Annotated in this window: 462 protein-coding genes, 18 tRNA genes, 2 other RNA genes, 1 pseudogene, 6 riboswitches and 4 other annotated features (2 of these 493 cut by a window edge); of the genes and pseudogenes, 66 read left to right on the forward strand and 417 right to left on the reverse strand. The window is 48.2% G+C overall.

The genetic code is table 11. The features are described 5' to 3' along the window. Both SPTER_RS09530 and SPTER_RS09535 read left to right on the forward strand, forming a co-directional pair. Positions 1 to 857: the 3' portion of an ATP-binding cassette domain-containing protein gene (locus SPTER_RS09530; protein ID WP_144350194.1), read on the forward strand. It extends 154 nt beyond the left edge of the window; only the last 857 of its 1,011 coding nucleotides appear in the window; its start codon lies off the left edge, out of view; the stop codon is at positions 855 to 857. A gap of 27 nt (positions 858 to 884) precedes the next feature. Continuing rightward, on the forward strand, positions 885 to 2,090 hold the full coding sequence (locus tag SPTER_RS09535) for an ABC transporter substrate-binding protein (protein ID WP_246105549.1): 1,206 nt from the start codon (positions 885 to 887) through the stop codon (positions 2,088 to 2,090). 96 nt (positions 2,091 to 2,186) lie between these two features. On the opposite strand, the gene SPTER_RS09540 is transcribed toward SPTER_RS09535, so the two are convergent. Continuing rightward, positions 2,187 to 3,116: a coiled-coil domain-containing protein gene (locus SPTER_RS09540; protein ID WP_144350196.1), complete on the reverse strand. Its 930-nt coding sequence runs from the start codon at positions 3,114 to 3,116 to the stop codon at positions 2,187 to 2,189. Between the two features lie 356 nt (positions 3,117 to 3,472). On the opposite strand from SPTER_RS09540, the gene SPTER_RS09545 reads away from it, so the two are divergent. The 16 genes from SPTER_RS09545 to SPTER_RS09620 all read left to right on the forward strand — a co-directional run bounded on the left by SPTER_RS09545 (position 3,473) and on the right by SPTER_RS09620 (position 18,832). After that, the gene (locus SPTER_RS09545) at positions 3,473 to 4,057 is read left to right on the forward strand and encodes a tyrosine-type recombinase/integrase (RefSeq protein ID WP_144350197.1); all 585 of its coding nucleotides are present in this window, start codon (positions 3,473 to 3,475) and stop codon (positions 4,055 to 4,057) included. 388 nt (positions 4,058 to 4,445) lie between these two features. Further along, positions 4,446 to 5,519: a S1C family serine protease gene (locus SPTER_RS09550; RefSeq protein WP_144350198.1), complete on the forward strand. Its 1,074-nt coding sequence runs from the start codon at positions 4,446 to 4,448 to the stop codon at positions 5,517 to 5,519. A gap of 423 nt (positions 5,520 to 5,942) precedes the next feature. Continuing rightward, positions 5,943 to 6,464, forward strand: a complete 522-nt coding sequence (locus tag SPTER_RS09555; protein WP_144350199.1) for a hypothetical protein — start codon at positions 5,943 to 5,945, stop codon at positions 6,462 to 6,464. A 103-nt stretch (positions 6,465 to 6,567) separates the two neighbouring features. Beyond that, positions 6,568 to 7,524, forward strand: a complete 957-nt coding sequence (locus SPTER_RS09560) for an AAA family ATPase (RefSeq protein ID WP_144350200.1) — start codon at positions 6,568 to 6,570, stop codon at positions 7,522 to 7,524. Next, entirely contained in the window at positions 7,525 to 8,127 is a 603-nt protein-coding gene (locus SPTER_RS09565; RefSeq protein WP_144350201.1) for a GTPase domain-containing protein, read from the forward strand. After that, entirely contained in the window at positions 8,108 to 8,695 is a 588-nt protein-coding gene (locus SPTER_RS09570; protein WP_144350202.1) for a UbiA prenyltransferase family protein, read from the forward strand. Before SPTER_RS09565 ends, SPTER_RS09570 begins: the two co-directional genes overlap by 20 nt. Then, entirely contained in the window at positions 8,692 to 8,913 is a 222-nt protein-coding gene (locus SPTER_RS09575; protein WP_144350203.1) for a hypothetical protein, read from the forward strand. Before SPTER_RS09570 ends, SPTER_RS09575 begins: the two co-directional genes overlap by 4 nt. 402 nt (positions 8,914 to 9,315) lie before the next feature. Next, complete coding sequence (gene hflX, locus SPTER_RS09580) at positions 9,316 to 11,109, forward strand: GTPase HflX (protein ID WP_144350204.1); 1,794 nt, start codon at positions 9,316 to 9,318, stop codon at positions 11,107 to 11,109. 3 nt (positions 11,110 to 11,112) lie between these two features. Then, the gene (locus SPTER_RS09585; RefSeq protein ID WP_144350205.1) at positions 11,113 to 12,354 is read left to right on the forward strand and encodes a methionine gamma-lyase family protein; all 1,242 of its coding nucleotides are present in this window, start codon (positions 11,113 to 11,115) and stop codon (positions 12,352 to 12,354) included. A 143-nt stretch (positions 12,355 to 12,497) separates the two neighbouring features. After that, a complete protein-coding gene (locus SPTER_RS09590) occupies positions 12,498 to 13,550 on the forward strand; it encodes a tetratricopeptide repeat protein (protein WP_170233227.1) in 1,053 nt (350 codons plus the stop codon). A gap of 25 nt (positions 13,551 to 13,575) precedes the next feature. After that, entirely contained in the window at positions 13,576 to 14,397 is an 822-nt protein-coding gene (locus SPTER_RS09595; RefSeq protein WP_144350207.1) for a PRC-barrel domain-containing protein, read from the forward strand. A 199-nt stretch (positions 14,398 to 14,596) separates the two neighbouring features. After that, a complete protein-coding gene (locus tag SPTER_RS09600) occupies positions 14,597 to 15,877 on the forward strand; it encodes a VanW family protein (protein ID WP_246105550.1) in 1,281 nt (426 codons plus the stop codon). 680 nt (positions 15,878 to 16,557) lie between these two features. After that, positions 16,558 to 17,715, forward strand: a complete 1,158-nt coding sequence (locus tag SPTER_RS09605) for a collagen-like protein (RefSeq protein ID WP_144350209.1) — start codon at positions 16,558 to 16,560, stop codon at positions 17,713 to 17,715. Positions 17,716 to 17,991: 276 nt separating this feature from the next. Then, the gene (locus SPTER_RS09610; RefSeq protein WP_144350210.1) at positions 17,992 to 18,192 is read left to right on the forward strand and encodes a hypothetical protein; all 201 of its coding nucleotides are present in this window, start codon (positions 17,992 to 17,994) and stop codon (positions 18,190 to 18,192) included. 29 nt (positions 18,193 to 18,221) lie between these two features. Beyond that, positions 18,222 to 18,461 (forward strand): ferritin-like domain-containing protein, encoded by a 240-nt coding sequence (locus SPTER_RS09615; protein ID WP_144350211.1) that lies wholly within the window; start codon positions 18,222 to 18,224, stop codon positions 18,459 to 18,461. 14 nt (positions 18,462 to 18,475) lie between these two features. Further along, positions 18,476 to 18,832, forward strand: a complete 357-nt coding sequence (locus SPTER_RS09620) for a spore coat protein (protein ID WP_144350212.1) — start codon at positions 18,476 to 18,478, stop codon at positions 18,830 to 18,832. Between the two features lie 49 nt (positions 18,833 to 18,881). On the opposite strand, the gene SPTER_RS09625 is transcribed toward SPTER_RS09620, so the two are convergent. The 24 genes from SPTER_RS09625 to SPTER_RS09740 all read right to left on the reverse strand — a co-directional run bounded on the left by SPTER_RS09625 (position 18,882) and on the right by SPTER_RS09740 (position 41,045). Next, positions 18,882 to 19,895, reverse strand: coding sequence for a chymotrypsin family serine protease (locus tag SPTER_RS09625; RefSeq protein ID WP_144350213.1), 1,014 nt, complete (start codon positions 19,893 to 19,895; stop codon positions 18,882 to 18,884). 91 nt (positions 19,896 to 19,986) lie between these two features. Then, the gene (locus SPTER_RS09630) at positions 19,987 to 20,925 is read right to left on the reverse strand and encodes a patatin-like phospholipase family protein (protein WP_246105551.1); all 939 of its coding nucleotides are present in this window, start codon (positions 20,923 to 20,925) and stop codon (positions 19,987 to 19,989) included. 304 nt (positions 20,926 to 21,229) lie between these two features. Further along, positions 21,230 to 21,943, reverse strand: a complete 714-nt coding sequence (locus tag SPTER_RS09635; RefSeq protein WP_144350214.1) for an SAM-dependent methyltransferase — start codon at positions 21,941 to 21,943, stop codon at positions 21,230 to 21,232. Between the two features lie 635 nt (positions 21,944 to 22,578). After that, positions 22,579 to 23,109: a 2-oxoacid:ferredoxin oxidoreductase subunit gamma family protein gene (locus tag SPTER_RS09640; protein ID WP_144350215.1), complete on the reverse strand. Its 531-nt coding sequence runs from the start codon at positions 23,107 to 23,109 to the stop codon at positions 22,579 to 22,581. Then, positions 23,106 to 23,858 (reverse strand): thiamine pyrophosphate-dependent enzyme, encoded by a 753-nt coding sequence (locus SPTER_RS09645; RefSeq protein ID WP_144350216.1) that lies wholly within the window; start codon positions 23,856 to 23,858, stop codon positions 23,106 to 23,108. Before SPTER_RS09645 ends, SPTER_RS09640 begins: the two co-directional genes overlap by 4 nt. Beyond that, a complete protein-coding gene (locus SPTER_RS09650) occupies positions 23,851 to 24,927 on the reverse strand; it encodes a 3-methyl-2-oxobutanoate dehydrogenase subunit VorB (RefSeq protein ID WP_144350217.1) in 1,077 nt (358 codons plus the stop codon). Before SPTER_RS09650 ends, SPTER_RS09645 begins: the two co-directional genes overlap by 8 nt. A gap of 5 nt (positions 24,928 to 24,932) precedes the next feature. Next, positions 24,933 to 25,148: a 4Fe-4S binding protein gene (locus SPTER_RS09655; RefSeq protein WP_144350218.1), complete on the reverse strand. Its 216-nt coding sequence runs from the start codon at positions 25,146 to 25,148 to the stop codon at positions 24,933 to 24,935. Positions 25,149 to 25,246: 98 nt separating this feature from the next. Beyond that, positions 25,247 to 25,819: a phosphate propanoyltransferase gene (gene pduL / locus SPTER_RS09660; RefSeq protein ID WP_144350219.1), complete on the reverse strand. Its 573-nt coding sequence runs from the start codon at positions 25,817 to 25,819 to the stop codon at positions 25,247 to 25,249. Between the two features lie 39 nt (positions 25,820 to 25,858). After that, a complete protein-coding gene (locus SPTER_RS09665) occupies positions 25,859 to 26,206 on the reverse strand; it encodes an ASCH domain-containing protein (RefSeq protein ID WP_144350220.1) in 348 nt (115 codons plus the stop codon). Between the two features lie 18 nt (positions 26,207 to 26,224). Beyond that, positions 26,225 to 27,391 carry an aminotransferase class I/II-fold pyridoxal phosphate-dependent enzyme gene (locus SPTER_RS09670; RefSeq protein WP_144350221.1) on the reverse strand — a complete coding sequence of 389 codons (1,167 nt, stop codon included), beginning with the start codon at positions 27,389 to 27,391 and terminating at the stop codon, positions 26,225 to 26,227. Between the two features lie 88 nt (positions 27,392 to 27,479). Beyond that, a complete protein-coding gene (locus SPTER_RS09675) occupies positions 27,480 to 28,769 on the reverse strand; it encodes an amidohydrolase (RefSeq protein ID WP_144350222.1) in 1,290 nt (429 codons plus the stop codon). A gap of 28 nt (positions 28,770 to 28,797) precedes the next feature. Then, complete coding sequence (locus SPTER_RS09680; RefSeq protein ID WP_144350223.1) at positions 28,798 to 30,039, reverse strand: adenosylhomocysteinase; 1,242 nt, start codon at positions 30,037 to 30,039, stop codon at positions 28,798 to 28,800. Between the two features lie 21 nt (positions 30,040 to 30,060). Beyond that, the gene (mtnA, locus tag SPTER_RS09685) at positions 30,061 to 31,104 is read right to left on the reverse strand and encodes an S-methyl-5-thioribose-1-phosphate isomerase (protein ID WP_144350224.1); all 1,044 of its coding nucleotides are present in this window, start codon (positions 31,102 to 31,104) and stop codon (positions 30,061 to 30,063) included. Between the two features lie 10 nt (positions 31,105 to 31,114). After that, a complete protein-coding gene (gene mtnP, locus SPTER_RS09690) occupies positions 31,115 to 31,906 on the reverse strand; it encodes an S-methyl-5'-thioadenosine phosphorylase (protein WP_144350225.1) in 792 nt (263 codons plus the stop codon). 15 nt (positions 31,907 to 31,921) lie between these two features. Further along, complete coding sequence (gene ppaX / locus SPTER_RS09695; protein ID WP_144350226.1) at positions 31,922 to 32,569, reverse strand: pyrophosphatase PpaX; 648 nt, start codon at positions 32,567 to 32,569, stop codon at positions 31,922 to 31,924. 263 nt (positions 32,570 to 32,832) lie between these two features. After that, on the reverse strand, positions 32,833 to 33,249 hold the full coding sequence (locus SPTER_RS09700) for a TIGR04086 family membrane protein (RefSeq protein ID WP_144350227.1): 417 nt from the start codon (positions 33,247 to 33,249) through the stop codon (positions 32,833 to 32,835). A 76-nt stretch (positions 33,250 to 33,325) separates the two neighbouring features. Beyond that, positions 33,326 to 34,084: a 5'/3'-nucleotidase SurE gene (surE, locus tag SPTER_RS09705; protein ID WP_144350228.1), complete on the reverse strand. Its 759-nt coding sequence runs from the start codon at positions 34,082 to 34,084 to the stop codon at positions 33,326 to 33,328. A 19-nt stretch (positions 34,085 to 34,103) separates the two neighbouring features. Further along, positions 34,104 to 34,835 carry a 7-carboxy-7-deazaguanine synthase QueE gene (locus SPTER_RS09710; RefSeq protein ID WP_144350229.1) on the reverse strand — a complete coding sequence of 244 codons (732 nt, stop codon included), beginning with the start codon at positions 34,833 to 34,835 and terminating at the stop codon, positions 34,104 to 34,106. Positions 34,836 to 34,838: 3 nt separating this feature from the next. Then, positions 34,839 to 35,216: a 6-carboxytetrahydropterin synthase QueD gene (gene queD / locus SPTER_RS09715; RefSeq protein WP_144350230.1), complete on the reverse strand. Its 378-nt coding sequence runs from the start codon at positions 35,214 to 35,216 to the stop codon at positions 34,839 to 34,841. A gap of 117 nt (positions 35,217 to 35,333) precedes the next feature. Further along, positions 35,334 to 36,617 (reverse strand): glycosyltransferase family 2 protein, encoded by a 1,284-nt coding sequence (locus tag SPTER_RS09720; RefSeq protein WP_144350231.1) that lies wholly within the window; start codon positions 36,615 to 36,617, stop codon positions 35,334 to 35,336. A 272-nt stretch (positions 36,618 to 36,889) separates the two neighbouring features. Beyond that, positions 36,890 to 37,561, reverse strand: coding sequence for a CDP-diacylglycerol--serine O-phosphatidyltransferase (pssA, locus tag SPTER_RS09725; RefSeq protein ID WP_144350232.1), 672 nt, complete (start codon positions 37,559 to 37,561; stop codon positions 36,890 to 36,892). Beyond that, entirely contained in the window at positions 37,558 to 38,199 is a 642-nt protein-coding gene (locus SPTER_RS09730) for a phosphatidylserine decarboxylase family protein (protein WP_144350233.1), read from the reverse strand. Before SPTER_RS09730 ends, pssA begins: the two co-directional genes overlap by 4 nt. Positions 38,200 to 38,287: 88 nt before the next feature. Further along, positions 38,288 to 39,016, reverse strand: a complete 729-nt coding sequence (locus tag SPTER_RS09735) for a WecB/TagA/CpsF family glycosyltransferase (RefSeq protein ID WP_425474348.1) — start codon at positions 39,014 to 39,016, stop codon at positions 38,288 to 38,290. A 55-nt stretch (positions 39,017 to 39,071) separates the two neighbouring features. Continuing rightward, positions 39,072 to 41,045 (reverse strand): transglycosylase domain-containing protein, encoded by a 1,974-nt coding sequence (locus SPTER_RS09740; RefSeq protein ID WP_144350234.1) that lies wholly within the window; start codon positions 41,043 to 41,045, stop codon positions 39,072 to 39,074. Positions 41,046 to 41,181: 136 nt separating this feature from the next. Between SPTER_RS09740 and SPTER_RS09745 the strand changes: the two genes are divergently transcribed. Further along, positions 41,182 to 42,114 (forward strand): polysaccharide deacetylase family protein, encoded by a 933-nt coding sequence (locus SPTER_RS09745; protein ID WP_144350235.1) that lies wholly within the window; start codon positions 41,182 to 41,184, stop codon positions 42,112 to 42,114. Between the two features lie 61 nt (positions 42,115 to 42,175). On the opposite strand, the gene guaB is transcribed toward SPTER_RS09745, so the two are convergent. The 4 genes from guaB to SPTER_RS09765 form a co-directional block, all read right to left on the reverse strand. After that, positions 42,176 to 43,630 carry an IMP dehydrogenase gene (gene guaB / locus SPTER_RS09750; RefSeq protein ID WP_144350236.1) on the reverse strand — a complete coding sequence of 485 codons (1,455 nt, stop codon included), beginning with the start codon at positions 43,628 to 43,630 and terminating at the stop codon, positions 42,176 to 42,178. A gap of 185 nt (positions 43,631 to 43,815) precedes the next feature. Beyond that, on the reverse strand, positions 43,816 to 44,451 hold the full coding sequence (locus SPTER_RS25625; protein WP_144350237.1) for a peptidoglycan-binding protein: 636 nt from the start codon (positions 44,449 to 44,451) through the stop codon (positions 43,816 to 43,818). Between the two features lie 3 nt (positions 44,452 to 44,454). Then, a riboswitch (cyclic di-AMP (ydaO/yuaA leader) is annotated at positions 44,455 to 44,594 on the reverse strand. Positions 44,595 to 44,766: 172 nt separating this feature from the next. Next, on the reverse strand, positions 44,767 to 45,264 hold the full coding sequence (locus SPTER_RS09760; RefSeq protein WP_144350238.1) for a hypothetical protein: 498 nt from the start codon (positions 45,262 to 45,264) through the stop codon (positions 44,767 to 44,769). Between the two features lie 69 nt (positions 45,265 to 45,333). Further along, the gene (locus SPTER_RS09765) at positions 45,334 to 45,519 is read right to left on the reverse strand and encodes a 2-hydroxymuconate tautomerase (RefSeq protein ID WP_144350239.1); all 186 of its coding nucleotides are present in this window, start codon (positions 45,517 to 45,519) and stop codon (positions 45,334 to 45,336) included. A 172-nt stretch (positions 45,520 to 45,691) separates the two neighbouring features. Between SPTER_RS09765 and SPTER_RS09770 the strand changes: the two genes are divergently transcribed. Continuing rightward, entirely contained in the window at positions 45,692 to 46,252 is a 561-nt protein-coding gene (locus tag SPTER_RS09770) for a hypothetical protein (RefSeq protein WP_144350240.1), read from the forward strand. A gap of 72 nt (positions 46,253 to 46,324) precedes the next feature. Here the strand turns inward: SPTER_RS09770 and SPTER_RS09775 are convergent, their stop codons facing one another. The 4 genes from SPTER_RS09775 to SPTER_RS09790 all read right to left on the reverse strand — a co-directional run bounded on the left by SPTER_RS09775 (position 46,325) and on the right by SPTER_RS09790 (position 49,905). Continuing rightward, positions 46,325 to 47,002, reverse strand: coding sequence for a TVP38/TMEM64 family protein (locus SPTER_RS09775; RefSeq protein ID WP_144350241.1), 678 nt, complete (start codon positions 47,000 to 47,002; stop codon positions 46,325 to 46,327). 55 nt (positions 47,003 to 47,057) lie between these two features. Beyond that, positions 47,058 to 47,261: a hypothetical protein gene (locus SPTER_RS09780; protein ID WP_144350242.1), complete on the reverse strand. Its 204-nt coding sequence runs from the start codon at positions 47,259 to 47,261 to the stop codon at positions 47,058 to 47,060. Between the two features lie 366 nt (positions 47,262 to 47,627). After that, the gene (gene recG / locus SPTER_RS09785; protein WP_246105552.1) at positions 47,628 to 49,679 is read right to left on the reverse strand and encodes an ATP-dependent DNA helicase RecG; all 2,052 of its coding nucleotides are present in this window, start codon (positions 49,677 to 49,679) and stop codon (positions 47,628 to 47,630) included. Between the two features lie 19 nt (positions 49,680 to 49,698). Next, the gene (locus tag SPTER_RS09790) at positions 49,699 to 49,905 is read right to left on the reverse strand and encodes a DUF1858 domain-containing protein (protein WP_144350243.1); all 207 of its coding nucleotides are present in this window, start codon (positions 49,903 to 49,905) and stop codon (positions 49,699 to 49,701) included. Positions 49,906 to 50,098: 193 nt separating this feature from the next. Here SPTER_RS09790 and rpmB point away from each other — a divergent pair, with 193 nt between their 5' ends. After that, positions 50,099 to 50,290 (forward strand): 50S ribosomal protein L28, encoded by a 192-nt coding sequence (gene rpmB, locus SPTER_RS09795; protein WP_144350244.1) that lies wholly within the window; start codon positions 50,099 to 50,101, stop codon positions 50,288 to 50,290. A gap of 117 nt (positions 50,291 to 50,407) precedes the next feature. Here the strand turns inward: rpmB and hslO are convergent, their stop codons facing one another. The 31 genes from hslO to SPTER_RS09945 form a co-directional block, all read right to left on the reverse strand. Beyond that, complete coding sequence (gene hslO, locus SPTER_RS09800; protein ID WP_144350245.1) at positions 50,408 to 51,277, reverse strand: Hsp33 family molecular chaperone HslO; 870 nt, start codon at positions 51,275 to 51,277, stop codon at positions 50,408 to 50,410. Positions 51,278 to 51,291: 14 nt separating this feature from the next. Further along, on the reverse strand, positions 51,292 to 51,849 hold the full coding sequence (yfcE, locus tag SPTER_RS09805) for a phosphodiesterase (RefSeq protein WP_144350246.1): 558 nt from the start codon (positions 51,847 to 51,849) through the stop codon (positions 51,292 to 51,294). 29 nt (positions 51,850 to 51,878) lie between these two features. After that, a complete protein-coding gene (gene ribH / locus SPTER_RS09810) occupies positions 51,879 to 52,349 on the reverse strand; it encodes a 6,7-dimethyl-8-ribityllumazine synthase (protein WP_144350247.1) in 471 nt (156 codons plus the stop codon). Next, complete coding sequence (locus SPTER_RS09815; RefSeq protein WP_144350248.1) at positions 52,349 to 53,563, reverse strand: bifunctional 3,4-dihydroxy-2-butanone-4-phosphate synthase/GTP cyclohydrolase II; 1,215 nt, start codon at positions 53,561 to 53,563, stop codon at positions 52,349 to 52,351. The genes ribH and SPTER_RS09815 overlap by 1 nt, the downstream gene beginning before the upstream one ends. A gap of 36 nt (positions 53,564 to 53,599) precedes the next feature. Further along, a complete protein-coding gene (locus SPTER_RS09820; RefSeq protein WP_144350249.1) occupies positions 53,600 to 54,253 on the reverse strand; it encodes a riboflavin synthase in 654 nt (217 codons plus the stop codon). After that, positions 54,216 to 55,352 (reverse strand): bifunctional diaminohydroxyphosphoribosylaminopyrimidine deaminase/5-amino-6-(5-phosphoribosylamino)uracil reductase RibD, encoded by a 1,137-nt coding sequence (gene ribD, locus SPTER_RS09825; RefSeq protein WP_144350250.1) that lies wholly within the window; start codon positions 55,350 to 55,352, stop codon positions 54,216 to 54,218. The genes SPTER_RS09820 and ribD overlap by 38 nt, the downstream gene beginning before the upstream one ends. Before the next feature lie 98 nt (positions 55,353 to 55,450). Then, positions 55,451 to 55,583: riboswitch (FMN riboswitch) on the reverse strand. Between the two features lie 49 nt (positions 55,584 to 55,632). Beyond that, positions 55,633 to 56,292: a ribulose-phosphate 3-epimerase gene (gene rpe, locus SPTER_RS09830; RefSeq protein WP_144350251.1), complete on the reverse strand. Its 660-nt coding sequence runs from the start codon at positions 56,290 to 56,292 to the stop codon at positions 55,633 to 55,635. Next, the gene (gene rsgA, locus SPTER_RS09835) at positions 56,293 to 57,168 is read right to left on the reverse strand and encodes a ribosome small subunit-dependent GTPase A (protein ID WP_144350252.1); all 876 of its coding nucleotides are present in this window, start codon (positions 57,166 to 57,168) and stop codon (positions 56,293 to 56,295) included. It abuts the gene before it with no gap. Between the two features lie 12 nt (positions 57,169 to 57,180). Next, positions 57,181 to 59,067 carry a Stk1 family PASTA domain-containing Ser/Thr kinase gene (gene pknB / locus SPTER_RS09840; protein ID WP_144350253.1) on the reverse strand — a complete coding sequence of 629 codons (1,887 nt, stop codon included), beginning with the start codon at positions 59,065 to 59,067 and terminating at the stop codon, positions 57,181 to 57,183. Positions 59,068 to 59,079: 12 nt separating this feature from the next. Continuing rightward, positions 59,080 to 60,504, reverse strand: coding sequence for a peptidoglycan D,D-transpeptidase FtsI family protein (locus SPTER_RS09845; RefSeq protein WP_144350254.1), 1,425 nt, complete (start codon positions 60,502 to 60,504; stop codon positions 59,080 to 59,082). Further along, positions 60,494 to 61,759: an FtsW/RodA/SpoVE family cell cycle protein gene (locus SPTER_RS09850; RefSeq protein WP_144350255.1), complete on the reverse strand. Its 1,266-nt coding sequence runs from the start codon at positions 61,757 to 61,759 to the stop codon at positions 60,494 to 60,496. Before SPTER_RS09850 ends, SPTER_RS09845 begins: the two co-directional genes overlap by 11 nt. 2 nt (positions 61,760 to 61,761) lie before the next feature. After that, the gene (locus SPTER_RS09855; protein WP_144350256.1) at positions 61,762 to 62,475 is read right to left on the reverse strand and encodes a Stp1/IreP family PP2C-type Ser/Thr phosphatase; all 714 of its coding nucleotides are present in this window, start codon (positions 62,473 to 62,475) and stop codon (positions 61,762 to 61,764) included. A gap of 5 nt (positions 62,476 to 62,480) precedes the next feature. Then, the gene (locus SPTER_RS25630) at positions 62,481 to 62,960 is read right to left on the reverse strand and encodes an FHA domain-containing protein (protein WP_281289515.1); all 480 of its coding nucleotides are present in this window, start codon (positions 62,958 to 62,960) and stop codon (positions 62,481 to 62,483) included. Position 62,961: 1 nt separating this feature from the next. Then, positions 62,962 to 63,723, reverse strand: a complete 762-nt coding sequence (locus tag SPTER_RS09865) for an FHA domain-containing protein (protein WP_144350258.1) — start codon at positions 63,721 to 63,723, stop codon at positions 62,962 to 62,964. A 70-nt stretch (positions 63,724 to 63,793) separates the two neighbouring features. Then, positions 63,794 to 64,852: a dual-specificity RNA methyltransferase RlmN gene (gene rlmN / locus SPTER_RS09870; protein WP_144350259.1), complete on the reverse strand. Its 1,059-nt coding sequence runs from the start codon at positions 64,850 to 64,852 to the stop codon at positions 63,794 to 63,796. Between the two features lie 13 nt (positions 64,853 to 64,865). Then, positions 64,866 to 66,224 carry a 16S rRNA (cytosine(967)-C(5))-methyltransferase RsmB gene (gene rsmB, locus SPTER_RS09875; protein WP_144350260.1) on the reverse strand — a complete coding sequence of 453 codons (1,359 nt, stop codon included), beginning with the start codon at positions 66,222 to 66,224 and terminating at the stop codon, positions 64,866 to 64,868. 28 nt (positions 66,225 to 66,252) lie between these two features. Beyond that, complete coding sequence (locus SPTER_RS09880) at positions 66,253 to 67,020, reverse strand: DUF116 domain-containing protein (RefSeq protein WP_144350261.1); 768 nt, start codon at positions 67,018 to 67,020, stop codon at positions 66,253 to 66,255. A 12-nt stretch (positions 67,021 to 67,032) separates the two neighbouring features. Beyond that, entirely contained in the window at positions 67,033 to 67,974 is a 942-nt protein-coding gene (fmt, locus tag SPTER_RS09885) for a methionyl-tRNA formyltransferase (RefSeq protein WP_144350262.1), read from the reverse strand. 4 nt (positions 67,975 to 67,978) lie between these two features. Continuing rightward, complete coding sequence (gene def / locus SPTER_RS09890) at positions 67,979 to 68,431, reverse strand: peptide deformylase (protein WP_170233228.1); 453 nt, start codon at positions 68,429 to 68,431, stop codon at positions 67,979 to 67,981. Between the two features lie 70 nt (positions 68,432 to 68,501). Continuing rightward, the gene (priA, locus tag SPTER_RS09895) at positions 68,502 to 70,925 is read right to left on the reverse strand and encodes a primosomal protein N' (protein ID WP_144350264.1); all 2,424 of its coding nucleotides are present in this window, start codon (positions 70,923 to 70,925) and stop codon (positions 68,502 to 68,504) included. Between the two features lie 79 nt (positions 70,926 to 71,004). After that, positions 71,005 to 71,139 carry a hypothetical protein gene (locus SPTER_RS25635; RefSeq protein ID WP_281289516.1) on the reverse strand — a complete coding sequence of 45 codons (135 nt, stop codon included), beginning with the start codon at positions 71,137 to 71,139 and terminating at the stop codon, positions 71,005 to 71,007. A gap of 12 nt (positions 71,140 to 71,151) precedes the next feature. Then, positions 71,152 to 71,379 carry a heavy-metal-associated domain-containing protein gene (locus SPTER_RS09900; RefSeq protein WP_211367529.1) on the reverse strand — a complete coding sequence of 76 codons (228 nt, stop codon included), beginning with the start codon at positions 71,377 to 71,379 and terminating at the stop codon, positions 71,152 to 71,154. Positions 71,380 to 71,451: 72 nt separating this feature from the next. Then, positions 71,452 to 72,642 (reverse strand): methionine adenosyltransferase, encoded by a 1,191-nt coding sequence (gene metK / locus SPTER_RS09905; RefSeq protein WP_144350266.1) that lies wholly within the window; start codon positions 72,640 to 72,642, stop codon positions 71,452 to 71,454. Between the two features lie 182 nt (positions 72,643 to 72,824). Beyond that, positions 72,825 to 72,934: riboswitch (SAM riboswitch) on the reverse strand. A 49-nt stretch (positions 72,935 to 72,983) separates the two neighbouring features. Beyond that, positions 72,984 to 74,186 (reverse strand): bifunctional phosphopantothenoylcysteine decarboxylase/phosphopantothenate--cysteine ligase CoaBC, encoded by a 1,203-nt coding sequence (gene coaBC / locus SPTER_RS09910; protein ID WP_144350267.1) that lies wholly within the window; start codon positions 74,184 to 74,186, stop codon positions 72,984 to 72,986. A gap of 9 nt (positions 74,187 to 74,195) precedes the next feature. Then, positions 74,196 to 74,402 (reverse strand): DNA-directed RNA polymerase subunit omega, encoded by a 207-nt coding sequence (rpoZ, locus tag SPTER_RS09915; RefSeq protein ID WP_144350268.1) that lies wholly within the window; start codon positions 74,400 to 74,402, stop codon positions 74,196 to 74,198. Positions 74,403 to 74,414: 12 nt separating this feature from the next. Continuing rightward, positions 74,415 to 75,053 carry a guanylate kinase gene (gmk, locus tag SPTER_RS09920; RefSeq protein WP_144350269.1) on the reverse strand — a complete coding sequence of 213 codons (639 nt, stop codon included), beginning with the start codon at positions 75,051 to 75,053 and terminating at the stop codon, positions 74,415 to 74,417. Between the two features lie 21 nt (positions 75,054 to 75,074). Further along, positions 75,075 to 75,341, reverse strand: coding sequence for an extracellular matrix/biofilm regulator RemA (gene remA / locus SPTER_RS09925; protein ID WP_144350270.1), 267 nt, complete (start codon positions 75,339 to 75,341; stop codon positions 75,075 to 75,077). Positions 75,342 to 75,391: 50 nt separating this feature from the next. Next, on the reverse strand, positions 75,392 to 76,276 hold the full coding sequence (locus tag SPTER_RS09930) for a YicC/YloC family endoribonuclease (protein WP_144350271.1): 885 nt from the start codon (positions 76,274 to 76,276) through the stop codon (positions 75,392 to 75,394). A gap of 147 nt (positions 76,277 to 76,423) precedes the next feature. Next, the gene (locus tag SPTER_RS09935) at positions 76,424 to 77,029 is read right to left on the reverse strand and encodes a hypothetical protein (RefSeq protein WP_144350272.1); all 606 of its coding nucleotides are present in this window, start codon (positions 77,027 to 77,029) and stop codon (positions 76,424 to 76,426) included. 205 nt (positions 77,030 to 77,234) lie between these two features. After that, positions 77,235 to 78,068 carry a diaminopimelate epimerase gene (dapF, locus tag SPTER_RS09940; protein ID WP_144350273.1) on the reverse strand — a complete coding sequence of 278 codons (834 nt, stop codon included), beginning with the start codon at positions 78,066 to 78,068 and terminating at the stop codon, positions 77,235 to 77,237. A gap of 22 nt (positions 78,069 to 78,090) precedes the next feature. Beyond that, positions 78,091 to 80,847 (reverse strand): calcium-translocating P-type ATPase, SERCA-type, encoded by a 2,757-nt coding sequence (locus tag SPTER_RS09945; protein ID WP_144350274.1) that lies wholly within the window; start codon positions 80,845 to 80,847, stop codon positions 78,091 to 78,093. A gap of 139 nt (positions 80,848 to 80,986) precedes the next feature. Between SPTER_RS09945 and SPTER_RS09950 the strand changes: the two genes are divergently transcribed. Then, entirely contained in the window at positions 80,987 to 82,735 is a 1,749-nt protein-coding gene (locus SPTER_RS09950; RefSeq protein WP_144350275.1) for an Rqc2 family fibronectin-binding protein, read from the forward strand. On the opposite strand, the gene pyrR is transcribed toward SPTER_RS09950, so the two are convergent. The 8 genes from pyrR to ileS form a co-directional block, all read right to left on the reverse strand. Next, on the reverse strand, positions 82,725 to 83,288 hold the full coding sequence (pyrR, locus tag SPTER_RS09955; RefSeq protein ID WP_144350276.1) for a bifunctional pyr operon transcriptional regulator/uracil phosphoribosyltransferase PyrR: 564 nt from the start codon (positions 83,286 to 83,288) through the stop codon (positions 82,725 to 82,727). The genes SPTER_RS09950 and pyrR overlap by 11 nt on opposite strands. 4 nt (positions 83,289 to 83,292) lie before the next feature. Next, positions 83,293 to 84,282, reverse strand: a complete 990-nt coding sequence (locus tag SPTER_RS09960; protein ID WP_144350277.1) for an RluA family pseudouridine synthase — start codon at positions 84,280 to 84,282, stop codon at positions 83,293 to 83,295. Next, positions 84,257 to 84,727, reverse strand: a complete 471-nt coding sequence (lspA, locus tag SPTER_RS09965; RefSeq protein WP_144350278.1) for a signal peptidase II — start codon at positions 84,725 to 84,727, stop codon at positions 84,257 to 84,259. The genes SPTER_RS09960 and lspA overlap by 26 nt, the downstream gene beginning before the upstream one ends. 332 nt (positions 84,728 to 85,059) lie before the next feature. Beyond that, positions 85,060 to 85,764, reverse strand: coding sequence for a TVP38/TMEM64 family protein (locus SPTER_RS09970; protein WP_144350279.1), 705 nt, complete (start codon positions 85,762 to 85,764; stop codon positions 85,060 to 85,062). Between the two features lie 230 nt (positions 85,765 to 85,994). After that, positions 85,995 to 86,663: a TraR/DksA C4-type zinc finger protein gene (locus tag SPTER_RS09975; protein ID WP_144350280.1), complete on the reverse strand. Its 669-nt coding sequence runs from the start codon at positions 86,661 to 86,663 to the stop codon at positions 85,995 to 85,997. A 15-nt stretch (positions 86,664 to 86,678) separates the two neighbouring features. Then, complete coding sequence (locus SPTER_RS09980) at positions 86,679 to 87,206, reverse strand: nitroreductase family protein (RefSeq protein WP_144350281.1); 528 nt, start codon at positions 87,204 to 87,206, stop codon at positions 86,679 to 86,681. Between the two features lie 24 nt (positions 87,207 to 87,230). Next, positions 87,231 to 87,557 (reverse strand): DUF5665 domain-containing protein, encoded by a 327-nt coding sequence (locus SPTER_RS09985; RefSeq protein WP_246105553.1) that lies wholly within the window; start codon positions 87,555 to 87,557, stop codon positions 87,231 to 87,233. Between the two features lie 77 nt (positions 87,558 to 87,634). Beyond that, a complete protein-coding gene (ileS, locus tag SPTER_RS09990) occupies positions 87,635 to 90,436 on the reverse strand; it encodes an isoleucine--tRNA ligase (RefSeq protein WP_281289528.1) in 2,802 nt (933 codons plus the stop codon). A 491-nt stretch (positions 90,437 to 90,927) separates the two neighbouring features. Here ileS and SPTER_RS09995 point away from each other — a divergent pair, with 491 nt between their 5' ends. Then, positions 90,928 to 92,658 carry an IS1634 family transposase gene (locus tag SPTER_RS09995; RefSeq protein WP_144350283.1) on the forward strand — a complete coding sequence of 577 codons (1,731 nt, stop codon included), beginning with the start codon at positions 90,928 to 90,930 and terminating at the stop codon, positions 92,656 to 92,658. A gap of 118 nt (positions 92,659 to 92,776) precedes the next feature. On the opposite strand, the gene SPTER_RS10000 is transcribed toward SPTER_RS09995, so the two are convergent. From SPTER_RS10000 to SPTER_RS10025, 6 genes are read right to left on the reverse strand one after another with little or no spacing between them, the layout of a single operon-like run. Then, the gene (locus SPTER_RS10000; protein WP_144350284.1) at positions 92,777 to 93,079 is read right to left on the reverse strand and encodes a DUF167 domain-containing protein; all 303 of its coding nucleotides are present in this window, start codon (positions 93,077 to 93,079) and stop codon (positions 92,777 to 92,779) included. A gap of 2 nt (positions 93,080 to 93,081) precedes the next feature. Further along, positions 93,082 to 93,534, reverse strand: a complete 453-nt coding sequence (locus tag SPTER_RS10005; protein WP_144350285.1) for a DivIVA domain-containing protein — start codon at positions 93,532 to 93,534, stop codon at positions 93,082 to 93,084. Between the two features lie 21 nt (positions 93,535 to 93,555). Further along, positions 93,556 to 94,350 carry a YlmH family RNA-binding protein gene (locus SPTER_RS10010; protein ID WP_144350286.1) on the reverse strand — a complete coding sequence of 265 codons (795 nt, stop codon included), beginning with the start codon at positions 94,348 to 94,350 and terminating at the stop codon, positions 93,556 to 93,558. Next, positions 94,351 to 95,163 carry a pyrroline-5-carboxylate reductase gene (gene proC, locus SPTER_RS10015; protein WP_144350287.1) on the reverse strand — a complete coding sequence of 271 codons (813 nt, stop codon included), beginning with the start codon at positions 95,161 to 95,163 and terminating at the stop codon, positions 94,351 to 94,353. 25 nt (positions 95,164 to 95,188) lie between these two features. Beyond that, positions 95,189 to 95,635, reverse strand: coding sequence for a cell division protein SepF (locus tag SPTER_RS10020; protein WP_144350288.1), 447 nt, complete (start codon positions 95,633 to 95,635; stop codon positions 95,189 to 95,191). 15 nt (positions 95,636 to 95,650) lie between these two features. Next, complete coding sequence (locus SPTER_RS10025) at positions 95,651 to 96,322, reverse strand: YggS family pyridoxal phosphate-dependent enzyme (RefSeq protein ID WP_144350289.1); 672 nt, start codon at positions 96,320 to 96,322, stop codon at positions 95,651 to 95,653. A 1,215-nt stretch (positions 96,323 to 97,537) separates the two neighbouring features. On the opposite strand from SPTER_RS10025, the gene SPTER_RS10030 reads away from it, so the two are divergent. Further along, the gene (locus SPTER_RS10030; RefSeq protein WP_144350290.1) at positions 97,538 to 97,978 is read left to right on the forward strand and encodes a hypothetical protein; all 441 of its coding nucleotides are present in this window, start codon (positions 97,538 to 97,540) and stop codon (positions 97,976 to 97,978) included. 475 nt (positions 97,979 to 98,453) lie between these two features. On the opposite strand, the gene SPTER_RS10035 is transcribed toward SPTER_RS10030, so the two are convergent. The 12 genes from SPTER_RS10035 to SPTER_RS10090 form a co-directional block, all read right to left on the reverse strand. Next, positions 98,454 to 99,620, reverse strand: a complete 1,167-nt coding sequence (locus tag SPTER_RS10035; protein ID WP_144350291.1) for an ABC transporter substrate-binding protein — start codon at positions 99,618 to 99,620, stop codon at positions 98,454 to 98,456. Positions 99,621 to 99,963: 343 nt separating this feature from the next. Beyond that, the gene (locus tag SPTER_RS10040) at positions 99,964 to 101,112 is read right to left on the reverse strand and encodes an NAD(P)/FAD-dependent oxidoreductase (protein WP_144350292.1); all 1,149 of its coding nucleotides are present in this window, start codon (positions 101,110 to 101,112) and stop codon (positions 99,964 to 99,966) included. Then, a complete protein-coding gene (locus tag SPTER_RS10045) occupies positions 101,105 to 101,383 on the reverse strand; it encodes a (2Fe-2S)-binding protein (RefSeq protein WP_144350293.1) in 279 nt (92 codons plus the stop codon). Before SPTER_RS10045 ends, SPTER_RS10040 begins: the two co-directional genes overlap by 8 nt. 3 nt (positions 101,384 to 101,386) lie before the next feature. Beyond that, complete coding sequence (locus SPTER_RS10050) at positions 101,387 to 101,875, reverse strand: 4Fe-4S dicluster domain-containing protein (protein ID WP_144350294.1); 489 nt, start codon at positions 101,873 to 101,875, stop codon at positions 101,387 to 101,389. Beyond that, a complete protein-coding gene (locus SPTER_RS10055) occupies positions 101,868 to 102,980 on the reverse strand; it encodes an NAD(P)/FAD-dependent oxidoreductase (RefSeq protein WP_144350295.1) in 1,113 nt (370 codons plus the stop codon). Before SPTER_RS10055 ends, SPTER_RS10050 begins: the two co-directional genes overlap by 8 nt. Beyond that, positions 102,977 to 103,282, reverse strand: coding sequence for a (2Fe-2S)-binding protein (locus SPTER_RS10060; protein WP_144350296.1), 306 nt, complete (start codon positions 103,280 to 103,282; stop codon positions 102,977 to 102,979). The genes SPTER_RS10055 and SPTER_RS10060 overlap by 4 nt, the downstream gene beginning before the upstream one ends. A 188-nt stretch (positions 103,283 to 103,470) precedes the next feature. After that, positions 103,471 to 105,225, reverse strand: coding sequence for a sigma-54 interaction domain-containing protein (locus tag SPTER_RS10065; protein ID WP_246105554.1), 1,755 nt, complete (start codon positions 105,223 to 105,225; stop codon positions 103,471 to 103,473). A gap of 138 nt (positions 105,226 to 105,363) precedes the next feature. Then, a complete protein-coding gene (pgeF, locus tag SPTER_RS10070) occupies positions 105,364 to 106,176 on the reverse strand; it encodes a peptidoglycan editing factor PgeF (protein WP_144350297.1) in 813 nt (270 codons plus the stop codon). A 149-nt stretch (positions 106,177 to 106,325) separates the two neighbouring features. After that, positions 106,326 to 108,407 (reverse strand): elongation factor G, encoded by a 2,082-nt coding sequence (fusA, locus tag SPTER_RS10075; RefSeq protein WP_144350298.1) that lies wholly within the window; start codon positions 108,405 to 108,407, stop codon positions 106,326 to 106,328. A 430-nt stretch (positions 108,408 to 108,837) separates the two neighbouring features. Further along, positions 108,838 to 109,356: a cob(I)yrinic acid a,c-diamide adenosyltransferase gene (locus SPTER_RS10080; protein ID WP_144350299.1), complete on the reverse strand. Its 519-nt coding sequence runs from the start codon at positions 109,354 to 109,356 to the stop codon at positions 108,838 to 108,840. Between the two features lie 28 nt (positions 109,357 to 109,384). Further along, positions 109,385 to 109,798, reverse strand: a complete 414-nt coding sequence (ndk, locus tag SPTER_RS10085; RefSeq protein ID WP_144352840.1) for a nucleoside-diphosphate kinase — start codon at positions 109,796 to 109,798, stop codon at positions 109,385 to 109,387. A 250-nt stretch (positions 109,799 to 110,048) separates the two neighbouring features. Next, positions 110,049 to 110,915 carry a zinc metalloprotease HtpX gene (locus SPTER_RS10090; RefSeq protein WP_144350300.1) on the reverse strand — a complete coding sequence of 289 codons (867 nt, stop codon included), beginning with the start codon at positions 110,913 to 110,915 and terminating at the stop codon, positions 110,049 to 110,051. Between the two features lie 487 nt (positions 110,916 to 111,402). Here SPTER_RS10090 and SPTER_RS10095 point away from each other — a divergent pair, with 487 nt between their 5' ends. Then, positions 111,403 to 112,674, forward strand: a complete 1,272-nt coding sequence (locus SPTER_RS10095; RefSeq protein ID WP_144350301.1) for a DNA recombination protein RmuC — start codon at positions 111,403 to 111,405, stop codon at positions 112,672 to 112,674. Positions 112,675 to 112,718: 44 nt separating this feature from the next. Here SPTER_RS10095 and SPTER_RS10100 read toward each other — a convergent pair whose 3' ends face one another. Then, positions 112,719 to 113,408 (reverse strand): TerC family protein, encoded by a 690-nt coding sequence (locus tag SPTER_RS10100; RefSeq protein WP_170233229.1) that lies wholly within the window; start codon positions 113,406 to 113,408, stop codon positions 112,719 to 112,721. 280 nt (positions 113,409 to 113,688) lie between these two features. Further along, complete coding sequence (locus SPTER_RS10105) at positions 113,689 to 113,994, reverse strand: hypothetical protein (RefSeq protein WP_144350302.1); 306 nt, start codon at positions 113,992 to 113,994, stop codon at positions 113,689 to 113,691. Between the two features lie 280 nt (positions 113,995 to 114,274). On the opposite strand from SPTER_RS10105, the gene htpG reads away from it, so the two are divergent. Both htpG and SPTER_RS10115 read left to right on the forward strand, forming a co-directional pair. Further along, complete coding sequence (gene htpG / locus SPTER_RS10110; RefSeq protein WP_144350303.1) at positions 114,275 to 116,236, forward strand: molecular chaperone HtpG; 1,962 nt, start codon at positions 114,275 to 114,277, stop codon at positions 116,234 to 116,236. A gap of 288 nt (positions 116,237 to 116,524) precedes the next feature. Then, entirely contained in the window at positions 116,525 to 118,765 is a 2,241-nt protein-coding gene (locus SPTER_RS10115) for a HelD family protein (protein ID WP_144350304.1), read from the forward strand. Between the two features lie 42 nt (positions 118,766 to 118,807). On the opposite strand, the gene SPTER_RS10120 is transcribed toward SPTER_RS10115, so the two are convergent. Continuing rightward, the gene (locus tag SPTER_RS10120) at positions 118,808 to 119,071 is read right to left on the reverse strand and encodes a LysM peptidoglycan-binding domain-containing protein (RefSeq protein ID WP_144350305.1); all 264 of its coding nucleotides are present in this window, start codon (positions 119,069 to 119,071) and stop codon (positions 118,808 to 118,810) included. A 187-nt stretch (positions 119,072 to 119,258) separates the two neighbouring features. Between SPTER_RS10120 and lexA the strand changes: the two genes are divergently transcribed. Then, positions 119,259 to 119,903, forward strand: coding sequence for a transcriptional repressor LexA (gene lexA / locus SPTER_RS10125; protein WP_246105555.1), 645 nt, complete (start codon positions 119,259 to 119,261; stop codon positions 119,901 to 119,903). Between the two features lie 80 nt (positions 119,904 to 119,983). Here lexA and SPTER_RS10130 read toward each other — a convergent pair whose 3' ends face one another. Further along, positions 119,984 to 120,784, reverse strand: coding sequence for a nitroreductase family protein (locus SPTER_RS10130; RefSeq protein ID WP_144350307.1), 801 nt, complete (start codon positions 120,782 to 120,784; stop codon positions 119,984 to 119,986). Between the two features lie 854 nt (positions 120,785 to 121,638). On the opposite strand from SPTER_RS10130, the gene SPTER_RS24710 reads away from it, so the two are divergent. Beyond that, positions 121,639 to 121,785, forward strand: coding sequence for a hypothetical protein (locus SPTER_RS24710; protein WP_170233230.1), 147 nt, complete (start codon positions 121,639 to 121,641; stop codon positions 121,783 to 121,785). A gap of 32 nt (positions 121,786 to 121,817) precedes the next feature. On the opposite strand, the gene SPTER_RS10135 is transcribed toward SPTER_RS24710, so the two are convergent. From SPTER_RS10135 to SPTER_RS24715, 4 genes are all read right to left on the reverse strand, one after another. Then, positions 121,818 to 123,158, reverse strand: coding sequence for an MATE family efflux transporter (locus SPTER_RS10135; protein ID WP_144350308.1), 1,341 nt, complete (start codon positions 123,156 to 123,158; stop codon positions 121,818 to 121,820). 289 nt (positions 123,159 to 123,447) lie between these two features. Continuing rightward, positions 123,448 to 123,957, reverse strand: coding sequence for a GNAT family N-acetyltransferase (locus tag SPTER_RS10140; protein ID WP_144350309.1), 510 nt, complete (start codon positions 123,955 to 123,957; stop codon positions 123,448 to 123,450). A 66-nt stretch (positions 123,958 to 124,023) separates the two neighbouring features. Beyond that, positions 124,024 to 125,373, reverse strand: coding sequence for an MATE family efflux transporter (locus SPTER_RS10145; protein ID WP_144350310.1), 1,350 nt, complete (start codon positions 125,371 to 125,373; stop codon positions 124,024 to 124,026). Positions 125,374 to 125,491: 118 nt separating this feature from the next. After that, positions 125,492 to 125,675, reverse strand: a riboswitch (cobalamin riboswitch). A 329-nt stretch (positions 125,676 to 126,004) separates the two neighbouring features. Then, positions 126,005 to 126,169: a hypothetical protein gene (locus SPTER_RS24715; RefSeq protein WP_170233231.1), complete on the reverse strand. Its 165-nt coding sequence runs from the start codon at positions 126,167 to 126,169 to the stop codon at positions 126,005 to 126,007. 371 nt (positions 126,170 to 126,540) lie between these two features. On the opposite strand from SPTER_RS24715, the gene SPTER_RS10150 reads away from it, so the two are divergent. Then, positions 126,541 to 126,900, forward strand: a complete 360-nt coding sequence (locus SPTER_RS10150; RefSeq protein WP_144350311.1) for a hypothetical protein — start codon at positions 126,541 to 126,543, stop codon at positions 126,898 to 126,900. Between the two features lie 315 nt (positions 126,901 to 127,215). On the opposite strand, the gene SPTER_RS10155 is transcribed toward SPTER_RS10150, so the two are convergent. The 29 genes from SPTER_RS10155 to SPTER_RS10295 form a co-directional block, all read right to left on the reverse strand. Continuing rightward, positions 127,216 to 128,580, reverse strand: coding sequence for an ABC transporter family protein (locus tag SPTER_RS10155; RefSeq protein WP_144350312.1), 1,365 nt, complete (start codon positions 128,578 to 128,580; stop codon positions 127,216 to 127,218). A 452-nt stretch (positions 128,581 to 129,032) separates the two neighbouring features. Beyond that, positions 129,033 to 129,109: transfer RNA gene (locus SPTER_RS10160), tRNA-Pro, on the reverse strand. Positions 129,110 to 129,243: 134 nt separating this feature from the next. Further along, positions 129,244 to 130,149, reverse strand: coding sequence for a homoserine kinase (gene thrB, locus SPTER_RS10165; RefSeq protein WP_144350313.1), 906 nt, complete (start codon positions 130,147 to 130,149; stop codon positions 129,244 to 129,246). 20 nt (positions 130,150 to 130,169) lie between these two features. Beyond that, positions 130,170 to 131,462, reverse strand: a complete 1,293-nt coding sequence (locus SPTER_RS10170) for a homoserine dehydrogenase (protein ID WP_144350314.1) — start codon at positions 131,460 to 131,462, stop codon at positions 130,170 to 130,172. Positions 131,463 to 131,472: 10 nt separating this feature from the next. Beyond that, positions 131,473 to 131,922: an ACT domain-containing protein gene (locus SPTER_RS10175; RefSeq protein ID WP_144350315.1), complete on the reverse strand. Its 450-nt coding sequence runs from the start codon at positions 131,920 to 131,922 to the stop codon at positions 131,473 to 131,475. A 153-nt stretch (positions 131,923 to 132,075) separates the two neighbouring features. Continuing rightward, a complete protein-coding gene (gene spoIVA, locus SPTER_RS10180) occupies positions 132,076 to 133,554 on the reverse strand; it encodes a stage IV sporulation protein A (protein WP_144350316.1) in 1,479 nt (492 codons plus the stop codon). Between the two features lie 255 nt (positions 133,555 to 133,809). Continuing rightward, on the reverse strand, positions 133,810 to 134,838 hold the full coding sequence (locus tag SPTER_RS10185; RefSeq protein WP_144350317.1) for an NAD(P)H-dependent glycerol-3-phosphate dehydrogenase: 1,029 nt from the start codon (positions 134,836 to 134,838) through the stop codon (positions 133,810 to 133,812). Positions 134,839 to 134,846: 8 nt separating this feature from the next. Next, complete coding sequence (gene plsY, locus SPTER_RS10190) at positions 134,847 to 135,467, reverse strand: glycerol-3-phosphate 1-O-acyltransferase PlsY (RefSeq protein WP_144350318.1); 621 nt, start codon at positions 135,465 to 135,467, stop codon at positions 134,847 to 134,849. Positions 135,468 to 135,488: 21 nt separating this feature from the next. Further along, positions 135,489 to 136,814, reverse strand: coding sequence for a ribosome biogenesis GTPase Der (gene der, locus SPTER_RS10195; RefSeq protein ID WP_144350319.1), 1,326 nt, complete (start codon positions 136,812 to 136,814; stop codon positions 135,489 to 135,491). Between the two features lie 105 nt (positions 136,815 to 136,919). Then, a complete protein-coding gene (locus tag SPTER_RS10200) occupies positions 136,920 to 138,227 on the reverse strand; it encodes a DUF512 domain-containing protein (RefSeq protein WP_144350320.1) in 1,308 nt (435 codons plus the stop codon). 114 nt (positions 138,228 to 138,341) lie between these two features. Beyond that, positions 138,342 to 139,544 carry a stage II sporulation protein P gene (spoIIP, locus tag SPTER_RS10205; RefSeq protein ID WP_246105556.1) on the reverse strand — a complete coding sequence of 401 codons (1,203 nt, stop codon included), beginning with the start codon at positions 139,542 to 139,544 and terminating at the stop codon, positions 138,342 to 138,344. Beyond that, positions 139,534 to 140,301, reverse strand: coding sequence for a DUF1614 domain-containing protein (locus SPTER_RS10210; RefSeq protein WP_246105557.1), 768 nt, complete (start codon positions 140,299 to 140,301; stop codon positions 139,534 to 139,536). The genes spoIIP (SPTER_RS10205) and SPTER_RS10210 overlap by 11 nt, the downstream gene beginning before the upstream one ends. A gap of 262 nt (positions 140,302 to 140,563) precedes the next feature. Further along, positions 140,564 to 141,628: a type 2 isopentenyl-diphosphate Delta-isomerase gene (gene fni / locus SPTER_RS10215; protein ID WP_246105558.1), complete on the reverse strand. Its 1,065-nt coding sequence runs from the start codon at positions 141,626 to 141,628 to the stop codon at positions 140,564 to 140,566. Between the two features lie 8 nt (positions 141,629 to 141,636). Then, positions 141,637 to 143,598: a bifunctional 4-hydroxy-3-methylbut-2-enyl diphosphate reductase/30S ribosomal protein S1 gene (locus SPTER_RS10220; protein WP_144350322.1), complete on the reverse strand. Its 1,962-nt coding sequence runs from the start codon at positions 143,596 to 143,598 to the stop codon at positions 141,637 to 141,639. 149 nt (positions 143,599 to 143,747) lie between these two features. After that, positions 143,748 to 145,604, reverse strand: a complete 1,857-nt coding sequence (locus SPTER_RS10225; RefSeq protein WP_144350323.1) for a carbon starvation CstA family protein — start codon at positions 145,602 to 145,604, stop codon at positions 143,748 to 143,750. A 192-nt stretch (positions 145,605 to 145,796) separates the two neighbouring features. Beyond that, complete coding sequence (locus tag SPTER_RS10230) at positions 145,797 to 146,564, reverse strand: LytR/AlgR family response regulator transcription factor (RefSeq protein WP_170233232.1); 768 nt, start codon at positions 146,562 to 146,564, stop codon at positions 145,797 to 145,799. Further along, positions 146,557 to 148,281, reverse strand: coding sequence for a sensor histidine kinase (locus tag SPTER_RS10235; RefSeq protein WP_246105559.1), 1,725 nt, complete (start codon positions 148,279 to 148,281; stop codon positions 146,557 to 146,559). The genes SPTER_RS10230 and SPTER_RS10235 overlap by 8 nt, the downstream gene beginning before the upstream one ends. A gap of 14 nt (positions 148,282 to 148,295) precedes the next feature. Beyond that, entirely contained in the window at positions 148,296 to 148,901 is a 606-nt protein-coding gene (locus tag SPTER_RS10240; protein WP_144350325.1) for a lysophospholipid acyltransferase family protein, read from the reverse strand. Next, positions 148,894 to 149,568: a (d)CMP kinase gene (cmk, locus tag SPTER_RS10245; RefSeq protein WP_144350326.1), complete on the reverse strand. Its 675-nt coding sequence runs from the start codon at positions 149,566 to 149,568 to the stop codon at positions 148,894 to 148,896. Before cmk ends, SPTER_RS10240 begins: the two co-directional genes overlap by 8 nt. A 12-nt stretch (positions 149,569 to 149,580) precedes the next feature. Beyond that, positions 149,581 to 150,879: a 3-phosphoshikimate 1-carboxyvinyltransferase gene (aroA, locus tag SPTER_RS10250; protein ID WP_144350327.1), complete on the reverse strand. Its 1,299-nt coding sequence runs from the start codon at positions 150,877 to 150,879 to the stop codon at positions 149,581 to 149,583. A 29-nt stretch (positions 150,880 to 150,908) separates the two neighbouring features. Next, positions 150,909 to 151,919, reverse strand: coding sequence for a 3-deoxy-7-phosphoheptulonate synthase (aroF, locus tag SPTER_RS10255; protein ID WP_144350328.1), 1,011 nt, complete (start codon positions 151,917 to 151,919; stop codon positions 150,909 to 150,911). A gap of 126 nt (positions 151,920 to 152,045) precedes the next feature. After that, the gene (locus SPTER_RS10260; protein ID WP_144350329.1) at positions 152,046 to 152,603 is read right to left on the reverse strand and encodes a DUF5359 family protein; all 558 of its coding nucleotides are present in this window, start codon (positions 152,601 to 152,603) and stop codon (positions 152,046 to 152,048) included. 27 nt (positions 152,604 to 152,630) lie between these two features. Further along, complete coding sequence (locus SPTER_RS10265; RefSeq protein WP_144350330.1) at positions 152,631 to 153,875, reverse strand: BaiN/RdsA family NAD(P)/FAD-dependent oxidoreductase; 1,245 nt, start codon at positions 153,873 to 153,875, stop codon at positions 152,631 to 152,633. Positions 153,876 to 153,952: 77 nt separating this feature from the next. Then, on the reverse strand, positions 153,953 to 154,687 hold the full coding sequence (locus tag SPTER_RS10270; RefSeq protein WP_144350331.1) for a pseudouridine synthase: 735 nt from the start codon (positions 154,685 to 154,687) through the stop codon (positions 153,953 to 153,955). A 29-nt stretch (positions 154,688 to 154,716) separates the two neighbouring features. Further along, entirely contained in the window at positions 154,717 to 155,700 is a 984-nt protein-coding gene (locus SPTER_RS10275; RefSeq protein ID WP_144350332.1) for a hypothetical protein, read from the reverse strand. 11 nt (positions 155,701 to 155,711) lie between these two features. Further along, positions 155,712 to 156,992: an FAD-dependent oxidoreductase gene (locus SPTER_RS10280; RefSeq protein WP_144350333.1), complete on the reverse strand. Its 1,281-nt coding sequence runs from the start codon at positions 156,990 to 156,992 to the stop codon at positions 155,712 to 155,714. Positions 156,993 to 157,100: 108 nt separating this feature from the next. After that, entirely contained in the window at positions 157,101 to 157,640 is a 540-nt protein-coding gene (locus SPTER_RS10285; RefSeq protein ID WP_211367533.1) for a spore maturation protein, read from the reverse strand. 15 nt (positions 157,641 to 157,655) lie between these two features. Continuing rightward, positions 157,656 to 158,210, reverse strand: a complete 555-nt coding sequence (locus SPTER_RS10290; RefSeq protein ID WP_246105560.1) for a nucleoside recognition domain-containing protein — start codon at positions 158,208 to 158,210, stop codon at positions 157,656 to 157,658. Positions 158,211 to 158,331: 121 nt separating this feature from the next. Then, on the reverse strand, positions 158,332 to 159,363 hold the full coding sequence (locus tag SPTER_RS10295) for a D-alanyl-D-alanine carboxypeptidase family protein (RefSeq protein ID WP_246105561.1): 1,032 nt from the start codon (positions 159,361 to 159,363) through the stop codon (positions 158,332 to 158,334). 403 nt (positions 159,364 to 159,766) lie between these two features. Between SPTER_RS10295 and SPTER_RS10300 the strand changes: the two genes are divergently transcribed. Further along, complete coding sequence (locus SPTER_RS10300) at positions 159,767 to 159,958, forward strand: rubrerythrin family protein (RefSeq protein ID WP_144350335.1); 192 nt, start codon at positions 159,767 to 159,769, stop codon at positions 159,956 to 159,958. A gap of 69 nt (positions 159,959 to 160,027) precedes the next feature. On the opposite strand, the gene ytfJ is transcribed toward SPTER_RS10300, so the two are convergent. The 6 genes from ytfJ to SPTER_RS10330 all read right to left on the reverse strand — a co-directional run bounded on the left by ytfJ (position 160,028) and on the right by SPTER_RS10330 (position 164,318). Then, positions 160,028 to 160,477: a GerW family sporulation protein gene (gene ytfJ, locus SPTER_RS10305; protein ID WP_144350336.1), complete on the reverse strand. Its 450-nt coding sequence runs from the start codon at positions 160,475 to 160,477 to the stop codon at positions 160,028 to 160,030. Next, the gene (locus SPTER_RS10310) at positions 160,470 to 161,147 is read right to left on the reverse strand and encodes a DUF2953 domain-containing protein (RefSeq protein WP_144350337.1); all 678 of its coding nucleotides are present in this window, start codon (positions 161,145 to 161,147) and stop codon (positions 160,470 to 160,472) included. The genes ytfJ and SPTER_RS10310 overlap by 8 nt, the downstream gene beginning before the upstream one ends. 302 nt (positions 161,148 to 161,449) lie before the next feature. Continuing rightward, positions 161,450 to 161,983: an SMC-Scp complex subunit ScpB gene (scpB, locus tag SPTER_RS10315; RefSeq protein ID WP_144350338.1), complete on the reverse strand. Its 534-nt coding sequence runs from the start codon at positions 161,981 to 161,983 to the stop codon at positions 161,450 to 161,452. A 7-nt stretch (positions 161,984 to 161,990) separates the two neighbouring features. Next, positions 161,991 to 162,698, reverse strand: a complete 708-nt coding sequence (locus SPTER_RS10320) for a segregation and condensation protein A (RefSeq protein ID WP_144350339.1) — start codon at positions 162,696 to 162,698, stop codon at positions 161,991 to 161,993. A gap of 6 nt (positions 162,699 to 162,704) precedes the next feature. Next, entirely contained in the window at positions 162,705 to 163,682 is a 978-nt protein-coding gene (gene trpS, locus SPTER_RS10325) for a tryptophan--tRNA ligase (RefSeq protein ID WP_144350340.1), read from the reverse strand. A gap of 15 nt (positions 163,683 to 163,697) precedes the next feature. Continuing rightward, complete coding sequence (locus SPTER_RS10330) at positions 163,698 to 164,318, reverse strand: site-2 protease family protein (RefSeq protein WP_211367535.1); 621 nt, start codon at positions 164,316 to 164,318, stop codon at positions 163,698 to 163,700. A gap of 172 nt (positions 164,319 to 164,490) precedes the next feature. Between SPTER_RS10330 and SPTER_RS10335 the strand changes: the two genes are divergently transcribed. Beyond that, positions 164,491 to 165,228, forward strand: coding sequence for a DUF4363 family protein (locus tag SPTER_RS10335; RefSeq protein WP_246105562.1), 738 nt, complete (start codon positions 164,491 to 164,493; stop codon positions 165,226 to 165,228). Positions 165,229 to 165,270: 42 nt separating this feature from the next. On the opposite strand, the gene SPTER_RS10340 is transcribed toward SPTER_RS10335, so the two are convergent. From SPTER_RS10340 to SPTER_RS10435, 20 genes are all read right to left on the reverse strand, one after another. Beyond that, the gene (locus SPTER_RS10340) at positions 165,271 to 166,791 is read right to left on the reverse strand and encodes a spore germination protein (protein WP_144350341.1); all 1,521 of its coding nucleotides are present in this window, start codon (positions 166,789 to 166,791) and stop codon (positions 165,271 to 165,273) included. Beyond that, positions 166,784 to 167,389, reverse strand: coding sequence for a stage V sporulation protein SpoVABEA (gene spoVAEA / locus SPTER_RS10345; RefSeq protein WP_144350342.1), 606 nt, complete (start codon positions 167,387 to 167,389; stop codon positions 166,784 to 166,786). The genes SPTER_RS10340 and spoVAEA overlap by 8 nt, the downstream gene beginning before the upstream one ends. Positions 167,390 to 167,402: 13 nt before the next feature. After that, complete coding sequence (locus SPTER_RS10350) at positions 167,403 to 168,095, reverse strand: DUF4175 domain-containing protein (protein ID WP_144350343.1); 693 nt, start codon at positions 168,093 to 168,095, stop codon at positions 167,403 to 167,405. Between the two features lie 17 nt (positions 168,096 to 168,112). After that, a complete protein-coding gene (locus tag SPTER_RS10355; protein ID WP_144350344.1) occupies positions 168,113 to 168,502 on the reverse strand; it encodes a hypothetical protein in 390 nt (129 codons plus the stop codon). Positions 168,503 to 168,518: 16 nt separating this feature from the next. Beyond that, positions 168,519 to 168,872, reverse strand: coding sequence for a stage V sporulation protein AE (spoVAE, locus tag SPTER_RS10360; protein WP_342787128.1), 354 nt, complete (start codon positions 168,870 to 168,872; stop codon positions 168,519 to 168,521). Positions 168,873 to 168,897: 25 nt separating this feature from the next. Beyond that, positions 168,898 to 169,902 carry a stage V sporulation protein AD gene (gene spoVAD / locus SPTER_RS10365; protein WP_144350345.1) on the reverse strand — a complete coding sequence of 335 codons (1,005 nt, stop codon included), beginning with the start codon at positions 169,900 to 169,902 and terminating at the stop codon, positions 168,898 to 168,900. 15 nt (positions 169,903 to 169,917) lie between these two features. Continuing rightward, a complete protein-coding gene (spoVAC, locus tag SPTER_RS10370) occupies positions 169,918 to 170,373 on the reverse strand; it encodes a stage V sporulation protein AC (protein ID WP_144350346.1) in 456 nt (151 codons plus the stop codon). A 117-nt stretch (positions 170,374 to 170,490) separates the two neighbouring features. Continuing rightward, the gene (locus SPTER_RS10375) at positions 170,491 to 170,691 is read right to left on the reverse strand and encodes a dodecin family protein (protein WP_144350347.1); all 201 of its coding nucleotides are present in this window, start codon (positions 170,689 to 170,691) and stop codon (positions 170,491 to 170,493) included. Positions 170,692 to 170,713: 22 nt separating this feature from the next. Beyond that, positions 170,714 to 170,917, reverse strand: coding sequence for a hypothetical protein (locus SPTER_RS10380; RefSeq protein ID WP_144350348.1), 204 nt, complete (start codon positions 170,915 to 170,917; stop codon positions 170,714 to 170,716). A gap of 185 nt (positions 170,918 to 171,102) precedes the next feature. Next, a complete protein-coding gene (locus SPTER_RS10385; protein ID WP_144352850.1) occupies positions 171,103 to 171,852 on the reverse strand; it encodes a SigB/SigF/SigG family RNA polymerase sigma factor in 750 nt (249 codons plus the stop codon). A 9-nt stretch (positions 171,853 to 171,861) separates the two neighbouring features. Further along, positions 171,862 to 172,308: an anti-sigma F factor gene (gene spoIIAB / locus SPTER_RS10390; protein ID WP_144350349.1), complete on the reverse strand. Its 447-nt coding sequence runs from the start codon at positions 172,306 to 172,308 to the stop codon at positions 171,862 to 171,864. A gap of 13 nt (positions 172,309 to 172,321) precedes the next feature. Next, entirely contained in the window at positions 172,322 to 172,657 is a 336-nt protein-coding gene (locus SPTER_RS10395) for an STAS domain-containing protein (RefSeq protein ID WP_144350350.1), read from the reverse strand. 124 nt (positions 172,658 to 172,781) lie between these two features. Further along, positions 172,782 to 173,951: a D-alanyl-D-alanine carboxypeptidase family protein gene (locus tag SPTER_RS10400; RefSeq protein ID WP_246105563.1), complete on the reverse strand. Its 1,170-nt coding sequence runs from the start codon at positions 173,949 to 173,951 to the stop codon at positions 172,782 to 172,784. An 88-nt stretch (positions 173,952 to 174,039) separates the two neighbouring features. Next, complete coding sequence (locus tag SPTER_RS10405) at positions 174,040 to 175,365, reverse strand: pyrimidine-nucleoside phosphorylase (RefSeq protein WP_144350352.1); 1,326 nt, start codon at positions 175,363 to 175,365, stop codon at positions 174,040 to 174,042. An 11-nt stretch (positions 175,366 to 175,376) separates the two neighbouring features. Next, complete coding sequence (locus tag SPTER_RS10410) at positions 175,377 to 176,561, reverse strand: phosphopentomutase (protein ID WP_144350353.1); 1,185 nt, start codon at positions 176,559 to 176,561, stop codon at positions 175,377 to 175,379. A 37-nt stretch (positions 176,562 to 176,598) separates the two neighbouring features. Next, positions 176,599 to 177,486: a site-specific tyrosine recombinase XerD gene (gene xerD, locus SPTER_RS10415; protein ID WP_144350354.1), complete on the reverse strand. Its 888-nt coding sequence runs from the start codon at positions 177,484 to 177,486 to the stop codon at positions 176,599 to 176,601. Positions 177,487 to 177,612: 126 nt separating this feature from the next. Next, complete coding sequence (locus tag SPTER_RS10420; protein WP_144350355.1) at positions 177,613 to 177,861, reverse strand: hypothetical protein; 249 nt, start codon at positions 177,859 to 177,861, stop codon at positions 177,613 to 177,615. A 176-nt stretch (positions 177,862 to 178,037) separates the two neighbouring features. Beyond that, on the reverse strand, positions 178,038 to 178,676 hold the full coding sequence (gene spoIIM / locus SPTER_RS10425) for a stage II sporulation protein M (RefSeq protein ID WP_144350356.1): 639 nt from the start codon (positions 178,674 to 178,676) through the stop codon (positions 178,038 to 178,040). A gap of 69 nt (positions 178,677 to 178,745) precedes the next feature. Further along, on the reverse strand, positions 178,746 to 179,939 hold the full coding sequence (locus SPTER_RS10430) for an endonuclease Q family protein (RefSeq protein WP_144350357.1): 1,194 nt from the start codon (positions 179,937 to 179,939) through the stop codon (positions 178,746 to 178,748). Continuing rightward, positions 179,932 to 180,483 carry an NUDIX hydrolase gene (locus SPTER_RS10435; protein WP_144350358.1) on the reverse strand — a complete coding sequence of 184 codons (552 nt, stop codon included), beginning with the start codon at positions 180,481 to 180,483 and terminating at the stop codon, positions 179,932 to 179,934. The genes SPTER_RS10430 and SPTER_RS10435 overlap by 8 nt, the downstream gene beginning before the upstream one ends. A 76-nt stretch (positions 180,484 to 180,559) precedes the next feature. On the opposite strand from SPTER_RS10435, the gene SPTER_RS25640 reads away from it, so the two are divergent. Next, the gene (locus SPTER_RS25640) at positions 180,560 to 180,685 is read left to right on the forward strand and encodes a hypothetical protein (RefSeq protein ID WP_281289517.1); all 126 of its coding nucleotides are present in this window, start codon (positions 180,560 to 180,562) and stop codon (positions 180,683 to 180,685) included. On the opposite strand, the gene SPTER_RS10440 is transcribed toward SPTER_RS25640, so the two are convergent. From SPTER_RS10440 to yunB, 86 genes are all read right to left on the reverse strand, one after another. Continuing rightward, on the reverse strand, positions 180,686 to 181,348 hold the full coding sequence (locus SPTER_RS10440; protein WP_144350359.1) for a hypothetical protein: 663 nt from the start codon (positions 181,346 to 181,348) through the stop codon (positions 180,686 to 180,688). Positions 181,349 to 181,359: 11 nt separating this feature from the next. Beyond that, complete coding sequence (gene buk / locus SPTER_RS10445) at positions 181,360 to 182,433, reverse strand: butyrate kinase (protein ID WP_144350360.1); 1,074 nt, start codon at positions 182,431 to 182,433, stop codon at positions 181,360 to 181,362. Positions 182,434 to 182,574: 141 nt separating this feature from the next. Beyond that, a complete protein-coding gene (spo0A, locus tag SPTER_RS10450; RefSeq protein ID WP_246105564.1) occupies positions 182,575 to 183,363 on the reverse strand; it encodes a sporulation transcription factor Spo0A in 789 nt (262 codons plus the stop codon). Positions 183,364 to 183,542: 179 nt separating this feature from the next. Beyond that, entirely contained in the window at positions 183,543 to 184,928 is a 1,386-nt protein-coding gene (spoIVB, locus tag SPTER_RS10455) for a SpoIVB peptidase (RefSeq protein ID WP_144350361.1), read from the reverse strand. Positions 184,929 to 185,123: 195 nt separating this feature from the next. After that, the gene (gene recN, locus SPTER_RS10460; protein WP_144350362.1) at positions 185,124 to 186,833 is read right to left on the reverse strand and encodes a DNA repair protein RecN; all 1,710 of its coding nucleotides are present in this window, start codon (positions 186,831 to 186,833) and stop codon (positions 185,124 to 185,126) included. 12 nt (positions 186,834 to 186,845) lie between these two features. Then, positions 186,846 to 187,316, reverse strand: a complete 471-nt coding sequence (gene argR / locus SPTER_RS10465; RefSeq protein WP_144352852.1) for an arginine repressor — start codon at positions 187,314 to 187,316, stop codon at positions 186,846 to 186,848. Position 187,317: 1 nt separating this feature from the next. Next, on the reverse strand, positions 187,318 to 187,887 hold the full coding sequence (gene mnmM, locus SPTER_RS10470; protein WP_144350363.1) for a tRNA 5-(aminomethyl)-2-thiouridylate-methyltransferase MnmM: 570 nt from the start codon (positions 187,885 to 187,887) through the stop codon (positions 187,318 to 187,320). Further along, positions 187,874 to 188,743 (reverse strand): NAD(+)/NADH kinase, encoded by an 870-nt coding sequence (locus SPTER_RS10475; RefSeq protein ID WP_144350364.1) that lies wholly within the window; start codon positions 188,741 to 188,743, stop codon positions 187,874 to 187,876. Before SPTER_RS10475 ends, mnmM begins: the two co-directional genes overlap by 14 nt. Positions 188,744 to 188,757: 14 nt before the next feature. After that, positions 188,758 to 189,576 (reverse strand): TlyA family RNA methyltransferase, encoded by an 819-nt coding sequence (locus tag SPTER_RS10480; protein ID WP_144350365.1) that lies wholly within the window; start codon positions 189,574 to 189,576, stop codon positions 188,758 to 188,760. Beyond that, positions 189,573 to 191,495 (reverse strand): 1-deoxy-D-xylulose-5-phosphate synthase, encoded by a 1,923-nt coding sequence (gene dxs / locus SPTER_RS10485; RefSeq protein WP_246105565.1) that lies wholly within the window; start codon positions 191,493 to 191,495, stop codon positions 189,573 to 189,575. The genes SPTER_RS10480 and dxs overlap by 4 nt, the downstream gene beginning before the upstream one ends. 53 nt (positions 191,496 to 191,548) lie before the next feature. Then, positions 191,549 to 192,007 (reverse strand): divergent PAP2 family protein, encoded by a 459-nt coding sequence (locus SPTER_RS10490; RefSeq protein ID WP_144350366.1) that lies wholly within the window; start codon positions 192,005 to 192,007, stop codon positions 191,549 to 191,551. Between the two features lie 10 nt (positions 192,008 to 192,017). Further along, positions 192,018 to 192,908 carry a polyprenyl synthetase family protein gene (locus SPTER_RS10495; protein ID WP_144350367.1) on the reverse strand — a complete coding sequence of 297 codons (891 nt, stop codon included), beginning with the start codon at positions 192,906 to 192,908 and terminating at the stop codon, positions 192,018 to 192,020. Between the two features lie 5 nt (positions 192,909 to 192,913). Continuing rightward, a complete protein-coding gene (gene xseB, locus SPTER_RS10500) occupies positions 192,914 to 193,171 on the reverse strand; it encodes an exodeoxyribonuclease VII small subunit (protein WP_144350368.1) in 258 nt (85 codons plus the stop codon). Continuing rightward, a complete protein-coding gene (gene xseA, locus SPTER_RS10505; protein WP_144350369.1) occupies positions 193,164 to 194,375 on the reverse strand; it encodes an exodeoxyribonuclease VII large subunit in 1,212 nt (403 codons plus the stop codon). The genes xseB and xseA overlap by 8 nt, the downstream gene beginning before the upstream one ends. Positions 194,376 to 194,493: 118 nt before the next feature. Further along, on the reverse strand, positions 194,494 to 194,631 hold the full coding sequence (locus tag SPTER_RS24720; RefSeq protein WP_170233234.1) for a hypothetical protein: 138 nt from the start codon (positions 194,629 to 194,631) through the stop codon (positions 194,494 to 194,496). Positions 194,632 to 194,701: 70 nt separating this feature from the next. After that, the gene (locus tag SPTER_RS10510) at positions 194,702 to 195,661 is read right to left on the reverse strand and encodes a Kae1-like domain-containing protein (protein WP_144350370.1); all 960 of its coding nucleotides are present in this window, start codon (positions 195,659 to 195,661) and stop codon (positions 194,702 to 194,704) included. Beyond that, positions 195,658 to 196,074, reverse strand: coding sequence for a transcription antitermination factor NusB (gene nusB / locus SPTER_RS10515; RefSeq protein WP_144350371.1), 417 nt, complete (start codon positions 196,072 to 196,074; stop codon positions 195,658 to 195,660). Before nusB ends, SPTER_RS10510 begins: the two co-directional genes overlap by 4 nt. Before the next feature lie 22 nt (positions 196,075 to 196,096). Continuing rightward, positions 196,097 to 196,324: a DUF2273 domain-containing protein gene (locus SPTER_RS10520; protein ID WP_144352854.1), complete on the reverse strand. Its 228-nt coding sequence runs from the start codon at positions 196,322 to 196,324 to the stop codon at positions 196,097 to 196,099. 11 nt (positions 196,325 to 196,335) lie between these two features. Further along, the gene (amaP, locus tag SPTER_RS10525; RefSeq protein WP_144350372.1) at positions 196,336 to 196,875 is read right to left on the reverse strand and encodes an alkaline shock response membrane anchor protein AmaP; all 540 of its coding nucleotides are present in this window, start codon (positions 196,873 to 196,875) and stop codon (positions 196,336 to 196,338) included. Positions 196,876 to 196,909: 34 nt separating this feature from the next. Next, positions 196,910 to 197,311 (reverse strand): Asp23/Gls24 family envelope stress response protein, encoded by a 402-nt coding sequence (locus SPTER_RS10530; protein WP_144350373.1) that lies wholly within the window; start codon positions 197,309 to 197,311, stop codon positions 196,910 to 196,912. A gap of 129 nt (positions 197,312 to 197,440) precedes the next feature. After that, the gene (locus SPTER_RS10535; protein WP_144350374.1) at positions 197,441 to 197,980 is read right to left on the reverse strand and encodes a SpoIIIAH-like family protein; all 540 of its coding nucleotides are present in this window, start codon (positions 197,978 to 197,980) and stop codon (positions 197,441 to 197,443) included. Positions 197,981 to 197,990: 10 nt separating this feature from the next. After that, on the reverse strand, positions 197,991 to 198,605 hold the full coding sequence (locus tag SPTER_RS10540; RefSeq protein WP_144350375.1) for a hypothetical protein: 615 nt from the start codon (positions 198,603 to 198,605) through the stop codon (positions 197,991 to 197,993). Positions 198,606 to 198,619: 14 nt separating this feature from the next. Further along, positions 198,620 to 199,234 (reverse strand): stage III sporulation protein AF, encoded by a 615-nt coding sequence (gene spoIIIAF / locus SPTER_RS10545; RefSeq protein ID WP_144350376.1) that lies wholly within the window; start codon positions 199,232 to 199,234, stop codon positions 198,620 to 198,622. A gap of 24 nt (positions 199,235 to 199,258) precedes the next feature. Then, positions 199,259 to 200,419, reverse strand: a complete 1,161-nt coding sequence (gene spoIIIAE / locus SPTER_RS10550) for a stage III sporulation protein AE (protein WP_246105566.1) — start codon at positions 200,417 to 200,419, stop codon at positions 199,259 to 199,261. 12 nt (positions 200,420 to 200,431) lie between these two features. Beyond that, a complete protein-coding gene (spoIIIAD, locus tag SPTER_RS10555; RefSeq protein ID WP_144350378.1) occupies positions 200,432 to 200,818 on the reverse strand; it encodes a stage III sporulation protein AD in 387 nt (128 codons plus the stop codon). Between the two features lie 14 nt (positions 200,819 to 200,832). Further along, entirely contained in the window at positions 200,833 to 201,030 is a 198-nt protein-coding gene (gene spoIIIAC, locus SPTER_RS10560; RefSeq protein ID WP_144350379.1) for a stage III sporulation protein AC, read from the reverse strand. A 24-nt stretch (positions 201,031 to 201,054) separates the two neighbouring features. Then, positions 201,055 to 201,573: a stage III sporulation protein AB gene (locus tag SPTER_RS10565; protein ID WP_144350380.1), complete on the reverse strand. Its 519-nt coding sequence runs from the start codon at positions 201,571 to 201,573 to the stop codon at positions 201,055 to 201,057. After that, positions 201,564 to 202,556, reverse strand: a complete 993-nt coding sequence (spoIIIAA, locus tag SPTER_RS10570; RefSeq protein ID WP_144350381.1) for a stage III sporulation protein AA — start codon at positions 202,554 to 202,556, stop codon at positions 201,564 to 201,566. Before spoIIIAA ends, SPTER_RS10565 begins: the two co-directional genes overlap by 10 nt. 143 nt (positions 202,557 to 202,699) lie before the next feature. After that, positions 202,700 to 203,182 (reverse strand): CD1247 N-terminal domain-containing protein, encoded by a 483-nt coding sequence (locus SPTER_RS10575; RefSeq protein ID WP_144350382.1) that lies wholly within the window; start codon positions 203,180 to 203,182, stop codon positions 202,700 to 202,702. Positions 203,183 to 203,290: 108 nt separating this feature from the next. Continuing rightward, positions 203,291 to 203,848: an elongation factor P gene (efp, locus tag SPTER_RS10580; RefSeq protein WP_144350383.1), complete on the reverse strand. Its 558-nt coding sequence runs from the start codon at positions 203,846 to 203,848 to the stop codon at positions 203,291 to 203,293. Between the two features lie 30 nt (positions 203,849 to 203,878). Further along, positions 203,879 to 204,949: a M24 family metallopeptidase gene (locus SPTER_RS10585; RefSeq protein ID WP_211367537.1), complete on the reverse strand. Its 1,071-nt coding sequence runs from the start codon at positions 204,947 to 204,949 to the stop codon at positions 203,879 to 203,881. Between the two features lie 3 nt (positions 204,950 to 204,952). Continuing rightward, the gene (aroQ, locus tag SPTER_RS10590) at positions 204,953 to 205,390 is read right to left on the reverse strand and encodes a type II 3-dehydroquinate dehydratase (protein ID WP_144350384.1); all 438 of its coding nucleotides are present in this window, start codon (positions 205,388 to 205,390) and stop codon (positions 204,953 to 204,955) included. Positions 205,391 to 205,547: 157 nt separating this feature from the next. Next, on the reverse strand, positions 205,548 to 207,218 hold the full coding sequence (locus SPTER_RS10595) for a peptidoglycan D,D-transpeptidase FtsI family protein (protein WP_144350385.1): 1,671 nt from the start codon (positions 207,216 to 207,218) through the stop codon (positions 205,548 to 205,550). A 61-nt stretch (positions 207,219 to 207,279) separates the two neighbouring features. Further along, on the reverse strand, positions 207,280 to 207,486 hold the full coding sequence (locus SPTER_RS10600) for a DUF4911 domain-containing protein (RefSeq protein WP_144350386.1): 207 nt from the start codon (positions 207,484 to 207,486) through the stop codon (positions 207,280 to 207,282). Further along, positions 207,479 to 208,717, reverse strand: a complete 1,239-nt coding sequence (locus SPTER_RS10605) for a peptidase U32 family protein (RefSeq protein ID WP_144350387.1) — start codon at positions 208,715 to 208,717, stop codon at positions 207,479 to 207,481. Before SPTER_RS10605 ends, SPTER_RS10600 begins: the two co-directional genes overlap by 8 nt. Beyond that, positions 208,714 to 209,325 carry an O-methyltransferase gene (locus SPTER_RS10610; protein ID WP_211367539.1) on the reverse strand — a complete coding sequence of 204 codons (612 nt, stop codon included), beginning with the start codon at positions 209,323 to 209,325 and terminating at the stop codon, positions 208,714 to 208,716. Before SPTER_RS10610 ends, SPTER_RS10605 begins: the two co-directional genes overlap by 4 nt. Then, positions 209,325 to 210,338, reverse strand: a complete 1,014-nt coding sequence (gene mltG, locus SPTER_RS10615; protein WP_246105567.1) for an endolytic transglycosylase MltG — start codon at positions 210,336 to 210,338, stop codon at positions 209,325 to 209,327. The genes SPTER_RS10610 and mltG overlap by 1 nt, the downstream gene beginning before the upstream one ends. A 164-nt stretch (positions 210,339 to 210,502) precedes the next feature. Then, entirely contained in the window at positions 210,503 to 210,841 is a 339-nt protein-coding gene (locus SPTER_RS10620; RefSeq protein WP_144350388.1) for a DUF1292 domain-containing protein, read from the reverse strand. Positions 210,842 to 210,930: 89 nt separating this feature from the next. After that, a complete protein-coding gene (ruvX, locus tag SPTER_RS10625; protein WP_144350389.1) occupies positions 210,931 to 211,344 on the reverse strand; it encodes a Holliday junction resolvase RuvX in 414 nt (137 codons plus the stop codon). A 111-nt stretch (positions 211,345 to 211,455) separates the two neighbouring features. Then, on the reverse strand, positions 211,456 to 212,328 hold the full coding sequence (locus SPTER_RS10630) for an aldo/keto reductase (protein ID WP_246105568.1): 873 nt from the start codon (positions 212,326 to 212,328) through the stop codon (positions 211,456 to 211,458). A gap of 74 nt (positions 212,329 to 212,402) precedes the next feature. After that, positions 212,403 to 212,660 (reverse strand): IreB family regulatory phosphoprotein, encoded by a 258-nt coding sequence (locus SPTER_RS10635; RefSeq protein ID WP_144350391.1) that lies wholly within the window; start codon positions 212,658 to 212,660, stop codon positions 212,403 to 212,405. Between the two features lie 128 nt (positions 212,661 to 212,788). Then, positions 212,789 to 215,407: an alanine--tRNA ligase gene (gene alaS, locus SPTER_RS10640; protein ID WP_144352858.1), complete on the reverse strand. Its 2,619-nt coding sequence runs from the start codon at positions 215,405 to 215,407 to the stop codon at positions 212,789 to 212,791. 88 nt (positions 215,408 to 215,495) lie between these two features. Next, complete coding sequence (locus SPTER_RS10645; RefSeq protein WP_144350392.1) at positions 215,496 to 216,521, reverse strand: AI-2E family transporter; 1,026 nt, start codon at positions 216,519 to 216,521, stop codon at positions 215,496 to 215,498. 99 nt (positions 216,522 to 216,620) lie between these two features. Further along, the gene (locus tag SPTER_RS25645; protein ID WP_281289520.1) at positions 216,621 to 216,743 is read right to left on the reverse strand and encodes a hypothetical protein; all 123 of its coding nucleotides are present in this window, start codon (positions 216,741 to 216,743) and stop codon (positions 216,621 to 216,623) included. A 79-nt stretch (positions 216,744 to 216,822) separates the two neighbouring features. Further along, a complete protein-coding gene (locus SPTER_RS10650) occupies positions 216,823 to 217,020 on the reverse strand; it encodes a hypothetical protein (RefSeq protein WP_144350393.1) in 198 nt (65 codons plus the stop codon). Positions 217,021 to 217,031: 11 nt separating this feature from the next. Beyond that, entirely contained in the window at positions 217,032 to 217,544 is a 513-nt protein-coding gene (locus tag SPTER_RS10655) for a PRC-barrel domain-containing protein (protein WP_144350394.1), read from the reverse strand. 90 nt (positions 217,545 to 217,634) lie between these two features. Then, positions 217,635 to 218,720 carry a tRNA 2-thiouridine(34) synthase MnmA gene (gene mnmA, locus SPTER_RS10660; protein WP_144352859.1) on the reverse strand — a complete coding sequence of 362 codons (1,086 nt, stop codon included), beginning with the start codon at positions 218,718 to 218,720 and terminating at the stop codon, positions 217,635 to 217,637. Positions 218,721 to 218,727: 7 nt separating this feature from the next. Then, positions 218,728 to 219,099, reverse strand: coding sequence for a Fe-S cluster assembly scaffold protein NifU (nifU, locus tag SPTER_RS10665; protein ID WP_144350395.1), 372 nt, complete (start codon positions 219,097 to 219,099; stop codon positions 218,728 to 218,730). A gap of 21 nt (positions 219,100 to 219,120) precedes the next feature. Then, a complete protein-coding gene (gene nifS, locus SPTER_RS10670) occupies positions 219,121 to 220,329 on the reverse strand; it encodes a cysteine desulfurase NifS (protein ID WP_144350396.1) in 1,209 nt (402 codons plus the stop codon). A 1-nt stretch (position 220,330) separates the two neighbouring features. Then, positions 220,331 to 220,765 carry an RrF2 family transcriptional regulator gene (locus SPTER_RS10675; protein ID WP_144350397.1) on the reverse strand — a complete coding sequence of 145 codons (435 nt, stop codon included), beginning with the start codon at positions 220,763 to 220,765 and terminating at the stop codon, positions 220,331 to 220,333. 123 nt (positions 220,766 to 220,888) lie between these two features. Further along, on the reverse strand, positions 220,889 to 222,220 hold the full coding sequence (locus SPTER_RS10680; protein WP_144350398.1) for a replication-associated recombination protein A: 1,332 nt from the start codon (positions 222,218 to 222,220) through the stop codon (positions 220,889 to 220,891). Positions 222,221 to 222,503: 283 nt separating this feature from the next. Next, the gene (locus SPTER_RS10685) at positions 222,504 to 222,983 is read right to left on the reverse strand and encodes a GNAT family N-acetyltransferase (protein ID WP_211367541.1); all 480 of its coding nucleotides are present in this window, start codon (positions 222,981 to 222,983) and stop codon (positions 222,504 to 222,506) included. Between the two features lie 283 nt (positions 222,984 to 223,266). Next, the gene (locus SPTER_RS10690; RefSeq protein WP_144350400.1) at positions 223,267 to 223,887 is read right to left on the reverse strand and encodes an acetate uptake transporter; all 621 of its coding nucleotides are present in this window, start codon (positions 223,885 to 223,887) and stop codon (positions 223,267 to 223,269) included. Between the two features lie 136 nt (positions 223,888 to 224,023). Beyond that, positions 224,024 to 224,202: non-coding RNA, 6S RNA (gene ssrS / locus SPTER_RS10695), on the reverse strand. Positions 224,203 to 224,292: 90 nt separating this feature from the next. After that, positions 224,293 to 226,080, reverse strand: a complete 1,788-nt coding sequence (gene aspS / locus SPTER_RS10700; RefSeq protein WP_144352860.1) for an aspartate--tRNA ligase — start codon at positions 226,078 to 226,080, stop codon at positions 224,293 to 224,295. A 44-nt stretch (positions 226,081 to 226,124) separates the two neighbouring features. Then, a complete protein-coding gene (hisS, locus tag SPTER_RS10705) occupies positions 226,125 to 227,390 on the reverse strand; it encodes a histidine--tRNA ligase (protein ID WP_144350401.1) in 1,266 nt (421 codons plus the stop codon). A 2-nt stretch (positions 227,391 to 227,392) separates the two neighbouring features. Next, positions 227,393 to 229,012 carry a coproporphyrinogen dehydrogenase HemZ gene (gene hemZ / locus SPTER_RS10710; RefSeq protein WP_144350402.1) on the reverse strand — a complete coding sequence of 540 codons (1,620 nt, stop codon included), beginning with the start codon at positions 229,010 to 229,012 and terminating at the stop codon, positions 227,393 to 227,395. After that, a complete protein-coding gene (locus tag SPTER_RS10715; RefSeq protein ID WP_144350403.1) occupies positions 228,972 to 229,421 on the reverse strand; it encodes a Fur family transcriptional regulator in 450 nt (149 codons plus the stop codon). Before SPTER_RS10715 ends, hemZ begins: the two co-directional genes overlap by 41 nt. Positions 229,422 to 229,426: 5 nt before the next feature. Next, positions 229,427 to 230,479 carry an AI-2E family transporter gene (locus tag SPTER_RS10720; protein WP_144350404.1) on the reverse strand — a complete coding sequence of 351 codons (1,053 nt, stop codon included), beginning with the start codon at positions 230,477 to 230,479 and terminating at the stop codon, positions 229,427 to 229,429. Between the two features lie 9 nt (positions 230,480 to 230,488). Then, a complete protein-coding gene (locus tag SPTER_RS10725) occupies positions 230,489 to 231,109 on the reverse strand; it encodes an MBL fold metallo-hydrolase (RefSeq protein ID WP_144350405.1) in 621 nt (206 codons plus the stop codon). Positions 231,110 to 231,125: 16 nt separating this feature from the next. Further along, positions 231,126 to 231,575, reverse strand: coding sequence for a D-aminoacyl-tRNA deacylase (gene dtd / locus SPTER_RS10730; RefSeq protein WP_144350406.1), 450 nt, complete (start codon positions 231,573 to 231,575; stop codon positions 231,126 to 231,128). Continuing rightward, the gene (locus SPTER_RS10735; RefSeq protein ID WP_144350407.1) at positions 231,575 to 233,794 is read right to left on the reverse strand and encodes a RelA/SpoT family protein; all 2,220 of its coding nucleotides are present in this window, start codon (positions 233,792 to 233,794) and stop codon (positions 231,575 to 231,577) included. Before SPTER_RS10735 ends, dtd begins: the two co-directional genes overlap by 1 nt. Positions 233,795 to 233,854: 60 nt before the next feature. Further along, the gene (locus tag SPTER_RS10740) at positions 233,855 to 234,367 is read right to left on the reverse strand and encodes an adenine phosphoribosyltransferase (RefSeq protein ID WP_144350408.1); all 513 of its coding nucleotides are present in this window, start codon (positions 234,365 to 234,367) and stop codon (positions 233,855 to 233,857) included. A 20-nt stretch (positions 234,368 to 234,387) separates the two neighbouring features. After that, positions 234,388 to 236,439, reverse strand: a complete 2,052-nt coding sequence (recJ, locus tag SPTER_RS10745) for a single-stranded-DNA-specific exonuclease RecJ (RefSeq protein WP_144350409.1) — start codon at positions 236,437 to 236,439, stop codon at positions 234,388 to 234,390. Positions 236,440 to 236,520: 81 nt separating this feature from the next. After that, on the reverse strand, positions 236,521 to 236,826 hold the full coding sequence (locus SPTER_RS10750) for a LapA family protein (RefSeq protein ID WP_144350410.1): 306 nt from the start codon (positions 236,824 to 236,826) through the stop codon (positions 236,521 to 236,523). A gap of 124 nt (positions 236,827 to 236,950) precedes the next feature. Then, positions 236,951 to 237,418: a DUF456 family protein gene (locus tag SPTER_RS10755; RefSeq protein ID WP_170233235.1), complete on the reverse strand. Its 468-nt coding sequence runs from the start codon at positions 237,416 to 237,418 to the stop codon at positions 236,951 to 236,953. A 46-nt stretch (positions 237,419 to 237,464) separates the two neighbouring features. Beyond that, positions 237,465 to 238,487, reverse strand: a complete 1,023-nt coding sequence (locus tag SPTER_RS10760) for a hypothetical protein (RefSeq protein ID WP_144350412.1) — start codon at positions 238,485 to 238,487, stop codon at positions 237,465 to 237,467. Positions 238,488 to 238,577: 90 nt separating this feature from the next. Next, a complete protein-coding gene (gene secF, locus SPTER_RS10765) occupies positions 238,578 to 239,486 on the reverse strand; it encodes a protein translocase subunit SecF (protein WP_144350413.1) in 909 nt (302 codons plus the stop codon). Positions 239,487 to 239,501: 15 nt separating this feature from the next. Beyond that, positions 239,502 to 240,707: a protein translocase subunit SecD gene (secD, locus tag SPTER_RS10770; protein WP_144350414.1), complete on the reverse strand. Its 1,206-nt coding sequence runs from the start codon at positions 240,705 to 240,707 to the stop codon at positions 239,502 to 239,504. 48 nt (positions 240,708 to 240,755) lie between these two features. Beyond that, positions 240,756 to 241,439: a phosphohydrolase gene (locus SPTER_RS10775; RefSeq protein WP_144350415.1), complete on the reverse strand. Its 684-nt coding sequence runs from the start codon at positions 241,437 to 241,439 to the stop codon at positions 240,756 to 240,758. Between the two features lie 99 nt (positions 241,440 to 241,538). After that, entirely contained in the window at positions 241,539 to 242,132 is a 594-nt protein-coding gene (locus SPTER_RS10780) for a 5-formyltetrahydrofolate cyclo-ligase (RefSeq protein ID WP_170233236.1), read from the reverse strand. 79 nt (positions 242,133 to 242,211) lie between these two features. Continuing rightward, a complete protein-coding gene (gene yajC, locus SPTER_RS10785) occupies positions 242,212 to 242,505 on the reverse strand; it encodes a preprotein translocase subunit YajC (RefSeq protein WP_144350417.1) in 294 nt (97 codons plus the stop codon). Between the two features lie 63 nt (positions 242,506 to 242,568). Continuing rightward, positions 242,569 to 243,678, reverse strand: coding sequence for a tRNA guanosine(34) transglycosylase Tgt (tgt, locus tag SPTER_RS10790; RefSeq protein ID WP_144350418.1), 1,110 nt, complete (start codon positions 243,676 to 243,678; stop codon positions 242,569 to 242,571). A gap of 22 nt (positions 243,679 to 243,700) precedes the next feature. Beyond that, positions 243,701 to 244,720 carry a tRNA preQ1(34) S-adenosylmethionine ribosyltransferase-isomerase QueA gene (queA, locus tag SPTER_RS10795; protein ID WP_144350419.1) on the reverse strand — a complete coding sequence of 340 codons (1,020 nt, stop codon included), beginning with the start codon at positions 244,718 to 244,720 and terminating at the stop codon, positions 243,701 to 243,703. Positions 244,721 to 244,901: 181 nt separating this feature from the next. Next, a complete protein-coding gene (locus tag SPTER_RS10800) occupies positions 244,902 to 246,260 on the reverse strand; it encodes a SpoIID/LytB domain-containing protein (protein ID WP_170233237.1) in 1,359 nt (452 codons plus the stop codon). A gap of 16 nt (positions 246,261 to 246,276) precedes the next feature. Continuing rightward, positions 246,277 to 246,504 carry a DUF2905 domain-containing protein gene (locus SPTER_RS10805; protein ID WP_144350421.1) on the reverse strand — a complete coding sequence of 76 codons (228 nt, stop codon included), beginning with the start codon at positions 246,502 to 246,504 and terminating at the stop codon, positions 246,277 to 246,279. Next, a complete protein-coding gene (locus SPTER_RS10810) occupies positions 246,504 to 247,058 on the reverse strand; it encodes an epoxyqueuosine reductase QueH (protein WP_144350422.1) in 555 nt (184 codons plus the stop codon). The genes SPTER_RS10805 and SPTER_RS10810 overlap by 1 nt, the downstream gene beginning before the upstream one ends. 13 nt (positions 247,059 to 247,071) lie before the next feature. Next, positions 247,072 to 248,079 carry a Holliday junction branch migration DNA helicase RuvB gene (gene ruvB / locus SPTER_RS10815; protein WP_425474364.1) on the reverse strand — a complete coding sequence of 336 codons (1,008 nt, stop codon included), beginning with the start codon at positions 248,077 to 248,079 and terminating at the stop codon, positions 247,072 to 247,074. Between the two features lie 34 nt (positions 248,080 to 248,113). Continuing rightward, complete coding sequence (gene ruvA, locus SPTER_RS10820) at positions 248,114 to 248,737, reverse strand: Holliday junction branch migration protein RuvA (RefSeq protein ID WP_144350423.1); 624 nt, start codon at positions 248,735 to 248,737, stop codon at positions 248,114 to 248,116. Beyond that, positions 248,721 to 249,227 (reverse strand): crossover junction endodeoxyribonuclease RuvC, encoded by a 507-nt coding sequence (ruvC, locus tag SPTER_RS10825; RefSeq protein ID WP_144350424.1) that lies wholly within the window; start codon positions 249,225 to 249,227, stop codon positions 248,721 to 248,723. Before ruvC ends, ruvA begins: the two co-directional genes overlap by 17 nt. Positions 249,228 to 249,312: 85 nt before the next feature. Continuing rightward, entirely contained in the window at positions 249,313 to 249,930 is a 618-nt protein-coding gene (locus SPTER_RS10830; RefSeq protein WP_144350425.1) for a BofC C-terminal domain-containing protein, read from the reverse strand. A 112-nt stretch (positions 249,931 to 250,042) separates the two neighbouring features. Then, on the reverse strand, positions 250,043 to 250,780 hold the full coding sequence (locus SPTER_RS10835) for a YebC/PmpR family DNA-binding transcriptional regulator (protein WP_144350426.1): 738 nt from the start codon (positions 250,778 to 250,780) through the stop codon (positions 250,043 to 250,045). A gap of 73 nt (positions 250,781 to 250,853) precedes the next feature. Further along, positions 250,854 to 252,005, reverse strand: coding sequence for a SpoIIE family protein phosphatase (locus SPTER_RS10840; protein WP_144350427.1), 1,152 nt, complete (start codon positions 252,003 to 252,005; stop codon positions 250,854 to 250,856). After that, positions 252,005 to 253,759, reverse strand: a complete 1,755-nt coding sequence (locus SPTER_RS10845) for a [Fe-Fe] hydrogenase large subunit C-terminal domain-containing protein (protein ID WP_246105569.1) — start codon at positions 253,757 to 253,759, stop codon at positions 252,005 to 252,007. Before SPTER_RS10845 ends, SPTER_RS10840 begins: the two co-directional genes overlap by 1 nt. Further along, positions 253,716 to 253,967, reverse strand: coding sequence for a (2Fe-2S) ferredoxin domain-containing protein (locus SPTER_RS10850; protein ID WP_144350428.1), 252 nt, complete (start codon positions 253,965 to 253,967; stop codon positions 253,716 to 253,718). Before SPTER_RS10850 ends, SPTER_RS10845 begins: the two co-directional genes overlap by 44 nt. A gap of 141 nt (positions 253,968 to 254,108) precedes the next feature. After that, on the reverse strand, positions 254,109 to 254,807 hold the full coding sequence (gene yunB / locus SPTER_RS10855) for a sporulation protein YunB (RefSeq protein ID WP_144350429.1): 699 nt from the start codon (positions 254,805 to 254,807) through the stop codon (positions 254,109 to 254,111). Between the two features lie 184 nt (positions 254,808 to 254,991). Here yunB and SPTER_RS10860 point away from each other — a divergent pair, with 184 nt between their 5' ends. Further along, on the forward strand, positions 254,992 to 255,321 hold the full coding sequence (locus SPTER_RS10860) for a small, acid-soluble spore protein, alpha/beta type (RefSeq protein ID WP_144350430.1): 330 nt from the start codon (positions 254,992 to 254,994) through the stop codon (positions 255,319 to 255,321). Between the two features lie 49 nt (positions 255,322 to 255,370). Here SPTER_RS10860 and tyrS read toward each other — a convergent pair whose 3' ends face one another. Next, the gene (gene tyrS, locus SPTER_RS10865; RefSeq protein WP_144350431.1) at positions 255,371 to 256,588 is read right to left on the reverse strand and encodes a tyrosine--tRNA ligase; all 1,218 of its coding nucleotides are present in this window, start codon (positions 256,586 to 256,588) and stop codon (positions 255,371 to 255,373) included. Positions 256,589 to 256,645: 57 nt separating this feature from the next. After that, positions 256,646 to 257,041 (reverse strand) — a binding site (T-box leader). 388 nt (positions 257,042 to 257,429) lie between these two features. Here tyrS and SPTER_RS10870 point away from each other — a divergent pair. Then, the gene (locus tag SPTER_RS10870; protein WP_144350432.1) at positions 257,430 to 259,610 is read left to right on the forward strand and encodes a transglycosylase domain-containing protein; all 2,181 of its coding nucleotides are present in this window, start codon (positions 257,430 to 257,432) and stop codon (positions 259,608 to 259,610) included. A 70-nt stretch (positions 259,611 to 259,680) separates the two neighbouring features. Here the strand turns inward: SPTER_RS10870 and SPTER_RS25650 are convergent, their stop codons facing one another. Both SPTER_RS25650 and SPTER_RS10875 read right to left on the reverse strand, forming a co-directional pair. Further along, a complete protein-coding gene (locus tag SPTER_RS25650; protein WP_281289521.1) occupies positions 259,681 to 259,809 on the reverse strand; it encodes a hypothetical protein in 129 nt (42 codons plus the stop codon). 330 nt (positions 259,810 to 260,139) lie between these two features. Beyond that, complete coding sequence (locus tag SPTER_RS10875; RefSeq protein WP_144350433.1) at positions 260,140 to 260,529, reverse strand: hypothetical protein; 390 nt, start codon at positions 260,527 to 260,529, stop codon at positions 260,140 to 260,142. A gap of 225 nt (positions 260,530 to 260,754) precedes the next feature. Between SPTER_RS10875 and SPTER_RS10880 the strand changes: the two genes are divergently transcribed. Both SPTER_RS10880 and SPTER_RS10885 read left to right on the forward strand, forming a co-directional pair. Then, on the forward strand, positions 260,755 to 261,075 hold the full coding sequence (locus SPTER_RS10880) for a YbaB/EbfC family nucleoid-associated protein (RefSeq protein WP_144350434.1): 321 nt from the start codon (positions 260,755 to 260,757) through the stop codon (positions 261,073 to 261,075). Positions 261,076 to 261,087: 12 nt separating this feature from the next. Then, entirely contained in the window at positions 261,088 to 261,696 is a 609-nt protein-coding gene (locus SPTER_RS10885) for a hypothetical protein (protein WP_144350435.1), read from the forward strand. A gap of 49 nt (positions 261,697 to 261,745) precedes the next feature. Here SPTER_RS10885 and SPTER_RS10890 read toward each other — a convergent pair whose 3' ends face one another. From SPTER_RS10890 to SPTER_RS11040, 31 genes are all read right to left on the reverse strand, one after another. Next, entirely contained in the window at positions 261,746 to 264,106 is a 2,361-nt protein-coding gene (locus SPTER_RS10890; RefSeq protein WP_144350436.1) for an endonuclease MutS2, read from the reverse strand. Between the two features lie 20 nt (positions 264,107 to 264,126). Beyond that, positions 264,127 to 266,622 carry a U32 family peptidase gene (locus tag SPTER_RS10895; protein WP_144350437.1) on the reverse strand — a complete coding sequence of 832 codons (2,496 nt, stop codon included), beginning with the start codon at positions 266,620 to 266,622 and terminating at the stop codon, positions 264,127 to 264,129. Beyond that, positions 266,615 to 267,532 carry an alkaline phosphatase family protein gene (locus SPTER_RS10900; RefSeq protein WP_144350438.1) on the reverse strand — a complete coding sequence of 306 codons (918 nt, stop codon included), beginning with the start codon at positions 267,530 to 267,532 and terminating at the stop codon, positions 266,615 to 266,617. Before SPTER_RS10900 ends, SPTER_RS10895 begins: the two co-directional genes overlap by 8 nt. A gap of 56 nt (positions 267,533 to 267,588) precedes the next feature. After that, complete coding sequence (locus tag SPTER_RS10905) at positions 267,589 to 268,260, reverse strand: DUF421 domain-containing protein (RefSeq protein WP_144350439.1); 672 nt, start codon at positions 268,258 to 268,260, stop codon at positions 267,589 to 267,591. A 75-nt stretch (positions 268,261 to 268,335) separates the two neighbouring features. Further along, positions 268,336 to 268,590, reverse strand: a complete 255-nt coding sequence (locus tag SPTER_RS10910) for a cell division protein ZapA (RefSeq protein ID WP_144350440.1) — start codon at positions 268,588 to 268,590, stop codon at positions 268,336 to 268,338. A 110-nt stretch (positions 268,591 to 268,700) separates the two neighbouring features. Beyond that, positions 268,701 to 270,098 (reverse strand): amino acid permease, encoded by a 1,398-nt coding sequence (locus tag SPTER_RS10915; RefSeq protein WP_144350441.1) that lies wholly within the window; start codon positions 270,096 to 270,098, stop codon positions 268,701 to 268,703. Positions 270,099 to 270,287: 189 nt separating this feature from the next. Continuing rightward, positions 270,288 to 272,717 (reverse strand): phenylalanine--tRNA ligase subunit beta, encoded by a 2,430-nt coding sequence (pheT, locus tag SPTER_RS10920; RefSeq protein WP_144350442.1) that lies wholly within the window; start codon positions 272,715 to 272,717, stop codon positions 270,288 to 270,290. Between the two features lie 20 nt (positions 272,718 to 272,737). Next, positions 272,738 to 273,760: a phenylalanine--tRNA ligase subunit alpha gene (pheS, locus tag SPTER_RS10925; protein WP_144350443.1), complete on the reverse strand. Its 1,023-nt coding sequence runs from the start codon at positions 273,758 to 273,760 to the stop codon at positions 272,738 to 272,740. 270 nt (positions 273,761 to 274,030) lie between these two features. Then, positions 274,031 to 274,120: a YqzL family protein gene (locus tag SPTER_RS26040; RefSeq protein WP_144350444.1), complete on the reverse strand. Its 90-nt coding sequence runs from the start codon at positions 274,118 to 274,120 to the stop codon at positions 274,031 to 274,033. A 76-nt stretch (positions 274,121 to 274,196) separates the two neighbouring features. Continuing rightward, on the reverse strand, positions 274,197 to 275,009 hold the full coding sequence (locus SPTER_RS10935; RefSeq protein ID WP_144350445.1) for a TrmH family RNA methyltransferase: 813 nt from the start codon (positions 275,007 to 275,009) through the stop codon (positions 274,197 to 274,199). Beyond that, entirely contained in the window at positions 275,006 to 275,668 is a 663-nt protein-coding gene (locus SPTER_RS10940; RefSeq protein WP_144350446.1) for a potassium channel family protein, read from the reverse strand. Before SPTER_RS10940 ends, SPTER_RS10935 begins: the two co-directional genes overlap by 4 nt. A 12-nt stretch (positions 275,669 to 275,680) precedes the next feature. After that, positions 275,681 to 277,048, reverse strand: a complete 1,368-nt coding sequence (locus tag SPTER_RS10945) for a TrkH family potassium uptake protein (RefSeq protein WP_246105571.1) — start codon at positions 277,046 to 277,048, stop codon at positions 275,681 to 275,683. 123 nt (positions 277,049 to 277,171) lie between these two features. After that, entirely contained in the window at positions 277,172 to 278,005 is an 834-nt protein-coding gene (locus SPTER_RS10950; RefSeq protein WP_246105572.1) for a class II fructose-bisphosphate aldolase, read from the reverse strand. 250 nt (positions 278,006 to 278,255) lie between these two features. Beyond that, positions 278,256 to 278,609, reverse strand: coding sequence for a 50S ribosomal protein L20 (gene rplT, locus SPTER_RS10955; RefSeq protein WP_144350448.1), 354 nt, complete (start codon positions 278,607 to 278,609; stop codon positions 278,256 to 278,258). A gap of 42 nt (positions 278,610 to 278,651) precedes the next feature. Next, positions 278,652 to 278,849 carry a 50S ribosomal protein L35 gene (rpmI, locus tag SPTER_RS10960; protein WP_144350449.1) on the reverse strand — a complete coding sequence of 66 codons (198 nt, stop codon included), beginning with the start codon at positions 278,847 to 278,849 and terminating at the stop codon, positions 278,652 to 278,654. A 20-nt stretch (positions 278,850 to 278,869) separates the two neighbouring features. Next, positions 278,870 to 279,403, reverse strand: coding sequence for a translation initiation factor IF-3 (gene infC / locus SPTER_RS10965; protein ID WP_144350450.1), 534 nt, complete (start codon positions 279,401 to 279,403; stop codon positions 278,870 to 278,872). Between the two features lie 23 nt (positions 279,404 to 279,426). Beyond that, positions 279,427 to 279,557 (reverse strand) — a sequence feature (ribosomal protein L20 leader region). Between the two features lie 63 nt (positions 279,558 to 279,620). After that, positions 279,621 to 281,531, reverse strand: a complete 1,911-nt coding sequence (gene thrS, locus SPTER_RS10970) for a threonine--tRNA ligase (RefSeq protein ID WP_144350451.1) — start codon at positions 281,529 to 281,531, stop codon at positions 279,621 to 279,623. Positions 281,532 to 281,863: 332 nt separating this feature from the next. Continuing rightward, entirely contained in the window at positions 281,864 to 282,769 is a 906-nt protein-coding gene (gene ytxC, locus SPTER_RS10975) for a putative sporulation protein YtxC (protein WP_144352864.1), read from the reverse strand. 79 nt (positions 282,770 to 282,848) lie between these two features. Then, complete coding sequence (locus SPTER_RS10980) at positions 282,849 to 283,175, reverse strand: GRAM domain-containing protein (RefSeq protein ID WP_144350452.1); 327 nt, start codon at positions 283,173 to 283,175, stop codon at positions 282,849 to 282,851. Positions 283,176 to 283,187: 12 nt separating this feature from the next. Beyond that, the gene (locus SPTER_RS10985; protein WP_144350453.1) at positions 283,188 to 284,792 is read right to left on the reverse strand and encodes a peptide chain release factor 3; all 1,605 of its coding nucleotides are present in this window, start codon (positions 284,790 to 284,792) and stop codon (positions 283,188 to 283,190) included. A 546-nt stretch (positions 284,793 to 285,338) separates the two neighbouring features. Continuing rightward, positions 285,339 to 285,415, reverse strand: a tRNA-Val gene (locus tag SPTER_RS10990). Between the two features lie 125 nt (positions 285,416 to 285,540). Then, positions 285,541 to 286,674: an acyl-CoA dehydrogenase family protein gene (locus SPTER_RS10995; protein WP_144350454.1), complete on the reverse strand. Its 1,134-nt coding sequence runs from the start codon at positions 286,672 to 286,674 to the stop codon at positions 285,541 to 285,543. Positions 286,675 to 286,781: 107 nt separating this feature from the next. Then, on the reverse strand, positions 286,782 to 287,234 hold the full coding sequence (locus tag SPTER_RS11000; protein ID WP_246105573.1) for a DMT family transporter: 453 nt from the start codon (positions 287,232 to 287,234) through the stop codon (positions 286,782 to 286,784). A 155-nt stretch (positions 287,235 to 287,389) separates the two neighbouring features. Then, positions 287,390 to 288,058: a 3D domain-containing protein gene (locus tag SPTER_RS25655; RefSeq protein ID WP_281289522.1), complete on the reverse strand. Its 669-nt coding sequence runs from the start codon at positions 288,056 to 288,058 to the stop codon at positions 287,390 to 287,392. A gap of 47 nt (positions 288,059 to 288,105) precedes the next feature. Next, positions 288,106 to 288,252: riboswitch (cyclic di-AMP (ydaO/yuaA leader) on the reverse strand. Between the two features lie 165 nt (positions 288,253 to 288,417). Further along, on the reverse strand, positions 288,418 to 288,921 hold the full coding sequence (locus SPTER_RS11010) for a hypothetical protein (RefSeq protein ID WP_144350455.1): 504 nt from the start codon (positions 288,919 to 288,921) through the stop codon (positions 288,418 to 288,420). A gap of 119 nt (positions 288,922 to 289,040) precedes the next feature. Beyond that, positions 289,041 to 290,273: a hydantoinase/carbamoylase family amidase gene (locus tag SPTER_RS11015; RefSeq protein ID WP_144350456.1), complete on the reverse strand. Its 1,233-nt coding sequence runs from the start codon at positions 290,271 to 290,273 to the stop codon at positions 289,041 to 289,043. Between the two features lie 146 nt (positions 290,274 to 290,419). Then, complete coding sequence (locus SPTER_RS11020; RefSeq protein ID WP_144350457.1) at positions 290,420 to 291,091, reverse strand: nitrite/sulfite reductase domain-containing protein; 672 nt, start codon at positions 291,089 to 291,091, stop codon at positions 290,420 to 290,422. A gap of 143 nt (positions 291,092 to 291,234) precedes the next feature. Continuing rightward, positions 291,235 to 291,744, reverse strand: coding sequence for a ferritin family protein (locus SPTER_RS11025; RefSeq protein ID WP_144350458.1), 510 nt, complete (start codon positions 291,742 to 291,744; stop codon positions 291,235 to 291,237). Between the two features lie 299 nt (positions 291,745 to 292,043). Next, positions 292,044 to 293,954: a type I glutamate--ammonia ligase gene (locus SPTER_RS11030; RefSeq protein ID WP_144350459.1), complete on the reverse strand. Its 1,911-nt coding sequence runs from the start codon at positions 293,952 to 293,954 to the stop codon at positions 292,044 to 292,046. Positions 293,955 to 294,514: 560 nt separating this feature from the next. Then, complete coding sequence (locus tag SPTER_RS11035) at positions 294,515 to 296,608, reverse strand: glutamine synthetase III family protein (RefSeq protein WP_144350460.1); 2,094 nt, start codon at positions 296,606 to 296,608, stop codon at positions 294,515 to 294,517. Between the two features lie 251 nt (positions 296,609 to 296,859). Continuing rightward, the gene (locus tag SPTER_RS11040; RefSeq protein WP_144350461.1) at positions 296,860 to 297,126 is read right to left on the reverse strand and encodes a TMEM165/GDT1 family protein; all 267 of its coding nucleotides are present in this window, start codon (positions 297,124 to 297,126) and stop codon (positions 296,860 to 296,862) included. Positions 297,127 to 297,275: 149 nt separating this feature from the next. Between SPTER_RS11040 and SPTER_RS25895 the strand changes: the two are divergent. Further along, positions 297,276 to 299,007 (forward strand): annotated as a pseudogene (locus SPTER_RS25895) (IS1634 family transposase). A 180-nt stretch (positions 299,008 to 299,187) separates the two neighbouring features. Here SPTER_RS25895 and SPTER_RS11050 read toward each other — a convergent pair. Further along, on the reverse strand, positions 299,188 to 299,844 hold the full coding sequence (locus tag SPTER_RS11050) for a TMEM165/GDT1 family protein (RefSeq protein ID WP_144350462.1): 657 nt from the start codon (positions 299,842 to 299,844) through the stop codon (positions 299,188 to 299,190). 186 nt (positions 299,845 to 300,030) lie between these two features. Here SPTER_RS11050 and SPTER_RS11055 point away from each other — a divergent pair, with 186 nt between their 5' ends. Next, positions 300,031 to 300,594 carry a nitroreductase gene (locus SPTER_RS11055; protein ID WP_144350463.1) on the forward strand — a complete coding sequence of 188 codons (564 nt, stop codon included), beginning with the start codon at positions 300,031 to 300,033 and terminating at the stop codon, positions 300,592 to 300,594. A gap of 41 nt (positions 300,595 to 300,635) precedes the next feature. Here the strand turns inward: SPTER_RS11055 and rnpB are convergent. The 14 genes from rnpB to SPTER_RS11125 form a co-directional block, all read right to left on the reverse strand. Further along, an RNA gene (gene rnpB / locus SPTER_RS11060) (RNase P RNA component class A) lies at positions 300,636 to 300,988 on the reverse strand. 61 nt (positions 300,989 to 301,049) lie between these two features. Further along, complete coding sequence (gene thiE, locus SPTER_RS11065; protein WP_144350464.1) at positions 301,050 to 301,697, reverse strand: thiamine phosphate synthase; 648 nt, start codon at positions 301,695 to 301,697, stop codon at positions 301,050 to 301,052. Positions 301,698 to 301,749: 52 nt separating this feature from the next. Further along, the gene (gene thiH, locus SPTER_RS11070) at positions 301,750 to 302,850 is read right to left on the reverse strand and encodes a 2-iminoacetate synthase ThiH (protein ID WP_144350465.1); all 1,101 of its coding nucleotides are present in this window, start codon (positions 302,848 to 302,850) and stop codon (positions 301,750 to 301,752) included. 32 nt (positions 302,851 to 302,882) lie between these two features. Continuing rightward, positions 302,883 to 303,668, reverse strand: coding sequence for a thiazole synthase (locus SPTER_RS11075; RefSeq protein ID WP_144350466.1), 786 nt, complete (start codon positions 303,666 to 303,668; stop codon positions 302,883 to 302,885). A 5-nt stretch (positions 303,669 to 303,673) separates the two neighbouring features. Continuing rightward, on the reverse strand, positions 303,674 to 303,874 hold the full coding sequence (gene thiS, locus SPTER_RS11080) for a sulfur carrier protein ThiS (RefSeq protein ID WP_144350467.1): 201 nt from the start codon (positions 303,872 to 303,874) through the stop codon (positions 303,674 to 303,676). A gap of 71 nt (positions 303,875 to 303,945) precedes the next feature. Next, a riboswitch (TPP riboswitch) is annotated at positions 303,946 to 304,056 on the reverse strand. Between the two features lie 80 nt (positions 304,057 to 304,136). Continuing rightward, the gene (locus tag SPTER_RS11085) at positions 304,137 to 305,258 is read right to left on the reverse strand and encodes a Nif3-like dinuclear metal center hexameric protein (protein ID WP_144350468.1); all 1,122 of its coding nucleotides are present in this window, start codon (positions 305,256 to 305,258) and stop codon (positions 304,137 to 304,139) included. Further along, positions 305,249 to 305,938 carry a tRNA (adenine(22)-N(1))-methyltransferase gene (locus SPTER_RS11090; RefSeq protein WP_144350469.1) on the reverse strand — a complete coding sequence of 230 codons (690 nt, stop codon included), beginning with the start codon at positions 305,936 to 305,938 and terminating at the stop codon, positions 305,249 to 305,251. Before SPTER_RS11090 ends, SPTER_RS11085 begins: the two co-directional genes overlap by 10 nt. Positions 305,939 to 306,014: 76 nt before the next feature. After that, positions 306,015 to 306,090, reverse strand: a tRNA-Val gene (locus SPTER_RS11095). 161 nt (positions 306,091 to 306,251) lie between these two features. Beyond that, positions 306,252 to 306,326: transfer RNA gene (locus tag SPTER_RS11100), tRNA-Glu, on the reverse strand. Between the two features lie 25 nt (positions 306,327 to 306,351). Continuing rightward, positions 306,352 to 306,426, reverse strand: a tRNA-Ile gene (locus tag SPTER_RS11105). Between the two features lie 134 nt (positions 306,427 to 306,560). Next, a tRNA-Asn gene (locus SPTER_RS11110) sits at positions 306,561 to 306,636 on the reverse strand. Between the two features lie 60 nt (positions 306,637 to 306,696). Next, positions 306,697 to 307,803 carry an RNA polymerase sigma factor RpoD gene (rpoD, locus tag SPTER_RS11115; RefSeq protein WP_144350470.1) on the reverse strand — a complete coding sequence of 369 codons (1,107 nt, stop codon included), beginning with the start codon at positions 307,801 to 307,803 and terminating at the stop codon, positions 306,697 to 306,699. A 56-nt stretch (positions 307,804 to 307,859) separates the two neighbouring features. Continuing rightward, positions 307,860 to 309,671, reverse strand: coding sequence for a DNA primase (gene dnaG, locus SPTER_RS11120; protein ID WP_144350471.1), 1,812 nt, complete (start codon positions 309,669 to 309,671; stop codon positions 307,860 to 307,862). 401 nt (positions 309,672 to 310,072) lie between these two features. Further along, positions 310,073 to 311,071 carry a deoxyguanosinetriphosphate triphosphohydrolase gene (locus tag SPTER_RS11125; protein ID WP_144350472.1) on the reverse strand — a complete coding sequence of 333 codons (999 nt, stop codon included), beginning with the start codon at positions 311,069 to 311,071 and terminating at the stop codon, positions 310,073 to 310,075. Between the two features lie 173 nt (positions 311,072 to 311,244). Between SPTER_RS11125 and SPTER_RS11130 the strand changes: the two genes are divergently transcribed. After that, entirely contained in the window at positions 311,245 to 311,730 is a 486-nt protein-coding gene (locus tag SPTER_RS11130) for an LptA/OstA family protein (RefSeq protein ID WP_144350473.1), read from the forward strand. A gap of 44 nt (positions 311,731 to 311,774) precedes the next feature. Here SPTER_RS11130 and SPTER_RS11135 read toward each other — a convergent pair whose 3' ends face one another. The 38 genes from SPTER_RS11135 to gpr form a co-directional block, all read right to left on the reverse strand. Then, positions 311,775 to 312,542 (reverse strand): pyruvate, water dikinase regulatory protein, encoded by a 768-nt coding sequence (locus tag SPTER_RS11135; RefSeq protein WP_211367615.1) that lies wholly within the window; start codon positions 312,540 to 312,542, stop codon positions 311,775 to 311,777. Positions 312,543 to 312,595: 53 nt separating this feature from the next. After that, a complete protein-coding gene (gene ccpN / locus SPTER_RS11140; RefSeq protein ID WP_144350475.1) occupies positions 312,596 to 313,240 on the reverse strand; it encodes a transcriptional regulator CcpN in 645 nt (214 codons plus the stop codon). Between the two features lie 35 nt (positions 313,241 to 313,275). Continuing rightward, a complete protein-coding gene (glyS, locus tag SPTER_RS11145) occupies positions 313,276 to 315,339 on the reverse strand; it encodes a glycine--tRNA ligase subunit beta (RefSeq protein ID WP_144350476.1) in 2,064 nt (687 codons plus the stop codon). A gap of 3 nt (positions 315,340 to 315,342) precedes the next feature. After that, complete coding sequence (glyQ, locus tag SPTER_RS11150; protein ID WP_144350477.1) at positions 315,343 to 316,218, reverse strand: glycine--tRNA ligase subunit alpha; 876 nt, start codon at positions 316,216 to 316,218, stop codon at positions 315,343 to 315,345. A gap of 382 nt (positions 316,219 to 316,600) precedes the next feature. After that, entirely contained in the window at positions 316,601 to 317,194 is a 594-nt protein-coding gene (locus SPTER_RS11155; RefSeq protein WP_144350478.1) for a histidine kinase, read from the reverse strand. A 177-nt stretch (positions 317,195 to 317,371) separates the two neighbouring features. Further along, positions 317,372 to 317,821: a DUF4342 domain-containing protein gene (locus SPTER_RS11160; RefSeq protein WP_144350479.1), complete on the reverse strand. Its 450-nt coding sequence runs from the start codon at positions 317,819 to 317,821 to the stop codon at positions 317,372 to 317,374. A gap of 59 nt (positions 317,822 to 317,880) precedes the next feature. Beyond that, positions 317,881 to 318,624, reverse strand: coding sequence for a DNA repair protein RecO (recO, locus tag SPTER_RS11165; RefSeq protein WP_144350480.1), 744 nt, complete (start codon positions 318,622 to 318,624; stop codon positions 317,881 to 317,883). Then, positions 318,615 to 318,812: a hypothetical protein gene (locus tag SPTER_RS11170; protein WP_144350481.1), complete on the reverse strand. Its 198-nt coding sequence runs from the start codon at positions 318,810 to 318,812 to the stop codon at positions 318,615 to 318,617. The genes recO and SPTER_RS11170 overlap by 10 nt, the downstream gene beginning before the upstream one ends. Positions 318,813 to 318,875: 63 nt before the next feature. Next, entirely contained in the window at positions 318,876 to 320,240 is a 1,365-nt protein-coding gene (locus SPTER_RS11175) for a hemolysin family protein (protein ID WP_144350482.1), read from the reverse strand. Next, the gene (locus tag SPTER_RS11180; RefSeq protein WP_246105576.1) at positions 320,224 to 320,844 is read right to left on the reverse strand and encodes a DUF502 domain-containing protein; all 621 of its coding nucleotides are present in this window, start codon (positions 320,842 to 320,844) and stop codon (positions 320,224 to 320,226) included. The genes SPTER_RS11175 and SPTER_RS11180 overlap by 17 nt, the downstream gene beginning before the upstream one ends. A gap of 144 nt (positions 320,845 to 320,988) precedes the next feature. Beyond that, complete coding sequence (era, locus tag SPTER_RS11185) at positions 320,989 to 321,882, reverse strand: GTPase Era (protein ID WP_144350483.1); 894 nt, start codon at positions 321,880 to 321,882, stop codon at positions 320,989 to 320,991. Positions 321,883 to 321,888: 6 nt separating this feature from the next. Further along, on the reverse strand, positions 321,889 to 322,281 hold the full coding sequence (locus SPTER_RS11190) for a cytidine deaminase (protein WP_144350484.1): 393 nt from the start codon (positions 322,279 to 322,281) through the stop codon (positions 321,889 to 321,891). 11 nt (positions 322,282 to 322,292) lie between these two features. Further along, on the reverse strand, positions 322,293 to 322,640 hold the full coding sequence (locus SPTER_RS11195; RefSeq protein WP_144350485.1) for a diacylglycerol kinase family protein: 348 nt from the start codon (positions 322,638 to 322,640) through the stop codon (positions 322,293 to 322,295). Positions 322,641 to 322,651: 11 nt separating this feature from the next. Next, the gene (gene ybeY / locus SPTER_RS11200) at positions 322,652 to 323,140 is read right to left on the reverse strand and encodes an rRNA maturation RNase YbeY (protein WP_144350486.1); all 489 of its coding nucleotides are present in this window, start codon (positions 323,138 to 323,140) and stop codon (positions 322,652 to 322,654) included. Then, positions 323,058 to 325,256: an HD family phosphohydrolase gene (locus SPTER_RS11205; RefSeq protein ID WP_246105577.1), complete on the reverse strand. Its 2,199-nt coding sequence runs from the start codon at positions 325,254 to 325,256 to the stop codon at positions 323,058 to 323,060. Before SPTER_RS11205 ends, ybeY begins: the two co-directional genes overlap by 83 nt. 43 nt (positions 325,257 to 325,299) lie before the next feature. Beyond that, complete coding sequence (locus tag SPTER_RS11210) at positions 325,300 to 326,250, reverse strand: PhoH family protein (protein WP_144350487.1); 951 nt, start codon at positions 326,248 to 326,250, stop codon at positions 325,300 to 325,302. Between the two features lie 23 nt (positions 326,251 to 326,273). Next, a complete protein-coding gene (yqfD, locus tag SPTER_RS11215; protein ID WP_144350488.1) occupies positions 326,274 to 327,491 on the reverse strand; it encodes a sporulation protein YqfD in 1,218 nt (405 codons plus the stop codon). Then, on the reverse strand, positions 327,481 to 327,756 hold the full coding sequence (gene yqfC, locus SPTER_RS11220) for a sporulation protein YqfC (RefSeq protein WP_144350489.1): 276 nt from the start codon (positions 327,754 to 327,756) through the stop codon (positions 327,481 to 327,483). Before yqfC ends, yqfD begins: the two co-directional genes overlap by 11 nt. 69 nt (positions 327,757 to 327,825) lie before the next feature. Continuing rightward, a complete protein-coding gene (locus SPTER_RS11225) occupies positions 327,826 to 329,337 on the reverse strand; it encodes an ATP-binding protein (protein WP_144350490.1) in 1,512 nt (503 codons plus the stop codon). Positions 329,338 to 329,452: 115 nt separating this feature from the next. Next, on the reverse strand, positions 329,453 to 329,845 hold the full coding sequence (locus SPTER_RS11230; RefSeq protein WP_144350491.1) for a hypothetical protein: 393 nt from the start codon (positions 329,843 to 329,845) through the stop codon (positions 329,453 to 329,455). 12 nt (positions 329,846 to 329,857) lie between these two features. Next, the gene (floA, locus tag SPTER_RS11235) at positions 329,858 to 330,859 is read right to left on the reverse strand and encodes a flotillin-like protein FloA (protein WP_144350492.1); all 1,002 of its coding nucleotides are present in this window, start codon (positions 330,857 to 330,859) and stop codon (positions 329,858 to 329,860) included. Between the two features lie 18 nt (positions 330,860 to 330,877). Beyond that, positions 330,878 to 332,182 carry an NfeD family protein gene (locus SPTER_RS11240; RefSeq protein WP_144350493.1) on the reverse strand — a complete coding sequence of 435 codons (1,305 nt, stop codon included), beginning with the start codon at positions 332,180 to 332,182 and terminating at the stop codon, positions 330,878 to 330,880. Positions 332,183 to 332,756: 574 nt separating this feature from the next. Beyond that, positions 332,757 to 333,209 carry a GatB/YqeY domain-containing protein gene (locus tag SPTER_RS11245; RefSeq protein WP_144350494.1) on the reverse strand — a complete coding sequence of 151 codons (453 nt, stop codon included), beginning with the start codon at positions 333,207 to 333,209 and terminating at the stop codon, positions 332,757 to 332,759. A 20-nt stretch (positions 333,210 to 333,229) separates the two neighbouring features. Beyond that, positions 333,230 to 333,406 (reverse strand): 30S ribosomal protein S21, encoded by a 177-nt coding sequence (rpsU, locus tag SPTER_RS11250; protein ID WP_021167731.1) that lies wholly within the window; start codon positions 333,404 to 333,406, stop codon positions 333,230 to 333,232. Positions 333,407 to 333,501: 95 nt separating this feature from the next. After that, positions 333,502 to 333,849, reverse strand: coding sequence for a histidine triad nucleotide-binding protein (locus SPTER_RS11255; protein ID WP_144350495.1), 348 nt, complete (start codon positions 333,847 to 333,849; stop codon positions 333,502 to 333,504). 100 nt (positions 333,850 to 333,949) lie between these two features. Then, the gene (mtaB, locus tag SPTER_RS11260) at positions 333,950 to 335,275 is read right to left on the reverse strand and encodes a tRNA (N(6)-L-threonylcarbamoyladenosine(37)-C(2))-methylthiotransferase MtaB (RefSeq protein WP_144350496.1); all 1,326 of its coding nucleotides are present in this window, start codon (positions 335,273 to 335,275) and stop codon (positions 333,950 to 333,952) included. Between the two features lie 2 nt (positions 335,276 to 335,277). Next, positions 335,278 to 336,015: a 16S rRNA (uracil(1498)-N(3))-methyltransferase gene (locus SPTER_RS11265; protein WP_144350497.1), complete on the reverse strand. Its 738-nt coding sequence runs from the start codon at positions 336,013 to 336,015 to the stop codon at positions 335,278 to 335,280. A 12-nt stretch (positions 336,016 to 336,027) separates the two neighbouring features. Further along, on the reverse strand, positions 336,028 to 336,966 hold the full coding sequence (gene prmA / locus SPTER_RS11270) for a 50S ribosomal protein L11 methyltransferase (RefSeq protein ID WP_144350498.1): 939 nt from the start codon (positions 336,964 to 336,966) through the stop codon (positions 336,028 to 336,030). Between the two features lie 200 nt (positions 336,967 to 337,166). Further along, positions 337,167 to 338,309 carry a molecular chaperone DnaJ gene (dnaJ, locus tag SPTER_RS11275; RefSeq protein ID WP_144350499.1) on the reverse strand — a complete coding sequence of 381 codons (1,143 nt, stop codon included), beginning with the start codon at positions 338,307 to 338,309 and terminating at the stop codon, positions 337,167 to 337,169. 21 nt (positions 338,310 to 338,330) lie between these two features. Next, on the reverse strand, positions 338,331 to 340,169 hold the full coding sequence (gene dnaK / locus SPTER_RS11280; RefSeq protein ID WP_144350500.1) for a molecular chaperone DnaK: 1,839 nt from the start codon (positions 340,167 to 340,169) through the stop codon (positions 338,331 to 338,333). A gap of 37 nt (positions 340,170 to 340,206) precedes the next feature. After that, the gene (gene grpE / locus SPTER_RS11285) at positions 340,207 to 340,776 is read right to left on the reverse strand and encodes a nucleotide exchange factor GrpE (RefSeq protein ID WP_144350501.1); all 570 of its coding nucleotides are present in this window, start codon (positions 340,774 to 340,776) and stop codon (positions 340,207 to 340,209) included. Positions 340,777 to 340,791: 15 nt separating this feature from the next. After that, entirely contained in the window at positions 340,792 to 342,375 is a 1,584-nt protein-coding gene (locus SPTER_RS11290) for a TCP-1/cpn60 chaperonin family protein (protein WP_144350502.1), read from the reverse strand. 14 nt (positions 342,376 to 342,389) lie between these two features. Further along, positions 342,390 to 343,421 carry a heat-inducible transcriptional repressor HrcA gene (hrcA, locus tag SPTER_RS11295; RefSeq protein ID WP_144350503.1) on the reverse strand — a complete coding sequence of 344 codons (1,032 nt, stop codon included), beginning with the start codon at positions 343,419 to 343,421 and terminating at the stop codon, positions 342,390 to 342,392. 315 nt (positions 343,422 to 343,736) lie between these two features. After that, complete coding sequence (gene hemW, locus SPTER_RS11300; RefSeq protein WP_144350504.1) at positions 343,737 to 344,879, reverse strand: radical SAM family heme chaperone HemW; 1,143 nt, start codon at positions 344,877 to 344,879, stop codon at positions 343,737 to 343,739. A gap of 11 nt (positions 344,880 to 344,890) precedes the next feature. Then, positions 344,891 to 346,687, reverse strand: a complete 1,797-nt coding sequence (lepA, locus tag SPTER_RS11305; RefSeq protein ID WP_144352869.1) for a translation elongation factor 4 — start codon at positions 346,685 to 346,687, stop codon at positions 344,891 to 344,893. 85 nt (positions 346,688 to 346,772) lie between these two features. Next, positions 346,773 to 347,276 carry a hypothetical protein gene (locus SPTER_RS11310; RefSeq protein WP_144350505.1) on the reverse strand — a complete coding sequence of 168 codons (504 nt, stop codon included), beginning with the start codon at positions 347,274 to 347,276 and terminating at the stop codon, positions 346,773 to 346,775. Positions 347,277 to 347,456: 180 nt separating this feature from the next. After that, positions 347,457 to 348,560 carry a stage II sporulation protein P gene (spoIIP, locus tag SPTER_RS11315; RefSeq protein WP_246105578.1) on the reverse strand — a complete coding sequence of 368 codons (1,104 nt, stop codon included), beginning with the start codon at positions 348,558 to 348,560 and terminating at the stop codon, positions 347,457 to 347,459. A gap of 110 nt (positions 348,561 to 348,670) precedes the next feature. Further along, positions 348,671 to 349,642, reverse strand: a complete 972-nt coding sequence (gene gpr / locus SPTER_RS11320; protein ID WP_144350506.1) for a GPR endopeptidase — start codon at positions 349,640 to 349,642, stop codon at positions 348,671 to 348,673. A 154-nt stretch (positions 349,643 to 349,796) separates the two neighbouring features. Here gpr and rpsT point away from each other — a divergent pair, with 154 nt between their 5' ends. Then, a complete protein-coding gene (gene rpsT / locus SPTER_RS11325; RefSeq protein WP_144350507.1) occupies positions 349,797 to 350,066 on the forward strand; it encodes a 30S ribosomal protein S20 in 270 nt (89 codons plus the stop codon). A 91-nt stretch (positions 350,067 to 350,157) separates the two neighbouring features. Here rpsT and SPTER_RS11330 read toward each other — a convergent pair whose 3' ends face one another. Continuing rightward, positions 350,158 to 351,855 (reverse strand): ATP-binding protein, encoded by a 1,698-nt coding sequence (locus tag SPTER_RS11330; RefSeq protein ID WP_144350508.1) that lies wholly within the window; start codon positions 351,853 to 351,855, stop codon positions 350,158 to 350,160. Positions 351,856 to 352,201: 346 nt separating this feature from the next. Between SPTER_RS11330 and SPTER_RS11335 the strand changes: the two genes are divergently transcribed. Beyond that, positions 352,202 to 352,777 carry a helix-turn-helix domain-containing protein gene (locus tag SPTER_RS11335; protein ID WP_144350509.1) on the forward strand — a complete coding sequence of 192 codons (576 nt, stop codon included), beginning with the start codon at positions 352,202 to 352,204 and terminating at the stop codon, positions 352,775 to 352,777. A gap of 161 nt (positions 352,778 to 352,938) precedes the next feature. On the opposite strand, the gene holA is transcribed toward SPTER_RS11335, so the two are convergent. Genes holA through SPTER_RS11350 form a run of 3 tightly spaced genes read right to left on the reverse strand, consistent with a single transcriptional unit; the run spans position 352,939 to position 356,967 of the window. After that, positions 352,939 to 353,985: a DNA polymerase III subunit delta gene (gene holA / locus SPTER_RS11340; protein ID WP_144350510.1), complete on the reverse strand. Its 1,047-nt coding sequence runs from the start codon at positions 353,983 to 353,985 to the stop codon at positions 352,939 to 352,941. A 19-nt stretch (positions 353,986 to 354,004) separates the two neighbouring features. Next, positions 354,005 to 356,392, reverse strand: coding sequence for a DNA internalization-related competence protein ComEC/Rec2 (locus SPTER_RS11345; RefSeq protein WP_144350511.1), 2,388 nt, complete (start codon positions 356,390 to 356,392; stop codon positions 354,005 to 354,007). A gap of 2 nt (positions 356,393 to 356,394) precedes the next feature. Beyond that, positions 356,395 to 356,967, reverse strand: coding sequence for a ComEA family DNA-binding protein (locus SPTER_RS11350; RefSeq protein ID WP_144350512.1), 573 nt, complete (start codon positions 356,965 to 356,967; stop codon positions 356,395 to 356,397). Positions 356,968 to 357,181: 214 nt separating this feature from the next. Here SPTER_RS11350 and bioB (SPTER_RS11355) point away from each other — a divergent pair, with 214 nt between their 5' ends. Both bioB (SPTER_RS11355) and bioB (SPTER_RS11360) read left to right on the forward strand, forming a co-directional pair. Beyond that, complete coding sequence (bioB, locus tag SPTER_RS11355; protein WP_144350513.1) at positions 357,182 to 358,171, forward strand: biotin synthase BioB; 990 nt, start codon at positions 357,182 to 357,184, stop codon at positions 358,169 to 358,171. 13 nt (positions 358,172 to 358,184) lie between these two features. Further along, the gene (bioB, locus tag SPTER_RS11360) at positions 358,185 to 359,171 is read left to right on the forward strand and encodes a biotin synthase BioB (RefSeq protein WP_144350514.1); all 987 of its coding nucleotides are present in this window, start codon (positions 358,185 to 358,187) and stop codon (positions 359,169 to 359,171) included. Between the two features lie 53 nt (positions 359,172 to 359,224). Here the strand turns inward: bioB (SPTER_RS11360) and SPTER_RS11365 are convergent, their stop codons facing one another. From SPTER_RS11365 to SPTER_RS11375, 3 genes are all read right to left on the reverse strand, one after another. Continuing rightward, complete coding sequence (locus SPTER_RS11365; RefSeq protein ID WP_144350515.1) at positions 359,225 to 359,683, reverse strand: hypothetical protein; 459 nt, start codon at positions 359,681 to 359,683, stop codon at positions 359,225 to 359,227. A 144-nt stretch (positions 359,684 to 359,827) separates the two neighbouring features. Continuing rightward, on the reverse strand, positions 359,828 to 360,094 hold the full coding sequence (locus SPTER_RS11370) for a DUF1294 domain-containing protein (RefSeq protein WP_211367543.1): 267 nt from the start codon (positions 360,092 to 360,094) through the stop codon (positions 359,828 to 359,830). A 60-nt stretch (positions 360,095 to 360,154) separates the two neighbouring features. Next, on the reverse strand, positions 360,155 to 361,015 hold the full coding sequence (locus tag SPTER_RS11375; RefSeq protein ID WP_144350516.1) for a methylenetetrahydrofolate reductase: 861 nt from the start codon (positions 361,013 to 361,015) through the stop codon (positions 360,155 to 360,157). Between the two features lie 428 nt (positions 361,016 to 361,443). Here SPTER_RS11375 and SPTER_RS11380 point away from each other — a divergent pair, with 428 nt between their 5' ends. The 7 genes from SPTER_RS11380 to SPTER_RS11410 all read left to right on the forward strand — a co-directional run bounded on the left by SPTER_RS11380 (position 361,444) and on the right by SPTER_RS11410 (position 368,503). Next, positions 361,444 to 362,610 carry a twin-arginine translocation signal domain-containing protein gene (locus tag SPTER_RS11380; RefSeq protein ID WP_211367545.1) on the forward strand — a complete coding sequence of 389 codons (1,167 nt, stop codon included), beginning with the start codon at positions 361,444 to 361,446 and terminating at the stop codon, positions 362,608 to 362,610. Positions 362,611 to 362,739: 129 nt separating this feature from the next. After that, positions 362,740 to 364,536 (forward strand): alkaline phosphatase, encoded by a 1,797-nt coding sequence (locus SPTER_RS11385; RefSeq protein ID WP_246105579.1) that lies wholly within the window; start codon positions 362,740 to 362,742, stop codon positions 364,534 to 364,536. A 25-nt stretch (positions 364,537 to 364,561) separates the two neighbouring features. Beyond that, positions 364,562 to 365,101: a hypothetical protein gene (locus SPTER_RS11390; protein ID WP_144350517.1), complete on the forward strand. Its 540-nt coding sequence runs from the start codon at positions 364,562 to 364,564 to the stop codon at positions 365,099 to 365,101. Further along, the gene (locus tag SPTER_RS11395) at positions 365,079 to 365,801 is read left to right on the forward strand and encodes an ABC transporter ATP-binding protein (protein ID WP_170233238.1); all 723 of its coding nucleotides are present in this window, start codon (positions 365,079 to 365,081) and stop codon (positions 365,799 to 365,801) included. The genes SPTER_RS11390 and SPTER_RS11395 overlap by 23 nt, the downstream gene beginning before the upstream one ends. Further along, complete coding sequence (locus tag SPTER_RS11400; RefSeq protein ID WP_246105580.1) at positions 365,798 to 367,030, forward strand: ABC transporter permease; 1,233 nt, start codon at positions 365,798 to 365,800, stop codon at positions 367,028 to 367,030. Before SPTER_RS11395 ends, SPTER_RS11400 begins: the two co-directional genes overlap by 4 nt. 75 nt (positions 367,031 to 367,105) lie before the next feature. Further along, positions 367,106 to 367,318 (forward strand): hypothetical protein, encoded by a 213-nt coding sequence (locus tag SPTER_RS11405; RefSeq protein WP_144350519.1) that lies wholly within the window; start codon positions 367,106 to 367,108, stop codon positions 367,316 to 367,318. A gap of 138 nt (positions 367,319 to 367,456) precedes the next feature. Then, a complete protein-coding gene (locus SPTER_RS11410; RefSeq protein ID WP_211367547.1) occupies positions 367,457 to 368,503 on the forward strand; it encodes a mechanosensitive ion channel family protein in 1,047 nt (348 codons plus the stop codon). 148 nt (positions 368,504 to 368,651) lie between these two features. Here the strand turns inward: SPTER_RS11410 and SPTER_RS11415 are convergent, their stop codons facing one another. The 4 genes from SPTER_RS11415 to SPTER_RS11430 form a co-directional block, all read right to left on the reverse strand. Next, on the reverse strand, positions 368,652 to 368,888 hold the full coding sequence (locus tag SPTER_RS11415) for a hypothetical protein (protein WP_144350521.1): 237 nt from the start codon (positions 368,886 to 368,888) through the stop codon (positions 368,652 to 368,654). 123 nt (positions 368,889 to 369,011) lie between these two features. Continuing rightward, complete coding sequence (locus SPTER_RS11420; protein ID WP_144350522.1) at positions 369,012 to 369,485, reverse strand: 2-thiouracil desulfurase family protein; 474 nt, start codon at positions 369,483 to 369,485, stop codon at positions 369,012 to 369,014. A 275-nt stretch (positions 369,486 to 369,760) separates the two neighbouring features. Continuing rightward, the gene (gene hcp, locus SPTER_RS11425; protein WP_144350523.1) at positions 369,761 to 371,401 is read right to left on the reverse strand and encodes a hydroxylamine reductase; all 1,641 of its coding nucleotides are present in this window, start codon (positions 371,399 to 371,401) and stop codon (positions 369,761 to 369,763) included. Between the two features lie 57 nt (positions 371,402 to 371,458). Continuing rightward, positions 371,459 to 372,178: an ATP-binding protein gene (locus SPTER_RS11430; protein WP_144350524.1), complete on the reverse strand. Its 720-nt coding sequence runs from the start codon at positions 372,176 to 372,178 to the stop codon at positions 371,459 to 371,461. Between the two features lie 109 nt (positions 372,179 to 372,287). On the opposite strand from SPTER_RS11430, the gene SPTER_RS11435 reads away from it, so the two are divergent. Further along, positions 372,288 to 372,980 carry a Crp/Fnr family transcriptional regulator gene (locus tag SPTER_RS11435; RefSeq protein WP_144350525.1) on the forward strand — a complete coding sequence of 231 codons (693 nt, stop codon included), beginning with the start codon at positions 372,288 to 372,290 and terminating at the stop codon, positions 372,978 to 372,980. Positions 372,981 to 373,122: 142 nt separating this feature from the next. Here SPTER_RS11435 and SPTER_RS11440 read toward each other — a convergent pair. The 7 genes from SPTER_RS11440 to SPTER_RS11470 all read right to left on the reverse strand — a co-directional run bounded on the left by SPTER_RS11440 (position 373,123) and on the right by SPTER_RS11470 (position 374,846). After that, positions 373,123 to 373,211: transfer RNA gene (locus SPTER_RS11440), tRNA-Leu, on the reverse strand. A gap of 8 nt (positions 373,212 to 373,219) precedes the next feature. Continuing rightward, positions 373,220 to 373,294, reverse strand: a tRNA-Cys gene (locus SPTER_RS11445). Between the two features lie 7 nt (positions 373,295 to 373,301). Then, positions 373,302 to 373,376 (reverse strand) — tRNA-Gly (locus SPTER_RS11450). Between the two features lie 5 nt (positions 373,377 to 373,381). After that, positions 373,382 to 373,457: transfer RNA gene (locus SPTER_RS11455), tRNA-Phe, on the reverse strand. Between the two features lie 106 nt (positions 373,458 to 373,563). Continuing rightward, positions 373,564 to 373,640 (reverse strand) — tRNA-Asp (locus tag SPTER_RS11460). A 142-nt stretch (positions 373,641 to 373,782) separates the two neighbouring features. Beyond that, positions 373,783 to 374,145: a response regulator gene (locus tag SPTER_RS11465; RefSeq protein WP_144350526.1), complete on the reverse strand. Its 363-nt coding sequence runs from the start codon at positions 374,143 to 374,145 to the stop codon at positions 373,783 to 373,785. Positions 374,146 to 374,183: 38 nt separating this feature from the next. After that, positions 374,184 to 374,846, reverse strand: a complete 663-nt coding sequence (locus SPTER_RS11470; RefSeq protein WP_144350527.1) for a hypothetical protein — start codon at positions 374,844 to 374,846, stop codon at positions 374,184 to 374,186. 142 nt (positions 374,847 to 374,988) lie between these two features. Between SPTER_RS11470 and SPTER_RS11475 the strand changes: the two genes are divergently transcribed. The 3 genes from SPTER_RS11475 to SPTER_RS11485 all read left to right on the forward strand — a co-directional run bounded on the left by SPTER_RS11475 (position 374,989) and on the right by SPTER_RS11485 (position 377,724). Then, on the forward strand, positions 374,989 to 376,065 hold the full coding sequence (locus tag SPTER_RS11475) for an ABC transporter substrate-binding protein (RefSeq protein ID WP_246105581.1): 1,077 nt from the start codon (positions 374,989 to 374,991) through the stop codon (positions 376,063 to 376,065). 26 nt (positions 376,066 to 376,091) lie between these two features. After that, the gene (locus SPTER_RS11480; protein WP_246105582.1) at positions 376,092 to 376,838 is read left to right on the forward strand and encodes an ABC transporter permease; all 747 of its coding nucleotides are present in this window, start codon (positions 376,092 to 376,094) and stop codon (positions 376,836 to 376,838) included. A gap of 85 nt (positions 376,839 to 376,923) precedes the next feature. Then, on the forward strand, positions 376,924 to 377,724 hold the full coding sequence (locus SPTER_RS11485; protein ID WP_144350529.1) for an ABC transporter ATP-binding protein: 801 nt from the start codon (positions 376,924 to 376,926) through the stop codon (positions 377,722 to 377,724). A gap of 44 nt (positions 377,725 to 377,768) precedes the next feature. Here the strand turns inward: SPTER_RS11485 and SPTER_RS11490 are convergent. The 24 genes from SPTER_RS11490 to SPTER_RS11605 all read right to left on the reverse strand — a co-directional run bounded on the left by SPTER_RS11490 (position 377,769) and on the right by SPTER_RS11605 (position 400,625). Then, positions 377,769 to 377,844 (reverse strand) — tRNA-Trp (locus SPTER_RS11490). Between the two features lie 3 nt (positions 377,845 to 377,847). Then, positions 377,848 to 377,922, reverse strand: a tRNA-Gly gene (locus tag SPTER_RS11495). Positions 377,923 to 378,018: 96 nt separating this feature from the next. Beyond that, a tRNA-Asp gene (locus tag SPTER_RS11500) sits at positions 378,019 to 378,095 on the reverse strand. Positions 378,096 to 378,281: 186 nt separating this feature from the next. Beyond that, positions 378,282 to 378,854 (reverse strand): orotate phosphoribosyltransferase, encoded by a 573-nt coding sequence (gene pyrE / locus SPTER_RS11505; protein ID WP_211367549.1) that lies wholly within the window; start codon positions 378,852 to 378,854, stop codon positions 378,282 to 378,284. Continuing rightward, positions 378,854 to 379,525, reverse strand: a complete 672-nt coding sequence (pyrF, locus tag SPTER_RS11510) for an orotidine-5'-phosphate decarboxylase (RefSeq protein ID WP_144352876.1) — start codon at positions 379,523 to 379,525, stop codon at positions 378,854 to 378,856. The genes pyrE and pyrF overlap by 1 nt, the downstream gene beginning before the upstream one ends. 52 nt (positions 379,526 to 379,577) lie before the next feature. After that, positions 379,578 to 380,462 carry a dihydroorotate dehydrogenase gene (locus tag SPTER_RS11515; protein ID WP_425474365.1) on the reverse strand — a complete coding sequence of 295 codons (885 nt, stop codon included), beginning with the start codon at positions 380,460 to 380,462 and terminating at the stop codon, positions 379,578 to 379,580. Between the two features lie 44 nt (positions 380,463 to 380,506). Next, positions 380,507 to 381,274: a dihydroorotate dehydrogenase electron transfer subunit gene (locus SPTER_RS11520; RefSeq protein WP_144350532.1), complete on the reverse strand. Its 768-nt coding sequence runs from the start codon at positions 381,272 to 381,274 to the stop codon at positions 380,507 to 380,509. Further along, positions 381,267 to 384,488: a carbamoyl-phosphate synthase large subunit gene (gene carB, locus SPTER_RS11525; RefSeq protein ID WP_144350533.1), complete on the reverse strand. Its 3,222-nt coding sequence runs from the start codon at positions 384,486 to 384,488 to the stop codon at positions 381,267 to 381,269. The genes SPTER_RS11520 and carB overlap by 8 nt, the downstream gene beginning before the upstream one ends. A 2-nt stretch (positions 384,489 to 384,490) precedes the next feature. Beyond that, positions 384,491 to 385,567, reverse strand: coding sequence for a glutamine-hydrolyzing carbamoyl-phosphate synthase small subunit (carA, locus tag SPTER_RS11530; protein ID WP_144350534.1), 1,077 nt, complete (start codon positions 385,565 to 385,567; stop codon positions 384,491 to 384,493). Next, the gene (locus SPTER_RS11535; RefSeq protein ID WP_144350535.1) at positions 385,564 to 386,853 is read right to left on the reverse strand and encodes a dihydroorotase; all 1,290 of its coding nucleotides are present in this window, start codon (positions 386,851 to 386,853) and stop codon (positions 385,564 to 385,566) included. The genes carA and SPTER_RS11535 overlap by 4 nt, the downstream gene beginning before the upstream one ends. Further along, the gene (locus SPTER_RS11540) at positions 386,837 to 387,793 is read right to left on the reverse strand and encodes an aspartate carbamoyltransferase catalytic subunit (protein ID WP_144350536.1); all 957 of its coding nucleotides are present in this window, start codon (positions 387,791 to 387,793) and stop codon (positions 386,837 to 386,839) included. Before SPTER_RS11540 ends, SPTER_RS11535 begins: the two co-directional genes overlap by 17 nt. Before the next feature lie 504 nt (positions 387,794 to 388,297). Continuing rightward, a complete protein-coding gene (locus SPTER_RS11545; RefSeq protein ID WP_144350537.1) occupies positions 388,298 to 389,149 on the reverse strand; it encodes an aminoglycoside 6-adenylyltransferase in 852 nt (283 codons plus the stop codon). A 153-nt stretch (positions 389,150 to 389,302) separates the two neighbouring features. Next, positions 389,303 to 389,388: transfer RNA gene (locus SPTER_RS11550), tRNA-Leu, on the reverse strand. A 110-nt stretch (positions 389,389 to 389,498) separates the two neighbouring features. After that, a tRNA-Leu gene (locus SPTER_RS11555) sits at positions 389,499 to 389,584 on the reverse strand. A gap of 162 nt (positions 389,585 to 389,746) precedes the next feature. Beyond that, positions 389,747 to 389,832 (reverse strand) — tRNA-Leu (locus tag SPTER_RS11560). Positions 389,833 to 389,913: 81 nt separating this feature from the next. After that, positions 389,914 to 391,554: a peptide ABC transporter substrate-binding protein gene (locus SPTER_RS11565; RefSeq protein ID WP_144350538.1), complete on the reverse strand. Its 1,641-nt coding sequence runs from the start codon at positions 391,552 to 391,554 to the stop codon at positions 389,914 to 389,916. 25 nt (positions 391,555 to 391,579) lie between these two features. Next, a complete protein-coding gene (locus SPTER_RS11570) occupies positions 391,580 to 392,149 on the reverse strand; it encodes a lytic transglycosylase domain-containing protein (protein WP_144350539.1) in 570 nt (189 codons plus the stop codon). A 49-nt stretch (positions 392,150 to 392,198) separates the two neighbouring features. Continuing rightward, positions 392,199 to 392,822 carry a dephospho-CoA kinase gene (gene coaE, locus SPTER_RS11575; protein WP_144350540.1) on the reverse strand — a complete coding sequence of 208 codons (624 nt, stop codon included), beginning with the start codon at positions 392,820 to 392,822 and terminating at the stop codon, positions 392,199 to 392,201. Between the two features lie 16 nt (positions 392,823 to 392,838). Next, complete coding sequence (gene mutM, locus SPTER_RS11580) at positions 392,839 to 393,663, reverse strand: DNA-formamidopyrimidine glycosylase (protein WP_144350541.1); 825 nt, start codon at positions 393,661 to 393,663, stop codon at positions 392,839 to 392,841. 13 nt (positions 393,664 to 393,676) lie between these two features. Continuing rightward, entirely contained in the window at positions 393,677 to 396,319 is a 2,643-nt protein-coding gene (gene polA / locus SPTER_RS11585) for a DNA polymerase I (protein ID WP_144350542.1), read from the reverse strand. A 452-nt stretch (positions 396,320 to 396,771) separates the two neighbouring features. Then, the gene (locus SPTER_RS11590) at positions 396,772 to 397,953 is read right to left on the reverse strand and encodes a L,D-transpeptidase (RefSeq protein ID WP_170233239.1); all 1,182 of its coding nucleotides are present in this window, start codon (positions 397,951 to 397,953) and stop codon (positions 396,772 to 396,774) included. Positions 397,954 to 398,186: 233 nt separating this feature from the next. Beyond that, positions 398,187 to 399,329, reverse strand: coding sequence for a two-component system sensor histidine kinase NtrB (locus SPTER_RS11595; RefSeq protein ID WP_144350544.1), 1,143 nt, complete (start codon positions 399,327 to 399,329; stop codon positions 398,187 to 398,189). Positions 399,330 to 399,726: 397 nt separating this feature from the next. Then, positions 399,727 to 400,308, reverse strand: coding sequence for a MerR family transcriptional regulator (locus SPTER_RS11600; protein WP_144350545.1), 582 nt, complete (start codon positions 400,306 to 400,308; stop codon positions 399,727 to 399,729). 231 nt (positions 400,309 to 400,539) lie between these two features. Then, positions 400,540 to 400,625: transfer RNA gene (locus SPTER_RS11605), tRNA-Leu, on the reverse strand. 177 nt (positions 400,626 to 400,802) lie between these two features. On the opposite strand from SPTER_RS11605, the gene SPTER_RS11610 reads away from it, so the two are divergent. After that, positions 400,803 to 401,528 (forward strand): M48 family metallopeptidase, encoded by a 726-nt coding sequence (locus SPTER_RS11610; RefSeq protein ID WP_144350546.1) that lies wholly within the window; start codon positions 400,803 to 400,805, stop codon positions 401,526 to 401,528. On the opposite strand, the gene SPTER_RS11615 is transcribed toward SPTER_RS11610, so the two are convergent. From SPTER_RS11615 to SPTER_RS11625, 3 genes are all read right to left on the reverse strand, one after another. Beyond that, complete coding sequence (locus SPTER_RS11615) at positions 401,525 to 401,977, reverse strand: C-GCAxxG-C-C family (seleno)protein (RefSeq protein WP_144350547.1); 453 nt, start codon at positions 401,975 to 401,977, stop codon at positions 401,525 to 401,527. The two genes, SPTER_RS11610 and SPTER_RS11615, sit on opposite strands and share 4 nt — an antisense overlap. Before the next feature lie 360 nt (positions 401,978 to 402,337). Further along, positions 402,338 to 402,838, reverse strand: a complete 501-nt coding sequence (locus SPTER_RS11620) for a hypothetical protein (RefSeq protein ID WP_144350548.1) — start codon at positions 402,836 to 402,838, stop codon at positions 402,338 to 402,340. A 12-nt stretch (positions 402,839 to 402,850) separates the two neighbouring features. Continuing rightward, a complete protein-coding gene (locus tag SPTER_RS11625) occupies positions 402,851 to 403,156 on the reverse strand; it encodes a hypothetical protein (protein ID WP_144350549.1) in 306 nt (101 codons plus the stop codon). Positions 403,157 to 403,376: 220 nt separating this feature from the next. Between SPTER_RS11625 and SPTER_RS11630 the strand changes: the two genes are divergently transcribed. The 4 genes from SPTER_RS11630 to SPTER_RS11645 all read left to right on the forward strand — a co-directional run bounded on the left by SPTER_RS11630 (position 403,377) and on the right by SPTER_RS11645 (position 406,466). Further along, positions 403,377 to 403,733 (forward strand): hypothetical protein, encoded by a 357-nt coding sequence (locus SPTER_RS11630; RefSeq protein ID WP_144350550.1) that lies wholly within the window; start codon positions 403,377 to 403,379, stop codon positions 403,731 to 403,733. Positions 403,734 to 403,878: 145 nt separating this feature from the next. Then, the gene (locus SPTER_RS11635; RefSeq protein ID WP_144350551.1) at positions 403,879 to 404,823 is read left to right on the forward strand and encodes an AAA family ATPase; all 945 of its coding nucleotides are present in this window, start codon (positions 403,879 to 403,881) and stop codon (positions 404,821 to 404,823) included. 5 nt (positions 404,824 to 404,828) lie between these two features. Beyond that, a complete protein-coding gene (locus SPTER_RS11640) occupies positions 404,829 to 406,178 on the forward strand; it encodes a vWA domain-containing protein (protein WP_144350552.1) in 1,350 nt (449 codons plus the stop codon). A gap of 27 nt (positions 406,179 to 406,205) precedes the next feature. Further along, positions 406,206 to 406,466, forward strand: a complete 261-nt coding sequence (locus SPTER_RS11645) for a hypothetical protein (RefSeq protein ID WP_144350553.1) — start codon at positions 406,206 to 406,208, stop codon at positions 406,464 to 406,466. 92 nt (positions 406,467 to 406,558) lie between these two features. Here SPTER_RS11645 and SPTER_RS11650 read toward each other — a convergent pair whose 3' ends face one another. The 3 genes from SPTER_RS11650 to SPTER_RS11660 all read right to left on the reverse strand — a co-directional run bounded on the left by SPTER_RS11650 (position 406,559) and on the right by SPTER_RS11660 (position 408,417). After that, positions 406,559 to 406,900 carry a CC/Se motif family (seleno)protein gene (locus tag SPTER_RS11650; RefSeq protein WP_144350554.1) on the reverse strand — a complete coding sequence of 114 codons (342 nt, stop codon included), beginning with the start codon at positions 406,898 to 406,900 and terminating at the stop codon, positions 406,559 to 406,561. Between the two features lie 24 nt (positions 406,901 to 406,924). Beyond that, positions 406,925 to 407,785 (reverse strand): D-amino-acid transaminase, encoded by an 861-nt coding sequence (gene dat / locus SPTER_RS11655; RefSeq protein WP_144350555.1) that lies wholly within the window; start codon positions 407,783 to 407,785, stop codon positions 406,925 to 406,927. A gap of 167 nt (positions 407,786 to 407,952) precedes the next feature. Beyond that, on the reverse strand, positions 407,953 to 408,417 hold the full coding sequence (locus SPTER_RS11660; protein WP_144350556.1) for a peroxiredoxin: 465 nt from the start codon (positions 408,415 to 408,417) through the stop codon (positions 407,953 to 407,955). A gap of 123 nt (positions 408,418 to 408,540) precedes the next feature. Here SPTER_RS11660 and SPTER_RS11665 point away from each other — a divergent pair, with 123 nt between their 5' ends. Then, positions 408,541 to 409,680: an acyltransferase gene (locus SPTER_RS11665; protein WP_144350557.1), complete on the forward strand. Its 1,140-nt coding sequence runs from the start codon at positions 408,541 to 408,543 to the stop codon at positions 409,678 to 409,680. Positions 409,681 to 409,751: 71 nt separating this feature from the next. Here the strand turns inward: SPTER_RS11665 and SPTER_RS11670 are convergent, their stop codons facing one another. From SPTER_RS11670 to SPTER_RS11750, 17 genes are all read right to left on the reverse strand, one after another. After that, on the reverse strand, positions 409,752 to 411,128 hold the full coding sequence (locus SPTER_RS11670) for a hypothetical protein (protein WP_144350558.1): 1,377 nt from the start codon (positions 411,126 to 411,128) through the stop codon (positions 409,752 to 409,754). A gap of 12 nt (positions 411,129 to 411,140) precedes the next feature. Further along, positions 411,141 to 412,898 carry a pyruvate kinase gene (gene pyk, locus SPTER_RS11675; RefSeq protein WP_246105583.1) on the reverse strand — a complete coding sequence of 586 codons (1,758 nt, stop codon included), beginning with the start codon at positions 412,896 to 412,898 and terminating at the stop codon, positions 411,141 to 411,143. 24 nt (positions 412,899 to 412,922) lie between these two features. Next, on the reverse strand, positions 412,923 to 413,123 hold the full coding sequence (locus SPTER_RS11680) for a hypothetical protein (RefSeq protein WP_144350560.1): 201 nt from the start codon (positions 413,121 to 413,123) through the stop codon (positions 412,923 to 412,925). 127 nt (positions 413,124 to 413,250) lie between these two features. Further along, a complete protein-coding gene (locus tag SPTER_RS11685; RefSeq protein WP_144350561.1) occupies positions 413,251 to 414,426 on the reverse strand; it encodes a M20 metallopeptidase family protein in 1,176 nt (391 codons plus the stop codon). Between the two features lie 261 nt (positions 414,427 to 414,687). After that, a complete protein-coding gene (locus SPTER_RS11690; RefSeq protein WP_144350562.1) occupies positions 414,688 to 414,888 on the reverse strand; it encodes a hypothetical protein in 201 nt (66 codons plus the stop codon). A 134-nt stretch (positions 414,889 to 415,022) separates the two neighbouring features. Beyond that, entirely contained in the window at positions 415,023 to 416,363 is a 1,341-nt protein-coding gene (locus tag SPTER_RS11695) for an MATE family efflux transporter (protein WP_144350563.1), read from the reverse strand. Between the two features lie 119 nt (positions 416,364 to 416,482). Beyond that, positions 416,483 to 417,454 carry a 2-hydroxyacid dehydrogenase gene (locus SPTER_RS11700; RefSeq protein WP_144350564.1) on the reverse strand — a complete coding sequence of 324 codons (972 nt, stop codon included), beginning with the start codon at positions 417,452 to 417,454 and terminating at the stop codon, positions 416,483 to 416,485. A gap of 412 nt (positions 417,455 to 417,866) precedes the next feature. Beyond that, entirely contained in the window at positions 417,867 to 418,697 is an 831-nt protein-coding gene (gene pheA, locus SPTER_RS11705) for a prephenate dehydratase (protein ID WP_144350565.1), read from the reverse strand. A 36-nt stretch (positions 418,698 to 418,733) separates the two neighbouring features. Next, positions 418,734 to 418,999 (reverse strand) — a binding site (T-box leader). A 38-nt stretch (positions 419,000 to 419,037) separates the two neighbouring features. Continuing rightward, positions 419,038 to 419,628 (reverse strand): anthranilate synthase component II, encoded by a 591-nt coding sequence (locus SPTER_RS11710; protein WP_144350566.1) that lies wholly within the window; start codon positions 419,626 to 419,628, stop codon positions 419,038 to 419,040. A gap of 1 nt (position 419,629) precedes the next feature. Then, positions 419,630 to 421,120 (reverse strand): anthranilate synthase component I, encoded by a 1,491-nt coding sequence (trpE, locus tag SPTER_RS11715; RefSeq protein ID WP_144350567.1) that lies wholly within the window; start codon positions 421,118 to 421,120, stop codon positions 419,630 to 419,632. After that, the gene (gene trpA, locus SPTER_RS11720) at positions 421,120 to 421,911 is read right to left on the reverse strand and encodes a tryptophan synthase subunit alpha (RefSeq protein ID WP_144350568.1); all 792 of its coding nucleotides are present in this window, start codon (positions 421,909 to 421,911) and stop codon (positions 421,120 to 421,122) included. The genes trpE and trpA overlap by 1 nt, the downstream gene beginning before the upstream one ends. After that, the gene (gene trpB, locus SPTER_RS11725; RefSeq protein WP_144350569.1) at positions 421,908 to 423,092 is read right to left on the reverse strand and encodes a tryptophan synthase subunit beta; all 1,185 of its coding nucleotides are present in this window, start codon (positions 423,090 to 423,092) and stop codon (positions 421,908 to 421,910) included. Before trpB ends, trpA begins: the two co-directional genes overlap by 4 nt. After that, entirely contained in the window at positions 423,085 to 423,882 is a 798-nt protein-coding gene (trpC, locus tag SPTER_RS11730) for an indole-3-glycerol phosphate synthase TrpC (protein ID WP_342787130.1), read from the reverse strand. The genes trpB and trpC overlap by 8 nt, the downstream gene beginning before the upstream one ends. After that, a complete protein-coding gene (locus tag SPTER_RS11735) occupies positions 423,812 to 424,453 on the reverse strand; it encodes a phosphoribosylanthranilate isomerase (protein ID WP_342787131.1) in 642 nt (213 codons plus the stop codon). Before SPTER_RS11735 ends, trpC begins: the two co-directional genes overlap by 71 nt. A 188-nt stretch (positions 424,454 to 424,641) precedes the next feature. Then, positions 424,642 to 425,679, reverse strand: coding sequence for an anthranilate phosphoribosyltransferase (gene trpD, locus SPTER_RS11740; RefSeq protein ID WP_144350571.1), 1,038 nt, complete (start codon positions 425,677 to 425,679; stop codon positions 424,642 to 424,644). A 115-nt stretch (positions 425,680 to 425,794) separates the two neighbouring features. Further along, positions 425,795 to 426,057 (reverse strand) — a binding site (T-box leader). Positions 426,058 to 426,079: 22 nt separating this feature from the next. Continuing rightward, positions 426,080 to 426,979 (reverse strand): phosphatase PAP2 family protein, encoded by a 900-nt coding sequence (locus tag SPTER_RS11745; protein WP_170233240.1) that lies wholly within the window; start codon positions 426,977 to 426,979, stop codon positions 426,080 to 426,082. A 62-nt stretch (positions 426,980 to 427,041) separates the two neighbouring features. After that, positions 427,042 to 427,764, reverse strand: coding sequence for an HAD family hydrolase (locus SPTER_RS11750; protein WP_170233241.1), 723 nt, complete (start codon positions 427,762 to 427,764; stop codon positions 427,042 to 427,044). Positions 427,765 to 428,047: 283 nt separating this feature from the next. On the opposite strand from SPTER_RS11750, the gene SPTER_RS11755 reads away from it, so the two are divergent. Next, on the forward strand, positions 428,048 to 428,950 hold the full coding sequence (locus tag SPTER_RS11755; RefSeq protein ID WP_144350574.1) for a DMT family transporter: 903 nt from the start codon (positions 428,048 to 428,050) through the stop codon (positions 428,948 to 428,950). Positions 428,951 to 429,047: 97 nt separating this feature from the next. On the opposite strand, the gene SPTER_RS11760 is transcribed toward SPTER_RS11755, so the two are convergent. The 4 genes from SPTER_RS11760 to SPTER_RS25900 all read right to left on the reverse strand — a co-directional run bounded on the left by SPTER_RS11760 (position 429,048) and on the right by SPTER_RS25900 (position 434,956). After that, positions 429,048 to 430,247: an electron transfer flavoprotein subunit alpha gene (locus SPTER_RS11760; protein WP_144350575.1), complete on the reverse strand. Its 1,200-nt coding sequence runs from the start codon at positions 430,245 to 430,247 to the stop codon at positions 429,048 to 429,050. A gap of 19 nt (positions 430,248 to 430,266) precedes the next feature. Beyond that, complete coding sequence (locus SPTER_RS11765) at positions 430,267 to 431,052, reverse strand: electron transfer flavoprotein subunit beta/FixA family protein (protein WP_144350576.1); 786 nt, start codon at positions 431,050 to 431,052, stop codon at positions 430,267 to 430,269. A 200-nt stretch (positions 431,053 to 431,252) separates the two neighbouring features. Continuing rightward, the gene (locus SPTER_RS11770) at positions 431,253 to 434,681 is read right to left on the reverse strand and encodes a DNA polymerase III subunit alpha (RefSeq protein WP_144350577.1); all 3,429 of its coding nucleotides are present in this window, start codon (positions 434,679 to 434,681) and stop codon (positions 431,253 to 431,255) included. Positions 434,682 to 434,728: 47 nt separating this feature from the next. Then, entirely contained in the window at positions 434,729 to 434,956 is a 228-nt protein-coding gene (locus SPTER_RS25900; RefSeq protein ID WP_144350578.1) for an FmdB family zinc ribbon protein, read from the reverse strand. Positions 434,957 to 435,721: 765 nt separating this feature from the next. Between SPTER_RS25900 and SPTER_RS11780 the strand changes: the two genes are divergently transcribed. Next, positions 435,722 to 436,153, forward strand: coding sequence for a hypothetical protein (locus SPTER_RS11780; RefSeq protein ID WP_144350579.1), 432 nt, complete (start codon positions 435,722 to 435,724; stop codon positions 436,151 to 436,153). 237 nt (positions 436,154 to 436,390) lie between these two features. Here the strand turns inward: SPTER_RS11780 and SPTER_RS11785 are convergent, their stop codons facing one another. The 8 genes from SPTER_RS11785 to SPTER_RS11820 form a co-directional block, all read right to left on the reverse strand. Beyond that, on the reverse strand, positions 436,391 to 437,011 hold the full coding sequence (locus SPTER_RS11785; protein ID WP_211367550.1) for a flavodoxin family protein: 621 nt from the start codon (positions 437,009 to 437,011) through the stop codon (positions 436,391 to 436,393). Between the two features lie 773 nt (positions 437,012 to 437,784). Further along, positions 437,785 to 438,114, reverse strand: coding sequence for a NifB/NifX family molybdenum-iron cluster-binding protein (locus SPTER_RS11790; RefSeq protein WP_144350580.1), 330 nt, complete (start codon positions 438,112 to 438,114; stop codon positions 437,785 to 437,787). A 74-nt stretch (positions 438,115 to 438,188) separates the two neighbouring features. Beyond that, entirely contained in the window at positions 438,189 to 438,989 is an 801-nt protein-coding gene (locus SPTER_RS11795) for an NAD-dependent epimerase/dehydratase family protein (protein WP_144350581.1), read from the reverse strand. Between the two features lie 55 nt (positions 438,990 to 439,044). Then, positions 439,045 to 439,674 carry a class I SAM-dependent methyltransferase gene (locus SPTER_RS11800; protein ID WP_144350582.1) on the reverse strand — a complete coding sequence of 210 codons (630 nt, stop codon included), beginning with the start codon at positions 439,672 to 439,674 and terminating at the stop codon, positions 439,045 to 439,047. A 22-nt stretch (positions 439,675 to 439,696) separates the two neighbouring features. Then, positions 439,697 to 440,164 carry a nitrogenase component 1 gene (locus tag SPTER_RS25350; RefSeq protein ID WP_246105584.1) on the reverse strand — a complete coding sequence of 156 codons (468 nt, stop codon included), beginning with the start codon at positions 440,162 to 440,164 and terminating at the stop codon, positions 439,697 to 439,699. A 163-nt stretch (positions 440,165 to 440,327) separates the two neighbouring features. Then, positions 440,328 to 441,434, reverse strand: a complete 1,107-nt coding sequence (locus SPTER_RS11810) for an ABC transporter substrate-binding protein (RefSeq protein ID WP_144350583.1) — start codon at positions 441,432 to 441,434, stop codon at positions 440,328 to 440,330. Positions 441,435 to 441,505: 71 nt separating this feature from the next. Beyond that, positions 441,506 to 442,282 (reverse strand): ABC transporter permease, encoded by a 777-nt coding sequence (locus SPTER_RS11815; protein ID WP_144350584.1) that lies wholly within the window; start codon positions 442,280 to 442,282, stop codon positions 441,506 to 441,508. 50 nt (positions 442,283 to 442,332) lie between these two features. Then, complete coding sequence (locus tag SPTER_RS11820) at positions 442,333 to 443,133, reverse strand: ABC transporter permease (protein ID WP_144350585.1); 801 nt, start codon at positions 443,131 to 443,133, stop codon at positions 442,333 to 442,335. An 861-nt stretch (positions 443,134 to 443,994) separates the two neighbouring features. On the opposite strand from SPTER_RS11820, the gene SPTER_RS11825 reads away from it, so the two are divergent. From SPTER_RS11825 to SPTER_RS11835, 3 genes are read left to right on the forward strand one after another with little or no spacing between them, the layout of a single operon-like run. Continuing rightward, on the forward strand, positions 443,995 to 444,864 hold the full coding sequence (locus tag SPTER_RS11825; RefSeq protein ID WP_144350586.1) for an ABC transporter substrate-binding protein: 870 nt from the start codon (positions 443,995 to 443,997) through the stop codon (positions 444,862 to 444,864). 31 nt (positions 444,865 to 444,895) lie between these two features. Further along, positions 444,896 to 446,863 carry a peptidase U32 family protein gene (locus tag SPTER_RS11830; protein ID WP_144350587.1) on the forward strand — a complete coding sequence of 656 codons (1,968 nt, stop codon included), beginning with the start codon at positions 444,896 to 444,898 and terminating at the stop codon, positions 446,861 to 446,863. Positions 446,864 to 446,900: 37 nt separating this feature from the next. Beyond that, on the forward strand, positions 446,901 to 448,205 hold the full coding sequence (locus tag SPTER_RS11835; RefSeq protein WP_144350588.1) for an aspartate aminotransferase family protein: 1,305 nt from the start codon (positions 446,901 to 446,903) through the stop codon (positions 448,203 to 448,205). Positions 448,206 to 448,273: 68 nt separating this feature from the next. Here the strand turns inward: SPTER_RS11835 and SPTER_RS11840 are convergent, their stop codons facing one another. The 14 genes from SPTER_RS11840 to SPTER_RS11905 form a co-directional block, all read right to left on the reverse strand. Beyond that, the gene (locus tag SPTER_RS11840; protein ID WP_144350589.1) at positions 448,274 to 448,564 is read right to left on the reverse strand and encodes a hypothetical protein; all 291 of its coding nucleotides are present in this window, start codon (positions 448,562 to 448,564) and stop codon (positions 448,274 to 448,276) included. Positions 448,565 to 448,682: 118 nt separating this feature from the next. After that, a complete protein-coding gene (locus SPTER_RS11845) occupies positions 448,683 to 449,960 on the reverse strand; it encodes a sensor histidine kinase (protein ID WP_144350590.1) in 1,278 nt (425 codons plus the stop codon). A gap of 2 nt (positions 449,961 to 449,962) precedes the next feature. Continuing rightward, positions 449,963 to 450,637 (reverse strand): response regulator transcription factor, encoded by a 675-nt coding sequence (locus SPTER_RS11850; protein ID WP_144350591.1) that lies wholly within the window; start codon positions 450,635 to 450,637, stop codon positions 449,963 to 449,965. Positions 450,638 to 450,736: 99 nt separating this feature from the next. After that, positions 450,737 to 451,174 (reverse strand): cell division protein SepF, encoded by a 438-nt coding sequence (locus SPTER_RS11855; RefSeq protein ID WP_144350592.1) that lies wholly within the window; start codon positions 451,172 to 451,174, stop codon positions 450,737 to 450,739. A 314-nt stretch (positions 451,175 to 451,488) separates the two neighbouring features. Beyond that, complete coding sequence (locus SPTER_RS11860; RefSeq protein ID WP_144350593.1) at positions 451,489 to 452,106, reverse strand: hypothetical protein; 618 nt, start codon at positions 452,104 to 452,106, stop codon at positions 451,489 to 451,491. Between the two features lie 401 nt (positions 452,107 to 452,507). Next, entirely contained in the window at positions 452,508 to 453,047 is a 540-nt protein-coding gene (locus SPTER_RS11865) for a hydrolase (RefSeq protein ID WP_144350594.1), read from the reverse strand. A 94-nt stretch (positions 453,048 to 453,141) separates the two neighbouring features. After that, on the reverse strand, positions 453,142 to 454,956 hold the full coding sequence (typA, locus tag SPTER_RS11870) for a translational GTPase TypA (protein ID WP_144350595.1): 1,815 nt from the start codon (positions 454,954 to 454,956) through the stop codon (positions 453,142 to 453,144). Between the two features lie 135 nt (positions 454,957 to 455,091). Next, positions 455,092 to 456,699, reverse strand: a complete 1,608-nt coding sequence (locus SPTER_RS11875; RefSeq protein ID WP_144350596.1) for an MBL fold metallo-hydrolase RNA specificity domain-containing protein — start codon at positions 456,697 to 456,699, stop codon at positions 455,092 to 455,094. A 159-nt stretch (positions 456,700 to 456,858) separates the two neighbouring features. Then, positions 456,859 to 457,782: a UDP-N-acetylmuramate dehydrogenase gene (murB, locus tag SPTER_RS11880; protein WP_144350597.1), complete on the reverse strand. Its 924-nt coding sequence runs from the start codon at positions 457,780 to 457,782 to the stop codon at positions 456,859 to 456,861. Between the two features lies 1 nt (position 457,783). After that, complete coding sequence (locus tag SPTER_RS11885; protein ID WP_144350598.1) at positions 457,784 to 458,134, reverse strand: YlbF/YmcA family competence regulator; 351 nt, start codon at positions 458,132 to 458,134, stop codon at positions 457,784 to 457,786. Positions 458,135 to 458,193: 59 nt separating this feature from the next. Continuing rightward, a complete protein-coding gene (locus SPTER_RS11890) occupies positions 458,194 to 459,057 on the reverse strand; it encodes a TIM barrel protein (RefSeq protein WP_144350599.1) in 864 nt (287 codons plus the stop codon). Positions 459,058 to 459,080: 23 nt separating this feature from the next. Further along, positions 459,081 to 459,539 carry a tRNA (uridine(34)/cytosine(34)/5-carboxymethylaminomethyluridine(34)-2'-O)-methyltransferase TrmL gene (gene trmL, locus SPTER_RS11895; protein ID WP_144352880.1) on the reverse strand — a complete coding sequence of 153 codons (459 nt, stop codon included), beginning with the start codon at positions 459,537 to 459,539 and terminating at the stop codon, positions 459,081 to 459,083. Positions 459,540 to 459,677: 138 nt separating this feature from the next. Beyond that, complete coding sequence (locus tag SPTER_RS11900) at positions 459,678 to 460,745, reverse strand: acyl-CoA dehydratase activase-related protein (protein ID WP_144350600.1); 1,068 nt, start codon at positions 460,743 to 460,745, stop codon at positions 459,678 to 459,680. Beyond that, on the reverse strand, positions 460,742 to 461,373 hold the 3' portion of the coding sequence (locus SPTER_RS11905) for an acyl-CoA dehydratase activase-related protein (protein WP_246105585.1). 280 nt of this gene lie beyond the right edge of the window; only the last 632 of its 912 coding nucleotides appear in the window; its start codon lies beyond the right edge, outside the window — the gene reads right to left on this strand; the stop codon is at positions 460,742 to 460,744. The genes SPTER_RS11900 and SPTER_RS11905 overlap by 4 nt, the downstream gene beginning before the upstream one ends.

Genomic DNA, 461,373 nt, shown 5'->3' on the forward strand with positions numbered 1-461,373 from the left:
ATTTGGGATTAGGCTATGAGGAACTTAAAACGCAGTTTAGTGCCTTTATGGTCCAAATGGAAAAATTAAAAGTAAAAGCAAAAACGATCACAACGGTAACCATTTGCGGCGGCATTGATAAAAACGGCAACCCGGAAAACATTGACTTAACGATCCGGGCTGGTGAAATTATCTGTATCGTTGGTCCAACCGGTTCGGGAAAAAGCAGGCTGCTGGCTGATATAGAATGGGTTGCCCAAGGGGATACGCCGACCAAACGCCAGATTCTGGTCAATGGGCAAGTTCCGGACATGACCAGGAGATTTGCCGTTGAACATAAGCTGGTGGCGCAATTATCACAAAATATGAATTTCATTATGGATCTGACAGTCCGTGAGTTTGTCGGGATGCATGCCGAGAGCAGAATGGTTGAACAAGACCGGGACATTATCCAGCATATTGTGGATAAGGCTAACGGACTGGCCGGTGAACCCTTTCAGCCGGACACACCTGTTACTGCGCTGAGCGGCGGCCAATCGCGGGCGCTTATGATTGCTGATACGGCATACTTAAGTTCGTCGCCGATTATCCTGATTGATGAAATTGAGAATGCCGGGATTGACCGTAAGCAAGCCTTGCAGCTGCTTGTTGACAAGGAAAAGATTGTGCTTATGGCTACCCATGACCCGATCCTGGCGCTCATGGGCGATAAACGGCTTGTTATAAAAAACGGGGGCATAAATCAGATTATTGAAACAACGCCGGCAGAACGAAAGAACCTGATCCGGCTTGAACAAATCGACCGTCAGCTGGCAGGCATTAGAGAATTATTGCGCCAGGGTGAGTTGATTAATGACATTCCGGCTGCGATTAAATAATTACACCATAAGTGAGGGGGGATCTGTTTGGAACTTAGCGATTTGACCATTGGCCAGTTGATTGAAAACTATCCGGCAACCCGGGCTGTGTTTATTCATAATGGTTTTCCGCAGTTGGCCGATGATGGCGTATTGCAGCAACTGGGGCCTGTCCTCAAATTAAAGACAGCGTTAAAAACCAAAGAAATCAACATGGAAGCCTTTAGTAAACTGTTGGAAGAACATATTGCCGATGCCGGTTTATACCGCCGCCTGGAAACAGGGGCGGCGAATGCCGGCAAACTCAATATGGTTTCGCTGCTGCCTTGCCCGCTCAAGGTGCCGCTGGAAGCGGAATTAAGCCGCTTTATTGAGGGAATGCGGCAGGCCGGAGAAATCAGACTGGAGTATTGCTCAGAGGCCTTTTCCACCAATATGGTTAATTATGATGATTATATTAAATACTTTGAAGACCCGGATGAAGTTCCCGATATTCTGATGACAGCCGGTTATAGTTTTTTTAACCCGCTGTTTATGGAACGCTTTGTGCGAAACGGTGTATTTTCACCGATTGGCTATGCAGATATTGATCCCCGTCTGGAACAAGCCGGCTTAATCGACAAAGAAGGACATTTTGCGGTAATTGCGGTAAATGTGCTGGTCATTGTGGTTGATCTGCAGCGGCTTGGTGATCTGCCTGTGCCCAACAGCTGGTGTGATTTGTTAAAGCCGGTTTATGAAAAAAAGATAGCTATTCGTGGCCACAATGATGTTTTTTGTGATATTGTGCAATTAAACTACTATAAGGAATATGGTGAAGCCGGTTTGACGGCCTTGGCGCGGTCTGTAAGATATGGCCTGCATCCGGCGCAGATGATCAAAGCGTTAAGAAGTAATCAGGCCGATATTCCGCCTATTCATGTTATGCCTTATTTTTTTGCTAACACGATTGCTGATCGTTCTCATATTAAGACAGTTTGGCCAAGTGACGGGGCTCTGGCCTTTCCGGTGTCTGTGCTGGTCAAAGCGGATAAAATGAAATTGTATAAGGAACTGGCGGCATTTCTGACAGGGCCGCATATCGCCCGGGTTTGCGGAGCTGCGTTTTTCCCCTCTGTGCATCCGGCCGGGATGGCTGGTTTTCCTGACAATGCCGGATTTAAATGGTTAGGCTGGGATTTTATTAAGCAACATGATATGGAAATGCTGGCAGAAGAAATAAATGCCAAGTTCGTGCAGGAACAACAAAAATAATGGTAACCGGCAAATACCCTGGTGGGCGCTAAGCACCAGGGTATTTGCCGTTTATAGGTGTCTCTTGCTCTTGAGCAGGGGTATTGCGGTAAGGGTTTAATTTTTCTGGAGTTCTTGTAGTTTAGTGCTGCAAGCCTTTAGTTGAGCTTCAAGACTGCTTGCGTGCCGGGAGAGGGACTGTTCAGACCAGCGCAGGCTGGCGATTTCCGCCTGCAGGGAATCAATTTTTTGATTAGCCAGCTGTTGTAAAGGCTCAATGACCTGGAGCCGCTCCTCCAGCCGGTTGCGGGCGATTGTTTCATTTGTGAGTTTTTCCCGTAGCAACTGGGTGCTGCTTTTTTCTGAGACGAGTTCCTCCTGACAGCGTTTGGCTGTTGTTTCGGTGGCGGTCAGTCGGGCGAGAATGTCGGCATTGGCAGCTTCCAGCAAGGCGGTTTTGTTGCCGGCCTCGGCCGCAAGCTCCAGCGCCTGGGTGCGTTCTTCCTCGGCTTTTTTCTTTAAGGCAGCGGCCTCGGCCGCCATTCGTTGTACGCTGTTAATTATGCCTTCCATACCCTGGCGGCATTCGGCTTCACGCATTAAATCCGCATGGAGGGTTGCTGTTTCCGACTGGGCTTTAATTGACTCTCTTTTTGCTTCGGCGAGACTTTTTTCCAGCTCGGCTATTTTGCTGTCAAGTTGTAGCGTATGTTCTTCTGCCGCCTGGGCTCTGTGGCGATACTCGGCAATGGCCTTGAATTTATCCTCCTCAATAATCTGCATGGCCTGCAGGAGGCTTTCGGTAGTGGTCATTATATCGTAAACCGCTTTTTTCATTACTTGCATTTGCGGCGGCTCGACAACCTGTTTGTTATCGCTGTAAATCTGCAGCATATCATGCATAAAATCGGAAAACTTTTTAATGCCTGCCGCTTTTTGCGCCTCTTTGAGCATATTCATTAAGTGTCCATCCACTTTACCGCCATAGGTAAGCAGCTTTCCTTTCTCTACTACGGGATTCTCGCTTGCGTTTTCATAATTAGTCATCGGCTATACCCCTTAATTTTTATCGTATATACATATTTTATCGCTCCTTGTTAATTTTGTCAGCTGTATTTTTAATAAAGTTAACTTTTTTATAAATATATAAATACAGTTAACTATAAATATTTAATGGTTAACTAAAAGTTAACCATTAAATATGATAAATAGAAGTTAACTGAAGTAAAGCTGATATAAAAATACAATCTCACATAATGATATTATGTGAGATTGTATGCAGGGCCGCATAAGCCTTGATTTATCAGGCCTTGCCGGCGTTTTCAGCTGTTTGCCGGGCTTGACAGAACCGGGATAGCCAGCTATAATCTCACATAATAGTTGGGTAAAGGAGAAGCGGCTGCATGAAATTTGTTGAACCATTCCGGAGTAAAAAAGATATTGAAGCCGTCCGTCTGTATCTGCGGGGCAAGGCGCTTAAGCATGGGCTTTGGTTTTGGCTTGGGGTGAATTCGGCGTTGCGGATTTCCGACCTGCTGGCATTACAGGTTGGTGATGTCCGCAAGCCGGATGGTTCTATTGTCACCCGCATTGTCCTGAAAGAGCAAAAAACCGGTAAGACCAAAGAGTTTCCGATCTCTGATAAAATCCGGGCTGAAATTCAAAACGTGATCCGGTTTTATGGCCTGAACGATGCGGCTGAACCGCTGTTTCCCAGCAATAAGACGGGAGAGAAGGGAAGCCTTAAGGCCATCGGGCGCTCTTACGCCAATCAGCTTATTACCGAAGCGGCCAGGATGTGTAATATTCCGGGTAATTTCGGCAGTCATTCCATGCGCAAAAGCTTTGCTTATTTTGCCTGGGAGCAAGGCACCGATGTTTTACTGTTGATGGATTTACTGAATCATTCTTCACCGCGGGATTTGCGGCGTTATATTGGCATAACGCAAGATCAGCTGAACGCAGTGTATTTAAGTGTGGATCTATAAAACATACACCATCAGCAGGCTGATGGTGTATGCTGGTAACGGCTGGCAGCCGGAAGCGCAGGCGCCGCTATTTGTTTTTGCTTTTTTTCGCATCTTTATCCGGTTTTACAAAACCGGATGCCTTGGCGGCTCCCTGGGTATCTTTACCGCTGGTTTCCCCAGTGTTTTTCATATACTCACCTCCGGGTCTATTGTTTCCAGAACGTACTAAATCATGTAAGAAAATTGATTTGATACCCTGTTTTGTAACCGTATTGTCACAGCCTTGTCACAATTTGACCGTATAATGGTATATTAATACTCCTGTTTCACCTGCCAGGTAACGGCTGGGGTATTTAGTCAATCAGAACTATGTTTATTGAGGATTGAACCAAGGGAGGCTGATTAAGTGAATAAATGGCTACAACGATTTTCGATTTTAGTTATTGGCTTGTCAATTGGGGTTTTGCCGCTGGTGAATTTTGTCAAGGCCTCGCCCATACCAAATCTGGTGCCGCCTGTTGCCAATAGCACGGCCCCGTCGGGCGAGCGCAATACCTATGTTGTACAAGCGGTGAAGGATGTTGGCCCGGCGGTTGTCGGCATTACGAATAAAGCCTATATGCGGGATAATTTTGATCAAAAGGTCCTTGTGGAAAAAGGGGCAGGCTCCGGGGTGATTTTTGACTCAGCCGGGTATATTGCCACAAACTACCATGTTGTTGAAGGGGCCCAGGACATTACCGTCTCCCTGCCTGACGGCCGGATAATGAGCGGCAAGGTGATTGGCATGGACCAGGCCACTGATTTGGCGGTAGTCAAAGTAGAGGCTGCCGATCTGCCGGCAGTGACTTTTGGCGATTCTGATGCAATCATGGTTGGCGAACCCGCCATTGCCATCGGCAATCCCTTAGGGATGGAATTCCGCGGCAGTGTCACTGTGGGCGTAATCAGCGCTTTAAACCGGACCATCGAGGTTGGCGACCGGCGCTTTAAACTTATTCAGACCGATGCGGCCATTAACCCGGGCAATTCCGGTGGTGCCCTGGTTAATGCCAATGGGCAGGTAATTGGCATCAACAGTGCCAAGATTGCCTCCGCCGGAGTCGAAGGGATGGGCTTTTCTATCCCGATTAACTCGGCCCGCCCGATTTTGCAGTCCCTGGTTGAGCATGGTAAGGTCGCCCGGGCTTACCTGGGCATTGGCGTACTGGACCGGGATGCGGCGCTGCGCTCCGGCTACCGGCCGCCGGTTGACGAGGGGGTATATATTACCCGGGTGGAAAAGAACGGACCGGCCTTTCTGGCTGATATGCAGGAAGGCGATGTTATTGTCAAAGTAAATGGCGCAGATATTAATGGTATCGCCGATTTAAGAACGGCCTTGGACAGCATCGCGATAGGCAGCACAGTGGAAATCGTCATTATCCGCAATGGCAAAACCCTGACGCTTAATCCGGTAGTCAAAGAAATGCCAAATTAAAACTGCAGTTTGACAATAAATACACTGCAAAACAATAATAATAACCAGGCCATAAAAAGCCTCCATTCGCAGAGTCTGCGGATGGAGGCTTCTCAAATTTTAAGTGACACGCGGTGCTTTCGTTGCCGTCGCCGTACAGATTGCCGATCTGCGCGGCCCGTGCCAGTAATAAGAGGCCCATATCATCCAGGATCATTAAAGCAGCTCTTACTGAATCAGTTAGCGTCCTCCGCCTCGCCTTGCAAAAAAAATCCCCGCGAATTCTTTTACGCTTTCAATGTAGTCAGACCACTAGGCTTGTGAGTTGATAAAGAGGATGATAAAATATACTCATAGAAGTTATGTGAGTACAGCAAATAACAAACCGATAGACTCACATAAATGATGTGAGTCTATCGGTTTGTCTGCTTTGGAGGTGAGGAAATGAATATTGAGATCCGGAAAAACGGAACATTTTATCTCAAGGACAGCATATATAATCCGGTTACAAAACTCCCTAAGAACACATCAATTTACCTTGGCTCGAATCCCCTGCAGGCCAAACAAAAACTAAAAACGCTGACTGATGATGCAGCGCTTTTAAACCAGATACCGGATACCCTGCCGTATGAAATCGAGCTCGACAAGGCCATTAAAAATCTGCAAAAATTAAATGGTTTGCAGACCAATGGGGTAACCCGGCTGGTCAAAGAGTATTTGGCCGGCCTGTTACAGGCCAGACTGCTCATTGCCACCGCCCGGGCAGGAATGGTAGCGCCCACTGTTGAGTGCCGGGATTGCCGCTATAAACAAGGAAACCATTGTGACCACTTTGACAGCGAATTTATCAATGGCAACGGTAAATATAAAGATGGGAACCCGGTACGCTGCGTTGCTTATGAAGCCGGCAGAGCCAGGCCAGGCAACGGCTTAATCAAGCTGCCCCGTGACTTCAGAGAACGGTAATAACCTATTTTCTCAGCTTTTGCTGATTTTAGGGCCCGGAGTAATCACCAATTCCGCCGGCTTGCGTATAATGTAATCACAAAGCCTGCGATGAGGTGAGATTATGGCTTACCTATGGCCTGATGATGTTTTACGTGCGATTGAATCAGGAAAAATGTCTCCGTTAGAAGGGTTTAAGCGGCTGCGGGCGATAGATAATGCGGCCACCGGCAAGCGTGATGCGAGCGGCGTGCAGTCCAGTGTGGAACAGCGGATCGAGAATGTTTTGCAGGAAATGGATAGCCTGATCGGCCTTAGTGAAGTCAAAGTATTGGTACGGGAAATATATGCGTTTATTGAAATTCAAAAACGGCGGGAAAGAGAACAACTGAACACCGAGCCTTTGGTACTGCATATGATTTTTAGGGGCAACCCTGGTACCGGTAAAACCACGGTAGCGCGAATTTTGGGCAAGGTATTCCGCGAGATGGGCGTTTTGTCCCGGGGGCATCTCATTGAGGTGGAACGGGCTGATTTAGTCGGCGAATATATCGGTCATACTGCGCAAAAAACCCGCGATCAGCTAAAAAAGGCTTATGGCGGCATCCTGTTTATTGACGAAGCCTATTCGCTGGCCAGAGGCGGCGAAAAAGACTTCGGCAAAGAAGCCATCGACTGTATGGTAAAGATTATGGAGGATCATAAAGATGAACTGATACTAATTCTGGCAGGATACCAAAAAGAAATGGAAAAGTTTCTCGAAACCAATCCCGGTCTGCGTTCGCGATTTCCTATACATATTGATTTTCCCGATTACAGCAAAGAAGAGCTGCTGCAGATTTCCGAGCAGCTTTGTGCCCAACGTCAGTATCTGCTGAATAACCAGGCCAAGCTTGCCCTATTAAATTTATTAAATCCCCCGGCTCATAGCAGTGATGACAATTTTGGCAATGCCCGGACTGTAAGGAATATCATTGAGAAGGCTATCAGGCGGCAAGCTGTTCGCCTGGTCCGCAAGCATTCTACAACCAGGGAGGAACTGATGGTTATAGAGCCGTGCGACTTAATGGGGGGAGAATAAATGCGGGAATGCATAGTTATTGGGCGGCCTAATTCAGGTAAAACCCTGTTTACTCTTAATTTTGCCAAGTATCTGGGTGTAAAAAGCATTGATATGACATTCCGGACCTATGATGGGGTAATGACTTGCCGCCATTTATCACTGGAAGATGCCAAACGGCAATTGTGTGGGATTGATTTACATAAAACACGTTCCTTACAGTCGATGGTCTTGAACATGCCAATCGGCAAATCAACGGTTAATTTTAAACTTACTGATACCTGTGGTATCAGCGAGCAAATTCATGCCGATGAGGCAATCAGAAAAGGTATGGCTCAGACTATTGGGCTGCTGCGGTCGGCAGATTTTATTCTGCACTTAGTAGACCTGACTAATGTTAAAAGCGATTCGGCCACTCAATCCAATATTGATTATGAGTTTTATCACTATGGTGTTGCCCGTAATGCCTATATCATGCTGGGTAACAAAGTTGATCTTGGTTCAGCCAAAGACAACTTGCCCCGGCTGGCATCTGCGTTCCCCAAGGCGACGGTTATTCCCATTTCAGCCTTATATAACCAGGGCTTTAGAGAGGTGAAGGCTTATGTGGCAAGAAATATTTAATTTTTTGGCCATCGCTGCGGCGGTAGCGTGTTGTTCGGCGGCTGTCAAATTAGCTGATGATTATCTGGACAGAGAATTTGATGCCATAGCCGGTAGAGCGAACTGGGCTGACAGGTTAGGCCAGGGAACTATGCTCTATGCCATGTTCTTACTGGCCTTGGCGGCGGGAATAAATGCCCCGTTAAGTTTATCTTTATTTCTGGCCAGTTATGTGATTGGCATGTTTAACAGTATGCGGACAAAATTGCCTAGCCGGTTAAACGGGTTTCAGGAGTCGTTGCTGGCTCTTACCGCCGGTATTGTGCTGTTTGGCTGGAATAACATGTTTTTTTCTTTTAGTTTTGTATTGGCTGTCCAATTATTCGATGATTACCTGGATGTTCAGAGCGACCAAATATCGGGTCAGCGTAATCTGGCTAAACGCTTTGGCTGTTTAGAGTGCCTGATTATGGGCGTAATCTGTATCATGGCCGCCTGGGGTGCCAATGAGGAACTGTTTTTGCCTGTAGCCTTTGGGAGTACGCTGATTTATCTGGGCGCGCTGGGCTATGAACGGGTGCGGACATGATGATATACATTGTTTTAAGTATGCTGTTTGCCTTCCTGGCGGGATATATTTTAGGCAAACGCCGGGGTTGGGCGACCGGTTATCTGGAAGCCGAAGCGGTTGTGCCGCTCAATCTGCGCCAACAATCGCTGGAGCAGGGGCAATGCGTAATTTGTGAGGAATATTGGTTAAAGACAAAAGCGGATGAAAAAAATTACGGGGAGCAGGAGAATGGGTAAATCTAAAGCTTCCTCCTTTATATTGCAGAAAGCTATTGACCGCAAAGCTCTTCCGGCCGGGGTGGGTTTTTGCGGTCTAAACAGCGTGCCGGCGGCAGTCCAGGGAGAGCTAGAAGGTGTTGGAATTTTATGCTAAGAAACTGGTATAATATTATGTGTAATTCATTCATAAACGCGGCGAATAGCGGAATATTGGCTTAAGGCTAGTACTTCACTTAAAATTTGAGATTAGATGGCGAGGATTTTTTTGTCCTGCAAGGCGCCGACAACGAAGCAGGGCGGAAAAAGACGGCAATATAAGCCAAACAACACTAGGCCTGATGAAAAAAGCAGGGATTTGGAGACTTCATAACAAAATATTGTAAAGTATGTAATAATAGCAAAGTTAGGGGTGTTTTATGCTTGCCTGAGATATATGGAGAAACAACCGGCATCAAAAAAAATATTCTGGATGAGTTGGAACAATTATATGAGTTCACAGTCCCCTTTGGTCAAACAGTTACCAAGGAACTGACTGAAGCAATGGCGGCGATAACCAGTATGTTAAACAGGGAGGTAGCCGTCTATGTTAACCGCCGGGGCAGTGTTGTCCAGGTGGCTGTTGGTGATACCCGGACTGTCTCACTGCCGGCAACAGATGGCCGGCGAGCTCTTAACCGCTTAAGCGGCATTCGTTGTATACATACCCATCCAGGTGGAGACAGCCGGTTAAGCAATGTGGATTTGTCATCTCTCAAAGCAATGCGTTTTGACATGATGGCGGCAATTGGTGTAAGCGCCGGGATTGAAGAGATTAGTTTTGGCTTTATTTCCGGGCATACAGCAGATAGTTATAGTGTCGGGACAGTCGGGCCTTTGTCCTTAACCGATTTTATCCAGCTTGATCTGGGTTATCTGACAAATCAGATGGAACGGCAATTGGAAAGTAAAGACATATTATCTAATATTGCCCAGTCTGAAAAAGCGCTGTTGGTTGGTGTTGAACGTCAAAGCGGCTGGGATGTTGATGACTCCCTGCATGAATTAGCCCAGTTAGCCGAAACTGCCGGGGCCGAGATTGCGGGCTCAGTGTGGCAGAAACGCAGCCGCCCTGATCCGGCCTTCTTTATCGGGCGGGGCAAGGTTCAGGAGATTAGTATTATGCGTCAGGAAATCAATGCCGACTTAATTATTTTCGATGATGAGCTGTCACCGGCTCAACAGCGCAACCTGGAGCAGGCGCTGGGAAGTAAAGTGATTGACAGACCGGCCTTAATATTGGATATATTCGCCCAGCGGGCCCGCTCTCATGCCGGGAAATTGCAGGTTGAATTGGCCCAGTTAAAATATAATCTTCCCCGGTTAGGCGGCCAGGGGCTGGTATTGTCACGCTTAGGCGGGGGGATAGGCACCAGAGGGCCTGGTGAAACCAAGCTTGAGGTGGACCGGCGACGGATACGCTCCAGGATTAGTGAGATCGAACAAGAAATTGAGTATCTGAAAAAACAGCGGCAGCTGCATCGTGAACGCCGGCAGGCGGCGAGAATACCGACGGCAGCATTAGTTGGCTATACCAATGCCGGTAAATCCACTTTGCTAAATAAACTTACCGCTGCTGATGTTCTGGCTGAAGACAAACTCTTTGCCACCCTGGATCCAACCACGCGGCGGACGAAGCTGGCGAGCGGCAAGGAGTTTTTACTGACAGATACGGTCGGTTTTATTCAGAAGCTGCCGCACCAGTTGGTTGCTGCTTTTCGCGGTACACTGGAAGAGGTTTTACAGGCTGATTTATTACTGCATATCATTGACGCCAGCCATCCGCAGTATGAACAGCAAAGTGAGGCAGTCTATCAAGTCCTGCGGGAGTTGGGGGCAGATACCAAACCGGTAATTACTGTCTTTAATAAAATTGATAAAATAGACAGTCTGCCTGTACAGGAGCGTATGCTGCGGCAGCCGGGAAGTATTGCCGCATCGGCGGTTACCGGCATAAACCTTGATAAACTGCTTGGTATGATTGAGGATCACTTCCGGGCAATTGTAGTGGATGCAATGTTATTGGTTCCTTATGATGATAGCGGGCTCATATCCAAGCTGTATGATAGTGCTGCGGTCAATAACATTGAGTACAAGCCTGAGGGTATCAGTATTTCCGTTGCCTTAACGCCGGAGCAGTTTGCGCGTTATCAAAAATATGCTGCAGGAGATGAATAATTCATGGCTCTTTTCCCCGCCAATATTACTGCTTTGCAAGTAAAGGCACTTGACCAGGCGTTGCCATTGTTTGCTGCGCTTGACGTTATATCAGAACAAAATACTGCCAGCGTACTTAAGGCTTTCCGTGACCAGCAAGTCTCTGAATATCTTTTCCGGACGACGACCGGTTATGGCTATGGCGATAGCGGGAGAGAACGGCTGGAGGCTGTATGGGCTGAATTGTGCGGTGCTGAGAAGGCGCTGGTAAGGACTCAGTTTGTATCTGGGACGCACGCCTTAGCCTGTGTATTATTCGGTTTGCTGCGCCCCGGCGATGAACTGCTGGCAGTTACCGGCGCTCCCTATGATACTATGCAAACTGTCATTGGTCATACGGTGCAAACACCTGGATCATTAACAGAGTGTGGCATCCGCTACCGGGAGATGCCCATGTCGGAGGCCGGTGTGGATATTGGTGCCATCGCTGGCCATATTAGCCCTAATACCAGGGTTGCACTTATTCAGCGTTCGCGGGGTTACAGTCTGCGCAAACCTCTCAGTATTGAGGCGATCCGGACGGTATGTGCCGAGATTAAAAAATATAAGCAGGATTGTATCTGTTTTGTTGACAACTGTTACGGCGAGTTTGTGGAGGTAGCTGAACCGACAAGTGTCGGTGCCGATATAATGGCTGGATCTTTGATAAAGAATCCTGGCGGCGGATTAGCACCTGCCGGCGGCTATATTGCCGGTAAAGCGGCATTGGTTGATATGGCGGCCCGGCGGTTAACCGCCCCGGGGTTAGGGGGAGAACTCGGGGCAACCCTTGCCGATATCCGTTTATTTTATCAAGGGCTGTTTTTAGCACCCCATGTGGTAAATCAGGCCTTAAAAGGGGCAATATTCGCCGGGCTGATTTTTGATTTGCTCGGCTATAAGACGCTGCCCCGGCCGGAGGAGTTGCGCAGTGATATCATACAAGCCATTGAATTAGGATCACCGGAAAAAATGATTGCCTTTTGTCAGGGGCTGCAGCAATATTCACCGGTAGATGCCCATGTGCGGCCTGTACCGGGTACAGTGCCGGGATATACGGATCAAGTCATTATGGCGGGGGGAACTTTTATCCAGGGGTCATCCATTGAGCTTAGTGCCGACGGCCCGTTGCGTCCGCCCTATATTGTCTATGTGCAGGGTGGTTTAACTTTTGAACATGCTTTGCTTGGTATATTGGGAGCTGCCAGTGCTGTTGCCGGCATGTAACATTTCTTTACATATTTCTTAATTGCTGCTGATTATATGACAGGAAAAAGCAAAGAAGCGTAGAATATTTAAAAACAGAATTATGTAACGGTTAAAAATTTTTTTTTTTGGTGGTTAGTGTGGAATATATAATTGCCAGTTTAGTGGCTATACTTATTGCAACCCTGCTTGTGTATAAACTGGCCAAAGGCTTATTTGGGTTGGAGCTGCGGTTAAAATCGCTATTGTTATGCGCCGTCTGTGCTATGTTTATTAGCCTGGTTTTACCTAAGTTTGTTGTTGGCTTTGCCGGATTGCCAGGAACGCTGGCTTTTTTAGCTGTTTTTGCCGCTGCTTTTGCTTATTTTGTGGCCCATTGTGAAGAAGCCCCTGCCGCTGATAAACGTGATGAAAGTGCCTGTTGTCTGACTGACAGTCAGGCTCAGCCGGCGGCAATAGAACAAAATGAAACTGTCAATCAAAACAAGCAGCAGGAGAAAAATTGCCGTACTTTCGATATTAGTGAACCTGTCGCAGCAGAAGCGCCGGCAGTGGCGGACCCGGCAGTAGCAGAGCCGGTAATAATCGAAGACGAAGATGAAGATATAGAAGATATAGAAGATATAGAGGAAACTATGACAGATTCCTTATCGGAAGTAATTGAAGTAATTAGTGAGAGTCAGAGACAAGAAGAATATATACAAATTGTTCCTCTTGTTCCTCAATTATTCATGGAACAGGCAGGTGGTACAGTGCATGAGGACGGGAATTCAGTGAGGTTTTATAATAATAAAGAAGAGGTCGAAGTAGATGAGCCTGCCGCGGTGCAACTGGATGATTTATTGGATTATGCTTTTTTAAATAAAGAGCAGCATAATTATGAGGCTGCGTTGACGGCCTTCAAACAGGCGTTGTCCTTGCAGCCAGCTAGTGAGGCTGCTCCTTTTCTGGTCGTTGAAGTGGGTAACCTGCTGAAAAATAAAGGACATTATGACGAAGCTATTAAAGTTTTTTCCGAGGGTCGCCAGCTTTGTCAAACCAGAGGCGACAAAATGCTGGAACAGGAATTTATCAGCACTATCGCCTATCTCCGTATTGTTAAAAATATTTTAGTGCAGCATCGTTTAGGCGCTATTAAGTTTTTAGAAATTCCGCAACACATAGTTAAAGAGATTGATGAGGAATTTAGGGAGTGGCGGAATGTGGCCAATATCTAACTAGTTGATGATATGGAGGTATAAGATGAAAAGAAGTACAGAAATTGTTGGACAACCAGTTATTAGTATTACCGAAGGTAAAGAATTTGGTCATGTTAAAGAACTTCTTGTTAATTATGTTAATGGCTCAATCGCGGCCTTGGTAATTGATGATGGCAAATGGTATTTAGGCGCTAAATTATTGCCTTTTGAGGCGATAGCCGGCCTGGGTGAGTATGCCGTTACGATTGATAATAGTGCAGATATTCTAACTGTAAAAGATAAACCCGAGCTGGAAAAATTGTTGGAAGCTGGCATTAAGATTATTGGGACTAAAGTTCTAACCAAAGGCGGCCGTATGCAAGGGAGAATTAATGAAATTGTCATTGATGACACTGGCAAAATTAATACCTGTGAATTAGAGACCGTTGACGGTGCGGTTGTTTCATTTCCGGCTCAAAGAGTTGTTACATTTGGCAAAGAGGTAGTGATCATTGCCGGAACTGATGAAGTAGCGATTGCTAAGCCGCCTGCCGCTCCTCCCGTTACTAAAGTGCCTGCCGTTCCGCCTGAACCAGTGCCAGCGGTTAGGCCGGAGGTTATCCCCGTTCCGGGACAGCAAGCTGAAGTTTTGGCAGCTGCCGGTGTGGTGGAGGAGACCAAGGGGAAAGAACAAGCTGCCGACGATTCAGCTAAAAAATTTGACGATAAACATCGTAAATTTTTGTTAGGTAAGAAAGCTGCCCGCCGTATTGAGACCGATAACGGCATGATCATTGTTGATCAGGGTGGAGAAATTACGGAAGAAGTGTTACAAAAAGCTAAGCTTGCCAATAAATTTGTTGAGCTCTCAATGAATATTCAATAAGCTAAGAAAGGTAAATCCCGCTATTTTAGCGGGTTTTAACCTTAATTAAGGTTTGCTTTGTGTATACTAACACTTATTAAGAAAGGACTAAGTGTGCTCTGTGCAAACTGTAACAACACGAAATGCAAATATTATATTATTCTTAATAATTATCCTGCTGTTTAGTTTTGTTAGTATGATTGCAGCTAACTCCGCATTTATGGTTACAAACAAGATTTATCAGGGTGTTAGTGTTGGTGATATTGATGTTGGTGGTTTATCGATTGTTGAAGCTGAGCAAGAGATTGCTGCTGTCTTTAAAGAACGAACCTCAGAAGCAACCATCGCACTAATGTATAATAACAAGCAATGGCGTATTACTGCCCAGGATATTGAACTGAGCATCAATGCCGGTGAACTGGCCCGGCAAGCCTATGCTGTCGGCAGAACCGGCAATATTATTGAGCGGCTGAAAGAACGGTATCTGGCAGTCAATCAAGGCTATAGCCTGCTATTAACAGTACACTATAATTATGATAAGCTCGGCAGTGAATTGCGGAATATTGCTAAACAGATAGAGCGTCAGCCGGAGAATGCCAAACTTAAACCGAGTAGAACCTTAGCCCATATCGGCATCTTCCCGGAGGTAGTTGGCCGTAAGGTGGATTTAGACAAGACTATCGCTGCGGTAACGGCCAAACTTAACACTCACCTAACCTTTAGGGTTAATGTAGTGGTAGAAGAGCTTATGCCGGCTGTTGTAAGTAATGATTTAGTGCATATTGACGGACTGATTGCTTCGTACACTACGCATTTTGATCCCTGGGACCAAAATCGAACCCAAAATGTATTGTTAGCAGCAAAGAGTGTTAATGATATTCTGGTTAGGGCCGGTGAAGTATTTTCTTTTAATGATATTGTTGGCTTGCGGCTGGATAAATTCGGCTACAAAGAAGCCCCGGTATATCTCAATGGTGTTTTAGTTCCTGATTGGGGTGGCGGGGTTTGCCAGGTAAGTAGCACCCTTTACAATGCAGTCCTGTTAGCCGACTTAGCGATTGAAGAGCGAACCGCTCACTTCCGCCCGCCCGGTTATGTACCGCTTGGACAAGATGCGACTGTGGCTGACAACCAACTGGATTTTAGGTTTAAGAATACGTCACTGCATAATATTTATATTACTGGCGAAGTTTTCGGTAATCAGCTTGTTATTAATATCTTTGGCAAGCAATTGGAGAATCCTCCCCATATATCTGTAATTGCCACTGATAAAAGGATATTGGAACCTAATACTCTTATCAAGCAAGACCCTAATCTGGAGCTGGGTAAAGAAGTTACTGATGTAGAAGGCCAAAAAGGGTTTCTGGTATCGACCCACCGGATAAAAAAAGTCGATGGTAAAATTGTTGCCCGAGAATTTCTGGCTGCAGATGAATTTGAACCTGTTGATAAAATAGTTCGCGTCGGCACAAAAATTCCACCCAATGAGCAAAAAAAGTAGCACTAATATATAATTATATATAACCTAAAAGAGAAGCTCTCATTTTTTGAAGCTTCTTTTTATTATTAAAATCTTAAAAAAACAGACAATCTTGAATAAATATATAGATATTATATATAAATCAGGCTATAACAATAATTATAATTTATGTCCGATAATATCTATTATGTTAAGTTAACGAGAGGGGGGTACAAAGTACGTGTGTCTTTGAAGGACTGCCAATTACTGCCGACAATTACTATAAATAATAATTGTTATAACCGTAAAATCATTGTCTGCTAATGCGCTGCTGAAGACTTTACGGGCTATAGCTATAGTAGCAACGAACTGCCTTACCTGAAAGGGTTGCCTGGTGTTTATCTGATTGCATATATTAGGCCGTGGATAAAACGATTTTTGATTGGCTGGTCTGCTATCAATATTTTAGTTATTTTAGTTATTTTAGTTGTTGCTATGTGTTGTGTTATGTAGACTTAAGGCTTTGTTCAGGCATTATAATGCGCGACAGCCCTTTTTTAGATTTATTGGGATTATATTTAAATTACAATCACCGTCAGGCCGTGAAAAGACGTTCTCTATGAAAAAAATTTGTTTTAATCAGTTTAAAGAAGTTACCTATATGCCTGTTTTTTCATATTATATTATGTAACTTCTCCTAATTACTACATTACTACAAGGAGGTGATTAGCATCATCCTATCTGATAGTTATCGCCATGGTCACTGCCATTGCGATAATTCTTGGGAAGAACATAAACCTAAACAATGCGGCGCTTGTGTACCTGTCTGTGCTACTGGAGCTACCGGGGCTACCGGAGCTACTGGAGCCACTGGAGCCGGCGTTACCGGAGCTACTGGCGTGACTGGTGCCACAGGTCCAACCGGTGCTACCGGAGCTACTGGAGCCACTGGAGCCGGCGTTACCGGAGCTACTGGCGTGACTGGTGCCACAGGTCCAACCGGTGCTACCGGAGCTACTGGCGCTACTGGTGCTACCGGAGCCACAGGCCCTACCGGCGCCACCGGTCCTACCGGCCCTTCTGGAGCTACCGGTGATATTGGTCCTACCGGCCCTTCTGGAGCTACCGGTGATATTGGTGCTACCGGCGCTACTGGAGCTACCGGTGATATTGGCGCTACCGGCGCTACTGGAGCTACCGGTGATATTGGCGCTACCGGCGCTACTGGAGCTACCGGTGATATTGGCGCTACCGGCGCTACTGGAGCTACCGGTGATATTGGCGCTACTGGCGCTACTGGAGCTACCGGTGATATCGGCGCTACCGGCGCTACTGGAGCTACCGGTGATATCGGCGCTACCGGCGCTACTGGAGCTACCGGTGATATTGGCGCTACCGGCGCTACTGGAGCTACCGGTGATATTGGCGCTACCGGCGCTACTGGAGCTACCGGTGGAATACTAAGTTTTGCAGACTTTTTTGCATTGATGCCCCCTGATAATGCAACAACAGTCGCGCCCGGTACTGACGTAAGCTTTCCGCAAGATGGTCCTATTAGCGGTACTGTGATTACCCGTACTGGTTCTAGTACATTTAACTTATCTGCAATTGGCACTTATCAAGTGTTGTTTCAGGTGGGGGTGAGCGAAGCTGGCCAACTGATTCTAACTCTTAATGGCGCTGACCTAGCCTATACGGTAGTTGGGCGGGCAACAGGTACTTCCCAGATAGTAGGCATCGCTCTTGTGACTACGACCGTAATCAATTCAATACTCACGGTACGAAATCCTGCCGGCAATTCAACGGCATTAACCATTACTCCTCTTGCTGGCGGAACAAGGCCTGTTTCAGCGCACCTTGTAATTACGCAAATTGCATAGAACGGAAATAAAATGATTGTAAACATCTAAATAAAACGTGCGGAACGGTGGTTGTGTCTGCCAAGACACAACCACCGTTCCGTGTCTTCCTTCCTTGCTATCTCCGTTTGGATTATTTTAATCGCTATATTGCGGTTTGGTTGCGATAAGATCGCAAAAGAAAGGTAAAAATTTACAGAATAACTTAGACTGGAACTTGTATAAGTGATTATTATAAATATCATACTAACCCTGTCACCGTGGCCTAAACAATATGAAATACGGGGTGTTAGTGATATGAATGTATTTGACCTGCTTGCAAAAGAAAAAGATGGGAAAAATAACGCGGAAAAAGCTCCTATAGACAATATAGGCAATACAGAAAACTATAATTATGAAATTTCAACAGATCTTTCGGCCTCTACCGCTACGGATAAACAACAAAATACTTTAAAAACTACATATGATCTCCATGAAGATATGATTTTTCCAAGTTAATATATATACTATTACGGAGGTGACAGAATTTGGCTTATTATGGCAGCAATTACTCTCAAAAACTTACCGGGAAAGAAAAAGGTTACTTAGAAGAAGCCTTAGAAATGGAGAATCTGGCCTTGGCTAAGTACAGTGTGTATGCGGACTACTGCCAGGACCCCGAGCTTAAAAGCCTGTTATTTGATATGTCCCAGAATAAACGCCGTCATGCTGACCGGTTAAAGCAGCTAACCGGTAAAGCCGGTACTTCTTATCAGCAATATCAATAATATGAGGTGATTCTATGAGTCATAGCAGACGTTATAGTAGTAACACACATTCTAATCGTAACCGGCTTTCAGACCGGGATATGCTGGTCGATTTAATAAATACCGAAAAGCACCTTTCCCATTTATATGAACACGCTATTATGGAGTCCTCTAATATTACGGTCCGCAACGCAGTGGCAGAGTTCCAGCATGATGAACACGAAAATGCATATACCTTATTTCAGGTTATGCAGGAACGCGGCTGGTACAATCCGGACGGACAGGAACAAAACTCTGGTACGAAGAAAGCTTATCACGTAAAACACAATAAAAGATATCAGCCGAACTTTAAAAATGGCAGAATATATAATGGCCAATATATAGACAACTGATTTAATTCTCTAAAGCTAAAGGAACCCAGGGTACTGGGTTCCTTTAGCTTTATAAAGTAACATTAAGTTGATCGAGTACGCTGGTGATCTTGTTAAACATGGTAGCCTGTTCTGAGCCGGCAAATAACAGCCCTATGGCATAATTGTCTTCTGTCAGGATTAAAGAGCCGCTGTCTCCGGGCATACTCATCGGACCGGCCAGAATTTGATCAGTGAATACCCCATATTCGTTGTTATTCATGCCGATTTTAAATGTTACATTAGTGGCCAGGACCTGACTAAAGGTGACGCCGGTAGTCCGGCCGCTTTTTTTTACAAATAATCCGGGTGTCGCTTCTTTGATGCCGGCCACAGTGCCAAACTCCAAAATTTCAGGTTTGATTGCTGCCGGTTCAAGCGGAGCTGCTACGGCGCAATCTACTATATTCATTTTTTCGCTTTCCTTCATTACCTGGACCTGATATTGGGGCCTCAGCAGATGAATACAGTTATTTAGCAGTTTCTCAAACACCTTGGCTATTATACATTTGGGCGATACTGTTTCCCGGTGCAGCGGAACAAACCTGCGCAGATGAGCAATGGTACAGTCTTCCGGTTTGCCGCCGTCATAAATGCCTGGCTGGATGATGGCATCGCCGACTGCGGCGCGGCCGTCATTACCGTCAGTGATATTGGCTAAGACATGATTATTTGATAATATAAGCAATTCACCGGTGTTTTTGTCTTTGACGACTGCACCAAATGTTCCGGCCGATATCTTATAGTGCCCAAGGCTCATGCCTGGCTGCGCCGGGCGGTGATACTCTATCCGTTCTCCTAGCAGGCGAATGTCACCAACTTCGATTACATCGGTTGGTACATTGGCCATCCTCTCTGGCAAAACTGAACCGTTACGCAACTCAGAATGAGGGTACTTCTTTTTTACTAATATAATTAAGGCTTCCTGGCCTGTGTTGTGGCCACGAGTATATTTCTGACCGTGCCCAACGCCAACGACATTATTAGTCTGAGTGTCCAGCTTTAAGAGCTGACGAAATATTGCGGGAATCTCTTTTTTATTCATTTGTGTGCCCTCCCTTGCCCTGCATATCGTACATCAGAGTAATAGATAATGTATGATATGCAGGGAAAAATGAGCAGGCAACTAATATCTCTTACAAGAGCAAATCCCGAATTTCATTCATTTTGTTAATTGTGGCGTGATAGCCGCGTTTAATAAATTCATTGGCCTGGCTTAGATTCTTTTGATTCAGGTCATACGCCTGCGGTCTGATAATTATATCCGCATACTGCTCTGATTTTATTAAAGTAACTTCCCGGCCCATAATTTCAATGCAGTGCATGAGGATTTCACCTACTGAGTTAGTCTCATAATTTGGCTGACCGGAATAACCTAAATCGATGGCAATAATCTTATTAGCACCCATATGATTGAGAATGTCGGTCGGTAGATTATTTTTCACGGCACCGTCAACGAGTGTCATGCCACGGTATTTTTTCGGGAAAAATACTCCGGGTATCGAAATGCTGGCTCGTACGGCTTCGTATAATAGAGCATTATGATAATACCGGGCATTGGGAATGGCCCGGTTAGGCGGCAAGGGGGATGTAAAAAAGACGGTGTCTGCTGAAATTATGTCAACTGCTGTAATAGCTAAAGGAATCTTGGTTTCACGAATTGTCCGCTGATGCCATAATTTTGCCAATAAGTTTTCAATCTTTTCTCCTTTTATCAGACCGGTGGGTAAAACCGACCAAAAGCGGAATTTTCCACTCATGAGCCATTTAAAGCCATGTTTGAATAAATCGGCTGATGTTACTTTTAAGTCAATCAGATTAGGGATATCAATATCATGGATAACTGCTTGCATTTGTTGTGGCGAGTACCCGCAGGCATACATGGTAGCCACTATTGCACCGGCACTGGTGCCTGCTATATAATCAATCGGTATGTTATGGTCATTCAGGGCTTTAAGGACTCCGATATGAGAGATTCCTCTTAACCCGCCGCCGCTTAACGCTAAACCGATTTTTGGCCGCAGGCCGCGCTGAAGATTATTGATGGTGACAATCATTGCTATTTCACCTCGCACATTCCATCCTCTATTATGTTATGAAAGAGCAGCAGCAGGTGATAATTAAAGTTAGAAAAACTTGGCTTGTGCCCTTTAGGGTAAAGATTTTTCTTATCCCCCTTAGATCAGCCTTGAATGTTTATAAATTTTGCTGGGGAAAAAAACACGGCTTGCACGAGCCTGTGGTGAAAGCATAAGCCGCTATTGCCCTTAGCCAGGGATACTTTCTAGCCTGAAAAATAGCATTTTTCATCTTTGCTGCTGCCGCTGTAACGGCATGACTGTCTATCAGGACAAAAAAAAAGAGACTGTCGTCTCTTTTTTAGGTTTTTTTAGCAAGGATGATCATACGCGGAGTTTCCGAGCTATAAGGGCGCCCGTCAAAGCCGCCATATGTTTCAGTGATGGATAGCCCGCTATGGCTAAAGATATTAGCCATTTCAGGGAGCGAATAGGCCCGTAAAATGAAATCGTACTGAATCTTGGTGCCTGTAATCTGGTTGATAAGCTGCCGTTTCATGGTAGCTATTCCATTCTCCAGCTGCACTTTATAGGAGAGAACATACTCGCCGCTGGGATGTCGCCAGTAGCGGTTTAAATTATTGCGCACCATCCAGTCCCTGTTTAACAAGTCAATAAGGAACAGGCCCTGTGGTTTTAAGGCATTGGCAATGAGTTTGATAATATTAGCATTTTCATCATCTGTAAAATAACCAAAGGCAGCAAACATATTAATAACAGCGGCAAATTCCTGGTCATAATTAAGTTCGCGCATGTCTTGCTGCTTAAAAGTAACCTTTACCTGGGCTTCCAGGGCTTTCTGCACGGCAATATCCAGAAAATCCTGAGTGGCATCGATACCGGTCACATTAAACCCTTGTTTGGCCAGTTCAATTGCATGGCGTCCGTACCCACAATATAAATCCAATACAGATTCACCGTTTTTTAATTTAAGAACACTGGTAATAAATTCTACTTCCTGGTTTGTACCAGCCAGGGAGTATGATTTAAAATCACCTGAATTATTATGAGTCACTTTTGACACCACCGTATAACATTCTTTGTTGGGGGAACTTTTCTTGCTGCATTTTGTGAACTAATATTAATTAATTATTAATGTTGTACAAACAACTATGATTCCTACTTGCTCGTTGGGCTGAATGCTGAATATGGTCGAGTATCAGCGGCATCAATAGTTCAGAATCTGAAGCGGCGCTGTCAGGGGTTTGATTATTGCTGGTTTGAAACAGATATTCGGCAATAGCCTTCCTTATTCGTGCGGCAATTATGTGGGTTTCAGTAAACGATGGTCGCAATGCTCGTATAGCGGATTGCTGGCTTCAATTCCTGCTGCTAGAAAAAGTAGCGATAAGCAGCAAGGTTTGTCGAGCCCTCTGTGAAGCTTCCATACAAAGTTTGTTGAGCATTATCCCAGATTTTTGAATATTTAATTATAAATGTTCGCTACTTTTGTTCAAAATCCTGCCCCGTTATTTTGTAAATGGCAATTTCGTGGACAATGGAGAGGCTGAATGAATTTTCTGACCGTCCCGGTTTGCTTTATCGTACCAGTCTGAGCATTCCGCAAACATAATTGGTCAGTTCAAATTGTAACAAGGAACTGACCGGGTTTTACCGGACAGTTCCTTGTTTAGCTTTCGTCTTATATATTTATATATATTTTATACCCCGACGAATCGCGCTTTCATTAATTGCCAGCAATTCCGGTTTTTTGGCAAACATCTTGGAGAAGGCTTTTAATACAGCATCAGCTGATACCACTTGCGCGGCACCAATAATTGCCCCAAGCATAACCATATTGGCTGTTTTGGAGTTGCCAAGCTCAGCGGCAATTTCATTGGCGGGGATTTGATATGCGGTAATATCCGGGCGTTTTGCCCCCCGCTCAATAAGCGAACTGTTAATGATCAGTATTCCGCCGGGCTGCAACAATGGCTCAAACTTATCCAGTGATGGCAGATTCATGGCAATAACCAGGTTGGGTTCAGAAACAATCGGTGCCCCAATCGGCTCATCAGCAATAATCACTGAGCAGTTGGCCGTGCCACCTCTCATTTCCGGGCCGTAAGACGGAATCCATGATACTTGTTTGTGCTCAATCATGCCGGCATAAGTCAGCAACTGGCCCATTAACATTACACCCTGGCCGCCAAAGCCGGCCATAATTATTTCGTGAGTCATTTTGCTCCCCCCTCCGATGTTTTATAGACACCTAACGGGTAATAGGGAATCATAGACTCGGCCAGCCATTTAGCAGCTTCGACCGGGCTCATACCCCAGTTGGTCGGACAGGTCGATAATATTTCGACTAACCCAAAGCCTTTGCCGCTGATTTGCAATTCAAAAGCCTTTTTTATGGCCGCCTTGGCTTTCGTCATATTGCCGGGAGTATTGATCGCTACACGGGCAATAAACTTGGCACCTTCCAGAGTAGCCAGCATCTCTGAAACCTTCACCGGATAACCGGCTGCTTCGGCGCTCCGTCCATAAGGAGAGGTATTCGTAACCTGCCCGATTAGGCTAGTAGGCGCCATTTGACCGCCGGTCATGCCATAAATTGCATTATTGACAAAAATAGTGGTTATCTTCTCACCTCTGGCAGCCGCATGGACAATTTCTGCGCAACCGATAGCTGCCAGATCGCCGTCACCCTGATAAGTAAAAACAACCGCATCCGGGTGAACCCGCTTTACGCCGGTAGCTACCGCCGGGGCCCGGCCATGGGCAGCTTCAAAGGCATCAAAGTTAAAATATTCATAAGCAAGTACTGAGCAGCCAACCGGTGCGACACCGATCGCTTTATCACGCACATCAAGCTCGTCAAGCACTTCGGCCACTAAACGGTGAATGATGCCGTGGTGGCAGCCCGGGCAGTAATGAAAGGGAACATCTTTAAGCCCTTTAGGCCTGGAAAAGATCTTATCAGCCATGCTTAACTGCCTCCTTCCCTTTGAATATATTGGCAATCTGCTCATAAACCGCCTTGGGGCTGGGAATCATACCGCCTGAACGACCGTAAAAGTATACCGGCTTAGCTCCATTAACAGCCAGGCGGACATCTTCGATCATTTGTCCGGCGCTGAGTTCAAGCGTAAGGAAAGCAGACGCCTTGCCTGCTAAGGCGGCAAGCGGCTTTTCCGGGAACGGCCACAGCGTAATCGGACGCAGCATGCCAACTTTCATACCTTCTCTGCGCGCTTTTTCCACGGACGAGCGGGCAATGCGTGAAGTGATGCCGTACGCCACCAGGATCAGTTCAGCATCTGCTGTATATAATTCTTCATAGCGTACTTCATTGGCAATAATTCCGGCATACTTTTGTTGTAAATGGATATTATGCAATTCCAGTTTCTCAGGCTGAAGATGAAGTGAGTTAACAATATTAGGTTCAGCCCGCCCTTTCAGGCCTGTTGCCGCCCAGGGTTTGGCAATTGGTTTGGTTTCACTGGGATTGAACTCTACCGGTTCCATCATTTGGCCTAATGCCCCATCGCCCAGCAGCATAACCGGATTGCGATACATATCGGCAAGATCAAAGGCCAGGATTGTCGTATCCACCATTTCCTGAACCGAGTTAGGGGCAAGAACGATACAATGATAGTCGCCGTGCCCGCCGCCTTTGGTTGCTTGAAAATAATCTGACTGGGCCGGTTGTATCCCCCCTAACCCGGGGCCGCCGCGCATAATATTTACAATAACACTAGGCAGTTCAGCACCGGCAATATAAGAAATACCTTCCATTTTAAGGCTTATCCCCGGACTGGAAGAAGAGGTCATTACCCTGGCACCGGCGCCGGCGGCACCATAAACCATATTAATCGCAGCAACTTCGCTTTCTGCCTGCAGAAATACGCCATTAACCTGCGGCATACGTTTGGACATATATTCTGTCAATTCAGTTTGTGGTGTGATTGGATAGCCAAAATAGTGGCGGCATCCGGCAACAATTGCTGCTTCACCAATGGCCTCATTGCCTTTCATTAATATCTTTTCTGCCACTACAATCACTCTCCTTTGTCTTTATGAATCTCAATGACAATATCCGGGCAGGTTCTGGCACAGAGAGCACAGCCCACACATTTTGTTTCATCAACACAAGTAGCCGGCCGGTAGCCTTTACTGTTAAACCTGTCAGCAAGAACTACAATCTTGTGAGGGCATGCCACTGTGCACAGCTCACAGCCTTTGCAGCGCTCCTCGTTGAAAACTGGTCTTGGCATATCGTTCCTCCTTATTTATGTATAGGCACATTATATCCAGTATACAAAAATTCAACCCCATGTCCTACAACACGGGGTTAAATTAATTAAAATTATTTCTATTTTACAATTTCCACCGTGTTGCCGGTATTTATCTTGGCAGCGTTACCTTCGTCTGTATCCAGGTGGCATTCGAGCTTAAAGCTGTCACTTACTCTTGCTAACACATTGTCGTAAATGAGGCCCCGCTCGCCATTACAGCGGACTTTCACAATATCTTTATCTTTTAAGCCTAATTCGGCAGCATCAGCAATTGTCATATGAATGTGACGGCAGGCCGCAATAACGCCTTCTTCCAGTTTAACTTCGCCTTTAGGGCCAACCAGGGTCAAGCCGGGTGAGCCTTTTAGATCACCGGAGTCACGTACCGGCGGCTTAATACCAAGCTTGAGGGCATCAGTCAGAGCAATTTCAATCTGGGTTTGCTTGCGCTCTGGTCCGAGTATGCGAACTTTTTTAAAAGATCCTTTTTCCGTAACCAGGTCAACTTGTTCTTCACAGGCAAACTGACCGGGCTGAGACAGATCTTTTTTAACTGTGAGTTGATATCCTTCACCAAATAAGATGTCAAGATGTTCCCGGGACACATGCAAGTGGCGGGCTGAAATACCTACAGGGATTGGTTTAGACATAGAAAAAGCACTCCTTTATAATTAAATTATATGGTACCGCTACTCAATGATTTCTGAAAAGTATACTACGGTTACAAGATCGCTGTTGCTTAATGTTTTATCATAGATAGACTGTAAGAAGCATATCAGTTCATCAATACTAGTAAGATCCGGGTTTTCACCCTGTAAATCATTAAGTGTCAATTGGGAAATCGGCTTTACCAGCACGCGGTCGATCGCTGCCGTAAAAATTCGTTTCTTTTGGGAAAAGCGTTTGCCTACAGTAACCCATACAATATCGCCTTCTGAATATTTATTGGTCTTATCCCCCAGCCTGATTGTACAGATTTTGCGGCGGCAAACCAATTGGCTATGATAGTTAGACGAGTAAAAATTCAATGCTCTCATCCCAAAATCCTCCTGTTATTATGGCTTTAGCCATTTTTTTATTCTCGCTACAGCATCTGTCAGCCTTGGTTCAGGCTGAACAAGTGCCAGGCGTATATAGCCTTCACCACAAACACCAAATGCGCTGCCGGGGATTACAGCTACTCCTGCATTTTTTAATAATGAGACGGTAAAGTCAAAGGATGACTGGTTAGTGGGAACAGGTGCCCATACATACATGGAGGCTTTAGGCCGGTCTACTTTCCAGCCTATGTCTGCGAACCCGTCAACAATGATATCCCGCCGTCGCTGGTAGGTTGCGGCGGTTTCGGCAACACAGTTCTGAGAGCCTGTCAGGGCCGCTACAGCCGCTTGCTGCAGCGGGTAAAAAATTCCATAATCAAAATTCGATTTTAAGCGTCCGAGCAGTGCGATTACCCGGGCGTTACCGACCACATAACCGACGCGGCAGCCGGCCATACTATAGGTTTTCGAAAGAGAATTAAACTCAATTGCAATATCTTTGGCACCGGGGATAGACAGAAAGCTGTCTGGCCGGTAACCGTCAAATACCAGGTCGCTATAGGCAAAATCATAACAGACAAGAATATTATAACGTTTGGCAAAGCCAACAACCTGTTCCAGAAAACTCCGCGGTGCCGTTGCTGCCAGCGGATTGTTAGGATAATTTAAAATCATGATTTTAGTTCGCTGTAAGATAGTTTGATCAATAGCGTTCAAGTCCGGCAGATAGTTGTTGGCCGGCAATAGCGGCATCCTATAGAGTTCAGCTCCGGCCACCAGCGGCCCGGCACTGAAAATTGGATAGCCTGGATCTGGTATAAGTACGACATCACCGGGATTTACCAAACATAAGGATATATGGGCTAAGCCTTCTTGTGATCCGAGCAGGGAGTGAATTTCAGTCTCCGGGTTTAGTTCTACACCGAACTTATTTTTGTACCAGTTGGCGATAGCGTGTAAGAGTTCAGGCACTCCTTTGGATAAGGTATAGCCGTAGTTAAAGCAACAGTCGGCAGAATTTTTTAATGCTTCAATAATATGTGATGCCGGTGCCAGGTCAGGACTGCCAATACTTAAGGTGATAACGTCTTTACCGGCAGCAACTTCGGTTTTGCGCATATCATCAACCTGGGTAAATATGGCTGATGTTAATGCCTGCATACGATGAGCTTGCTCAACCATTATGGCTCCTCCCTATCGATTGCTAAAATCAGGATTATTTTTACTATTCAATATTAATGGGGCAATTCCTGTTGGCAGCGGCAAAAAATTATTTAGGCGATGAATGATTTACTAACCGCAGGCCCCGCCGGTCAGCTTCAACAATAAGGCGTTCCTGGTCTATGGTAGTCAGCCGGCGGTTAGCCAGCAGTACCTTGCCATCGACAATTACAGTATGGACGTCATGCGCACCGGCAGCATAGGTTAAAAGGGATAACCGGTCATGGCGCGGATGCCAGTGAGGTTCCTGCATATCAAATATAGTGATGTCTGCCTTGTAGGAAACCTCCAGTCTGCCGGTTGTTTTACCCAGGCCCAGGGCATTAGCGCCCTGGACGGTAGCCATAGCTACTGCTGTTTTGGCAGGAATAGCCAGCGGATCAAGGTGGTGAACCTTGTGCAGCATTGCCGCTAACCGTATTTCTTCCAGCATATCCAGGTTGTTATTGCTTGCTGCCCCGTCAGTTCCCAGTCCTACGCAAATCCCCGCTTTCAGCATAGCGGGGATGGGCGCAACGCCGCTGGCCAGTTTCATGTTACTCCCGGGATTGTGGGCCACCCTTACATTTTTATTGTGCATAATCGCAATATCGTCAGGGGCTACATGCACACAATGGGCTGCTAAAACGCCATGATCAAGGACACCCAGTTCTGCCATTAAGGCAATCGGTGATTTGCCGTAGTGTTTATGGCAGTCAGCTACTTCACCGGCTGTTTCCGCTAAATGGATGTGGATCTGAGATCCTAATTTCTCCGCCAGTGCAGTTACTTTCTTCAGGTATTCAGGCGGACAGGTATAAGGGGCATGCGGTCCGAGCATAACCGTTACCCGGCCATCGGCGGCTAAGTGCCATTCCTTGTAAAAATTCTCGCTTTCCGCCAGGGCCTGACTGGCTGTCGGTGCAACTCCGGCCATCCCGCGGGCCAGTACAGCGCGGATACCGCTCTCGGCCACTGCTTTGGCGACCTCAGGCATAAAAAAGTACATATCGGCAAAGCAGGTTGTGCCTGATTTCAGCATCTCTGCAATCGCCAGCTGCGTGCCCCAGTACACATCTTCTGCTGTTAAATTTTCTTCGGCCGGCCAAATTTTGGTTTTTAACCAGTCCATCAGCAGCATATCGTCTGCATAACTGCGAAACAGTGACATAGCAGCATGGGTATGAGTATTAACAAAGCCTGGCACTATCAGTTTATCCTGACAGTTAATTATCTGTTCAGCCTGCTCGGTGACGCTGCCAATCTGTGTAATTATCGAACTGCTGATGGCAATGTCTGCCCGGCGCACCTGCCCGTCAGCCCCCAGTACATCGCCGTCTTTGAGAAGTATATTTATCATTTATATCCCCCTTTCATGTATCTGTTGGCTAAGCTTTATGGAGATATTCATATTGTTCGGGGGTAAGCTGGTCAATGCTAAAGCCCATTGCTTTTAGCTTGAGGCCGGCAACTCTTTGGTCCATCTCGGGTGTTACTGTATACACCTGGTTGGCCAATTCCGCATGCTGGCCGGCAATATGGAGTACTGCCAGCGTCTGCATGGCAAAGGATAAATCCATAATCTCGGTGGGATGCCCGTCGCCGGCGGCCAGGTTAACCAAGCGCCCTTCGGCCAGCAGATATAGCTTGCGGCCGTCCTTCATAACAAATTCTTCAATATTTTTCCGCACTGTACGGCAGCTGACAGCTAATGCTGACAAGTCTTCTTTGTTAATTTCAACATCGAAGTGGCCGGCGTTGGCCATAATTGCGCCTGGCTTCATGCTTGTCATGTGCTCACGGCGGATGACATCTTTGCAGCCGGTCAGGGTTACAAACATGTCGCCACAGGCCGCAGCCTGCTGCATCGGCAATACGGTAAAGCCGTCAAAAACAGCTTCAATGGCCTTAATCGGATCAATTTCGGTAACGATTACGTTTGCTCCCAGCCCTTTGGCCCGCATGGCCACGCCTTTACCACACCAGCCATAACCGGCAACGACAACTGTTTTGCCGGTAACTGTAAGATTGGTGGTTCTCATAATCCCATCCCAGGTGGACTGGCCGGTGCCGTAACGGTTGTCAAACAAGTATTTGCAATAGGCATCATTGACCGCAATCATCGGAAATTTTAGCCGCCCCGATTCAGCCAGGGCCCGCAACCGGAGAACACCGGTTGTTGTTTCTTCCGAACCGCCGAGGATATTGGCCGCTAAATCGCTCCGTTCACCATGTAATAAAGAGACCAAATCCCCACCATCGTCAACAATAATATCAGGTTTGGTATCAAGCGCTTTATGTAAAAAATTTTCATACTCGGCGGCGGTAGTATTATACCAGGCAAAGACCCTAACACCCTGGGAAGCCAGCGCGGCAGCCACATCGTCCTGGGTTGACAGCGGGTTGCTGCCGGTTACCGTCACATTAGCCCCGGCATTTTTGAGGACAATAGCCAAATAAGCAGTTTTGGCCTCCAGATGCATAGTGATTACCAGATTTTTGCCGGCTAACGGCTTCGTCTGGGACAGTTCCTCGTTCAAAACATTAAGCACCGGCATAAACTCTTTAACCCAGTTGATTTTATCCAGCCCCTGCGGGGCCAGGGTTATATCACGCACAATAGAATCCATAATTGTTGTAATCTCCTTCCATTACTTTCGCAATGCTGCTAATTGCTTAATGGACTCCTGATAGGGAGCCTGTAGTAACCCGTATTCAGTGATAATCGCCGAAATCAGCGTGTGGGGTGTGACATCAAAAGCCGGATTAAATACCTGTACTCCGGCCGGGGCCACACAGTTGCCCCCTAAGGAAGTAACCTCAGTGGCACACCGTTCTTCTATGGGAATATCGGTCCCGCTGTTTATGGTAAAGTCAAACGTGGAGACCGGGGCAGCCACATAGAACGGGATTCCATGTTCTTTGGCCAGGATTGCCACACTGTAAGTCCCGATTTTATTGGCAACATCACCATTTAAGGCAATTCGGTCGGCACCAACAAGCACGGCTTGTACCATTTTATTTTTCATTACCCAGCCGGCCATATTATCAGTAATTAAAGTGACGGGAATGCCATCCTGCATCAGCTCCCAGGCTGTCAGCCTGGCACCCTGCAGCAACGGCCGGGTTTCATCGGCGAAAACGCCGGTAATATTTCCCTGAGACCAGGCCTTACGGATAACTCCCAGCGCTGTACCGAGCGCGACAGTGGCTAAGGCACCGGCATTGCAATGGGTAAGTACAGTTGTGGGGGTTGTAAATAGGCCGGCGCCATGGGCCGCCATTTTCTCGTTGACAGTCCGGTCTTCCTGGGCAATAGCGATTGCCTCCTGTTCCAGGGCGGCAATCGCAGTATCTGCAGCGGTGTTTGGCGGCAAGCGGTTGACAACACCCAGCATGCGGTCAATCGCCCAGAACAAATTTATGGCTGTTGGTCTCGTTTGCCGCAGTGCTTCAGCCGTCGCTGCCAGCTTATGCTTGAATTTGCAAAACTCAAGACCGGTAAGTTCCCGGGCTCCCAGTACCAGGGCAAATGCTGCCGCTGCGCCAATGGCCGGAGCGCCGCGGACCTCCAGCCGCCTGATCGCTTCGGCCGCGCGTTGCCAGTCATTACATTCGATGTATTCAACTTTGTTGGGTAACAGGGTTTGATTTAACAGGGTTAAACAATTATTGGACCAAACGACAGACCTCATGACTTACCCCCTATAACCTAAAGCCGCCATATTCGGCTAAAGCATGCTTGCAGCTGCAGTCAGTACCGGTATCCATACGGGATATTGCCGCCATAATCAGCTGTTTGATATTTTCGGCATTTCCCTGCATGGTTTCCAGCACCTCATGATGGGTTAACGGCTGAGGGGATATACCGGCCGCAAAGTTAGTGACCATGGAAACAGTAGCATAGCAAATCTCAGCCTCGCGGGCTAAAACGACTTCAGGGACATTGGTCATACCTACCACATCGCCGCCCAATTTAGCGAACATCTTGATTTCGGCCGGGGTTTCAAACCGTGGGCCTTCAGTACATACATAGGTCCCCTGCTGATGCAGGGAAAGAGTAAGGTTTGCGGCCGCAGCGGTTAATACATTGCGCACTGTCGGACAGTAAGGAGTTGTTACATCAACATGGACTACGCCGCGTTCGCCACCTTCGTAAAACGTGGTTGTCCTATTTTTAACAAAATCAAGAAACTGGTCAATGAGCACAAAATCCCCGGGTTTCATAGCCAGGTTAAGCGAGCCCACCGCGGTTGTTGCTATAATATTTTGTACGCCCAGTTTCTTTATCGCCCAGATATTGGCCCGGTAATTAATTAAATGCGGCGGGATAGAATGGCTGCTGCCATGACGCGGAATAAATGCAACCTCTTTACCGGCATATTCACCGCTCTTAAAGCGCACTACGCCATAAGGGGTGGCAATCTCCTGATCACGGATGTTATCTAAGATGCGTGGATCATATACGCCTGTTCCGCCAATGATGGCAATTTTCATAATGTATCCCCCTGCCTATTCATTATTTATGCCGCAAATATCAAGCAAGTCTTCCATAGTGTTAAGTACATAATCAGGCTTTTCAGCTAACAGGTCTTGCCAATCGAGGCGGGTCCAGCGGACTGCCGCTGTTTTTACCCCGGCGGCGCGCGCACTGGCCAAATCAAAAGGACTATCCCCGACCATCAGGCACTCGGCTGGTGCCTGCTTAATGTGTGCCAGCGCCAGTTGTACAGGCTCAGGATCAGGTTTATGCCGGCGGCATTCCTCGTGGCCGATGACAACAGAGAAATATTTGGCCATGTCAAACAGGCGCAGTCCGCGGATGGCCGTGGCTTTAGTTTTTGAAGTCACAATCGCCATTAGTAAGCCCGCATTGTATAGTTTGTGAATGGCTTCAGCAATGCCGGCAAAGCCGGTTGTCAGCTGATCGTGGTGGGCCAGATTGAATTCTCGGTAGGTGGTAATTAAAGCTTCAACCTTATCAGGGCCATAATACTCCATGGCATCTTTGAGCGGCTTGCCAAAGAAAGCATAGATTTCCGGGGGCGTAAGCGGCTGCCCGTAATGCTGCGCAAAGGTGTGTTGAAAAGAGCGGACAATCAGGTTGGACGTATCAATCAATGTACCATCCAGATCAAATAAAATTCCCTTAATTTTCAATGTTGCCTCCTGCAAGCTTAATGTAACCAAAACAGGAGCCTGAGTTTCAGGCCCCTGTTTTTGCTCAGGTTATTGGCAGACAAATAGTCTCTGCCAGCTTATTAGATAATGAGCCGGAATTCATATGGTGTTTGATTTTCACAGATGCTGCCATTGGAATACAAAATAAATTAACTTAATGGTTCTCCGGCGGGTTTCACTTTGATTCCTTAGTATAGAAATTCAAGCTTATTGGCCGAATCCCTGCAATTCATTACTAAAAATTACAAATTTACGCCAATAAAACCACCCAGCGCTCCAGCCAGGCTGCCGGCGGCAAATTTATTACTCAGCATCAGCCAGGATATTTGTTCCTGACCCAATTCTAACCCGATACCTACCGAGAACAGTACATAGATTATGCCGACAGCACCACCGATAATCAAGCCTTTGGCCGCTACCTGCCTGGCGGCATAGATGCTGCCGACAAAAATGCTGGTGGTTGTTACCGCGACCATAATATATTCGATATAGGTATCAATAAATCTATTTTCGGATATCAGGCTAATCAAAGAAAGGAGTAGGGCACAAACAAGCGATACACCTATGCTAACGGCAACTCCTTTAAAAATAGCCAGAGGTATATTGGTAATACGCGGAGTTTGCGGGTAGTTTCTTGTCCGTCTGGAAACTTTGGCCATAGTACTCCCTCCTGAACAGTCTTTTACTGTAAATTATGCAAATGGACAGCCAAATATGCCGGACTCAACGATAACTTTATAACTCCCAGGTCTCCATTGCCTTTATTATGCCATAATTGGTCAGATCAAAATGTATTGGCGTAATTGATACCCGACCGTTTTTGACAGCGATAATATCAGTATCCGGGTCATTCTCACTTTCTGATACCTTGCCGCTCATCCAATAATAGATGCGTCCGCGGGGATCCTGCCGCCGTTCAAAGGTGTTCTCATAGCTGCGAACACCAAGCTTGGTGACCGCAATGCCTTTAAACTGCTCTTCCTTCAGTGCCGGTACATTGACATTAAGCAAAGTATTAGGCGGTAAACATTTAGTAACCATTTTCTCCACGATTTTCCGGGCCATTTTAGCTGCCGGCATGAAATCAAACGGTTGCCAGCTGTCCAGCGACATGGCTATCGCCGGCAGTCCATGTAATGCGCCTTCAATTGCGGCACTGACTGTACCTGAATAGAGTATATCAGTACCTAAATTTGAACCGTGATTGATTCCCGACACAATGATATCCGGCCTGTCATCTGTAAGCAGAGCCTCTAAGGCAACTTTGACACAGTCGGTTGGTGTGCCGCCAACCCGCCAGGCGCATATTGCCGGGGTATCAATGCAGTGGGTATCAACCCATATTGGATGATGTACAGTAATTGCCTGGCTTGATGCGCTTTTTTCGCTGTCGGGGGCGACTACTGTAATTCTGGCAATCTGGGATAATTCCAGCCATAGCGCCTTTATTCCTGGAGCATTGATGCCGTCATCATTGGTTAACAGTATATGCAAGCACAGTTCCTCCCATCAACTATAATTGACCCATAAATTTATGGGTCTGGGGAATTACCCTAACGTTTTCAAGCTGTTTAAGCGCTTCAGCCTGGTAAGCCAGCATGATATCCGGTGTAACGGCTGTAGAGGCATTACACGGAGTAACCGGTTGCAGGATGAACGGAATGCTGGTGCGGACTGCGGCAACCAGATCAATCGCTTGTTTAAACTCATGCTCGCCGGTTTGGCCGGTGATAACCAGCTTGACAAAAACCTCTTTATCTTTAGCTGTTGCCAGACGTAAAAACTCATAATGTTGCTGCCAGTATGAATTGCCGGTAACGCTGGGTAGTTTTAGATCCATACTGATAATATGTATATATGGCAGTACCAGTGCCAGTTTTTCCACCAAAGTGCCGTTGGTTTCAAGATATATCGGGCTGTTAAGCTGGGGGGCCAGCCGGATAATGCTCTCTGCTTGCCCCAAGGGCTCGCCGCCGGTCAAACTGATGGAATGGTGTCTAACGGTTAAGAACGAATTAATTCGCCGGGCAAGATCCGCAATCGGCACCGGGTTCGTTATTTTTTCAAAAATCCTCTGGCCGGGAACAGTCTCAACCAGTGCGTGACCGCAGAGGGTGCGGGAAGCAGGGGTGTCGCAATAATCACAAGCTAAATTGCAACCGGCAAAGCGGACAAATATCTGGCGTGTCCCGACATATAAACCTTCTCCCTGAATCGAAGAAAAAAGTTCGATAATATTGGCCATGGCTTACCCCTGCGGCCAGTATTTGACAGCTGAACGCGGTGATTCCCATATTTGGACACTGCGAACCTTAATACTATGCTGAAAGGCAGGGTTAGCGGCCAGCGTGTCGTAAATATATTTTGCAATATGCTCTGCCGTCGGGGGGACTGATTCAAATTCCGGCAGGTCGTTGAGGAAGTAGTGATCAAGGTTATCGATCACTTTGCCAACCTCGGCTTTAAGCTCCTTAAAATCCATAACCATCCCGAGCTGGTTAAGTTCGTGACCGTAGACTGTCACCTCCACTTTCCAGTTATGACCGTGTAACCGGCAGCATTTGCCGGGGTAATCAGGCAGCTGATGGGCAGCCTCAAATTCCGCAATAATGGTCAAATCATACATGGTAAAATACCTCCTCGAATAATAGGTTTAATCAGCTGTGACAGAAATATACTTGCAGCAGCATTAGGTGGCAGGCAATCTTACTATATACAAAAAAAGATGAGCGTGAACTCACCTTTATTTGATGGCCTGCTTACTTAAGAGGTTTTCCTTGGTAAACTCGTCCGAATTATTTAGCAGCATATCGCGATAGCTTATACTGCGGGTATGTTCAGTGTGGCTCCAGTTCCGGTCATTCCGGTGCAGAAATCCCAGGAAAGTAATGGGTATCCAGCTATAGACAAACAGCGGATAAAGAAGTAAGTAGAACCAGGTCTTCCAGTTGGCTCGGATTTTTGCCAGTATTAAAATTGGAAAAACATATTGGCCAATAAAAATAATCCGCCATACTTCAATGGGTAAAACCATATAGAGTATATTCGTATAGAAAGGAACAATATGGTACACATAGCTCAAAATGACGAATGTTGTTGACAAGATTAAAAAATGTGGCTGGACCAGATGCAGGACACCATCCAAAATTCTTATGTCCCGCCGCCTTATTCCCTCAGCCAGCAGCTTAGGGATATATCTCCCGGCTACATCAAAATGTCCCTGTGCCCAGCGTTTGCGCTGCTTACAGGATTGCATGAAAGTAAGTGGCTTTTCATCATACACGATAGCGTCATGGGCCCAGGTAGTACGAATGCCAATTAACAGTGTTTTCATGGTAAACTCCATATCTTCTGTAAGACAGGTAGCTCCCCAGCCAAACTTTTTCAGGATATCGGCGGAAATACACATCCCGGTACCGCCGAGAACACTTGATAGGCCAAGATTATACTTGGCCAGATGCCAAATATGGTTGACAACCCAGAAAGAAATGGCAAAAGTTGCGGCTATCCAGGTATCATTGGGGTTTTTGGCATTCAGGTAACCCTGAATAACTTTTTCTCCCTTGCAGAGACGGTTGTTCATTTCACTTAAAAAATTAGGATCAACGAGATTATCAGCATCAAAAACCACTACCGCATCATATTGTTTTTTTAGTGCAAACAGCTTCTCAAACATCCATTCCATGGCATAGCCTTTACCCCGCTGCTCCAGGTTGAACCGCTCATACACCAGAGCCCCGGCGTTTCTGGCGATCTGGGCGGTGCTGTCTTTGCAATTGTCGGCTACAACATAAATGTCATACAGCTCTTGCGGATAATTGAGCACATGCAGGTTTTCCACCAGCTGCCCGATTACTTGTTCCTCATTATGGGCTGCAACTATAACAGCAAAGGTATTCTTGGGCGTGGTTATTTTATCCTCATGCCTTTTCCAGATTCCAAAAAAGGCGATGATAAAATAGTACAACGTGAAAAATACAATAATAAGCTGCATGGGGATCATTATGTAATCAAAAATGTAATTCATGGACGATTCTCCCTTGTTAAATCCTATCAGGCAACATGATCCCAATAGGACCTATTGAGCGGTTTTCCTCAAACCTGCTTTGATCTTGTTAAAAGGTTAACTTTCTGCTCTGTGTCTAAGGAAGAAAATCTTTACCCTTAAAGGGCACAGGCGTTTCTGCCGGCATCCGGAGGACTTGGCACAAATCTAGTTTTTCTAATAAATAATATGCATATGTTTCGTTTACATGTTTATTTTTCCTGCTTGTTAACGCCCAGGAATAAATTAAGTGATCAGTGACGAGCAAACACACCAAATAAAGTATTCAAAATGCCGAATAAGGAATAAACAAAAAACGGCACAAATAATACTGCATTAAGGGTTAAGGTCAAAATATATATGCCTACAGCGACCGCTATTACCGCCGGCACTAACCGCAGGGGCTCGCCGCCCTTTCCTTTAAAATCAGGGTATCTGATTGTACTTACCATCAGATACGCAAAAATAGCTACCATTAAAGGAAATATCCAACCGGCAGGCTTCAGGCCCACCATGACAAAAGTTGCCACAACACAGCCGGCCGTAGGAATGGGCAGACCCATAAAATAACCTTTGACACTGCCTGTATTCACATTAAATCTGGCTAAGCGCAGCGCCCCACAGGTTGCGAAAGCAGCGGCAATTATGTAACCGGCTGTGCCAAAATCTTTGAGCATAAAGGCGTAGGCTAAAATAGCAGGGGCTACGCCAAAGGATACCAGATCGCACAAGGAATCAAGTTCTTTACCAAAATCACTGCTTACACCAAAGTAGCGGGCCACCCGGCCGTCAAGGCCGTCTGCAACCAGCGCCGCTATAATAAATAACGCTGCTGCGGTAAATTCACCCTGAAAGGTAAAGATAATGGCAAACATGCCTAACACGATGTTGACTGCTGTTAATATATTAGGAATAGCATTTCTCACTGTTCCTTTAACCTCCCTATTACGGTAATTCCGCCTTTAACTCTGTCCCCCTTTTTTACAAGTATGTCAACTGTTGTCGGTACAATAAGTTCGGTACACGACCCGAATTTGATCAGTCCGTAGCGTTCACCCTGCTGCAGGACACTGCCCAGGGTGACCCAGGATACAATGCGTCGTGCCAGGATACCGGCGATTTGCGTAACTAAAACCCGCATCCGGCTGTTTTCTAAACCAATAGCGTGACGTTCATTCTCACAGGCGGCGGCCTCTTTATAGGCAGGCTTAAATCTACCGCAGGTATATTGCTGGAATTTAATCTCACCGTTAATCGGACTGCGATTGACATGCACGTCAAATACAGAGAGAAAAATTGTCACCTTAAGACTCTGTTCATTAAGAAACAGATCGTCGTACACCTCGCTGACGCCCATTACTTTACCGTCGGCAGGCGATACGATCAAATTGTTGTCTAGCGGAACATCACGTTTGGGATTGCGGAAAAAGAAGGTAACAAAAGCCGTTAATATACCAGGGATAATCGCCCAATACAAGCCAAGGGTTAAGCCAGCAATAACAGTGATTAGGCCAAGTAGTGCAATATAAATATATCCTTCTTTAACAACAGGAGTTTTTACCATCTATCCACCTCCCTGAGAAAACCTCCTATTAAGTACTAACCAAAAAGCAAGTTCAGTATATCAGTATAATATAGTTGGTTTACTTTGTCTAACATTTTTTGTCGAACATAACCTTAAGGGCAAAACGGGGTAAAGCTATCATCCTGATGATACGCTGTGGCTGCCGGATTAAGCGGAACAGCCATTCCAGGCCACAGCGCTGCATCCAGGCCGGGGCACGTTTCACAGTACCGGCCATTACATCAAAAGTTCCGCCTACGCCCATGCATACAGGAACATTCAGGCTGGATAAATTTTTTGCCAGCCATTTTTCCTGCCTGGGAACCCCTAAGGCTGCTAATAGAATATCTGGTTTGGCCGTTTTAATAGCTTCAATAATTTCCGGTTCATCCTGGGGCGTAAAAAAACCATCTCTTATACCGACGATACCAAGGCCCGGATAACGCTCGACCGCAACTTTTTTTGCCTTTTCAACAATGTCCGGCCGGCTGCCAAACAAAAACACACGATACCCTTGCCTGGCAGCATGGGCCAGCAGGTTTTGTGAGAGGTCATAACCTGCGACCCGTTCTGGCATAGTATATCCTTGATGCCGTGCTGCCCATACAACACCGGCGCCGTCTGGTACTACCAGAGCACATTGATTGAGGATGGCCGCCAATTCCTGGTCTTCTTGTGCCAGTATAACCATTTCCGCATTAGCGGTAGCGATCATATGGGGGTTCTTGCCGGCAATAAACTGTTCAAGCCTGGCTACCGCCTCCGGCATGGTTACAATATCAATCGCAATGTTTAAGACAGTTGCTTTAGTACTCACTGAGAATTTAACTCCTTAAACTTTGTTTACTATCCTAGCACATTGTACCACAACTTTAAAATGACGGCAATCGCGACCATGGCCATTTCCAGAACGGCTGCCTGCGTTGCTGCTGATTGGGTTGCTGCTCTTGCGTTCCCGGCATCTGCCATGATTTAGAACGGGTCTCAGGCAACGGCTGGGTTCCCTGGATAAAAGCACTGTATTCGGTCTCTTTGCAGCCGCTTTCAGCCAGCTTGCCCGTATTGGCACAAATCGGAATACCGGCAATAACATTAGCCGGAAGCGGAAAATCAGTGGGCGGCGTATTGGCTACGATTTTGGCAACCATTTTGCCCCATAAGGCCGAAACCTCAGTACCGGAAATGCCTACTGGCTTACGGTTATCATTACCCACATAAATACCTACTAATATATCCGGCGTATAGCCGATAAACCAGGCTGTTTCGTAATTATCGGTGGTACCTGTCTTGCCGGCGGCGGGACGTCCAAGATTAGCCGGTGTTGCTGTACCGTCCTGGAGTACTCCCTGGAGCATATCTGTTAAGATATAGGCTGTTTCCGGCGTAAGCACCGCTTGTTGAATGATCCTGCCTTCTTCCAGCACCTGGTTATTTTCATCAAGCACTTTAAGGATCGACACCGGCCTGGATAATATGCCGCCATTGGCAAAAGCACTATAGGCTGTTGTCAATTCCCACAAATTAGTGCCCTGGGTCAGGCCGCCCAAAGCGGAAGCCAGATTGTTATCTTCGTCTGTTAATGTTGTTATCCCCAGGGATTTGGCAAGCGTTAACGCCTGGTCAATTCCTACCTGTTGCCCAAGTTTAACAGCAGCCACGTTGACTGACCAGCGCAACGCTTTTTTCATAGTAACAGGACCACGATGCTTTTTATCATAGTTAACCGGTGCGTAGCCATTAATGTTTATGGGTTCATCGACAATAATGGCATTGGCGGCCAGACCCTGATTAAGGGCAGTTGCGTATAAGAAAGGCTTAAAGGCGGAACCGGGCTGGCGAACTTCAACAAATACGCGATTGATCTGGCTTTCTTCGTAGTTACGGCCGCCTACCATCGCTTTGACATAACCGTTCCTGGGATCAAGAGCAAGTACAGCTCCCTGCAGCTCGCCCAAGGCTGCCTCGGCTGCCTGCTGCTGCTTGATGTCTAAAGTGGTATATACTTTAAGGCCGCCTTTATATACTCTATTGGCGCCATAGCGTCCAACCAGTTCATTAGCCACATAGTCAAGAAAATAGGAGGCTTGCACCACCCGCTTTTTTTTGCCGGCAAGGGCAATTGGTTCAGTTTTAGCCTGTTCGGCTTCCTGGGCCGTTATATAGCCTTCTTTAACCATCCCGGCCAGTACAACTGCCCGCCGCTCTGTTGCAGCCTTTATGTCGATATAGGGAGAATAGATATTAGGGCCGCGCGGCAAGCCGGCCAGCAAAGCACTTTCCGATAACGACAGCTCCTTCGCATGTTTGCCAAAATACATTTGCGCAGCTGCTTCCACGCCATAAGCCCCTTCGCCAAAGTATATCTGATTTAAATAAGCCTGCAGGATTTCCTGTTTAGAGAATTTCCGTTCAATAATTAAGGCCAGCAATGCCTCTTTTATTTTGCGGAATAATGTTCGTTCCTGGGTAAGAAACATATTTTTTGCCAGCTGCTGGGTTATCGTACTTCCCCCTTCAACGACACTGCCTTGACGAATATTTACTACTACGGCACGAATTATTCCGATCGGATCAATACCGAAATGATTGTAAAACCGGGTGTCTTCATTGGCTATGATCGCCTGCTGGATATAGGGGGACATATTGTTAATTGTTATTACAATCCGGTTTTCCTCAAATAATTTCGAAATCAGCTGACCGTTTATATCAAACACCTGAGTTGCTGCAACCAAATTAAGGTTATTTAGACTATCTGTCCCCGGCAAGCCCAAAAATGCGGAACAAATATTGGCCGACATTGAGAATAAAACAACGAAAACGGTAATAATAATAATTTTTTTGGTCATAGGCGTACACTCCTCTTAGCAATAGTAATAGTATCTCCAAGCTGCCTAAGTTTTACATGCAGGAATAGTGAATCTAACGGAGAATATACGAGATTTAGACAGCGTTTGTCAATTTACGCAAAACAGGAGCGACTAAATGAAGTATAAATCACAGCTGTTTCAGGCACTATGCAGCTTAAGCGTTGTGTGTCTTATCCTGTTGGTAGCCTCGCCACCGGCGCTGTTCCTCTTCTTTACTAACTCGCCTGTGCCGGTGGCTGGTTCGCCTCTCTATCTGGAAACCTCGTCTCCTGGCTCTGACGTCGCATATACCTTGCCAGATATAGTTGCCGACGCCTGTTATATAAATGAAAACCCTGAATTTATGCCGGTTTCAGGTAAACCCGTTTATGATGTATTCACTGTGGAAGAGCGGCAGTCAAGCGGATTAGGGCTGGAGGTCCCGGCCGTTAGCCCCTATCGTGCGGAAAAAGTCGTGTATCTTACTTTTGATGATGGTCCGGCACCTGAAACTACGCCGGTGGTGCTTGACATTTTAGGACGTTACGGCATTAAGGCAACTTTTTTTGTAGTGGGTAATCAAGCGGAAAAGCATCCGGCGATTGTACGCCGCATTTATCAGGAAGGCCATGCACTTGGCAATCACTCTTATAATCATGTGTACCGTGACCTGTATCAGTCAGCCAACACCTATATTGCACAATTGCACCATACTGATGAGATTGTACGGAGCATCATTGGTGCTCGACCGCGTATCTCCCGTGCGCCAGGTGGTTCTGCCGGTAGTTTTACCAAAGAATACTGGGATATATTGAGCACACAGGGATATGTTGAAATAGGCTGGAATATCAGCGCCGGCGATGCTTCTAATGCCAAAGCCGGACGAATTGTGGATAATATTGTTGCCCAGATGAAAAATGAAAATTTATGGAGCCATGCTATTGTGCTGCTGCACGATGGCCGCGGCCATCATGAGACTGTAAAAGCCCTGCCTGAAATCATTACGTTTTATCAAGACCGCCAATTCGAATTCCGGGTTGTCAGTTTCGAGACCCCTGCCCCGTGGTAACAGTGGTAACAATAGATAGATGTAAAAAATGCTTTGGACCTGGTCCAAAGCATTTTTGCAGTTAAACACTGTAATTAGGCGATTCTTTGGTTATGCTGATATCATGGGGGTGGCTTTCTTTTAAACCAGCGCCAGTGATCCGGATAAACTGGGTTTTGGTAATAAGTTCTTCAATAGTGCGGACCCCGCAGTAACCCATACCAGCCCGCAGGCCGCCTATTAGTTGAAATACGGTATCAGCTACTGAACCTTTGTACGGTACCCGCCCTTCGATTCCTTCAGGCACGAGCTTGTCCATGTTTTCCTGGAAATAGCGGTCTTTGCTGCCTTCAGCCATCGCTCCCAGCGAACCCATTCCCCGGTATACTTTGTAGCTGCGGCCTTGATAAATAATAGTTTCGCCCGGGCTCTCCTCTGTACCGGCCAGCAGGTTGCCAACCATTACAATCTGGGCACCGGCGGCAATTGCTTTGGCTACATCGCCTGAATACTTGATACCGCCGTCAGCAATAACCGGTACCTTGTATTCATTGGCGGCCCTGGCGCAGTTATAAATGGCAGTTATTTGCGGTACGCCAATACCGGCAATGACCCGGGTAGTGCAAATCGAACCAGGTCCAATACCTACTTTTACTGCATCGGCGCCGGCTTCAATCAAATCACGGGTAGCCTCGGCTGTGGCAACATTACCGGCAATCAGATCAATGGCGGGGAAGGCATCTTTAATTTTTCGCACTGAGTCCAGTACACCCTGGGAGTGGCCATGGGCAGTATCTACAACAATTACGTCAACCTTAGCGCCAGCAATGGCCTCTACCCGCTCCATCATGTCTGACCCAACCCCGACTGCGGCCGCAACCAGCAGGCGGCCTTTGCCGTCTTTGGCAGAGTTCGGATATTTTTGGGCTTTTTCAATATCTTTAATGGTAATAAGACCCTTTAAATTTCCCTCAGCATCAAGAAGTGGCAGTTTTTCGATCCGGTGCTCGCGCAAAATGGCTTTGGCTTCTTCCAGCGAGGTGCCGACATGGGCGGTGATAAGATGCTCTCTGGTCATACAGTCGGAGATTTTACGGCTTAAATCAGTTTCAAAACGTAAATCGCGGTTGGTCAGTATTCCCACCAGCTTATTATTGGTGGTAACAGGAACCCCTGAAATCCGGTATTTCTCCATAAGCTCGTGAGCATCCTGCAGCGTATTGTTAGGCGATAAGAATATCGGGTCAACAATTATACCATGCTCAGACCGTTTGACTTTGTCAATTTCATTGGCCTGACGGGCGATCGGCATATTTTTATGGATTACCCCGATGCCGCCTTCACGCGCCATGGCAATCGCCATCCGGGCCTCGGTAACGGTATCCATTCCGGAGCTGATAACTGGAATATTAAGCTTGATATTTTTAGTCAAATATGTAGCTACTTCCACTTCCCTGGGCAGTACTTCCGATTTTGCCGGAACCAGCAAAACATCATCAAAAGTTAACCCTTCAGGACCGAATTTGTTGTCAAACATTGACTAAACTCCTTTCACTAGTGCCTTGGCCAGGTTGAAAATTCAGGTTAAATCCGGTCAAGGTACTAAACACATCTAATAGGTATTTCTCAATATAATAACATAAATAAAGTTACCAAATCTACCATTTTTCATGTCTTTATAAAAAATAAAAATAATGCCTGGTATTGTACCAGGCATTTCTATTAACTAAGAACATATACTTTAACCTTTTGGACACCAAAATCATAAGCCTTAGCTACAGAAACCATGGCAATGTCAATACGGTTGCCTTTAATTGCACCACCGGTATCTTCAGCTATGCCATACATGCCGCTGCCGTCAGCAAACTGAATATATACCCTTGAGCCCAGCGGAATTACCCGTGGGTCAACGGCAATCACACCTGGACGTATCTGAGTGCCCATATACGTCAGGTTGCCCCATTGGCCATTATCATGCGGGCCGGGGGCATAGGCCGTAGCTTTGATGTCCAGAACGGATTTGTAACGTTCTGGTGCACTGCCGCGTGATACCTCTGTTCCCCGCTTGTCCAACAGCAATTGAAAGGTAGCCTGCCCAACAATACCGTCGGCAGCAATATTTTTAGCCTGCTGGAATGCCAGGACCGCTTGTTCGGTAGTTGCACCAAATACGCCATCAACCGCAAGGTTATAGCCTAGATCATTAAGCCGGCTCTGAAGCTCTTGTACATCCTGCCCTGCCATACCAGGTTTGAGTGCCTGATCACCTAAAGCGGCAGAGACTGGTGCCAGCCAGAGAGTGACTGTCAGAACAGCCAGCACACCGGTACTGCCTATAATTTTTTTGATGTTTTTCATTAAAACACCCCTTTCTAAAGCCTACGAGGTTAGCTGACGGGTTCGGGATAAAGGGAAATCCCTACCGCAGAACGCGGATTCACCCCAAAAAATGGGTTCCCCATTTTCCTCATAACAACAAGGAAATTCGGCTTGTCGATAGTGTACATGATTTTTGGCTATAAAGCAAGTCAATATAAGTTCGTTTATTAATAAATAACAACTATTAACTTTGTTTTTTGAGCGTATCCCCGGCAATGCTTGGGTTTTTAATCATTCAAAATACGACCTGCAGAAAAAGTAACGGAGGCTGCAGTTTGCAGCCCCCCCTTCCGGCTATCCTTCTTTACCTAACATAAACGGTGCAAAGCCGAGCTGTCCCCAATAATGATTAAGTAAGGATTGAATAATACCGGCCAAACGTCTCCGCATCATTTTTTTGGTCTCGGCTAAGGAATGGAAAAACAATCTGGTCGCAGGATGGGCGCTATTGGCGGCTGCCTGTTGGTAATATTGGGCCGATCGGTCAAACAGGGTATATACAGACCAGAGGGCTGTAAGGGCAGGCAGGTTTACCGAATCTGTCGCCGGCTTGTCCCGGTGTGTGAACTGCTGCCAGTCCGAGTCACTGCCAAGCAGCCCGGTAGTTTCGACAACCGGGTATTTGTCAATATTAACATCTGTGGCACTGGCAACAGTAAGTAATGCATAGAAGTTTTCCTGGAATTTGTTAATCAGAGCCATTGCCGGTAAAGGGCCGGTATTGGCTGATAGTAGTGTAATTTGATTATTCAGTGCAGTTTCCAGTTCAAGCGCAAATTGCAGCGGCAGCATGTTAGTGAGTCACCACCTTTTTATTATATTAGGAAATTAGGCCATTTCCTAATATAATGGCCTAATTGATTATCTATCTGCTGCTAATATGCCAGCCTTGGCAATATGTTGGGTTGGGGCCTCGCGTAACACAATGGTTACCGCTTCCGGCGGGCATTTAGCAGTTTCCACAATGGCTGCCGTTATTTTCTTGACCATTTCACGTTTTTGCTCCAAAGAACGACCTTCTAACATGTCGATTTGTACGATAGGCATAGATATCCCTCCCGGTTATTTATAGTTTTTATCTTCGCCATCTATACATATAATCCCTGCTCAATGAATAGAGATTAAATGACTTGGGAAACTCTCTATCACTAATTCATATGATGTAGCATACGATAAACTAGAGTTTCCTAAATCATGTAAAAAAAGAAGGAGGATTTTTATGGCTACCTTAAAAGATATTGAAAGAGTTTACGGGTGCGAAATTAATGCTATTGATACGCCGCCCTTCACTACTACCCTGCCTGTTAATGGCACGGTAGGCCTATGCTCAATTACTGTACCTACACGCCGGGACGCCTACCTGGTACGAGCCGTCATTAACTGGAGCGTAACCTTTACTCCCATATTACCGGCTGTTAATCTCCTTAGCTCCCCCGGCGCTGCTCAAGTCCAATTTGAAATCCTGAAAGACGGCGGCCCTATCGCCCGCGTAACGCAATCGCTTGGGCAACTGGGTTTTATTGTTGGTGCTGTTTTCAATACTACAACTTCCAACTTTGGTATTGCCGCCCTGCAAGTCTTGGATACCAGCTCATTATGCGGTACTTCCAACGAGCTTTCAACTTTCGAAGTTCGCGCCACCAATATCAATTTGACAGTGCCGTTAAGCGTTGTTACTGGTACCATTATTCCCGTCGGGAATGTAGTATCCGCAGTTGGTCATGTATCTCTGGTAGTTGAGCAAGTCGATACTTGCAGGCAAGAAGCTGTAAATTCTTAGCATCAATTTACATGATCAGTTTGCAACGGGCACAGCATAAGATGTGCTCGTTGTATTTGTTTTAAACATGAATTATTTGCGGATATGGCGTTTCTTTCGCGCCTTGCGCCACCACATGCCACCGTAGATTGCAGCCACCAAAGCAATAATAAGAATAAGCCGTGTGCTATTTTCACCGGCAAAAACCAGGTCATGGCCAAGTAAAACCTTGATGATTACCGGCGGCAGTTTGCCGATACCTGTGGCTAGTAAAAAGTCTTTGCAAGAAATCCTGCTGATTGCAGCCACGGCGGTAATAATTCCTGACGGGGCTAAGGGCAGCAGCCTGGCAAGCAATAGCGCTTTGAAGCCGTTGGCAGCACTATAGTCATCTACCTGCTTCAAATAGGAACTTTTCTTAATCCAGCGCTCGACCGACGTGCGAAAGAAGTACCGGGCAAAGATAAACATGGCTATTGCGCCAATCACTTCGCCAACCCAGGAAATAACGATGCCTCCCCATAACCCGAATACAATACCGGCTGCCCCGGAAAGAATCATAAACGGGAAAACAATGGTAAATGTCATGACAACAAATAAAATGAGCGTAACAAGAACAGCGCCGGCACCAAAAGAGCGAAGGTATTCAGCCAAAGCGGCAATGTCACCCTTCTCAATAATTCCGTACGCATGCTGAAAAAATTCCGGCTGCCACATATACATTAGGCTAATTATCGTCAGGACCGTCAGCCAACCAAAGGCTTTTTTCATTTCCTATCCTTCCTGTTCTTAAAAACAGCGCTGTGGACTCAGCGCTGTTTTGGGGTTAATCGTACTGCGACAGTTCTTTTTTGAAAATATTGCAAGAGCCCCCCAGCCAGTGAATACAGTCGGCACAACGCCTGACATAGCTGGCTGACGACACGTTAAGCAGTGAATAACCATACCCCATAGCAGTGATGATATGCTCAAACTCCTGGCATTCTTCGGCAATATTTCTTAGTTGTTGTTCGTTATAATCTTTTACCATACCGCACCCACTCCTTAGCAGATTTTCATTAGTGTGCGCGCGGCGTTGATAAAAAATTAAAAAAATAATTTTTTAATCCGATGTTTTGATGTATAAACCCGGCTGAGAATGTCAATATTAGTAATGTAAATTTTCTCCTCTCCCATAATTGGCGGCCTTCGGGCCGCCCCTTTTTTTGTCCTGGCAGAAAATATAACTTTCCCTGGATAAAGGCAACATCGGCTTACGCTTTCTCCAAAGGCTCAGCGCAAGCCGTGTTTTCTTTATCTACCGGAATTTATAAATAAATTCTGTGGACATAAGAACGCCGATACCCTACAGGGTATCGTCCTAAAGGACTTGGCACAAGCCAAGTCTTTTCTTACTTTATCTGCAGAATACCATAGTAAAATTTTCGCCAAACCAGTGTAACAGTGTCTGCCATACCCGGTTAAGGTATTCAGGCGTACAAACGGTCTGTTGAGCGGCACGGCGTGCTTCCAGCAAGATATCGGTATCTCTGATGATATCAGCGATTTTTAAATCGGGAATGCCATGCTGGGCAGTACCAAAAAACTGGCCCGGTCCTCGCAAAATCAAATCCTTTTCGGCCAGAATGAACCCGTCATTAATCTCGGTCATGACTCTTAGCCGCTCCACTGTCTCTTGGTTGGTGCTGTCAGATAACAGGATACAATAAGATTTATGCTCTCCTCTGCCAACCCGGCCGCGCAGCTGATGTAATTGGGCCAGGCCAAACCGGTCGGCACCCTCAATAATCATAACCGTGGCATTAGGTACATTAACACCAACCTCAATGACGGTTGTTGCGATTAATGCCTTAATCTCACCACCGGCAAAAGCCGACATGATAACATCTTTTTCCTGTGGTTTCATTTTACCATGCAGTAACCCGCAGTTATAGTCTTTAAAAAATGTGGACGATAATTCATCATAGATTTTTATCGCCGACTGAGCTTCCACCTTGTCTGATTCTTCGATAAGCGGGCAGACAACATAAATCTGGCGGCCAGCCTTCATCTGTTCCACCGCAAAGGCATAAACTTTGTCCCGGCGGTTACTGGCCCGTGCATAAGTGGCAATTGGCTGGCGCCCGGGTGGAAGTTCGCGGATGACTGACACATCAAGATCACCATAAACGGTAAGGGCCATGGTTCGGGGAATGGGAGTTGCTGTCATCACTAATACATCAGGCTGCCCCCCTTTGGCTTCCAGCTGTGCCCGCTGCTGAACACCAAACCGATGCTGCTCGTCAGTTACAACCAGACCCAGCTGTTTGAACTCGACATCAGCCTGTATCAGTGCATGGGTGCCGACAACAATATCAATGCCACCCTCTTTAATATGGCATAACAACTGATCACGGGCTTTACGGGTAAGTTTCCCGGTGAGAACAGCGAGCTTGATGCCATGGGGGGCAAGTAATCTGGCCAGAGAATGATAATGTTGTTCAGCTAAAATCTCAGTGGGGGCCATCAGGGCTCCCTGGTAGCCATTTTCCACCGTCTTGGCCAGTGCAACTGTGGCAATCACTGTTTTCCCTGAACCAACATCTCCCTGCAGCAGACGCTGCATGGGTGTGATATCCTCCATGTCAGCTTTGATCTCCTGCAGGGTTTGCTGTTGATCACCGGTTAATGTGAACGGCAGTTTATTCTCTATTGCCGTTACTAATTTTCCATCAGGAGCATGTTTGATTCCCTGGCTTTTGTGTTTGTTTTTTTGTTTTAAGTATGTCAGGCCACACTGTAACAAATATAATTCTTCAAATACCAGCCGCCGCCGGGCTGCGGCCAGCATTTCCCTATTGCGCGGAAAGTGGATGGCCGTCAGGGCCTGTTGGCGATTGATCAGGTTGTAGCCGGAAAGTATGGCTTGCGGCAGAGTTTCTGCCTCAGACACTGGTAAGGTATGAAATATTTCCACCGCCTGACGGGTCAGGGTACGCAGCTGCCATTGGGGAATATTCTCCATAACCGGGTATACAGGGATAATCTGTCCGGCGTCAGCATTAAAGTCAGCCGCTAATTCGATGTCCGGTTTGTTTATTTCTATAGAGTGCAGGCGCCGCTGGACTTTGCCGGAAATAATAATCTCCATACCGGTTTTATATTTATTTTTAATATAAGACTGATTGAACCAGGTAAGCTGGGCCACCCCGGATTGATCCCGGACAGTTATCTTTACGATCCTCAGGCCCCGGTGTGATTTAAGCTCACTGATATTAATAATAAGGGCCCGGAACGTTTCATACAACCCGTCAGTTAATTCTGCAATCAACTTATGGTTACTCCGGTCTTCGTAGCGGCGCGGATAGTGCTCCAGAAGCTGCCCCACAGTAAAAATACCTAATTTCGCCAGTTTCGCGGCATTAGCCGGTCCGACACCTTTTAAAAACTGTATTTTAGCAGTCCACAATTTCTGAATAATAATCACCTTACACTTTATCTGCCCCTGTCAGCAATTCATTTAATTCGGCCAGTAAAGCTTCAACGTCAATCTCATGCATAGTAGCACCGGTTTCAATTGTTTCTGTTGTTGAGCCCATGCAACCAGTACAGCCCATGCCATATTTAATGAAGATCTCGCAAGCTTTAGCATGTAAACGGAGCGCTTCAATTATCGGAGTGCTTCTAGTGAACATAGGTAGCCCCCCTTTGTTTATTTATTCTAATTTCAATATTATACGCACAATTCCTGCCAGTGAACACCTAATACCGGAGATTTTGCGAAAATATCCTGAGAAAACTTGATTTGGCCTTGCACTTCATAAGTAAATTGTGCTAAAATAGTCACGTTGAGTACATGAGGATTTGTCCTACAGGAGGTGGAAATAGATGGCAAATGTTTGTGAGATTTGTGGTAAAGGTGAGCGTTCCGGCTTCAATGTCAGCCATTCCAACCTTAAAACCAAGCGCACCTGGAAACCTAATATACAAAGAGTGAAAGCATTAGTTAAAGGTGAAACTAAACGCGTGAATGTATGCACACGTTGTATGCGTTCCGGTAAAATCCAACGTGCAGTATAAACCTGCCGTACACAGTTAATGAAGGACTTGATTACAAGCAAGTCCTTTTTTATTGTAAAATCAGCATAGGTCAAAAACCAGCGGCCATTGGGAACGCTGGTTTAATTTTTTCATTTATTATTTTGTTTGCAGCAGTTTTAAAATAGCAGCCAGTTCGGTGGTGTTAAACTGATATTTCTCATTGCAAAAATGACAGCATACCTCGGCCCGGCCTTCGGCAGTCATTGCTTTTAGTTCCTCAGCACCAAGGCTGATCAGCATATTCTGCACTCTTGCACGTGAACACTGACAATTAAACCTCAGATCCAGCGAATCATAAAAATTAACCGGTAAACCGGCAAAAACAGTTTCCAGGATCCCTTTGGCATCCCGGCCGCTGTGTACCATATGTGACACTGACGGGTTCTGCCGCAGATTCGTTTCGAGTTTTATGAGCGCATCTTCTTCTGCATCCGGCAAAGCCTGGATAAAGAAGCCACCGGCTGCCAGGGTTGATGTATCAGGGGCTATTAAGACACCCAGGGCAACGCTGGACGGGGTTTGCTCCGATACGGTGAGATACTGGGTTATGTCTTCCGCAATTTCGCCCGACACGAGGGCGGTACTGCCGGTAAACGGCTGTTTAAGACCCACAAAGCGGGTAATATGAATATGACCGCTGCCTACTGCCCGGCCGACATCCAGTTTACCGTTGTGTAGCGGTAGATCCACAACGGGATTGCGGACATAGCCGCGAACCGACCCGTCAGGAGCCGCATCGGCCACTATTTCGCCAAGCGGGCCATTCCCTGATATTCTAACAGTCAGGCTTTCGGCAGTTTTTAAATTAGCCGCCAATAACAGTGCGCCTGTCATCGTCCGGCCCAGGGCCGCTGTAGCCACCGGGAAACAGTCATGACGCCGGCGTGCTTCTTCCACCAGCTTGGTAGTAACAGCGGCAAAGGCCCGGATTCCAGGTGCCGTAGCCCGGATTAAATGGTCATGCATAGGTACCTCCGGCACTAGGCCAGCTCTTTTGAGATAAGTGGCTGGCCTGTTGTTATATCTAGTATTTCAATCTTCCTGTCCTTTATCCAGGCAACGGTGCTGTAACCGTCAGGGTGCTTTGTCATTCCCGGTGAGCCGGGATTCAGATAAAAGACACCGTTATGTTTCTCCAGGCTGGCGATATGGGTATGGCCGGTAATGAAAATATCGGCCTTTAAGCGCGCCGCCAGCTCCTGCCGGGTTGCTTCGGTCAGATTATGCCCATGGGTTACAGTGATTCTCAGGCCATTTAGCATGAGATAGGTGTAAGGTGACTGGATGGGGAGTTTGAGCACCAGGCCGTCAACCTCGGCGTCACAGTTCCCGCAGGCAGTAATGATAGGTACAGGACAGCTATTGAGAGCTTCAGCCAGTTGTTTAGGATTATATTCAGCCGGAATCGTATTGCGCGGACCATGGTAAAGCACATCACCGGCGTGGATAATCAAATCGGCATCATGGAAATAACGGCAGAATACCCGCTGCCAGGTTTCCAGGCAGCCATGGGTATCACTGATTATACCAACTTTCATAGTCAACCTCCAACAAGGCAGATTATAGGTTAAAGTCCTTTGATTAGATTCGCCATCTCGATTGCCGACATGGCAGCATCAAAGCCTTTGTTCCCTGCTTTGGTGCCGGCCCGCTCAATGGCTTGTTCAATCGTGTCGGTGGTGAGTACGCCGAATATGGTAGGGACACCGCTGTGTAAGCCAACCTGAGCCACCCCTTTGGATACCTCGGCGCAAACATAGTCATAATGGCTGGTACTGCCTCTAATAACCGTGCCCAGGCAAATTACCGCATCATATTTCTTGCTCATTGCCAGCTTCTGGGCAACAAGAGGAATCTCATAAGCACCGGGGACCCAGGCAATTTCCACATTTTCACCGGCAGCACCGTGGCGTTTGAGGGCATCCAGGGCGCCACCCAGCAATTTGCTGGTAATAAATTCGTTAAACCGGGCGACAATAATACCGAATTTTAATCCTTCAGCAACCAGGTTTCCTTCATATATTTTACTATTTTCCATTATTTTGGGGCCTCCTCATATTGTTTGAGTAAATGTCCCAGTTTGGATTTTTTGGCGGATAAATATCTGTTGTTAAATTTGTTTGCCAATATTTCCAGTGGGACCCGTTCGGTGATTGTCAGTCCATAGCCCTCAAGCCCGACCCGTTTGCGGGGATTGTTGGTAAGCAGCCTAATACTGGTCAAGCCAAGGTCGGCTAATATCTGGGCGCCAATGCCATAATCCCTAAGGTCAGGGGCAAAGCCTAAGAGTTCATTGGCTTCAACTGTATCTTTACCCTTATCCTGCAAGGCGTAGGCGCGAATTTTATTGGCCAGGCCGATGCCTCTGCCTTCCTGCCGCATATAGAGCAGCACACCGCTGCCTTCTTTTTCAATACGTTTTAGGGCCTGGGCCAGCTGATCGCCGCAGTCGCAGCGCAGTGACCCGAGAACATCACCTGTCAGGCATTCGGAATGAACCCGGACCAGTACATTCTGCTTATTGCTAATATCCCCTTTTACCAGGGCAATATGGCACTGATTATCCAGTTGGCTTTCATAGGCAATGAGTCTGAAATCACCGTATTTGGTCGGCAGGTTGGTCTCCGCCGCTCTGGTAACAAACCGTTCATGTTTTTTCCGGTATTTGATCAGGTCGGCAATGGTAACTAGTTTCAGTTCATGTTTTTTTACAAAGTCCATTAATTCCGGCGTCCGGGACATCGTACCATCTTCATTCATCACTTCGCAGATTACGCCTGCCGGATAGAGGCCGGCCAATATGGCTAAATCGACAGCCGCTTCCGTATGGCCGGTACGGCGCAGCACACCACCCTCGCAGTATCTGAGCGGGAAGATATGGCCGGGCCGCCTAAGATCACTGCCAATCGTTTGACGATCAAGCACTGCCTGGACAGTGGCTGCTCTTTCGTGGGCTGATATGCCGGTTGTCGCTGCTTTGGCATCAATGGAGACCGTAAACGCCGTACAATGATTGTCCGTATTCTCAGTGACCATGGCCCCAATGCCGAGTTCATCGAGTCTATTGCCGATAATCGGCATGCAAATCAAGCCGCGGGCATGGGTAGCCATAAAATTTATAGCTTCGGGCGTTACTTTCTCGGCCGCTATAACAAGATCACCTTCATTTTCCCGGTCCTCATCGTCGATTACCACTACGATTTTGCCATTTTTTATATCCTCAATCGCTTCTTCAATTGTATTGAATCTCATATAACATCCTCCATTTATTGCCTGGCTGTAGAATGCTTATAGTGCAAAACCGTGCTGTTCGAGAAACCCGAGCGTTATCCTGTCAGACGGTTTGCTGTCCGGTTTCAAACCAAGCAGCTTTTCCACATATTTACCAATAATGTCTGCTTCTAAATTTACTTGTTTGCCTGCTGGTTTAAGCCCGACGGTAGTCAGCGCCGACGTATGGGGAATTAGTGAAACCGTAAACCAGTCCGGGCCGGAATCAACGACAGTGAGGCTTGTACCGTCAATGGCAATGGAGCCTTTGTTAATAATGTAGCGCATGACTTCGGGGCCGGCACCAATTTTGACAATAACGGCATTGTCATTTTGCTCTTTAGTCAGAATCAAACCTACACCATCAATGTGACCGCTGACTATATGGCCGCCGAGGCGATCGCCAACACGGAGCGTGCGCTCCAGATTAACCGTGTCGCCGGTTTTGAGTTCAGCCAGGGCTGTCCGGTCAACTGTTTCCGGCATAACATCGGCAGTAAACCAATCACTGCTAAAATCGACAACTGTGAGACAGGTGCCGTTGACGGCAATGCTGTCGCCAAGCTTAACATCTGTCAGTACCTTGCTGCCACTTACGGTCAGGCGCACAGATTTGGCGCCTCTTGCTATTTGCTTAACTTTGCCGAGTTCTTCCACAAGTCCGGTAAACATTGTGTCCCTCCCGTCCGGTTAGGTAACCGGTAATTAATATGTCGGCGCCTATTGCCTCAGTTCTTAGGTCTTCAAGCATAAGGGCCTGATCCACAGCCGGAGCGCCTGTTCCTCCGACCGGGGTTGGCGCAGTGCGGCCGCCAATTATTTTCGGCGCAATGAAGCAGTAGACTTTATCGATTAGATTGGCTGTAAATACAGACGCGTTGATTGTGGCGCCGCCTTCCACCAATATACTGGTAATGCGGCGTTCTCCTAATATTTTAAACAGCTGGCGCAGGTTGATACCTGCAGGTGTCTGGTCAAGGGTCAGGACTTCAACACCTTTGCTGGTGAGAGCCGCAACCCTGTCGGCAGGGGCCTCCCGGCCGACAGCAATAATGGTTTGCGCCTGGCCGTCGGTTACTACTTTCGCGTTCAGCGGCGTGCGGGCCATACTGTCAACAATGATCCTCACCGGGTTGCGGCCAGCCGCCGGCAAGCGGGCCGTTAATTCCGGATTATCAGCAAGCACAGTGCCGATACCTACCAGAATACCTTCATGCGTATCCCGGAGTTTATGGACATACGCTCTTGCCGCTGCGCCTGTTATCCACTGGGAGTGACCGGTATAAGCAGCAATTTTGCCGTCAAGTGACATGGCCGTTTTCAGAACTGCCCAGGGCATGCCGGTCACAATCCATTTGATAAATACTTCATTGAGCCGGGCGGCTTCTGCTGACAGAATACCTTCAACCACTTCAATGCCGGCTGCCCGCAGGCGGTTAAGGCCATTGCCGGCCACCAGCGGATTAGGATCAGCCATGGCAGCAACAACTTTCCTGACACCGGCCTGGATCAGGGCATCGGCGCAGGGCCCGGTCCGGCCATGATGAGAGCAGGGCTCAAGAGTCACATAGACAGTGGCACCTTTGGCCAGGTCGCCGGCCTGGGCCAAGGCATGAATCTCGGCATGGGGTGTGCCGGCTTGACGGTGCCACCCCTGGCCGACGATGCGGCCGTCTTTAACGATAACAGCACCTACCAGTGGATTAGGACTGGTACGGCCCTGGGCGTACTGCGCAATTGTCAGGGCTTGCTGCATGTAATATTCGTCCATAGAAGTCCCCCAGTACAGATAAAATAAAAAACTGTTGATTAGCTTTGGGGCTATCAACAGTTAAAAGGAAAATTCAATAACTGCCATTATGGCAGAATATACGCCTTTTACCATCCAGACTATACTGTCGGCTCTGGAATTACACCAGATCAGCCGTATAACGGCTCGCGGGCTGTACCGCCGGTCAGGAATCAAAAGATTTCTCTTTTTCACCTTGCCCCAAAGGCTAAGTATGTAATTCATTTATTAGCTACTACCTATGTTACCATTAAGCGCCAATTTAATCAAGCCCCCGGATAGCCTTAATTGCTGCCGCCATATCAGGGGCACCGTATACGGCTGAACCGGCAACCAGGATATTGGCACCGGCGGCCGTAACCTTGCGGGCCGTAACCGCATTAATGCCTCCGTCAACCTCAATATCAACAGTAAGGCTGCGGGTCGTAAGCATAGCCCGCAAACGGGCAATCTTGTCAATTGCCGCCGGGATGAACTGCTGACCGCCAAAGCCCGGGTTGACGCTCATGATGAGTATCATATCAATGTCACTCAGCACTTCTTCCACTAGCGAGAGCGGTGTGGCGGGGTTTAAGGATACACCTGCTTTTTTCCCCTGCTCTTTAATGGTTTGAATCAGGCGGTGCAGGTGCGGGGCAGTCTCTGCATGCACAGTAATAATATCGGCGCCGGCTTTTACAAAGGGATCTACGAAAGCCTGCGGGTTGCTTACCATCAAATGGACATCAAAAGGTAATTTGGTAACAGGGCGGATGGCCGCGACAACCGGTGCGCCAAACGTAAGGTTAGGAACAAAATGGCCGTCCATAACATCGATGTGTACCCAGTCGGCTCCGGCCTGTTCAAGCTTAAGTATCTCCTCCGCTAAGCGTGAAAAATCGGCAGATAAAATGGAGGGGGCAACTTTAATCGGCGTAGTCATTTAGTATCCCTTCTTGCTTTCTCTGATTTCAGTTAATATTTCAAGATAGGACTGATATCTTGCCTGAGAGATGAGTCCGCTGGCGATGGCCTGTTTAACACCACACTGGGGCTCCTTGTAATGGAGACAGGTACTGAACTTGCACGTTGGCGCTATCCTGGCTATATCAGGGAAATAGTCCATTAAATGAGCTTCTTCTATATCGTTAAACTCTGTGAAACTAAACCCCGGAGTATCAACGACAAAGCCGCCGCCGGTCACCGGCAAAAGCTCGGCGAAGCGCGTGGTATGCTTGCCCCGGCCAATTTTATGGCTGACCTCGCCTGTCATCAGTTCCAGTCCGGGCTGAATGGCGTTAAGGATAGTTGATTTGCCGGCACCGGAGGGACCGGCAAAAACGGTAATTTTATCAAAAAGAAGCAATCGCAGCGCATGAATCCCTAGCCCCTGCTTGGCAGACACTGTCAGCACTTTATAGCCAATCTGCTCATACAGCTCGGCTAATTTGGCAACAGAGTCTGTATCAGATAAATCGATCTTGTTAATGCACAGGACTATTTCCAGTTCAGAGAGTTCGGCAATAACCAGAAACTTATCCACTAGAGCCGTGTTAATATTAGGATTGACAGCAGCAAAGGTTAAAACAACCTGGTCCACATTGGCTACCATTGGCCGTTTCAGCATGCTGCGGCGGGGCCGGATTTCTTCAATGACGCCTTTGTCGGGGCCGGTTAAGGTATAGGTTACCTCATCACCCACCAGGAGTGAAAAGCGTTCCTTTTTAAACCGGCCCCGCAGATTGCAGGCAATGATTTTACCGCCGGACTGTATATAGTAGTAACTGTTATAGGCTTTAACCACAATACCTTTCAGCACATAATGGGCCTCCTATATTGTTTGTTCCTGTAATAATTTTTCATTTATATAAACCTGAACCCGTACCTGGCCAATACCTTCTACTGTTTTCTCCACCTGTTCCCCGGCTTTATGTGTACCCTCATACACGACCCGGCGGCCATTGGCGTCTGTCACCACAATTTGCAAAGGCTGGCGGGCTGGGCCGTCAGGTACTGTTATTTGCACCATGGCTCTCTTAACGGCTCCCGGTACGCCTTTGGCTACGGAAAAGTCGATCGCGGTACCCTCTGCTACTTCTGTAGCCGGGAGCGGGTTCTGACTGACAATGGTTCCCGGCGGATATTTGTCATTGAGTATTTCAGTTACTTGTCCCTGTTTTAGTTTCAGGCTTTCCAGCTGGGAAGCAACAGTACTTAAGAGCGATCCCTGGAAATCAGGCAGGATGACTTTTTTCGGGCTGGCCCCTTTACTTACGACAATATCAATAGCGGTGCCTTTGGTTATTTGCGCCGGCGGCCGGGGATTCTGACTGATAACCGTATCCTGCGGGGTATCTTCAGTAAATTGTTCGTCAATCCGGCCTACCTTTAACCCGGAATTTTTAATCTGCAGCTCTGCATCACGGCGGTTCAGGCCGCGCAAATCGGGAACTACAGTCACCTCGCCGCCCTTGCTGACAATAACGGTGATGGTTCGCTGCTCTTTGACTGTCGTCCCCGCTTCCGGTTGTTGGGAAATGACATAACCTGCCGGAACCTTATCGTTAAAAGCATCAGACACTGTGACGCGAAGGTTATTACTAAGTAAGATATTGCGGGCGGTATCTATCTGTTTACCGACAACGTCCGGTACCAGCACTTCATTAAGGCTCCAGAATTTACCGAAGCCTAAAAATGCGGCAAGTGCCGAAGCCACTAACAGAAAAAGCAAGATCCCCAGGATCCATGGCCTGCTGTTTTTTGGTACCGGCGAATTAGGTGTGAGGCCCGCTGCTTGAACCGGGTTGTTAGGGTTACCTGGGTTTGTTGCTGGTGTTACCGGTGGCAGAACCTGGGTAGGGAAATCAGTGCGCGACAACCGGCGGGTGCTGTCATCCCTGAGGTAATGCTGGGTTAATTTAAAATCGGCAGTCATTTCGCCAATATCATTAAATCTGGCTGCAGGATCTTTCGCCATTGCTTTCAGAACGACAGCCTCAATGAGTGGCGGGATGTCAGGATTTAGTTCCCGGGGAGCCTTAGGCTCTTCCTGCAAATGCTTAAGAGCGATGCTGATCGGTGATTCACCGGTAAACGGAACCTGGCCTGTGAGCATTTCGTAAAGAACGACGCCGAGTGAATAAATATCTGACTTGGCGCCCACAGCGGCACCTTTGGCCTGCTCCGGCGAAAAGTAATGGACTGAGCCGATAATTGTGCCGGAGTTAGTCATTGTGGAGGAAGTAACGGCCCTGGCAATGCCAAAGTCAGTTACTTTAATGCGGCCGGAACGGGTAACCAGAATATTATGTGGTTTAATATCACAATGTACCAAATTGTTTTGATGAGCGTGTTCAAGTGCTTCCGCTATTTCAATTGCAATTCGCACCGCCGTTTCCACAGGCAAGGGTGCTTCCCGTTCAATTTTGTCTTTTAGTGTTTCCCCGGAAATATATTCCATGATAATATAATAGGCTTGATCATCCAGGCCAACATCATAAATATTGACAATATTGGGGTGAGAAAGCCTGGCGGCTGCCTGGGCTTCCCGCCGGAACCGGCTTACAAACTCCTCGTCGTCAGTAAACTGTGAGCGGAGTACCTTAACGGCTACTGAGCGGTCAAGCAGCTTATCATGAGCACGGTATACATCGGCCATCCCCCCGCCGCCAATACGTTCCAGTATTGTGTAACGATCATCAAGTGTGCGATTGAGCATATATTCACCCCCTTATTGTAATGCCTGTACCAGGACTTCCCGCGCTGCCGGCGCAGCAATGGCGCCGCCGGCACCGGCATTTTCCACAACCACAGCAATAGCAATCTGCGGATTCTCAGCCGGTGCAAAGCCAATAAACCAGGCATGCGGCGAGCCGTGCGGGTTTTCGGCTGTGCCGGTTTTACCGGCAACCTCAATATTCCGGATTGCCGCTCCTTTACCTGTGCCTGCATTTACTACAGTAACCATCATGCGGGCTATCTGAGCGGCAAGCTGCTCATCTACCGGCGACAGCCATTTTTCCGGTGCGGTTTCTTTAACTACCACCCCGTCAGGGGTGGTGATTTTTTGTACTAAATAGGGTTTCATCATAGTCCCTCTGTTGGCAAAAGTTGCTGCCAACAGAGCCATCCTCAGCGGGGTAACCAGCAGGCTGCCCTGGCCAATGCCTGTTTGGGCTAAATCGCCATCTCCCAGTTTACTGAAATCCGGCAGTTTACCTGGAATTTCACTGATATCACCGTCCAGCGGCCGGGAAAACCCATACCGTTCAAAACCCCTGGCCATTTTAGCCGGCCCCAGGTCCAGTGCCAATTGGCCGAAGGTTACATTGCAGGATACTGCCAGGGCCTCTTCCAGACTGAGTTTGCCATGAGCTTTGTTACCAGACTCGGGCAGCACATAATCAGGTCCGATTTTAAGTGCCCCGGTGCAAGTAAACTCACGCTTGCCGGTAGCCATTTGATCGGCTAATGCCGTTTCGGCCACAAGCACTTTAATAATTGAGCCTGGCGGATATAAGCCCTGAGTCGCCCGGTTCAGGAGCGGGCTGCTCTCAGCCTGGGAGATATCATTCCAATTGGCGTCAAGGCTGCCTGGATTAAAACCGGGACGGCTGACCATGGCTAAAATTGCCCCCGTCCCGGGAGAGATAGCGACAATAGCGCCGCGGTTATCTCCCAGGGCCTGATAGGCAGCTTGCTGCAGCCGGGCATCCAGTGTCAGGGTAATATTGTCCCCGGTATTGCTTTTGAATAACTGACTGATCGCGCCTAAGCGGCGTTCCGGGGCTATCTGCCCGGACAGATGGCCGTCATAGGTGCTTTCAATCCCGGTTTGGCCATACTTGGGGCTGTCATAGCCGACTACATGCGCAAATAATGCGCCCCCGGGATATTCGCGCGTATACTCCTGTGAGGCTGTCTGTTTACTTATAGCAATTACCTTGCCCTGGCTATCGGTAATCAGGCCGCGTTCGATTTTACGGGCCGCCTCGGCGGTGCGCCGGTTGAGGGGATGAAAGGCCAGGCTGTTGCTCTTAATAACCTGAAGATAGGTAATATAACCTAGCAATATGGCCAGCAAACCGATGGAGAATAGGGCAACCTTATAGATATTGCGGCGAATTGGCTGATCCTGGTTGATTTTATTTCTCATGGGGCACTGTCGCCTCCGATATGGCAAATAACATACCCAGCAGGATAAAACTGGAAACCATTGAACTGCCGCCATAGCTGATGAGCGGCAGGGTTATACCGGTCAACGGCAAAAACTTGGTTACGCCGCCGATAATAAGAAAAGTCTGCAGCGCTGTCAGTATGGCCAGTCCCCCGGCGAGCAGCATCGTAAAAGCTGTTGCTGCGGTCAGCGCGGCGCGAAAGGCACGGTATACAATGAGTATATAGGCAATAATTACGGCGGCTGAGCCGGCTAATCCCAGTTCCTCAGCGATCGCGGCAAATATAAAATCGGTATGTACCTCCGGGATGACATTCGGATAACCGTAAGTAAGACCGCTTCCCAGAATTCCGCCTGAGCCGAAAGCAAACAATGACTGGACAATCTGATAGGCACGGCCGTCGGGATCAGCCCAGGGATTAAGCCAGATATCAAGCCGGACTTGGACATGGGGAAACAGCAGATAACACATAATCGAACCTACAAAAAACAGGCCAAGCGCTAATACCACATAACTAAGCCTGCCACTGGCCATATAGGCCATAATTACGGTGGTGCCGAAATATAACAACGCCGAGCCAAGGTCCCGCTGGACAATAAGCATCATCATTGTTAACCCCCATAGCGCCAGCAACGGTGCTATAAACCGGGGATGAGGCAGGGTAAACGGGCCATAATGCTTGGTGGCAAAGGTCAGGAGCTGTTGTCTTTCACTTAAATAGGCCGCCAAAAACAGGATAATAAACAGTTTGGCAAACTCGGAGGGCTGAAATCGCACCGGGCCCAGAATAACCCAGTTTTTGTTACCGCCAATGTCAACACCCAGAGTAATGGTGAGTACTAATAAAGCGATGCCCGTCAGACCGCATACATATTTATATTTGGCAATTGCTTCGGCCTGACGGAAAATATGGCCGGTAATGGCAAAGGCGATGAGTCCTGCCGTCAGCCACAAAGCCTGGGGGAAAAATAAATCAGGTCGCAGTCGTAAAATCATTGTTAACCCAATAGCGGCTAAAAATACTGCCAGCGGCAGCAGCAGCGGGTCGGCACTGGCTGAAACGCCGCGCATGACAGCTGCAGTAGCTGTCCACAGCAAGATTAAGCCGCTTATGGCTCCCAGCCCCTGATAACTAAACTGATTATTTGTTAAAGTAACTGCAAGATAGCCATTGAGCAGCACCAGACCGGCCAGAACCAGCAAACCTAACTCGGTTAATCTTGTTTGCCTCATGGTTAGTCCCTGTATTCCACAATAATTGCCGTAATATTGTCATAGCCGCCTGCCTGGCTAGCCTGTTTGACAAGCTTGTTGACTGCCTGCTGCGGATGTTCATATTGTAAACAGATACTAAGTATATCTTTCTCCGATACCATGTTCGTTAATCCATCTGTGCATAGTAATAACCGGTCTTCAGGCTGTTGCAAAAAAATGCCTGTATCGACAGAAATTGTATCGCTGGTACCGACGGCTCTGGTCAGAATATTCCGGTGTGGATGTACTAAGGCTTCCTCAACTGTGATACTGCCGCTTTGTACTAATTCTTCAACAAGCGAGTGGTCGCTGGTTATCTGTTGCAGTTGATTTTCCCTGATCAGATACAGCCTGCTGTCACCCACATGTCCCCAGTAGATGTCGGCTCCATCGGCATATACTGCCGTAACCGTAGTGCCCATACCCAGGCACTCGCTTTTGGCCTGGGCCATTTGGTAAATGATTGCATTGGCCTGAATAATGGCTGCTTTAAGATTTTGCTCCCAGTCAGCAGGCTGCCGGCAATTTTTGATATATTCCTGAATGGTATTGACTCCCAGGCTGCTGGCAATTTCACCGGCAACATGGCCCCCCATACCGTCGGCAACTACAAATAAGTGCGGCGGCGCAAAAATAAAACTATCTTCATTGGTTTTTCGTACCATACCGATGTCTGACTGTGCAAATGCCAGCATGGAAGTCACCTCGCAAACTTAAGAGTAACTGCTCCGATTTGTATGATATCGCCGTCCGCCAGAGCAGTTTCTTCTTCTATCCGTTGACCATTGAGCAATGTACCGTTTGTGCTGTTTAAATCAGCTAACAGGTATGTTTGTTTTGATGTAGATATACAGGCATGTTCGTAAGAAACAAAGGAATCATTAATAACTACATCATTATGTTGACTGCGTCCTATAGCTAAGCTTTCGGCTATGGGATACACAGTTTGTGCTAACAGGTTCTTGCTGTCATCAATAACCAGCAGTTTAGGCAGTTCATTGCTGCCGGTGCCCTCTTCCTCTTGCCAGGCAACGGCTCGAACCTGCGGGGCTGTCGTCTGCCTGGCTAGATCTTTGGCAGCAATTTTTATTACGCGATATAAAAAATAATAGAGCAGTAAGACCAGACTATATTGCAGGGTGATTGCAACAATACTGAGCCAATGTATTTTACCAGGCAATTCAATTCACCTCGTATAAAATTACAGTATTGCCTACGCTGATTTTGTCGCCATTTTTTAATTGCTTGTGGGTAATACGGTGGCTGCTGACATAAGTGCCGTTTAGACTCTTGGCATCATGCAGAACATGGCAGCCGTCTTCGTAAACAATATATGCATGCAACCGTGATGTATTCATATCAGTCAGCGGCATTTCATTTGTATTCCGGCGGCCAATGTTGATTCTGGTGGCGGCACAGTCAACTTTAAGCCCGGCATCAAGTCCGTCAATTACTGTCAACAGTCCGTACAGTAGCTGGACTGGCGGATCATCCGGCAATGACGGATTGAGTTTGTCAAATATCCTGGTATCACTGTTCAGGCTTGCCGGCGGGGAGCTGTCTACTTCGCCGGGATCATCGGTAAAGCTTGATGTAATCCGTAAGGCCTGCTTCGTTAGGTTTTCATCAGCAAAAAGTTCAATCTGGGGGCTGCCGGACATGGTGTAGCCTTTACGCCGGCTTTCCTCAGTTAAATAGGTTGACAGTTCACCACATACAGAGGGAGCATAGGGAGCCAGCCGCTCATACTCTTCCCGGCTTACATAAATTGAGTAATTGTTAGGCACATATACATGAGAAACACCCACAGTACGCTCATCTTCCAGCATCCGCCCCAGGTGTCTGGCGATCTCTACCGGCTGTAAACCACTGGTAAACTGCCTGTTAAAGAAATCTTCGATATATTTCTCAAAAAAGCTTTCCATATTGCGGACAAACTTCAAGTTGTAACACTCCCGCTGCTCTCATAATTTCACAGTCTCATTATACGCGATATCGCCAGTCTAGTCAAAATTAACCATTCTTTCGCAGGATTTTATGGCGAAGCTGGCCGCAGGCAGCATCGATATCGGTTCCCATCTCCCGCCGGAGCGTGACATTAAGCTGGTGGTTTTTTAAGAACTGCTCAAACCTGCCAATATCGGCAGGTGACGGACGGTAGAAGCCGCGTTCAGGGACCGGGTTGACAGGGATTAAATTAACGTTGGCTTGGCGCCCTTTGAGCAGCGCCGCCAGTTCGCGGGCATGTTCCGGCTGATCGTTAATACCGGCAATCAGGCTATATTCGTAGGTAACACGTCTGCCGGTAATGTCGGCATAGCGGCTTCCTGCTGCCAGCACCTGTTCAAGGGGGTAGTGTTTATTAACAGGCATAAGCCTGGTTCTGAGCTCATTGCTGGCGGCGTGCAAGGAGATAGACAGCGTAATGGGAATCCCTTCCGCCGCTAATTTGTCGATGGCGGGTACAATCCCGGCCGTAGACAGCGTTATGCTGCGATAACTTAAGTTAAGGCAATACGGTGCATGGATGAGGCGGATGAACCGCAGGACATTGTCGTAATTGGCCAAAGGCTCGCCTGACCCCATAAGCACAATCGAATCGACCTTATGCCCTGCCGGTTGCAATAATTGTTCAATATATAATACCTGGGCCAGGATCTCGCCGCCAGTAAGGTTTCTGGCCAGACCTCCCAGGGTTGAGGCACAGAAAGAACAGCCCATGGCACAGCCTACCTGGGTGGAAATGCAGACACTATTGCCGTAGTGCTGACGCAGGAGCACAGTTTCCACTGCCATACCATCCGTAAATGCCAGTAAAAACTTGCTGGTTTTACCGTCGCCGGCATGCTGGGCTGCCTGCTCATTAAGCTGCATAATGGTGAAGTTGTCCGCAAGCTTGGCGCGTTGGTCTTTGGCAAGATTGGTCATTGCCGCAAACTCACGTACACCGTGTTTATAAATCCACTCAACGATTTGTTGGCCCCGGTACTTCTCCAGGCCCAGTGGTTTTATCACCGCCGCCGTTTCAGCGGCCGTGAGGCCAAATAATTCAGTTTTTGCCGGAGCTGTCATAATTGATACCGCCTTAATTCTGCCGTCTCATACGGGCTATAAAAAAACCGTCCACACCGTCGGTGTGCGGCCAAAGCTGCAACATGGTGGCAGGTCGTTTTTTCCCTGGCAGGTATTGACCTGTTGTTTCCAGGCTGAACTGAGGCTGAACCTGGAGAAAGGCCTGAACAATATCCTGGTTTTCTTCCGGCTCGGTCGTGCAGGTGCTATAGACCAATACACCACCTGGTTTTACACACCGGGCGGCACTGGCGAGAATTGCGGACTGCAACCTGGGCAGATCCTGTAAAATATCTTCTGTTTTGCGCCAGCGGGAATCAGGTTTGCGCCTTAAGACCCCCAGGCCGGAGCACGGGGCATCGACAAGGACCCTGTCAGCCTTAAGCGGATACATACTGTCTAAATTGACAGCGTCGAGTGCCCTTGTTTCAATATTGGTTAAGCCCAGACGGCTGGCGTTTTCCCGTGTCAAAGCCAGCTTGTGTTCATAAATATCAGTAGATAAAACCTTACCGGTGTTATTCATCAGGGCGGCAATATGAGTGGTTTTACCACCGGGAGCCCCGCAGGCATCAATGATAAATTCACCCGGCTGAGGATCGAGAATATGGGCCACCACCATGGAGCTTTCATCCTGTACCTGGAAAAGCCCTGCCCGCAATGAGGCCAGGGTGTTCAGGCCCGGATGCCCATAGCATATAATACCTTCCGGGGCCCAGTCTGAAAGCTCGCAGGTTACCCCCTCGTCTGTTAACCGCTGCAGGAGCTCAGGGCGGCTGGTCTTAACTGTATTAGTGCGGATTGACAGGGGCGGTGTGGTATTATTAAGTTGGCATAACTCCTGACAGGCGGCGGCACCCAGACGCGCAACCCAGCGTGTAATCAGCCATTCAGGGTGAAAATATTTTAGTGCCAGGTATTGCACCGGCTGTTTATCCGGGTCGGGATATACTATTTTCTCCGGGCTGCGGGCAGCATTTCTCAGCACGCCGTTGACAAATTTAACGGTACCGGCATGTCCGTACTTTTTGGTTAGTTCAACTGCCTGGTTGCAGGCGGCGGAAGCCGGTACTTTTTCCAAAAAAAATAACTGATACATACCTAAACGCAGGATATTTCTAATAACAGGCGCCACTTTCGTAAGCGGGCGGCTCAGGTAGCTGCTGAGCATCCAGTCCAAAGTAGCTCCGGCTTTGACGGTACCATAAACCAATTCAGTGATAAATCGCCGGTCCTGATCGGAAAGCTGCCCCTGGGACAGCTGACGGTTTATTTCGCGGTTCAGGGCAATGTTGGCGTAAGCACCGTTAGTCTCTATGTCATTAATTACTTTTAGAGCGATTTCCCTGGCGTCATTTTTTTTTGTAGTCATATAGAGCCACCATCTTTAAAATTTATTGCTAAGTGCTTTTTATAAAGCTTTGAATAACCTCTTCCACTTTCTTAAGATCAACCCGTGTATTGCAGCAGGGCCCAAAAGGCCGGCTGTTGAGAACGCCAATAACCGGCAGGGGGAATACATCCTGGATACCGCTTGTCAGATCGCGTTCACAGGCAATGGCCAGGACTGCGTGCGGCCGAATGCTTTTGATCACCTTTCTGGCTAAGGTACCGCCGGTCACAACCGCCAGATGGGCGCCATAGCGATTGGCCAGTGTTACCAGATCACCAATTTGACATTGGCCGCAGTGATGGCAGTTGGACACATCGCGGGTTATTTTATGCGGGCAAGCCTCCTGCTGCAGGCAGTGCGGTGTCATAATCAGCAGTTTGGACGGTTGTACTTTTATATTCTTCTGCTTGATTAAATGGTTGCTGACCTCAATAAAAGAGCGTTCGATCCGTTCTTTGTCGACATCAAACAATTTGCCCAGGCAAATAGCGATCGGAAATAAGAGATTAATAGCTGACCAGGCCAATCCCTGAAAGATGCCCAAAGTCCTAAACCCCAGGATCGCCAGCAGGATACCGGCCACACCACAGACAGCAGCCAGAATAACTGCTGCTAACAATGTGCCAAGCAGCAGGGGCAAATAGCTGCTGATATTGGTTAAACCTGGCAGGCTGACAACCCACAACCCGTAACTAGATATGACTGCCAGCAGCAGGCTAATGAGGATAAGCACTAAAAAAAGCCGTTTGCGGGGCCTGTGTACAATATCAATCATAATAGCCACCTTCTATTCAAATAGGTTGCCTACAGTAAGGCAATAGCCGCAAACACAGTCGCTGGCCTTCATTCGCCGCTTTGATGCCGGCTGCACTTCCTGTAGTTCGATCAGGCCCTGGCCGGTTTCGACAACAAGCCCGGTTTTGGTTATCTGCACAACCCGTCCAGGCTCTGTACAGGTCTGTGTCTCGCTATGAACATTAGTCTGCCAAATTTTCATTGTTTTATTTTGCAGGATGCAGTAGGCACCGGGCCAGGGATTAAGTCCGCGCACCAGATTATGGATGGCAACAGCCGGCTGGTGCCAGTCAATGCGTTCGGTATCCCGGTCAAGCATACGCGCGTAGGTGGAATCTGCCTCAACCTGCGGGGTCCGCGGCGCCTGGCCGGCCGCTAAGTGCTGCAGTGTGTCCGCCAGCACGGTAGCGCCTAAGTCACGAAGTTTGTCATGGAGACTGCCGGTTGTATCGGTTGGCAGAATTGGCAGCTCGGCTTTAAAAATTATATCGCCTGTGTCCATGCCGGTATCCATGTGCATCGTGGTAATCCCGGTTTTGGTTTCGCCATTGATGATGGCCCAATGAATGGGGGCTGATCCCCGGTATTTGGGTAATAATGAAGCATGCACATTAATGCAGCCATGGGCCGGCAGCGCTAATATCCGCGAGGGCAGAAGCTGGCCAAAAGCAACAACAATGATGACATCCGGAGCAAGTGCCTTTAGCTGGTTATAAAATTGATCGGTCTTAATCGTTTCAGGCTGCAAAACCGGTAATTTGTAGGTCAGTGCCGCTTCTTTAACAGGTGAATAAGCAAGTTTTTGGCCGCGGCCTTTGGGGCGGTCAGGCTGGGTAACAACAGCGGCTACCGGAAACTCTTCTTTGATAAGCATTGTTAAACAGGGGACGGCAAAATCCGGCGTTCCCATAAATACTACACGTAATTTACCCATTCTATTACCCCTTACGCATGGTTTTGGCTAACTCAATGAACAAAATGCCATCAAGATGGTCTATTTCGTGCTGGAGGGCACGGGCCAGCAGACCTGAGCCGTTAATCTGAATCTTTTTGCCGCTCCTGTTGATAGCCTCTACAGTAACGGTGGCATAGCGTTCAACCTCACCGCACATGCCAGGAACACTTAAGCACCCCTCGGTACCGCTTTCGCAGCCTTCTTTGGCAACAATTACCGGGTTGATGAGTTCGATCAGACCATCACCCACGTCGATGACAACGAGGCGCCGGGATACTCCCACCTGCGGTGCCGCTAACCCCACGCCATCGGCAGCATACATGGTTTCTGCCATATCGTTAAGTAAGTTTCTGATTTTACGGTCAATTTTATCAACAGGCACTGCCAATTCTTTTAATATCTTGTCGCCTGCTTTTCTAATCTCCATTACCGCCAACGTATTTACCTCCTCTTACACAAACCCATTAAAAAAATTTTACCATAATTTCGTTTGCCGCGAAAGGTGACTAAAGGACATTTATAGGGTCAATGTCAACGATGATATCACGACGGCTGGCCAGGCCTAAGCCTGCCAGCTGTTTGGCCACAGTGGGCAGCTCCTGGGTTTTTATGAGGATATTCACCCGGAAGATATCTTTTATTTTATTCACGGAGGCCGGAAACGGACCAATAACGGCAGCGTCTGCCAACCCCGGCGCTTGTGTAAGATCTGCGGCCAGTTGGTTGGCATTGCGGTGAACGGTTATTTCATCAGCCCCGTGAACGGTTATTTTCACCAGATTAGCATATGGCGGATAGTGTAACTGGCGGCGGAAGGTAATTTCGTGCTGATAAAAAGCCTGGTAATTGTGACCGGCACCGGCGATAATCGCATAGTGTTCAGGATTATAGGTCTGCATAACCACCCGGCCGGATTTTTTGCCGCGGCCGGCCCGGCCGGCCGCCTGCGTCAGCAGGGCAAAGGTTTTTTCGGCGGCCCGAAAGTCGGGCAGATTCAGGGCTGTATCGGCAGAGATGATGCCAACTGCAGTAACGTTGGGGATATCATGGCCTTTGGCCACCATCTGCGTGCCCAGGAGAATGTCATAGGTGCCGGCGGCGAAAGCCGACAATATTTTGTCATGCGCCATTTTGCCGCCGGTGGTGTCCTGATCCATGCGAATGATTCTGGCGGCCGGAAAGGCGGCCGCCAGCGCTTCTTCCACCTTTTGCGTGCCGGCGCCGAAATAGCGAATATAGCGGCTGCTGCATACCGGACAAATATCCGGCACTGTGTGGCGCTCACGGCAGTAGTGGCAGCGCAATACCGTGGCTGAGGCATGATAAACCAGGGCAATGTCGCAATGCGGGCATTTGAGTACATGGCCGCATTCACGGCACAGCACAAAGGTCGAGTAACCGCGCCGGTTCAGCAGGATGACAGCCTGTTCCTGCCTGGCCAGTATTTCAGTCAGCATATCCTTCAGGGCCTGGGAGATAACACTGCGCCGGCCTTGGGCCAGTTCCTGGCGCATATCAACAACTGTAACCTCAGGCATCGGTGTATTATCGACCCGCTGATTCATTGGGATAAACACGTGGTCTCCCTGCCGGGCTTTGTAATAGGTCTCAACCGCAGGTGTGGCACTGCCAAGCACCACAACCGCCCCGGCCAGTCTGGCTCTGGCTAATGCGACCTCCCGGGCATGATAGCGGGGCGTTTCTTCCTGCTTATAAGTAAATTCATGCTCTTCATCAATAATGATCAGGCCTAGCTGACCGGCCGGGGCAAATAAGGCCGACCGGGCGCCGATGACAATGCCTGCCTGGCCGGCCTGCAGACGGCGCCACGCATCATGCCGTTCGCCTACAGACAGTTTACTGTGCATGACCACGACATCTTCGCCGAAGGCTGCTTTAAACCGGGCTACAATCTGGCTTGTCAGCGCAATTTCAGGCACCAGTACGATCGCCTGCCGGTTAAGGCGCCTTGCCTCGGCAACGGCCCTGATATACACCAGGGTCTTGCCACTGCCGGTAACACCATGCACTAGGAAGGAGGTATGAAGGCCGGTGTTAATTGCCGGTATGATTAAACCGAGGGCATAGGCTTGCTCCGGTGTCAGGTTTACTGCCGGCGTCTGCAGACAGCCCCCGGCATAGCTGTTTCTGAATAAAGGCAGCTGCCGGGTTGTAATAAGGCCCTGTTCTGCCAGCTTTTTCACTGTGTCCTGCGTGATACTGAGACTACGCAGCTGGGCCGTGGTCAAATTCCCGGGCGCAGCCAGCAACGCGTTGAGCAGGCGGCGCTGAGCGGCCTTGTTTTTGGGGAGGGTTTGCTCAATCTGAGCAGCCGTTTCCCGGCTGACAGCCAGGTCAATAATGGTTGTCACACTGGCTTTGCCCCGTTTGCTGACAATATCGGCACTGATAATTAGTTTATGCTGTAAAAAGAATTTTATCATAGCCGCCGGGTCACTCGTCAGTTTGGCAAGGTCGGTCAGGGTGACAGGACCATGTTCATATATGTAGGTAAGCAGCGTCCGGAATTCTGCCGGCTTTTTGCTTAATAAAACAGCTGCCTGCTCAAAATCAACGCTGGCCGGGGCTTGATAGGCCTTCTGGGTTTTAATGCCCGACTGACCGGGGATAAATAAGCGCATGGCTTCGCTTAGTGAACACAGATAATAATCACTTAACCATCTGGCCGTGTTCAGCATATTACTGTCAAACCAGGGCACATGATCCAAAATCTCAAGAATTGATTTCAAGCCTTCGGTTTTTTCCGGTTCCAGGCTAATGATAAAACCTTCCACCTTACGGTTACCAAAAGGCACAAGCACCCGGCAACCTACCTGCACATTGGCTAAATGGGCCGGAATCGTATAAGAAAACGGTTTATCAAGGCTGCGGGCCGGAATGTTAACAATAACTTGAACAGTATTTGACATGTTTTCACCACTTATTACCGAATAAAGAGAAGGGGACTGTGCTAGTCCCCTTTTTAATTATTAAATAGATATTCGCTTTTTAATTGTCAAATACCTGCTGGCGGTTGTCCGGGTCATGAGCGGCCATTTCCCAGTCAACCCCAGTGTCCATTGGCAAACGTTTAAAAAAACGTTTAGTCCGGTGTCGGCGCAGCGGCGAAAAACGAAGCTTCATGATAAGCACTTCCTAACTCTGAATAGAGTAGCCAAGTGATTGCAACGTTTCCTCAATATAGCCGCTGGGGGTAACTGCTTCGTCATGAGTAACTGCAACCTGATGGGTGGTTAAGGACACCTTCACTGAGGAGACACCATAAAGATGGGACAAAGTATGCTCAATACGATCCCGGCAATGGTCGCCTTTCAGGCCGCCAACACGGTAGATGGATTGTTTGGTATTTTTCTGTGTAGCCAATGGAATACCTCCCTTGTTACTGAATTGAGTGTCCACAATTGTTAGTATTACCATTGGTCAATAATTAATTAGTTATAGATTGGCTTCTTTGCGCAGAATTTCCGCTTTGTCGGTCTGCTCCCAGGGCAGGCTGACATCAGTGCGGCCAAAATGACCATAGGCAGCAGTCTGACGGTAAAGCGGACGCCGGAGATTCAGGGATTTAATGATACCGGCCGGTCTTAAATCAAAATGCTTGTTGATGAGTTCAACTATTTTCGACTCGGAAATTTTAGCAGTACCGAACGTTTCCACCATAACCGAAACCGGCCGGGCAATGCCGATGGCATAGGCCAGCTGGATTTCGCATTTATCGGCTAAGCCGGCGGCAACTACATTTTTGGCAACATAACGGGCCGCATACGCCGCGGAACGGTCAACCTTTGTTGGGTCTTTGCCCGAAAAAGCGCCGCCGCCGTGCCGGGCCATGCCGCCATAAGTGTCGACAATGATTTTTCGGCCTGTTAAACCGGCATCGCCTTGCGGCCCGCCGACCACAAAACGACCGGTTGGGTTGATATAATATTTTGTTTTGGCATCCAATAGTTCTGCGGGCACGATCGGGACGACGACGGCGGCGATCAGATCCTTTTCAATTGTTTCCCGGTCTGCTTCCGGGCTGTGCTGAGTGGACACAACGATAGTATCAATACGCACCGGTTTGCCGTCTTCATACTCAACCGTAACCTGGGTCTTACCATCAGGACGGAGGTAACCGAGCTCACCGCTTTTACGGACCTCGGACAGCCTGCGCGCCAGCTTATGGGCTAAAGCGATTGGCAGCGGCATATATTCAGGCGTTTCGTTGGTCGCATAGCCGAACATCATCCCCTGGTCACCGGCACCAATTGCTTCAATGGCATCCATGGCGCCCTGTTTTGCTTCTAAGGCTTTGTCTACCCCCAGGGCAATGTCCGGCGATTGTTCATCGATCGAGATTAAAACACCGCAGGTTTCGCCGTCAAAACCATATTTGGCCCGGGTATAGCCGATACTCTTGATGGTTTCGCGGACAATCTTGGGAATATCTACATAGCAATTCGTGGTAATCTCTCCCACTACGTGCACTATACCGGTTGTTACCAAAGTCTCGCAGGCCACCCGGGCTGACGGGTCATGGGCCAGAATAGCATCAAGTACACTGTCGGAAATTTGGTCAGCTATCTTATCCGGATGGCCTTCCGTGACAGATTCAGATGTAAAAAGCACACGTTTTTTTTCCAAGATCATTATCCCTCCCAGTTTATATTTTAAGAAAAGGTTTGGCTTGTACCAAGCCCTTTAGGACGGTGGCAGAAGCCGCCTGTGCTTAGGGTATAGGCGTTTTTATGTCCACAGAATTTATTTATAAATCCTGGTAGACTAAAAAAAGAAAACCCCCGCAAGGGGGCGTGATTTTTCTTTCACTCCCATCTTACGGTCTTGCCGCCGGAATTGGCACCGTTTTTAGCCGGATACTGCTAAATGGTTGCCGCGGTTTCATCGGGCCAGTCCCTCCACCAACTCTTGATGAGTATAGAGTATGCAATTTTCATATCAAATTTTAATCGAATTAATAAAAAAAATCAAGTAGAATTTGTCAGCATTGCACAAATTTTGTCTAAAATAATTTCTGCAACCTGTTGTTTGCTTTGCAGGGGCAGTGCCTCCACCATGCCGTTTCTGTGAACAAGTTTCACAATATTGGTGTCCAGGTTAAAGCCGGCCCCGGGTAAAGTGACGTCGTTGGCCACGATCATATCCAGGTTTTTCTTGCGCAGTTTTTCCTGGGCATGTTCAATCAGCCCTTCTGTTTCAGCCGCAAAGCCAATTAATAGCTGTCGCTTTTTCCGCTGGCCCAAATCGTACAGGATATCCGGGTTTTTGACCAGACTCAGGGTTAGTGTATCGCCGGTTTTCTTTATTTTTTGCTCGGCCGCCAGTTCAGGCCGGTAGTCGGCAACCGCCGCTGCTTTTATGACGATATCAACGGCGTCAAAGTCAGCCAGAACCGCATTGTGCATCTCTGCCGCTGTTTCTACCCGTTTTATGGTAATTCCCGGCGGCACAGGCAACCCGGAAGGTCCGGAAATTAAAATAACCTCAGCACCGCGGGCTGCTGCTGCCTGGGCCAGGGCATAGCCCATTTTACCGCTGGAACGGTTGCCGAGATATCTGACAGGGTCAATGGGTTCCCTGGTGCCAGCGGCAGTAACCAGCAGGCGTTTCCCCGCCAGCTCACGGCGGGGGTGCAGGATTGACAGCAGATTTTCCACAATTGCTGCCGGTTCGGGTAACCGGCCGGGTCCTTCGATGCCACAAGCCAGCATACCTGAGGCCGGTTCCATAATATGATAGCCTAAGCTTTTTAACTTGGCTAAATTTTGCTGGGTGACCGGGTTGAGAAACATATTTGTATTCATCGCCGGTGCGAGCATAACCGGCGCCGTAGTGGCCATGACTGTGGTTGTAAGCATATCGTCCGCAATACCATTGGCTATTTTGCCAATGGTATTGGCTGTTGCCGGGGCAACTAAAAACAAATCAGCCCGCGAAGCCAGAGCGATATGCTGGACATTCCACGTTTTGGGTTCTTCCCACATATCGGTGATAACCGGATTGCCGCTGATTTCCCGGAAGGTGAGCGGCGTGACAAAAGCGGTAGCGGCTTTTGTCATAATAACATAGACATTACAGCCGGCCTTTTTTAAACGGCTGACAACATCTACTGTTTTATAGGCAGCAATGCCGCCGGTAACGCCTATGACAATCGTTTGACCTGAGGACATGATTTCCTCCTATTTAATGCCGGTTTTGGTACGTTCATAGGTTATTTTCCGCTGGGCTATTTCCTCCAGGGCCATTGTTACAGGTTTATTGGATTTCGACTCTGCTGAAGACGGCTTTCCGTCCATGATTTCCCTGGCCCGTTTGGCAGCAAGCACCACCAGTGTGTATTTACTATCAACTTTCGCTACTAAAGCATCTAAAGACGGATTAATCATTAGGTTTTCCCCCTAGCCTTTACTTGCAGGTTTGCCTATACACTTTGAACGGTAGAGGCTGTCAATTAAATCAGTATTGCGTTCGGCCCGGTACTTTTCGGCAGTGATTATAGTTTCGATTCTTTGGACAGCGGCAGCTACCTGATCATTAACCACGATATAATGATAGTTGTGCGCCAGCTTAAGCTCACTGCTTGCACAGTGTAAACGATTTTTGATTACCTCAGGGCTGTCAGTACCGCGTTTGTAAATCCTGTCAGCCAGCTCATCAAGGGAAGGCGGGACAACATATACATAAACACCCTGCGAAAAATTATCCTTGACCTTCATGGCTCCCTGTGTATCAATTTCCAGTACAACATCAAACCCGCTATGTAGCTGGTCAAGCACATAGCGGCGTGGTGTACCATAGAAATTACCGTAAACTTCTGCCCATTCCAGCAGCTCACCGTTGTCAATCATGGTCTTAAACTGTTCTTTGCCAGTAAACAGGTAGTTTACCCCATCTACCTCTCCCACCCGCGGCAGGCGTGTAGTAGCTGATATTGAGTATTTGAGACGGGGATTGCTACGCAGCAACTCACGGCAAATAGTACCTTTTCCGGTACCGGAAGGTCCGGAAATAACAATCAAAATTCCTTGCTGCGTCATCGTCAATCTCCTTTTAGGCGGTTATTCGGCAGATTCATCACTGGTATCTTTGCTTGTTAGACGGTGGGCCACTGTTTCCGGTTGTACAGCCGATAAAATGACGTGGTCGCTGTCAGTAATAATTACTGCCCGGGTCCGACGTCCGTATGTAGCATCAATAAGCATACCCCGATCACGGGCTTCCTGAATAATCCTTTTGATGGGAGCAGATTCCGGGCTGACAATAGAGATAATCCTGTTAGCCGATACGATATTGCCGAAGCCAATGTTGATCAATTTTATATCCATTAAGACTCCTCCTATGACATTTATAGGCTGTTAGACGTAGCTCTCCTATATTACTCTATGTTTTGGATTTGCTCTCTGACCTTCTCAATTTCACTTTTAATTTCAACCACCACATTAGCAATTGTCGAATCGTTGGCCTTAGAAGCAATGGTATTTGTTTCCCTGTTAATCTCCTGCACAATAAAATCCAGCTTGCGTCCAACCGCTTCAGCTGCTGTAACCGTTGCTTTAAATTGAGATAAATGACTTTTTAAGCGCACAATTTCCTCAGTAACATTCGTTCGGTCGGCAAATAGTGCGGTTTCCTGGATCAGTCTGGTTTCATCAGGTTCTGCTCCGGCCGCAGCCAGCAGTTCCCGCATGCGGACCAGCAGTCTTTCCCGGTAATCAATAAGGATTTGCGGGGCTCGTGCTTCAATGCTGGCTATATATGTGTACAGTTTGTCAACCCGCTCCAGCAGGTCACGCTCAATATTGGCTCCTTCAGTTTCCCGCATTCTCATCAGATTTAATACCGCTGATTCAATCGCCGTTCCCAATTTAGGCCATAATTGCTCAACATCTTCTGTTATTTCCTCCACCTTGAGCACATCAGGATATTTAGCAAGATGAAAGATATTATCGCTGGCAGGCATTTCAACGATACCGGCTAATTCTCTCATTGCATTATGGTAAGCTATTGCCAATTCTTTGTCAACCCTTACTGTCCGTTTCTTTTCTCCGTATTCATCCACAGTGATAAAAGCATCAATCCGGCCACGCAAAATAGTATTGGCAATACTGCGGCGGATTTTGTCTTCCAGACTGCCGAAAGTTTTCGGCATACGGATTACAATCTCGTTATACCGGTGATTTACCGCTTTAATTTCAACCACAATCCGATGGGTTGAATCAATATATTCACCGCGGCCAAATCCGGTCATACTTTTTAGCACGAAACCTGCACCTGCCTTTGCGTATGTTATTATTGACTGATAATACAATTTTAACCCGTAGATTTTACCTGTTACTTCGCTTTGTTCCTGCTAAATCCCTTTTTACCAAAAAAATAAATGGAGATAACCTCCATTTTTGGCAGAAAATCATTTAAATTTCGGCAAATCGAAGTAAAACCGGCGTTCCTGCTTATCTTTGGTGGTGACGAATAATGTAATGGGTTTATTCAGCAGAATATCTTTATCGGAAAAGTAAAAATAAGAATGGGCGGTATATTGTGGTTTATCAGGAAAGCGCGGGGTTTTGACCGGCGGGTTTGCCACTGCATGGTAGGGTTTAAACACCTTCTTTTCCTGCCTGAGGGTGACCTGAACTCCCTCGGTAAAATTGGGACTGTTGCCGTTGGCTGTTATACTGAAAACCAGACAGCCCGCATAATCGGCAAGGATTTTTTCGCTGTCGGCCAGCTCCACAACCTGCTTGCTCCGGACTTTATCCCGGGCATCGTTCGCTATCAGCAAAAAAGGTGTATATAAATAAGCTTTTTCCGTTGTTTCATTAAGTATAGGAGCTTTTTCCTCATAAACAAGCCAGGGGGCAAGAAACTCCGTAAGCGCCAGCTGCTGACGTTTTACGCCGTAATCCTGAGCTTCAAGGATAACTTCTTTATTTACTAATGATATTGCCCCCGCGGGCCAGGGAATCGAGACCAGGAGCAGCAGGCTGAGAAAAAAAGCGGAAAGAAACCTCACCTAAACACCTCCGATGACAAATATCTTCGCTATTACTATTAGGCACTGGCATAAAGAATTCCTTTTTTTGCATGGATAACTTATATAAAAAACCGGCTCAAGACGAGCCGCTGCTGCCCTATCCTGCTAGAAAGGTTAACTTTTTAACAGGATAGGGCAGCAGCGGCTTTTGCTTTCGCTAAGGCTCGGCGCCAGCCGTGTTTTCTTACAATAAGTATTCTCCTCTGAATACCTCAACCGCCGGGCCTGATTTATAGATATGGTTATTGTCGGCCCAGTGGATAAACAGGTCACCGCCGTCTAATTTTACAGTTGCCTGCCGGTCGGTATGACCGTTTAGCACTGCGGCTACTAAAGCCGCGCTGGCCCCGGTGCCGCAGGCCTTGGTTATGCCGGCCCCCCTTTCCCAAACACGCATTCTCAGGGTCTGCCGGTCAACGACCTGTATGAACTCAACATTGGTTTTGCGGGGAAAAAGAGCATGGGTCTCAATTTTCGGTCCAATGGCAGCTAGATCAACTGCGGCTACATCATCAACAAAAATGACACAGTGAGGATTGCCCATGGAGAGGGCGGTGACCCGGTAGGTTTGGCCGCCGACCTCAATTGCGGCATTGATGGTTTTTTCAACAGCATTACCGGTCATTGGGGTTTCGCCGCGGGTAAGTTTCGGTTCGCCCATATCAACCTTAACCGTTGCCAGGGTATTCTGATCAAATATCAGCTCCGGCGTAATAATTCCGGCCAGCGTGTCTAATGTAATTGTTGTTTTATCCGTAAGGCCGGTTTCGTAGAGATAACGGGCCACACAGCGGGTCGCGTTACCGCACATGTCAGCTTCGCTGCCATCAGAATTAAAGATCCGCATTTTAAAATCAGCGATGTCTGATGGTAAGATAACAACAAGCCCGTCGGCACCAATGCCGAAATTACGGTCACAGACGGCCAGCGCCTGCTGCCGGTAATCAGAAATAGGTTCTGTTTTACTATTGATAATTACGAAATCATTGCCCAATCCATGCCACTTTGTAAAATGCATGCTATTCCTCCTAGAAGTGTAGTTACCGGTTTTGCGGCAAAATTGTACGGCGCGCCGGCCGGGGTTTGAATATGTGTTTAAAGCCGTTGACTATCAGTGTCCAGCCGGAAACGGTCAGGACAAGCGCCCAGTCACCCAATGAAAGCGGCACAGTTGAAAAAATAGCGCTTAAAAACGGGATATACATGACCGAAAGCTGCATAACAGTAGAGAAGGTTACAGCTGCCAGCAGATACTTATTACTGGTAAATGTAAGCTCAAAGATGGTAGCAGTTTCGGAACGGCAGTCAAATACGTGGAACATCTGGCAATATACCAGGGTCGCAAAGGCCGCTGTTCTGGCCAGCGCCAAATCATTCTGTAGATAGTATATCACACTAAAGACAAAAAGTGTGCTCAAACCTATTTGAATACCACGGCCGATAATTTTCCGGCTTAAACCGCGGGAAAAAACACTTTCTCCCGGATGGCGGGGCGGCCGCTTCATAATATTGGGATTATAAGAATCCACGCCCAGCGCCATTGCCGGCAGACCGTCGGTAACAAGATTCACCCACAATATCTGCACAGGCAGCAGCGGCATCGGCATACCCAGCAATGCCGCCAAAAACATAGTCAGTACTTCGCCGATATTGCACGATAATAAGTACCTGATGAATTTCCTGATATTATCGTAGATACCACGGCCTTCTTCTACGGCGGCGACAATTGTTGCAAAGTTATCATCCGCCAGCACCATGGCTGATGCTTCTTTAGTAACAGCGGTGCCGGAAATCCCCATGGCAATCCCGATATCTGCCTCTTTTATTGCCGGGGCGTCGTTAACCCCGTCACCCGTCATGGCCACAATATGGCCATGACGCTTAAGCGCCCGGACGATTCTTAATTTATGGGCCGGCGATACGCGGGCATATACTGTGACTTTATTGACTGTGGCATCAAGCTCACCTTCATTCATCGCATCAAGCTCAGTACCGGTGAGGGCCTTATGCTGCCCGTCCCTGTATATATGCAGTTCCTGGGCGATGGCAATGGCGGTATTCTTATGATCACCGGTGATCATTACTGTTTTGATACCGGCTTCACGGCATAAGGCAATGGAGGACTTGGCTTCTTCGCGCGGGGGATCAATCATACCGATTAACCCGGCAAACACCAGCTCAGTTTCGATAGCCTCATCGGGATTCCTGGCCTGAGCCGGTGTCAGGCGGCGATAAGCCACTGCCAGTACCCGCAGGGCCTGCGATGACATTTGTTCGATAATATTGTTTATACTGGCTCTGTGCTCACTTGTCATAGTGGCAGGGCCTGCCGGCGTATGGGAATAACGGCACAGTTCTGTGATTGTATCAGGGGCGCCTTTCATATAAAGAATATTATTGTTATTGGCATCGCGATAGATAACCGACATGCGGCGGCGTTCAGATTCAAAAGGAATTTCAGCTACCCGCTGCTGGCTTTTTTCTATTTCCGTTTGCCAGATATCAGCTTTGGCAGCCGCAACAATAATTGCGCCTTCGGTAGGGTCGCCCTCAATCGACCAGCCTGTTCCGGTTTTATTGCGCCAGATCCCTGTAATCGCAATATTATTTTGTTTTAAGGTGCTATTATTGCAGAGAACGCCAATTGTCAGGCACTGCTGCAGAACTTTATCCCTACTGATTGTAACCGGCTGCTGGTTAAACAGGATATTGCCTTTTATATCATAACCTGTTCCGGTGACATCGTATGTATTGCCGTTAGCAAATATTTGCCTCACTGTCATCTGATTCTGGGTCAGTGTTCCTGTTTTATCAGAGCAGATCACGGTTGTGCAGCCCAGGGTTTCAACCGCCGGCAGTTTGCGGATAATTGCCCGTTGCTTAATCATGCGCTGGACGCCGAGGGCCAGGGCCACAGTTACGATGGCAGGCAGACCTTCGGGAATAGCCGCAACCGCCAGGCTGATACCGGCCATACACATCAGAAACAGGGATTCCCCTTTAATCACACCAGTAACGACAACGATTAAACAGATCGCCAGACAGCCCCAGACCAGCAATCTGCCAAGCTGGTCTAACCGTCTCTCTAACGGTGTGGTTTCTTCCGTTGTCTCCTGGATCATGCCGGCAATATGCCCTACTTCAGTAGCCATACCAGCTGCACATACCACCGCTTTTCCCCGGCCTCTGACTATGCTGGTACCGGCGTAGACCATGTTTTTTCGGTCACCGAGGGGAGCATCCTCACTAAAGCTGCGGTCGGCTACTTTGCGTACAGGCATAGATTCACCGGTGAGGGCGGCCTCGTCTACCTCCAGATTGTGGACATTAATCAGCCGGCCGTCGGCGGCCAGCTTATCACCGGCTTCCAGTACCAGCATGTCTCCAGGCACCAGCTCCCTGGCAGGAATTTGTTGTACCATACTGTTTCTAACTACTCTTGCTGTGGGCGATGCCAGCTTTTTTAAAGCAGACAGCGATTGCTCGGCCCGGTATTCCTGGATAAAGCCTAAGACAGCATTCATCAAGACGATGATTAAGATGGTGACGGCGTCGGCATATTCACCCAATAAGGCCGATATTAACGTAGCCCCCAGCAAGACTAATACCATAAAATCCTGAAATTGGGCTAAAAACCGCTTCCACCACGGTACCTTTTCTTTTTCGGCCAGTTCATTAAAGCCGAATTTGTCCAGTCTGATCTTTACTTCGGCAGTGGATAAACCATCGGCAAAGCTGGTTTGCCAGAATTGAACCGCTTCATCTGGTGTGCGTGTATACCATTTTTCCCTATCCATGCAGCCACCTCGCTAACATGCGTTTTGCTTTATTAACCATGATATTCTGCTACGGGGTGAATTAGACCGGGTTTGACCGCTAATTACAGGGGTGATATACTATTGGCAAATTGCTATTGGATGACGGAGGTTTTCTACAATGAATCTTGACGGCTTGTCGCTGGCCCCGCTGGTCGGGGAGCTTAATACCGCCCTCACTGGCGGGCGGATTGATAAAGTATTTCAGCCTGACCCCTATTCTCTCTTACTATGGGTGCGGCAACCAGGGGCAAACCTGCGGTTTTTGCTCTCGGCTAACCCGGCGCGCCCCAAACTCCTGCTTACGGCTACCGCGCCCGAAAACCCGGCTGTTGCTCCTAACTTTTGCATGCTGCTGCGCAAGCACCTGGAAGACGGACGTATTGCCGGTATTGAACAGCATAGTCTTGACCGTATTGTCAACATCAACATTGATGTGCGCGGGGAACGGGGCATCATTGTTACCAAATGTCTGGTTGTCGAAATTATGGGCAAACACAGCAATATTATTTTAACCCAGAATAATCTCATCATTGATGCTGTCCGACGGGTGAGTGCCCAGGTCAGCCGCTACCGGCAGGTACTGCCTGGTAAAGAATACGCCTATCCGCCCGGTCAGGACAGGTTGAATATCCTGGCAACAGATCCGTTTCTGTTTGCCGAAAAGGTCCTGGCAGCGCCGGCTGCCTCGCTCAGCAAAGCGATTATGGCCACAGGCATTGGCCTGGGACCGCTCACTGTACGGGAGCTGGCCTGGCGTGGCGGTTTTTCGCCGGATATTAGCCTTAGTGAACTTGACGCCGCCGATACCGCGGCCTTAAGTGAAGCGGTTGCGAGTATTGCTGCCCCCCTTAAAGAGGGGCAGGTCAACCCCAGTATTGTTGTAGAGGGGCAGCGGCCACTGGCGATTGCTGCCTTTGTCCCCGGGCATCTCAGCCAGTATGATCGCCACACTTTCCCCAGCATGAATGCGGCCGTCGAGTACTTTGACAAATATCAGGGCCGTCCGTCTGTGCCGGAGAAAGAAGTCCTGAACAAGCTGCTCGCAGCCGAATTAGCCAGGCTGACCCGTAAGCAGGCTGTGTTAGCCGGTGAACTGTCACAGGCGGAAAATGCCGGTGAACTCAGAAAATACGGCGATATTCTGATGGCTAACCTGTATGCGGTTAACACCGGCGTTGCCGAACAGGCGCTGCTTGACATATATAGTGCGGGGCCTGAAGCCCAGCAGATTATTATCAAATTAGATTCTGACCTGTCCCCGCTGGCGAATGCGCAACAGTATTATGCAAAGTACAACAAGGCCAAACGCTCGGGGGAGCATTTGGCCGGTCAGCTCAAGGAATGCCAGGATGAGATTGTTTATTTAGAGAGTATTGCTATCGCGCTCGCCCATGCCTTTGCCAGTGCCGAAGTGAATGAAGTGCGGCAGGAACTGATTGCCGCCGGCTATCTAAAAACCTCGGAAAAACGGCGGCCGCCGGCTGCGCCTTCTTCACCGTTCACTGTTAAAAGCAGTGAGGGCTTTAATCTTATAATCGGTAAAAATAATCGCCAGAATGACCTTGTAACCTTTAAACAGGCTCAACCTGACGACATATGGCTGCACACCAAGGATATACCGGGATCCCATGTTATTATCCGGGGCGAAAACCGGGAAATTACGGAGCAGGCCATAAAAGAGGCCGCCCGGCTGGCCGCCTATTTTAGTAAGAGCCGTCAGTCAGCCAATGTTCCGGTCGACTATACCAGGCGGCGGCATGTCCGTAAACCCTCTGGGGCTAAACCCGGTTTTGTCGTTTATGATCATCAAAATACCATTTATGTAACACCTGATGAAACGCTGGGACAGCAATTGCTCAGCCGGTAACAATTTCTTTGATGACAACCTGCTCACTGCCATCGACTGAAGTCAGCTGTACGCTGACTATTTCTTTGCCTGAAGTCGGTACATTTTTGCCCACATAATCGGCTCTGACCGGGAGTTCGCGATGACCGCGGTCAATGAGTACAGCCAGCTGAATGGCTGCCGGCCGGCCGATATCCATGATTGCATCCAGGGCGGCTCTGACTGTACGCCCGGTAAATAAGACATCATCGACAAGGACCACTTTTTTGTCATTAATAGAAAAAGGGATCAGTGTCTCATGGACAATCGGCTGATAGGCCAGGGTAGACAGGTCATCCCTGTACAGGGTGATATCCAGCACCCCTACCGGTAATTCAATACCTTCAATCCGTTTGATTTCTTCTGCTATGCGCTGGGCTAACGGTACACCGCGCGTTCTGATACCGACCAGTGTCAAATCACCGACCCCTTTGTTGCGTTCCACAATTTCATGGGCTACGCGGGTGAGGGCCCGTTTAACGGCTTGCGCGTCCATGATAATAGCCTTGTCTACCCAGTTTACATGTTTAGCCATAGTATTATTGCTCCTCTCTTTTGGATGTTTTCAGTTGATTAAGTATAGCTGCCATATCGTCAGGCAGGGGGGCGGTAAATATCATGGTCTCACCGGTAGCCGGGTGCCGGAGTGAAAGCTCAGCCGAATGAAGGGCCTGGCCGGCGATGGCAAAACGTTTTTTTTCCGGTCCGTATTTGGGATCACCTACAACCGGATGATCTATATACTGCATATGTACCCTGATTTGATGGGTACGCCCGGTTTGCAGCCTGCATTCAACAAATGTATAATTAACGAACCGTTCGACAACACGGAAGCGGGTGATGGCCTCTTTGCTATTGCTAAAGGTAACCGCCATTTTTTTCCGGTCGGACGGATGACGGCCGATGGGCGCATTAATGATACCCTGCTCTTCGGCAATATTGCCATGAACAATCGCCAGATATTTACGGCTGGCCGTACGGCTTTTAATCTGCTCGGCCAGGTCGAGATGAGCGCGGTCATTTTTGGCCGCTACCATCACCCCGGAAGTATCTTTATCAAGGCGATGCACAATTCCCGGCCGGATCTCGCCATTGATGCCTGATAAATCAGTGCAATGCTCTAACAGGGCATTGACCAGCGTTCCCTGATAGTTGCCGGCTGCCGGATGCACGACCATACCCCGGGCCTTATTCAGGACGATAATATCGGCATCTTCATAAAGGATAGCAAGGGGAATCGATTCGGCCACAATTTCTATAGGCTTAGCCGCGGGAAAAGTAATCATGATCTGATCGTCAGCCTGCGCTTTATAATTGGCTTTGGCCGCCTTACCATTGACAGTGACCAGTTTGCCGGCAATCAGTTTTTGCAGGTGGGAGCGGGACAGTTCGGGAAACCGGTTTGTCAGGAGGACATCCAGCCTGCCCCCCTGTTCTTCGTCTGTTGCCGCAAAACTTGTGGTATGACTGACAGGTGTTTGATTTTGCTCCACAGTATCATCCCTATCTTGATTTTTCTTGATTTTCATTAGGAAAAGACCTAAATATCAGTGTATAAATTACGCAGCCGACACCTGTTACAATGGCAATATCGGCCACATTGAACACCGGCCAGATACGGAAATCAAAAAAATCAATGACATAGCCGGTCTGGATCCTGTCGATAACATTACCAACCGCGCCGCCGGCCAGCAGGCTTAAACCCAGGCGCATCAGGCGGAATTTATCAGGAATCTGTTGAAAAAAATAAATAGTAAAAGTTAGCATAAGCAACGCAATTATGATAAAAAACTTCTGCTGGTTTTCTAAAATACCAAAAGCAGCACCGGGATTTAACACATAGGTAATATGAAAAATATTGTCCAGCACCGGCAGTGACATTCCGGGCAGCATATGGGCCTGAATATACTGTTTAGACAACTGATCAAGGATGATAACTGCTATGGCAATGATTCCAAATCCTAATATCGGCACCAAACCTCTCTCCCATTCTTATCTGGCTGACTTAAACTATGATAACATGATACCGGAATTTTTTCCAAACGTAAAGAAGCGCGGCCAAAATTGCCGCGTTTCTTACTGGTGCCTTGGCAAAAAAAATTGGATGTTAGTTTTAGACAACGTAGATTTTTTCGCAATGCAAGGCGGAGGACGCTAACTGATTCATTAAGAGCTGCTTTAATGATCCTGTAGGATATGGGCCTCTTATTACTGGCACGGGCCGCGCTGGACACATGTAAGGCGACGGTAACGAAGCTGGGCGGGAAATATCGCGTCAAGAACACTGTAGATTTGGGTTTGGTGGACTACTTGTTTTTATGGGGCAGGAAGTAGCGTTCAAAGGCATCTCGGTAGTAATAGACAATGAAGCCTGTAATGATAAGCAATGATGTAATCGCCGCTGCCCATTTGAAATCATGGCTCAGATTTTGCCCCACTATTGAATAGAGCAGAATAGCCGGTGTCTGGCCGATAGCGGTAGCGACTGTAAACTGAAGTAAAGAGATTTTTGTCAGGCCTGCGCCATAGCTTATCACTTTAAATGGAACAAGCGGGACGAGTCTGGTGATAAATACGGCCAGCACACCATGTTTTTTAAAAAAGGTATCGGTAAAAATTAAATATTTTACGCTGATAAACCGCTCGACTACCGGACGTCCATACCAACGGGCAATGCTAAAGTCAAGGCCGGCGCCCAGGAGCGCCCCTGCCCAGGAATATAAAGAGCCTAATTTCCAGCCAAATATCCAGGCGTTTGTTATCGTTATAATCAGCCCCGGCACCAGCGGCACCATAGACTGCAGCGTCATAAGCGCAATGCTGGTTAGTGGTGCCCAGAGACCATAGGAGAGAATAAACTGGCGCAGACCTTCAAAATTTCGACATTTTAGATAGGTAATGCCTTCAGTAGCAAACTGTTGCACTCCCGGTAAACCAAAATAAGCGGCTACAACCAGTCCTAAGACACAAATCTTGGCAATAATTATGCAGTTTGGTTCCGGACGGGTCATTCAGCCACCTCCATGCCTGGGGTTGTATAAGATAATATCTGTTTTGCCTGTATAGCTCAGCAACCTAAATAGTATACCCGTTGCACGTTTTATAATTAAACAAAAAACAGATAAATCCTGCATTAGGAACAGTTTGGCTTGTCGAATGTTAGCAACGCCGGCCGCTGGCCATAGGTGTTTTTGACAGTTATCAGCAGAAAGTGCTGATAGGCAAAAAAGAAACCGGCAGCTTAGCGGCCGGTTTCTTTTTTTTGGCGTTTACGGGCCTGGTGGCTGGCACTGTCCGGTTCGCTGGGGATAGCGTCTGCAGGTTCAACCATGCCCAGATGCTCATTGCTGTTGGGAAACAGTGCTTTATAATTAGTTGAACCCGGAATATCCTGCGGTGTGTCTGAACTCCCGTACCGGGCCACTGCCTGGAGCGCATCCTCGCCGTCATAACCGACTGATCCGAGTGTATCTGCGTCCAGAAAACTGCGTTGAAAAGGCGGCGCAAGCGCTTCTTCCTCCAGTGGCCGGCCGGCAATAGCCGTTTTTTCAAGGTTTTCCTGGCAATGAATACACTGGGTGGCCCAGGGCTGTGCCTCCAGCCGCGCGGGCGCTATCTCCGCCCCACAATGGTCACAGCGGCCATAGGTGCCATTGTGGATTTTTTCCAACGCCCGTTCAACATTGCTTAAAAGCACCTGTTCATTGTCATGGAGGCCGAGATCCTTGCTGCGCTCAAAGGTTTCGCTGCCCAGGTCAGCCGGATGGTTATCATAGGTTGACAGTTCACCTGTCGTACCGGACAAGGCCGAATTTAGCCCGGTAGCTTCCAGGCGCTGCAGTGTATGAGCCAGTTCAGCTTTTTTTGCTGTCAGCCGGGTTTTAAATGCTGCTAATTGTCCGGGGTGCAAGCATAAGCCCCCTTTCTAATGGATAAATTTTGCGACCTCCGCCAGCCGCAGCCGCTCCTTGAATTGTTTAGGCTGTTCATCGCTGTAGCCGAGGCAAATGATGGCCACAGCCCTGAGCCGGGGCGGGGCCTCAACAATCTCGGCGACCTTCTTTTCATCAAAAGCGCCGACCCAGCAGGCGGCAATGCCTAAGCCTTCAGCGGCTAACAGAATATTCTGGGTTGCTGCCGCTGTATCCTGCAGGCAGTATAACTGAGCGCCCCGCTCGCCATAACGCTCATTCGAGCGGGCCGGATCAGCCAAAACAACGACAACAGTGGGGGCGTCGCTGACTTGCTCCTGATCAAAGGCGACATTGGCCAGTTTTTCTTTTACCGACAGGTCCTGTACTACATAAAAATACCAGGGCTGCAGATTACCTGCGCTTGGCGCCATATTGCCAGCCTCTAAAATTCTTGTTAAGGTTGGTTCGGGAATTTGTGCAGATTTAAAATTACGGACACTGTGGCTTTCTCGTATACAGTCAAAGACGTCTTTGGTCATGGTTCAGCCTCCTTTGAATTCTACTTAAAATGTACCGTTTTTTGTTTCAACAAACCGGACAATGTCGGCAATAAAACCACCGATACCGGGAATGTTGAGCATGATTAACTGTTTGAGAAAAGCGAGCAGTAGGGCAAATACCAGGCTGGCTCCAATTGCGATGCCTAAACCGCGGGCAATACCGGCCACAAAATTTGTGAAAATCAGCCTGGCCGGACGTTCCAGCATTTCCATGTAATCAGCAAACCGCATAGCTTCCAACCGGTTGACAAGCCGTTCCAGCTGTTTAGCGGCAAACTCAGGTTGCTTTTCCTCAGTATAATTAGTATTTACCCGATTTTTATTGTCCATGCAAACAGTCCTCCACTTGTGTTATTATTCCCTAATGAAAAAAAATAAACCGGGATGAGTCTCCCGGTTTATCATGCTTACATATTTTTTACGACAGTAGTGCACCGGTCACAGAGTGAAGGGTGCTCTGTATCCTGGTTCACTGTTGAGCTATAAATCCAGCAGCGTTCACATTTGAGGCCCTGCGCCGGTGCAACTAAAACAGCCAGTTGCAGGTCTGCGGCGCGATAGGCTTCACCCGGAGCTTGGGCAAATGTATTTAATAAAGCTACATCAGAAACAATGAGCAGTGTGGCTAAATCATCCTGAATCGCGGTAAGCGCAGTCAGTTCGTCACCGGCAGCATAAAGGGTGACGGCAGCATCCAGGGAATGACCGATCACTTTGTTGCGGCGGGCCGTTTCGAGGGCTTTAGTGATTTCGCCGCGCAGTGCCAGGATTTTATCCCATTTCGCCTCCAGCGCCGGCTCGAAATATTCCGGATGAGCCACCGGCCAGCTTGCTAATTGTACGCTTTCCGGACGCCCCGCTGCTTGCGGCATGTACTGCCAGACCTCTTCGGCGGTAAAGGTCAATACCGGGGCGACAACGGCAACGAGGGTATTAAGAATTTCATACATAGCTGTCTGAGCGGCCCGGCGTTCAACCGAAGCCGGCAATGCAGTGTAAACACGGTCTTTAAGGATATCGAGGTAAAAAGCGCTTAAATCTACAGCGCAGAAGTTGTGGACGGTGTGATACAGGAGATGAAACTCATAGTCTTCATAAGCCTGGGTAACCTTGGCTCTGACTTGTTCCAGCCGCATAAGCGCCCAACGGTCAATCTCCAGCAACTGATGATAGGCAACCTTGTCGGTAGCCGGGTTGAAATCATGCAGGCTGCCTAAAATATAGCGAAAAGTATTGCGGATTTTCCGGTATACTTCAGCCAGTTGCTTGAGAATATCTTTGGAAATCCGGATATCAGCCTTATAATCGGCCGAGGCTACCCACAGGCGGAGGATATCAGCGCCATACTGCTTGATAACCTCCTGGGGAAAGATGGTATTGCCGATCGACTTGGACATTTTCCGGCCGTCACCGTCCACGACAAAACCATGGGTTAAAACTGCCTTATAGGGAGCAGTTCCCCGGGTAGCCACTGAGGTTAACAGTGATGACTGGAACCAGCCGCGATGCTGGTCGCTGCCTTCCAGGTAAAGGTCGGCCGGCCACGTAAGTTCCAGGCGCTGTTCGAGGACGGCGGCATGGCTCGAGCCGCTGTCAAACCATACGTCCATAATATCGGTCTCCTTGCGGAATTCGTTATGGCCGCAATGCGGGCAGGCAAAGTCCCGGGGTAAGATTTCTTCCGGTTTTCTGGCCCACCAGGCATCTGATCCTTCGAGACGGAACACTTCTTTAATAGCATGAATTGTCTCGTCATTAATTATATGCTGATTACACTTAATACAGTAGAAAATCGGAATCGGCAGGCCCCATACCCGTTGCCGTGAGATACACCAGTCCTGGCGGTCGGCCACCATATTATGAATGCGGTCTTCACCCCAGGTCGGAATCCATTTAACATCATTGGCAATCGCAGCCAGGGCTTCGCTCCGGAAGCCGTCAACCGATGCAAACCATTGTTCAGTTGCCCGGTAAATGATGGGGTTCTTGCAGCGCCAGCAGTGCGCGTATTGATGTTTGATCGAGCTTTTGCCCAGCAGTAGGCTAAGGGCTGCCAATTCTTTAATGACCGGAACATTGGCGTCAGCTACTGCCAGCCCTGCAAACTTACCGGCTTCGGCAGTGAATTTACCGGCCGGGTCAACCGGGTTGATGACCGGCAGACCATATTTCATACCTACCTCAAAGTCTTCCTGGCCATGGCCGGGAGCGGTATGAACACAGCCGGTACCGGCTTCCAGCGTGACATGCTCACCGAGGATAACGGGTGATTCACGGTCAAAGAATGGATGGCTGAAGACCATGCCTTCAATGGCGGCGCCTTTCATTGTGGAGAGAACCGTATATTCGCCCAGGTTATTGGCTTTAACCACGCTTTCTACTAATTCACTGGCTAACAGATATATTTCGTCATTTATCTCCACCCAGGCATATTCAATATCAGGATGGACACAGATGGCAACATTCGCCGGCATTGTCCAGGGGGTCGTCGTCCAGATAACGGCATATACTTTGGCGGCGTCAACACCTACCGGCAGGTTGCCTTTATCATCGATAAGCGGAAATTTAACATAAATCGAATGCGATTTTTTCTCGGCATACTCAATCTCCGCTTCCGCAAGGGCTGTTTCACAGGAAGTGCACCAATAGACAGATTTAAGGCCTTTATAAATATACCCTTTTTTGGCCATTGCCCCGAATACTTCAATCTGCTTGGCTTCATACTCCGGATACAGCGTTACGTACGGGTTTTCCCAGTCACCGGCAACGCCCAGCCGTTTGAAATCCTCCCGCTGCAGGTCCAGGCATTTGAGGGCATACTGTCTGCACTCACGGCGTAAATCAAGTGGATTTAGTTCATGCCGGTTTAAGCCGAGAATCTTGATGGCTGCATGTTCAATAGGCAGGCCATGAGTATCCCAGCCGGGGACATAGGGAGCATCAAAACCCTGCAATGATTTATATTTGACAATAATGTCCTTGAGAATCTTGTTTAGCGCCGTACCAATATGGATGTTGCCGTTAGCGTAGGGCGGCCCGTCATGCAGGACAAATTTGGTTTGGCCCTTGCCCTTAGTGAGCTTTTTTTCATAAATCTGGTGTTCACGCCAGTATTCGAGCATTTTAGGCTCCCGTTCAGGCAGATTGGCGCGCATAGGGAACTCTGTCTGCGGCAGGTTAAGTGTTTTGCTATAATCCAAAATCAGCACCTCCATAAAAATAAAAACTCTCATCCCTGAAAGGGACGAGAGATAAGTTTCCCGTGGTACCACCCTATTTGGCTAAACAGCCGCTTTATAACGCGGTAACGGGCGTCAGGCGGCGGAGCTTACTCTAGTTCAGTCCGCAGTTCGGGAGCGATGTCAGGCCAGGCTTTGGTTACCAGGCTTGCACCATATCCTGGTTCGCTGTATACCGCGTCAAGGCGCGTCTCCGTCATTACTGATTAAAATATTATCATGTACCCATATATTATACATGATCGGAGAATAAAGTCAAATATAGGCAGCGATTATACTGCAAAAAATATTTTTGTCAATCCCTGTAACCTTGACTGTTTTTGATCGGGTTTTTGACAGTTGAATAATACCAAAAACGCTGGAAGCCTTGATTTAGGCTTATTTTTTTGTCAAAATCCCCACTTATATATTGCGTGATATAGCGTGATGTGGTATAATATAAGTAGTTTGGGGGTCTGCTTATGCGATTGAAAGTATCACGTTCCAAAAATTCCGCCTCCCTTTATGTCACAAAAACAGTTTATGTTGATAAAAAAGAAAAGACCATTACCGTTGAAAAGCTTGGCACGGAAAAAGAACTCCGGGAAAAGCTCAATGGGCAGGATCCTTATGTGTGGGCAAAAGCGTATATTGATAAATTAACTAAAAAGGAAAAAGAAGCAGCTGGACATATCTTTATAAAGCGATCCCAGTCCAAGCTTATCCCTAAAGGGGACCAGGTATCCTTCAATGGTGGCTATCTTTTTCTCCAACAGTTGTACCATGACTTAAACCTTCATCATATTTGCCGCTCTATTTCTGAACGCTATAAATTTTCGTTTCCCCTTGATTCGATTCTCTCAAGGCTGGTTTATGGCAGAATTCTATTTCCTGCCTCTAAGCTCAATACCTGCCAGCTTTCCAAGACGCTTCTGGAACAGCCTGATTTTGAAATCCAGCATGTTTACCGTGCTCTTGAAGTCATTGCCAAAGAATCCGATTTTATTCAAGCTGAGCTTTACAAAAATAGCCTGGCTGTCTCAAAACGCAATGATACAATTCTTTACTACGACTGTACCAACTATTTTTTTGAAATTGAGCAGGAAAGTGGCGATAAACAGTATGGCCCTTCCAAAGAAAACAGGCCCAATCCGATTGTGGAAATGGGACTGTTTATGGATGGGGATGGCATTCCCCTTGCTTTTTGCATTCACAGCGGCAACACTAATGAACAACTTACCCTACAGCCGTTAGAAAAAAAGATTCTTACGGATTTCTCTCTGGCTAAATTTATTGTTTGTACGGATGCCGGACTCTCTTCCATCGATAATCGCAAATTCAATGACAAGAAAGACCGTGCCTTTATTACCACTCAGTCTGTGAGAAAGCTGAAAAAACATCTCAAGCAGTGGGCTTTAGCTACAGAGGGCTGGTCTCTGCCTCAGGTAAGGGGAGCGTTTGATATTTCCCAAATAGCTCAGTCCGAAGAGGCCAAAGAAAACTATCAGAACGCCACCTTCTACAAGGAGCGCTGGATAAAAGAAGACGGTTTAGAGCAGAAGCTCATCGTTACTTTCTCTTTCAAATACCAAAACTACCAGCGATGTATCCGAAGCCGGCAGATAGAACGCGCCTGTAAACTGCTTGAATCAAATCCTTCCTCATTAAAAAAACACCGCCAGACTGATTGTAAGCGTTTTATCTCAAGGACAAATGTGACAACTGAAGGTGAAATTGCCAAAAATGAATTCTACACTATCGATCAGGAAATCATCGCAAACGAAGAAGCTTATGATGGCTTCTATGCCGTCTGCACAAATCTCGAAGAGGATGCTCCTGCTATTACTAAGATCAATCACAAGCGTTGGGAAATAGAAGAATGTTTTCGCCTGTTAAAATCCGATTTCAGGGCAAGACCGGTATATCTTAGCCGGGATGACCGGATTAAAGCACATTTTACAACCTGTTTTTTAGCACTAACAATCTACAGATATCTGGAAAAAAGGGTAAAAGAAAATTTTACAAGCACCGAAATCATTAGCCAGCTACGGACCATGAATTTTTATTGCGTTCCTGGAGAAGGGTATGTTCCCACTTATACCAGAACCGATTTTACCGATGCTCTACATGAGACTTTTGGCTTCCGTACCGATTATGAGATTGTAGGTACAAAGCAAATGAAAAAAATTTTTAAGTCTACAAAAAAACAATAAAAGGTACGCATTTTTTTGCTTCTTAAAATAGTCTGAAACGCCTTATATACAAGGCGTTTCAGACTATTTTTATCTCCCAACTGTCAAAGATGGGATTATACATGATCGGAGAATAAAGTCAAATATAGGCAGCGATTATACTGCAAAAAATATTTTTGTCAATCCCTGTAACCTTGACTGTTTTTGATCTGTTTCTGTGGCCGCTGGTAATGACGACCGAAGAACGGGATACTTTGAACAAACCGGCAATAAAGGCAATACAGGCTGCGTTCGCCTCGCCGTCAACCGGCGGCGAGGTCAGATTGATTTTTATACTGTCGCCCATGATACCGCTGACGGCGTTTTTACTGGAACGCGGCTGGACCCGTACTTTAAACGAGACACCGTCCGGAAGTTCTTTTATATCAAGCTGATCTGGCAATGTTAATTTTCATCTTCTTCCGCATTGTTAAGCATTTCCATCTGGGCCTGCAGCAGGGTGCGCAACCGGGTGCGGAAAACCTGCGACTGTTTTCTTACTTCTTCATACTCGCCGGTCATCTTGCGCACTTTGGACATTCCTTCGTCAACCAGCCTTTGGGCGCGTATCTCAGCCTCTTTAATCATCAGTTCGGTCTCTTTTTTGGCATTCAGTTTTACTTCTTCAGCAGTTTCCTGGGCAATAACCAGTGTACTATGGAGGGTATTTTCCATATGCTGGTAGTGTTCGAGTTTGCTGTTGAGGCGCTCAATTGTTTCTTTTAAATCAATGTTTTCACGATACAGTGTTTCATAATCCTTAATCACCCTGTCGAGAAACTCATCCACTTCTTCCTCATTATACCCGCGAAAACTGCGCTTGAACTCTTTATTATGAATATCCAACGGTGTAAGCATAACTCCCCACCCCTATTCTAATTACATAAATCTTCGGAGTAAAACACTATAGCGGCCCTTTTTCGTTTGGCCGGGGACTTCCAGGACTTCGACCCGGCCGCGGCCACGCATGGAAATGACATCGCCCACCTTTACGGCCTGGGCCGGACTTTTGGCATCCTGCCAGTTTATTTTTACCTTGGCAGCGGCAATATCCTCGGCCATGCGGGTGCGGGAAGTTCCAAAACCGGATGCCGCCACCGCATCCAAGCGTAAGGAGGCGACTGTCGACCGGATTTCCTTGATTTTTTCTTCTTTGGCAGGAATGTCAGCCAGTGAGGCCTGCGCCACAGCTACGGCAGCCTGGCCTACTTCGGCAAGATTCTGCGCAATATAGGCGGCCATATTTGTGTCCGCCATAATATAGCAGTGTTCGCCGCCCATGATAATGTCGCCCAGCATTTCCCGCTTAATGCCAAGGCCCATAAGTGCGCCCAGAACATCCCGGTGCGACAGGCGGCAATAGCGGCTGTCCCATTGAACAGACAGGCAGGATATAGAATAATCCAGGGCCCCGGCATAAGCAAGAAATTCAGTATCAACAAAAGCTGCCTTCATGCGCTCGGCACCGGGATAACCGCCATTAGTCTCGAGTGTCAGCCGGTTGTAGTGGGCCGCTATGGTTTCGGCGATGCTCTGACCATAGGGGTCCAAAAATTCACTGATCTTATATTTGCGGTTTTTAAGCGTTGCCTCTGCTAAATCCAGAAGTCTGGCTGCCAAATCAGCATCACCTGATGCCCGGTAATACCGCAAAATCTTATCCCGTTCGCTCATCTACCGCCGCCCCATTTCGCGGGAACGGTTGGTGGCGGCCACAACCGCATCGATAAGTGCGGCCCGGACACCATTTTGCTCCAGCACATGCACGCCGGTAATGGCTGTACCGCCCGGTGATGTAACCATGTCCCGCAATTTTGCCGGGTGTTCACCTGTTTCCAGTACCATTTTGGCTGCGCCCATAAGGGTTTGCGCAGCTAACAGAACGGCTGTCTGGCGGGAAAACCCAACCCGCACGCCGGCATCGGTAAGGGCATCAATCAGGACAAAGGCATAAGCCGGGCCACTGCCGGACAGACCGGTTACAGCATCCATCGTATCTTCGTTAACTGTAACTACTTTGCCAACAGAGGCGAATACCTCCGCCACCGGCTCACTTACCGCAGTAGTGGCATATTTCCCCAGGGCCATGGCCGACATCCCTTCACCAACAGCAACCGGTGTGTTGGGCATCACCCTGATAATCGGTACTCCTGGCATTTTTCCCTGAAAGGCGGCAATGGTTACCCCGGCCGCTACGGAAACAACCACGGTTGTTTTGGCAACAACCGGCGCAATGGTATCAATTACCCCGTTGATTACCTGGGGTTTTACTGTTAAAAACAGGATGTCCGACTGCCGGGCAATCTCCTGGCTGTCAAGCGTTGTTGATACTGTAAAAGTGCCGCGCAGATAGCCCAGACGTTCAGTTGAAACATCGTTTACTGCAATTTGTGACGGCATTACTAAGCCGGCGTGCAGAATACCTCGTATCAGCGCCTCGGCCATGGCGCCGCCACCAATAAAGCCTATTTGTTTGTTTGTCAGCATAAACCCTCCGTCTGGTGTGTTAAAACTATTTATTGGCCCAGGGCAGCAGTGTCTTGTCGCCGCCTTCGTCCCGCGGGCTGTAGGCAACATCTACATTATTCGGGGCACATAAGAAGATATGATTACCGACCTTTTGAATCTGGCCGTTTAGGGCATAGGTCGTGCCGCTAATAAAATCAATCATGCGCTTAGCAATATCCGGATCGGTATTCTCAAGGTTGACTACCACCGGCTTACGGCTTTTCAGATAGTCGGATACATGCTGGGCATCATCAAACGAAAATGGCTCAACAACCATGACTTTGACTTGTTTGCCCTGTTGCTGGCTGCTCGGGGCCATCGGCAGGGATACGACATTATTATTCTTCTGTTTTATTTTTGCTTCGGATTCCTCCGGTCTGGAGCGGTCTTCCTCCTGGTCTGCCGGTTCAAAAAGACCAAGGCTGCCCCATACTTTTTCCATAAACTTCATAACTTTCTCTCCTCCCTAATATTGGCGCGAGCCAAATATTGCAGTACCGATACGCACTAAGTTTGCTCCCTCTTCGATAGCCACCTGATAATCGTTTGTCATTCCCATTGATAGCCAATTAAACTCAGTATTGGCTAATTTTAATAGTTTTAATTCGCTGTATAGCTGATAGGTCTCTTTAAACACCGGGCGAATTGCCTCAGGGGTTTCGCTAAACGGTGCAATTGTCATCAGACCGCAAAGCCGCACATGTTCGAGCTGGCTGATCAACCTGGCCAGCGGCAGGGCTTGTCCGGCTTCCACGCCAAATTTACTGTCCTCATCGGCAATATTAACCTGCAGTAACACATCCTGGCGTTTACCGAGTTTGCCGGCTGTACTGTCAATCTCGCGCGCCAGCCGCTCACTGTCAACAGAGTGAATCAGATCAGCCAGCGGCACTGCCTGCCGCACCTTGTTTGTCTGCAGATGACCGATAAGATGCCATTCAGCCGACCGGCCTGCTGCCTGGATGGCGGGGTGTTTGGCCAGCATTTCCTGAACCCGGTTTTCCCCCACGGCAGTTACCCCTGCAGCTAAAGCTTCCAGCATGGCGGATACGCCGTGGTTTTTAGTGACAGCCACAAGTTTGACCTTGCTTATATCTATTTTTTTGTGTATTTCTTCAATATTTTGCGCTATTGACATGGCAAACCCTCCATCTTATTAGGTTATTCGCCCAGAAACATAATTTTCCTCTAAAAATGATCTATTTATTCAAGCTTTTACCATAAAAATTAGAAAAACCGCTGGCGCGATCTTTTGGCTTTGCACCTAGCAAATAATCCTGGAATACAAGGGAACGGCTTTACTTTTGGCATGACCCAAAAGTAACAAAAAGTCTAGGCCCGAAGCCTCCAAAAGCTGAAAAGCCGGGCGGTATTCCTAAAATCCGCAAACTCGCTCCGCTCAAACAGTGCGGATTTCTTAACGGCATACCGCCCGGCTTTTCTCCTGCGGAACGCTTTTTTTTTCGGCAAAGGGCCGGGGGGGGCTACCAGGGGTGGTGGGGCACCGTCTCTGCTCAAGCTGGGCATTGACCTTGGTTCCCCTTATTTTATAAGGACGTTCAGCCTTGTAAAACTTATAATTTCTGATAGTATAAAAAAACCCCCTATATAGACAAGTACACTACATTAGGAGTTTTTACGTCTATTATTTAGCATTCAAAATACACCCTGTGTTTCAATTAATAACAACAATATTACTCTATCAAAATCCACTTATAAGTTTCAATACATTCCATGTTACAGTTCATAAAATGTACTACCCGAGGCGCTCCAGCCTTACTAGTTACACCAATCTTACCAAAACCGCGTTGTAATGTAAATGGGGCGAGTGCTTACCCGTCCCAGCCGGCCAGCCGATCTGCACTTGCAATTTACCGCAAACAGGCTATAATTAGAAATAGGTGGAAATTAAAAAGTCGCCGTGACCTGAAAGTGTAACCAGCACTTCCAGGCCCGCGCAAGGTGCCGTACACCTACACGTAACAGCCAAGCTGTCCACGACGACATTTCTATTATACACCGGGCTTCTGCCGCCGCACAAGCGGGGAGCGCGGGGTAAATAGCCGTTGCCGCCGGCGACGCCGGGCTGGGAGTGCGACTGGACGCAGCAAAGGATGCCGACTATTCTCAGCAGCTAATGAGCAGCAGCGGGGCAAACAGGGGGCTTACCGGTTTGTGACCGCCCTTGTTGTTTCGGCCGGATATGCCGGCTTATTAGCGCTGAGTATGTAACAGATATCGCAACAGAACGCATGTGTAGGGTAAAACCCTTTGCATGCGTTCTTTTTAATTTCCCCCTGTAAAATAAGCTGATGGCCATACCGGCCGCAGTCTGAATATAGGGGGTATATATATGTCTGATCATTTAACGCCAGCTGGTGCAGCTTTTTGTCCGGGGCTGGTTTCCTTCCTGCCTGCAGAGCGGGACTGGGAGCCGCAGCCGCCCGGGGCAGAGCCGGAAGATCCGGAGGACCGGCTGATGCTGCGAAGCATCTTAACCGAGACCTTTAATCAGTATATCTTTGTCAGGGTGGACAATATCCTCAAACTGGCCGGCACCAACGATGCCGGTTACAGTAAGACGGTCAGTAAGGTCGGCGCCACCCTCGACCGGCTGCTGGCCCTGGCCGGGGAGCTGAAGGACCAGTATCCGGAATTGCAGGAGCTGGTCATGGATTACGAGTCGTTCACCGCCCTGGAATCGGGCCAGTCGGCGGAAATCGCTTACAAGCAGGGCTTGCGGGACTGCAGCCATATCCAACAGGAGTTTATGACTTTCCTGCAGCAGCGCTAGATTGAACGCCAACGGCTCCGCCAGAACTCCTCGTTTATAATTCTTTTATTCGAATAATTCTTCTTTCTGCTGTCGTTTGGTTTCGCAGAGACCGCTTTGTACTCCTGTTGGGGTATTCCTATGGAGTATAAGAAAAACTGCTGGCGCGGTCTTTGGGCTTTGCACCTAGAAAATAATCCTGGATACAAGGGAACGGCTTTACTTTTGGCATGACCCAAAAGTAACAAAAAGTCTAGGCCCGAAGCCTCCAAAAGCTGAAAAGCCGGGCGGTATTCCTAAAATCGCAAACTCGCTCCGCTCAAACAGTGCGATTTCTTTACGGAATACCGCCCGGCTTTTCTCCTGCGGAACGCTTTTCCGGCAAAGGGCCGGGGGGGTTACCGGGGGTGCGGGGGCACCGTCTCTGCTCAAGCCGGGCAAAAAAACTGCCGTCTGGTTTAACCAGACGGCGGTTGAGTTCGTAAGCAAATTCTTCTTATGGTTTTACAGTCTCTTTATAGACTTGTTTGCCATCCTTCATTTCCAGGATAACCGCGCCTTTTACGGCATCATGGTTATCATTAAGCGTCAGGTCGCCAGCCGCACCTTTGAAGTCTTTCGTTGCAACCAGGGCTTCACGGATTTTGTCGGCCTCGGTGCTGTTGGCGCGTTTGATGGCGTCGACAAGTACGTAAGCGGCATCATACCCAAGTACTGCCATGGCGTCAGGCATTTGGCCGTATTCTTTTGTGTAGTTTTCGACAAAGGCTTTGGACAGCGGGCTGGTATCTTCTACTGAGTAATGGTTGGTGAAGTAAGTATTGTTAAGGGCCTGGGCACCGCCGATTTCATTTAGCTTCGGAGAATCCCAGCCGTCGCCGCCGACTACCGGCACGATAATACCCATTTCACGGGCTTGCTTTACGATTTTGCCAACTTCTTCATAGTAGCCGGGTACGTAAAGGATATCAGGATTGGTGGCTTTAATTTTGGTCAGGATTGTTTTAAAGTCCTGGTCTTTTTGTAAGTATGCTTCTTCCGAAATAATCTGGCCGCCGCCTTTGGTAAAGGCTTCTTTGAAGAAGGAGGCTAATCCTTTGCTGTAGTCGCTGGAATTATCAATCATAATCGCTGCTTTTGTAGCCTTAAGGCTGTTTAAAGCAAAGTTGGCGCCAACAGTACCCTGGAAGGGGTCAATAAAACAAACACGGAAGGTGTAGTCTTTGGTTTTGCCGGTCTTTTCATCCAAGGTTACCTTAGGGTTGGTGGTAGCAGCAGCAACAAAGGGAATTTTGTTAGCTTCGGCTACCGTTGAGCCGGCAATGCCGTTGGAGCTGACGGTAAAACCGGTTACAGCAATAACTTTATCCTGGGTAATAACCTTGGTCATCGCATTGGAAGATTCAGAAGGTTCGCCTTTATTGTCGGCAATGACCGGCTGAATTTGTTTGCCGAGGACGCCGCCTTTGGCATTGATTTCTTTAAAGGCCATTTTGGCGCCATTCGCAGCAGCTGTTCCAAAAGATGCCGTATTACCGGTAAGTTCGTAAACTACACCGATTTTGATGTCTTTGCTGGCCGTGTCACCACAACCGGTGACCAGCCCTGCCAACATAACCAGCATAGTTAGCAGACACGTCATTTTTACTCCGATTTTACTCATTGTATCCTCTCCCTATTTACGCAAATTATATAGAATACCCGGAACCCTTATTAACATATCACCTCCACTAAAAGATCCATTGTTGAACAGTCAATTTGAGGTAAAAAAATAGCTTTTTGGAGAGAGTACACAAAAAATGTCTTTCTCCAAAAAGCAACTTTGCTTAGTATACCAAAAATTCAATTATACTTTTGTTTCCTATGATTATACATTGTATTACGGTTTATTGAATTTTGCAAGAGATATTTTTTCTTTGACCGAAAAGTGTTTACAGCTTTTCGGCTGTGGATTTTTGCCTGCCGCAGGGCGCCGTGTCATGCCGGTGATTTATGATGATTCATAATCAGACAACAGAAGGCTCAATATATAATTCGCCCCGGGCAAACCTTTCGGCACTAAACATATTGATGGGAATATCGGTGGGTAATCCGAGCACGGTTTGGGCCATCAGCTTACCGACCATCGGTGAGATCATAAAACCGTGGCCGCTGAAGCCGGCCGCTGTGTAGAAGCCCTGAATATTAGTATCAGGGCCTAAAATCGGTGTCCGGTCCGGACACATGTCATAAAGGCCGGCCCACTGCCTGATGACGTTCAGATTGGCAAGGGGCGGCAATATCTTAGTGATCCGTTTGGCCATCTCCGTCAGAAACTGCCAGCTGGAAGTTGTGTTAAAGGTTTCCGGCTCATCCGGGTGACCGATCCCCATAATAAAACTGCCATGGGGAGTTTGCTGGCAGTAGAGATTATGGTAAAAACACATGACCATCGGCGTTTGCATAGGTTCTACCGGTTCGGTTACCAGTATTTCATGGCGTTCCGGAAAAATTGGCAGCTCAATGCCGGCCATACGGCCGACCATTTTGGCATAACCGCCGGCCGCATTAATAACGGTGTTAGTCGCAATGTCCCCCTTGTCGGTGTGGACTGTCGTAATTTTTCCGGCCTTGGTGCTTAAGCCGGTTACTTCGGAATAGGTATAAAACCGGACCCCGAGCCGGGCCGCCGCTTCGGCATACAGGCTTGTTACCTTAAACGGGTTGGCATGGCCGTCTTTGGGACAGAAAGTAGCTCCCAGGAGTTCATCAGTATTCAGGTGCGGTACAATTTCCCTGGCCTCAGCCGGTGTTGTCCAGCGGGCCGGTATAGCCAGCGAGTTTTGCAGTGTAAGGTTTTTCTTGAACTGGTCTGCCATTTTTTCGGTGTAGGCAAGTAAGAGATAGCCGCCTTGTTTAAACTCGATATCACCATTGACCTCTAACAATTCGGGCAGGTTTTCCAGCATATTTACACTCTCGCGGGCCAGCAGGCAATTGGTTTCGGTGCCCCACTGCATCCGGACGCCGGCACCACACCGGCCGGTTGCCCCGCTGGCCAGGTAGCCGCGCTCGATGACCGCAATCCGGCCGGCACCGGCTTTGGCCAGGTTGTAGGCAATGGCGCAGCCGACAACACCGCCGCCGATCACTACGACATCAGCTTGCTTAATCATGCTTGCCACCTCCTGCTGCTAACGCCCCTAACGTGATCGGGGCCGTCGGCGGCCGGAAGGTTGGCAGGATAATATCGGCGGCCTGGACTTTTAGCGCTTTGGCGAGTTCCTGGGCGATTAAGGGGGTGCAGGTACGGCCCTGGCAGGGGCCCATGCCGCAGCGGCATTCCCGTTTAAGTTCTTCTAAACTGTGTTTTCCCTGCTTAATAAGCTCCTGAATATCGTGCAGTGTAATATCTTCACAGCGGCAGATGATAACCGGTTCTGTCATGACTTAATCCTCCTTACGTATGGCAATGCCCCGAATATTCATAGCCTGTGCTTTGGGGACAGACACCCATACTACGGTTGTTTTGTTTTTATTCTGCTGGACCCTTTGCACCTGAGCCAGAGCGATTGTTTCGCCCGTGCGGCTGAGGGCATCTGCCAGCTGGCCGGCTACCGGCAGGGGCAAATATTCATAAGGCAGTTTAATTAAAGCTTCCTGCGGATTGTAAGCACAGTCAACAACAAAGATTGACAGCCCCGGGCAATGGGCCAGGCAAATGCCGCAGCCATTGCACTTGCTTTCGTCAAGCTGGGGCCGTTCATTAATATCGGCGCCGATTGAGATTGCCCCCCGCGGACAGGCCTCAACACAGGGGTTGCAGGGGATGTTCTGAAAACATTCAAATACCGCTACAGGACCCTGGGCGAATCTTTTCGCCCCTGGTAAAACATTATTGATATCAGCTGTTGTAGGCACGCCTGTCTGTTCAAGCATTGCCGGTCACCTCCCTTAAGTCATTGCTATGGCGGTCAAGCATTACCTTGGCCAGGCCGGCGCGTATTTTCGCGCTGACACTGCCCGCTCTCAGTGCTGTTAACTGGTTTTGCGCTTCGGCATAATCCTCTTCTTTTATTTTCCAGCCTAAATCGGCAGCAGCTGCCAGCCCGGCTAATTTTCCTTCCACCATGGCGGCGGAGGCTTCTTCGACCCCGGCGACGTCACCGGCCACATAAATATCCGGCTGGGTGGTCTGCAGACTGGCGCTGCGGCAAGGAACATAACCGCCCAACTCCGGCACAAAGGACATTTTACAGCCTGCCTGCCATAACAGTTCGGTCAGAGGCGTCAGACCAACAGCCAGACATAGGCCATCGGCCCCGATAGCAAACTCTGTCCCCGGTATCTGCTGCCAGGCGGAATCTAACCGGCAGACGGTCACGCCGGTTAGTGCGGGGTTTCCGTAAGCCGCCTTGATTGTGTGGCTCGTATAAATCGGGATGCCGGCCCGCCGTATTTTAGCGGCATGCACTAAATAGCCGCCGATTTTCGGGGCCGCTTCGATAATGCCGGCAACCTCAACCCCGGCCTGCAGCAATTGATAGGCGACGATCAGGCCGATGTTGCCTGCACCTACCATCAACAGGCGTTTCCCGGGCATAACGCCATGAACATTCATCAGCGTCTGGACTGCCCCGGCTCCATATATGCCTGGCAGGTCGTTGCCCGGAAAGGCCAGTGTTTTCTCAGCCGCGCCGGCAGCAACAATGATTTTTTGGGCCTTAATTGTGACAAAATTATTTTGATGCTTAACTGTCAGCCTGCCGTCTTCCTGGTAATAACCCAGCACGGTGGCATTATTCCAGGCGGTTACGCCGGGGAGTGCCAAAGCCTGTTTGACTAGCAGGGCTGCTATATCAACCCCCCGTTCACCGGCATATTCGCTTTTAGAGCCAAAAAATTTATGAGTTTGCTTGATAAGCTGGCCGCCATAATATTCTGCCCGCTCAATCAGCAATACCCGGGCCCCCAGTTTGCCGGCATGAATGGCAGCCATAAGTCCGGCAGGACCGGCGCCGATAATTACAATATCTATATTCATGGCAGCTTACCTCTTCCTGTTTGCGTTTCCACTGTCATTCCCGCCTGCAGGGGTTCCACACATACCCGTACATTGGGCATACCATTGACGACCATTAAACAGGAAGAACAATTGCCGATGGCGCAGAACAGACCCCGCGCCCGGTTAAGCCCGTGACTGTGTCTGAGCACGGTAATGCCGGCGGCATGGAGTGCGGCTGCAATTGGCTCGCCGGTATACCCTTCGAGTTGTTGGCCGTTAAAACAGAACTTAACTTTGCTCTTTTCCGGAAATGTTAATATTGGATGATTGATGATGCGCATAACTGCACCTCCTTACACTTTTATATTGCAAGAATCATGCCAAGGTGCGAGAGCAGAAAAAGCGCCTTATCAGTTCTTAGTACCGGCGCCGGTGTGATTGGGAACTATTAAGGCGGGAGCTCAATTCCGGGGGTTTTCGGCAAGGGAAAGTATAATGAGTGAAGCTTGATTGGGGCATATGCCTATAGTCAGTTTTTAGATGGTGGTGTCAGATAACTGACATTGTCTACTGCCAGGTTTAATTGCCGCATTTTATAATATAAGGTACTGCGCGGAATCCCCAGCTTTTTAGCTGCGACTGCCTTGTTGAACTTGGCCTCTTTAAGGGTTTGCTCGATTAAGGCGCGCTCAAGTGTTGTCAGCTCCGGGATTGTTGTCAGCCCGGCAGTATTTGTTGTTTTGCCCTGCTGGTACCCGGCTTTGAAATTAGTTGGCAGACTTCCTGTCGTCAGGGTATCGCCATCGGCCAGAATAACCAGGCGTTCTAAAATATTATTGAGTTCACGAACATTACCAGGCCAGTCATGCTCCAGGAAAGCGGCCATTAGAGCCGGGTCTACTTTGTTAATATCGGTCTGAGTATTATGCAGGGTACTAAAATGTTTTAGTCCCCTGTAGACTAATTCCGGAATGTCTTCCCGCCTGGAGCGCAAGGGCGGTAATTGCAAGGTAACTACATTGAGCCGGTAATACAAGTCATCACGGAAATCACCGCTCGTAATCATATCCTCCAGATCACGGTGTGTTGCCGAAACGATACGAACATCCACCTGGACCGGTTTGGCGCCGCCAACCCGGTAAAACTTTTTTTCCTGCAGCACTCTCAGTAGTTTTACCTGCATTTCTTTAGGCAGTTCACCGATCTCATCAAGAAAAAGAGTCCCGTTGTCAGCAAGCTCAACTAAGCCGGCTTTTCCTTTTTTATCAGCCCCGGTGAAGGCTCCTGACTGATAACCGAACAACTCGCTCTCAAACAGACTGGCAGGAATAGCACCACAGTTAATCTCAATAAAATTACCCTTCCGGCCGCTGGCAATATGAACGGCCCGGGCAAATACCTCTTTACCGGTACCACTTTCTCCCCTGAGCAACAGCGGAACATTTGTGGCCGCCACCCTTCTGGCCATACCAACGGCTGCCAATATCCCGGCACTATGGCCACTGATGCTGGCAAAGGCATCAGTGCCGGTGTTGATTTTATCAATTTGGTTTTCCAGTGAACGGACTTTTTTGCTGGTGCGCGAGAGTTCCTGATTAAGGTTTACAATCTCGGTGATATCACGTTCGGCCGATACGCCGCCGACTGTTTGGCCCTCAAGCAGTATTGGCGCGGCATTAATCAGCACATGCGTATTGGAACAGGGTTTATGATACTGATCTTTAACAGTAAGCTGTTCGGCCGCGGCCTGCTTTACCAGTAAATTCGTAAAAAAATCATCAATGCAGTTGCCCAATATATCTTCGGCCCCAATGCCATACAGTTTTTCCGCCCGCTTATTCCAGATCACTACCTGATTGGTTTTATTAATTACACATACCGCTTCATTGACTGTATCCAGCACTGCAGACAGTTGGGTCTGCTGCAGCTGAAGTCTGGCAAGCAGCGCGGCCAATATCAGCTCAGGCGTGCTTAGGGCTGCTATTTTACCTGCTTCTTCGAACAGGATAATCTGGGTGATAAGCTCAGCAGGCATACTGTAAAGGGCTTGAGACAAATAGGAAACCGGTCTGAGAACAGTCTTAAACGAGGCCATATCCCGGGCATAAATTCCCGGACATTGCAGTTGTTTGGCTGTAATTAAACCCCATTGACCATCAGCCTGCAGGATGACGGCAGCTTGCTTGTCACTTTTAAAATGGGCGGCAATATCGGCAAGCGGCATCAAGGGATTAACCTCAATAATTCTGGTTGTAACCACATCTTTAATCAGCAAAGACTGCACCCAGTACTCCCCCTTATAAACCAAAAGACGCAGTGCTTCCTGATAGGAAGCAGCAGCGTCTTTGCTGTGTCAGTTATTTGACGTTTTCTTTTATTATAATTGGCTTCGGTAATAAATTCAAGTCAAAGTGAAGATATTTTAGAGGGCAATCACTACGCCGATCCGGCCTGTACGGCCGGCTTCAGCGCGGTGGGAATAAAAAATTTGCGTATTGCAGGCAGTACATATGCCGCTTAGGCTGATGTTCTCGTCTAAAACCCCAATTTCCCTCAACTGTTGGCGATTGGCTTCCCAGAGATTGAGGTGCCAGTGATCGCCGGCTGGAGTGACTAACTCTTCCCAACAGCTAAAATTTTCCTGCAGCTTATTGATGACAACCTTATCTACTTCATAGCAGCAAGGGCCGATGGCAGGGCCAATCCCCACCAGGCAGTCGGCCGGATTCGTCGTATATTGCTGTCCCATGGCGAGGAGGGTTTTTTGTCCGATTTTTGCTATAGTACCTTTCCAGCCGGCATGACTGATGCCGATGGCTTTTTGTACCGGGTCAACGATAATCACAGGCACGCAGTCGGCAAAGAACAACATGAGCGGTATGCCCGGAACATTAGTAATCAAGGCATCGGTGTCTTTAATTGCTTCATGATAATGCCGGGAACCACGTCCGGCATCCTGGGCATTTACCTGGTAAACTACAGCGCCGTGTACCTGCTCGGCGGTAACCGCATGGTCTGCGGATAAGCCCAGAGCCTGGCAAAAAGCCTGGCGGTTTTGCCAGGTTACGCCGGTATCGTCGCCAACGTGCAGTCCCAGGTTGAGACTGGCAAACGGGGCGGAACTTTGTCCCCCCAGGCGTGTTGATATACCGTGTTTAATCCCTTTGGCCGACAAGCTGGCAAATTCTCCATACCACACGCCGTTCGTGTTGTGTTTTACTATAAAATCTCCCATTTTAGAACCTCCGGCTAAAGCTAACTATCTCTATTATATTAATACTCCAGTTCACCTGTAAACATATATACGGAAATCTTAAATTCCGGGGGAAAAATAAAGCCCTGATATTCTGCTTATCAACAGAGTATCAGGGCTTTTGCTGATTCTTATGCTTCTTCCACTTTATCCTTCTTGGCGCCGGCGATAATAGCTTCTGCTATCCGGGCCGGCACGTCTTCATAGTGAGAAAAATTCATGTCAAAAGAGCCGCGCCCCTGCGTAATAGAGCGAAGATCGATACTGAAGCGGAACATTTCAGCCAGCGGTACCTGCGCTTTAACCCGGCCTAAGCCGCCGCCGATGGGCTCCATGCCCTGAATGCGGCCGCGTTTGGTATTTAAGTCGCCGATGACGTCGCCCATATAGGACTCGGGTACAAGGACTTCTACGGCATAGATTGGTTCCAGCAGTACAGGTTTGGCCTGCAGCACACCTTTACGCAGGGCCATGGCGCTGGCGATTTTAAAAGCCATTTCTGATGAGTCAACTGTATGATAGGAACCGTCAGTCAGGGTGACTTTGACATCAACCATGGGGTAGCCGGCAAGCAGGCCGCCGGCTAAAGCATCCCGGACCCCTTTTTCAACGGCCGGGATATACTGACGCGGCACGGCACCGCCAAAGATAGAATCAACAAATTCAAATTCCGCTCCTGGCGCCAGCGGATCAAGCTGCAGCCAGACATGCCCGTACTGGCCGTGACCGCCACTCTGTTTTTTGTGCTTGCCTTCGACCTTGGCTGAACCGCGAATTGTCTCCCGGTAAGGCACCTTGGGGCTGGTAAGCAGTGTTTCGACGCCAAACTTACGTTTCATACGCTCAGTCATAATATCCAGATGCAGTTCGCCCATACCGGAGATCAGCAATTGACGGGTTTCCACATCTTTACGCACTTTAAAGGTGGGATCTTCGTCCATGAGGCGGGCCAAGGCCTGGCCAATCTTGTCCTCATCACCTTTGTTCTTGGTCTCGATACTTCTGACGAACATTGGTTTGGGATAGGAAACTGGTGCAAATATAATTGGTTTGTCTTTATCGCAGAGTGAATCACCGGTGGCTGTCTCCTGCAGCTTAGCCACTACCACGATATCGCCGGCATGAACGGCAGTCACCGGGTCCTGCTGTTTGCCGCGCAGAGTGAAGATTGTGCCGACGCGCTCAGATTTCTCTCTGGTTGCATTGTATAATGAGCTGTCAGGTTTCATGGTGCCTGAATATAGCCGGATATAGCTAAGGCGGCCGACAAAGGGGTCGGCTGTTGTCTTAAATACCATGGCTGAGAAAGGGTCGGCAGCGCTTCTTGCCACAGGATCTTTGGTTACCGGATGATAACCGGTAACCGGATTGGTACCCGGGGCCGGCAGATAGTTGATAATTGAGTCCAGCATCTGCGTTATCCCAATGTTTTTAAGAGCTGAGCCGCAGAGTACAGGGAATACTTTAGCCTGAGCAATTGCCGCCAATAACCCGATACGCACCTCTTCATTACTCAGCTCTTCGCCCTCCAGATATTTGGTTAAGAGCTCATCATCACCTTCGGCCGCTGCCTCAATAAGTGCCGTCCGGGCCTCTTCGCACTTAGCCAGCAGCTCGGCGGGGACAGCAATTTCCGTGTACTCGCGGCCGTTTTTTGACGGTAAATAGGCTTTCATTTTTAGTACATCGACAATACCCTGAAAGCTATCCTGGGCACCGATAGGCAAGTGAACCGGGACAACACCGTTGCCGAATTTTTCCTTCATGCTTTCGACAACACTATAAAAGTCGGCGTTTTCCCGGTCCATTTTATTAATAAAGCCTATACGGGGCAAGCCCAGTTCATTCGCGTAACTCCATACTTTTTCCGTTTCCACCTCTACCCCGGAGGCGGCGCATAATACAACACACACACTGTCGACAGCCCGCAGGACACTCTTAACTTCAGCTACGAAATCAGCGTAACCGGGAGTATCCACAAAATTTATTTTATGATCGTTCCATTCACAAGGGGCCAAAGCAGCACTGATAGTGACCTTGCGTTTAATCTCTTCCGGTTCAAAGTCAGTTGTTGCCGAACCATCATCAACACGTCCTAAACGGTTTACCGCGCCAGAATTAAATAACATGGCTTCTGTCAAGGATGTCTTGCCGGCTCCCCCGTGGGCAACAATTCCAACATTTCTTAACCTGTCGCTCTTGTACTCTTTCATGGCTAGTTCCCTCCTGTTGTGGTGTGATTAATTTCAATACTGACATTTTGGTGTTACAGTTCTCTGTTTGCCAGGAATATTCCTTCTTTTCTGTCTATTTTGTTTGCTTTAAAATTAGCAAAAACTTAATGTTTTATTCCATATTTATAAAATTTTTCCAATGAATATGCAGCAATTTATTTTTGAGGTTTCATTCTATACATACAAAAAGAGCTATTGTCGCATAGCTCTTTTTGTATGTATAGTCGTATTAGACTTTTAACAACAAACGCATCAGTTTACGCAGCGGTCCAGGCAGTGACATGACATAGAAGCGGAAGTTCACCATGCTCGCCCCCTCATTTTAGCTATTATCAATGCTATCGCACTCCTAAGCTATCGATATAGTTTATGCCGATTGTGCGAAGTTGTGCTACTTCTGCCTGCTGTACTATTTGCTGTTTTCTGTTTCAAACCGGGCCAAGACAAAACATAAATCAGACAAACGGTTGATACAGATAAGCAGTTGCTCGTTTACCGGCGTTTCTGCTTCCTGCTCTTTAAACCGTAAAGTCTGTCGTTCAGCCCGTCTGGTAACAGTACGTGCCAGATCAAGCGCAGCTGCCCCCGGTGTTTCACCAGGCACAATAAACCCTGTTAGCGGTGGCAGACTGGCATCAAACTCGTCAATCATCTGTTCAAGGTCCGCAACATGGTCGGCTGTAACGTAATACTGCTTTATACCGTTGCTTGCCAAATCAGCCATAAACAGCATAAGGAGTTTTTGCAGTTTGAATATGGCCTCTCTAGCTTTAAGACTGGTGCAGCTGGCCCGGGCCAGACCTAACGCTGAGTTTATCTCGTCAATACTACCATAAGCCTCGACCCTGGCACTGGTTTTTTTGACTCTCTCACCGGTTAACAGGCCGGTCGTGCCTTTATCGCCGGTTTTGGTATAAACTTTACTCATAATAATCCTCTCCCGATTGATTATTTAATTAAATAAGTTCCTGTTCAGAAAAATAAATGGCAATTTCCCGCTGGGCGCTGGCCGGACTATCTGAGCCATGGATAATATTCTCAGACATGACTGTGGCATAATCGCCGCGGATGGTCCCTGGCGGCGCAGCAACAGGATTTGTCGGCCCCATCATGGCCCGAACGAGCTTAATAGCATCGGGACCGGTCAGCACCATGGCCACTACCGGGCTGGCAGTGATGAAGTCAATAAGCGCAGGATAAAAGGGTTTGCCGCTATGCTCCTGGTAGTGGCTGGCAGCCATTGCCGGTGTTAGCCTGAGCAATTTGAGTGCCGTTAGGGTAAATCCCTTACGCTCAAACCGGCTGAGGATTTCACCGCAGAGTTTTCGCCGGACGGCATCAGGTTTTAAGAGTACTAAGGTACTTTCCATTTTCATCAAATCCCTCACTTTATAGGTAGTTCTGTGCCTCCTAACTGCGGTTGTGAGTTTTTATACGGAATGAACCGGTCTGACACGTAAAATCAACTCCTGGTCGTATCTGCTTAGCAGAAGGCATTCAATACAAAAACATGTAATTATTGCCGGCAACAGCATCCTATATTTTTTCCATGCCCAGCTGTTTATATCCTGCAAAAAAATCCTTCTGAATTAATTTCAGAAGGATTTTTGCCAGTAAAACTTAGCGGGCCTTTTTCGCCTGTGCTTCCAGTTTAGCCACCCGGTCTGCGGTTGACGGATGGGTGCTGAAAAGGCTGACCATCATGCTGCGTGCCCCGCTGAGAGGATTGACAATGAACAGATGCGAGGTGGCTGGTGTCGCTGCCGGCATTACCTTATGCCGGGCATAATATTCAATTTTCTTTAACGCACTGGCCAGTGCCAGCGGATTGCCGGAAACAGTGCCGCCTGTTTCATCGGCAATATACTCACGTGAACGGGAAACACCAAACTGAATCAGCGTGGCTGCCAGCGGTGCCAGCACTACCAAAAAGACAAACTCGACAATCCCGCCGATACCGCCTTCTCCATCATCACTGCGGCCAAAGCCCAGGATGGCCGACCATTGGGCAATGTTGGCAATCATGGTTATGACACCGGCCACACTGGCAACGATGGTGCTGATCAGGGTATCGCGATTTTTAATATGAGCCAGTTCGTGGGCGACAACGCCTTCCAGCTCTTCATAATTGAGGGCCCGCATAATCCCGGTGGTTACAGCCACAACCCCATGCTCAGGGTCACGACCGGTGGCAAAAGCATTCGGGACATCGGTATTGATAATATACACCTTAGGCATCGGCATCCTGGCTTTTTGGGCCAGACCACTCACCAGCCGGAGCAAATCCGGTGCACTCTGCGGTGTAACCTCCTGGGCGCCATACATTTTTAATACAATCTTATCACTGTACCAGTAGCTGGCAAAGTTCATCACAATCGAGATAACAAACATCAAGGTCATGCCTTTGGTGCCGCCGAAAAAAGCACCGACTGCAACCAGCAATCCTGTCAGCGCAGCAAGTAAAACAGTAGTCTTAAGTGTGTTCATTAAGACACCTCCATAGTATTTATATTAAAGTTAATTTTTACAGTCTTAATATGTCACGCTAGCTGAAGATGACATCGCCCCTCCATTTCATTTATTATCTAAGTTAATTATAAGTGATTTACTTATAATTAACAATAGTCATTTAAGCCCGAATTTCCCTGTCTTTTGTGATAGCGGCCAAGATATTTATACTGTTGTCCTGTATCTTCTCCACAAGAATTGGCTTTGAGTAATCCCGTCTGTATCTGAATAACAATTCAAAAACTACTGACCTAACCGGTGGCAGGCTCTATTTCGGCCTGGCTTATTCGTATGCTTTCTGTTAGCTTAGTATTTGCTTTTTATCAACAATCCAGCCTTGTTTGGCGTAACATCGCGAAAAAAACATATACGATTTTGCGGCAAGAGCCTGTTGGCTGACAAAGGGTTTATTGTCACAGGCCTTGAATAGGAATAATAAACTAAACCCCAAGGGACGGTGTATTCAATGAATGATTTATTTGCAGGCATTGTATTGATTTTGCTTATTATTAACGGCAGTTTACTCCTGCTGATTCTGATAAAAACACATAAATCGGGCCAGACCGATTTAGCCCCGTTTAAACAGCTGGCCTATAACCAGGAACGTACTGAGGCTATGGTAAGGGACGAACTGGGAAAGAATCGCCAGGAATTGACCTTTAACACCAAAGCCCTGCGCGAAGAGCTGACAATGCAGCTGCATAGCTTCACCAATGCTAATGATCAGAAATTCAACCGTCTTATCCAGCTTAATGAACACAAGCTTGATAAAATCCGGGAAACTGTAGAAGGGAAACTTACATCGATCCAGAGCGATAACAGCAAGAAACTCGAAGAAATGCGCATAACGGTTGATGAAAAATTACATGCCACATTAGAAAAACGCCTGGGCCAATCGTTTCAACTGGTGAGTGAGCGACTGGAGCTGGTGCATAAAGGCCTGGGTGAAATGCAGCAGCTGGCCTCCGGGGTCGGGGATCTTAAAAAAGTCTTATCCAATGTAAAAACGCGGGGCATTTGGGGTGAGATGCAATTGGCTTCCTTGCTGGAGCAAGTGTTAACACCGGAACAGTATGCGGCCAATGTGGCCACCAAGCCTGGCAGCCAGGACCGGGTGGAATTTGCCATCAGGCTGCCGGGTAAGGATAAAAACGATGCCGTAGTCTGGCTGCCGATTGATGCCAAATTTCCCCAGGAAGATTACCTTAGGCTGTTGGAAGCGCAGGAAATGTCCAATCCCGAGTTAGTAGCAGGTGCTGCCGCCGGCCTGGAGGCACGAATTCGTCAAGAAGCCAAAACAATCAAAGAAAAATATATTGATCCGCCTAATACCACTGATTTTGCGATACTGTTTCTGCCGGTGGAAGGCCTGTATGCCGAGGTATTGCGCCGGCCTGGGTTGTGCGACAGCCTGCAGCGCGAATACCGTATTAACATTACCGGGCCAACAACACTCGCGGCGCTGCTCAATAGCCTGCAAATGGGTTTTAGAACCCTGGCTATTGAAAAACGCTCCAGTGACGTCTGGTCGCTGCTCGGAGCTGTAAAAACCGAATTCGGCAAGTTTGGTGATGTTCTTACTAAAACTAAGGAAAAGCTGGATCAAGCCAGTAAACAGCTTGATGCCGCCACCGTACGCACCAGGGCTATTGAAAGAAAACTAAAGGGCGTGGCCCAGTTACCGGCACCGGAGATGATTAACGTACCGGAAGAATATGCAAGCGGCGATGCGGAATAATAAAGACCCCCGCTGCCTTTACCGAGGCAGGGGAGCCAGTCGTATTAATGTTTGATTTTTGTGGTGAGGGCTTTCAGGAGATAGCCGGATATAATCACCGCCAAAGTAAGGCCGGTTTTAAAAAACAGTACATGCTTACTGAGATATGTTCCCACTACCTCGTCGCTGACAATCAGCTCGGCCGCTGCGTAGCCAAGTATACCGGCGCCGAGATAGATGATAGACGGGAATCGATTCATCAGCTTTATGAGCAGCTGGGCGCCGAATACCACCAGCGGGATGCTGGTGGTAAGCCCCATGGTAATCAGGCCGTACTTGCCTGAGGGGACGGTTTGTGAAATAGCGGCTAATGCCAGCACATTGTCCAGGCTCATAATAAGGTCGGCAACCAGAATAATTTTGATAGCTTCCCGGTAAGATGCGGCTTTGCGGTACCCCCTTTCCTTGCTATTATCTCTTAACAGGCTAAAGGAGATATACAGGAGTGCCAGACCGCCCAGGAATTGCAGGAAGGGCACCTCCAGGAGCTGGGCGGCAACAAAGGTAAGAATAATTCTTAGAATAACTGCTCCCAGGCTGCCCCACAGGATCGCCTTCCGCCGCTGGGCAACAGGCAGGTTTTTGCTGGCTAATGCAATAATGACAGCATTGTCACCGCTTAATACCAGGTTGATCAAAAGTATACTTCCCAGAGCCATGAACCACTCAGGCCCGATTGATCCCCAAAAATCCATTACTTATCCTCCTCTATCCCTACTATTGTATTAGTGTCACAAGAGCGGCAGACTATAAAACCCTGATCATGTTAGATTTTAGTCTGGTTCCTCCCTTTACAAAAAATAAAAAGACCTCAGGTACGCATAAAAATACATACCGAAGGTCTCACTATTGATTATACCAACGACAGCGCCAGATGCCGGCGGCACCGTAGGTTGACGTTATCTGGCCGTTACTGCCAACGATTGGCGCAATATTGCTTAACTGAACTATAACCGGCCTTAGGGCCGGGGCGGGTTAGCCAAGGGCATAATACTCATTCGCATCAATATGTACCCACAGATGACGAACGGCAAATTCAGCGGCATTCTCGGCCGCTCCTTCCCCGATCGGCTGCAGCAGCCTGGCGCGGGCCTGCTCAAGCGTGCTGAAATCACCGCGGACAGTAAAAATTCCGTAAGAAAAATCATCAATCATCACATGGAAACGTGTCATTCCCAACTGGTCTCCCTCTCCGGGACCAGCATAGAAGATGGTGGCTGGCGATCCTGTCGGCGATGCGACATCGGTTAAAACCTGCATGTTCTTTTCTAACACTGACATATCTTTTCCTCCTTTTGACTTCTTTACTTTTTATTATACATGGATAAAAACAATCATGCTATTTTAGTAAATAAAGTAAACTCTTATCTGTCTGAAAATAACTTATTAATTACTCGCTGCAAATAACATTGCCGTAATTGCCTACAGATTTTGTTTGCTATTTGCCATTTTTATCTTATTCATAGTTGATTTTATTGCTTAATTTCGTTATTATTTAAATAGCATTAGCACTCAGTAGTTAAGAGTGCTAATAACAACTCTACCGATAATGGAGGTTAATATGGCCCAAGAAGCAATCAACAAACAAACCAAAGAATTTCAGGCTGAGACCAAGCAATTACTGGATTTAATGGTGCACTCTATTTACACTAACCGGGAAATATTCCTGCGCGAGCTGATTTCCAATGCCTCAGATGCCATTGACAAGGTTAGGTTTGAAGCTTTAACCAATCATGCCCTGCTGGAAGACAATGCTGATTTTGAAATTTTTATTCTGCCTGATGAAGCTACGAACACGCTGACTATTGCGGATAACGGTATGGGTATGACCTACGAGGAAGTTATTGAGAACATCGGCACAATTGCCAAATCAGGCACCAAAGCCTTTCTAGACAAAGTAAAAGCGGCCGGTTCAGCAGCCGATACAGAGCTAATCGGCCAGTTTGGCGTTGGTTTCTACTCTGCTTTCATGGTGGCCGAAAAAGTAACGCTGGTCACCCGTGCTCCCGGGCAGTCCCAAGGTGTCCGCTGGGAATCGGCTGGCGATGGAACTTATACAATTGAAGAAATTGAAAAGGAAACCCGCGGGACCACACTTATCCTGACCCTTAAGGAGGAGTACCGGTCGGCCGAGCACCCGGACGAAAACTTCCTGAATCGCTATACTTTGCAAAACCTAATTAAAAAATACTCAGACTATATTCGTTATCCCATTAAAATGAACTTTGTCAAAGAAGAAAAACCGCTTGATGATGACGGTAAAGTTATTGAAGATGCGCCGGCTACCCAGACAGTTGAGGTCCGTACCCTCAACTCCATGGCGCCTCTCTGGACTAAAAACAAAAATGATATTACTCAGGAAGAATATCATCAATTATATAAAAATTTGTTTCATGCCTGGGAAGATCCCCTGGAAACAATCCATTCCAAGGTAGAGGGCGCAGTCGAGTATACCAGTTTATTATTTATTCCTGCCCATGCACCTTTTGATTTTTATCAGCGTGAAGCAACAACAGGGATCCGCTTATATTCTAAGAATGTGTTTATTATGGACAATTGCCAGGATCTTCTGCCTGAATACTTGCGTTTTGTTAAAGGCTTGGTGGATTCACCGGACTTCTCGCTTAACATTTCCCGCGAATTGCTCCAGCACAGTCAACAACTAAAACGGGTTGGCAAAAATCTTGAGAAAAGTGTGTTGAAAACACTCGAAAATCTATTAAGCAAAGACCGCCCCAAGTATGAAAAATTTTGGCTGGAATATGGTAAAGCCATTAAAACCGGTGTGTATTCCGACTATCAAAGCCGGGATAAATTAAAAGATTTGCTGCTGTTTAACACATCACAGGCGGCCGATGAGCTTACCAGTCTGGAAGATTATGTTAACCGGATGCCCCCAACCCAAAAAGTGATTTATTATGCTACCGGCAAAGACCGCTCGGCAGTCGAACGCCTGCCCCAAATGGAACTGCTGCGGGAAAAAGGGGTTGAGGTTCTCTATCTGTTTGACAGGGTCGATGAGTTTGCTATTGATGCCCTGCGTGAATATAAAGAGAAAAAATTTCAGTCAGTCAGCCGGGGCAAATTGGAACTTGACGATATTGATGCTGCTGAAGCCAAAAAAGACACTGCCGAATTAACCAAGGAAAATGAACCGCTGATTAAAGCCATCAAAGAACATCTCAACGGTAAGGTAGCCGATGTTAAGATCAGCAGCCGTCTAAAATCAAGTGCTGTTTGTCTGGTAAGTGATGATAATGGAATCAGCCTGTCTATGGAACAGATTCTGTCTGAGATGAATAAAACTATGTATAAAGCCAACCGGATTCTCGAAATTAATCCGGAGCATGAAATCTTTGCGGTAATAAAGAATTTATATCAAAATACACCCGAATCTGAAGCCTTCAAAGATTATTGCGACTTACTCTATGGACAAGCCTTGCTTATGGAAGGAATTGCGCCGGATGATCCAATCAGCTTTGCCAACAAAGTAGCCAGTTTAATGGCCCGCAGCAGCCACTAAGACGGTTATGCGCCTATCAGCTTTATCCTGGTAGGCGCTATCTTATTGAGCGAAAATCTGATGCGCAGACCTACATTGTTGAGTATCCATACCAGTTCGTATGAATACAATAGAAAGCAGCTAAAAAATGACTCTCGCTGATAATTCTTTCCAGGGATGGCCGGGAGCATAATGACTAAATATAATTTGGAACCATTTGTACACGGTTCTCCTTTCTCCCCTTCCCAATTACTGCCTGGGATGTATATATAATTATTTGCTAGGTTAAATTCTCTTGTGGAGGAACATATGAATCAGCAGGAACAGAATTTTGAGATTGACAGGCTGGCAAAAACACTCCGGCAGGTATCAGAACAAATCCAAATCAGCGAGCAGAGCTCCGACAACCAGCGGGATACATTGCAGGCTACCCTGCGCGACTATTGGAAATCGGGTGGCGGTAACTCTACTGATGAGGCCCAGTTTATTGAAACTATGGACCGCCAACGGGCCTTATCCACACACATACATTACTCAGCCCGCCACTTGCATAAAATGCTAAAATCACCTTATTTTGGACGTATTGATTTTACTGAGACTGACGAGCGCCGGCCTGAGATGATTTATATTGGTATCGGGAGCTTAAGTGATAAAGAAACCGGTAGTTTTCTGATTTACGACTGGCGGGCTCCGGTAGCAAGCATGTTTTATGATTATGGTCAGGGAGCGGCAGCATACCATTGTCCTGCAGGTACAATTACCGGGGTGATTAGTCTTAAGCGGCAGTTTAAAATTGTAAACGGACAAATAGAATACATGTTTGATTCTGACTTGAAAATTGATGATGAAATCCTCCAGCAGTTGCTAAGCAAAAGCGCCGATGATAAAATGCATACGATCGTCAATAGCATTCAGCGTGAACAAAATCAGATAATCCGCGATCAGGCGCATCGGGTATTATTTGTTGAGGGGCCTGCCGGCAGCGGCAAAACGTCGGCTGCTTTACACCGGGTGGCTTTTTTATTGTATCAGGACCGCGCCGGACTGACGTCCCAGAATGTGTTAATTCTTTCGCCCAACCACATCTTTGGTGATTATATCTCCAGTGTGTTGCCGGAAATTGGCGAAGAAAACGTTGTCCAAATGACATTTCAGGACTATGTTGCCCGATCGGCTGCCGAAATGCCTGTCCAGTTTGAAGCCCGTACCACCTATTTGGAGTATATGCTGACACCTAACCCGGATCCAAAACGAGTCGCTAATATACGTTTTAAATCATCCGAGTTTTTTTGTCAGGCTTTGCTTCGCTATCTGGACCGGCTGGCATCAGACCGGGTAGATAACTATCCGGCGATTACTGTGCGGGGTGAAACAATCTTTTATCAGGACGAATGGCGTCACTATTATACCGGCAGTTTTGCAATGATGCCGCCGGTGCTGCGGCTTGAAAAAATAAAAACAATTATCCAAAAGCGGCTAAGTGAAGTCATTCAGAGAATCCGCCAGGAAAAAATTGAAGAGATAATTATTGCCGGTGAAGAGATTAATGAAAAAGTAATTAAGGCACTGGCCCGAATTCAAACCAGGGATGAGCTGCGGGCAACAACTGACCAGCTTGAGCAACTGACCACACTGGATGTTCTTAATGAATATAAACAACTGTTTAAGCATAACCGATTATTGACAGAAACAGGTCTGGCTATCCCGGCAGACTGGGAAATTATTCAAAAACAGACCTGTGCCTTTCTTCAGAAGGGGCTTCTTCCTTATGAAGATATCCCGCCATTTTTATACTTCCAGGGTATATTGCAAGGTTTTCCTGCTAAACCTGATATCAAGCACGTCATAATCGATGAGGCCCAGGACTATACCAGTTTTCAATATAAAATTCTCGCTCAGTTGTTTCCCAACTGTTCCTGGACAATCGTCGGCGATCCTGCCCAGGCAGTACAGCCCTATCTGATGACTGCAAGCTTCAAGGAAGCAAGCACTAGCATCGGCGTCGAGAATACGCTGCTGTTCAGACTTACGAAAAGCTACCGCTCAACCCGTGAAATTCAGGCCTTGTGCCAAGCGTTACTCCCTGATGCAGGTGAAGTGTTCTCAGTGAACCGCTCCGGTCCGCTGCCGGTTATTGTACAAGTGCAGCAATCCCGGGAGCAAACTGCAGTTATTGCCAGTACCATACAGGCAATGCTGGACCAGGGCTGGCGTTCCATAGGGGTGATCACAAAGACCGCCGCCCAGGCAATGACCGTTTATCCAACTATCGATCATACTGTCAGGCCCAGCCTTGTTACTAAGGAAGATGATGAATTTTACCGGGGTGTTGTTGTTATGCCGGCCTATTTGGCCAAAGGGTTAGAATTTGATGCCGTATTGGTAGTAAATGCTGACGACATCAATTACAGTCATGATCAGGACCGGCATATACTGTATACCATCTGTACCCGGGCACTGCATCGCCTGGTTCTTTATTATACAGATACCCCCTCCCCGTTTATCGCCCGGCTTGATCCGGCGTTATACAAGAATAAGCCTGACTGGTAAAAGCAAAAGCTGCCTGCCGGCAGCTGCAAAATATGTATGTATTTATTTATTTACCGGGACCTTTAACATCTGGCCGGGATACACCTGGGCATTATTATTTAACTTATTTACCTGCCTGATTAAAAATACCTTTTCCCTGATGTCCTCTTTGGCGGTAACGTAGTTTGCCGCTATCTTCCAAACCGTATCACCTGGCTGGACATAGACTGTTTCATAGGCGTCTGCACCGGCAAAGGCACTTGAATTGGCTAAGGGGGTAATTATCAATAAACCGAGAACCAGGGACAGTGTCAATATAGCTTTCATTCAATACACACCTCGCTGAACTTATGTTCGATATAGGTTAATTGTAGCACAGTACGTATGTTCTGCGCAAGTATGTTCGATGATTTTTTTAATCCGGCTTATTCCGGTCCCTTGTAGCCGGGGCTGGCAGCAATCTTGATAATTGTTGATAAAATTTCAGAACTAATGTTCTCTTTTTTCCCTGTTTGTGGTACAATTGGGACGAGGTGATGTTGTGGCTGCTAATTCACTCAGCGCTAAGCAAAATCAGATATTAAGCTATATTAAAGAAAATCTCCGGGCCAAGGGGTATCCGCCTTCTGTACGTGAAATTGGTGAAGCGGTCGGCCTTAGCAGTAGTTCTACTGTGCATTCTCATTTAACAAAGCTTGAATCTTTGGGTTATATTAAACGGGACCCTACCAAACCCCGGGCTATTGACGTACTTGATGAGGCTCAGTGGCGGCAGAAAACAGTTATTCCGGTACCCTTAATCGGTATGGTGACAGCTGGTCAGCCTATATTAGCTATTGAAAATATTGAGGAAACCTACCCATTGCCGGCAGAACTGTTAGGTAGCGAAGATGATGTATTTATGTTGTCTGTTAAGGGGGACAGCATGGTTAATGCCGGTATTCTTGACGGCGATTACATACTGGTGAGGCAGCAAAGTAATGCCAATAATGGCGATATTATAGTAGCTTTAATTGATGATGAAGAGGCTACCGTAAAACGGTTCTACAAAGAGTCTGGCCGGATCCGGCTGCAGCCGGAGAATGATTTAATGGAGCCTATTTATGCGGAACAGGTAGCTATTGTTGGCAAGGTTGTAGGGCTATTCAGGAGTATGTAAGAAAACACAGGGGAATATAAAAGCAGATGACAAGCTGGCAATTGCCAGCTTGTCATCTGCTTAATTTTACTGCCAAACCGTTACATCCAGGTAACCGCCAATGGATTGCGGTCAACAAGCCTGTAATAGGGATATTGAGGATAGCCAACCATGACTGCCCCGGTGATAACCTTGCCTTTGGGGATGTTGAACAATTTTATCAGTGGTATATAATTTGCAAAGGCGCACATTTCAAAAAGCCCTGCCCAGCATGAACCTAAGCCGAGGGCCGGTGCAAAAAGCTCAAGATAGGCAAATGAAAATATCGTATTTTCTCTGGCATGGGCAAGAGCAGTTTCAGTAACGGCCAGGATTAAGTGTGGAGCTCCCCTGAGGATGGGGTCTTTTTCAGTTTCGTAATAGGAGCGAATATGATAATCAAAGCTCCAGTGTGTTTTGGGCTGTTCCTCCATCCAGTTTATGGTTGCAGCTGTAGCTTGTCGAAGTATTTTTGAGTCTTCAATAATTATGTATGATACCCCCTGACTGTTACTGCCGGTAGGTGCAAATCGCGCAATATCTATTAGTTTTAATAACTGATCACGGGGAACCGGCGTGTTTTTGTAGCGCCGGACAGAGCGGCGTGAGCGAAGGAACTCCCGGGCGTCTTTTTCACTTAGAACAGGAAATCTCTCTAATGTAACCTGGTTTGCCAACAGGGCTTTCTGATTATTAATGGCAGCCTGAGGACATACGGCCACACAGTGACCGCAGGCAATACAGGCCTGCGGCAAGATTTGCTCTATACCGGCAGTGCCTTTAATCAGAACTCCTACAGGGCATACTTCGGCGCAAATACCGCATTGAATACATCGCTGTTGATTTGTTTCCAGCAAACTCAAACTAACCACCTCTTAGCTTTTACCGTATTCCATAACGGCCGAATGATTCTGCTATAATAATAATCATTTATGCATAAATAAGCAAGTACGCACTTTTCTGTAGTATAGTATCCGATTGTATACTGAATGATATTTAAAAACCATCTAATGCTTTTCTTTATACCATAGCACCAGCAGAATAATATAAATCGTTAACAAAATCCCAACAAAATAATAATTCACGTAATCACCTCTCAAGATTATCATCTCAAGAAACAGTAAAAAAATACGAAAAGGCAGCCGGCATGTAACCCTGCCTGCTGCCAATCATAATTATTGGGGATTTATTGAGTTGATAATCAATCAAGGCCTGCTGATTCGGATCTGAGTCACCTCGCAGCCGGCAATTTCAATCTCCTTGTTTCTATATAAGGCAATTTTGCAAAAGCGCAGCAGGTTTGTTGGCAGATTTGCCACGTGCCATTTAGGTTTCATAGGTATTTTCCTTTCTAGGGGAAAGCCATAATACTTTATATATATTATATAGAAGAAAAGCAATGCAGTCCATTGGAATATATAGGTAGTATAATTCTGGCGGAAAATAAAAGAGCCGCCCCCGCGCACAGGAAACGGCTCGCACCGGTGACACACTCGGCCACTCGGTTATGGCCTTTGGCCATGGATACTATATAAACTTCCTTGCTCTGCCGGCGGTGCCGGTTAGCGCAACAAGTTTGATTTCATTATACATGTTGCGTTGCTTTTATTTGTTAAGTAGGGATTAATTATTTGTTAAGGGTTTGCCGACGGCGGGTCACCTCCTTTCTACATAATCCGTATAATAAAGTAACCGGTATTGTAAGGGTGGTGATAATTTGATTATTGATTTTGATGAACAAAAATTTAGAAGTGAAGTTAAAAATATGGTTCGCCCCTTAGGATTAAACAAACGTCAGGTTGAAGAAATTATTAATCAGGCCTTAATTGCGATTCGTAAGGCAAGTAAACCAGCAAAGCTGTAAATAGTACCGGTAGTGATTAGGCTGACAGGTAGTCAGCCTTTTTTATGTAACATCAGCTTTTTAAATCTATAAAACAGAAACCCAGAGCGCAGCACATAATCAATCAGATTTACCAGCCACACGCCGGCAATGCCCCAGTCGAAAGTAAAGCAGAGTACATAAATGCCGATGACGCGAATGATCCAGATGCCGGCAATCGTGCTGTACATCGGACTTTTCGTATCACCTGCCCCCTGCAGTGCTCCCGCTATAACCAGACTTACGGCTGTAAACGGCTGGGCAAAGGCATCAATCCGCAGCCCGATGGTCACCATATCGATTACCTTTTGCTCATTCGTAAACAACGGTCCCGCCATAGCCGCAAAAGCAAAATAGAGAATGCCAACAATCCCCATAAAGACGGCGGCAACACCCATGATGACGATTCCGTAATGATAAGCGTCATTTTTACGGTTAGCACCAACCTGATTGCCGACAATTGTTGTTGCCGCCACAGCAATTCCGTAGCCTGGCAGAAAGGCAAACTGAGAGATAATTCCGCCAAAAATAAAGGACGAATAAGCATCTGTTCCCAGCCGTACAATCAAACCGGCATAAAATAACTGCCCTAACCGCATAATCAGCCTCTCTGTAACAGCAGGGCCGGATATCTGCAATAATGGCCGGGTAAACTGACCTGCCCAGCCCTGGGCTAAAGTAAAAGCTATTTTTGACTTTTGAATATAAAAATAAAGTGCCAATACGCCAGCCAGCCGCGCAATCGTTGTAGCCCAGGCGGCCCCGGCAATTCCCCAGCCCTGCCAGTCGCCGCTACCAAAGATCAACAGATATGCTAAAATGATATGCAGCAAATTTACCCACAGGCCGACCTTCATTGGGGATGTCGTATCACTGGCGCTGCGTAGTATACTGCCCAATATCGTCATCAGGGAAATCAGCACAGACGGGATGGCCACAATCTGAAAATACTTTATTCCCACCTGCAGAACCTCAGGCTCAGTTCCCATATAGCGAAGCAAAGGTTCAGCAAATACTAATGTGACAACACCAAAAAACAAACCTAATAAAATAGCAAGCCAGGTTGATTGTCTGGCGATGGCTTTGGCCTTGCCGATATCTCCGGCCCCGAGGCAGCGGGCAATCAGTGAGGAGGACCCTATTCCCATCGCCATAAATACCGCAATATAAATGGCTACGATGGCATTGGTCACGCCCACGGCGGCAACTTCCTGCAAGCCGATTTTAGCAACAAACAGGGTATCAACAAACCCAACAATATTTAATAAAAAATTTTCGATTACAGTTGGCACAGCCAATGTCAATACTACCCGGACTTTCTCTTTCCATGTTTCGCTACTGACCGAATTAGGCATTTGCAAATCTCCCGGCCTTCATAGTATCATCCCAGTCCAGACTTACTGGGTTAAACGCCTGGGTTCAGACTTTGGCTTTCAGCCATATCCCCCCACGGGGGATATTTTAATTAAAAAAATTATCCTGCCCTTCAGGATTACAGATAAGAAATACGGCTTACCGTTAGCCGCTGCTGCCCTTACCTGGCACAAGCTAACGGTAAGCGGAAAAACCATAAAAATGCCCTCTTACAGATAATAAGCAAAGCATTTTCCTGGTTAATACAGGCCTGTATTTTGCGCTTGTCGGTTATAATCGTTTTTCCATATGTACAATCTCAAAACTGCCGCCTTGATCAAGGATAATTTCAAACCCCTGTTTCTGCCAAAAGTTAAAGCCTCCGGGCAAAAAGTGATGGGTATGCAGATACAGCATTTTATACCCGTGCTGCCGGCAAAAGTCAGTCATTAGTCCGACAAGCTTTGAACCAATTCCCTGGCGTCTTAAACCGGCGTCAATGTAGCAGCGTCCCACTTCGGCGGTTGCGGGCAGATGGTAGCGGCCCTTGAGCAACTCGATTCTGTCATTGTAAGCACAAATCGCTGCCGAACCGACAACAGTTCCCGCTGGTGTAAATACCGCCCACATGTTGCAGTTTTCCGGTTCAAGGTAGGTTTTTCCCAGTCCCCAGACATCGTCAGTAATGGCCACCTGACCTTCCTGGTGGAATAAATCCCGCAGCTGCTTTAACAAAAAGTCCTGTACAGATGCTATGTCTTCAGACCGAATGGGACGGATTACTAAATTCTGCGTAGTCAAGCAAATACCTCCCTATAAGTGTTTAGCCGTTACATTCTTTTTGCAGGTCTACGGCTGCCCGCCTTGTTAGGCTTTAGCCGTCAATTGGGCAATTCTCCTGTTCAGTCCTGGCAGATAAGCCCACAGGAAAAGCGAGCGGCCCAGACTGAATACGATAAACGCCAGCCAAATGCCATGGTTGCCCAGGGTGGGAACGGCCAGCCACAGGCAGATGAAATAAGTGATCAAAGAATATACCAGTGAATTACGGACCGGCGCCGCCGCCGTTGCCCCCACAAAAACCCCGTACAGCTCCAGCCCCCAGAAAGCGGCCAGGGGAAACAGGGCTAGCCAGAAACTATATTGCAATGCGACCTGCTGGACATCAGCCAGGGTGGTAAACATTTGAATCAGAGGAATTCTAAACATTACTATCATTGCTGCCAATACAACTGCGGTAGCGCCGCCCCAGATGGCTGTCAGCTTAACGGTTTTGCCATATAGCGCCTCATTTTTCTCGCCAATTGCCTGACCTACCATAACAGTACCGGCATTGGCAAATCCGCTCAGGAAGTAGGCCATCACAAAATGCAGCTGCAATAAAACGGCATTGGCCGCCAGAATGGTGTCCCCGTACCGCAGGCCGTAAGCCGCCAGGCAATTGTAAACAGTCAGCAGACAGGCTGTTCTGATAAACAAATCCCGGTTTACTTTCATCATGTGGATCAATGCCGCCGGATCAACAATCATTTTTACTGAAAGCTTCGCCAGTGTAATAGCCCTGCTTTGTAATAAAATGGCTGCACTCAGCAGAAAAGCCGCAATCTCGGCAATCAGCGTTGCCGCCGCTACCCCCCCGGCCGCCCAGCCGAAGCCGGCGACAAACAATATTGCCAGCACCATATTCAGCACATTCATAAAAACCTGCAAAGCAAGCGAAAGTTTTACTTTCGCCATTCCCATCAGCCAGCCGACAATGACATAATTGCCCAGCGTAAACGGCGCGCTCCAGATGCGGATATGATAATAGGCGGCGGCAATCTCGCCCACTGTCTCATTCGGCGCCAGCAGGGTAAATGAGATCTGCTTTATCGGCCACTGCAGAGCAACAATCACCAGCCCGAGGCCAATAGCAATCAGCAGCGGCCTTAACAATGCCAGCGTAATCGCCTGTTTATCTCCGCTGCCGCTGGCTTGGGCACTAAACCCTGAAGTGCTGACACGTAAGAAACCCAGAACCCAGTATAATGTGTTAAAAATAAGCACCGCGATGGAAACACCACCAATGTAGGCGGCCTGCGGGAGCCTGCCCATAATTGCCGTATCGACGACCCCCAGCAGCGGTGTGGTTAGTGTGGCAATGGTCAACGGTATGGCCAGAGCCATGAAGTTTTTATGATCAGCCAGGCCAATCACAGTTGTTGTTTTTTCCTGCATTTGTGCTCCTTACTGTCGGTGTAATCAAATAAATATCCCAATGCATTGACTGCCTTGGGATAAAATAAGCACAAAAAAACTATTGCACAAATCTCCTCCCTATCGTTCGCAGGTAATAACGGTGATTGACATATAGGCAGTTCTCCTGGCTCTGGATCATCGCTCCTCCAAACCTTCCCAAAACAAAACGTTTCAGTGGCATTTCTTGGAATTGCTCTCCCATTACAGTGGCGGGACCGCGCCGGCTTTCAACCGGACTTCCCTATTAAGCCCTCTCGGGCACCTATATCGTAGTTATGGAGTTTTCAGCGCAGATAATGTATATAATTATGTAAGACACTTGTATAAAAGTATTGCATAAAAAGGCTAAATTTGTCAAGAGCCTGCTCCGCTGCCAATTAGTCATAACTATTTTCCGACAGATCAAAGAGACTTGATGACTTGGGGAAATATAGCCAGTGCTCTAATCATGTAAAAAAGACTGTATGTGGCCATACAGTCATAGAAAAATTAACTAGCTGCCTATACCTATATATAACGTAAAAACCTTGTTCTAGCAGCTACAAGCAGTTATCCTGACTTTATCATAAATTTGTCTAGAACTGCTTCAGGCCCCTGCCTTTTTGTACCTTTAACAAAGTATTAAAGCAATCAATAAGGTTAGAACAATCAGAATCACAAGCCCCAGCCATACCTGCCAGCTTTCAAAATTATGAATAGCTGCGAAACCATTTACAGCCCCCTTGGTTTTTCGGCCGACATCATCAATCGTAGTTTTAATTTTTTCTATATCCATCTTAATACCTCCATATTATGTTATTTTATTATATTCACATTGCATTAGAGCCGTTTGTAAAAAGTTAAAATTTTTTCGCGGGGAAAAAAGTCTCTGCCTGCCTTCCTAAGCAGGGAACAGCACCGGCCCAATCCCTATGAATGTGTGGGTTTGTCACAGGCTTTAGCACAGCCGCCAGCAATAGAGCCAATCAGTATATCAAGCGAGCCTATCCTTTGTCCGTGAAAGCATTTACGGTATCAGCCGCTGAACTGAATTTCAGTTACCGGCGCCAGCAAGAATAAAGCGGACATGACACTACACCTGCCTTTCTATTGCCTGCGACTCATGGTATAATGAAGTCACTGAAGGCATTACGGGAGGGACTTGGTGTGAGCGAGCAGTTAAATCAGATTCAATCCATGATGGAACAGCTCATCAAAATGGTAGGCAGTAATAACGCAGCCCTTGAGGAGCTACGCCAGGATACGAAGGCATCTGTTGAGGGATTACGCCAGGAATTGAAAGAGACGAAAGCCGAATTAAAGACCGACATAGCTGCACTTGACGCCAAGGTGGAACAATACGGACAAGTCCAGCAGCAGGACGTGTATCATCTTCTGGCGCATATCGACAAGAAAACTGACTCCATAATGGCCACCCAGACAACCCAGGGAGAATCCATTAACATCCTGGTCATGCGCCAATTGCAGATGGAAGCGGAAGTCGCCGCCAGCAAGAAAGCTAAATAGCAATTACGTGTACAGGGGCTGTCATACTAGAGTACCGGCTTCTATTCATTCATAAAGAAGATTAACCAATCGATGGTGTGCCCAAACTGCCAAAAATAAAAAAAGCTCCACATCGTGTGTGAAGCCTTAAGCTGGTTCAGCTCTCCGGTTCAATCCTCTTCCAGTTCATGTTGATGATATAAATAGTCCGTGTCCGGGGTCAGGCCTCACACTTCACACAATTGTTGCTTAATCTTCTCTGCCTGGCGTGGTGTCATCATGACAAAACCACAATTGCTATATCTTCCTAGCCTACAGCCTAGTGCCCACCTATGGCTAACTTCGATGACGTACTTCTATAATACATATTTCTTTTGCGAGTTCATTTAATTTTTCTGATATATTAACAATATGATTTTTATCTAAATTTGCATCCCACTCGTCTAACAATAGTAGTTGAAGCTTGCCGCTTCTTTTTATCTCATCTAATGACTCTATGGTTTTTTCGCCGGTGGATAAGTTTTTATTAGAACTGAATTCAAAAAACATATCAGAATGAGGCGGTAACAGGACAGCTTTTTCGCTTAACTGTTCCTTAATCAGGGCCAGAAGTGACGATTTTCCTGTACCATTATCGCCTCGTAGAGTAATTCTTCCCGGACTAAAGTCTTGAGTAATATCTTGTATGGAATTCATAGAAGCAATAGTAATAATCGTATTGTCTTTTTCAGCCTTAATCCGATTCCAGGAAATAGTGCCACCATTTATAGGTTCGGTAATAATCAAGGCTGATTTTAATCCCTCAAGCCGCGTTTTTAAACTATTCCAACGCGATGCATAAGCTACAATTGCAGTCACATGAAAAATGGTTATAACTTGCCGGGGAAATGTAGCAATAAGCATACTTAGGAATACTTCATTTCCTATATTTTGATATATTAACCACACCCAAGTACCAATTATCGGCAATAAGACAAGAAACATGGAAATTACGGTTGTCAGTTCACTAAAAAGTACAGATTTCAAAGCTGACGTATTCGCTTTGTTATGTTTATCGATAAAATAATTTTTCCATAAATGTATATTTAATTGATTGCCAATTAAAATGGAGTCCCAGGCTGGTAACAATGATTGCATCATAGCTGTTCGGTCTGCTTGGGCCTGTTTGGCGGAAGCAGTTACCAGCGGTTTTAGACTTTTAACAGCAATAGTAATTAACGGAATCGTTATGGCATAAGCAAGCATCAACTTTTTATCAATAATAAAACCAAGAATACCTATGTTAAAAACAATATTAAAAAGAGTAGTGAGTACACTGATAATAAACCCCACGAATTCATTGATTACCAACCATGCCTCATTATTTAAATAAGGCTGTCGTTCTTGTTTGAATTCGATATTAGTTCTTAATTGGGCTCTGCCCCTAAAAGAAACTGTAAACATATCAACATACTTTCTAAAAGAACTAAAAATAGCTTTGCTCTGAAAGTAAGCCGTTCCGGGACCTGGAATATATATTAAAGATAACGATAGTATAAATAGCACCAACCATAATGAAAAATCTTGTTTTAATACGACTGCTTGACTCAATTTAACTATCCATAAGGTTGAAGATGCGAGTATTGCTTGTAGGATAAGAATGCATAGTATCATTAAACAAAAACTTTTATTAACAAAAATAAACATATTAAATTTTTTCATTTTAGGCATGTACTCCTAACCAAAATAAAAAAGTTCTTTACTGCCAGCGAGCAGCATAATCTATGGGATTGAGTTTTCAAGTTGGCAAAGCTGATTATTTTGCGATAATCTTTTGATTAGTTTATAACTTTGATAATATAATGGCGGTTTTTGCTGTACCAAGTTATTGGTTTATATTGAATATTCTTATATAATTTTCCTTCCTGAAATTATAAAATATTACTGTTATTGTCTAATTATTTAAATTTAATAATAGAAAATATAATATTAAAGTATACTCCTATCTTGACGTCAAGTTTATCCTAGCTTTGCGTCAAAATAGGGTCATTTTTAATCTTCCTGCTACATTTTTGCTACACTGGCTTGAAAAATGGCTCGAAAAAGCCAAAAAATAAAAAGGCCTGCAATTCTGCAGACCCTTGATTTATCTGGGGTTATCGATATTTTTTATCTGGTCGGAGCGACACGACTTGAACGTGCGGCCTCTACCACCCCAAGGTAGCGCTCTACCAAGCTGAGCTACGCCCCGACATTTGTCTGCCAGGATTTACATGTTATGCTGCCTGACTGACAAAGTCTATTTTACTCAATTTGGAGGCAGTTGTCAACATGTTTAATTAAATATTTTATGGAAACTACGGACAGGGTTATATTGTAAAATCATTAAATAATGACTGCACCTTGTTCATCAATGGCTAGAACCTGGTATCTTGCCGGTACCTTATGGATATTAAATGCTTTGACCATTGCCTTGCCTACCTCGTCGGAATCATCGGCCGTAAAAGCCAGTAAACACGGTCCGGCACCACTCAGCGCTGCTCCTAGTGCCCCCGTTTGGCGGGCAGCGGCCAGTACCTGGGCCATACCGGGAATAAGTTGTTCGCGGTACGGCTGATGCAGCCGGTCCTCCAGGGCGTGGCTCAGCAGTTTCAGCTCGCCGGTACACAGGGCGCCGATTAAGAGCGCCGTGCGGCTGACATTAAATACTGCATCGGCAAATGGCACCGAATCAGGCAGTACCTTGCGGGCCGCCTTGGTAGAGAGATTAAATTCCGGGATTACAGCCACCATCGAAAATGCCTTAGCGGGCTGCAGGCGCAGATATTTAGCATTGCCGCTGTCCATAATGCTGACCGTAATGCCGCCAAAAATGGCTGGCGCAACATTGTCAGGATGGCCTTCAATAGCGGTAGCCATACCCAGGATATCCTCTTTGGTAAGGGTGTTACCGGTAAGTTCGTTAGCCGCCACTAAGCCGCCGACGATTGCTGCCGCACTGCTGCCCAAACCCCGGGCGAGGGGAATGTTGTTAACCATTTTCAGATGGATGCCGTTTAGTTTGCAACCGGTTTTGGCCAGTACCATTTGAATGGCTTTTACGGCAACATTAGAGCCATCGGCTGGAATTGCTCCGGCTCCCTCCCCCATTACAGCCAGCGAGATACCACCTTGATCGTTGAGAGTAAGTTCCAAATCATTATATATTGTACATGCTATGCCAACAGCGTCAAATCCCGGACCGCAGTTAGCGGTTGTGCCCGGCACCCGGACTTTCACTGTATTTGCCATGGTATCGCCACCTTTTGACCCTATGAAATCTCTGCTGCTTCGACTCTGATTACATTACCTATTTTACTTACAACCGACATGCCAAGTAAGGTGTTCATAGCCAGACGGATGTTTTCATCAGTTACCCGGTAGGTGATCAAGACAAGCTCTGTGGAACGCTCTACTTTTCGTTTTTGAATAACCGAATGCAGGCTGACCTGCTGGGCACCAAAAGCCCCGGCAATCGCCGCCAGTACACCTGGTTTGTCTTCGACCAGCAGCCTGATGTAGTAGGGTGATTCGGTTTTACTGACAGGATAAACCGGTTTTTGCTCAAAGCAGGTGCATAATATTCTACTGCTGACCTTGTGGCGGATATCGCGGGCCACATCGATAATATCGGCAGTAACCGCGCTGGCTGTCGGCATTTCACCGGCCCCGCGGCCGTAGAACATTGTCTCGCCTACTGCGTCACCCTTAACAAATATTGCATTGAAAACATCGCTGACTGCCGCCAGCGGATGGCTCATCGGCAGGAACGCCGGATGTACCCTGACGTTAATACCGCGCTCATCCTGTTTGGCAATCGCCAGTAACTTGATAATAAAGCCAAGTTCCCGGGCATATTCGATATCTTCGATCGCAATATTTGTTATGCCTTCAACATGGACATCCTCCAGTGTAACCCTGGCACCAAAGCCGATTGATGCCAGGATGGCAAGCTTGCGGGCCGCATCAAAACCACCGACATCAGCGGTCGGATCAGACTCTGCATAGCCTTTGGCCTGAGCCTCGGCCAGTACATCGGCATAATCCATTTTTTCCTTGGTCATCTTCGTCAGCATATAATTGGTGGTGCCGTTAACAATGCCCATAATCTCAGTAATCTGGTTTGCCGCCAGACATTGTTTAAGCGGACGGATGATAGGAATGCCGCCGCCCACACTGGCTTCAAACAGCAAATCCGTATGGTGGGCCTCGGCTGCTGCAAACAACTCCCGTCCATATTTGGCGACAACATCCTTATTTGCCGTTACTACATGCTTACCAGCTTTTAGCGCTGCCAGCATATAGTCTTTAGACGGTGTTTCCCCCCCCATGACCTCGGCCACGATCATGATCTCCGGATCGTTTAGTATCTCATCAAAATTTGTGACTAACTCGGCCTCTGTTTTTACATTTCTGACTTTGTCGGGGTTTTTTACAAGTATTTTTTTTACAATTACCGGCGCGCCCACTTTTTGTTCAATATTGTGGGCATTACTCGCCAGTATTTTTACAACACCGGTACCGACAGTCCCCATTCCCAATAAAGCAATATGAATGGCATTCATAGTTTTCCTCCTAAGCCTGCCCCAAAACTTCCAGCCTCTTTACCCCATCTACCATTCGTAATTTGTCAAGCATAGCCTCCAAATCAATTGCCAGATCAGCTGTCTCGATGGATATGGCGGCATTGGCGACTCCCTGCAGCGGGATACCCTGATTAATTGTCAATACACTGCCGTGTTCATTGGCAATTGTGTTTAAAACACGGGAAAGTACACCTGATTTGTGCTCAAGCAATAAAGCCAGGGTAACGATTTTTTCTTTGCTGGCTTCGTAAAACGGAAAAACATAGTCCTTATATTTATAGTAGGCACTACGGCTTAGTTCCATTTTTTCTACTGCTTCATTAATTGTTCTGGCTTCACCACGTTTTAGTAATTCTTTTACTTTAATTGTTTTTTTAATAGCTTCGGGTAAAATCTCTTCCCGAACCAGATAAAAAACTGCTTTTTGGCCTGTAACCATGCTTCCCCTCCTCGGTACTGCAGTTGTGGATGGATATCTGTATATGGTAGACATTATAACATCAACCAAACAAGGATTACAAGCAAAAAATGCAAAAAAATTAGTCAGTCCTTTACAGACTGACCATAAATTCACTACAAAATGCATTGTTTCTTAGAAAATGATACATATTAGTCCGCCACTGCCTTCGTTAACGATTTTCTGGAGCGTATCTTTGAGTTTGGTTTGTGCATTCTCAGGCATACTTGTTAGTTTATTCTGAATACCTTCACGTACAAGTTCATTTAAAGATTTACCAAACAGATTCGTTCGCCAGATTTTTTCCGGTTCGCCTTCAAATTCACGCATCAGATATTGAATTAACTCTTCGCTTTGTTTTTCCGTACCGATAATCGGTGAAATCTCGGCTTGAACATCAGTTCTGATGATATGCAGCGATGGTGCCGAGGCTTTAAGTTTTACGCCAAAACGATTGCCGGTCCGGATGATCTCCGGTTCTTCCAGGATCATTTCATCCAGTTGGGGCGACACAATCCCATAACCGGTTTGTTCAACATCTTCCAGGGCCGCTGAAATTTTATCATATTGCCGTTTGGCCACCGATAAATCCTTCATCAGGCGCAGGAGGTGATGTTCGCCGGCAATGGTAAAACCTGTCAGCTCTTCCAGGACACTATAGAAGAGGTCACCCCGGGCCGTCATTTCAATAACGGCAATACCGCTGCCCAGGTCCATGTCATGCAGGATAACGTCAGCAACAAAGTCATAGCCTGACAAATCATCAATCGCCCGGTCGATATCCCGCAGCCGGCGGATATATTGAACAACCTCATTGACGGCGCCTTCAAATTTCTGTCGCAGCCAGTGAGTTTCGTCCAGTTCCTCTACCCACTTCGGCAGGGTGATATTGACTTCTTTAACAGGGAATTCATAGAGTACTTCCTGTAAAATACCATAGATATCGTCATGGGAAAGCTGGGCGCAGTCCACCGGAATTACCGGCACATCATATTCGCCTTCCAGCCTCGCCACAAGTTCCCGCGTATCCTTGGAATTGGGTTTGCTGGTATTCAGGATTACCAGGAACGGTTTCTCCAACTCTTTCAGCTCGCGGATAACCCTTTCTTCGGCCGGGAGATATTTGTCCCGGGGCAGGTCGGTTACTGTGCCGTCGGTTGTGATTACCAGGCCAATTGTCGAATGTTCGGCAATGACTTTGCGCGTGCCGACTTCGGCCGCTTCCTGAAAGGGAATTTCATTTTCGAACCAGGGTGTGAGCACCATGCGGGGACCTGATTCTTCTTCATAGCCTAGTGCGCCCTCAACCGTATACCCCACGCAGTCCACGACCCGCACCCGGACATTAACATTGTCTTTCACATTGATCTCAACAGCTTCATTGGGGATGAACTTAGGTTCGGTTGTCATAATGGTCTTGCCGCCGGCACTCTGCGGCAGTTCATCTTTGGCGCGTTCTTTGTCATAGGGGTCGGTTATGTTCGGTAATACCATGGTTTCCATAAAACGCTTGATAAATGTCGATTTACCAGTACGGACTGGGCCGACTACACCAATATAGATATCTCCACCAGTACGTTCGGCGATATCTCTAAACAGGTCGAATTTTTCCATCTGGCGTCTCCCTCCTGATTACGGTAGTTGTCATTATAAATATATGACAGGCCACTCCAAATATTACAAAATAAAAAAAAGTATGGTAACTTAAAGTAACTCATACATTACTTTATTAGCCACCATACTTTTTTATGCCAAGTTTATTTTAGTTGATGAATCAGGGCTTCCGCCTCTCCCGGCGGGTTTTAATCCAGCTGACGCAGACTCTGCGGCTGAATCCTGCTGTTTTAGCTATGCTGAAAACAAGGTTACTTAGTTCCAGTGCAAATGATTCAGTGCAACCTCCTCGACTTCATGCGTCCGGCTGCGGGTCATAAGTTCAAGCACCGCCTCTTTGGGCGATTTGTTTTGATATAAAACCTGGTGAATCTGTTCTGTTATCGGCATAGCCACTCCATAATGGGCGGCTAACTGGTAAGCAGCCTTAGCTGCCCGGATACCTTCCACCACCATTGAGGTTTCTGCCTGGAGCTGGTCTGCGGTTTTACCGGCCGCTAACATAATACCGGCCCGCCGGTTGCGGCTGTGGACACTGGTGCAAGTGGCAATCAGGTCACCGATCCCGGCTAAACCGGCAAAGGTCAGCGGGTTGGCCCCCATCGCCATCCCCAGTCTGGTGATTTCAGCCAGGCCGCGGGTCATAAGGGCCGATTTGGCATTATCGCCAAACCCTAAACCGTCGGCAATGCCGGCACCAAGGGCAATAATGTTTTTCAGGGCACCGGCTAATTCCACGCCGATACTGTCAGGATTGGTATAAACACGGAAGTAGGGCAGCATAAATGTATCTTGTGCGAACTCGGCCACGGTCCGTGACGGAGCAGCGATGACCGTGGCCGTAGGCTGACCCAAGCCCACTTCCTCCGCATGATTCGGACCTGACAGCACTGCCAGCCGGCCGGCCATTGACGGCAGTTCCTCGGCAATAACCTCGGTCATGCGTTTAACAGTGGTTAATTCCAGCCCCTTGGCCGCACTGATGATAATACTTTCAGTCCCTACACAGGGAGCTATCGTGGCTGCCGTTGCGCGAATGGCATGAGACGGGGTGGCTAGTACGATTAACCTTGCACCACCTGCAGCCAGGCTTACATTCCCTGTTACGGCAACCGACTGCGGTAATTTGCAGCCAGGCAGGTATTGTGTATTTTCACGGGTTGCCTCAATGTGGGCAGCCCGCTCAGGTGACCGCACCCAAAGACATACCGACTGGTGTTTCTGCCCCAAAACGGCGGCGAGGGCTGTGCCCCAGCTGCCAGCGCCAATGACGGCTATTTTCATAGTAACTGTCACTTCTCTTTCTTGGGACCAGGCTCGGATTGGCCGCCGGCTTTAATTTTTGATTCTGTTCCCTGTAAAAGACGTTCAATGTTAGGGCGGTGCCTCACAATGACAAACAAGGCAGCTAAGAGACCGAAATAAAAAAACTCATGTCTGATGTGGAGCAGCCACATTGTGATTGGTACTAATAGGGCAGCGATAATCGACGCCAGGGAAACATACCTGGTAAAATAAACAATAAGTGCCCAGACCACAAAAACTATGAACGTCACTTTAGGCGCAATCATGGCGATAACACCGAGCCCTGTGGCCACACCGCGCCCGCCTTTAAACATAAGAAATACCGACCAGTTATGACCGGCGATAGCACCAATACCGCCGCTTAGTTCGGCCAGCGCCGTCCCGCCGATATAGTGGCCTAACAGTACCCCGGCCACGCCCTTAAGGGCGTCTGTGACAAACACCCAAAAGGCCGGTGCCGGCCCCAGCGTCCTGTAAGCATTGGTTGCCCCAATGTTTTTACTGCCGAACTGCCTTAAATCAATCTTGTAAAATTTCCGGCCAATTATCAATCCATTAGGGATTGAACCGATCAGGTAGCTGGTGATTAATACCAGCGCATACTCCATTCTCCCACTCCCTCAGTTTAGTTATTCATCTTTTTCCTTACGTCCGCGAACAACCAGTTTGAGTGGAGTTCCTTCGAAACCAAATGATTCTCTTAATCTGTTTTCTAAAAAACGCAGGTAGGAAAAATGCATGATCTCCGGATCATTGACAAAGAAAATAAAGGTAGGCGGCTTAACATCAGGCTGGGTGGTAAAATAAATTTTGAGACGCCGGCCCCGTTCAGAAGGCGGGGGATTAATTGCGGTTGCGTCTTCAATAACCTGATTAAGTACACTTGTCGCCACTCGCATCGCGTGCTGGTCGGCCACATACTTAACAAGCTCGGTTACCCGGTTAATGCGCTGTTTAGTAAGGGCTGAGGCAAATAATACCGGCGAGTATTGCATAAAGCCTAATTCTTCACGTATGTTTTCGGTAAATCTAAGCGAGGTTTTACCATCCTTGTCAATAAGATCCCACTTATTAACCAAAATGATGCTGGCTTTGCCGGCCTCATGGGCATAACCGGCAATTTTTTTATCCTGTTCGGTAACCCCCTCTTCAGCGTTGATAACCATGAGAACAACATCACAGCGGTCAACAGCCCGGAGTGAGCGGATAACGCTATACCGTTCCACCGGCATATCCACCTTGGCCTTGCGGCGCATTCCCGCCGTGTCAATCATGACATAGGTTTGACCGTCTTTAGTAAAATGTGTGTCGATAGCATCCCGGGTAGTACCGGGAATGTCACTGACAATGACCCGCTCCTCGCCAATAATGGAATTGACCAGCGATGATTTGCCAACATTCGGCCGGCCGATCACGGCCACTTTAATCTGATCATTTTCTGCCGGCTCACTATGTTCTGCCGGCAGGTGTTCTATCACCCGGTCCAGCATGTCGCCGATATTAAGGGCATTGGTGGCTGAAATAGCAATAGGATCACCTAACCCCAGATTATAGAACTCATAGATATCGGCTTCATTTTTCATGTTGTCAATTTTATTTACCACCAGCAATACCGGTTTGCGGGTATTGCGCAAGATCACGGCCACCTCATTGTCTGCTGACGTCAGGCCGGTTTTACCATCGACAATAAACATGATCATATCGGCTTCATCAATTGCCAGTTTGGCCTGATTACGCATTGCCGTCAGAATTTTATCATTTGATTCAAACTCAATTCCGCCGGTGTCAATCATAGTGAAATTACGCCCCAGCCATTCAGCATCCATATAGATGCGGTCACGGGTAACACCCGGGATATCTTCAACAATGGACAACCTGTTCCGGCCGATATAATTGAAGATAGTTGATTTGCCGACATTAGGCCGGCCAACAATGGCAACAATTGGTTTACTCATCGGATACCACCTTGTTATTTCTTAAAATCTAAAAGTACAAAAAGGCAAACCCAAGCTAGCAGTAGTTTTACCTTAATTAAACCAAGCGTATTCTGCTTACTCCGCTTACCGCCATGCCGCCAGCAGCTCTTTTAAATCCTGGGCAAAATAGGCGGTGCGTACCGGCACACCCAGTTCAGCGGCAATTGCCGCCGGTGTGGTATTGTCAAGGAAGACCTGCTCTCCCTTTCTGAGGGCTACACCTGGCACAATAATACCGGTGCGGGGTCCGGGGAGCTGTTTTAGCCTGTCGGTAATATCACCGCCGGTCAAAAGACCGGTAACGGTTACATCACAGCCGAAAAAACTGTTCTCGACCGCAACTACCCGCACCGTAAGATTGGGAAACGACAGCCGGGCTAAGAGCGGCGTTAAAATTTTTTCTGCGGACACGCCGCAGATAACGTCAATGTATTGCGGCTCGGTGTAACCGGCGCCGGCGACAGACTGCTCCTCCCATTCGGCGAGAAAAGTACGGACAATGCCAACACCGTTTTCCAGCTGGGGAAACCCGTCATAATCCTCATAGCCGGGAATTTCCTGATTGGCCGCCAGATAAAATTCATCAGCCAGATATACAAAAGATTCCTGGTTTTCCTGCCGGCATTTTTGCTGCCATTGCTGAACAAGGGTAATTACCTGACAGGCCTCTTCCCGGGAAAATGGTGTTAACGGCTGGCAGTTATCACGGTAACGGGTAAGTCCGACCGGTACAATCGCCAGCGACAGAATTGCCGGAAACATAGCGTATAAATCCTTAATCGTTCTATCCAGTTCCCGGCCGTCATTAAAGCCCGGGCACAAGACAACCTGGGTATGCAGCTCGATCCCCTGATCGGTAAGTTCCTTCAGTTGCTCCATAATCCGGCCGGCCTGTTTCCCCCCCAGCATTTTCTCCCGGAGGCGGCTATTGGTTGTATGGACAGAGACGTAGAGCGGTGATAAATGCAGTTTGGCTATCCGGCTGAGGTCCCGCGGTCCGAGATTGGTCAGGGTGACAAAATTGCCGTACAAAAAAGACAGACGGTAATCATCGTCTTTGATATACAAGCTATCACGCATGCCAGCCGGCATTTGATCAACAAAACAAAAAATGCATCTATTGGCACACTGACGTACCTTATCAAAAACAGCGCTTTCAAATTCCAGCCCCAGCTCTTCATCATAGTCCTTTTCCAGGGCAATCAGTTCCTGTTCACCTGAGTTGTGTTCAATCAGCAATTCAATCTCTTCCTCTGCCAGCGCAAAGCTGAGATCGATAATATCTTGAACAGTCTCGCCATTGACCTCAAGCAGGCGGTCGCCGGGCACAAGGCCTATGTCAGCACCGATACTGTCTGGTTTAACCTTTGCAATAAGCCCCTTATAAGTCAAAATATTCCCCCCTTCTGTTAATATTCCGTTAGCAGCTATATTTTCCCTGCACGCATTTTTATTATCAGTAAAATAAATAGAAAAAGGCAGGCCATAAAAGCCTGCCGCTGAGCATTACTTGTTATCGCCCTCTTTTTCAGACTGACTGGAATCAGGCTGGGTATCACGGCGTTTTTTCGCCTTAGGACCCAGGAAATTGGTAAATTCGGTGGAAGCAAAATTTTTGAGCTTGGCGCCGGCTTCTTTAAAACTGCCGGTACTTAGGAATAAGAATGCGGCAATACCGGCTACTAATAATCCCAGCATCCAGCCCATAGCCTTAGTTGCGCCTGACGCCCCGCCGGCTGCCGAACCGAGGCCGGTATTGCCGGCGGCTCCGGTTGTGCCAGCGGCATTAGGGCCTGTAGGGGCGCTGGATTTGCCTAAAATAGCCGGGACAACATCGGCAAACAAGGCAATCCCTTTCTCGGCAGACTCACGGTCATTAGTGTGGGCGCCTACCTCAAGCAGCATGGAGCGAGGGTGCAAATCCTGGTTATAGTCACCGCCTTTGGCGAAAAAAACTCCTTTTACCAGGCCCGGATGCTGTTTATCAGATGCCGCCTTTATCTGGAGGGCATAGTCTTCAATCTGTTTGCCGGTCGGACCGTATTTACCCACAACCAGCTGGATTTTGCTGACATCCTCACCATTGAGACTGGTTTTATACACCTGCGGGGGGACGGCATCCCGGTGAATATCGAAAACTGCGTCAGGCTGCTCTTTTTTTATCAGGTTCAGGGCCGTCCGGCGCGAACGCTCATAGGCCATGTCATCGTGCGGGTCATGCTTGGCTTCGGAATGAATGACCGTAACGCCTTTTTTTTCTAATGAGGACATAAAAGCATTGCCAACTTTGTAGATGCCGCCTGCGCCCAAGATACTTTCTTTACCATCTGTAGGCACATATGATTCATCGGAATGGGTGTGATAGACAGCTACTTTGCCATTGCCCTCAGCCCGGGCAATGGCCGGCTGGAGCAATGCTTGCAGGCGGGCGATTATGCCGGTATTTTCCTGGTCATACAGAGACAGGTTGATTTCACCGATAAATTTGGCGTGAGCAGTATTACCTTCCACCCGGACCACTTCATAGCGGCGGTTGTTCTCAGTCAGCACCTCATCGCCGGCCCGCATTTTCCAGCCGGTCATATATACCGGGGTTCCACTTTCGTCAACAACTGTTGTATATTGGCCGCTGCTGCTTTCGTCGGCATAGCAGATGGTACTTGCGGTAATCAGCAATATTACCAGCAGTATAAGTATCTTACTTTTCACTGCTTTCACCTCCGGCGTCAGAGGTGTTTTCACCAGCTCCTGCCGGCTGGGAATTCGGCGGCTCGTTTTTTTGGCTTTCTTTTGGCTGCAGTTCTTTACTAAACTCATATAATCCCTCAGGCCGGTTAGGACCCAATACCGGACCGCCCTGCAGCTTTTCTCTGGTTTCGCCAACAAGTTCGGCGATCATTACCGCCACTATACCGGCAATAATGGTGACATCAAAAGCGCCGGCCCCGCCAATTGCAGTAGTTCCCGGAATTCCCAGCCCGGAGAGCGTAATGATATGGACAATATCACTGAGGACAATGCCCAGTACCCCGCCAATAAACGCGCTCCGGCGGGAACGGCCGGCAAGATAGGCAATCAGACCGGCAGCAAATCCGTAGATCAGTTTGGGGTCAAGGTACATATTTTCCGGTTCATAAGGCAAATAACGTGAGCCTAGCGATACTACGCCGGCCACGAGAATGGCGGCAACAATGGCCCGGACCCTTTCCGCAGTTTCATCCGCTTTGTAGATCAGGTACAGGCAGAGCAAAATAGGCAATACCGCGCCACCAACATTAAGTGTAATCTGCATAGGCGCACTCATAATGGGAATGTCGATAAAACTGCCGACAACAATAGCGGCAATAAATAGTAGCGCCTGTTTATCAGTCATCCGCATGCGGTCTAAAATCCGATGGGCTAAGCCAAAGTACACCAGCACGCTGACCACTAAAAGTAAAATCATGCCAAGGGGCATATTCATCATGTTGTTTCACCTCATAGCCTTGTAATGTTGACGCATTAATCCTGGTACCGTGGCACCCCTAAGCCTGTGGATACTGCCGGGATATTTTCCGCAATCCGGCGTTGTCATCAATCGGCATACGTCCGGTATGCCTCCTTCCTCGGCCATGTCTTACGAACAATCTCCGCGCCATTAGCCTGCAGTTTTAAGGTTGTCACGGTACTAGTGTGTGCTGATAACACCGTATTAATACAAAGAGCATGGCCACTGGCCATGCTCTTTGTCATATTTTTTTACGTGTGGCAAAATCCATCGTATTAATACCCCTGGCTGCCAGCCATTCCCGGCTAAAGCCGGTGACAACGAGGGGAACCGACCGTAAATCCCGGATAGTATGGGCTCCTGTCAGCAGCATGTAGCGCTTTATATCGGTGATAAAGTTCTGATACCAGTCGATCGCTCCGTCAATGCCGTTATTTTTAAGCGTCTTTAAGACCGGGCCGGCAATGGCGGCCGCCGCCCCCCCGATGGACAATGCTTTGACAACATCCAGCGGTGTCCTCACCCCGCCGGAAACCACAACATCAACGGCGGACGCGGTTACAGACACCGCTTCCACGGCCGCAATGGCAGTGGGAATTCCCCAGGACAGCATCTCCGCGTCCAGCTTTAACTGCCCCCGGGCTGCTTCAATGGCCAGAAAATTAGTACCGCCTGTACCACCAACGTCAATGGCCTTTACGCCAATATCAACAAGCGCCTTGGCTTGCTCGCGGCCGATACCGCAGCCTACCTCTTTGACGATCACCGGCACGTTGACTTTTTTTACGATTGCTTCGATATGTGACAAATAGCTGCGGAAGTCACGGTCGCCTTCATTCATGATAATTTCCTGACCGGCATTAAGATGAATCTGAATTGCCTGGGCGCCAATCATATCAACCGCATAACAGGCGGCATCAGGGGCGGCATAGGCTCCTAAATTGGCCAGAATTACACCGTCCGGATTAACCCGGCGGACAATTTTATACGATTCGGCTGCCGCCGGGTTTTCAATGGCGGCGTATTGTGAGCCTACGGCCAGCGCAGCGCCAGTCTGCCGGGAAAATTCGGCCAGCTGGCGGTTAACATCGGCAACATCGGCAGCACCACCGGTAATGGCATTGATGATAACCGGCTGGGGCAGGTTTATACCGGCCAGCTGCGTGCAAACGTCAATATCCTGCCAGGCCAGGTCAGGCAAACAATTGTGGAGTAAGTGGAAATCCGTAAAGCCGGCCGCCGCCGGTCCATCATCCATCAGCAGGGAATACTTTAAATGTTCCAGTTTGCGTGACTGCCGTATCATGCCACTTACTAGTCCTCCCGTTTGAATAGATGACCAAACTTATCCCCCAGCGTAACCCCTGATGCCGGCGCCCGGGTTGAGAGGTAGTCGCTGAATTCAGCCCGTTCTTTATCCTGTTCGGCCTGTAGCATGCTAAGGCCGATCCGTTTATTGTCCTTATCAATGCTGAGTATCTTGACCGCTACCTGCTCGCCGGTGCTTACCACCTCTTCCGGATTTGCCACCCGGCGTTCCGCCATTTCCGAGATATGTACCAAACCCTCAATACCGTTCTTGATTTTAACAAAGGCCCCAAATTTGGCCAGTTTGGTAACCGTGCCACTGACGATGCTGCCGATAGTCAGGGTATCGACTGTGGAATACCAGGGATCACGTTCTATATCCTTTAAACTAAGCGACAGTTTTTTTGCCTCAGCGTCAATTTTGAGGATCACAACCGTAACCTCATCACCGACATTGACAATTTCCTGTGGTGTCTTGATGCGTTGCCAGGATAAGTCGGAAATATGGATCAATCCGTCAATGCCACCGATATCGACAAACGCCCCAAAATTGGCAAGCCGGCTGACTTTCCCGGTAATTGTCTGACCAACATTCAATTTGGCCAACAGTTCTTTTTCCCGCGCTTGTTTTTCCTGGGCTAATAACTGCCGGCGGGAAAGAACCGCCTTATGCTTATCCTGATCCACTTCAATCGGGATAGCCTGGAGCGTCTGCCCCACAAAGGGCTCTAAGTTTTCCACAAATTTGAGATCAAGCTGCGAGGCGGGAATAAAACCTCTTACCCCGAATACGGCAGCAGTCACACCGCCTTTTACGGTCCCGGTAATTGTGGACTCAACGGGCTGGCCGGCCGCCAAGGCCTGACCCAGCTTAGCCCAGGCCGTCAGCCTGTCAGCCTGTACCTTGGACAGTTTAACCTGACCATCAGCACTGTCGTTATCCACCACCAGTACCTCAATGACTTGACCCACGCTTACAGCGTCTATGGCTGTCTGCGGGGCTGGATAAGCCAGCTCGGCCAGCGGAATAACCCCCTCGGCCTTATAACCGATATCAACAAACACCTCATCATGGCGGACACCAACAATAGTTCCTGTTACGATTGTGCCGGTTTCCAGTTTAACAACATCAGTCATATTCATTGCTTCCATTTTTTTATATACCTCCTCAATAACCCAATCAGGGGTCGATGCACCGGCGGTTATGCCCACAGTTTGCAGGCCGGCAAACCACTCCGCTTTAAGCTCACTGGCTGATTCAATATGATAAGCCGGTGTACCGGCTGTCCGGCAGACACTGGCCAGACGGGCAGTATTGGCACTGCTTCTGCCCCCAACGATAATCATACTATCAACATTTCGGGCCAGGTTAACCGCTGCCTGCTGCCGAAGATCGGTTGCCGTGCAGATGGTGCGCTCAACTTTACATTCATCACACTTTCCCTGCAAAATGGCAACAATAGCATCAAATTCTGCAGCGGCGAACGTAGTCTGAGCCACTACCCCCAGCCGGGAGTGATAGGGCAGTGCTTGTGCTTCCAGCGGGGTTTCAACAACATCGGCCTCATTATTGGCCCAGCCCAGGATACTTTGCACTTCAGGATGGTGCCGTTCGCCGACAATAACTACCCGGCAGCCGGCCTTTAACAATGCCTGGGCGGCCTGCTGCGCTTTTTTTACATGCGGGCAGGTGGCATCAACTACAGTCAGCTGCTTGGCCTCGGCTTGGCAGTATATCTCAGGACCAACACCATGAGAGCGGATAATGACTTTACCTGTAGCTATGTCTTCGAGCCTGGCGGCGACCCCGATTCCCATTTCTTGCAATTGATCAACCATCTGCGGATTATGGATGATTGGCCCCAGTGTATATACCGGGCAGTTAGTGTCAGCGGCATGCACAGCGAGGTCAATAGCGCGTTTTACACCATAGCAAAACCCCCGGTTTTCGGCTAGATAGATTTTCATAGGTGCCTCCTGCTTGGTAGTCTTTGGTATGCTCGCCTTATTTATTATAAACCCTTTGCGGCTGTGTTTCAAATACAAACCGCCGCTATTTAGCGAAAGCTGCCATAGCGGCGGTTTTTTCCGGTGCCTTATTAACGCAGTAGAGCAATTTAGCTGGGGATATTAGGCTTGGTGGTATCAACAGGACAGGATAGGATTGATATTTCGGTGTTCATGCCGACCGGCTTATCCGTTTTCAGCAAAGTAAGCCAAAGCCGGATGGAATCCAATAAGGTAATTATTACCAGAATGATCAAAACGATACTGATAGTGCCGTTGGTATTGCCAAGGGTATCGCCCCGCTTAAAGAACATTTGTACATTCATGATGCCGGCAGTAATTACCGTGACTGCCAAAAAGCAAAGCGGGGCAAAGGTTACCCAGGCATAGGATTTTTTCGGAGCAATCTTTAAGATAATGGTCGTGCCGATCGCTAAAGCGATAACGGCTAAGAGCTGGTTAGCCACACCAAACAGCGGCCAAATGCTGGCAACGTCCCCGCTATACAGCAGGTAACCCCAGCAATAAGTGACCAGGAAACTGGTAAAGAGAATACCGGGCCACCAGTTTGTTTGTTTAAGAGGGCTATACATGTAGGTTCCCAGAATATCCTGCAGGATATAACGGGCGACGCGGGTCCCGGCGTCAATTGTGGTCAGGATGAATAACGCCTCAAACATAATGGCAAATTGGTACCAATAGCTCATCAGATGTTGCATGCCGCCAATACTGGAAAAGATATGAGCCATGCCGACTGCCAGCGAGACGGCCCCGCCGGGGCGATGGGCAACATCCATCTGTACCAGGCGTGATAATTCGTTTATTTCCACAGTCGGTATTCCCAGTTTGGCAAATACCGCCGCCGGGCTGTTGATGGCGAAATAGTCACCGGGCATGAGCACTACCGCCGAAATCAGAGCCATTACGGCCACAAACCCTTCGGTGAGCATGCCGCCATAAGCAATGATGCGGGCTTGCGATTCAAGCTCGATCATCTTAGGTGTTGTACCGGAACTGATGAGTGAGTGGAAACCGGAGATCGCGCCACAGGCAATCGTAATAAAAACGTACGGCCACCACGGTCCGGGAATAATCGGTCCGCCGCCGTCCATAAACTGGGTGGTCATCGGCATGTTGATACTGGGCTGGACGATAAGGATGCCCAGGGCCAGAGCCAGCACTGTGCCTATTTTCATATAGGAACTGAGATAATCACGCGGGGCTAACAGCAGCCATACCGGCAAAACTGCGGCAAAGAAGCCATAAACAGGCAGGGCAACTGACAATTGCTGTTTGGTCAGGTCAAAGATACCGGCCAAACCGGCCCACGGTTGTCCCGGGCTTAGCCAGTGTCCGGTAATGACTGCCGCCATTACCAGGATAAAACCGCCAATCGAGCCGGCACGGATTGAGCCGGGAACAATTTTGAACATATATAAACCAACAATAATCGCAATGGGGATTGTCATAAAGAGTGTGTACACACCCCAGGGATTTTTAAACAAAGCATTGACAACAACGATGGCAAGACCGGCAAGGGCAACAATGATAATGAAGAAAACCGACAGCGAGGTGGTTATCCCCGTTATGGGACCGACCTCCCGCCGGGCAATCACAGCCAATGACTGGCCATTGTGACGGACAGAGGCAAACAGAATAATAAAATCATGCACTGCACCGGCAAAAACTGAACCCAATAGAATCCACATAAAGCCGGGACCCCAGCCATACTGGGCGGCGAGCACCGGACCCACAAGCGGGCCGGCACCGGCAATGGCCGCAAAATGATGACCGAACAATACCCATTTATTGGTGGGTACAAACTCGCGGCCATCATTACAACGGTAGGCCGGCGTTATATTGTCGTCATTTAAGGCCAGGACCTTGGCGGCAATGAAAGCCGAATAATAGCGGTAGGCTAAAATGTAAACACAAACAGAAATTACCAACAGACTCACTGAATTCATGGAATGATCCCCCTTTCAAAATTTAATTACCTTAACAGCTAACCTCCTTTTTGCAAACTACTCTGTCTATTTAAATAATACAATATACCGGAAAACCTGAGCAATATGTAGCCTGTGAAATGACAAAAAACCAGGATGAAATACATTGGCACCCTGGTCAATAGCACAGCAGTTGTATATTGTTACAAAAATTTATAAGCCAAATAATTTTTTTAGTTTGGGAACCTGTTGACGGCTGACAGGCACATCCCGGCCAAAGCCCTCTAAAATCAGATTGTATGTGCCATTAAACCAGGGAATCATTTCCCTGATCTTTTCAATATTAACAAGATAAGAGCGATGAGTGCGAAAGAATAACCGGTCATCCAGCCGGGACTGGAGATCCTGCAGCGACATATTCGAATAGTAGCATTTATCTGCCAATTGTATGGATAGCTGGCCTTCTGTACAATATACAGCAATGATATCCCTGGTATCTATTACATAGGCTTTGCCATTGTGCTCAATGGCAAGTTTTTGCAGGCTGTGAAGCTGTATACCCCCGGCTTCGCGTTTTTTTAGCGTGGCTGTCCTTGTTGCAGTCAGAAGGCTGCGGACTTTTTCGATACATTTGGCTATCCTTTTGGCGGAAAACGGTTTTAATAAGTAATCTACGGCATTAAGCTCAAACGCTCTGACGGCAAATTCTTCATGCGCGGTGGCAAAAACCAGCAGCGGCACGGCCGGGCCATGAGTAACCTGTTCAGCGGTTTGCATACCATTTAAGCCCGGCATGTCAATGTCTATAAAAATTACCTGGGGCGCAAGCACCGCTGCAGCCCGGCTGGCGTCCTCACCATTGTCAAACTCGCCGATAATTTCAATATCCTCGAATTGTTCCAATAAATAGCGCAACTCGCTGCGGGCCGGTTCTTCATCATCAACCACCATTACCTGTATTGAACGTACCTGGTCAACCATTAACCATAACCTCCGCATCAACGGGAATGTGAAGTACTACTGTTGTCCCCTGGCCCTCCACACTATGAATAATCAGGGAATGCTTAGACCCGTAAATAGCCTTCAGCCGCTCACTGACATTAGTCAGACCAACCCCGGCCCCTTTGCCGTAGCCATATTCCAGTATTTGCTCTTTAACGGCCGGCGGTATGCCAAGCCCGGTGTCGCTTATGGAAATGACAAGCTGCGGCCCGTTTTTATGGGCGGAAAGTTCTACCGTGCCCCCGTTAGCTTTGGCTAACAGCCCGTGCTTAACCGCATTTTCAACCAGCGGCTGCAGGATAAAGGCGGGGATTAATAGGGTCAAGGTATCTGGGGCAATACGCTGCTTAATAATCAACCTATGGCCAAAGCGCGCCTGCTCCAGGGCCAGATAGGATTCAACATGCTCCAGCTCTTCTCTGAGGGTAACAAAATCGCGGGCAGACTTTAGGCTGCGGCGGAAAAACTCACTCAGTTCAATCAGCAGATTACGGGCGTTTTCCGGGTTGGTCCGGCAGAAAGAAACAATCGTGTTTAAGGCATTAAATAAGAAATGCGGATTAATCTGGGCCCTGAGGGCTTTAAGCTCTGCTTTCGCCGTTAATTCAGCCTTATGCTGCAAAGCTGCCAGCTCAAGCTGAGTACTGAATACCTGGCCTAACCCCTGGGCAAACTCGATATCCAGCGCTGTTAGTGCTTCTTCCCGGGCATAATAAATCTTTAGCGTGCCGACCAGATCGTCACGGCAGTATAGTGGTACCACTATAGCCGATTTAAGCGGGCAGGCCGGAACATTACAGCCAATTTCGGCCTGGGTTTGGGCCACCGTGACCTGGCCCCGCTGTAAGCAGGCTTTGGTGAGTTTAGTAAACACCTGCTTGCCTTTAGCGTGGTGATCACTCCCCAGGCCAGAGTGGTTTAAAACCTGCTTCAGATCCGTAATGGCAACGGCAGCGGCTGAAGTCATCGTCAGTATATTCATGGCCACCTTCTCGGCCGATGCCGGATTCAGACCTTGACGGAAATAGGGTAAAGTCGCATTGGCAATATTTAAGGCCTTATGTGTTTGCAAGGCGGCAATCTTAGTCTGATGCTCTCTGGCATTATGCATAATCATCATAAAAACCGCAATACCGATGGCATTAGCCAGCGACATTGGCACAATAATGCTGGCAACCAGTGACTGAGCGGCAGCATATGGTTTGGCAAACAACAGAATAAGTCCCATACTGAGCAGGATAACCCCGACACCGGTGATAATCCCGGTGATCCATTCCGGGTTTTTAGGTTTTGTTTTTATATGGATATACCCGGCCAGCATACCGCCGAGCATGGTTGTGATACCACACTCAGCAGCAGTAAATCCCCCCAGATAAATGCGGTGCAGGCCGCTGATCAGTCCGGTAACAGTACCTACCAGCGGACCGGCTAAGAGACCGGCCACAATTGTACCGGTATCCCGGACATTGGCCAGGGCGCCTTTTATCGGTATGCCAAAATACGTACCGGCAATGGAAACTAAGGAAAAAACAAAGATCAGGGTCAGCTTCTCCCGGTAGGTCGTGTTTTCCTTAAAAATCAGGCGAAATGCCTGCGTATGTGATAGTACATACGCAAAAACGGCAATGATGGCAATACGCTGTACCAATATAACCGATAAATTGTCAGCCAGTAGCTCCAGTGTGCTGTTATCCATACCAATCCACCCGCTTATTTTACAATACCGCTTTCGTTCTTCAGCAAGCGGTCAATCTCACCCATTACCTTACCGCTCAAAACTTCCAGACTAACTTTACCGGCAGTAGCCCTGGACAGGTAAAGTGGTTCACCGAATATCACCCTGAATTGAGGGAATAAATGGCCGTCCCGCAGGACTTTGTTAGTACCGATGATTGCGGCCGGTACAACCGGTACGCCGGCTTTTACGGCCAACATGGCCAGGCCTGGTTCCGGAGCGCCCAAAACCCCGGTTTTGCTGCGTGTACCCTCAGGAAACAAGCCCAGGACCGAGCCGTTTTCCAGCAGGGATAAGGCGGTGCGAATTGCCGTCCTGTCGGCGATACCGCGCTTGACCGGAAAAGCGCCCAGGCGGGAAATTAGCCAGCCCAAAACAGGGTTGGTAAAAAGCTCTTCCTTCGCCATAAAATGAATCCGCCGGGGGAGGGCGGTGCCAAGAACCGGTGGATCCCAGAGGCTTATATGGTTGGCCGCAATAATGACACCGCCTGTGGCCGGAATATTTTCGGCACCAATCACTCGCCAGCGAAAAAAAATCGAGAAAATGGCACCTAATAGCAAGCACAACAATTTATACACATTCCTGTCTCTCCTTGCAAAGCTCCAGTATTTTTTCCACAGTAGCCTGAATAGATAACTCGGTAGTATCGATGAAAACCGCATCGGCGGCCGCAGCCAGGGGGGCAAACTCGCGCTCGCAATCGGCCTTATCCCGGGTTTTGATTTCGTTTTCCAGTTCAGCTAACGCCAGGGTATAGCCTTTGGCCGTTAGTTCCTGCCAACGCCGTTGGGCCCGTTCGGAAATCGACGCTGTTAAAAATATTTTTATGTCGGCGTTCGGCAAAACATGTGTGCCAATATCCCGGCCATCCATAACAACCCCGCCTTCAGCCGCCAGACCGCGCTGCAGTGTGAGCATGATTTCCCTAAGTGCCTGGACTTGTGCGACCCTGGAAACCAGGCGGTTAACCTCCGGGGTACGGATGGCCTCGGTAATGTCCCGGCCATTAACGGCTACTGCTGTTTTACCATTTACATATGTCAGTTTCAAATCAAGGCTGGCAGCCAGAGCGGCCACTGTTTTATTATCAGGTTCAAGGCCGGCCTGTAAGACCTGCCAGGCAACAGCCCGGTACATTGCCCCGGTATCAATATATGTATACCCCAGCTGCTGAGCAGCCAGCTTGGCTACCGTGCTTTTGCCTGCCCCTGCGGGTCCGTCAATTGCAATAATTAAGCGCTTCATAGTGGCCTCCTATTATTCCTGCCTTAGCCCTGTAATAACAGCAAAAAAATCAGGATATGAAATGTTAACACAATCTGCTGCTGCAATCTCAGCCCCCTGCGCCGCCAGACCGGCCACGGCCAGGGCCATGGCCATCCGGTGATCATGATGGGAATAGCAAGTGGCAAAGTCCAGTTGCTGCGGGCCGTCAACAATCAGCCCGTCAGGGGTTTCCGTAATTTTTGCACCTAGTTTGCTTAATTCCAGCGAAACTGCCTTAAGCCGGTCAGTTTCCTTAACCCTAAGTTCTTCTGCCCCCTGCACGACTGTTTGGCCTTCCGCAAATAAGGCGGCTACAGCCAGTACCGGGATCTCATCAATCAGCCGGGGAATAATTTCGGGCCCAATTGTAGTGCCCTTTAACTGCGCCGATTTCACAATAATATCGGCTACCGGCTCACGCCCGCTCCACCGCTCATTCACAACCGCAATATCTGCCCCCATTGCTTGCAAAACATCAAGAATACCGGTACGGGTCGGGTTAACACCGACATTAACCAGCGTAAGCCGGCTGTTGGGAATGACAGAAGCGGCCACCAGCCAAAAAGCAGCCGAGCTGATGTCACCGGGTATATTGATTAAGGCCGGGGCCGTGAGTTTTTGTACCGGGTTCAGGGTAATGGTATTGCCGGTACGCAGGACCGGGATCCCAAAGGTTTCAAACATTCGCTCCGTATGGTCGCGCGACGGCATGGGTTCGATGATTACTGTAGGACTGACGGCATATAATGCCGCCAGCAGAATAGCTGATTTTACCTGGGCACTGGCAACAGGCATGTCATATTCAATGCCTGTAATCTCTGTCGCCGGCATAATGGCCAGCGGTGCATAGCGGGACTGTTCACGCCCCAGTATCTGCAAGCCCATTTTCGCCAGCGGCGTTATCACCCGGGCCATAGGGCGGTTCCGCAGAGAGTAGTCCCCTGTTAAAACAGTGAAAAAAGACTGAGCTCCGAGCAGGCCGGTCAGCAGCCTGATGGTAGTGCCGGAGTTGCCGGCATCAAGTACCGTTGCCGGTTCACTTAAGCCATAGAAGCCATTCCCGGTAACGGTTAGCTGCCCCTCTTCATCCTGCTCCACCGTAACCCCCAGCGCCTGCATACACGCAATCGTTGACCGGCAGTCGGCAGCCTGCAGAAAGTTGGTCACTGTTACCGGCGAATCAGCAAGCCCGGCCAGCATTACACTGCGGTGTGATATCGACTTGTCACCGGGAATATTAATGGTGCCCTTTAATCCCGCCGCCGGGGCTACCTTAATGACTTCTCCCATAATTATCCCTCTTTCCCTGTTTTTTTAGTTTATAATGAACGGCCAAGCGCGGTGGCTAACGGCTTCAGCTCACTCATAAGCTGGGAAAAGTTGCCTGGCGTCAATGATTGCGGTCCATCAGACAAAGCTTCTTCCGGGCAGGGATGCACTTCAATTTCCAGACCATCCGCACCGGCGGCCACTGAGGCTTTGGCCATGGGGCTTACCCAGCGCCAGTTGCCTGTACCATGGCTGGGATCGGCAATCACCGGTAAATGGCTCAGGTGTTTGACAACCGGGATCGCGGTCAGGTCCAGGGTATTGCGGGTATAAGTCTCATAGGTGCGAATGCCCCGCTCACACAATACCACTTGATTATTGCCGCCGGCCATGATATATTCAGCGGCCATGAGCCATTCTTCAATCGTCGCCGCCAGACCGCGCTTAAGCAATACCGGTTTTTTAGTCAGGGCTACTTCCTGCAATAGCACGAAATTTTGCATATTGCGGGTGCCTACCTGCAGCATATCAACATATTCGGCGATCAAACCCACTTTGCGCGGGTCGGTTACCTCCGAAACTATTGGCAGTCCGAGCTCACGGCCAACGGTTTTAATAATTTCCAGACCTTCCATCTCCAGTCCCTGAAAGGTGTAGGGTGATGAGCGTGGTTTGTAGGCTCCGCCCCTCAGCATCGCTGCCCCGGCTGCTTTTACACTGACTCCTGTCTGATAAAGCTGGTTATAACTTTCAATGGCACAAGGCCCGGCAATAATGGGAATCCTACTCCCCCCAAAGCAGGCCTTGCCGACGGTGACAGTCGTGTTTTTTTTCTGAAACTCCCGGCTGGCCAGCTTATAGGGTGTTTCAACAATAACAACCCGGTCTACCCCGGGCATTCTTTCATATAGCTCTGGCTGGCAGGCTGATAAGTCTCCGCTGGCCGTAATCATTGTTTTATCCGAACTGGTTATCGAATGACCGTCCAGACCAAGTTGGCGGAGTTTGTCCAGTACCCGGTTAATTTGATCTCTAGTGGGCGCGTTCATCATTATAATCATTGCAGGCCTCCACGAATATCCAAAAATGTATTATTTATATTCCCTGCCCAAAGAATTTTTCCCTCTAAAGTTAGTGTTTTAATGCCGAATTTCTGTTAATATTTCAAATTTCAGCCCTGCCGGCAGTTAATGCTTGAAAACAACCTTGCCCACCACAATTATATTATTTTTGCTTTCCAGCATAATGCCGTCGACCGGATTTACGATATTACCAGGATGGGTATTAATGATAAACTGTACAGGCGTTTTTATTTTCGCAGCATCTATCTCAATATAGTCGCCGTCATAGACGGTCAGTTCGACATTCCCTTTGCCAAACCGGCCGCCTGTTTCTCCATTTACCGTAACAATTACATCATCACTGGCCGGTGGGTTAATCATGCGAATCGTTATATTCTGACTGGGCCGCAGGGTGCGGATGGACCGGGTGACGACCTTGTTCACGACATTCATTTCTTTAGCCGGGTTAGGCCAGGGAATATCGGCGGCATACATGATCGCCGGCGATGTTATTTGATCCCCTTCCAGCTTATCCACCAGGGAAAGATATTTACGCGCATCACTGCTTAAAAGGAGCGTCTGCACAGTTAACAGCAAAACAACGGCAATTGTTGCCAGCCGTATTAACCAGCGATCAACAGTAAGAAACTGCTGGCGGCGGAACTTATGATTCCGGTTTTCCATACCACACCCCCCTTGGCGGAGTTATAATTACTCCTGCATAGCCGCATATTTTCCGGCCACATAACCGGAGGAAAAAGCTGCCTGCAGATTAAAACCACCGGTATAGCCGTCAATATCAATAACCTCGCCGGCAAAAAACAGGCCTGGCAGCAGTTTGGATTCCATCGTGCGTGAATTAAGCTCTTTGGTGCTGACCCCGCCGGCTGTTACTATTGCTTCAGCCACAGGCCGTGTCCTGGATATTGTAAAGGGCAGATGCTGCAATATATGAAGCAGACGCAGGCGTTCTTCTTTCGTAATCTGATGGACAAATTTATCCGGGTCAATAAAAGACAAATCAATGATTACCGGTATTAGCTTGGCCGGCAATAAATCATGCAGGGAATTTTTCAATTGCCGGCGGGCGAATTTTGTAAAATCCCGCTGCAGGCGCTTGTCCAGGGTTTCGGCAGACAGGGCGGGTTTGAGATTAATCTCAAGGACCACTTCCGGGGCGGGCACTGCCGCCAATAGCTCGGAAACTTTTTTACTCAGGGATAAAATAATCGGGCCTGATAAGCCATAATGGGTAAACAGCATTTCGCCAAAATCCTCAGCCGCTTTTTTGCCATTGCCCAAAACTGCGGCCGCTACGTTTTTCAGCGACAGGCCCTGTAATTCCCTGATCCAGTTTTCTTCGACCTCAACCGGCACCAGCGATGGTTTAATGGGTATGATCGTGTGCCCTGCTGCCTGGGCCAGGCGATAACCATCCCCTGCAGAACCTGTGCCTGGGTAGGAGGCTCCCCCGGTGGTTATGATGACAGCATCGGCCAGATATTCTCTGTCGGTTGTGGCGGCACCGGTAAGAGCACCGTTGGCGAAAAGCAGTTTTTTCACAGTTTGTCCCGTTTTTACGGCAACATGTAGTCTGGCCAATTCTTTAGTAAAGGTTTTAATAACATCTTTGGCCTGGTCGCTAACCGGAAACACCCGTCCCCCGCGCTCTACTTTCGTTGGCAGGCCGGCCTGCGCAAGCAAATCAACAATATCCTGATTGGTGAAGGCATTAAACGCGCTATATAAAAATGCACCGTTACCCGGCATATTTTTTACCAGTTCGGCAAGTTCACAATGATTGGTTAGGTTACAGCGGCCTTTACCGGTTATGAGTAGTTTCCGGCCAACATCTTTCATTTTCTCCAATACCGTCACTGCCGCACCGTGCCGGGCAGCGCTGATGGCAGCCAATAACCCGGCTGCACCACCACCGATAATGAGCACCTTCTTCATCCTGGTCACACTCGCTTTCCAGAAACTCTGTATAGTTAGAAAAACCCTTATTTATCATTGAAATAAGGGTGAAAAACTTAGCCGTTTTTTTTCCTGCCAAGCAATTTAAGTTCTTCTACCTCCCGGGGCAGCAACAGGCGGTACTGCCCCCGGCGAAGCCCTTCCAGCGTTAAGAAGGCATATTGAATTCGCTTTAAATTTTTCACAGGGTAGCCGATCGCCTCGCACATCCGGCGGATCTGTCTGTTTTTTCCTTCATAAATGATTATTTCCAAAGTGGTTAGCTTTTTCTCCCTGTCAATATCCACTATGTTAATCTTGGCGGGGGCGGTAACCCCGTCTTCCAGCTTAATACCCACCCGCAGTTTATCAAGCTTTTCTTCCGGGGGAAAGCCTTCGACCTTAGCCAGATAAGTTTTGCTGATCTCATGACTGGGATGAGTTAAGGCGTGGGTAATATCACCGTCATTAGTCATAACTAACAAGCCCTCGGTGTTATAATCCAATCTGCCGACAGGATAAATGCGTTCGGGGATTTTGGCAACAATATCGGCCACTGTTTTACGGCCCTGCGGATCTTCCAGTGTTGTTAGCACGCCTTTGGGTTTATTAAGCAAAAGATAAACATACTTTTCGGCTTTTAACAGTTTACCATCAACCGCAACCCGGTCTCGCCGGGGCTCAATCTTAGTTCCCAGCTCAGTCACAACTTTCCCGTTGACTGTAACCCGGCCGGCGGTAATGATTTCCTCCGCATCCCGCCGGGAAGCAATTCCGGCGTGGGCAATCACTTTCTGCAAACGTTCCAGCATAGAATTTGATTCCTACTTTCCTGCATAAATTATTCCTGGATAAATTGACTAAAATCTGCCTGTACTTTACAGGTGCGTACCCGGCTATTGTTTCTGGTTAGCCGTTCACAACTGCCGCAGATGCCTTCACCACAGCACATTGTGGTATTATTGGTAGCTGCCATAGGCAGATTTACTCCGGCCGCCTGCATGGCCGCAATAATGCCGTAATGCTGACTGTCAGGACCGGCACTCACGATTAACTCAGGACAGGCCTCCGGGTCAGCTAAGATTTCAGCCAGGGCATGCATACCAAACTGCCGCATTGATGTTACTTCCTGTACCTGAATACCGAGTACGGCCAGCTCAGCGGCAATAAACACAGTGCCTATTTTACCTGGTGCTAAAATAGCCTTAACACTGTTGCCGTTTGTAAGCAGCTTCCGGGCTATCGGCACGGCCGGCGGCTGCCCCATCCCCCCAGCTATTAATAATATTTTACCATTATCTACATTGTCAATCCAGGGCTGACCAAAAATACCGTTAAAATACGGACCACGAACCAATACCTGCCTGTTGCCGTCAGTAAATAAGCGGGAGGATTTGGGGCCTGCACCTTCGATAACTACCTGGATGTTATTCCCGTCAACCTTCATGACACCAACCGGAAAATGATAGAATTGCTGGTCCGACGGCCGGCGCATGAATATAAAAGAACCGCATTTGGCCAGCGATTGGGCAAGGGCAGGCAGCACCTCAATTTCCAACAGGTATGTATGTTCAGCAATCTTCTGCTTAATGATAAATTCTGTATCAGATTCCAGCCGGACCGGGCTGTCAGCATCATTGGTCCAGCGGGGCTTTTTTTGCTGCCACTGCTTTTCGTATAGTATGCACACTCCGCTCCAGTTGCAATCACATACCAGTTCACCTTTTAAATGACTGCAAAATGTGCAATGGTTAGTCTGAGACAGCAGGCACGGACAATAAGGTGAGTTAATATCTATACAGCTCATCAAAAGTTTGTTTAACATATTCACACCTCCTATACCAAGCAGGTATTATAGATATCTGTTAGATTGGTTTTTGTTACGCGGTCATTAACTTCTCCCCGCTGCGAAGAATACAGCTCCAGCTTTTTCATGCGTTCAAAATAAACAGAGCCGGAAAAGGTATACCTGAGTCTGAGTCCCTCTTCGGTAGTCATTTGCTCATGAATAAAGGCAATGAAATCACCGGCAGCCAGTTCGCTTGGCAATTCCAGATACTGCATGTCGAGACAGCAGCGTACCGCATTATGTCCTGCCAATAAGCCGGTGACCACCGCCTCAGTATGCCCAACCATAATGCCTGCTTTTTCGCCGGCACAGAATAAGTTGTCTACTCCGTCTACTTTCAAAGAGTGACTACAGGGGGCCATTCCCAAGTACCGGATCGAGTTCCCCACACCGCCTGAATAGGGGTCCTCATACCGGGCCCGTTCCAACCCGGGGATTGTTCTTAATGCATCCAGGGGGAAAAACGGCGTCATTAGTTTGGCGTGGCCGGTATCAATAAGCACAATATTTTCGGCATAATCGGCAATGGCATACTGGGAACACGCCTTTTTGCCAAGCATGCCGGTTTTTTTCAGATTTTCCGGCAGGGGGATAACGACCATGCCCTCTTTTTCGAGCTGATCTTTAAGTTCCGGTCGCAGTGAATCTTTATTTATTTTGCAGGAACCGCTCATTGCTCCGTAGGAGCCGTCAGCCTTTTTCCCAATAATTTCTTTAACATCGGCCTTAGCTGTAATGCTTACCCGTGGGCCAAAAGTCGGACAGCGGAGAATGCACATCGCACAGCCGTTGCCGTATTTTAAGCAGTTGCCCATTGGTCCGGAAGTGCCGGTTGTATCGACAAAAGCATCCCCTTGAATTATTTCATCATTATCATTTACAAGGTATTGGATTTTTTTACGATATTTAACAACATTTGCTACCCTTGTTCTGCTCCTGACATCTATACCATAGTTCTGCAGTATCTTTTTTACCAAAGGTTCCATCGTAGTTACATCATAAAAGGAAGCATGACTATGTCCAGGAAAATGTATGCCCCGGTGTCGGCTATTGGCATCCATAGCTACGAATAAGTCCCCGCCACCCATAGCAATGGCTTCTTCAGCCGCCGTAAACCGTCCGTTATTGCGAAATATGCCGCCAACCAGACCGGTGCCCAGCAATAAGTCGGTGCGCTCAAGCAACACCACCTGCGCTCCGGCTTTAGCCGCTGCCAAGGCTGCTGCACAACCAGCCCAGCCACCGCCAACCACTACCACATTAATCATGGACTACCCCTCCAATTCCCTGCTTTACATCACATTACAGTGTATTCGGGTACTTACTATCTGCCACTGGTCACGGCATAGAAAAAACTGGTAACAGTTCGTTACCAGTCAATGGGCAAAGAGGAGCTGACAGATATAGACGGAAGCCAGGAAACTGACGACATCGCCGGACACTCCAACCAATACGGCATACCGTGGATTGCTGAGCCCCACGGCCCCAAAATAAACGGTGAGCACATAAAAGGTCGTATCCGTACTGGCTAGTACCGTAGAGGCAATTCGCCCAATCAGCGAATCCGGCCCGTATGTATTTAACAATTCAGTGGCCAGCCCCAGTGAACCGCTGCCGGACAAGGGCCGCATGATGGCCAGGGGGACCAGGTCCGATGGTACCCCCAGAACATTTAATACCGGCCCCATCCAGGCCACGCAGGCCTCCATGGCACCTGAAGCCCGAAAGATGCTGATCGCAATCAGCATGGCCACAAGACAGGGCAGAATGCGGATCGCGGTATGAAAGCCCTCCCCTGCGCCTTCAATAAAGGCCTCATATACTTTAACTTTTCGTAAATAGCCAATAACCGGGACGATAAGCAGTACGCCAGGAATAGCCCAGACTGACAGCTGTTCGCATAATTCAAGCAGCACTAAAACACCCCCTTGTTACCGTTTCCATACTGCCCGGCATAGTCTGTCGATAACAAGAACAAAAATTGTGGCGAGCAGGCTTACAACAAGGGTGGAGCCGACAATTTCCGTGGGATTAACTGAACCTGCTGCTGACCTTAAGGCGATAATTGTTGCCGGCACCAGGGTAAACCCGGTTGTACATAAAGCCAGCAAAGTGCACATAGCCGGAGTCGCCGTATCTTTTTTGGGGTTGAGGGTCTGCAGTTCCTGCATAGCTTTAATTCCCAGCGGTGTTACAGCGTTGCCGAGCCCCAGCATATTGGCGCTGATGGTCATGATAATTGCGCCCATGGCCGGGTGATTCCGGGGTACACTGGGAAATAAAAAACCGATGATTGGCGTCAATATGTAGGAAATGCCCCGGATAAGTCCTGATAACTCGGCAATTTTCATAATTCCCAGCCACAAACACATGACTCCAATTAGATTAATCGTCAGCTCTACCGCACTTTTAGCGGCGCTGATGGCACTTAACGTGACAACTTCAATCCGTCCGTTCAGGCCAGCATAAAGGATTCCACTTGCCATAAGCAGCAACCAAATTACGTTAATCATCATCCATCACCCATTATGATGGTATGAAAGATTTTATTAAGCTAGTACTTCAACTTCCGTAAAAACGAGAATAGTTTGCGTATAGATTTTTTCCTTAGGCATTACGGAATACCAGGGACAGGAACCCCCACACAGAGCTCCAGAGCAGTCCAAAAAAGGATTTCTTTTCTACCGACCGGTCAGCTACCAGGTCACTGCTGGCAACTTCTATATTATTATACATGACTCTTACCGTTCCTAATTTTTGCCCTGAGGTAACAGGGGCATTTAGCTTATTCGGGGCATCGATTACCGTGGAAAACTTGTCATGTTCATTATCTGCCATAGGTATAGTGATATCATTGGTTGCCAGCAGCTTAACATCACTTGTTTTACCTTCATTGATTCTGACGGTCTTTAAAATATCGCCCTGATTAATTACAGGCACCTGTTTAAGCTGCGTAAACCCATAATCCAGCAGCGTGATGGAATCATCCCACATATGATCGCTGTCTAAGACTACGACAACTAACTGAATTCCATTCCGTTTAGCGGCTGAAACCAAACAGCGCCCGGCCGCATCTGTGTAACCTGTTTTTACCCCGTTGGCGCCGTCATACAACCATAACATTTTGTTTTCATTGTATAGATCCCGGTCATGGTCTTTACCGGGCCAGGGAACAACCTTGTGCTGGGTGGCAACAATCTGGGCAAACAGCGGGTTTTTATACCCATAGGCTGTAATTTTGGCCAGGTCGTACGCCGTAGAATAATGGTTTTCGTTTGGTAAACCGCTGCTATTGGTAAAATTACTGTTTACCGCGCCAATGACGTGGGCCTTATCTGTCATTAATTTAGCAAACTTTTCTACAGAGCCTGAGATATGTTCAGCTACTGCCACTGTGGCATCATTGCCGGAAACCAGCATTATGCCGTAGAACATGTCGTGCATTGTAAGCTGTTCACCCTGGGTGAGCCATAGTGAAGATCCTTCAGTACTGGCAGCATTCTCGCTGGCGGTAACCACATCGTCCAGTTGGCCGTATTCAAGCGCTGTAATCAGAGTCATAATCTTGGTGGTACTGGCGGGATAGCGCCGTTCTGTCGCTTGTTTTCCATATAGCACTTTTCCTGTAGATGCTTCCATTACAATGGCTGACTTTGCCGTTATTGCCGGCAGGGGTTCGGATGCGAGGCCGGTTGCGGGTAAAAGTACCAGACACATCAATAACAATCTCCCAAGATTAGCTAGTTGTCCCATTCATCCAATCCTTTCTGTTAGAATAAACCAAAGATTATTATATAATTAAATTCTCCTGAGGTCAAAACTATATATTTTCCATATTTATCAAAAAAGACTTAACCGGAGAGAAAGCTTGCTTTCTCGGGGGATTAAGAGTCACGGCAGCTTCCGCTCCCGGCCGGGAGCGGAAGCAGTGTTGGCGGCATAAGCCAAGTTTTCTAAGCTTGGGCAGTACAATAAATATCCTGGCATTATTTTGTCTGTATCCGGGGATAATATTATCAAATTTAAGGAGGTGTACAGGATCATGGAAACGCTTGATATCAAAACAGCTTTACGTACGACCCTTACCCAAAAGCAGGAGTTGGTACGTGATTATCAATCCTTTGCTGATCGCGTTAATGACAAAGAGGTAGCAAAAATGTTTAAGCATTTTGCCGAGGCGGAAGCATTGCACTCTACACAGATTAAAAGTAAACTGGATGACCTGGCCCAATAGATTACATTATTAAATTTATATGCAAAAACCCACACCGGCATGTGTGGGTTTTTAATATTCTCTTATTTACTACAGGTGAGTTGAGGATTGATGAGTAGGCTGCGTTTCCGCTGTCTCGGCCAGCTGCTCAAGCTCGTCATCTTGGTCGCCACCAAACATGTTTTCAATCTTGTTCATAACCTGTGGCACCATATCAATAAGACGGTCATAAAGCAGGTTACTCTCGACAGACATAAACCGTACCCCGTTCGTTGGCGAACATACCAAAAATCCAACTGGTTTCACACTAATGCCGGCGCCGCTGGCACCACCAAACGGGTGGCTTTGGGCAGTTGTTGTTTCTTCTGCCTCATAGTCACCGCCACCAGCCGCAAAACCGAACGTCACCCGGGAAATAGGAACAATTACCGTTCCATCCGGAGTCTCGACAGCATCGCCGACAATAGTGTTCACATCGACCATACCTTTAATACTCTCCATAGCGGTTTTCATCAAGCCCTGTATTGGATGCTCAGCCACTGCGAGTCGCCTCCTTATACAATGAATTTGTTAAAGTTGCCATAGTTGCAGTAATAACTTTGCCAAGTCTTATTCTTAATATACACTGGAAATCAAGCTGGAGCCGACACTGACCATATACCGGTATGATCTTAATAGCAGGTTTGGCATCAAGCTTTAGACGGGTGTTAAGAGCGGTGAGCAGGAACCCCTGCGCTGCGCCAAACACCCCCATCATTAAGCCGGTAAAGGCGGCGTCATCAAATCCGTACACAATTTTGATATCAATTTTTTGGCAGTGTATCGAAGATACCAGATTGTTAATATAATAGCGGTAAGTACGGATATACCGGTTAACCCCCCGCATCAGTTTGTGGAATTTTCGGGGGTTTGTCAAAAAAAATTCGGCCATTCTTTTGACAAATCGCTGCTCACGGGCCACATAAGTCTCTGTTCCCCCCGCGGGGGCCTTAATTTTTGAGGTGATCCAGGGTAACTCATTATATTGGACAATTTCAATTACCGGAATCTTAATTGTATAAACAAACAGCGGTTTTAAGGCATGTAGCGTGATCGCTAAATGATCGTCATCGTTGTGGCGGCAAAGATAAAGTTCAATATAAACATTGATCCGTGAAAGCATAAATAATAAAATAATGCCTGCTGCAATTATCATTAGCCAGTTAACCATGCTTTCACCCCTTTATCAGATCTTATTAATTTATGCACTTTTCTCATCAATATACAGTCTGTAAATAAGAAAACCGCTGACGCGGTCTTTTGGCTGGGCGCAAAATCAGATAATCCTGGAATACACCTGGAATACAAGGGAACGCTTTTTCCGGTAAAGGCCGGGGGTTACCGGGGGTGCGGGGGCGCCGACTCCTTGCTCTAGCCGGCCATTGACCTTGATTCCCCTTGTTTATAAGGACTTTCAGCCTCTCAAAACTTATAAATTCTGATACATTAATAAAGGCAGTCATGTGACTGTCTTTATTCTGCTGAATGACTTTCCGGCAGCAGGTTGGCAATAGCCGGCAGGTCTCCGAGACTTTTTAAGCCAAAACATTGGAGAAACTCGGTTGTTGTCCCATATAATATAGGCCGGCCGATGGTCTCTTTGCGGCCGATTTCCTTAATTAACATCCGGTCGGAAAGGGTGGTGATAACCCGGTCGGAGCTTACGCCGCGGATACTTTCTATTTCCTGTTTGGTTACCGGTTGTTTAAAAGCCACGATGGCCAGGGTTTCCAAAGCGGCCGTTGATAACCGGGCTTCCTGTATGGCTGCTAATTTATTTATAATATCGAAAAAAGCAGGTTTAGTGCATAACTGGTAGCCGCCGGCTACTTCAACAATGACCAGGCCCCGCTCGGCGGCAGTCATCACTTTCAGCATATCAGCAATTAGTGTATGAACCTGTTCAACCGGTAACTGTAATATCCCGCCAATTTTATCTGCCGGCAGCGGCTGCCCGCTTGCGAATAGCAAAGCTTCGATCGCCCCTTGTAACTGCAGATCAGACATAGGCGCTTCACTCCTCTAATTTCAGATGGATAGGTGCAAACGGCTGCTCCTGACAGACACTGACCTGTTTTAAGCGGATAAGCTCCAATAAAGCTAAAAATGCAGCAATGGCTTCGGTGCGGGAGCCTGTCCGGAAGATTGCTTTGTTAAACTCCAGCTGCCCTTTATTACTTCTCAGCAAAGCCATAATATCGTACATTTTATCTTGTACACTGAACTCTTCGGGCGCAATTATCGCAAAATCAGGCACCGCGCTTTCCCACAGCGCGGCAAAGGCCTTTAACAAATCATGCAAAGAAAGTCCTGCAGGCAGCGAAAACTGTTGGGTGAATTCCTGCGGCAGCCTGGTAAAATATTTATCCCGTTCCTCGCCAAGCTGACCTAAAACTGCCGACAGTTGTTTAAATTTGCGATATTCAACCAGGCGTTCAACTAATTCCAGCCGGGGATCAGCCTCATCAGCAGCCGCTTCACCCGTAACCGGCCGCGGCAAGAGCAACCGTGATTTTATTTGCAGCAGGGTCGCGGCCATAACCAGGAATTCGCTGGCAATTTCAATATTAAATTCTTCCATTGCCGCAAGGTAAGCAAGATATTGCCCGGTAACCTCCGCTATCGGAATATTATAAATGTCAAGCTGATGTTTTTCAATCAGATGCATTAATAAGGCTAACGGTCCTTCGAAGGTTTCCAGCTTAATCGTATAATCGGCCATCGGCTGTCAGTCCAGGTTCATAACGGCCCGGACTTCTGCCATGGTGGCTGCTGCCAGCTTGCGCGCCCGCTCGGCGCCATAAACCAGTATTTCTTTAATTTTAGCCGGATTACCTGCCAGCTCTTTGCGGCGGCCATGAACATCAGCCAGGGTTGTAGTCATTTTTGCGGCCAGGCGCTTCTTGCACTCCACACAGCCAATGCCGGCATTGCGGCATTGGCCGGCAATTTCTTCATAGTCGGGGCTGAAAATTTTATGGAACGTGTACACTGTGCATATTTCGGGGTTGCCTGGATCGGTCTTTTTGACCCGTTGCGGATCGGTAAGCATTTGTCTCACTTTGGCCTGCAGCTCGTCCGGTTCGGCGGCATAGGGGATTTCATTCCCATAGGACTTACTCATTTTCCGGCCGTCAATCCCCGGCAGCAACGGGCTTAAAATTGGCTGCGGTTCAGGAAATACCGGTTTGTACAAATTAGCGAAACGGCGGACAATCTCCCGTGCCAGCTCCAGGTGTGGCAGCTGGTCTTCTGCTACCGGTACCGCGTTGGCTTTATATAATATAATGTCGGCAGTCTGCAATTCAGGATAACCTAAAAAGCCGTAAGTGTTGATTTCTTTACCCATATCACCTAATTGCTGCAGCTTGTCCTTATAGGTGGGCACCCGTTCCAGCCAGGATAACGGCGTCATCATCGATAAGAGCAGGTGCAATTCAGCATGCTCTTTCACATGCGACTGCACAAAGATGATATTTTTTTCCGGATCAAGACCGGCGCTCAGCCAGTCCAGGGCCATACATTCTATACGTTCCGGCAGCAGACGGGTATCTTCATAGGAAGACGTGAGTGCATGCCAGTCAACGATGGAATAAATACAATCATATTCATGCTGGAGCTTAACCCAGTTATTAAGCACCTGAAAGTTACCCATATGAAACTTTCCTGATGGCTGCATACCACTGAAAATGCGTTTCTTAGTCAATTGTATTTCCTCCTGTTACAAAATTGTCATAACAACTACATCGATAATAAAGGACAAACCTCTGGCGAGGGGGTCAATAATCACACCAATCACACCAATATAGACCAGCGCCATCAGGATAAACGGGCCATACTGCTCCAGCTGATCAAATATATGGCCCTGACGGCCTGGCAATAGGCTTGACAATACTTTTGATCCGTCCAGCGGCGGGATTGGTAATAAATTAAAAACAGCCAGAATGATGTTATAAGTATAGGTCAGCCATAAAATCTTAACCCAGTCGCCGCTTAATAATTGCAGTTTAGCCAAAATACCGATAACAAAGGCAGTGATAAGGGCTAATATCATATTGGAAACCGGTCCGGCCAGCGAGACCATGACCATCCCCTGACGATAGTCTTTAAAATGGCTGGGATTAATAGGCACCGGTTTGGCCCAGCCAAACTTGAACAGCCACAGCATCAGCAAACCGATCGGGTCCAGATGGGCAATCGGATTCAGCGTCAGCCGCCCCATGAACCGTGGTGTCGGGTCGCCTAGGGCAACGGCAGTCCGGGCATGGGCGTATTCATGCACAGTCAAAGCAATTAACAGTGCCGGTATTCTAAATATCATATCGGCGTCAAAACCAAACAAATGGAGTCCCCCTTATAAATTCAGTCAACGTACTACTAAATTATACTAAAAAAGCTCTGAAAAGCAAAATGAAATACTTGATTTTTTCAATACTAAAAACACCGCAATATGTTCAGAATAAGCATAGGGTGCTTTCAGCAATATCGCCCAGCATGAAAGGAGGGTTATACGAGTGCCAGCTAAAATGAATGCGGCTATTGTTGTAGTGATCTTTCTGCTTAGTTTGAGCGGCTGCGGATTATTATCAGAACCTGCTCCCAAACCGGAAATTGGTCCGGCCGGCAAACCGGTGGAGTCGAAGCCCAATCCCCCGTTTTTAGAACGGTTTCAGGCCGCGCCCACTGAACTTTATGATTTAGAGTCAACAGCCGGGGTTGTATTTGAAGGTATCGCCAAGGCCGACTGGCCCCAGGCCCAGGCCGGTATTGATAATCTGCAGATTTTATGGCAGCAGGCTAAACCGGCAGTGGGTGATAAAAAAGGGGTAAAAGAGGCCGAGGAGGCCATTGGTAAACTGGCGACCGCCGTTAATGGGCAGAAAGCAACCGCCGCCTATGAAACCCTGATTAAATTTATGGGTAGTGTTGGCGATATCGGCAAATCTTATAAATTATCCCCAATCGCCGATATTATTGCTGTCAGTAATTCAATCCGTAATGTTAGTTTTTATGTGGAAGACAATGACTGGAAAAAAGCAACTGCGAAAGTGAAAGAGCTTCAGGGTACCTGGGAGCAGCTGAAGCCCAGCATGGAGCAGATAGGAATTTTAGGCGAAATCACTAAAGTTCACTCCACCGTAACACAGCTAAAAGATGCCGTTGATGCCGAGAATAAGGGAGCGTTTATGGAACATCAGGCGAATATAAATGAGAGTATGGGGCGGGTCCGGAATTTTTTTCGCGGTAAATGACAGCAGCCGTCTTGGTTTACAGGAAACCAAGACGGCTGCTGCTTATTTTTCCGGTTGTTTTTTTTCATCCTTGCTTCGGTTGTTTTTTCCGACGCCGCCACTGTTTAACCTGTCATTGTCCTGCGGTTGCAAAATAGCCGGGCGCAATATTTTGCTGGGAATGGGTAACCGGAACAGGACCTCCTTCATGGCACTAAAATTAAAAGGCAAGGCCGGCCATAGATAAGGAACCCCGAATGACCGTGAGCTTAATAATAAGAGGAATACGGCCAGGACACCACAGGCAAAGCCCGGTAATTTAAACAACATAACCAGCACGATCAGACTAACACGAAACAATCGCATCGCCATGGCAAACTCCATACTTGGGGTTGCAAAAGCGCCTACGGCTGCAACTGCGGTATAAAATATGATTTCGTTACCAAACAGGCCTACTTTTGTGGCAAATTCACCTAACATAAACGCCCCGATAAAACCTAGCGAGGTTGCCTGGGCTGTAGGTACATGCACGGTGGCCATCCGTACCAGTTCGATACCAAATTCAGCTAAAATAAACTGGAGGCCAAGGGGAATTATCCCCGGGTCACGGGGCCCCAAAAAAGCGAGGGACTCAGGCAAAAGCTGCCGGTTAAGCACCAGTGCCAGCCACAACGGCGGCAGAATGAGTGAAAGCATCACCCCTGCCAGTCTTACCAGCCGCAAATAGGAACCGACCACAACATTCTGATGATACTCCTCAACATGCTGGACATGATGCCAGAAGGTTGTGGGTAAAATCATAATATTGGGTGAAGTGTCAACAATTAAACAAACATGTCCCTCTAAAAGATGAACGGCAGCCACATCAGGCCGCTCTGTGTACCTGACCATCGGCAGCGGATTCCATTTACTGCCGCCGACAATATATTCCTCGATGGCTTTTTCCGCCATGGGGATGCCATCAATATTAATATCATTGATGCGTTTCTTTACTGTCTCAACAAGATCAAGATTGGTAATATCCTTAATATAACAAACCGCAATATCACATTGCGAACGTGTTCCAACCTTAACTATTTCAAAGCGCAGATTAGGATCGCGCAGACGACGCCTGATCAGGGCAGTATTAAACACGATTGTCTCTACAAACGAATCCCTTGACCCCCGCGTTACTTTCTCAATATTTGATTCTGCCGGTGCCCGGACCGGATAAGAACGGGCATCAAGAACCAGGACCTGACTGGCACCGTCTACGAAAAACAGGAGCTCACCGGATAGCAAACTGGTTATAGCATCATTCATATTATCAATCAATTTGGCTTGGGAATGGGTAGTGCGGTGATAAAACAGTTTTTCCATTGTGTTGATTGTTAATTCTTCTTGTTTGTATACTGTCAGTTCTTCAAGAACATTCGACAATACAATATCATTTGTCATGCCATTAATAGAAAATGACGCCGCCCGCTTCCGTCCTACCCTGAATTCGCGAAAAACAACATCAAATGTTTCGCCTACACCCAAATAGTCTTTAATATAATTTATATTATCATCAATCTCTTTTGCAATTTTTCGTTCATCAGCCATAACTAATGCCACTCCGTTTCAGTATCTCTTCAATTGCCTTACGGGTAATGGGGGCGCCCCGGCTTAAATCGTCGTGCTTATCCATTTTGCCAATATCACCGACGCCGATGATAACCGGAATTTCAACATCATTAAGCACATCAACAGTATCGCCGGTAATAACCGGTTTACAGCCACATTCTTTTAAGGTTTTGACTTCCCCTTTTTTATCAACAGAGACATCAGTCATATGGCCCTGGCAATCAACACAGGCATCGGCCTGAACCCCGTCGATACCGGTTGTGTTAGAAGCCACAGCCACGGCTCCTAATACTTCAATATCCGGATGGCTGGCAACGTATTCGAGCGCCCGCTCCCCTTCCGCTTTCTCCTTATGCCCTTTATCATCAAACATGACCAGTACAGGATCAAACGGCACTGTTTTTAACAGTTCGACAATGGTTTTGCCGCTAATCGGCGTGGGGTTGCCGGCGGAGGCGGAAATACAGCGCAACCCCAGGGAGGCGCCGATATTTTCCACCGCATGCTGGGCAACCCGGTCACCATCGGTAACGAGTATTACGCGGATTTTGTTAGTGCTCTCTTGCGGTTTAGTCAATGATTACACCTCATTACTTTTGGCTATTTTCTTCCCCTAATAGATTACTGATTTTATTTGCAATCTGCTCACTTTCACTGATTACCTGCTTGAGTTTTTTCAGACTTGCTTCCAGTTCGTTGGAAAGCTCATACTGGGCCTGGGCCAGGACCTGGGCGGCTGTTTGAACGGTTATACTATTAGGATTACCCTTGCTGTCTTGCTCGCTTTGCTGATTTTGTAGCTGGCCTGTACTTTGCTCCTGCTGCTGTTGGCGCTGGTGTTGGGCCATGCCCGGACTTTGCCCGTTGCCGCCGCCCTTGCTTTCCTGACTGTTATTTTGCAGGAGTATACTAAATAAATTTTTTAATTCCTGAGACACGGCAGCCTCTGGCTTTGAACCTGCCTCTTGCTGCTGACTTTGTCGTAATGGCCTGGCTTTATGCCCTTTATTGGGCTGCGATGACTGATCCTGGCTGTCCGGTTGACCACCGGCATTTAAAGTTGTCTGTAAGTTTTCCAGTTGATTATTGATTTTGCTTAATAAATTCATTACTTCATCAGTATTGTTTTTCTGGGAGTCCTGTGAAATTTTGGCTTGGGCTTGCAGCAATCCTTTGGCCAGGTCGGCGATTAAGGTTTCATCCTCCACTTGCGACCGCTCCTGATTTTGCGATTGACCGGGTTTAATATAACTTGAGATTTTACTGGAAACTCGCTTGGCCATATTTATCACCCCATGCTTTACTTGAAAAGACTAATGAGACTCAAAACCAGGGAAATGACGGCAAATCTAAGGTTTGTGACAGCAAGCGGCTGTTTTAGCACAGCTGTTGGCTTGATTAACTGCGCGTTGCTGACAAACTGAATGCCCCCGGCTGCTTTACTGACAAGGAAATTGGCCAAAGGACCGCTGCAGGCAAACAGCAGGCTTTGTAGTTCACTGAGATTGGTCATTGAAGCGGAGCTGAAAGCTCCGGCCGTAACAATCTTTTCAATATTTGCCGCCAACAAAACTGCCATAAGGATTTGACCGGTGGTGTTTATCACTGCTGCCGCCAAGGCATAATGGGGGTACCGGACCCCAACGATGATGATTGATATAACCAGGCCTATCATGTCTATTGCCAGCATTTATCTACATCCCCGCCTATCCTTTGGGATTAAAAACAATAGCCACGAGCAGGCCGAAAAATACGGCAGCGGTAATTCCGGTAGCTGTGGCCTTCACGGCCCCGCTGAAAATTCCCCAGAACCCTATTTTATTTATTTCTTCAATTGTCCCCGCAACCAGGGCATGCCCAAAGCCCGGCAAGGGAACCATTGCTCCCGCACCACTCATATCCACTAAGGGCTGGTAGAGCCCCAATCCACTTAAAATACCACCTAAAACGACAAACAACACCAAAACATGAGCTGGTGTCAGCGGTGTGAGATCCATAAGCAATTGGCCAATCACACAAATCAAACCACCGATGACAAAAGCCATTATGTATGCCTGCAAAGGGGTTACCTCCTTTATATTTACCCTATATTTCCACGGCTACGGCATGGGCAATACAGGGGATTGATTCTTTTTGCTGATATGATGTCGTACTATGCAAACTTCCCGTGCCGACAAGCAGAACTTTGCGTAATTTTTGACGTTTTAACATCCGGTAAATGTAACCGGCAAAGACCACGGCTGAACTGGCGCAACCACTGGCGCCGGCATGGGCATCCTGCTCTTGCCGGAAGATCATGCAGCCACAATCTTCGTACACGGCGGTTAGGTCAACGCCTCTTTCTTTAAACAATTCAACAACAAGAGCCTTGCCGACACTGCCCAGATCGCCGGTGTAGATCATGTCATAATAACTGGGCTGCCGGCCGGTATCATCAAAGTGGCTCCATAATGTATCAGCTGCTGCCGGCGCCATTGCCGGTCCCATCGCATTGGGATCTTTAATGCCGATGTCAATAATTTTACCCACTGTTGCCGTTGTAATTCGCGGTCCATCACCGGCACCCGAAATTACAAGTGCACCTGAGCCTGTTACTGTCCACTGCGACACTAACGGCCGCTGGACACCGAGCTCTGTGGGAAAACGATACTGCCGCTCGGCCGCATCATGATGACTGGAGACGGCGACAGCAACCTTATTGGCGAAGCCGCCATCAATGAGCATGGACCCAACCAGCATGCTTTGGGCTAAGGTTGAGCAGGCGCCATACATTCCCAGAAAGGGGCGCCCGACATTCCTTATCGCAAAATGGGTACTCATTAATTGATTAAGTAAATCGCCGGCAAGTACATAATCGACATCATTCACACTGCTTTGATCTTTCTTGATTGCTGTTTTTAAGGCCCATTCCATCATGCTTGACTCACATTTTTCCCAACTGTCATTATCATCAAGATTATCTTTGAGTATGTGATCATAAAACTCGGTTAAGACACCCTCGCCTTCCATGGGGCCGACAATATTGGCCGCGCTGGTAATCACCGGTGGGGTTGTAAAAACAATACTTTGCTGGCCGCGTTTTTTGTTCATCCTATCCTCATTCCTCTATAGTTTTATCCAGTACATAAAACCGATAATTACTGCTGTTGAAATGCCGTACACCAAAACCGGCCCGGCAATAATAAACATTTTTGCGCCTATGCCAAAAATATAGCCTTCGCGCTTAAACTCCATGGCCGGGGCGACGATGGAATTGGCAAAGCCGGTTATTGGCACAATTGATCCGGCCCCGGCCCGGCGTCCCAGCTCATCATAAATGCCTAAGCCTGTGAATAAGGCACTTAAAAATATTAAGACGATGCTGACAGGACCGGCAGCCTCTTTTTTGCTTAAACCGGTACTGACAAAATAATTTAAAAAGAATTGTCCCAGTACACAGATCAACCCACCGACAATAAAGGCCCACAATATATTCTTTACTAGCGGCGGTTTTGGCTTTAGCTGCTCAAATTTCTCCTGAAATTTTTGCTGTTCGGCCTGACTGGTTTTGCTGTCAAACATGGTGCACCTCCGTCATGGGGATTCTATCATTTATATTCTGACCATAGCTAAACTGATTAATTCATATAATGACAAAGAGTGCCAGCGGCACTCTCTGCAATACACTGTTATTTAAAGTTAGTGCTGAACCTGAAAGGCTACTTTTACATCTGCCTTATATTCAGCTATGTGACCGTTATCTACGTTGGCGGTAAAGTTAGTTACTTCAACACCCAAAATAGCGTCAACAGTTTTAGCGGCCTCCAACACGGCATTGTCGACAGCATCAGTCCAGTTGTGGCGGGATGTTCCCACAAGTTCAATCACTTTTACAACCATGATTAATACCCCCTAATACTGATTATGTTTGCTTAACAGTATTAGTTTGTGCAGGATTTAAATTGTTATGCCAAAGAAAAACCTGTTTAGCTTTAATAGGTGTTTTCTTGGGCAGATCGGCTTCAAAATACAGCCAGGCCGCAGTGCTGCCGGCCATCAGTAAAAAGAACACAAACAAGTAAATAATACCTTTGATTTTCAGCTTACTAATCACACTATTATTCATTGTTTATCACCTCTGAATCTATTATGCCCCAAACAACGTATTTTTTATTAGAAAAACTTGGCTCAGGCAATGTCCCGGAGGACATTGCCTGAGCCAAAGATTTTTCTTATCCCTTGGCTCAAAGCATTAAATGATTAAAGTCTTGGTGGGGTTAGAAAAACTTGGTTTATAAAAACAGACCTCCACTAAGAGGTCTGTAATAATTCGCGGATAATTTTTAATGCCTGTTTTTCAATCCGTGATACCTGTACCTGGGATAAGCCGATAAAGTCAGCAATTTCGGCCTGCGTCTTATCATTAAAAAAGCGCAGATAGATTACAGTGCGTTCTTTTACCGGCAACCGGCCCAGCACCTCTTTCAACGCCAGTTTATCAAAATAGGCGCTATCCTGACCATCTGAGTGGATCAACTGGTCAAGCAGATGAATGGTATCACTGCCGTCACTGCCCTGAAAAGCCTGCTCATAGATTGATACCTGGGGCTGAACGGCTTCCAGGGCGGACACAATTTCCTGCGGTGCCAGCGACAACTCCCGGGCAATCTCGCCGATGGTTGGTTCCCGGCCTAAATCACCCTGCAGCTTTTCCTGGGTTTTATGAACACGATAAGCCAATTCTTTTAACGGGCGGCTGACTTTGATTGGGTTGTCGTCCCGGATAAAACGGCGAATCTCGCCGATAATCATCGGCACTGCATACGTAGAAAATTTAACGCTAAAATTGAGGTCAAAGCGCTCAATGGCTTTTAACAGTCCGATACAGCCAATCTGAAACAAATCATCCCATTCATAACCGCGATTGGTAAACCGATGAACAATACTCCGGACTAAATTTAAATTATTCTCCAGAATGCGTTCGGTAGCTATCTCTTTAACCGCAGGCTCAGCCGACTGAGCTTTGAGTAATAGCTCTTTAAACTCTTCCTCATTGAGCATATGTTTCACCTAATGCTCGGTGACTGGCGCAAGCATTTTGGCCATTCTCACCGTTGTACCCTGCTGTAATTCGGATTTAACCTCAAGCTCATCCATAAACGACTCCATAAAGACAAACCCCAGACCCATTCGCTCCGGGTCGCTGGAATAGGAAGGCTGACGGGCTTCTTCCACATTGGCAATTCCCCGCCCGTAATCGATTACCGTAAATTCAAGCTTATCCGCATACAGGATCATCGTTAATTCAACATACCTGCGTTCCTGCGTATCAGCGCCATATCCATGAATGACTGCATTAGACACTGCCTCGGAAACAGCAACTTTAATTTCATCGATGTCAGTAAGCGTCAATTCAACCTGGGCCGCAAAAGCTGCTGCTGCTGCTCTGGCAAAACCAACGTTTTCATTGATACTTAGAAGCGAGAGGTTTATTTGATTTTTTATTTTCGCATCCATTGGCATGGCCCCCTTATAGCAGCTCTAAGGCTTGTTCTTCTGATTTGTGAACAGTTAGAATCTTCATTAAACCGGCTAATTCAAAAATGCGCTGGACATTCGGTTCCAGATGGACAGCAAGCATTTTCCCGCCAAGCTGGGTGATTCGCTTGTAACGTCCCAGAATTACCCCCAAACCTGAGCTATCAATAAAATCGACACCTTGTAAATTAAGTAAGATATGCTTAGCTCCGGTCTCATCTAATTCTCTGTCAACTACTCCCCGAAATTCATTGGCCCCGCAAACGTCAAACTCCCCCTCCGGCCTGATCACGAGGACGCCTTGTTTCATAACTGTAGTGACTTTCAACAACATAACCTCCTACTTTCACTTTATAATTAAATAATTCGCCAAAAGGAAATATTTTCCTGCAAAATCCACAAAAAAACTGTGGAAAAATTTACCACAGTTTTGAATATTCCTAATAGCCTGGTTATCTGGATAAATTAAACATATTGGTAAGCATATCCTGAAAAATTCTTATTAACCCGGCTTTTTCTATTGATTTTTCCGCAAGCAAATCAACTTTCCCCATTTCTTTACCATCTTGCAGGACAATTAACTCCCCGCATTTCTGGCCCTCTGCCACCGGGGCATTCACCGTTGATTCTGCTATTATCTTTTTTTGCAGATTTTTATTTTGCCCCTTACCGATAATTAAATTTAAATCCTCGGCGGCAACGAGCTGAATTTCCTTATCTACCCCTTTGTTCACCTTGAGCCGTTCAACAACTGTACCTTGTGTAACAATAGGTACGGCGGAAAAATTAGCAAACCCCCAATCGAGAAGTTTCATGCTTTCCCGCAAATGTGACCGCGGTTCGGGGGTGGCAAATACCGCGGCAATAAGCCGCAGGCCGTCGCGTTTGGCAGTACCCACGAAGCAGTATTTTGCTTCTTCTGTCCAGCCGGTTTTTAACCCATCGCCGCCTTTATACCACCATAACAGTTTATTAGTATTTACCAGCCAGTTCTTGCCATCTCTGAGCCAGGTTTCTTTAATACCGCACATATCCATGTACAGTGGATGCATGACAGCTTCCCGGCCGATTAAGGCGGCGTCATAGGCGCTCATATAATGCTCGGTTGTTGGCAGACCATTGACATTGTTGAAATGGGTATTGGCAAGTCCCAGGGTTTCTGCCCGCTGATTCATAGCCTCAACTGCGGCCGGCTCACTGCCATAGATATGCTCCATTAAGGCAACTGCGGCATCGTTGGCACTTACGACCGCTACCGCTGACAACAAGTCTTTTACTGTCATCCTTTCACCAGGTTCCAGCCAAATCTGGGAGCCTCCCTGCCGCCAGGCGTTTTCACTGGCATTAACTTCATCGGCAAGATTTATCCGGCCCTGTTCTACCGCTTCGACCGCCAGCAGTAAAGTCATAATCTTGGTTACACTGGCCGGGGGAAGACGCTTATGGGGATCTTTCTGAAAAAGCACAGTACCATTCTCATCCATAAGTACAGCCGACACGGCACTAGTATTTAACTGGGTGCCAGGCTGCGGCTGTTTGGCTGTTGGTGCTGGCGCACTGAAAGCAGTGGCAACACTCAAAACAAAGAACAGTAACGTTACCAGCGCGATTTTTCGAATCACTGAAAACACTCCTTTCTTTTAAAATTATCATCTCCCATATTAAAACTGCTTAAACAGGGAATTTAAAACAAAAAAAGCCTGACATTTGTCAGGCGAGCTGGAATCCCTGGGAAGTAACGAGTCCTATTATTACCGGCGAAATTTCTCCCGGCTGCGTAGCAACACGCACCGCATTTTTTATAATACCTGCTGCTGGCTGCAATTGCAATTCAGTATTGCTGTACAGGGTGGCCAGCGGCTGGTTGGGGCCGACAGGCTGGCCCAGCCTGCAGGTTAAAGCCACCCCTGCCGCCAGGTCGATGCTTTGCCCCTTATGCTCCCGTCCGGCCCCCAGCAACATGGCTGCATAACCAATTTGCGCCGCATCGATCTTGTCAACAAAGCCCTGGTGATCACTGGTAACTGCGAGGTGATAACGGGCTTGCGGCAGCTTACGGCAATCGTATACGATAGATGCATCACCACCCTGAGCGGCGATCAACTCACCCAATTTGGCAAGGGCCTGTTGGCTGTCAATCAATGCTGCCAGCTGCTGCCGGGCCGCTGCCGGTGTAAGCGCCTTACCGCCCAGTACCAGCATGTGTGAACCCAGTGTCAGACAGACTTCGCGCAGCGCCGGTTCACCGCGTCCTGATAATACCTCAATAGCCTCTCTGACCTCTAAGCTGTTGCCGATAGCCGTGCCCAGCGGCTGCTCCATACTGGTCAGCAGCGCAATTGTTTCTCGGCCAACCAGTTGGCCGATACGTACCATCGTTTCTGCTAAGGTGATAGCCGCGGTTTTAGTTTTCATAAAAGCGCCGCTGCCAACTTTGACATCCAAAATAATCTTATCAGCGCCGGCGGCAATCTTTTTGCTCATAATTGATGAAGCAATCAGGGGAATGCTCTCGACTGTCGCCGTTACATCCCGGAGGGCGTACAACTTGCCATCCGCCGGGGCAATCGTGGCAGACTGGCCGGTAATGGCAATATTGTGTTTTTGCAGATTCGCAATAAACTCAGCCCGTTCCAGCGTGGCCCTGAAGCCCGGAATCGCTTCCAGTTTATCAATGGTACCACCGGTAAATCCCAGCCCCCGGCCGGACATCTTGGCTACAGGCACCCCGGCCGCTGCGACCAGCGGGGCCAGTATCAGCGTAGTCGTGTCGGCTACCCCGCCGGTACTGTGTTTGTCCACCTTGATACCGGTGACCTGGCTGAGATCGACCATCTCGCCGGATGTTGCCATGGCCATCGTCAATGTAGCTGTTTCCCGGTCTGTCAGCCCCTGGAAATAGACTGCCATCAGCCAGGCTGCCATTTGATAATCAGGCACTGTATCAGCCGTATAGGCTTTAATCAGGTGGCCAATCTCGCTGTCTGCGAGCTCCAGCCCATCCCGTTTTTTGGTAATAATATCGGTAACACGCACTAGTACTCACCTCAAAAAAGGTCATTTAAAAAACTTTGGCCAAACGCCGGCGGCGGCAGGTTAAAGTTAGCAGCTACCGTGGCTCCCACGTCGGCAAAGGTTGATCTTACCCCTAAATTGACGGGGGCGGCTTTTTGTGATAACCCGTGGTGATAAGCCAAAACCGGCACATATTCGCGGGTATGGTCAGTCCCCGGCCGCGTGGGATCACAGCCGTGGTCGGCTGTAATGATCAGTAAATCACTGGCAGCTAGCTCAGACTTGAAAACGTCCAAAGCCCTGTCAAAATCTTCAAGGGCCCGGGCATAGCCGGCAACATCGTTGCGATGACCGAATACGCTGTCAAAATCAACCAGGTTGGCCATGATTAAACCGTCCGGCAGCCTCTGGGCGGCCAGCTTGGTAAGAATCTCCATACCGTGCTGATTAGATGTTGTCGGGTAAGACTGCGTCAACCCCCTATGGGCATAAATATCAGCAATCTTACCAATGCCGGTAACAGCAAAACCGGCCAGCTTCAATGCATCAAGCACTGTTGCCGCCGGTGGTTCCAGACTATAGTCATGGCGGTTGGCAGTCCGGAGAAAGCTGCCTGGTTTGCCTACAAACGGTCGGGCAATAATCCGGCCCACAGCATGTTCATTAATAAAGATTTTCTCCCTGGCAATCCGGCATAACCCATATAACCGCTCCAGGGCAATCACCTCTTCATGGGCGGCAATCTGACAAACACTGTCGGCCGATGTATACACAATCGGCTGGCCTGAAAGCATATGCTGCTCTCCCAGTTCGGCAATAATTTCAGTGCCTGAGGCGGCTTTATTACCTAAGATACTATACCCTGTATAAAAATTAAATTTTTCAATAATTTCCGGGGGGAAACCGGCCGGATAGACGGGAAAGGAAGTAAACAACGGGCAGCAGGCTAATTCCCAGTGACCACTGGTAGTATCTTTGCCTTTTGATAATTCCGCCATTTTACCAAAAGCAGCTGCAGGACGGGCGACTGGCTGGACACCGGCAATGGGTTCAATGAGCCCCAGCCCCATATTTGCCAAAACCGGCAAATAAAGACCACCAGCGGCAGCGGCAATATGTACCAATGTATTGGCCCCGGTATCGCCGTATTCAGACGCGTCAGGCATTGCGCCGATACCTACACTATCAAGAACAATAACATATATTCGTTTGAACAAATCCTATAGCCCCTCTTTGAACAATTTATTTAATATATTATGCACGGGGATGGGTTTTATCATAAACTTCTTTCAAGCGATTTTTAGTTACATGGGTATAAATCTGGGTTGTCGATATATCGGCATGGCCCAGCATCTCTTGGACTGAGCGTAAATCTGCCCCATTTTCCAGGAGATGGGTGGCAAAGGAATGGCGCAGGGTGTGAGGGGTTATTTCTTTGGTAATGCGTGCTTCCATCGCATATTTTTTAATAATTTTCCAGAACCCCTGACGGGTCAGTCTGTTACCATGGTGGTTTACAAACAAAGATGATTCTTCATAAGTACGTACCAGCTTTGTCCGGCCTTTGCCGATATACTCCTGTACGCACTTGGCCGCAATTGAGCCTAAGGGCACAATGCGTTCCTTGGCCCCTTTGCCGTAGCACTTAATATAGCCCATATCAAGATTTACGTCAGAAATGTTCAGGGATATTAATTCCGATACCCTGATGCCGGTTGCGTATAGCAGTTCAAGCATAGCTTTGTCTCTAAGGCCGGTAGGCTGAAAGGTATTAGGCTGTTTTAACAATTCTTCAACTTCGCTGATCGAGAGAATCCGGGGCAGCTTTTTTTCCAGCTTGGGCGATTCCAGGTTTACGGCCGGATCTTTTTCAAGATGGCGTTCGCGGACAAGATATTGATAGAAAGACTTTATCGCCGCAAGATTACGCGATATCGTTGAAACAGCCCGCCCCTTTACCTGGAGACTGTTAAGGTAACTCAGGATGGTGTCACGGTTAGAATTTCGTAAAAAATCTAATTGACTATTTTGCAAATATGTTTGGAATTGACGTAGGTCCCGCCCGTAGGATTCTAACGTATTTTGAGCTAATCCCCGCTCGACTGCAAGATAGTTAATAAATTCATTAACATACGATTCCATTTTATTTTACCACCCTTTTTTCTTCCCAATTTCGAGCCGACATTCAGTATCTGATCTAGCTACTTAATTCAACATTCAACAAGAAGTTTGCTTTTCCTTTATTTGTCTATAATCTTTCGTAAAGTTTTAGAGTTTTTTTGTTATTGCCTGCCAACTGCTGTCATACTGTGAGCTGGCCAGACTGCCGGAAACGATAACCCGTAATGGTTTTTCCAGCAGATGCTGGTCACGCAGTTTCAAGCCGGGATTATTTAACTCCCAGAACATCGTCATTAATTTCGGTAGAATGTAGAAAATAATAAGCGTTAAGAGGACGATTTTTACATATAACTTGGACTTTTTTATGATACTGCGCAGAGAAAACGTCACTACCATCCGCCTCTACTTCCCTCCTCCCGCCCTCCAGTATGCATTCCGGCTTAACTTAATATCATACATATTCGTTAAATATCAGGATTATGCGTAAATTAGTAAAGGTTACGCTGTTTCCTGAAAAAGGCGGGTCGCTTGGCGTTTTTTCAAAAAACGTTTGGCGACACGCCTTTTCTTTGTTACCGCATAATAAGCTGGGCTACTGTTTTCATAAAAACCGGTGAAACATAAACCTCTATCAGCGCGGCGCCGATCATAACCATAAGCATGGCTAAGCAAAACAGGGAATAGGCTATGGAATTATAAAGTAAGTTAGCCTTATTTTTATTGCGTCTTACCAGCATCAGGGAGAAGGATGTTGCTGACACCCCGGTCGCTAATAGGGCGGGAACCGCGAAGAAATTATGGGGCAGTACCGACACCAGGGCAAATAACAACCCTTTCATGATGTACTCATTCACTAAGAACCCCACCGTAAAGCCGATAACAAAGCCCCGCAGGCAAACCATAAACAACACAAAAGGGATACCGACAATAGTAAAGCCTAACAGCCACATGATAACGATTACCTTGATGTTACTGAGTAATACCCCGGCCAACAGGGCCTGGGTATCGCCGGCAGCAGTCTGCGGATCAGTCAAGCCCTGGAAGAAAACCCGCAAATAACCGACAAGCTCGGCTTTTTGTTCATCAGGCAGTGTTTTTACGGCCATAGCGCCAATGACTATCCCGATAACAAAAATAAGAATCATAAAAAAATAAGCAACAATATTTGCACGGACATAAATGGCAGTATTCTTGCGAAGCAGTTTTAGCATGCATGTACCTCCCGGCCAGTACCTGCTACAATATATGTCCTGCTAACACTGTTTAGACCTATTTGTCCCTTAGGTTTTAGCCAGTCGGCCGTAGATGCCGCCGCCGCCGGCGGCAATAGCCGCTGTTCCGGCCCGGGCCCGCATAATAAAAGCCGTTATTTTTGTACCGGCTATCTGATTTAATTCGGCCCGGCCGGCCGTATGGACAATCGCCATTTCGGTCTTAAACTCAGCCAGCAGCCGGTCTTTAATTTTTTTGCCCAGGCCGGGAATAAACTCCAGCGGCACCTGATAGAAATAGTCCGGCCGGTGTAAAGGATGCTGCGGTTTCAGGTAATTGGCAATATGATTAATACGGTCATATACGCCGGTAATCAGACGGGGGCTGTTACATTCGGGGCAGCAGGTGCCGTCGCCGTCGCCGCCGCTTGTAGCTATAAAACCACAGACCGGGCAAAAAGTGCGGTGGTATTTTCCTAACCGGGGATTAAGGCCATAGTTGGCTCTGACCTGCCGGCCGGCTGTGCGGGCTAAGGCCTGAGCCACTTCACGAAACGACAGTTCCAGCAATGAAAAAATATTATATTCCCGGGCGATTTTATCCAGGGAGTGAGCGTCGGAATTGGTGATAAAGGTATAACCGGCCAGTTCGCCAATCCGGTCAGCCAAATCGCTGTCAGCACTCAGTCCCAGCTCAATCGCGGCCAGCCGGCTAAGTTCCTGCTCAGATAAAATTTGCGACAGTCGTGTACAGCAGGCACCATATACGCTTTTGTGCGGCGTAAAAACATGGGCGGGGATAATAAGCGCATCGAAGCTACCGGCAATAGCAATCAGTTTTTGCAGGGGCATATGGGCATTTTGGGAGCTGAGGCTGATATTGCGGATAAACTGGCTCATATAGGCCGAAAACGCGGCCATTGTCGGCAGGTCGGGGATAAAGACCAGTGTATGGGCCAAGCCCCCGCCCTCCTCCCTGGTTTCGATTTCAGCGCCAAGGAGGAGCAGTGTTTTCTCTTTATAAAGATACCCGCCGTTTGGTACCGGCACCAGCAAACCTTCGGCGGTCAGTTTTTTTATATCGGCCAGCACCAGGGGGGACAGGGCATCAACAATGCCGATGATATTCATCCCTTTACGGTCGGTTGCTTCCGACAAAATGCCGCGCACGGTTAATTGGCGGGAGGTAGGGATTTTAACCCACTTACCGCTTTCGCTCATGCCGACATGAATATGCAAATCGGCAAAATACTGTTTAAGCATGTACCGGTATTCCCGCCAGATATAAGGCAACTAAACTCTTGGCATCACAGATTTCTCCCCTGGCAACCATCCCGGCAATCTGGTGCGGGGTATATTTTTCACTGTTAATAAACTCATCTTCATCCGGTTCCTGGGCTGATTCAACCAAATCCTCAGCGAGAAAGATATGGATGATCTCATTGGAAAAGCCCGGTGTTGTATACATTGAGGTTAATTTGCGCAGTTTATTGGCGGCAAAGCCGGTTTCTTCCGCCAGTTCTCTAAGGGCACAGGCTGCCGGTGTCTCACCGGGATCAAGCTTGCCGGCAGGTACCTCCAGCATTACCTGCTGCACAGGATGCCTGTATTGCCGGACGAGGATGACTTTACCATCGGCAGTCAGCGCGATTACCGCCACTGCACCCGGATGTTCAACGACCTCTCTGGTTCCGCCCTTGCCATTTGGCAGCAGGACCTCATCGCGGCGTAGGTTTATCACTTTTCCCTCGAATAAACGCGTTGAGGTTATCAATTGTTCCTGAAACTCTGTTTCCGTGTGTGGCATACCAGCGCCTCCCTTAATCAATTTGGCATATTTTTTAAATACCTGCATATATTACCTCCAAAGGGAGGGATGTCCAATGCAAACTATTTCCCACAAGGGCTTCTATTTCAGCGGTAAAATTAAAGACTTGCTGAAAGAATTGCACAACCTGAGCAAAGAATATCACACCCTGCGGGAGGTTGTGCTAAAAAAACGGCAGTAATTAGTCCATCCAGGGATAATGTGTATAGGGTTTGAGAATAAACAGGGGTCTGCTGCTGTGGACAGAGGGTGCAAGCCAGGCCGGGACTACCACCCATTTGACAGGCAGGTCCAGGGCGGCGGCGGCCTGCTCAATAATAGGCAGACCGGCGTGTACATGGGCTGCCGTTGTTTCAGCACCAAGATTGGTATTGCTGACCAAGCCGCTGATGGTAAGGCGGGAAACCTGTTCGATCCGCCGTAGTGTGCTCATGATGCCCGCAGCGGTGCCGGTAAAAGGCCGGCGGGTATTAACAACCAGCAGGGCCTGATAGCTGATCTGGTCGAAATAGCGTTTCAACTGACCTAACGCAATGGCTGATTCACCGCCGCCGGCATCCATGACTACCCTGGTCGTGGTTTGGGCAAATATTTCAATCAGATTGTGGGGCATGATTGGCAGATCGGCATGAGACAAGCGCGGATCAGGCGCAATGACTTTGACGCCGTTTTTTTCCAGCAGTTCGCGGTTTTCCCTGGTCCGAAAATAAGGCTTGACCAGATCCATATCGACAATGGCTGTTTCCTGGCCGGCCTGCTGTAATTGCAGTGCATAATTAACGGCGATTTCAGTTTTGCCACTGCCAAATTCACCCACAAAAATCGTTAGCCGATTATCTTCCATGCGATTACCTTCTATTCATAGATTTTCGCTTCTTCTTCCCCGCGCAATATCCGGAGTGCGCCTGCCGCCAGGGCGGCACATTCATCCTCACCGGGGTAGAGCAGCACCTGACTGATAAACGCCACCCGCTCACAAATCATATTGGTCAGCAGCCGGGAGTGGGCCAGACCACCGGTTAGGACAATGGCATCGAGCCGGCCCCGGACTACGGTGGCCATAGCCCCGATCTCCTTGGCTATCTGATAGGCCATAGCTTCGTAAATAAGCGCGGCCTTAGTGTCGCCGTCCATAATACGATCCTCAATCTCCCGGCCGTCATTAGTGCCGAGGTGAGCAACCAGACCCGCCTGCCCAATCAGCTTCTTTTTAATAGCCGCCAATGTATAATCGCCCGTAAAGCACATATTCACTAAGGCGTGGGAAGGTAAGCCACCAGCGCGTTCCGGCGAAAATGGGCCGGCATCATTAGGATTTGTTACATCAATCATGCGCCCGTTCTGTTGGATTCCGACCGATATGCCGCCCCCCAGGTGAACCAGGATTAAGGTCAGGGCGTCGTAGGTTTTGCCTAAATCCCCAGCCACGCGATGGGCAACCGCTTTTAGATTAAGGGCATGAAACAAACTGCGGCGGGAGATTTCCGGCAACCCGGTAATTCTCGCTACCGGCTCCAGTTCATCCACACTCACCGGATCAACAATAAACGCCGGAATCCCCGCCTGACCGGCAAGGCCTCTGGCCAATAACCCCCCCAGATTGGAGGCATGTTCAGTTTGTACACCTACCTTTAAATCCGCGGCCATCGTTTCGTTTACCCTATAGGTACCGCTGGCCATCGGTTTCAAAGGACCGCCGCGCCCCACTACCGCGGCTAAATCACAAAGCCTGATGTTATGAGCGGCCAGCGCCGCTTCCACCAATTGACGCCGATAATCATACTGATCATAAATCTGCTCAAATTTCTCCAGTTCTTCCCTGCTATGACGTATAATCTGCTCAAACTCTTTTTGCTGATTACTGTATACAGCTATTTTCGTTGAAGTTGAACCGGGATTAATTGCCAATATTTTATACTGCTCCAGCATTATTAGCCCCCAATATCCAATTTTAAATGACAGCAATATTATTTTATTCAGTACCAGCAGAAAAAATCCTGCAATGCACAACAACAAACCTTGCCGGCAATGTGCAGCAAGGTTTGTTGTTGTTTTAGGGTTAATACTTATCTAACTGGCTCTCATTTCCATGCGCAGTTTATCAGCAATCATTGCCATAAATTCAGAGTTAGTCGGTTTGCCTTTATCCAGTTTGATTGTATAGCCAAACAGCTTATTGATCATTTCAATATTTCCCCGGTTCCAGGCAACCTCAATCGCATGGCGGATGGCCCGTTCGACCCGGCTGGGGGTGGTAGAGTATTTTTCCGCAATCATCGGATAAAGAACTTTCGTTACGGCTCCCAATAGTTCTACTTCGGCAATAATCATCATAATCGCATCGCGCAGATATTGGTAACCTTTGATATGGGCCGGAATACCAATCTCCCGGATAATGTTTGTCACTTCCACATCCATAGGCCGGGTTTTGACGACCTGGGCAGTGGCGGCGGCTACCGGCCGGACGGTAATGAAAGTACCGGCAAGTTGTCTGATGCGGTTAATCAGTACGTCCATGTTAAATGGTTTTAACACATAATAATCAGCACCCAGTTCTACTACCCGCTGCGTAATATTCTCCTGACCAAATGCAGTCAGCATGATAATCTTCGGGCGCTTGTTCGGGGAAACATTAATACGCTCCAAGACACCAATTCCGTCTAAATGCGGCATAATTATATCTAAAACTATGACATCCGGAGCTTTTTCTTCAATGATAGATAACATCTGCTCTCCGTTAAAGGCTACCCCAACCAACTCAATATCAGGCTCTCTGTTAAGACATTCCTGTAAAATCTCCGAAAACTCCTTATTGTCGTCAGCGATAGCCACCTTAATTGTTTCTCTTGCCATTACCATTGGAATCCTCTCCCTGCTAAATCGTATAAATTACTATATTTTATCTATTCGACAAACACGCACCATTTCCTTCCTTGTTTGGAAAAAGAATCCATTTTATTTTTTTCTGAAAATCCAAATCGTATCTTAATTATATAGATAGCCTGAGAATGTGACAAGTATTTTTAATACTGTAGCTGTCAGGCCGCGGCGGACGGAGCGGCGCTAGCAGAAAAACTGCCAGAAAACGTAAATAGTTTTCTGGCTGAATTGCGTTCTTTTTTCGGGATTATACCGCTTTCCATGAGCATCCAGTCCACGAAGCAGCCATAACCGCTTGTTGGATCATGGACAAAAACATGGGTAACGGCACCGACTATTTTACCGTTTTGAATAATGGGACTGCCGCTCATACCCTGGACGATACCACCGGTCTTTTCGATTAATTTGGGATCAGTTACTTTAATAACCAAGCCTTTGCTTTCCGGTATTTCCTGTAAATTTATTTTCTGGATTTCAATACTGAACTGTTCAATTGTCTGTCCGTCAACTACTGTCAGCATTTCCGCCGGCCCTACCTGCACCTGGCTCATAGAAGCGATCGGAATTGCCTGGGGATATTTCTCATTCGGCAGGGTAGCGGTTAATTCGCCATAAATGCCAAAAGGGGTATTTTTATTAATATGTCCCAGCAATTGATCTTCTTCAATAAATACGCCAATCTTCTCTCCGGGATGGCCCCTGGTGCCGTGTTGAATGCCGGAGACGGTGGCCAGCACGATCTTGCCTTGTTCGCAGTCAATCGGCTGGTTTGTGTCACTGTCAGTAATAATATGACCGAGAGCCCCGTAGATTTTTGAATCCGGTTCATAAAAAGACAGGGTGCCAACGCCGGCGGCACTGTCGCGCACAAACAAACCAATTCGATAACGTTTGGTATCATGACATAACGCCGGTGACACATTAATATGTTGCTGTCCTTCTGCGCGCTTAATCAGCACATCAATGGCGCGGTTATTTTTCCCGTTATCATCAATAATTTCGGCTACCTGTGTGTCGCTTTGCACCGGAATGCCATTAATGCTGATAATGACATCGCCTACTGTAATGCCGGCATCTTTGGCCGGTGTTACATACTGGCCCTGCATATTGAGGACCGGTGAATTACCGACAACAATGACACCTTGGGATCGCAGCATGACACCAATCGAATGTCCGCCTGGAACCAGCCTAACGGGCGGCAATACATCCACCTGCACCGTACGAAAGGGTATTATTCCAAACAGCTTAAACTCGACAGTGGATTGTCCGAGTTTGACAGGTTCAAGCGATACCGGCCGCGATAAGGCAATGATTGGTAAGGTTGCATGGGTTTGGACCCGGATACTGCCACCATCATGCCTGACGTTAACGGTCAACGGAAAATTTACATCAAATAAGGCTGACTCACCTTCGATAATCCGGATATGCACGGGAAGACCGTAAATACTGCGGAATTGGGGAGAAAGACAAAATGCAAAGATTGCGCTGATAATTAATACTGCCCAAATCAGCCTGCTGCTCAATAGCCGGTTAAATCTTGTCATATTTTCTTCCATCACTCCCTATTACATTCTTCCCAAATTTCCCACTCAGCCTTTCATTTGCTTACATTTTGTTCAACCGGTTGCAAACTTAAAGTTTCCCGAATTCAAAGGGGATTATTCCGGAATTATTAGCATTTATTGACTTGGAATCTGATTTTCGGCCTTTTAAACAAAAAAAATAGCGCAAGCTCACGCTTACGCTTTATATTTCCAATTTGCTTTTTTTTTCATTGACTTTTCTAACATCTGGGCCGCATTCTCCAGGGAAAGCTGGGTTAAATCGCCTGAGGCCATTCGCGCCAATTCTTTCAATTGACTCTCAGGGGTCAGCCGGGTTACCCGGGTTACTGTCCTCTCTTCGGCAATAATTTTTTCGATGTAAATATGGCTGTCGGCCATCGAAGCAATTTGCGGCAGGTGGGTGATACATAAAACCTGTTTATCGAATGCCGCAATTCTGGCAATTTTTTCCGCCATCTTTTGCGCGGTTTGGCCGCCAATGCCGGCATCAACTTCATCAAATACCATAGTGGCCGTTTCCTCACGTTCGGCGCAAACCGTTTTTATGGCCAGGGCGAGCCGCGACAATTCGCCGCCAGAGGCAACTTTCTGTAATAACCGGGGTTCTTCTCCCGGATTGGCCGAAAATAGAAAAACGACATCATTGGCGCCGGTTGCTGAATATTGGTCATTGCGTTTAACATCGACGATAAATTGGGCTTTAGGCATCCCCAGATCACCCAGGTGGCCGGAGATTTGCCGGCCCATTTCCGCTCCTGCCAGCTGCCTTAGCCGGTCAAGCTCATTGGCGAACTCTTGCATTTGCCGCTTAAGTTCAGCTTCCTGCTGCTCAAGGCTGTTTATTCGTTCATCATAATGCGTAATGGCCGCCAATTCCTCAGCCGCCTGCTCAGAATACGTCAATATCTCCTGGACGGTTGCCCCGTATTTTTTTTTCAGCCGGTGGATGATATCAAGCCGGTCTTCCAGCTTAGCTAGCTTAGCCGGGTTAAAATCCATATTTTCACGATAATCCCTAAGTTCACCCATGGTTTCTTCCAGCTGGTACAGTGCTTCAGCTACAATCTCCACCTGCTGATTAATGGTCTCATCAAAGCGGGCGGCCGACGCCAGATCCCTTTTTATATCAGTCAGGCAGGCTATGATGCCATTAAAGCCTTTATTTCCCTGACTCAACAGCATGTAGGAACGGGATACGGCGTGAGAAATTTTTTCGGCATTAGCCAGAACCTTAACCTGGCTTACCAGCTGCTCTTCTTCATTTGGCGCTAAGGCGGCAGCGGCAATCTCCTGCGTTTGCCAGGTAAGCATCTCTTCGCGCTGCAGGCGTTCCCGGGAATCCCGGCTGATGGCGGCTAATTCATTTTTAACTTTTTGCCATTCCCGGTAAGCACTGCGGTATTGTACAAGTTTGGTTTTTATGCCGGTGGCAAAAGCATCGGTAAGTTCCAGATGGGTTTCCGGCTTTAACAGGGCTTGATTTTCGTGTTGACCATGCATATCCACAAGTTTTTCACAAATTTGCCGCAGCATGCCCAGCGTTGCCTGGCAACCGTTGATATGAATAGTATTCTTGCCATGTTTGCTTAAGCGGCGGGCAATAATTACCGTGCCGCCATCATCAACAGCAATCCCCTGCTTATCCAGAAAGGAGTGCAGGCTATCAATACCTGCTATGTCAAAAACTGCCTCGATACGGAAATAATCAGTACCTGAACGGATAGAGTCACCGGAGGCTCTGCCGCCAATAATGGCTGACAGGGCATCGATTAAAATGGATTTGCCGGCCCCTGTTTCTCCGGTCAGGATATTAAGACCAGGTACAAATTCAATATGCGCCTTATCAATCAGGGCAAAATTGACGACAGTAAGTGACTTTAACATGATTACCTCTCCTCAAACCACGCCGATTCCACTACCCATGAGCGACCGGAATTTAGCAATAACCTGCGGCACAGCCTCCAGTGGTTTTACAAGGACAAAAATAGTATCATCACCGGCTACTGTGCCAATAATCTCAGGCCATTTCACATAGTCGATCGTATAAGCCACAGCCTGGGCGGTTCCCGGCAGGGTGCGGAGAACGACAATATTCTGACTGAAATCAATGGCAACAATCGAGTCCCGAAACGTTCGCTCCAGCCGGGCCTGGGACATAATGACATTTTGTTCGGGGGGAAATGCATACCGGTACCGGCCATCCCCTGTCGGCACCTTAATCAGCATAAGCTCTTTAATATCACGGGAAACAGTTGCCTGGGTAACATCAATACCATGTTTACTCAGAGCCTCAGCCAGGTCTTCCTGGGTTTCGATTATATAGCGGTCAATAATCTCTTTCGTCTTTGAGTGCCGCAAAGCCTTCAAGCTATCCACTCCTTTTCTTCTCAATCAGATATAGAATTGGCGGAAAGTTCGTTTGGTTTACCATTGACCAGCAGGCAACAGAAAACTTTTTTTGATCAATAGCAGCCAGATACTGATGCAATTCCCGTAGCTCCAGCCGGCCCTGCTCATAACCGGGATAGGCCGCGATTGTCATCAGACCTTCGGTATTGAGCAATTGCAGCGTTTGCGCAATTGCCTGGATGGTTGTTTGCGGCAGCGTGCTTAGTTTATGATCGCCGCCCGGCAGATAGCCCAGATTGAACATGGCTGCGTCTACCGGCTGTTTTATGTAGCGGGTTATATGAGCGTGACTGTCCAAAACAAGGTGAACCTTAGCCGCTACTTCATATTTGGCAAGCAGCTCCTTTGTGTTCGTGAGAGCCTGGGATTGAATATCAAAAGCCCAGACAACAGTGGCAGCAGGAGTATTAGCCGCCAGAAACAAAGTATCTTGACCATTGCCGGCGGTAGCATCAACAACCAGACCGGCAGTGGCCAGCCTGGGCTTCAGCAGCCGCTGCGCCATCATAACGGCATTAACCACTTGCATGCTGGTCGCCTCGCCGTAATTTAGTACGCAGTTTCTCATAATAGCTCTTGCCGGTAAACCGGATGAAGCGGGCCCGAAAAGGGGAGCGCCGGACCACTACCGTATCGTCTGGCAGCAGATTATACACGGTTTGCCCGTCTACGGTAAGGACAATATCATCATGAGCCGCCTGCATCCGTACTTTAATTTCTGCATTTTCGGAAATAACCAGGGCCCGTGAATGCAGTGTATGCGGGCAGATTGGCGTAATAACGATTACTTTCAGTTCCGGGTTAATAATAGGCCCGCCTGAGGATAACGAGTAGCCTGTTGAACCGGTTGAAGTGGCAATAATCAGGCCATCGGCAGGGTAGTCGGCCGTCAGCTCTTCATCGATAAACAATTTTAATTTTATCATGCGTGAGAAGCCGCCTTTGGCGACAACAACGTCATTTAAGGCCGGTGAGATGTAAATAGGACTGCCATTGCGGATGACAAGGGCATCCAGCATCAGGCGTTCTTCGATATAATAATCACCGCCCAGCAACCTGTCTAAGGCAATATTCAGATCAGGCACCTCAATCTCAGTTAAGAAGCCAAGGTTCCCCATATTTACACCACAGACAGGAATACCGAAGGGAGCAATCTCCCGGGCAGTATGTAAAAGTGTTCCGTCCCCCCCCAGGGTAATGCCGAAAGTAATATCATTTTTTACACATTCCATTTTTCCGGCCAAATGAGTACACTTAAGTTCCAAAGCAGCCTCTTCCGGCAGCACCACGTTAACATTGCGTTCCTTAAAATACTGCACAATCCAGCCCAACACTGTACTGATACTCTGTTTTTTTGTGTTGGGAAACAGCCCGATAGTCAACACCTCGTATTCCCCCGTTATCCCGTTAAATTGGCATGAGCCTCAGCCACTACGGCAGCAATACCAGCCTCTTCTACGGCAGCAGCAGCCGGATAATTCACTAAATATAAAAGGTATTCAATATTGCCTTCTGGTCCCTTAACCGGTGAAAAAGTCAGTCCCAGCGGTACCAGTGCGAGCGACCCAGCCATATTCACGACATTGTTGATAACTTCACGATGAACCGCCGGCTCCCGGACAACCCCTTTTTTGCCGACTTTTTCCCGACCTGCTTCAAACTGTGGTTTAATAAGTGCGACTACTTCCCCGTGGGGAGCGAGCAGTGTTTTAACGACCGGCAGCACTTTATCAAGCGAGATAAAGGCCACATCAATCGAGACAAAATCTAATAACTCCCCCAAATCCGCCGGTGTGACATGGCGGATATTGGTACGTTCCATGTTTATTACCCGGGCGTCGGTCCTAAGGGACCAGGCTAACTGCCCATACCCAACATCAATGGCATACACTTTACGAATGCCGTTCTGGAGGGCACAATCGGTAAAGCCGCCGGTTGACGCGCCGACATCAGCCATTACTTTCCCCGCTAAGTCCAGGTTAAACCGCGCCAGTGCTTTAGCCAGTTTAAGCCCGCCGCGGCTGACAAAGCCAATATTGTCCCCGTGAACAATAATTCTGGCGGTGGTAGGCACAACAGTACCCGCTTTGTCTGATTTTTGGCCGTCCACAGTCACCAGTCCGGCCATAATATAGGCCTTGGCCCGTTCACGGCTGACAGCCAGCCCCTTTTCAACCAGTAATATATCAAGACGCTCTTTGGTGCGTGCCCCTGTCATTTCCTTACTCCAAACTGACGGATAAAAGCCTCGGCACTGGCAGCAATGCCCTGCGGATCTAAACCGTGCCGGGATAGTAAGTAGTTCCGGGGCCCATGCTCGATATATTTGTCAGGTAAGCCCAGCCGTAATACTTTTACCCAGTTAAGCTGCTGGGCATTAATATATTCAAGCACGGCTGACCCGAACCCTCCTGCCAGCACATTGTCCTCGACTGTAATTATTACACCTTTATCCCTGGCCAGCCGGCGGATCAACTGTCCGTCCAGGGGTTTGACAAAGCGGGCGTTGACCACACCGGCCTCAATGCCTTTGGGAGCTAACAGGGCCGCGGCCTGGCAACAGGCGGCAGCCATTGTCCCAATGGCAAGCAACACCAGATCTTTTCCGAGCAAAAGTTCCTCAGACTTTCCTAGTTCAAGCTGCGTAAAATCAGGTTTACTCTCTGCACCAACGCCGCTGCCGCGTGGATAGCGAATCGCCACCGGGCCATTAAGCTGCGTCGCCGTATAGAGCATATGCCGGAGTTCATTTTCATCTTTAGGCGCCATCATGACCATATTCGGGATATGGCGTAGGAAAGAATAGTCAAATACACCGTGGTGAGTGGCACCATCTTCGCCAACAATCCCGGCCCGGTCCAGCATAAAAATTACCGGCAGATTCTGCAGGCATACATCATGCAGGATCTGATCATAGCCCCGCTGTAAAAAAGTAGAATATACGGCAACCACCGGTCTTTTACCCTGGGTGGCCATCCCGGCCGCCAAGGTAACGGCATGCTGCTCGGCAATGCCCACATCAAAAAAACGCTCAGGGAATCTTGCCGAGAATTTTTTTAAGCCGGTTCCCTCCGGCATAGCCGCCGTTATGGCAACAATATCAGGGTTCTGCTCGGCCAGTTTTACCAGGGTATCGCCAAACACCTGGGTATACGAAGGGGCCCCCCCGTTTTTTATTATCTCACCTGTATCGATACAGAATGGTCCAACCCCGTGAAACTTATCGGCATTACATTCTGCCGGTGCATACCCTTTGCCTTTTTGCGTAAGTAAATGAATAAGCACCGGGCCTTTAATACTTTTGGTCTTGTCAAGCACATCCAGAATTAAAGGTATGTTATGACCGTCAATGGGTCCAAAATAGGTGAAGCCTAATTCTTCAAATAACATTCCCGGTACCAGCAGATATTTCAGGCTGTCTTTTACCCGTTCGGCAGTTTTGGCAACACTTTCCCCTATGGCCGGAATCCGGCGCAGTAAATATTCAATATCATGTTTTACCTTGGAATAGGTGGGCGCAGTACGCAGTTTTGCCAGGTACTCCGACATCGCCCCCACATTTTTGGCAATCGACATTTCATTGTCGTTTAAGACCACCGTGAGATTAATATTAAGGTGGCCGGCATGGTTGAGGGCTTCATAAGCCTGACCGCCGGTCAGTGAACCATCGCCAATGATACCGATAACATTATAGGTATCGCCTGACATATCACGCGCCAGCGCTACGCCTAAGGCTGAAGATATAGAGGTGCTGGAATGCCCCACACCAAAAACATCATGCTGGCTTTCACATCTTTTAGGAAAGCCGCTGATGCCCCCGGTCTGCCGGAGGGTGGAAAACTGGCGGCGGCGACCGGTTAAAATTTTATGTACATACGCCTGATGTCCCACATCCCAGATAAATTTATCATTGGGACTGTTGAATGTCCTGTGCAGCGCCAGTGTTAATTCAACAACACCTAAGTTAGGTGCTAAATGTCCGCCATTGGCGGATACAGTATGTATAAGAAGCTCGCGGATTTCACCGGCGAGCTTTTCTAATTGCCCTAAAGAAAGACTTTTAAGGTCTTGTGGCCCGTTAATGCCATCAAGCAATGTCCCCAAACCAACTTCCCCGCTTTCCCTGACAGAAGTCATAATGCATGAATGTATTTTCCAAAACATATTATAGCATAGTTTAGGACTAACATTCATCTACAAAATACATAAAACGCATAGGCTATAAGAGTACCGTGAACGGCTCCGCCCAGCACCTCGAGTGGTGTATGCCCTAATAACTCTTTAAGTCTGGTGTCCCGGACTTTGTGTTCGACCCGCATTTCGCGTACTAATTTATTAATAACTTTGGCCTGCTTGCCTGCTGCCCGGCGTACGCCGGCCGCATCGTACATGACAATGCCGGCCAGGACGACCGCTACCGCAAACAAACTGGATTCCAGCCCATCTTTAAGGGCTACACCAACAGCCAGGCTGACCACCAATGCCGTATGTGAACTGGGCATACCACCGGCACCGACAAGCCGTTCGGCATTAAATGATCCGTGGCGCCAGTAAGAGGTTATTGTCTTTAATACCTGGGCGGTAAACCATGCGGTAATGGCAGTCATTAATATAACATTTTTCCCGATTCCCGCCATAAAATCGAACATTATTTACACCTCAGGCTTCACGATTGATTAAATATTCCACTAAGTCGCGTAAAATTACAGCTTCAGAGCCAAAATCCTGTAAGCTGAGCAAGGCATTGTCTACGGCCTGCTGAGCCAGGTGTTTAGCGCCGTCAAGCGAATACAGTGTTACATAAGTCACTTTCTGATTCCTCATATCACTGCCCACCGGTTTACCAATCTTGTCCTGACTGCCAGTTACGTCAAGCATATCATCTGTAATCTGAAAAGCCAGACCGAAATGTTCAGCATAAGCAGTCAGTGCTGCCAGCTGATTTGGGCTGGCATTGGCCAGCATAGCTCCTGCCCGCAGTGCGGCCTTAAATAACGCGCCGGTTTTGGCCTGATGGATAAACTTCAGGGTATTGGCATCAACCGTTTGTCCGGCCGAGGCAAGATCGACCGCCTGGCCGCCGACCATACCGGCGGCACCGGCAGCAACAGCTATCTCTTTGACTACATTAATCAATGTTGCTGCCTGAACATTAGGCTGGGAGAGCATTGTGCTGAACGCGGCTGTTAATAACCCGTCCCCAGCTAAGATTGCCATGCCGTCACCATATATTTTATGATTGGTGAGTTTACCACGCCGGTAATCATCATTATCCATGGCCGGCAAATCGTCATGAATCAGCGAATAGGTGTGAATCATCTCCAACCCGCAGGCCACAGGCAGATAATCAGCGCCGCAGCCGCCGGCAGCATCGGCTGCCGCCATCAGCATAATCGGCCGCAGCCTTTTGCCGCCGGCAAACAGGCTGTAGCGCATTGCCTCAAAGATAATCGGCGGGCAGGCATCAGCCGGAGTGTAACAGGCCAGCGCCTCTTCCAGCAAACTTACTTTTTGCCGGCAATAATGACTTAGGGAAAATTGTTTTGTCATAGCAGTCAATCAGCCTCCACCAGATTAAGCGGTTTTTCAACAAGCTTGCCTTGTTCCTGCTGCAGAATTTTATTTACCTGGGCTTCGGCAGCAGTAAGGCGTTCAAAACACAGTTTGGCATAGGCAATACCTTCGCAAAACCGGTCTAAGGCATCCTCCAGCGGCAGTTCACCTGTTTCCAGTTGCTTTACAATTACTTCTAATTTGCCAAGAGCGTCTTCAAAACATACATTACTTTGTTTATTACCTGCTTTATTAGCCATTTTTCTCCTCCTTTACCCTAACCACATCGACATCCAGCCGCCCCTGCCGCAAAACAATCTCCAGCCGCTGACCGGCTATGACCTGACCGGCTCCGGTCACCACTTGTCCCGCCGGTGTACGGACCAGACTGTAGCCTCTGGCCAGTACCGCCAGCGGATTAAGCACAGCGAGCTTTTCTGTATGTATTTTCAACACATGCTGTTTTGCGACAATGATTTTTTGCATTGCCTGGCCTAACCGTTCCGTGTATAAATCGGTAAGCTGCTTTTTGTCAGCCAACAGTTTTTCCGGCTGCAGAAATACTTTGTTATCGCGGAGCTGCTGCAGCACTTGCCGCCGGTCTTTCAAATAAGTCCGGATATTGTTCTCCAGCATGGTTTGGAGTGTATGGATATAGCGCTTCAGCTCATTGACATCCGGAACAACAAGTTCAGCAGCCTGCGAAGGCGTTGCGGCCCGGCGGTCGGCGGCAAAATCGGCTAAGGTGTAATCTGTTTGGTGACCCACCGCCGACACAACGGGGATGACCGATTCAGCGATAGCCCGCACTACCTTTTCATCATTAAAGGCCCATAACTCTTCGATCGAGCCGCCCCCGCGGCCGGCAATAATAACATCGACATTAGCCAGGCGGTTAAAAGCCTGGATAGCCTGGACAATTTGTCCGGGCGCCTCCAGTCCCTGAACCTGAACCGGAAACAGAATCAGACACAGGCCAGGATGGCGCCGGTTGGCAACGGTAATAATATCTCTTAGCGCCGCTCCGGACGGCGAGGTTACAAGCCCCACCGCTCTGGGCAACAGCGGCAGGGGCCGTTTACGGCTTTCCTCAAACAGGCCGGCTGCTGCCAGCTTTTCTTTCAGCTGGTTAAAGGCAATACTGAGTTCTCCCAGGCCGTCAGGAATTAACTGATCGGCGTAAAGCTGGTACTGGCCGTCGCGTTCGAATATAGTCACCTGGCCAAACACGACTACCTTAAGCCCATCGCGCGGTTCAAATTTTAAAAACTGGGCCCGGCTTTTAAACATAACCCCTTTTATCTGTGAACCGGCATCTTTAAGGGTAAAATAGCAGTGGCCCGAATAGTGACATTTAAAATTAGACAACTCGCCCCGGATAGCAACTGAAACCAGTTTCGGGTCTTTATCAAACAGACTTTTAAGATATTTGGTAAAATCGCTGACAGTATATATATTGCTCATATTCATACCACCTGATTTTATTTTGCATCATATTTTTAATTAGGAACCAGACAAACATAATAATAACCTATAAATACAAAAAAAACCAGACATAAGTCTGGGTAAAGATTTTTAACCTTTAAAATCGGGCACCGAAATAGCGCTGAGCTAAATATCCGCTTATCCCCCCCACCACGAACCAGAAAAAATATCCGGGCGGAATAAGATGACCAACAACCGAGCCTATGACTGCACCGGCAAGAATATAGGGAACCATGGTGTCACCTCCCGGCATATGAATTTGTGTATCATATGCCGGAGCAGCTGCATTGGTGAATCTGCAGCTGTCAGGCGTTGAAGGCAGCATAAGCAGCACCGGCTGCATTGTCCGGACTATACCTGTTTTCAGGAAAATAAAGTTTTGCCACCCCGGGGCGTTCCAGCTGTTCTGACAGGTAGTGCCTGATAAAGCGGTTGGCCATTACCCCGCCTACCAGCAGCACCTCTGTAAGGCCGGTACTTGCGACTGCCTGCTTGAGCATAGTCATTACCGCTGTGGCAATGCTAAGCTCCACCCCGGCAGCAATTGCTCCTCTGTCAGTACCCTGGGTTACTAATTTGCGGACATGAGTCTCGGGGCCGGCAAAACTAACGGTGGTGCCGCGGACACAGACCGGTATTTTTACTGCGTGGCTGCGGTCTTGTGCAGCCAGAGCCTCCAGGTGAGGCCCGGCGGGAAAAGGCAGCCCTAATAAAACGCCCACACGGTCTACCAATTGTCCGGCCTGAATATCCTGACTGCAGCCAATGATCTCTATCTTTAATCTCTTGGCCTGTTGGGGACCGGCCGCGGCTGATACCCGCATAAGCTCAGTAGTGCCGCCCGATAAGTGAACCGCCAGAAATTGTGCTGATCCCGGACCACCGGCCGACCAAAGTCCGGCAAAAATATGGCTTTCCTGATGACTGATGCGCTGAAGGGGAACATTATGGCTTAGCGCTAACACCTTAGCATAGCCGTCACCAACCAGAAACGCAGGCATATAGGAATCCGGCAACGGCCGGGGATAGGCGGAAACCGCGATGCCTTTGAAGGCCACAGGCCCGGGAAGCTCCCGGCAGGCTTCAGCAAATAGTTCCGGCAGATTGCGGGTATGCTGAAACACCATTGCCGATTGCTGAAGCCCCCGGCTGCCAGCCTTAACCTGCAGAATTCTCCGGCAATCGGCAACTAACTGGCCCGCCTCATTCAGCAGCGCTACTGAACTTGTATAACAACTGGTATCTATCCCCAGGAAATAGCTCATGCCAGCCCTTTATTTTTTACAATTGATCCTAAAATACCATTGATAAACCGGCTGGACTCCTCAGTGCCAAAGGTTTTTGCCAATTCCACAGCTTCATTAATGGCAACGCCTGGCTGTAAGCGCTCCTGACTGTATTTCATTTCATAAATAGCCATCCGGGCTATATTACGGTCAACACCGGCCATGCGTTCAATTTTCCATTCTTTAGATAACTCAGATATGTAGTCATCAATAACGGCTAAATTGCTATAGGTACCTTCAACCAGTGACTTAGCATAGAGCCTGGTATTCTCATTAACGTCTTCCCGCTCACTAAATACAGAGTTGAGTGCTTCATCATTGCTGACACCCGCGTTAAAATCCAATTGAAATAATGCTTGCACAGCCATCTCACGGGCCTTTCTACGGCTCATAAATTTCCTTCTTTCTAAGCGCCTACCGATTGTAACCTGGAGGTAGCAGCTTATCCAAAATTTCCATAATATCTTCTTTTTGGTCAATGCGTTTGCCTACAACATAACCGGCAATTACGCATAAAACTACAAATAGTGTACGAAAAAAACCAAAAGTTATAACCAGGATGCCAAATATAAAGCCAAATAACACCCCAAGAAGTTTACCGCTATGGTGCTGCCAGATTTCCTCCAGTAGTTTGGAATTCACAACTGTCACCTCTATTCAACACGCTGTTTCGCTTTAAAATCATTGCTGATATTATCCACCGTAACCTGAACGTCAGCCAGCTCGATCCCTACAGTGTTTTTTATATACTCATGCACACGCTGTTGAATTTCACCGGCCACAGTCGGCACATGGCTTTCCGGGCTGACTACCGCTTTTATGTGCACGGTAATGCCCTGGGGGGTCAACGCCACCTTTACCTTGATGCCCCGTACACCCCGCAGGTGACGGACCGTTTTTTCCACCAGATTCTCGACCGCAGTCAGGGAAATATGTACATCACCAATTTCATTGTGATGGACAATGGTATCTTTGGCTTTACGGGAGCGAAGGCCGGCCAAAAGCAGTCTGATGCTAACTAATAAAAATACCGCTCCCACCAGCGAAGCTTCCCACTGGCCATAGATATGGCCAATGCTTGTCCACGCCAATTCCAATGGAATAAGGCGTAAAGACAGGAGAATGGCGGCGAATGATAAAAAAGCCAGTAAAAATGTGTAAATAGACAGGATAATGCGGTCAATAATCCCCATAGCGTTCGCTCTCCTTTCTTTTGGCCTCTTCCCGTTATCTTACCCTAATGTCTTCTTCTTTATCGTCCAGAGCAAAGCCTACACCCTGAACATGAATATTCACTTCCACAACATCAAGGCCGGTCATAGATTCAATGCCCCGTTTAACATTTTCCTGGACTCTCAGCGCGACATCGGGGATACGCACGCCATATTCAACGATAATATATAAATCCACTGCCGCTTCCCGTTCGCCGACCTCAACCTTAACTCCTTTGGAGAGATTTTTTTTACCCAGCATCTCGGCAATACCGCCGACTAAACCGGCACTCATGCCCGCCACGCCGGTAACTTCGGTGGCCGCAAGCCCGGCAATAATGCCAACAACCTCATCAGCGATCCTGATAGAACCAACATCATTATGTTCTGTTTTTTCCATCCGCTCTCTCTTTTCCATTTCCCACCCTCCCCAAACTCTTTACTATTACAATGTATTACAGGACCGGATATCTTATAACTATATTATTATACCAAGCTTTTTCCATTTTTACAAATAGGTGAAAAAAAGCGGAGAGAGTCTCTCCGCTTACGGTTTAGCGCTTACCGTAACATCCTCAGGCTTAACCCCGGCAATACGGCAAATGACTTCCGCCACCTGGATTACTTCCTCCCGGGACAGTGCGGTTGTTTTAACAACAGCACTAACGGAGTTATCCCGGATAAATACCAGTGCATCGCCAAAGCCTTTGGATTTGATTAAGTTTTCCATTTCTGCTTCCCGCTGCTTTTCCAGAGTCATTTTTAAAATCGTTGCCTGCGCCTCCTGTTTACTATCTTCGGTTTTAGCATCTTTTATAATCTCCCGCAGGAGATCGGACCGTTCGCTTCTGATCTTATCCCTTTCCAGCCGGTATTCAACAAAAAAGTCGGGAGCCATTACCGGTACAACCTGCTCGCTGACCGCTTTTGTCACCTGCATGGCATTCGATCTGTCCGCCCGGGCGGTACGCATATCCTGGGCGTAGTTCCAGGCGCCGCTGATAAGCAGGGAAAGAATGCCGGCGGCCACTATAAAGGCAGCAAGTTTTCCTATTTTATTTATAGATAATACTGAGAATATTCTCATACTCTTACCCTCACTTTCTTTGCGGCAGTACTGTAATTTTATAGGAGGGGATACCTAACCCTGATTCCACAGCTCTGGTCAGATTAGCCTTAACTGTTGAATCAAAAGCCCCTTCCGCTACGACCAGCACGCCTTTAATGACCGGCTTGTATTCCCGGACCATCACCGGCCGGTCGGCACCGCTTTCTTTGCTTAATAATACCTGTTCGGACTCTTTAGTTTCGGTGGTTGTGCGAATTCCGCCCGTATTGTCCTTTTCCTGCACTGTTCGCGTTTCCTTGGTAATATTTTTGGCCGGTTCCTGCAGCCCCCCTGTTTCTAGGGTTACATTTACGGATACGGCCCCGGCCCCCTTGATCTGGGCCAGCAAATTTGAGAGTTTGCCCTCCAGCACCTCTTCATAGCTGCGGGCGGCCGGAGTGCCTTTGGTAATATCCGCTGCGAGCGAGGGCTGAGTTTTTGCCGGCAACGGTTCATATAACCCCCCGATTAACAGCAGTACAATCCCCAGTAGTCCGAGCCAGATGAGCCTGGCATTAATGACACCGTCTTTCAATAGTTGACTGGGGACCGCTTTTTTGGCTCCAGACAGCCATCCTTTCAGCGAAGTTCCTAACGCTCCCATACCTCTCTTACCTCCTATTGTATCTGTTTAACCTCAACCTGGCTGGACTTAAGCTGGTATAACTCGGTCACCATCCTGTTTACTTTGTTTATTACTGCCGGCGGCAGCTTATTGGACTCCTTGGGTATTTCAGCAGGTTTTTCGCCAATCGTCACTTTGGCAATTTTGCGCTCATCAGCGGCAAACCCTGGTTCAATATACACAACTACATTGTTGATTTTGCCCATCTCTTTACTACCCGGCTGTGTTTCGGCAATGGCTACTGTTACCTTGGCATTGGCTACACCGTCGATCGCCATTACCATCGCCCTTATTTGCTTGGACAGATCCCTGGCATATATTTCCCTGACCAGCTGATTACGCTTACCGGCAGCCTGCGTGCCGGCACTTAAAATTTCTGTATCAGACAACGTACTGCCGGCCTGGGCCAAAGCCGGAATTTGATCTGCCGACAGCCTGTCTTCTAAAACGCTGATTATCGGATTTAAAATGGCCAGCAGAATAAACAAGCCCATAATTACCCTGATAAAGCGCTGCATGCTGCTATTAGGCAGCAAAAGTTCCAGAAACGAGGCAAATAACACCACATAGATAATACTTTTCACCCAGACAGTAACAGAATCTATCATATTATCCCCCACCGCCGCCGTTTTTTAACGCAGCATCATCGCCACACTGCCGGCACCAATAATCATAGTAACTATTAAGAAGAACATTAAGGCAACTGTTAATAATGCGCCAAACACTAACAGCAGATTATTGCCCATGGCATCCAGGCACCTGGCCATTTTTTCATCACCCATAGGCTGAATCAGGGCCCCGGCAATCTTTATTACCACAACTAAGGAAATAAGTTTAATAAGCGGCAGTGCACAGATCAGCGCAATGGCCAATACACCGAAAATGCCAACGGCATTTTTTAACAACAGCGAGGCCCCCATAACCAGTTCAACAGTGTCGGCAAACATTTTACCCACTACCGGTATAAAAGTGGCAGTTGCGTATTTGGCCGTTCTCAATGTCAGACCGTCGGCAACACTGCCGGCTACCCCCTGAATGCTGACAATACCGATAAAAACTACCAGCACTAAGCCCAGTGTCATCATCCCGGCCTGTTTCAGCACTCCTGTCAAATTACTAAGCTTGTAGCTGCCGGACAGATAATTTACGCATTCTAAGACAGCCGTCAGGAACAAGAGCGGTAAAACGATATCTTTAACAATCACGCTGGTTGCACTTACTACCAGGAGCATCAGCGGGGTCAGCAGCGCGGCCGAGGTTAGAGCCCCTACCCCGGCTAAGAGCGAGAGTAATAAGGGCAGCAGCGCTTCCATACAACCAACCATGTTGCTTACTGTTTCCCGGGCAAGTGTCAGTCCCTGATAAAAGGCACTGAGGGCAATCACTGACAAAAAGATAAAACATACACTGTAGGCCAGCAAGGAAATTGCTGATTGCTCAAACGAATTTTGCAGATTTTGCAGCAAGGCACACAATACGGCTAAAAATAATAACTTGCCCAGCAGGTGAATATTTGTGGCTACTTCTTTAAAGAAATAGGAGAGCAGCTTATTGGCAATGGTTTCCCAGTTGAAGGTCAGGCCTTTGGTGGCAATATCCTTGATTGTTTCAGTACTCAGGAAGGGAATTTCCTCGGTAAGCTCTTTGTTAATTTCCTGAATAAACTGATTGATGTGATTTACTGAGGTACTTTCCAGTAAATCAACGGGTAAATCCGGTCCGGCATCAGTCGCTGCCCAGGCCATATTGCCCCAGAGCATACAGAGTATCGCTGTAATTATTATTCTTTTCACATGCATTCCACCTTAAGGAATGAGTCTCACAATCGTTTCCAGGACCAAGGCAATAATCGGTATAGCCATAACCATAATGAGAATTTTACCGGCAAATTCGATTTTACCGGCCACTGCACCCTCCCCGGCATCCCGGCACACCTGGGCACCAAATTCTGTAATATAGGCAATGCCAATAATTTTGAGAATCGTATTTAAGTACATTTGACTGATATTGGCTTTTTCTGATAAGTCCCGGAATAAATCCAGCACCACATTAATCTTGCCAAGCACCATGAGAAAGATGATGGTCGACAAGGTTAGGGCCAGCTGCACGGCTAGTTCCGGTCGCTGTTGTTTGATGATTAAAATCAGCAAAGTAACGACAAACCCTAGCCCGATAATTTGTATGATTTCCATGGCGTGTACACCCCTTAGAACAGCTTAAATACATCCTGAACAGTATTAAACAGTCGGCCTAATAGTTGTACTACCCATAACAACACCAGGGCAAAACCGGCAAGGGTACATAAATGAGCCATATCTTCTTTACCAGCCTGCTTTAATGCAGTATGAAAAACGGAGATTAAAATACCCACGCCGGCAATTTTAAACAACACGTCAATTCCCATGTGCTCTCCCCCCTATTTAACTCCCTATACTAAAACGATAACCACGGCCAAGCTGCCGCAAACCCCTAAGTAACGATACATTCGGGCATTTTGGTCACAGATTTTTTCTGCTTCATATTGTATTCTGGACAGCTGTTCATGGACTAAGTCCAGGGATTTGTGCTGTTCTTCCCGGTTCATGCCCCCTAAATTGGCACTAAACACAGCGATAATCTCCCGTTCCGGCTTACTGAGAACAAGCCGGTCGGTTTCTGTCAGCGCCTGCAGCATGGCGGCCTGGGGCGTAAGCCAGCCTTTGCTTTTCAATAATTCCGCCATCGTATGAAACAGGTCGGCTACCGGGCCGGTAATGCCGCCGGTACACTGGGACAGAGCCTCAGGCAATGGAACAGCCACGTAATTAATGTGAGATTTAAGGGCTGATAAACAGCTGATGAGCTGTCTGATCTGCCGCGGCCGTTCCACATAACGGCCAGCCAGGCTAAAGCCGATGCAAGTCCCGGCTATAACCACCAGCAAACTGCCGAGAATCTTTAACCACATACGTTCACCTCATTTAAACAGGCACCTATTGCTTTTTTATGCCGGGAATCGAGGATTTCCTCAATCGTGCCAGGTCCTGACCGGTTACTGAGAATAATGTACCGTTCAAAAACCTGTTCCTGGATTAACTCCCCCACATAAGGGCGCTGCTGAAATTCAGCAATTGTCCGGCTGTGGGCGGTAGCCAGGACTTTTACGCCGGCACAAACAGCTTCCCGTACCGCCAGAGCGTCTTCCCGGCGGCCTAATTCATCGGTGGCAACGATGTACGGGGCCATAGACCTGATCAGCATCAAAAGCCCACTGGCTTTGGGGCAGGCGTCAAGCACATCAACACGCGGCCCTAAATCGACAGTCGGTATCCCCTGTTGACAGGCCGCTATTTCAGACCGCTCATCCACCACGCCTATTTGTACACCGGCTATCCCCAGCAGCGGATTGCCTGTACTCAATTGCCTGATTAAATCCCGCAAAATTGTTGTTTTACCACAACGGGGCGGTGAAATAATTAGGGTACTGAATACTTCATTATGTTCTTTGGCTGTCACAAACGGCAGAATACGGTCAGCACAGCCTGTTATTTCTCTTGCTAAGCGGATATTCAGAGAATTGATATGCTTAAGTGTCCTGACTGTTCCTTCCATGGTTATTGCCTGTCCAGTCAGGCCAACCCGGTGACCGCCGGCGATTGTCAGATATCCCTGTCTGACTTCTTCTTCAAAAGCATAAACCGAGTTTTTGCATATCAGCTGGAATGTTCTGTTTACATCCTCACTGGTGCATTGATACAAACGGGTTTTATGCTCTGTCTGCACGGTAATATCCTGGCTGCCTAATACCAGTTGCAGCGGCTGATCAGCCCGGATGCGAATCTCAGTGACCTTGTTCAGCATACTGCCGGGTAAGGCCGCAATTAGCCGGGCAATATGAGGCGGTAAAACAGGATAAATATGTTCGTTTAAAGAGGTTTGAATATTTTTCATAAGTCTTCATCCTCGTTCATTAGTAGGCGACTTGTCTCAGGATTTATCGCTCCTTTTCTTTACATAGATATGTGATAAGAAATTGGTTTATGACAAAAAGAAAGACTTAGCTTATGCTAAGTCTTGGGTGACCAAGTATGTTATTACACGCCGGGATGCATGATATGACCAGAGGCTCGCTGGTTATAGCGGTTATCAACAGTGATATCCAGTTCATTATCATACACTATTCCGCCGCAATACGGGCAGGTAACCTCAATATCTTCCTCATCATCTAATATGCTTGATTCGAAGGTAACCATTTCATGGCAGCCAGGGCAAGCCATTTCGACCATCTCATCATCGTCATCATCGTCATCATCGTCTAGATCGCCATCATCATAGCCGTCATCATCTACATCTTCTTCATATATTTGTTCTTCGAGGTCAGTTAAATCTTCATCAATCGACTCTACATAGTCCTCAAGCTCCAACTGCGCCAGATTAACATTTTGGACTTCGTCGGCAAACGATTCAAGCACGTCAATAATATTAAGCAAAACCTTGCCTTCTGAGGAATGTTCGTTAACATTAAGACCTTGTGTCAAGCCATGTAAATAAGCAACTTTCTCTTTAAGGTTTCTCATAAAAATACCCCCCCTTTAGCTATGTTCTTAGTCTTAGACACTATTTCTAGTATGTCCAATGCTTATTAAAACATAACTTAAGGAGGAGTTTTTCCGGTTTAATCGTTGTTAGGCCCGTTCGATATAGTCGCCGCTGCGGGTGTCAATCCGTAAAACTTCACCGGTATTGATAAAGAGCGGCACCCGGACAACATGACCTGTTTCCAGTTTTGCCGGTTTAGTCCCGCCGGTGGCGGTATCACCCCTGATGCCGGGATCGGTCTCGACAACCGTTAATTCTACTGACATCGGCAAATCAATACCGATCACATTACCCTGGAAAAATAATACCGCTATATTCATATTTTCTTTTAAGAATTTACGGGCGTCACCCATTTGTTCCCCGGACAACGCAATCTGTTCAAAATTCTCATTATCCATCAGGTTGAACATGCCGTCACTCTCATACAGGAATTGCATTTCACGCCGTTCAACATGGGCCTTGGGTAATTTTTCGCCGGCATTAAAGGTGCGTTCAACCACTGCACCGGTACGGCCGTTTTTTAGTTTAGCCCGGACAAATGCGGCCCCTTTGCCTGGTTTTACGTGCTGGAAGTCAACTACCTGCCAGACATCGCCATCAATTTCAACTGTTACCCCTGTCCGAAAATCATTGCTTGAAATCATTAATGATAAGCCTCCCCATTGTTCTGTCAATTAGCCTAATTCTATTAAGTCCTTGCTGCTAGCAGTAAGAATTTTGCAGCCATCAGCAGAAACAACCACTAAATCTTCAATACGTACGCCACCCCAGCCTGGCAGATAAATTCCCGGCTCAACCGAAACTACCATACCTGCAGCCAGTTTAATGTCGCCGGTCGGTGACAAACGGGGCTCCTCGTGAATAAAAAGACCAACCCCATGCCCTAAGCCATGCCCAAAGTAATCACTATAGCCAGCCCTGGCAATGACCTCCCGGGCCGCCTGGTCGACCTCCCGGCCGGTTTTACCGGCCTTCACCGCGTTAATACCAGTCAGCTGGGCCGTCAGTACAAGCTTATAGATTTCGCGCTGCCTGGCATCAGCAGTACCGGCCACAACCGTTCGCGTCATATCGGAATGATAGCCCGCAAATACCGCTCCGAAATCAATCGTAATGAAATCACCGGCTTCAATTATTTTATCTGACGCCCGGCCATGCGGCAAGGCGCTTCTTACCCCTGAAGCCACAATTGTAGCAAAGGCCGGTTTCTCTGCACCAAGCCTGCGCATCCGGTATTCAAGCTCCAGGGCAATATCCAGTTCGGTTATTCCCGGCTTAATCATTGGCAATATTTGATTAAATGCTGAATCAGCAATCTCCACCGCTTTGGTGAGAAAGGCCAATTCTGTTTGGTCTTTAACAATCCTCAGCCCATCAAGTTTTACAGGTGATAGTTTTTGCTCACTCAGGCAATTTGCTAACTTTTGATAAATCTCCCAGGTTATAAAATCGCTTTCAAAACCGATGCGGGTCAGCTCAAGCTCCTTCACCGCCGCTGCCAGCGAATCATAAATCACTGCCCCGTGGCGGACAATTTGATATAAAGCAGCCTGCTGTTTGGCTTGTTCAACATATCTGAAATCGGTTAATAATCTGGGGGCCTGGGTCCTGCTGATAACCAGCATTCCCGCTGAACCGGTAAAACCACTAAAATACTGGCGATTCTCCGGTTTGGTAACAATAATGCCGTCAAGACGGTGTTTTATCATAAGTTCATAAAGAGTGGCCAGACGCTGCTGTATCATCGCTTATGCACCCCTTATCAAAGCGTAGGCCGCTTCTAGCGCCAATAGATAGCCTGTTGCGCCAAAGCCGGCTATCTGGCCTACTGCCACCGGCGAGATTACTGAGTGCTGACGGAACTCCTCCCGCCGGTAGATGTTGGATAAATGTACTTCAACAGCCGGAACGTTTATGGCTGCCAGCGCATCCCGCACCGCAATGCTATAGTGCGTAAAAGCTGCAGGATTAATAATAATACAGGCAAAATTAGCATGAGCCTGCTGAATCGTGTCAACCATAATACCTTCATGGTTAGTCTGGATAATCGTTAGCTCGATTCCCAGTTCTTTGGCCCGCCGGCTTAACAAGTCATTAATATCGTCAAGTGTAGTCCTGCCATATACTTCAGGCTCACGTTTCCCCAGTAGATTCAGATTAGGTCCGTGCAGGACCAGTACTCTCATGGTATACGCTGCCACCCTATCATCTCCAGCTCTTTATCCTGTAACCAAGCTATTGCCAAAAAATACATCTGTACACTAGCTTTTACATTTTAGCATATATTTTCTTGTTTGACTACTAAAAAACTTCTGCCTGCGCCTTGGGGCTAAGGCGTTTCCCTTACTCTTTTACAATGGCAGTGGCTATTTCCCGGAAAATCGGGGCAGCAACATTACTGCCTGACATCCCCTCCTCCACAAACACCACAATTACATATTCCGGGTTTTTAAGCGGGGTAAAACCGGCAAACCACGCATGATTAATCCCCTGCCCGGTTTTATTTATCCGCCCTGTTTCGGCTGAGCCTGTTTTGCCGGCCGAACCAAAGCCGTCCACATAGGCGGCCTGACCGGTGCCATATTGGGTAACGGCCCCCATCATTCCCCGCACTCTCTCCGCAGTCTGACGGGACATAACTCTTACCCGCGGCTTGGAATCGTGAAAGTTTTTAACAGTTAAACCTTCCTGGCTGGTAAGTTCGCTGACAATATAGGGATCAACCTTAATACCGTCATTGACGATCGTGGCCACAGCTTGTGCCAACTGTACCGGTGTCGCTTCACAAAAACCCTGACCAATGGCCAGATTAGCCAAATCGCCCGGATAAAGCTGGTCGGCTTCCGGCAAATTTCCCTCACTCTCACCAAAAAAATCAAGCTTAGTCCGTGATCCAAAACCAAGCTTTTGGGCCATAGTAATCAAATTTTCAGCACCTAACTGTAAGGCTATGTGAATGAATACCGGGTTGCTGGAATGGGCCATGGCCTCAGTTATTGTCAGCCGTCCTTTGGGTGCCTGTTCATAATCCCAGCCCTGAAATCTGATATTATTAACATCAATATAGCCGGGATCAAAAAAGACATCATCCATTTTTACCGCTTTACTCTCCAGAGCCGCCGCCGCCACTACCAATTTGAATACCGAGCCGGGCTGATAGGAGGAAACGGCCCGGTTAAGCAGGGGGGAGCTGTTCTGCTCCAGGTACTGGCTGAGATGATTGGCATCAAAGGCCGGCCGTGATGCCATCGCCAGTATCTCGCCGCTGCCGGGGCGCATTACTATCACGGCGCCTTTAAGAACAGTACGGTTCATAATAGCTTCCACATTTTGCTGAATCTGCTTATCAATTGTCAGTACAACATTAGTTTCTCTGGTACCTGTTGCCAGTTTCATTCTTTTATAACCTAAACCAGGTATCAGCTGCTGGCCGGCATCAACGATAGCGGCTACATATTCAGGCTGACTGCCCCGGAGCAAAGCATCATACATACTTTCGATCCCGCTAACCCCCCGGTTATCGGCAGAATTGATATAGCCCACCACATGCGCCGCCAGGACCCCGTGCCCATAACGAACCTTCTCCGCAACCGCCACAATACCTGGCAGCTTCATATCATTAATTTGTTTGGCTGTACTGCTCTCCACACCGGCTAGCCGGAAAGGGTATTCGTTGGTGTTTAAACGTCGCAAACCGGCGGCCAGCAACGCCGGCGGCAGATGGACAACATTGTCAATCTTACTAAAGGCAATTGCAGTTTTGTCTTCAATCTGACCCGGAAAAACAACAATACTGTACTGCTGGGAGGTATTAGTCAGCGGTATATAATTGCGGTCCAGTATTTCGCCTCTGGCAACATCCACAGGCAGTTCCTGAACGCGAATGCTGAGCCCTTCCAGGGCCAGCTGCGGACCGTGAATAATCTGGAGATAAAACAACCGCAAGACCATCAGACTGGAGAAAACCAAAAAAAATAAAACCAATTGATAAATACGCCGGCTGGAATAAGCCATATTATCACCTGCTAACTAGTCATTAGTAGGTATAGTATGGCTTAGAGTGGCAACAGGTTATTCAGCGCTCAATATATTGAACGCTGACCGGGAGATGGGCCAGTATCTTATGCACTTCACCGGCTGTATCCGGTGTTGCCCGGATAACCAGGATACCGGCAAAACGGTCCAGTGTACTGACTACCCCCAGATATTCGTATCCTTCCATGACCCGGTTAATAAAATTAACATTCCTGGGTTCCACTTGAATATATATCAGATTACTCATGACTGGGCTCCGTTTTTTCCGGTCTGCGCAACATAGAATACGGTACCACCGGCCTGCTTAACGGCATTGTCACCAGCTGCTGGGGATGAGGGGCCACTGCAATGGGAATACCGCCAGTGTCAACCATCTGCGTAATCCTTTGCCGGAAGTTTTCCTGTCCGGGCTGCATAATTTCAATCTCTTCCCCGACTTTTATATTGTTGCGCTGTTCGATTACCGCCAGGCCTGATACCGGATCATATTCTTTAACTAAACCCACAAAATCATGGGTTTGGGTATAACTTGAGGAGGTATATATCTGGTCTTGGGCCGATGTTTTATTGAAGTAAAACCCGGTTGTGTATTCCCGGTGTGAGACTTTCTGCAATTCCTCCAGCCAGCATTTTCTGATATGAAAATCCACCGGTGAGCTGGCGTAGGAATCGATGGCTTCACGGTATACCTTAACAACCGTAGCCACATAATGAACACTTTTCATCCGGCCTTCAATCTTAAAGCTGTTTAAGCCACTGGCAACTAACGCCGGCAGGTGAGTGAGAAGGCACAAATCTTTCGAATTAAAGATGTAGGTGCCACGGTCATCTTCCATTACCGGCAGGTAGACTCCCGGGCGGTTTGCTTCCATTAGATGATATTGCCAGCGGCAGGGCTGGGCACACTCACCCCGGTTAGCATCACGCCCGGTCAGGTAGTTGCTTATGAGACACCGCCCGGAATAAGACATACACATCGCACCATGCACAAAAGCCTCAAGCTCAACATTAACTTTCTGCCTGATCAGACCTATCTCCCGCAGGGAAAGCTCTCTGGCGAGTACTATGCGCGCAGCGCCCAGCTCCTGCCAGAACTGGGCTGTGGCCCAATTGGTACAGTTGGCCTGCGTGCTGATATGGATAGGCAGCCCCGGGGCTGCCTGCCGGGCGATACGGTATACCCCCAGGTCAGATACAATGATGGCATCTGCCGCCATAGCAGCCACATCCCTGATATAATCCGGCAGCGCTGCCAGGTCGTCATTGTGCGGGAAAATGTTGATTGTAATATAAGCCTTTTTGCCAAGGCGATGGGCAAAGGCAATTCCCTGCCGCATATCATCCTGCCCAAAATTATCACTGAAGGCTCGCAGGCCAAAAGCTTTGCCGCCCATGTACACAGCATCGGCACCGTAAATAAGTGCCATTTTTAGTTTCTCTAAATTGCCCGCAGGCGCTAAAAGCTCGGGTTTTCTCACTGTTTTGTCTCTCCCTGGTAATAGGATACAGCCATGCCGTCACCAATCGGCTGGATTGTCGTCTTAAACCGCAAGTCATTAGTAACAAAATCCAGATAAGCCTTCAGGCGTTTAATAATAGTACGAAAACGCCGGGGGGCAGCCTGCTCATCAAGTACCCAGCCTCTAAATAATACATTATCGGCAATAACGACAGCTTCCGGAGAAAGTTTATCCATCACCTTATATAAATAATCAAGATACTGCCCCTTGGCAGCGTCAATAAATACTAAATCAAATGTACCGGCCAGCCGGGGTATGATCTCGCCGGCATCGCCGGCAATCATGGTTACCGGTGTTGACACCCCGGCAGCAGCCAAAAACTGTTTGGCCACAGCAATCCGGCCTTCGTCCTTTTCCAATGTTATTATCCGTCCGTTTGGCGCCATATTAGCCGCCAACAGCAAGGTTGAATAACCAATGGCTGTTCCGATTTCCAATACAGACGCCGGCTGAGTGGCGGCAGCCACTGCCTGTAGCAGCAGTCGGCCGTCCTGGCTGATGATCGGCACATGATTTCTAGCCGCATAAGCCTGCATTAAGGCTAATACCTGGTCGGTGTCACCCATTACATTTGCACCTGATCAATTGCCGCTAAATGTTCCGCATAGGTTTTGCTAAAATGATGTTTCCCCTGCTTATCGGCAACAAAATACAAATAATCGGTCTTGTCTGCAAACAGTACAGCCTTGATCGCTGCACTGCCGGGATTAGATATCGGTCCTGGCGGCAAACCCATGATCTGATAGGTATTATAAGGTGATATGATCTGAGTGTCCTGAATCGTAAGTTCAGGCTTGGGATAACCCAGGATGTACTGTATAGTGGCACAGGATTGCAACGGCATCGCCAGTGTTAGCCTGTTAGCAAACACCCCGGCGATTACAGGCCTGTCCTCACTCAGCTGGGCTTCTTTTTCAACCAGTGATGCTAAGATAACCACCTCCCGCAGGGAAAGCCCCAGCTCAGAAGCCCGTATTCGCAGGTCTGGTGTCAGTTTAGTATCAAATTGGTTAACCATCATCGTCAGCAGTTCTTCTTCCGTCACACCCTTAGCCACCCGGTAGGTGTCCGGAAATATAAAACCTTCCACCCGGTATTTGCTGTCAGGATTGGCAGTCATATAGGCAAATGGGGCAAAATCTTTGGCAATTTCTTTAAACTTCTCCGGATCAGTCAGTTTTTTCTCAGCTAACAGCAGGGCAATTTGATCGACAGTATAGCCTTCGGGAATGGTAAACTGCTGGTAGGCAGTCTGACCCTGGGAAATGATAGCCAGCATCTGCTGTACCGGCATGTTGGCACTTATCGCGTACTCGCCGGCCTGCAGCATGTTTTCCACGCCTTCAAGTCTGGCCGCGGCCCGGAAAACCAATGTATTTTTAATCAACCCCTGGCTGGCTAATTCTTCAGCAATAACTTTGGTTGGCGTGCCTGGCTTAATTGTAATAAGATGCAGCTCAGCAGAGCTGCCGGCAGGCTGAGTCATCGCCCACCCGATAGCGGCACCGACAATAACTAAGGCCGCTGCAACTACGCCGGTAATGGCCCGCTTTGTAATTGAATGATTTAGCATGATCATCCACTATCCCTCTTTCATCTTAACATAGCTATTATATTATAATATATAATGCCTATGGAGACAAATAGCGCTAAAAAAGAAGCCTTACGGCTTCTTTTTATCCCATCAGAACGTATAACATTCAATGCTGTATAATCTAAGGGATAAGAAAAATCTTTATTTTTCTACTCTTCCTCTTCTTCAAAAACCATTTCTTCGTACGCCTTACGCACCTGCTCAAACTCTTCATCTGTTGGGTCGAGGTAAATTTCCTCACCATTTTCGTCAACGTCAATCCGGGCGATAAATACATCCGTTTCTTCGCCACAGCCGCAGCCGCAGCTGTCATCACTGCATTCGCAGCCGTCCTCATCAACGTCGATTGGGACCAGTATAGCAAAGCGCTTATCACCGACAGGAACAATTATATCTTCGCGATAATAATATTCATTGCCTTCTTCATCAGTCATGACTACTACCGGCTCGTCAAGCTCCATAATATCGTCTTGTTCGTTATCTGCCATTTTTTTCACCTCTTTTTACTCATACGCAATATTATTCTATCCTAGAAAGGATATCCTGTCAAGAAAACCGCTGGCAGGGATGGCTTTGTTCAGGCTAAACTGTCAAGATATCCTTGCAGGATGAAAACCGCCGCCATTTTGTCGATTACCAGCCGGCGCTTAGCGCGGCTGACATCGGCCGCAATCAGGGCTTTTTGCGCGGCTACGGTGGACAACCGTTCATCCCAGAACTTGATTTCAACCTGGGGTGCAGCCCGCCCTAAAGCAGCACCAAATTCTTTTACAAGTTCGCCCCGTGGTCCAATCGTACCATTCATGTTTTTAGGCAACCCAATCACAACAAGTCCGGCCTCATACTGTGTGATAAGCTCGTTCAGCCTGGAAAAATCCTTGGCAGCAGATGTGCGTCTAATTACCTCAACGCCCTGCGCAGTTAGTCTTAATTCATCGCAGACTGCCACCCCAATGGTTTTATCCCCAACATCAAGCCCTAGTATGCGCATAATTCCTCCTGATTATTTACATATTTTACCCGTCAGAATGTATAAGTCCCGATATTGTGGCCTCCGGGATAGAAAGATTATACCCAAAGGCCACCTGCCGAATTTTGCCAATCAAATTATTTTTAAACAGAATTCCGGGCAATAGGCCCCGCAATAGCCGCATAATACACATTGTTCCCGCGCTACCCGCGCTTTATGATTAACAATGGTTATGGCCTGCATCGGACAATGCTGCCCGCATTGTCCGCAACCGACACACCAATCCTCAATCAGCAGCCGGCGGGGCGTTTTAGCCACTTTAACCCACAATTTGCTGTCCGGGGGTTGGCCCGAGAATACTGCCGCATTAAGAACTGCCTCATCCCTTGTCTGCATGCCGACAGCAACTGATGCAATACCAGGCTGAGCCAGCACCCAGGCGAAAGCCTGTTCAGCCTGCTTGCTCAAATGACCGCCACCTAGTGCTTTCATCGCGTATATGCCTTTGCCGCAGCCGGCGGCGAAGCGGATAGCCGCCAGCATTTCTTCGGCTGTGCCGTCAGTAATGCCAATCCCTTTGCTATTAATAAGCGGATGAATTACGTCAATTTCTGCCATCAGCGCCGCCGCCCGTACCACCTCTATGGTATGTGTTGACACCCCGGCTGCTCTTATCAGCCCCTGCTGCTTGGCATCACTCAAATAGGCCAATGCTGCCGCATGTCCTTGCAAAGTCATACGCGAGGTCTGCTCATGCAGCATAAAGATATCGATATAGTCGCGGTTTAACTCCCGGCAGGCCGCTTCGACACTGGCCCGCATGGCCTCATAGGTGTAAGCATAAGCTTTGGAAGCAACAATAATGTTCTGCCCGGTCCTGGTTAACGCCCCCCGTATGTAAGGATAGGTACCATACAGCTCGGCCGTATCAATAAAATTGACCCCTGCGTCAAATGCCGCCTGAATAACGGCAACTCCGTCGGCCAAGGGCCGGTTTGACTGCAAGGGGCCAATAGTAAGTCCGCCAAAACATAATCTGGAAACACTAAGACCTGTCTGACCAAGTACACGATATTCCATTACTTATTTTTAAGATAGGCCCGCACTAACTCTTCAATAATTTCATCTCTTTCCAGCTTCCGAATCAGACTGCGGGCATTATTATGGCTGGTTATATAGGTCGGATCGCCGGATAAAAGGTATCCGACCAACTGATTAATGGGATTGTAGCCTTTTTCCCTTAAGGATTGGTAAACAGCCGTCAGGATTACTTCCGCTGCATTGGTATCGTCATTATTGACTTTAAACATCATCGTTTCCTGAGAAATGTTGGTCATGAAGCCCCCTCCTTCCTTATATTATCTACAAGGTATTACCCTATATATTCTACCTGGGCTGGCGTTTTCCTGTAGATCATTTTATTTTTTTACAGGCAGGCATTAGGCCTGCCTGTAAAAAAGAAAATTTATTTAATCTGTGTCTTGATTATCTGCTCAGCAGCTTTTAAAGCCTCACCGATCTTCGCCGGCTGCTTACCGCCGGCCTGCGCCATATCCGGCCGGCCGCCGCCGCCGCCGCCGGCAATTTTGGCAGTTTCTTTGATAATCTGCCCGGCATGAGCACCTTTAGCAACACAATCGGGCGTGGCCATCGCAATAAAATTAACTTTATCCCCGTTAACAGCGCCAAGTACCACAACCCCGGACTGCAGGCGCTCGCGGACCATGTCGCCGGTTGACCGCAGGTTTTCCATATCTGCTGCCGCTACCTGACCTATTACGACGTTAACGTCATTAAGCACTTTGACTGCAGCCAGGAGTTCCTGTACTTCATTTTTCGCCAGTTTGGTGTTAAGTATCCCTAGTTCTTTTTCCAGGTCGCGCACCCGGGTATTGAGCCCCTCAATCCGGGCGGCGATTTCCTCCGGCCGGGTTTTGAGGGCGACTGCGGCTTCTTTAATAAGCTCTGACTGCGCTTTTAAGTAATCGTGAGCCCCATAACCCGTAACCGCCTCAATCCGGCGCAGCCCGGCCCCGATACCGGCTTCACTGACAATCTTAAACAACCCTATTTCCGCCGTCGCACCGACATGGGTGCCACCACACAGTTCTTTACTAAAATTATCTACAACAACAACCCGTACCTTGTCACCATATTTTTCACCAAAGAGAGCCATGGCCCCCATGCCGCGGGCGATTTCCTGCGTTGTCTCAATAATGCCTACGCAGGTATTGTCCAAAATCACTTGATTAACGATATTCTCCACCTCAGCCAGCTCTTGCTCGGTAACAGGCGCAAAATGGGTAAAATCAAACCGCAATCGGCTGCTGTCAACAGCTGAGCCGGCCTGATTGACATGTCCGCCTAATACTTGTTTTAAGGCGGCATGCAGCAAATGAGTTGCCGTATGGTTCCTGGCAATATGACGGCGTCTTTCATAATCAACCACTAGTTGCAACGCCTCGCCTGTTTTTAACAGCCCTTCCCTGATCTGACCGACATGATAAATCGTGCCGTCAGGGAGTTTGCGGGTTGTGGTCACCTCCATCTTGCCCAGCGGGCTGATAAGCACACCCGTATCGCCGGCTTGTCCGCCGCCTTCGGCATAAAACGGACTAACATCAAGAATAACAGCGACTTCATCCCCGTCAAAGGCTTCTGCCACAACAATGCCTTCTTTTAATAATAAAACCAGTTTAGCCTGTTCAGCTTCCGGGTTGTAGCAGAGAGATTCTGTTACCAAACCTGATAAATCGGGAATAACTGTTTTTTCGCCGTTGTCCTGGCGGGCAGAACGGGCCCGTTCACGCTGCCCGGCCATAGCCTGATCAAAACTCTGTTTATCAAGCATCATATTATGTTCACTCAGGATTTCTTCGGTAAGCTCCCAGGGGAAGCCGTAGGTATCATACAGCTTAAAAGCGGTTGCCCCGTCCAGCAGCGTCTCACCGGTCCGGGCAAGTTCCTGAATCTGCCTGTTTAACAGTTCAATCCCCTGGGCCAGGGTATTATGGAAACGTTCTTCTTCCAATTGGATAACTTTTTTAATATACTCCTGCTTATCATGAATGTCAGGATAGGCCTGGGCAAAAAGCTTGGCAACAATATCAACAATATCGGTCAGGAACGGCTTCTCAATTCCCAGCAGGCGGCCATGGCGCACCGCCCGGCGCAGAATTCTCCGCAATACATAGCCGCGTCCTTCATTCGAGGGTAATACCCCGTCACCAATCATCACGGTCATACTCCGGCCATGATCGGCAATTACCTTAAGCGATACATCCTGTTTGGCCGACCGGCCGTAGGTAACACCGGCAATACCGGCAGCATACTCAATAATTGGATAAAGTAAATCGGTTTCAAAATTAGACCGTTTATTTTGTAAAACTGAGGCAATTCGTTCCAACCCGGCCCCGGTGTCGATATTCTTCTTGGCCAGGGGCGTATAATTGCCGGCTTCGTCCCGGTCGAACTGAGTGAATACCAAATTCCAGATCTCCAAATACCGGTCACAGTTGCAGCCAACGGTGCAGTCCGGCCGGCCGCAACCGCGGTCCTCGCCTAAGTCAATATGGATTTCCGAACAAGGTCCGCAAGGGCCGGGGCCGATCTCCCAAAAGTTTTCTTCCATTCTGATGATGCGGTCCGCCGGTATTCTGATATCATCATGCCAGATGGCAAAGGCCTCATCATCACCGGTATGAATGGTAATCCAAAGCTTATCCTTGGGCATTTCCAGGTATTCAGTCAGGAATTCCCAGGCCCAGGCAATTGCTTCTTTTTTGAAATAATCCCCAAACGAAAAGTTGCCCAGCATTTCAAAAAAAGTATGATGCCGTGCAGTCCGGCCTACATTTTCGATATCGCCGGTCCGGACGCATTTCTGACTTGTGGCAATCCGCAGATGAGGTGGTTTCATTTTGCCGGTAAAAAAGGGTTTAAAAGGAGCCATGCCGGCGCCAATTAAGAGCAGGGACGGGTCATTTTCAGGAATGAGTGATGCGCTGGCCTGAACCAGATGATCTTTACCAGCAAAAAAATCCAGAAACAGTTTGCGCAATTCGTTTCCGGTTAATTGTTTCAACTTCAATCAGCTCCAATATGCTATATTTACTCCATTATTCTGGAATTATACTACAATTTAAGATTTAGTGTCAATATTTGGTGTGGGTTTAGACCAACATCCTGATGCCGTGTTTAATTAATACTTTGCCTACCGCCGCCACCGGCACGCCCAACAGCATGCCAATGATTCCGAATAGCTCGCCGCCGGCAAAAAGAAAAAAAACAACCGTAATTGGATGCAAACCCACATTTTCTCCCAGGATTTTGGGGCTAATGATACTGCCTTCCAGCTGATGAATGATAAAAAATAATAAGCCCACTTTTACGGCCAGTACCGGAGATTCCAGCAAAGCCAGCGTTATTGCCGGTGTTGCCCCGATAAAGGCGCCAAAATAAGGGATCACATCCAGCAAACCAGCAGCAATGCCAATAAGTAAGGCGAAGGGCACTTTAAACAGATATAGCCCTGAACTTACCAAAACACCGACAATGACAGCCACAATCAGCTGCCCTCTGATTACCCCGCTTAATACTTTATCCACATCTTTTAACGCTAACATGTATTCATGGCGCCAGCGGCAGGGAATCAGCAGCGTAAAACCTTCTTTGATTTGCCGCCAGTCGTACAAAAAATAAAATGCTAAGATCGGGGTGATTGCCAGCCCGATAAAATGGGTAACCAAGCCCATTATGCTGTCAGTCAAATCACGGACAAAACCCTGACCGGCCTGTTGTAGTGATAATAGCGCATCATCAATGGCAAGCCGCATTGAATAGGGTAATACAGAGTTGTGATACTGATTCTGGATAAGATAAAATAACTCTTCCACTTTCTTTAATATCTGGGGCAGTTCTTTCGCAAAGCTTTCCAGGTCCCTGACCAAAACCGGAACAAGACGCGCGCCGCCCAGTATCACAATCGTAAATAAAACAACATAGACCAGGGTAATGGCTAATCCCCTTGACAGCCCTTTTCTCTCCAGATAGCAAACCGGCGGATTAAGCAGGTAGGCCAGTATTAAAGCAATAATAAACGGATATAAGCCACTGCGGACAAGCCAAAAAAAATACACAATTCCCAGCAAAAATAAGATTATAATTGCAAGACGGACATGCTTTTTCGTAAAATGCATACCTTCCTCCTTGTCAATAAGAACCCGGCGGCACTACAGGGGCTATACCAGCTGACAATGTAAAAAAAGGAGACCTTTTGGCCTCCCTATTACCGGATATCAATCCAGCTTTTTCATCAACCGCTTGCGCGCCCGGCGCGCGCCCCGCATCAAATCGCGGGTAGTATCGGCAACCGTGTCGGCACTACATTCAAACAGCGGTTTTTTCTGTGGTTTAGCCATGGGACCTATGATGGCGCCAAGTGCTGTTCCTACAAGTCCACCCCAAAGCAACCCTTGCCAAAACTTATTGCGCATCATATCACCCCTTTTGTACCTCTAAATTAACAGTACCCTGCAGCAAATTGTCATATAGTGTTAATGTGCCGTCAGACTCGACATTAAAAATTTTAACATCCTGATTCCGCACCGTAAACTCTACACAACAATCCCAACAATAGTACTGGTCGGCACCCACTTTACCGATTCCCCGCAGCCCGCACACAGGACAAGTTGTCATACCCCCACACCTCACACCTCTTTAGATTCAGGTATAAGAAGATCGGTCATTGTGTCTGGAACGATTAATTTATCCTGACCAACAACTTGTGTTTGCGGCAACGGCATAATTCTGCGACCATAGAGCAAATCGGTGATCAGGCCGTCTGAAATCTCATAAGCCTTTATCTCACCGGTGGTATTGTCATAAATAGCGTCAACCAATATACCTAAACTTAATCCGGTATCAGTATAAATTTGCTTGTCCAGCAAATCCCGCACATATTTTACGGTCCCTGGCATCATTGCCGGTGTTAGCTCCTGAACGGCATAGTTAGCCCGGACCATAATGGCGCTTCTGCCTACGCTGAATAAATCCTCAAACACAATCCCCTGGTCGTTACTGAACCAATTGGCACCGGCCAGGACAATCCCCCGCACGGCCGCCTGTTCCAAGTCAATAATAACTTCTTGTACCTCGCCAATCTGTACACCAGTACCGGTAATCAGCACAGGCAGGCCAAACAATTCGCGTAATTTTTGCATATCGGCCTCCACAACAGATTGTAGTATTAGTATAACCAGAATCGAAGTCTTTATATCATTGGCATGTCTGAGAAAAATTTATCCAGCAAATTACCTGATAATAATGCCGCCGCCAATAACAATATCATCATGATAAAAAACTACCGACTGCCCAGGGGTAATCGCCCGCTGGGGCGTGGCAAACCGCACCTGGACCTGGCCGTTGCCGAGCGGGCTGACAGTTGCCGGGGCAGCCGGCGCACTGTACCGTATTTTGGCCTCTACGGCCAGCGGCTCCGCCAGTTTATCAATAGTGATAAAATTAAGATCACCGGCAATAAGCTCGGCCGCAAAAACATCCTCATCTGAACCAACAACTACCTGGTTGTGTTCCGCATCCAGCGCAACAACATACAAAGGTTTGCCCACTGCTAACCCCAGACCTTTGCGCTGCCCAATGGTGTATAACTGCACGCCCTGATGTCTGCCCAGTATGTTGCCGCTGGTATCGACAATAAACCCCGGGGTCAAAGCAGCAGGGATTTTTTCTTTCAGAAAGGCTTTATAGTCATCATTGGGCACAAAACAGATCTCCTGACTGTCAGGCTTATCGGCAACCGACAGTCCCAGCTCTTTGGCCATTTTTCTGGTGTCAGTTTTGGCAAAGCGGCCTAAAGGCATTAAAAAATGCTGCAGCGTCTGCTGATTAAGGTGATACAACGCATAGGACTGATCCTTGGCAGGGTCTATCCCTTTGCGGAGGATATAACGCCGGCGCTCGTTGTCATACATAATCTGAGCGTAATGCCCTGTCGCAACATATTGAGCACCAAGGGCCAGCGCTTTAGTTAGAAAGCCTTCAAACTTTAGATAACGATTGCAGGCAATGCAGGGATTCGGGGTCCGGCCGGCCGTATATTCGGCCATAAAATAATCAATGACCGTTGCCTGAAACATATCCCGGAAATTAAGAACATAATAGGGAATGCCCAATTTGTTCGCAACCCGCCGCGCATCATCGACAGCTGTGATTGAACAACAGCCCCTGCTGTCCGGATTATCATCAGCCTGTTCTTTTTCCCATATTTGCATTGTTGCGCCTATCACATCATAGCCTTGATGAACAAGAAGGGCGGCAGTTAAAGAACTGTCCACCCCTCCACTCATGGCTACAACCACTCTGGGTTTGACCGCCATTAAATTATCACTTTCCTTTTTTAGCAATGTAATCTTTTATCGCTTCATGCAGCGCATCTGCTGCCAGGTTGGAACAGTGCATCTTGGCAGGCGGCAATCCGCCCAGGGCTTCCGCAACTGCCTTATTGGAAATCTCCAGGGCTTCGTCCAGGGTTTTTCCTTTTACCATTTCTGTTACCATACTGCTGGTGGCAATGGCGGCACCACAGCCAAAGGTTTTGAATTTTACATCGGTAATGATATCATTCTCTACCTGCAAATAGATCCGCATGATATCGCCGCATTTGGCATTCCCCACTTCGCCCACACCGGCGGCATCTTTAATTTCACCTACATTACGGGGATTAGTAAAATGATCCATAACTTTATCAGTGTACATAATGTTTTCTCCTCTCGCTATTTAGTGGTGATGACAACTAGAGCAGGGATTAGATGGTTTAAAGTCAGCGGCACTGCCATAAAGCGGAGACATACTGCGCAGCCGTTCAACAATTTCCGGCAATACCGCCAGAAAAAAATCAACCTCTTCTTCGGTATTGCCCCGTCCCAGGGAAACACGCAGTGAGCCATGGGCCACCTCATGGCTCAGTCCCATCGACAGTAATACATGTGACGGATCAAGTGAGCCGGAAGTGCAGGCTGAACCGCTGGAGGCAGCAATACCTTTTAAGTCCAAATTTAAAAGGAGAGATTCACCTTCTATATATAAAAAGCTAAAATTAACGTTGCCTGGCATTCTCATCTCTGGATGGCCATTAAGCCGGATGTGGGGAATTTTTTCGGTGATGCCGGCAATAATCTTATCACGCAAACCTTTAATAAACACCACTTTTTCATCCATATCCCGCCGTGCTATTTCCGCCGCCTTACCCAAACCAACAATTCCCGGTACATTTTCCGTGCCGGCCCGCATGTTTCGTTCATGTCCGCCTCCGTGTTGAATTTCCTCGACTTTTACGCCGCGGCGGACATAAAGAGCCCCAACACCTTTGCTGGCATGGAATTTATGGCCGGACATGGTAAGCAGGTCGATGTTAAGCTCTTTAACATCAATCGGACAGTTGCCAACGGCCTGAACAGCATCTGTATGAAAATAAATCCCTTTTTCTTTGGCTAGCTGGCCAATTTCTTTCACAGGCTGGATAGTTCCCACCTCATTATTGGCAAACATGATACTAATCAGAATTGTCTTATCGGTAATCGCATTTCTTAAGTCGTCCATGCTGATCATGGCATGCTCATCGACCGGCAGATAGGTAACAGTAAAACCCTGTTTTTCAAGATATTCGCAGGTATGTAGCACAGCATGATGCTCGATGGCGGTAGTAATTATATGATTGCCTTTTTTGCGGTTGCCATAAGCCACACCTTTAATCGCCAGATTGTCACCCTCGGTGCCCCCGCTGGTAAAGATTATTTCATTAGGAGCGGCATTAATCAGAGCAGCCACCTTTTCCCGGGCTTCTTCAACCGCTTTCCTGGTCTCACGGCCAAAAGAATGGACGCTGGAAGGATTGCCGTATTTCTCGGTCATATATTCCAGCATTGATTCAGCAACTTCCCGGTTAACCGGGGTAGTAGCCGAGTGATCAAAATAAATACGTTTCATACTACTCATCTCCTTGTCCCTTTTCTTCATTGCATAAATCAGCAAGCGTAATAGAATCCAGCACCGAAGTGATGCTGTCTCTTACCTTAGCCCAAACACCGCGGGTTACACATATATTAACCCGTGAACAGAAAGTCCTGCTGCCATCATCGGCGAGCAGACAATCCACCGGGGCAATCGGACCTTCCATAATCCGGATAATATCACCGACAGATATTTGCGCCGGTTCTTTCGTTAACGAATAGCCGCCCTGGGCCCCCCGCACGCTTTTTACAAAACCGGCCTTCCTTAATGTGCCCATTAACTGTTCCAGATAGTGTTCTGATATTCCCTGGCGCTGAGCTACGCTTTTGAGTGAAATAGCACCCTGACCATAATGCAAGGCCAAATCATACATGGCGGCAACACCATAGCGTCCTTTTGTTGACAGTTTCACGGCAACCTCTCCCACTCTGATCTTTTCCGAGTATTACGATAGGTTTTCTTTTTTTTAATATACCAAAATTGCAACAAGTTGTCAAAGGTGAATTTGCTTTTATTATTTGCGGTAATAGCAGCTCTATTCTTCGCCATTATTTGGGGCTTTTAGCTGGGCTAATCTTTCTGCAAACCCGGCTTCCCGGCCATGGCGGGTCGGATGATAGTATTGGCGGTGTCTAAGCTTATCAGGCATATACTCTTGCCTAACAAAACCTTCTTTATAGTCATGCGGATACAGATAGCCCTTGCCATTGCCAAAGCTGCGGGCCCCACGGTAGTTCGCATCACAAAGATGGGGCGGCACAGCGCCAAAATCAAGCCGGCGAACATCTTCGAGCGCGGCATCAACCGCCTTGTAGGCCGCATTACTTTTCGGCGCGCAGGCCAGATACACAACAGCCTGGGCCAGCGGAATCCGGCCTTCAGGCATCCCAATAAACTGTACGGCCTGAGCGGCAGCCATGGCCACAACAAGTGCCTGGGGGTCGGCATTGCCGATATCTTCGGCAGCACAAATAACCAGCCTTCTGGCAATAAACTTCACATCCTCCCCGGCTTCTAACATCCGGGCAAGATAGTGCAGGGCTGCGTCCGGGTCCGACCCCCGCATGCTTTTAATAAACGCCGACACAACATCATAGTGATTATCGCCTTTTTTATCATAGGCCTGCAGCTTCTCACCAGCCACTGCCTCGATAACCTCCGGACTTAGTATGCCCGGATGTCCGGGGTCCAGCATGGCTGCCGCCTGTTCGATGATATTGAGTGCGGTCCGGGCATCGCCTCCGGCTATGGCCGCAACCTTAAGCAGCGTATCTGCGGTATAAATCAGTTCCCGCTGCCCCAGCCCGCGTTCACGGTCCGTCAGTGCCTGTTCCAGAATCCGCACAAGCCCCTGCTCGTCAAGGCGTTTGAGACGAACTACGCGCATGCGCGAAAGCAGCGGCGAATTTACCTCAAAATAAGGGTTTTCCGTGGTGGCCCCAATTAATATAACAGTACCGTTTTCAACATAAGGCAGCAGGACATCCTGCTGGCCTTTGTTGAATCTGTGAATTTCATCGACAAATAAAATGGTCCGCCGTTGCTGGAGCCGCAGCCGCTCTTTCGCCCTCTCCACCACTTTCCTGATATCGGCGGTACCGGCCGCTACCGCATTTAAATTTTCAAAATAACAGCCGGTTGTTTGGGCAATAATATGGGTCAGGGTTGTTTTGCCAGTACCCGGCGGGCCATAGAGAATGACTGACGGCATATTGTCATTTTCAATCATCCGCCGTAAGAATTTACCAGGGCCGATTAGCTCTTCCTGCCCAATATAGTCTGCCAGCGTCTGGGGCCGCATTCTAACTGCCAAAGGTCTATTATCGGCTAATTGGGATTCAAATAAATTTGAAGAAAACAAATCCATATTGTTGACCATCCTTTACTGCTTTTGGCCAGTATGTTCGAAATTTTTTATAGCACTCGTAAAATCAATAAACGTAAGTATTCTAAGTATCCACGCAAAAATCCTGGTTGAAAATTTAAGAATCATTAGCAGTTTGATCGGTGACGGAGTTTATCTGAAGCTAAGACTTATAACCGAAAAGCGCAAATATATTTTATCAGAAGCAAGGGCCGGCAGCGCTGCCGGCCCTTGCTTCTGCCTGTGAATATAGATGCGATATTTTTCATATGATCATAAGGTACGGTTATAAAGTCTTTATCAACTTTACATATTTACTGTATTCATCTTCACCCTCAAAGATTATATTTGTAAATCCTTTTTTCTCATACAAATGACGCGCCCTAATATTATCAATATCAACACCGAGTGACATTTCTTTATATCCGATTTGTTTCGCATAATTGACAAGGTAATCGATAATTATGCCGCCAATTCCTTTGTGCCGATATTCCGATTTTACAATCATTCGTGAGAGATAAATCCGTTGACCTTTTATGGTGTAGTCTGGATCTTCATTTTCAAATACAAGCGCCCCTTCGCCAATGAAATCATCATTAACCTTATATACAAAAACAATTCTGTTTCCTGCGACTATTTCATTAAACCATTGTTGAGCATTTGGTTGTTTATCCATATTCCATATATTGGCACATTTTTTATAATTCGAAGGATCCAGTTTCTCAATTAAATATTCCATATTGGCACCACTTTCGTACAATTTCATGGATTTAGTATAGCTGAAATTTCCCGCGAATAATTATTCGTAGCTCAATATTTTATACAGTAACATTTTACCACGGTGAGTTACCTTATTTCCAGTAAATTACCGATTGGTGTGTAATAGTTATTGCAAACGCTGAAGATGACTTACTGCAAGTGCGCAATTATGATAAATCCCGTTCGGCAGTGAAGGCTAAAAAACACGACCATTGTATACCTAAAAACTAAGGATACAACAGTCGTGTTTGCATTCATTTATAAAGCTTGCATTTAATGCTATGTCTTACTTAAACCCGCCTTAGGATACCAAGCGGTTTACCGATAGGCAGGACAACCCGGCCGGCAAACTTGTTAAGAAAAATAGCGCCGCTGGCATAAAAACCGAGGATGCTGATCCCCAGCTCAGACCAGGCTGCAATAGAATGGGCCCAGTGAAATCCCCAGGAATCAAGGGCAAGACAGATTAACAGTGCATCAATCAAAACCATAATCCCGATAAATACCTTGTTTGTATCCAGGGATGCTACGGTCGCAAATACCGAGAAAATGAAGTAACCAAAAAATGCGAATCCCATTTGGCTCACATCAGCCTGGGCAGCAAGAGCGGCCCCAAATACTCCGCCTTTGATCATCCAGGCCATGGCCACACTATACCAGAACAGACCAAAAGCACCTAAAACAGTGGCACCAAAAAGATTATTGTGTTTAAAATCCCAGTATGAGGCAAAAAGCTGAGCCGTGGCTCCTAGGAAAAAAGCCCAAGGGATAAGGAATGCCGTACCTGATGTCCAGCCTAGTTTTTGCGATGCGGCCACCAGTGTTACCATGGCCAGACCAAAGACTCCTAATGGAGTAGGGTCAGCGATAACTTCAGAAATTTTTTGTACTTCACCGGGTGTGTTGCTCATGATATCCCCCTCTATAAAATTTACTCAATAAAGATATCATAAATTATGTGAAACGTCAATTCTTGTCGAGCAAAGTCTTGAAAAAATTTGTAATTTTAAGAATAAGCAGATTAGAGGGCATAAAAAAAAAACACGCTCATTCCCCATCATGCCGTATTGCCTCTGTTTTGAACCTGCCCTCGGCAGGTGGGTGCGCGCCTGGTTATTTTTTGTGTCCCCCCTACAGCAGGGCATACAGGCCATAACCAGAGACAGGCTCCCAAAGTGGATGTGTTGGCTCAAAACATAGACATTACACGCACACAACAGGGGATAAGCGCGATTTTTTTATTCGACTTTATATTATCAAATAAATCACGCAATTGCAAGAGTTTAGGGGTCGGTATATTCTTCCAATATAAAATGTTATTTTTTGGCAGGAACCTCTGATTTGATAAACAATTCCTTTAGCTGCCGCGAACCGACTTCTGACGGCGATTGCATCATCAGCTCCGCCGCGCTTTGGGTTTTAGGGAAAGCAATGACATCGCGGATAGAAGCCCTCTTCGCCATAAGCATCACCAGGCGGTCCAGCCCAAAGGCAATACCGCCGTGGGGCGGAGTACCATATTCAAACGCCTCCAGCAAATGACCGAATTTCTCCGCTGTCTCTGCCGGTGTTAAGCCGATTGCCGAAAATACTTTTTCCTGCAGGGTGCGGTTATAAATCCTGATACTGCCGCCACCCAGCTCAATGCCGTTAAGCACCATATCATAGGCTTTCGCTTTAATCTTGCCAGGTTCGCTCCCCAAATACCGAATGTCTTCGTCGCAGGGCGAAGTGAAGGGGTGATGCATTGCGACCCAGCGCTTATCTTCTTCGTCGTATTCAAACATCGGAAAATCAATGACCCAGAGAAAGGACAGCTTGTCCTGATCAATCAGGTTAAGCCTGCGCCCCATTTCCAGTCTGAGCTGGCCTAAGGCAGCGGCTACAACTTTCGGTTTATCAGCGACAAAGAGCAGCAGGTCACCGGTTTCGGCCTGAGCGGCAGCCGTCATTTTGTTAAGTACAGCTTCATTGAAAAATTTCGTAATTGGTGATTTGAGGCCTTCCTCGGTATAGGCTATCCAGGCTAAGCCCTTGGCGCCGTAAGTGGCAACATAGTCTACCAGACCATCAAGCTCACGGCGGGGAGCATTGGCGTACCCCTTAACATTAATCACCTTGACCTGCCCGCCATTAGCCAGCACCGCATCAAATACTTTAAACCCGGAATCTTTAAAAACAGCTGATAAGTCAATGAGTTCCATCCCAAACCGGAGATCAGGCTTATCTGACCCATAACGGGCTATCGCCTCTTCATAAGTCAACCGTACAAAAGGCGCGGCAATCTCGGTGCCAATCCCTTCTTTAAAGATATAAGCGACCATTTGCTCCATCAGGGACAAGATTTCTTCTCTGTCGATAAACGACATCTCAATATCCAGCTGCGTAAATTCCGGCTGACGATCGGCTCTTAAGTCTTCATCCCGGAAGCAGCGGGCAATTTGAAAATATCTTTCCAGGCCGGCAACCATTAATAATTGCTTGTAAATTTGCGGTGACTGGGGCAAAGCATAAAACTTGCCCGGATTTACCCGGCTGGGCACTAAATAATCCCTGGCACCTTCGGGTGTGCTTTTGGTAAGAATCGGGGTTTCTACTTCCAGAAAACGGTGTTTGTCCAAAAAATCGCGCATCGACTTAGTGACCCGGTGCCTGAGCAGCAGATCTTTTTGCATTTCCGGACGCCGCAAATCAAGATAACGGTATTTTAAACGCAGGATTTCATCAACCTCAATACTATCCTGGATATAAAAAGGCGGTGTTTTGGCCGTATTTAAGACTCTCAGCTCATTACCTTCTACTTCGATCGTGCCTGTAGCCATATTCGGATTAACAGTACCTTCCGAACGGACTTTTACTATTCCGCGTACGGCCAGGACAAATTCATTGCGAACCATTTCGGCCTTGCAGAATGCAGCTTTATTAACATCAGATGAAAATACCACCTGTACAATCCCTGACCGGTCCCGCAAGTCGATAAAGATAAGCCCGCCGTGGTCACGGCGCCGGGAGACCCAGCCGCACAGCGTTACCTCCTGCCCGGTATGATCCTGATTCAGATCATTGCACGCGTGGGTTCTCTTTAATCCCTGCAAGGTGTCAATTGTGTTAATCGTTGTTTCGTAACTGGCTGTTTCTATTTGTGCCATTACTTCTCCATCCCCTTTATTATCATCTGTATCAGATCAGCCCTGTCAACTAATTCCTGGCTACCTGTTGCCATGTTTTTTAACATTACCTTATTTTCAGCCAGTTCATCCTGGCCAATGAGAGCGACAAATTTAGCCGGATATTTATTGGCATATTTCATCTGGGCTTTTAAACTGCGGTTATTGTAGTCCATATCGGCGGCAAGCTTTGCCTGGCGAACCGCAGTTAATATTTGAAACGCCACCGGCTGAATTTCAGCTCCTAACGGCGCAACAAAGACATCAATCGCAGTATTGGCCGGGGGCAAGAGTTCCTGTTTTTCCAAAGCGAGCAGTACCCGCTCAATCCCAATGGCAAACCCGATCCCCGGCGTTGGCTGACCGCCGCACTCTGCGACCAGACCATCATAACGGCCGCCGCCACAAACTGCACTCTGGGCACCTAACGGAGCATACTGTATTTCAAAGGCAGTTTTGGTATAATAGTCCAGGCCCCGCACTAAACGGGGATTAATGACAAAACTGATCCCCGCTGCCGTCAGCAGTTCTTTTACGCCGTTAAAATGGCTGTTGCATTCGTCGCACAAACAATCCGCCATATGCGGGGCACCCTGGGCATGGTGAGTACAGGTTTCATTTTTACAGTCGAGAATACGCATGGGATTGCGCTCATACCGGGACTGACAGTCCGGACATAACTGAGCTAGTTTATCCCGGAAAAACTCCTGTAATTTGAGCCGGTAAACAGGCCGGCACACCGGACAGCCCACAGAATTGACAAATAAATTCAAATCAGTCAGGCCCAGTCGCTGAAGCAATTCCACAGCCAAACTGATAACCTCGGCATCAACCGCCGGCCCCTGGGCACCTATCGCTTCCACGCCAAACTGGTGAAACTGACGGTAACGCCCGGCCTGGGGCCGGTCATACCTGAACATAGGCCCGATATAGAACAGCTTAGCCGGCTGTGGTCCGGCATATAGTTTATTCTCCAGATAAGAACGCACCACGGCTGCTGTATTTTCCGGCCTTAGGGTAATACTGCGCTTACCGCGGTCAGTAAAGGTATACATCTCTTTTTCCACAATATCCGTAGTTTCACCGATACCCCTTAAGAAAAGTTCTGTATGCTCAAAAATAGGTGTACGGATCTCCTGATAGGCAAAATTTCTGCATACTTCGCGCATCATATTTTCCACATACTGCCAATAGCCGCTGCTGTCAGGCAATATATCCCTTGTTCCCCGCGGTCCGGTTGTCAACATAGCTAATCCTCCTTACAGTCACCATATAATCTTGAAAGCAAAGTATTTCTTGTGTGCAAATAAATATCCAGATTTTTTATATAGGCAGGAACATCCTTGGCATTATACGAGCTCTGCAGCCGCCAGGGACCGGAACTTACGGCCTTGGTGCCGGCAGCAGGCCCAATACCGATAATCGTTTGCCGTTCCTCCATAATTTGAATATTATAAAGGCAGTCTGTAGCCGGCTTAGCATAGCCAATATTTTCAAGATTACCTGTCATGTGTTTTTGCCTGTATAAATAATAGGGATGCATGCCAATTTGGGCAATATAATCAGCAGCAATGGCAAGCATGGCCTGCGTTGTTTTCTCATTAGGCAGATTGTGCCGGGAAAGTGCGCCGGCATATACTGAATCCATCAATTTGGAGCCTCGTTTTAAGGCTAATGTATGTAAGGTAATATTCTCAGGATTAAGCCGGGCAATTTGGTGCATGGTGTCGGCCAGATCAGCTGCCGATTCCCCCGGCAAGCCGGCAATTACATCCATATTGATTACCGGTATCCCGGCCTGCCGAATTTTAGCGAATATATCTATTATATCCTGAACGGTATGCTGCCGTCCAATCTGTTTTAAGGTTTTATCCTGCATTGTCTGCGGATTAATACTAACCCTGTTGACCCCATACTGTCGCAATACATCAATTTTTTCGTCATTAAGGCTGTCTGGCCGCCCGGCCTCAACAATAAACTCGCTGGTATTTATGCCCTGGAAACCATGTTTAATCAATTCCAGCAAACCGGCTAAATCAGCTGCCGCCAAACTTGTAGGTGTGCCGCCGCCGATATAGATACTTTCTACCGATAACTTAAATTTTTGCACGATGTCAATAGCGCTGTTAATATCCCGGATAATTGCCTGTAAAAATGCCTCCAGCCGGTCCCGCTGTTCAGGCAGCACGAAAGCCGGGAAGGAGCAATACAGGCACCGGGAGGGACAATAGGGTATACCTACATATACACTTACATTCTTCATGCGCCGGCGGTTCTCAGGATTACTGATAACCGGGCGCTGATGAATGGCAATACCTGTTATCAGGTCAGCCTTGGCCGGCTGAACGGCATAATCCTGTACAAGCTTGGCCGTAACCTGACGATAAGTAAGGCCTTGATCCAGGTAACGGTGAACAAGCTTTGTTGGGCGCACACCCCGCAATATTCCCCAGGGCACCGGATTCTCCCCGGTTAACTTCCGCATCAGCTCAACTACAGCAAGCCGGACCAGTCGTTTGACAAGTCCGGTTACGTCTTCATTGTCTGTACTCTTGGCAGGCGCCGGCGGCAGAGGCCAACACCTGGATTTGGTCAAGACTTCCGGCTCCGTTCCCGGCGTACGGAAGCTAACCGTAATAGTAACGCTTACAAGCTGCTCGTCACAATTGACTGTACCTGTGATCAGCACACTGCCTGCCTTAAGCTCAGCTGACGGAGTTCCTCCCGGCCACGGCCCGGCCTCATCAACACCAAATAACAGCATAGTGTCGCGGACCGCAGGTGCCACATCAATTGTGGTGCCGGCGGCGGCAGTAAAGAAAAACTCCTTAATCTTCACTTTTGTCGCGGCACTCCTGACAATAGCCATAAAACTTAACCTGATGATCAACAATGGTAAAATTGCTGTTTCTGGAGATTACCGTTTCCAGGTCTTCCAGTAAATCACCTTCAAACTCAATTACCTTCCCGCAGGCCAGGCAGATAAGATGGTGGTGGTGATGGGGCGTGCTTGTTTCATTAATCTCATACCGGCTGCGCCCATCGCCAAAATCCATCTTTTGCAGGATATCAAGATCACTTAACAATTCGAGTGTGCGGTACACGGTTGCCAGACCAATGTCGTTTGACTGTTGACGCACAATATTATGAACATCTTCAGCACTTAAGTGTTTATCCCGATTATCGACAAAAACCTGTAAAATAATCTGGCGCTGCGGTGTCAGTTTGTACTCCCTCTCTCTGAATTTCTGACGCAAATTTGACAAATCAATACTCATACAATTCACCCGTCTTTTTTTACTTCATCGATATACCAGAGGTGTCTAAGGATTACCTTAAGCAGCGCGGCAACAGGAACAGCCAGTATCATTCCGGCAATTCCATACAGCTGGCCGCCAATCAACAAGCTTATAATTACCATTATGGGGTGCAAATCAATGGTGTGGCCCATAATATTAGGAACAAAGATATGATTCTCAACCTGATGCAGGATGATATAAAAGGCAACCACCTTAACCGCCAGTAACGGTGCGGCCAGGTAAGCCAGTACTATGGCCGGAATAGCCCCCAGGATCGGGCCGATAATAGGAATTGTCTCCGTCAGGGCCGCCAGTATCCCTAACACAATCGGGTAGTCCACCTGAAAAAAGTACATGCCGGTAAATACCAGGAAACCCATTAAGGAGCTGATCAGAATCTGCCCCCGGATATAGTTGCTCACAACAGCGGCCAGCTCGTCAATGATCTTAATGAGCCTAACCTGCCCAGACCGAGGGAAAAGGGTAATAACCGCCGCCTTCAGGGTTCGCCAGTCTTTCAAAAAATAGTAAGCGAGTACCGGCACAACCACAAGCTCAACAACCTGGGTGGCAAAACTGAATATGGCATTAATGCCGTTACGCACCAAGCCGATGCCATAAGCAGCGGCTCCGCTCATGCCATCCTCAATCAGCAGGCGGATGTTAGGCGGTACCTGCACTGTTTGGGCCTGTTCTGCCAGCAGCAGGATCAGAATTTTAATTCTGTTCGCAAGCTTAGGCAAATCGATGACAAAATTATTGAACTCACTGACAATCGGCTGCAGAACAGAGGTGGCCAGAATCATTAACAGCAGTGCCGCGAGTATAAAAACAAGTAATATGGCAATGCCGCGGGGTACATGATATTGGTGCTTGCCGATGGCGACTGAGGTCAGCATATCGACAAACGGGTTAAGGACAAAGGCCGCAATTACGGCAATAATGAGCGGCAGATAGATAACTGTTACCTGGCTGAGCAGATACAAGCCGGCGATAAAAATAACTATCTTTATCCAAACTGCTGGTGATTTCATCATAGCGGCCGGCTATTGAATAAACGCATTATGGCTGCGTTCCCAGCCAATGCTGGTCCTGGGACCATGCCCGGGCAGGACGGCAATGTCATCGTCCAGGCCCAGCAGGTTTTCTTTAATACTTTTAATTAACTGGCTGTAGGAGCCGCCGGGAAAATCAGTGCGGCCAATCGATTCGGCAAATAGCGTGTCACCGGCAATTAATACTTTATCTGCCAGGAGGCAAATACCGCCGGCCGTGTGACCGGGCGTGTGCAGTACCGTAAATTCAATGTTCCCGATACTGACAGTATCATTGTGGCTCAGCAACCGGTCTGCAGGCTGGCAGACAATACCGGCGCCAATAAAAGTCGACAGATTACGCTGGGCATCAGTCAACATGCCGGCATCTTCATGATGGATCAGGATTTTTGCCCCGGTAGCCTGTTGAACCGCGTTGTTGGCCGCAATATGATCAGCATGACCGTGGGTATTAATGATGTATTCAACAGTAAGGCCGGCTTTAATAATCTGGGCGATAATCGCGTCAGCACTGCCGCCGGGATCAATTACCCCGGCCTTTAAGGTTTGTTCACAATAGACGATATAGCAATTAGTGCCAAGGTGACCTACTTGCAGTTCAATAATCTTCAATAGAATCCACTCCCTGTCAAAACAGACGTTTACTATCCAGCAGTATTGTTACCGGTCCATGGTTGGCTAGCTGCACAACCATTTCCGCCTGAAACTTGCCGCAGGCTGCAGCTACCCCTCTGGCCCGGCACAACTCCACAAACAATTCGTATAGCCCGGTTGCTGCCGGCGGTGGAGCCGCAGTATCGAAACTTGGCCGGCGGCCTTTACGGCAATCACCATACAGGGTAAACTGCGAAACTACCAGTAATTCCCCGCCTATGTCTTTGAGCGATAAGTTCATTTTTCCCACATCATCAGGAAAAATGCGCAAATTTACAATTTTTTCCGCAAGATAAAGGGCGTCTTGGTCTGTATCATCGTGGCTGATCCCGAGAAAAACTGTCAGACCGGTCTTAATAGCAGCTATTTTCTGACCAGCTACCGTTACACTCGCCGCATCGGTAAGTTGAACAACCGCCCGCATCAAACGCCCCCTAAAGGCTGGGTCATGCGGTATACGCTGAATACATCCTGAACCCTGCGTATTTTATTCATAATATGCTCCAGCTGGCTTAGATTGGCAATATCAATATCCATGTTGATAACGGCAATTTTATTTTTATGGACCTTGGCATTGAGCGAGCTCACCGTAATCTTAGCATCTGCTGCCACCATCATAATATCTGACAGCAGGTTTGGCCGGTCCGTACCTGAGATTTCAATAGATACTTTGTAAAGTGTATCGCCGGGAATATCCCAGTTAACTTCAATCATACGCTCGTACTCCTCGGGATTATTCAAAATATTAGGGCAGTCGTCGCGGTGGACAGACACGCCCCGTCCCCGCGTAATATACCCTACGATAACATCGCCGGGAAGCGGATTACAGCATCGCGCCAGCCTGACCATAAGCCCCGATTCGCCCTTTACTAATATGCCGTGACTGGCTTTACTTTTGAGCCGTTTAGGTTTTAGCTCAGCCAGCATTGCCGATACATCGGGCGGTGTAGTGCTTTTTAATTCTTTTTTGTGAGCCTCAATCAGCTTGGACATAACACCATGGAGGGTTACACCACCATAACCCAGGCCTTCAAACAGGTCATCCTCACTGGTAATGTTTAATTTTTTAGCAACCTCGCTTAAGCGGTCCCCTTTTACCAGATCGCGCCATTCATAGCCGAGCTTCTTACTCTCCCGCTCGATCATTTCCCGGCCTTTGGCAACATTTTCTTCCCGCTTTTCTTTTTTAAACCACTGTCTGATTTTATTGCGCGTTTCCGATGAGCCAATCACATTCAGCCAATCCCGGCTGGGGCCGTTATTATGTTTGGAAGTAATAATCTCAACAATATCGCCGTTATTAAGCTTATACTCAAGCGGTACAATTTTGCCGTTGACTTTGGCACCGACACAACGATGACCAACGTCGGTGTGAATACGGTAGGCAAAATCAATAGGAACCGAACCGGCAGGCAGATCAATAACATCGCCCCGCGGGGTAAACACAAACACTTCGTCGGCAAAAACGTCCATTTTTACCGATTCAATAAATTCGCGCGGGTCCCTTAGATCCCGGTGCCATTCTAAAAGCTGCCGCAGCCAGGATAATTTTTGATCAGTATCTTTATTTGCACCTTTGCCGCCCTCTTTGTACCGCCAATGCGCGGCAATTCCATATTCGGAAATGCGATGCATCTCTAACGTGCGGATCTGAATCTCCAGTGGCTGGCCCGACTGGCCGATAACGGTTGTATGCAAGGACTGGTAACCATTTGATTTCGGCATAGCGATATAGTCTTTAAATCTGCCAGGCAATGGCTTCCACAGGGTATGAACAACGCCTAAGGCGCCATAACAGTCTTTTACAGAATCCACGACAATACGGATGGCGGATAAATCATAAATCTCGCTGACATCCTGCTTGTGGTTTTTCTTCATTTTCTTATAAATACTATAAAAATGTTTAGGCCGGCCTTGGATTTCTGCAGCAATTCCAACCGCTTCCAGCCGCTCTACCATCAGCGCAATCGCTTCCGTAACAATTCGTTCCCGTTCCTTACGCTTTTGCTTAACCTGTTCAACCAGCCGATAGTACTTATCAGGTTCTAAAAACCGGAACGATAAATCCTCTAACTCCCACTTGATATTAGACATCCCCAGGCGATGGGCCAGCGGCCCGAAAATTTCCAGGGTTTCCCGGGATATTTCCTGCTGCTTGTGGGGCGACATATATTTAAGGGTTCTCATATTATGCAATCGATCTGCAAGTTTTATCAGCACCACCCTGATATCTTTGGCCATGGCTAAAAACATCTTCCGGTAGTTTTCCAGCTGTTGTTCCTCTTTGGATTTATACTCAATCCGGCTTAGCTTAGTAACGCCATCCACAAGCATGGCAACCTCTTTGCCGAATTCTTTTTCCAGTTTTTCCAAAGTGACATCCGTATCTTCCACCACATCATGCAGCAAACTGGCACTAATCGTAACCGCATCAATCTGTAGATCGGCCAGAATATTGGCAACCCCTAACGGATGGCAGATATACTCTTCACCTGAGACTCTAAGTTGACCAGCATGAGAATTATAAGCCAACTGGTAGGCTTTCTCAACCATCTGTAATGGGGCATCAGGATGATTGGCTTTGATCTTGGCGATTATATCTTCAATATTTGGCTTTTTTTTAGCTTGCACATCACTGCCCATGCCTCACCTCATATCCTGTTGCTGCTGCTAGATATATATCATATTCTATGGTTAATTCAATTAATATTGAACCAGTGAGTTAATGACATACCCATCCAGTTTTGTACGTCCGTTTAAAAACAATAATTCAATTAAAAATGCCAGTCCGACAACTTTCCCGCCTAATTCTTCAATCATCTTGACTGTTGCCAGGGTAGTACCGCCGGTTGCCAGCAGATCATCGGCGATTAAAACCCTGCTGTCCGGTTCGATGGCGTCTTTGTGGATCTCAAGAGCATCCTGGCCGTATTCGAGGGAATAGGTCTGGCTGATGATTTCCGCCGGCAGTTTACCCGGTTTGCGGATAGGCACAAACCCTGACCCCAGTACATAAGCCAACGGCGCACCAATGGCAAAGCCCCTGGCTTCCGGCCCAACCACCACATTAATCTGTTTATCCCGGTAGTGGTATGCCAGCCGGTCAATGGCAACCCGAAACGCTTTTCCATCCTTAAGTAAGGTAGTAATATCCTTAAATTGAACTCCTTGGTGCGGGAAATCAGGTATATTTCTAATTTTCTCCCGTAGATCCATCGCTGAACCTCCCTCAAAACCTAAATATGCTGAGCCAAATACTCCTGGCGTATTCTTTGACTTTCACGAAACGCAGCTGAGTCGGTCAGCTCCAGTTTTTTTGCTGGCGCCGGCTCAATAATCAACTCAGGGGCGCTGTCATTTTGTAACTGCAGGGAAAGCAGGCCTAATTCTGTCAGCACCGTTATTGCCATACCAATAACGTGCTCCGGTATTACACATTTATAATTTTTAAAAACAGCTTTCGCAATATCAGCGGCGGATAAACGGGTGTGCCCCTGTTTATTACACTCTTTAACAGTTAAGTAAACAAACTTAATGCAGTCCCGGTCAGGCGCTATCTTATCCAGAATTTCTTTAGCGGCCCCGGCATTCGACGGCCGCACATCATGTGCTGTCAATTGCAGTTTTTTTTGTCCCTGCCATTCATTATATTTAGGTACAAAAACTAAGTCTATATCATTGTTACAGGCCAAACTGTCGGCTAATTCTCCCTGGTTCCAGGCAATAACGTCATTAACGGCGACATGATTCAGCTTAAGCTTCAGGTGGCGGCCCTGCTGTCCCACAAGCCTTTTCTCGCCTAATTGAATATTCCGGCAGGCAAATACCGGGCTGGGATTACCGAAACCGTAAGGCTCCAGGCAGGTCAACTGTTCAATAAAGGCCGCAGTTATTTCTGTAAGCGGCACACAGGAGTCGATTTTGAGGACAGGAATATAATCGGCGGCCGACAGACTGGCCGCGGCGATAGCAGCTAAACGTTCGCGCAGCCCCGCAATATTTTCAGCCGGCACCGTCAGCCCTGCCGCCTGCCGGTGCCCGCCAAACTGGGTTAACAAATCAGAACACTGGGTTAATGCTTCATACATATCGAAGGCCGGTATGCTGCGGCACGAGCCTTTGCCGCAACCCTCGCGGATGCTGATCATGACCACCGGTTTATAATATCTTTCTACTAACCGTGAGGCCACAATCCCGATAACGCCCGAATGCCATTCCTCGCCGGCCAGTACCAGCACCTTCGCTTGTGCTGTATCCATTGTTGCCAGTTGTTCTTCCGCTTTAGCCAAAATCGTCTTTTCTATTGCCTGCCGGGCAGCATTCTCCTCATCTAAGAGGGTGGCCAGCTTGCGGGCCTTGTCCGGATCATCTGTAGTCAAAAGATCCACACCGGCTGCAGCCTGGCTGACACGGCCTACGGCATTGAGCCGCGGCGCAACGACAAACCCCACGCTCCCGCTGTCAACAGGCTTGCCTGCTAAGCCGCAAACGGCGAGCAAAGCTGTAATACCAGTGTTTTCAGTAGCCGCCAGCTGGGTTAACCCGGTTTTGACCAAAACCCGGTTCTCGCCAGTCAAGGGTACAATATCGGCAATTGTACCAATTGCCACAATATCAAGGTAATCATGGAACGTACTGTCTGTCCTGTTATAATATTGCCATAATGCCTGACATAATTTAAAAGCAACGCCGACTCCGGCTAAATTTTTTTCCGGATACATACAATCCGTCTGTTTAGGATTAATAATGGCCACCGCTGCCGGCAGTTCGGGTGGCGGCTGGTGATGATCGGTTATCACTATATCCAGTTTACCGGCGGCAGCAAGTACCTCTTGTACTGCACTAACCCCGCAGTCAACGGTAATAACAAGTTTCGTGCCGGTTGCTATGAGGTTCGTTAAAGCGGCATCATTAAGTCCATAACCTTCGCTTTGCCGGTCCGGGATATAATATTCCACAGCAGCACCCAGGCGGGTTAATGTTTTATATACGATCGCACAGGCTGTAATACCATCGACATCATAATCCCCGTAAACGGTAATCTTTTCTTGTTGATCGATGGCTCGCCTAATGCGTATGACCGCAGTTTGCATGCCCTTTAGCAGGTAGGGATCGGTGATATACTCGGTCCCGGCATGTAGAAATTCCGTGGCGGCAGTTTCATTGGTAACGCCGCGGTTGATTAACGCTTGGGCAATAAACTTTGATATATTCAGTTTCCGGCTGAGCTCACTTGCAAGTTCAGGTTTAACCGGAAGCAGCCTCCATACTTTTCTAAGCCTAGCCATAAAATAAGTAAAGACCTCCGTAACCGTATCCTAGATAATTGTAGTATACCAGACAATATTTTGCAACTTTACCGGTAAAATCTACTCGCTGTTTGCCTGAGTTTCTGCCTGTGCGCCCTGGCTGGCCCGTAGTTCGCGATTCTCAGCTTCCGTCAGTTGCTGGGCCTGCTGGCATTTACGCAGAGTACGTCTAAGCCGGAACTGGACAAGCATCGACAAGGACAAAATGGTCAATGCCCCAAAAGCAGCTGAACCCAAAATGATAATGACCAACGAGGTTTGAAAACTCCAGACCAAAAAACTTACCGTAACCGCCAGCGAATTTTGCACAGCAAACACGGCCACCAATAATGCAAAAATAAAGGCAAATAATAAATTCCACATCATCCATCACACTCACAATTTGTTTATATGGTAATATTCTCGGAAAAAGCCTAATAATCCTCTACCGTCGATGTAAACAGTCAAATAAAAAGTAAAAACAGGCGAAGGCCTGTAATCTTCAGTAAAATTACACAAAAATATATAAATTAATGAGAGCAATCATGACAGCCCCGCAGACGAATCTAAGCACAGCTACTCCTGTCAGCCGGGACAGTACCTTTAAAACCTGATCACTGCGGGGAAGAAGTGTTTTTCCGGCAATGATCTCCCAGGCTGCCAGTCCCAGTAGCGGGCCGAGTAAAGCATCGCTGGCCAGCATACCGGCAATGTGGGTAACTGCGCTGTTAACACTAAATACCCGGGAAACCGGCAGATCCCGCGTTAGATATATGCGCAGCGCCCTCCCGCCCAGCTCTGCTGTTATTGCCAATACCAGCAAAAACGCAGTAAGCCACGGCGTGAAAGTCAGAAAACCAGTAGCTGCACCATATAAAATTGCCCCCAGCAAGATGATCAGTGTTCCGGGCAGCCGAACAGAAACAGTACTTAAGAGGCCTGCCAGCATAATAAATGTTACTATAAACTTAACCGCCAACAATGATGTACCCCGTTTCGCAAAAATAATACCAGTACCGTTATTGTTACTTGTTGTCTTCCTGTTTATGTAAAACATACGCAATAAAACAAATAAAAACAATCATAACCAGCCCGGTACCGCTCATAAACCGGAGCATCAGATCCAGGCTAATAAAGCTGCCGCCCCAAATCAGCAGCCCGGCTGCCGCCAATGCCGGCCATAACTTCAGTTTGGTCAGGATACTAAGCTGTTTGGCATTAACGAGCATGGCCGGCACCATCGTATTGATGAAGATACACAATAACACACTGTTAAAGACAATTGCCAGCCAGGGGACAAAAATCTGACCGGCAACCGCCGGCAGCGGCATCAGCGCCCCGGTGCCACCGACCAATGCCAAATGGGCCAGCAGCAGCGTAAAAAGACCTTCAAAAAATTTAGCCAGGACGGCAAGGTAAACGCCGGTATAGTTCTGCGGCGCAAAATAAGCTCCGGTTTCTACTACCAGTGCCGAGCGCATGCCGCAGGCGTTATAACCGATAAGCGCCAATACCAGCGTCCAGCTGATATGCTCCAGTGACATTATGTGGGCAAAGGAGGTTATCTGAATACTGTCCAACAGCATTACCAGCATAACACCTGTTGCCGGAATAAATAAGAGCGCTAAATAGTTAGAAAGCCGCAGTACCTCCCGGCCATAGCCGACTGCCAGCAGGGAGCAGCCGGCTATGCACAGGGGAACAGCCGCTATGTAGGGCAAGCCGGTCAGGCTCTCCAGTAAATGGCCGGCAAAATACCCGCCGGTTAAGGCGCTGGCAGGCAGTGACACTGCTAGGACAACGAGTGCCAATACCCGTTTGCCCTGTATACCTAACAACCGTTTAACTACTGCTGTCAATTCCCGGCCGCTCTTTACCCCGATCCAGGCCGATACGCCTGCCACCACTGAGCCAAATATCATATATGCCAAAAATACAGTGGCGTAAATCCCATTGCCCAGCAACGCGGCCATCGCCGGCACAACAGCTATATTGTCACCGGCGATATGCACAATGGCCAGCGACAAAGCCGGTAGTATAACCCCCATATAATCGCCCCCTGCCTTGCTTATATGATATTGCAGAGGTGCGGTAATGGTGCAAAAAAGCCTGAGGCATCTTCGGCCTCAGGCTTTTGGTTACTTAACGCCTTTTGTTTTCATTTCCAGCCGGCGCCAGTCTTCGCGCAGCTTCCATTCAACCCAGATCTGACTGGCGTTGAATATTGAAGAATAGGTGCCGCAGGTAAAACCGATTAACAGGGCCAGCGAGAAATTTTTCGTGGTCTCGCCGCCAAACAGATATAGCGCCCCGGTCGCAAACAATACGGTTACAGAAGTGTAGATCGAGCGGGTCATCGTCTGCCAGATGCTGCGGTTGACAAGTTCCTCAAGATTGTCGCTTTTCTTATAGGTTCGCAGGTTTTCTCTGATGCGGTCGAAAATAACGATGGTATCATTAATGGAATAGCCAACAATAGTCAGCAGCGCCGCCACGAAAGAAGCATCAATCTCGATATGCAGCAGCGAGAAAATCCCCAAGACGATGAACACATCATGAACCAGGGCTGCAATCCCGGCAACGGCAAATTTAAATTCAAAGCGGTAGCTTATATAAACAATCATGAGCGCCCAGGAAATAATCAGGGCAATCACAGCCTGCTGGGTAAGCTCTGAACCAATTACGGCTCCTACCTTTTCGACTCGCAGGACCTCAAAGGCCCCGATTTTGGTTTCAAAACCGGCAAGTACCTGCCGGCGCTCCTCTTCACTAAGCACATGGGACCGAACAAATACATTATTTGATTGTTCTTCCGAGCCTGTCAGCGCCAGTTGAATGGTGCTTCCTTCCAGCTGATAGTCCTTAAGCACCTCCCGGACCTCGGCCACTGAGACCGGGCGGGCAAACTTCAGGTCAAGCAGCGTGCCGCCGGTAAAATCAATGCCAAGGTTAAACCCTTGCATCACCATGGAGATCAGGCCAGGGAGCAGGATGATAAAAGAGATCAGAAACCACCATCTGCGTCTGCTAACAATATCGAATTTCATATCTTTCTCTCCCCCCTACGCCCCGAAAAACTTGCCGTTTTTGATTACATTGGCATGGATAAGCATTCTTAGGATAAACCGGGTCGCCGTAACGGCCGTAAACATACTCAATGCAATCCCTATCCCTAAGGTAACGGCGAAGCCCTTAATCGGGCCGGTCCCCATGAAAAACAGGACGACCGCGGCAATCATTGTCGTTATATTGGAATCCACAATTGTGGAAAAAGCCCGGCTAAAGCCGGCATCCATGGCCGCTCGCAGCGTTTTGCCATTGCGGTATTCTTCCTTAAAGCGTTCGAATATCAGCACATTGGCATCAACGGCCATGCCCATTGACAGGATTATCCCGGCGATACCCGGCAGCGTTAACGTTGCGTTAAGCATCTTTAACGCAACTAATAACAGCAGCACATATAAAACTAATGCTATATTAGCGACAAAACCGGAAACCCGGTAAAAAATCAGCATAAAGATAACAATGGAAACAATGCCGATCACAAAGGCCTGCATGCTTTTGATCTTAGAGTCTTCACCCAGACTGGGACCAACAGTTCTTGTTTCCAGTATATCCACCTTAACCGGCAATGCGCCTGACCGGAGCAGGATTGCCAGCCGTTCCGCCTCTTCAATGCTGCGGTTGCCGGAGATAACAGCCTGGCCATTGGGAATTGCTTCCTGAACAACCGGGTTGGTCAAAATCTGCTTATCCAATAAGATAGCAATATGTTTACCAACATTTTTGGCAGTCACCTCGGCAAATTTTTTGGCACCTTCATCGGTAAATTCTATCGATACTAATTTTTGGCCGCCTTGATCAATCTGGGCTTTAGCATCCTTCAAGTCCTTACCGGTCATAACTACGGCACCGCTTTCATCCTGAAACTCCATTAATGCTGTTCTGCCCAGCATTTCAATGGCTTGCTCAGGATCTTTCACACCCGGCAGTTCGACAATAATTCTGCGATCCCCCTGCCGCTGGACAATTGGCTCAGTCAGCCCCAGTTCATTAATCCGGCGTTCAATAATATGAACAACCCGCTTGATGGCATCATCGTTAACTACTGCCTCGGGGGTATCCGAAGCCTCCAGCACAACATGGGTGCCGCCCTGCAGGTCAAGCCCTTGTTTAATTGACAGGGCCAGTGGCTTCATATACAACCCTGTAACAGCGAGGATTGCCAGAACAACAAACAGAAATTTACTAAAATTTCCCCACCTCAAAGATAGTTCCCCCAATCTTACTTATGTTCTTATGTGCGGCAGCGTTGGCTACAGCAAATCATAATTATTAATAACAAGTTTAAAACGGCAGGCTAAAAATTCGGCCGCCCGTCTGCACATAACCATACGTTGTAAAAAAATTTCAAAATATTCCATGACCGGGCAGATTTCCATGTCAATATTAACATACAAGGTTACGGTGCGGGAAGTTTTATCAACCAGCAGCTTACTGCTTTCGGCTGCATAGTTGACTCTGTCGTGAATTTCAAATTTAGCAAAGTCACGATTGGTCACGCGCGCCCGGTGAACATCAGATTTATCAGCCAGGATCAGGGCGGCGGCAACATGGTTGACGGCATTGCCGCGCTCTTCCTCATGATTGCCGATTGCTGAAATGACTAAGGCAATCTCCTCCGGCGGCATTCCCATGCGGCTAAGGATGGAATAGGCCATGATGGCGCCGGAGCCGCCGTGATTATACCGGTTAATCATATTAGCGATATCATGAAGATAACCGGCAATGGCCGCAAGTTCGCACTCCCGTGCCGGATAGTCCAGTTCTTGTAATACCTTATAGGCTAAGGCCGAAACAATGCCGGCATGTCTGAGACCGTGCTCGGTAAAGCCGAGGCTGCCGAGATATTGGGTGCTGCGGGTAAGATAAACGTTTACTTCATGGTCTGCTTTTAACTGGGCAACAGTAAGGGATTGCTCAATTGTTGCTGCTGACATAGCTTATTCCTCCGTTTATCAAAAAAATCAGCTTTTGCCTGTCCTGAATATCTCGTAGCCATTTTAAATTAATGGCAGATCCAAGGCAAATGCAGTTAATTACATTGTGCCTTCCCTGCACGTAAATATGCCATCTTCAGTAAGTAAATAATTGACTGGCCGGTCATGCTCGTCAGTCGGTACCGTTGCTAAAATTTGCGCTGCCCAGGCCGCACCGATAAGTTCGGCTTTATTTGCTTTGAGCAAAAAGCGGTCATAATAGCCGGCGCCCATCCCTAACCGGCGTCCTGCCTTGTCATAGGCCACGCCGGGGACCACGATAAGGTCAAGTTCACCTGGCTCCAGCAGTTTTAAGGTTGACGGATTAGGGGTCAGAAGGTTAAACTGACCTACAACCAAATCATTAAGATCCGCAATAATGGCCGCGTCCATCAACCCCCTGGTCTCGCGCATATGCGGCACACACACTGTTTTACCGGCCGCCAGTGCGTGTGTGATCACCTGCTCCAGATGGGGCTCATCGGGCATTGCCAGATATAGCATAATATTTTTCGCAGCTTTATATACCGGCCAGTCACAAAGATGCTCAGCAAAGCGTTTACTGCCGGCGGCAACCTCCTCCCGGGTCAGGCCCCGTCTGACAGCTAAAATGCTTTTCCGCATTTCCATTTTGGCATTTTTATTTATTTCCACGCTGCTTTTCCCTCCCTTAAGAAAAGACTTGGTTTTATACCAAGTCCTTAGGTGTAAAATCTTAATGTCAGCAATCTTATTAGGGCTTAGGCTGATTTTGATGGTGGCTGACGGCAGTACGCGACACATCAACTTCAACTTTATCTGCAATTTTTATTGTTACAATTTTTTCATTCAGTGCAGTAATAGTACCGTATAGTCCGCCAATTGTCACAATACGCTCGCCTTTTTTCAGATTGCTTAACAATTCCTGGCGACGCTTCTGTTCTTTCTTTTGTGGACGGTACAATAAAAAATAGAAAATAACGCCCATTAAAACAATTGGCCATGAAGCCTGAATGGCTTGCATAGTTTCGGGTGAAAACGCCGGCATTATAAAATCACCTCCTGTTACTTATTAGGAAGTATATTCCACACAATTGTTATAAATCCTTTATTATTTACGGTAGTGGGACCAAAACTCTTCCCGGAATGCCAAAAAACGGTCTTCGAGAATCGATTTCCGCATATCCTGCATAAAATTTAATAAGAAATGCAGGTTGTGCGTGGTCGTCAGCCGCAAGCCGAAAATCTCTTCTGTTTTCAATAAATGCCTGATGTAAGCCCGGGAAAAGTTCCGGCAGGTGTAGCAGCCGCAGTCCGGATCAAGCGGCTGGAAATCCCGGGCAAATTCAGCGTTTTTAACAACCAGGCGGCCACGGCTGGTCATGACTGTACCATTGCGCGCCACCCGGGTCGGAAACACACAGTCAAACATATCAATGCCGTACATAACTCCTTCCAGCAGACAATCAGGCGTACCTACCCCCATTAAATAGCGGGGCTTATTTGCCGGCAGCAAAGGTACGGTATGTTCCAGCATTTCATACATCAGCGGTTTGGGTTCGCCGACACTAAGGCCACCAACCGCATAGCCGGGAAAATTCAGGGAAATAAGGTCTGTGACACTTAATGACCGGAGGTCCTTATACATCCCGCCCTGAACAATGCCAAACAAGGCCTGATCTTTACGGGTATGGGCCTGCCGGCAGCGTTCAGCCCACCGTGTGGTGCGCTCTGTAGACTGCCGGGCATAGGCATGGTCAGCCGGATAGGGAACACACTCATCAAAAGCCATGATGATATCAGCGCCGAGCGCCATTTGTACCTCAACCGCTTTTTCCGGCGAGAGAAAGTGCTTAGACCCGTCAATATGTGAGCGAAAGGTCACTCCCTCCTCGGTTATCTTGCGCAGCGGCCCCAGGCTGAATACCTGAAAACCGCCGCTGTCAGTCAGGATGCCGCGGTCCCACTGCATAAATTTGTGCAGGCCCCCGGCTTCGGCAACCAGGTCATGGCCTGGGCGCAAATATAAATGGTAGGTATTGCTCAGGATTATGCCGGCCCCCATCGCCTTAAGCTCATCAGGTGACATGGCTTTCACCGTGGCCTGGGTGCCGACAGGCATAAAAATAGGCGTATCAAACACGCCATGCGGTGTATAAAGCCGGCCTGCCCTAGCCCCCGTTTGCGGGCAGCGCTTGATCAATTCATAGGTAATAGCCATAGACGGCACCTCCAACAAAAAATCAGATAATAAACATGGCGTCACCAAAGCTGAAAAAACGATACCGCTTATCGACAGCTTCCCGGTACGCGTTAAAAATGTTCTCCCGCCCGGCCAGGGCGCTGATCAGCATCAACAGGGTCGATTGGGGAAGGTGAAAATTGGTGATCATCGCTTTAACAATGTTAAACTTATAACCGGGGTAAATAAATATCTCCGTCCAGCCGCTGCCAGGCTCCAGACGGCCGTTCCCCCCGGCCGTCTCCAAGGTCCGCACGGCGGTGGTGCCGACGGCAATCACCCTGTTGCCTGCCGCCAGGGTATTATTCACAACCATAGCCGTTGCGGCCGGTACCGAATAATACTCTTTATGCATTACATGGTCGGTAATATTTTCCACCGCTACCGGCCGGAACGTCCCCAGCCCCACATGCAGAGTAACAAAAGCCAGATTAACCCCCATAGCCCGGAGTTTTTCCATAAGGCCGCGAGTAAAATGAAGCCCGGCGGTAGGGGCCGCAGCCGATCCCCGCTCCCGGGCATAGACAGTCTGATAACGTTCTTTATCTGTCAGCCGGGCTTTGATATACGGCGGCAAAGGCGTCTCCCCCAGCACATCAAGGATTTCTTCAAAAATCCCCTGATAATCAAACCTGACAATACGGCCGCCAAATTCAGTAGCAGACACCACTTCACACCGTAAGGCCGAACCAAATTCAATAACCGTTCCCGGTTTGGCCCGTTTACCGGGTTTGACTAGCACTTCCCACTCATCTTTTGTTGTCCGGTTTAATAAAAAGACCTCAATTTTACCCCCGGTTTCGGGCTTAACCCCCAGCAGCCTGGCTGGAATTACCCGGGTATCATTAAAAACCAGGGTATCCCCTGGTTGTAAAAATTGCGGCAGGTTAAAAAACTGTTTATGTTCAATCCGCCCGGTCTGCCTGTCCAGCAGCAGCAGCCGGGATTGGTCGCGCGGCTCTACCGGGTGTTGGGCAATTAATTCCTCCGGCAAATAGTAAGCAAAATCTGAAACCAGCATATAACTCCCTCATTAGTACTTCATCTGTCTTAAAACCGATGGAATAGATTGCGCAGATTTTTTTGCAATGCAAGGCGGAGGAACCGCGCATATCGGCTATATGTAAGGCGACGACAACGAAGCAGTGCGCAAAAAGATGCACAATCTATCATTGGTTTTGAGGGTGATGAAGTATTATGGCCTATAAATAGGCTTTTTTGACTTGTACCCCTTGGTAGTAGTGTTGCAATATATCCTTAAAATATTCGGTATTGTCAGGCGGGGCCTGCTCCGCCATCGCTTTGGCCCCCCATTGGGACAAGCCAATCCCATGGCCCCAGCCGGAGCCGGTAATTACAACCGCCTCATCGGGCCTGCCGCTTAATGTGCGGATATTAGGATCAAGCGGGGCTGCCTGCCGGTTTTTTTTGCGGGACGACGGCCTTTTTTTCTTATCGGCGTTGACAGCCGGCAGCAATGCTTTGGCTCCCGCAGCCGGTATACGAATATCAAATAATGTACTTTTCAGTTCCAGCATACTTCTCAACTGTGTTCCTGATATTTCTGCACTGCCGTTGCTTCCCCGCAGCCGGACCGTTTTTACCCGGCCGGATATGCCCCGGTCAGCGCCGACGACCGGCGGCTTGGCAAGCGGGGACAGTTCGATGGCCTGTAAGCTGCCAATGTTGTAACCGGCTTTACTGATTGCCTGATTAAACTCAGCCGCGGTCAGCCGCTTCTCCCAGGTAAAGTTAGGGCAGTTCTGATCGTACCCCACCACCCCGCGCAAATAAGGCAACGGTGTGGACCAGACATTCTCGCTATTTTCGGTATAGCCCCCGGAGCTGCTGTGAAAATAAGCGGTGATTAATTTGCCGCTGTGTTTCACTACCAAGCCGCGGGTTGCATCTACCGCGGCCAGCGACCGGGGGTCTTCACTTTCCCGGCCCCCGTATACCTGGCAGTCAGTTGTCGAACATACATCAAACCCATCGGCTTTATGCTTATTATAATTAGCCAGGGCATAGGTGCGGGCAGCGACCGCCTGCGCCTTTACCGCCTCCAGCGGCCATGCGGGCGAGATCTCATTCTTAATAACCCCGTACAAATATTGCTCCACCGGCAGCGTGTTGACCACCGTCAACCCCGTTTGGCCTGCTGTGCGGTGAATACTGAGGCCGCCCCGGTAGCGGCGATTATTAACCTGTGCCAGCTGCTCGCCGGCCTCCAAAGCTTCATTTTTCCTGACAACAACCCCGAAGCCCTTGGCCGCGACCGCCGCCCCGTTAACACTAAGGGTCTTCTCCTGGGCGGCTATAGTGACCTTATCCCCGGCGCGGAAAGCAAACAATACTTTCCCTGTTGCAGAATCAGTCAGGTCAAAATTTGCCGCGGCGGAAATCTGGACACTGGGCTGATTAATTACAATTCCCACCCGCAGGCTTGGCTCAAAAAACGCTACGTCGGCCTCGGGCCCGGTATCGGCTGAGTGCGTATAACCGGCTAAGGGCAACAATAAGAAAATAACAAACATTATCCATTTTAACATAAATTTAGGCACTCGCATACCTCCACCGCTATTTTCTTGTTATCAGGTTCAGGATGATTGTCACAATAATGCTCAGTAGAATAGAAGTTACCAGGGGAAAGTGAAAGCTGAAATTACCGCGTTCAATATGTATATCGCCCGGCAGCCGGCCCAGACTCAAAAATTTGCCGCCAAAATGAAATACCAGGCCGGCAACAAGCAGCACAGCCCCTGTCACCATCAGCAGCTTGCCGAACGAATCAAAGCCTCCGGGCATCAGTTGTGCCCCCTGACCGGTTTGCAATACCGGTCTCTTTCGCTTAACACACAGCCACAGTAGGGCTGGCGGTACATCTCAAGCTCCCGGCTTATTCTGACGCCCTCCTGCCAGCCGGGGCGAAAATCCTGATAGCAGAAATCAATCCCCTCCGTCCTGGCGGCGCTTTCACCGGCTGCTTTTATTAATTCGTGCTGTTGGTAAGGGCTGACTAACAGCGTTGTGCTGAAACAGTCAAAACCATGCAGTTTGGCATAGCGGGCCGTTTGCAGCAGCCTGAGGTCATAACAATACCGGCAGCGGCCGGCCGCTGCCGTCAGCGCCTGCCGCAAAAACTCTTCCAGTGGATAGCTTTCATCAATAACCAGATTATCGAGACCTATTTTGCCGGCAAAATTTTTGAGCGTGTCCAAACGCCTGGCAAACTCTTTGTACGGATGAATATTAGGGTTGTAAAAGTAGCCGGTTATCTGACCGCCGGGGTATTTTTCCTGTAAATGCTGTAGGGGAAATACGGAACAAGGTCCGCAACAAACATGCAGCAGCATACGCATAACCTTTCGTCACCTACCACAATTTTTCCTGGGAATTATTTTTCTCATCATAGGCAAGATTGAGATGCGCATAGGCAGCCGGCGTGGCTATCCGCCCCCGCGGCGTCCTGGCAATAAAACCCATTTGCAGCAAAAACGGTTCATATACATCTTCAATCGTCTCTGTTTCCTCACTAATGGCCGCAGCCAGGGTATCCAGGCCAACCGGCCCGCCGTTAAACTTTTTAATAATAGCGGCCAGCATGTTTCGGTCGGTTTTATCGAGACCGCGCTTATCTACTTCTAACAGTTCCAGCGCTTTGTCGGCCAGGGCATCGGTGATGATGCCATTACTGGTTACCTGGGCAAAATCACGTACCCGTTTCAGGAGACGGTTGGCAATGCGGGGTGTGCCGCGTGAACGCCGGGCAATCTCCTGCGCCCCCCGCGGTTCAATGTCTACTTTAAGAATTTCAGCGGCTCTGTTGACGATACATACCAAATGCTCTGCTTTATAATACTCCAGACGACAAATTACCCCAAATCTGTCACGCAGCGGTGCCGCCAGAGCGCCGGCTTTGGTTGTCGCCCCGATCAGCGTAAATTTGGGTAAATCCAGACGAATGGAGCGGGCCGACGGGCCTTTGCCAATAATAATGTCAAGGGCATAATCTTCCATTGCTGAATACAAAACTTCTTCTACCACCCGGGACAGGCGGTGGATCTCGTCAATAAACAGTACATCCTTCTCGCCCAGATTGGTTAGCAATGAAGCCAGGTCACCAGGGCGCTCAATCGCCGGACCTGATGTAATCCGGAAATTAACGCCAAGTTCGTTGGCGACGATGCCCGCCAGGGTAGTTTTCCCCAGGCCGGGCGGACCGTATAACAATACATGGTCAAGCGCTTCGCCTCTGGCCAGTGCGGCCTGAACAAATATTGAGAGATTATTTTTTACCTGATCCTGGCCAATATATTCGACTAGGCGCCGGGGCCGCAGACTATACTGCCATGAGTCAACCTCCAGCTCGCCGGGCTCCATAACACGTTCTTCCACCAGCTTGATACCTCCCACGTTACCTCCGGCCAAATTCCTTTAATGTAAGCCTGAGCAAATGCTCCAGCGACAACTCTGCCTGGGTGCTTACTTCCCGTTCATACACCTTTTTAATAACCGGGATTGTTTCGGCCTGGCTGTAGCCCAGGGCCGCCAGTGCCTGGACAGTCTCCTGCAGGATATCCCCCTGCAGGGCCGGATCAGTGGTTTGTTGCCCGGGAGAACCGGCATTAAACTCAGCACCAATACCCATTTTATCTTTTAATTCCAGGATGATCCGTTCCGCCGTCTTTTTACCGATACCAGGTAATTTTGTCAGTATGGCCGCATTATTGGCACTAATGGCAGCCTGGAAATTAGGCGGTGTAATCGCTGATAAAACACCGGCAGCCACCTTGGGTCCAATCCCGGATACCGAAATCAGGTGCAGGAATAGCTCATATTCTGCCTGCGTGTAAAAGCCATGTAAGGTTAATGCATCCTCCCGTACGTTCAGATAAGTAAATAAGGTAGCCGGCTGGCCGGTTACCAGCTTTTGCCTGGTTGAATGGGGAATAAACAGCCGGTAGCCAATCCCCTGGACATCAACAAAACAATAATCGGCAAATAAATGAGTAACTATGCCTTTAACATAACCTATCATTTGTTATCCTCATCCTGTTTATATTCCCGCAGTGGATCGTGCAAATGGCCACTGCCAGGGCGTCGGCAGCATCATCCGGATGCGGTTTGCCGGGTAAATTCAACAATCGCTGCGTCATATAGATTACTTGTTCCTTAGTCGCTTTTCCATACCCGGTAACAGCCTGTTTTACCTGCAAGGGTGTGTATTCGGCCAGTTTCAGGGCATTTTGCGCTGCCGCCAGGAGGATAACCCCCCGGGCCTGGCCCACCGCCATGACCGTCCGTACATTCTTATTCATAAATAATTGCTCAACACCCATAATATCCGGGTTATATTGCTTAATAAGCAGATCAATCTCCTGGTGAACTTTCTTCAGCCGCATCGCGCCCGCCATGTCCGGCGTAGTTTCAACAACACCATAGGTAAGCGCTCTTATTCTGCTGCCTTGTGCCTCGACCAATCCATAACCACAGATCGCTGTGCCGGGGTCGATTCCTAATGCTATCATTTGCTGCCCCCTTTTTCTCCGTTATATTCGACAGCTTTTGGTCATTATCCTGTTAAAAAAAGCAAAAAGAGAGGTTTCCCTCTCTTTATCGGGCCTGCATTCCTTCTAATGTTTTTAATAACTCCTCTTTGGACTGTACCACCAGGCCCTGCCGTAATTCCTGGACATCCTGCGGCATTAGTGCCGTAACCGGTATTTTAGTCATTTCCTTAACAATGGCTTTAGGACCGGGTACACCGTAGAAAACCGTTACTTTGTCGTCCTTGATGCCAATAAACATATTATTGGCATGTTCGCGGCACAGGCTATCCACCTTCAGCGACATTTCAATCTCTTTGGTATCAAACTTCTCAATTGACCAGCCATTATAGATTCTTTGCACCTGGTTGAAATTAAGACCCACTAAATTGTCAGGCGGCTTCGTTTTAAAGATTTCCTGGTCATTGCATTTTGTATACGTGATTTTTTGGATTATATCTGTAGCAGCGGAAATTTTAATTTTTCCATCCTGTTTTACAACTTCACTCTCTGGGGGCGGAACCAGCAGGCTGCCGCCATCATTTACCTGGAACACATAATAACCGATGCCAGATAATAATAAAATTAGGCCGCCAATCACAACCGGCCGGAGACATACCGGTTTGCTAAGCCACTTGGCAGGGCGAAGCGCGGAAATTTTGTCAAATAAATTTTTAAACGACATTTAGACAACACTCCTTTCTTTAGTGTTGCCAGTATTTTTTCCAAATTATACAAAAATTATACCCGCCTGCAATTTAAACGTCAAAATAATAAGCAGGCTGCAGCCTGCTCAATTAATCTTCCATATCTTCAGGAATATCAAAGTTGGTATATACTTCCTGAAGATCATCATGATCTTCAAGGGCATCCAGAAGCTTCATCATCTTTGCCGCCTCATCGCCGGCCAGACTGGTTGCCGTTTCCGGCACCATGGTGATGCGGGCAACCACTGTTTTTATATTATTTTCTTCTAACGCTGCCTGCACCTTTTCAAAATCATCAGGGGCTGTCGTTATTTCAAACTGACTGTCAACCGCCTCAAAATCCTCGGCCCCTGCATCCAGCGCCAGGAGCATCAACTCTTCTTCATTAAGCCCGTCCTGCTCAATAATAAATATCCCCTTTTGTTTAAACATCCAGGCAACGCACCCGGACTCACCAAGATTACCGCCAAATTTCGCAAACAGATGTCTTACATCGGCAGCCGTCCGGTTACGATTGTCAGTCATGGCCTCAACCATGATAGCAACCCCGCCGGGTCCATAGCCTTCATAGCTTATTTCTTCATAATTACTGCCTTCAAGGGCTCCCGCGCCTTTTTGAATTGCCCGTTGAATATTCTCTTTCGGAATATTGTTTTCTTTTGCTTTTTGCAGCGCCAGTTTTAAACGCATGTTACCTGTAGGGTCAGAGCCGCCCAGTCTTACGGCAATCGTAATTTCACGGCCAATCTTGGTAGTAACCTTGCCGCGAACGGCATCCATTTTGCCTTTTTTGTGTTTTATATTGGCCCATTTTGAATGTCCCGACATTGTAATACTCCTCTCAGACTATGTGAATCGCCAATATTGTAACATAATAGTCAGGTATTGGCAAAGCTCATTTTTAAATCCACTCAATGACTACCTCTTTGCCTTTAGCTTCTAATACGGCTTTTAATTTTTTCAGTACCTGGGATTTGATATTCATCTGCAGCGGAAAACCTGGATTCTGGTGAGCCGGATTAACGGCCAAACCGGCAAAAATCTTAATTTTGTCAGCCGCCAGCAGCAATTTGGCCAATAAGGTAGCCCCATCTTTCTTATGGGTACTGCGCAGGTTTTTCGTCATTGTCAACCGGTCAGCTGCGGCATGCAACGTCAGCACACCCTCTGTCACTAAATCGATCCCGTCAATATAGCCGATGGGCGGAATCTGCGGGTCCTGGCAGGTCAAATCCACCGTAAGCGGACAATTGCTTATTTTACTGACGATTTGAGCAGTAGTCCCGCCGGCGACCACTTTTTTTCCCGTTTCGGCCAGCAGCCGCGTGACATACTCTTCGTCACGCCCGGCATCGGCGGGCGGTCCGGTAAATAACGTCAATTGCTGGGGGTAACGCATTTTTATCACTAAAGCGGTTGAATCGTCACCAGGCCGGCCGACATAGTAGCCTTCACAACAATTTATCAGGTGTTGGCCGATGATTTCAGCATCACTTGTTTCATCACATTCCCTTTCGATTTGGCCTGCTACCCCCTTCCAGCCCCAGCCTAATTTGAGCAGGCCGCCAATGCCGGCATGAAGCACACCGTCGGTTACAGCGACTAATATATCCTGGGGCTGGAGCCAAAGCTCGCCTTCCCGGATCGTCTTGCCGCTTACCAGCTTCTCATGGGTAGGGAACTTAAGAACCTTGCCATTACGTACCAGAAAGGTTTCGGGGCAGTCAAACTCGACAACCGTTGCTTGTCCGTTCGGAGCAATTTTTATGATATGCAGGGTCGAGTAGGCAATCTTACGCTGCCGGCATACCGGCAGTGTTTCCGCAATCGTGTTTACCACATCCGCCAGGGGGATGCCGCGTTTAAGCATAACCGTAGCAATTTTGGTAGTCAAGGTAGCTAAGATATTGGCTTTGACACCGCTGCCAAGCCCGTCGGACATGACGATAATTGTTGCTGCCGGCGTTCTGACAATGTCAACATTATCACCGCATAATTCTTCACCGACTTTAGATAATTGGGCTAAGCCGACCTCGGCATGAAGCCGCTGCATTACATGTCACCCTTGCTTTTAATTAACATAATCATTTCCAACAGCGCCGATTTTGTTTCCGCTGTAGTTTCTCCCAGCAAACCGGCAATCTCTTGTGCGACCTGCATCTGCTTATTAATAATCTCCGTTGCTTTGCTCACAGTTTCAAGCTTCATTTGCTGCAGCTCCCGGCTTTTTTGTTCATGGGCGGTCACGTCGGTAATGATGGCAATAACCAGGCCATGTTCAGGCACCGGAATAATCATTTGTTCGGTAATGATGCCATACTGGGAATATTCCACCCTTTTGCCCACAATCTTGTGACCAAATTGAGCCGTGGCAATAAAATCCGAGCAGTCAAACAGCTCGGTTAAGCTCATGCCTTTAAAAATTTCTTTACCGGCACCAAACATTCGTTTAACTGCCGGATTAAATTCCTTAATAATCATTTTCTCATTAACGGCAATGATGGCATTGAGGGAGTTCTCCACAATAATGTTGGCAAAGGATTCGGCTTTAGAACGCATATAGGGAACACACATCTCTAATTCGGCCAGCCCCTGAAATACAGCTACAGCCTTGGCGCGGCAACTGTCATACCCGCAGGCGCCACAGTTTTTTTCATCTTTTGCCGAAAATTTACCTGTTTGTTTAAGAATGTCCCTGATCTCGTCTTCGGCAGGGGTGACGGCATTAACAGGTCGGGACTGGTACTGGCGCCGCAGGTCGATTGTACCGGTGGCAGCCGGGTATGGGCAGGCAGTGTCCATTGCCATTTTGGCATAAGTAATGATCTTATTGCGTTTAACCGGCAGCAACTGACCCCCCCCCATGGCCGGCCCCCCCACACATCCGCCGGTACAAGCCATCGCTTCAATAAACGTGGGGGTAAACTCGCTCTTACTCAGGGCCGCGAATACTTCCAGGCAGTTTTCAAGGCCATCGATTGCGATAATATCGTCACAGTCCGCCGGCGCAACCCATGGCCGCAGTATTCCCCCGCTTACCGGAAAGTACCGGCCCGGGCCGGGAGTGCCTGGCGGCAATAAGGGCGTTGCCGGCGAAACAGCTTTATGAATATAAGCAGGTAAGCCCTGTAACCATGCTTCTAATTGCTCAAAGGTAATAACAGCATCCGCCTGAGAACCTTCGCAACCCTCAGCCATTTTGGCAATACAGGGTCCGGCAAATACAACAAAAGTGTCCGGCCCATACTGATTTCTAATCATCTTCGCGTGGGCCAGCATTGGCGATATAACCGGAGCAAGGTTAGTGACTAACAGCGGATAGTACTGCTCGATAATGTTCACAACCACCGGGCAGCAGGAAGTAATCAGGGTATTATCCCCAGGCTTGATGTTTTGCAGGTATGTGCCATATAGTTCGGAAATTTTGTCGGCTGCTTCTGCCGTTTCCGCCACGGCGGTAACACCGGCCTGGAGTAAACATTCAGCCAGTCCGGATAGCGTATGTCCCGGAAAAGCAGCAATATAAGAAGGAGCCAAACTCACAACAACGCGTTTTCCCTGGCTGATTGCTGCCAGCATGGGCTGCAGTTGATTGTCCACTTGTTTGGCCTGCTGCGGGCATTCCCGGACACACCGGCCACAAAGTATACAGCGTTCTTCAATAACACGGGCATGACCTTTATTAATAGCAATAGCTTTTACCGGGCAAGACCGTACACAGCGGAAACAATCCCGGCAATTCACTTTATGGGTGAGGATGGTGTTAATGAGGTTTCCCTCCCAACACTTTTTCCACAAATATGTCATGCACTTTTTCTTTGGCTACATTATGAATAATTTCATCATTCAACTTAATAACAACACCTTCGGTGCACTGGCCCTGGCAAAAATTGCCCTCAATATCGATTTCACTTTGCACCTGGTATTTATCAATTAACGCTTTGAAAGCATTTAATACACTGTAGGCCCCGCGCAAGTGGCAGGCACTTCCAAAGCAGATTGACAGCTTTAACATGACTACACCTCAATATAATGTGAAATTTTTCACTATCAACACAAAACAATTACTCTTATCTATTCTACGCTAAAAGCACATGTTATGCAACATGTGCTTTTAGCAGGCTCGCGCTACTGCCGTCCACAACACTACGCTGGTTCAATGGCCGGAATTAGCATTATTACCACCATTACTGCCATTCAACATATCACTGTTTAACGGAAATGGAAACTGAACATATGTATTGGGAACTTCCCCGACAACAACGTATTCGGCAATAGGCACCTGCGTATTAATACTTACGCTTTCACTGACCAGCGGCACAACAATACGGACCTGGGTAGTAGCAACAAGGTAAACCATATGCCGGGTTTGGTTAATACCGGCTTGCTCAAACTTATCAATTACTTTAACCTGGACCGTACCGACAGGAATGATCGTAACGGTAATTTTAGGACCCCAACTAGCCAGCATCTGACTGCCAAACACCTGACCAATCGGAATACGTATCTTCTCTTCCTTAACTGCCCGCAGCCCATCCTGGACTTTCATCGTCGTATCGGCTGCCAGCCTGTTAAATTCCATCGTATTCGGTTGAATAAGCACTACCCGGCCATGTTCATCAAGGGTGACGTTTACCAGCGTCTTGGGATCAACAGTCAGACTGACTTCATTGTTAATGACATTGTTAATCGCGTAGGTTGCGATAAAGGTGGCTCTTGCTTCCGCAATCGCCATCAGTGTTGGCTTTAGGTGAGTTTCAATCTGCCAGAAAAAGAACAATAATACACTCCCCAAGGCGATGATGACTAGTGGCAAGAGTGGCATTGTACGCTTTCGCCGCACTGAAAACCGCATGTCTCCCCCTCCTCTAAACCACCATTACTTCGTTTATTAATTATATATATGGTCAAAGCTGGTTATTAGTTACTCATATATTACAAAACATTATAATAAAATCACCGGGAATACTATATTGTATCCAATTAGTGAAGACTCTTTTATCGGCCTTACCAATAAAAATACCGGGAGGCGATCGCCAATGGATCGTTTAGAAAAGTTAAAAATGAGTGTTGCCAATGAAACCCTTGGCAACACAATGAATACAGAAATAACCAGCGCCAGCTGCAAAAGTGTTGTAAATGAGAGGAAAACTGAGAGTGCCGAAGAACTGGGGTTTAAAGAAAAAATTGACACTGCCGGCCGGCAAAGCATGACGACCGGTGAGGCTGGAAAAATCGGCGGCTCCATGGGCGGACATAGCGGCGGACAAATGGTCAAAAACCTGATGGCAATGGCGGAAGCACAAATGGCTCCTGTTGATGGCACAACCCTTGAGGAGGTAAAAAAACAGCTGGCAGGCAAGCGGTGAAAATAAAACTGGGTCGCAGGTGCGACCCAGTTTTTATTCTCCTGTCAGGTTACTTAATAATAATCCGGTGATAATTCTTCTTGCCTTTACGAACCAGCAGGCTGTTATTTTCAAACAGGCCGGCGGCAAGCAGAAAATCCGGATCGGCAACCTTGGCATCGCCGACATAAAGCCCACCTTGCTGAATGAGTCTGCGGCCCTCACTTTTAGAAGGGATAATGCCGGTACTCACAAGCACATCCAGCAACTTAGCCCCGATTGTATCAGCCGTTACCGCCACCGTGGGGGCATTATCCAGTTTGCCGGCGCCGCCAAACAAGGCTTCCGCCGCCTGTTGCGCTTTCTCGGCTTCATATTGACCGTGAATCAGCTTAGTTACCTCAAAGGCCAGTGTTTTCTTGGCAATATTAATTTCCTTGTCCTTAAGAGCGCCCAGCCGCCGGACCTCGGCCATCGGTAAAAAGGTAAGGAGTGCGAGACATTTTTCTACATCGGCGTCATCAACGTTACGCCAGTACTGATAAAAATCATAGGGTGAGGTTTTCTCAGCATCCAGCCAGAGAGCTCCTTTTTCCGTCTTGCCCATCTTGCGCCCGTCACTGGTCGTCAGCAGGGTAAAAGTCAGGCCATAGGCCAGTTTGCCTTCCTTACGCCTGATAAGATCCGCCCCCGCCAGGATGTTGGACCACTGATCATCACCGCCCATCTGCATAATACAGTCAAAGCGGCGGTTAAGCTCCAGGAAGTCATAGCCCTGCATTAACATATAATTAAACTCCAGGAAGGATAAGCCTTTATCCAGCCGCTGTTTAAAACACTCGGCAGTCAGCATGCGATTGACGGAAAAATGCACGCCAATATCCCGCAAAAACTGCACATAGTTGAGGGTTAACAACCATTCGGCGTTATTTGCCATTAAAGCCTTGTCATCAGAAAAATCGATAAACCGCTGCATCTGTTTTTTAAAGCGCTCACCGTTATGGGCAATCGTTTCCGTTGTCATCATCTTCCGCATATCGGCTTTGCCGGAAGGATCTCCGACCATCGCCGTACCACCGCCGATCAGACAAATGGGACGGTGACCGGCCTGCTGCATATGGGCCATCACCATCATGCCCAGGAAATGACCGACGTGCAGACTATCGGCCGTGGGGTCAAAGCCAATATAAAAGGTGATTTTTTCCTTGGCCAATAGTTCACCGATTTCTTCTTCATGGGTTAACTGCTGGATAAATCCCCGTTCTTTGAGTGTGTTTAGTACAGACATTGCCAACTCCTCCTTCATTGCCCGGATTCATCCGGTAAAAATAAAAAACCGTCCCTGGTCAGGGACGGGGAACAACCCGTGGTACCACCCTTGTTGCTGAAATATCAGCCTCTCAAGCGAAGTTAAAAACTTCTATCAGGCCTTGTAACGGTGGCGTCCGGCCCAGCCTACTGCGAGCAGCTTGTCAGCCCTAATCCGGTGAATACTGACGGTCTATTTTCCGCAACCCTTAGTTGGCCGCAGTCAGCATACGTCCGGTATGCCGCCCGCGCCGCCTTGGTTTGCGAAGAATAGCCTCGCCATTATTCTGCCGTTTTAGAGCTGACAAGCTACTATCCATGTTCAGCCTGCTGCTCATAGGTGTAATTTCAGCCGGTTCACCTGCCGGGTTCCACCATCCCCTGGCTCTCTGCGAGGCTCATTCAGCTTACTTTTCCCATTCATCACATATTGCGCATATATTTTACTATATATACTATACCCGAAGAAAACCGGGTTGTCAATTTTAGTCATCCAACCAATGTGCAAGGATCTATTTTAGCACTTTTTAAGCCGCATGCTAATTTTTTGTGGTATAATGATTAGCGAATCAAATCCTGGTACCGTGCGTCACTTAGAATTTGCGATTAGAGTGCGAGGATTTTTTTGTCCTGCGAGGCGGAGAAGCCGCGCATATCGGACATATGCAAGGCGCCGACAACGAAGCAGGGCGGAAAAAGACCGCAATCTAAGCCAAATTTTTAGGTGACGCACGGTACTAGTACCGTGACCGGTTTGAAAATTCAGGTTAGATTGACTGCACTACATTGAACTTATAAAGAATTTGTAAGGGGAGAAAGCCATGCAAGATAAAGACCATAAAAGCAAAGAAACCAACCGGCGCAAACCCAGGAAAGCCACACGCACAATTACAGTGCTGGCGGTTGTTGTCTTCCTGGTTATGCTGACCGGCGCCGGCCTGGGTTTTTTAACAGCCAGTATCCATACCATGCCCACTTTGCAAGGAGAAATACGTCCGGCTGTTTCATCACAGATTTTTGATGCCAACGGCAAACTGATAACGACAATCCATTCCGTGGAAAACCGGTTACCTGTATCACTCAATAAAATCCCTAAACACTTGCAAAATGCATTTATTTCGGCCGAGGACACCCGTTTTTATCAGCACAGCGGTGTTGATCCCCGGGGGATCTTGCGGGCAGTCTGGTCCAACCTCGCTGACAGAGGTATATCTGAAGGCGGCAGTACAATCACCCAGCAGCTAGCCAGAAATGCCCTGCTTTCACAGGAACAGACAATTAAGCGTAAAATCCAGGAAGCATTTTTGTCTTTGCAGATCGAACGCCAGTACAGCAAAAATGAGATATTAGAGATGTATATGAACCAAATTTATTTTGGTCAGGGGGCTTATGGGGTCCAAACCGCTGCGCAGATATATTTTGGCAAAAATGTTGAGGATCTGAATTTAGCCGAATGTGCAATGATTGCCGGGATCCCCAAAAGCCCTAACTATTATTCTCCCGCCAGCAATATGAAAGCCGCCAAAGAACGCCAGTCGATTGTACTCGACCAAATGGTTAAATATGGCTATATTGACGCAGCAACCGCGGCTAAAGCCCGAGCCACGGAGATTAAGCTGGCTACCCGTTCGGTTGCCAACATGTCAACTGCTTCCTATTTTACTGATTATATTATGCAGCAGCTCATTGATAAATATGGGGCTGACGCCGTTTATAAAGACGGCCTTAAGGTATATACAACCCTTGACCTGGAAATGCAGGCTGCTGCTGAGCAGGCCATGAACCAACTCCCTACCAAACGTACCGAAAACGGTATCAAACAGCCGCAGGGAGCCTTAGTGGCAATCGAGCCCCAGACCGGCCATATTAAAGCCATGGTCGGCGGGCGCGGCAATGACCAGTTTAACCGGGCGGTCTTAGCGGAACGCCAGCCTGGTTCTGCCTTTAAGCCCTTTGTGTATTTAGCAGCGATTGAAAGCGGTCTTACCACCGCCAGCATTATTGATGACAGTCCAATCAGCTTCGGCAGCTGGTCGCCGGTGAACTATGACCGAAAATTTCGCGGTCCTGTAACCCTGCGGTCCGCCCTGGAACAATCGCTCAATATTGTAACAGTAAAACTGGCACAACAAACAGGGATTGATAAAGCCTTATATTATGCGCAACAAATGGGTATTTCCACCCTGGTATTAAAAGGCAATACCAATGACCGCAATCTGGCTATGTCGCTCGGCGGTCTTACCCGTGGTGTTACGCCCCTGGAAATTACCAGTGCCTATGGCGTATTGGCCAATAATGGTATCCGGGTTGAACCGACAGCCATTATCAAAATTGTCGATCGCACTGGCAAAGTAATCGAACAGTCCACACCGAAAGAGAAAGTTGTTATCAATGAGCGCAGTGCCTATCTTCTTACCGATATGCTGCGGGGAGTAATGACCAGCGGCACAGGCACCGGTGCTTACTTTGGGCGGCCTGCCGCCGGGAAGACCGGCACGACCAGTGACTATAAAGATGCCTGGTTTGTGGGCTTTACCCCGGACTTAGTCGCCGCAGTCTGGATGGGTTGCGACAGTCCGGAATATTTAGGCGGTGTTACCGGCGGCACCATTCCTGCCAATATCTGGCGAAGTTTTATGCGTGATGTGGCTGCTAAGTATGTTGCCCGTGATTTCGTAAGGCCGGCGGGCATCGTCTCGGCCCGCATATCAGTCAAAGATGGCTTACTGCTTACTGATCCAACCAATCCGGATGGCCGCAATGAGATTTTTGTTGAAGGGACTCAGCCTAACAAGCTTTCAACAGCAACCGTAACCAAAGATGCTACGGACAATAAAGACGGCAAAGACAGCAACCCTGATGCCGGCGGCAGCAGCGGGGAGCCTGGCAGCGATGAGAAAGTACCGCCGCCGCCACCGCCGGTAAAGAGCGATACCAGTCCATTATCCCCCCTGGCACCGCCGCCCCCTCCTAAACCCAACGCACCGATAAAAAAGAATTAGTTCGCAAAAAAAAACACGCGTAAATTTTACGCGTGTTTTTTTCCTCTGTTGCATATACATTTAATAGAGGTTAGCAACTGCTAATTCCTTTGTCGTTGTCACAAAAACAAAGAAGTAAAATAATAATTATTATAATAATGATCCAGCTACCGCCAAACCCACCACCAAAACCTCCGCAACCGCCAAACCCACGTGCCATTATATTTCCTCCTCCCAATCTCCTGAAAATTTCTTTCTGTTCTTACCCTTAATATCTGAACCCTGTTTTTGGGGGTCACACGCTATTGCAGTGTGTTCCTCTGTAAGTAATGCTTATAGTGAAGTATCATCACTATCGAAAAAGAACAGTAACAGGATAATGATGATAATCCAGATACCACTGAAGCCATTGCGGCCAAATCCACCACGAGACATTAACACTACCTCCTCCTTAATCGTCTATTAACGAGGGCGAAGTACCGCCCGCCCTTCTACTTCAATATATACAGTTCGTGTAGGAAGTGTTACTGACCTCAACTGGCATTTAGCGCTAATTTTTATTTGTTTCAAATAGTCTTCTGATTTGTTTAGGGGCATCGGTTGCCACCTTCACCGACTGCATGGTGCTATTAATTACGTCGGTAACATTTCTAATTTTGTCTACCGTGGAAGTCATGGAGTCAATCCGCCTGTCCATAGAAAAGTTTTCCGAGGCCAGTGTTAATAGAATGACCATCAACTGAATGTTGAAGCTGGGGTTTTCCATTACTTTTCTAAAGAACGCAGCCGGTCCACGGGCAGCCGCTGTTTTTTTGGGTATTGTTGCCGGCAGGTTCTCCGGTTGTTCTGTAACATCCTGAGGCCCGGCTTGTTGCTCTTCTGCTTTAGCTGCTTTGCCTGCAGTAACGCCTGGATTCCGTGGATATTTCCGCACGCGCATATTCCCACCCACCCTCACATTGAACTTTTTTCTAATCCAATATATGAAAGATAAGAGTATTTGGTCTCTAAAAAAGTTTGGACACTCACAAAAAATGCGTAATTGAATAAATTGGATAAACAAAATACCTTATAAGCGAGAGCTTACTCCACTATTGCACCCGGAATTGGCAGTTAAATTAGTGGCAGTCAGCTATCGGATAAAAACAGAGGAGGTGCATAACCAATGTTTGAACAATTTGGCAATATCATGGAAATGGTTAAAAAAGTTCAGAGTAATGTTGATAATGTTCAGGAACAACTGAAACAAGAACGAATAGAGGTATCAAGTGGCGATGTTGTGAAAATTCTTGTAAACGGTCAGCAGGAGCTTATCTCTATCCAGTTGAATGCAAAATATCTTATGGCCGATAATACAGCCCTGTTACAGGACTTATTAACAGCTACCATTAATAACGCCTTGGCCAAATCACGCGAACTAAATCAGGAAGCAATGAGTAAGCTGGCCACAGATTTAAACCTGCCCAAAATTCCTGGCATATTTTAAGGAGGAGGTACTATGCCGAACGATACCGATAATCCAGGATCTTCATCGCTATTAGGTTCAATAACCCGGATGCTGGACGCTAATAGTAGTGCCGGGGCCGGTTCTGACAATTTAATTACAGTGTTGGCACTACTATGTTTATTCTCTATTGTTAATAAAAATAATAATGCCATCAGCCAGCCAGGCCTAAATCAACCGGCAGCTAATAGCAATCCGCTCCATAAACTACTGGGTGAATTGACAAAGGGCGGTGACGGGGGCGGTGGCGGTATCGGCGGCAGCGGTTTCTCGCCCGATACATTAATGTCACTATTACCGTTATTAAACAGCCCGCAGCTTAAATCCAAACTAAACCCCGGCACAATCAGCACCGTTCTCGGCTTGTTAAACAATCTGGGCGGCCTTGGCGGCCCGGCTCAAGACAAACCCAAAGCAGAGCCCAAGCCCGAGCCACAAAAACAACCCCGCGAATCTGAGCCTGCTCCCCCGGCGCCGGTTGCCGATCCGCAGTCGGTACCAGCACTTAAGCAGCAGCCAATACCCGCCCAGGAGGCAGAAGAGCCTGATGATCCGGACAGTAAAAATTTTGGCCGTTATTTAAACTGGAAAAACAACTTTTGAAAATAACAAAACCGGGGGTATTAACCCCCGGTTTTGTTATTTTTCTATATTAAATCAGTTTAGCAATCGTAGCGCCTGTGCCGCCTTCGTTAAGTTCCGCAATCTGGATACTTTTTATATGGGGGTGATTTTTCAGGTATGCCCCCACGCCTTTGCGCAAAGCCCCTGTCCCTTTGCCATGAATGATGAGCACCTCCGTTAAGCCTGACAGGATGGCATCATCAATATATTTATCGAGTACGTTTTCAGCCTCCTCAATGCTCATACCGCGAATATCAATTTGCCGGGCTGCGTTTGCAGCCCTGGGCATAAGGCTGCGTTTGGCAGCAGCCGGCCCCGGCGCTTTAACCGGTTCGGCCAGCACCCGGCAGGCTGATACCGGCACAGTAAATTTTAAAACACCAAGTTGTACCGTTACATCAGCGCCGCTTACTGCCAGCACTTCGCCTTTCTGTTTTAATGTTGCAACATAGACATTCATTCCCGGCGTTACCATCGCCGCCGATAATGCAGGCAGATCAGTCCGGTCCTCGACGGCAAACTGGTTAATCTCCGCACTGCTGGCCTTAAGCTTCCGTCGGCCAGTTTCAATGGCATTCTGCCGTTCCCGGCCGCTGCGCTCAGAAAACTGCTCCTTCAGTTCGGCAATTACTTCTTCCGCCGTCCGCCTGGCCTGGCGGATAACGCCGGCCGCTTCTTCCTGGGCCTTGGCTAACACTGCCGCCTTTTTTTCGGTAAGATTATTCTCTTTAGCAGCTAGTTTTTCTTTTGTTTTATTCAATTCCTGTTCCAGACGTTTTACTTCATCTAAACGGACGGTAAACAATTTCTTTTGTTCTTCCAGGGCCTGCAGCACGGTTTCAAAATCGGCGTGCTCTTTATTAATTAATTCCCTGGCGCGGGCAATAATTTCGGTCTCAAGCCCGAGACGGCGGCTAATTGCAAAGGCGTTACTGCTGCCAGGTATGCCGATCAGCAGCCGGTATGTGGGAGATAGGGTTTGTATGTCAAATTCTACACTGGCATTTTCAATTCCCGGTCTGGTGTAAGCAAAGGTTTTTAATTCACTATAATGTGTAGTCGCAATGGTTTTGGCCCCAAGTGTATGAATATATTCAAGGATTGCCATCGCCAGGGCCGCCCCTTCACTGGGGTCGGTACCGGCACCAATCTCATCAATAAGCACCAAATCGTTGGCCGATATTTTCTTTAGTATGTTAACCAAATTGGTCATATGGCCGGAGAAGGTACTCAAACTCTGTTCAATACTCTGCTCATCACCAATATCGGCAAAGATATTGCCAATCACCGGCATCTCCGAATCAGGCGCCGCCGGTACAAATAAACCGGCCTGGGTCATAAGGGCAAACAAGCCTACTGTTTTCAGGGTTACGGTTTTGCCGCCTGTGTTCGGTCCGGTAATAAGCAAGGTCGTAAAGTGCCGGCCAAGGTGGACATCAATGGGTACCACCTGTTCAGCAGCGATCAGCGGATGACGCGCCTGCACCAGCTTAATATATCCTTGATGGTTAATCACCGGTTCAATGGCCTGCATGTCAATACTCAGTTTCGCTTTGGCAAAAATAAAATCCAGCCGGGCTAAAACTGCAAGGTTAGCGGCAATGGCTGCCGCCACTTTGGCAATATGACCGGCTGCCACTGTTAAAATCCGTTCAATCTCGCTTTTTTCGGCAGCCATCAGCTGTTTTATATCATTGTTCAAATGGACAATGGCAATGGGTTCAATAAACAAGGTGGCACCACTGGCTGACTGGTCATGCACGATACCGGGAAAATTGCTGCGGAATTCCTGTTTTATCGGGATAACATACCGATCGCCGCGCATCGTGACTAACGCATCCTGAAAAAACTTCTGGTATTCACCTGACCGCAGAATACTATCCAGTCTTTCTTTTACCCGGCCCTGGGCCTGCTTTATCTCCCGGCGAAGCTTTAAAAGCTCGCTGCTGGCATCATCCCTGATTTGGCCTTGTTCGGTTACTGTTGCCTCTATCATTGTTTCAATATTTCTTAAGACCGTTATTTGGCCGGCGATCGAGTTTAGCAGCGGCGTTGCTACAGGCAGGTCGCCGAAAAAATTTTTCATACGCCTGGCCGCATACAGGGTACTGCCGATTGCCAATAATTCATGGGGTTCCAAAACAGCTCCAAGCTCCGCTCTTTTTATTGCCGCCCGCACATCGCGGATTCCTCCGAGCGGCACAGTGGGGATATTGTTCAGCAGCTCGCGGGCTTCGGCGGTTTCCGCCAGACGCCTTGCGACCGTATCGGCCTCACTCACAGGCACCAGACTCTCCGCCAGCTCCCGGCCCATAATTGAGCCGGTGCGTTCGGCCAGCATGTTCCGGATTTTATTATATTCCAACGTCGTTAACACGGATGCTTCCATGTAAATTCTCCTCTAACTTCTTATAATACGCCGCGAAAAAAGTGCCCCCGCGTAATATGCCCATGCTCAACACCGCTCACTTTATCCTGCAGCAGCAGTGGATGATTTTCTCCCTGGTCAAGGAGCTCACGGTACATTCGGGTTATATGTTCTATTTCCCTGACCGTATTATACTTGGCCTCAAACCGCAGCCGGCTTAAACCGGTTCGCATAAGCCGCGGCACATGGGGCAACATGGATAATTCCTTGGCATTAAGAACATGCATGCGGCAAAACTGGTCAGTAGTAATGGGAAACAACTCATTCATTCTGTCCTTTAGCCAGTATTGCCCCCGCAAACAAGCCTGCTTACATTGCCCGGCCGTATCGCCCAAAAAACTGCCAGGCAGGCAATATTCAGAAATCATCAGCGTTACATACCCATGCACCAGGCATTCGGTTGGGGCCAGCTTCCTGGCGGTAATTGCTTCCACCTGCGCAAAACTGAGTTCCGGTGAAAGTGTCAGGCTCGCTAAGCCCCGAGCGCTTAAATATCCTGCCGTAACACTGTTATATATATTCAACGGGTAATCGCCGTGCAACGGCGCATCCACAAGCTCCCGGAGCAGCTGGAGGGTACCGATATTACCGGCACTGACTGCATACGGCTTAAGCCGGTTAAACAAAACGGCACTGGCCTTCAGTTCGGCCAGTTGATTTTGATGTACTAAGCGCGGCGTATTAAAAATAATCTTACGGTTATGCCGGCGGGCATAATCTGCCGCATTATGATAATCTTCAGCAGATAATGCGTGTTTTCCCAAACATTCGCCGCCAAACATAACAATATCCGCGCCGTTATCAACCGCAGCCTGTAGCTTGTCCACGGCATCGACATTAACCACCAGTTCAGGTTTGTTAGCCCGTCCGGTTGTTTGCAGCGGCGGCAGCAGGGCGGCAATCGAGCTGCCGTTAGGAAGCGCAGGCCTGGCAAACCTGGCCAGGCCTGCCGCTTCCAGCTGTTCTATCGCCCGCCGCCTGGCGTCATTCATCTCACTGAGGGGGACCATTACTTCACCCTGCAGCTGGCACTCCAGCTGATTCAGACGAAAAACAGTGGTGCCCAGCCGCTCCATCTGTTTAGCCACGCTCGCCGGTGTGAGCGGTCTTTTCCGGGCTTTTTCGGCAATGAAAACCGTTGCCGCCCGGCCGCTGAAGCCGTCGGCGTCCCGCACCGTTATAACCATTGGCTTGCCTTCTTCAGCCGCTACAACAATATCCACCGGAATACGCCGCACAGCCTCCGCCCGGCTAAAATACGTCCTGGCCCGTTCCATCAGTTTGGCATCAAATACCTTAAATACCCGGTCATTGTCACGAACAGGCGAACTTACCGGAATCGACACCGCCGTATTGGCCGGAGCCTCAGTCACCGCAGCACCATTGACCGTCATCGTCTGCACCGTAACATTGACCCGCCCGCCGACTTTAACCCAAAACTCAATAATATCGCCAACGGCGAGCGGCTCATCCAGTTTGATAACAGTAATTTTGCCGGCCGCCTGATAGCTAAGCACCCGGCCGACCCGGACACCGCGGTTGTTGGGACGCCGGTCACTCATCATATTCCGGCCGTTTTTGCCATAGAGATGAGCGGTGGTAAAATCCCGGTTAAAGATCTGGGCTAAATCCTTGCGGTCTTGCGTGCTGACAACATAGTTATTCCTGTCTGCCAGATAGCTGTCAAGCGCCCGGCGGTAAGCGTCGACCACTACGGCAACATATTCAGGACGCTTCATCCGTCCCTCGATTTTAAAAGAAGTCACCCCGGCCTGCATGAGATCAGGAAGTACTTCGATGGTATTGAAATCCTTCGGACTCAGTAGATACTCCCCGGCACCGGCCGCCTGTAAAAGATCGTTGCCGTCGGCGCCGACAAGGGTATAAGGCAGCCGGCAAGGCTGGGCACAGCGGCCACGGTTGCCGCTGCGGCCGCCAATCATGCTGCTCATCAGGCATTGTCCTGAATAGGAGATACACAGGGCTCCATGGATAAAAGTCTCGATCGCCACAGAGGAATTTTTACATATGTACTCAATATCTGTCAGGGTCAGCTCCCTGGCTAATACCACTCTGGTAAACCCCATGGCGGCTAAGAATTGAACCCCTGCTAAATTATGAACCGTCATCTGCGTACTGGCATGCAGGGGCAAAGCCGGTACGATATCTCTGGCGATGACAGCCACGCCCAAATCCTGGACGATAATCGCATCTACGCCAAGCTGATATAAATGCCGCAAATAATCAGCCAAAGCCGGTAATTCACTGTCATCAGTCAGGGTATTGACCGTAATATACACCATAACGCCACGCATATGCGCAAACCGTACGGCTGCCGCCAATTCTTCATCCGTAAAATTAGGGGCATAGTGTCTGGCGCCAAACATTTTACCGCCCAGGTAAACGGCATCGGCGCCGCTTTCCACGGCCGCCGCCAGGGCTTCTTTAGAACCTACAGGCGCAAGTAATTCAATCACATGGATCATCCTTTCCTAAAACCGCTGCTATGGCCGGGGCAATACCGGTTAAATCAGTGATTGCGCCCACTGCTGCCTGCGCCTGACAGCCCAGGGCAATAAGCGGAACCTTATTTAACGTATGGGTTTTTATACTCATATCCTCAAAATTGCCATGGTCACTTGTTATTATGAGCAGCGTAGCAGCCGGCAGCTGTTCATAAACGGCGCCAATAAAAGCATCCAGCAGTGCCAGAATGGCGGCCGCAGCCTGCCAGTCCTGCTTATGGCCAGCCCTGTCAGTCTGAAAATATTCAAAAATAGTGAAGGAATATTTCCTGGAAATATTAACCAGATTTCCGGCGGCCTGGCTGGGACTCAACACTGGCAAACCATGTACTCCCCACTCGGGAAGAGCGGCATTGGTAATATCCTGGTACACGGCTTCATTGCTATGCATTTCCGGCAAAGACCTAAGCCGCATGCCGGTACTCAGAGCCGCCAGGGTGATCGCCGAATGGCGGCGCTTGCGGTTAGCCACCAGTTCAAAATAATTCGGTGTATACATATTGGCAGAGGTTGCCGGCAAGCCGGCTTGGGCAAGCCGGCGCATAATGTTGTTTTCAGTAATAATACCGGCAAGCTGAGGCCCCGGGAAAGCCTGTAGATGCCGCCCCATGGCCCTGGCCGTATTCAGACCGGTAAGAATAGCGGCCTGCCCGGTTGCGCTTTGCGGTAATCCGGGTACCCCCAGCGTAGCATCAAGAGGCACAATACAACGCTCCGGAGCTAATGTGAATGCCATTTCTGCAGTCAGTGGCCGGCCAAACAATTTCTCCATAGTAGGCAGCCCAAAGCGGACAATTGGATTAATCCCGGGATTAGTGCTGCCTAAACCAAACCCGTCAATAAATAATAATACTACCCGCATCGCCAGTTAACCTTTCTCTCAGGATAAGAAAGAAGAAGGGGCATCCCTTCCTCTCTTTAATGCTGCTCGTTTTCCTGACTGGCCGGTTTTTCCCGGCTGCCGGCTTTTTGCTTTTCCTGTTCCCGCAAATGGGCGGCAAGATATTGAACATCATCCATAAAAGCCTCAAACTTGGTCAATTTTTCACCGGCCAGGCTGAGTGGATTGTTGTACAAATTTCTAATATAGTCTTCAAATTCTTTTTTGGTGAGGGGATCATTTTCCGGTGTGCGCAGCATGGTAAACTCCCCGCAGCTTTCCAGGCGAGCCACTTCAATCGTGCCTAAATCAGATAAATCCAGGCCTTTTTTATGCAGCTCCTGCCGCAGATCATCGTAGTTAAAATGGATTTTGGTAAAATTCTCTTCGATCAGGCGCCCATCCTTGACCAGCGTTACCGGTGTACCCTCAAACCATTTGCGCAAAGTGTTGTTCTTCAAGGCCAAATAGCCTAAAACCTGTTGTAGCAGCAGTAATGCCACCAGCGCCTCAACCCCGGCAAATAAAGTGGGATTTTGATCCATTGTCCCCGCCACAATCACGTCGCCAATACCAACCATGATAACAAAATCAAATGGTGATAACTGGCCAACCGTGCGGTTGCCCATCATTCTTACTACAATCAGGGCCAGCGCACAGAGGATCATTAAGCGAAAAGCGACCTGCCCAATTGAACCGCTATCAAACACGGTACCACTCCTTTTCTGTCAGTATTATTAACATGACATCCAAGTGTTATACCGCATTCGGTATACAAAAGCCGGCTATTTGTCCTCTTTAATCAGTTCAAGGAGCTCCAGATAGTCCTGCTCCAGCCGCAAAAACTCATCAGCAATATTTAATGCGGTCAAAACAGCTATTTTGGCCGGCGACAGCCTGAGATTCACTTTTGCCGTTTTTTTCATGCGTTCATCCAGCATAACTGCTAAGCGCCTGATTCGTGCTTCTTCTAAATTACCTTTTAGAGCATAGCTTTCGCCGTATATCTCGACGGTAACTTTATTTTTAATTTCTGACATACTCCACCTGAAATAATAATATTTATTGAGACTATACTTCTAGCATCTAAAAACTAATTCCTGCTAGAAAAAATAAAAAGGCGGGATAACCCGCCCGGGGTAACCGGCAATTATTCTTTACCGGCCACTTCCGCCTTATTTAAAACACTATGATGATAACTGTAAACGAAATAGACAACAAAACCAATCGCTGACCAAATCCCAAACCGTATCCAGGTTTCTGCCGGTAAATTGGCCATTAAGTACCCGCAGGACAGTACTGCCAACGGGGCAATAACCTTTACGGCCGGACATTTAAAAGAGCGGGGAATATCAGGTCTGGTATAACGAAGCACCAGTACACCAATCGCGGCCACAACAAAGGCAAACAAGGTACCGATATTGGTGAGTTCGGCAATAATACCGATAGGGGTAAAGCCGGCGATGAGGGCCACGGCAATACCGGCAGCCATTGTAATAATATGAGGTGTACCATAGCGGGGATGTACTTTACAGATGCGGGCAGGAATCAGACCGTCCCGGGACATGGCAAAAAATATCCGTGTTTGTCCATACATCAAAACCAGCAACACAGTCGTTATACCGGCTATTGCCCCGGTCCCCACCAGTGCGGAGCCAAAATTATACCCAATGGCCCGAAGGGCATAAGCGACAGGTTCGGCATTATTTAACTGCTGATAAGGTACCACACCGGTCAGAACACCGGCCACAACAATATAGAGGATTGTGCATATCACCAGCGAGCCAATAATACCTGCCGGCAAATCCCGTTTGGGATTCCGGCATTCTTCAGCAGCAGTGGCTACCGCATCAAAACCGATATAAGCAAAAAAGATAATTGCCGCCCCGGCGGCTACCCCGGAAAATCCATAAGGCATCAGCGGCGACCAGTTAGCAGGGTTTACCTTGGGACCGGCCAGGGCCAGAAAAATAAACACAGCGGCCAGCTTTATCACTACCAGGACTTTATTCAGCGTAACACTCTCCTTAGTACCACGCACCAGTAACACACTTAACAGCAGGGCAATCAGCATCGCCGGCAGATTGACGAGTCCGCCGTCGGCCGGTACGGCCGTAAATGCTTTAGGTAATTCAATACCACCGGACTTCAGCAGGCCTACCATATAACCGGACCAGCCGGCGGCTACAGCGCTTGAACCTACAGAATATTCCAAAATTAAATTCCAGCCAACAATCCAGGCAACGATTTCACCCAAGGCAGCATAGCTGTAAGTGTAGGCACTGCCGGCAATCGGCACCATAGCCGCAAGTTCGGCATACGCCAAAGCGGCAAACGCACAGGCTAAACCAGAAATAACAAAAGACAGCATAATGCCCGGTCCGGCGTAATTAGCCGCAGCTACACCGGTTAAAACAAAAATACCGGTGCCGATAATACAGCCAATACCCAAAAGAATCAGATCGGTGGCACCAAGACTCTTTTTTAACCCCTGCTGTTCTGCCCCTTCCTTAAGCTTATCAATACATTTTGTACGAAAAAAATTCATAGATTCACCTCTTTGCTATTTTTCCTCCTAAAAAAAACCAGATCTGTCTCTTAGAGACAGATCTGGTTTCCAGTAAATATCCAGTCAACACAGACATTTACCTATTATGTCCATCCCGGTTAACAGTTTAGCATAAACGGGAGGCGAGGTAAAGGTTTTTTTGTTTTTATCAAAGAGACATTTTCCGGTCTAATCCCGGAGTCTTGCCCCCAATGTCTTTTCCAAATATACAATGGTATTTTTATAATACTCATCGATTTCAGCATCGGTCAGTGTCCTGTCATGAGCCCGGAAAGTCAGCGAAAAGGCCAGGCTGCGCGAGCCTGCTGTCACTTGCTGTCCGGTATATACATCAAACAGCTGCACAGCACTTAACAAGGGCCCGGCAGTGTCCAGAATAGCCTGGGTTACGGCCTCAGCCGGGATTTTCTCAGGCAGCACAAGGGCCAGATCGCGGATAATTGCCGGGAATTTGGGCAAAGCCTGATAACCGGGGGTAGTGGCCGTATGTTTAATAAGAGCCGCCACGTACAATTCAAACAGATACACCTTCCGGTTAATTTCATACGCGTTAAGAACTTCCGGATGGACTTCACCCACATACCCCAGCACATCGCCGTCTTTTTTTATCATGGCTGTTTTGCCGGGATGCAGGGAAGGGGTTACGGCCGCTTCCACACTATACCCGTCAATTTTCAAGCCCGCAAGCACAGCCTCGACACTGCCTTTGGCATCATAAAAATCGACCATATCCCGTGGCTGATTCCAGGCGCTGGCATGACGTTTGCCGATCATGGCCCCGCATAACATAAGCGGTTCCTGCGGCAGCTCTCTGAGTGGCAGTGCTGCCGGCAGATATACGGCGCCAATCTCATAGATCCTACAATCTTCATTTTTCCGGGCAAGATTACGCACGATTGTATCCATCACACCGCCCAGCAGGGTGGTACGCAAAATAGGAAAATCGTCAGTAATGGGATTAAGGACCTCTATGGCTGCGCGCAGCGGACTGTCGGCCGGAATATTAAGCTTATCAAAAACCCCGGGATGAGTAAAACTAAGCGAAATAATCTCGGCAAAGCCGCTGCCGGTCAGGATGTCTTTCATCTTATCGACAATGCTCTGGGAATGGCTCTGCTTCCCTTGGACCATACTGCCGGCTGGGGTGGTGGAAGGTACATTGTTATAACCATAGATCCGGACAATTTCTTCGCAAAGATCGGCCGGCAGTGTAACATCGCTGCGCCAGGTAGGTACTGTTACGGTAATCTTTTCTTCACCGGCATCAGGACTGAAGCCTAACCGGCGTAGTATAGCTTTCATCGTGCTGCCGGGAATGTCCGTACCCAAATACTTATTAATTTGTGCCGGCGTAAAAACAATCTGTTTCGGCAGCTGCATGTCAGGGTAAACATCAACAATGCCCGGACATACCTTGCAGGCCCCCATATCTTCGAGTAATTTGGCGGCCCGGTCCAGCGCTTTGATAATATTAGCGGTATCCACACCCCGCTCAAACCGGCCTGACGCCTCGGAGCGGAGCCCAAGGGCGCGTGAGGTCCTGCGAATACTGACGCCTTTAAAAGCAGCGGCTTCCAATAATATGTTTTGTGTAGTTGCCGTTACCTCAGTAGCCAGTCCGCCCATAACCCCGGCAATACCTACCGCCTGAACGGCATCGGCAATTACCAGCATATCCGGTGCGAGTTCCCGTTTAACACCGTCTAAAGTAGTCAGTTTTTCACCCGGATTGGCTTGCCGGACAACCAAGCTGTGACGGGCCAGCAGGTTATAGTCATAAGCATGCATGGGCTGGCCTAATTCCAGCATAACAAAGTTGGTTACATCGACAACATTATTAATTGGGCGCATCCCGGCGGCCTGGATACGATGCTGCAGCCAGGACGGCGAAGGACCCACCTTAATGTTTGTCAAAACCCGGGCCGCAAACCTTGGGCAAAGGCCGGAGTCGTCGATCCGGATATTTGTTAAACTGTTAGCCTTCTCTGTTCCTGCTTCTTTTAAGTTAAGCATCGGTTTCTTTAAAGAGGCCCCGGTTAATACTGCAATCTCACGGGCGATGCCGATGACGCTGAAACAGTCAGCCCGGTTGGCTGTGATTTCGAATTCCAGGACGACATCATCAAGCCCCAGGGCCGCGCGGATATCCATACCAACAGCAGTATCGGCCGGCAGGATATAAATCCCTTTCCGGGCCTCCGGTGATACCAGTTTGCTATCAATATTGAGTTCTTCCGTTGAGCATAACATCCCGTTAGACAGGATGCCCCGCAAGGTCGTGGGCTGAATGTTCATCCCGTTAGGCAGCAGGGCACCAACGGTGGCTACAGGCACAATCGCTCCCGGCCGGACATTGGTTGCCCCGGTAACAATAGTAAGCACCTCTGTGCCGATATCAATCTTGCACACCGACAGTTTATCCGCATCCGGATGGGGGCTAAGCTCCATTACCTTACCGGTAACCACACCGGTAATATTCTGCCCCAGGGGTTCCACCGCCGCCACCGAAATTCCGGCCATTGTCAGCATATCGGCAAGTTTTTCCGGGGTTTCATTTATTTCAACATAATCTTGCAGCCATTTAAATGACGCTCTCATAACTTTCCCCCTTTATCGTTTTAAAACTGGCGTAAAAACCGTATATCGTTATCAAAAAACAGTCTCAGATCATCGATGCCATAAGTCAGCATGGCAATCCGCTCAACCCCCATGCCAAAGGCAAAACCACTGACCTTAGCAGGATCAAAGCTGCTCATTTCCAGAACCCGGGGATGGACCATCCCGGACCCCAGGATCTCCAGCCAGCCGGTGCCTGAACATACGCGGCACCCTTTGCCGGCACACATTACACAGGAGATATCAACCTCGGCGCTGGGCTCGGTAAACGGGAAAAAACTGGGACGAAATCTGACGCTAACGCTGTTGCCGAATATCTCGCGGGAAAACAGCTCCAGTGTACCCTTTAAGTCGGCAAAGCTGATGTCCTGATCGACGACCAGCCCTTCCACCTGCTGGAACATGGGCGAATGAGTGGCATCATAATCCCGGCGGTATACCTTGCCGGGAGCTATGATGCGAATTGGCTGATTGGGCACCGACGATTGCATTGTCCGGATTTGCACGGGCGAGGTATGGGGTCTGAGCAAAATTTCATTTGTGATATAAAAGGTATCCTGCATATCCCGGGCCGGGTGGTCCTTGGGCAGATTTAATGCTTCAAAACTATGATAGTCTGTTTCCACTTCCGGGCCTTCGGCAACCTCAAACCCTAAACGCATAAACGTGTCCTTAATGCGATTCAGAGTCAGTGTCAGCGGATGCAAATGCCCCAATGCAGCCGGCCGGCCCGGCAGTGTCACATCAATCGTTTCTGATGCAAGCTTGCGGGCAACCTCGGCCTGTTTCAGAACCTCAAGCTTAGCAGCAATAATTTGCTCGATTTCATTTCTGACCTCATTAACAATCTGCCCGGCCCGCGGCCGCTCTTCCGGGCTTAATGCTCCCAGTCCGCGCAGCACGCCTGTTAACAACCCTTTTTTCCCCAGATACTTAACCTTTAGCTCATTCAGCGCTTCTTTACCGGCAACCTCTGACAACGCTTGCAGAGCGGTCTCTCTTAATGCCTTAAGCTCTTGTTCCATACATGCCTCCTAAGGAATAAAATAAAAAGACTCTCTCCCACAAGGGGCGAAAGTCTTGATTTCGCGGTACCACCCTAATTATACTCAGTTTCCTGTAACGCGGAAAACACGCCCTGACCTACACAGCATACCCTTCAGCCGGGATACTCAGAAGTGAACTTTCTGCCAGCTGTTTCGGCGCTGCTCTCAATCTTTGGCAGCATCCTCCCTGTGGAAACGCGACTAACATACTCTCTTCCTCATCGCATAACAATAAAAGCAACTATTCAGTTAATGCATCATAAGCCGTTTATACCACAGATACGCAGCAATGGAACCGGTAGCTTCGAACATTCTCCAGAAGAATTCGGCGGTCATCATCGTCGGACCCTACCTCTCTGCCTGTAATGGCAATTTCCGTCATTGCTAAAGGTATTATATCACAGCAGCCGGCAAATTACAAGGTTGCCCGCTGCCTTACGGCTTCGTACAATATGACACCGGCGGCTACCGCCACATTCAGCGATTCGGCATCACCGACAAGGGGTATGGTAAGACAACCATCGGCTTTGTCAAGAAGTTCTCGGCCAACCCCCTGGCCTTCATTGCCCAAAACGACAGCTACAGGCCGCTTTAAGTCGGCGTGGTAATAAATATCAGCATTCTGCAGCGAGGTAGCCAGAATACTGACATTAGCCGCTGTCAGCGCGGTAATGAGCTCGCCCGGGGCTACGCCCTCCCATACCGGCAGGTGAAACAGGGACCCCATGGTAGCCCTCACGGTTTTGCCTGCATAGATATCCGCCGCTCCCTTGACTACAATCACCCCTGTACAACCGGCGGCATCGGCGGTGCGAATAATAGCACCGGCATTGCCGGGGTCCTGAATACCATCCAAAACAACAATCAGCGGTACCTGACCGGCCGGCGCTAGCATTTGCGCCAGCGTAGCCTGCCGTTTTTTCAACACGGCCATAATGCCCTGCGGCTGCTCGGTATCAGATAATTTATTGTAGATTGCTTCAGGCACGGCCACCAGCCGGCACCGGGCGGCCGCAAGCCTGTCAAGCACGCGTCTTGTCCGTTCGCGGGCCGCGGCTGTTTCCGTATAAATACAAATATGAACAGGCCAGGCAGAGGCAGCACATTCCTCGACAATACGAACCCCCTCCGCAATAAACAGGCCCAGCTCATCGCGGTATTTTTTTTGTTTCAGGGAGGCAACTTCTTTAATTAACTTATTGGCCGGACTGCAAATGACTGCGCTCATTCCATTTCCTCCAGTTTCTGGATGCCTTTGGTTTGACCGACAAAGATGATAATATCACCAGGCTTAATGTTTTCATCAGGCTGCGGCGGCACAATGAGCTCTGCCCCCCGCTTAATCGCTACCACATTAACCTCATATTTTGCCCGCAGATTAGCCTGGGCCAGACTCTGGCCAATTAATGTTTTGGGGGCCGTAATTTCAACAATACTCAAGTCAGGCGACAATTCAATGTACTCCAATACATTTGTCGATACCAGGTTGTGGGCCACCCGCTGCCCCATATCGCGCTCAGGGTAAACAACCCGGTCGGCACCGATTTTAGATAACATTTTTCCATGCAGTTCATTGCGGGCCTTGGCGACAATGTGTTTTACGCCCAGATCCTTAAGGAGAAGAGTTGTCAAAACATTAGCCTGCACATCTTCGCCAATAGCAACAACAACAACATCAAAATTCCGGATACCCAAGGCTTTAAGCGAGTTTTCATCTGTTGTATCGGCCTGGACAACATGCGTTACCTCTTCGCTGAATTTCTGAATCCGGTCTTCATCGGCATCAATAGCCAGTACTTCATACCCAAGTGTATAGAGCGTAGTTGCCACACTGGTACCAAAACGGCCTAAGCCAATGACCGCAAATTGTTTATTCTTTTTTTTCATTACAACACGCTCCTAGCCGATAATGATTTTACCTTCAGGATACTGCAAATTACCTTTACGGGTTCTTAGTGTCAGTGCCAGCGCTAAGGTGACCGGTCCGACCCGTCCGGCAAACATCGTTAGAATCAGCCAAAACTTACCGGCGACTGTCAGCTCCGGTGTAATGCCGGTTGTTAAACCTACTGTCCCAAAGGCGGATATTGCCTCAAATAACAGCTTTATAAACGGCTGCTTTTCAGTAATACTCAGCATCATTGTCACAAAAACAACCAGCAGGGCTGAGATCAGCAGCAGGGAAAATGCTTTATAAATAATGGCATGGGGAATTCTTCTTTCATGGAGTTCAGCATCGTTTCTCCCCCTGATCAATGCCCGGATGGCCGCTGCCATAACCGCGACTGTCGTGGTCTTGATGCCGCCGCCGGTGGAGGCTGGTGAGGCCCCGATAAACATGAGCAGCATCAAAAAAAACAAGGTGGCATCAGTAAGGCTGCTGATATCAACCGTGTTCCAGCCGGCACTGCGGGGCGTAACAGAATGAAAATAGCTGGCAAGCAATTTCCCCGGCCACGACAATACCCCCAAGGTACCAGGATTGTCGTATTCCAGCAGAAAAATCACAACCGCGCCCAAAGCAGTCAGCCATAAGGTCGTAACCAAAACCACTTTCGTATGCAGCGAAACCAGACTAAAACGCCGGTTTGTCCAGACATCGGCAATTACGGTGAATCCGATACCGCCTAAAATAACAAGGACAGAAATTACCATATTAACAACAATATCCTCGGCATAGCCGGTTGCACTGGAGAACTTGCCATGAATGCCGCCAAACAAGTCAAAACCAGCGTTGCAAAATGAGGAAACAGCATGCCAGTAACCCAAATAAATACCTTTAGACCCTAACTCCTGATACCACCAGCCTGCTAATATTGTACCGCCAATAAACTCGATAAGCAAAGTTACCTTAATAATGTACTGAGTTAACCGCACCACGCCGGCTACCGTCAGATGATTCAAGGCCTCCTGCATTACCAGCCGCTGTCTAAGATTTATTTTTTTGCCAATCAGCATGGCCATAAGCGTGGACATCGCCATGATGCCCAGACCGCCCGCCTGGATCAGACTGATAAGGACAAGCTGCCCGAACAGCGAAAAATGTGTACCCGTATCAACCACAATCAGCCCGGTTACGCAGACGGCCGAGGTTGCGGTAAACAAGGCATCAATAAAGGGTAAGCCAATGCCGGTCACCGACGCCACAGGCAGCATTAACAGGACTGTCCCCCCCGCAATCAGCCCGGCAAACCCGATCACAAGAATCTGATACGGGGTAAGCTTCCATTGGGCAATATCAAGCAGGTTGGTGATTTTTGCATCCAAAATATCCCACCTCGAAAATATGTGTATTTAATGATTATAACCAAATTTAGAACCGTGTACAAGTTATAAAGAGAAATAAAAAACCCCCGGCCACTTGGACCCGGGGGGTTCAGTACTTGTTGTCTATATTGCTTTCGAGATGCAGTCAAAGGATAACATGTATTTGCGGACTGAATCTTTAACCCCTTTTTTTACCATTGACATGAGATGAATATAGTTTGCCGACTGGTTTTTGGCAAGTTCCGCCCTGATGGTTTCGCCGGCAGCCATTGACATATCTGTGGCAATGTTAATCTTGGTTATTCCGGACTGAATTGAACTTTGATAGTCTTCTTTACTGAGTTTGGACCCGCCATGCATGACCAGCGGCACATTTACCGTATTATTAAGTTCGGATAAGCGGGAAAAATTGAGTTTAGGGCCGCCGCGGTACACGCCGTGATTGGTGCCAACCGCTACCGCTAACGCATCAACCCTGGTTTTTTCCACAAAGCGATGGGCAACATCCGGCTTTACCATATTTTCTTCATTAATATCTTTTATCTGGTCGTAATAACTAATATAGCCCAATTCACCCTCGACTGAAACACCGAGAGAATGGGCTATGCGAGTAATTTCCTTGGTGCGTTTTAAGTTGTCCTCGAATGATAAAGCGGAACCGTCAAACATAACTGAAGTAAATCCCCAGCGAATAGCCTTCATGACCCCTTCATAAGTATAACCATGATCAAGGTGGAGCGCAACCGGCACCGTGGTCTTCTGCGCACCTCTGATCATTGCTGCGCTAAGAGTTTCTACATCGACAAATTTAAACAAACGCTCGGGAATGCCAAGCACCAGGGGAGTTTTTAATTCTTCTGCCACCTCAATAACAGCGCCTAAAGTTTCAAAATTAAATACGTTAAAACCGCCTACCGCATACTTCCTCTTTTTTGCATCCTGAAGTAATTCTTTCATTGTTACCAGGGCCAAGGTTAACTCCTCCTTTTTTTGTTATAGTAAGTCAGTATTAACTTGCCAGTGAATTGGGCTATAATATTTTATTCGCCGCTAACCAAAAAAAACCTGCCAATTATATCAACATTAAAAAAAATCTAATTTTTCAGTATTTACCCGAACTGGATTTGATTACTATTAATTCCATTATTTATATATTTTATGCATGAATGAACAAAAAAACTCCCGGAATATTTCCGGGAGTTGCTCTTTACAGTTGTTCTCTGGCCGTACCTACCAGCTTGCCAAAGGCAGCGCTATCATTAACTGCCAGATCGGCCAGCATTTTACGGTTAACTTCCACCCCAGCTTTTTTGAGGCCGTTAATAAGCTGGCTGTAAGAAATGCCATTGATGCGGGCGGCAGCATTAATCCGGGTAATCCACAGTTTACGGAAATCACCTTTTTTGGCGCGACGGTCCCGGCGCGCATAATACAGTGCTTTCATCACGGTTTCATTTGCTTTTTTAAACAACTTGCTCTTGGAACCGCGATAACCTTTAGCTAATTTAAGAATTTTTTTATGACGTCTATGTGCAGTAACGCCTTTTTTAACTCTTGGCATGATACCTACCTCCTGATGTACTTATAAAAAATTTAACCGCTGTTAGGCGTAAGGCAGCATTTTCACCACGCGCTCATGGTCAGATTTACTAACCATCGCCGCTTTACGCAGGTTGCGTTTGCGAGCCGGAGATTTTTTTTCCAGAATGTGACTTTTAAAAGCTTTGGCACGTTTAAATTCACCGCTGCCGGTTATTTTGAAGCGTTTTGCAGCGCTTCGGCGGGTTTTCATTTTTGGCATAGTTGGATTTCCCCTTTCTATTATGTGCTGGCTTGCGTATTGTTAGGTTTTGGAGCAACAATCATAATCATATTTTTACCTTCAAGCTTAGCCTCGCGTTCGATATTAGCCATTTCCCTAAGCAAACTAGCCATTCGCACCAGCACCTGCTTGCCAAGCTCAGGATGAGAAAGCTCCCGGCCTCTGAACATGATCGTTACTTTGACTTTATCGCCATCTTCTAAAAAGCGCTGGGCATTCTTGAGCTTGACATTAAAATCATGATCCTCAATGTTAGGGCGGAGTTTAACCTCTTTAAGTGCCACTACTTTTTGCTTCTTTTTGACTTCCTTGTCACGTTTTTGCTGCTCATACCGAAACTTGCCAAAATCCATGATCCGGCATACCGGCGGCTTCGCCGTTGGCGCTACCTCCACTAAATCAAGGTTTTGTTCTCCGGCTAAACGCAATGCGTCTCTTAGCGACATAATTCCCAGCTGCTCATTAGTACTGCTGACTAAACGAATATCCCTCGCCCGAATTTCCTCATTGATCTTTAAAGTGTCTTTGCTAATTGCCGCTCACCTCCTGATAAATTTTTTAACAAAAAAAACGGATGGCATAACCACCCGCGCAACAGCATAATCAAATAATAATCTGCTTGATGTAACCTTACTAGCTGCCCTTTGGCGCTGTAAGGTGAGAAGCGGATGGCTTCTACTTCAAAAACGATTCAATTCACTTGATAATATTAGCATTAATAAGCTGTGAAGTCAAGCTGTTTTTTTCTTTTTAGCTTTTATTAGCAATTTCGTGAATTACGGCAGGGATAAAGCTCGCAAGCGGCATCGCGCCAATATCTCCCTGGCCGCGTTTACGGACCGACACGCTGCGTGTTTCGGCCTCCTTGTCACCAACAACCAGCATGTAAGGTACTTTCTCAAGCTGGGCTTCCCGAATTTTATACCCGATCTTTTCATTGCGGTCATCCACTTCGACCCGGATATCCTGGTCGCGCATCTCCTGGGCAATGGTACTGGCAAAGGCAGCATGGCGTTCACTGATCGGCAGAATTTTAACCTGAACCGGTGCCAGCCAAACCGGGAAAGCGCCGGCAAAATGTTCGATCAAAATCCCGATAAATCTTTCTATACTGCCATAGGCTACCCGATGGATCATTACCGGCCGGTGTTTCTGGCCGTCTTCCCCGACATAGGTTAAATCAAATTTTTCCGGCATCATCATATCCAGCTGAATGGTACCACACTGCCAGGTACGGCCAATGGAATCCTGCAGATGGAAGTCAATCTTGGGACCGTAAAAGGCACCATCACCCGGATTAATTTTATAGGACATATTCAGCTCTTCCAACGCTTCCTGCAGTGCAGTTGTGGCTGTTTCCCAAACTTCATCAGAGCCCATCGCCTTGTCCGGCTTAGTGCTCAGCTCCGCGTGATAGGAAAGGCCAAACACACTGTATACGGTATTGAAAAGCTCGATAACCTTCTTAATCTCCGACTTAATCTGTGCCGGCAGCATAAAAATATGCGAATCGTCCTGAGTAAAGCTGCGGACCCGCATCAACCCGTGCAAGGCCCCGGAAATTTCATGACGGTGGACCAGCCCCAGTTCACAGGTACGCAGGGGAAAATCACGATAGCTATGGTGCTGGGCACGATATACCAGAATCCCCCCCGGACAATTCATGGGCTTAACAGCATATCCTTCCTCATCAATTTTAGTGAAATACATATTTTGCCGGTAGTGATCCCAGTGGCCGGACTGCTGCCACAGCTTCTGATGCAGAATAATAGGGGTTTTAATTTCATGATATCCGTATTTCACATGCAGTTTGCGCCAAAAAGCCTCCAGCTCATTCCTGATAACCATACCTTTCGGATGAAAGAAGGGAAACCCCGGGCCTTCCTCCTGGATGCTGAACAAGTCCAGCTCACGCCCTAACTTGCGATGGTCGCGCTTAGCCGCTTCTTCCATCATTGTTAGATAGGCATCCAAATCTGCTTTCTTCTCAAACGAAGTGCCATAGATGCGCTGCAGCATTTTCCGCTTCTCATCGCCGCGCCAATAAGCGCCGGCAATGCTTTGCAATTTAATTGCTTTAACCCGCCCGGTGGACGGCACATGCGGGCCGGCGCATAAATCGGCAAATTCACCCTGCTGGTAGAGCGATATCTGGGCATCGGCCGGCAAATCACGGATCAGTTCCTGTTTATACACCTCACCCTGCGCCCCAAACAGAGCCAGCGCTTCTTCCCTGCTTACAACCCGGCGCTCCAGCGGCAGGTTTTCCTTTACTATCTTTTCCATCTCACTTTGGATTTTCCCTAAATCCTCCGGCGTAAAAACATGGTCAGTGTCAAAATCATAATAAAAACCATTGGCAATGGCCGGGCCAATGCCGATTTTCACGTCACCATACAGGCGTTTAACTGCCTGGGCCAGAATATGCGAAGAAGTATGGCGCAGAGCGTCTTTGCCCTCATTATCCTCAAAAGTCAAAAATTCAACAGCAGCATCTTTTGCCAGCCGTGCTGTCAAATCTGTTATTTTGCCGTCCACCTTGGCGATCAAGGCCGCTTTTGCCAGGTTGCGGCTAATTGCGGCAGCCGCTTCAGCCAGTGTTACCCCTTGTTCAACTTCGCGTACTGCGCCATCCTTCAGTGTCATTTGTATCTTGCTCATTTCAGCAACCTCCATTAACAATATTCGCAAATAAAAAAACTCCCAGTCCCTATAGGGACGAGAGTTTATACCCGTGGTTCCACCCTGTTTGGCGAACACGCCAGCTCAGTATTTTGGTAACGGGGAAATGGCCCCGGCTCAGCTTAGTCTTAACCAGTTCAGTTGAGCAGTTTCGGGGTGGTAATAAGCGTTTGGTTTGCGTAAAGATGTTTACAGCCTATGACATCTCTTCTCTGTGACGCCTTTCAAAGCCTTATCTTGTCCCCGGCATTACTGTTAATAATAATTTTTAATTAGTAAAATTATATACAAATTCAAGGGAAATGTCAATACTATAGCTCAGTATGGGTAGAGCTGCCGGCAAAATCAGACACACACAGCTCGCAGCCATCACATAAGACTACCCGGCCATCAAATACACTTTTGACTGTCTCCAGTACTTCTTCATCGCGGGCCCGGTTGGTACTATGAACCATAATATTATGCGGCGCAATCGTGATAAGCGCACTGATTAACAGGTCCTCATGATTAAGACTGCCGGGGCTGTCGGCACTATAGTTTGGCAGCAGGGTATTATCCAAATGCTGATTTTTTATTATTTTGCGGTGGGAATCATAAATCTGAAAAATACCGGCACCGCTGATAACAACATGCGCTTCCTCAACCCGCGGTTCCTGAACGTCAACAAAGTACCGCAGAACCCTGATAAATTCCTTATATTCCAGGTCCATCATAAAATCGTCCACAACCTTGTCAATCACTTCGGCCAGTTGTAAGCGGTAGTCTTTCAGCCGGAAGTTCAAAAAACCATCAAGCACCAGTTCATGATGATTATCAAGATAATCTAAAATACGGCCCAGAATCAAATCATAGCGGTCCGCAGGGGTAGACGTAAGGGCCCTTACGGCATTAGACTCAACGATTGCCCGCTCCGCCTGATTAAAATAACAGTAATTGCTGGTAACGATTTTATTGATCAGTTTTTTTTCCTCTGTACTGATAATCCAGTTGGCAAGTATCTGCGAGACGCTAGTCCTTAGCACATTTTTAATCCGCTCATAATTACGAAAAGAAAGCTCGCCGTCACTGATATTTAAACCCAGAAACTTATAACTGCCCCGGTCAAGTTCTTCTATAACTACGCGGAAGCCTTCTTGGGTCAGCGTTTTACAGTCGCATTCCAGTTTCTCCCTTATTTCCCCGGTTGTGCCGTTCAGGCCAATCGAAAGTAACTTCACCACCCTCACTCCCTTCTCATATAGTATATGTGCCACAGCGCATTTGCATACAATGAAGGAAGGGAAGTGTGGTTTTTGTTTATTTTGCCGTTTCGATTTGCCTGTTAATGGCAGTAAGCCATTGATTGCGGCCCTTCACAATATATTTAATTGCTTTATCCTGCATAGTAACAACTTTAAGTACATTAGGGATAATATAAAAAGTTTTCTCTGCCGCCAGGGTTTTTATGTGCGCCAAGGGCACCTCGTCCATATACTTGCTGTTAATACTCAGCAAATAGCCAATAAATACCAGCCGGTGATTTGTCAAATAGAGTGCTCCGTTTAAAACTTCACTATCGCAGGTATAACTGGCATGACACTTTTTAATAATGATTTCATCTGCTGCTAACGGAAAGCTGTACATGCAACCAGCTCCTTACACCTGCCGCGCATCTTCAGGCACGGCCAGGAATTGAATGTCCGGATTACGTTCCATTACCCATCTGAGCTGCCATTCATTGCTAATCAGGGCTACCGGCCTGTCCTTTATATCCTGTACCAACAGACCGGCATCCATATTCTTCATGACTTTAACGTCTATATTTTCACCGCAGAGCCATCTGGCAACAGAATATTGTAAGCGGTTCATTAAAATATCTACGCCATATTCGTGTTTCAGACGGTATTCGAGCACTTCAAACTGCAGTGAGCCGACAACACCGATAACAAAGGATTCCACACCGTATTCGGGCTGGCGAAAAACCTGGACAGCCCCCTCCTGGGTCAGCTGGGTCATCCCTTTAACAAATTGCTTGCGTTTCATCGTATCCTTGGCCTGGATGCGGGCGAACTGTTCCGGTGGAAATACGGGAAAGTCCTGAAAGGTAAAATGAACCCCCTCCTGACACAGGGTATCGCCAATACCAAAAATACCCGGATCAAATAAACCGATAATATCGCCCGGGTAGGCTTCCTCGATAATCGTCCGCTCCTGGGCTAAAAACTGCTGCGGCTGAGCCAACTTGACCGGCTTGCCTGACTGGGCATGATAAACAGTCATCCCCCGTTCAAACTTGCCTGAGCATATCCGCATAAAAGCCAGCCGGTCACGATGGGCCGGATTCATATTGGCCTGAATCTTAAATACGAAGGCTGAAAACATATCATCACTGGGATTGATCAAACCTAGTGATGATATTCTGGGCATCGGCGGCGGTGCCATTTCTAAGAAATCCTCCAAAAACAACTGGACACCGAAGTTAGTCATGGCACTGCCAAAAAACATAGGGGTCAGCTCGCCTTTGGCTACCTTGTCGAAATCAAAGGGATCACCGGCCATGTCCAGCAGCTCGATATCATCGCATAAGGCCTGATGAATCTCGGCCCCCAGAATTTCTTTAAAAGCCGGGTCATCCACACTGCCCTGCTTAGAGGGCAAGGCCCACTGACCATGCACACCGCCCCGCTCAAACAACTCAATCTTCGCTTGCTTGCGCACATAAATACCACTGTATTTACCGTCAATGCCAATCGGCCAGTTCATCGGGTAAGCACGGATACCGAGAATATTTTCGATCTCTTCCATAAGTTCAAAAGGATTACGGCCATAGCGATCCAGCTTATTGACAAAGGTAAATACCGGTATCCCCCGCTGTTTACACACCTGAAACAGTTTTTTTGTCTGGTCTTCAACGCCTTTGGCCACGTCAATCAGCATGACGGCGCTGTCGGCGGCCATGAGCGTCCGGTATGTATCCTCACTGAAATCCTGGTGACCCGGGGTATCTAAAATATTAACCCGGTAACCGTCATAATCAAATTGCAGCACACTGGAGGTTACAGAAATACCACGCTGTTTCTCAATCTCCATCCAGTCTGAAACCGCATGTTTCTGAGCTTTTCTGGCCTTAACCGAACCTGCCAGGCGAATGGCGCCGCCATAAAGCAGTAATTTTTCCGTTAAGGTTGTTTTGCCGGCATCAGGGTGAGATATAATCGCAAAGGTGCGTCGTTTATTGGTTTCGGGAGCAAGGTTCGACATTATTGCCTCCTAAAAAATTGTATAGATAGATTACAATGCAATAATTTAATATACACCATTCATTAACAGTAGTCAATGCAGGCATTGGCTCAGCTTGCTTCTCTCTGCCGGCTTATTGCTGTACTTTAGGTAAGGATGTCGTCGCCTTACAGATTGCCGATCTGCGCGGCCCGTGCCAGTAATAAGAGGCCCCTATCATTCAGGATCATTAAAGCAAATCTTAATGAAATGAATCAGTTAGCGTCCTCCGCCTTGCATTGCGAAAAAATCTGCGTTGTCTAAAACTAACATCTAACTTTGCCAAGAAACCAGCGTCTTGGCCATGTTATATTTTAGTTTTCGGGCGAGACAACATGGTAAAGGGCAAGGAAGCAGCGACGACACTCCCTGATATTCCTTATATTCCTTACTTCCAGTATAATAAAAATCCTTAAAAATGCAAGTCGCGCCAAGAAATCCTGAAACCTAAGGCAAGACCATCGCTGCCATGTCTTCTTTAGATAATAAAAAAACTTACAGGTGAAAACCTGTAAGCCTGTTTTTTTATGGTGGGACTAACTGGACTCGAACCAGTGACCCCTACGATGTCAACGTAGTACTCTAACCAACTGAGCTATAATCCCTTAACACACGTTAAATTATATTAGGATTAACTCAAAAAGTCAAGCAGTAATTTGTCAGGCCCCAGCCAGGCTAAACGCCATTTGGACCTTGCTGCCAGGCGCGGCAAGCGGTGGCGATTGGCTGTTTAGTACAGAATGTTATTGGCAATAACCAGACGCTGAATTTGATTAGTGCCTTCATAGATCTGCATAATCTTAGCATCGCGCATGTATTTTTCCGCCGGGTATTCTTTAGAATACCCATAACCCCCCAGCACCTGCACCGCATCTGTAGTAACCTTCATGGCGGTGTCGGCGGCAAAACACTTGGCAATGGCCGATTCTTTCGTGTAAGATACACCCTGATCTTTCAGCCAGCAAGCTTTGTAAACCAGCAGGCGGGCGGCCTCAATCTGCATGGCCATATCGGCCAGCATGGCCTGCACCAGCTGGAAGGAAGCAATCGGCTTGTCAAACTGCACCCGTTCTTTCGAATATTTGACCGCCAGTTCAAAGGCCGCCTGGGCTAAGCCGACCGACACGGCGCCGACAAACGGCCGGGCCGCATCCAGTGTTTTCATGGCGATTTTAAAGCCTTCCCCTTCGCGGCCAATCCTGTTGGCGGCGGGGATGCAAACATTCTCTAACACCAATTCACAGGTATTGGAGGCCCGGATTCCCATTTTTTCTTCTTCTTTACCCACCGAGAAACCAGGTGTGTCCCGTTCGACGATAAAGGCCGTCAGGCCGCGGATGCCGGCAGTTTTGCGGGTGTTGGCAAAGATAATATAGATATCGGCAATACCGCCGTTGGTGATAAAGCACTTCGTGCCGTTGATAATATAATTATCCCCGTCTTTGACAGCGGTAGTGGCAACGGCCCCGGCGTCCGACCCGGCACCAGGCTCGGTTAAGGCAAAGGCCGCCAGTTTACCGTTATTTATCACATCAAACATTTTTCTTTTTTGGGCATCAGTGCCCAATAAAACCACCGGATAGGAAGCCAGGGCGTTGGCAGCCGTTGTTGTGGCCACACCGGCGCAGCCTTTGCCTAATTCTTCATATATAAGAGCAATTGAAAGCGCATCAAGACCAGGTCCGTCATACTCTTCGGGAACGGTTAAATTAAGTAAGCCCGCTTCATCAAGTTTTTTCCACAGATCAGGGGGAACTACACCTTCTTTATCCATTTCCAGAGCGTGAGGCGTAATTTCTTTAGCAACAAAATCTTTTACCATTTTCTGTAGATCCAATTGATCGGGAGTAAAGTTAAAATCCATGCTTTGCCTCCTTATGGTTAGCATAAAACCAAAAAATACTAATGATAAGTATACCGCAAATTTTTTTTTTTGTTAACACCTAATTGGGAAAAATATAAAAAAAAGCGCTATTTTAACAATAATTTAGCGCCAACTGCCAGTAATACCAGTCCCAACAGCTGTTGGGGGCTGCATGCAGAGCGTTCCAGGCCAAACCCGCCAAAATGGTCGATAATAATCGCGGTCAGCACCTGACCGACAATGATGGCGGTAGTGGCGTTAGCCACCCCCACACTGGGGATGCTGGCAGCGACCAGATAGATGATGCCTACGCCGATAATACCTCCCAGCCAGGAATACCAGGGAGCAGCCTGCCAGGCATACAGATTGCCTTTCCCCAGGTTAAATACAAACAATAAAATCATGACCAGAATGGCTCCGGTCAATTGCACGACAAACGTAGCCTCTAAGAGGCCGACCGCTTTGCTCAGCAGGGCATTCAGCGATCCCTGGACCGCCATCAGCACGCCTGAGATTAACGCCAATACCAATGGCAGCATTTCACCTGAAAACAGATTCAATCCGAACACACTCCCATCGCAATATCAAGCCTGGGCAATAAACACAGCCGGCAGCAAGTACCGGATGAATGTAGTATAATACCAGGGGCTCTTTAATATTCCGGGAGAAACCGGTAATCGGCGGCAAATGGAAAAGCAGGCGGCAGGCCTGCTTGTTAGTCCAGTATATAGACGGTTACTTTGCGAACGCCAAAGTTCAAAGCCTCACGGCGATTTTCAAAAGCCAGGTCAATCCGCTGCCCCTTAATAGCCCCGCCAATATCATCGGCGATGGCGTAGCCGTACCCTTTGATGTACAACCGGGTTCCCAGCGGAATTACCGTCGGATCAACAGCGGCCATGCCCCGGCGCAGCAGATTGCCGCGATAGGTATAACTGCCATTGCCGGGATCATGGGCCGTATAGGCCGATGCTTTCATAAGCAGCGACCGGCTATAGCGGCTGGGCTCACCCGTTGCCCGCTCAAGATAGGTAAAGGTTTCCCTGTCAACAGTGCCGGTGATTTCCAGACTGGTGCTGCGCTGAAATGCTCTTACGGCGTTGGCGGTAATGGGACCGTAAACACCGTCAATATTGCCGGCATAAAAGCCGCCGTCTGCCAGCAGCTTCTGGACAACGCGGACTTTATCGCCGCGCATGCCCATAGTCAGCGGCGGCGGTTCGGGCGGCCCAGCTGCTTCTTCAGCTTCTGTCGCCGCCGGTGAGGATACGATAACCTGCTGTGTCTCAGCTGCCGGTGGTGACACCGCCGTTCCTGGCAAAGGATTGCTGATGCTAAGCAGTAAGGCAAGGCAAAGAATTATGGCAAAAAGGGCTTTATTCAATGTATCACCTCTCTTACGATAAGTCTTCGAGGTTAGTAGTACCACAAACAACCTCGCAATGTTAGCCTCCGGGGTTAGCTGTCGGGATAGGGAAAAGAGAGAATTAGAATACGCCCTTCCGTTCTCAACGGATTATCCCCTGTGTCTACTGTCTTGGTTCCCCCGTACCTGTAAAGATTCGGCATTATATCTATAGTATACCGGATTGGACTATTGGTCAAATTTAGTAAAACCCTGTAATTTTTCCTTATCCTCTTTTTTCGTTAATTAGGTAAGCCTGCATTGGCAATTCTCAGTTATTCTGCTCCCCCGGCAACAGGTGGGGAAACGGTGCAAAAAAAAGAACCGGCCTGAGCCGGTTAGTTGATCACGTCAATTGTTCTCGGGCTGCCCTGCATAATGCTGCTAATGGCATTACTGTTTTTTACCGCATCCGGCATTAACATATTGCTGTTATTCAGCAGGGAAGAGAGTACAGCCATTTCTGTTTGATAACCGGACAGCCGGGTAGTTACCTCTTGCTGGACTCTGCTGCGGGCAGCTGTTTCTACCGCCTTAACCAGATTTTCTTTGATTACGGCCTGATCCTGCATGAGCAGCTGGGTGGCCATAGTGGTAATATCGTTAACTGCAGCGGTATTGCCTGAACGTTCAAGGGCACTCTTGGCAAGGGTACCTAACAAGGCTTCTCTGTCCGCAAGATTATCTGTCATCTGAAGAATTTGCTGTAATTGAGCAGCGGCACCAGTGCCAGCCGCTTCAGCCAGTTGATCCTCTAAGAAAGCAGCCTCAGCCTTGGGTAAAGCAAATGAAAGCGGCATTACAAAAACCATCAACAAAACCGCGGTTACTATTTTCTTCAAGGTTAGCACTCCTTTCATCTGATGTGGTTCAAATGATATTTTACCATAAGGTTTACATAAAAAATAGTGGTAAGTTTAAGAAAAAGCCTGCTCGCAGGGCAAACAGGCGGTTTGGGCCCTTATTTTGCTAATTGCTGCAGCATGGCTGTCAATACGTCGACGCCGGCGCCAATCGCGGCTTGTGCCGCCCGGCGGCTGCCGTTGCCGGCCGTTTCGCCGCCGGGGATTAATATCAGCCCGGCCGGGGCCAGATGGGCCATATTCACCACATCATAGCCAATGCGGTCGTCCAGGCGCAGACTGGAAAGTTTTAGTCCCTGGCAGACACTTTCCAGTGTACTGACGATGGTTTGATCAAGCATAAACGGTTTTTCAGATGAGATTACCTCAATGGCTACCGGTGTGTCATGATCGTCAGCAATCATACTGACTTCATCTTTTATAGCCTGCAGAATAGCAATGATACTTTCATGTTTTGTGCCATTTATCTCGACCCACATTTCGACCACGGCGGGAATTAACGCCGGGGTTCCCGGATATGTTTTCAGCGTTGTCACGGTGGCGACTGTCCCCTGGTAATCATGCTCGGCCGCGATATTCCTCACGGCCAGCACAATCATAGCGGCGCTCACCAGTGCGTCCTGGCGCTCGGCCAGCAGTATGCCGCCGGCAGGACCGGCCAGGCCGTTTACTGTCATTTTCAGCCTGGTGGGGGCCGCAATGTTTTCTACAATGCCAATATTCACCCTACCCTGTTCCAAAATCCGGCCTTGCTCGGTATGCAGGGCCAGAAAAGCCTTAATACTGTTCTTCGGCCGGGCAGCAGAGCGGATCTGTGCAAAATCCGGTGCGAGAGCAGCTGCTTCCGCAGGGTCTGCCTGCTCTTTACTTCTTTTCCAGGCCTGCTCACTGACTAAGCCGGCCATTGCTTTGCTGCCTAAATTCGCCAGGTTGCAGTGGCCGGGGGCCTCGCCGGCAAACACCACTACTTCCAGGGGATGTTTGCCGGCGCCGCGCTCCCGTAATGTTTTAACCGCCGCCAGACTGCATAATACCCCCACTATACCGTCATAGTTACCGGCGACAGGAATGGCGTCCAGCTGAGAGCCGGTCATTACCGCCGGCAAGGCAGCCTGACTGCCGGCCGGCTCGCAGCGTCCGATCATGTTGCCGGCTGCGTCGGTATGGACAACAAGACCTAGGTCGTGCATCAGCTCAGTAATGAAACAGCGCACCTGCTGACCGGCGTTGCTAACCGTCCGGCGGGAGGTGCCGGCTTGTTCCCGGCTACATTGAGCCACCTGTTCTAAATTTTCCAGAACCCATTCACTCGCCCAAGGATTCGCTTGCATCGCCACCGCCCCTTACTGTACTCTTTTACTGACAGTATACCGCTATTTTGCTCATAATTCCATAATTGCTTTAGAAAAAAATGGCTTGTGCCGGTTCCGCCGGCAAGACGAAATAAAAGCGCCTGGCTTTGCCAGACGCTTTTTATTTAGCCTAATATCCCCTGTTTGACAGTGTCCAGACCTAAGCGGTCAATCATCATGCCAATCCGCTCATGCTTGCGGGCATTCTGTTGGTAATAAGCAATAATTTTTTCAATAACAGGCGTTACTTCGGCCTGGGGCAGTCCTTCTACCAACAGATCGGCGATTCTGGCTCTGGCGCCGGCACAGCCGCCGATCACAACCTTCCAGCCTTTGGCTGTGCCGATCAGCCCAATGTCCTTAACCCAGCCCTCGGCACAGGAATTAGTACAGCCGCTGACGCCGAATTTCATCTTCCCGGGCAATTCCATGCCATGATACTTTTTATCAAGCTCCAGCCCCAGTGTCAGCCCATCCTGCTGGGCCCGCTTACAGAAATGAGTGGCCGGGCATATTTTGATGCTGCGGACACACAGGCCGACGGCCGCCCCCTTATCCATCCCCAGGTCGTCCCAGACGGCATCAATTTTGTCTTCCGGAATACCAACAATGGCAATCCGCTGGGCGGAAGTCAGTTTGAGCGCCTTGGCGCCATATTTTTCGGAAACATCAGCAATTTTTCTTAACAGGTTAACATCAAGAATAACTCCCCCCGGAATATGCGGGGCAATTGCATAGGTTTCCCGGTCGCGCTGAACAATCGCGCCTTTTGCCAATAAATCTGTTTTAAGATCCATGATCTGATCAAACCTCCTGTAAAATAATAATATTTAATAGAGTATTATTATAAATTGGATATTAATTGAAGAATTCCTGCTAAAAAAAACCTTCACACAAAAAAAATAGCGCCCAAAGACGCTATTAATATCGGTTGTACTCTTTAAGCCCAGCCGTCAAGCATTTCCCGCAGCTTAACCACATGCGTCTGTTCTTCAAATTTTAAGAGATTGAATATATTTCTGGCTCCTTCAAACTTAGCACATTTTGCCAAAGCATCATAAAACAGGATGGAATCTTTTTCGTCCTGCATAGCGGCCTGCAAAATATCGGCAATGCTTTTGAACTCGGGAAACATTTGGGCGGCTTTGTCTTTAGGGAAAATATGAGGTTCAGCAAGTACGGTCAGATAGCGGGAAGTCTCCTGATCGAACAAATAGTCCTCGCCGTCCTGTTGATTTTCTTTCACCTGGTTGTACAACTGGGTAAATTGTTCAAGGTGCTGAATTTCCTCATTCATAAGCAGCATGAACAGGTCTTTATGTTCTTTGGCCTCTGCTTGCTCATAGGCTTTTTTGTAGAAATCGCGGCCACGGGCCTCCATATCAATCGCTATTCTCAGTGCTTCCAGATCACTAAACAAATTGCCTATATTACAGGCGTTTTTTTCCATAATATCAGCCTCCTTTTCAGGTAATTTACTGATATATTCCATATTTCCAAACGAATTCCTTTCTGGATTGTGAGATTATTAACTTTTTTATCAAAAAATAATGAAAAATTACTTAGTTATAAAAAACTTGGCTTATGCCAGGTCCTTTAGGATATAGGCGGTCTTACTTCCTAAGATACTTACTATCCTGAAAATAGCATTTTTTTATTCTTTGATGGTGCCGTTGTAACAACCTGACTGTCTATCAGGAAAATAAAACACACTCCCTGGTGTTTGGCCGGGAGTGTGTCTTTCTCTGTTTAGCAGATATGGATCATGTTCTTTTTGTACTGGCTGTACAATATTTTTAAAGTGCCTATTTTCTCGGACATTTCAATTTGCAGGGCGGATACGCTGTCATAATCACTTGTTTCAATCGCCTCTTTAATACGGGTAAACAGGCTTTTCTGCGATAGGCAGTCTTTGGCCAGATACATTCTGAGACTGTTGATCTTATCCCAGTGATGCAGATCAAGGTCACTGCCGGAATCCGCATCATGCAGCAGTTTGGCCTCTTTAACGATAGCCAGGTTTTCCGGAATTATGCGGTTTAACAGTTCGGTTTGCCAGCGTACCAGGGCACCGGCGACAAAAGCCTGCACAAGCTCAGGCCGGAAGGCACCGCCGGCGGTCAGTGTTTTCACTTTTTCCGGGTATTTACTAATACTCTGGGTATTTTCCCAGACGGTGGCAGGCGGTTTGCTGAACAGACGGTCCCTCTCTTCCTCGCTATAATCATCAAACACATCATGCTCGCTGCGATAGGCCCGGTCAGTTTCAAGATAGAAGCCTGCCGTACCGGCAGCTTTTGACAATTCCGCATCAATTTCGGCTACCGATTTGCCGGAGTTAACGGCAGCTTTGATACCATCAAGCATACTCATATAAAAAGCAGTCAAAGCAATATAGGTATTAGTGTACGGGTTAGGGGAACGAACCTCAAATCTGGTTGCCAGCGGATTATTAATATCCCGGACAAGACCGGCCAGAATGGTCCGGTTACGGGAAGGTACGGCCGGTGTATGCCCCAGGGAGGTTACGATACATATGGGGGCTTCAAAACCAGGCTTTAAGCGGTTAAGGGAGTCGTTGGTCGAGGATATGAACGGATTGATTACCTCGTAATGCTTTAACAAGCCCATAATCGCACCATAGCCGATGGCACTTAGGAAATGTTGCTTCATATCCGCCGGCGAGAACAGGTTGACAATTTTACCTGATTTGAGTCTGGCAGCAATCCCCACATGCGTATGCTCGCCATTACCGGCCACACCAATAATCGGTTTAGCCTTGAAGGTTACCTCCAGACCGTTAGCCCGAAACGCTTCTTTCACTAAAATTCTGGCTTGCAGCTCATTATCGGCGCATTGCAGGGCATTGGAAAACTTCCAGTCAATTTCAAGCTGCTCCATAACATGGCTTAGATGGCCGGCTTCATCGATTCTGGCTTTTACACCACCAACCTCTTTATGACCCATTTCCGGTTCGAGACCATACCGGGCCATCATCAACAGGGCCTGTTCCATAGCTGTCCGGACATTGCCCCGGGTACGCTGCCAATATTGTTCCTGCATAACCTGCGAAGCAGACAGTTCTTCCACCTCGGCTTTGTTAGCCGGGGTTTTTACCCAAAATTCAAGTTCAGTGGCCGCAGTAAAAAGGATATCGTCGACTTCAGCGTTATTGATATGCTCTAACCCGGCGATTTTTTCATTCTTTTGGAACAGAGCTTGGATTTCACCTTTGATATATTCGAGACTTTGCGCCAGTATGGACCGGGAGTCAACCCTCAGACCATTATGTACCAGGAATGCGGGAATCCTAAGTGTGCCTACAGGCTTACCTGTTGCCTCATCAATATGTTCAAAATTATAATCAACAAACCAGTTAACGCCGGCATCTGCCAGCATATCAACCTTGGCATTATTTAATGTGGCAATCCCGGTGAGAACAACAGATGAGCCATCTGTTTGTACTGCGCTGCCGTTATAAAAATCATCCATATCCTTAATGAATAAATTAATCGGCACTTTTTCATCAGTATCATTACCTGCCAGATCAATGCCGACAAGTGATGCGAATTGGATTTCCGGGTGGTTATTGAGCAGGTTCAAAATTTCTTCTTTGCCATACTTACCGGCAGGAATCAAATACACTAAATCCTTAACCATTTGCTTCACCTCATGTTTAAATTGACTTACCGCGGGAATGCCCTGAGCCAAGATGATAAGAAAAGACTTGGCTTGTGCCAAGTCCTGGCGGACGCCGGCAGAAGCCCCAGTCGTTCTTACTTATGATCAGCAAGAGGGTATACTTGCCGATGATGTTAAAAAAACAGGCTCCCCCACTGCTGCTTGCGGAAGAGCGACACCGACTCAGGTTTTAAATATGTCTTTATTATAGCATAAAAATACAATTTGTCCAGGAGTCTACACCGGGCTTACATTTTAATAGATAAACGCTGAAAATCAGTGGAAAACTGTTACTTTCCGGTCATTTTGCCGCTTTAACAGCCATCGATATTTCTCCGGTTATTAAAAATAAAGAAAACCCGGCTGGCGCCGAGCCTTGGGCGAAAGCGTAAGCCGATGTTGTCCTTAGCCAGGGAAAGTTATACTTTCTATCCTGAAAAATAGCATTTTTCATTCTTTGCTGGTGCCGTTGTAACGGCATTACTGCCTATCAGGATAAAAAACCTGACTTGAGCCAAGTCAGGTTTTGTCCTTACTTATTATACATTAAATAACAGGTCACCATAGGTTGGGAAGGGCCATACTTCTTTGTCTACCAGAGTTTCAAGCGTATCGGCAACCTCGCGCAGGGGACTCATCTTCTCAAACACGTCAAATCTGAATAAGGCGGCTTGGGCATAGGTGTCACCATGAGCATTATCCGCTTTTGCCACAGCTTCTTCCAGGACCGCAATATTCTTCTTGAGGGCGGCAGTTAAGGAAGACACTTCTGTTAATAGTTCGGTTTGCGCCGTTACATCGGCCGCCACACCGGTAGCCTTGATGGTGTTGATTGAACCAGCCAGGTTAGTGGCAAATTTAATCACGGCCGGCAGTATCTCCCGTTTGGCCATCTCTATCATTGTCAGGGCTTCAATGTTGATGGTCTTGATATAATTCTCAAGCAATATTTCATAGCGGGATTCCATTTCCACTCTGCTTAAGACTCCATGTTTTTCCATTACGGCCAGGTTCTTTTCCGCAATCAGGGCTTTAATGGACTCGACAGTGGTTTTTATATTCGGCAAGCCCCGTTTATCCGCTTCCGCTACCCATTCATCGGCATAACCGTTACCGTTAAATACTACATTCTTATGCTTGGTTACATATTCACTAAGAATTGTTTTAACTTCAGCCTTTATATCCTTGGCGCTTTCCAGTCTGTCGGCAACTTCGTTCAACACTTCCGCCACAATTGTGTTTAAAATATAATTCGGTTCGGCAATCGACGCGGAAGAGGGAACCATTCTAAATTCAAACTTGTTACCGGTAAAGGCAAAGGGGGAGGTTCTGTTTCTGTCGGTTGCATCCTTGGGCAGGGCCGGCAGGGTAGTAACCCCGATTTCCATCTGGCCGCCAGTCTTAGAGCTTGTTGCGCCGCCATTTTCAATTTGCTCGAGAATGTCTTGTAATTGCTCGCCTAAGAATATTGATATGATAGCAGGAGGAGCTTCATTAGCACCCAGACGGTGATCATTGCCCGGGTTGGCTGCTGACACGCGCAGTAAGTCGGCATAAACATCGACAGCTTTTATGACCGAACACAGGAATACAAGAAATTGCTCATTGTCATGGGGAGTATGACCTGGCTCAAGCAGGTTCAGGCCATCATCGGTACCCATAGACCAGTTATTATGTTTACCGGAACCGTTAATGCCGGCAAAAGGTTTTTCATGCAGCAGGCACACCAGGTCATGGCGTAAGGCAACTTTTTTCATCGTATCCATGGTAAGCTGGTTGTGATCTGTTGCAATATTGGTGGTAGTAAAAATTGGGGCTAATTCATGCTGTGCCGGCGCAACCTCATTATGTTTTGTCTTGGCGGAAATTCCCAGTTTCCAGAGTTCTTCGTCCAGTTCCTTCATGTACGACGAAATTCTTTCTTTAAGCGAGCCGAAGTAATGATCTTCCAGTTCCTGGCCTTTGGGCGGTTTGGCCCCAAACAGGGTCCGGCCTGTAAATATCAGGTCTTTTCTTTGGGCAAAGGTGTTTTTATCAACAATAAAATATTCCTGTTCCGGCCCGACTGTGGTAATAACTTTATTGGTTGTTGTATTGCCAAGCGCTTTTAATACCCGCAGGGCTTGTTTTGACAGAGCTTCCATGGAGCGCAGCAACGGTGTCTTTTTGTCCAATGCTTCTCCTGTATAGGAGCAGAAAGCAGTAGGAATACATAGTGAGCCGTCTTTTATGAAGGCCGGTGATGTGCAATCCCAGGCCGTATACCCTCTGGCTTCGAAGGTTGCTCTAAGACCACCGGAGGGGAATGAAGACGCATCCGGCTCGCCTTTGATCAATTCTTTGCCGGAAAATTCCATGATAACCTTGCCATCTGCAGTTGGCGATATAAAGGAATCATGTTTTTCGGCAGTGATGCCGGTCATTGGCTGGAACCAGTGAGTAAAATGGGTGGCCCCTTGTTCCAGAGCCCAGTCTTTCATTGCACTGGCGACTACATCGGCAACGGCCGGATCTAAGTGCAGCCCCTCTTCAATTGTCTTCTTTAAGGCTTTGTAAGTGCCTTTGGGAAGACGTTCTTTCATAATAGCAGCATTAAAGACGTTGGCACCAAAAATTTGACCTAGATTGCTCATCCAAAAAAACCCCTTTCAATTTACAGTAGTTAATGGTGTAATATTTTGGTTGTTCTCAATAAACTATCAATTAATAAAAATAAACCTTTGCCAATACAAATAAAAAAAAGACTCCCCCTACATAAATGCAGAGAAGTCATCATTGACTCAGGTATTATTTAAATATGTTTATATTATAGCATAAAAAAGCAATTTGTCTAGGGATTAAATAACATTAAAAATATTTTTTCTGCCATTCCTTAGTACTATGGCTACGGCAGCTTGTCATCCCGTTTGGGGGCAATAAAAAAGATGGACAGAAATATTACGGCTATTCCCCCCAGGATAAAGGGAGTTGTCAACAGCTCGCGCGGCAAATATTCATATAAGCCATAAACACCAAAGCAAATAAATACAAGGGCGGCAAACCATTTAACCAGCCGTTCCGGTATCTTTTTGCCTAAGACCACACCAATAAGAATGCCGATTGCATTAGCAATCATCATGCCGGCCGTTGTTCCCAGCCAAACCGGGATCATTTCATTAGCAAACCGGGTTTTTGACAGTTGAATAATACCAAAAACGCTGGAAGCCTTGATTTAGGCTTATTTTTTTGTCAAAATCCCCACTTATATATTGCGTGATATAGCGTGATGTGGTATAATATAAGTAGTTTGGGGGTCTGCTTATGCGATTGAAAGTATCACGTTCCAAAAATTCCGCCTCCCTTTATGTCACAAAAACAGTTTATGTTGATAAAAAAGAAAAGACCATTACCGTTGAAAAGCTTGGCACGGAAAAAGAACTCCGGGAAAAGCTCAATGGGCAGGATCCTTATGTGTGGGCAAAAGCGTATATTGATAAATTAACTAAAAAGGAAAAAGAAGCAGCTGGACATATCTTTATAAAGCGATCCCAGTCCAAGCTTATCCCTAAAGGGGACCAGGTATCCTTCAATGGTGGCTATCTTTTTCTCCAACAGTTGTACCATGACTTAAACCTTCATCATATTTGCCGCTCTATTTCTGAACGCTATAAATTTTCGTTTCCCCTTGATTCGATTCTCTCAAGGCTGGTTTATGGCAGAATTCTATTTCCTGCCTCTAAGCTCAATACCTGCCAGCTTTCCAAGACGCTTCTGGAACAGCCTGATTTTGAAATCCAGCATGTTTACCGTGCTCTTGAAGTCATTGCCAAAGAATCCGATTTTATTCAAGCTGAGCTTTACAAAAAATAGCCTGGCTGTCTCAAAACGCAATGATACAATTCTTTACTACGACTGTACCAACTATTTTTTTTGAAATTGAGCAGGAAAGTGGCGATAAACAGTATGGCCCTTCCAAAGAAAACAGGCCCAATCCGATTGTGGAAATGGGACTGTTTATGGATGGGGATGGCATTCCCCTTGCTTTTGCATTCACAGCGGCAACACTAATGAACAACTTACCCTACAGCCGTTAGAAAAAAAGATTCTTACGGATTTCTCTCTGGCTAAATTTATTGTTTGTACGGATGCCGGACTCTCTTCCATCGATAATCGCAAATTCAATGACAAGAAAGACCGTGCCTTTATTACCACTCAGTCTGTGAGAAAGCTGAAAAAACATCTCAAGCAGTGGGCTTTAGCTACAGAGGGCTGGTCTCTGCCTCAGGTAAGGGGAGCGTTTGATATTTCCCAAATAGCTCAGTCCGAAGAGGCCAAAGAAAACTATCAGAACGCCACCTTCTACAAGGAGCGCTGGATAAAAGAAGACGGTTTAGAGCAGAAGCTCATCGTTACTTTCTCTTTCAAATACCAAAACTACCAGCGATGTATCCGAAGCCGGCAGATAGAACGCGCCTGTAAACTGCTTGAATCAAATCCTTCCTCATTAAAAAAACACCGCCAGACTGATTGTAAGCGTTTTATCTCAAGGACAAATGTGACAACTGAAGGTGAAATTGCCAAAAATGAATTCTACACTATCGATCAGGAAATCATCGCAAACGAAGAAGCTTATGATGGCTTCTATGCCGTCTGCACAAATCTCGAAGAGGATGCTCCTGCTATTACTAAGATCAATCACAAGCGTTGGGAAATAGAAGAATGTTTTCGCCTGTTAAAATCCGATTTCAGGGCAAGACCGGTATATCTTAGCCGGGATGACCGGATTAAAGCACATTTTACAACCTGTTTTTTAGCACTAACAATCTACAGATATCTGGAAAAAAGGGTAAAAGAAAATTTTACAAGCACCGAAATCATTAGCCAGCTACGGACCATGAATTTTTATTGCGTTCCTGGAGAAGGGTATGTTCCCACTTATACCAGAACCGATTTTACCGATGCTCTACATGAGACTTTTGGCTTCCGTACCGATTATGAGATTGTAGGTACAAAGCAAATGAAAAAAATTTTAAGTCTACAAAAAAAACAATAAAAGGTACGCATTTTTTTTTTTTTAGCTTCTTAAAATAGTCTGAAACGCCTTATATACAAGGCGTTTCAGACTATTTTTATCTCCCAACTGTCAAAGATGGGATTATAGCATAAAAAAGCAATTTGTCTAGGGATTAAATAACATTAAAAATATTTTTTCTGCCATTCCTTAGTACTATGGCTACGGCAGCTTGTCATCCCGTTTGGGGGCAATAAAAAAGATGGACAGAAATATTACGGCTATTCCCCCCAGGATAAAGGGAGTTGTCAACAGCTCGCGCGGCAAATATTCATATAAGCCATAAACACCAAAGCAAATAAATACAAGGGCGGCAAACCATTTAACCAGCCGTTCCGGTATCTTTTTGCCTAAGACCACACCAATAAGAATGCCGATTGCATTAGCAATCATCATGCCGGCCGTTGTTCCCAGCCAAACCGGGATCATTTCATTAGCAAACCGGGCTGCTAACGCCACCGTAGCGAGCTGGGTCTTATCCCCCATTTCGGCAATAAAAAAAGCGATGGTTACTGTCCAGAACGGACTGCGGCCTGTATCCCGGTCTTCGTCCTGTAATTTATCGCCCCGGATTGTCCACAAGCCAAAGATAATAAAAGAGCCGGCGGCAGCAATCTGAACATACTGCAAGGGAATAAACAGGGTAATATAACTGCCGACAATGACAGCAAATAAATGGTTAAGGATTGTGGCCGCAAAAACACCCCACATGACCGTACGCCAGGGATAACGGGTAGCAAAAGCCATCCCCAGCAATTGCGTCTTATCGCCCATTTCCGCCAGTATTACAATAGTTAGTGCCGTAAAAAATGCCGTCAAAGCAACTTCCTCCCCCATAAAACAGCCTTACTGGTAGTATGGACAAAAGCGGCAATATTTTGTCCGTCAACTTTACATTTTAACAGGATTAAGCTAATATGTTGGCAATAGATAAACCTTACCAGCATGGTCAGCAGCAAAACGCACACTGACAAAGCTTTACTACCTTTGAAAGGATGGATGGCAATGGAATTACAGGCAGCTATAACCAGCCGGCGTTCCGTACGAAGCTATACCACGACACAAGTTGACAGGCCAACGATCGAAAAACTGTTACAGGCGGCAATCCAGGCCCCCAGTGCGATGAATTCTCAGCCTTGGGCCTATGCGGTTATTCAAGACGCCGCTCTTCTGCAAGCGTATTCTGAGCGCAGCAAACAATTTCTTCTAACCCTGCTGGAGCAGGTGCCGAAACTGAACAAGTATAAAACGGCATTGGCAAACCCTGCATTTAATGTTTTTTATAACGCCCAATCCCTGGTTATTATTTTTGCAAAATCCCAGGATCCCCAAAATTATGAAGATTGTTGTTTAGCCGCCCAAAATCTCATGCTTACAGCCCACAGTCTAACCCTGGGAACCTGCTGGATAGGTTTTGCCCGCCCTTTTCTCAATTTGCCGGCCGTCAAGGAAGAACTCGCTATCCCCGTTGGGTTTGAAGCTGTGGCTCCGATTATTGTAGGCTACCCGCAAATCAGCAATCCGCCGGCTGCCGCCAGAAAACCACCGGAAATTTTATTTTGGAAGTAAAAAACCCGCAGCCTTGGTGGCTGCGGGTTTTTATCTGCTTTTATCTGAGTATTCATTAAGCCGAGTTCTGTTCCGCGTTAACGGTGATGATCATTTATCTTGGCCGGCAGTTGCCTGACGGCTCTAGCGACACAACCCGGAAGGATCAGCGGGCAGCTTCATCCCTTCCCTATTCGGTCTTGCTCCGGATGGGGTTTACCTAGCCAGTCGGTCACCCGACTGCTGGTGCGCTCTTACCGCACCGTTCCATCCTTACCCGGCAATGCCGGGCGGTTCACATTTCTGTGGCACTTTCCCTGAGGTCACCCTCGCTGGACGTTATCCAGCACCCTGCCCTGCGGAGCTCGGACTTTCCTCGAATATACAAGATATCCGCGATCATCTTTCCTACTCAGAAGCTGATATTGAACTATAATTTTATCATCAGTTAACACATAAGTCAAATGCTGCTAGACTTAACTACACGCCTGCCGGATTGCCTGTACCTTGGCCGGGATATCATCAGCGCCGACAATGTCGGTAACAATGGCAACGATACCGGCACCATGCCGCCTGACCTCTTTAACATTGCCCTCTTTAATGCCGCCAATCGCGACAAAGGGTAGCTGATGATTTTGGGCGACATATTCAAGATAGGTAAACCCTACCGGCTCACAAACATCTTTTTTGGTACGGGTGGCAAATACAGGACCTACCCCGATATAGTCAACACACCCCAGTGCCTCTGCCGCTTTAGCCTGCGCCGGGGAATGGGTGGACAAGCCCAGGATCATATCATTGCCAATTAACTCTCTAACCCTGGCCGGCGGCAAATCTTCCTGGCCGATGTGTACGCCGTCAGCTCCGGTCAGCAGCGCTAAATCAATATGATCATTAATAATGAAGGTAACACCGGCTTGCTGCGTGAGCTCCCGTATTAACAGACACTCTTTATACATTGATCCGGCCTTTTTATCTTTTTCCCGGTATTGGATGACTTTGATACCGGCACTAATGAGTAATTGTGCCACTTCAACATTGCTGCGGCCCAGTGAATATTCTTCGGCTGTCAAGGCATATATGTCTGTGGTTAAAAAATTAGTCATTCCCGGTTTTGGCATCATATTCCTCCTTATTGATGAAAACTCAGCCGCCATAGGCGCAGGCCCCGCTGTGTCACCATAGTTGCCAGTCTTTATAGACAGGCTGGTAATTGCGGGCATACAGCATAGCTGCCATCTCCGCGACGCTGCGTTCGTCAGATATTTCAAACTGGCCGACAGCAGCTTCTTCCGAGTGCCCGCCCACGGCGGTGCAGGACCCGGCTGACATTTTGGTAATGCCGAGTTTGAGCATATTATTACGCAAGGCAGCGCTCTCCCGTGTTGATAGTGTTATCCCCCCACGCGGCATAAACAACCGGAACGCCAGAACATACTGCACTAAATTTTTGTCACTGACAATGACCCGGGGCGGAAAACCGCCGACATGAGGCCGCATCCGCGGCGGCGACATGCTAATCTCAACATCGAGGTAGTTTCGCTGCAGGTAATCGGCATGTACCCCTGTCAGAAATGCCTCCTGGCGCCAATCACTAAGGCCCAGCAACGCCCCGATGTTAACAGCACGCATAGCGGCCTGGCAGGCCCGCTCCGGGGCATCAAGGCGGTAACGGTAGTCCCGTTTGGGTCCGGCAGGATGTAATTCGGCATAGTTTGCCTCATGATAGGTTTCCTGGTAAATGGTCATGCCGTCCACCCCGGCCGCGGCAAGCTCACTGTACTCATCGGTACTGAGAGGATATATCTCAATACTAATAGAGGTAAAATAGTCTTTTAATATCCGGACACAGTCTTTAATGTAGCCTACAGAAGAATGGTGCCGTGACTCGCCAGTAAGAATCAGGATATGCTTTAAACCGGTGGCAGCAATGGCCGCCGCTTCAGCCCGGACCTGATCCAGGGTTAGTTTTTTTCTTTCAATCGCGTTATGGGCATGAAAACCGCAGTATACACACTGATTAACACAGTAATTAGCCAGATATAGCGGTGTATAGAGTAAAATCGTATGGCCAAACTGCTGCACAGTAAGACGGTGTGCCTGCTGGGCCATAGCCTCAAGCTGCCGTTCGGCTTTAGGCGATAGTAGTGTCAGATAATCAAATACAGTTAACCGGTCTTTACTGATAACCCTTTGAATATCATCATCAGTGACCTGTTCGAAAACGGCTGCGAAATCTAAATCCCGGTATTTTAACAGTTCGTCATAAACACTCACAATATACCTCCTTCTTGCACCATGTGCTGCAGTTATTCGTGGAGAAAACCCGTCAAGGGCGACGAAGCGGCGGCATAGCCCTGGACCGCCCCCGGACCGGCGAGATAGGCCTTGCGCCCGGCCGCAACAGCCAGGCCAAAGGCTGCCGCCATGGCAACCGGATTATAGGCTGTTGCCACCGCCGTATTTACAAGCACTGCCGCCGCCCCCATTTCCATAGCTTCGGCAGCCTCGGAGGGCCGGCCGATCCCGGCATCAACAATAACCGGCAAAGACACTTCTTCAATCAGGATTTTTACCATTTCTTTGGTCTTAAGACCACGGTTCGTACCAATAGGCGCTCCCAGCGGCATAACAGCGGCGGCCCCCGCTGCCGCCAGGCGTTTTGCCGCCATTAAATCAGGACTCATATAGGGGAGTACAACAAAACCTTCGGCCGCTAAAATTTCAGTAGCTTTAATTGTCTCAATATTGTCAGGGAGCAAATAGCGGTTATCAGAAATCACTTCAATTTTAATCCAGTTGCCGCACCCGGCGGCTCTGGCTAACCGGGCAATGCGGACAGCCTCTTCCGCATTTCTGGCGCCGGAGGTATTCGGCATTACGATACAGGTGTCCGGAATGTAGTCAACTATGTTTTCTTCTTTATATTCCGGGTCAATCCGCCGTACCGCAACCGTTATCACCTGAGAACCGGAAGCGCTCACGACCTCTGGAATAAGCCGGTTATTGGCAAATTTGCCTGTTCCTAAAAATAACCGGCTGGTTAATGCTTTGCCACCGACAGTTAAGATATCTCCCGCCAAGTTTTTCGCCATTACACTCAGCCTCCTCCTACAAAAGTGACCACTTCGAGACAGTCTTCGGGTTGTAAAACAGTTGCCTGCCATTCTTCCTTTTTAACTATTTGCTGGTTATGCTCAATTACAATGACTTCAGGATTAAATCCTTGCTTACCAACCAGCTCAGCAATGGTAACACCGACCGGCATCTGCAGGTCTTTGCCATTTACCGTTAATCTCACAGGGCCTCCGCCTCCTTCATAATAATAAAAAAGCACGTCTCCCCCTACCGGGTAGTGACGCGCACAATTACACAAATTACACACGACCTCCCTCCGCAGGTATTATCCCGATCAGGTAATGGAGGTAAGAAACTTAATAGTTTCACTCTCAGCCCATAACATGAGCTCCCTCGGCCAACTAATATTTATCTGTATTCATTGTATACCAGAATTAGGCAAACCGTCAAACCCTTTTCTCGGGCAAAATACCGGCTAAACAGCTCTAACAGACTGTAAACACGTCTTTATTGGCATTATTGCCAATAACTGTAATCTTCCAAAGGTTTTTTTGGGCACAGTGCGTTAAATAGTCTGCCACCAAGCCGACTACCGGCTGTTCGGTGGCAAAATGCCCGGCATCGATAATAGTCAGACCTTCTGCGACGGCCTGCTGGGCCTCATGATATTTTACATCACCGGTAACCAGGATGTGAGCCCCAGCATTAACGGCCTGGTTAATCAGACTGGCGCCGCTGCCGCCGCATACGGCAACCCTGGAGATCATTTGTTCAGCATCAGCGCCGGCCACTTTGACAGAATTAATATGTAATGCCGTTTTTACCTGTCTGATAAATTGTTCAAGCCCCATGGGTGCAGCCAGGCAGCCCACCCGCCCCAGGCCATAAGTCTCACCTTTATTTAGCAGCTGATATTCGTCATAGGCCACTTCCTCATACGGGTGAGCTGCCAGCATAGCAGTAATGATCTGCGAACGCAAAGCTGCCGGAAATACAGTTTCCAGGCGGCTTTCGTCGACAAATTCCAGTGTTCCCTGATGGCCGAGGAAAGGCTGGGCATCAGCTAATGGTAAAAAGGTCCCTGTACCCGGGGTTTGAAAAGTGCAGTGGCTGTAATTGCCGATATGCCCGGCCCCTGCGGCTGTGATTGAGTTTCGAACTTGGTCAACATGGGTAGCAGGCACATACACAGCTAATTTATACAATTGCTCCTGATAGACATTAGTTAGCGGCCGGACTTCTTTTAAGGCTAATTTTTGCGCTAATACATCATTAACCCCGCCGCGGGCACTGTCCAGGTTAGTATGTGCGGCATATACAGCGATGCCGGCTTTAATCAGGTCAGCCAGCAGCTTTCCCTGCGGGCAATCTGTACGGATACGGGTAAGGCCTTTGAAGATCAGCGGATGATGAGCGATAATCAGGTCAGCGCCGGTGGTAATAGCCTCATTAACAAGGGGCTGATCCACATCTAAGGCTACTATTATTTTCTGTATCGGTTGCGCAGGATCACCAAGCAACAGCCCGACATTATCCCAGGGTTCAGCCAGATGCCGGGGCGCCAGCTTTTCCAGCTCTTTTAAAATATCACGGCAAATTACAGACATAACAGCTTTTCCTCCAACGCGTTAAGCTTACGGGTATATTCCCGGTATTTAGCAGATTTTACGGCGTCGTCACTCCCGCCCATAGCCAGAAGCACGGCGCGCCGCTGGCTGATCAGTTCATTAATATGCAGCCGCAATAACGGATGCCTGGACTGCCAGAGCCGTGGTCCGATCTCATAAAGGGACTGATCATCAAGAGGGCCTGCACCAGGTTCGGCCGCGATAATCTGGTATAGCTTCCCTTCTTCCTGCACCAGCTGCTCGTCAACAATCTGCCAGCCCTGGGTATGCAGCCACAGGCGGACCGGAGCGGCGGCAATCATTGGCTGTAAGATAAGGCGTTGTACCAGGCTGGTTATATCCGGACAGGCTTGCAGGATTGCAATGATATTGGCTCCGCCCATACCGGCAATGACCACGACGTCGGCCTCCCCCGGCTGAAGAACCGCCAAGCCGTTCCCCAGTCGAACCGAGATATATTGCTCCAGCTGCGCTGCCGCCACCGCATTTTGGGCTGATAAATACGGCCCGTGATGAACATCACCGGCAATTGCCCTGGCCACAATCTTCTCTTTCACAAGATAGATGGGCAAATAGGCATGATCTGTCCCAATATCGGCCATAGTCACACCGGCTGGCACCATGCCGGCAATCGTTTGTAAGCGCTGACCTAATTTCACATACAGCCCTCCTGGTAAATCATTGTTATTCTGATAGGTAGCAAAAAACCTGCGAATTAACTTCGCAGGTTTGCTGTGGTGGGCGATGACAGGATCGAACTGCCGACATCCTGCTTGTAAGGCAGGCGCTCTCCCAGCTGAGCTAATCGCCCGTGTTAATTTTGATATCGAGAAAGGAGGTTCTTCGCTACGCTCAGAACTAAGCGATTCGCACAGATTCCCGCGTCGCTGCGCTCCTAAAAATCTGGCTCTCTGCTTATCACACAGGTTCTCATTTCGTCTATCGACTCGTGAGAACCTGGTTCACTGCTTATGGTGACCCGTAAGGGAATCGAACCCTTGTTACCGCCGTGAAAGGGCGGTGTCTTAACCGCTTGACCAACGGGCCATTTGAGAGGTGGGATGCGGGAAGTTGGTGGGCCCACCTGGGATCGAACCAGGGACCAGCCGGTTATGAGCCGGCTGCTCTACCGCTGAGCTATAGGCCCTAGAGATATTAAAACAGGTTTTCCGGAGAAAGCCTGTTTTAATATATAGGAGGTTCTTCGCTATCGCTCAGAACTAAGCGATTCGCACAAGTTTCCGCGTCGCTATTGCTCCTAAAAACTTGGCACTCTGCTTTTGGCTCCTCGAGTAGGACTCGAACCTACGACCGATCGGTTAACAGCCGATTGCTCTACCAACTGAGCTATCGAGGAATATCGCCAACGTTGACTATTATAAAGCAATGTCCAGGTTACGTCAAGTAATATTTAGTTTTACTCCAGAAAATCCTTTAACTTTTTACTACGGCTGGGATGGCGAAGTTTTCTGAGCGCTTTGGCTTCAATCTGACGGATACGTTCGCGGGTAACACCAAAATATTGTCCCACTTCTTCCAGCGTCCGGGCCCGGCCGTCATCTAAACCAAAACGCAGGCGCAATACCTTTTCTTCGCGCGGTGTCAGTGTTTCCAGGACTTCTTCCAACTGTTCCTTAAGCAGCATAAAAGAAGCAGCTTCGGCCGGAGCCGGTGCATCCTGGTCTTCGATAAAATCTCCCAGGTGAGAGTCTTCTTCTTCACCGATGGGCGTCTCCAAAGATACAGGTTCCTGGGCTATTTTCATGATCTCCCGTACCCGTTCCACGCTGACATCCATAGCTTTTGCAACCTCTTCCGGTGATGGCTCCCGGCCTAATTCCTGGAGAAGCTGCCGTGATACCCGGATGAGTTTATTAATGGTTTCAACCATGTGAACAGGAATCCGAATCGTTCGGGCCTGGTCAGCAATTGCCCGGGTTATTGCTTGCCGAATCCACCAGGTAGCATAGGTACTGAACTTATACCCCTTGTTATAATCAAATTTCTCCACTGCTTTGATTAAGCCAAGATTACCTTCCTGAATCAGATCCAAAAACAGCATACCACGCCCAACATAACGTTTGGCAATACTGACTACCAGCCTTAAGTTTGCCTCAGCCAGACGGCGTTTAGCCTCCTCATCCCCTTGCTCCATACGTTTGGCCAGTTTAATCTCCTCGTCAGCAGTTAAAAGTGGTACCCGGCCTATCTCTTTAAGGTACATGCGCACAGGGTCATCAATACTAATGCCTTCAGGAATGGTGAGATCTATATCTACTTCTTCGGCCGTCGATTCAATCTCAGACAGGTCTGGGCCTTCAATCAGTTCAACATCCGGAACTTCGTCAACAATCTCAATGCCTTTATTACTAAAAATTTCATACATATCATCAATTTCATCAGGGCTCATATCTTCAGTCTGCATGGTATCCATAATTTCAGAATACGTGAGTACACCACGTTTTTTACCCTTGTGTAAAAGTTCATTGACTTGCTCACCTGAAGTACTTTTCTTATCGGCCATAGTTTTCCCCCCTTCCTCTGGCAGTTGACGGTAATAAAGCATACAGTACTTGACTATTAGTGATGTAATTTGCTAATTTCATGTTTAATTCGCTGACTTTCCGCCAATTCCTGCAGAAAGCTACTATCCCCCATGCGTTCTAATTCATCGGCCATTAGCCGGTGTTGTTCATACAGTGCGGTCAGATGTGCCAACCGGATGGTTTTAATACAGTCTTCAAGAAATTTGACCACATCATCAAATTGTATATCCATTAACATAATATGTGAAAACTCAGTCTTTGCTTTTTCAGTTAGGGTATCTACACCGGCATGGATTGTCGCCTGTGTTATATTTTTTTCCATATTATACGCAGTAAATATAAATTTAATAATCTCTTGCTGGAGTATGCCTTGTATTTCTTGTGGTGAAATCTTAGACAGAACATAAGGAATAAGCGTTAAATCATCGCACAACAGCCTGATAAGCTGTCGTTCCGCCTGCAGGGCGGCGGGAGGAATCTGCTTATACAAGAGGGCAATATTTATAGTTTTCCCTTTTTTTACATTTTTATCCTTTTTGAGTTGAACGATATACTTTGTTATCTCGCTGCGTAAAGCATTTTCATCAACTGAGAGTATCTGAGATAAACGGGTAATATGAGCGTTTACCTCAACTGAGTTATCGGCTTCCGCCAAAACAGGCACTAATTTACCGACAACAGCAATTTTTCCTTGTACTGTAGAATAATCACCCGATTTCAAAGCCCGGTCGAGTTGGTAATCCAATAGCGGTTGCGCCGAAGTAAGCAGATTATTAAAAGCAGCGGCGCCATGTTTCCTGATAAATTCATCAGGATCTTTACCATCAGGTACGGACACAATTTTAATGGCTGCTCCCAGGGCCTTAACCGTTTCCAGGGCACGAACGGTAGCATTTTGCCCGGCCGCATCACTGTCATAAGAAAACAACAGCTCGGCGTTAAGTTTAATAAGATTTCTGGCTTGTTCAGATGTGAAAGCGGTGCCCAAGGATGCTACTACATTTTTAATCCCCTGACTGTAAAGGGTGATAACATCCATATAGCCTTCGACAATAATAACCTGGCCGGAGTCACGGATATGCTTATAGGCGTGCTCAAAGCCAAATAAGACCTGCCGCTTGTTAAAAATTTCCGTCTCGGGTGAGTTGAGGTACTTGGGCTGACTATCGTCCAGAACCCTGCCCCCAAAACCAACGATACGCCCCCGCACATCAGTTATCGGAAACATGATCCGACTGCGAAACCGGTCATATACCCCATCGCCGGAAGTGCGGGCCGCCGATAAGCCTGCTTTCAGTAATATAGTAAGGGGTATACCACGTTCACAGAAGGTTAATGACAGTCTATCCCATGCCGGCGGAGCAAACCCCAGTTTAAAGAAATCAATCATTGCGGCCGTTATACCCCGGTTAGTTAAATATTCACGGGCTGCTTTGCCATAATTAGTTTTCGTCAGGCAGGCATGAAAAAAATCTCTGGCCAGCTCGTTGACCTGATATATTTTCGCAAGCTCCTGGTCACGGGCTTGCTCACGTGGCGATTTCTCTTTTTCCGGCAAAGGAATATTCATTTTTCCCGCCAGTAATCTTACGGCTTCGATAAAGGTAATATTCTCAACCTTCATTAAAAAATTGAAAACATTGCCTCCGGTCTGACAGCCAAAACAATAGAAAAAACCTTTATCAGGAGTAACTGAAAAAGATGGCGTCTTCTCGTGATGGAAGGGGCAGCAGCCCCAATAATTTTTCCCCTTCTTTTTTAGTGATACATAATCGGACACCACGCCGATAATATCACTCTCTGACCGCAATCTGTCGAGAAAATCATCGAAAACTGCATCTTTCATAAAATTCACCTTATCCTGGCAATGGCAATTCCCTGCGTTTGTTTTTGTGGGTCTGGAAATATGCAAATAGTTCCAAGCTTTGACTTTATTCTACATTAAGACAAATATTCCTGCCAGAAGGATTGCAAGTCATAAAAGTTGTTTACAAAGCCTTTCTTATCATCTTTTAATTTAATAATTATTATTCAATATAAATGACAAAATTCCTCTTTTAGATCTTGACAAGGGAGAACATTTTTGCTCATTAGAAAAACTTGGCTTGTATCAAGTCCTTAGGACGCCGACAGAAGCCGCCTGTGCCCTCTAGGGTAAAGATTTTTCTTATCCCTTAGATTAAGTATTGAATTGTATAAATTCTGATGGGGAGCAAAAAAACAGAGCTTTCGTTTAAGCTCTGCAAACTATCTCGATAGCCCCCAGGTCGCGGGAATGAATAATTTCTCAAATTGTTTAATGGCATACAAATCGGTTAGACCGGCAATATAATCCACTACAACCGTTTGCAGGCCCCACTGTTCTTCACGTTCCAAAAATTCCTGAGGCAGGCTGCCAGGGTTGTTGATATAGTAGTCAAATAGCTTACTGACAATGTATTTGGCTTTTTTCCGGTCAGGTTCAAGTTCATCGGAGTGGTAGATTTTTTTAAACATAAACTCCCTAAACTCATGCATGGCCGCCTGGACCCGCGGGGATATAATTATTTCGTTCCTGCCTTCAGACGCGGTAATAATATCTGATACCATCACTGTTATCATATGGGAAGGATTTGTACCCAGCACTTTACTGACTGATAATGGCAGATGTTCCGGTTTTAGCATACCGGCGCGGATACCATCATCATAGTCGTGGCACAGATAGGCAATACGATCGCCGCTGCGCACGATTTTTCCCTCCAGTGTAAACGGGGTATTATTGCCGGTATGATTTAAAATACCGTCTTTTACCTCAGCAGTCAGGTTGAGTCCCTGGCCGCCCCGTTCGAGATATTCTACGACCCGCAGGCTTTGTTCATTATGATTATAATGACCGATAAGATCCCGTAATGCGTACTCGCCGGCATGGCCGAACGGAGTATGGCCTACATCATGGCCTACCGCAATTGCCTCGGTTAGATCTTCATTCAGCATCAAACCGCGGGCGATTGTCCGGGAGATCTGGGCGACTTCCAAGCTGTGGGTCATGCGCATGCGATAATGGTCGCCGGGAGATATGTATACCTGGGTTTTATGTTTAAGACGCCGAAAGGACTTGCTGTGTATGATCCGGTCACGGTCACGCTGAAAAGAGGTACGGAAGTCGCACATTTCTTCTTCCCTGTCCCGTATGGCATTATGACTTTTGGCAGCATATTTTGACAGAATTTTAAACTCCTGCTCTTCGATACGTTCACGTACGTTCATACCGGCAAGCCCCCTTCCTTATAATACTAGTATTATAACATTATTCCCCTTTATTTGGTAGCTAACCGGCCTTAGTGACTGACATTCAGGCCAAACGGCGGATTGCTGCATATTTTGCCAGAGACATTTTCTTATATAGTTTGCTATAATAATGTAAGAAAGGAGTGAATCAAATGAAGGTTAATAAAATATTGATCATATTATCCACTCTTTTAGTGTTTATTCTGTCTACAGGTATTGCTTCAGCTGCCAAACCTGTTATCACTGCTGATCATACATACTTTGATATCAAGTCAGGCCAATATATTTTAAATGGCAATGTTTATATCAAAGTAAGAAACCGGATTATTACCGCCAGCCACGCCAGAGTAAACCCAGCCACGCTTGAAGTCTGGGGCACAGGCGGCATAACGGTACAGCAGCGGGATATCCACTTTACCGGTGACAGTGTTTACGTCTATGGTTCCAGGTCTCAGGCCAAAATTGACGGTGGGGTAAACCTGTCCCGGTCAGGCCTCATCATTAGTGCTGATAAGGCCGATTTTAACTGGCGCTCCAAAGTCGCTGTTTTTGACGGCAATGTTCGGGTCACTCAAGGCAACCGCAAGTGGACCGCCGATTCTGTAAGCTATAATGTTGATACAGATAGTTTTTTATAATAAACAGCCCTGGCATGAACCAAAGCGTTGCCAGGACTGTTTTTTTATTTACACTTTGCCAGTTTGTTTTTTTGCACTATTTCCAATATCCGGTTAGCCGTCTCTTCAATCGCCTTGTTTGACACATCAATGACCGGACAATCGAGCCGGCGCATAATCGAACGGGCATAATCAAGTTCTTCATGGATCCGCCCAATATTGGCATAGCTGGCATTAGGCGCCAGCCCCATGGTTTTCAGGCGTTCACTGCGAATTTCATTAAGCTTAAATTTATCGATAATCAGCCCGACAATGTGATGTGGCGGCACCTGGAAAAGCTCTTGCGGCAAAGGCGCCTCCGGCACCAGCGGAACATTCGCAACTTTAACCTTCTTATGGGCTAAATACATACTAAGCGGGGTTTTCGAAGTGCGCGATACACCGATAATGACAATATCGGCTTTTAAAAGACCCAAAGGATTTTTGCCATCATCATATTTGACGGCAAATTCAACAGCTTCTACCCGCTTAAAATATTCCTGATCCAGTTTATGGATTAAGCCAGGTTTAAGGCGCGGATTCATGCCGGTAACTGTTTGCACGGCATGAATCATGGGACCCATGATATCAATTGTAGGGATATTATGGGCCTGTGCCTGTTCCAGCAATGCATCACGCAAATCAGAAGAAACCAAAGTGTGGCAGATAACGCAGTTATGGTTTTCCGCTTCCCGCACGGTTTCGGTGATCTGTTCCACCGAGGTGATATACGGGACTCTAATAATATCAAAATCCCCGCTATTAAACTGGCTGGCCGTAGCCCGGGCCACCATCTCGGCCGTTTCGCCGAGAGAATCTGACAATGCATAGATAACCGGCAAGTTAGCTATAATAGTTCCCCTCCTCTTCCCTCGCCAAGCTCAACAAATAACCTGGCAATATTAGTTTTCGTAAGCCGCCCGATGACTTCATAGGTTTTTCCCTGACTGCTTAATGAAACAACCGGCAGACTGTCCACTTCATTATCGATGATTTTCTTGGCAGCTGTTAAAACAGATTCATCCGGCGATGTTACAATAATTTTTGGCATTGGCGTCATCAACACCTTGACCGGCAGCTTATGAAGGTCACTTCCCCCCATAGCTACCTTTAGCACATCTTTGCGGGATACTACACCGGCTAAAATCCCCCCTGATTCCACGACAAACACCGAACCAACATCTTCAAGAAACATAGTAACAACAGCATCATAGGCACTGGTGCCTGCAGTCACAACAACAGGTACTGACTGTACATCCTGCACCTTTAGCCGGCTCACTTGTTCGGTAAGCAGGTTACTGGCAGTTTTACCGGTATAAAAGTAGCCTACTTTAGGACGGGCATCAACCATACCTGACATTACCAGGATAGCTAAATCAGGCCTGAGGGCCGCACGGGTTACATTAAGACGTTCGGCGATCTGTTCACCGGTAATAGGCCCCAGAGTCCTGACCATCTCAGCAATTTTCTCTTGTCGCGGCGATAATCCCAATAACAGCCCCCCCTCTTATTTCAGCATCATATACATTAAACAACAATAATTTTTGCTATATCGGCAGTATGGCCCGCCAGACCGGCTATCGCTTGGAGTAAGGCCAGGCGGTTATTTTTTACAGCCTCATCTTCAACCATTACCATAACTGCACTAAAAAAGCCATCAATGGGTGCAGCCAAAGCCGCAAGCCGGTTAAGGATACCCGGGTAATTTTTTTCTTGTTCATACTGCCTGATTTCATTATACGCTTCTACATAGGCTTTATACAAAACATGCTCAGCCTCGGTCGTAAACAAGCCGGGATCCACAGTCTGAGAACCGGCATTTTTTGCTAAATTACCTACCCGTACCAGCGCCTGAACAGCTTTTTGCATTGCCCTGGTCTCACCTGCTGCCGCCATTGCCTTAGCCCGCAGCCAGGTATCGTAAATATCATCAATCCCGGCCGCCAGTACAGCATCAATCAAATCATATCTCAACCCATCATCGGCCAGAATGTTTTTAATTCGCAGCCGGAAAAATTCCAGCAAGTCTGCCAACAGTTTTGTTCTGCGTTCACTGCCGGTAATCCCCAGCAGGTTCATGGCTGTTTCCGTTATCGCCGCCAAAGATATATGAACCTTGGCATCTATAAAAATATTTACGATACCAAGTGCCTGCCGCCGTAACGCATATGGATCCTGCGAGCCTGTCGGCACAAGCCCCCGGCTAAAAGTGGCCACAATATTATCAACCTTGTCGGCGATACTGATTAACCGGCCGGCGGTTGTCTGTGGCAACTGGTCGCCGGCGAACCGCGGCAGATAATGCTCAAATACGGCGGCGGCCACAGCTTGTGATTCACCGCTGCGCAGCGCGTATTCCCGGCCCATGACTCCCTGTAACTCGGTAAATTCATTGACCATGCCTGTCACTAAATCGGCTTTGGCTAAATGGGCACTGCGGTTTACAATCATAAGCTCGCTTGGGCTAATGGCGAGCATATGCCCGATTCCGGCAGCCAGCTGCTCTAAACGCAATACCTTATCATGAATTGTGCCCAAGCCATCCTGGAACACAATGGTCTTAAGCTTTTCCACCCGTTCGGCCAGAGGAACTTTTTGATCCTCTTCAAAAAAGAACCTGGCATCTGCCAGCCTGGCTTTAAGCACCCGCTCATTGCCGTGGCGAACAATATCAATATGCTCAGGGCCGCCGTTTCTGACCGTAATAAACAGGGGCAGCAATTTGCCGTCTCTGCCGGTAACCGGAAAATAGCGCTGATGCTCACGCATCGGCGTAATGATGGCTTCCGGCGGCAAACTGAGATATTGGTCCTCAAAATTGCCATATAGGGCTGTCGGATATTCTACAAGATAGACCACTTCCGCCAACAACTCTTCATCAATCGTTGCTGCTCCGCCATGGCTTATGGCTAACTTTTCAATTTGCTCTTTAATAACACGCCGCCGCACGTCCTGATCAACCATAACAAAGTTCTCACTGAGCCGGTTGGTGTATTCAGCAACTGAATTTATTGTTACCGTGGCCTCACCCAGAAAACGATGCCCCCGTGTAATCCGGCCGGCACGAACTCCCGGCAGTGTACAAGGAATAACCTCACTGCCAAGCAATGCCACTAGCCAGCGAATCGGGCGGACAAAACGCATGTCAAGCTCGCCCCAGCGCATGTTTTTGGGAAAGGACAGGCTGGTGACCAGATCAGTCAAAAGCCCTGGCAGGAGCTCTGTCACCGGCCGCCCTGTTTCCTGAACAATAGCATAAATATAACCATCCCTGACGACAAGTTCCGCCGGATCAACCCCCTGCCCCCGGGCAAAACCTAATGCCGCCCTGGTCGGCGCCCCATTTTGGTCAAAAGCAATTTTAACGGCCGGACCTTTATTCTCACTATTTTTATCGGTTTGACTGGCAGCAACTGCTTTAACAATAACAGCCAGCCGGCGGGGTGTACCAACAGCCCTGACTTCGGCGTGGCTTATCCTGAGGGCGGCCAGCTTTGCTATTGCCGTGTTTTCCAGCTGCACTAATGCCCCTGGCATAAATTTTGCAGGAATTTCTTCTGTTCCGATTTCTAACAATAAATCTTTGGTCATGGTTTACTTGCCTCCCTTCAGGAGCGGATAACCCAGCTTCTCACGCTGCTCCAGGTAACCTTGAGCACACAGTCTGGCCAGGTTCCGTACTCTGCCAATAAAGCCGGTCCGTTCACTAACGCTGATCGCGCCCCGGGCACCAAGCAGGTTAAAGCTGTGAGAACACTTTAACACATAATCATATGCCGGCAGCACATAGCCTAATTCAATCACCCGGATCGCTTCTTTTTCGTACAGATCAAATAATGTAAACAGTAAGCCAGTATCGGCGATTTCAAAATTATAATAAGATTGTTCAACTTCATTGCGGTGAAAAATGTCACCATAAGAAATACCATTTATCCATTCAATATCAAATACATTTTCTCTTTCCTGGATATACATGGCCAGCCGTTCCAGGCCATAGGTAATTTCCACAGATACCGGTTTGACATCAATACTGCCCACCTGCTGGAAATAGGTAAATTGAGTAATCTCCATACCGTCCAGCCATACTTCCCAGCCTAAGCCCCAGGCGCCAAGGGTCGGGGATTCCCAATTATCCTCAACAAAGCGGATATCATGTTTGGCCGGATCAATTCCCAGCCCAGCCAAACTGGCCAGATATAATTCTTGAATATTGGCTGGGGACGGTTTCATAATCACTTGATATTGATGATGCTGAAACAGGCGGTTGGGATTATCACCATATCGGCCGTCGGCCGGGCGGCGCGAAGGCTCAATATAAGCCACATTCCACGGTTCCGGTCCCAGGGCCCGTAAAAATGTAGCCGGATTCATTGTTCCTGCCCCTTTTTCCACATCATAAGGCTGCTGGATTATACAATTCTGTTGTGCCCAAAAATTTTGCAGTGTCAGGATTATCTCCTGGAATGTCATATTGTTTGACCTCCTTATTAAAAATAAAAACATCCCGCCACAGTAACTTATCTTCAAGTTACAGGGACGAGATGCTGTTCCCGCGGTTCCACCCTGATTGGCCGTTATCAGCGGCCCGCCTTAATGTATTACAGGTTTTACTCTGCCGGGACTGATTCTGGGTGTAGTATCAGCCTCGCCATTTCCTCCTGCAGCTTGGGAAGGCCTTTCACCTTTTGATTACCAGGCTTACACTATCCCCGGCTCGCTGTGCTGAAGGTTACTTATTCCCGCATTGCCTTACTTAATCGATTTACAAGATATAACAGTGCTATTAGCTATAGTATCCAATGTTCAAAATTTTATCATGGAAACACAGGAAAATCAAGAGGCTCCCTTGTATTTACGGCGATTTGGCTGTCACTCGCTTATTCAGCAGCTGCCGTGTGCAGTCAGGACAATAATCATGGGTCAATTCTGCCTCAGAATGTTCCCGTATATATTTTGAGATAGTAACCCATTCCCCGTTTTCATCACGAATATTATGGCAGGATGAGCAAATTGGAATAAGCCCGGAAAGCTCCGTAATTAGCGATATATCTTCAATAATCAAAATGGCTATCTTGTATTGTTTGTACACAAGCGGCGCGGCTGTTACCTGTAAAGTAAATTCTGTTAACTTACCATCCTTGCCGGTTACAAATTTACCTTTCTGCCGGGAAACAGTTTGTCCATTAATAGCTAACAAAGCAGTGGCTCTAAGAATACAGTTTTCACAGTTGGCGGAAGAGCCACAGCCGTTTTTGGCATTCACACAATGCAGTATTTCCCCGCCACGGCGAAGAGTTCCCTCTGTTAATGGTGCCACACAAAACAATCTGCTTCCTTCGGGATTTATCGCATGCACGTAACCATCTGCAGCTGTCATAATGATGCCGGCGGGAATGATTTGAAACAGAGTTTTAAAAAACTCATTATCTGCCAATAAGTCGAGCATTATACACATCCTTTCCTGTAAATATTGCAATATTTTCAACATTTTTCCCTTTTTATCCTGCCGCCGGGTTCTGCCTGACTCCTGATTTTTAGACAAAAAAAACACTCATTGCATTTCTCAATGAGTGCCATCACAGTTGTTTTACGAGGTATTACCTTTCCGGGCGTAGCTCAAGGCCTAATAAATATCCCGCGGATATTTATCTATTGCCGCTTCAGGTTCTTCCTGCTTGGCATCAGTCTGTTCCGTATCCTGCCCCCCCTGCCGCACCACTTCGATGGTGCAGCGCTTAAACACCGCAACCAATACACCCAAAGCAGCCAGCTGCGGCAATACCACAGCACCGATAGCCCCCAGTGCTACCGGTATTTCAGCCAATACCCGCCCATCATGCTTGACACGAATCTTATTGACATTGCCTTCGCGGATCAGTTCTTTCACTTTGTCAATGACTTCATGCGAACGTACCGAGAATTCTTCTGTCCAGTTGGTTTTATTGTTATCTTCCAACTCGATAAGCGTTTCAATAACATTGCCTGCATTGCGTTCTAAAGCCGCTTTGGCATCCCGGTAAGATACCCCTGTACGTTCACGGACCATATCAATTTTCTCTAAAGTAATCTCCATTTTGCATAACCCCCAATAGTTTTGGGTTAGCTTCTCCTGATTACCAGACTATTATACCGCTATAAGTTATTAATTCTACGGATAAAGTCCAAGGATTTTAACGGACGTTCCAACTGATACTTCACAAAACCATATAACAGCTGTTCAGCACTGGCCAGTATTTTAGCATTAACGGCAAACTGCCCCGGCTGAGATAAATCCATAGTTAACAATTTGTCTAAAAAATCTTTATCAGACTGCGCAAAGGTCGGTACGCCGGCTGGGCTGCAGGTCTTGCATACACCGCCGCCATCAGGGTAGCTAAAACAGGCCGGCAAGGCCAAATCATGGCCGCAGCGAACACAACGCGCGTATTCAGGCTGAAATCCGGCAAACACCAGTAGGTGCCAGGAACCGGCCAGGGCGGCAATGCGGGGATTACGGGCTGCAAGCAAGTGGAATACGCTTAACAGCGTATCAAACACCGCCGGCTCCGCCTGGCGTTCCGGCCATAGCCCGGTTGTCAATTCAACAATAAAATTGGCATACGCTAATCTGGTTAAATCTTCCCGAATTTGCCGGTATGAGCTTTGTAATTCACATTGCCTGATGGTATCCAGTCCTTTGCCGCCGGCAGCCATAGACAGATTTAAATGGGAGAAAGGCTGCAAACCACCACTCAGGCGGCTGCGCGGCTGACGTGCTCCATAGGCCATAGCGGTAACAATTCCGTATTCACGGGAAAACAAAGTGACCATTCTGTCAGCAGCCCCCCAATCGCGCGCCGCCAACAGAATGGCTTCCGTTTGATACTCTACTGCCATCTGACCTCACGTAACTCACGTAATAAGTTATTCCAGTGATATTCTGGCACAGTTAATACTTCCACGGGTTCATCACCTGTTGATTCAAGCTGGCTGGCATCGGGATTCAGGCAGGCACGATAGGTAAGGTAAGCATCGATATTACCGGTACTGAAAAAAATCTCCCACATTGTTTCCCGTAATAACACTCGACATCATCCCTTCACTCTTGTATTAACAGGCAGGATCAGCCACAAACTTATTTAATTTAATTATACCCCTTCTGCAGCTTCCAGGGGAAGCTGCGGTACAGCCTTGACTCTTACAATTCTAAAACCATTTACACGGAGTACCTCAAATGAATAATCGCCAATACTTACCTTGTCGCCAATTTCCGGACGGCGGCCTAACATACCAAAAATATAGCCGCCCAGAGTATCCTCATCATGGTCTTCCAAACGGATATTCAGGAGTTCGGTTACATCATCCAGAAGAACCCGGCCATCAAACTCATAACTCCCGTCAGCCAGGCGCTGAATTTCGATATCTTCGATGGCATCATGTTCATCCTGAATGTCGCCGACAATCTCCTCAAGTACATCTTCAAGAGCGACTAAACCGGCAGTCCCGCCGTATTCATCGGCAACAACAGCCAAATGCGTACGCTTTCGCCGCATAACCTGTAAAAGGTGAGCGACAGACATTCCTTCCGGTACTACTAATATCTCCCGAACGACTGATGTTAAATCACGCTCGCTATGGGAAATCATGTCTAAATCCATCAGGTCACGAATATGAATCATGCCAATAATATGATCTTTATCCTCGACACATAAGGGATACCGGGTATGTCCGGTCTCCCGCACAACTTTCATATTTTCGGCAAAGGTATCATCGGCAAACAGGCAGATCATATCCTGACGAGGCCGCATAATTTCTCTGGCCAGCCGGTCAGCAAAGTCAAAAACATTGTCTATAAGCTCACTTTCCATCTGATTGAGCACACCGCCGCGATGACTGGCACTCACGATCATTCTTAATTCTTCTTCCGAATGAGTCAGATCAGCTTCATTGACAGTTTTCATCCCGAGTAGGCCTAAAATGGAACTGGCCGTACGGTTAAGTAATAAAATAACCGGGTAGCCAAGCTTATGAAAAAAATATAACGGCCATACACAGGCCAGAGCCACCTGTTCAGCCCGCTGAACAGCCATTGATTTTGGCACAAGTTCACCGAGCACAATGTGGAAAAAAATTATTATAATAAAGCCTATTGTCGTGCTTATCACGGTAATCAGCCATTCAGAAAGTGGCAGAAAGTTAAGTAAAAAAGGCTCTAATAACGCCGAAATTGCTGGTTCGCCTAACCAGCCGAGAGCCAGGGAGGCCACGGTAATGCCCAGTTGGGTCGCCCCGAGGTAGGTATCGAAAGAAGCGACTACTTTCAGCGCCAGTCTGGCATTGGCATTCCCCTGATGAGCCAGTTCTTCCAGTCTGGTTTTCCGGATTTTAACTAGTGAAAACTCGGCCAGCACAAAAAAGCCATTGAGTAAAACCAGAAAAATGGCAGCCCCCAGTTTAACAAAACTGAATAAAGGCGAATCGATAACGCATCTCTCCCTAGTTATTGGAATCATTACAGCGGGGCATGATGGCCCCGGCTGTAATAACATATTGCAGTGCACTTTCGCTGGTTACGTCTAAAGGTATTATATCCCGCCTGGGTATAAGAATATTAAAGCCGGAGGTTAGGTTTAAGCTCATGGGAATAAATACGCAAACATGATCTTCAGAAAATTGAGCAGCCAGCGGTGCTGATAATTCGGGCATAACAAAGCCGAGTGTCTTCACGCCTGGATGGGGATAAGGAACCAGCACTGCATTTTCCAGCAGTTTTTGTGATTCAAATACGGCTGTTGATATTTGTTTGACACTATTATAAATAAATTTTACTACAGGTATAGAACCTACCACTTGCTCACAATAACCAATTAATTTTTTTGAAATCCAGTGAGAGGATAACCAGCCAATAAACACAATCAAACACAAAACAACCGCCAGGGCTAAACCGGGAAAATGAATCGGAAGGTATTGCCCTAACAACAGCTCTGTAAACGCAAAGATATTAACGACCACAACTGCCGTAAGCGCAATTGGTACAATAACAATCAGACCATTAACAAAATATTTATAAAACCACTTCATGAATTCAAACTCACCTCTCCTTACAAATGATACCATTAAGCAGCGTTTTGGTCAATAAATAAGAAAAGACTTGGCTTGTACCAAGTCCTTCCGGGCGCCGGCAGTCGTTCCTGCCATGATCAGCAAGGGCCATAGTTTCTGAGGCTGCCGCCTGGCGGTAGCCCCAGAAACCTGCCTCACTTAGTCGAAGCCGTAACTTTTTAATACATTCGCCCGGTTACGCCAGTCCTTTTTGACTTTAACCCATAGATCCAGATAAACCTTCGAGCCTAAAAGATTTTCAATATCGGCGCGGGCAAACCGGCCTATATCTTTAAGCAGGTGCCCGCCGGCACCGATAACAATGCCTTTCTGCGAATCGCGCTCCACATAGATGACCGCTCGGACGTATAGGTCATCATTAGCTCTGGTGGCAATTTCCTCAATGTCAACAAGAATTGCGTGGGGAATCTCCTCTTTAGTCAAATGCAGCACTTTTTCCCTGATTAGTTCGGCAATAACCAGACGTTCAGGCTGGTCGGTGATCATATCTTCCGGATAATACTGAGGCCCTGGTTCAAGAAAGGTCTTGATCTCACCAATCAGCCCGGCAAAATTAGTATGGTCCAAAGCCGAGATCGGTACTACCGCCGCAAATTGAAACTGGGAAGTGTATTTTTCAATAATAGCGAACAATTTAGGTTTATCGATCCGGTCTATCTTGTTCACGGCCAGAATGACAGGGGTACGGACATTGGCTAACTGCTCCAGAATATACCGCTCGCCTGGTCCTATTGCGGCGGTGACATCAACCACAAATAAAATAACATCAACGTCCCGTAACGAGCCTTCGGCCTCCTTCAGCATATATTCGCCCAGCTTATGCTTAGGTTTATGAATGCCCGGGGTATCTATAAACAAAATTTGCGCATCAGCCTGGGTGAGCACACCCATAATCTTATTTCTCGTCGTTTGTGGTTTATCAGACATGATGGCAATTTTTTGCCCGATTAAATTATTCATTAACGTTGATTTACCGACATTAGGCCGGCCAATCACGGCTACAAAACCTGATTTATAGTTTTCCTTATCCACTGCTGGTCACCGTCTTTTCTCAATATCACTTTTATTAAAACTGAAGGGTAGCAGTTCCGCCAAGGTATGCGTTCGCTGCCGGCCTCGCAAATTGACCAAAATAATTTTCTCTATATTAAACTCAGCCATTACCTGCCGGCAGGCACCACACGGCGATACCGGTTCCGGTGTATCGGCGGCGACAGCAATGGCCACAATTTCCGTTTCTCCCTCTGATATGGCTTTGAAAACAGCAGTACGTTCAGCACAGTTTGCTAAGCCATAAGCGGCATTTTCGATATTGCAGCCGCTATAAATCCGCCCGCTTGCCCCCAAAACAGCCGCCCCTACTTTAAAATTGGAATATGGGGCATAGGCTTTTTCCCGGGCCTTAAGAGCACTTTTAACAAGCTCTTCCACGCTATTCCCACCTATTTCAGCAATTTTTCCCCGAATAAAACAACGCCAACTCCCAGGGCCGTGATTGCCTGCACTAACACGGCGCCGGCCGCAACATCTTTAGCCACCTTGGCCAAAGGATGAACTTCAGGTGAGATTTTATTAATGACAGTCTCAATCGCGGTGTTAAACATTTCGGCGGTAATGACACCGGCAATCGTCAGCAATAAAACAGCCTGTTCCAAAGTGCTAAAATCCAGCCGCCAGGCTAAGCCCAGAGCCGCCAGGGCCGCAGTCAAATGAATTTGCATATGGCGTTCCCGGCAGACACAGTGGATAATACCAGCCATTGCATATTTAAAAGCAGCTAATACTCTCATATAACTGTTGGTTACTGGTCCCGGGTAATACCCAGAAGGGTTAACACATATTCTTCTTCCTGTCTCATCTCCGCCTGGTCCGCCGGCAGCTCATGGTCATACCCCAGGAGGTGCAGCATACCATGAACTGTGAGATAAGCCAATTCCCGTTCCAGGCTGTGCCCGAATTCTTCCGCCTGCCGGGCAGCCGTGTCCAGGGAGATGATGATATCGCCAAGTAGGATTTCAAGCTCAGCCGGCGCTGTGGTAATTTCCGGTTCATGCTCACCGTCACACTGCTCCTGCATAGCAAAAGACAATACATCAGTAGGCGTATCTTTACCACGGTACCGGCGATTAAGTCCGTGGATATAAGCATCATTTGTCAAGACAACGCTGACCTCAGCCTGTGGTTCCAGCCCGTAAACCTCAGCCGCCTTATTTAGTACCTGCCTCAGCATTTGTTCCATTACCGGCGTTACTGTCGTCTTTTCCTGTTGATTGCTTATTACTATTTCCATTTTTGGCCTTTCTCCTTTCCAGCTCTTTTAAAGCCTCAGGGTATTCAAGCCGGGTATGGAACATACTGGACAGTAATCTAATATAGACATCACCAATTACCTTCAGATCCCTTAAGGTAAGATTACAATCATCCAACTGACCATCCTGCAGCCTCTCTCTGATCATTTTGCGAACCGTAGCCTCAATCCGGTTCACGTTAGGTTTGTTGATTGACCGCACAGCCGCCTCACAGGCATCAGCCAGCATGACCAGGGCGGCCTCTTTAGTCTGGGGTGCCGGACCTTCATAGCGAAAATCGTCTTCCATCATACATTCGCCATGTTCATTTTCCGTAGCCCGTTTATAAAAATAGGAAACTAACGTAGTTCCATGATGCTGCTCAATAATATCTGTTATTACTTGCGGCAATTTGTAATCACGGCACAGGTCGAGTCCATCTTTAATATGGGAAGTGACAATTAATGTACTTAACGAAGGCGCCAGCTTGTCATGCGGGTTTTCACAGCCGGCCTGATTTTCTATAAAAAAATAGGGTCTTTTGATTTTGCCGATATCATGGTAATAGGCACCTACCCGGACAATAACCGGATCCGCCCCTACCGTAACCGCAGCTGTTTCGGCCAGATTGCCGACAAGAACGCTGTGATGATAGGTTCCCGGCGCATCCAATAACAGACGCTGTAATAACGGATGGTTAGGTTTGGCCAGATCAAGTAATTTAATGGGGGTGGTAATATTAAAGGCATGTTCAAGGTAAGGCAGCAACCCGGTAGTAATTACAGCGGAAGCAATGCCGCTGATGGCCCCAAACAAACACTGAACCAAAACCACGGTTCCCTCAAGCTGCTGGATAAGCCCGGTAGAGCCAATTACCAGAAAATTAATTGCCCCAATGGAAACGCCGGCTTTAATCAGACTGTAACCATGAGCCATTTTGGTTACACTGTATACCCCGGCCATACCGCCAACCAGGGCAGCGGCAACGGCTCTTAAATCATGGTCCACAATCACACCGAAAAACATGGCCATAATCACGCTAACCACAAGCCCTACCCGGCTGTCAATAAGAATAGCGGTTAACAGGGCCCCGGCTGCAACCGGGGCGGCAAAATCGGAGTAGTAATGTGCCATTTTGCCAAGCAGCATAGTAACCAGAATGATTAAACCCAGTAACAGTAAATGCATGTCATTTTGATAGACCCGCAAAGCAAAGTTATACAAGTACCCCAGGGAGATACCCATGATCAACAACACATAAATTGCCAGTCCCAGAATCCGTACCTCACTTACGTTGCCGGCATATAAGCCCAGTTCTTCCATGACATGGATCTGTTCGGCTGTCACTACATCACCCCGCCGGACCAATACCTGGCCTTTCTTGACGGTTTCCCGGACAGATTCAATACTAGCGAGAGCTGACTGTTTGCGTTTATCTGTCTCACGCACATTTAAGATAAAATTCGGACGAATCAGGGTTTGGGCAATACCGGCCACTACCGCTTCCGCGTTTTTACCAAGCCCCAGTTCTTCCGCTTCCAGTACTACCTGTTTGCGGGCAATATCCAGATCATCATCCCGGATGCCGCGCTGGAGATATTTGCTCAGTATCGACTTAGTATACTCCTCGGTTTTTACCAGTCCGGCCTCCTCTAAATTAGCCAGACCTGCTACTACGGAACTTGACAGTGTCAAGGGTAATTCGTGCGTGAGCCGCTGTACTTTTTGTTCATTGGTTGCTTGTGTTTTATCGGCCTGAATCAACCGGGCCACATGGAAAATAGCCTTGACCTCCTCCTCAGCCTTGGCCATGACAGCGACATCAAGATCATACACATTGGCCACACTGGCCATAACTTCCATTTCCAGTTTTTTAGTCTTGGCATTATCCACATAAGATACTGTTCTTGGTGCAATTACATCCCGGTCGCTCACTTGTCCAATTTGCAGCGATACTTTTTCCGGAATAAAATCGGTTGACAAAGACAGCATATAAAGGCCAAAGAAAAGCACCAGCAACACGATCCTGCGTACTAAGGGCCGGGTATGTATACTCCCCGGCTGAATAAATAATTCACGCAACCTGTTATGTACCGACATCATCTGTTTCAACTCCATACACATCTATTCAGCATTATGAATAACGGCCGAATAGACATTCTTACTCTTGATTGTAATGTTCGTAAGCCTGGATGATTCGGCTGACTATCTCATGTCTCACTACATCGCTTTCGTTCAAATGGAGTACTGCAATACCTTGCGTTCCCGCCAGCACCGCCTGGGCATGTTTAAGTCCCGATTGCACGCCTCGTGGCAAATCAATTTGGGTTATATCACCAGTGACAACCATTTTTGAGCCAAACCCCATTCGGGTTAGAAACATCTTCATTTGCTCGGCAGTTGTATTTTGGGCTTCATCCAGAATGATAAAAGCATCTTCCAGTGTCCGTCCCCGCATATAGGCCAGGGGTGCCACCTCGATTATATTTTTAGCCATATACTTTTGTACAGTTTCGGCGCCCATAATGTCATACATGGCATCATACAACGGCCGTAAGTACGGATCAATCTTTTCCTGTAAATCACCAGGCAAAAAACCAAGTTTCTCGCCGGCTTCCACTGCCGGCCGCGTCAGAATTATTCTTTCCACATGTTTGTTTTTTAAGGAAAATACTGCCATCGCCACAGCAAGATAAGTTTTCCCGGTTCCGGCAGGTCCTATTCCAAAGGTAATGTAATTGTGGCGAATGGCCTCTAAGTACTGACTTTGTCCCAGGGTTTTTGGCTTAAGATGACGCCCCCGGGCTGTTACAAGCACTGTATCAGAAAACATTTGGTGCAGATAATCGGCCTGACCTGCCATAATCATGCGCAGGCTATATCTGACATCATGGTTTGTTACCGGATTTCCCTCGCGATACAGATAGATAAGCTCGTGAAACACACGCATAATTTGATCAACTTCAGCCGCTTCGCCATCAAGAATTACTTCTGTTCCCCTGGCAGTTATTCCGCTGGCAAAGTGTTGGCCAATCAACCCCAGATACTCGTCATTTCTGCCTAAAACAGCTACGGCTTCTTTTGTGTCGGCAAAGCTAATCCGCTTTTCCAAATAAGTAGTGCCCCCTAATTCTGTTATTGGGAAATATTTATAGTTTGCCCAATATCCTCAATTGTTTCCACATTCACTTTTACCCGGATAATATTCTCTTCCGGTGTTTTTAATATTTCATAGTTGCGTGCCAATATCTGTGCAGTTTCGGGAATAGTATTTTGTACCAGCTGAATCGCTTTAGCATGAGCCTCATCCCGTGCTTCAGTGGAAGATCGCACTGTTACATTTGAGTTAACTTCATAATATAGTTTTATAGTTGATTCGACAGCAATCTCACTATTCCTCCATAGCGGCAGCTGTTTATGTATAATCTCGCATTCAGACTCAGGAAATGGCTGGGCGGCGGCGGCATGAAACGTTACCTCACGGCCGCCGATTCTTAGTGTAACCTCAGCCTGGCGGTTGCCGGTACGGGCAGCGGTTTTTTGTTGTAATTCAGCTTCCGCATAACTTTCATACCAGATCCGGGCTTTGATAATTCCTTTGGCCCGGATAAGCTCCGGCGGGACACTGATGATAGGCGGCTGGCCTTCACCGGCAGCTGGTGCTGCCGGCGCCGGTATAAATCCTTTAATCAGTAAATCTCCTTTTTTTACAGTATCGCCTATTGTTACTGCCGGTTGTCCGGCTAAGGCAATAATCTCGGTAATTACACCGTCTTTTGTAGCCACAATATGGGCCGGCGCTTTAGTTTCCTGCTTGGGCATCGTTTTCTCAACAATTTCAATAACGGCCCGTGTACCGGTAAAATTGATACCTACCCAGGCCACTTCAGGCATATTCAATAATATTTCCCGTTCAATTGACTTGGTATTAAGGCCGCCTTTGACCGCCCCTGGCTTCAGACCGTTTTCCCTGGCAACATATCTTATTTCACTCTCCGACATATTTTTCAAGCCGGTAATATCAACAAACCAAACATAAGAAGACATTATATTCAGTAAAACAATAAACAAAACAGCGCCGGCAATGAGCATTTTCCTTCTTTTAGCCCGCTTTATCACAAAAGGAAAACCACGATGAGACAAAACCTGTATGCGGGTATTGCTCCGGAGTACCAGCGGACGGATTTTAAAAAAATCATCAAGACTGATCCAGGCGATTAGGTCTTCGTCAACTTTAGTTATACCCCATAATAATATTTGCTCGCTAATACAAAGATTGATAAACCGTTCCGGGATAATACCTGTTATCCGTATTTTCACAGCGCCGCGCAGGTATTTGGTATTAAATATCATATTTAACCTCCCGCACCATACCCTCTACCAGGATTTGTTCGGCCTGCAAATTGCCCAGTATCAGGCCCTCGCCGGTAACAAACAGCTCTCCTTGGTTAAGTTTAATCCGGACAAGTGAAGGGGTATACTCAATAATCCCTTTATGGTTTTCAACCAGCAATTGCTTATTCCCGAGCATGGTTATCCGCGGTAAATCCAGCACTATATCCTGCGGTATTTCAAGAAAACCGGCCAGCGACTGCAAATTCCCTTTTCGGCGCAACATGAAAAATCCCCCCTCATATACAAATGTATGCCAAAGTGCAGGCCCATTAGTACATGAACGGGGGAGTAATTAGCTGCGGCTTAAATATTCATCAAACTTGTGCACTTTTACAGGGGCGGCAAACCTCATATAATTGGTAGCTACGATCAGCTCGCCGCAATCAAGATTTTTTATCTCGTTACGCTGCTGCAGAATATCCTTCCGGCACATAGCCTCCAGTTTGCCCCGGTCAGATTTAGAGGCCAGGCCTAAAATAAACAAAGTGTTCAGTTGGGACAGCACTTTGTCGGCTAACAGGCGTGGCTGCTGGTCAACAACACATAAGCCGATATTAAACTTCCGGGCTTCGCTGACAAGCCGGGCAAAAACGTTTTGCGTGCTTTGTTCTTTCTTACCTAAAAAACGGTGCGCCTCCTCAAGTACAATTAAAACCGGCTTGGCAACAGCACGTTCGGCTTCAGATTTGTTGGCATAATGCAGCAGCATTTTTTTTGATAACAAAGTTGACAATGCCTGCTCACCAACAGGTGAGATATTTTTAAGTTCAACCAATACCACCTTGCCTTGTTCTAAATCCGACAGCAGCTGGCCAACGGCAGTCAGCCCGGCAGAGTCGCCGGTTTCCTCGTTAATATTTAACTCTTGTTCTAAATTCCAGCAAATACTTTTGATTTTGCTAATTGTCCGCGCCTGAAATTTCTGGCCGGTACAGCCGGCTATTTCTTCAATGATATCATCGGTTTCATATTTTAAAATATAATCCATCCAGCGCTCCTGCCATACAGAGGACAACTTATAGATAGCATCAAGCTGCGGTTCGCTGAAGGTCGCACAGGCTGTAATATCTTCAGGGTCAACCTCATTGTAATTGAGTGTGAGTTTGCGTACATTGGACCGCGCGGCTTCAGGGTTGGTATTATAAACCACCAAACGCTCATTCACCCGGGGATGCATCGATAAATCGCGATAATATTCATTATGAACATCAAAGATAAGCAGTCCATAGTTTTCGCTGTCAATAATTGAACTCGAAAGAACCTTCACCAGGTTACTTTTACCGGAGCCGGTTGTACCAAAAATACCAATATGTTCAGTGATCGCTTTGGAGCCGAAGATACCAACAGGTAATTTTAACACTTCCCGGCCACTTTTTAAATAGCCGATTTCCAGGTCGCCTCTCATTTCATTGAGTAAGGCTGTGTCATCGTTGGCTAAACCACGGACTTCACAGAAAAAATCCGGACAGGTTTTAGGGTTAAACAGCTGACCCATGGCATCGGAATAGCAAAGCTGTTCGGCAATCCCGATTTTGACAGTATGATTGCCACCCAGATAAAAATCAAGCTCTTCCTGATTAGCTATCTGTCCGTTTTCATCAAGCTTGCTCATTAAATAACTGACGCCATTCATGCCGGACCAGCGTGATTTAATTTTAAAGTCATAAGCCCGGATATAAAACCGGTCGTCATTTTTGCCTTCAACAACTAAAATATCGCCAAAATCCACATCCTGGTTAGGAGCTACGACAAATTCCATATAAGTGCCTTTAGCATAAGTGAGGCGTCCTTTGTACTCTGACATATGTTTGCCCCCCTGTTCATTAAATTTATTCGTGCATTTATTGTGTGTCAAAACAACAAAAAAAAAACAGGGGGTATTTTCCCTGTTTTTTATAATTTACCCGATTGCCCGATGTCTATTTAAATTGTCGCCAAATTGGCCGGTAAGCACGCGGCGGCTGGATTATTTCTGAAAAAATCAGGCCATTTTGCACCATTTGCGGCGTAACCCTGCCGTCCCAGGGCGAAACAGGCTCTGTAAAGTCAGGTATATTTACAGCTGGCGGAGCTGACGACAGGGGCAGCGGTTTTGGCGGTGTAACCCAGGTCTTAGGCACCGGTTCGGTAAGATAATCAGTTGCCGGGGGAGTATATGTATCTTTCGTTTGCAATGGCTCTATATCAACAGGTTGCGGTACTTTTTCCGGAATATCAGGATATTCATAGTCTTTAGGTTGTTTGCGCCGTTTTAACAACTCTGGCAAAAGGTACATTACCAGCAGTAACAGCAGCGGCATTAATAAATCCATGTTTTCACCAACCTATTTCTTAGGTTCATCAGCCTTGGGTGTCAAGTCAACCGGACCGGCTTTGGCAATGGTTTCACGCATCTGGGTGTCGGCCAGCACATTATTCATGTTATAGTAATCCATAACACCCATACGCCCTTCTTTTAAAGCAACAGCCAGGGCTTTGGGTACATCAGCCTGGGCTTCTACTACTTTGGCCTGCATTTCCTGCGTAAAGGCGCGCATTTCCTGTTCCTGGGCCACAGCCATAGCCCGCCGTTCCTCGGCTTTCGCCTGAGCAATGCGTTTTTCGGCTTCAGCCTGGTCGGTCATAAGCTCAGCACCAATGTTACGGCCAACATCAACGTCAGCAATATCAATGGACAGAATCTCAAAAGCCGTACCTGAATCCAGGCCTTTGGTCAAAACAGTGCGTGAGATATGGTCTGGGTTTGCCAGCACTTCTTTGTGATCATCAGTCGAACCAACGGTGGTAACAATGCCCTCGCCAACCCGCGCCAGGATAGTGGCTTCACCGGCACCACCCACCAGGCGGTCAATATTGGCTCTTACAGTTACCCGGGCTTTAACTTTAAGCTCGATACCATTTTTAGCAACGGCTGAGACAAATGATGTTTCAATTACTTTGGGATTAACACTCATCTGTACGGCTTCCAGTACATTCCGGCCAGCCAGGTCAATTGCGGCCGAACGTTCAAAGGGCAAGGGAATCTCCGCCCGATGAGCGGCAATCAAGGCATCAATAACCCGGTCAACATTACCACCGGCTAAATAATGAGCCTCAAGCTGGTTAACATTTACAGCCAGGCCTGCTTTATTGGCCTTGATTAAAGGCAGTACGATATTGCCGGGCGGCACCCGCCGGAGTCTCATGCCTACAAGGGTAAAGATACCAACATTGACCCCGGCTGCCAGCGCCGAAATCCACAGACCCAAAGGAACAAAATGCAGGAAAATGCTAATAGCAATGATCACCAGGGCTACTACAAAAACACTACCAATTAAAGCTGTCAAATGATTACCTCCTAATTTTTAAGTGTTTACAGGTCTTACAACAATGCGGTTTCCGGTTACACTCACCACCTTAACCAAAGTATTGGGTTCAATAAACTGACCCTCTGACACAACGTCAAGTTGAACGCCGTCTATAAGCAGGGCTCCGGCAGGGCGCAGCCCTGTTGACGTTATTCCTGTTTTGCCCAGGTAGAGGCTGTAATCTAGGCTGCTGCTAAAGCCGGCACTTTTCGTCTCGGCATCCTTTAAGATAAGCCGCTCCCATAATTTACTGGAAGGCAAACGCCTTACAATCAGCATGAACAAAGCCAGGGCAACAAGTAAGCTGATCGCCAGCATATTAATGGCGGCAATATCGGCCCCCAGCGTCAGGAACAGGCTGGCAAAAATGGCAATAATGCCAACAATACCAAATATCCCGGCCCCGGGTGTGTAAAGCTCCAGCAGTATTAGCCCAATGCCGCCAATGAACAGGACAATCTCCAGCCAGCCGGCAATCCCGGTAATCCACTGACTGCCGAAGAACAAAAGCGCCGCGCCCAAGCCAATGAGAGCTGCCACACCTAAACCGGCAGTTTTAATTTCAGCTAAGATTGCTAAAAATATGATAGACATTAAAAATGATTTTACCTTCGGGTCAGACAGCCATCCTGCCAGCTTTTCCTGCCAGCCCGGGGTATATTCCAGAACTTCTGTCCCTGCCAGGCCATAATTGGCCAATACAGTTTCCCGGTCCGGGGCTACGATGTCCGCATAACCTACCTTAGCCGCCTGATAGTCGGTCAGGGCCAAAATCTGACCGGGTTCGGCATAGTCCGGATAACCCTGGGCTTTGTCAACCATCGCTTCAGCCACCTTGGGATCCCGCCCTGTCCGGTTCGCGGTCGCCGCAAACTCAGCTTTTACGGCAGCTACTGTTTTTTCCGTTGTGGGTATTGGTTCAGCCGCCCCAATACTGCCGCCTGGTGCAATCGCAATATGTTTATGCGCTATGGCAATAAGTGCCCCGGCCGACCAGGCCCGGTTTTTTACATAACAAATTGTTGGCACCGGTGAATCAATAATCATATCCCTGATGCTGACCGCTGCATCCACCAAACCACCAAAAGTGTCAAGCTCAACCAAAACAGCCTGCGCCTGCTTACTGCGGGCATCAGCCATAGCTCTGTGCACAAGAGCCGCCTGCCCACCATTGATTTCACCCTTTATCGATATGCTGATGACAGGTCCGGCCTCGGCCCTTACCGGGCTGTCTATAGTAAACAGGGACAATAAGGCCGCAATGAATAACAGTACAAATTTTCGATAAACCGTATGCCGCATAGACTCACCTCAATCGCAGATTGATTATCCATTTAATTCGCTATTAGTTTATTCGGCAACAACTGCCAGCATTCCTGTTTTTAGCGTAAACAAATCTTATATGTCGAAAGTTTGAAAATTATTACTTATTCTAAACCCCTTGACTTGTCGATTCATGTATGTTATTGTCTTAATATAGTCTAGTGAAGCTTATGCAGCATTCTCTACCGCACTATTTGCAGCTAACCTGAAATATTTACCTATTACATTCACAACAATTAATGTTACTACTTTGTGGCAACTTATACATTACCAATCATAGCATTCCACAACACAACTCCACTAATGTATCTACCTCTTTTCCTGCAGTATAAGCTTTTTTACAATGAAAAATACTGGCTTCACTAACTAAAATAAGACAAGCACAGCTTGTCTTATTTTTTTACCCCCTCAGAGCATATAAAAAGCAATGCGGTGGTAAGGGATAAGAAAAAGCGCTACCCCAAGGGGACAGACGGCTTCTGCCGGGACTTGCCACAAGCCAAGTTTTCCAAAAACTAAAATCCGGCGCTGTTAACGCCGGATTTAATCTGTACTACTGATTTAAGAACTCCCTTACAACACTGCTTACCAGTTTGCCGTCAGCACGGCCTTTCACTTTTGGCATCAGTACAGCCATAACCTTGCCCATATCCTTGGCGTTCGCAGCCTGAGCCGCTTTAACAGCCTCGGCTACAAGAACGCGTACTTCTTGTTCGCTCAGTTGTTCAGGAAGGTACTGCATCAGAATGTCGATTTCACGTTCAATGGTTTCCACCAAATCAGGACGGTTACCTTTTTTAAACTCCTCGATCGAATCCCGGCGCATTTTGACTTCTTTAGCCAGTACATCTAGAACTTCCTCTTCAGCAAGTTCTTTCTTTTTGTCAATTTCTACATTTTTGATACTGGCACGTACCATTCTTATAACAGAAAGCCTGAGTTTGCCGGCTTCTTTGTCCTTCATGGCCTGCTTCATATCTTCGGTTAACTTGTCTTTAATAGACATGCAAATTGATACCTCCGAAACTAGTTAAACTTACGTTTACGAGCCGCTTCGGATTTTTTCTTGCGTTTTACGCTGGGTTTCTCATAATGCTCGCGTTTTCTTACTTCTGCAAGAACCCCGGCTTTTTGGCAAGTACGCTTGAACCGGCGGAGTGCGCTGTCAAGCGTTTCATTTTTGCCTACTTTAACTTCAGACATCTGATCTCCCTCCCTCCACTAGAACCATTACGAGGAAGTGTATTTGAATACATACACCTATCTATTATACACTAAAATTAGGAATACTGTCAATATTAACCTGGTGGCCAAGTCATAAAACGTCCACCAAGAATATGGAGGTGCAGGTGATACACGGTCTGTCCACCATTGTCTTTAGTATTGATGATGGTACGGAAACCATCTTCAGTTAACCCGGCAATTGCTGCTATTTTGGGAATTGCCGCCATTAACCGTCCGAGCATTGCGGCATCAGCCGGTGTCGCCTCAAGGATATTGGTAATATGTTGTTTGGGTATTACCAATAAATGAACGGGGGCGGCCGGATTTATATCGGGAAAGGCAATAATATCCTCATCTTCATAAACGGCTTTCACCGGGATCTCATTAGCCGCGATTTTACAAAATATACAGTCCTGCTGCATAGGTACTCCCCCCGCAGTAGATAGTAATATACATTTACCTTATAAAATATTCTGCCTAACTAGCTAAATTCCTGCCGAAAATATGGCAGGCAATTGAATTTTATTCAATTATTTCACCCCCGAGCCCGTCGGCCTGGATTTGTTTAAGCAGTACAGGCGCAACTCTGCCAATATCAGCCGGTCCGCCACAGGCATAAACACGGATGTAGTTTCCCGACAAGCCTGAAATTACTCCTTGATTTTCCTTGTTCTCAAACAATATTTCAAGTTTGTTGTTAAGGAACGACTGGTTAAAAGCAATTGTCTGCCTGTCGGCGATCTGCTGCAGGCGGTGTACCCGCTGTTTCTTTTCGGACTCGCTTACCTGGCCGGCAAAACCCGCGGCCGGTGTCCCTGTACGCCGCGAATAAGGAAATACGTGGATTTTGGCAAACTCCATTGTGCTGACAAAGGCCAGCGTACTGGCAAACATTTCTTCTGTTTCACCGGGAAAACCAACAATGATATCGGTAGTGACGGCAATGGAAGGTACCCGGGCTTTAATACCGGTAATTAGATTACGATATTCCGCTGTGGTATAGTGCCTGTTCATGGCTTTTAAAATCCGGTTATCCCCGGACTGCAGCGGCAAATGAAGATGCGGGCAAAGCCGCGGCTCGGTTTGTAGTAAAGCCACTAACCGGTCTGACACCTCTATCGACTCCAGCGAACCCAGGCGGAGACGCAGCAGTCCCCGGCCGCCGGCCGCCAGTACTGTTTGCACAGCATCAACCAGGGTTACTTCCGCCCCGTCCGCAGACGGAAAATCACGGCCAAAGGCACCAAGATGAATACCGGTGAGAACAATCTCAGTAAAACCTGCCGCCACCAGCTTTTCCGTCTCGGCGGCAATACTGGCAAGCGGCCGGGAGCGCAAAGGGCCGCGGGCATAAGGGATAATACAATAGGTGCAAAAATTAGTGCAGCCTTCCTGAATCTTAAGAAAAGCTCTGGTCCGGTCTGGTTTGGAAAAAAGTGGTATATCCTCAAATTCTTTGGCCTGCATAATGTCGGTAACCACATTAATCTGGGCGGTGCGCTGATTGGCTGCTGCCGCCTCTACCAGTTCGACAATACGGGCACGGTCCTGAGTACCCACAATAACATCCACGCCGGGAATAGCGGCTACCTGTCCGGGCGAAACCTGTGAGTAGCAACCGGCAACCGCAATGATTGCAGCCCCGTTTAGACGGCCGGCCCGGCGAATAAGCTGCCGGGATTTTTTTTCCCCCAGAGTGGTCACTGAACAGGTGTTGATAACATAGACATCAGCCTGGTCAGTGAACGCCACAACCTCATAGCCTTTATTTTTAAACAGCCCTTCCATTACTTCCGTTTCGAACTGATTTACTTTACAGCCCAGTGTTGTAAACGCCACCTGCGCCATAATCAGCCTCCTAAATCGCCGCACTCATACATAACAACAGTCAGCGCCGCAACCGCAGCTGTCTCGGTACGCATAATTCTTGGTCCCATGCTGACAACACTAACCCCGTTGGCCGCGCACAGGGCAACCTCAGCCGGGCTAAAGCCCCCTTCCGGACCGATAAAGAGACCATAAACAGGCCGGCCGGTTTTGCTAAGTACCTGTTTCAGGCCCTGCGGGGCTTGCCCTTCGTATAACATGATTGTACTGGCATTGGATATTTCCGGCTGTCCCAATACAGCCGCCAGGCGGGTAACAGGCAGAATCCGGGGAATATAACTCCGGCCACACTGTTTGGCTGCCTCGCGGGCTATTTTTTGCCAACGGACTACCTTATCAGCCTGTTTCTGTACATCGTATTTAACTATGCAATGTTCTGTTATTGCCGGAATAATACCATATACACCAAGTTCCACTGCCTTTTGAATAATATAGTCCATTTTTTCGCCCTTGCCTAACCCCTGGACTAACCATACTTTAACCGGCGGCTCAGTATGATCTTCCATAGCTTCAAGCAGTGTTAGCTGTACTGACTCTGCGCTTATCCGGATGATTTCAGCTTTGGCCGTTTTCCCGTCCGGAGCAGCAACCTGTACAGTGTCACCGCTGGCCATTCTCAGTACTAAAGCCATATGGCGAGCATCAGCACCCTCAATAAACACGGTACTGCTAAGCGGTACATTGATAAAGAAACGGCGCATCCAAGCGCCTCCTTAACGGCTGCCGCTGCCGGCCACAATAGCCACCCAGCCGCCTTCTTCAATAACCCGGTCAACAACAAACCCACTATCAATGAGGGCAGCAGTAACATCACCCAAACGGTCAGTTATAATGCCACTGCCAATAAATACGCCTTGATCGGCCAGCCTTATACGGACATCGGGCAGCATTTTAATAATGATGTCGGCAATAATGTTAGCTACGATCACATCGGCCTTGCCGGTTACACCGGTTAACAGGTCGCCCTGTGTGATTTCAACCTTGGCAGTGACGTTGTTAACGGCAATGTTTTCTGCCGCCACCTTCACCGCTACCGGATCAAGATCAACAGCCCGCACGCTCGCTGCCCCCAGCTTCGCCGCGGCAACAGACAAAATGCCGGAACCGGTACCGACATCAAACACAACCTGCTTGGGCTTAATAACATCTTCCAAACAGCGCACACACATAGCCGTAGTAGGATGAGTACCTGTACCAAAAGCCATGCCGGGGTCCAATTCGATAACGATGTCCCCTGCAGCCGGAAGATACTCTTCCCAGGACGGCTTAATTACAATATGCTCACTCACCCGCACCGGATGGAAGTATTCTTTCCAGGCTGAAGCCCAGTCTTCTTCCTGAACTTCCCGGCAGTTAATGTAGCCGCGGCCTTTGTCAAGATTATGCTCATGCAGACCGTTTATACGCTCTTCAAATTCGCGCAGCTTATCATCTAAAAGCTCATCAACAGGTAAGTAGGATTTGACCGTTACGACCTCTGGGTTGAGTTCTTCGGGAATGTCGCAATAATCCCAACTCCCAGAGCGGCGGTAGGCATTAATAAGTTCAGGGTCTTCGATGACAACCCCGCTAGCGCCCAACTCATGGAAAATATCAGCTACAGCTTCTGTAGCTTCATGGGAGGTTTGAATGCTGATTTCAGCCCATTTCATGCGCCATCGCCCCTTAAACTTCAATGATATGATCAATAATAAGTTACAGGAATTAAATAAAATCCCCGGCATGCTATCCGTAACCGCAGAAATCAGGCGGCTATTAATAGCATGTGAAAAAAATCTTTGTTACATTCATATATAGCACAGCCAATCAAGGTTTACTAACATTTATATTAGCAAAAAGCGCTTAACTGCTTTCAAATAGAGCCAAAGGCATCTTTAAATTTTTTAAAAAAGCCTTTTTCCTCAGAGGTAGGATCGGCACCACCTGCTTTGGCAAACTCTTGTAAAAGTTCCTTTTGACGATCAGTCAGTTTTTTCGGGGTTACTAGCTTAACGCGTACATGCTGATCACCGCGTCCATGACCGCGTAAATGGGGGATGCCTTTATCTTTTATCCGGAATACGGTCCCGGTTTGCGTACCCTCAGGGATTTTCAGCTTAACTTTACCATCCAGGGTCGGCACTTCAATTTCATCACCCAGTGTGGCCTGCACGAAATTAATCGGTACTTCACAAATAACATCATTGCCTTCCCGGGTAAACAGTTTATGCTGTTTTGCGAACAGATAAACATACAAGTCCCCGGGCGGGCCGCCCCGTTGCCCGGCTTCCCCTTCATGCGCCACTCTGAGCCTTGAGCCATTGTCAACCCCAGCCGGAATTTTGATTTTTATTTTACGTTTAACACGCAGTTTCCCCCGGCCGCTGCATTCTTTGCACGGGGTCTTAATGATTTTCCCTTCCCCGCGGCAGCGATCGCAAGCTCGCACGTTGACCATACGGCCAAAAGGCGTATTCTGCGTTACCTGAACCTGACCTGTTCCCCGGCAGTCAGGACAAGTTTCCGGATGTGTTCCCGGCGCCGAACCTGATCCCTGACAGCTGCCGCAATCCTCGGTCCGCGGCACCTGAATTTCAGTCTCCAACCCAAAAGCCGCTTCCTCAAAGCTGATCTCCATGTCGTACCGCAAGTCCGGCCCCCGTTCAGGCCCTGCATTCCGACCACCGCCAAACCCAAATCCCGCCTGCCCGAAAAACATATCAAATATATCGGAGAAACCGCCAGCGCCAGCGCCAGCACCGCCAAAGCCGCCGCCACCGTTAGCGGCATCGAACGCAGCATGACCAAATTGGTCATACTGCGCCCGGCGTTCGGCATTAGATAAAATTTCGTAAGCCTCGTTGACTTCTTTAAATTTTTCTTCGGCGTCCTTGGGGTTGTCACGGTTAACGTCAGGATGGTACTTGCGGGCCAATTTACGGTACGCCTTCTTTAAGTCATCTTCAGACGCCGTTTTGGCTACACCCAGCACTTCATAATAGTCTCGCTTACTCACTTCACACCATCCCAAAACAAATTATTTCTTTTCGTCGTCCATTACTTTATATTCGGCGTCAACCACTTTATCATCCGGCGGCGCCTCCTGCTGCCCCTGCGGGGCACCTTGTGCGCCTTCGGCCTGAGCATTCGCCTGATACATAGCTGCCGATAGTTCATAAAGTGGTTTGGTAAGTTCTTCAGTGTCAGCTTTTATTGCTTCAAGATCACTGCCTTTCAAAGTCTCCTTGAGTTTGTCAGCCGCCTGCTGCACCTTTTCGACCAGGGCTTTGTCAGCTTTATCGCCAAATTCATTAATCGTCTTCTCTGCATTATATACTAAAGAATCGGCATTGTTGCGCACTTCAACCTCTTCTTTGCGTTTTTTATCTTCAGCAGCATGAGACTCAGCTTCTTTTACCATTCTTTCTACCTCATCCTTATTAAGACCGCCGGAAGAAGTAATAGTAATCTTCTGCTCTTTACCTGTGCCTAAATCTTTGGCCGATACATGAACAATCCCATTGGCATCAATATCAAAACTTACTTCAATACGCGGCACACCGCGGGGGGCCGGCGGGATACCGGAAAGTTCAAAACGTCCCAGCGTCTTGTTATAAGAAGCCATTTCCCTCTCACCCTGCAGCACATGAATATCAACAGACGGCTGATTATCCGCAGCCGTTGAGAAGGTCTGGCTCTTGGAGGTCGGAATCGTAGTATTGCGTTCAATAATTTTGGTAAATACCCCGCCCAGGGTTTCAATCCCCAGGGACAGTGGGGTAACGTCCAGGAGCAATACATCTTTTACCTCGCCCACAAGCACACCGGCTTGAATAGCAGCACCAACAGCCACACACTCGTCCGGGTTAACGCCTTTATGCGGCTCTTTGTTCAGTGATTTTTTAATGGCTTCCTGTACAGCCGGAATCCGGGTTGAGCCACCCACAAGAATAACTTTGTCAATATCCTTCGCCGCTAAGCCGGCATCACTCAAAGCCTGACGGGTTGGCCCCATTGTAGCTTCCACAAGATCGGCAGTCAATTCTTCAAATTTTGCCCGGGTCAGGCTGATGTCCAGATGTTTGGGACCGGTTTGGTCGGCAGTAATAAAGGGCAGATTAATATTAGAAGTCAGTACACCTGATAATTCAATTTTGGCTTTTTCGGCGGCTTCCCGCAGACGCTGCATGGCCATACGGTCGTTGGCCAAATCTATTCCCTGCTCTTTTTTGAATTCAGCGACCAGCCAGTTCATGACCCGCTCGTCAAAATCATCACCGCCCAGGCGGTTATTGCCACTTGTGGCCTTAACCTCAAAAACACCATCACCCAGTTCAAGAATGGATACGTCAAACGTACCGCCACCCAGGTCGAACACCAGGATAGTGTGGTCGTTGCCTTTATCCATGCCATAGGCTAAGGCAGCAGCGGTAGGCTCGTTGATAATACGGAGCACTTCCAGGCCGGCAATCGCACCGGCATCTTTTGTGGCCTGACGCTGACTGTCGGAGAAATAGGCAGGGACAGTAATTACCGCCTGCGTAACCTTTTCCCCTAAATAGGCTTCCGCGTCTGATTTTAGTTTTTGCAGAATCATTGCCGAAATTTCCTGGGGAGTATAGTCCTTACCTTCAATATTGACTTTATAAGCAGTGCCCATATGGCGTTTAATCGAACTAACTGTGCCATCAGGATTGGAGACTGCCTGCCGCTTGGCAATTTGTCCGACCAGGCGTTCACCATTTTTCGAAAAACCAACTACTGAAGGGGTAATACGGCTGCCTTCCGGATTAGGAATAACAATAGGCTCGCCGCCTTCCATTACAGCTACTACTGAGTTAGTAGTACCAAGATCAATACCAATTACTTTTGCCATTGTACATTTCCCCCTTAAATAAACTGTTAAACTGTTCTTAACTGTTTGCTACTACTTTTACCATACTGGGACGGATTAACCGGCCGTTGACTTTATAGCCTTTTTGCAGTTCTTCGATGATTATGCCGTCAGGCTGACTCTTATCCTCAACCCGCATGACAGCCTCATGCAAACCCGGATCAAATACATTGCCCACAGCACTAACCGGTTCTACACCTAATTGGCAAAGGGCATTGTTTAACTGCCGGAATATCATTTGTACGCCTGTTGCCAGGGTATCGACATCGGCCGGAGTACTGGCAGTTGCCCGTTCAAAATTATCAACAACCGGCAAAAGTTCGCAGACTACCCGTTCAGTCACAACGGCTGACAATTCTTCTTTTTCTTGCCTGGTCCGCCGCCGGAAATTATCAAAATCGGCCTGCAGCCGCTTATACCTGTCTGTCATTTCCTCAAGTAAGCGGCTTTTTTCATTAAGTGCAGACATAAACTGCTCTACATCCGCGGGATAAAAGCAGATTTCAGGATTATCGCCTGCCGCTTCGTCAACGCGGTCTGTTTCCTGGTCTATTTCGCCCGGAACCTGTTCTTTTTCATTATCTGCCATAAAACCCACCTCCTGTTAAAAATCAGGCATAGCACTATCGGCAGCGCCTGCCTTCTGGGCATTGGCCCCTTCTTCTTTTTTCTTGATAATAGTATCAATACGTAAAATAGCAACAGCGACTTCGCCGGCAGCTTTAATCGCATGCAGTTTTACCGGCACAGGGTCAACTACCCCCCGTTCCAGCATATCAGCCACTTCCCCGGTATCACAGTCTATGCCCAGTGAGTCGCAGTTTTGCGTAGTTTGTGTAGTAACGGCTTCCTCCACTTTCTCCAGCGGGTTAAAACCGGCATTTTCTACGATCTGAGACAAGGGCTGCTTGAGCGCATTGGTTACGCAATCAAGACCGTAAGCCGCCATGCCTTTAAGGTTATCCCGGTATTTGCCAACTTCCCTGGCCATAGCAACCTCAATCGAACCGCCGCCCGGCACATAACCGCCCTTCACCGCAGCCTGCACACTTGCCGCCGCATCTTTAGCAATGCGTTCCCGTTCCCCCACTACCTCTTCCGTGGCGGCCCCGACCAAAATCGTGGCCATCGGCTTGCCATTGCCGCCGATAACCCGCACTTGCTCCAGCTTTTCATCCTGATACACCTTGTCAGCAGTACCCAGATATTTTTCAATATCAACCGGCTCTTTTTTCAAGCCGGTCCGTTTGATCAGCCGGGCACCGGAGTGATCCGCGACCCGGCGCAGGTCTTTGGCGGATACACGTTCAATAACCAGAATGTTGGCATCTGTGAGAATTTCCTCAGCGGCACTATGTACGCCCCGGTCCACCATGACAACATTAACGCCCAGGCTGACAATTTTCTGGACATTTTTTTTGAATTCGTCCTGAAGTTCGATATAACGCTTAAAACCAGCTTCCGTGCTTAACGCCTCATCTTCAATCTCTTCAGGTTCAAGGGCATCATCAATCAGCAGCAGTTTGGCGCAGGTTACAGCTTCCGGCATTTCCTGCGTCATCCGCTCCTGATCAACGACAACGCCCATAAATACCTCGTTATTGGCCCCGGCTTCAGCAGTAATAATCTCCGATAACTTAAAATTGTATTCATTGAGCTTTTCCACACCAATCAGCCTGGCTGCCTCAACTACCAGATCAGCAATATCCACATGCTCCCGGCCGGCAATCATGGCAATACTGCGCAGGATTGGATCATTAACCTCTGTAATTGTGCGGGCCCGTTCTTTCACGCCAGTGAGGACCTTAGCCACACCATATTTAATGCCTTCAATCACTCTGGCCACAGGTACCCCGCGCATGACCTGGCTTACGCCTTCCGAGACCAGGCTGCCTGCCATAATTGTCGTCGTGGTTGTACCATCGCCGACCTCTGCCTGTTGGGCTTTGGCAGTATTAATCAACATTTTAGCAGCCGGATGATTGACATCCATTTTATCCAAAATGGTAACACCGTCATTGGTAATAATAACCTCACCAAAGCGATCAACAAGCATCGTATCAAGCCCTTTGGGCCCGATAGTGCCTTCGACAGCCGCAGTGATTGCCCTTACAGCATTAGCGTTCGTTAACAGAGCGGCCAAACGTTCATCCACGTCAGCCCCACTGCCTGCTTGCTTTAGATTCATGTAGTTCCCCCTTATCACAACACCTTGTATTTTTTCAAAATTTCACCTAAATGGCGTTGCATAAACTTAAGCACAGACATAGTTTTGCCATATTCCATTCTGGTTGGACCAAGCACCGCCACAGTACCCACCACCTGGCCGTCAATGCGGTAAGTGGCCTGCACAACACTGCAGTCATGAATACCTGTATATTTATTCTCCTGGCCGATAGTAACAATGACACCATCACTATTGGGCATGTGGAGAATATCGCTTAACAAAGTGTCTTCTTCAAACATAGTTAATAAACCTTTAACTTTATCAACATCACGGAATTCAGGCTGATTGAGCATCTGTGTTGTGCCGCCAAGGTAAACCTTGTCGTTCTTGTCGGCAGTAAGCGCCTGCTTTAAGAGGGTAACTGCCTGTTCAAAAATCTGCGGATCAGGCATGATATCGTTTTGAATAGCTTTTAAAACCGGCGTTGTTATCCGGTCAACAGCCAGACCTCCCAAACGGGAGTTTATCACATTAGCCACCCGGCTCAGGTCCTCATGGTGGAGCCCCTCAGGTATTTCAATAATCTTATTATCCAATAAACCGGTATCAGTGACAATCACAACAATTGACCGACGTTCATCCAGCGGCAAAAACTGGAGATACCGGAAAGTACACTGCGACATCTGCGGCGCCAGTACCATGGAGACATTTTGCGTCATACGCGATAAAATTTTTACCGTCTCCTGAAATACTTCTTCAATTCGCCGGGCTCGCGTGTAGTACCAGTTATCGATAAGCGCAATGTCTGAATCGGAAATCTGGGGGGGCGCCAATAAACAGTCAACATAAAAGCGATAGCCTTTAACGGACGGTATCCTGCCGGCCGAGGTATGCGGTTGCTCAAGATAACCTAAAAACTCCAAATCCGCCATCTCGTTACGGATAGTAGCGGGGCTAATCCCGAGATTATATTTACGCGCAATTGTCCGCGAACCAATAGGTTCTGCCGTTGAGATATAATCATCAATAATAGCTTGCAGGATTTGCCGTTTTCTTTCATCCAGCACCGGCTCTCCCCCCCTTACTGTTAGCACTCATGTCGGTTGAGTGCTAATGCCTATTAAAAAAATACCACTCCTTGGGTTTAATGTCAAGATACTAGTGTCTTGACCACATTATCTTTTTAGTTTGCTGACGGCCAAAATGGCAAACGGCGGCGTCAGCCCCTCCTGACAGACCCCTGCCAGTCTGCGTCGTCGGTGCTTCCTTGCCCTTTACCATTTGTCTCGCCCTAAAACTAACATCTAATTTTGCCAAGCCACGAGTATGTCATCTTTCTTAAAACCGCTGGAATAGATTGCGGAGATTTTTTCTGTTTGCCCTCAGTGATCATCAATAAAAGCGGCAAAGACAAGATTGCTGAACTTCATGCCTTTGTCAGTCAGCCATACCCGGCGACCATTTGTCGCCAGCAATTTTTGCTGGCGAAGCTCATTAAAGGTATGAGCGAAATGTATGAAGAAATCGAGATGAAACTGCCGGGTAAAATCCGCAGCTTTCAGCCCCTGGGTGGTGCGTAAAGCCAGAAAAATATATTCGGCTATAGCCTGTGCCCTGGTCAGTTTTTCCCGCATAATGACCGGTGAGCTGCCGGCTTTGATGGCCCGGATGTATTCTTCAATCGCCGGCACAGCACTTGTCCGCTCACCGTTTACAAAAGAATGGGCGGCAGCCCCCAGACCTAAATAGGGCTGATAATGCCAATATTTGAGATTATGGCGGCACTCCCGGCCCGGCCGGGCAAAATTAGAGATCTCATAACGCCGCAAGCCCTGGCCGGGTAAAACTTCAACCATTAGATCATACATTGCCTCCTCGGCTATTTCGTCCGGCAACGCCAATAAACCCTGATCATAAGCTGAACAGAACGGTGTTCCCGCTTCCAGCTTCAGTCCGTATACCGACAGATGGGCAGTCTCTAATGCCGCCGCCTGCTCCAGTTCCCGGGCAAAGCCTTCCGCCCGCTGCCCCGGCAGGCCATACATCAAATCAATACTAATATTAGTAAACCCGGCCCGATAGGCATAGTCCAGTGCTGCCAGCGTGTCTGCCGTTTGGTGAATTCGCCCCAGGCGGGCCAGCAAACTGTCGTTAAAGGACTGGACACCGAAACTAAGCCTGTTGATTCCGGCCGCTTTCAACACTGTTAACTGATTTTTGGTTACAGTGCCCGGATTAGCTTCCATACTAATCTCGGCCTCACGCTGTATGCTAAAACTGCGATCAAGTGCAGTCATAATCTGCGTCAGCAGCTGCACAGGCAGCAGACTGGGGGTGCCGCCGCCAATATAGATGGTGTCCACAGCCGGCTTACATAACAGACCGCCCTGTTCAGCAATCTGCTGGCACAAGGCGGCAGTATAAGCAGTGAACAAATGTTCCGCGCCGGCATAAGAGGCAAAGTCACAATAAAAACACTTTTGCCGGCAAAACGGTACATGAAGATACAGGCCAAATTCATTCATTGCGCTACCCTTTAATCCATTTTCAATATCGCCATAAAGGCTTCCTGCGGAACTTCCACATTGCCAACCTGCTTCATCCTTTTCTTGCCTTCTTTTTGCTTCTCCAGAAGTTTGCGCTTACGGGTAATATCGCCGCCATAGCATTTGGCAAGCACATCTTTGCGCATCGCCCGCACTGTTTCCCGCGCGATCACTTTGCTGCCAATTGCCGCCTGAATCGGGATTTCAAACATCTGGCGGGGAATAATTTCCTTTAACTTCTCGGCCAGCTGCCGGCCGCGCTGGGTGGCCCGGTCACGGTGGACAATTACGCTGAGTGCGTCTACCGGGTCGCCGTTAAGCAGGATATCCAGCTTAACGAGGGCTGAGGTCTGATATCCCAGCAATTCATAGTCCAGCGAGGCATAGCCGCGGGTCGACGATTTCAATTTATCGAAATAGTCAAAAATTATTTCACTAAGCGGCAGGTGATAGGTCAGCATGACCCGGTTGGCATCAAGATACTTCATGTCCTTGAACGCACCCCGCTTCTCCTGGGATAATTCCATAACGGCGCCAACATAGTCGTTAGGAACCATTACGGTAGCTTTAACGTAAGGTTCTTCGATACGGTCAATCTCCTGCGCTGTTGGCAGCTTTGACGGATTTTCAATCTCAAAAACTGTGCCGTCGGTTCTAAACACACGATAAATAACACTGGGGGCAGTGGTGATAAGCGCCATGTTATATTCCCGTTCCAGGCGCTCCTGAATAACATCCATATGCAGCAATCCCAGAAAACCGCAACGAAAGCCAAAGCCCAGCGCGATTGAGGTTTCTGGTTCAAAAACCAGCGATGCGTCATTTAACTGCAGTTTATCCAAGGCGTCACGTAAATTCTCATAATCAGAACTATCTACCGGATAGAGGCCGCAGTATACCATTGGCGTAATTTTGCGGTACCCCGGCAACTGGGCGGCTGCCGGCCGCTCAGCACTGGTCACAGTGTCGCCAACCCGGGTATCTTTTACATTTTTAATGCTGGCGGCAATAAAGCCGACCTGACCAGGCCCCAATGCTTTCACATTAACCAGAGACGGCCGGAAAACGCCAACCTCAGTCACCTCAAATACTTTGTTTGTTGCCATCATTTTAATCTTCATACCGGGTGTAATCGTACCATTCATAACCCGGACATAGACAATTACGCCTTTATATGAATCAAAATGAGAATCAAAGATAAGCGCACTGAGCGGTTCGTCCGCTTTACCGGCCGGGGGAGGAACTTTTCTGACAATAGCCTCTAATATTTCTTCAATGCCAATCCCGGTCTTCGCACTGGCCAAAACGGCATCACTGGTATCTAACCCGATTACCTCTTCAATTTCACTTTTTACCCGTTCCGGTTCGGCACTGGGTAAATCAATTTTATTAATGACCGGAATAATCTCAAGATTATGTTCAAGCGCCAGGTAAACATTAGCCATCGTTTGCGCCTCTATTCCCTGGGCGGCATCAACCACCAGCAGCGCGCCTTCACAGGCGGCCAGACTGCGGGAAACCTCATACGTAAAATCAACATGCCCCGGAGTATCAATCAAGTTGAGCATGTACGTTTCACCGTCTTTTGCTGTATACGACAACCTCACAGCCTGAGCTTTAATCGTAATGCCCCGTTCGCGCTCCAGTTCCATCTGGTCTAAAACCTGGTTTTCCATCTCACGGGCAGAAAGAGCTCCTGTGTATTCCAACAACCGGTCGGCAAGGGTTGACTTGCCATGGTCGATGTGGGCAATGATTGAAAAATTACGAATATGTCCTGTATTCATCAAACTGGGGCTCCTCCCTGGTATAATCTGCAATTTTAACATATTTCTCTAAATTATACCATCAGCCGCCCGCTAACTGCAAGCTCTACCTGTATTCGCGAATCGTTTCGTCCAGTTTGTGTATGGCGGCCTGCGTCTTTTCCCTGACCTTCTGCAGGACAGCTTCTACATAAGGTCTGGTTTGATGCCAATATTCGCTGATTTTTTGTTTAGCGGAAACTGCTTCTTCGACAAACTGCTTATGCCAGATATCAAGCCAGTACCATATACGCCCTCCGTCTATCTTTACTTGCGTGGGAATGGTAATTGTCCGTTCAGCAACCTGCAGCACCAGACTGCGTTGCTCGGTGAGGGAAATATTGCCGAAGGAGTAAACACTCTCCAGGGTCAAGCCATAACCAAATGCATAGGCCGAATATACATGCTCCTGATTGCGGCCGATATAAAAGAACCGCTCCTGCCCCGGCCGCTGGGTAAGGGTGCCAAGCTGGTGTTCAGCCACACCCACACCAATCACGATAATAGTCAGCAAAATGAGCAGGCCCCGGGCGATGATCCCGGCATCGCTTGCCGCTACCCGTTCGAACACGGCACTCCTCCTTATCTATAGCAAGTACCGTGTCAACCCTAAGCCTGTGGATACTGACGGGATATTTTCCGTAATCCTGCGTTGTCGTCAATCGGCATACATCCGGTATGCCTCCTTCCTCCGCCTTGTTTTACGAAAAAAGCCGCGCCATTAGCCTACAGTTTTAAGGTTGTCAAGGTACTAGCGATTTTCAGCAAGTATTTCTGCCAGCACGCCGCCAAGTATCTCCATACTGCGCACGGCCTCCTCTTTGCTGCTTTCCTGTGAGCCTACCTCAATTAATAAAGCCCGGGGATGAAGATGCTGGTTATAGCGCCACTCCACCATTTGCAGGCCACGGCAGATCCCGGGATATTTGGCATTGAGTCTGGCATCAATCAGTTTGGCAAATGCATGATTTTGCTGCCAGTGCGGTTGAGGCAGATCCTGCTGACCGGTGGCTACAACAATAGTAATTTTAGCCATTGGCACACCATCAAAGACGGCAGTTACATTTTCTCGCTTGTCAGCATCCCGGTGAATGTCAAATATCATTTGTATAGAAGGATTCTCTGCCAATATTTTTTGCGCTGTTGCTTCCGACGGGCCATAGGCTTTCATGAAACTTGGGTAGTCATGAATAGTTGCATTGTGAATGGTTGTAACCCCTTCTTTTTCCAATTGCTTGGCCAAAGCCACGCCAACATCAACTATATCACCGCGCTGGCCGCCCGGTCTGTGCGTAACCCCGGAATTGGGTAAAAAAGCTTCGGCGGTGTGAGTATGATAAATTGCCACTAACGGTTTATCACTGCTTATTGTAGTTTGCGTATCAAATTTCGGGAAATTCGGCAAACTGGCTGCACTCACAGTTGGTGCACCGGTATTCTTAAAAGCCAGCATAAAAGGTATTTCCTGCGAAAATAGCGAACGCAAGTCTTGCACATCAATGCCGGAAAAGAGTAACACCAGCCTGCGGGTAATGGTTTCCCTATTTAATTCAGGCGTTATTTTTACTGCCGGTTGTGGCTGAGCTGCCCTGGACAAACCGGGAATGCCTGAAAAAAGCACGTCCTTTCCTTTGGGCCACAAAGAAGGTATATATTGATCATAATAGACTGAACCGCTGACAGGAATGGCACTTGTTGTCAAATTCAGATAGGTGGCTATCGATAGTCCGCTCGCCAGCAGCAGCATAAAACCTATTAATACCATATGAAAAAGCTTTGAGGTACCGGGCACTTGCAGTAACTGCTGCCAAATCCTGTTGAGCGTGCTTTTTTTCCGCGCTTTTCTTGTTACCATTGCCGCCTCCGCCAGACTCCCAACCGGGTTGTCTCTTGATAATTTTGTTTACATACAATGTATATGCCCGGCGGTGCGGCGATATTACAATTATCAGCGGACTAGCTGTATCAATGCAGATACATGTGAATATTGTCGTAATCAATATTAGGGTGCATAGCCTGGTTTATTCCACCGGCGACGACGGCGGCAATATCCTCGATCAGCCTGTCAACCTCTTTAGGCGTTACCATAAGATCGCCCAGCATTTCCGGCAGCACCTGACGGACAATTGTCTGGCGGTCTTGATCAGACAGGTTGGCCATACTCTTAAAATATCTGCCAAAAGCAGCATGCTCCTGTAAAGTATTAATCGTATCCATCGCAATGGTGGAGGCATGTACGACGGTAGGCACGCCAAGGGCAACAACAGGTACACCGAGCGTGGCCTCGGTAAGGCCAAACCGTTTGTTCCCGACACCGGAGCCAGGATGAATTCCGGTATTGGCCAACTGTATCGTAGTGATTACCCGATGGCTGGAGGCCGCAGCCAGCGCATCAATCGCAACTACTAAGTCAGGTTTAATATTGCCGACAATACCCTGAATGATCTCGGCGGTCTCCATACCGGTTATGCCCAGCACACCAGGGGCAATCGCGCATACGGACCGCACTCCGCCTTTAAGCTCAGGTGACAGCAACTCCTGCAGATGGCGGGTTACTACTATTTTATGGGCAGCCCGCGGTCCCAGGGCATCAGGAGTAACATTCCAGTTGCCAAGCCCGACAATCAATACCGTGGCGTTACGCGGCAGGTTAACCATTGCAGCCAGTTCTGTGGCTAATATATTCATTATTTTTTGCTGTAAGGGGGTATTTTTATACCGCAAGCCCGGGGCTTCAATCGTAATATAGCTTCCCTGGGCCTTTCCCATCATGCGCTCGGCCTCAGGTGTGCTGATATTGACCCGGTTTATAATCAGATCCTCATCTTCACTGGTCTCAACCAGCACTCCCGGAATATCCTCCCGCACCTGCTTTGTTAACATTTCCCGTGCCTCTAACGCCAAATCGGTCCGAACTGTACTGAACAGCTGCTCCATACAATTTTCTCTCCTTTATGCCTGAATGGTTCAGACCTATCTTATCCGGAAAAAAAGCTGGCTATACGAACCTTGTTTTACTTTTATTTGCTTGCTTTTTCCTGCCGTCCATGCTAGAATAGTTCAGTAATATGTACATAAGGAGGTGAATTACTTGCCAAATATTAAAGCATCTGAGCGCAGCGTAAAAACTGACGCTGAACGGCGTGCCCGCAATTATTCGGTAAGATCAACAATTAAAACTTCTATCCGTAAAGTGGAGGAAGCTGCACATGCCGGCAAAGCAGATGAGGCCAAGACCCTCCTGACTCATGCCGCAAGCGTTATTGACAAAGCTGCCGCCAAGGGCGTTATTCATAAAAATGCCGCAGCCCGTAAGAAATCCCGCCTTGCCCGTAAAGCAAGTGCTACGCAACAAGCTTAGCTACAACTACTAAAACCCTGTTCACTGCGCAAAGTGAACAGGGTTTTTATTTGGTTTGCCGGCCGCCTGAAGGACTTGGCACTCTAACCTGTCAGGAAACTTTTAGGGGGAAGGTGACACGTACAGCCGTCCCGGCACCTACCGTTGAGTCAATAGTTAAATCAGCATTATGCTGCCCGGCAATACTGAGACAAACGGCCAACCCCAGTCCGGTGCCATTCCCTTTGGTGGTATAAAAGGGCTCCATGACCTTTTTCAGCCTGTCCGGCGGGATACCGCAGCCATTATCCTGGGTCTCAAGGCAGATGTATTCATTAATATGGGTTGTCCTGATAACAATCCGGCCAGCGGCAGCTATACTCATAGCCTCTGCTGCGTTCCGGTACAGGTTCAGTACAAGCTGTTTAATTGCTTTCTTATGCAGCAGTAGATCAGGCAGCCCGGCCTCCAGCTCCAATTCGACCAGGATACCGTTTTTCACAGAATCGGCATAAAGGAGCGGTTGCAAAGAGGTTATGATTTCGTTTAGATTACACAGCTCTTTGGCCACTGTCCGGCTTCTGGCCAGAGAAAGAAAATCCTCAATTATGCTGTTCGCGCGGTCCAACTCACTTATCAGGATATCATAACGGTCCCTGTCACCTGATTTTTTTGACATAAACTGTAGATAACCCCTAACGGTTGTCATCGGATTGCGAATTTCATGAGCAACACTGGCAGCCATTTCCCCCACTAAATTCAGCCGGTCCAGCTTTTCCAGTTCACCGCGCAGCGATTCCCGTTCCGTTATATCGCCATATACCCCCAGGGCACCTAACACGGCATTGGTTTCGGCATGATAGAAGCGGATTGCCGTTGCCAGCCATATTTTACCGGCAAAGCTTATTGTTTGCTGGACAATCGTTTCCCCTTTAAGGGCCCGGATTAATACAATATCCTCCTCATTAATCCCCTCTTTTTGCAGCATATGGATGGCCGATGTGCCAAGCATGGTTCCGTTTACGTGTAAATGCCTGTTCATGTTGGCATATTCCTGATTATGGGCAGTTATGATACCGTCACTATCCACCACAACGACCGCAAACGGACTAGCATTGATGAGTAGCTTAAGCTTTTCTGATTCTCCTAAATATTTATTCCGCAGCCCGATCACCGTATCAAGTACCGGCAATAGTTGCGGAAACTCTGCCAGGGCTTTATGCCCGTCATCTTCCTCGGATATTTGCGCCACTAACTGCTTAATGGAAGAATTAAAACGGCGAAAGAAAAAAATAATAACGATCATCACCGCCAGCCAAATTCCAAGTGAAAACAAAATCCATTGCTGTATACTCTTTGTATATAATAAATGAATATCTTCAATTTTGGTATTGGCCCAGGTATGGCCGACTAGTTTCCCGTTTTGAACAATCGGATAGGTGGCCGCAAGAATTGGCTTTGGCCCCCAGTTGGCAGATCGCATTTGCAGAAAAACATCCGGTTCACCATAGTTATATACTTTCAAACCAAGACTTTGATAGGCAGGTTCGGTGATAAAGTCCTCGCTGAAACCAGGGGCTAAGGCGATCCGCCTTACCAGATCACGCGACACAATACCAATACCATAATTCGGATACGCACTGGCGATGCTTTCCGTTATCGGCTGCAGATATTTATTTAAAACAAGTGCTTTCTGTTCATCAGATAATTGAACGGCATTCTCGCTGAGCAGAATATCGTCAAAATTCAAGGTAATTCTCCGCCCGATTAACGTCGCCAGGTTAACTAACTCTTCTTCCTTCTCCAGCATAATATACTTCTTTTCCTGCTCTGCTGTATAAAAACCAAAACTTAAAAGCGGCACTAATAGAATGATACTTATGATTATACAAAATTTTTTTAATAAAATTCCCTCAAACAACCAGGCACCTCATTTTCATAATTATCCATACATAAACTACGGATGTAACCGGCGAAGCAGGAGATTCTTGCAGTAAAGGACAGGGATTTGTATTGACGCTTCCCCTCTTTATAGTATATTATTTTTTTCGAATAAATCATTGCATTTTTAAAACTATTATCTTATAATGTAAATTTTGGTATAATAGTAGTGCTTGTTTTTTCAGTACTGCTCACACCAGCTACAGGAGGTTGTTATGTCGTTTGGAAAAAACGTAAAACTTGCTCGAATTGAAAAAAAACTTTCATTGCAAGAATTAGCTAGTCTGTCTGGTGTGAGTGTATCCATGCTGTCAAAAATTGAACGGGGAGAAAAAACTCCTACCATCCGGGTTGCCGCGCAAATAGCCCAGGGATTGCGGCTGTCAATTAGCTATCTTCTTAACGATGACTTTCACGCCAGCGTATCTATTGTTAAAAAAAATCAGCGTAAAGTGCTCTATGACCCTGTATCCAAGATTGAAAGCTTAATTGTTTCCCCGGCTAATGATGTGAGTGCTCTGAAAATATTTCAGGTTTCATTGCCTAAGTCCGCCTCCACCGGAACATTACCGCCGCTGAATGCGGGGGGGAGAATATATCTGATTGTCGCCAAAGGCAAAATTACTGTCCTGCTGGACTCCGGTATTTACGACTTGGCTGAGGGTGACTGCATCCTGTTTGATGCCAATGTAACCCATGAAATATTAAATTCAGGCGATGATGAAGCTCAATATTTTTCAATTAACGACCGCTACGGCTTAAAGCTTATACCGCCGGCAGAGTTTGAATAAAAAACGATAATTATACTATAGTATAATTATTCTACCAACATTGAATTAATCCTTTAGGGCTTAAAGATTTTTTTAAAAAAGCCGCTAACCAGTTTTGGTTAGCGGCTTTTTTAAAACCTACATAACATTCTTACAATGTATTTATACACTTCTTTTGTATATCATTGCAACTCGCACAATTCAATGATTATTCTTTCCAGCACTACCGGTCCGGTCCGGCCTGATTTTAAATCCCGGTCAGCAGCAGCCAAATTCAGCATGGCTGTTTTTAGTTTACTAATAGTAAAAGACCGACTTTGGTTAGCCAGTTTTTCACCAATAAAACCCGGCACTTTTAGCGACTCAGCGATCTCACGGCCGGCATACCCGTTATTCAACAAGTCTTTAACCTGCCATAACTGCCTGATTTGCCGGACCAAAAGAGCCAGTATCCGGACCGGGTGTTCACCTGCTGCAAGCTGTTCACGCAGCAGGGCAATGGCCTGCAGGGTTTGCCGCTGGCTCAACGCTTCAATCATTGCGAAGATGGATACTTCCGGAACTGCTGATAAAATTTCCCGTAAATCCTGCCGGGTAACCGGCGTCCGTCCGGCCGTGTACAAGGTGATTTTTTCCAATTCATTATTGATAAAGTCCAGTGAGATTTGCGGCATCAGGCTAACTGCCGCCAGTAAATGCTCCTGAGCATCAGGTGTCATTGTTACCTGGAGCTCACCCAGCCGTTCATTCAGCCAGCCCCGCAAATCCCGGCCCTTAATGGGCGCCACTTCCAAAACCACACCATTCTTCTCCAGGGCTTTATAGAGTTTACGCCGCTTATCAGCCCTGTCGGCAGTAATAAATAATAGATAGCTGTAGTCCGGCATATTGTTAAATACAGATAACAGCCGTTCCGTGGCGGCGTCAGCCTTTTCCTGCCCATCATCACTGCTGTTTTTACGGCCGGCACTAAATAAAGCAGTATTACGGACAATGATGAGATTTTTAGCCCCCATAAAGGGTATTGTCTCAATCGTATTGACCAGTTCTGCCGCCGGTGGATCAGACTCAAACACGATAAGGTTCATATCCCGGTCTTCGGGCGCCACAACACGGTTGATTAATGCTTGTTCCACCTGCCGCGCATAGTAGGTTTCCTCGCCGTAGATAAGGTAAACAGGCGCAATTTTATTTTGCTTTATGGCTGTAAGTACTGCTTTGTAATCCATATTTCACCATTCTTACTTATTATTTTACGAATGTATCAACTTTAATATTTTTACCATCTGATTGAAAGACTATGGCGCCCTGCTTATCGGTCCGGTATATTAATGATTTTATTGCCTGTAGACGTTGCAGTGTCTCCGGGTGCGGATGACCAAACCGGTTGCCGTAACCAACAGAAATAACGGCATATTCAGGAGCTGCTGCCTGAAGAAACGGCTCAGTACTGGATGTTTTAGAGCCATGGTGACCTACCTTCAGCACCGTACAGGGCAAAACTCCCTGCTTCAGCAAGGCGGCCTCGCCCCGGGCTTCCAGATCACCGGTAATTAGAAATGTATGCTGGCCATAGGTGATTCTAATTACGCTGGATACTTCATTGCCGGCGGCCGGCTGGTGTCTGAGCGCCCCATCACCAACCGCCTGCTCAATGCGGAAGGCTACCCCATCAAGCTGGAAACTCTGACCAGCATAAGCAGGAATCACCGTAATTACAGGTTTGGTGTGCAGCAGAGCCTGTACCGCCGGCGAAAATTCTTCCCGCGCCAGCAGGACATGATTAATTTTTATTGCCCCGGCCACGCCGGCTGCTCCCCCGGCGTGATCCTGGTGCCCGTGTGTCAGGATTAAATAATCGACTGCCGTTACGCCATAATGCTTAAGATAAGGGGCAACGACCCGCTCCCCGACATCAAAACCAGAACTGCCGAAACTCCCGCCGGCATCTACCAGTACCGCCTTGCCGTGCGGTGTAACCACTAAGGCGGCATCCCCCTGCCCGACATCAATAAAGTGTACAGCCAACGGCCTTGGATACCAGCTATACGCCGCCAATACCCCGGCCGCCAGGATGACAGCCAGCAGCCCCAGCCGCGGATACTGCCGGCAAAGCTGCCCTGGTCCGGGGCCATGAAACGGCCGCCAGCCATACATCCAGGCTAACAGCAAATAGTAACAGGCACTGCCGGTCAGTCCCACAGAGGGTATGTAAACAGAACTAAACGGCAAGGCTGCCAGCAGAGCGGTAATCATCATAACACAGCCTATCAACAGGCTGCTGACAACAAACACGATATTGCCAAATCCGGGAGCAACCATAAAAATCATAACCCCGGCCAGTCCCAGGATAATGACTAATTCAATAATGGGCAGGACAACAATATTGGCAACGACAGATATTGGCGGGAAACTGTTAAAATGCCAGGCAATCAGCGGCAGCACGCCTAACTGGGCACTCACAGTCACGGCGAACGGCCCGGCAAGCCACGCCGGCAACCGGGCTACACTGTCCAGTGTCCGCTGATATAAAAATACCAGGCCGGCGGTGGCGCCAAACGACAATTGAAAACTAATATCATACAACAGGAGCGGCTGATAGGCAAGCATTCCCAGGGCCGTAACCGCCAGCGCGGCCGGGGCATGGTTTTCCCGGCCGGCGGCCACGGCGGTCAGGCTGATTAACCCCATCACAGCCGCGCGTATTACCGGCGGTGTAAGCCCGCTTAGGCAGGCATACACCATGACGCCCAAAGCAGCTAACGCGGCCGTCGTCAATGAACCTAGCCGCAGCCAGCTGCCCAGCCATCTTAACAGACCGGCCACAAGTGCCATATGGGCGCCGGAAACCGATAAGATGTGGATCAACCCGGTTGTGGCAAAATCATGAATCACATTTTTATTTATCCCTTGATAACCGCCAAATAACAGGGCTGTTAAAACAGCCGCATCATTTACCGGCATTACCTTTAGTAATGATTTAGCAATTCCCTGCTGCCAGTCAGCAAGTATTTCACGCCAGGAAAACGTATTACCGGCCATGATAATCTTAATAGTTTGACCTTGTGTCGACATACGGGCCGTGATATTCTGCCGTTTAAGGGCGGCTGTCATATCAATCTGGCCGGGATTATTATAGCCGTGCAATGCCAGAATCCTGCCATTTACCTGGATGGTGTCACCATAGGCTGCCGGTTTAAGCCTCCGGTCCGGATAACGGGCAGTGACCGAAATCTTACCGCTAGCCTGTATAAACGCTCCGGCCGGTGCCGGTTTTATTTTTTGCACACTGACTATATATTTTACCTGCCGGCTGTCCGGTTCAGTTTCTGTTACCACCGGCACCGCAGCAATAACGCCGGCAAGAACAGCGGTCTGGCCCGTATAATAACCGATATCGTCGGCCCGTATAAGCCTGTCCTGGGTATAGTGAAGCATGCCGGCAATAAAAAACAGGCCTAGCAGCGGCCAAAATGCCTGCCTGCTTTTAGCAGCAACACGCCCCGCACTGACCAGCAGCAGCAAGACCGCCAGCCCGGTAAGAACCGGCAGCTTCCAGCTGTATAGGCCGGCCTGCCAGATGCCTGCGGCAAAGGCAGCGCTGATAAACACAAGAATATTGTGATGCCAGTCCATAATTATAATACAATTTTATCTTTAAACTGATTATATTTAGAGTCACCAATACCTGGTACATTCTTGATATCGGCAAGGTCTTGAAACGGCCCGTTGGCTGTACGGTAGTCAATAATACGGTCCGCTAAGGCCGGTCCGATCCCAGGCAGCTTATCCAACTCTGCTGGGGAAGCAGTATTTATATTTACCCGGTCACCAGACCCGGCGGCACTGACGCCCGGCGGCACTGACGGTGTTCCGGTTACGGCAACGACACGATAGGGAACATTGACTTGCATTTCATCTTTCAGCTGGAGCGCCAGATTAATTTTGACAACATCTGCTCCCGGGGCAAACCCCCCGGCCATGGTAACAGCATCAATCACCCTGCTGCCGTAAGACAATTTATATACACCGGGCTTAACAACCCCGCCACAGACATAAACGACAACATCACTGCCTGTTCCCTGATCGGCAGCTGTATTTGCCGTTGTCTGCTCATCACTGTCTTTTTGCCAAAAACCGTGGAAGCTATAGGCCAGTATCCCGCATGCCAGCCCAATAATAAGCAGCAGCTTTTTCTGCAGAATTCCCATATACCCTACCCCGCACTTTATGTTTTGAGATATATTTCAACAGATAAGAATAATTTCCTGCAATACTTTCAATTTTTTGCCAGCAAACAGGCGTCGTTTTTTGTTAACCCTCTTTTAATTATAGGTTTACAATAGGTCGCCAAGGGTGTAATATATTTATTAAAATAATTAACCCCGTCTTCAACTCAGTTAACAATACGAAGGAGAACAAGCAATGGCTGCCAACTACATTGTTACGCTCGGGGAAATGGTCCTGGGAGGCTACACAATTACGGCGGCAGAGGCCCTGGCCCTGGCCGCTGCCGCCGAAGAGGACATTCTGCTGCTGGGCGCTTACGCCCATAAGATCCGCGCTAAATTTGCCGGCCCGGCTGTTGAAATGTGCGGCATAATCAATGCCCGTTCCGGCCTGTGTACGGAAGACTGCAAATTTTGCGCCCAGTCCGTTTACCATCAAACAAGCTGTACCATATTTCCCCTTATCTCACACAATACAGCGTTAGAGAAAATCAACCGGCTGCGCCAAGACGGCATCCGGCGGGCCAGTCTTGTTACCAGCGGCAAAGGCATGGAAACCGACCCGGACTTCGACAGGATTGTCGCCCTCATCCAATATATCAGCCAGCAATCAGACACCGGTATCTGTGCAAATTTAGGCACTGTCAGTCAGGAGCAGGCGCTCCTGTTAATGCGGGCAGGGGTTAAACGCTATGCGCATAACCTGGAAACCAGTGAACGCTTTTACCCGGGAGTGTGCACCACGCATCCCTACCGGGAACGCTTTGACACCCTGCTAGCCGCCAAAAACGCCGGTCTTGAGCTTTGTTCCGGCGGCATTATCGGGCTTGGCGAAACCTGGGAGGACCGGATTGATCTGGCTTTAACCCTCCGGGAGCTGGATGTGGCCTCGGTGCCAATTAACATTCTGAACCCGATAGCAGGCACTGCGTTTGCAGCCCAGCCCCCCTTATCGCCCCTTGAAATTCTGAAAACGTTTGCCATCTTTCGTTTTATTTTACCCGCCAAGGTAATTCGTCCGGCCGGCGGCCGGGAAATAAACCTGCGAGATATGCAGGGGGCTGTGATGCTTACCGGCGCCAACGGACTGATTGCCGGCAATTATCTGACCTTTAGCGGCCGCGATACCGCTAAAGATTTTACAATGGTCTATGATGCGGGGTTAAGACCCCATTTAGGAGATTGACAGGAGGCAAACTATGAGTTATAAATTAATTTTTGAACTGGGAGCAAAGGTTTTGCAACAAGAGCCCCTCACCTTTGAAGAAGCAATCAGACTGACTACAATTGATGAAGCCGATATTCCGATCCTGCTGGGAATTGCCAATAAGGTCCGGATCACGTTTACCGGCAATCAGGTAGATACCTGCGAAATTATTAATGCCCGCTCCGGTTCCTGCTCTGAAGACTGTAAATTTTGTGCCCAGTCGGCGCATCACGACGTCCAGTGTGCAGTGTATCCATTAATGGGCCAGGAACAACTCCTGCAAGCGGCCAAAAAAGCCGAAGCCCATGGTGCATACCGTTTTTGCATTGTAACTGCCGGCTGCGGCATGAAAAACGATCCTGATTTTGATCAGATTACGGCAGCCATCCAAAAAATTGGCCGGGAAACAGGCCTGGAACGCTGTTGTTCCCTGGGAATACTCACTCCCGATCATGTGAAAGGGTTAAAAGCAGCAGGTATTACCCGCTACCATCACAACCTCGAAACAAGCAAAAGCTTTTTTCCGCAAATCTGTACTACCCATACCTACGAGGAACGGGTTGAAACCATTAAAAATGTCAAAGCCGCAGGCCTTGAGGTCTGTTCCGGCGGGATTATCGGTCTGGGCGAAACCTGGGAGCAAAGAGTGGAACTCGCCTTTGCCTTAAGAGATCTCGATGTGGACTCGATACCTGTTAATGTCCTGAATCCGGTCCTGGGAACGGCGCTGGCCAACCAGAAGCCGCTGCCGCCGCTGGAGGTGCTGCAGTCCTTTGCCATCTTCCGGCTGATATTGCCTAATAAGATTATCCGCTATGCCGGCGGACGCGAACAAGCCCTGGGTGAGCTTGTGCCGCTCGGCTTCCTTTCCGGCATCAACGGCATGCTGATCGGCAACTATCTCACCACAACCGGCCGGGGGGCAGCCGCCGATCTCGAAACGGTAAGGCGGTTAGGGCTCATTCCAATTGCCCAGTAGAGGAATAAAGCATATAAGACGAGAGCATCCGTAATCGGTGCTCTCGTCTTATATTAAATACCGCTTAACAGTTGAGCCAGGACTTTATATTTTGCATCACGAAAGGCCTGATCATAATCAACAATATACCATTCACCGTCAATTCTTTCCAAACCGACCGGTTTAATGACAATCCCCATCGAATTCTGTTCCGGCTGCAAAGTAGCAAGTGTGGCCGCATAATTCCCCTGTTGGGCTACTTTTGTTACTGAGAGTAAATTGGCATTCTTAATAGAAGAACGGCTTTGTCCGGTAACATATTTTAACACGGTCTTCGTATCGCTGGCAGATGACGGTGATACATACAGTGCGGCCTCTTTCATACGATCATTTTGGGCTGCAGTAAAAAATGTTTGCACTACCGCTTCCGGTGACAGACCTGACTCACGTGTAAGATCAGAGCCCCCGCCACACCCTGCTGTTACCAGCAAGACCAGGCTTAGCAGCGCAACTAAGATAAACTTGTTTCTCATAATTAGTTTTTTCCACCCCTTTACGACATTATGGCAACAAGATATATCCGTATTATATCATACAGCCCCCCGGATGTGCGCTGTTAATTCCTGCCTGCATAATGGTAAGCAGGACGTAAGGCAGGCAGCGGCGGCAGCAATTATTTACAGCCAGCGAAAATAGTAATAGCCGAACAGGTTCATCAGAAACAGGACAGGGAGCCAGATGAGGAAAGCTTTATGTTTTGTCTTATGCCGGAAGCTGTACATTCCGCACCATATCCCGCCAGCCCCGCCCCAGAATGCACAGAGCAGCAGCGTTCGCTCACTGATGCGTTGTCCCTGTTTCCGGGCCTGGTTCTTATCATACCGCATTAAACCATATGTGACCGTATTCCACAGGATCAGCAATAATTCAACCTCTCCGTTCACACCGTTGATAGACTTCCCTCCAGTCCCAGTGCCTGAATTTTATGTACCGGCAGACGTTAGCTAAGATTCGCCCCGCAGCTTTTTGGTAAAATCAATCAATTGGTTAGTTACCGCCACATCGCCCATACCAAAGATGTGGAATCCGTCCACCTGCCGGTAGACTTGCCTGATAAACTCACAGGCGATCGCAAAGCCGCTCTTCCCCTGCTCCAGTTCAGCAAGAATATTGGCCGGAACAGTTACTCCGGCTACATGCTTATTAATAAAGTCTCCCATCTTAAGGCTTTTTAAGGGCATGATGCCTAATAAAACCGGTTTACGCAAAGTCTTAGCCTGATTTATAAATTTTTCGGCCTGCCCGGCGTCATAAACAGGCTGGGTCTGGAAAAAATCAGCACCGGCATTAGTCTTTTTTTCCATGTTAGCCAGTTCCGCTGCCATATTCGCCGCCGCCGGGGTTGCGGTAGCCGCCACGGTGAATTGGGTAGGACCTGTAAAAGCCGCGCCATTGGCATCCTGGCCCTGGTTAAGGCTGTTGATAAGCGCAATCAGCCCGGCGGTATTATAATCATAAACCGCCTTGGACTGATAAGGACCGTGCTGCGGCCCATCACCGGTCGTAGGCAGCAAATACCTGATCCCCAATGCATGGGCGCCAAGCAAATCAGCCTGAGTTCCCAGCAAGCTGCGGTCCCGGCAGGTATAATGAGGAATTGTTTCTATACCTGTCTCCCGCTTAATAACAGCAGCGGCCATGATCGAATTCATGCGCAGTCTGGCGTTCGGGCAATCATGGATATTAATGGCATCCAGGCCCTGGTACTGCCTGACCCTGGCAATACTTTCGCCGATATCGGTGCCATTGATACCGCCTAACTCAGTGGTGAAAACAAAAGACTTCCCGAGTTTACTGATTAACATTTTTGTATTCCTCCCCTTTGTTTTTTGTATTAGTATTCCATAAGCGACAGCCAGTTCCTTTATTGTAACCGGCGGCCCCGAAAAATCAGAGACAGGGTTCCGGACCCGCCGGGCCGGCAATTCATCACCGGCGATATGGAGGGCAATAATATTTCACCAATTGTTCTGGCATATTCCAGTGTCTCCACCACCACACGGGTAGGCGCCGAACCAGGGACAATAACCGTATTTTTCCGCTTGTTAGGACCGCGCTATTGCCGGTGTAATAACATCCGGCCAAAAATTTTTGTTGTCTCTAGCTAAAATAAAGGTAGCTGCCTGGGCCTGTTTTGTCCATTGCTAATTTTTTACAGTAATTTAATGTTAAGTTAACATCGGCGGGCAAATAATCAGGTATGCTGATAGAAACAAAACCAGGAGGGATTTGATTGAGTAATTCAACCGGCGAAACCAACATGCACTTGAACCGGCGGGACTTTATCAAGATATCGGCAGGCGCTATGGCAGCACTGGCAGCCACAACCCTACCATTGCCGGCAACGGCGAAAGCCCCGGCAGTAAAAGCAACTCCAATCACGCTCACCGCGTGCCTGGCTCTGGACCCAACAACGATGTCCGAAAAATCGGCCTACGTAAAATCAGCCTATGAGTACCTGCTAAAGACAGCCAATGAAATTCAGGCGGCCGGCCTCCGCCGGGCAACACTTGAAATTCTCCATAACCCGGCCCCGCGCCTCATGGAGCTATATCCGGGTGTGGCTGCGAAAGAACAGGTCAGGACCCGCCTGGTGTCGGCAGGCTACATTAAACCTACTGCTGCTGTCGATGAATTTCTGCCGCCATGCAGCAATCCCCGGCAAACCGTACTCCCTTTCTATGCTGCTCCCGGCAGCGGCTATAGCAGCCATCATTCATACCCGGGCGGGCTTGCCACCCATGTCGCGGTAAACGTAAAAGCAGCTTTGGGCTTCTTCAATGCCTATAAAGAGGTGTCGGGTCTGCCGATGGACAGGGATATAGTTATCGCCGCCCAAACACTGCACGATCTCCATAAACCCTGGGTATTCCAATGGCAAAAGGACGGCACTGCCCGGACAGAATATCCCCTCGCCGGGACCGGTTCACACCATGTTCTCAGTCTGGCCGAGTTAATCCACCGCAGATTTCCGGCCGCGGTTATTACCGCCCAGGCCTGCGCCCATAACCATCCGGGCACTGCCGCCGACGAGCAGGAGGTCGTAAACTGGTTAAAAGCAGCAGCAATCCTGGCCCAGCAGGATGCTGTCAGCCTCGGTCTTTTGGCCTCTGATGGCCAAACCCTGCCTTTGCCCCGCCGTACGGAAGGCTTCATTACTCATTTGGGCGATCATGACTGGGTATTATCTGTTCCTGCGGCCAGGTGGATGATAGGCAAGCTGGGCGAAATCGCGCAACAGGAATATCACCTGACTGCAGCAGACCTGCAAACCGCAGCCTTCTATAGTTTTAGAAACTATATCTTTTCCCAGGCTACCCTGGAACAATTATATGCAATCTGGACGATTAAAGGGGAAACGGCGTTAGTAGATACGGTAAAAACTCTAATCAGGCTGTAACATCTTACTGCCGCCGACCGCTAGATACTAAAAATTTACAAAAAAATTACCTGATCTTAACACTAAAAGTATTACTTGTCTTTACAATTGAACTTAACTAACCTATAAAAATTTAAGGAGGTCTTGATCTTGCGCCAGCATTTTTTCCGTTGCTTAAAGGTCAAAATTACAAAATTTATTGCGGCAGGCATGGTGGTTACCTGCTTATTTGGCAGTGTAAGCCTTGGGTTTGCCGCCCCTCAACCCTCGCCAATTACGATATTGCCTATTGATCGTGCCAAATTTGTCTCAGGCCAGCTGTTTGATTTTCTCATAGAAGTCAAAGATGCTGATCCGGATAGGATTCAGGTTACGGTAAATGGTGTTACCGCCGATAAATATTTTGGCAAAGGCGCCGCCACAGACCGGGAAGCTTCTTTGGCTACATACCGCATCAACAATGTTGCCTTCAAAAAACCCGGTAAAGTCGAAATCGCGGTGAAGGCAACCGGGACTGCCGGCTTATCCACCCGCACTGTCAAATATGATGTCGTCAATCCGGTTGCCCCAAAACGGGCCAAAAATGTGATCTTGTTTGTTGGCGACGGTATGAGCCTGCAGGCCCGCCAAATGGCCCGCATTCTCTCGCAAGGTATTACCGAAGGCAAATACAATGATCTGCTGGCCATGGAAAAACTGTCTAATACGGCCATCATCACCACCTCCGGCTACGACTCCCTCGTAACGGACTCGGCCAACAGTGCCTCCGCCTACGCCACCGGCCATAAAGCCGTGGTTAACGCGATGGGGACTTATGCCAATAGTACCGCAGACCCCTTTGATGATCCGAATGTAGAAAACATTGTGGAACTGGTCAAACGCAGCCGCGGTATGGCTACCGGGCTTGTATCAACAGCCAATATTACCGACGCCACCCCGGCCGCCATGGTGGCCCACACCCGTAAACGGGCTGAACAAAACTTTATTGCCGAAACAATGCTTGATCCCCGTCACCGCCCTGATGTAATTTTAGGCGGCGGTTCCCGGCATTTCCTCCCCCTGAGTACGCCCGGTTCTAAGCGGACCGACAACAAAAATATCATTGATGAGTTTAAAAAACTTGGCTATCGTTTTTCGGGCACCAAAAGCGAGCTGCTGGCTACCCCGCCCAACACAGACAAGCTGCTGGGACTCTACCAGCTTGATAATATGAATGTGTATCTGGACCGGGAAATGCTTAAGAACCCCAAAGTGCTCGGGGGTTTTGACGATCAGCCCACCCTGATGGACATGACGCAAACAGCCATCGATACGTTAAGCAAAAATCCTAAAGGGTTTTTCCTGATGGTCGAAGGCGCCTCCATTGATAAACAATTGCATGCCATGGACTGGCAGCGGGCTACCTATGACACGATTGAGCTGGACAAATCAATAGCCATTGCCAAAGAGTTTGCCCGCAAAAATAAAGATACCCTGATCGTCGTCGTTGCCGATCATGCCCATGGCGCCAGTATTACCGGCACTTATCATGAGCTTGACGGGAAGAAAGGGCGGGAAGCGGTACGTATTTATGCCAATGCCGGCTGGCCCACCTTTGCAGACAACGACAAAGACGGCTTCCCGGACAGCCCCAGCCCGGATATCACGCTGGCTGTCCAATACGCCAACCACCCCGACTATAAAGAGGATTATAAGTTTAAGGCTGAACCTACCGTTCCCGCCATTATGGCTAATAATAAAGCCATTGCCAACCCGCAAACCAGCGGTGAGTTCTATCCGGGCAATATCCCGTCCTCCGACCCGTCTGAGGTGCATTCGGCTGATGACATCATCCTGAATGCCGACGGTCCCGGAGCGGATTATTTTAACGGTGTTATGGATAACACCGAGGTTTTCTTTGGTATTGTCAGAGCCTTAGGCCTTGACGGCAACCGCAATGTAAAATAAATCCCCTTTTTTGGAGGCTCCTCACATGGCTAAAATAATGAGAATTGGCATAAGTTTCGTGCTGGTCCTGCTGGCGGCCGGCTCTTTCCCTGGCCCTCCGCCCGCAAAACAGACGGTTCCTTACCAGGAGCCGTCCCTTTTCTTGCGAACAGCAGCAGCGGCACCGTTTTGGAGCGATTGGCTGTCCGGACCGCCAACCCGGCTCGAATTTGATGAATTCTACAGCAAGGCCTCCGCCTTGGGTCTCAGCTTCTCCGACAAACTCCAGCGCTTGCAGGGCCGGCGGATCCAAATAACCGGCTTTATGGCTCCGCCGCTGAAACCAACGTTATCCTTTTTCGTGCTAACCCAGACACCGATGTCTATCTGCCCGTTCTGCTCATCAGATGCCGACTGGCCCAGCAATATAGTTGTGGTAACATTGCCCGAGCCTCTAACTGCCCTGCCTTTTGATCAGCCGGTAACAGTGACCGGCATCCTGGAGCTTGGCAGCCAGCTTGATGAGGAAACAGGCTTTGTCAGTCTTGTCCGTATCCGGGCGGATGATGTTGAGAAATCTGAATAACGATGCTGATGAAAGGAGACTAACGATGCTGGAAGTGCGCAGCCTGATTAAAAAAGTTCACCAGCCGGGTGGTGAACCACTTACCATAGCCCAGGTCGAGCATTTATTTGTTGCCGCGGGCGAACAGCTTATTATTGCCGGCCCCAGCGGTTCCGGCAAAACAACCCTGCTGCATATGATTGCCGGTCTTACCGCGCCTACGGCCGGTGAATTATTCTGGGATAAAAAAAGGCTTGACTTACTGTCCGCGGGCGAGCGGGACACCTGGCGGGCCCATAATCTCGGCTATATTTTTCAGAACTTTAATCTTCTTAACAGCCTGAGCGCAGTGGAAAACATCATGGTTGCCGCCGCTTTTGGCGGGGAAAAACGGCAAGACCGGCGGCACCAAAAGAGCATGAATTTATTGCTGCAGGTCGGTTTGGCCGACAAAGCCGCCTATAAACCAAACCGCTTAAGTACCGGCGAGCAGCAACGGGTAGCGGTAGCCCGGGCTTTAGTTAACAAGCCGGCACTCATTTTAGCAGACGAGCCTACTGCCAGCCTGGACCGTGACAATGTCAAGCTGGTGCTGAAGCTGCTGCAGGCACTATGTGCTGCAAACCACAGTACCCTCCTGCTGGCTACTCACGACCAGGAGGTTATCGCCGGCTTCCCCCGTATTTTTGCAATGCGCCGGCCAGGGAGGAATGAGGTATGATTCACTTGCTCATTGCCTGGCGGAACCTATGCCAAAAATCTTTGACCAGTCTATTAGCCATCGCGGTCGTCAGTACGGCGGTGGCGATGACCATTATCGTTATGCTGCTGGCTTCCAGCCTCCGTCACGGTCTTGTTCTGGCTACAGAGCCCTTTGATCTGATTGCCGGTGCCAAAGGCAGCCCCAATCAGCTGGTACTTAATACCGTATTTCTCCAGGATGTGCCGATTGGCAATATTGACTACTCGCTCATCAAAAAACTCTCAGCCAATCCCCTCGTAGAATCAGTTATACCTTTAGGGTTTGGTGATAATTATCATGGTTACCGGCTGGTCGGCACTGAACAGGCGATCTTCGAGCACCGCAGCCGGCCCGGACAGTTTCCCTGGCTGCAGCTCGACCGGGGAAAACCATTTCAGGCTGAATACGAAGCCGTAATCGGCGCCAAAGTTGCCAAAGACACCGGCCTCACCGTAGGCGCTGCTTTTGCTTCCGCCCATGGCGTAACCGCCGGTGGCCAAGGCCATGGCAGCAAACAGTTCACGGTGGTCGGGATTATGAAGCCAGTCCTTGGTCCTTACGACCAGGCGATACTGGTACCGCTGACCAGCCTCTGGGCTATGCATCAGCATGAACCGGCCGGTGCCGAACAACACGCGGCGGCGATTGAAGCAGAGCACGATCATGAACATGATGACCAGGGCACAACTGCCATTCTGATCAAGCCCCGGGGTTATGCTGAAGCCATGAGTTTATATCAGCAGTTCCAAAAAGATACTCAGGTTCAGGTTGTCTTTCCTTCCCAGGTAATAGCCCGGTTATTCTCGGTACTGAGTGACAGTGAACAAATACTTAAATTGATAGGTTTTGCGGCATTTGCCATGACCTTGCTGCTGGTCGCTTTTGCCCTGTACTGGTCGGCCCTTATCCGCAGCCGCGACCGCGCCATCTTACGGGCTATCGGCGGCAGCTGGCAGGATCTTGCGGTCATTGTGCTGCTTGAAGGGCTAATGCTGGTTTGGTCCGGCATATTGACCGGAGTTTTACTGGGCCATGGCGTTTTCTCCTGCCTGGCCTCTATCCTGCAGCAAAAGACGGCCATTGCTGCAATTAACACAGTGTCGCCCACGGAGCTGGTGGCAATAGCCGCTGTTTTGCTGACTGGCGTGCTTGCCAGCATCATTCCTGCGCTCTGCTCGGCAAAAATGTCCATATCAGCAGACCTGTAAACATTAAAATTCAGCTGAACCTCTGCCCTGAAGCAGAATATAATATACCAGCATTTCTGACTGCGAGGTTTCACTATGAATTTTAAAGACATAAATAACTTTACTATATGGGGATTAAGTATTTCTGCTATACTCAATTTATTTTTCCTGTACCTTGAACTGAATAGTCAACGCTGTGGCGCCCAGGAAGGAAAAGAGAAAGCGTCGGCCGAGAAAAAGCTTAAAGACGAAGTCGCTGAACTGCGCAAAGAAATTTTGTCACTCAAAAATAAAATTAATACACCCTGATTCCGACATTCAGCTTCTCCTGCTCCGCCTCTATAGCAGGCAGGACTTTGCCTGCTTGCTTGGCGAATAAGTATATAACATTCTGCAGGCAACCCAACGGTTGCCTAAACCGCTAGGAAAAAAGGAGGCTGCGTATTGGTGCAGGATATTTTAAAGGTAACATTTTTCCAAAACAGTGTTGAACAGTATTTGATCTCATTGGCAGTGCTTGTCATTGCGCTTATCGTTGTTAAACTATTTGAATTTACGGTTTTAAAGCGCTTAAAGCTATGGGCCGGAAACAGTCAGGGCAAGATTGACGCTAGGTTGCTCAATAATCTTGAGAGAACCCTGCTGCCAGCCCTATATTATAGTTCTTTTTATCTGTCGCTGCGCAGTCTGACATTACATGACAGCCTGAACCGGGCCAGTGATGTATTGGGGATTATCATTCTAACAGTTTCAGCCCTTCGCTTTTTCATTGCGTCGGTGGATTACGGACTGGAATATTTGTTAACAACGAAAGAAGCTGCCGACCGGGAACGCACTGTCAAAGCTGCTATGCCCATCTTAAAGGTGATGATTTGGGCGGTGGGGTTCATCTTCCTGCTGGATAACCTGGGGTTTCAAATCTCGGCGGTTGTTGCCGGCCTGGGAATTGGCGGTATTGCCGTAGCGCTTGCAGCCCAGACACTGTTGGGTGATCTTTTCAGCTATGTCGCTATTGTTTTTGACAAGCCTTTTGAAATCGGTGATTTCATTATTATTGGTGAACAGCTCGGCACCATTGAGCATATCGGCATTAAAACAACCCGGATCCGAAGCCTGGGCGGCGAACAGCTGGTCATTGCCAACTCCGACCTTACCAACTCCCGTATCCAAAATTATAAACGGATGGCCGAGCGGCGGGTTCTGTTCAGATTCCGGGTTATGCCTAATACACCAAGCGAACAGTTGCAGGCAATACCGGAAATCGTCCAAGACATTATTGAGAACATTGAACATACAGTCTTTGACCGGGCCCACTTTGGCTCCTTCGGGGAATACAGCCTTGATTTCGAGGTAGTCTACTATGTTGTTGGCAGCGATTACAAAAAATACATGGATATTCAGCAAAGCATCAATTTAGCATTAAAAAAAGAACTTGAGCAGCGAAATGTTGAATTTGCCTATCTGCCCAAGGCCCTGTTCCTGAAAAATCAATAGAATAATCACTGGCCTACTGCAAATAAACCGCCGGCACTTCAAAATTGCCGGCGGTTTTCCCATATATGAATAGGCATATCAGCTTGCAGATAAAATTCAAAACGGCTGAAGACTCTTGGACAGGCCCGGTCTTTCTTCTGCCGCAGGATCAGTCCCACTCAAATGTCAGAGTAACTAATAACTGGTCACCATCGGGCTTAATATTATAGTAAGAACACGACGATAGCACCTTCTGAAAAGATCTGAATTGTTTCGGAGATTCGCCGGTAATTTCAGGGACTCTGATGATAACAAGCGCTTTATTCTGAAAGTTCTCCACAATACTTACGTTATTGGAAACCAGCTTAATGCCGGACAGGATCCGAATAAAAGTAGACCGTTTCACAACCAGAACCCCCTTTTAATAATCTATGTTATGTCTATTATAACACATGTAAAAGCCTTGCGTATAATTAATTCACCAGAGTCCCCAAGCAACCTGTAATGTCATTCAGCAATCACAGCTATATCACCTTTGTATATCAGGCGGCTGCTCAGATAAAAGTTTGTCGCCCGCTATATTACTCAGCCGGAACTTGTTTTCAGTACAAACTTTTATTTTTTCCTGCTTTAAAAGCGTACACAAGATCCCGTCGCCCGCCGTTAAGGTGCCGGAAAAAGTGCCGTCATAAATCACCCCACAGCCACAGGTTGGTGATTTTGATTTCAGTATAGCCGTTTTGCAGCCAACCAGCCGGGCAATCTTCAGGGCAGTTTTTGCCCCGTCCCTATATTCAGATGTCAGGTCCTCACCCTTGATAGTCAAAAAACGGCCGCCACATTGCTCTACACAGGGCCGTGGTGTGGCTAAACCGGCCAATATTTCCGGGCACAGCGGCAGCGCCTGCCCTGTTTTCACCAGTTCTGCTACCTCAGGTATAAGAAAATCCTGCCCGTTATACCGGCACTGCACCCCGGCCAGACAGGCACTGACGATAAGCATAGTCTCTTCCCCCTGTTGTGGCTATATTCTATATTGTAGCTTATCCGGCAATTCCTGCAAAGAACCTGGGTAAAATACTTTAGTTAAACCGGTAGCGGTGATACTCCCGCCGGGGAATATCACCGTTACCCATTAATCCATAATTTATACTTTAGGGGAATTCAGCTACTGAATTTTTGCCACAATGACAAGAAAAAGCGGTGATTGCTCACCGCCGTTCCTATCATTCAATAACCATGGTTGTTTCCCGGGCAAGACTGAGGCAGCAGCCCTGTTTAACGGCTGAGAATGGCCTGCAGGTCCTGTTCCGGCGTGCTGATCGGTGTCAGGGCAAATTTTTCGACTAAGATGTTCAACACATTGCCGGATAAGAAAGCGGGCAGGGACGGGCCGATATAGATATTTTTAATGCCCAGCGCCAGCAGTGTGAGCAGGATGCATACGGCTTTTTGCTCATACCAGGACAGCACCAGGGTCAGCGGCAGGTCATTAACACCGCAATTAAAGGCTTGCGCCAGGGCTACCGCGACCTGGATAGCGGAATAGGCATCATTGCACTGTCCCATATCAAGGATGCGGGGAATGCCGCCGATATCGCCAAGGCTGAGATCATTAAACCGGTACTTGCCGCAGGCCAGGGTCAGGATCACAGTGTCAGGCGGCGTTTTTTGCACAAATTCAGTGTAATAGTTTCTGCCGGGTTTAGCGCCGTCGCAGCCGCCGACCAGGAAAAAGTGCTTAATATGACCGGCCTTGACAGCATCGATCACCTTGTCGGCCACACCCAGCACGGCATTGCGGGCAAAGCCTGTCATTACCTCGGTGCCGCCGTTAATACCGGTAAAATGCCGGTCTTCCTGCCAACCGCCCAGTTCCAGGGCTTTATTGATAACGGGGGTGAAATCCTTGTTCAGGCCGCTCTTCTCTTGCGCGCCAATACCAAACAGCCCTAAGGCTTTATCAATGATTGAGGCATCTTTTTTATCGTTGCCGGCCGCAATATGCTTGATCTCAGGATATCCGACCACATCAGTGGTAAATACCCGGTCTGCATAAGACGCCTTAGGCGGCATGAGGCAGTTGGTGGTAAACAGGATCGGCGCCGGCAGGTTGTCAAATTCTTTTTGTTGATTCTGCCAGGCAGTACCAAAGTTGCCTTTAAGCTGGCTGTATTTTTTCAGCTCCGGATAAGCATGGGCCGGCAGCATTTCGCCGTGGGTGTAAATATTGATGCCTTTACCTTCCGTTTGTTCCAGGAGCTGCTTTAGATCATGCAGGTCATGGCCGGTGATGACAATAAACGGGCCTTTTTCCACCAGGGCAGGAACTTTTGTCGGTACCGGATGGCCATAAGCCGAAGTGTTGGCTTCATCCAACAGCCCCATACATTTCAGGTTAACTTGTCCAAACTCCATCAACAGGGTTAGCCATTCATCGGCAGTGTGATCTTCGCCCAGAGCGCGCAGTCCCGTGTAGAACCAGGCGGTGACGTCGGCGGCGGTTTTGCCCAGGATATGGGCGTGCCAGGCATAGGCGGCCATACCGCGCAGACCAAGCAGCAGGGTAGACCGGAGCGATACAATATCCTCATTGCCGGTCCACAGGGCGGCGGCGGGAAAATCCAGAGCCTGCGGGTCCAGCGCGGCTTTTTCCGTGTGGACAAGATCGATGAGTTCGGTAATACGGGCATTATCGAAGTTTACATTGGTCACAGTCGCAAATAAGCCTTGCAGGGTCAGGGCATCTGCCAGTTTACCGGGGGTTTTCCCGGCAGCGGCCCGGGCCAGGCCGATCAACGCGCCGGTAAGTTCATCCTGTTTGCCGGCAACATCGGGCTTTTTCCCGCAGACCCCTACTTTTGTACAACCCTTGCCACCGGCGGTTTGTTCACATTGAAAACAAAACATTTCTGACATTGTTATTCCTCCTCGTATTTTTATCTTAATTGAATGACCATTACCATTGAGTACACTTTAGTCTGACAGCAGCTGACCCTCGGTAGTGATTGTCGTCACCTGCCAGGGGATAATCTTGCCGGCATTTGCCAGGGCCTGTTTCACGGCATTGACAATCCCGCCACAGCATGGCACACTCATACGCAAAACAGCAATACTTTTGATTTCATTGGCCTTCAGGATAGCTGTCAGTTTCTCGGCGTAATCCACGTCATCCAGCTTGGGACAGCCAATCAGGGTGATCTTGTTGCCCATAAATTCGCTGTGAATATTGGCATAGGCATAGGCCGTACAGTCAGCTGCAATCAACAGATTGGCGTTATGGAAATAGGGAGCGTTTACCGGCACCAGTTTAATCTGGCATGGCCATTGACGCAGCTGGGATTGAACTGGTGCCGACATTGCCGGAGCAGGCTCAGTTGGAACCACTTTTTCAATCAGCCGGGAATGGGTACCGGGGCAGCCACAGGCCAGATTGGGAACCTTGGCCGGTGCCTCTTTTGCGGCCAGGTGCTGCTTGACTGCCTCCTCATCAAAGGCGTCTGTGTCGCGTTCTTCGATGGTTATAGCGCCGGTAGGACATTCGGGCAGGCAGGCTCCCAGACCATCGCAGTAGGAATCGGACACCAGCCTGGCTTTGCCGTCAATTAATTGCAGGGCGCCTTCATGGCAGCCGCTAATACATAATCCGCAGCCATTGCATTTCTCTTCGTCTATTTTAACAATCTTTCTGATCATTGCAGTCCCTCCTTTTTGCGAATGTACTTGTTCTCTGTGAATTCATTGTAATATAATGAAAATAATAAATCGGTAGCCGTAGCTACCAAAAATAAGGCTGTGATGAATTATGGGTCATGATATGATCGCCGTGCTTACACATTCACCCCTGTTTGGCAACATTGAGGCTGAATCCTTAGCGTCTGTTCTCGGCTGCCTGCAGCCTAAAATATCTGCCTACCCCAAAAATAATTATATCGCGCTGGCCGGTGATGAGTTTGCCGGCCTGGGTATTGTTTTAGCCGGCAAAGCCACTGTAATTAAAGAAAATGCGGCCGGCAGCAGGATTGTCATGACCAGCCTGGAAGCAGGCGATATCTTCGGGGAAATGATTGCGTTTTCCACACTCAGCGCCTGGCCGGTTTCCGTAATAGCCCAAGCGGAAAGTACGGTCATGTTTTTGCCGGCGGTAAAAATCATGGGCACCTGTCCCAACGTCTGCTCCAGCCATAAGCAGCTAATCACCAATATGCTGAGAATCTTATCGGAAAAAGCAATCCTGCTCAACCGCAAAGTTGAATACCTGTCCATTCGCGGCATGCGGGAAAAAATCAGCTCCTATCTTTTGGACCAGCACAGGCAAACAGCCAGAAAAACGTTTACCCTGACGTTAAACCGCAATGATCTGGCCGATTTCCTTAACGTATCCCGGACGGCTTTATCCCGGGAAATGGGCCGCATGCGCGACGAGGGTTTGATTGATTTCTATCGCTCCTCGGTGAAAATTACCGACCTGGACACGCTTAAAAAGGTTATCGAGTAGCCTGGCTGCGACCTTCCTTCATTGCCGGCAATAAGAAAACCCCCGGAATATTCCGGGGATTTCTTATTGCCTTGTTATTTTTAGAATATCACTGAATAAGGATTTTGAGTCACTAAATTCCTAAATTCTATGTCGATATGAATGGTGCCGAGGACCGGAATCGAACCGGTACGGAAATTTCTTTCCGACGGATTTTAAGTCCGTTGCGTCTGCCAGTTCCGCCACCCCGGCATAAATTTTGGAGGCGACACCCAGATTCGAACTGGGGAATAGAGGTTTTGCAGACCTCTGCCTTACCACTTGGCTATGTCGCCGTCACTATGGAGCGGAAAACGAGATTCGAACTCGCGACCCTCGCCTTGGCAAGGCGATGCTCTACCGCTGAGCTACTTCCGCTTAAATGGTGCCTCAGGACAGAATCGAACTGTCGACACGAGGATTTTCAGTCCTCTGCTCTACCGACTGAGCTACCGAGGCATAAGCAGCGAACCATGTTGTCACGAGCCGCTAGGCGAACTGAGAACATACGTGAGTCGCTTAGTTCTGAGCGCAGTGAAGAACATCCACTACCCGTAAGAGAAATTGGCGACCCTGAACGGATTTGAACCGTCGATCTCCGCCGTGACAGGGCGGCATGTTAGACCGCTACACCACAGGGCCGCTTAACAAATCGCAAAATAAAGTATATACTAATCTCTTACTTAAGTCAATACTTATTTATAGCCAATTTATCAACTAAAAGCAACAGTAAAAATTATTATATAGCCTACAGTACACTCGTCAAGTACTTCGGCCAATTGATTCAGGTAGTTAAAACCTTATTTACCGTTTCCTCCACCTGTTCCGGTTCGAAAGGTTTAACGATAAAACTGGCCGCTCCCGCTTTTATGGCATCGGCAATAATACTGCGCTGCCCGATGGCTGTTACCATGATAATCCGGGCTGACGGATCTGTCTCATGAATATGCTTTACGGCTTCTATACCGTCCATAATTGGCATCGTAATATCCATCGTGACCAAATCAGGTTGGTGCTGACGATATAGCTGGACAGCCTGTTTGCCATCGCCGGCCTCACCGGCAATTTCATGCCCCATATCTGTTAGCAGCTTTTTCAACATCATCCGCATGAACGCTGAATCATCACAAACTAAAATTCTTGACATATAATAACCTCCCTATTTGGCGCGTCCATACTGCGAAGCTATTGCAATTGTAATCGCAACCGTTCCAGCGCCGGACTAAGATTTTCTTTGAGGCGGTCGCCCAGTTCCGGCAGGGTTTTAGCATCAAATTCAGCGGTCATCAGCGGTGTGCGTCTGAGCCGTATCTCACTAAAAAACTGGTCACGAAATATATTGTAATTTACCACAAGGTTACTTTCTGTCGAAAAATCACTGTAGTCTATTATAATATAAGAACCATTCAAGCCTTTAAGCGGTTCGTGCGGATTTATGAAAAGGTCAAATCCCGCCAGCGTTTTCGGTAATTGGTCTGCATATGTCCATTCGGTAATTTGCTTGCCGGCAAATTGAGCACACAGGCAGGCGGGTTCAAAGTGAGCCAAGCCCCATAGTGTTTTATTCATCCGGTCTGCCAATAGTTTTTCCAGAGCCGCCAGATTACCGGTTATGAAGCTGATATCACATAATTCGGTTAAACCGATTACCGTACGGACCAAAAAATCCCTGGTGGCTTTATCATATAAAACAGTAAAGCTCCGTCTGGCTGCCTGATTATTATATGTAAAAATACGATACTGAGAACCACAGGTCATAAACTCATTAATCAATGTAAAGCCGTAAATTTCCCGCGGCAGGTCCTGTAAAAATTTCCAGCCTGCTACTTCTTCAATAATCTTTTCCATATACTGCTCCACCTCTAACCTCTTACTTAGTATTCTGGACTTAAATAAAAAAACCTGCCTGACAAGTAACCAAAAAATAAACTTAGAATAGTATGAAGTAGCTTCCACCGGGATCATTCCAAAACGACAAGGAGGAAATCATATGTTGAAACGTTGGGGCGGGCTATTGTCAGTCTTACTGGTACTTACCCTGTTCATTACGGCCTGCAGTCAGGCGCCTGCCGCCCAAACCAGGCCGGCAGCAGGACCGGACTGGGCTTACGGCTTAACTGCACTGCCGCAGGAAACTGTGGTAAAGGTTGGCATGAAACAGGTTGTTTCTGATGCCGGCATTCTCATCGGTATGGCTAAAGGCTATTACCAGGATCTTGGCATCAAAATCGATCCGGTCCAGTTTAATTCCGGCCAGGAAATGATTAATCAACTGGCTGCCGGACAATTAGATGTTGGCGCAACCGTAACTGCTGCGGGGCTTTTAAATGCTATGTCCCGGGATATACCGGTCAAAATTGTTGCCGACAAGGGAATTAATGTCCCGGGCCAGGGCTATTACCGCTTAGTTGTGAGAAAAGAACTGGCCGGTGAACTGAAAAGCTTTGCCGACTTGCGGGGCAAAAAAATTGCCGTGGTTGGCACCGCCTCTTTAGACGAGATATGCCTGGCCCGGGTTTTGGCCAAAGGCGGGTTGACGACCCAGGATATTGATATGCTGGTCATCCGGGCCTTTCCTGATATGCTGGTCTCTTTAAGCAACAAGAGCATTGATGCCGCCATGGTCATTGAACCCTTTGTCACGCAAGGCATAGCCAAAGGAATTATTGACCCCTGGAAAGATCCGTCTGAATATGACCCGGACGCGCAAATCGCCTTGCTGGTATATGGCACCAGCATGACCACACGGCCGGATGTGGCCAACCGGTTTATGACTGCCTATGTTAAATCCATGCGGGATTACAATGACGCTTTTTTCAAAAACAAAAACAAAGCTGAAGTTATTGACATGCTCTGCAAATACTCGGTAATCAAAGACCCTGCTCTTTACGAAAAAATGTTTCCCACCGGGCTGAATCCTGACGGTTATCTGCGAATGGACGGCATTGCCGCTGATTTAACGTGGTATAAGGAAAACAGCCTGCTTAACTCTGATATCAGTCTGGAAGATGCTGTTGATAATAAATATGTAGACTTTGCCGTCAAAACCTTAGGCCACTATCAATAAGATGTCGTAACCGGGAGCTGATTGATGTGAAAACAGCTATATCAATATTATCACCATTGACCCTGTTATTGTTTTGGGAAGCCGGTGCCCGGTTAGGGCTTATCGACACCCGCCTGCTTTCCAGCCCGTTGCTCATTCTTGAGGCCTTTGTTCCGCTGCTGGTTTCCGGCGATCTGCTTTATAACACCTGGGTAAGCGTTATGAGGGTTATTTTAGGGTTTGTTGCCGGTGCAATTCCTGCTATTCTCCTCGGCATGAGCATGGGCCTGTCACCCCTTATCCGTTCAGCTCTTGAACCGATGATCGCAGCCACCTATCCGATTCCGAAACTGGCTATCATGCCGCTTATTCTCCTGATCTTCGGACTGGGCGAAACCTCTAAGATCTTCACGATTGCAATCGGTGTGTTCTATCTGGTGGTAATTAACACCATGGCCGGGGTTTTAAACATTGATAAAATATATCTGGAAGTCGCGAAAAACTTCGGCGCCAGCCGCAAAGACTTCTATCTCACCGTAGCCTTGCCGGGAGCACTGCCGATGATATTTGCCGGCCTGAAGCTAGGTATGGGGATGGCGCTGATCCTGATTGTTGCGGCGGAGATGTCGGCGGCCAAAGCCGGTGTCGGCTGGATGATCTGGCGGGCTTATGATATGTTTGCTATTGAACAGATGTTTGTTGCGTTAATCACCTTGTCCGTGCTTGGGTATATCTTTTCCCTGCTGCTTGATTGGCTGGAATGCCTGGTACTGCCGTGGAAACAGACCAGCTAATGTAGATTTATTCGCTTACGTTCGTTAACCGCTTCGTTCGTTCGCTCGAACTTCGAACCACGATCCACGAAAAGGAGGTGTGCCCATGCCTTATGACGATACCGGCATTATTCTCAAGCAGCTCGGAAAAGTCTTTGCTACCAGCCGCGGCCCGGTTACTGCGCTTACCGATATCAATATTGCTATCGGCGCCGGCGAATTCTTTTCTATTGTCGGTCCCAGCGGTTGTGGCAAAACCACACTGCTGCGCATTCTGGCAGGCTTAGACACCGCCTCCGCGGGGAAAGTCAAAATTATGATACCAGCAAGCGACCAGCCTGTGAATTCAATGGTATTTCAGGAACAATCAGTCTTTCCCTGGCTGAGTGTAGCCGACAATGTTGCGTATGGCCTTAAACTGCGGGGTGTAGCGAAAAAAGAACGCTATGCAATTGCCGACAAATATATCAGGATGATTGGCCTGAGTAAATTTGCCGGCTCCTATCCCCATCAGCTGTCAGGCGGCATGAAGCAGCGGGTAAGCGTAGCCCGTGCTTTTGCCAATAACCCTGAAATCCTGTTAATGGATGAGCCCTTTGGGGCCCTTGATGAGCAAAACAGGATTCTTCTCCAGCAGGAACTACTAAAGATCTGGGAGTTAAACAAGAAAACAACGGTTTTTATCACCCATAGCATCGATGAGGCGTTATGTCTTAGTGACCGCATCCTGATTATGACGGCCCATCCCGGGACGGTCAAATCAATTGTGAAAATTGACCTGCCCCGTCCCCGCGACATTGCCCAAATCCGGACTACGCTCCGTTATAATGAGCTATTTCAAAACATCTGGCTGACATTACGCGAAGAAGTTTTAAAAGGCAAAGCCTTAGAGTTGGCAGATAACTAAGAAAGAATCCACTGAGAATTAGGTCTCAGTGGATTCTTGTGCTATGGCAGGGGCAGAAGGACTTGAACCCTCAACCAACGGTTTTGGAGACCGCTACTCTACCAATTGAGCTATACCCCTGTATGGAGCGGAAAACGAGATTCGAACTCGCGACCCTCGCCTTGGCAAGGCGATGCTCTACCGCTGAGCTACTTCCGCTTTAAAAAGGAAGTTCCTCACTGTCGTTTGGAACTAAGCGACTTACTCAGGTTCTCATTTTGCCTTTCGGCTCGTGAGAACCTGGTGCGCTGCTTATGGCGACCCCGAACGGATTTGAACCGTCGATCTCCGCCGTGACAGGGCGGCATGTTAGACCGCTACACCACGGGGCCACTTAGCTATTATCTCCTGACGAGATCTAATATTACCATGTTTTTGACATAATATCAATACCTATCACAGGTTATTTTAATAAATATTTAATTTAACCTTTATTTTAACGCAAATATCGCGGTTTTGCAGCAATTTTCAGAGATAATACAGGCTGTGCAAGACTGCACAGCCAATGGTACCATTGATTATAGTTTGCGGCTGCCCCGTTTGGTCAGCGCGGCTCCGTCCCGGCATAACGGGCAGTCAGCAGGCTGATAGGCAGGAACGGCAAGGTGGAGTAAAGCCCGGGCGGGAATGCCGAAATCAGCCTTACCGCCACTGCGGTCAACCAGGATGCCGACCCCAACCGGCGTACCGCCTTGCTCCCGGATTACCTCAATAACCTCTTTTACCGAGCCGCCGGTAGTAACAATATCCTCGACAACAAGCACGCGCTGGCCCGGCTCAATGACAAAGCCGCGGCGGAGCGCCATCCTGCCATTTTCGCGTTCGGTGAATATGGCCCGCGTACCAAGCTGTTTGCCTACTTCATGAGCCAAAATAATGCCCCCGGTTACAGGACCAACAACAAGCTCTACCTGTTCATCCTGGAAGCGTTCAGCCAAAGCGGCACATAGTTTCTCCGTATGGCGGGGATATTGCAGCACCTGAAATTTTTCCACATACAGCGGGCTGTGCAAACCCGAGGTTAATAAGAAATGACCTTCTAAAATAGCACCTGTCTCAATAAACAACGCGCGCACTTCTGCTTCCTTCATTATGCCTGCCTCATTTCTTCTAAAATTGCCAGGGCTGCGGCCCGCGGCTCCCCGGCCGCAGTGACCGGCCGGCCTACCACCAGGTAATGAGCCCCGGCCCGGAGAGCAGCGGCCGGTGTAGCCACCCGGCTCTGATCATTTAATGCCGCACCTTGAGGGCGAACACCAGGCGTAATGATCGCAAAATCCGGTCCGCAGACGGCTCTAATCAGCGGCGCTTCCTGCGGCGACGCTACCACGCCGTCTAAACCGGCCTCCTTGGCCAGCTTGGCCAGATGGACAACCTGTTCGGGAATAGCGGTACTATGCCGCAGCAGGGACCATTCCTGTTCATCCATACTTGTCAGCACGGTGACGGCAATAAGCTTAGGCCGGGGAATGTTAAGGTTAAGCGCAGTTTCAGCCACTTGTGCCGCCGCCGCGCGCATCATCGCCGCCCCGCCTGATGCGTGGACATTAATCATGCCTACTCCCAGCCTGGTCAGCGAAGCGGCGCCCTGCGCGACAGTATTGGGAATATCATGCATTTTCAAGTCCAGAAAAATATCTTTGCCTAATTCGCGCAAATAAGCCAGGCATTCCATACCGGTACTGTAAAAAAGCTGCATGCCTACCTTATAGTAATGTACAGTATCGCCTAATGTCGCAACTAATTGGCGGACTTCAGCCATAGTAGCAACATCAAGAGCTACGATCAAACGGTTTTCCACCTGTTTCAAGTAGTCATCCTCCCTGTTTTCGATTGACTTGCCCGACAAGCGCCCCTACCTGCGGCAAACCGCGTTCGGCCAGATAATCTCTGATACCTTCAGCCACGGCCACCGCCGCCAGCGGGTTAACGAAATTGGCAGTCCCGACAGCTACGGCGCTGGCCCCGGCCAGCATAAATTCAATAGCATCGGCTGCAGTCATAATCCCGCCCATGCCAATGACCGGCACCCGGACGGCCTGCGCCACCTGCCATACCATCCGTACCGCTACCGGCTTAACCGCCGGTCCGGATAAGCCGCCAACCGTATTGCCCAGCACAGGCCGCCAGGTCTGAATGTCAATCGCCATTCCCAGCAGCGTGTTAATCAGGGAAATAGCGTCCGCCCCGGCGGCCTCTACGGCTTTGGCCATCAGCACAATATCGGTAACATTGGGAGAAAGCTTAACAATAACAGGCAGTTTTGTCCGGGCCTTCACCGCCTTTACAACACCGGCGGCACTCTCCGGGCAGGTCCCAAAGGCAATTCCTCCCTGCTTTACATTCGGGCAGGAAATATTCACCTCCAGACCGGCGGCACCGGACTGATCAAGCCTGGCTGCCAGCTCACCATATTCTTCCACGGTGTTGCCGGAGATATTAACGATAACAGGCACCTGGTAGTGCGCCAGCTCCGGCAGAATTTTGGTGATCAGCTCTTCAACCCCCGGATTTTCCAACCCGATGGAGTTCAGCATGCCTGCCGGTGTTTCGGCCATGCGCCGCCCGCTATTGCCGGCTCTGGACGCCAGGGTTGTACCCTTAACGACGATAGCCCCGACCTGATTCAGGTCAACAAAGTCGCTGTATTCTAAACCAAAGCCGAAAGTACCGGAGGCTGTCAGTACCGGCGTTTTCATTTTGATGCCGGCAATATCAACAGCCAGCACTGTATCGGTGAACCTCACCACACCACCTCCTCAGCCCGGAAAACCGGGCCGTCCGTGCAGACCTTATGACGCTTGCCGCCGGCAGCGGCACAGGTGCATGACAAACAGGCGCCAACACCGCAGGCCATATATTCCTCCAGGGAAACCTGACAGGCAATCCTATACTGTGCTGCCGTTGCCGCCACGCCCTTGAGCATGGCATGAGGTCCGCAGGCATAAATGCCGTCAAACTCCCCCTGTTTTAACAGCCCGGGCAGCAGGTCGACAGTAAAGCCACGCTGACCAACACTGCCGTCATCTGTGGTAATATGAATATTTTGGCATATGCCGGCATAGATCCCCGGCCAGAATAATTCCTGTTCATTACGGCCGCCCATAAGGATAGTAGCCGGCCGGGAACAGAAAGCCCTGGCCAGCATAAGCAGCGGTGCCAGTCCCATACCGCCCCCGATTAACAGGGGCCGCTGGGAGTTTAAAGCAAACCCGTTGCCCAGCGGTCCCATACAATCAAGACTGTCCCCGCTCTGCAGCCCGGCCATCAGCCTGGTACCGCGGCCCACAACACGATAAATGAGCGTAAGCGTTCCCTGACCGGCATCACAGTCGGCAATACTAAATGGCCGCCGCAGCAGCGGATCAAAAGTCTCAGTCAGCCGCAGATGGACAAACTGTCCCGGCCGGCTGACCGCAGCAATCGCCGGCACGGCCACTGTCAGCTGAAATACGTCCCCGGCCAGGGGGTGCTGTTTAATTACCTTAGCCGTTACACAGGTTTTAATCACGGGCTGTTTCGCCTCCGCCTACATAATCCTGCAGGGCCAGCACATAGAGGAATTTCCTTTCGCGGATAATGCTTAATACGTCAAAGACGGCATTGGCTGTATCCATGGAGGTCAGGCAGAGGATGGCATGCTCTACGGCTGCCCGCCTGATCTTGAAGCCGTCGCTCTCAAAATCCCGGCCTTTGGTCAGGGTATTAATCACCATGCTTATTTTTCCGGCCTTAATCATCTCAATAATCTCAGGCTGCTGCTCATGCAGCTTGGGCACTGTACCCACCTGCAGGCCGAGGGACCGCAGATATGCCGCAGTACCGCTTGTTGCCACAAGTTCATAACCCAGCCGGGCAAATTCTTTGGCAATCTCGCCGGCCTCAGGTTTATCTTTATCAGCAACAGTGACGAGGATTGATCCTGTCTGGGGTACATTCATGCCGGCACCCACGATACCTTTGTACAGGGCGCGGGAATACTGATAGTCAATCCCCATCACCTCACCGGTAGACTTCATTTCCGGTCCCAGCGAAATATCCACATGCTGCATTTTGGCGAATGAGAACACCGGCACTTTTACCGCCACATACTCCCGGGCCGGCATCAGACCGGGGGTATAGCCCATCCCTTTCAGGGTTTCACCGATCGCCACGCGGGTTGCCACATCGACCATCGGCACATCGGTGATTTTGCTCAGGAAAGGAATTGTCCGGCTTGACCGGGGATTTACCTCAATGACATAAACCTCTTCATCGACAATGACAAACTGAATATTGATCAGGCCTTTGACCTTAAGCCCTCTGGCCAGACGGCCCGTATAATCGACAATGGTGTCTTTGACCTGGGCTGACAGAGTCTGGGGCGGATATACGGCAATACTGTCGCCGGAATGAACTCCGGCCCGTTCAATATGCTCCATAATGCCGGGAATCAGGAAGTCGTCGCCGTCCGCGATGGCATCAACCTCGACCTCGGTCCCCTGCATATAGCGGTCAACCAGCACCGGATGCTCAGGCGATGCTTTAACCGCCCGCACCATATAGTCCTTCAATTCGGTTTCATTATAGACAATTTCCATGGCCCGCCCGCCCAGCACATAGGACGGACGCACAACAACAGGGTAGCCGATACGCGCTGCAGCCAGCGGCGCCAGGCCGGCATCGGTAATTGTCTCACCCTGCGGGCGCGGGATATGCAGCTGCTCCAGTAATTCATCAAACTTCTCCCGGTCTTCCGCCCGGTCAATATCCTCGACACTTGTGCCAAAAATTTTGACACCGGCTTTAGCCAGCGGACCGGCAAGATTAATGGCAGTCTGCCCGCCAAACTGGACAATAACTCCCTCCGGTTGTTCTTTATCAATAATATTCAGCACATCTTCCGGGGTCAGCGGTTCAAAGTACAATCGGTCTGATGTGTCAAAATCCGTAGAGACGGTTTCGGGGTTGTTATTGATAATGACCGATTCAATACCCATTGCCCGGAGGGCCCATACTGAGTGAACCGAACAATAATCAAATTCAATTCCCTGACCGATACGGATCGGCCCTGAGCCCAGGACAATGATTTTACGGTTATCGGTCCGCTGCACTTCGTCTTCCTGGGCATAGGTTGAGTAGTAATAGGGGGTAATAGCCTCAAACTCGGCAGCACAGGTATCAACCATTTTATAGCTTGGCACAATATTGGCCTGCTTGCGCCGGTCCCGGATTTCAAAAACTGTTTTACCGGTCAGTTCGGCAATTGATTTATCGGCAAAGCCGATTTGCTTGGCCGCCAGCAGGACTTCATCAGAGATTTTCCGGCTGAGCTGACGTTCCATTGTCACAATATTTTCGATCTTATCTAAGAAAAAATTATCAATGGCCGTTATGGCATGAATCTCAGCTACCGTTACTCCCCGGCGGATCGATTCGGCAATCACAAAAGCACGTTCATCATCGACCAGACTGAGCCGGTCTTTCAATTCCTGATCACTCAGCTTGGCCAATTCGGGAATATAGAGATGATGGAGGCCAATTTCCAGAGAACGCACCGCTTTTAGCAGCGCCCCTTCAAAGTTGCGGTCAATAGCCATGACCTCACCGGTGGCTTTCATTTGTGTGCCCAGAGTTCTGTCGGCAAAAATAAACTTGTCAAACGGCCAGCGGGGAAACTTAACAACCACATAATCAAGGGCCGGCTCAAAGCAGGCCTTGGTTTTACCGGTTACTGTGTTGGTAATCTCATCCAGGGTATAGCCAATGGCGATTTTTGTAGCCACCTTGGCAATCGGATAGCCGGTTGCTTTCGAGGCTAAGGCACTGGAGCGGCTCACCCGCGGGTTTACTTCAATCACGATATAATTACTGCTTTTGGGGTCAAGCGCATACTGTACATTGCAGCCGCCTTCAATCCCCAGCGCCCGGATGATCTTAAGCGAGGAGCTTCTCAGCATCTGATATTCATAATCAGTAAGTGTCTGTGACGGTGCAACAACAATGCTGTCGCCGGTATGAACACCGACAGGGTCGAAGTTTTCCATATTGCATACCGTGATGCAGTTATCAGCAGCATCACGGATCACTTCATATTCGATTTCTTTCCAGCCGGCCACGCTGCGTTCAATCAGCGCCTGCCCGATCAGGCTGTGTTTTAGTCCCCGGTTTACGGTATCGATAAGTTCTTCATCATTATAGGCAATGCCGCCGCCGGTTCCGCCCAGCGTATAAGCCGGGCGCACAATCAGCGGATAGCCGATCTCGCCGGCAAAGGTAAGGGCACTTTCAATGTCTTCAACAATAGTACTGGCAGGAATTGGCTGGCCCAGTTCCTCCATCGTCGCTTTAAACAATTCCCGGTCTTCCGCCTTCTTGATCGCTGCAATGGGTGTACCGAGCAATTCAACCTGATACTTTGCCAGTACACCGTTTTCCGCCAGTTTGACGGCCAGATTAAGGCCGGCCTGCCCCCCCAGGGTAGCCAGTATACCGTCCGGCCGTTCTTTGACAATAATCTCTTCCAGATATTCAGGGGTCAGCGGTTCGATATAAACCCAGTCGGCAACATGAGTATCTGTCATAATGGTGGCCGGATTACTGTTGACCAGCACCACCTCAAACCCTTCTTCTTTTAATGCCTGGCACGCCTGGGTACCGGCATAGTCAAATTCAGCGGCTTGGCCGATCACTATCGGGCCGGAGCCAATTACCATAACTTTGCGCAAGTTTTGTTTTTTCGGCACCGTTAGTTCCCCCTCGCCTTATTCATTTCTTTATTGAGCAGTCTCATAAATTCCTCAAACAGATAGGTGCTGTCATCAGGTCCGGGAGCCGCTTCCGGGTGATACTGAACGGAGAATACGGGCAGACGGTTATGACGCATCCCTTCTACCGTACCGTCATTAACAGCACGGTGCGTTACGGTAACGTCAAGTGTGGCCAGCGAGGTTTCATCAATGGCATAGCCATGATTTTGCGAAGTGATATATACACGGTCTGTTGCCAGATCTTTAACCGGGTGGTTAGAGCCACGATGCCCAAATTTCAGCTTATAAGTATCGCCCCCCAAAGCCAAAGCTAACAGCTGATGCCCAAGACAGATGCCAAATATTGGTTTTTTGCCGATAAGCTGCCGCACGGTCTCTACCGGCGCATCTTTGGGATCACCAGGGCCATTTGACAGGAATATGCCGTCAGGGCTGAGGGCCAGTATTTCTTCAGCCGGGGTATAGGCCGGCAAAACAGTAAGATCAAACCCGGCTTTGGCCATAGAATTAAGGATATTGCGTTTAATGCCGAAATCCAGCACGGCGATATGCGGCCCCTTGCCCGGGATCCGGTAGATTTCTTTAGTCGTAACTTCCTTGACAACCTCGGCAAAAGGAGATTGCGCAAACAGCTCGGCAACCTCGCTTGCCTGAGCATCAGCCGGAACAATGACCCCCTTCATGGTACCATGCGAGCGTATCCTTCTGGTGATAGCCCGGGTATCGACGCCATGCAGACAAGGAATATTTTTTGCTTTAAGATAGGAAACCAGGGAGTCTTCAGCCTGCCAGCTGCTGGGCTTGCCGCACAGCTCACTGATCACAAAACCACGGACAAAGGATTGCCGGGCTTGTTCAAAGAGATCAGCCACTCCGTAGTTGCCAATAAGCGGATAAGTCATTGTTACAATCTGTCCACAATAGGACGGATCTGTTAATACTTCTTGATAACCGGTCATACCGGTATTGAATACTACTTCCCCAACTGTTTTAGTACCGGAAGCAAGCATCCCTTGGAAAACGCTGCCGTCTTCCAATATCAGTTTGCCATTCATTTAAGCACCTCGCCATTTTGCATAATTATACTTCCATTCACTATAGTAATTAGCGGTTTACCCTTTAAATTCCTGCTTTCAAACGGAGAATGTTTTCCCCTGGTATAAAATTTTATGCAGTCAACCGCCCATTTATATTCAGTATCAATAATTGTAATATCGGCCGGTGCCCCAACCTTCAGAACGCCGCTATCCAGGCCAAGGATTTTTGCCGGGCCATATGACAGCTTGGCGATGATCTCCGGCAAAGTCAGTTTGCCGGTATGATAAAGCCCTGTCAATACAACCCCGACTGCTGTTTCCAGACCGGCAAAACCACTGGGGGCGTACCGGAACTCAACATCTTTTTCTTCAAACGCGTGCGGCGCATGATCTGTGGCGATGGCGTCCAGAGTCCCGTCCTTTAGCCCGTCAATAAGAGCGGCAACATGCTCCGCCGACCGGAGCGGCGGGTTGACCTTAAAGGCGGTATTAAAGGTTCTCAACTCTTCATCAGTAAGGGTCAGGTGATGGGGCGTCGCTTCCGCCGTTACTTTGACGCCCCGTTGTTTGGCCTGGCGGATGATTTCAACCGCGCCTTTGCTGCTGACATGAGCGATGTGAATCGGCGCATTTGCGTATTCAGCCAGCATAATATCGCGGGCCACAGCAATATCCTCGGCAACAGCCGGCCGGCCTTTCAGCCCCAGCACTGCCGATACCGCCCCTTCATGCATAAATCCTTCATTGGCCAGGCCTTCATCCTCTGAATGAGTAATGACCGGCCGGCCAAACATCCCGGTGTATTCAAGCCCGGTCTTTAAGAGACGGGTACTGTCCAGATGGCCGCCATCATCGGAAATGGCCACTGCCCCGGACTCGATCATATCGCCAATTTCGGCCAGTTCCCGGCCCTCCAGACCTTTGCTGAGCGCGCCGATGATCTTAAGCTTGACAACCCCCTCGGTTTTCGCCCGCTGGGTTAAGCCGGCAACCACGATTGAACTGTCAATAGCCGGCCTGGTGTTGGGCATGCAGGCAATGGTCGTAAAGCCGCCCGCCGCCGCCGCCCTCGTACCGGAAGCAATATCTTCTTTAGCCTCCAGGCCTGGTTCCCGCAGATGTACATGCATATCAACAAGGCCAGGCGTTACTACCAGCCCGGCGGCATCAATAATTTCTGCGCCTGCGGCTGGGCAACTTGATCCTATTGCCGCTATCTTGCCATTTTCAATCAGGATATCGCCGACCACATCCATATTCTCCGCCGGATTAATAATTCGCCCGCCTTTAATGAGCAGCTTCAATGTGAGTCCCTCCCATCAGCACTAAAAATAACAATGCCATCCTGACCGCCAGTCCGTTTTTTACCTGTTCCTGGATTGCCGACTGATCACCGTAGGCTATATCCGGAGCAATCTCCAGCCCGCGATTCATGGGACCAGGATGCATTAAGAGCGCATCCTGCTTAGCTAACGCCAGGCGCTTGGCGTTTATACCAAATATCCGGGCATATTCACGGGCTGAGGGAAAAAGCCCTTTTTGCTGCCGTTCACGCTGGATACGGAGTACATTGACAACATCAGCCTGGTCAAGAGCGTCCTCTACTCTATTATGGACCTGTATCCCAATTTTTTCAATTTCACGGGGCAGCAGCGTCTGCGGTCCGGCCAGATGAACCTCAGCTCCCATTTTTTGCAGGCCCCAGACATTGGAGCGCGCCACCCGGCTATGCAGGATATCGCCAACTATCGCTACTTTCAAACCGGCAAGCCTGCCTTTGAATTGCTTAATTGTAAACATATCCAACAGCCCCTGGGTCGGATGCTCATGGGCGCCATCACCGGCATTGATAATGACAGGTCTGGCTATATTAGCGGCAAATTGCGCCGAACCCTCAGCCTCATGCCGCATGACAATAATATCGACCCCCATGGCTTCGACAGTAAGCAGGGTATCACGCAGGCTTTCGCCTTTAGCCACACTGCTGGAGCTGGTCGAGATATTAATAACATCAGCGCCAAGATATTTACCCGCCAATTCAAAGGAGGTACGGGTCCTGGTGCTGTTCTCAAAAAACAGATTAACAATTGCTTTGCCTCGCAAGGTTGGCGCTTTTTTGATATCCCTGTCAATGATATTTTTCATCTCTTTGGCCGTATCAAGAATAAGTTCCATTTCTGCCGCCGGCATAGCTTCCAGGCCGAGGATATCCTTTTTCCGCAATGATACCTGAGCTTTACTCATCACGCACTCTCCCTTCATATTAAGAAACGACACCATAAGAAAAGACTTGGCTTGTGCCAAGGTCCTTTAGGACGCCGGCAGAAGCCTTAGTCGTTCTTACTTATGATCAGAAACTGCTATACTTTCTGATCATGTAAAACAACCCCTTGCCTGAAAGAGCAAGGAGTTATAGGTAACCACGCCAGATTAAAGCATAATCAGCCCGGCAACATCCTTGCAGACCTCTCAGGGCCTACTTAAAGGATAGTATTTGTTATTGTCAGATATAATAAAAGCCTTCTTGCTGTGAAAAGCGCGCAAGAAGGCGTTAAAATCTGTATCGTCCCCTTGCCAGCCTCACAGGACCAGCTTAAAGGCCATATTCGTATTGTAAAGATAATAGCAGATTGATCCGGATCTTGTCAATAGGCAGGCGTTCATTTTATGTAAAAAAGCCAGGAACCTTCTGCGAGTCAGAAGGTTCCTGGCTTTTTGGTGCACCGCTCTCACATATAATCCGAATCTTTAGAGATGATTTGTTAGCTTTTTACGCACCCAATTGGTTGCATATTCGTCTGCGTGTGAAGGATATTCAAATCCGTATCCCTCTGCTACCTGTATAGCGAGGTTCCGAAATAAGTCCATTGTTTCAAATAAAGATGAAATCATATCAGCATTTTCGTAATGCGCAAAAGTTTTACACAAACGGTCTTTTATATCGGCGTCTACCCAACTATCAATAAACCTGCCACTATACCAAGTGTTGTAGCTTTGTCCGTGTTTTACATGCTCATATTGCTCAATCATCCATAGCAGCTTCCATTTCATATAGCTGTCCACACAAAATTTTGCTGACCAAAGCTCTTGCCGCAAAAATTTTTTAGTAGTCCAAACGGCATGGTACCAGAAGTCGTTCACAAGATTCGTGAAGGTATCCTCAGATGGCACTGCGTAACTTTGACCGGGTGGATTGATTAGCGGTGGAATAGTCAAGTTCTGTTTATTGACAAGAATCTTATACCCGTTATGAAGGATCCCTATGATCTCATTCCTTTGTATAGCATTTTGAGCATGCTCTTGGGAAATGATTACGAAGTCCACGTCTAAAGCGTTATCAAACATAACCCTTTTTTCTTTTTCGCCGCCGATAGTTGGCTCTATAAATGAAATATGAGGAGATCCAATATCTTCGAGCCATTCATTTGATGATAGAAAATATTCTGGATTATTCACTACCATTATTAAATCGATATCAGAATACTGGTCTGCATATTTTTCAAGTCTGGCCTGGGAGCCGATCAGGATAAGCGCACTAATATTTTCATTTATATTTGCAAAAGATACGATTGCTTCAAGTAACTGTTGATTTGTATTCATGGTTTATCCTCACATTTTAAACCATACTCATCTTTGCTGCGTTGTAGGAGAACAAGCGTAGTACCTACCCTTGTTCTCTTATTTCAGATATAGCATAAATCCGAACCCTTCGTCAACAGGAACAACCTGTAGTAAATGGTTCGGATTTGGGTTTGGTGCGGTTGGTGAGACTTGAACTCACACGCCTTGTGAGCGCCACCCCCTCAAGATGGTGCGTCTGCCGATTCCGCCACAACCGCATGTACTGTTAGGGGTAAATAAAGGAAGTTCTTCGCTGCCGCTCAGAACTAAGCGATTCACACCAATCAGCCTTCGCCTTCTTGGGTTCTCTGCTTATGCTTATAATAAATGGTGCGGTCGAGTGGATTTGAACCACCACGAGGTTGCCCCCACTAGCTCCTGAGGCTAGCGCGTCTGCCGTTCCGCCACGACCGCAAGTTAGGTTGTTAACGATAAAATTATACGATAATTTTTTATTATCGTCAAGTAGATTGTTTGTAAATACCTGGAGCCGATTAATGAGGTATATTGGCGGCGGTTCTCTGCTTATCGCTATTGCTCCTAAAAACCTGGCTCTCTGCTTATGCTTATAATAAATGGTGCGGTCGAGTGGATTTGAACCACCACGGGGTTGCCCCCACTAGCTCCTGAGGCTAGCGCGTCTGCCGTTCCGCCACGACCGCATCTGTGCTTGAGGTCACGTTTAATGCAACATAATGTATCTTATCATAACAGGAAACGATCGTCAAGCATTATTTTAAACACTATTTACCCGCAACGGCAAAGCCCCATTGCCAGGCATTCCAAAAATTGCCTGAGGGCGTGGGGTTAGGCTGGTAGTTGACAACCACTGTTTTCACAGCATCAATATTACCGCGGAAATAGAGTGGTACAACCGGGCATTCTTCACGGAGCAAAGTCTGAATGCGAAAGTAAATATCTTTTCTGCCACTCACATCGATTGTTCGCACACCTGTTTCGCTCAATGTGTCTATCTCCGGATTACGCCAGCCGGGGTAATTTTGCCCGGCATAGGCGTTGGCACGGCTCGGAATCTTACGAGAATGCCAAAGATTGAGATTATCCGGATCAAGGCCTGCAACCCAGGCATAAATAGCTGTCTCAAACTGCCTGTTTTTTAAAGTATCGGCGAAAAACACCACTGGATCAAGGGAGCGGATTTCCACTAATACACCAATCTCTTTAAGCTGCTCGGCAATGGTTTCCGCTGTTTGTTCCCGTAATTTATTGCCGCTTGGAACAGCCAGTGAAAATGCCAGCTTCTTATTATTGCTTGTCATAATTCCATCTGCTCCCGGTTGCCAGCCAGCTTGTCCCAGCAAATCACGGGCAGCATTAACGTCTCTGGCCGGGGGCTGCTGCATCGGATTATAAGCCCAGGACAAAGGCGACTGGTCACCATAGGCCGGACCGGCAGCACCTTTAAGCACATTGTCAACAATAGCCTGCCGGTCAATAGCACTGGTAATCGCTTTCCTGACGCGAACATCCTTGAACAGGGGGTTATCAAGGTTGAAGTCCATATGCTCCCAGATCATAGTTGGTGTAATCACTGTCCTGATTCCATTGATGGCTTTTACCTGCTCTAAATAGGAAAACCCAATATTGCCGACAAGATCCAGCTCCCCTGATTTCAACTGAGTCAGCAGGATATTGGCATCCGGAATAACCCGATAGATAATACTGTCTAACACCGGCTTCCCCCGGTAATAAGCCGGATTGGCCTCAAAGCTGATTGCTTCGGCAACCTGCCATTCTTTAAATTTAAACGGTCCTGTACCAACAGGAGCCCGGTTAAAGGCCGCTTTATTTATATTACTCTCAGTTTCAAGTTTGTGTTTGGGCAGAACTGTTGTAAACAATGTCAGGTAAGGAGCATAATATTCACGAAATTTGACAACAACAGTATTCCTGTCCGGGGTATCAATTGCACTAATCCGGTCATACCCGTCACGGGCCACGATATTTACATTCCTGTTCATAATAAGCTGCCAGGTAAACTTGACATCTTCAGCAGTAAATGGTGTACCGTCATGCCAGGTTACCCCCGGCCGGAGCCGGTAGGTAACGGTCAGGCCGTCAGCTGTCACGCCGCCATTGGCCGTAGTCGGCACATCAACAGCCAGATCAGGCAGCCATTCGCCTTTATCACCGGTAATCACCAGACCGCTGAAAATCAGCTTGCCAACCTCAGCTGTAGCCAGCAGATCGGACAATAACGGATTAAGCGTGTTCGGTTCCTGTAAACTCCCATATTTAAGCTGCCCGCCCTGTTGAATAGCTATTTTTTTCTTTTCAGGCGACGGAGTCTCTTCCCGGGAGCTGCAGCCGGCAGTAATAACAAGTATTAGTATTAAGAATAAAAGTATTAACTTACGCATCATTTATAGTACATTCTCCTCATTTCCTTTATCTGCCATACAATTCCTGATATCGTTTTTTACTATTTAGGACTCGTTCCACATATTCTCTGGTCTCTCTAAAGGGAATTTGGTTAATATCAGTAAAATCCTCTGACCACCCATACCGCTCCATCCATTGCCTGACATTCCCCTGTCCGCCGTTGTAAGCGGCAAGATAAAGCACCTCGTTGCCGGCAAATTCCTTCTTCAAAGATGCCAGATACCATGTACCAAAGCGGATATTCATATCCGGATCAGTCAAATCAGCAACCATGAAATCTTTCTGCGCACGCTGTTCAGCAATCCAGCGGCCTGTATCAGGCATAATTTGCATAAGCCCCAAGGCACCTTTGGGTGAACGGGCTTCAGTAATGAATTTGCTTTCTGTTCGAATTACGCCGGCAATCAGAAATGGATTAAGATCATATTGAAGAGCATAGGTGTAGATAGCCTCCTGATACAAAAAGGGATATACATATTTTTTCTGAAACCAGTCGCTCATGAACACAGTATAGATTCCTGTGGCAAACAATAAAAGACCGATTATCAGGACTTTCAGCCAAGTCCAGATACGCAATAAAATCACTCCGCAATAAAAATCACTCTTTAACCATATGTGCCTGCAATCAAAAAAATTCTTTATTACCACTAGCCATGGTTTTACTGATTTCGCACCAGAACTTATGCACCTGTTTTTTTGTATGTCCAATCGTCTTGCTGTTATTAATGACAACATCAGCATATTTTAATTTTTCGCTTAAGGAAAGCTGGGCTCTAATCCGCGCCATGGCATCCTCATAACTGCTGTTATCCCGCATCATTAATCTGACAATCTGGGTGTTTTCGTCGACAAAGACTACCCAAACCGCATTCACCCGTGAATACCACCCAACCTCAATTAAAAGCGGCGCGTCAAGAACAATAATTTCACACCCCTGCTGCCTGGCAGTGGTCATCGCAACCGCTACCTCCTCTTCAATCCGGGGGTGAGTAATAGCCTCTAACTGAGCTCTGGCCGCAGCATCGGCAAAAATAATTTTCCCCAGGCGTTTACGGTTAATTTGGCCATTGGCATCGGTGACAGCTGAACCAAAGGCTGCCACAATCTCCTGCCAGGCCCGTTTATGGGGTTTAGTTATCTCATGGGCCAGCTTATCCGCATCAATAATATATGCACCCAGCTCCTGCAGCATTGTACTGACCGTACTTTTGCCGCTGGCAATTCCGCCGGTGAGTCCAATCAAATACATACACGTATCCCCTTAGCTATTTTTGACAATTAGGGCAATAGTGCGTACCGCGTCCAGCTACTTCTTTGCGTGAAATGGCAGTGCCACAACGGTGGCAGGGTTCATTAGTCCGGCCATACACATTAAGATGGTACTGATGGCTGCCGCTTTGGCCTGCCCCGTCGCGATAATCCCGAAAGGTTGTCCCGCCATGGGCTATGCCATCGGCGATCACCTGATTTACCGCCTGGTAAAGATATTGGGCTTCCGTTGCATTAAGACTGTTGGCAACGCGCTCCGGATCTATACCGGCAATCGCCAGCGCTTCATCCACGTAAATATTGCCAAGGCCGCCAATCAGGTGTTGATTGAGCAGTATGGACTTAATCGCGGCCTTGCGTTTGCTCAGCATATTAATAAGATAATCAAGCGTAAATTCGGCAGATAACGGCTCCGGCCCCATGGAAACCAGGCCTGAGATCCGCCACAACTCCGCCTGCGGCAGCAAATAGAGCGTCCCCAGGGTACGGGTATCTGCATACAACAATAAATCACCATTGTCAAAAGTAAATATAAGATGGGTAAATCGGTCATAGGTTGTACCTGGATTTACATAGTATAAGCGCCCTGTCATCCGTAGATGAATGACCAGAACATAATCATTATCCAGATAAAATAACAGATACTTACCGCGCCGTTGTAAGGTGACAACCGTCCGATCGGTAATAAGTGCCTGAAATTCATGTGCAGTCGGCCACTTAACCAAGCGCGGCAAGCCGATTTCAATACGGGTAATTTTTCGTCCTTCCACTTTACCGGTAAGCGTCCGGCGAATGGTTTCCACCTCAGGCATCTCAGGCATCGTCCAACCTCCTCTATTTAGCTTCAGCCCAGTTACGTCCTGTCTTCACTTCGGCCAGGAGTGGCACTGAAAGCTCCACCGCCTGCTCCATGGCATTTTTTACAAGCTTGGCCACCTGGTCAAGCTCATCGGCAGCAGCTTCCAGCACAAGTTCATCGTGAACCTGCAAGAGCAGTCTGCTTTTGAGTCCGGCGGCCTTAAGCTCCTGATAAACATGATTCATGGCAATTTTGATGATATCGGCGGCAGCCCCTTGGATAGGGGTATTCATTGCCGTCCGTTCGGCAAAGGACCGCTGATTAAAATTACTGCTGTTAATATCAGGCAACTGCCGCCGCCGGCCAAAAAGTGTGGTCACATAGCCATCACGGTGAGCCCCGGCAACAACCTCGTCTATATATCTTTTTACCCCCTGATATTTGGCAAAATAACTTTCAATATAATAGCCGGCCTCTTTCCGGCTAACACCAATGTCCCGCGCCAACCCAAAATCACTGATGCCATAAACAATCCCAAAGTTAACAGCCTTGGCTCTGGCTCTTAACTCCGCGGTTACATCCGCCATGGCAATGCCAAAAACCTCGGCCGCCGTCCGGGTGTGAATATCCTGGTTGTGCCGGAAGGCCTCAAGCAGGCTGGCATCTCCGGCCATGTGAGCAAGAACCCGGAGTTCAATCTGGGAATAATCTGCCGCCATGATATATTGGTAGCCATCGCCGGGTATAAATAGCTCTCTTATCCGGCGCCCGATATCTGTGCGGATGGGAATATTCTGCAGATTAGGCTCTGAACTGCTTAGTCTGCCGGTAGCTGTCACTGTTTGATTGAAGGTGGTGTGTATTCTGCTGGTCGCAGGCTCAATCAGGATTTCTAAACCATCAAGATAAGTAGATTTAAGCTTGGTAAGCTGACGATATTCCAGCAGCTTGTCAATCAGGGGATGCTCCCCCGCTAATTTTTCCAATACCTCAGCGTCAGTAGAATAACCGGTTTTCGTCTTTTTAATAATAGGCAGCTTCAGTTTTTCATACAAAATAATCCCCAATTGTTTGGTTGAGTTAACATTAAACTCTTCACCGGCTAATTGATAAATCTCACCCAGTAACTGTTCAACCTTACCGGCAATACTAACCGCCATCTCTTGCAGATAATCCCGGTCAACCTTAATACCGGTAATCTCCATGGCCGACAACGCTTCAACAAGCGGCATTTCCACTTGCGCAAACAGCTTGTCCAGGCCGGCATTGACCAGGCTGTCGGCGAAGGCAGCCCGTAGTTGTTCAATAATACCACCGGCCCAAACCGCAAATTCCGGTTTAGTTGTTAAATATTTATCACCGCCGGGTAAAACAATTGTCTGGCCCAAATATTTTTCAGCCAGAGTGGCCAGCGGATAGGAAGCAGCCGTGGGATCAAGCAAATACGCAGCAATCAGCAGATCAGACACCAAGCAGTTTATTGCTGTTCCCCTCAGCCGGCAGGCATTATACAGCTGCTTGGCATCATAGGCAGTAAGGGTAATACTGCTGTCAGCCAGGATGTCAAAAACAGCACTCCACCCTTCTGCCGTTGCCGGAATGTATGCAGTTTTGCCGGCACAGGTAAGAGCAATACCTGTCAAACCGGCTAAAGGCGAATGGGCGGCCGTTAACGGATAGCAGCATAGATTACCCTGCTTGCGGGCAGCCAGATGGAGGGCCTCAATGTCACTGCGGCTGGAAACAATGACCGGAGCCACAAGCTCAACAGTCTTTGCCGCCAACTCCGCTGCGTCAGCATGAATGGTGCCGGCAAACAAAACATCAAACTTAGCCAGCATATTTTTAAACTCAAACTTGGCAAATACCGCTTTTACTGCGTCTCTGTCAGGGTTAATCGTAAAGTTTGCCGGCACAAATTCCAGCGGCATATCGCAGACAATGGTTGCCAGGCGCTTGGATAATACGGCCTGCTCAGCATACTGCCGCAGATTTTCCTGTAATTTCTTGCCGGTTACACCCTCAATATTAGCCAGCACGTTTTCCATAGAACCAAATTGTGTCAGTAATTTTATTGCTGTTTTTTCACCAATGCCAGGTACTCCGGGTATATTATCGGAAGTGTCCCCCATTAAGCCTTTCATATCAATGAACTGGGCCGGGGTTAACCCGTATTTTTCTTTAAGGGCGGCTGCATCCATAACCGCCATCTCAGAAATGCCTTTTCTGGTAAGCAGCACCGTGGTGCCCGGACCTATTAACTGCAGGGCATCCCGGTCCCCGGTGACAATTAATACCTCGCACCCTTGTTTAACCGCTTTAGCGGCAAGTGTACCTAAAATATCATCGGCCTCAAACCCCTGCTCTTCCAAAGTAACGATGCCAAACGCCCCTAACAGCTCATGGATCAGGGGAAACTGCTCAGACAATTCGCATGGCGTAGCCTGGCGCTGCGCCTTATACTGCTGATAAGTATCTGTCCGGAACGTCACCCGGCCTTTATCAAAAGCAACAGCCAGTAAATCCGGTTTGTAGTCTGTCAGTAATTTTACAAGCATAGTCGTAAAACCGTATACTGCATTTGTATACAGGCCGCCTGCGGTACGCAGCATCGGCAGTGCATGAAACGCCCGATGTACAAGACTGCTGCCGTCAATGATAATTAGTTTCTGGGGCATAAGCCCACCACCCTTACATTCATATAGTCCAATCTATTTTAATTGGCTATTAAAAGCAAAATCCCTGCTCTTACTTTCCTTAATCACAGGCGGGTTATGTAAATATCTATAAAGAATACAGCTTGCACCGGGTCTCAGCGAAATAGTACCTTGGCAAAATTAGATGTTAGTTTTAGGGCGAGACAAAATGGTAAAGGGGCAAGGAAGCATCGACGACGCATACTGGCAGGAGTCTGCCAGGAGGGGCAGACGCCGTCATTTGCCATTTTGGCCGTCAGCAAACTAAAAAGATAATGTGGGCAAGGCACTAGTATTGAATTTTTATAAATCTTTACTTTATCAGAAAAGGAAATACTTTCTATAATGTAATAATGTAAAAAAGAGAGAGCCCGCTATCGCTCTCTCTCGGAAACTTAGACTAGAGTTAGCACACACCAGTTACTCGTTTTGGCTTAAGGATAGGTCAATTCTATTGTGTTAGCCTGCTCATTCCAATATACATAAGCATTAAAATATTGATTAATATTAGTTATCAGAATATACGGCCCCTGCCCGATCATTGCTACCGGCACTATTATATTTTGCCCTGCATCGGTTAGTAATAATACACATTCTTCCTGGTTCCACACCACCCTGCGCCCCATGGCCGCCGCCAGATCCAGGACAGAAAGCGCTAACATGCCCTGTACCTTTTTTATCGCAATATTTACCTGGTTATCGTTTACAAAAATTACGGTTGTACGATAATCAAGTGTATTTTGGTCTGCCTGCCAGGTTATCTCACCGCCAAAAAGTACTGCTATATTTTCAACCGCCGCATATACCGTATTACCACTGCGGTTCCCCGGTATACGATTTGATCCACACTGCACTGTTTTTGTCTTTTCATCCCAGTTAATTTTTTGATTTAGCACCCCGGCCAATGGCTGAACAGGTATATATTGCACATCTTGCACACTTAAGCCCTGCTCATTGATAAGACTTCCATTTATCATAACCTTGAATTGACTGGCAATAACCACTTGCCTGCCGTCTGCCTGCGTAACTACTTTGCGTAAAAAGTCATCAGTAAGCAAAGAATTCCAGGGATACATAGCAAGCTGATTACGAATATCCTGTACCGACACCACATTGCCATAACCATAGACATCAGGATAAACGGCAAGAAGAATCTGTTCCTTAGAGTTTGTTCTGATTTTTATCCGGTCATAGGTTATCCGCACAGGCGTTCCATAGCCCACTTTATCAAAAAGCTCTTCCACATCCTCTTCATACATGCGAATACAGCCATTGGATATGACTGCACCAATTGTCCAAGGCGCATTGGTACCGTGGATACCGTAGTTGTTCCATATCCCTATCCACCTGTAGCCAAGCGGATTTTCCGGTCCTGACGGCACCATCTTGCCTTTTTGGTCAGGCGGATACCAGTCCGGATTAATCTCTTTGTATACAATTGAGTAGTTGCCTAACGGTGTCGGGGTCGCAGGCTTGCCAATAGCAACAGGATATTCCTTAACCAGATTATTGCCGGCAAAAAGTTCAATTGTCCGGCTGGGCAAATTCACGGTAATACTTGGTGAAACCAAGCCGGCCTTAGCCTGACCTGCCGGGACCAGGCATAAATAAAACATTAGAAAAACCAGGCTTATAAAGAGTCTTTTAAGGTATTGATTTTTCTTATCCCTTAGTACATAACTTAGAATTTTTATAAGTTCTGATGGGGCAACAAAAAAACTTATCAGCATCTGTTGTAACACTAGGGCATCCCTTCTTCACATTAATTTCCGTAACAATAACAGAATATGAAAATGGGATGCGCAGATATTACCTTCCGGCATAAAAATTACAGGCAAATTCGGTATCCCTACTGCAGGTTAAGCACCTGTTGATGTACCACTCGCAGCCGCCGGTGGCGTTCATCAACAATCGGCAGATAAATATGAATGTGTGCGCCGGTGCCGGCCGAACTAACAGCGTTAATATTGATAAAGCCCCCATGTTCACTGATAATCCGGTGTGCAACAGGCAGTCCCAGCCCCATATGCTCCAGTTTTGTCGTATAGAACGGTTCAAATACCCGCGGCAGTATTTCAGGCGCAACCCCTGACCCTGTATCCCCAACCGCAATAACCAGCATATTCAGTTCGGAATTGATCCATGATTTTACGGACAGCACGCCTTGATTAGGCATAGCCTCAATAGCATTTTGCATAATATTTACCACCGCTTGCTTGATTAGATTACTGTCCACAGTAAGTGCCGGTAAATTAGCGGCTAACTGTTTGTCAATCGCTATTTTTTCACCGCCTAGCTGTTTAAATGTTAACAGCAACGCTTCTTCAATCGTCCGGTTAATATCAATATTAACCTCCTTGTTGACCGGTGGCTTGGCAAACATCACCAGTTCTTTGACTACTTTATTAATGCAGGATACTTCATCCAGCATCATCTCCAGCACATCACGGCCTACCGTATATCTGTCATCCTCTAAACGCCCCAGCATAACCTGCAAATACCCGCTTATGGTAGTCAGCGGCGTACGCACATGATGGGCCACCCCGGCGGCTAATTCTCCCAGAGACATCAGCATCTGCGTGATCTGGATCTGCTTAATTGCTGCCCTGACTGCCGACAAATCCTGAATAATAACAATTAAGCCGTTGGGTTCCCTGCCGGTGCCCCGCAGTCTCAACGTGTCAATATGAGCATAAATATACTGATCCTGTACTTTTAACTTTAAGTTAATCGTACTTAAATCCTCATATTCGTCGAGATAAAATACCTTCAGAAACTTCTCACCATGGTGTCTAAAGACTTCTTCTACTCTACGGCCAACCGCCTTCGCCCTGTTAATACCGCAGATTTTTTCGGCTTCACGGTTGAGGTTTTTTAAGCGCAATTCATTATCTATAAATAAAATTCCCGTCGTTGTCTCAAACGAATCCTGATAGTCATCTTCCCGGTGCAAATACACTATTTTGTTTTCAAGAGCTTCAGCCGCAGACATTGTCGATCGCCTCCAGTGACCATCTTTTAATTTTGTGTTGTTAAACATTCTTGTAAAATATTGTATCTCCTGCTAATTTAGAACGATTACTTTTCGTAAAAAACCGACAGAATTTTAGGTGCAGTGTGTCGAAATGACTAATCACCAAGAATTAACCCTTGCTCTGCCTGCCGTTACAGAACCGCTAAATTCGACATTGCTGACTATTTTACCGACTTAAACCATTTTTTTCTTGGTCCCGCTTACAGGTATGCCTTACATTAATTACCAATATTTGTAATTTTACAGGTTTAAATTACAAATATTACCAATTTAACCCCATTGATCGGGCAGCTAAAAAGGCAGCGGCCAGGTAATTTACCTTGAGCTCACTGCCTTGGATGTAATACTGTCACAATCAATTAAACAATCGCTGCCAAAATGATTTTGGCTTATTACTTTCTTTTTCCTCTGTAATTTGGCGTAAACGAATATCTATTAACTGGAAATGATCAGTCAGTTCTGTTTCCAGGCGTTCTTCCAGCTTAGTTACTTCCTGCTTTAAATGCTGCAACTCCTCTTGCTGCCCGTTAACCATGCTGATGGTAGCCGCAATTTGTTGCAAAGCCTGGTTTTGCGAGGCGATAACAGCCATAATCGCAGAACCGTCAAATTGATCTATTGTCGATAAGGCCTGAGATTGAACAGTTTCGTCATTATGCGAATATGTTGCGCTGTTTTCCTGCGGTTCGGGATCAATCTCAATAAATCTGGTAAAACGGCTGTCCAGCTCATTCGCAATATCATCAGCGTTTTTATTTTGATGCATGCATTTGGCAATAGTCTGAAATACCTCAACCGCTTCCGGATAAAAACGTTTCTTCTTCCCCTCCCCCATAGCCGGCAGATAGTCCAGAAACAAGTCCCGATAATATCGCAGCGTGCTCTGCGGAATCCCCAGCTCTTGCGATATATCTTTGATACTAAGCAATTCTGTCATAAAAAATCACCCCTTGCGTTTTTGTTGTTGCGATTATATTCGCGCCTAAGGAGTAATTTTCCTTCTAATTTTATGAAAAAATGTAAATAAATTACATTTTTTTTTTTACTGCCTCCGCCTTTCAGTAAATTAAGCTGCGGTGTTTAAATAATAAATAGGTCTAGCTGATATAAAATCACATAGACCTATCGGTTGCCAATCGCAGCATTTTTAACTGTTGTTAAGAATTAGTGGTGCCCGGGAAGGGACTTGAACCCCCACGTTGTTACCAACAAAAGATTTTGAGTCTTCCGCGTCTGCCATTCCGCCACCCGGGCATAAATTAACTTGTCTGTTATCGGACATTTGTTATAATACCATTTACCGTTTTTATTGTCAAGCAACTTTTTTTGCCGAGAATTCAAGTATGCTACAGGGATAATATGAGTCGGTGGCCAATAAATATATCATCATCAAAGGATTGACACTTAAAATAATTTGCAAAGGAATCTGCTATGCCAACAATTAAATTCAATGGGCGGAATCTTCACTATAGCCAGCGGCTGGATAAACGCCGGAAAAATATTCAGATACGGGTACTGCCAACGGCCATGGTGGAGATCATTACCCCGGGAAAACTAACCACTGCTGAGATTGAGCATATCATCATGGTGAAAAGAAGATGGCTCACCAGCCGTCTGCATAAACTGTCCGCCCTTGCGGCCAACCCTGTAAATCTACGCCTGACAACAGGCTCCCAGTTACTCTATCGGGGTGAGCCGCGCACACTTACAGTCCTGGCCGGCAGCAGCAAGCCAGAAATCTCACTAACACCGGCAGAGGTGCTTGTAAAACTGCCTGCCGATCCTAAGACTAACCCGGAAGCCATGACTGAACAGCTAATAAAAGCCTGGCTTGTTAAGCAGGCCGGTGAATTATTTCTCAATAAAACCAAGCAATGGGCAGCAGTAATCGGCGTGTGCCCGGCCCGAATTACCATCAAAGACCAAAAAACACGCTGGGGCAGTTGTTCCAGTCTTGGCAATATTAACTATAACTGGCGAATTATCATGGCTCCGCCCCAGGTGGCCGATTACCTGATCATTCACGAGCTGTGTCATCTGCTAGTCCCTAATCATTCGGTCAGATTTTGGGAACAGGTTGGCCGGTTTTCGCCTGAATACCGGGAATGCCGTCAATGGCTGGCCGATAATGGGAAACTATTGTCCCGGATTTTTTAAATTCCTTTGATTAATTGTTTATCAAAAATATATTTCATTAACAAATCAGCAGTAGTACCGGTAATTTTGAGGCACGTATGCCGCTGTTCCTGACTGCCAAAATCATGATGATTAAGTACCCGGCAACAGGTTGCGCCAAATTGATCGGAAAATATATTATGAAATTCCTGGGCACTGCTGTAGACCGGGCCCCGGTTTTGCTCTTTGCTGGACCGCCCCTGGAGCATGCCCAACACCATTGTCGCCCCAGACAAGGCCCCGCACATACAGCCGGCATGGCCAAGACCACCGCCAAAGCCTGAAGCCATTTTAAGAGCTTCATCGGAAACGTCTAAATTTAGCAGGTCCCGGAAAGTCCGGGCGACGGTCTCGGCACAATTAAAACCTGCTTTAAAATTCTCTGTGGCCCGTTGCTGGGCATTTATATTATTTTGCTCCTGTTGTGTCACCAAACAATCCTCCCGGCAATTTCAATTTATAAAAACAGTCCTCGTGTCTTGGCCATGTTATATGTTAGTTTTAGGGCGAGACAAAATGGTAAAGGGCAAGGAAGCACCGACGACGCATACTGGCAGGGGGCTGCTAGGAGGGGCTGACGCCGTCATTTGCCATTTTGGCCGTCAGCAAACTAAAAAGATAATGTGGTCATTTTATAAATCTGATGGAGCCAAACCCCGGGGCCTGCCCCCAGGGCTTTAACTTATGGCTTCCTCTTCGCTAAACCCAAACGGCCCGCAAATTCTCACGGTTGTGCGCCCTCTTGCCCACTGGTTATAGCAATTCCTAATTGCGAGCCGAAGTAATAAGTGTTATTTAAGGCGTTTGGCAACCGCGGTTGCGATCAGACCTCCCAAAGCACCGGTTATTAGCTGCGGCCAGCTCATTGCCAGCATAATGGCGGCGGCAGGTTTAGGCGGAACCGCAATAACAGTAAGCAGCCAAACAAAAGCTCCATATAAGAGCCCGGCCTTGCCCACTGTTCCTAAAGCAATGGCCAAAACCCGGCCCCGGCTAAGGCTTGTTAAAAAAAGCCCGACATAAACCATATTGCCGCAGGCAACAGGCAGGATAAACAGCGGCAGCGATAAAAGCTGTTGAAAGTAGGCAACGACAGGAGCTATTGCCGCTATCATCAGCGCCGGCCACAGCCCAGTCTTTTCCGCAGCGATCAAGAGTGTGGCATTAACTAAGCTGCCAATAAGAAAAGTGGACAGAAACGGCGGCAAGGGAATAAAAAAGCGCAGTGACTGGAATATCAGCGTAAGCGCCAGTAAAAGAGCCGCCCTGGTAACACCCCTGTATTCTGACACCTCTCTCCCCCTCTAACGGCGCCGTCTGTTATTATAATCGCGCCCAAACATCATATAGCCCAGGAGTGCAAGCAAAGCTAAATTACCAAGCATTCCACTCATGATGCCTAAGTCTACCAAAACATTAACAACCGTTAAGCCACCGAGAAAAATCATTGATCGTCTCATATCAATGAAGGGGTCGCGGCGTAATAATAAATAAGCAATACCAAGTACGGCCAGATCGATAACTACCCAAGCCAGAGAATTATGAAACATATACTTAATTATACTGCCTACAATCATAATTGCCAGAACTTGAAACCACATCTGATTCATTTAAACTCCCCCTATATTTTGTATATTCCTGTAAACAGTCTCAACTGAAAAAACTATTACTAAATAAGATTATGCCCCACTTTAAAAAAATCCTGCATTTCCGCTGATAATCACGATAATATCAAAATAAACTTATTTTTTTTGCAATTTCATGTTTATAGTTTTGCAAGTTTGAGCATACTTTTAAATGTATCGATTAACTTGTAAGGAGTGAGTTTGCATGAGTGAAGAAAACGGCTTTTCTTTTACTCTGTTTCAACCGCATCGCACGCGTACACCCAAAAATGATGAACCTGTAATTGAAGTGCGTCCTAACGGCCGTATTGTTTTTAACAAAAAAGCTACCCAGCTTTTAGAAAACAATCATTTCTGCATGTTAGGTTATGATCCTGAAAAACAGGCTCTTGGCATACTGCCAATGGAGCAGCTGCAGCCCAATACTTTCCCTGTTCGCTATGCAGCTAAAGGTGCCTATATCGGCGCCAAGAAGTTCTTTAAACATTTTGAAATCCTTCCCGGTCAGTTAGTAGAAGATACCCCGTTTAAAAGCGGCGAATTTATCGGCATCAACCTGTAACCAGCGATACATAATAGTAGAAACAAAAACAAAAGTTATTCTTCGGAGTAGCTTTTGTTTTTTTGCGGGAAACGTTTCACTTGTCAAATATTATTAAATTGCTGTAAAATTAGGACTATAGCTTAATAGAGATAGGAGAATTGTTATGGACAAGCAATCTACGCCTTTTATCACCATGCCGGAATTGCGTGTTGCTTTTGAAGCGCAAGGATATATTAGTGATATAGAACTGTTAACGACTGTCTATTTAGCTTTAAAGCTGGAAAAACCGCTCTTAGTTGAGGGTGCGCCCGGCGTTGGGAAAACCGAAATTGCCAAAGTATTGAGTAAAGTGTTTAATACCGAGCTAATTCGCCTGCAATGCTATGAAGGTCTGGATGAAAACAAAGCCTTATATGAATGGAATTATCAGCGCCAGCTGATCAAGATTCAGATGAGCAGAGACAGCGCTTGCCAAAACCTTTCCGAAAACGATATTTTCTCGCCCGAATACTTACTGGAGCGCCCTTTACTGAAAGCTATCAGGGCCGAGAAACGTCCGGTTTTATTAATTGATGAAATTGACAAAACCGACGAAGAATTTGAAGCCTTCTTATTTGAAATCTTATCAGACTTTCAAATATCGATTCCTGAGCTTGGTACTGTCAAAGCCAGCCATATCCCCATTGTGGTACTGACAAGCAACCATGACCGGGAATTATCCGAAGGCCTGCGCCGCCGCTGCATTTATTTATATATTGATTATCCACCTATAGAAAAAGAAATTAATATTATCCGCGCTAAAATTCCTGAAGCTACCGAAAAACTGGCACAGCAGATTGCAACAGCTGTCAATCACCTGCGCACCAATCTAATGCTGGCCAAACAACCGTCAATTGCGGAAACACTGGACTGGACAAGATCGCTGATTGCCATGCACGCCGACCACCTTGATTCAACCCTGATTCAACAGACAATGGGACTATTATTTAAAAACCGCGATGATCTTATGGCCTTCCAAAAGGATTTAGGGGCTGAAGGGCTGTGCAAGGCTGTCAGACAGGCGACTACTACCATGGATTGCCATAGCGATAAAAGCTGCGGGGGCTGATCTTATTGCATTCACTTGCTGATAATTTAGTAGGATTTGTTCAGATTCTCCGCCAGCTCGGGGTACGGGTAAGCATTGCCGAAACCATTGACGCGGTAGACAGCCTGACGGTTATCGAACAATTCGACCGGGATGTATTTCGGGCGGCTTTAAAAAGCACACTAATCAAGAATTCTGAAGATCAGGCGGCCTTTGATCAAGCGTTTAACCTGTTTTTTGTGCCGCCCGAAGCCAAACAGCAGCAGCGGGAGGATTGGGATTCTAAACAACAATCTGAGCTTGAGCAGTCGCAGCAAGCCCAGGAAGAACTGGTCTTCCAGGGGCGCCCGCTTGAGCTCCCGGATGAGCTTATGGATGTTTATAAACGTTTGCCTGAACAGGAAAAAAAGCGGCTGCAGGATTTTTTGGGAAAGACCTCGACCGGTCATAATGTAAAAGAATCTTTTCAGCCGGTAGTGGAAAACCTGCTCAAAAGCTCATTGTCCTTCTGGCAGCGCCAGCTGTCACCGGAAGATCTGGCTCAGTTGGCTGCCGCCCGCCGCCAATTATTGGGGCATCACGAGCTTGACCATGTTGTCGGCTCGGCTGCCGGCCTTGGCGGTACAGGCCGCAATTCTTTGCTGTATAAAAACATGCAGGATATTGCCGAACATGAGATTCCTCAGGTCACAGCCCTGATCAAACGGTTGGCGCATAGGCTGACTACCCGCATTTCCCGGCGCTTCCGTTTGACCGGCCGCCGCAAGCTGATTGATATTCGCCAGAGCATCCGCCGCAATACCCGCTATGGCGGTACAATGATTGCCCTTAAATACAAGACCAAAAAAATCCACAAACCCAATATTGTCCTACTGTGTGATGTGTCAGCCTCTATGACAAAATATGTCCGTTTTACCCTGCCGCTGCTGTTTGGCTTATCCAGTGTTGTCAAAAACATTGAAACCTTCATTTTTGCCACTGATTTAGAAAAAGTCACCGCCTATTTTAAGCGCAGTGATGATTTCGCCCAGGTTATCACCTCTTTAGTAGCAGATTCTGCCCAAATGGGACAAGGCACGAATTTATCTATTGCGCTGACCAGTCTGAAGGCCGACTATAAGCAGTTATTATCACCTTCAACCCTGCTTTTTATTATCAGTGATGCCAATACTCTGGCGCCGGTCGAAACAGCCGGTGAATTGTCCGCTATCAGCAAAAAAGTTAAACGCATTCTCTGGCTGAATACCCAGCCCAAAGAGCGCTGGGGGCAGCACAGCGCAATAACACTATTTTCCCAGTACTGCGCCATGTTTGAGTGTTATTCGCTGGCGCACCTGACCAAAATATTGTCACTTAACTTAACCCGCCAACCATGATAAACATAAAAAAGGATGTGACCGATAATGTATTATGATGGCCCTACCTTGCTTGCCCATTACCAGCGCTGGCTTACTACCTATCGCGAGCCGATTGAAGCCAAACTAACCACCGCCCTGAGCCACAGAGATCAACAGCAGGCTATGCATAACGCGATGGAAGTGCTGCTTACCGAGGTGCTGCCAATGGCTATTGCCGAAATGATTTTATTCAACAATGGCCGCCTGGAAGAAAAAATCCAGGAAGATGGCGGCAGCTGCTCAAGCTGTGCTACTAATTTTAAATAAAAAACTGCTGGCGGCCAAAGCCGCCAGCAGTTTTTTAGCCTCATGAAAAGGGATAAGGCAATCTATGCCCCAACAGGCACAAACCGTTTTTTCTAACAGGATGTACAGCCACCGCAGTCTTTGCCGGGGGCAGGCAGGCCATACACAACCAGCCGTTTACCGAACAGCGTGGTTTCAATATCAACTCGCAAAGGATTCTCATTGTCATAGTTCCGGATTGAGGTATGGGCGTAAATTTCAGCGCCATCAATTGTCACTGCTGCATATTCGGCAGCTTCGCCCTCTTCTGGTTTACCTGTTTTTACGGCCGGAACCGGCGCTATCGAAGGAGGATTACAACAATTAGGAATTAGACGTTGCTCTAGTTTTACAGTAATAATACCTCCCTCTTGTGCAATAAATTCCTGCGCCCGTTCGGTAACGATCATATTCATAGCTTGCTCCACCTTTCTCGCTGCTTATTTACGTCCGCATTCCCGGTCAACCATCGCCCAGTAGGCTTGCTGAATATTACGGGTGACCGGCCCGACACTGCCGGTGCCGACCGGCTGTCCGCTTAAGGCCACAATCGGCACGATCTCACTATTAGTGCCTGAGATAAAAGCCTCTGTGGCCGCTTTAGCAAACGCCTCATCAAATCTCTTCTCAATCACCGGTACGCCAAGATCGGGTGCTATTTTTTCAACGATCAGTGTTCTGGTAACACCGGTCAGGATAAGATTACTGCGGGGATGTGTCCAGGCAACACCATCTTTTATTACAAAGAAATTACTGCTGGTTCCTTCAGTAACAAATCCGTCCCGGACTTGAATGCCCTCGAAGCAGCCGGCTTCTTTGGCCTTTTGCTTGCCCATGACATTTCCCAGGAGATTAAGCGACTTAATATCACATCTAAGCCATCTTTCATCAGGTATTAACAAGCCTTTGGCGCCTTCCAGTTTATTCTTATCAGGGGCAGCGCCGGCAGGCCGAATCGACATTGTCAGGCATGGCACCACATTCTCAGGAAAGCCATGAGCCCGGGGCGAAAAACCGCGGGTTATTTGCAGATAGATTGCCCCATCGGCAATCCCGCTTTCTTTGATTAACAAATCATGAAACTCGGCCAGTTCATCATAGGTATATACAGCCGGGATTGTCAGTTCACGCAGCGAACGGTACAATCTGTCCACATGCAGTTTCAAGGCAAAACAACGCCCATTATAGACCCTTGTTACTTCATAAACGCCATCCCCAAACTGATGGCCTCTATCTTCCATTGGTACAATAGTTTCATTTAAGTCTATCAGCTTGCCGTTGATGAGGCCGATTGGCTTCATGGATAGTCACTCCCTTATTTTAGTAATATACATTATTACACAGCAGTATCCAATCTCCTGCCCAATTAAAAAAATTCTTCGCAGGCTGGTACTTCATCGCCGCAAACCAATGATAGCTTGCGCAGCTTTTTCCGCACTGCTTTGTTGTGATTCTTTACAAAATCCAGTTACTTCAATGCCGTCAGTACTGCTTGCGCATGGCCGGCAACCTTGACCTTACGAAAAATCCGGATTATGATTCCCTGTTCATTAATAATAAAGGTTGAGCGTTCAATCCCCATCACTTTTTTACCATACATATTTTTCTCTTTAAACACGCCATATAACTGACTTACCAGCCGGTCAGTATCACTTAACAGGGGAAACGGGAGCTCGTGTTTAGCACTAAACTTCTCATGCACCGCCAGGGGATCCCCGCTTATCCCCAGAATGACTGCCCCGGCAGCGGTAATAGCTGCCGATAATTCACGAAATCCGCGGGCCTCATCGGTGCAGCCGGCGGTATTATCTTTAGCATAAAAATACAACACTACCTTCTGTCCCAGATACTGGCTCAAGGTTACCGGACTGCCGCCGGTCGCCGGCAGGGTAAAATCCGGGGCCGTCTGCCCTTCTTGCACTTGTTCAGGCATTTGTTGCCATCTCCCTTTACACAAAAGTTTATTGCAGTTACAGCCGCTACAGCCTATAATTAAAGGGTACTATGTGATCGAATCAACACTGATAAAACCAATGCTAAGGAGCAGCTGAACACTATGGCCAAGCAGCACATACTTGCTCTCGATTATATTCGCGGCATATCGATGTTAGGTGTATTAGGCATTCATACCGGCGCTTATTCACTGGCTAATCCTGCCGCCAATCCCCATTTGTTTGCGTTACTGGAAATATTCACCCGGTTTAGTGTGCCCATATTTTTCTTTGTATCGGCTTTCGGCTTATTTATCAGCCAGCCACTGCAAACCGAGTTCAGTTATCGGGCCTTCCTGCGCCGGCGCTTCAAGGCTGTCCTGCTGCCATACCTGGCCTGGTCTTTTCTCTATATGCTGCATTATACCTGGATCAGCAGTGATATAAGCCTTTGGCACAGCCCGCTTATTTATAAATACCTGGCCTTTGGCCTGGCTTCTTACCAATTATATTTTTTGGTTATTCTCATTTGGTTTTATGCTTGTATGCCCTGCTGGCGACAATTAGTGCGCTGGCTGCTTAAAGCACCGGTAATTGGCTTGCTCAGCCTGCTGACTGCCCAGATCCTCTTTAACTACTATTCCAGTTATATACTCACCGCAGACTTTGACAACCACTATCTTAATCTCGCAGTTCAGCACCGCATGAGTTTTTTAATCTTGCATTACCTATTCATTTTCATCCTCGGCGCAGTCTGTGCTGAGCTTTATCCGCAATTTTTGGCCGCGCTGGAACGGAACAGAGACCGGATCACTGTATTTTTTACCGCAACATTAACAGGTATGCTATGTTTTTATTATTACCTGATTTACAACGAACACTACAGCCTGGAACAGGCTGTAAACACTTCCCACCAGTTGAGTCCGGTCGGGGTCCTGTATACACTTGGCGCAACCCTGTTTTTTTTCACTGTTTTCAGCCGACCTTTGCCGGCGGCCCTGGCAACCGGCTTGGCCTGCTTAGGCAACTATTCCTATCTTGTTTATCTTGTCCATCCGTTGGTCATGTATTATCTGATGATCGAACTAACGCAAGCCGGTATACAGCTAACAGCACCGGTGACAATCGCTTTTTATCTGGCAGCTCTTGTTTTGAGCACAGGTATGGCAGCCCTCATCAATAAAGCCGGTCGCCTTATCCCGCTGCTGAGTCTGGCCCTTACAGGGGCATTCCCCAAACAGGGTACTATTCGTCAAAAAGCATAACCCCGCACCAGGGCGTGAACTTAATAGAGTCTGAGGTAAAAAAGGCGGACATTTATTGTCTGCCTGCTTTTTTAAATTAAATAACCAAGCTGGGCCAACCGTTCCCGGTTAGCCAATGTTATTGTGTCTGGCGCATAAAAACTGCTGCCCTCGGCTGTCGCACATTTTTGGCGGCGCTTAATCCGTATGTAATATAAAAACAATAGCTGACAAAATTTCCTAATGGATTTTTGCTGGCCTGTATTGGCCGGACACTTAATCCAGTTCAGATAAAGCTCATCGATGATATCGGCAGCTGTTATGGTAAAATTCTGGCGGGAAACAAAATCCACCAGCTGCATGCATTCTCTCATTAGTATGTAGAGAGAATGCTGCCGGAATATATCGTTTACCAAACTAGAATTAAGTTCTGCAGCCAAAAGGCGCCGGCCTGCTTCCAGGAGTGGATAGACAATGTCAAAACTCTCGGCCAGGCTGCGTTGCGTCACTGCCAGTCTGGCCGCCTGCCCGGCGCTGTCAACAGCCTGACGCCAGGTAGCATTGGCCCGAACCTGTACTGCTAAGTCCAGACTGAGCATGGATATTGCCCCGGCGGCCTGACTGAACGGATTGAGACTGTCCATACCGGCGATATGACTGCATTCACCAACAATACCTGCTAACGTGTTATTTGCTAATACTTTTTTGTCCGCCAGCTGCCTGATATAATCGGTTAAAGGTTCAATCACCGAGGCGTCACCTGCTTTTACTACCCGGAGCAGCCAGGCCGACAATACCCCGGTTACCTGCTCCTGGATAACGCTGTCCGGCGGTTCGGCGGCAAGCCAGGCTGCCAGTTTTGCCTGAATCTCCCGGACAAGACCGGCATCACCCCGGCGTAAAGCAGTAAGACCTGTTACTTTTAAGGCCCGCATTACCGCCGTACGCACACCATCGGCTTGTACTGTACCCAGGCTGGCAAAAATGATTTCTACTGCCCGGGCGGCCAGAAAATTATGGCGGTGTTTTAAACTGATGACAGCAATTAAACCAAGCTGTTCCACGATTGGCGGCAGCTCGGCCGCATTTATATTTTTTACCAGGGGCCGGAAAGCGTCAATACCATGACCGGCGGCATCAAGCTGGTGGGAACGCAGGGCCAGAAAAACAGCGGCGGTAAGGCGGCCAGGCTCGGCGGCACCGCCTAGGCCATAGCCTAGGGCCAGCTTTAATAGATCAAAAGCACGGTAAATGTTATCTGCATCACCGGCAATTAAACTGGTTTTTAATAACTTAAATATCTGCCGCATCATTCGTTTAGCAGCTGCAGCAGGCAGCCGGCGCTCACGGGATCTGCCGCGGAGCTGAGATTCAATGGTCTTAAACTGCCAGTCCAGCCGCCTGGTGTACAACCACCACGCGGCTAAAACTCCCCCTCCTGTTAACAAACCAATCAACCATACTGCCATAAGGGTTTCTCCCTATCTAGCGTTAATTTCTCCCTGATATACAATCCCCCGGGCCGCATCCACAGTAACAATCGCACCATCCTGCAACCGTTCGGTAGCATCTTCCACCCCGACCAGCACCGGCATGCCAAAGCTTACCCCCACGATAGCGGCATGTGAGGTTAGTCCGCCTTCCTCAGCAACAATTGCCGCTGCCTTAGCAGCATAAGGTGCCGTTTCCTCGTCAATACTGGCAACTACTAAAATGTCACCCTCCCGGAATTTAGCTTTAAGCTCTTTAACAGAAGTGGCAATAACAACCTTGCCGGTAACGGCCTGTTGCCCGATGCCGGTGCCACGCGTCAAAATATTGCCAACAATGTGTACTCTGATCATATTGGTGGTGCCCGATTTGCCAGCAGGTACCCCGGCCGTAACCACGAGTAAATCCCCGTCGTTAACAACCCCGGCCTGTAATGAAGTGGCAACCGCGCTGTGCACCATTTCGTCGGTATTATTAAAACTGGGGCCCAAAACCGGATAAACCCCCCAGAGCAGCAGCATCCGCCGCACTGTTTTTTCGTTGGGAGTAACAGCAACAATGGTAGACTGAGGACGATATTTTGACACCATGCGGGCAGTGTAGCCGGACTGGGTGGAGGTTATAATCGCTGCCGCGCCCAGTTCATGTGCTATCTGGGCAGTGGCATGGCTGATCGCATCAGTCGTTGTACGTTGCAATTGAATGCCTTTGCCTGCTAAAAGTTCACTGTGCCGGAGCGAGTTCTCGGTACGAACGGCAATCCGGACCATTGTCTGCACAGCTTCGACCGGATACTGGCCTGAAGCCGATTCGCCACTGAGCATAATAGCATCCGACCCATCCAGGATCGCATTGGCAATATCGCTGGCCTCTGCTCGTGTTGGCCGGGGATTGGTAATCATAGACTCCAGCATTTGAGTAGCGGTAATAACCGGCTTCCCGGCTTTATTACACTTTTTGATCAGTATTTTTTGGACAAGCGGTACTTCTTCCGCCGGAATCTCTACCCCAAGGTCGCCCCGGGCGACCATAATACCGTCAGAGACTTTGAGGATTTCGTCAATATTATGAACACCCTCTGCGTTTTCAATCTTAGGCACGATGTCCATCTCATAGTTGGCAGCTTCCAGTATCTTGCGAATTGCCAGCACATCGGCAGCCCGCTGTACAAAAGAAGCGGCAATGGAGTCCATTTGATTTTGAATACCAAACATGATATCAGCAACATCCTGCTCAGACAGAGGCGGCAGGTTAATCGCAACCCCCGGTGCGGCTACCCGTTTGCGGTCCCCAATTTGACCACTGTTTTTAACAGTGGTAATAATGTCATCGCCGTCAACAGCGTCGATCTGAAGGCTTACCAGACCATCGGCAATCAGTATCAGCTGGCCGGGCGCAACCTCCCGCGGTAATAGCTTATGGGTAACAGAGGCAATCTCACTGGTACCAAGCACATCGCGGCTTGTTAATACAAACTTTTGATCTTTCTCCAAATAAACCTTGCCGTCGGCAAATAAGCCCAGCCTCATTTCCGGGCCTTTGGTATCAAGCATCAGGGCAATCGGCCGCTTGACATTCCGGGCGGCTTCTCTTACCCTGGCTAACCGCCTGATATGATCGGCATGCTGTCCATGGGAAAAATTAAACCGGGCGACATTCATGCCTGCCTCCATCATTGCCTCCAGAATACCGGGCTTATCGGTACTGGGGCCTACCGTGCAAACAATCTTGGTCTTTTTTAGCAACATGAACACTCCTTAATTAAATACGCTTTATCGTATCGCGTGTTGACACAAAATCGCGTGCGCTTCATTGGCTTCTGATTCCAAAACCAAAATTTCATACAAGCCATCGCCGAGAGCAGAAACAATTCCGGCCGCACGAATGTTGGCAAGTACCCCTTCATTACACAGTACATTTTTATACAGTTCGGCCTGTGCCCGGTTAGAAGCTATGTATACTACGGTCCACATAAGTACCCTCCTATTAGCTTCTTTCTATAAGTTAAACCAACCACCGAAAACTAATGACTATAAATGACTGGTTCTCCAACTTTGCCTGTATTCCTGCTTTAAAAATTCTCATTGGCATTTATTCCAGTTAAGTTTTCTGTAGCAGCCGCAAAGCGGCCTCAACCATAACTTCAACCCCATGAACAAGCGCCTGTTCATCCATATCAAATTTGGGATGGTGATGGGGATATATAATCCCTTTTTCCTTATTGCCAATGCCCATGAACAGGAAGCAGCCCGGTACCTGCTCCTGGTACCGGGAAAAATCCTCAGCTCCCATTACCGGGCTTATCTCAATAACCTGATCAGCCCCCAGCACCGCCTTACCGGCAAGGGCTACAACGCCGGCAAGGCGGGGATTATTAATCACCGGCGGATAACCATTGCAATTCGCCAACGTGTAAGCAGCCCCTGCAGCCGCACAAATACCGGCACAGATCTGCTCAATACTCGCAAATATTTTTTCCCGGACCTGCGGGGAGAAAGTCCGCACCGAACCCTGCAGAACAGCGGTATCAGGGATGATATTAAATACCTCGCCCGCCTTAAACGCACCAAGCGATAGAACTGCCAGCTCATTCGTACTGATCTGATTGCCGGTAATCGTCTTTAAGGCTAATACAATTTGTGCGCCCACATAAATAGGATCAATCGTCTGCTGCGGCATCGAGCCATGGCCGCCACGGCCCTGAATAGTGATGGTAAATTCATCAGGTGAGGCCATCATCGGCCCATAGGTGATCCCCATGGTTCCGGCGGCGAGCGGTTGCCACAAATGGGCGCCAATAACAGCAGCCACGCCCCGGAGGGCACCGTCGGCAATCATAGGCAGAGCACCGCCGGGGAACCGCTCTTCGCTGGGCTGGAACAACAACCTGATGTTGCCTGCCAGCTCAGTTCTCATTGCGCTAAATACCCGGGCTATAGTCAGCAGCATAGCCGTATGGCCGTCATGACCACAGGCGTGGCAGAGACCCGCATTCTCTGAGCGGTATGGCTGATCAATTTCATCTTGAATCGGCAGAGCGTCAATATCCGCCCGGATTGCCACCGTTGGCCCCGGCCTGCTGCCGGTAATCTCGGCAATCACGCCGGTACCGGCAGCAGGCCGGGGTTCCAGCCCCATAGACCTGAGCTCTGCTATTATTTTTTTCTGGGTTTCATATTCCTGGCCCCCAAGCTCAGGCCGCTGCCGGAAATGGCGCCGCATAGCTACCACATATTGTTCCTGTTCCTTGACAAGATTATGGACTGAAAACTTCATACCTACCGCCCTTCCCGTTTTGCATCCCTAGAAAATAATAATTCCACTTTGTAAATATGTACACCAATAAACCGGAAAATCCTGCCTCCGTGCTTTAAAAATTGCCCATGACGAAAGCCTTATTCAAACAGCAGTTAATAGACCGTGTATCGGTTTTAAGAAAGATGAAGTACTAGCACTTCACTTCAGCTCCCGGTACTAATACTGATAAAACAAAAAGGCTAGCACCTGTTCTAGGTTTAGCCTTTCAACTGAACAATATTACCAATAATAATAGACTTTATTCCCATCATGCTTGATATAACCATGGCGAAGTTTTTTGCCCTTTTTTTCATCGGCTTTCTCCCGGGTCATATCCTCATCCTGGTTACTTCCTTTGGCCGCCGCGGCCGGCACTGCGGCAATCGCCCCCGCCAGAACAATAACGGAAAGAAGAATGGCAACCAGCAACCAGCTTTTCATACCTATCAGCCTTTCATAATCTATACAGGCTGTTATTCGCTGCTTAACCGGTATTTCCTGCCCTGCAGCCAGGTAGCCAGCTAAGAATTATTTGCCAGCAAAACCCGGACAGCAGGCATCGGCAGGCTTATTCATCAGGTAAGGTTGTCCAGTTTCCGCAGTTCCAGCCACAAGTAGCCCCCGGTTACAAGTGATGAAACAAAATCAGCGACCGGACCGGCAAACCAGATGCCCGGCAACCCGAAAAAATGCGGCAGGATAAGAATGGCCGGGATTAAGATAATGACTTGCCGGGACATACTGAGGAAAATAGCGTGACCAGCCTTGCCGACAGCCTGAAAATAGTTGGCGCCGATAATCTGAAAGCCAATAATCGGCAGTAAAATGAGAAACACCTTCAGCCCGCTCGAACCAATGGCAATCAGCTCCGGATTATTATTAAATACCCGGATGATTGGCGTAGCAAATAACTGGGTTACAATAAACCCCAGAATAGAAACAGCAGTGGCTGCATATATGCCCAATTTTATTACCTCAAGCATCCGGGTATAATTTTTGGCCCCGTAATTATAGCCTAATATTGGCTGCACACCTTGGCTGATACCTAAAATGGGCATTAGTATCAACATCGCCACCCGATTAATAATCCCAATTGCGGCCACAGCCAATTCCCCGCCATATCGCAGCAGGCTGTAGTTGTATATCACCGTTACCACACTGGCGGCAAGCTGCATCAGAAATGGCGACAGGCCGATTTTAACAATCTCATACACAATATTTTTATCAAGCCGGAGATTGGTCCAGCGTAATTTAAGGACACTCTTGTCACTGGTAAGATACCTGAGAACCCAGGTCGCGGAAACGGCTTGAGCAACCACAGTCGCCAGGGCTGAGCCGGCTATTCCCAACTCAAAAACAAAAATAAACAGCGGATTAAGCGCGGTGTTTATTACTGCGGAAATAAGCATGGTCGCCATTGCCACCCGGGGATTGCCCTCCGCCCGTATGATATTATTCAGGCCGAACCCAATATGCATAAATATACTGCCAAGCAAAATGATCCGGGTAAATTCACGGGCATAGGGCAGTACATTGGCTTCGGCGCCCAGCCCCACCAGAATCTGGTCTAAAAACAGAAAAGCCCCGGCTGTTGTCGGCAGCACGGCAATAACCATCAAGGTAAATGCATTGCCTAAAATAAATTCAGCTTCCTGGTATTTCTGCTCACCCAGACGGATTGATACCAGCGTAGAGGCACCAATGCCGATTAACATGCCAATGGCCATTAATACAAGCATAATGGGAAATGCTATTGTTACCGCCGTAAGGCCAACATCGCCAACCCCATTGCCGACAAATATGCTGTCAACTATATTATATAAAGCGTTGACCACCATACCCACTATAGCCGGCAGAGAAAAATCCCACAACAGTTTACTGATTTTCTCCTGACCCAGAGCCTGGGATTGATCCATAGTTTCCCTCCCGCTGAATGCAAAGATCTGTATAAGCAATAATGTATCCTATTGTAATCGGCAATATTAATTTATTGAAGCGGGATTGCCCATTACAACCCCGCTTTTCCACCTGGTTATTACTGGTAATTCACCTCATTATTCACACAAGTGACCAGTGGTTTGCCAGCCAGCCCCAGCAGCAGATTCTCGGCTGCCAGCAGCGCCATCCTGCTGCGTGTTTCCCTTGTTGCACTGCCGATATGGGGAGTAATGAGAATATTGGGCAGTTTTATGAGCGGATGGCTGGCCGGCAGCGGCTCAGGGTCGGTAACATCCAGGGCAGCGTACGCTATCTGCCGCGCAACCAGAGCATTGTATAAAGCCTCGGTATTCACTACCGCACCCCTGGCAGCATTGATAAAATAGGCCGTCGGCTTCATCCTGGCAAATTCGTTGGCAGCAAACAGACCGCGACTTTCAAGGGTAAGCGGCGTCAGTACAATAATAAAATCAGACGTGGCCAGCAGCTCTTCAAAACAACAATACTCAGCCCCGATTAGGTCATCATCAGATCGTTGCCGGCGATTATTATAGATGACTTTCATACCGCTGGCCCTGGCCCGCCTGGTAACCGCCGCCCCAATGGCCCCCAGACCAACAATTCCCAGTGTCTTACCATATAAATCTACGCCAAGCGGCAGCGCTGCCTCCGGCCATTTACCGGCCTGTACCCAAGCCCAGCCTTCATGGATGCGGCGCGCAGCCGTTAGTAACAGGCCAAAAGCCAGATCCGCGGTCGTCTCTACAAGTACTCCCGGTGTGTTGGCAACCGGAATCTTCCGGTCTGTACAGGCCTGAATGTCAATATTGTCATAACCTACTGCTGGTTGGGCAATGACCCTTAATTTAGGCGCAGCCGCCAGCAACCCGGCATTAACAGCTATATTAGGCAAAGCCAGCAAACCCTCGGCCGCCTGCAGCCACTCGCCCAACTGGTTCAGTGTAGGCACCCCGGGCTGTTCCCACTGCCGCACCTCACACTGTGCCTGTATCGCCGCCAAAGCCGACGGCATAAGGTGGCCGGCTATTACTACTTTATATTTACCCATTATGCTTTCACCCCACATAAGACTTTATTACTTAATAATTCCGCTTGCTGCCGGAAAATTCCTTGCATACAATTAGAAAAACTTGGCTATGCCAAGTCCTTTAGGATGCCGGCGGAAGCCGCCTGTGCCCTTTTGGGTAAAGATTTTTCAATAGCAGCGAATTTTTATAAATTCTGCCGGGGATAAAAAGACAGCCAAAATAAAAAGACGCAATGCGTCTTTTTATTGGCACTAATCGCCGTTGTCTTCCAAAACAAACTCGTCATTTGTCAAGTCCAGGCCAGTATCAGTAACGTAATTCGGCATCATATCCGGCATAGTACATCACCTTTCTACTAACACAGTACATTTGTCTTTAGAAATACTATAACATAAGTACCAGGGCCTGTCTAACGGATGTTTATGGTAACATCTAAATTACATATACGATCGGATAAGACCCGAAGTTTTTATACCACAGACATTTTGCTTTAACTGCGCTGACAGCCTCGGCGATATTCGGCGCCGCCAGGCTGCCTTCAAGGTCAAAAAAGAAAATATACATACCCAGTCCGGTGCGGGCAGGCCGTGACTCTATCCTGGTAAGGTTTACTTCGCGGCTGGCAAATTCGGCCAAAATATTATACAGGCTCCCCGGCCTTTCCCCATTAATCTGACACACGAATGTAGTCTTGCTTTTCCCTTGTACACAGGCTGCAGCCTGCGGCTCCAGACCAATAAACCGGGTTGAGTTGGCCTGATGATCATGAATGTCCGGCGCTAATACGGCCAGTCCGTAAATTTCAGCTGCCTTCAGGCTGCCTATAGCTGCATATAAGCCATCGCTGCCGGCAACTATTCTGGCTGCCTCGGCCGTACTTTCAACCGGTTTCAGTTTGGCCTGAGGGTAAAGAATCGCCAGGGTTTTCCGGCATTGGGCAAGTGCCTGGGGATGGGAAACAATCGTTGTCACCTCCTGACAACCCTGCTTGCCAAGCAAATTATGCCTGACAGGCAAGACTATCTCTTTGGTAATATATAGCGCAACATCATGGGCTATCGTATCCAAAGTAATATTGACAGAGCCCTCCAGTGAATTTTCAACAGGAACGATACATTCATCAGTCTCCCCCAGCGCAACCGCTCGAATAGCGGCATCAATACCGTTATAGGGGATTAAAGCCGCTTCATTGTTTTTATATAAATACAATACGATTTCTTCACAGTAAGTTCCCTGCGGCCCCAGATAACCAACTTTTCTCATTTAATAACCCTCCCCAATATAAAAACTCCCGTCCTGTAAAAGGACGAGAGTTAACTCGCGGTACCACCTTTGTTATCCGCTGCCCGCGGATCACCTCTAAAGTACAGGCTTAACACCGATACTCCCCTTCGCTGCTAACGGTGAAGGTCTCCGGCTCCGCCTACCATCTGCGGCGCCCGGCCGGCAGATTTCAGCAAGCAACTCCGAGGTGAACTTCAGCAGACCAATCCGTGCCGGCTCTCAGCCTTCCGGCTCTCTGTAGCGGAACTAGCATACCTACTTTTCCTCTTCATAGTCATTAACGCTATTTTCCCTAATATATCATGTGTCTGTTAAATATTCAAGCGAATTTGTTAGTCTTGGCATTAGTTTTGTCAGCGAAATTTTCCAGAATCGTCATTCCTTTTGGTGTCAGGATTGACTCCGGATGAAATTGTACCCCTTCAACATCATATTCCCGGTGCCTAAGCCCCATAATCAAACCATCCTGTGAGGTAGCTGTGATTTCCAGACATTCCGGCAACCCGGCCTTTTCAACAATGAGAGAATGATACCTGCCGGCAATAAAAGGCTGCGGCAGCCCCTGGTAAAGACCTTTACCCCGATGAATAATATATTCTGTTTTACCGTGCACCGGCTGCGGGGCCCGAATGACCTGCCCGCCGAATACCTCACCGATAGCCTGATGTCCCAGACAGATCCCCAGTATCGGTATCTTCCCGGCCAACCGGGCAATAGCTGCTTTGCTGATCCCGGCCCGGGCCGGTGTTCCCGGCCCGGGCGAAATAATAATGCCGCTATACCCCGCATTATTTATCTCCTCCACAGAGACCCTATCGTTCCGAATGACGGTAACCGCGTGGCCTAAACTGGCAACATACTGATATACATTGTAGGTGAAAGAATCATAATTATCAATAAGTAAGATCATGTCATTCCGCCTCCTCAACTAATTGCATCAAGACACGGGCTTTATGCATAATCTCATGGTATTCCAGCTCTGGCACGGAATCAGCGACAATCCCCGCTCCGGTCCGTACCGTGACCTGCTGGCCGTCAATAATTAACGTCCGGATTGTAATGCAGGTATCCATATTGCCCCTAAAATCAAAATATCCCACAGCACCGGCGTAAGGACCACGACTGTCGCCTTCCAGTTCATAGATAATCTCCATGGCCCGCACTTTAGGGGCACCGCTCACCGTACCTGCCGGAAAACATGCAGTCAGCACGTCAACAGCGGAAAATTTGGGGTCGACCTGACCTGATACCTCGGAAACAATATGCATGACATGGGAAAACTTTTCAACCTCCATCAGCCTGTCAACAGTAACTGTTCCCGGCAGACTGATCCGCCCCAGGTCATTGCGGCCAAGATCCACCAGCATCGCATGCTCGGCTCGTTCCTTGGCATCTGCCAGCAATTCCGCGGCCAGTTGATCATCCTCAGCCTGACTGCCGCCCCGGCGGCGCGTCCCGGCAATCGGGCAGGTCAGCACCTTGCCGTCTTCCAGCTTTACAAGGCGTTCAGGTGACGCGCCGACAAGCTGCTTATCACCAAAATTAATATAAAACATGTACGGCGAAGGGTTGGCCTGCCTTAGACGCCGGTAGAGGGCAAACGGATGCCGGGTCAGCTGGTAGTAAAAAGGGCGTGATAACACGACCTGAAAGATATCGCCGGCAGCAATATATTCTTTAGCCTGCTCTACCCGCTTGATATACTGCTGCTTAAGCAGGGCTTCGTCCTGCTCAAACCTTATTTCCGGCCGTTCACTCCGGCCGGCCTGGTTATCCGCCTGACAGGCTTCAGGCAATGTCACAGGTTGTTTAAGTTTAGCCATCAGCCCGGCCAGTTCCTGCAGCGCCTGGTCGTATTCCGCTGCAGCCCGGGCCCCTGGTTGAAGCTGCACCAAATTGATCAGGCGTGTGGAATGGGTCAGATGATCCATCACAATGATATATTTACAAACCATCATCTCAATAAGCGGCAAATCCTCAGGGATGTTCAGACCATATACCCGTTCCCAGGACGCTACCGCTTCATATGCGGCATACCCCACCGCCCCGCCGGCAAACGGCGGCAGTGCCGGCAGATTCGGCATTGAAAAATTTTGTAAAAATTCCTTAAGAATAAGGTGTGGCTTGCCTGCCGCCTGCGCTGTGTTGCCGGCAACACGAATGTCGGCTTGTTTGCTGTAGGCAGTAAGCGACGCCAGCGGCTCGGTGCCAATAAATGAATAACGGCCAAAGGTCTTGCCTGTTTGGGCGCTTTCAAGAATAAAGCCGGCCCTATCGCCCACTAGTTTGTAATACATGGAAACAGGGGTTTCCATGTCTGTGGACAGCTCAACCCAAACCGGCAGTACCGTGTAGGTCTCTGCCAACCGGCAGAATTCTTCTGTAGCTGGATACGCCTTCATCAGCACCCACACTCCTTATCGAGCGCCTGCCTGATTGCGCTTGTGAACTCCCGTACCGCCTCAACACCACTGTTCGTTAGCCGTTCCATGACCGCGCTGCCGACAATGACAGCATCAGCATATTTAGCCGCCTGACACGCAGCGGCCGGACTGCCGATGCCAAAACCCATGGCCAGCGGCAAGCCGGTCTCCCCGCGCACAGCGGTCATAAGCGGCGCCAGCTGATCATAGTCAATCTGGCGCACACCGGTAACACCGGTGCTTGATATGCAATACAAAAAGCCGGCCGCCTGACGGCAAATTGTTTGTAAACGGTCAGGTGTAGTCGTAGGCGCAATAAACTTGATTAAGTCCAGCCCCGCCTGCCTGCAAGCCGGTTCAACAACCGCCGTTTCTTCGACAGGCAGGTCAGGAATGATCAAACCTGTGATTCCTGCCTTGGCAAAACTGCCGGCAAACTTGTCAATCCCGAACTGCAGCACAATATTGTAGTAGGTCATAATAGCCAGGGGGATGGTCGTCTCCTGCTTAAGAAGCGTTACAAGCTCCAGTGCTTTCCCGACAGTAGCCCCGGCTGCCAGCGCCTGCGTCGCCGCATGCTGGATAATCGGCCCGTCAGCCATGGGGTCGGAAAAAGGCAGACCAATCTCCACTAAATCGGCGCCGGCTGACTCTACGGCCTTTACCGCCTGCAGCGTAGTGCTATAGTCGGGAAACCCGGCTGTCAGGTAAATAATCAGCCCTTTGCGGCCTGTCGCGCTCAGGGTACGAAATTTTTCTGCTATATTCATCCTGCCAATCCTCCCATTACCTGTGCCACCATCTGCACATCCTTGTCCCCCCGCCCTGACAGGCAGACAACAATAACCTCGTCCGGCTTGGTCTGCGGCATCAGGGTTTCCAAATAGGCCAGGGCATGAGCGCTTTCCAGCGCCGGGATAATTCCTTCCAGCCGGGCCAGACGAGCAAACGCAGCCAGCGCCTCTTCGTCGGTAACCGCCGTATAGGTTACCCTCCCGGTGTCTTTAAAATAGGAATGCTCAGGCCCAACACCGGGATAGTCAAGACCTGCCGATATGGAATAAGCAGGAATAACCTGACCTTCACTGTCCTGCCGCAGATAACTTAAGGCACCGTGCAGCACACCCGGCTTGCCATTAGTCAGTGAGGCCGCATGCTCGCCGGTTTGTAAGCCTTTGCCGGCTGCTTCCACCCCGAGCTTGGTCACGGACAGGTCGTCACGGAACTGATAGAAAATCCCCATGGCATTGCTGCCACCGCCGATGCAGGCTACCAGATAGTTTAATTTTTCGCCGGCAGCCGCAATCTGGGCAGCGACTTCCTGACCAATTACGGCCTGAAAATCTCTAACCAGCATCGGATACGGATGCGGCCCCACCACTGAACCAATAATGTAGTGAGTGTCCTGAATATGGGTAACCCAATAGCGAATGGCTTCACTGGTTGCATCTTTTAAAGTGCCGCTGCCGCTGGTGACCGGCACAACCTCGGTCCCTAAGAGCCGCATGCGGAAAACATTAAGCGCCTGCCTTTCCATATCCTCAGCCCCCATAAACACAGAGCACTGCAGGCCAAACAACGCAGCTACCGTGGCACAGGCCACCCCATGCTGACCTGCTCCCGTTTCGGCGACGATGCGTTTTTTTCCCATCTGCCGCGCCAGCAGCGCCTGACCGATGGCGTTATTAATCTTGTGCGCACCGGTGTGGAGCAGGTCTTCCCGCTTCAGATAAATCTTCCCCCGGCCATAGTGCTGGCTCAACTTGGCCGCATAATAGAGTTTTGTTGGCCGGCCTGCATATTCGTTAAGATAAAAATCCACCTCCGACTGAAACGCCGCATCTTCTTTCAACCGGCGGTAATTGGCTTCCAGCTCAATCAGGGCCGGCATCACAGTTTCCGGGACAAACCGGCCGCCATATTGTCCAAACCTTCCATTATCATTAGGCATTTTGACCTCTCCCCTCATATTGTAAGCTGGGCACAGCCAGCTCACACGTCTTAGCCGGCCTATCCGGGGCTGTAACCAGCCCTTCGCCAACTAAAATTCCCTTAACACCGGCATTTTTCAGTTTTAATGCATCCTCACCGTTCTTAATACCACTCTCGCTGATTATTAACCAGCCTGGTTCACAATCAGGCAATAACCTGAAGGTCTGCTCAATATTAGTTGTAAAGGTCTGTAAGTCCCGGTTGTTAATCCCCACCAGCCTGGCACCTGCCTGCTTTACCCGGCTAAGCTCCGCCAGGGTATGCACCTCCACCAGACAGTCCAGCCCCAGGCTGGCTGCTAGCTGGGACAAGGTGCGGAGCTCACTGTCTGACAAGATGGCGGCAATCAGCAGGACCGCATCAGCCCCGGCCGCTCTGGCCGCATAGAGCTGGTACTCGTCAATGACAAACTCCTTGCATAACACCGGCAGGCTGACAACAGCTTTTACCTGTCGGATATCGTCCAGACAGCCGCGAAAAGCGGCGTTGGTATGCACAGATAAGGCGGCCGCCCCGTTAGTGGCAAAAATGGCAGCCAGCTCCGGCACCGTGTAGTCTTTACACAAAGTGCCTTTGGCCGGAGACGCCAGCTTGCACTCAGCAATAAGTGCCCAGTCCCTGCTTGCAAGAGCCGAACTAAAAGCAAAGCTGCCGGTAGTTAGCCTGCCGCTTATTGTTTCAAGCGGGGTAACCTTTTTCATTAACGCTACCGCTTGCCTGGTTTGAGCTACAATTCTGTTTAACATCATCAGCCACCTCCACGCCCCGGACTGCGGCAATAAACCGCTCAATTTTTTCACGGTCTTTAACCCCATTTGTTTCTACCCCGCCGGCTACATCAACACCATCCGGCTTAAGTATCTGAATGGCCTCTACGACATTGCCGGGTGTCAGCCCCCCGGCTACCAGGAATGGCCTTGGCACTTGCCTGATTACGCTTCGTGCCTGCTGCCAGTCAAAAGTTATACCTGTTCCCCCCTGCTGCCCGGCACTGAAGCTGTCAAACAAGGTCCAGTCCGGCTGATAGCCGGCCAAAGCGGCGGCACTAAATTCCGGACTGATGCCAAAAGCTTTAATCACCGGATAACCGGTCAAACGGCAGTATGCCGGTGACTCATCACCATGCAGCTGAACATAGTCCAGCCGGCAGGCCCGCGCAATCGACTGCACCTCGGCCAGTGGCGCATTAACAAATACGCCAACCTTGCCAATCCCGGCCACCTGGCTGGCAATGGCCCGGGCTTTCTCCACGGTAATCTGCCGCCGGCTGGCGGCAAACACAAAACCCATCAGGTCTGCACCAGCATCCCGCGCGGCCAACGCGGCCTCAATTGTCCTGATACCACAAATCTTTATAATAATGCTAAGCCCTCCTTATACCTTGACCGGATTAAATCTTTGGTATCTTGCGGATCTTTTCCCGCCCTGCTTGGTTGTCGTCACCTTGCATATGTCCGCTATGCGCGGCCCCTCCGCCTCGCAGGACAAAAAATCCTCGCAATCTAATCTCAAATTTTAAGTGACTCACAATACTGGTAATTCTGAGTAAATGACTTTAACGCTTCGAGCTTAGCTAACGCTGCCCCGCTGTCAATGCTGACCGCAGCCAGCTGTATCCCGGCGCTGATATCGGTTGCCGCATCGGCCACAACCAGGGCGGCCGCAGCATTCATCAGGACAATGTCGCGTTTAAAACCAGGCTCGCCGGCCAGCAGCTGCCTAATAATCCGGGCATTGTCCTCAACGGTGCCGCCCAGATAATCAGCCAGGGTGCAGCGCTTAAAGCCATATAATTCCGGGTTAATCACATAAGAACGGATTTCACTGCCCCGTACTTCAGCCACCTGCGTTGGCGCTGCTGTCGATATTTCATCAAGTCCATCCAGGCTGTGAACAATCAATGCACTTGTTACGCCCAGCTCGGCCAGTGCCTGCGCAACTTTCAATGTTAAATCCGGGGCATATACCCCCATCAGCTGAAAATTTGCCCCTGCGGGGTTAGTCAGCGGTCCAAGCAGGTTGAACACGGTACGGAAGCCCAAGGCCTGCCGGGGATTGACTGCATACCGCATGGCCTGATGGAAATTAGGCGCGAAGATAAAGCCTACGCCAATCGTATCAATGGCTTCAGCTAAGGCCGCAGCCGGCAATTCCAGCTTTACCCCCAGTGCGCTGAGCACATCGGCGCTGCCACAGGCACTGGACACCCCCCGGTTGCCGTGTTTGGCGACATGAAGTCCGGCCCCGGCCAGGACAAAGGCGACGGCGGTCGAGATATTGAAAGTTCCCTGTTGATCGCCGCCGGTACCGCAGGTATCAATTAACTTCCTGGCACCGCACTCTACCTTGATGGCATGACTGCGCATCGTCTCGGCAAAGCCGGCAACCTCCAGGCTTGTTTCCCCCTTCATACGCATGGCTGTTAAAAAAGCACCGATTTGTGTTTCACTGGCCTGGCCTGACATGATTACCTGCATAGCAGCTCTGGCCGCTTCCCGGGAAAGGTCGTGGCCGGCAACAGCCTGCGCAAGATAGTCTTTTAACATAACTCCCAGCCTCCTTGGCAAAAAAATAAAGACCATTTCACCTCAGGGGCGAAATGGTCCGCGGTACCACCCTAAATTTAGAAAGCTTAGGCTGAAATAAAAACGACCATCTCACCCCAGGGGCGAAATGGTCGCGATACCACCCTTTTTGAAAAGCCTAAACCTTCCCTTGTTCAGGTACGGGAATAATAAATCCGATACCCTAGCCTGTTAACGGCGGCGTCCGGCCCAGCCTACTGGCAAATAATGCGTTTGGTGGGCAGCTCACAGGTCCATTCCAGATGCTCTCCAGGCCGGTCATCACACCTCCGGAAACCCCGGTCACCGGCTCGCTGAACTACAGTTTACATATGTACTCGTCCTGTTCACAGCTATTTACACTATCAACTTTGAAATCATTTTACCGTATTGATTTTGTAATGTCAAGTATATTTTTTTTTGGTTTTATTCTGTCTATACCTGCCGGAGCAAGTCCCAGCAGGTTAAATAGCCAGGGTGCGCCCAAGGTAAGCCACAATCCTGCCAGCCAGTAGCGGATATACCGGAACAGCAAAAAACAAGCATGTTCTTCCTGGGGAAACACAACCTTCAGACCGGCCCAAATAAGAAGTAAGCCTGTGAACCCCACTACCATCCGGCCGGACAATTTAGCCCACTCTCCCTGCGGTACGCCGGCGCCGGCGCCAGCACAGCGCCGTGCGATAATAAGACCAATACCGGCCCCGGACAGGGCCGCAACAATCGCCGCACTGTCTTTACCGGGGTGCAGCCAAAATAACAAAGCCGGCCCCATAAGGGCAAGCAGGGCCTGCTGCCAGGTCTTTAGCCGCCCAAGCCAATTGACCAGCAGCGGCTCGGCCAAGCCGCTGCCAATAAGCAGAACCAGCCCCAGGACCCAGCCTGCCAGTACATCAGAAGGAAAATGTACGCCCAGATAAATGCGGGAGAAACCAATCAAGCCGGCAATAACGATGCCGAGCGGCCATAAATAACGCTGTGGGGCCAGCTTGGCCAAGCCCAGCCAGAATACCAGCCCCGTCTGGGCGTGGTTGCTGGGCAGGCTGTAGCCGTCGACCGGAAACAGCTGCAGCTCAGGCCGGAAGGCAAAAGGGCGGGGCTGGGCCAGGATATCCTTTAGCGAAATGTTGATATAATGCGATACCATTACAACAAAGGATAACCGTACCCCCAGCCGTAAATCGCCGCACCAAAGGAGGATTGGCAGGGCCAGCAGGTAAAACACTTCCTGCCCCAACAGCGTCCCCCCCCGGAATATGGTATCGGCAACCGGACTGCGCATTTGCTGTATAAAGGCAATTATATCCAAACCATAACGCAATAGCTCATTCCCATTCATTAATGTTATCCATTTTCAGCCCTGATAATCCCGGTGATTGTTGCAGCCAGTTCCGCCAGTGTTCCCTGATAATCGGCCTTTGCTGCCACCGCTTGCGAATTCAGCAGGCAATCGGTAACCAGATAAGTTTTCATACCAACCTTGGCTGCCGCCAAATCCTCGATAACATCATTTCCCACCATCAGACATTCCACCGGCAACCGCCCGATGCGTTCAGCAATTTCCAGATAGTATTCAGGATGGGGTTTGCAAAAATGACATTCCTCATAACAGGTGACAAGGGTAAAATCAACATCCCCCACCCCGGCCCAGTCAAGCCGCTGCCTGATAGCATTAAGCGGGAAGATCGGATTAGTCGCAATAACCACATCCAGCCCCAGCTCAGCCACAGCCATAACCGCCCGCCGGGCATCGCTGCTGGTTTTGGTGGTTGGTTTAACCAAAACAAATTCTGTTTCGTAGAAATTATCAATTACAGGCAGCAATACCTCAGGCGCAACACCAATGTTCGGCAAGAAATCCTCAAAAAACACCTGCTGATTGGTCTTGGCTTCATCGCGGCTGCTAATCATGACGGCAGTCGAAGCCAATAACTGTTTGATGAATTTTTTAGGATCAGCAACATTGGCAACCCTCGCCCCCAGCTGGTTCAGATACGCCTGTAAAAACAGATCCTGATTCAGCGGCAGCAAAGTTCCGTCAAGGTCAAATAATACACTTTTTATCATGTATGATAACTCCTTTGGCATATTCATTACAACTCAGTTTATTAAAAAAAACCGGCTTATGCAAGTCCTTCAGGACAGCGGCAGCTGCTGCCGGTGCCCTGAAGGGTATAAATTTTTCTTATCCATGGGGGGCACAGCCCTGAATTTATGAATTCTGACGGGGAAAAAACAGCTATAAGCCAATTAAAAGAATAGTCCTGCTTTCCTAAAAACTTAGATCATCACGATTGCCAGGAAGGAGTCTTACTATTTATATTGTATATATGTATAGTGAGGTGTTGACATGCACGTACATCTGATATTAGCCCTTGTTGCTTTTCTCTGGGGCTTAAACCCGCCGGTTATGAAAATCGGGCTGCTGTACATTCCGCCAATGCCCTACAATGCGGTGCGCTTATTTGCCGCTTTAGCAGTCAGCTGGTTTGTCCTGCGGCGTTTATGCACCTGGCTGCCACTCCGGCGGGAAGACCGGCAGGCGCTTATTATCTCCAGCCTGGGCTTCTTCTTTTTTCAATTGTTTTTTACCTTCGGCGTCCAACTGACCACAGCCGGCAACTCATCACTGATTCTGGGCTGTCTCCCGGTCAGCATCGCTGTCATCAACCATTTTCATCATCTGGAAAAAATTAAGGCAGGGGTGATACGGGGAATCATCCTCTCTCTCGCCGGCGTAACACTAATGGTCGCCGGTACAGGCAAAGAACTCAGCCTCACCGGTGATCATCTGTTCGGGGCCTTGCTGCTCCTGACGGCCTCATTGAGTTATGGCTACTACACGATCTTTTCCCGGCCGCTGGCTGCCACTTACTCGGCCTATCAGATAACAACCTGCATCCTCCTGATTTCCACCGGGCTGTTTACGGTTATCTCCCTGCCGGCCATTGTAGGCGTTGACTGGCGGGCTGTGCCCTGGCCCGGCTGGGCCAGTTTCTTATACTCCGGCATATTTCCGCTCTGCCTGGCTAACTGCCTTTGGATCTGGGGAACGGCCAAAGCAGGCAGCACCACAGCCTCCCTGTACAATAATTTATCCCCTGTTTTCGCGGTAGGTGCCGGCTATTATTTTCTTGGGGAAACATTTGGCTTATTGCAATTTCTTGGCGCTGTCATCATCCTAGCCGGTCTGTATGTTGCCAACAACCAGAATAGCGCCCCGGCTGAAAAAAATTATAATGAAGCATCATAATCCGCACAGTAAAAAAACAGTCGCGCATTCCGGCAGGTTCGGAATGCGCGACTGTTTTTACGGCAGTTCCCGGCAACACATTACGTAATTTTTCCGGCTAACAAGCCTGCTTTATTTTTTTAATCTCTTCAATCAAAACTGGCAGCACTTCCAAAACGTCGCCGACAATACCAAAATTGGCTGACTTAAAGATGGGTGCATCGGCATCTTTATTGATGGCAATGATGATATCAGAGGTCGACATGCCGGCCAAATGCTGGATAGCACCACTGATGCCGCAGGCAATATAGACCTTGGGGGCGACTGTTTTACCTGTTTGTCCAACCTGGTGAATCGCAGGTTTCCAGCCAGCCTCAACAGCCGCGCGGGAAGCGCCGACGGCGCCGCCCAGAACTGAAGCCAATTCCTCAATCAGCGCAAAATTCCCGGAGGCACCCAGCCCCCGGCCGCCGGCGACAATAAACTGAGCCTCTTCCAGGTTGCAGGCTGCCGTATCACTAACTGACAGAATTTCAATCAGCTGGGTACGGATGTCTTGCGGTTTTATTTTGCCGGCAACACGCACAAGTTCCCCGCGGCGGGTACTGTCCGGCACCGGGCGCTTAAATACGTTGGGGCGGACTGTGCCCATTTGCGGACGATGGTTAGGGCAAAGGATCGTAGCCATAATATTGCCGCCAAATGCCGGCCGGGTCCAGGCGACAAGCCCTGTTTCTTCATCAATGCCCAGACTGGTGCAGTCGGCAGTCAGACCAGTGCCAACCCGGCAGGCCACCCGGGGGCCAAGGTCGCGCCCGTCATTGGTGGCGCCCATAAGGATAACCGCCGGTTTATAGGTATCAATTAAATCGGTAAGCGCAGCCGTATAGGCATCGGTGCTATAGTGCCTGTATTCCGCTCCTTCTACTACATACACTTTGTCAGCACCACTGGCAAACAGTTCCCCGGCCAGTGGCTCAATGCCGTCCCCGATGACAACAGCCGCTAACCGCTGTCCCATGGCCTCAGCCAGTTTACGTCCTTCTCCCAGCAACTCCAGCCCAACATTACGGGCCTGGCCGGCAAACTGCTCGATATATACCCAGACCCCCTGATAGGCACTGATGTCTGCTGCCGGTTGCGCTGCCGCCGGCCGGCTAATCGCCGTTACGGGGCAGACATCAATACAGGCGCCGCATACTGTACAGGCATCGGTAATTACAGCCTTATCCGCTTCCATAACAATCGCGTCGAACGGACAGGCACCGACGCAGGCACTGCAGCCTATACATTGCTCTTTTTCAACATGAACAGCCATTGTAAAGTCCCCCCTGATATCAGATGATTTTGGCCTGATTAAGTTTAGTCAGCAACCGTTTTACCGCAGTACGGGCGTCATCCTCCTGAATAATCTCACCCTGAACCCGCTGCTGGGGGGTAAAGATACGGCGCACCTGGGTAGGTGACCCTTTTAGCCCGATTTGTTCCGGCTGAACATCAATATCGGCAGCCGTCCAGACAGTTATCTCTTTCCGGTTCGCTTTCATAGTACCCTTGATGCTGGGATACCGCGGCTCATTAATCGATTTTACCACACTCAGCAGCACAGGCAGCCGGGTCTCAATAATCTCATACCCTTCCTCATGCTCACGTTCAGCCCGTACAGTCCCGTCTGCAATATCCAGCCTGGAGACATAGGTAATCTGAGCAATAGCCAAATGTTCGGCAATCTCCGGTCCTACCTGGGCCGTATCGCCGTCTATCGCCTGCTTGCCGCATAGGATGACATCAAAAAGTCCCAGTTTTTTGATCCCTGCTGCCAGTGTATGGCTGGTAGCCAGCGTATCGGCGCCGCCGAAAGCACGGTCACTCAGTAAAATCGCTTCGTCAGCCCCCAGGGCAATGCACTCCTTCAAAGCGTCCTTAGCCTGCGGCGGCCCCATCGAAATTACAGTTACCCGGCCGCCATGCTTTTCTTTCAGCTGCAATGCCTCTTCCACCGCATTTTTATCAAAAGGATTTACAATACTGGGTACTCCCTGGCGAATCAGGGTATTAGTCTGCGGGTCAATTTTAACCTCAGTAGTGTCTGGCACTTGTTTCACACAGACAATGATTTCCATCACACGTCCCCCTGTTGTCGATATCAGATAATAAGTACAATATAACATCTCTTATTTTAATATTATTTACTGGCAAACTGCAACATTTTCGTATAAATACCCAATTCCGCCATAAAAGCCAGCCTGCCCCCGCTCCGCAGGCAGATACGGGTCAGGCAATCTGCCTGCGGAGCATACAGCTATGCTGTCATTTCTTATGCTTAACAGGTAACCGCCCCTTTGCCCAGAAGCCCTTCAATAGCCGCGAAAGCGGCCGGGGTCGGTTCAATCCAAAAATCCCGTTCAGTTTTGATAATGCGTTTGCTGTCAACCAGATGCAGATAGACAGCCGCTGACCCCGTATATTTATTCAGCAGCTTTTTAAGCGCGGCCAGAGTGGCCGGTGTTTCCTGCTCTTTACGCAGGGTGATTCTGACCTCAGCCCCGGCGCTGCTCAGCGGGCTTATATCATCAGCCATGATTTTGACGCCTTCTTCATGGATATTAAGGCGGCCGGAAACTACCACAGGCAAGTCCGGCGCCAGCAGGCGGCCGGTTTTTTCAAAAATCCGGGGAAATACGATAATCTCCGCCTGACCGGTAAAATCCTCAAGATTAATAAAACACATCATACTGCCATTTTTGGTATTAATGCGCTTGGCACTGGCGATCAGCCCCCCGACCCGGATGGGCTGGCCATCGGCGTACTGACCTTCGGCTAAACTGCCAAGTCCGGGCAGGGAAGCAAGCCTGGTACGGTATTTATCCAAAGGGTGACCGGTTACAAAAAAGCCGGTTATTTCTTTTTCCAGCGCCAGCAATTCTTCCTGCGGCAATTCCGGTAAATCAGGCAAACTTACATCATTGACACAGTCCAGAGTGTCCTCGCCAAATAAGCCCAGCTGGCCGCTGGCCGCATCTTTTTGCCGGCAGCCGGCCACCTCCACCGCCTGCTCCAGAACTGCCAGTAGTTGTGACCGCCGGGCCTTCAGTGAATCAAAGGCCCCGGCTTTGATTAAACTCTCGATCACCCGTTTATTTACCACCCGCATATCGACACGGGCACAAAAATCAACAAGGGAGGTAAACCTGCCGCCCTGCCGCCGGGCGGCAATAATGCTCTCCAGGGCATTGCCGCCGGCATTCTTTACCCCGGCCAAACCGAACCGGATGGCCGGGCCGTCAACAGAAAAGGCCCGGCCGCTGGCATTAATGTCAGGCGGCAACACAGCAATTCCCCGGCGCCGGCATTCCTCAATATAATAGCCGACCTTATCGTTGGTCCCCATTACGCTGGTCAACAGGGCCGCGTAAAATTCCTGGGGATAATGAGCCTTCAGATAGGCTGTTTGATACGCCACCAGCGCATAGGCGGCACTATGGGATTTATTGAAGCCATAGTCGGCAAAATGCGTCATAAGCTCAAAAACCTCATGCGCCAGCTTGGCGTCAAACCCCCGCTCCGCCGCTCCCTGCAAAAAAGATTCCCGTTGGGCAGCCAGCACTTCATGCTTCTTTTTCCCCATTGCCCGGCGCAGGAGATCGGCCTGACCCAGGGAAAAACCGGCCAGCACCGAGGCAATCTGCATAACCTGCTCCTGATATAAAATAACACCAAAAGTATCTGCTAAAACCGGCTCCAGCACCGGGTGCAGATAAGTAACTGTTTTTTTGCCATGCCGGCCGTCGATAAAATCCGACACCATACCGCTGCCCAGCGGCCCGGGCCGGTAGAGGGCAACTAGCGGGATCAGATCGTCAAACCGCTCCGGTTTAAGATCCCTGACCAGATTGGTCATACCGCCTGACTCCATCTGGAATACACCGGAGGTGTCGCCGGCGGACAGCATCACACAGGTTTTCGTGTCCTCAAGGGGAATCTGCTCAATATCAAGCTCTTCGCCCCGGTTTTCTTTTATTAAAGCAATGGCATCACCAATAACAGTCAGGGTTCTGAGTCCCAGCAGGTCCATTTTCAGGAGGCCAATCTCCTCTACCCGGTCTTTGTCAAACTGGGTAGTGACAAACCCGTCGCTGGATACCTGCAGGGGCGCGAAGTGAGTCAGCGGCTCCCTGGCAATCACCAGACCGGCCGCATGGGTTGAGGCATGACGCGGCAGACCCTCCAGCGCCATCGCCAGGTCAACAAGCTTCCGTACCGTAGCTTCCGTATCATATAAGCCTTTCAGTTCCTGATTGGCAGCTAATGCTTTTTTCAGGGTAATGCCCAGTTCGGCCGGCACCAGTTTGGCAATCCGGTCAACCTCGCCGTATGGCAGGTTTAACGCCCGCCCCACATCGCGGATAGCGGCCCGGGCGGCCATAGTACCGAAGGTAATAATCTGAGCTACCCGGTCGCTGCCATACCGTTCCACAACATATTCGATGATTTTGCTCCGCCGTTCATAGCAAAAATCGATATCAATATCAGGCATCGATACCCGCTCCGGGTTCAGGAACCGTTCAAACAGCAAGCCATATTTAAGCGGGTCAATATTGGTAATCGCCAGCAAATAGGCAACAATACTGCCGGCCGCCGAACCCCGGCCCGGCCCTACCGGAATCGCCTGACTGCGGGAGTAATTGACAAAATCCCAGACGATCAGAAAATAGCTGGCATAGCCCATCTTTTTTATAACGCCAAGCTCATAATCAAGCCGGGCATGTATTGCCGGCGTTGGCTCAGGATAGCGCTTGCTGACAGCCTCCCGGCATAATTGTGTCAGGTATTCCTCGTCACTTATTCCGGCCGGCGTGGGGAAATCAGGCAGATAAAGCTTGTCAAAATCAAAGGCAACCTCGCAGCGCTCGGCAATTTTACAGGTATTAGCCAGCGCTTCCGGGTAGGCGGCAAACAACTCCGCCATTTCCGCCGGGCTTTTCAGATAAAACTCATCACTGGGAAATTTCATCCGCACCTGATCGTCAACGGTCTTGCCGGTCTGGATGCAAAGCAGGACATCATGGCATTCTGCATCCTCTTTGTTGATATAATGGGCGTCATTTGTGGCAACAAGACCAAGTCCCAGCTGCTTCGCCAGCTTAACCAGGTGTTGGTTGGCCTGTTTTTCCTCAGGCATGCCATGATCCTGCAGCTCGATATAAAAATTCTCGGCCCCGAATATCTCACGGTACTCAACAGCCAGCGCCTCGGCTTTCGCCAGGTCCCCCCGCAGGATAGCAGCCGGTATTTCACCGGCGATACAGGCGCTTAAGCCAATTAAACCGGCACTGTAGCTGCGCAGTATTTCCCGGTCGATACGGGGTTTATAATAAAAACCTTCGCTATAGCCACGGGATACCAGCTCAATCAGGTTACGATACCCCTGCTCGTTGGCGGCCAGCAGGATCAGATGATAATAGGCTTCGCCCTCTACGGCGGCCTTATCAAAACGGGAGCGGGGGGCGATATAGACCTCGCAGCCGATAATTGGCTTAATCCCCTGTTTTTTGGCTTGTTTATAAAAATCAATGGTACCATACATCGTGCCATGATCAGTCATCGCCACCGCCGGCATCCCCAGTTCCTTCGCCCGGCGTACCAGGTCGCTAATCCGCCCGGCCCCGTCTAACAGACTATATTCAGTATGATTGTGGAGATGGACAAACGCTATACGCTCGCCATGTTTTATTCCGGATTCGTTCAACATTTTTTACCCCTCATATATAAAAGCATCGAACTATCTATCACTGCTTTTTAGTGACAACCAGAGCAGCAGCCACCACAGCCGCCTGAATGCTTGGCCATATCGCACCCAGTTGTTGACCGCTTAGCCATCTGGGATGGTGCTGTTACTGAAAGCACTTTGGTCAAAGTGTCTTCACTACAGGCAGGACAAGGTATACCAGCGTTATCTGCACCACTTTTCTGCAACAATTCCACTGACTTACCACATTTCTTACAAGAATATTCATATATTGGCATTCTGATACTCCCCCGCAATTGTAATAGCTATTCCAACATGATGGATTACTCTTTATTTTCTATAAGGTTTTTGATTTTCCTATCAAGCCATACGAAATTTACTTGGTTATTCTGTATTGTATATAGCCACTGGGACATTTGGAGACGTCTGTTGTGCGAAAACAAAATTCTAAAATTTATTTCCACCATGTTATTGTTAAAATATTTTCGCACAGCTGACGTCCCTAATTGTCCCCTTCGTCTTGTCCATCTCCTCAGAAACTCCCCGCCGGTAGTCATCTGTACTTGCATTTTACTGCAAACAGGCTATAATTAGAAATAAGGTGGGAATTAAAAGGTCGCCGTGACCTGAAAGTGTTAGCGCACTTCCAGGCCCGTGCAAGGTGAGCACATCACCTACACGTAACAGCCAAGCTGTCCACGACGACATTTCTATTATACACCGCTCTTCGGTCGCGGCACAAGCGGGGGAGCGCGGGGGTAATAGCCGTTGCCGCAGACGCTCCTGGTTGTGAGTGCGACAGGACGCAGCAAATGATTTTGACTAGCCTCAGCAGCTGAGCAGCAGGCAGACCGGAACCTACGGGTTTGTGGCCGCCTGGTTGTTTTGGCCGGTTATGCCGGCTTATTAGCGTTGAGTATGTAACAGATATCACAACAGAACGCATGTGTAGGTTTAAAACCTTTGCATGCGTTCTTTTAATTTCCCCCTGTAAAAAAGCTGACGGCCATACCGGCCGCAGTATAAATATAGGGGGTATATATATGTCTGACAAAATAATGGCATCCGGCGCAGTTTCTTGTCCGGGGCTGGTGTCCGGCCTGCCGGTAGAGCGGGACTGGGCGCCGCAGCAGCCCGGGGCAGAGCAGGATGACCGGCTGATGCTGCAAAGCATCTTAACCGAGGCCTTTAATCAGTATATCTTTGTCCGGGTGGACAATATCCTCAAACTGGCCGGCACCAACGATGCCGAATACAGTAAGACGGTCAGTAAAGTCGGCGCGACCCTCGACCGGCTGCTGGCCCTGGCCGGGGAACTGGAGGGCCAGTATCCGGAATTGCTGGAGCTGGTCATGGATTTCGAGTCCTTCACCGCCCTGGAGTCCGGCCACTCGGCGGAAATCGCCTACAAGCAGGGCTTGCGGGACTGCAGCCATATCCATCAGGAGTTTATGACCTTCTCGCAGCAGCGCTAGGCTGGAAGTGCAGTGCTTAATTCCTGCGATTAAGCGTCTAATGAATGATAGCGGGCAAAATAGCCCGCTATCATTCATTAATTACTGCATACTAAGGATAGAACGGCGACTGCCGCCAGCAGTCGGCTATTCGTATCTCAACCAACATAGAGTTTTCGCACAACCTGACGTCCCCATTTGTTTGTCCATTGTTTGATATTGGCATTTATTCCCCCAACAACATCTCCGTATTGGGCGTTATAGTATTAAATATTTAACATCTAATGCAAATTTTTTAGCCTTATCAATAACTTCTTCAGTTTCGAAATCAGTAATTCCGTTAATATCTCTAACAGCTAACATTCCCAGATAATGAAGATGTGAATGTTCAACAAGGCGCTTTACTCCTGCTTCAAATAAATCCGCACCATTTTTAATTTCATAACCACAAGTAGCTATAATGGCGCACTTTTTACCTTCCCATAGGCTATAATGCCTCTTGGTATTTCCATAATATTTATTCATACTGAAAAGTCTGTCCATAACGATCTTCATTGGCGCAGTGCAAAACCAAGAGTATATTGGAGTGGCAAAAACTATACAGTCAGCTTCCAGAATTGCTTTGTAAATCTGTTCCATTTCATCGTCAATAGGACAACCGGGTCGGCCTTCAATGCCTTGACAAGCAAAGCAACTCCTGCATGGTTCCATATGCTTGTCACAAAGCCATATATATTGAACATCTATTCCCTCAAATTTTAGTTGCTCTATAAACGGCCGTAACAGCGCTTCCGTATTCCCGTTCTTTCTCATACTGCCCATCAGAATACATATACTCATGACGTGATAACCTAATTCCCTCCCCTGCTCTATTTTCATGTCCTGCAGTAACTATAGCATCAGCAATAAAGAATTTGAGATTTTGCTCAAGATTATTGTCAGCAATAGCAGTTCGTCCGGATCCATCAGGTCGGACATTCGGTCGAGTAGAGGCCTATCTCGCGACGGCCCCCCTCACAGAACCGGACTTGCCCTATTAAGGCATCCGGCTCTTCATAGCAGCATTTACTTACGCTTAGCCATAGCTATTGTTTGGCCAACTCAGCTATCCTTGTCAGTTTTGTTTCCAATGGTTTCTCTGCCTCTAGTGCAGCCATTGTTTCTCTTTCCAAGGGCTCTACTATATTACGTCCTTCCCTCCGCAGGCATTACCCTGCTTCCTTGGTACTACTACGTAATCCGACTCCCTGCCACTTATTTGGCTTCCTTGTCTTCAACTTGTCGGCCATACTCCTATCGGAGAGCGGCAGGGTCTCCCAAGTTCACACGGAGTAACAGTGTGTAGCATGCCAAGACCTTCGATCCCGGGGCGCCGGGCTTAGCTCGCCTTTATCGCTAAACTCGGTATTGTCTTCTGCTCGTCCCATGCATCGACCTTTCCCATTAGGGATTTCGGGATTCTACATCTTCAGCTTGCGCTTTCGCCCTACTACCTTTCCTGCCTACGCTTAGACCTGGCGTTACCGCTTCAGTCCCAAGGCTGGATACTGGGTGACTGGCTAGGCCTTCCCAGGCGGGATTCCCACCCGCTATACTCCGTGTGCTTCTTGGCGCACGGGACGTTCCTTTTCTGTCTACATTCGGCAACGATTTTATTTATTCAAAGAAATTATCTGCTGCAAAGCATCCTCAATAAAGGTGGGGATTACGTAAGGTTTAATGCCTTTCGATATTAATTGCTTCTCCATAGCAGGCCCTATTTGGCTGACTAGTACGAACCGGCAGTCAGATATACGCTCGATTGCTTCAGACATTGCATAATCGTGGCGTTCATCATAGCTCTTTGAAGGCGCATTCTTTCTGGTTTCGATATATTTATACTTGTTCTCATTCACTTCAACAATATGAAATTCTTTTGCTCTGCCAAAATGTTCATTAACAAATTTTCCGTCTAAACTCGCTATTGCAATTTTGTATGACATTTACAGCCTCCCGTAAATCCTTTTATTCTATTTATTTTCATTTATCGCAATTGTTTGTATCCATTTTCGACTATTTATATATAAATGCCACACTCTCGCTTGCTGTCACGTTGTTCATACCGCACCCCCGGTTCTACAAATACCATATGTGGTTCTACTTCCACTGCCTTTGCACAAGCTTCAAGCCAGCCTTGAAAGGTGATAGAACGTTCTCCTGAAATGTTGTAAATTTGACCAAAGCTTTTTTCTTGCAACATAGATTGCATAACCGCATTTACCAAATCATCAATATGTCCAAACTGTACAATTGTCTGGCCTTTCCTGGGAACGATAATTGGCTTATTTTGCAATAACCACCGGAATACATAAGTTTCTCTATCGTGGCTATTACCTGGACCGTATAGGTAAAAAGGACGGAATATAGTAATCGGAAATAATTTTTCTTGAAAACTTCTGCGCAATTCTAGCTCACAAAGATACTTGCCTGTACCATAAGTCCCCCATATTGAATTAGAACCTGTTTCACTTTCCTCGTTTAGCGGATACTCCTCGGTATGCCTATAAACAGTTGCACTACTAATATGGATAAAATGACCGATTCTTCCCGCTAAACAGTCTATTGCTATCTTTGTTTGTGCAGGATTATAAGCCGAAATATCAAATACAACATCAAACTTTAATCCTTCGAGTACGCTCATAACCTCACGATGATTATTTCGATCAGCCAATAATTGAATACAGTCTGGGGGAGTAGAATTATTTCCCCGGTTAAGAATATAAACTTGATTTCCAGCTTGTACCAATCTTGTTGCAACTGCTCGCCCAACAAATTTGCTGCCACCAAAGACTAAACACGTCTTCATTGCTATAACCATTCCTTCCGCCTTGCCAAGGCACAAAACATAATGAAATATGAAATGTGGCGAAATGTTAGCATGGCTTTCTTACAGCAAGCTCCCAAAGTATTTTGTTATCGTTATACCTGTTCATTGCATATTCGCTGCATTGTTCGACTGCCCATTCCGCAAAAAGTCTGTCAAGCTGCTCTTTATCAAAAAAACGTTTAAAATTCCCGTCAAGGCAATAAAAATTTTCTTCAATAACAGTCCCCTGGCCAGCACCGTGCTTAGTGTCCTTCACCGAGTTCACCCGCACCAGCAAAAACCCGTCTTTTATCAGCACCCGTTTGATATCGTCAACGATCTCCCTCGTCTTACGCCAGGGAAAATAATGCAGAGAGAGATCGGCAATCACCACCTTCGCACTGCCGTCGGCAAACGGCAGCCCCTCAGTCATATCAAACCGCTTTGTCACCGGCCTCTCTATAAAAAACTTCAGCCTTTTCAGAGCTTCACCGGAAAAATCACAGGAAATCACCGCATGGCCTCTTTCGCTTAAATATAACGTATCATTGCCACACCCGCACCCCAGGTCAAGAATAGGGAAGTCCGGTGTATTTTGTAAAATGTCGGTGTACTTTTCCAGCCACAAATCGTAGCTAGGTTTCGCAATTCCTATGGCAGCATACAATTCATCCCAAAATTCATTCGGCTGTTTCATGCTTCCGCCCTTTTTACTTTGATTATTGACCATTAGCCCATCGAAACCTCGATAATCTTTCCACCTGTTCCAGGGTGGCAAACTGGACAATAAACTGCGGCTCCAGCCCCAGGCGGTTCAGCAGGCGGATAACCTGCGCCCTGCCAACACCGGCAAAATTAATGATATTCACCAAATCAGGCCGTTTTTGCTGTGCCGGTTTTACAATATAAGCCAACAGGGCATGGAAGGCGGCATCAAAGCCGGATGCCCACAGCTTGGAGCAGAGCCCTTCGCAGTGAACCGGCACCAACGGCACAGGGATTTCTTTTTCCATTCTTTTAAAATTCCACTGACATCCTCGCCAATAATGCCGGACACGCAGGACGTTGTCACAAAAATGACTTTCGGCTTGAAACGCCGAATCCTTTACCGAGCCCTTATACGCAATAATAGCAGACAGCCGGGTCTCTCTCACCTTTGCTTCTGTTACTTTTAAGTTAATGGCCATTACACTCCGCCTCTTTCCCGTTTTCCATCTGAATTAATACTTCCGATTGCTGGATTGCTCGCAGGAGACCTGGCCGGGCTCTGCGCCGTCTCTGTCAAGCCGGCAACTGTTTGATTAACCGACGGTGCCGGGGGACTGTTGTCCCCCGGACCATCCAGTCCAGCTAGTTGGAAAACTCCTTAGTAACCAGATCGTTTATACTTAGCTGCCCTTCTTTCAGAAAACCGTCTTTGACAAGATCGTCAATCCAGGGTTGAAGCAATCTGTCCGGAATGCCCTTGCTGGTATAATAATAGTGAACCGCATTGACCGGCTGCCCGATATAATCCCCGGTCAGTTTAATGGCTTCGTATTCATTTTTCGGATCGACGCTCCAGGCGTTAGCTTTTCGGATCGCACGGACAAAGCGCGCTACGGCCTCCGGGTTTTCCTCAATAAATTTTTCCCTAAAATAATAAGCTCCGGTTCCCGCCGCTTCCCCAAGACCGGTGTCCAGCGTGTCAAATACTTGCAGCAGCTTGGAATCCGCCGCCAGCTTGTAAAAGGGAGGGTGAACCCCGACAATATCCAGATTGCCCTGTTGGGCAGCCTGCAGAGCCGCTGTATCGCTATCAAAAGATACGAATTGAATGTGCTCCCGGCCATAGCCTAAATGATCAAAAGCGTTGTCGGCGATAAATGTCGTACAAATAGGCTTCGTACCGTTAATCGTAACCTTCTTGTTTTCGCTTTTTCTCAGTTCAACCAATTCCGCCAGGGAGCTGACCCCCAGTTTCGGACTCAGATAATAGCGCATATGCCGGTATTTCGGATCCACGTCCGGGGTGGGGTCAACACCGTTTAAAGTGACCGCTTTAATTTTGGCGCCGGCGGCGATATACGTAGCCAGCGCGTTGATATGGGCTGTTGCAACATCATTTGTTCCGTTTAACACCGAAGGCAATATCTGCGGGGTTTTCAATTCACCGGTGTATTCAACATTCAACCCTTCCTCGGCAAAAAAGCCTTTTTTCTCGGCAACGACCCAGGGCGTGGAACCGCAGTTCTTTTTGGTATCAGTCTTAATTGTCAGCACCTTTTTCCCGGAAGCGGCCGGGTCAAAGCCGCCGCTCTTTAAGTCCCTTAAGCCAACAGCTCCCTGTATTTCAGATCCCGTTGAAATCCCCTTCTTTGTTTGTCCATAAAAGCTGCCAATCCCGATTGCCACCGCCAGAACTGCTGTCACAGCCCCGATAATGATAAATTTCTTTTTTTGACCCCTGTCAGCCATATTTTTTTGCCTCCTTATTTGTGCTTATGTTTATTTCAATCCGGTTCATCCGGACTTGTTTTCCCGGCGGCTTAGCTCAGTTGCGAAGCCTCTTTCCAGACCAGGAAACGTTTTTTCAGCCGGGCAAAAGTAACGTTGACCCCAATTGCCAGTATGGTAATATAGAGAACGATACCGTACATTAAGGCCAGCTCATATCTATGCGTGGAGCTGATATAGAACCAGCCAAGACCGGTGCTGGCGCCAATCACCTCCGAAGCGATGATCATAAAGAAAGCAATTTGCGCCGCTATCTCAATGCCGATAAAAATATTGGGCAAGGCGTAGGGCAAGATGACTTTGCGCAACAATTCCCAGCGGGTTGTTCCCATGGAGCGGGCCGCCTTTAGCAGATTGCGGTCCATATTGCGCGCGCCGGTCATCGTATTGAAAAGCACTGGCCACAAGGTGGACCAAAATATGACCACTACTTTCTCCAGCGTACCGATGCCGAAAAAAATCATAAAGATGGGAATAATCGCAAAAGGATTCAATTTTTCACATGTGCGCAGAAAAGGCAGCAGGGCCTTCTCCGCCGATTCGAAAAAAGTTCCCAGCAAAAATCCGAGGGGCACGCCGATCAGCACAGACAGACTAAAACCCATGACGACCCGTTCCAAACTGATCAGTGTCTGTTCCCACAATATGCCCGAAGCCGCCACTTTGAAGAGGGCTATTATGGCATCGGAGGCTGGGGAAATAACCCCCTCGGGGATTAGACGGGGTCCAAATTCCCAAAAAATAAAGAACAAAATAATCGAACTGCTGTTAAAGGCCAACCTTTGCAGTTTAGGCAGCAAAAGTTTCATGTAGCGGATACCTCCTCTGGATAATTTTATACTTGCCGTCGTTCCGCTGTTCAGGCGGCAGCTCTTTTCATCTCTTGGGGAAACTCCTGCTCCTGCCAATAGAGCACAATGCTCTCCAAAGTTTCAAGCGCATAATTCAAAACAAAACCTACGCCTGCGACCAGGATAGCGCCCAAGTAGATCCGCTCTACAAAGCCCATGCTTTCCGCATTGTGAATCATCCAGCCCAACCCGGAATCCGCCCCCATACTCTCAGCGCCGATCAGCATAAAGAAGCTCATCGTCAAACCCGTCCGCACGCCGGAAATAATGGTCGGCATGGCGCCGGGCAGCACGATTTTAAAAAAGATTTCCAGCTTATTGGCATTCAGCGCTCTACCGGCCCTGATTAAGAGAGTATCCACATTTTGAATGCCTACTATTGTCGTAAACAGGATCGGCCAAAAGGAAGACCAGAAAATAACGAGTTGAATACCACCCTCGCCAACCCCCACGATAATGACAAAAATCGGGAACAAGATAAACGGCGGGATACTGGAGAGAAAAATCGTCAATGGCCTGAGAAATCTGGCCAGCCAGGGCAATGCTCCGGCCAGAATAAAGCCCAGCGGCAACGCCAGCAAGGTAGCCAGGAAAAAACCGGTAAAGACCCGCTTGAGGCTGATCGAAATGTAAATCAGGACATTGGGCAATCCTAAATCGATCGCTGTCCGGATAACCCGGGACAGCGGGGGGAGAAATACATCGCTGGCCCAGCCTAACCGTGGTGCTATTTCCCACAAAATTAACACCAAAAGATATAAATAAACCCCGAAGAGCTTGTTATGGACTGTTTTTATAATCTTTTTCATACGTTCCTCCTTAGCCTTATAACTAATCAGCCGAATTAGCTTGATTTTAGGCAATTTTCGCCATTCACACACCGGCAATACCGGCAAAGCTCCGGCCGCGGCCTCCTGGCGACCCGACGGCGACATTCTTTCAGTTCAATCCGCTGCCTGCTCACAACACATTTCCCTCCCTGCTTTTTCGTTCCTGTGTTAATCCCCGCCCTTGCCCCTCCTTATATTAAAACTAAAGGCAGAAAGAAAATTCTTTCTGCCTTTAGTTTTTAACTAATCAGCCCGTGCACCTGATTTAATGCAATTATCCGCCATCATACACCCGGCGATACCGGCAAAACTCGGCCGCAGCCTCATGGCGACACCGACGGCGACATTCTTTCAGTTTATTTCTTATTTCGCTGCCTGCTCACAACACTTTTCCCTCCAGCTTTTTCGTTCCTGCGTTATCCCCGCCCTTACCCCTCCTTATATTGAAACTAAAGGCAGAAAGAAAATTCTTTCTGCCTTTAGTTTTTAACTAATCAGCCCGTGCACCTGATTTTTATGCAATTATCCGCCATCATACACCGGCAATACCGGCAAAGCTTCAGCCGCGGCCTCATCACGATAAAATAAAGGCTGTATCCCGTTAAGGAACACAGCCTCTAGTTTAATTCCAGTCAGCAATTAGTACTCTATTATATTGATACTATAATAAACCGTCTCTTCCCAGTTGTCAATCTCATCATTGCATTTATTTTTAGGGGATATGAAAATTCCAGCTAGGTGCAGCGCAAAGATATTCACCTATTTTACCCCAGTTATGGCAGGTATTAATCAAATAAATGTGGAAACTGTAATAAAAAAAGAACCAGAGGTGTTGTACATTTGCATCATATTGGCATTCTCCAGTTAACCCAAAACCTTGACGACGCCGTGCACGGCTTTAAAGCCGGCCTGGCAGAGCAAAACCTGACCGCTGAATTTTATTATGTGAACGCCGACGGTGCCGTAAGCGACCTGCCGCGGCTGGCCGGCAAGCTGGCAGAGCAAAAAGTAAACCTGATCTTTGCTTGTTCAACCCCGGCCGCGCAGGCGGCTGTACAATTAGACGGCACTATTCCGGTGGTATTCACGCCGGTGTTTGATCCGGTCGGCGCAGCCCTGGCCCGGACACTGGACAAACCGGGCGGCAAAGCTACCGGCGTGGCCGGCATGGTCCCGGCTGCCGCTAAGGCTGCTTTTATCCGGGAACTGCTGCCTGCCGCCAAAACCATCGGCATTTTGTACCATACCGGTGACACCAACGCCCTGCTGGAGACAGCAAATTTCAAACAGGCAGCCAGCGAACTATTCACCCTGGTGGACCTGCCTGCCGACAAGCCGGCAGATCTGTCGGTACTGCCTGACAGACTCCCCCCCGGCCTGGATGCTTTATTTTTGCCAATTGGCCGGATCATCGAAGAAAACTTTGCCAGCGTGGCCTATTATGCCGAAGCAGCCAATCTGCCGGTTATTACCTCGCACGCCCCCAATGTGCCGTCAGGGGCGTTAGGGGCGCTGGTGGCTAATCATTACGAACTGGGCCGGGCCTGCGCCGTTAAAGCTGCTCAGATTCTGGCCGGCGCCAAACCGGGCGATATTCCTGTCGGTCTTGTCGATCGGCCGGAAGTTCAGCTTAATGCCTTTGTTGCCGCCAATTTAGGCATTGAACTGCCCCCGCCCCTGCTGGCACAGGCTAAAGAGATATTTGAATAATTGACTATATAAAATCTGGAGTGAAATATACATGCTGCTAACCCCGCAATCTGTCGAACTGCTGGCCCCGGCCGGCACCTGGGAGGTGCTTGAAGCCGCGGTTGCCGCCGGCGCTGACGCTGTATACCTCGGCGGCAAGCGTTTTAATATGCGCCTGCACCGCACTGATACCAATTTTGATGATGAAAAACTGGCCCGGGCCGTACAATATGCCCACAAGCACAAGGTTCGCCTCTACATCACCGTTAATAACCTGATCAGCGAGCGGGAAATCCCCGGCATGCGCGATTACCTCCGGCTATTGAACCAGCTGCAGCCGGATGCGCTGATTGTTCAGGACCTGGCTGTTCTCGAGCTGTCACGGCAGCTAAATATGACCGTGCCGCTCCATGCCTCGGTCATGATGAATACCCATAATGAACATTCCATAAAAACGCTGATGGATTACGGCATAACCCGGGTGGTAACCAATCGCGAGCTGACGCTGACTCAGCTCAGGCTGCTTAAAGAACGTACCGGTATTGAACTTGAATATTTTGTCCATGGCGACATGTGTGTGGCTCACAGCGGCCAGTGTTACCACTCCGGCATCGTTTTCGGCCAAAGTTCAAACCGTGGCCGCTGCCTAAAACCCTGCCGCTGGCCATATCAGCTGATCGACAGTGCTACCGGCCGGCCGGCAGCCGCCGACCCTGGCCCTTATAAGCTGGCAATGAAGGATATGTGTATGTACAACGCCTTGCCGGAGCTCATTCAGGCTGGCGTATGCTCCTTCAAGATTGAAGGCCGCATGCGCACCGCCGCTTTTGTCAGCCGCATCGTAAAACTCTATCGCCAGGCAATAGACCGCTATATTGCCGACCCCACCGGTTATTCCTTGGACCCTGCCGGCTGGCAGGAACTATATGCTTACCGTTCCCGGGACTTTTCTACCTGCTATGCGCTTGGCAATCCCGGCGCCAGCTCGATCGGCTACACCGGCGAACGGGAGCCGCGCTTTTTCAGTCAGGCAGTCCAAGAGGCCGGGCTGGCCGTTCCTGCGGTCTTGCCGGCAGCCAGTATCCCCCCCCGGCCAACTGTCAGTCAGTTCCCGGCTGAACGCCCTACACTGGCAGTACGGGTTGCCGGAATTGCGGCACTGGCCGCCGCCTTTGAAAACGGTGCCGACGTTGCCTACATTGGCGGTGAGGCTTTCAAGCCGGAGGAACCCCTGACCTTACAGGAGATTAAGCAGGCTATTACCCTGGCCGGCCAATATAACACACAGGTTATTGTTACCACCCCCCGTATTACGATGGAACGGGAAACAGGTGAACTTGAGCAGTTATTTACCTGCCTTGAGGCCGTTAAACCCCACGGCCTGCTGGTTGCGAACAGCGGCATGCTGCGTCTGGCCCGGCAAACCACCAGTCTGCCGGTTCAGGCTGATTTTTCGTTCAACCTGTTCAATCACCTGACTACAGCCTGGCTTAAAGCCAATGGGGCCAGTAAGGCCACCATTTCCCTGGAGGCTGCTTTTGAACAAATTGCCGAACTGGCTCCCGGCAGCCACCTGCCGCTGGAAATTATTGTCCATGGTGCCCTGGAAGCCATGGTGCTAGATCATTGCGTACCGTCTGCAGTCCTGGCAGGAGCACCTGCTCACGCCTGCTCCCAGTTGTATCCGTCACAGCACTATGCGCTATTGGACAGTGCCGGCGAACGGCATGACATTAAGATCGATCAGTATGCCCGCAACCACATCCTGTTTGCCAAAGACCTTTGCCTGCTGACCCATTTACCCGCACTGCTCAGCACCGGTATCAGCAACTACCGGATTGAAGGTCAGCATTACCGGCCGGAGCTTGTCGGGCTGCTTACCGCCGCCTACCGGACCGAGCTTGACAGGCTGAGTGCCGGTGATGCCGGCAGTTTTGATAAAAACCTGCTCAGCAGGCTGGGAGCGGCCAGCCCCCGAAAATTGGGCATCGGTGCTTTCCGCTACCGTCTATCCAGATAATACTACCGCTGTATCAATTAACCAGAGAGGTGAAACCATGACTGACATAAACAGCACACCCTACATCGGACCGGAAGAAGTCGTCCGGAAAAAGAAAGAATATATCATTCCCTGTGTTTACCATTTCTACGCGCAACCGATGCAGCTGGTCAGGGGCGAGATGCAGTACCTGTATGATCATACCGGCAGGCAGTATCTTGACTGCTTTGCCGGTGTATCTGTTGTCAACTGCGGGCACTGTCACCCCGAAATTACACAAGCGATCTGCGACCAGGTTACTACTCTCCAGCATACCTGTACAATCTACCTTACCGAAAACATTGTTAATCTGGCTGAGAACCTGGCCCAAATCACACCAGGCCGTCTGCAAAAAACCTTTTTTTGCGCCAGCGGTACTGAAGCCAATGAAGGAGCCGCCCTGCTGGCCTCGCTTTATACCGGCAGGCAGGAGTTTATCAGCCTGCGGCAGGGACTCCACGGCCGTACCAAGTTGACTATGAGCCTTACCGGCCTGTCCATGTGGCGCACTGATACCAGCCCGGTCGGCGGTATCAGCTTTGCCCCTAATGCCTATTGCTATCGCTGTCCTTATGGCAAACGTCATCCCGAATGTGACTTAGCTTGTGCCAATGAGCTTGAAGCGGTAATCAAAACGGCCACGTCCGGCCGGGTAGCAGCGTTGATTGCCGAGCCTATTCAGGGCAACGGCGGCATTATTACCCCGCCCCCCGGCTATTTTAAGCGGGTAAAAGAAATTCTTGCCCACCATAATATCCTGCTGATTATTGACGAAGTCCAGACAGGCTTTGGCCGTACCGGCAAGATGTTCGCCATTGAGCATTATGGCGTTGAACCTGATATTATGACCATGGCCAAAGCCCTCGGCAACGGGACCCCGGTCGGTGCCTTTACTTCCCGTTCCGAAATTGCCGATGCCTATACCCGTCCCGGTGCTTCGACGCTGGGCGGCAATCCGGTAACCTCGGCTGCCGCCCTCGCAACCCTTAAGGTGTTAACAAAGTATAACCTGCCTGATCGGGCCGCAGAACTCGGCCGCTATCTAAAATGCGGCCTGACCGAGCTGCAAAAGCAACATCCGCTGATTGGTGATATCCGCGGTCATGGTCTTATGGTGGGGGCTGAACTCGTGAACCCTGACAAATCGCCGGCAGCAGCGCAGCTTGATGTTATCCTTGAACATATGAAAGCCCGGGGGATTCTCATCGGTAAAAACGGGCCGGAACGCAATGTCATGGCCTTCCAGCCGCCGCTTGTCATCACCCGCGCTGACCTGGATAATATGCTCAACCAACTGGCCGAGGTATTGAAGCTGCTGGCTTAATTGATATCGCGGCTTGGAAACGTCCCGCTAACCGGGACGTTTTTTGCATTTACTGTAAGTCCCATTCCCTAACTTTGCAGGCCCCGTACTGAACGCTGTTTCTTCCGGGTACGGGCATCTTTAAGACCAGGCGTAAGCGGTACTATTGCCAGACGGCGTTCCCGGGGCGCTGCAAGGCGGACAACATGGGCAGCCCCCATGACCAAAGCAAACCCGCCCCAGAAAGCAATAAAGACTTTGCCGGCGGTTGATCCCAGGAACACAGGCAGGTTAACAGCAAATAGCATTAACATGGCTGTCAGTGCAATTAAGCTGACTAAAGATGCAAACTTGCCGTTTTTTCTCTTAAACCCTTTCATCTAACCGCTTCCCTTCATCAGAACTCAGGCCTTTTCTTTAGAGTATATGACAACAACCTGGTCTTTATTAATCAAAAACAGCAGCAGCTTGCCAAAGCCACTGCTGTTGCCGGTGTATTTACACCTTACTTTTAACAGGTAAAGTGATATAAAACTGTGTTCCTACGTTAGGTACGCTCTCAACCCGGATTCTGCCGCCATGCTTTTCAACAATCCACTGCGCAATCGAGAGGCCGAGTCCGGCACCGCCGGTTTCCCGGTGGCGGGCTTTGTCACCGCGAAAGAAGCGGTCAAAAATACGGGCCAGATCCTCAGGCAATATCCCGCAGCCGGTGTCTGCCACTTTCAATAGAACCTGATTTTGCAGCCGCGAACAGGTAATGGTAATCTGCCCTGGCGGCACGGTGTATTTTAAAGCATTATCCAGCAGGATAACCATCAGTTGATGCAGACGCTCCCTGTCACCTGTTATCTCAATCTGCGGCTCGATATTGACATGCAGTTCCAGCCCTTTAATTTCGAACAGGGGCCTGAATTGCTCAGCTACTGTCTCAACCACGTCATCCACCATACACGCTTTGAGCTGCAGCTCCAGCTGATTGGCATCCGCTCTCGCCAATGTAAGCAGGGTGGATACAAGTTTGTTCATCCGTATCGCTTCCCGCAATATATTAGTTACCCGGGAGCTCTCCTGCTCGACAGTATTTTCCGGATGCCGCAGCATGATTTCCGCATTGGTTTTAACCACCGCCAGCGGTGTCCGCAGTTCATGCGAGGCATCAGCCACAAACTGCTGCTGCCTTTCCCAGGCTTTCTGAATAGGAACAAGCGCCAGACGGGCCAGGTAGTAGCCGGCTAAACCAATAACCACGCTGCCGGCAAACAGGCCGCAGGCAATAATGATTAGCAAATTGCCCAGCATGGCAACCTCTGAATCAACAATACTCACGGCGATAACCTCTTCGATTTCCAAAACCTTGCTGCCGTCTGAGCGAAATAATACTTTTTCTTCATACTGATAAGGCAAACATAATACTCTATAGATGTGGTCCGCATAGGTTGTTACCGTCAGACTGCCGGTTTCCAGTTGGGCGGCCAGTGTTTTAAGATTGTCCCCCTCTTCCGACGAGAACGGGGTTAATATGACAACCTGCCCACTGGCATCCCGCAGCAGCATAATAACCCGGGGATCAAAAAATATCGAACGTCTTAAAGTAACGTCAGGCCGGCCGTTAACAACCCGGAAGGAGCTAATCCGGTCCCGCATGGACTTGTCAATATTTTCGAACAGCTGCGAACGCACATAGGAATAAAGCGTTGCCCCAAAAACCAGAAAGATTAAAATAAAAACCACCGAATTCATTAAGGTCAGTTTACGGAGAATACGGGTAAACATGCCTATTTGGCCCTCAACATAAATCCGGCACCACGGACGGTGTTAATAAGAGCATCCCGGCCATAAGGGGCTAATTTTTTTCTTAAATAATGCACATATAAATCAACAATACCTGCTGTTGTCTCTGATTCAAAGCCCCAGATCCGGTCAAAAATCTGTTCCCGCGTGAGTATCTGTTCGCTATTTAACACAAAAAACTCCAACAGCTCAAATTCTTTGAGGGTCAAGTCCAAAAGCCGGTCACCCAGCGAGGCCTGTTTGAGCTTGTCATTAATCAAAATATCACAATAGGAAATTTCCCCTTCCTGCCCGACATTGCCCCGTCGGCGCAGCAATGCTTTGACCCTGGCCAGCAGCTCAGGTACCGCAAAAGGTTTTACAAGATAGTCATCCGCCCCGTTATTTAACCCTGTCACCTTATCCTCCACACTGTCTCTGGCCGTCAAGAGGAGAATAGGTGTGGTAATCCCCTTGTTCCTCAGCCGCTTAACTATTTCCAGCCCGGTTATTTCCGGCAGCATAATATCTAGAATAAACAAATCATGGATCTCTTGTTCGGCCAGGTATAATCCCTCATCACCGGTGCCGGCACCATCCACCAGATAGTTCTCTTCCCGGAGTACATCAGTAACGGCTTCACGGAGCGGCTTTTCATCCTCAACAACAAGAATCTTCACTTGGAACCTCCTGATAATTAAAATACTAAAGCTAAGATATGCTTAAATAAAAAAGGCTATGCAAAACTGCCTGATAGCAGTTGCGCAGCCCCTGATACATTATTCTTTTACCCGTACATAGGTGGGTACCGAATAGGCAAATATTTTTTTATCAATGTCAATATTCGCGTACGTATACAGGACTACCTGTTCGGATATGCGCTGGACGCAACCATCCAAAATATAACACACGCCATTGAGAAAATCACTCATGCGCTGCTGTGTGGCCAGATCGACCTGCTGATAATTAACAATAATGGCAATACTATTTCTCAGGTGATCAGCATAAGCCTGGACATCATCAAATCCTGTCGGCAGATCAATTATTATTTTCAGGGGTCCTGCTGACTGACTATGGACTTTCAACCTGGGGCGGCGTTCGCTTTCCTGCCCACTATTGTCTTTGACAGCAGGTATTGCCGCCCTGTCAGACCCCGCAGCCTGATCATCAGGTGGTATTAAAAAACTTGTTAATTTATCGATTAATCCTAGGGCCATTATTATTGCCTCCCCACCGGAGATTACTCTGTTTTTCGGGTTATTCGACACGCATGTGCTAATTCCTGCCAGTTCAGGGCGAAAAATACTGCGAATAATAAAAAAAGAGGAAAAAAGCCTACTTATCCGGAAATTTCCTCTACCAAAAGACAAAATCCCTGGTAATATCAGAGACAAATACTTTTCTTATACCCAGGTTCCTGCCTGACAACGGCTGAAGCCTTAATCAGCCTTGGTTTTTATCAGCAAGAAATGGATCTATAATAATACAAAAAAAGACTACTTTTGTAGTCTCTCTTTGGCGAAGTGCCTGCTTAAAATTTATAGTTTGCACCAAAACCCATACCTTTGGCTTTAATACCCAAATCATCATTCTCAAAACTGCGATACCCGGCATCCAGGGTAATGTTGCTTGCTAACCCATAAGTCAGGCCGGCTTTCCAGTCTTGTACATTTTCTGAGCGGATATAGGATGCATAACTGTCCACCTTGTCGGCAATGGCACCTTTATAGGCCACACCGGCAAATATTTCACTTGTTGAAACAGAATCATTACTTGCTTTAAGCTCAGATTTTACATTACCGACAGAAACAGCAACATTTTTGTTCAATTTATATTGCAGCCCGATTTCGGTGGAATTGAGATTCATATCGTTAAAGTAGCCATAAGCAGGTGAATAGAAGGTTTGCGACTCAGAATTCAGATAGTCACCGGTAATAGCAAGTTTATCACTTAAACCATAGGCAGCCTGAAAATTATTATTTTTCAACTTGCCCATATCCCCAAGTACATCCACACTGCTCTTTAGATTATAATGCGAATAACCAATCTCTCCTTGTCCTGCGGCTGTATCGATACCCGGTACACTTGCAAAAGCAGTACCAGCCAAAGTAAGAGAAGCAAGCATGGTTGTCAGGATCACTTTTTTCATGAGTAATCTTCCTCCTCAATGTATTCGGTTATAGATTAACTTAACATACCGCTAGTATACTATTCATTTTTTTGATTTTTTTTAGAATGGGGTTAGCATTATTTAGCAGCCCTTGCTACCGCGCAGGCAATAATACCGGTATGGCCAGAGTCCTGAAAATATTGCAGCATATTCTGCTGGCCGCCGGCTCAGTCATCACGGCCCGAATCAGGCCTGGTTGCTGAGAAGCAGCTCCTATACTCTCTAAAAAAGCTAATCTGTGCACTTTTACTGCACAGACTAGCTTTTTACCACGCCAAATAGCAAATGTATGCAAATTTCTGCCGCCCAGCCCAAGAGCAGGCGGCTTCTGCCGGCAGCGTCAGGGACCTGGCACCAGCTTATTGTCCGGCAATACCCACCTACTTGACCAGCTTCGAGATTGTTTTAAAAGCCTCCGACCCAGCCTGACGGCAAAGCTCAAACAGGATGGATTCCACCGTGGTCAGCACGGCCCCCGCCTGTTCCATCCGCCGTAAAGCAATCTCATAATCCCGGTCAGTGCGCGAGCCTACCGCATCAGTCACAACAACAGGCACCAAGCCGTGCTCCTTCAGATCAATCACTGTTTGCAAAACACAGATGTGAGCCTCAATCCCGGCAATAATGACAGCTTTCCTGCCACTCCCCTGTAACTGGGCCAGCAGCGGCTCACTGCCGCAGCAGCTAAAGGTCAGCTTATCCCAATACCCGGTAGTAAAATATGGGCGGAGCTCTTCAATTGTATCGCCAAGCCCCCGGGGATATTGCCGGGCGGCCATCATCGGCACGGCCAGAGCTTTTAGGCCGGCCAGCAAAATCAGCGTTTTTTTGATTAGTTCCTGATGGCGGTTAATGTGCGGAAACAGTTTTTCCTGCATATCCACTACCAATAATAATGCGTTTTCCTTTTCAATTCGCACCTTTTTACCCCCTCTTCATGTCCTGAACGAAATTGAGGAAACGAGACTGCCACGGTCTGTGCCTGTGAAACAATCTCGCTTCCGGTTTACCTGCTTACTGGGATTCTTTTTTCCGTTCGCGGCCGCGCAGATGCCTATCCAGGGTTGCCTTGCGCAGGCGGATACTTTGCGGTGTAACCTCCACAGCCTCATCGTCATTAATATATTCAAGCGCTTGTTCAAGGCTCAGGATGCGGGGCGGGGTTAAGCGGACAGCATCATCTGTCCCGCTGGCCCGCATGTTGGTAACATGTTTTTTCTTGCAGGGATTAACATCCATGTCCATTTCCCGGGCATTTTCACCGACAATCATCCCCTGGTACACAGCCTGCCCGGGCACAACAAACATAATGCCCCGGTCCTGAATACTATTGATGCCATAACCTGTAGTCTCACCATCTTCAAAAGCCACCAGCGCGCCCCGGGTACGGCCGGGAATATCGCCCTTGTAGGGGACATAACCATGGAATATATGATGCATAATGCCATTGCCTTTGGTATTGGTCAAAAATTCAGATCTAAAACCGATCAGACCCCGGGCCGGAACAATAAATTCCATCCGCAGGTAGCCGGCCAGTTCAATCATGTTGACAAGATCAGCCCGCCGGGTTCCCAGTGATTCCATGACTGCGCCCATAAATTCCTGCGGCACATCAATTGTTAAAAACTCCATCGGTTCGCAGCGCTTACCGTTAATCTGCTTATAAATTACCTGAGGTTTACCGATTTGCAATTCATAACCTTCCCGCCGCATGGTCTCAATCAGGATGGACAGGTGCAGTTCACCCCGGCCGGCCACCTCAAATGAGTCGGCATTCTCGGTCTCCGTTACCCGCAGGCTGACATTGGTTTCCGCTTCCCGGAACAGACGGTCACGAATATGGCGGGAGGTGACAAACTGGCCCTCACGACCGGCAAACGGGCTGGTATTGACGGCAAACGTCATTGCCAGGGTTGGCTCGTCAATTCTGATTGTGGGTAATGCCTCCGGGTTCTCGGTATCTGCCACTGTATCGCCAATATTGACTGATTCAAGACCAATCATGGCAATAATGTCACCTAACGCCGCCGCTTTAACCTCAGTACGCTTCAAGCCTTCATAGATGTATACTTTGCCGATTTTTGCCTTGGTTTCGGTCTCGCCGTTCAGAATTACAACATTTTGACCGCTGGCAACACGGCCTCTGACAACACGGCCAATCGCAATCCGGCCAACATAATCATCATAATCAAGGGTGGTAATCATAACCTGGAGCAGTCCATCAATGTCGCCCCGGGGCGCAGGTATCGTTTTTTCGATACATTCAAACAATGGCTGCAAATTATCGCTGGCATCATCCATGGCCATTTTGGCAATGCCTTCCCTGGCAGTGGCGTACACGACCGGGAAATCGAGCTGTTCATCATTGGCTTCAAGCTCAATAAACAGCTCCAGCACCTCATCAACAACGTCCTCCACCCGTTGATCCGGGCGGTCAATCTTATTAATCACCACAATGGGTTTAAGTTTTTGTTCCAGCGCTTTTCTTAAAACATATTTGGTTTGGGGCATGGGGCCTTCAAAAGCGTCCACTAACAGCAATACGCCGTCAACCATATTGAGTACCCGTTCAACCTCGCCGCCAAAATCAGCGTGGCCGGGGGTATCGACAATATTAATCTTAGTTTCCTTATACATTACCGCCGTATTCTTGGATAAGATAGTGATGCCCCGCTCACGTTCAAGATCATTTGAATCCATTACGCGTTCCGCTACATGCTCATTGGCGCGGAAAACATTGCTTTGTTTAAGCATAGCGTCTACTAATGTCGTTTTGCCGTGGTCAACGTGAGCAATGATGGCAATATTACGTAAGTCTGTGCGTTCCATATAAAATGATAGTCCTCCCTATAATGAACAAAAGGATGCTATTTTGCACCCTTTTGTAGTGTCATGCACAATTCACTATATTATACCAGTTCGCATATGTCAAATTAAATTTTACTTTTTCCTGTTTTTTTCTAATTATAAATCTTTCAGCGTCTTTCTGGTAAAGGTGCGGATTTTATCGGCGCGGCGGAGGGCATCCGGGAGCTTGCCGGCATTTATAGCCACAGCGTCTTCCAGTTTGAGCCGCAATTCAGCATATTCCCGCTCCATTTCCGCCAGATAATCCCGTAATTGCTGCACCGCAGGTTCAACAGCCTCGATTGCCGAAGGTTCAATTTTCCAGTCACGCCCGGTAATCAGGACTGAATCACCATATTGCGGGACATAGGTGGCGATGCCGAACTTTTCATCAATAAGCTGAGCAAACGGTTCTGCCATCTCTTCTTCGCCATGGACAATGAAAATGCTGGCAGGTTTGGATTCAAACTTACCCAGCCAGGTCATTAACTGATCCTGGTCGGCATGGGCGGAAAAACCATCCAGGTTATAAATTTTGGCTTTAACACTGATTTCCTCCCCCATAATTTTAACCTTTTTAATACCCTCCAGCAAGCGCCGGCCCATACTGCCCTGGGCCTGATAGCCAACAAACAAAACTGCACTCTCCGGCCGCCACAGATTATGTTTCAGATGATGAAGGACACGGCCGGCATCAGCCATGCCGCTGGCAGAAATAATAATGGCCGGGCGGTCCAGCTTATTGATGGCCTTGGACTCATCGGCTGTCTTGGTATAGGTCAGCTGCGGCAGCTGCAGGGGATGCTGATTGTCTTTATACAGCATATCGTAGGCTTCCCGGTCATACTCCTGGGAATTTTTCAAAAATATATCTGTCGCCGAAATAGCCAGCGGGCTGTCAATAATAACAGGTATGTCAGGAATGAGACCGCCCTTAAACAGCATATTCAGATGGTATAGCAGCGTCTGGGTGCGGCCAACGGCAAAGGAAGGGATGATCAAATTGCCGCCTCTGGCCACAGTGTCATTAACATAGGTTGCCAGCAGTTCCACAGGGTCCTCCTGCTCATGCTGGCGGGCACCATAAGTAGACTCAACGACAATATAGTCGGCCTGGGCAATCATCGTCGGGTCCTTGATAATAGGCTGATCAGGCTGACCCAAATCCCCGGAGAATAAAAATTTGACTGTGCCCCCATTTTCAGTGATCCAGATTTCCACCATTGATGATCCCAGTATATGACCGGCATCCCGGAAGGCAACCGTAATTCCGTCGGCAAGCTCCAGCTTGGCGTCATAGGCAACAGGGGAAAACTGCTGCAGGCAGGCATAGGCTTCATCAACAGTATAGAGCGGTTCCACGGTCTTACGACCGGCCCGCTGTCCTTTGCGATTGGCAATCTCAGCCTCAAACTCCTGGATATGCCCACTGTCGGGCAGCATAATGCTGCAAAGTTCAGTTGTTACCTTAGTGGCATAAACAGGTCCTTTAAAACCCGATTTGCACAGCCGCGGTATCAGACCGCTATGATCAATATGGGCATGGGTCAAGAGTACCCCGTCAATGTCAGCCGGGTTATAGCTAAATGGCCTTCTGTTTAGCGCAACAATCGCTTTCGAGCCTTGAAACAACCCACAATCAATAAGGAATTTTTTTGAACCGATTTCTAAAAGGTAGGACGATCCGGTAACCATGCCGGCAGCCCCCAAAAAAGTTAACCGCATAAGTTTGACTCCTTTTATCCCATTTTTCATAAGAAACAGGTCACAGTTGTTGAATATTTAGAAACCTTTGCCTTTAAATTCTACACAAGCTGCTGATTTCCTGCAGAAATAGCAAAACCGGGACCGAGGCCCCGGTTTTGCTTATTATCCGGCAAAATATTATTTTTCCCCCAGTACCCGTACTTCCGGATGCAGTGTAATCCCAAACTGTTTATAAACCCCAGCCTGAACTTTACTGATAAGTGCCAGCACATCCTGGGCAGTAGCCCCGCCGGCATTGATAATAAAACCGGCATGTTTTGTCGAAACCTGCGCACCACCGATGCGGGTGCCTTTCAGCCCGGCCTGTTCAATCAGTGTCCCGGCAAAGTAACCCTGGGGCCGCTTAAACGTACTGCCGGCACTGGGCATTTCCAGCGGCTGCTTGCTTTCCCGCTTGCTGGTGTAGTCATCGAGCAGAACACGAATAGAGTTATCTTCTCCCTCAGCTAAACCCAGTTCCACTTCACAGACAAAACAGTCATTCTCCTGGAATACACTATGGCGATAACCGAAATTAAGCTCCTCCCGCGTAAAACGTCTGAGGTCACCATTGCCACAGACGGCGGTAACAGCCTGCACTACCTGGCTCATGTCACCGTCATAAGCGCCGGCATTCATAAATACCGCACCGCCGATACTGCCGGGAATACCGATAGCAAACTCAAAGCCGGCCAGATTATTGGCTGCTGCATATTTTGATACCTCTGCCAGCAGTGCACCGGCCCCGGCAAATAAGGTACTGCCGCTATGCCTGATATAGCCCATTTCCGGGCCAAATTTAACAACAAGACCCCGGATTCCCCGGTCTAAAACCAATACATTGGAACCATTGCCAAGCACAGTAACAGGTATCGCATATTGTTTGGCCGTATCCAGCACAGCGGCCACTTCCTGGACAGTTGCCGGCAGCACCAGATAATCAGCAGGACCGCCGATCTTAAAGGTCGTGTGCTTGGACATAGGTTCATCAACCAGCAGCCTTTCCGGGGGAATAGCTTTTTCTAATTCGGCAGCAAACTCCACAGGCTTTCTCACCAACATCTCATTCTTTGCCAAATAAATCCATTCCTTCGGCTACCGCATCGCCAATTATTTTGTAAATATCAGCAGCAATTTGCTGAAAACGCATATGAGCATGGATAAAATCCCGGGCTTGCGGCTGCAAAACAATCAGTTCATACAGCTTTTGCAGTTCCGCTGACTTCGCCTGATCTTCAGGATTACCAGCCATTAAATCATATTCGGCAGCCAGCTTTTTTTGAAAAAACTCCTGCACCATTTTTTTACCGGCCGCATCGCTGTCAAGCTGTTTTTTGGCAGATAAAAATGCCTGGTACTCCGCCGAGGTCCGCAACGCCCGGCCAAGCTCATGGGCTTTGTCATGTACACTCATTACCAATTCCTCCAGTTATTCACCATCTATCTTATGCGTGAAATAATGTTCTTATACGATTAAAAATCTTTTTTCAGCAACCCCTGATAAAAATCCTGCATTGCTATAGCATCCCGGGCCTGGGTACCGGCGGACTCACAGATAATCCGCGGTGTATAACCCTGCTCGGCAACCACTGCCAGCAGTGGCTCATGGGGCGGCCCGTAAGGATCGGCAAAAGTCCAGTGGCGTCGCTCGCCGGCTTTGGTAAACTCAATCCGGCTGAAATGGATGTGCAGGTTCCGGGCCGCCTCTGGCCCCAGGGTTTCGCCGATTTTATCAAATACAGCGGCAAACTCCTGCTTTGTCAGGTACCCCCCGCCGGTGACGGCATGTAAGTGACCGAAATCCACGGCCGGCCTTACCCGCTTAGATAGCTTGCACAGTTCCAGCACTTCTGCAAGTGAGCCCAGTTGATTTTGTTTACCCATCGTTTCCGGCAGCAGGTAAGGCCCTGTTAGCCCCAGACGTTCAGCCTGATCCAGCACTTGTGCAAACAGGCGCTTAGCCCGTTCCATTGCCTGCCGCCGGTCGCCCCCTTTGCCCGGTCCCCCGATATGAAAAACAATCCGGTCGGCTCCCATCCATTCTGCTACTTCCAGTGACCGCAGAAAGTGGCGCAGGGTGTTGCCGGCAATGGTTTCATCCTCAGTAGCCAGACTTATATAATAAGGGGCATGAATACTAAGCTTAACACCATAGAGGACAGCTTGTTCCCCCACCCGTTCAGCCGTAGCCTGCCCAACATGTACCCCGCGGCTGCATTGGTACTCATAGGCTTGTAACGCCAGGCCGGCCAGCCAGACCGGCATATCAGCCGAAGCCTTGTACCCGGCCTCATAAAAAGCGTCAGGATTGCCGGCCGGACCAAATTGTGCAAACATACAATTCCCCTTCCTGCCGGGGCTTATCTAAGCCCCGCAAAACCTTGCTGACGAAGAGCTTCATAGACGACAACGGCTACGGCGTTAGATAAATTCAACGACCTGGCCTCATCAAGCATCGGAATACGGATACAGTTTTCCGGATAAGCTGTCAGCAATGACGGCGGCAAACCTGCCGTTTCTTTGCCAAACACCAGCAAATCATCGGCCTGATACACAATCTCACTATGACACCTGTCGGCTTTGGTCGTATTAAAAAATATCCTGTGTCCGTGGTAACCTGTAAGTACCTCGCCAAAATTCTCGTGTACATGTACTTTGACCAAATGCCAATAGTCAAGCCCGGCCCGTTTCAAGTACCGGTCTTCCAGCGAAAATCCAAGCGGTTTCACCAAATGCAATTCACAGCCCGTAGCTGCGCATAATCTGGCTATATTACCGGTATTGCCGGGGATTTCCGGTTCTACCAGTACAATATGCATCAAAATCACCTCAGTTATACAGATTGCCCTGCCGGCCCTGGCTGCCACAAATCAGGGATTGCCAAAAGATCAAAGTAAGAACTATTCTACACAAAAAATAAAAATCCTACCCGCACCAGGTAGGATTTACAATTTGAATCACAGCCGCCGCCGGTAATTAAGCAGATCAACAAAAGCTTCCAGACGGGTAACCACACCGGCTTCGGCCGACTGCTCGTCAAACGCCAGGGAGAGTACCGGAATCTCATGATCATTACTGGTTTGGTGTAAAATATTTTTGGCGATCACCTCCGGCATACAGGTGAAGGGGAAAACATGCATAATACCGTCAAAGCCCTGCTTTGCCATTTCCACTGTCGCACCAATGCTTCTGAGGCCATGCCCGCCAACACCATGGCCAAGATAGGGTGCTGCCGCCGTGGCAATTTCATTATACCTGGCCAGATAAGGCTTGTTTCTTAACAAATGAGTACGGACATAATCAGTTAAAGACATCGTCCGGTGGACATGCACCCCCAGCCGTCCAAGCCGCTGTTCCAGGTCCAGATTTACAAAATTCTCCAGCATCACATAAATTTCACCTACCAACCCAATCCGCAGCGGCACCTGCCCGTTTTTTTCAACCTGTAACAGCTTTTCCCGGTAAATATCACAAATGTCCGGCAATTCTCCCGGCTCTGAGGCCGCCTCGATTTCGGCGACCGCTTCCTGGTAAACCGTATCCGCTGTTCCCGGCAGCTTTTCCGTGGCCCGGACCTCGCGCACCATGTCCCCCAGCCTATCTAAAGTATTCATTTTAGCCCCGGCCAGCGTAAAAGCCCGGTACACCGACTTCACCCCGGCCTGGGGCGCCAGCTGCCGGATTGTTTTAATAACCTGCAAGACATCAGGCTCAATCACTACCATCGTAAATTTATAGTTCAGTTCGGTAAGAATTTCCTGCTGGACCTGGGCGTAATACCCTAACCGGCAGGGACCAACACCGCCGCAGGTAACAATAGTGTCGGCACCGGCCTCCAGGGCTTCAATATAATTGCCTAAAGTGACCTTCAGCGGCAGGCAGGCTGTCTCCGGCGCATAGCGGGCGCCGGTTTCCACCGTTTTCTTGGTGATGGGCGGCGGCGCCATTACCTTAAGGCCAAGGGTACTTAACAGGCTCTTCAGCGTTATATACAGTGGACCCATATGAGGAAAAGTGACAATCATCGGCGATTCCTCCGTTTGATCATATCGGTAAACGCCTCTAACCGGGTAAGAAAGCCAGCCTCTGCCGTATGCTCCTCGGTATTGAGCAGCATAAACGGTATGTTGCCGGCCTCAGCTTTGCGCCTGATTATTTCGCTGATCATCGAATCCGGGCCGCAGCTAAAGGAAGTCATAAAAATCAGACCGTCAACTGCCCTTGCCGCAATAAGTGCCAGGGCAGTTCCCGCCAAATGGTGGCAATAGGACCAATAGATTTTTTTATTGAGATGAAGAGCGGCCAGTTGAGCCTGCCGCACCGGCACCTGCTCAGGTGTAATAACCGCCATCCCCATAGCGGTGAGTTTGTCTCTGGCATTCATGCTGATAAACTTATCCTGAATAAGATATGAGTGACCAATCAGGCCAATCCGTAAACCGTCAGACACGCTGCCGCCGATTACAGGCTGCTTTACACCAGCCTGCCGCCTGGCCCAATACCAGGCCCTAAGGCTGGCTATTTTTCCCTGACCCAGCCGGCAGCCAATACGGAGTATTGCCTCAGCTAAACTGCCCTGCCGCTGCCGGAGGCTGACATCTGTATCGATAACCTCCGGCAAATTGTTGATATTGCTCCGGATAATATCAGGCA

The organism is Sporomusa termitida (genome assembly GCF_007641255.1).
Taxonomy (GTDB): Bacteria; Bacillota; Negativicutes; order Sporomusales; family Sporomusaceae; genus Sporomusa; species Sporomusa termitida.

Excerpts from the sequence above, each read along its gene's own strand:
- SPTER_RS11885 (WP_144350598.1), bottom strand. The coding sequence starts at position 458,134 with ATGAGTGTACATGACAAAGCCCATGAGCTTGGCCGGGCGTTGCGGACC.
- yqfC (WP_144350489.1), bottom strand. The coding sequence starts at position 327,756 with ATGTTGCGCCGAAAAGGGAATTTGCAGTCGCTGGCCGGTTTTCTTGAA.
- pyk (WP_246105583.1), bottom strand. The coding sequence starts at position 412,898 with ATGTTGCTAAAAAAGACCAAGATTGTTTGCACGGTAGGCCCCAGTACC.
- SPTER_RS11245 (WP_144350494.1), bottom strand. The coding sequence starts at position 333,209 with ATGTCTATTAAAGACAAGTTAACCGAAGATATGAAGCAGGCCATGAAG.
- fusA (WP_144350298.1), bottom strand. The coding sequence starts at position 108,407 with ATGAAAGAGTACAAGAGCGACAGGTTAAGAAATGTTGGAATTGTTGCC.
- SPTER_RS10350 (WP_144350343.1), bottom strand. The coding sequence starts at position 168,095 with ATGGCCAAGCGAGTTTCCAGTAAAATCTCAAGTTATATTAAACCCGGT.
- trpC (WP_342787130.1), bottom strand. The coding sequence starts at position 423,882 with ATGATGTTAAACAGAATTGTAGCTCAAACCAGGCAAGCGGTAGCGTTA.
- SPTER_RS10530 (WP_144350373.1), bottom strand. The coding sequence starts at position 197,311 with ATGGAAAAGAGAGAGCGGATGGAAAAAACAGAACATAATGATGTTGGT.
- SPTER_RS10300 (WP_144350335.1), top strand. The coding sequence starts at position 159,767 with ATGGAAACGCTTGATATCAAAACAGCTTTACGTACGACCCTTACCCAA.
- SPTER_RS11515 (WP_425474365.1), bottom strand. The coding sequence starts at position 380,462 with ATGAAAACGCCGGTACTGACAGCCTCCGGTACTTTCGGCTTTGGTTTA.
- SPTER_RS11230 (WP_144350491.1), bottom strand. The coding sequence starts at position 329,845 with ATGGATTTATTAATGCCGCTGCTGTTACTGCTGGTAATGTACCTTTTG.
- SPTER_RS09610 (WP_144350210.1), top strand. The coding sequence starts at position 17,992 with ATGAATGTATTTGACCTGCTTGCAAAAGAAAAAGATGGGAAAAATAAC.
- SPTER_RS10810 (WP_144350422.1), bottom strand. The coding sequence starts at position 247,058 with ATGCGTATGCTGCTGCATGTTTGTTGCGGACCTTGTTCCGTATTTCCC.
- SPTER_RS11545 (WP_144350537.1), bottom strand. The coding sequence starts at position 389,149 with ATGAATACAAATCAACAGTTACTTGAAGCAATCGTATCTTTTGCAAAT.
- mtaB (WP_144350496.1), bottom strand. The coding sequence starts at position 335,275 with ATGGCGCAGGTGGCGTTTACAACACTGGGCTGTAAAGTAAATCAGTTC.
- SPTER_RS10830 (WP_144350425.1), bottom strand. The coding sequence starts at position 249,930 with ATGTCGTTTAAAAATTTATTTGACAAAATTTCCGCGCTTCGCCCTGCC.
- SPTER_RS11685 (WP_144350561.1), bottom strand. The coding sequence starts at position 414,426 with ATGAAGTTTTCAGTCCATAATCTTGTCAAGGAACAGGAACAATATGTG.
- SPTER_RS09880 (WP_144350261.1), bottom strand. The coding sequence starts at position 67,020 with ATGATTGATATTGTACACAGGCCCCGCAAACGGCTTTTTTTAGTGCTT.
- gmk (WP_144350269.1), bottom strand. The coding sequence starts at position 75,053 with ATGACGCAGCAAGGAATTTTGATTGTTATTTCCGGACCTTCCGGTACC.
- hisS (WP_144350401.1), bottom strand. The coding sequence starts at position 227,390 with ATGTTGACAACCGGACCGCGGGGAACAAGGGATATATTGCCTGACAGC.
- SPTER_RS11770 (WP_144350577.1), bottom strand. The coding sequence starts at position 434,681 with ATGTTGAACGAATCCGGAATAAAACATGGCGAGCGTATAGCGTTTGTC.
- priA (WP_144350264.1), bottom strand. The coding sequence starts at position 70,925 with ATGTCAAATACTGTTCAAGTTATTGTTAACATTCCGGCCCGCAGCCTT.
- trpB (WP_144350569.1), bottom strand. The coding sequence starts at position 423,092 with ATGCCTAATGATAATGGAAGGTTTGGACAATATGGCGGCCGGTTTGTC.
- SPTER_RS10490 (WP_144350366.1), bottom strand. The coding sequence starts at position 192,007 with ATGTTCGATTTTATGGCGGGAATCGGGAAAAATGTTATATTAATGACT.
- ruvB (WP_425474364.1), bottom strand. The coding sequence starts at position 248,079 with ATGGAGCCCGGCGAGCTGGAGGTTGACTCATGGCAGTATAGTCTGCGG.
- SPTER_RS09760 (WP_144350238.1), bottom strand. The coding sequence starts at position 45,264 with ATGCTGCCGCTGCAATTTGCGCTTGAACTGGAAACTGCACTGAATAAT.
- SPTER_RS10940 (WP_144350446.1), bottom strand. The coding sequence starts at position 275,668 with ATGAAAAAAAAGAATAAACAATTTGCGGTCATTGGCTTAGGCCGTTTT.
- pheS (WP_144350443.1), bottom strand. The coding sequence starts at position 273,760 with ATGGAACAAGAGCTTAAGGCATTAAGAGAGACCGCTCTGCAAGCGTTG.
- ruvC (WP_144350424.1), bottom strand. The coding sequence starts at position 249,227 with ATGATAGCATTAGGAATCGACCCCGGCACAGCGATCTGTGGTTATGGA.
- SPTER_RS10610 (WP_211367539.1), bottom strand. The coding sequence starts at position 209,325 with ATGGGTGACACCGACCAGGTATTAGCCTTAATGCAGGCTTATGCGGCT.
- SPTER_RS10280 (WP_144350333.1), bottom strand. The coding sequence starts at position 156,992 with ATGATTAATGTGGTAGTGGTTGGCGGTGGCTGGGCTGGTTGTGCAGCA.
- ndk (WP_144352840.1), bottom strand. The coding sequence starts at position 109,798 with ATGGAAAGTACCTTAGTACTCTTAAAACCTGATGCCGTCCGGCGAAAA.
- SPTER_RS10060 (WP_144350296.1), bottom strand. The coding sequence starts at position 103,282 with ATGCGCATCATCAATCATCCAATATTAACATTTCCGGAAAAGAGCAAA.
- recJ (WP_144350409.1), bottom strand. The coding sequence starts at position 236,439 with ATGGCTAGGCTTAGAAAAGTATGGAGGCTGCTTCCGGTTAAACCTGAA.
- SPTER_RS09730 (WP_144350233.1), bottom strand. The coding sequence starts at position 38,199 with ATGGTAAAAACTCCTGTTGTTAAAGAAGGATATATTTATATTGCACTA.
- SPTER_RS11890 (WP_144350599.1), bottom strand. The coding sequence starts at position 459,057 with ATGTTTGCACAATTTGGTCCGGCCGGCAATCCTGACGCTTTTTATGAG.
- recN (WP_144350362.1), bottom strand. The coding sequence starts at position 186,833 with ATGTTAAAGTCACTTACTGTCGTCAATTTTGCCCTGATTGATAAGGCG.
- SPTER_RS11820 (WP_144350585.1), bottom strand. The coding sequence starts at position 443,133 with ATGAAAAAGATTATAAAAACAGTCCATAACAAGCTCTTCGGGGTTTAT.
- SPTER_RS24720 (WP_170233234.1), bottom strand. The coding sequence starts at position 194,631 with ATGGTTCCCTATATTCTTGCCGGTGCAGTCATAGGCTCGGTTGTTGGT.
- SPTER_RS11435 (WP_144350525.1), top strand. The coding sequence starts at position 372,288 with ATGGGTCATGATATGATCGCCGTGCTTACACATTCACCCCTGTTTGGC.
- SPTER_RS10175 (WP_144350315.1), bottom strand. The coding sequence starts at position 131,922 with ATGGTTACAGGCCAAAAAGCAGTTTTTTATCTGGTTCGGGAAGAGATT.
- SPTER_RS10170 (WP_144350314.1), bottom strand. The coding sequence starts at position 131,462 with ATGAATGCCATTCATATTGCTTTATTGGGAATGGGGACTGTCGGTACC.
- SPTER_RS11175 (WP_144350482.1), bottom strand. The coding sequence starts at position 320,240 with ATGATTCCAATAACTAGGGAGAGATGCGTTATCGATTCGCCTTTATTC.
- SPTER_RS10375 (WP_144350347.1), bottom strand. The coding sequence starts at position 170,691 with ATGGTTGTAAAAGTGATTGAACTTGTGGGAACATCCCGCCACAACTGG.
- xerD (WP_144350354.1), bottom strand. The coding sequence starts at position 177,486 with ATGGAATCGTATGTTAATGAATTTATTAACTATCTTGCAGTCGAGCGG.
- SPTER_RS09565 (WP_144350201.1), top strand. The coding sequence starts at position 7,525 with ATGCGGGAATGCATAGTTATTGGGCGGCCTAATTCAGGTAAAACCCTG.
- SPTER_RS09710 (WP_144350229.1), bottom strand. The coding sequence starts at position 34,835 with ATGGCCAATATTATCGAACTTTTTTCTTCGATTCAGGGAGAAGGTTTA.
- spoIIP (WP_246105578.1), bottom strand. The coding sequence starts at position 348,560 with ATGGTAACAAGAAAAGCGCGGAAAAAAAGCACGCTCAACAGGATTTGG.
- SPTER_RS10080 (WP_144350299.1), bottom strand. The coding sequence starts at position 109,356 with ATGAGTAAAGTTTATACCAAAACCGGCGATAAAGGCACGACCGGCCTG.
- SPTER_RS11635 (WP_144350551.1), top strand. The coding sequence starts at position 403,879 with ATGGACAAGCAATCTACGCCTTTTATCACCATGCCGGAATTGCGTGTT.
- SPTER_RS10310 (WP_144350337.1), bottom strand. The coding sequence starts at position 161,147 with ATGGTTAACTGGCTAATGATAATTGCAGCAGGCATTATTTTATTATTT.
- SPTER_RS10385 (WP_144352850.1), bottom strand. The coding sequence starts at position 171,852 with ATGCTCAATGAGGAAGAGTTTAAAGAGCTATTACTCAAAGCTCAGTCG.
- spoVAC (WP_144350346.1), bottom strand. The coding sequence starts at position 170,373 with ATGTTTGACAGCAAAACCAGTCAGGCCGAACAGCAAAAATTTCAGGAG.
- SPTER_RS25900 (WP_144350578.1), bottom strand. The coding sequence starts at position 434,956 with ATGCCAATATATGAATATTCTTGTAAGAAATGTGGTAAGTCAGTGGAA.
- SPTER_RS11600 (WP_144350545.1), bottom strand. The coding sequence starts at position 400,308 with ATGACAGAATTGCTTAGTATCAAAGATATATCGCAAGAGCTGGGGATT.
- SPTER_RS11900 (WP_144350600.1), bottom strand. The coding sequence starts at position 460,745 with ATGATTGTCACTTTTCCTCATATGGGTCCACTGTATATAACGCTGAAG.
- SPTER_RS11265 (WP_144350497.1), bottom strand. The coding sequence starts at position 336,015 with ATGCGCCGTTTCTTTATCAATGTACCGCTTAGCAGTACCGTGTTTATT.
- SPTER_RS11595 (WP_144350544.1), bottom strand. The coding sequence starts at position 399,329 with ATGTCTGCGGCTGAAGCTCTTGAAAACAAAATAGTGTATTTGCACCGG.
- SPTER_RS09815 (WP_144350248.1), bottom strand. The coding sequence starts at position 53,563 with ATGAGATTCAATACAATTGAAGAAGCGATTGAGGATATAAAAAATGGC.
- recO (WP_144350480.1), bottom strand. The coding sequence starts at position 318,624 with ATGGCAGTAGAGTATCAAACGGAAGCCATTCTGTTGGCGGCGCGCGAT.
- SPTER_RS10870 (WP_144350432.1), top strand. The coding sequence starts at position 257,430 with ATGCAAGATAAAGACCATAAAAGCAAAGAAACCAACCGGCGCAAACCC.
- murB (WP_144350597.1), bottom strand. The coding sequence starts at position 457,782 with ATGTTGGTGAGAAAGCCTGTGGAGTTTGCTGCCGAATTAGAAAAAGCT.
- pyrR (WP_144350276.1), bottom strand. The coding sequence starts at position 83,288 with ATGGCTAAACATGTAAACTGGGTAGACAAGGCTATTATCATGGACGCG.
- rpmB (WP_144350244.1), top strand. The coding sequence starts at position 50,099 with ATGGCAAATGTTTGTGAGATTTGTGGTAAAGGTGAGCGTTCCGGCTTC.
- SPTER_RS11465 (WP_144350526.1), bottom strand. The coding sequence starts at position 374,145 with ATGTCAAGAATTTTAGTTTGTGATGATTCAGCGTTCATGCGGATGATG.
- mltG (WP_246105567.1), bottom strand. The coding sequence starts at position 210,338 with ATGATCATGCTAAATCATTCAATTACAAAGCGGGCCATTACCGGCGTA.
- scpB (WP_144350338.1), bottom strand. The coding sequence starts at position 161,983 with ATGTCTGATCTGCAGTTACAAGGGGCGATCGAAGCTTTGCTATTCGCA.
- dapF (WP_144350273.1), bottom strand. The coding sequence starts at position 78,068 with ATGCATTTTACAAAGTGGCATGGATTGGGCAATGATTTCGTAATTATC.
- SPTER_RS11025 (WP_144350458.1), bottom strand. The coding sequence starts at position 291,744 with ATGGAAAAAAACGCCTGTAATATAGGCAATTTGTTTAGTGATCTGGAA.
- SPTER_RS10495 (WP_144350367.1), bottom strand. The coding sequence starts at position 192,908 with ATGACAAAACAATTTTCCCTAAGTCATTATTGCCGGCAAAAAGTAAGT.
- SPTER_RS09945 (WP_144350274.1), bottom strand. The coding sequence starts at position 80,847 with ATGGATAGGGAAAAATGGTATACACGCACACCAGATGAAGCGGTTCAA.
- SPTER_RS09620 (WP_144350212.1), top strand. The coding sequence starts at position 18,476 with ATGAGTCATAGCAGACGTTATAGTAGTAACACACATTCTAATCGTAAC.
- SPTER_RS11645 (WP_144350553.1), top strand. The coding sequence starts at position 406,206 with ATGTATTATGATGGCCCTACCTTGCTTGCCCATTACCAGCGCTGGCTT.
- SPTER_RS11345 (WP_144350511.1), bottom strand. The coding sequence starts at position 356,392 with ATGGACTGGCATCACAATATTCTTGTGTTTATCAGCGCTGCCTTTGCC.
- mnmA (WP_144352859.1), bottom strand. The coding sequence starts at position 218,720 with ATGGCGGTCAAACCCAGAGTGGTTGTAGCCATGAGTGGAGGGGTGGAC.
- SPTER_RS09775 (WP_144350241.1), bottom strand. The coding sequence starts at position 47,002 with ATGAAAAAAGCCTTTGGTTGGCTGACGGTCCTGACGATAATTAGCCTA.
- spoIVA (WP_144350316.1), bottom strand. The coding sequence starts at position 133,554 with ATGGAAAAATTCGACCTGTTTAGAGATATCGCCGAACGTACTGGTGGA.
- SPTER_RS09595 (WP_144350207.1), top strand. The coding sequence starts at position 13,576 with ATGAAAAGAAGTACAGAAATTGTTGGACAACCAGTTATTAGTATTACC.
- ybeY (WP_144350486.1), bottom strand. The coding sequence starts at position 323,140 with ATGGAAATAGTAATAAGCAATCAACAGGAAAAGACGACAGTAACGCCG.
- SPTER_RS10650 (WP_144350393.1), bottom strand. The coding sequence starts at position 217,020 with ATGACAACTTGTCCTGTGTGCGGGCTGCGGGGAATCGGTAAAGTGGGT.
- carA (WP_144350534.1), bottom strand. The coding sequence starts at position 385,567 with ATGAATGGCAAACTGATATTGGAAGACGGCAGCGTTTTCCAAGGGATG.
- SPTER_RS10885 (WP_144350435.1), top strand. The coding sequence starts at position 261,088 with ATGCCGAACGATACCGATAATCCAGGATCTTCATCGCTATTAGGTTCA.
- SPTER_RS10690 (WP_144350400.1), bottom strand. The coding sequence starts at position 223,887 with ATGAGCAACACACCCGGTGAAGTACAAAAAATTTCTGAAGTTATCGCT.
- nifS (WP_144350396.1), bottom strand. The coding sequence starts at position 220,329 with ATGAAACGTATTTATTTTGATCACTCGGCTACTACCCCGGTTAACCGG.
- SPTER_RS11195 (WP_144350485.1), bottom strand. The coding sequence starts at position 322,640 with ATGAGAGTATTAGCTGCTTTTAAATATGCAATGGCTGGTATTATCCAC.
- hemW (WP_144350504.1), bottom strand. The coding sequence starts at position 344,879 with ATGAATGAATTTGGCCTGTATCTTCATGTACCGTTTTGCCGGCAAAAG.
- SPTER_RS11470 (WP_144350527.1), bottom strand. The coding sequence starts at position 374,846 with ATGGAAAAGATTATTGAAGAAGTAGCAGGCTGGAAATTTTTACAGGAC.
- SPTER_RS10420 (WP_144350355.1), bottom strand. The coding sequence starts at position 177,861 with ATGGTAGTGACGTTTTCTCTGCGCAGTATCATAAAAAAGTCCAAGTTA.
- SPTER_RS10655 (WP_144350394.1), bottom strand. The coding sequence starts at position 217,544 with ATGCAAAAATTACGCGAATTGTTTGGCCTGCCTGTGCTGATTACCGGT.
- rplT (WP_144350448.1), bottom strand. The coding sequence starts at position 278,609 with ATGCCAAGAGTTAAAAAAGGCGTTACTGCACATAGACGTCATAAAAAA.
- SPTER_RS11540 (WP_144350536.1), bottom strand. The coding sequence starts at position 387,793 with ATGAGTAAAGCTCAGGTATCATTGCGGAAAAAGGATATCCTCGGCCTG.
- tgt (WP_144350418.1), bottom strand. The coding sequence starts at position 243,678 with ATGGCTATTACCTATGAATTGATCAAGCGCTGCCCGCAAACGGGGGCT.
- trpE (WP_144350567.1), bottom strand. The coding sequence starts at position 421,120 with ATGAAGGCGTATCCAGCTACAGAAGAATTCTGCCGGTTGGCAGAGACC.
- SPTER_RS10115 (WP_144350304.1), top strand. The coding sequence starts at position 116,525 with ATGAATCAGCAGGAACAGAATTTTGAGATTGACAGGCTGGCAAAAACA.
- SPTER_RS10860 (WP_144350430.1), top strand. The coding sequence starts at position 254,992 with ATGGATCGTTTAGAAAAGTTAAAAATGAGTGTTGCCAATGAAACCCTT.
- SPTER_RS10340 (WP_144350341.1), bottom strand. The coding sequence starts at position 166,791 with ATGGCTGATGAACGAAAAATTGCAAAAGAGATTGATGATAATATAAAT.
- SPTER_RS11040 (WP_144350461.1), bottom strand. The coding sequence starts at position 297,126 with ATGATCCCGGTTTGGCTGGGAACAACGGCCGGCATGATGATTGCTAAT.
- SPTER_RS26040 (WP_144350444.1), bottom strand. The coding sequence starts at position 274,120 with ATGATGACCGCCGAATTCTTCTGGAGAATGTTCGAAGCTACCGGTTCC.
- SPTER_RS10915 (WP_144350441.1), bottom strand. The coding sequence starts at position 270,098 with ATGAATTTTTTTCGTACAAAATGTATTGATAAGCTTAAGGAAGGGGCA.
- ruvX (WP_144350389.1), bottom strand. The coding sequence starts at position 211,344 with ATGCGCATACTAGGGCTTGATGTTGGGGATAAAACCATTGGGGTGGCA.
- SPTER_RS10840 (WP_144350427.1), bottom strand. The coding sequence starts at position 252,005 with ATGCAGCGGCTTCATGCCGAGGTCGGCTTAGCCCAATTATCTAAAGTC.
- SPTER_RS11665 (WP_144350557.1), top strand. The coding sequence starts at position 408,541 with ATGGCCAAGCAGCACATACTTGCTCTCGATTATATTCGCGGCATATCG.
- bioB (WP_144350514.1), top strand. The coding sequence starts at position 358,185 with ATGAGTTATAAATTAATTTTTGAACTGGGAGCAAAGGTTTTGCAACAA.
- yajC (WP_144350417.1), bottom strand. The coding sequence starts at position 242,505 with ATGCCGGCGTTTTCACCCGAAACTATGCAAGCCATTCAGGCTTCATGG.
- SPTER_RS11290 (WP_144350502.1), bottom strand. The coding sequence starts at position 342,375 with ATGAATCTAAAGCAAGCAGGCAGTGGGGCTGACGTGGATGAACGTTTG.
- SPTER_RS11710 (WP_144350566.1), bottom strand. The coding sequence starts at position 419,628 with ATGATCTTACTTATTGATAATTATGATTCTTTCACCTACAATGTATAT.
- SPTER_RS11700 (WP_144350564.1), bottom strand. The coding sequence starts at position 417,454 with ATGGGTAAATATAAAGTAGTAATAGCCGGCCACCTTATGCCGTCGGCT.
- spo0A (WP_246105564.1), bottom strand. The coding sequence starts at position 183,363 with ATGGTAATGGCAAGAGAAACAATTAAGGTGGCTATCGCTGACGACAAT.
- SPTER_RS11810 (WP_144350583.1), bottom strand. The coding sequence starts at position 441,434 with ATGGCTGACAGGGGTCAAAAAAAGAAATTTATCATTATCGGGGCTGTG.
- spoIIIAA (WP_144350381.1), bottom strand. The coding sequence starts at position 202,556 with ATGAAAAATATTCAAACCTCTTTAAACGAACATATTTATCCTGTTTTA.
- SPTER_RS09575 (WP_144350203.1), top strand. The coding sequence starts at position 8,692 with ATGATGATATACATTGTTTTAAGTATGCTGTTTGCCTTCCTGGCGGGA.
- hcp (WP_144350523.1), bottom strand. The coding sequence starts at position 371,401 with ATGTCAGAAATGTTTTGTTTTCAATGTGAACAAACCGCCGGTGGCAAG.
- SPTER_RS11690 (WP_144350562.1), bottom strand. The coding sequence starts at position 414,888 with ATGAAAAGCTGGTTGCTGGTTGCCATTCTTCTTTCCGTTATTGTTCTG.
- SPTER_RS10750 (WP_144350410.1), bottom strand. The coding sequence starts at position 236,826 with ATGATGTGGAATTTATTATTTGCCTTTATTTTTGCATTATTGGTGGCC.
- SPTER_RS10055 (WP_144350295.1), bottom strand. The coding sequence starts at position 102,980 with ATGAATATAGATATTGTAATTATCGGCGCCGGTCCTGCCGGACTTATG.
- SPTER_RS11365 (WP_144350515.1), bottom strand. The coding sequence starts at position 359,683 with ATGAGAAACAAGTTTATCTTAGTTGCGCTGCTAAGCCTGGTCTTGCTG.
- rpoZ (WP_144350268.1), bottom strand. The coding sequence starts at position 74,402 with ATGATTAATCCGTCTTTAGATGCTTTAGTAGCGAAAGTTGATAGTAAA.
- SPTER_RS10430 (WP_144350357.1), bottom strand. The coding sequence starts at position 179,939 with ATGCTTAAACAGTATTTTGCCGATTTGCATATTCATGTCGGCATGAGC.
- SPTER_RS10880 (WP_144350434.1), top strand. The coding sequence starts at position 260,755 with ATGTTTGAACAATTTGGCAATATCATGGAAATGGTTAAAAAAGTTCAG.
- SPTER_RS11835 (WP_144350588.1), top strand. The coding sequence starts at position 446,901 with ATGACTGACATAAACAGCACACCCTACATCGGACCGGAAGAAGTCGTC.
- amaP (WP_144350372.1), bottom strand. The coding sequence starts at position 196,875 with ATGGGGATTATTGACCGCATTATCCTGTCTATTTACACATTTTTACTG.
- SPTER_RS11420 (WP_144350522.1), bottom strand. The coding sequence starts at position 369,485 with ATGCTTATCGTCAGTGCCTGTCTGGCCGGGGTGCAGTGCCGGTATAAC.
- mnmM (WP_144350363.1), bottom strand. The coding sequence starts at position 187,887 with ATGCAAGTGGTTAATGCCGTTATGATGGCGCAGCGGCTGCTGAAGCCC.
- SPTER_RS11155 (WP_144350478.1), bottom strand. The coding sequence starts at position 317,194 with ATGCTCGACTTATTGGCAGATAATGAGTTTTTTAAAACTCTGTTTCAA.
- glyQ (WP_144350477.1), bottom strand. The coding sequence starts at position 316,218 with ATGACATTCCAGGAGATAATCCTGACACTGCAAAATTTTTGGGCACAA.
- SPTER_RS10155 (WP_144350312.1), bottom strand. The coding sequence starts at position 128,580 with ATGAAAAAATTTAATATGTTTATTTTTGTTAATAAAAGTTTTTGTTTA.
- SPTER_RS10120 (WP_144350305.1), bottom strand. The coding sequence starts at position 119,071 with ATGAAAGCTATATTGACACTGTCCCTGGTTCTCGGTTTATTGATAATT.
- SPTER_RS10900 (WP_144350438.1), bottom strand. The coding sequence starts at position 267,532 with ATGCGGGTAGTATTATTATTTATTGACGGGTTTGGTTTAGGCAGCACT.
- SPTER_RS11695 (WP_144350563.1), bottom strand. The coding sequence starts at position 416,363 with ATGGATCAATCCCAGGCTCTGGGTCAGGAGAAAATCAGTAAACTGTTG.
- SPTER_RS10045 (WP_144350293.1), bottom strand. The coding sequence starts at position 101,383 with ATGACAGAACCGGTTATCATCTGCCGCTGTGAAGATATTACACTGCAC.
- SPTER_RS11815 (WP_144350584.1), bottom strand. The coding sequence starts at position 442,282 with ATGAAACTTTTGCTGCCTAAACTGCAAAGGTTGGCCTTTAACAGCAGT.
- SPTER_RS10635 (WP_144350391.1), bottom strand. The coding sequence starts at position 212,660 with ATGACCAACATTTCTCAGGAAACGATGATGTTTAAAGTCAATAATGAC.
- SPTER_RS11030 (WP_144350459.1), bottom strand. The coding sequence starts at position 293,954 with ATGGTTAAGGATTTAGTGTATTTGATTCCTGCCGGTAAGTATGGCAAA.
- SPTER_RS11375 (WP_144350516.1), bottom strand. The coding sequence starts at position 361,015 with ATGTTAATCAGTAAACTCGGGAAGTCTTTTGTTTTCACCACTGAGTTA.
- efp (WP_144350383.1), bottom strand. The coding sequence starts at position 203,848 with ATGATTTCAAGCAATGATTTTCGGACAGGGGTAACAGTTGAAATTGAT.
- SPTER_RS09645 (WP_144350216.1), bottom strand. The coding sequence starts at position 23,858 with ATGGCTGATAAGATCTTTTCCAGGCCTAAAGGGCTTAAAGATGTTCCC.
- SPTER_RS24715 (WP_170233231.1), bottom strand. The coding sequence starts at position 126,169 with ATGGATATAGAAAAAATTAAAACTACGATTGATGATGTCGGCCGAAAA.
- SPTER_RS10645 (WP_144350392.1), bottom strand. The coding sequence starts at position 216,521 with ATGCATTTTACGAAAAAGCATGTCCGTCTTGCAATTATAATCTTATTT.
- pknB (WP_144350253.1), bottom strand. The coding sequence starts at position 59,067 with ATGCTCAATCGCACACTTGATGATCGTTACACAATACTGGAACGTATT.
- SPTER_RS10720 (WP_144350404.1), bottom strand. The coding sequence starts at position 230,479 with ATGATGAAATCACCAGCAGTTTGGATAAAGATAGTTATTTTTATCGCC.
- SPTER_RS10210 (WP_246105557.1), bottom strand. The coding sequence starts at position 140,301 with ATGATGAATATGCCCCTTGGCATGATTTTACTTTTAGTGGTCAGCGTG.
- aroF (WP_144350328.1), bottom strand. The coding sequence starts at position 151,919 with ATGATTATAATGATGAACGCGCCCACTAGAGATCAAATTAACCGGGTA.
- SPTER_RS11875 (WP_144350596.1), bottom strand. The coding sequence starts at position 456,699 with ATGCGGTTAACTTTTTTGGGGGCTGCCGGCATGGTTACCGGATCGTCC.
- SPTER_RS10685 (WP_211367541.1), bottom strand. The coding sequence starts at position 222,983 with ATGAAATTGTACGAAAGTGGTGCCAATATGGAATATTTAATTGAGAAA.
- SPTER_RS10935 (WP_144350445.1), bottom strand. The coding sequence starts at position 275,009 with ATGAGCGCAGTCATTTGCAGTCCGGCCAATAAGTTAATTAAAGAAGTT.
- SPTER_RS11055 (WP_144350463.1), top strand. The coding sequence starts at position 300,031 with ATGGAATTACAGGCAGCTATAACCAGCCGGCGTTCCGTACGAAGCTAT.
- SPTER_RS09670 (WP_144350221.1), bottom strand. The coding sequence starts at position 27,391 with ATGGTTGAGCAAGCTCATCGTATGCAGGCATTAACATCAGCCATATTT.
- SPTER_RS11680 (WP_144350560.1), bottom strand. The coding sequence starts at position 413,123 with ATGTGGACCGTAGTATACATAGCTTCTAACCGGGCACAGGCCGAACTG.
- SPTER_RS10850 (WP_144350428.1), bottom strand. The coding sequence starts at position 253,967 with ATGTTAAAGCTGTCAATCTGCTTTGGAAGTGCCTGCCACTTGCGCGGG.
- SPTER_RS09980 (WP_144350281.1), bottom strand. The coding sequence starts at position 87,206 with ATGACCAAAGACGTCTTTGACTGTATACGAGAAAGCCACAGTGTCCGT.
- spoVAD (WP_144350345.1), bottom strand. The coding sequence starts at position 169,902 with ATGAACAAAAAACGCGGCCAGCAAAGTATTGTTTTTACAACCCCACCG.
- SPTER_RS11765 (WP_144350576.1), bottom strand. The coding sequence starts at position 431,052 with ATGGAAATCATTGTCTGTGTGAAACAAGTGCCAGACACTACTGAGGTT.
- SPTER_RS10225 (WP_144350323.1), bottom strand. The coding sequence starts at position 145,604 with ATGAATTCAGTGAGTCTGTTGGTAATTTCTGTTTGTGTTTACATTTTA.
- SPTER_RS10005 (WP_144350285.1), bottom strand. The coding sequence starts at position 93,534 with ATGCTTACACCGTTGGATATTCATAATAAAGAGTTCAAGCGCAGTTTT.
- trpA (WP_144350568.1), bottom strand. The coding sequence starts at position 421,911 with ATGAATATAGCAGAAAAATTTCGTACCCTGAGCGCGACAGGCCGCAAA.
- SPTER_RS09655 (WP_144350218.1), bottom strand. The coding sequence starts at position 25,148 with ATGCCAAGACCAGTTTTCAACGAGGAGCGCTGCAAAGGCTGTGAGCTG.
- SPTER_RS09850 (WP_144350255.1), bottom strand. The coding sequence starts at position 61,759 with ATGAGGCAAACAAGATTAACCGAGTTAGGTTTGCTGGTTCTGGCCGGT.
- SPTER_RS10440 (WP_144350359.1), bottom strand. The coding sequence starts at position 181,348 with ATGGAAGATAATCGGCTAACGATTTTTGTGGGTGAATTTGGCAGTGGC.
- lepA (WP_144352869.1), bottom strand. The coding sequence starts at position 346,687 with ATGAATACAGGACATATTCGTAATTTTTCAATCATTGCCCACATCGAC.
- SPTER_RS09985 (WP_246105553.1), bottom strand. The coding sequence starts at position 87,557 with ATGGACAATAAAAATCGGGTAAATACTAATTATACTGAGGAAAAGCAA.
- rpmI (WP_144350449.1), bottom strand. The coding sequence starts at position 278,849 with ATGCCAAAAATGAAAACCCGCCGAAGCGCTGCAAAACGCTTCAAAATA.
- xseB (WP_144350368.1), bottom strand. The coding sequence starts at position 193,171 with ATGGCTAATAAAGCAGGTAATAAACAAAGTAATGTATGTTTTGAAGAC.
- SPTER_RS10510 (WP_144350370.1), bottom strand. The coding sequence starts at position 195,661 with ATGAGCTATTTCCTGGGGATAGATACCAGTTGTTATACAAGTTCAGTA.
- thrS (WP_144350451.1), bottom strand. The coding sequence starts at position 281,531 with ATGAGCAAGATACAAATGACACTGAAGGATGGCGCAGTACGCGAAGTT.
- glyS (WP_144350476.1), bottom strand. The coding sequence starts at position 315,339 with ATGACCAAAGATTTATTGTTAGAAATCGGAACAGAAGAAATTCCTGCA.
- SPTER_RS11780 (WP_144350579.1), top strand. The coding sequence starts at position 435,722 with ATGTCTGACAAAATAATGGCATCCGGCGCAGTTTCTTGTCCGGGGCTG.
- SPTER_RS10220 (WP_144350322.1), bottom strand. The coding sequence starts at position 143,598 with ATGAAAATCTATCTAGCCGAAAACCGGGGGTTTTGCTATGGTGTAAAA.
- proC (WP_144350287.1), bottom strand. The coding sequence starts at position 95,163 with ATGCTGACAAACAAACAAATAGGCTTTATTGGTGGCGGCGCCATGGCC.
- guaB (WP_144350236.1), bottom strand. The coding sequence starts at position 43,630 with ATGTTTGACAACAAATTCGGTCCTGAAGGGTTAACTTTTGATGATGTT.
- thrB (WP_144350313.1), bottom strand. The coding sequence starts at position 130,149 with ATGGCAAATACAGTGAAAGTCCGGGTGCCGGGCACAACCGCTAACTGC.
- mtnA (WP_144350224.1), bottom strand. The coding sequence starts at position 31,104 with ATGAGGTCTGTCGTTTGGTCCAATAATTGTTTAACCCTGTTAAATCAA.
- SPTER_RS10380 (WP_144350348.1), bottom strand. The coding sequence starts at position 170,917 with ATGAATAATAGTGTGATTAGTAAGCTGAAAATCAAAGGTATTATTTAC.
- pheT (WP_144350442.1), bottom strand. The coding sequence starts at position 272,717 with ATGAGAGCGTCATTTAAATGGCTGCAAGATTATGTTGAAATAAATGAA.
- ruvA (WP_144350423.1), bottom strand. The coding sequence starts at position 248,737 with ATGATAGGTTATGTTAAAGGCATAGTTACTCATTTATTTGCCGATTAT.
- SPTER_RS10680 (WP_144350398.1), bottom strand. The coding sequence starts at position 222,220 with ATGGATTTGTTTTCTTCAAATTTATTTGAATCCCAATTAGCCGATAAT.
- SPTER_RS09545 (WP_144350197.1), top strand. The coding sequence starts at position 3,473 with ATGAAATTTGTTGAACCATTCCGGAGTAAAAAAGATATTGAAGCCGTC.
- SPTER_RS25645 (WP_281289520.1), bottom strand. The coding sequence starts at position 216,743 with ATGGCTAAACCACAGAAAAAACCGCTGTTTGAATGTAGTGCCGACACG.
- dnaG (WP_144350471.1), bottom strand. The coding sequence starts at position 309,671 with ATGAAAGATGCAGTTTTCGATGATTTTCTCGACAGATTGCGGTCAGAG.
- SPTER_RS10290 (WP_246105560.1), bottom strand. The coding sequence starts at position 158,210 with ATGGCAAGTGGAATCCTTTATGCTGGCCTGAACGGACGGATTGAAGTT.
- SPTER_RS11255 (WP_144350495.1), bottom strand. The coding sequence starts at position 333,849 with ATGCAGCAGGACTGTATATTTTGTAAAATCGCGGCTAATGAGATCCCG.
- SPTER_RS11660 (WP_144350556.1), bottom strand. The coding sequence starts at position 408,417 with ATGCCTGAACAAGTGCAAGAAGGGCAGACGGCCCCGGATTTTACCCTG.
- spoIIM (WP_144350356.1), bottom strand. The coding sequence starts at position 178,676 with ATGCTAAAACTGCTTCGCAAGAATACTGCCATTTATGTCCGTGCAAAT.
- SPTER_RS11035 (WP_144350460.1), bottom strand. The coding sequence starts at position 296,608 with ATGAGCAATCTAGGTCAAATTTTTGGTGCCAACGTCTTTAATGCTGCT.
- polA (WP_144350542.1), bottom strand. The coding sequence starts at position 396,319 with ATGCCCCAGAAACTAATTATCATTGACGGCAGCAGTCTTGTACATCGG.
- SPTER_RS10995 (WP_144350454.1), bottom strand. The coding sequence starts at position 286,674 with ATGGATTTTAACTTTACTCCCGATCAATTGGATCTACAGAAAATGGTA.
- spoIVB (WP_144350361.1), bottom strand. The coding sequence starts at position 184,928 with ATGACAAGATTTAACCGGCTATTGAGCAGCAGGCTGATTTGGGCAGTA.
- remA (WP_144350270.1), bottom strand. The coding sequence starts at position 75,341 with ATGGATATAAAATTGATCAACATTGGCTTCGGCAATATCGTATCGGCT.
- SPTER_RS09600 (WP_246105550.1), top strand. The coding sequence starts at position 14,597 with ATGGTTACAAACAAGATTTATCAGGGTGTTAGTGTTGGTGATATTGAT.
- aroQ (WP_144350384.1), bottom strand. The coding sequence starts at position 205,390 with ATGAGAGTACTGGTCCTGCACGGACCTAATCTGAATCTACTGGGGAAA.
- SPTER_RS11760 (WP_144350575.1), bottom strand. The coding sequence starts at position 430,247 with ATGGCTGTTCATGTTGAAAAAGAGCAATGTATAGGCTGCAGTGCCTGC.
- SPTER_RS09780 (WP_144350242.1), bottom strand. The coding sequence starts at position 47,261 with ATGGTAAAAGATTATAACGAACAACAACTAAGAAATATTGCCGAAGAA.
- SPTER_RS09845 (WP_144350254.1), bottom strand. The coding sequence starts at position 60,504 with ATGAGAAATAAAATCAACCAGGATCAGCCAATTCGCCGCAATATCTAT.
- aroA (WP_144350327.1), bottom strand. The coding sequence starts at position 150,879 with ATGGGAGAAGTCATTAAGGTAGCCCCGGCGGCGGGATTAAAGGGCACC.
- SPTER_RS10320 (WP_144350339.1), bottom strand. The coding sequence starts at position 162,698 with ATGGCCGATTATACGATTAAGCTGGAAACCTTCGAAGGACCGTTAGCC.
- rpe (WP_144350251.1), bottom strand. The coding sequence starts at position 56,292 with ATGACTACGCCGATTAAAGTTGCCCCCTCCATTTTATCTGCCGATTTT.
- SPTER_RS25650 (WP_281289521.1), bottom strand. The coding sequence starts at position 259,809 with ATGGCACGTGGGTTTGGCGGTTGCGGAGGTTTTGGTGGTGGGTTTGGC.
- SPTER_RS11625 (WP_144350549.1), bottom strand. The coding sequence starts at position 403,156 with ATGAATCAGATGTGGTTTCAAGTTCTGGCAATTATGATTGTAGGCAGT.
- ribD (WP_144350250.1), bottom strand. The coding sequence starts at position 55,352 with ATGGACGAATATTACATGCAGCAAGCCCTGACAATTGCGCAGTACGCC.
- SPTER_RS10295 (WP_246105561.1), bottom strand. The coding sequence starts at position 159,363 with ATGGAAGCATCTACAGGAAAAGTGCTATATGGAAAACAAGCGACAGAA.
- SPTER_RS09950 (WP_144350275.1), top strand. The coding sequence starts at position 80,987 with ATGAATCTTGACGGCTTGTCGCTGGCCCCGCTGGTCGGGGAGCTTAAT.
- SPTER_RS09745 (WP_144350235.1), top strand. The coding sequence starts at position 41,182 with ATGAAGTATAAATCACAGCTGTTTCAGGCACTATGCAGCTTAAGCGTT.
- SPTER_RS11745 (WP_170233240.1), bottom strand. The coding sequence starts at position 426,979 with ATGCGCAGTCCGGTTGCCGATACCATATTCCGGGGGGGGACGCTGTTG.
- SPTER_RS10095 (WP_144350301.1), top strand. The coding sequence starts at position 111,403 with ATGAATGATTTATTTGCAGGCATTGTATTGATTTTGCTTATTATTAAC.
- nusB (WP_144350371.1), bottom strand. The coding sequence starts at position 196,074 with ATGAGCCGTAGAAAGGCCCGTGAGATGGCTGTGCAAGCATTATTTCAA.
- SPTER_RS10575 (WP_144350382.1), bottom strand. The coding sequence starts at position 203,182 with ATGAGAAACCTTAAAGAGAAAGTTGCTTATTTACATGGCTTGACACAA.
- spoIIIAD (WP_144350378.1), bottom strand. The coding sequence starts at position 200,818 with ATGGAAATCATACAAATTATCGGGCTAGGGTTTGTCGTTACTTTGCTG.
- SPTER_RS11795 (WP_144350581.1), bottom strand. The coding sequence starts at position 438,989 with ATGGTTATAGCAATGAAGACGTGTTTAGTCTTTGGTGGCAGCAAATTT.
- SPTER_RS10275 (WP_144350332.1), bottom strand. The coding sequence starts at position 155,700 with ATGTTAAACAAACTTTTGATGAGCTGTATAGATATTAACTCACCTTAT.
- SPTER_RS10260 (WP_144350329.1), bottom strand. The coding sequence starts at position 152,603 with ATGGAAAACCGGAATCATAAGTTCCGCCGCCAGCAGTTTCTTACTGTT.
- SPTER_RS10355 (WP_144350344.1), bottom strand. The coding sequence starts at position 168,502 with ATGCTGGCAATAGACATGATAGGCCTGGTTATATCAATCATCATCGTT.
- SPTER_RS25635 (WP_281289516.1), bottom strand. The coding sequence starts at position 71,139 with ATGAAGCTTCGTTTTTCGCCGCTGCGCCGACACCGGACTAAACGTTTT.
- SPTER_RS09855 (WP_144350256.1), bottom strand. The coding sequence starts at position 62,475 with ATGCTGGCATTTGCACAGTCAGACATCGGTATGGTACGAAAAACCAAT.
- SPTER_RS10875 (WP_144350433.1), bottom strand. The coding sequence starts at position 260,529 with ATGCGCGTGCGGAAATATCCACGGAATCCAGGCGTTACTGCAGGCAAA.
- SPTER_RS09770 (WP_144350240.1), top strand. The coding sequence starts at position 45,692 with ATGGCTACCTTAAAAGATATTGAAAGAGTTTACGGGTGCGAAATTAAT.
- SPTER_RS10030 (WP_144350290.1), top strand. The coding sequence starts at position 97,538 with ATGTCTGATCATTTAACGCCAGCTGGTGCAGCTTTTTGTCCGGGGCTG.
- SPTER_RS11475 (WP_246105581.1), top strand. The coding sequence starts at position 374,989 with ATGTTGAAACGTTGGGGCGGGCTATTGTCAGTCTTACTGGTACTTACC.
- nifU (WP_144350395.1), bottom strand. The coding sequence starts at position 219,099 with ATGTACACTGATAAAGTTATGGATCATTTTACTAATCCCCGTAATGTA.
- mutM (WP_144350541.1), bottom strand. The coding sequence starts at position 393,663 with ATGCCTGAGATGCCTGAGGTGGAAACCATTCGCCGGACGCTTACCGGT.
- SPTER_RS09740 (WP_144350234.1), bottom strand. The coding sequence starts at position 41,045 with ATGACCAAAAAAATTATTATTATTACCGTTTTCGTTGTTTTATTCTCA.
- SPTER_RS11630 (WP_144350550.1), top strand. The coding sequence starts at position 403,377 with ATGAGTGAAGAAAACGGCTTTTCTTTTACTCTGTTTCAACCGCATCGC.
- SPTER_RS09560 (WP_144350200.1), top strand. The coding sequence starts at position 6,568 with ATGGCTTACCTATGGCCTGATGATGTTTTACGTGCGATTGAATCAGGA.
- der (WP_144350319.1), bottom strand. The coding sequence starts at position 136,814 with ATGAGTAAACCAATTGTTGCCATTGTTGGCCGGCCTAATGTCGGCAAA.
- SPTER_RS09540 (WP_144350196.1), bottom strand. The coding sequence starts at position 3,116 with ATGACTAATTATGAAAACGCAAGCGAGAATCCCGTAGTAGAGAAAGGA.
- pyrE (WP_211367549.1), bottom strand. The coding sequence starts at position 378,854 with ATGAAGGAAGCAGAAGTGCGCGCGTTGTTTATTGAGACAGGTGCTATT.
- SPTER_RS11335 (WP_144350509.1), top strand. The coding sequence starts at position 352,202 with ATGTCGTTTGGAAAAAACGTAAAACTTGCTCGAATTGAAAAAAAACTT.
- SPTER_RS10435 (WP_144350358.1), bottom strand. The coding sequence starts at position 180,483 with ATGCCACACACGGAAACAGAGTTTCAGGAACAATTGATAACCTCAACG.
- SPTER_RS10980 (WP_144350452.1), bottom strand. The coding sequence starts at position 283,175 with ATGTACAGCTTTCCGTTAGCAGCAGATGAAATCATTATTAAAAAGTGT.
- fni (WP_246105558.1), bottom strand. The coding sequence starts at position 141,628 with ATGATACGGCAGTCACGCAAACTGGAACATTTAAAGTATTCCCTGCTG.
- SPTER_RS11755 (WP_144350574.1), top strand. The coding sequence starts at position 428,048 with ATGCACGTACATCTGATATTAGCCCTTGTTGCTTTTCTCTGGGGCTTA.
- mtnP (WP_144350225.1), bottom strand. The coding sequence starts at position 31,906 with ATGAAAATTGCCATCATTGGCGGAACAGGCGTATATGATCCACGCATC.
- yunB (WP_144350429.1), bottom strand. The coding sequence starts at position 254,807 with ATGCGGTTTTCAGTGCGGCGAAAGCGTACAATGCCACTCTTGCCACTA.
- coaE (WP_144350540.1), bottom strand. The coding sequence starts at position 392,822 with ATGTATTTGATTGGACTCACCGGCGGAATTGCCAGCGGCAAAAGTACG.
- SPTER_RS10265 (WP_144350330.1), bottom strand. The coding sequence starts at position 153,875 with ATGAAGAAGGTGCTCATTATCGGTGGTGGTGCAGCCGGGTTATTGGCT.
- SPTER_RS09970 (WP_144350279.1), bottom strand. The coding sequence starts at position 85,764 with ATGACCCGTCCGGAACCAAACTGCATAATTATTGCCAAGATTTGTGTC.
- pheA (WP_144350565.1), bottom strand. The coding sequence starts at position 418,697 with ATGAGAAAAGTTGGTTATCTGGGGCCGCAGGGAACTTACTGTGAAGAA.
- spoIIIAF (WP_144350376.1), bottom strand. The coding sequence starts at position 199,234 with ATGATAGATTCTGTTACTGTCTGGGTGAAAAGTATTATCTATGTGGTG.
- grpE (WP_144350501.1), bottom strand. The coding sequence starts at position 340,776 with ATGGCAGATAATGAAAAAGAACAGGTTCCGGGCGAAATAGACCAGGAA.
- SPTER_RS10585 (WP_211367537.1), bottom strand. The coding sequence starts at position 204,949 with ATGATACAGCAGCGTCTGGCCACTCTTTATGAACTTATGATAAAACAC.
- SPTER_RS09700 (WP_144350227.1), bottom strand. The coding sequence starts at position 33,249 with ATGGCCAAAGTTTCCAGACGGACAAGAAACTACCCGCAAACTCCGCGT.
- pgeF (WP_144350297.1), bottom strand. The coding sequence starts at position 106,176 with ATGGGAGATTTTATAGTAAAACACAACACGAACGGCGTGTGGTATGGA.
- SPTER_RS11240 (WP_144350493.1), bottom strand. The coding sequence starts at position 332,182 with ATGCGGCATACGGTTTATCGAAAATTTGTACTGTTATTCATTGCGGCC.
- SPTER_RS10620 (WP_144350388.1), bottom strand. The coding sequence starts at position 210,841 with ATGGCAGATAACGAACAAGACGATATTATGGAGCTTGACGAGCCGGTA.
- SPTER_RS11800 (WP_144350582.1), bottom strand. The coding sequence starts at position 439,674 with ATGAAACAGCCGAATGAATTTTGGGATGAATTGTATGCTGCCATAGGA.
- bioB (WP_144350513.1), top strand. The coding sequence starts at position 357,182 with ATGGCTGCCAACTACATTGTTACGCTCGGGGAAATGGTCCTGGGAGGC.
- secF (WP_144350413.1), bottom strand. The coding sequence starts at position 239,486 with ATGAAATTCGATATTGTTAGCAGACGCAGATGGTGGTTTCTGATCTCT.
- rlmN (WP_144350259.1), bottom strand. The coding sequence starts at position 64,852 with ATGACAGCTCCGGCAAAAACTGAATTATTTGGCCTCACGGCCGCTGAA.
- SPTER_RS10010 (WP_144350286.1), bottom strand. The coding sequence starts at position 94,350 with ATGAGCGAACGGGATAAGATTTTGCGGTATTACCGGGCATCAGGTGAT.
- SPTER_RS10145 (WP_144350310.1), bottom strand. The coding sequence starts at position 125,373 with ATGCAGGAAAAAACAACAACTGTGATTGGCCTGGCTGATCATAAAAAC.
- SPTER_RS11830 (WP_144350587.1), top strand. The coding sequence starts at position 444,896 with ATGCTGCTAACCCCGCAATCTGTCGAACTGCTGGCCCCGGCCGGCACC.
- SPTER_RS10185 (WP_144350317.1), bottom strand. The coding sequence starts at position 134,838 with ATGAAAATAGCCGTCATTGGCGCTGGCAGCTGGGGCACAGCCCTCGCC.
- SPTER_RS09720 (WP_144350231.1), bottom strand. The coding sequence starts at position 36,617 with ATGAATTACATTTTTGATTACATAATGATCCCCATGCAGCTTATTATT.
- SPTER_RS10040 (WP_144350292.1), bottom strand. The coding sequence starts at position 101,112 with ATGATTAAGCAAGCTGATGTCGTAGTGATCGGCGGCGGTGTTGTCGGC.
- SPTER_RS10845 (WP_246105569.1), bottom strand. The coding sequence starts at position 253,759 with ATGACATATTTGTGGAAAAAGTGTTGGGAGGGAAACCTCATTAACACC.
- SPTER_RS10565 (WP_144350380.1), bottom strand. The coding sequence starts at position 201,573 with ATGTGGTTAAAGATTCTCGGCAGTTTGCTGGTGGTTATAGCCGGGACT.
- SPTER_RS11610 (WP_144350546.1), top strand. The coding sequence starts at position 400,803 with ATGCCAACAATTAAATTCAATGGGCGGAATCTTCACTATAGCCAGCGG.
- SPTER_RS10950 (WP_246105572.1), bottom strand. The coding sequence starts at position 278,005 with ATGAAAGAATTACTTCAGGATGCAAAAAAGAGGAAGTATGCGGTAGGC.
- coaBC (WP_144350267.1), bottom strand. The coding sequence starts at position 74,186 with ATGTCCTCAGGTCAAACGATTGTCATAGGCGTTACCGGCGGCATTGCT.
- SPTER_RS10035 (WP_144350291.1), bottom strand. The coding sequence starts at position 99,620 with ATGAGTAAAATCGGAGTAAAAATGACGTGTCTGCTAACTATGCTGGTT.
- SPTER_RS10105 (WP_144350302.1), bottom strand. The coding sequence starts at position 113,994 with ATGTCAGTGTTAGAAAAGAACATGCAGGTTTTAACCGATGTCGCATCG.
- SPTER_RS09640 (WP_144350215.1), bottom strand. The coding sequence starts at position 23,109 with ATGACTCACGAAATAATTATGGCCGGCTTTGGCGGCCAGGGTGTAATG.
- SPTER_RS10740 (WP_144350408.1), bottom strand. The coding sequence starts at position 234,367 with ATGGATCTACGGGAGAAAATTAGAAATATACCTGATTTCCCGCACCAA.
- holA (WP_144350510.1), bottom strand. The coding sequence starts at position 353,985 with ATGGATTACAAAGCAGTACTTACAGCCATAAAGCAAAATAAAATTGCG.
- queA (WP_144350419.1), bottom strand. The coding sequence starts at position 244,720 with ATGCTGGTTTCAGATTTTGCTTACTATTTGCCGGAGGAATTAATTGCC.
- SPTER_RS10540 (WP_144350375.1), bottom strand. The coding sequence starts at position 198,605 with ATGGGAGCGTTAGGAACTTCGCTGAAAGGATGGCTGTCTGGAGCCAAA.
- SPTER_RS10910 (WP_144350440.1), bottom strand. The coding sequence starts at position 268,590 with ATGTCAGAAATTAAAAATAAAGTTACCGTCGAGATATACGGCGAAAGC.
- SPTER_RS11750 (WP_170233241.1), bottom strand. The coding sequence starts at position 427,764 with ATGATAAAAAGTGTATTATTTGACCTTGACGGAACTTTGCTGCCGCTG.
- SPTER_RS10090 (WP_144350300.1), bottom strand. The coding sequence starts at position 110,915 with ATGAACACACTTAAGACTACTGTTTTACTTGCTGCGCTGACAGGATTG.
- SPTER_RS10775 (WP_144350415.1), bottom strand. The coding sequence starts at position 241,439 with ATGTCAGCAGCAACAATTGAGCAATCCCTTACTGTTGCCCAGTTAAAA.
- SPTER_RS11225 (WP_144350490.1), bottom strand. The coding sequence starts at position 329,337 with ATGTCAGAGTACAAAGGACGCCTCACTTATGCTAAAGGCACTTATATG.
- SPTER_RS10890 (WP_144350436.1), bottom strand. The coding sequence starts at position 264,106 with ATGGAAGCATCCGTGTTAACGACGTTGGAATATAATAAAATCCGGAAC.
- yfcE (WP_144350246.1), bottom strand. The coding sequence starts at position 51,849 with ATGAAAGTTGGTATAATCAGTGATACCCATGGCTGCCTGGAAACCTGG.
- SPTER_RS10760 (WP_144350412.1), bottom strand. The coding sequence starts at position 238,487 with ATGGGGGTTATACTACCGGCTTTGTCGCTGGCCATTGTGCATATCGCC.
- fmt (WP_144350262.1), bottom strand. The coding sequence starts at position 67,974 with ATGGGTAAATTACGTGTAGTATTTATGGGAACGCCGGATTTTGCCGTC.
- pyrF (WP_144352876.1), bottom strand. The coding sequence starts at position 379,525 with ATGGCTGAAGTCCGCCAATTAGTTGCGACATTAGGCGATACTGTACAT.
- SPTER_RS25625 (WP_144350237.1), bottom strand. The coding sequence starts at position 44,451 with ATGAAAAACATCAAAAAAATTATAGGCAGTACCGGTGTGCTGGCTGTT.
- SPTER_RS11670 (WP_144350558.1), bottom strand. The coding sequence starts at position 411,128 with ATGGCAGTATGGTTGATTGGTTTGTTAACAGGAGGGGGAGTTTTAGCC.
- SPTER_RS10020 (WP_144350288.1), bottom strand. The coding sequence starts at position 95,635 with ATGAAGTTTATGGAAAAAGTATGGGGCAGCCTTGGTCTTTTTGAACCG.
- SPTER_RS25640 (WP_281289517.1), top strand. The coding sequence starts at position 180,560 with ATGCAAACTATTTCCCACAAGGGCTTCTATTTCAGCGGTAAAATTAAA.
- SPTER_RS10715 (WP_144350403.1), bottom strand. The coding sequence starts at position 229,421 with ATGAGTATTGATTTGTCAAATTTGCGTCAGAAATTCAGAGAGAGGGAG.
- spoIIIAC (WP_144350379.1), bottom strand. The coding sequence starts at position 201,030 with ATGGGAATTGACGTGTTGTTTAAAATTGCCGGCGTGGGTATTTTAATC.
- SPTER_RS10595 (WP_144350385.1), bottom strand. The coding sequence starts at position 207,218 with ATGGCTTATTCCAGCCGGCGTATTTATCAATTGGTTTTATTTTTTTTG.
- SPTER_RS11840 (WP_144350589.1), bottom strand. The coding sequence starts at position 448,564 with ATGAAAGGGTTTAAGAGAAAAAACGGCAAGTTTGCATCTTTAGTCAGC.
- SPTER_RS09765 (WP_144350239.1), bottom strand. The coding sequence starts at position 45,519 with ATGCCTATCGTACAAATCGACATGTTAGAAGGTCGTTCTTTGGAGCAA.
- dtd (WP_144350406.1), bottom strand. The coding sequence starts at position 231,575 with ATGCGGGCGGTTGTTCAACTTACCGATGCGGCGAGTGTAACGGTAGCT.
- SPTER_RS10805 (WP_144350421.1), bottom strand. The coding sequence starts at position 246,504 with ATGCCCGGAGGCTTTGATTCGTTCGGCAAGCTGCTGATGGTGACAGGG.
- SPTER_RS11135 (WP_211367615.1), bottom strand. The coding sequence starts at position 312,542 with ATGGTGGCCCGGGCTACGGCCAGCCAGTTTAATAGCGGGGATTTTGAT.
- gpr (WP_144350506.1), bottom strand. The coding sequence starts at position 349,642 with ATGGAGCAGCTGTTCAGTACAGTTCGGACCGATTTGGCGTTAGAGGCA.
- SPTER_RS11020 (WP_144350457.1), bottom strand. The coding sequence starts at position 291,091 with ATGGATCTTAAAACAGATTTATTGGCAAAAGGCGCGATTGTTCAGCGC.
- SPTER_RS09675 (WP_144350222.1), bottom strand. The coding sequence starts at position 28,769 with ATGATAAATATACTTCTCAAAGACGGCGATGTACTGGGGGCTGACGGG.
- xseA (WP_144350369.1), bottom strand. The coding sequence starts at position 194,375 with ATGAGCAATATATATACTGTCAGCGATTTTACCAAATATCTTAAAAGT.
- buk (WP_144350360.1), bottom strand. The coding sequence starts at position 182,433 with ATGCTGGAGCAGTATAAAATATTGGCAATTAATCCCGGTTCAACTTCA.
- ribH (WP_144350247.1), bottom strand. The coding sequence starts at position 52,349 with ATGGAAAATAGTAAAATATATGAAGGAAACCTGGTTGCTGAAGGATTA.
- dat (WP_144350555.1), bottom strand. The coding sequence starts at position 407,785 with ATGAAGCCAATCGGCCTCATCAACGGCAAGCTGATAGACTTAAATGAA.
- SPTER_RS10985 (WP_144350453.1), bottom strand. The coding sequence starts at position 284,792 with ATGTCGAACCTTGCTCCCGAAACCAATAAACGACGCACCTTTGCGATT.
- htpG (WP_144350303.1), top strand. The coding sequence starts at position 114,275 with ATGGCCCAAGAAGCAATCAACAAACAAACCAAAGAATTTCAGGCTGAG.
- SPTER_RS11390 (WP_144350517.1), top strand. The coding sequence starts at position 364,562 with ATGGCTAAAATAATGAGAATTGGCATAAGTTTCGTGCTGGTCCTGCTG.
- typA (WP_144350595.1), bottom strand. The coding sequence starts at position 454,956 with ATGGAACGCACAGACTTACGTAATATTGCCATCATTGCTCACGTTGAC.
- SPTER_RS10480 (WP_144350365.1), bottom strand. The coding sequence starts at position 189,576 with ATGACAGGGGCACGCACCAAAGAGCGTCTTGATATATTACTGGTTGAA.
- SPTER_RS11130 (WP_144350473.1), top strand. The coding sequence starts at position 311,245 with ATGAAGGTTAATAAAATATTGATCATATTATCCACTCTTTTAGTGTTT.
- SPTER_RS11485 (WP_144350529.1), top strand. The coding sequence starts at position 376,924 with ATGCCTTATGACGATACCGGCATTATTCTCAAGCAGCTCGGAAAAGTC.
- SPTER_RS11400 (WP_246105580.1), top strand. The coding sequence starts at position 365,798 with ATGATTCACTTGCTCATTGCCTGGCGGAACCTATGCCAAAAATCTTTG.
- SPTER_RS09625 (WP_144350213.1), bottom strand. The coding sequence starts at position 19,895 with ATGAATAAAAAAGAGATTCCCGCAATATTTCGTCAGCTCTTAAAGCTG.
- SPTER_RS11650 (WP_144350554.1), bottom strand. The coding sequence starts at position 406,900 with ATGAATATGATCGTTACCGAACGGGCGCAGGAATTTATTGCACAAGAG.
- SPTER_RS11785 (WP_211367550.1), bottom strand. The coding sequence starts at position 437,011 with ATGAAAATAGAGCAGGGGAGGGAATTAGGTTATCACGTCATGAGTATA.
- SPTER_RS10835 (WP_144350426.1), bottom strand. The coding sequence starts at position 250,780 with ATGTCGGGACATTCAAAATGGGCCAATATAAAACACAAAAAAGGCAAA.
- queD (WP_144350230.1), bottom strand. The coding sequence starts at position 35,216 with ATGTATGATTTGACCATTATTGCGGAATTTGAGGCTGCCCATCAGCTG.
- SPTER_RS11075 (WP_144350466.1), bottom strand. The coding sequence starts at position 303,668 with ATGGCGAAAAACTTGGCGGGAGATATCTTAACTGTCGGTGGCAAAGCA.
- SPTER_RS09995 (WP_144350283.1), top strand. The coding sequence starts at position 90,928 with ATGCGATTGAAAGTATCACGTTCCAAAAATTCCGCCTCCCTTTATGTC.
- SPTER_RS11845 (WP_144350590.1), bottom strand. The coding sequence starts at position 449,960 with ATGTTTACCCGTATTCTCCGTAAACTGACCTTAATGAATTCGGTGGTT.
- SPTER_RS10735 (WP_144350407.1), bottom strand. The coding sequence starts at position 233,794 with ATGGGCAGTGATGTGCAAGCTAAAAAAAAGCCAAATATTGAAGATATA.
- SPTER_RS11790 (WP_144350580.1), bottom strand. The coding sequence starts at position 438,114 with ATGTCATACAAAATTGCAATAGCGAGTTTAGACGGAAAATTTGTTAAT.
- SPTER_RS09960 (WP_144350277.1), bottom strand. The coding sequence starts at position 84,282 with ATGAAAATCAAGAAAAATCAAGATAGGGATGATACTGTGGAGCAAAAT.
- SPTER_RS11430 (WP_144350524.1), bottom strand. The coding sequence starts at position 372,178 with ATGATCAGAAAGATTGTTAAAATAGACGAAGAGAAATGCAATGGCTGC.
- rsmB (WP_144350260.1), bottom strand. The coding sequence starts at position 66,224 with ATGACTACAAAAAAAAATGACGCCAGGGAAATCGCTCTAAAAGTAATT.
- SPTER_RS11405 (WP_144350519.1), top strand. The coding sequence starts at position 367,106 with ATGAATTTTAAAGACATAAATAACTTTACTATATGGGGATTAAGTATT.
- prmA (WP_144350498.1), bottom strand. The coding sequence starts at position 336,966 with ATGAAATGGGCTGAAATCAGCATTCAAACCTCCCATGAAGCTACAGAA.
- SPTER_RS11180 (WP_246105576.1), bottom strand. The coding sequence starts at position 320,844 with ATGGTATCATTTGTAAGGAGAGGTGAGTTTGAATTCATGAAGTGGTTT.
- SPTER_RS09585 (WP_144350205.1), top strand. The coding sequence starts at position 11,113 with ATGGCTCTTTTCCCCGCCAATATTACTGCTTTGCAAGTAAAGGCACTT.
- SPTER_RS11015 (WP_144350456.1), bottom strand. The coding sequence starts at position 290,273 with ATGCAAGCGAATCCTTGGGCGAGTGAATGGGTTCTGGAAAATTTAGAA.
- SPTER_RS10100 (WP_170233229.1), bottom strand. The coding sequence starts at position 113,408 with ATGGATTTTTGGGGATCAATCGGGCCTGAGTGGTTCATGGCTCTGGGA.
- plsY (WP_144350318.1), bottom strand. The coding sequence starts at position 135,467 with ATGGAGTATGCGCTGGTATTAATCACCAGCTACCTGATCGGTTCAATC.
- rpoD (WP_144350470.1), bottom strand. The coding sequence starts at position 307,803 with ATGGCCGATAAGAAAAGTACTTCAGGTGAGCAAGTCAATGAACTTTTA.
- tyrS (WP_144350431.1), bottom strand. The coding sequence starts at position 256,588 with ATGTCTGTACTAAACACACTCAAAGAACGGGGATTTATCCAGCAGTTA.
- SPTER_RS25350 (WP_246105584.1), bottom strand. The coding sequence starts at position 440,164 with ATGGCCATTAACTTAAAAGTAACAGAAGCAAAGGTGAGAGAGACCCGG.
- SPTER_RS11590 (WP_170233239.1), bottom strand. The coding sequence starts at position 397,953 with ATGTTTTATTTATGCCTGGTCCCGGCAGGTCAGGCTAAGGCCGGCTTG.
- SPTER_RS11125 (WP_144350472.1), bottom strand. The coding sequence starts at position 311,071 with ATGAACGTACGTGAACGTATCGAAGAGCAGGAGTTTAAAATTCTGTCA.
- SPTER_RS10270 (WP_144350331.1), bottom strand. The coding sequence starts at position 154,687 with ATGCTGGAACGTTTGCAGAAAGTGATTGCCCACGCCGGAATTGCTTCC.
- SPTER_RS11330 (WP_144350508.1), bottom strand. The coding sequence starts at position 351,855 with ATGCTGGAGAAGGAAGAAGAGTTAGTTAACCTGGCGACGTTAATCGGG.
- SPTER_RS10235 (WP_246105559.1), bottom strand. The coding sequence starts at position 148,281 with ATGGATAACAGCACACTGGAGCTACTGGCTGACAATTTATCGGTTATA.
- SPTER_RS10535 (WP_144350374.1), bottom strand. The coding sequence starts at position 197,980 with ATGAGAATATTCTCAGTATTATCTATAAATAAAATAGGAAAACTTGCT.
- dxs (WP_246105565.1), bottom strand. The coding sequence starts at position 191,495 with ATGACTTCTGTCAGGGAAAGCGGGGAAGTTGGTTTGGGGACATTGCTT.
- SPTER_RS09820 (WP_144350249.1), bottom strand. The coding sequence starts at position 54,253 with ATGTTTACCGGACTTGTGGAAGAACTCGGCAAAGTTAAGCAAATAGCA.
- trmL (WP_144352880.1), bottom strand. The coding sequence starts at position 459,539 with ATGCATATTGTACTGGTAGAACCGGAAATCCCCGGCAATACCGGTAAT.
- hslO (WP_144350245.1), bottom strand. The coding sequence starts at position 51,277 with ATGCATGACCATTTAATCCGGGCTACGGCACCTGGAATCCGGGCCTTT.
- dnaK (WP_144350500.1), bottom strand. The coding sequence starts at position 340,169 with ATGGCAAAAGTAATTGGTATTGATCTTGGTACTACTAACTCAGTAGTA.
- cmk (WP_144350326.1), bottom strand. The coding sequence starts at position 149,568 with ATGAAGCGCTTAATTATTGCAATTGACGGACCCGCAGGGGCAGGCAAA.
- SPTER_RS10025 (WP_144350289.1), bottom strand. The coding sequence starts at position 96,322 with ATGTCAATAGCGCAAAATATTGAAGAAATACACAAAAAAATAGATATA.
- SPTER_RS09555 (WP_144350199.1), top strand. The coding sequence starts at position 5,943 with ATGAATATTGAGATCCGGAAAAACGGAACATTTTATCTCAAGGACAGC.
- SPTER_RS11860 (WP_144350593.1), bottom strand. The coding sequence starts at position 452,106 with ATGAAAAAAGTGATCCTGACAACCATGCTTGCTTCTCTTACTTTGGCT.
- SPTER_RS09570 (WP_144350202.1), top strand. The coding sequence starts at position 8,108 with ATGTGGCAAGAAATATTTAATTTTTTGGCCATCGCTGCGGCGGTAGCG.
- SPTER_RS11350 (WP_144350512.1), bottom strand. The coding sequence starts at position 356,967 with ATGGGAATTCTGCAGAAAAAGCTGCTGCTTATTATTGGGCTGGCATGC.
- trpD (WP_144350571.1), bottom strand. The coding sequence starts at position 425,679 with ATGTTAAAAGACTATCTTGCGCAGGCTGTTGCCGGCCACGACCTTTCC.
- yqfD (WP_144350488.1), bottom strand. The coding sequence starts at position 327,491 with ATGATATTTAATACCAAATACCTGCGCGGCGCTGTGAAAATACGGATA.
- SPTER_RS10230 (WP_170233232.1), bottom strand. The coding sequence starts at position 146,564 with ATGGTTGACCAGGTACGTTCAATACAGGTAATGGTGGTTGATGATGAA.
- thiE (WP_144350464.1), bottom strand. The coding sequence starts at position 301,697 with ATGATGCCAAAACCGGGAATGACTAATTTTTTAACCACAGACATATAT.
- SPTER_RS11085 (WP_144350468.1), bottom strand. The coding sequence starts at position 305,258 with ATGTCTGTAATTTGCCGTGATATTTTAAAAGAGCTGGAAAAGCTGGCG.
- SPTER_RS09680 (WP_144350223.1), bottom strand. The coding sequence starts at position 30,039 with ATGGATTCTATTGTGCGTGATATAACCCTGGCCCCGCAGGGGCTGGAT.
- SPTER_RS11205 (WP_246105577.1), bottom strand. The coding sequence starts at position 325,256 with ATGGAGTTGAAACAGATGATGTCGGTACATAACAGGTTGCGTGAATTA.
- SPTER_RS09790 (WP_144350243.1), bottom strand. The coding sequence starts at position 49,905 with ATGTTCACTAGAAGCACTCCGATAATTGAAGCGCTCCGTTTACATGCT.
- spoIIAB (WP_144350349.1), bottom strand. The coding sequence starts at position 172,308 with ATGGATGCGAAAATAAAAAATCAAATAAACCTCTCGCTTCTAAGTATC.
- SPTER_RS11395 (WP_170233238.1), top strand. The coding sequence starts at position 365,079 with ATGATGTTGAGAAATCTGAATAACGATGCTGATGAAAGGAGACTAACG.
- SPTER_RS09665 (WP_144350220.1), bottom strand. The coding sequence starts at position 26,206 with ATGAGAGCATTGAATTTTTACTCGTCTAACTATCATAGCCAATTGGTT.
- rpsU (WP_021167731.1), bottom strand. The coding sequence starts at position 333,406 with ATGTCTGAAGTTAAAGTAGGCAAAAATGAAACGCTTGACAGCGCACTC.
- SPTER_RS10050 (WP_144350294.1), bottom strand. The coding sequence starts at position 101,875 with ATGCTTGAACAGACAGGCGTGCCTACAACAGCTGATATCAATAATGTT.
- SPTER_RS10135 (WP_144350308.1), bottom strand. The coding sequence starts at position 123,158 with ATGCCTAATTCGGTCAGTAGCGAAACATGGAAAGAGAAAGTCCGGGTA.
- SPTER_RS10600 (WP_144350386.1), bottom strand. The coding sequence starts at position 207,486 with ATGAGTAATCTGATATATATTCAAGTGGAACCCAGGAATGTTAATTTT.
- hemZ (WP_144350402.1), bottom strand. The coding sequence starts at position 229,012 with ATGGCTATTGTCAGGAGTGCCGCGACAAAAGTGAAGATTAAGGAGTTT.
- SPTER_RS11855 (WP_144350592.1), bottom strand. The coding sequence starts at position 451,174 with ATGGCCCTAGGATTAATCGATAAATTAACAAGTTTTTTAATACCACCT.
- SPTER_RS11565 (WP_144350538.1), bottom strand. The coding sequence starts at position 391,554 with ATGATGCGTAAGTTAATACTTTTATTCTTAATACTAATACTTGTTATT.
- SPTER_RS11160 (WP_144350479.1), bottom strand. The coding sequence starts at position 317,821 with ATGGAGATTACTTTAGAGAAAATTGATATGGTCCGTGAACGTACAGGG.
- pduL (WP_144350219.1), bottom strand. The coding sequence starts at position 25,819 with ATGTCTAAACCAATCCCTGTAGGTATTTCAGCCCGCCACTTGCATGTG.